We start from the raw sequence: 461,373 nt of genomic DNA, 5'->3' as shown, positions 1-461,373 counted from the left end.
AAAATAAATTGGATGATTGAAGTACAAAAAATTCGGTTATACTTTATTTAAATTAATCTTTAAGCGCGATACTGAGAGATCCGCAAGATTGGATAGCATAGTATTTATTGGATTAACAAACGGGTCTCGCGCAAGTGAGACCCGTTTTTTTATGCCAAAATCCAACTTTCAGTATGCCAGAAAAGAAAAAAAGGAGTGTATTTATGAAAGATGTGATTATTGCATGTGATTTCAAAGATGCAAAAACAACCCTTAATTTTCTGGATCAATTCAAGAACAAAAAACCGTTTGTAAAAGTGGGTATGGAGATTTTCTATACCGAAGGCCCTTCGATTGTAAGGGAGTTGAAAGCTCGCGGTCATAAAATTTTTCTTGATCTGAAACTGCATGATATTCCCAACACAGTCAAATCAGCGATGCAGAGTCTTTCGAATCTTGACCCTGACATCATCGATGTCCACGCTGCCGGAACAATTGAAATGATGAGAGCAGCACTGGAAGGAGTGACGCGGCAGGATGGTACAAAACCGATCGTGGTCGCGGTCACGCAACTGACTTCAACAAGCCAGGACATTATGAACCATGAACTGTTGATTCCTGCCTCCATGGAGGAAACCGTTCTTCATTATGCAAAAAATGCTCAGAAGGCTGGCCTTTCAGGAATTGTCTGCAGTCCGTTGGAAGCGGAAATTGTTAAAAAAACCATCGGGAATAATTTTGTTACGATCACGCCTGGAATTCGTCTGGCCAACGCAATGAAGGATGACCAGGTTCGCGTTTCAACACCGGAACAGGCGAAAAGAATCGGAACTGATTTTATCGTGGTTGGCAGACCGATTACCCGTGCAGAGGATCCACTTGCTGCTTATCATACTTTTCTTAATGCGTTTTTGGGAGAGGAATAAAAATGTTCAAGGAAGAAATTACAACGATTCAAAATATTGAATTTTCGAACTGCACAGATTCATTTCAGTTCTCACAGACTCAAGTGGATACCGGCGAACCGCAAAAGAACAAAATTGCCCGTCATTTATTAGAAATCGGAGCAATTTTTTTGCGCCCTAACGATCCCTTCACCTGGGTAAGCGGAATCGTCAGTCCTATCTATTGTGATAACCGACTGACTCTTTCCTATCCCGAAGTCAGAAGAGAAATTGAACAAGGGCTGGCAGAGATAATCAGAAGTCATTTTCCAACCTGTCAGGCAGTGTACGGAACCTCAACCGCAGGAATTCCTCATGCCTCTCTAACAGCAGATATTCTGAATTTGCCCATGGGATACGTCCGAGCAGGAGCTAAAGATCACGGAAGAAACAATAAGATTGAAGGTCGAATTGAACCAGGCTGGGACGTAGTCGTCATCGAAGATCTGATCTCAACCGCAAGCAGCGCCATCCAGGTTGTAGAAATTTTGCGTGATGCGGGTTGTAATGTACTGGGAATCGTATCGATATTTACTTATGGCATGAATAAGGGATTGGAAAACCTTCGGGAAGCAAATGTGATCAATATTTCTCTTTCGGATTTTGACACCTTGATTGAAACTGCCCTGGAAAAAAGAATCATTGAATTATCTGATGTAAAGAAATTGCTGGCATTCCGAGCCAATCCATCGGATAATATCTGGCAATCGTTATAGCTGGGTAGATCAAATCAAATAGCAGGGTGATCTTTTTCTGCGATTCGCAATTTTGACCGTTTTTTTAAACAGAGAAACTTGTTGTATCGTTTTTATGAAAACCAAATAGAAACGATACAACAATGATTGAGTTTTTCTCATATTCCAGATTGCCGGAAATTCTTACTTAAAAAAGTCCCATCTTTCTCGATGTAAATCGTTTCGTTTAAGAGAAATACCAATAATTGGAACACACACTGCTTTTTCCTGTATAAAATTTTTCTCAAAAGAAAACCTTAATCGATTTTTTGTTTCACAAAGCATCATCTTGGTAATAATATTCCTTCTATTTCTAAAAGCAAGGCTAATTGAGACATTCGAAATAAGAAACAACCCATTAAAACAGTTATGGGGTTTTTCTGTTTCACAGCTGTTAGGCGAAATGGAAAAACTAAGAATCAATAAAATTTTCACGCCTGATGCTGATACATTGTGGGTTTAATTTAAATGATTATCTTGCCAAAAGAGAGAAAGTATAATATGCTATACATCAGTTTTTATGATCCTTATATTTGTTAAATTATCTACTCAAAAAAATATGTATGACTGAATCTTGAGGTGACTCATGTTAAAAGCAGCAATCGATAGAAATTCTCCTATTCCAATCTATTATCAGATTGAGACAGATCTGAAAAAGAGAATTATCCGGAGGGAATGGGACAAAAATCAACAACTCCCGACAGAAATCGAACTTGCGAAACATTACAATGTCAGTCGGATAACACTACGACAAGCTCTGGCTGAATTAGAAAAAGATGGCGTAATTTCAAAACAACGGGGGAAAGGCACTTTTATCAACTCAGACCCGGCTCCGTATGTAAACAATCTGAGTTACACATTAATTTCAGGCGATAGAATCAAACAGCAGCCATATTCAATTGCTGCTACTGTTTTGGAACAGATGATCGTTACTGATATTTTCCCGGACGTTTATGAACACCTCGAATTAAAACCGGATGACCGTATTGTTTATATTAAACGTTTATTTGTTCTCAATGGGAAACCATTAGCCGTTGGAAGATCCTGGATTTCCGCAAAAATTGTTCCGGATTTAGAAAACACACCACTCATTAATAATTCTCTTTCCCAGACGCTGCAGCGAAAATACCGGCTCCACGCCAATCTGGTTGAAGATTTTATGGAAGTAGTTCGATCAACTCAATCAGAATGTAATCTATTAAAATGCGCTTATGATACTCCATTAATTCTGATTAAAGGAACTTCTTTCTTTGATGATAATCAGCCATTAGAATATTCGAATACGTTGTGGGCAGGTGATTCTGTTCGATTTCGTTTTACGATGCATGACGCCGATGATGGATTTATCATCGGACCATAATATTGACGCTCATTGGTGTTTTCCATTTGCCAATTTATTTGCTGTTCTTCCATTTTTTTTGCGTAAAGAAACAGAACAACAATATTTTTCACTTTGTTTATAGACCAGCCTGAGCATTGAAACATTTTCTTTACCGCGCTTCTTTCACGGTTACCACTTTTCGTGTATTATGCTTTCTGTTTGATTTTTCCCGCAATTTTCATTGAATTCATTTTTAGCAAATATGCGATTTATTAACCCGCAGAATTTGTGATTTTTTGTGCAATATAAATCTTCTTTTTCAAATCATTACTTGACTTTTTTAAATTGCATCGCTACAATGTATATAAGTTCATACAACTAAACCAATTATGTGATTTTGGTTTATTTTGAACAAAATAATCGAGTTCTTTTCGTAATAAATACAGAATAAACAAGTGATAGCATAAGGTCATATAAGAATTCAGATCATGCGCAATTTTTTTGAGGTATTCAGTCAGACTGTCAAAAGCATACCATTGCTTTTTTTATCGATCCAGTAATTCCGATTCGTTCTTTCGGATTCTGAATCCAATATGAAATAGGTAGTCTTATAATGAAAGGAGCTGTTATGAGCATTTTTCGCATTAAAAAAGGGTACAACTCAATCAGTAAAACATTCAGGCTCCCGATTGATCTGGTCGATAATTTGGAGAAACTGGCTACTGATAACAATATCTCATTAAACCAGCTTGTTATTCAATGTCTCGAATATACAATGGAAAACCTCGATGAAGAAGATGAGAAAAACAAGAAAGGAAAATAAAATCGGACATTCATTGATCAATCTATATTTCGGAAGATAAAACACAATATTTTTGAAATTCTAAAAGAGTCGGTTTTCTCCTCAAACAAAGGGGAAAAACCGACTCTTTTCATTATCCACTCATAGGATGATCCAACGATTCGAAATTTGGAATTACTGATGATTATCAAAATAAACTAATGAAAAACCTGTGACTAACAATCATCTGATCCAGATCATATTCAGAAATTCAAATTTTGGATTGACGTTCCGAATCAAGAACAAAAATTTATCCTCTTCATATTCCGAATTGCTGGATCATACACCACTGTACTGCTTTGTAATACGTTTCCGGATCTCTTGAATAAAAGCGATTGTTGATACAGACTGCGGATTCACCCCTTCATATAGTCCGGCTAAATCTTTTGTGCAAATGCCTTCTTCAACCATCGAAATGATGATTTTTTCCATATCTTTTGCAAAACCTGATAGTGCGCTATTTTGGTCCAACTCTCCTCTTTTTGCCAGAGCACCTGTCCATGCAAAAATGGTGGCTACAGGATTCGTGGATGTCTCTTCACCCTTCAGATAACGATAATAGTGCCGCGTCACAGTTCCATGCGCAGCTTCGTATTCAAAATTTCCATCCGGACTTACCAACACACTGGTCATCATTGCCAAGGAACCGAAAGCAGTCGAAATCATATCCGACATGACATCGCCATCATAGTTCTTACATGCCCAAATAAATCCGCCTTCCGATCGAATCACTCTGGCAATTGCATCATCGATTAAAGTATAGAAATATGTAATTCCGGCTTCTTCAAATTTCATCCGATATTGTTCTGCAAAAACGTTCTCAAAAATCGCCTTAAATGTGCCGTCGTATTTCTTCGAAATTGTGTCTTTTGCAGAAAACCACAGGTCTAGTTTTGTTGTAAGTGCATATTGAAAACAGGAATGGGCGAAAGAAACGATCGAGGTATCTTTGTTAAATGTACCCTGAAGCACTCCTGGACATTCGAAATCATAAATCGTTTCTCGGAATGTTGAACCATCTTCGCCAGTAAACAATAGTTCAGCTTTCCCTTTTCCTGGAACCCGAAATTCTGTCCCACGATAAACATCTCCATATGCATGACGGGCAATCGTGATCGGTTTTTTCCAGGTCTTTACAACTGGTTTGATACAATCAATCAGAATCGGCGCGCGAAACACTGTCCCGTCCAAAATCGCACGGATTGTTCCATTTGGACTTTTCCATATTTTTTTCAGGTTATATTCCTCAAGTCGCTTTTCATTTGGAGTGATGGTAGCACATTTGACGCCTACTCCATACTTTTTTATTGCATTACCGGCAGCAATGGTAACTTGATCGTCCGTTCGATCTCTTTCTTCCAGCCCAAGATCATAATATTCGGTTTTCAAGTCAACAAATGGTAGCAATAATTCGTCCTTGATCATCTTCCAAATGATCCGTGTCATTTCATCCCCATCCATTTCAACAATGGGATTCTGCATTTCTATTTTTTTCATGTCTTATTTCTCCGATGCAAGATCTTTTTTTGAGGCATAAAAATTCATCAGACAACCGTCCAGGATAATTTGCCGCTCATCAACGGTTAATCCGCTGCAATACAATATGATTTCCTGAATATCTGTTTGTGTGATAATTTTTGCCGGAATCTTTTCAACGCCATTTTGAATCGCTTCTCGAATATTGGGAACATAGATCATATCTCCGGATTTGTAATCAAACTCAACTTCAGATCCGATTGTAAACGGCAGAATACCCCAGTTGATACAATTACTTCGATAGCGCTTCGTGGCATATTCGCGAGCAATATTGGCATATCCTCCCAGGACTTTTTGGCTGGATGCCGCCTGTTCTCTGGCTGATCCGTCACCTGGTTTGTTCGCAAAAATGACGGAACCGATTGCTGTTTTGGAGATTGCTTGATCAGGATTCTCTGTAACCAAACGCAACACTGCAAGAATTTCTTCCGGGGGATTACCAGCCAATCGATTTAATTCCAATTGTTGTACACGTTTCGAATCTCGAACATAGCTGGGGACTCTACGCGAGAGTGCAAATTCTGCAAGCTTTTGCGGATTGGAACGATAGGAGGAAGTCTCACCGGAGGGTATCAATTCATCAGTCGTTGTCACCGCATCTTTGATTACAGCTGTTAAAACCAACAACAAATTTTCAGCCAGTGGGTAAATCGTTGGCCAATCGGTAATATTCGGACCCATGCGCAGTGATTCTGTCGCAATTGGCTTATCAAATCCGAAATATACGCGCTTCTGATAGATTCCCTTATCAAAATGATATTTCATTTTCTGCAGTGGAATTTCCAGATCGGTTGCTGCAGTTAAGAAACCACCATTTGCTGCTGTAGCAGCGATTGATCGGGCATCCATTAATGCGACACCGGTAATTTGACCTTGATCAGGTTTAGAACCTTCCCGATTTGGGAAATTTCGTGTTGTATGGCGAATACTCAGTGCATGATTTGCAGGAACATCACCAGCCCCGAAACAAGGTCCGCAAAAAGCCATCTTCGTGACGACACCTGCTTTTTGAAGCCGCAGCAACACACCATTTTCCATCAGTGCTGCGCTGACCGGCATGCTGGATGGATATACACTCAGTGAAAAATAACTGTTGCCAATTCCATCGAATCTTTCAGAGGAAGAACTATGATCCAGGATATCTGCAGCAGCACAAATATTGTCAAACATTCCTCCAGAACATCCGGCGATGATACCCTGATCCGTCAAAATATGATTTCCCTGAACCTTGTTTGTCAGTTTCAGTTGGAGGTTATCTCCAAAATTCTTTGCCGATTCAATTTCAACAGAACGCAAAATATCGCCTGGATTTTCCAAGAGTTCATGAATCGAATAAGCATTTGAAGGATGAAACGGTAATGCAATCATCGGCTCAATTTCCGACAAATCGATCCGAATCATGCTGTCATAAAACGCCAGACTTCCCGGATGCAACGGTTGATATGCTTCTGGTCGTGCGTGTGTTTCATAATATGCTTCAACTTCTTCATCAATTTCCCAGATCGATGATAGGCAAGCCGTTTCTGTTGTCATCACATCGATTCCAATTCGAAAATCCATCGGAAGCTTCTTGATTCCAGGACCGACAAATTCCAACACTTTATTCTTGACAAAACCGTTTCCGAAAACTGCCTTGACAAGCGCCAGCGCCACATCATGAGGTCCTACACCATTTTTGGGTTCGTTTTCGAGGTAAACCATTACAACAGGCGGATTATCGATATCATACGTATTTGATAAGAGTTGTTTGACAAGTTCCGGACCTCCCTCACCGATACCCATGGTTCCCATCGCTCCGTAACGTGTATGACTGTCTGAACCAAGAAGCATTTTTCCACAACCAGTCATCATTTCTCGTGCATATTGATGGATGACAGCCTGGTTTGCAGGTACGTAGATCCCGCCGAATTTTCTGGCAGCAGAAAGTCCATATACATGGTCATCCTCATTAATAGTGCCCCCAACTGCACATAAACTGTTATGGCAGTTTGTTAATGCATAAGGGACCGGAAATTTCGTCAAACCTCCAACACGAGCAGATTGAATAATACCGACATAAGTAATATCATGAGAAATCAGAGCATCAAATTTTATCCGCATTTTTCCAGGAACAGCAGATAGATTATGAGCCATCATGATCTGATATGTCATGGTGTTCTCTCGCAGATTTTTATTTTCAGGTAATCCGTTTCTTCGTTTTAATGCGGATATTTCTGCTTCTGAAATACTTTGAGCATCAATAATCTGTGTTCCCTCAGAATAATAAAAGCCTTTGTCAATACACTCAATCATATGGACTCTCCTTAAAATGGAAATAATTATGAAAATCCTCTTTTAAAAACAATAATTCGAAAGGTGAGCAGGTTTACTTGTTGTCATTGTGATTTTGAACAAAACAAAAAAAACGTAATAACAACAATAAATTACTCTTTATCCAAAAATCGAATCTGAATTTCAAATTGCTTCTTTTGTCATTATAAGCAACAATTCAAAATATAGGCTTGCTTTTCAAACAAATTAGGAAATATTATTCCGAATTCTGCTTTATCGACAATTTTCAAGACTATACAAGAAATAAGTTACCGCCAATAAGTCGGCACATCCACCAGGACTGATACCTTTCTTGATGAATTCTTGATCCAATTCATAGACAGCTTGTAATCCAGTGTCCGTTAAACATCCGCCTTTCTGTAGTACACTTTGAGCAGATTGCTGCACATAGGTTACAGTCTCCATTTGGTGGCGATATAGAACATTCGTATCAACAACATTCGCCATGAGATATAAGAGGGTATGCGAAAAGACCGTATCCATTGAATAACGGCCCTCTTTTAGTAGTTGAGCCAAAATTGGATATGCGAAATTTCGAACGTGCGGAAATCCATTTTCCACTTCTCCACGAATCCCTGGAACTTGGTACTTGAGATACACTGCTTCTCCGTGCGTCAGAGCACCAGCCAGTTTCATCTGCACCAATTCTTTTCGGCATATCCCTTCGGTCATTTCACGGATAAAGTCACAAATGTCTTTACACAGTACTTGTGAATATTGATGGGTGCTTAGATATCCTGCTGCTGCACAGATGATACCGAAAGAAAATAAAGCGCCTTTATGTGTATTGATACCGCTTGTCGCTTTGAACATTGCATCTTCAGCAATTTTTCCTTTTTCGCGTACTGCTATAAACAGATCAGCAGCATTTCCATGAAATTCCCTGCCGATCTCTGCAAATTGTAAAAAATAAAATGCCAATACCGAAGCGCTTTTTTGCATCATAAAAAAATCCATATCCTGATGTGCGCCTGAATTATTTCGATCAATTAATCCGGGTTTTGGCGTTGCGGACAATTCTGCCAGCAGTGATTGCAACGCTAAAGTAGCAATTTTCTCAGGATGTAGTTTGTTCATAACATTTTTTGTTTGATTTTTTGGATAATCGGAATTGCTTCATCAGAGATAAGAAAATGATATGTAGCCGGCGGAACGAATTTTTCAATCGATGAAAAATCATTCTCGTATAGCATTTTTCGAATTTGGGATGCGCTGACTGCTTTTCCCTCAATTTCCAACCGTGGAATAATAATCGGCTGAACCCCATACATGGGAAGAATTTTTTTCATTTGGGCATTATAACCAGCGGTCATTAAATCGTATGGCTCAGTGCCGACGAATCGCTGCGTAATTCGCAATGGTGCTGCAATTCGTGACCCGAACAATGTCAGATCTAATTCTGCCTGTATCCGTGAAATGTCGGAATTTTCCTTCAGAAAATAAGTCGGAAAGGATGCGGCGGAAATGATGTAATCACTTCCATCCAGCAGTGAAATATTTTCATACGGCCGAATATTTTCTTTAATCAACTGAAGCCGAACATCATACGGAAAAACAGATCGGTCTTCTTTTACAGGAAAAATCAATAAATGTCTGCATTGGCGCGACGCTGTATCAACCAAATATTGATGTCCATTCGTAAATGGATTAGCGTTCATAACGATACAGCCGAATTCATTAATTTCGGCCGGTAGACGCTCACGGATTTTTTCAACGTACCGGCTGATTCCATCTGATTCACTTTCTAAAAGAGCAACATTTTCAGTTTTCACGATAGCGTTAAAACCGAGATTGATAAATTTTTCGGATTGTTCCGGTTTTGTATAAATCAGAATATTTTGGATCCCGCTTTTCTTCATTCGGGAATAAAAATAGGAAATGATTTTTGAAAGAAGGCCAGTATTCTGAAATTCTTCTCGAATAGCGATACATTTAATGACATGCCCCGAACATCCGCCACAAGCGATCAGATCATTTTCGCCAAATTGCTGAGACGATTCTGTCTTGGAATTTTGAGCAGAAATAAAAATTCCAATCGCCTCCTGGACATCATCATCGAAATTCAAATGAAAAGATTCAAGGAAAGTCACAAGCTGCTGCCTTGACTTCCCGTTGAGCGATATTTTTCTCAATTCGAACGGATATTCATTCATTTAAAATATGATCTGAAGATTCCTTAAAAATTTTTAAAATATCGGTATCACATCCTAAATAAGACAGAATCAGTTGTTCGATATGGGAGGAATATGCTTCCTTGGAATGTTTTCTCTCTCGTCTGCACGACAGCACGTCGCCGCCGCATATCATACAGGATCTTTCAGAATATCCAAGCGACATTCGGCTGATCCGATTTCCCATAACATCCATCACATCAATGTCAAATAATCGACCAAGAACATGCGTTTCCTCTATTTCACAACACAGTTTTTTCAATTGAAAAGGATCGTAATCAACGATAAAAAAGCCTTCAATTCCAGTAATTTCATGTCTAATTTCTGCAAAGAAACATCGGATGTTGTTTTGATTCAGAGTATGATATATTTCCTGAGTACCTGCTGCATGTATAAGACAGATTTCAGAAGTGTATTTCAAAAAACCGGGGATATTACTCTGAAGACTGATCAGAGGCATCTGATATGAATCTGTCAATTTTTTTTGATAGATGGAACGTTCCTCCCGTCTCATTAAAATTTCATTTAAAGTTGTCGTTTTCATTCTTATCACAGAAGATTTACTATCTATTGACACCAATGTGAACCGGCATTAAATTGAATCGTAAACTTGATAGGTGAACAAATAGTGACAAAACAATAATTCAAATTATCAACTTGTTTTTCGAATAAATCCCAAAGACTCGATCATTGACGATTATTGATCGGAGCGTATTTTTCGGATAACATCCAGAATTGAGCCATCCCGATATGTGACAATGCCGACCACCTGATCGTCAAACGGCAGAGGTTCCGCAATTCCGACAATTTTATCTGCTTTTTCTTTCAATTCTTCAATCGTACTTAATGGAATATGTGCTTTTTTCATTCTTTCCTTGATTTCAGGACGCAATGGATTGACTGCAATACCCTGATCAGTAACTACAACATCAACCGTATCACCAGGGGTGGTTAATGTAGTGACATGATCGAGAATCGAAGAATTACGACCTCGCGTTAATGGAGCCACAACAATCGAAAACGCTGCTCCTGCAGCTGTGTCCTGATGACCGCCTATCGCACCGCGGATAATTCCATCTGATCCGGTCAGGACATTTACGTTGAATTCGGTATCCACTTCCAAAGCTGACAAAACCACGACATCCAGTTCATTGACAACACTTCCTTCGCTGAATGGATCCGCATAATAATTGGCATCAATCTGCTGATGAAAACGGTTATTTTTTAATGATTCTGCAGCATCCAAATCAAAACTTTGTACATCCAGCAATTTCTTAATCAGCCCCTCTTCATGCAATTTTACGATCTGACCGGTAATTCCTCCCAATGCAAAATTCGCTTTAATATTACGAGCCAGCATCTTTTCACGCAGGAAACGTGTCGTTGCCAAAGCAGCACCGCCCGAACCGGTTTGAAGTGAAAAGCCATCGTAAAAATAGCCTGAGGCGGCAATGACATCCACCGCCTTCTGTGCAATGAGCAAATCGCGCGGATTGTTCGTATAACGAGTTGCTCCGGACATGATTTTATTCTTATCCCCAATTTCTGGAATCTCAACAATATAGTCCACTTGATATTGGGAAATCCCGAAAGGGATATTCGGATACGGAACGATATGATCGGTAAGAATAATTACCTTATCCGCATAATTTGCATCTACTCGTGCGTAGCCCATAGAACCGCAAGCAGAGGTGTCCTCGGTATCTCTCGAATATCCGTTCGCATTTCCAAAAGGATCACAGGATGGCGCCCCCAAAAAAGCCACATCAATGTGCAATTGATCACTTGAAACAGCATAAGCTCTGCCGCCATGAGATCGGAACGTCACAGGAATATCCATTAATCCCTTGGAAATCGCTTCAGCCAGTTCCCCACGTAAACCGCTGGTTTCAATAGAGTCAATGACATGATTCTGAATATGCCGAATTAAGGGTGCATGAATATTTGTAAGGCTGCTTGCAGCTAATCGTAGGTGTTTAAATCCCATTTCCGCTAACCGATCGATAACATAATTAACAACATAATCACCATCGCGAAAGTGATGATGAAAGGATATTGTCATACCATCTCGAAGCCCTGATAAAGTGACTGCTTTTTCCAGTGAAGATATGATTTTCCGCGATTGTTTTTGCCGTTCAGCAGAAGAAAGTGACTCCTTTTTTTTGAGGCCCTCTGTGATAAGAGGATTGTACAGAGAAAATTCTCCTTTCTCCAATAAGTAGTCTGGAATTTCACGCATGGCAGAATTCTTCATATTACACCTACTCCATATCGTCAGGATAATACATACCGGATGCAATCGCCATATCAATCATCCGCTCAGCACGAAGTAACACCGGTTTGTCGATCATTTTTCCATCCAGATTTACAACTCCGGAACCTTTCGTTTCAGCCTCTCGCATTGCCTCAAGAATTCTCAGAGCTTTTTCAATCTCTTTTTCAGTTGGATTAAAAATTTTATGCACGACATCAATCTGGCGTGGGTTAATGACTGATTTTCCATCAAACCCCAATTGCTTTATCAGGCGAATCTCTTTTTCAAAAGTCTCCATATCGTTCAGATTTGAAAAAACCGTGTCAATCGCATCAATTCCAGCAGCCCGTGCTGCAACTACAATCTGAGATCGGGCGAAAAACAACTCCGTTCCGTCCAAGGATCGAGTTGTCTTTAAACTGGCAGTGTAATCTTCCGCACCTAAAGCAATTCCTACCAGACGCTTTGAAGAAATTGCAATCGGATAAGCATTCACTACACCCAATGCACTCTCAATGGCAGCCATCATTTTTGTGGATCCGATTTCGATTCCCGTCTTTTTTTCGATCTCAGTAATAGCGTTTTCTGTGTCCAAAATATCTTGAGGGGTTTCAGTTTTCGGAAGACGGATCACATCAACTCCCGCACAGACCATCGCTTCGATATCATCTTTCCCATAGGCAGTGTTCAACGGATTCACGCGAACAACTTTTTCAATGTTTCCATAATCGATAAATTTTAATGCCTGATAAACGAGATGTCGTGCTGCATCTTTTTCTCCCAATGCGACAGAATCCTCCAAATCAAACATGATGGAATCCGAACCGTAGATGTGCGCATCACGAATCATTCCCGGACTGTTGCCGGGGACAAACAGCATGGTTCTTCGCAGTCTTTTCATTGGCTACTCCCAGCGGTAATCAGTTCTGCCGCAGCCCCGATAAATCGCAGTTGTCACTCTGGCACGAATTGTACAATCCAGAGAACCCTGATCAACAGCCTTAACATTCACATTAGTAATGCCATTTTCTTTGAGCGTTTCAGTAATCACTGAGAAAATTTGTTTTCCATACTGATTTTTTACTTTACTCTGCAAATCAATATGAATTCCAGGTTGTTCACTTTTTTCAATTTCGATGAAAATATCACCTGATTCCAGCGTTCCTGCAAATCCTTTTGATATGAGATTCATGACTGTACCTTTGGAAAATTGAGTGTTTAAAAGTTGAAAATAATAAAATGGTTTTCTATATTAAGAACCTTGAAAACCGTTACATAACAGCTATTTCATCGGTTCGAAATCAGCCCTTTGAAAAACAGAAGATTTTTTGTTGTTCTTTTTTTTATTTTGCATAATATATAAAAGAACAACAAAAACCCTCTCTAATAGTACGAAATACTGCAATTAATACCGGATTGATGAAAACCGTATTATCCCAGAAAATCTAAAATTTCTTGTGCATTCGTATCAGGTTTGGCATTGGGAAAAACTTTAATGATTTTTCCGGTTTCATCGACAACATATGTCGTCCTGACAACGCCCATATAGGTATTGCCAAACTGAGATTTTTCCTGCCATACATCATAAGCCTTTATGGCAAATAACTCGGGATCAGCTAAAAGATAAAAAGGCAGGTTGTATTTTTCTGCAAATTTTACATGGGATTCAATACTATCTTTGCTGATTCCGATGACTTCAATATTCTTCTTTTTGAAGCCGTCATATGCATTGCGAAATGCGCATGCTTCGCGAATACATCCCGGGGTATCATCTTTGGGATAAAAATAAACGACAACTTTTTTCCCCCGAAAATCAGATAAAGAGACCGGATTGCCATTTTTGTCCATCAATTTGAAATCTGGTGCAGCTATTCCTGTTTCTAACATATCGAATTCTCCTTCTATAGAATAATGTATCATAAATCTGTTGAATTGCATACTGTACCAGCAACTCGATCTGTAGTTTGAAAATTTAACAAGCATTTCGAATATCGTAAGAAAACAGGTTATTGCAGTGCTTTTACTCTTCAAATAAAACACCACAATAACAATTCATTTTTTCAAATTTCGTATTACTGATTAGCCAGACTTGCATGAGGAATCAGTCGGTTATGTCACAACCGAACCTGTTGATCCTTGACGCCCTTAATAAAAACAGCTAAAATCACAAAGCTTAATCAGCAAAAATCTCTTTAAAAGGGCGAAGGTAATGGTATAAATCCGTGAGAGGCGCTCGAAGGAAGAATTATGGAAAAAGTAATTATCAAAGCAGTAAAACGTGATGTAATCGGTAAGAAGGTCGGCGTTTTGCGCCGCGAGGGGAAAATCCCTGGTGTCGTTTATGGTCATCATATCAATCCGATTTCCATTCTTATGGATCGGCGTGAGGTCACTCGTGCGATATCCGGATTAACCTCATCCAGCATTGTAACTCTTGATATTGATGGTGAAATGCACTCGGCCTTAATCCGTGAGAAACAACGCAATTATTTGCGTAATGAACTGATTCACATCGATTTTCAAGCCGTTTCTCTTAAAGAGAAGATTCGCTCGAAGATTGAAGTGATCTTAACTGGATCTGCTCCTGCTGTGAAAAACTTCAACGGTATCGTTTTTCATGAGAAAGAATTCATTGAAGTTGAAGCACTCCCGACAGATCTGCCAGAAAGATTTGTTGTCGATATCAGTAATTTGGAAAAAATTGGTGATCAGATACGCATCAGCGATATGAAATTCTCGGACAAAATTACTGTTTTTGACGATAGCAACGATACCGTCGTAACAATCACCGGAATAGCGAGCGAACAGACAGAAGAAGAACCTGCAGCCGATTCATCAGAGCCTGAAGTTGTTGAAAAGGGCAAGAAAGAAAAAGCTGAAGAATAATTCGTCAATTGAACGAATCAAAAAGGCGGCAATTTTTTGCCGCCTTTTTTGTTCTTTTATTCTTTATAGACCTACTGATTCGGAAATGTCATCTTCTTTTTCATCAATTCGAAATTTGGATTGACTTTTCGAATTACTGCCTTTTTGAACCATTCTGGAAAAAATTAGAAATCCAGTGTGACCAACCATTCGATCAGCCGGGCGAAATCGATCTGCATCTGTCTGATAATAGCGGATAAAAATTTCACATACTTCTACAAATACAAAAGACTCTCTCTTAAATGCATCAAGCAACAGCACGACCTGGTTCATTGTCGGTAATATGCTTCCAAAAAAACCTCCCGGTTTTAAAGATTTTCGAACCTGGGATAAATAATCATATGCGTTTGGCACATCCAGAAATATTGCGTCGACATTTTTTTCGTCAAAACCGTCTGCAATATCCCTTATTTTAAATTCGACTCTGGAATCAAATCCGGCATACTGCAGGTTTTCTATAGCAACTTTTTGCATTTCCGGACGAATTTCATATGAATAAATCTTTCCCTCGTCTCCAACAGCGTTCGCCAATGCAATCGTTAATGCCCCGGAACCTGTTCCCGCTTCTATAACTCGTTTTCCTGTTCCAATTGCAAGGTTCAAAATCAGAAATCCGATATCCTTTGGATACAGAATCTGAGTATTTCGGGGGACATTCTTGATTAAATCGGATAGAGCAGGTTGCAAAACAAAAAAAGTATTGCCATTGTGACTTTTTTCCATGCTGCCCCATGGCTTCCCAATCAGATCATCCATTTTGATTAATCCGATATGTGATTGAATCGTCTCACCGGATTTGATTCGAATAATTTGATGAAAATGTTTTAATCCGATTAATTCGGCAAGATCACCTTCTTGAATATCAGTTTCGTTCATGCGTACCTGTTCATTACAAAAGATTTGTTTTATTTCATAAAACAAATTCTACTCTCATTTCGTTCTTCAACAAATCGGATCCGTTATTTGAAACAGAAACGTACTTTTTGAATCAATTAATGATTTATCAATTGATTGATAAAAAAAGTAATATTTTTTAATATTCCCAGCATACTTATGATAGGATAATCAAACAATTCAGTCTCAATAGGAGTTTATTATGAAGAAAACGTATTCTATATTGTTTGCAATTATTGCACTAATCGTTTTATCCGTTACCAGCGTCGCCTTTGCTTCTGTTAAACCCCTTTCAGAAGACGAGTTAGCGGTCGGATTGGAATGCAACTATGCACCATTTAACTGGACTCAGCTAGATGATTCCAATGGCGCTATAGAAATTAAAGGCGGCGGTGGTTTCTGTGGTGGTTATGATGTTGAAATCGCAAAGAAAATCGCAGAAGGACTTGGCCGAAAATTAGTAATCGTCAAAATCGAATGGGATGGTCTCATCCCCGCAGTTAATGCAGAAAAAATTGATGCCGTCATAGCCGGCATGTCGCCAACCGAGGAGAGAAAAATCAGTGTAGACTTTTCTGACCCATACTATGAGAGTGATTTGGTCATCGTTGTCAAAGCAGACAGCGAATATGCGAAAGCAACAAGCATTCAGGATTTCAAAGATGCAAAGATCACTGCACAGTTGAATACCTTTCACTACACTGTCATTGATCAGATCGAAGGTGTTAAGAAACAGACTGCGATGGAATCTTTCCCTGCAATGATCGTCGCACTCTCTTCCGAGAAAATCGATGGATATATATCGGAACGACCAGGCGCAATATCTGCGATGGCATCCAACCCTGAATTTACCTTTGTATCCTTTGAAGAAGGAAAAGGTTTTGTAGCATCACCAGAAGATGTCGCTGTTGCGGTTGCAATAAAAAAAGGCAATCCGAACATATCTGCAATTAACGAAATCCTTGGAAAAATTTCAAAAGAGGATCGGCAGGCAATTATGGACAATGCAGTCAAAACGCAGCCAGCCCTCGGGGAATAATCCTGATCAAATTGGATTCTGAGCACAGAATCCATGCTATTTCATAAGAGTCAACAGCCCGAAAACCTTCCTGTTTTTTTTCGGGCTGTTCTTTTTTGGTCTACAATAGTAGAAATTATGAATTAGAGGAGAGACAATGCCAACTTCATTTTTTGAATGGGTCGCGTTTTTTGTCAATAAATACGGCCTGTTCTTTATTCAGGGAGCAGGAACAACAATATTTATCGCATCAATTGGTACTATAGCTGGTTTCGCAATCGGCTTGGCTGTTGCTGTCGTTCGTACAATCCCTGTTGAAGAAAATGATTCTCTTGCAAGAAAACTATTTTACAAGTTTGTCCGTTTTATCTTTGTCGCATACATTGAAATATTCCGCGGTACGCCAATGATTGTGCAAGCAATGGTGATCTATTATGGTTCTGCCGAATTGTGGGGGTTGGATATGTCGCCCATGGTTGCAGCTCTGTTTATCGTATCGATCAATACGGGCGCTTACATGGCAGAAATTGCCCGAGGCGGAATCATATCGATCGACAAGGGACAATATGAAGCAGCACAATCCATCGGAATGACCCATTCACAAACTATGGTGAATATTATCCTGCCTCAGGCAATCCGCAACATTTTACCGTCAATAGGAAACGAATTTGTTGTGAATATTAAGGATACTTCCGTATTGAATGTCATTTCGGTAACAGAACTTTTTTTTATGTCAAAATCAGCTGCAGGCACCTATATGCGCTATTTCGAAGTATTTTTTATTACCTGTCTGATCTATTTTGTTCTTACTTTTTCTGTAACCAGGTTGCTGCTTTTTGTGGAAAGAAAATTAGAAGGTCCGGATTCCTTTGTCATTCATGGATCGCAAACCGTCCCGCAGGCTGTAATTAAAGGAGGCAGGGAATGAGTAATCCTGTTTTAACTGTATCCCACCTTAAGAAAACATTTGGAGAAAATATCGTTCTCAAAGACATCGATTTTTTCGCTAATGAAAAAGATGTCGTCAGTATCATCGGAGCTTCAGGATCAGGAAAATCAACACTATTACGATGCATTAATCAGCTTGAAAAACCCACCTCTGGAGATATCCTTTTTCATGACAAGAATATTCAGGATTCCGGTTTTTCACTTTCAAACTACCGAGCGAAAGTAGGTATGGTTTTTCAAAGCTTCAATTTATTTAATAATTTATCGGTCTTGCAGAATTGTGTTGTCGGACAAATGAAAGTCTTGGGCAGAGACCGAAAAGAAGCTGAGCAACGAGCAATGGATATTCTCAGTAAAGTCGGAATGGATCAATACATCAGTGCAAAACCACGCCAAATTTCCGGTGGACAGAAACAGCGAGTTGCAATTGCCCGAGCTCTTGCTATGGACCCGGAAATATTATTATTTGATGAACCCACCAGCGCTTTGGATCCCGAAATGGTTGGCGAAGTATTAAATGTCATGACCAGCCTGGCAAAAACCGGCTTGACAATGCTTGTCGTTACGCATGAAATGGACTTTGCCAGAGATGTATCCAACCGGATTATCTTTATGGATGCCGGAGTAATTCTTGAGGATTCGACACCCGAAGAGATATTTAATCATCCAAAAAATGAGCGAACACGGATGTTCCTGAACCGTTCCATCAGAAATACATAAATCATTTGAAAACTGGTTTATCCGTATAGAAATCAGCATTTTTTCAAGCCGAACCATCAATCAGGAGTAACAAGGAAGTATATAATTCGTGTCAACCATGCAAATATCAACAAAAAAAAGAAATAACATCAGCAGTATTCTGATTTTTTGCGGAATTTCTGTTATTTCTACCTACCTGTTGTTATTTGTTCCAATTTCCAGACAAATCGGATTGATTTTTCGAAATACATTATATATTCTGCCGGTAGTTTTTCTATTTCCGTTTATCAGCACGTTAGTAAGAAATACTTACATTCGAGCGATTCTTTTTGGATTTCTTTTCTTGATTTTTTTATTGCCACTCTCAGGATTGTGGAATTCTGGACTTTCCGGTCAATATTCATTAGGCGGCGTGATACCCTGGTCTGATGCGTTTACGTTACACATGAATACACTGCGCTTCTTATACGGCCAGTTTATGGGACAGTCGACTGCTCTCCGGCCGATTTCTCCTGTCTTTTACGCTTCGATACTGAAATTATCAGACAACAACTTCATTCTGCTTTCAGTTGTGATTACAATTTTATGTTCGATTACCGTTTTATCGTGCACGAATTTGCTTGGAAAAAAATTCGGACCGGTTGTCGCAGCTTTTTTCTATACAAATGCTTTCTTTTATATTCGCTGGCATGAAGGCGAACTCATGACCGAGTTATACGGCTTTTTTACCGGTATGCTCGCCTGTTATTTCTTGCTATCGGGAATTTTATGCAAAAAGAACTGGGAAATTATTTTTGGATTATCACTATTTTCCCTGGCTTTAAACGCCAGACCAGGACCGATGTTTGTGCTTCTCTTTGCCGGTGCCTGGTTCCTGCTGGTTCAATTGCACGGTCATAAGAAACGACTGTTATTCAGTGTTGCAGCCCTTATTGCAATCTTGTCGGGATTCATAATCAATCGATGGAATACATCCAAAGTTTATATGACATCTACTGTTCCGAACCGTCAAATTGCAGAAATTGTCTATGCCTTATGCCTTGGAGGGCATTCATGGGATTATGTATTAACCATGCCTGAGATTCAGGCATTAAATGATTCAGAAAATGTATATGGCGACTTGTTTCGGATGTGTACCAAGGTTCTAAGAGAGAATCCCGAGAACTTATTGCTTGCAGCAAAAAGAATTACCGGAGCACTGTTGTTTGATAATGAAAAGGGAGCATTTTCGTATTTCAATGGAGGAGATGTAATCCAAAATTCTATTGTACGATATGGTTTAGGGGTTCTTTGGTTTTTAGGTTTTCTCTACATGCTCAAAAGAAAAAGATTGAAAATTTTTTCTTTTTTGTTGTATTGCGCAGTGGGAATGATCCTCTCACAAGGTTTGGGATTGGTTATAACGACCAATCGTCTCAGGTTTCATGCAGCGACGATATGGATTCCGGGTATCATTATTGGCTTTTTCCCTCAATTTCTTTTTTCAAAAATTTTCCATTTTCGAGAAAATGAGACTGAGTCCAGTCCATCAATCACTGATTTATCTACTGGAATTGCAATAATTGGATATGTACTTTTATTAAGTTCTCTGATTTCTCCATTTCTGCTGCATCGCTTTCCTGAACAAGCTCCTTCATCAATGATGAATCCCTGTAAGGAGGGGAAAGAACTCCTGACCACAAAAATTGATGAAGGCAGTTATTTTTATATGGAAGATTCTGAGAATCTTGAAAAAATTCATTATCCTTATTTTCGACTTCCGTATGTACGGCAGCATTTTCATGATACGGCTTCTGTGGAGATGTTCGATTTTACTGATCATATTGATGAACCAACTGCAATCATTCGAGGAATCGACCTTGATAACTGGAAAGATGCGCTCATTTTTGCCCCTCTGGACATTGTTAAGGGGAAAACCGGATATGTTCAATTTTGCGGGAATTATCTGAATCCACCGATTCTCAGAAATGATCGCTTTTTTATTCCAACTGAAGCTTTTTTCTTGGGAAAATAGCTTTTTAAATGATCAACGAAACAATTAAGGATTTATACATGGCAAAATATATTCTACTCAGACATGGACAAACGGATTGGAATGTTCAACGTTTATATCAGGGACAAACAGACATACCTCTGAATGAAAACGGAATCCGCCAGGCTGAGGCAGCAGCGTTATTATTGAAAGATATTCCATTTGATATCGTGTATAGCAGTGATTTGATCCGCGCTGTTGTAACAGCCCAAATTGCAATCTCAATGCATAAACCGGTTCCTATCATTTATGATATGCGAATACGAGAAAGACATTTTGGTTCATTTGAAGGCACCAATTATCAAAGAGACCTGATGAATCCTGGAATTCTTGAATCGATGGATCAGAATCCATTAACCTATCGATTTCCTGGAGGAGAATCATTAACCGATCTGGAAATCAGAGCTCGCGAGGTCTACAATGAAATTGAAAACAAACATCCGAATGAGACTGTCCTGCTTGTATCGCATGGATCCTTTCTCACAATTTTTGCCTGTATTCTCACCAAAGAACCTCTCGAAAACCGTAAACGGTTTGTATTTCATAATGCAGAACCCGTCTTTTTGGAGCAGCTTTTAGAAGAGAGTTCCAAACGTTAACGGTATAAACTAAACACTGCATAAAACCACAACAAATGTGAAGAATAATATCAACGGATCATGCATTATTTCAGCGATTCAAAATATGATTGAGCTTATCGAATAGAAAGAGTTTACAGGTTTTTTGCTATGCGAATACAGCAACAACACTGCAAAAAACTTTCTCGCGATTCTCAAGAGGCTAAACCAAATTTTGAATTGCTGAAACTGGAAACATTGAAAACCAAAATTATTTTATAATAATGAGAATTATCCTAATAAAAGATTGTCTTGCTGAATGAACATCGCCAAAATAAAAAAATTACAGATAATCGTAACTGCAATAATCATCCTTCTGTTCGGATTTGGATGCAATTTTCCTCAGGAAAATTTAAATACATCGCAGACTGATTCTGGACCTCAAATGGATCCGACAAAGCTGTTTCAGGATATTTTAATCACAGCTCAAGCTAACCTGCAACAAACAGCTGTAACAACCGAAACACAAATGTCTGGTTCGTCAGATACACAAGTTCAGCAAACAACGCCTGAACCAACAGGCACCATCGACCCCAATCGGACACCTCCAACGCTTCCAGGCACATATCAAACGGACCTATTAAACCCGCGCGATTATCCGCACACCTATATTTCAGATACGTGCGAGTTTTTGAAAAATCGATGGACACCCGGAAAAGCAGAACCAGGAACTGTAGTGATGACTGTTATGTATCATTCCATCGTTAAAGGCGATGATTCTGCGGTGACGCTGGACAATCAAATCTCATCAGAACGTCACAAACAAATTGCTTTGGATCTCTATAATCAAGGATTCAGCGCAATTGATATGTCTCAATTTGTTAATTTCATGAAATATAATGACTACATTCCTGCACGTTCTGTTCTTCTCATCACGGACGATAGACATCATGAATCTTATTTTTCAGATCACTTTTTGCCGTTGTATCAGGAGTATGGATGGAAGGTCGTGAATGGATGGATCAGCTCCGATGCAACGACGGAAGACCTGTGGAAAGAAAATGAACGGGTCGAAGCGGCAGGATATGTGGATCATCAGGCGCATGGCGTTGTTCACAACGAAAACATGTCCGATGGTTCTACGGATGAGTATATCTACAGCGAACTTCAAGGATCCATTGACCGGATCAAAGAGCATTTCGGGAAAATTCCTCAGGCAATCATTTGGCCGGGAGGAACTTTCGGAAATCGTCCCATTCAAATCGCAAAAGAGTTGGGATATGAAGTTGGATTCACGGTTAATCCGCGGGGACCGGTCATGTATAACTGGGTTCCGTTAGATGATGAAATCGATCCGGGCAGACCAGCATACCTTGCGGATGGAACGAGCGATCCGCTGTTCGTGATTCCTCGCTATTGGGATACCGATGTCAGCAGCCATATTGACACAGTTCGACAGATTGGAAAAGCTGCCAAAGAACAGATATTTGCCAATCGGGAAATCGAATTGGAATACTATGATATTGTATGCAAATCGATTACAGGAGAGATACCGGGACTATGATGAGACAATTTGATCAGGATTGTATTTTTTGTAAAATCGCCAAGGGCGATATTCCTTCCAAAATCGTTTATCAGGATGAATTTGTGACGGCATTCGAGGATTTATCCCCGGTTACACCCGTTCATATTCTAATAATTCCGAATGGTCATTATCGCGATTTAAATGACTGCGGTGAAGATGAAGCCGGTCTGTTGGGACATATCCTTTTATCAGCAGCAAAAATCGCCAAAATTCAAGGGATTTCTGATTCCGGATATCGTGTCGTTGCAAATGATGGACCTGATGCCGGTCAAACTGTTTTTCATCTGCATTTTCACTTGCTCGGCGGAAGACCCATGAATTTCCGTTCTCAATAAACATTTTTTCTGAGAACCCACATCATTTCGGTGGCGGGAATCATCGATTTGAATTTTAGAAAAGCTTTCTGAAAAAAGAAAGATTTTTGTTATTGTGTTGTTTTTTCGCAAAGGGGAAAAACAACACAATAACAATTAATAATCTCCATTTCCCAAATCCTGGGAAAAAATTCCCAATTGACAATTCACACACGAATTGAAAAGAAAAAATGAAATGCAATCTGATTTCTTTAAAGTAGCAATTCATAATACAGGATTATTTTTCATTATTGTGATTATTTTGCATTTCGCACCAATATTTCGCAACAATAAATTTTTCCCTGTTGATTTAATTAAAAAGTTTTTCTTTCGAAGTACTATGATCAAAGGATGCTTGTTCATTTTTCTATGCTTCCTGTCATCTGGATGCCTCCCAGAAAAACGGACTAGCCAGGTGCAGCCGTTAGATCTTATTCATCCCATCGCTTCATTGACATCAGCAGCTTTGACCGAACATCCGTGGACAGCAACCGCAGAATGGAAACCTTCCGTAACCCCACAGCCGACACAAATTCAGCTAACACCTTTGCCCACCCATCCGCAGTTTAAACGAGAAAGAATCCCTACACTTAGAGCGGAGGATGCCAGCCATGTCGTGGCAGAAGGGGATACGATCACAATTATCGCAGCAAATTATCAGGTTTCGAAAAATGCAATCATCGAAAAGAACCAGATTAAAAATCCTGATTTGATTGCTGTCGGTCAGGAATTAGTTATTCCAGCTCAAATTCCAGATTTTCAGGATCCGGGGAACGAAATATTACCGGAAAAAGGAATCCTTTTTGGACCTTCCGCAAACGATTTTAACATTTCTGCATTTCTGGCTGAACATCCTCAAAGTTACCTTACAAATTATATAGAACCGGAACCGACACCTAATCCTGAGGCAAAAAAATCTGAACAACAGCCCTCATTCAAGGCAAGAAATGGCGCCGAAATTCTTTATCAAACTGCAATCCAGAATTCAATTGATCCACGAATACTGATTGCTCTCATGGAATTTCAGACTCATTCCATCAGCGAAAAAAAGCCAAATGGAAATCAGAAGAAGAGTGTTATTGCACATTTGGGATCGTATTACGAGCCATTAGCCCGTCAGCTTGCATGGGCAGCAGATACCTTGAACGAAGGGTATTACAACTGGAAGGATAAAAAGACCAATTTGTGGATTTTGAACGATGATACACTGGTTGCAGTCAATCCTAAAGTAAATGCTTCCACCGCTGCGCTGCAATACTTATTCAGCAAAATTTTCGGCGCTGAAGATTGGCTCTACGCAATTTCAAAAAATGGATTTTCTTTAACCTATCAGCAACTTTTTGGAAAAACATCGGATGAGTTCCTTAGTGATCCGGAATTCGAAACGAGTCCAAAACTTGACTTTCCGTTTGCAGCCGGTGAAATATGGTCATTTACGAGCGGCCCACATGTTGGATGGACAGATGGGACGCCATGGTCAGCGATTGATTTTGCACCTCCAGATGCTGTCGGATGCAACATGAGTCAATACTGGATTACAGCTTCTGCGCCCGGCATCATCGTTTACTCCCAAAATGGACTGGTAATCGAGGATTTAGATGGTGATGGGAATATGGGAACCGGATGGATTCTGGTTTATTTACATGTTGAATCCAGAGACCGTATCGAAATCAATACACAGGTCGACAGAGGCGCTCGAATCGGGCATCCATCTTGTGAAGGCGGGATCGCAAATGGATCGCATGTGCATTTAGCGAGAAGGTATAATGGAGAATGGATTCCAATCAATCAAGACTACCCGATGATTTTGAGCGGATGGGAAGTATTCTCGACCGGATCACACTATGATGGTTACCTGGAAAAAGATGGCACACTTATTGAAGCTTGGTATTTCAAAACTGAAGCAAGTGAAATCTCATACTAATATTCTCAGCATCACCTTCCTCTTGATTCTTTTTGGGATTCCCGCATTTGCCTGTACGCGATCCGTTTCTGAACCGAAAGAACTCACACAGGAAGCAATCCGATTCGAATTGACAAAAATTGCGCGAGAAACTGAAATTCCTGCAGAAATTTCAGCACAGATGATTGTCCCGATCATCACGCACACAAAACAACCCACTGCTATAGTTTTCGATGCAACAGAACCTTCATCAGACATTCAGATTACCCAAATGCAGCCAACAGAAAATCCTGAAATTGTACGGATTGTCCCGATACAAACCTTAACTCCCACAGCTGTCGTGATTAGCTCGCCTGTTCCTCGAAACACAATTCCTGTAGAATTAATTAATCCGGATGTCCCAATCATAACTCCGACTGAAGCGGTTGATATACTGACGCAAGTGACTCCAACACAAACATCCATAAATCCGGATGATCTTCCCCCATTAGAAATGGTTGATAAAGAAAAAATACTCTATACAACCCAAAACGGGGATATTTTGGAAATCATTGCACACAGATTTGGGACATCCATCAGCAAGATCACCTCGATCATGCCTATTAATACAAAAGGATTTTTAGATCCCAACATACCCCTTTTTATCCCATATAAAAATCGATCCTATTTATCAGGTGTGAAGATATTACCGGATGAATATATAGTCTTTTCGAATACTGCATCCGATTACAACATCGTTCAAGAAATAAAAAAAGCGAATGGATTTTTAGCGAATTATGAAGAATATACTGCTGAGGGATTAATGCAGGGGAGTGAAATCATCTATAAAGTTTCAAGAGATTTTTCGATTAATCCAATTGTTTTACTTTCGCTCTTAGAGTATAAAAGCCATTGGGTTTATTCGAATCCAAGAACAACTGCTGAGATCGATTACCCGATGGGTTGGATTGATTCGAACCATAAAGGATTATACAAACAAATGACCTGGGCAGCAGGGATGCTTTCAACCGGGTTTTATGGATGGCGGTACGGGAAATTCGAAGAAATTCCTTTCTTCAAGAATCCAAAGCCTGGAAAACCAATCTATTTTGAACCTTCACTGAATGCCGGATCTGTTGCAATTCAATACCTGTTTTCCCAACTGTATACTTGGAATGAAGTGGAAGCAGCTATTTACGGAGAAAACGGGTATTTTTCAGTATTTATCTCACTCTTTGGAAATGTATGGGAAGGATATCAGCAGAATCCAAATGGATTGAATGCGCATACAAGTCAGATCGAATTATCGCTCCCGTTTTCAAAATTTGAAACCTGGTCCATGACAGGTGGTCCGCATGCAGCCTGGAGCACTGGTTCGCCAGCCGGAGCAATCGATTTAGCGCCTTCATCCTCGGATCATGGTTGTGTTGAATCAAAATCCTGGATAAAAGCTGTGGCCGCAGGAAAAGTAGTCCGTACATCAAAGGGTGTTGTAATCGTTGATTCTGATGGCGATGGATTGGAAGAAACAGGCTGGGTAATTCTCTACCTGCATGTTGCAACTGCAGATCGCGTTGCAGAAGGAACAATCATCCCTGCTGGCGGAAACATTGGACATCCATCCTGTGAAGGGGGTGCAGCAACTGGAACGCATTTGCACATTGCACGGAAATTCAATGGAGAATGGATACCAGCTTTTGGACCCATTCCATTTGTCTTGAGTGGATGGTCTGTTTTCGAAGGTGAAAATGAATATAATGGCGGGATGAGAAGGGGAAATTCAGTTGTAATCGCAAATCCATACGGTTCACAAGAATCATTAGTCCGTTATTAATCACTATTCAGACCTTATGAATGATTCGTATCCATCGATCTTTCGTTTCATGCAAAAAAACTGCAACAAGTTTTCTTTTTTTATCTTAAAAGGTTTTTTCAAATTTCGAATCACTGTACTCAAACATCGAAATTCAGCTCCTTTATGTTAAAATGTAAAACTAATGATGGATAAGTATTTGAGAAAAAGATTCTTTTTAAAATTCCCCTTAATATTGCTCATTATTCTCATATTCAACAGTTGCAGTATCGATCAGGATCATAATGCTGCGCTTGAAACGAGCACGGAGTTGAATCCTTTACCTGAGCCGAATCAAGAAGTTCCAACACAAAACCTGCCTGAAATCGATTTTGATCAAAGTATATACGACAATAAGAATCCACGGCCGCGATATATGCCCGGCGAATTAGTAGATTACATTGCACAGTCTGGTGACATTCTTCCCGCTTTGGCTGCAAGGTTTAATACATCCGAACAGGAAATTCGGCAAGAGAACCCGATCATTCCACCAGATGCCACGACGCTTCCGGCAGGATTCCCCATGAAAATTCCAATCTACTATAAAAGTCAATGGGGAAGTTCCTTCCAAATTCTTTCCGATTCTATGTTTGTCAATGGTCCGGCTCAAATCGGATTCAATGCAAGAAGTTTCGTTGATCGCCAACCAGGCTGGTTTAAATATTTCACCACGTATACTGGCGAAAAAAATCGCCGTGGCGGAGAAATTGTCGATTATATCGCAACTACATACAGTCTCAGTCCGCGGTTATTGTTGGCCATCATCGAATTCCAAACTGGAGCCCTTACCCAAAAGACACATCCTGAAAACATTAATACTGGGGCTGTGTTAGGATTTGAGGGCAGGGATTCCAAAGCGTTAAGTTCTCAAATCAACCGGTTGTCAAATTACTTGAATCAAATGTATTATGAATTTCGTGAAGGGATAGATCTTGAATTTGAACTGCAGGACGGTTCATTATTTCGAATCGATCCCTGGCAAAATGCATCAACTGCAGCCTTACAGCATTATTTTGCGAAAACGTTATCCGTTGAAAAATTCTATCAAGCCATCAGTCCGAATGGATTCATCAGAACCTATGAAAATTTGTTTGGGAAGATCCCCCCAGAACCGCAAGGAGGAAACATCCCCGGAAGTTTACGTCAGCCAAAATTGATATTGCCTTTTGAAGATGGGAAAAGCTGGGCTTTCACAGGCGGCCCTCATCCTGCCTGGGGCGACAATCAGCCATATGCTGCTCTTGATTTCGCTCCTCCTTCAGAAACAAGCGGCTGTGTTTTCAGTGACCAATGGGTTTTAGCGCCAGCAGATGGTACGATTGTTCGAACAGACACCGGAGTTGCTATTCTTGATTTAGACGGGGATAATGATGAGCGTACAGGATGGAATCTTTTATTCCTTCATCTTTTAACGAAATCAATCCCGCCTGTTGGTACGAAATTACATGCTGGTGATCGAATCGGTCACCCATCTTGCGATGGAGGGACCTCAACTGGTACCCATTTCCATATTGCAAGGAAATTTAATGGAGAATGGATACCAGCTGGTGGAGTTATCCCATTTAATTTAGACGATTGGATTGCAAAAAATGGAGCTGAGCCTTATCTAGGCTTTTTGAAACGGTACTCAAGCACGATTCGAGCCTGTGAATGCGCCGATTATAAAAGTCTGATCCACACAGGACCGCCAATTGTTCCGACTCAGACACCAACACCCAAACCAACTTCCATTCCATAATGAGTAATTCGAAATACTGTTCCTTATTAGAAGTCAGCCAATACAGAAAATCACATCCATTTTCTACTCATCACATAGCTGCGATTTCCTTTGCCATCTCCTCTGTACAATCTTCAGCCTGCGGGAACTCTCCCGTATGTTCAAAGAAGGCATGCGACATACCTTTATATCGGAAAAATTTTAATGAAACACCTGAAGCTGCCAACCTCATTCCAAATAATTCTTCTTCCTGGCGGAGATAATCAAACTCAGAAGAAGCAATAAATGTCCTCGGAAAAATTCGGCAATCACTGATCAGAAATGGCGACATCAACACATTAAACATATCTTCCGGTTTCTCGGGATACAGTGTATATATATTTTTCATTGCGTCGTTTACTTCTCTAACCATCATCTGCAAAACATCCATTTCTGCATTCATCGTATAGAAATCCATCGACCACCCGAAATGAATTGCAGGATTGATTAAAAAGACCGGATAGAGCAGCAGTTGTAATTTAATGATATGCATTGTATCCAATATACAACACGAAGCCGCAATATTTCCACCGGCTGAATCACCAGCAACTGCTATCTTGTCAGAAAGAATCCCCAGTTCTGCCGCATGATTATAAGCCCATTGAACCGCCTGCCAGCATTGCCGCAGACCGATTGGAAAGCGATTCTCTGGAGCAAGAGCATAATCCACTGACATGACAACCGCATTCGCTCGGTCAGCAAGGTAACGACAAGCATTTTCCACAACACGTGTCGTTCCGCCATAGAAAGCACCGCCATGAAAATAACAAACACAAGGTTTCTTTTCAATCGTATCAGGAGTATAAATCCAAACCGGAACGTTCCCTGATGGGAGTTTTAATATTTTCTGCTCGGTAATCACATTGGAACTCAGGTCCTGATTTTCACATCCCATCCTGGATCTGAGGATCCCAACTTCCTCCATTGTAATATGGTCGGTGTCATAGACCGAAAATGGGGGAATTGGTTGCTGGTACCACTTTAAAACTCTGGGATCGGGTACACCGGCTTGATCCGTTTCAGGAATCGGCTTCATATGGATTTCTAATCCATTTAAAATTTCCTTCTTTACTCGATTCCGTAATTGAGAAAGGCACTCCTGATATTCCATAATAAATCCCTCTCAAGAAAATTAGTCGTTCCGTCGATATTTCCGCATATCAATGCTGACTGCAAAAATGATAATCAAACCTTTGACTACGTATTGCCAATAAGAGCTCAAACCGATAAACGTCAAACCATAGTTAATCACATTGAAGATCAATACACCGAAAAAGACCCCAAAGACATTCCCGACGCCACCTGTCAGCGAGCATCCGCCAACGATACAGGAAGCAATCGCATCCATTTCATAACCATTTCCATAAGTACTTGTGGCTGAACCAGTTCTGGCCGCCTCAAGACATCCTGCCAGGCCGTAACAAACCCCAGCAATAGCAAAGGTAATCATTTGAATTTTAAAAACATTTATTCCGGAAACACGAGCCGCTTCAGAATTACTGCCTGCCGCAAAGATTTCGCGTCCTAAACAAGTCTTTGTCAAGAGAAGATGTACAACAATACAGACTCCTATTGCGATATAAATGATATATGGAACGCTTAAGAAACTGGCAGTACCAAGATCTGTGAATGACTTGAGAAATCCGCCTAAAGGTTGTGAGTTATTTGGCGGTTTATTGGAATACAAACAATTCGCTCCATAGGCAACCATCATCCAGCCTAAAGTAGCTAAAAATGAAGGCACTTTCAATTTTGCTACGGAAAAGCCATTCGCCAGACCAACCAGCAAGCCGATCAGAATTGCTGCGATTAGCGGAACAATCACCGGCATTTCAGGAAGACTTGGCCAGAATTTTATATAATAATCAGCCTTTTGAGCCAAAGATCCTGCGACAACTGCAGCCAATCCGACCGTTCGACCACCGGACAGGTCTGCCGATCCCGAAACAAGAATAAACATACATCCCATTGCCACAATAATTCGAGTTGAGCTTTGCATAAGGATATCCCGCAACACTCGCAATGAGAAAAATTTTGGAGACATCATTCCGATAATGATGATCATTAATGCCATAATGATATATAAGGCATAGTTTTCCAATACAAACCGAAGTGAGTATTTCTTTGAATTTTCCATCGGTACTATTCTTCCATAGCATATTCATAAGAACTGGCAAGAAACATAACTTTCTCATCAGTTGCTGTTTTACTGTCTAACACACCGGATAGACGACCTTCACACATCACTGCAATTCGATCTGACATACCCAAAAGTTCAGGCATCTCAGAGCTGATCATGATAATCGCTTTCCCTTCCATTGCCATTTGTTCCATTAAGCAATAGATCTCATATTTTGCACCAACATCTATCCCTCTGGTAGGTTCATCAAGGATTAGTATTTCAGGATCAGTCAGCATCCAGCGACTGATAACAGTCTTTTGTTGATTGCCACCGGATAGATATTGTATGAGCGTTCTGATACTTGGTGTTTTGATGGATAATGCTTCGACATATTTTTCTGCATCAGCTTTCCGCTTTTTATCATCCAGAAAAAGTCCTTTCATATAAGTTTTCGGATTTGCCGTCTGATTTGCCAGAATAATATTTTCCATAACAGAAAATTTTGAAATAATTCCTGATAACCGCCGGTCTTCGGTAACCAAGGCGATATTGTTACTGATAGCATCTTTCGGCTTTCTGATACAAGTTTCTTTTCCATTGAGAATAAGTTTGCCACTCTTAATCGGACGCAATCCAAAAATGGATTCCACCAGTTCAGTTCTTTGCGCCCCGACTAAACCGCCGATTCCCAAAATCTCGCTTTTGTGTAATAACAAATTAACATCCTGGAAGCTGTGTTCGTTTGCGCTTGAGAAATTTTTGATCTCCAGACATACTTCGCCGGGAATATGTTTTTTGGGCGGAAAACGGTTGCTCATCTCTCGTCCAACCATGCGTTTCACAATCACATCCGTATTCAATTCTTCTGCAGGCCAGGTGCCGACAATTTTTCCATCTCGCATTATTGTTACATCCTGAGCAATCTTCAGTATTTCATCGATTTTGTGGGATATATAAATAATTGCCACACCTTTGTCTGTAAGTTTTTTGATAATTTTGAATAACAATTCGGCTTCAACCTCAGTTAACGATGATGTCGGTTCATCCATAATAATTACTTTTGCATCATAAGATACTGCTCTGGCAATTTCTAAAAGTTGGCAGTGAGAAGCCGACAAACTACCTGCTTTCGTTCTTGGATTAATGTTGATTTCCAGTTCATCCAATAATTTCTTCGTATCGGAATATAATTTTTGATCATCGACCCAATGTATTCCCATCATTTTTCGATAAGGAATTCTGCCAACCCACACATTTTCCATCGTCGAACGTGTCCTGATTGGCTGTAATTCCTGATGAATCATTGCAATTCCGTAATTCAAGGCATCGCGTGTATCAACCAGTCGTATGGGTTGTCCGTCAAATCGAATTTCGCCCTCATTGGGATGATACAACCCAAAGGCACATTTCATTAATGTGGATTTTCCAGCTCCATTCTCACCCATTAATGCATGTACAACTCCCCTTCGAACCTTGAAAGTTACATCATCTAATGCTTTTACTCCTGGAAAAGATTTGCTGATATGATTCATTTCTAAAATGAATTCGGAATCTTGCATAAGAATCTCCTGTTCCATTACTGAAACAGCCGGAACAATTATTCCGGCTGTTCATTTGTACCTCGATTTACTTAGAAAGTGGTATCGGTAATGTCATATGCCGCTTCATCGACATTTTCTTTTGTTATTGCTGTGTAATCCAACCAGATTCTATGTCCTTCGACTGTTGCGCCTTTCATATTCAACGTCTCGGTTGTAACTTCTTTTCCGTTCTCGAGCAGATACATCGTCTTGTAGATTGCTTTACCGAGTGTAACAGGATTATTCAAGGAAGTTACCAGTAATGTTCCATCGCGTAATGCATCGCAGCCGACAACCGTTGCATCGACACCGCAAACCGGCAGGAAGGAAGCTTCATCTTTGAAGAAACCGCCAGCTTTTAATGCTTCTATGGCGCCTAATGCCATATCGTCATTACAGGCAAAGATAATATCGATATCATCACTGAAGTTAGCCAGTAAAGCTGCTACCTTCTCTTGAGCTTGTCCGCGGTTGTATTCGGCTACGACCTCTCCGCCGATTTGGTTGGTTGCAATACCGGCATCTTCGACAGCTTTAATGGAATATTCGGCACGAACTTGTGTATCATAATGCCAGGTTAACCCTAACAGCATAATGTAGTCCATCTTTCCGTTACCATTTCGGTCGGCTTCCGGATGTTCCTTCCAGTATTTTACCGCTGCCTCACCCATAATGGTTCCTGATTGAGGCGCTCGTGAAGAAACCAGGTAGAGTCCATCATAATTGGCGAAATCTTCATCAGACGGAGAATCTGTATTGGCAAAAATGGTGACAACACCTTCTTCTTTTGCTTTCTGTACAATTTCGCTGATCGCTGCGGTGTTGATGTTATTCAAAACCAAATAATCAATTCCGCGTGTATAGAAATTATTAATATTGTTGGTCTGGGTGGCTATGTCATTCTGAGAATCGGCATCAACAATCTCCACCGTTCCATCAGCTTTTGCCACATTTAATAACGTCTGACGAGCATTTTGAATAAATGTATCAGCAAAGTTATACCAGATAACACCGGCAGTCGGAGTTTCGGCTGAAACAACTGAAACTGCAGACAATAACATGACAGCTATTAATACAAATAATATTGAACGTTTCATCTTTCATCCCTCTTATTAAATTCAAATGACTTTTGGTTACGCAACTTAGTTACTTAACTACCTTACATTGAATTATAATGGTTTAAAAATAAATCTTTGATGAGGATTTTCCTTGTTGTTCATGATGAAAATCACCTTACCATTTTTCATATTAGAATTATACGGATTCTGAAAAAAGGGAATAGTATGAAGAAGGACATGGACGGAGAAATTAAAACTGCGGCGAAACCATTTACCCTAAAAATTCAAAACCGAAAAACAGTTATGAGCATCTTTAATGATGGATTGCCGCATTCGATAGCTGACATATCTCTACGAACCGGTGTCAGTCGCCAGACTATTACAAAAGCGTTGGATCATTTTGTAAGATCCGGACTTATTACCAGTTCTGGCAAAGGAGATTCCACTGAAACAGGCGGAAAAAAACCAACACTTTTTCAATTAGCGGCAGAAAAAACCTTATTGATCTTATTACTTCGAGGGAAAGAATTCCATATCAGTCTTTATACTATGAATTTACAAGAGATTGGGAGTGAAACGCTTGCTTCAGAAATAGTTTTGGCAAATGATTTTTCCTCTTTTATGAAAAGCATCCGCGAAACAGCTGACAGGTTGTTCCGTTTACGGAAAGGTGCAGAAGAATCACTTTACGGAATAGCGGTTGTAACACCTGGAATTGTTGAAGACAATGAAATTCTTCGATATAGTTTGTTTAATGACAGCTGGGGTAGAAATATTCCCGTCAAGAATTATTTTCAGGAAGCATTCCCGACAGCGCAATATGTGTTTGTCGAAAATATCGGGAAAATGGCCGGATTTGGTACAATAGCCAGCCAGAAACACAAGTATTCATCATTGAGGATCGTAACGGTGTACACCTATCACGGTATCTCTGGTTGTTTTTTTGACAAAGGCAACCTGATCCAAGGAGCGAATTCGATTATTGGAGAATTCGGGCATATGGTCATCGATCCGCAATCATCGGCAACATGCAAATGCGGAAAAACAGGTTGCTTCGAGAGTTTGACTCGCAATGATACAATCCAATCCCGAATTCAACACGCCAAAGATATCGATGACTTTCTGGCTTATATGCAGAAACCATTATCAAAGATCAATTTTAACGATATCGTTCTTGGAGAAGAACAGGGATTCCAGTGCTGCCGAACTGAATTATCAACATTAGCTCATTATTTTGCGCAGACCTTTTTTAATATTGCTACCGTTTATGATCCGGATGTTTTTATCCTGCAGGGAAATTTTTCCTCTTACAATCGTCATTTTATCGATGAATTTTATAAATATATTTCTGAAGTCAATTTTTTAACAAAAGATCAGAATTTTCGTTTGGAATCGGATCGGTGTTCATTAATTGAACTGGAACTTTCCGGGGCTATTCATGCTCTGAAAGAGCACTTCTTTTCAGACGAATTGATCTATCGATAAGAGAATTATACAAAAAACGTATTCATACGATTACAGTTTTTCAAAAACAGGGAATACCAATAATTAAAGAAGAGATATAAATCATGGTTGAGCTATTTTTTCGTTTCAAGAAAAAAAATAGCTCGACCATAATAAATCTTTTCCGTATTTCAAATCACTGGCATGATCATCACAATCTCGTCCTGACATATTTGGGTGATTTTTGTCAGGATTTTTATTTGAAAAATTTTATAAACTGACTCTTGTCAGCGGCCAGGTTGGCATCACGTCCATGTCAAAATCATCCCATCGATTCAACAAAAAGCGTTGGTAAGCAGCGGCGCCAACCATAGCCGCATTATCAGTACAAAACATTAATCGAGGGATAAAAAGAGAAAATTCTTTTTGTGCTTTAAAAGCGTCTCGCAACGCCTGATTGGCAGAGACACCGCCTGCAATAACCACACTTTTTGCCTGATATTTCCGGGCAGCCATCATTGTCTTTTCAAATAAAACATCGACTACTGAAGCCTGAAAACTGGCAGCGAGGTCTGCGACAGGCAGTTCACCGGATTCTTTTTCCAATTGGCGAACCATTCGTAAAACAGCTGTTTTTAATCCGCTGAAAGAAAAATCCCAGGTCCCTTCCAATCTTGATCGTGGAAAATTAAATTTCTTGGGATCGCCAAGTACCGCGGCTTTTTGAATGGAAGGTCCTCCCGGATAAGAAAGTCCGATCAATCGAGCTACTTTATCAAAAGCTTCCCCTGCGGCATCATCTAATGTTCCACCAAGACGTTCATACTGCAAATGAGATTTCATTAAAATAATCTCAGAATGTCCGCCGGATACCAGCAAGATAACCGCAGGAAATTCTGGCACTGGAGGAATTTCCTGCTCCTCCTGTGGATAAAGCCAGGCAGAATAAATATGACCCTCCAAATGATTAACGCCAATCAATGGCAAGCCAGTCGCCAACGCCAATCCCTTCGCCGCATTCACTCCAACCACCAAAGATCCGGCCAGGCCAGGTCCCCGCGTGACGGCAATGGCATCAAAATCTTTAACCGACATGTGAGCTTTTCGAATCGTTTCTTCAATGACGGTTGAAATCGCCAACACGTGTTGACGTGATGCCACTTCCGGGAACACACCGCCATATTGCTTATGGATTTCGATCTGTGTAGAAACGACATTGGCAATGAGCTTTCGACCGTTTTCTACTACTGCCGTTGCAGTCTCATCACATGAACTTTCAATAGCCAAAATTCGAATCGGAACATTTTCCGCCATGGTTTTTCCTTTATTTTTCCAACTGTTTTACAGGTATGACAAGATGATAGGGGTATTGGACAAAGTATTGAGCATTCCCATCGTTGTCGATATAGATTGTATCTTCAATCCGGACACCAAATGGATTTTCAATTTCCGGATAATACAACCCCGGCTCGACTGTAAAAACAGTACCCGGCAATATCACATCCGCATCGCTGGCAGAAATTCCACTGAAAGGGCGTTCATGCACATTTAGCCCCAATCCGTGACTGACAGAATGAACATACCCTTCTTGTGTTCCTGGATGATCTTCTATTGTTTGATGTCCCATCTCCCGAAATAATCTGCAGGTTAAGTGCTGCAATTCTTTTAGACTTTTTCCAGGACAGATGTCTTTCAATACCGCATCGTCAACAAAACGTACTTGCTCATACGCTTTTTCAATCTCCTGAGAAGCATATCCAATACACCAGGTACGCGTAAAATCATAAAAATATCCACCGCCAGTCTCACAAGGAAAAAAATCAAAAACAATGCTCTTCCCGGCTTCTATTACAGCATCATCATTCCCCTCGTTATGAGGGACACCAGCATCTCTGCCCATAGAAAAAATAGTTCCATTAGGATTTTCAGCGCCTAATTCGGTCAGCCACATGTTAATGGATTTCTTGATCATGCCAATTGTCACCGGTAATTCATTTTGATCAACCAGAATCCCGTTCTTCAAATAATTGCTTTGAATATATTGTTCAACCCGACCTGCGATTTTTACAACAATTTCGCCCATTTTACGGATTGCAGCAAGCTCTGATTCATCCTTTGTGAATCGGGCTTGATTCAGAATCTCAATTCCCTCAGATCCGGCAATTTCAATTTCCGGCATAAGCCGCTGAAATTCCTGCAGCATGGCAAGGTGCGTCCCAAATTCCAATTGACCACAAAAAGCGGCTCTACCCTTAATAAAACCGAGGGATCGGAACATTGACTGCAATTCCAAAGCATTAGCCAGATTCGAATTTCCCTTTGAAATTGTATAAAAATCTTTTTGCGGAAATGAGTCATAGCAGATTTTTTTGAATCCTGTTCTTTCAGCATTATCCCGTTCCATCGGGCGATAAAATAATACGGGATCTTGATCTCTTATAATGACAATCTGCGCATGAGTAAAGAAAGCATCCTTCGTAAAATATTTCAAAGGAGCATTATGACTGCCTGAACCGGAAATGACAATAGCATCCAAATTTTTTTCATGTAATAAACGATTGATTTCTGATTTCATTCAAATACCTTATGATTTTATATTTTCATGGTCTTTCGATAATTCTGAATAATTATTTTTTGTAGTGACTGTATCACGGGCTCTCAGCAGGATTTCGACCGTCAGAAATCCTCCAACGCTAAAAAATATTATCGTTGAATTCAAAACACGCCCAATTTGAAACCATATCAACACATCGCACAATATCGCAGTTACGAGCGATTCACGGATGACTGTGCGAGGAAAGATCTTTCTGGTTGAAAAAAAATATTTGTTTAACGCTGCGTAAAAGGGGAGTGTAATTCCGCTGATAAAAACGATGACTAATAAGAAAAAAAACCAGCGTTCCTTTAAATATGGCAAGTAAAAAAAAATCAGCCGGTATAATGCATATCCGCTCGGGAGCGATAATAAGAATCCTAAAAGTACATAAGTTCGAAGTTTTTCCAATGCAGATCCTTCTTAATAAACCGTTGATAGAATCGTCTGATCCAACGAGTTATTCATATAACGAATCAAGAATCCTGTTAATCATTCGAAATCTTTATCAGTAAACCGAAATAATGACTTGTTACTCGAATTAAACAATAAATTATTATTCTATTGGTGATTAGTGGAGTGAAGCATCAATAGAATAACAAAAGTCCTTCCGATATTTGGAACTGCTGACAATAAAGAATTGTTATGCAACGATCCAGATACTGTCGGCTATAATTATAATCGGATTGAGATCAGCAATTCGATATTTAGATAGGTCTCGCAAATAAAAAGATCGATTTTATAGCCATATTGTTGTAATGCAGAAAAAAATATCAACAGAAAATCCTTCTTATATGACGAATCGCTGTTCAATCCCAAAAAAAATGATAAAGGACAGATGAGACTGCATGCTTTTTACGATAGATATTGGTAATACAAACATAACTTTGGGGATGTTTAAAGGCAGCGAATTAATCATGCGCTGGAGAATGGCAACCAACAAAAACCTCATGCCGGATGAATACGGTATGCAATTCTGGTTTCTATTTGAGCATAATGGGATTAATCCGGCATATATCGACGGAGTCTGCATTTCTTCGGTTGTCCCCCAAATTACCTCCAGAATTGAAGAAGCTTGTGAATATTACATCAAGCGACCTGTTCTCTGTGTCTCTCACAAACTTAATATTGGAATGCAACTGAAAATCGACAATCCGGCCGAATTAGGAAATGACCGTATTGTGGATATTTTAGCAGTTAAAACACTCTACGGTTTTCCGGCTTGCCTGATTGATTTTGGTACTGCAACAACCTTCAATCTGTTGGATCGATCGGGGGATTATATCGGTGGAGCAATTTCAGCCGGAATCCAGACAAGTGCAGATGCATTGTTTATTAAGACAGCCCAGCTTCCCAACATTAGCATTCAGAAACCCCCGCACATCATCGGCAAGAATACAATTCATTCTATGCAATCCGGCCTTTTTTTTGGCTATGTATCGATGATCGAAGGGATGGTTCAACGTTTTAAAACAGAAATCGGTGATGACATGATGACAGTTGCGACAGGAGGTTTCGCGAAGGTTATTTCAGGCGAAACGAAATGTATTCAAATTGTCAACTCTTGGCTGACACTGACAGGCTTACGGCTTTTTTGGGAGAAAAACCAATGAAACTGTTTCAAAATCGATCGATTCTGCTTGGAGTAACTGGATCCATCGCAGCTTATAAAGCTGTGGATTTGGCATCTCGCCTTACGAAAGCCGGTGCTAAAGTAAATGCGGTATTAACCCCAGGCGCTGAGAAATTCATCACGCCGCTCACCTTTCAGTCTGTTACTGGCTGTAAAGCATTTACCGACAAAGATTTATGGGAAGGTGAAACGCATGTCACCCATATCGGACTTGGGCACAATGCGGATTTTATCGTTATTGCTCCCGCTTCCGCCGATTTCATGGCAAAATTAGCTTATGGTTTCGGTGATAGTCTGCTGGCGGTTTCCATCTTGGCCAGTCATTGTCCGATGTTAGCGGTCCCTGCAATGGATGGCGACATGTATAACAATCCAGCCACTCAGGCAAATATCGCCATATTGCGTGATCGCGGGATTCATTTCATCGGTCCGGATTCAGGCCATCTCGCTTCCGGATTAGCCGGTGTCGGCAGGATGTCCGAACCAGCAGATATTTTTGGCAAGATACGTTTATTATTATCACGTGACAATTATCTAAAAGGAAAGCGAATCCTGGTTACCGCAGGCGGGACACAGGAAGCCATTGACCCGGTACGTTTCATTACCAATCGCTCCTCCGGGAAGCAAGGATATGCCATCGCACAGGCAGCTTTAGATGCCGGAGCGGATGTTATTCTTGTCACCACCCCTACCGGATTGGAAGCTCCTTATGGATGCGAAAAGGTGTTGGTGAAATCGGCAGAAGAGATGCAAAACAATTTATTGGATCGTTTGCCGGATTGTGACGCCCTGATCATGTGCGCAGCCGTCGCTGATTTTCGCCCCAAACAAATTTCTCAACAAAAAATTAAAAAATCGAGCGGTTATCACAAGATTGATTTAGAACCCACCGAAGATATCTTAGGAGAAATAGCAGGTATTCGTTCCAGTATGCCGAATTTAAAAGCGGTTTTCGGATTTGCTGCCGAGAGTCAGGATCTGATCAAAAATGCCTCCGAGAAACTGAACAAAAAGAAATTGGATATGATGATTGCAAATGATATTTCTTCGTCAGACAGTGGTTTTGAAGTCGACCAAAACAGGGCTTTCTTCCTCTTTCCAGACGGCAATAAAAAAGAAATGCCGCTGATGGAAAAATCCGACCTGGCAGAAAAAATCATTGCAGAGCTCAATCGATTCTTTTAACGCAGAAAAGCAGGAGTCACATTCCCGATTCTTCTATTAAAAAGCTGTTCTTATGAACAGCTTTTTTCTTTTCATCTTGCAGACAAACAAAATGATTCATGGAACCAATCAGTTCGATTTCCTTTGGAGTCGCTTGAATAACAGATCAACAAGTCTTGTTCAGCGCTTTAGAATATCAAAAGGATAAAAGACTTTTCCATTTATTAATTACTGAATCGGAGTCAGTAATTCGAAATATCAACTTTCATTTCGAATCAATCCGGGGAAAATCGTTGTTGTGAGGCTTTTGCGCGATACGCAAAAATATCACAACAACGATGCATCCTCCCAATATTTCAAATTTCTGACCCGGATTGAATTCATTGGAACTTTGTTGTTTAAGTTTCGTACAATGGTTATAGCGATGAATCCAAGAAATAAATGGAAAATCCTGTTGATCGCAGAAGTAAACACATTTTTTTGATTCAGAATTGCGTTTTCATAGGGATCATAAGTTAATTGATTGAAGATATTATGAAATTGGAGGCCTTTTCTATGAAAAATAAAATCCTTATAACAGTTTTCATCATAACTCTTTTCCTCTCAGGCTGCAAAAGCAAAGGGCAGGACAACCGTGTGCCATTGGCTGAATACTACAGTACTCCCTATCCCGAAAGCACCGCAGAGTATGCGTATGATGAAATTTATTCTGGCAGTCAGGAAATGCCTGTTTCAAAATCTGTCTCTGTCCTCCCACAATCGGATGGCGTGGAAAGAAAAATTGTAAAAAATGCATCCATCACAATTGAAGTGATTGATCCGATCCAAGCGTTGAATCAAATCAACAGTATGGCAGTACAATATGGCGGATATGTTGTCAATTCCACCAACGGGCAGCGTTATTATCAATCGGAAGCGCTGTTGCCATATGGCGAGACGACAATCCGGGTTTCTGCGGATTATCTGGATGAAGCGCTTCAAGCAATTGAATCACTGACGACAGATGTTGAAAAACATGTCAGTTCAAAAACAATTACCGGCAAAGATATCACCAGTGATTATGTCGACTCGCAATCAAGATTATCCAGTTTGGAGGCTACGCGAAAAAAGTTATATGAAATTATGGACACTGCTGAAACTGCAGAAGAGACACTGGCAGTTTTCCATGAAATTTCTGATATCGAATCACAAATTGAAATCCTGAAGGGACAGATAAAATTCATGGACGAAAGTGCAGCTTTGTCTTCGATTTATGTCATTATTAATCCCATCCCGCCGGAGAAAATTATTGAAACGCATGATTGGGCAATTAAACCGATCCTGAATAACGCAGTTCAGTTGCTGATTGATTTTGGTCAGCTTCTTGCTGAAATCCTCACCTATTTTGTTATCGCAGTTCTTCCATTTATCGTCGTAATCGGTCTTCCGATATTCTTTATCGTCAGAGCTGTAAGGAAGAAAAATAAACGAAAAGAAAAGATCAACACTGAAGTTTCTGATTTACTGAAGCATGAATAATCGTCAACAATTCGAAATTTGGAGAAGTTATTGAAAAAAGAGTGATTATGTTATTGTGCTGTTTTTGCACAAAGCCTTTAACCGTCTCAATAAAATCTGTATAATATTTCGAATCATATAACAAGGGCAAAGGAATCCTGGTATATTTCCAGGATTCCTTTTTATTTTTCGAATTCCTGTTTTCGTTTTAGCCCGGTAATTCAAAATCAATAAAAAGAGAAAACTGATTCTCGTGTTGTTTTTACTGGTAGCGCAAAAACGACCAAACAATAAATACTCCTTTTCTTATTTCAAACCGCTGGTTTTATCGTGACAACTCATGATAGAATCTGGGTTAAATATGGCATCAAATTATCCAGAGCACAAGTCAGAAAAATTTTATCCTTTAGGGGAAATTAGCTATTCCTGGACAATTCCAGAAAAAGAAGCTGTATATGTCCCAATGCCGGAGTTTATCTCGGATAATATTAAAAGAACGCTTTCCGTGCAGAATATCCGTTTTTTATATAAACATCAGCTTGATGCATTGAAAGCGATTACCTCAGGAAAGAACATTGTCATTTCCACCGGAACATCCAGCGGTAAAAGCCTGTGCTATCAAATTCCGATTCTGGAACTGCTTTTATCCGATTCACAATCAACCGCTCTGCTGATTTTTCCGACAAAAGCGCTCGCTCAAGACCAGCGTCAAAGTCTTGTTCGGATGATTCCTGAAAAAGCTTCCAATATTATGATTTATGATGGTGATACACCATCCTATCAACGAACCGCTATCCGTAAAACCGCTCGGGTGATTATAACAAATCCGGATATGCTGCATCTGGGCATACTGCCCTATCACGTAAACTGGTCTCATTTTTTACAGCAGCTCCAATACATCGTGATTGATGAAGTCCACATCTACCGTGGAATTTTTGGATCCCATACCGCCAATGTTTTCCGTCGTCTTGATCGAATTCTACACCGCTATAAAAGCCAAATTCACAATGAGCAATACATCCTTTGTTCCGCCACCTTATCCAATGCCAGAGTTCTGGCAGAAAAATTGATAGGGAGTCCAATGGAGGAATTTTCTGAAGATACATCCGGAAAAGGAAAAAGAAGTATTCTCTTTATCAATCCGCCAATCGTTGATGATCAACTGCACCTTCGTGCAGGATCAATCCATACTTCAGCCAGGCTTTCTGCCGACATTCTGAAAAAAAAGGATCATCAACTCTTGATTTTCAGCCAATCCAGGCAGTCGGTAGAAACTGCCGTCCGCAGGCTCCGTGATCTTGGCGTTGAAGTTAACGGGTATCGATCTGGATATTTGCCGAAGGAAAGAAGAAAAATTGAACAAGGATTAAAGCAGGGGGAAGATCGTTGTGTTGTTGCCACAAATGCATTGGAATTAGGAATGGATATCGGCGAAATGGACAGCGTTATATCCATTGGTTATCCGGGTTCGATTGCATCCTTTTATCAACGGATGGGACGCGCAGGCAGAAATCAGCAGGATTCATCCTTTTATCTGGTCGGTTCACAAAACCCTGTCGATCAGTACCTCATGAAACATCCGGAATTTATTCAGGATCACACGATTGAACCGGCGCTAATTGATCCCGATAACCTGTTGATTTTGTTCCAGCATCTTCAGTGTGCGCTCTTTGAATTTCCATTTTCCGAAGGAGAATCATTCGGCAATCTATCGATCGAAGCAACGCGGGATATTTTGGATTATCTCGTATCCTCCGGAGTCGCAAGAAAAAGCGGCGGACAATATTTCTGGTTTCAATCGGATCTTCCACAAAAAGTTGTCTCTCTGCGAAATAGCAGTCTGGATCAGGTGAATATCATTTCCGAAGATCTCCTCGGCAAAAAGATTCGTATTGGCATTGTAGATCGACTCTCAAGTTACTGGATGGTTCATGAAGGAGCCATATATTTTCATAACGGGGAACCGTACCGGATTCGCTCACTCGATCTTGAGGAAAATATTGCTTTGGCTGAAAAATTTAATACCTGGTATACCACAGACGCTATTCGGAACTGTCAAGTTACTCCAGGGAAAATAATCGAGTCCCGAGATGGTATCCATGCAACGATATACGTTGCAGAAGTTACCGTTACAGATCAAGTTACCGGTTATCGGAAACGTGATATAGAAACATATCAGATACTGGATCAATGCCCTTTATCGCTGCCAGAAGAAAAGCTTGATACAAAATCATTTCTGATCGTATTGAAGAAGGAATTTCAGGAGTATCTGGTCCATGAGTCTTTATGGAATAATGAAATCAATGATTATGGAAGAAACTGGCCGATCATCCGATCAAAAATTATCCAGCGCGATCAATTTTCTTGTCAACTTTGCGGAATCCAGGCTGAAGAAAAATTCCTTCAGGTTCATCACATTGTGCCTTTTCGGAACTTCTCAAATCCAGATTCTGCAAATCAATTGGAAAACCTGATAACTCTCTGCAGAAATTGCCACCAACGAGTGGAAGCTGCGGTTAAAATGCGCAGCGGATTATCTGGTTTTGCCTCAGCACTGCATCATATGGCTTCACTATTCCTTGAATGTGATCTTTCGGATTTGAATGTCATTGCCGATCCGGAGAATGCGGCTTTTCAAGGTTTGCCGGCCATTTACATTTTTGAAACAATACCAGGGGGAATTGGACTATCACAGTCAATTTTCCAAAATACTGAGAAAATTATCCAGGCGACTCTCGATCTGATCACGAATTGTGAATGCGAAGATGGATGTCCCGGATGTATTGGCCCGGCGGGCGAAATCGGCATCGGGGGTAAAAAAGAAGCATTAGCCATTGGAAATGGGCTCAGCAATTCAAAATATGGGGAGGATTCTTTGTTGTTATGATTTTTTTCCTCTTATATTCGAATTTTAAGTCTATATTTCAAATGAATGAACGTTTTCAAAAAAAAAGAAGAACATCCTACTATATAATTAGAAAAAAAATCCTTTTTATTCTAATGGTCTATTCATATAACAGATTGCTGATCTTAAACAGGGTATGTTGAAGATTTTCGCAAATATGGTTCAAGAAATTGATGATTTTCAAAAAAATAACATGAGTGATATTCTATCGCAGCTAAAAAATCTCGGCGTAACACTCGGAATGCCGGAAAAACCCTACGAACCTCCAAAACAACCGGTTGATATATTTCATGCGCTTGAAAAAGCATTTCCTAACGGCAATATCGATGAAAATTTCTATGGGCCTTACTTTATCAATCGCTGCGTCTATCCCAAATCGTATACGCATGGCAGAGTCCGACTGAACCAGGACCTCATTAACAGCCGATTGTTTTCCACAATGATTGATTTTGGAGAAATCAACATACAGGAAACCTTGGCAATGGACACAGAAACCAGCGGGCTGTCAGCAAATTCAGCTTCATTTGTATTTATGATCGGAATGGGACACTTTATCGAGGATCAGTATGTTGTTGAGCAATTAATACTGCCAGATTTAACCTATGAAAAAGCATTTTTATATCAGATTGAAACGACCTTTGCGCGATATCCGATTCTGTTGACTTATAATGGCAAATCCTTTGATATCCCCATGATTCGCGGCAGGTGTAATTTCCATATGATTCCCGATTTTTGTTCTGAGAATCAGCATGTCGATCTTCTGCCGATTGCCAGAAAATTCTGGAACAAGAGTCTGCCAAACTGTCGTCTATCCACAATGGAAAAGGAAGTGTTAAAAATTCAGCGTGACGATCAGGAAGTGCCGGGATTCATGGCGCCTGAACTGTATCGAGATTTTTTGAACACGTCAGATGGATCCGTTTTAACAGGAATCGCTTACCATAATGAAATCGATGTGTTGAGTTTAAGTGCCTTTCTCCTCTTATTGAATCAAATCGCACAATCCGAAAAGCGGGATTCGGATTTTTTTTCGGATTACGTGCTATCTGGTCCTGATTTTTACCGGAATTCCGCGTTGTTGGATCCGGAAGAAACAGACATCCAATCATTCTTAACCAATCCATATATGTCAAACCACGACAAACAGAAAGTAGCCGGTACTTTTCTGAAAATTGGCGCAAAGGAAAAAGCAATACAAATTTATAAGGCATTGGCTGATGAAGGAGACTTGAAAAGTTGTCTGCAAGCCGCTTACCTATACGAAAAAGAATTCCGGAATTATGATTTAGCGATCATGTATCTGCAAAAAGGAGTGGAACTCCTGAATCAGGATGAAATACTCGGAAAATGGTCTAAAATCGATAGAATGAAGAAGATTAATCAGATGATTGAAAAAAATAAAGAAAAGAAACAAAAAAACGGAGAATAAATTTCCGATCATTTATGAATATAATCCACTATTTGTAGTTTTGAAAAATCTCAGTAGAAAAGAATGAAATTTTGAAAATCAAATGTCGAAGTAAAAAGAACCTTTTTATAAGGAAACCTTAATATTCTCCCTTTTCATAAAACAAATAGATCAAATATAATAATTATGTTAATTATTTTTTGTTAAAAATAATTAGCAACAATTCGAATTTTGGAAAATTCTTTTGATAAAAAAAGCTTGTTATTATGTTGTTAATGTACGAAATGCAATGACAACCTAATAACAAATAATCCATACCAAATTTCGAATTTTTATTTGCTTGATTTTTTTAATACAATGATTCTTTTTTTATATCTGGAGTTGTCATGGGGGAATTTCACATTAAAAAGGGCTGTATTTCTGCTGTATCTAAGACTTTTCGATTTCCGGAGTCCTTGAATTCGGAACTGGAGAAAATCGCGAAAGAAAATAACATCTCTTTAAATAATCTCGTTGTACAATGTCTGGAATTCGCGCTTGAAAATATCGAAAAAGATGAATAGAAAAATTTCAAGAGCGAGTATCGGAACCTGTCATCAATCATCAAAAAAGACGGAATGAACAATCATTCCGTCTTTTTTTGATCTGTTTTTCAAAATCAGAGAAACATTTTCACAGGAAATTTTCTCCATGAAAATATTTGGGAAACGGCTTCCTTAGTATCGCAAATCTTCAAGATAGAATTCAAGCTCCAGCCGAAATGATTTCATCAGCCGCATCGTTAATTCTCCTGGTACCTTGCTGCCGATCTTAACCTTGTCAATCGAACAGATGGGAAGAATTGATCGGCTGGTACTGGTGATAAAAGCTTCATCCAGCGCTCCGATCTGATTTAGTCGAATCGGTTCAAGTATTACCGGAATAGCTACCTTTTCTGCAAGCTTGAGGATAAAATTCCTCGTCGTTCCAGATAATACACCTTTTTCAGCAGTAAAAATCTTTTGATTCTGAATCCCATAGAAATTGCTGCTTAAACCTTCAAGAATTTCATCTTCCTCATTAACCATGATAATTTCTTCATAATCTCTTCCGGCACTCTTTTTTGCCTCATCGGCTTTTTCGAGGAAGTTATTTAGCTTTGCCTTCGGATTTTCACGATGCATACGTGTTGAAATGACTTCAATTCCATTCTGATACAGCTCCAATGAAGGAATTGTCAGTTTTTCGATGGCAGCATAAATTGTACCGATTTCATTCGTCAAATCAACAGTGAGTCGAATCCTTAATTCGCCTTCATCAAATTGATCAATGATTTCTGTCAGACGTTTTTTTAACGACAAACGCAAAAGAGAAATTTGAAATCCTGCCAGGCTGGATGTCTCTTCAAGCCTGGAGAAATGTTGAGAAAGGTTCAAAACTTTATATCGATCATAGGTTCGGAAAGTTGTATAAGCGCCTTCCGGAGTAAAATTCTGGGTGTCGCGAATGGATCTGCAGTCCTGTCGGGATACTGGTAACATCTCATAGTCATTTTCATTTCTGATCATTTTCCAAAAATTATGTCCCATGCCTGTCCTTTCATCTTCAGTAATCAAAATTTGAAAACGCCTTGTGAAAAAAGAGAAAATAATTCCAGCAATTCCTATGAAAATAGAATTTTCATTATCGGATGTGGTATTTCTTTCATCTGCTGTTCGAAATATGGATTGACTTTTCAAATAAACAAAAAAGCCTTTTCAAATTTCGATTTCCTGAATAATCCGAATTACTGTTCAGCACCGTATTATAATGTCATTCATTATTTTCGGCTGTCAAGAAATTTTGATAATCCTCGATTGTATCGATATCCCGGAGCACAAAACTATCCATGACATCGACGAAATGAGCTCCTTTTTCCCGGATAATCTCTCTCCCGCCACTGTCACCTGAAATACGATCGAATAAATCCGGAAAGAATTTCCTTGGAAAAAACACCGGATTGCCGCGCTTGCCATGATACAACGGCGCAATAATTTCATCCGGAAATCGTTCCTGATACAGTGATAAACAATGCAATGTGTCCTGTGAAATCAATGGTTGATCGGCCAAAAGGATGCAGACAGATTCCACTGCTGGCGGAATCGCCCGAAGACCGCATTTCAGAGATGTGGATTGCCCTTGCAGCCAATCTGTATTCTGAACAATGATGATCGGCAAATCATGAATTTCAGCGGTAATAGTCTCGCCTTTTGCGCCAACCACCACGATTACAGGTTGAAAGTCGGATTGTAACGTTTTTTCAACGGTTGTTCGGATGACACTTTTCCCGTCAATTTTTACCAGCAATTTATGCTGTTTCGCATGGAAACGTGTGCTTCCGCCTGCTGCAAGGATGATTGCTCCAATTTTCAATAAAAACCTCTCTGAACAATGCCTCTTGGTTCTTGGAAACGATTATTCGACCATATCCAATAATCTCAACTTTTTTTGTAAAAACATCGGTATCTCTCCTGATTTAATGCGAGAAATACCGATGTTCGATTGCTTTCTTCTATGTTTTTCTGATAATACAAAAAATCTTAATAAGACAAATCGGCTACCATCGACGTTTATCGTTATTTAACACCATGCAATTCGCTGAAGCGTCTCCAGACTTCAGGGCACTTTTCCCGAGAACGGGCACAGATCGCTTTTTCATCCATGGTGGTCAGTTCTCGATTCAACATTAATACTTTCCCGTCGACAATCGTCGTCGTAATCATCGCTTCACGGAATCCGAAAATGATATGCCAGGGAATATTTCCTGGATTCAAATCTGTAAACGGTTTATAGTCCACCAAAATCAAATCCGCCGGGGCATTTACGGTAATGGTTCCAAATTGATCCCCAAACCCAAACGCTTGTCCAGCCAGTTTTGCATTGTTATAGATTGCCATCTCCTGAACATCATAACCGTTCATTCGGCGCGGATCGCGATGTATTACCTTCTGCAGGAAATATGCCGTCTTCCATTCACTCCACATGTCAAAAGTGAAACCATCATTTCCTAAACATACTTTCATGCCATCAGCCAGCATCGATTCAACCTGAGCTGCGCCGACTGCATTATTCATATTGGAACGCGGTTGATGGGAAATCCAGGTTCCTGTTTCTTTAAGAAGCTCCATTTCCCGGGCATCCACATGGACTGCATGTGCGACAATTGTACGATCGCCAAGAATATGATGCTGATATAATCGCTGCCCGCAGCGCGCACCGAATCGGTACAGGCTGTCCCATTCATCTTCCTGGGATTCAGCCAGATGAATATGAAAACCAAATCCATCCGGGATTGCCGCAGCGCAATCTTCCAACGTCTCTTCATCCACGGTTAGACACGCGTGGATTCCAAAGGCACCGGCAAGGCGTCCGCCCAGATTCTTCCCTGCTTTTAAAGACGTTAAAAATCGAACATTTTCCCGTATACCGGCTTTGGTTCCATTTTTCCCGTTTCGGTCAGTAACTTCATAACATAACGAGGCACGAAGTCCGCTTTTGTCGATGACATCAGCGATTACATCCAATGACCCATCGATGAATTCTGGAGAGGCATGATGATCAAACAGCGTAGTACAGCCAGCCTTAATCGCATCGATCGCAAAAATCTGCGCGGACAACCGCGTGCTTTCTTCGTCCAAAGAGCGGTCCAGTTTGAACCAGAGATTTTCCAGATTTTCCGGGAAATCCTTGGATGGAACCCCTGGAATGCCCATTCCGCGTGAATATGCGCCATAAAAATGCGTATGAGCGCAAATACTCCCCGGCATCAACAATTGTTCATCAGCATCAATTTTGTCTTCTGCGGGATATTTCTTCAACAATTCCGAACTTGGACCAATTTCCTTGATCAGGTTGCCTTGAATATAGACAGCATAATTATCGTGGATTTGATTTGGCTTTTCCCAGGTTACAACTTTCGCATTGTAAATCAGCATGAATCCTCCTAAAAGATAATGAAATTTTGCGGCGGGAAAATATTATTAGCCTGAATTCCGGACAAAATGGATCGACCTGGAATTGCAGCAAGATATTGATTATTCAGGAAATGACATCTTTTCCCATCCGTTTAGATTCCGGGGGCACTTTTCGATGGGAACTCACCAACGCCGATAATGATTATCGACCTCCGATATATTTCATTTTAACATTTCCGCTGTTGTCTTACAAATTTTTTTCAGTTACCTTTATCATGGATTCTTATTTACATTGCTCCAGCTTATTTGAAATCGATTCGTGTTGATCTAAAATAGCTTATGAGAGAGAGAGAAAGAAAAGGGGAGAAAGAAAAGGGGAGAAAGAAAAGGGGAGAAAGAAAAGGGGAGAAAAAAAGAGGATATCCAGTTTAAAAGATATCCTCTTTTGTCGGGGCGGAGCGATTTGAACGCTCGACCTCACGGACCCGAACCGTGCACTCTATCCGGACTGAGCCACGCCCCGAACAACGTTCTCTATTATAATCCACCTTTCATTATTTTTACAAGGAAATGAATTTTTTCTCACCTTTGAGATTTGGACAGTAGATTCATATTTCAAATGGCTGATTTATCCAGTAACTCAAGTATTTTATAGATGAGTGATTCAGATTTCAGTCTCTTTACGAATTAATAGTTTACGATAAAATAAAACCACTCATCAATAAAGAATTAGGAGAAAAAATGTTGAAAGAATCTGTCAGTATCCTCAAAGTTCCTGAGATTTTACTCCCTTGTAATAAAGTAGACATGAAAAAATGGGCAACAATTGCTTGTGATCAATTTACATCCAATCAATCATATTGGGATCAGGTTGCATCTGAAGTAGGTGATCATCCCTCGACACTAAAAATTACATTTCCAGAGTTTTACTTAGGAAAAATTGACGAGGCCAGAAAAATCCAGGACATCCATCACGAAATGGGGAAATATCTCGAAGAAAATCTTTTCGTTTTACATCACGGTATGATTCTCGTTGAGCGAGAAATCGACCATGGTACCCGGTATGGTCTCCTGACAACAATCGACCTTGAGGATTATGATTACACACGGACATCCACGAGCTGGATACGGGCTACAGAAGGGACAGTCGCAGAACGCATTCCCCCGCGTATCAAGATTCGTGAAGGCGCCCCGTTAGAAATTCCTCATATTCTGGTTCTCATTGACGACGATCAAAAAAAACTGATTGAACCATTGATTTCAATAAAAGATACTTTACCGGTTCTCTATGATTTTGATTTAATGATGAACAGTGGTCACGTACGCGGATATTCTCTGGCAGATCCGAAGATAGAAAATCAAATCTTGTCAGTTGTTGCCGAAGCACAATCGGACAATTCAATTGAACGAAAGTACGGTTCGGTCAATGACCACAGTCGGATCATTTTCGCCATCGGAGACGGAAATCACTCCTTAGCAACTGCAAAAGCAATTTGGGAAAATCACAAGCAAGAATGGGGAATGGATCATCCGGCGCGCTATGCGATGGTTGAAATCGAAAACCTGCATGATTCTGCTTTATTATTTGAACCGATTCATCGCGTTATTTTTAACAAGAAGAATTCTGTAGTCAAACAATTGGAACATCAATATGGAAATGATATTGAAATTGTCACACATGTTGATCATGAATCACTTTTTAAAGATATCGATGCAACGCCCGAAGGCATTCAATCATTTGGCATTCTGGAAAACGGGAAAGCTTATAAAGCAACATTTCTCAATCCACCATCAGGTTTATGTGTCGGTTCAGTACAGCAGTTTCTCGATACCTGGAAAGCAAAGGGTGGATTTGAGGAGATTGATTATATTCACGGAACTGATGATGTCATCAACATTGCGCAATCCGAAAATAATGCCAGCTTCTATCTTCCGCCTGTTCAAAAAAACGGATTCTTCCAGAGCATTATTAAAGATGGAGCCCTTCCAAGAAAGACTTTTTCGATGGGTGAAGCGCATGAAAAGCGCTTTTATATTGAATGCCGCAGGATTCTGAAATAATACGGGAATTTATCTCTCTTATCAAAAATTCTATCTTAATTACAAATTACTGCTGAATTACCATTAATTCGTAATTTTGAAAACCTTTTGAGAAAAAAAGAGAAAATTTGATGTTGTGTTGTTTTTGCGCTCCGCGCAAAAACAACACAACATCAAATACTCCCGCTCATATTTCAAACCGTTGCTGAATTACATCATCAACTGGAACTTTATTGAATTCGACAGCGTAATAATTTGGTACAATAACATTAATGATCACAGATTCATGGAGGTTTTTTATGTTAAATCGGAAGAAAATTTTCGCGCAGTGCGCGTTCATCATCATTTTTACTGTCGTCCTATCAGCTTGTGGAACACGTGCAACACCGGAACCAACCATCGATGTCAATCAGATTGCGACGAATGCCGTTCAAACGATTGAAGCGCGTGCAACGGAAACCGCATTAGCAAAACCGACTGATACGCCTCAACCCACTTATACGCCAGTATCCTTTACCCCCACAACCGCTTCGCTTCCAATTTCCTTACCGACCGCCAGCTCAGGAAATTCGATTTCTTCATCAGTAGCAACATTGGCAGTCCCAGCCGGAGGAGTCACCTCAGCAGCGCTGCCAGTAGCGCAACCGACAGCCACCTTGGCTTCAGTTGGAGATAAAGCCGTTTGGGCTGATCAAAGCATTGCCGATGGTACACATTACTCCCCCGGAGAATCGGATGATCTGATCTGGTACATCACCAACATCGGAACAACCACATGGACAACCAGCTATTCCTTGCGCTTTTTTACCGGGACGAATTTTGCAAAAGCAGGCAACACGCGATACTATCTGACACAAACCACAGCGCCCCAGCAAACCGCATCAATAACCATTGACTTTGTTGCACCTACAACACCAGGTGAATATAAGATGTCATGGGTGCTGTCCAATGAAAACGATAGTAATTTCTATATTGTAGATTTTACAATCGTGGTTGATTAAAGGGGATTTTTAAAATGAAGAAGATTATTCTTATCAGTCTGTTCGTTCTTGTGATGATCGCTGGCTTCAGTGGTATTTCGGCTCAGGAAACGATTGACATGAGCGCACTGCGAACACAGATCGCTGCAACAGTATATGCTGAAATTTATTCCACCATTCAGGCTCAATTTGCAGCGACACTTCAAGCGACGCCTGCACCGACTACTTCCGGATCAGGAGTCATCAGCAGCGGATCAGGATCAGGTTTTTGGAAACCTACACCGACTTACTATTCCTATATGGCAAAATTGGATAAGCAAAATAAAAATTACATGCTGATCTATCCGGGAGAAGACTGGGATGTAACCTGGACATTCAAAAATGTCGGGCCATTGGATTGGACCAATGAATTCTATCTCAGATATTATAAAGGTGTAGAAGCCAACGAAGGGAAAGTAATTTATCTGCCAGCCGTTCCAAAAGGGGAGACTACAAGCATTACACTGCATTTTCCTGCTCAGGATGATCCCGGAATTTATAATTCCTATTGGGAACTGATTGACAATGATGGCGCTGTCATTTTAGACAATATTTTTGTCGCAGTGCAAGTTCGGGACTGATAAACCAATATTTTTTTTAGTAATCCGAAATAGTGAATCAAACATCCGAAAAAGAAATCATAAAAGCCGAAGCTGAAAAGCTCGGCTTTTGTTTTTCCGGTTTTACAGATCCTCGTAAACCAGATCATTTTCCGCGTTACCTGGATTGGATAGAAGCAGGCAAGTATGCGGGAATGAATTATCTCGCAAGACATGATCACATCGAAAAAAGGAAAAATCCGGCAATCATATATCCAGATTGCCGCTCCATTCTGGTACTGGGAATTTCTATCTGCTATGAATTCGAGCCATCGTTTTTTTCCGTTGCATCCTTTGCCCGATATTGGGATTATCATCATCAGATTACCGAGCTATGCGGGAAATTAATTGATCGGATCTCCAGCAGGCTTTGTAAGGATGTCCATGCAAAAATTTGTACCGATTCAAGCCCCATTCTGGAAAGGTCACTTGCAGTTCAGGCTGGATTAGGATGGATTGGCAGGAATTCTATGCTGATTCATCCCAAATATGGTTCAACGACGCTGTTAGCGGAATGTCTGCTCGATATCGAAATTGAACCCGATCCGCCATACAATGATGACAGATGCGGAAAGTGTCGTCTCTGTGTTGATACTTGTCCAACAAAATGTATCGATCCAAATACTCGAACCATCGATGCCGGCCGATGCATCGCATACCAGACTGTTGAAAATCATGGTGAAATCGAACCGGAAATTGCGGCTTTATGCGGCAATCAGATTTTCGGCTGCGATGTATGTGTAAAAATTTGTCCCTGGAATCAAAAGAATCTTGTTAACCAAACGCCATTGTCTTTACATCATATCGTAATTGGAGAGATGAAAGATCTGGATTTATCCGATGCTGAATTCAAAGAAAAATATCAGGAAACACCAATACTGCGTACAAAAAATTCCGGGCTGAAACGAAACATCAGAAATGCCCTACATAACTTAGCTGAAGGCGGCTAAGGTTTTACGCTAATACCTGAGTTTCTCACTTTTTGAAAAAAAGTCCCTTTTTACGCACAAATTTGGAGATTTCAAAGAACTAATTCGAGATACTCAGGAGGACACACATGGCAATTTGTCATTGCGAGGAGGGCGCCAGCCCGACGAAGCAATCTTTTTTCGTATGGCATTCTTTCCCTAATGCGATAGTGAATTGCTTCGCCATTACGGGACTCGCAAGGAAATATATCACCCCAACGGGGCTTGTACGGCGATCTGTCATTGAGAGGAGGGCGCCAGCCGCCCGGCGAAGCAATCTCTTTTCGTGTGGCACTCTTTACATAATGGGGCTGGGAGATTGCCACGTCCCTTCGGGACTCGCAATGACAGAATTCTCACTACTGTATGGGCTCGTATGGCAATTTGTCAACGTTAGGATGATAGCTGAATTTCTCACTTTTTGAAAAATCGTCCCTTTTTACGCTCAAATCTGGAAATTCCAGGAAAAAAATTTGAGAAAAACAGGTAGTATATAGAGACAGGTATTACACGAGTAAAAAAAGGTTCCTTCATTTTATAAGAAAAAGGAACCTTTTCAATTATTTTCTAAGAATAATTTTTTTATTGATGAGAATTATGGCATCGCAGTATAAGTCGGTACAGGTGATGGTGTCGGAGTCACAATTTTCACTGCAATCACCAGACTGGTTCCGGCTTTCAAAGGCACCGTTGTATCTTCAATCTTATTCAATTTCGCGATGGAATCGATGGTTGTGAAAAACTTTGAAGCAATATCCTGAATTGAATCGTTAAGCTGTACCTTATATTCAATTTGCTGACCGGCAGTATAAACATCAAGCGCAACCGGAGTATCTGTCGGAAGTTTTGTATCCGGGCCAGGTATGATCACTTCCTGACCGGGTGTCAAATTACAAGTATCCATCTGAAAGCCATTTATTGCCAGGAACACATCAATTCCTACTTTAAATTTATTAACAGCCACATCCCAACAATTATCTCCCTCAACAACTGTATACATTTGAGGCCCTTCTGGTGTTGGTGAAACCGTCGGAGAAGGAGTTATGGTCTCCGTCGGAGTTAAGGTTGGCGTATTGGTTGGAACGGTAGCTGTCGCAGTGGCCGTCAGCGTTGGCGTCGGCGTATCCGAAGCAAAAAGACTGCCGATTGAAAATCCGCTGTCTCCGGCGAACCATATCACTAAAATAATAATTCCCAGTGCAAAAATAATCGCTGCAATACTCCAAATAATGAATGGTAAAAATTTTTGTTTCTTTTGATAGGAATTGATAACATATTGAGGCGAATTTTTTCTTGCCATCGCATATTTCCTTTCATTTCAGATCAATCATTCTTCGTAAATCTTGTTTTCGTCAAATTTATTCTTATTGTACACGGAAAAAGCACGCTGTGCAAAAAGAGGGCTTTTTTCGCAGCATTTCTAAATATGGGTAGGATTCTTTGTTGTAGTCATGGTTTTCCTGATTGATTTGAATAGTAAGCCTATAGTTCTTATTACTTCTTTTTCCGTTCGTTATTTAAATGAACATACAAGATCCCGGAATACTGACAAGTTTGTGGCTGCCAGTTATAGATTCATAACCAGCTCTTTTCCCAGTACCGCTATCTCTGAAGAATATCTTTTAAATATTGCCCGGTATAAGAAGCCTCGCATTTTGCAATTTTCTCAGGCGTTCCAACAGCAATAACCCTACCGCCGCGATCGCCACCTTCTGGTCCGAGATCAATAATATAATCGGATACTTTGATGATATCCAAATTATGCTCAATAATAATCACTGAATTGCCCTGATCGACCAGTTTTTGCAGTACAGTAATTAAGCGATGGACATCTGCTGCATGCAATCCGACAGATGGCTCATCTAAAACATACAAAGTCTTTCCGGTAGCACGCCTTGATAATTCTTTGGATAATTTAACTCGCTGCGCTTCACCTCCGGATAGTGTATTAGCTGGCTGACCAATTTTGGCATAGCCCATCCCCACTTCCTGAAGAAGATTCAATTTATTGACAATATTTGGAAATGCAGAAAAGAATTCAACGCCCTCATCAATATCCATGTCCAAAACGTCAGCGATCGATTTTCCTTTAAATTTCACTTGCAATGTTTCATTGTTATAGCGCAATCCATGACACACGTTACAAGGTACATATACATCCGGTAAAAATTGCATTTCTATTTTAAGCTGCCCCTGACCCTGACAAGTTTCACAACGCCCGCCGCGGACATTCGATGAAAAACGTCCTGGTTTGTATCCGCGCATTTTGCTATCCGGAAGTTCTGCGTAAAGCTTGCGAATTTCATCGAAAACGCCCGTATAAGTTGCCGGATTTGAGCGAGGTGTCCTTCCAATTGGTGACTGATCAATATTAATGACTTTATCAAGAAACTGAATCCCATTAATTTTTTTGAATTGCCCAGGAGTTGTATACGCTCTATTCAGCTCGTGCGCCAAAACATTATACAATATATCGTTCAATAAGGTAGATTTTCCGCTTCCGGAAACGCCAGTGATACAAACCAACATTCCGAGCGGAATTTTCACGTCAATATTTTTCAGATTATTTTGAGTGGCACCAATGATTTCCAGAAATCGGTCATCTGGTTTCCTTCGTTTCTGCGGGATTGGAACAAATTTCCTGCCTGTAAGATAATCGCCTGTCAGAGATTGTTTACTAGAGAGAATTGTATCGATGGAACCTGCGGCAACTACTTCACCGCCTCGAATTCCCGCACCTGGTCCCATATCGATGATCCAATCGGCAGCGCGAATTGTCTCCTCATCATGCTCAACAACCAGGACTGTGTTTCCGATATCTCTTAACTGTTTTAAGGTTTTTAATAATTTCGAATTATCACGGGCATGCAATCCGATCGAAGGTTCATCCAATACATATAAAACCCCCATCAATTGCGAACCGATCTGCGTCGCTAAACGAATGCGCTGCGATTCTCCTCCGGATAAACTGCATGCAGAACGCTGCAATGTAAGATAATCTAACCCCACATTGACAAGAAACTCAAGTCGGGAAACGATTTCTTTTAATATCTTTTCAGCGATGATCTTTTGGCAATCCGATAATAAGGTTTGATCACTCTGGATTTTCCTTACCCATATCAGTAAAGAATTAATAGGCATTTCAGTAATATCGATGATATTGAGATTATCGATGGTTATGGCAAGTGTTTCCGGTTTCAATCGCTTTCCATTGCAGACGTGGCACGGCTTATCAACCATATACTCTGCAATTTTATCGCGGATAAAATCGGAATTCGTTTCATCAAAACGGCGTTTTAGATTCGGGATGACGCCCTCAAAAGGTGCCTGATACGATGAAACGCGGTCATTTCTACCGACCAATTCCATTTTCAGGCTTTTCCCTCCGGATCCAAAGAGTATGATATTTCGCTGGTCTTCAGTTAACTCGGAAAAGGGTTTATCCATATTGATATCATATTCTTTTGCTACGGTTTCCAATTGCTGCCAGTAATAGCCATTTTCAGCCTTTGAGTGATTCCATTCCATGACTGAAATTGCACCTTCATTCAAAGATCGTGATGGATCCGGAATGATTAAATTCGGATCAATTTCCTGACGAATGCCTAAACCTTGACATGCGGGGCATGCGCCATGCGGTGTGTTAAAAGAAAAGGTTCTCGGTTCAATTTCTGGTATGCTGACACCATGTTCCGGACAAGCCAGGAATTCCGAAAACTGCATATCTTCTGCTGGCTCAGCAGATAGATTACTCACAGTGACATATCCATCACCGACTTTTAGTGCCGTTTCTATCGAATCAGCCAGCCTGGAACGATTCAGTCGGGCGTTTTCCTCATCGTCATCATGGTGAATTACAATACGATCAACAACCGCCTCAATCGTATGAATTTTATAGCGATCAAGACTGATTTCTTCATCTAAAGAATAAACTGTTCCATCGACACGGACACGAATGAATCCGCTTTTACGGATTTCATCCAAAGCTGCCTGGTAAGTACCTTTTCTTGCCCGTACAATTGGCGCCAGAATCAGTAAGCGGCTTCCTTCCGGTTGCTGCTCAACCTTATTAATGATTTCATCGGATGACTGCTGAACAACCACTCTCCCACAAACAGGACAATGAGGTGTTCCAATCCGTGCAAAAAGAAGACGAAGATAATCATAAATTTCTGTTACTGTACCAACAGTGGAACGTGGATTGCGGGAAGTTCCTTTCTGATCAATCGAAACCGCCGGAGATAATCCCTCGATCGAATCGACATCCGGCTTATCCATTTGGCCTAAAAACATACGCGCATAAGAGGAAAGCGATTCCACATAACGGCGCTGACCCTCTGCAAAAATCGTATCAAATGCCAGTGATGATTTACCCGAACCGGATAATCCGGTAATGACAACCAGTTTATCCCGTGGTATATCCACAGAAATGTTTTTAAGATTATTTTCACGTGCCCCAATGACACGAATCATATTATTATCAACCATCAAACCTCATCTTGATCTGTATTTCGAAATTTCGATCGGTCTTCTTAAAATAGAATAGTGATTCGACATATGAAAAGTATTTTTTACAATTCATTTATTTTTATCTTGAGCAAAAAAAATAATAAACGGCAATTCGCCCAGCTTAATTCGATAAATCAGCTAAATGTCAATTAATTGAATAAAGGAGGAAAAAATTGCAAAATTGGGGCGTCTTTACGCCAACGATTGAAGCGCCATCCGAAGCTTATCTTCAACAGTATCGGGAGTATCTTTAGGGATTGACTGAACCGCAGTCTGCGCCTGAATAATACTGTATCCCAAAGCAGTTAACGCTTCAATTACTTCAAAATCGACCGGTTGATATGCCTGAAAATCTTGCCCTTCCCCAGTGCCTGAAATTTTCCCTTGCAACTGAAGAATGATTTTTTGTGCCGTTTTCTTTCCGACGCCGGGAACTCGCGATAGAAAGTCAGGCTGCTCTTGCACAACAGCTCTGCGTATGGTATCCACTCCGGCAGAAGAAAGGATGTTCAAAGCTAATCGCGGACCGACACCGCTGACTCCCATCAACAGAGAAAAATATCGAACTTCCTCTTGTGTATCAAAGCCATAAAGAGCCAGGAGATCTTCACGTACAATCAAATGTGTATGCAGCCTTACTCGCTGTCCTGGTTCAACAGTTAACAGATAATTCTGTGTTGCATAAACCCGCAATCCAACGCCACCGATGAGAACAACGATTGAATCGGATTCTTTCTCAAGAATAGTACCATCCAGATAGGCAATCATAGGTTATTCCTGCTGATATTCTTTCGATGATTATTAAAAATCTCATAGAGTATAACCCCGGTCGCAACAGCCAGATTCAAAGAATCGCTGCTTTGCATCATCGGAATACGTACAATGAGATCACACGCTTTCATCTCGTCATTGTTCAGCCCCTGACGCTCGCTTCCCATTAATAATATAATCGGATCAGGATAGTCAATATAAGCATAATCAGCTGCTGCTTTATCTGAGGTTCCGGTTAAATATAATCCATGTTCGTTTTTCCAGGTCAGCATGGATTGGAAATCAGTCTTTACAATTTTTTGAGAAAATATTGCTCCCATGGAGCCCCGAATTGCGTTCAGTTCGTACGGATTGGTGGTATCTCCCAACAGTAATATACCTTCACAGGAAACCGCATCAGCTGTTCGGATGATTGTACCCAGATTCCCAGGATCAGCCACTTCATTTAATGCGATGATGAGTCCGTGGCTAATTTCTAACTCTTCCAGCTGCGAAAAATGCTGTTTCCCGATCGCAGCCAACCCCTGAGGGTTTTCTTTATGCGAAAAAGATTCAAAAACCGCCTTAGAAACTTCCAAAATCTCAATGCCCTTGTCTTTTGCAAGGTTAACCAGTTGGGAACCGAACCCATTTTTTAAGATTTCAGGGCAACTGATGACCGTTTCAATCTCCGAATTCTTTTGTAATGCTTCGCCAATAATACGCAAGCCTTCCATGTAAAAAGAATCGCTTTTTTTTATGAATTTCGGATCTTTCAGAATTCGAATTTCTTTTATTCGAGGATTGGCTTTGCTGGTAATCATCTTAACTCAGACTTTTCCGTAAATCAAAATACTTGTTGCAGTTCGCACAACAGATCGCAATTGCTAATGCATCTGCAGCATCATCCGGTTTTGGAATCTCTTGAAGGTTCAAGATTGCTTTCACCATCAGTTGGACTTGACGTTTATCTGCGCCTCCATAACCGACAACTGCTTGTTTTACTTCCATCGGGGTGAATTCGGTTATATCGATACCCGCTTGTGCCATGCAAAGCAAGATTACACCGCGTGCTTGTCCGACAGAAATCGCAGTAGTGACGTTTGTATGGAAAAACAACTTCTCCACCGCTCCCCTTTCGGGGTGATGGAGAAGAATTTTTTCATTGATTTCCTGGTAAAGCTGAACCAGTCGATTTTCCATCGCTGTTTTTGCTGGAGTTGATATCACGCCATAATCAATGACTGAGAGATCCCCGTTTTCTGCTAAACGAATAAATCCATATCCAGTTAAAGCAGTTCCGGGATCAATTCCCAAAACAACCATGTAAGCTTATTCTTCGCCTTCCAGCGCTGCCATTGCTTCGTCACTGACATTCAGATTATGATAAACCTGTTGAACATCATCCAGTTCTTCCAAAGAATCGACAACCCGAAGCACCTGTAACGTTTCTTCCGTGGACAAATCCATTTCCTGATTGGGGAAATATCGAATTTCAGCTTCAGAAATCGGCAAATTTGCTGCATAGAAAGCATCGCTTAACGCTTTGAAATTTTCAACACCAGCGAATACTTCAATTCCATCTTCAGTTTCCTGAACATCATCAGCGCCTTTTTCTAATCCGAGTTCGAAGACTTTATCGAAATCCAGCTTTTCTCCAGATATAAGGAAATAAGCTTTTCGGGAAAATTGCCAGGCTACCGATCCGCTTTCACCTAAACTCCCTCCAGAACGAGAAAGCGCATGGCGTACCTCTGCCACCGTCCGGTTCTTATTCTCTGTGACACACTCAATGATGAAAGCTACTCCTTTTGGGCCATATCCTTCATACATCACGTCTTCAAATACAAAACCATCTTTCGATTCTCCGGTACCGCGTTTTATTGCCCGATCGATACTGTCTTTCGGCATGTTGTTGCTCCGCGCTTTGTCTACGCAGATTCTCAACTTAAAGTTCATTGTAGGATCACCGCCCTCACGTGCTGCGAGCGTGATCTCTTTAGCCAGCTTTGTAAATACCTGGCCTCGTTTTGCGTCGCCGGCGCCCTTCTTGCGTTTAATTGTAGCCCAATGAGAATGGCCTGACATATTTCATTCTCCTTCAAATTAGATTAGATTCAAAAATCAAAATGCCCATCGGAGCATTGATTTACTGATTTGCATTGATATCTGACTGATAAATTATACACTTTTTTTAATAATGTGAAATATTTTACCATATTGACCAATGATATACGAAATATAGGAAGGATTATTCGCCGTTGTGTTGTTTTTGCGTTTTCTACAATAACAACGTCATATCCATAAATACTTTCCTTATTTCAAATTACTGCATAAACACCGGCATATTTCACCAAATTACATTTGTTTCACCACCGGATTTGTAAGACTTCCAATGCCATCGATCTGGACTTCTACTACGTCTCCGGCTTCCAAAGGAGCAGTTCCTGCGGGTGTACCGGTTAAAATAATATCGCCCGGATTCAATGTCATGATTGAAGAAATAAAAGCAAGGATGGAAGGAATCGGAAAAATCATATCCCGCGTGGATGCCATTTGTCGCAATTCAGAATTAACTCTGCAAGTCAGCATTGCATCGGCTGGTTCAAAATCGGTTTCGATCCACGGACCTAATGGGCAAAACGTATCAAATCCTTTCGCCCGTGCCCAGGTCTCATCTTTTTTCTGCAGATCTCTGGCAGTGACATCATTAGCAGCAGTATAACCAAATATATAGCTATACGCATCCTCTGGCAGAATCATCTTCGCTTTTTTCCCGATAACAATAGCCAATTCGCACTCATGCTCCACCTGCCGGGAAATTTCCGGAAGAATAATGCCATCCCCCATCCCGATAACAGAACTGGGAGGTTTCAAGAAAATGGTCGGAAATTCAGGGATTGGACGATCAAACTCACGGGCATGATCAATATAATTCCATCCCGCTGCAACAATTTTTCCTGGAATAAGCGGAGACAACAGTTTTACCTTTTCAATGGGTGTATCCGCTTCCAATCTTCTGTATTCTGAGAACAAATTCCCTTCAATCTCTCCAACCATATCTTCATAAATCCAGCCAAATTTCGACTCCGTCGATCCCTGTTTTATGAAACGAACAAACCGCATGCCACGCTCCTCATTATTTGATATCAATACCCAAAAAACCTATTTGAACCTTCGAAAAAAAGACAGAAAATTGTTGTTGAGATATTTTTTTGCGTCGAGTGTAAAAAAATCTCAACAATAATGAATTCTTCCCATATTTTTATATAGCTGTAAGCAGACTAAAACCAGTGTTTTTTTTGGAAAATCCAAATCGAAAGTATCGTCAATATGATGGTAATTAAAAGGATGAATGGAAGAGCCATTGGATGTTCAGATATATACGGCGGGAAATTGACATTCATTCCAAAAAATCCGGAAATGATGACAGGAATATTCATGATGATGGTCACTGAAGCCAACACTTTCATGACCACGTTTAAATTATTTGAAATCACAGAAGCAAATGCATCCATCAATGACGATAAGATTGAACTGGATATATTTGTCATGTCGATGGCCTGCGTATTTTCGGTTATGACATCTTCCAACAGATCTTCATCTTCTTCAAACCGTTTAAAAGAATTTAAACGGGAAAGCCTCACCAATGTCAACTCATTTTGTTTTAATGCCTGTGCAAAATAGACATAACTCTTTTGATATTTTAACAATGTCAGTAACTCAGTATTCTTCATCGATGCATACAATCGATCTTCAAGGACATCTACCACTTTATTGATGGTACGCACATCATCCAAAAATTTCGTGGTTGTTGTCATAAGCAGACGCAGCGCAAAACGATTACGTTTTGTGGTGGAGAGCTTTGCAACTTTTCCGCTGGAAAATTGTTGAATAATATCTGTCGGTTTGCTGCAAACCGTCACAATATATTTATCTGCAATAATAATGCCCAAAGGAATAGTAACATACGCAATATCCTCTTTTTCACCTTGATAATAGGGAACACGAACAACAATCAGCGTCGTCCCATCATCCTCTTCATCAATTCGAGACCGCTCATCAATATCCAATGAATATGTTAAAAAATCTCTGGGAATGCCTAAATTGCAAAGTAATTCTTTTTCTTCAGGGGTGGGGTTTATTGCATCGATCCAACAATTTGGAACAGCCTCTCCTAATTTCTCCAGAATGAATTCATTATTTTTGTAATATGAAAGCATCTGCCACCTCCTTATATGTAAAATAGATTTTATTCGCTTTTAGCCATCCTCTTATTTTACTCATCTGTTATCAAATCGGATAGACCGATATATCATTTTTTCATACACATTTTGGCTTTTCCTTTGAAAACCGGCAATTCAAAATTTAGGAAGACCTTGTTGTTGTGATGTTTTTGCGCAAAGCGCAAAAACATCACAACAACAAAGATTCTTTTCATATTTCGAATCGCTGCTGGTCATCACAGCTCATTTCTAAGTTATAATTAAAACATATTTGGGGATGCCCTGGTTTCGACGGGGGAGGCTGGTCCCGAATTGCGAGTCGAGAGGTGCCGATCTCGAAAAATCAGTACAAAAAATTAAGTGCCAATAATCGCACTTCCTACGCTGCAATGCCTCTCGCTGCATAAGCTTGACGGCTGAGCCGCTATGACCTTTTCAGGTCACGTTCACCTGCATCGTTTTCCTGACCGATCGCAGAGTGGGCGTCACAAAGTCAGGATGCTGTCCATGATTTCACGGCATGATACAAAAGAGGACTTTCGGGTCTGAGTGAATAATCTGAGGAGGTTTTGTTCTTTTTTCCTTCTTAAGATGAAATCAATAAACGAACTACACTCGTAGTATATTCGCGGGTCGATTCTTTCGGACGCGGGTTCGACTCCCGCCATCTCCACCATAAAAGTACCCAATGGATTATAAAATCCCAGAGGGTACTTTTTTATTTCACTTTTCCTAATCATATCCAACATTAAGGAAAAGTGAAATATAGGAACTCTACGGTATTCAAAACCAACAATCTATTTTCCCCAACACTTTGCATTAAAAGAGAAAATATATCGGAGATCTTAGCTTTTCTAGTGTAATAATTACGAGTCTGGAAGACCAGAAAATCAGGATTTTGAAATTGCACATCAAAGTTCAGGAAGAATTTCAAAAATAATTACCAAATTTAAATGTCGAGTCTATGTTCCTTTTAACGTTGATTCAAATAAAAAAATTCCGGGCTGTCAGTTTCTATATCTTAAAACAATTTTGTAATCTTGAATGCCTCTTTTCCCATGAGGGAAGTCCTTTCTGCTAATTAATTTGTCAGACTAAGTGCACCCTGTTTTTTATTTTTTTATCTTCCCTAGTTGCATTTACTATTTCAATTCAGGCTATTTTTTATTACAACAATTTATACTACAAACAACTTGTTATTACTACATTAATGTGATATTATAAAAGCAGGAAGGATGAAATCAATAGATGGGTTCGTTTACGGTGAGACAGGTAGCGGAAATGCCAAAAACCAATGAGGAAACAGTTCGACGTTGGATCAGGGCTGATAAGCTTATTGCTGAGAAAAATCGAGGAAAAATGGCAATATCGTATCTGAACAAGCGTTGATAGATTTTCTATGTGCGTCATATAGGTATATGAAATATACTAACGGCGCGACCTCATTAATTGCTAGTGCAGCTACAGCATCAGCTATCGTGCTTGGGAAGTTATTCGTTCAAAACTATGTTGACGAAAAGAATATAAAAAAAGCACAAATGTCTGAAGATCAGATCATCAAACTTCTTAAGGCTGACATTGTCTCGCGTGAAACGTCCATCAAATTAAAAAAAGAAACCGTTGATCAAATAACAAAGGAAATACAGGAGGAAGAACAACGAATTAGTGAGTCCCAACGAATAATTGCTGGGTTATCGTGTCAAGTCGAAGAAAACTTGATTCACTAAGAGTATCTGTAGTAGTTAATTGTTCGATTGGATAGAAAAAGAGGAGGCAGTAATGGGTTTACTTGATTCAGCTTTAGGTTTACTTGGTTCAATTATGGATGGTGGCTGCAACTGGCGTTGTGATGGATGTAATTCGTTGATGAATACTCAGCCTGGTTTCACAACGGAAAGTGGTGTTTGGACATGTTCTGAATGCGGGACACTAAACGATGTTTCAGAGAATAATATAATCCCCGAGGAGGGTAGTAAGGGATATGTATTTGAAAAAGAATATGAAGATGGAACAACAGAAAAAATTCGCTTTACAAAGACCAGAGAGGTTCATGATTTTGACGGAAAAAACGGGAAAGCAAGCATCTGGAGTAAGAGATAGGGTGCCCGATGAATAAGGTTGAGATCAATACGTTCATAGAAGAAATGGAAGCATTCGGAGACGTCTGGGAGCCAGCCGACGTTGAGAGAGTTTATAAGGGAATGACACTTGAGGAAGCGTTGAATAATCGAAGGCTCGAAATGTATACATTTGCGGATATTATTGGCAAAGTATATAACCGGAAATCTACATCAGAATAAAACATAATATAATTTTTTTTGTATTAGCAACACTATCCGCAGAGCATCACACTCTACGGGCTTTTTATTTGTAATAACGTTTATTCGACTTCTGTTGCAGAAGAGTCGCCCATCCAGTTGGTAGTCTTCATCTCGTTCACAGCGGCTTCTACTGCTCAACGGATGTAATCCAATTCAAGCGCGAAACTAATAATGCTACAGCCACCGCTGAACGTAGTCCTGAGCATAGATGAGTTTGACCTTATTGTCGCCTTTCTCAAACAGCTGCTCGGCAACCTCAACAGCGGACAGTGTTACCTTGGAGAGGAGCTCATAGACATCTGGGAAAACCTTCTCTTTCAGAAGAGTTAGTGCTTTCCGAATTATTGCTTCAAGCCAGCCCAGGAAGGTCACAACAAGGATCGGAACCAGATAATCCAGCACCTGTTGCAGAACGTTGGATAGGATCTCACCATCATCCAGACCACCGCTAACAACCACAGGAGCGTCCACCAATAGTGCACCGGCAACGGCACAAACCATCCCAACAATAAACATAAGAACAAAGAGCATGCATTTCTTCATAACATCGCCTTTTAAACAGTAATCCGCCAATCACTCAGCGGCTGCTTTCTCGAAAAGGTTTGTGCCGGATACATTATACTCGGACATAAACCCGTGTATTACTTTTGAGACTGGTCTCCATGGAACACACCATATTCAACGGCTTCCCCTTTGATTTTGAGCTCAAATCCAGAAAACTCGCTGCTGATCACATCCTCATAAGCATAAGATAGCTGTTTTCGGAAGTTTGCCCCATTTGGCGCAACCACAATCACAGAGTCTCCAACTGCGAACAACTCACGAGAGAAATAGTCATCCGACTCTTCCGAAATAAAAAATATCTCAGTCGGATCGAACATCTGGTTATTCAGATCGCGTACCTCGAAGTGCAGATGTACACCACTTGATTGTTTTTGATCGAGACAGTTGGAGGTTTGATCAATCCCTGATAAAAAAAAAATTTCAATCTAAATTATTAATTTCCGAGTGTTACACTTTCATGCTTCAATTCGTTACATTTTGCATTTGTAATAAAAATCGATCGTCTTAAAATTCTCTTTTCAATAGTAAAATTGAACCTGACCCCAAAATCCGTTTGGGGATAATTCTGATCAATAGGTGATCAATCAGGTCAAATTCCAATAAGGAGATCATGAAGATGATTCGATTCAACTGCGACTATGGAGAAGGCGCACATCCCAGAGTCCTGCAAAAATTGGCTGATACAAACTTTGAACAAACACCGGGATACGGGGAAGATGAATATTGTGCTCAGGCAGCTGAGCTCATTCGAAAAGAATGCAAAAGGGAAGATATTGCAGTCCATTTCATTGTTGGCGGTACACAAACAAATTTGATTGTCATCGCCGCTGCATTGCGCACACATCAGGGCGTCATCTCCGCAGCAAGCGGTCATATCAATATTCATGAAACGGGATCCATCGAGGCAACCGGACACAAAGTTATTTCACTGCCAGATGATGGCGGAAAAATTACAGCGCAGCAGATAGAAAAGTACTATCTGGATCACATTCATGATGAAAGCTTTGAACACATCGTTCAACCCAAAATGGTCTATATTTCCAATCCGACAGAATATGGAACTGTTTACAATCGAAACGAATTGGTTTCTATAAGCAATGTCTGCCGTCAATATGGTCTTTATCTCTATATGGATGGCGCTCGCATGGGATATGGGCTGTGTGCGGAAGGGAATGACCTTGATCTGCCATTCATCACCGAATGCTGCGATGTTTTTTACATCGGAGGCACGAAAGTCGGCGCACTCTTTGGAGAAGCGGTAGTTATAAAAAATGAGGAATTAAAGAAGGATTTCCGGTACATCATCAAACAGCGAGGAGCGATGCTGGCGAAAGGCAGATTGCTGGGTCTCCAGTTTCTTGCGCTCTTTGAGGATGGATTGTACTATGAAATCTCAGCGCATGCCGATCAGCTTGCGGAAAAGATCAAGAAAGCGTTTCTTGATGAAGGTTATTCACCATTATTTCCATCTTCGACGAATCAGCAATTTTTCATTCTGCCAAACAGCTTGTTAGGTAAACTGAAAGAGAAGTACAGTTTTGCGACCTGGGGTAAATTTGATGATACGCAAAGTATTGTTCGATTTTGTACAAGCTGGGCGACAAAAGAAGAATCCGTTTCAGATCTGGTCGCCGATATCCATGCCTATGCGCAGTAGTGTTTCCTCTTTTTTCGATCTTTTAGAACAAAAGGGTGCACTTCCTGAAATAGAAATTCATTAATACAATATCGATTAACAATGCTCCAAATTATTAAAACAGTCTGTAGCTCAAACAGACTGTTTTTTTCTGAGTTTGTGGTTTTTACTCCTTTGGAGCAGGTTGATTCAGATTTTTCAGGTTTTTCCAGCCTTTTAAATAAGGAGAGGAGTCTTCCTCGCCATATTCCGAATCATTAACTGAGGTTGATATCAGTACCTCGTCTGATTATAATCGTTGTAGATAAGATGAATCAAACATTACTTCCGCTTGCAGCTATTCGAAATATGGACAAGCTGTTCAAATAGAAATAGAAAACGCCACGGCAACAATTTATTTTTTCAAATTTTGAATTGCTATACTTCTTGACGCAGTATATGACGAAAATGTAACGCACGGATTTATTGATTGATTCTCAATAAATATTAATGTATTGGAGAAAATGATCATGAAAAAAATAACACGTATCTGGATTCTTTGCCTATGCATTATCCTTCTTTTCGTTTCCATACCAGTATCTGCACAGAGTAAAGAAGTTTCCATCCTGTTTACACATGATCTTCACTCCTATATCGATCCAAATGATCAAAATTCTGAATCAGTCGGTGGATTTGCCAGGATTAAAACGATTATTGATCAAAAAAAATCTGAAGATTTGAACACAATGGTTTTAGATGCAGGTGATTTTTCCATGGGCACCTTATATCAATCGGTATTTTCCCTCGAAGCCATTGAACTTCGATTATTAGGACTGATGGGATTCGATGCAACCACCTTAGGAAATCACGAATTCGATTATGGGAGTGATGGCTTATCAGATATGCTGTCAGCCGCCATTCAAAGCGGTGATCCTCTTCCCCGATTGGTAGAATCGAATATTGACTGGCAAAACTCAGAGGGTCAATATACGCAAAAGTTAAAAGAAACACTGGAGAAATTCGGATCTGTTGAGTATTTCGTACTCGAAAAAGGGAATGTAAAAGCTGCCATATTTGGATTGATGGGGGAATCGTCAGCCAGTTATGCTCCCACAAGTGGTCTGACTTTTTTTGATATTTCAGAATCAGCAAAAAAAATCATAGAAACAATCAAGAAGAACGAAGAAGGGATCGATATCATCATCGCCCTTTCACACAGCGGAACTGACATAGACAAAAAACGCTCCGAGGATGAAATCCTGGCAAAGAATGTTCCGGGAATCGATGTCATCATCAGCGGTCATTCACACACATACCTTGAAGAACCCATTGTCATTGGAGATACGTTGATCGTCTCAGCAGGGGAATATGGAAAAAAAATCGGAGAGCTCTCTCTGAAGCAAAATGATCAAGGCCGCTGGCAATTAGAGAACTATTCGCTCATTCCGATTAACGATTCCATACCGGAAGATCCTGAATTCGTTGAAATTATCGAAAATTTTAAAGACAAACGACAGGAATACCTGGATCTCTTTGGCTTTGACAGCTATGATCAGGTGCTTGCTAAAAATCCTATTACGTTCACAGATCAGATGTCCATGTTTTCCGAAAATTGGGAACAACCGTTGGGAAATCTGATCAGTGATGCGTATCGCTATATTGTCAAAGAAGCAGAAGGGGAAAATTATATCCCCGTCACTACAGCAATAGTGCCGCTGGGTGTAATTCGGACATCGCTGCCGGAGGGGGACATCACGGTAGAAGACGTATATTCAATGTTATCGTTAGGAAACGGTCCGGATCATATATCCGGTTATCCCTTAGTCTCGGTTTACCTGACTGGCGCTGAATTGAAATCTGTCGCGGAAATCGATGCGTCCGTATCTCCTTTAATGAATGTTGCGCGCTTGTATTGGAGCGGAATCTCCTCTCATTTTAACCCTAACCGGATGCTATTTAATCGAGTCGTAGAAGTAAAAATTGTCGATGATAGCGGGAATTATCAGGACCTGGAAGATGATCAGTTATATCGAATTGTAACCGGATTATATTCTGCAAGAATGCTCGGGGCTGTGGAAGCACAATCTTTCGGTTTACTGAAAGTGAAACCAAAAGATGCGGCGGGAAATCCGATTACAGACTTTGATCAATCCGTCTTGAAAGATCAGAATGGCAGAGAAATCAAGGAATGGTTTGCAGTTACACAATACCTTGCTTCTTTCGCAAAAGAAAATGGTATATCGGTTATACCGGATCGATACGCTGCTCAGGAGAACAGGAAAGTAGTTGATAGCAGTAAAAATATATTTGATCTTATCAAAAAGCCGAATAAGATATTCGTGATCGTAGTATTAATTCTGATCCTTTTAGTGGGCATAATCTATCTTCTGATTCGAATCCTGATGAAAGTTATCAAGAGGCTCAGAAGAACACGTTGATTCGTTTTTGCCGTCCGTGTGCAAATGAATTCCAAAGAAAGAAAACAGCCGATTTTTTTACAAATCGGCTGTCGTTTTTTTTTCGAACTTGTGAACAAATCAAAAAAAATTACATCATTTCTTTTAACGTATCCACTGCCTTTGCCAGCCAAGGATCCGGGATTTCTTCAATTGTTCCCTCATCACAAGCCTCTGAAATCTGCGGATTAATGGGCAATTTTCCTAAAATCGGAATATGATGTATTGCTGAAATTTCTTCAAGGTGACTGTTTCCGAACACCTGATGTTTTTCTCCGCAGTCCGGACATTGATAATAAGACATATTTTCCACCAGGCCAAGAATCGGAATTGCCATCATCTCTGCCATTTTTACAGCCTTGGAAACGATCATTGATACAAGTTCCTGAGGAGACGTCACAACGATAATTCCATCGACCGGAATCGATTGGAAAATAGTCAGCGGTACATCTCCCGTACCTGGCGGCATATCAATGAAGAGGTAATCAATATCTGTCCAGATCACTTCAGTCCAGAATTGTTTTACAGTACCGGCAATTATTGGCCCACGCCAAACAACCGGATCCGTTTCATTTTCCAATAACAGATTAATGGACATGATTTCAATTCCAGATTTCGACTGAACTGGTAAAATTCCCATCTCATTGGAGCCGGCTTTCATCGAAATTCCAAAAGATTTTGGAATGGAAGGACCGGTGATATCTCCATCCAGGATTCCGATCCGAAATCCCTGTCGTCTCATCTCCGATGCCAATAAGGACGTCACCAGTGTTTTCCCGACACCGCCTTTACCGCTGACAATTCCGATTACTTTTTTGATCCGACTTAAATCATGCGGTTTTTCTAAAAAATCATTTTTCGTCTTTCTTTCGGCACAGTTACTGCTGCAATGATTACAGTCGTGCCCGCAGCTTTCGCTCATGTATTTCATCCTTTATCGTTTTTTGTTCAATTATACTCAGCTCGATGATCAATTCGATGAAAAACAGCGATTTGAAATGTAAGGAGAATTAATAGACGTCCTTATTTTTTTGCATGAAGTATTCATTATTAAAACAATTTTTTTGTTAGTCGGAATGGGTAAATGCAAATTACAGAACAAAAACACGCTGATAATGGTTAACAAAAAAGCCGGCAACCTATATGGACCAGTCGCCGGCTAATTCCAGTTTCAATCGTTTTGCAAACGATTATGAGTTCGTTGGATGAAATGATCCAATGAAGATGAAGATTATATATCAGCTTTCCAAAGCCCGTGCAAATTACAATATTCGAAAACGGTTACAGGCTCATCATCTTTCAGGACAAATACAGCCTTGGGTTCATCCCCTGGTGATAAACGTTTGCGTTGCCCACCTTTCTTTGTCTGAAGATAGATCCATTGGATATAGTGTTCTAAAGCCATCGGATGAAGAACGCTGCCGACGGATACTTCGACTGTGTCCCCTGCGACTTTCACAACCGGTACATGTTTCTCCATCGCTCCGTCTGTCGTATTTGGGACGAGTTCTTGCATCGGTTCACCGCAGCATATCGTCGGTGTTCCGGAATCAAAAATCATTCCGATGATTTTTCCGCAATGTTTACAATAAAAGAATTTTTGCTCCATTGTGCAGTTTCTCTCCTTCTTTGCTTACAAATTTTTAACTTTCTCTGATTCAATTGTATCAGAAAAGTAATCTATTCATTAACATTGATCCAGTAATTCCTACGAAAAAAGAATTCAATTTTCATTATCAGATATATACATTTTTTCATCCGTTGTTCGAAATATGAAAAGAACTCATTGGTTACGCTTTTTTCCAAAAATCAATCCTGTCTGGTGTACCGCTCTAAAAATTCGGATTCACTCATCACAGGAATTCCGAGTTCAAGAGCTTTTGATTTCTTGGAACCAGGGTTTTCACCAGCCAGTACAAATGAAGTCTTCTGACTGACGCTTTCTGTCGATTTGCCGCCTTTTTGTCGGATAAATTCTTTAATTTCATCGCGGGAAAACCGTTCTAATGTTCCGGTAACAACAATAATTTTTCCCGCGAGCAGAGCATTTTCATCTTCATTACTGGCTTTATTTTCAACACTTTTTGGCCACACACCGGCATCTCTTAATTTCTGAATGATTTTTTGATTCGTTGGTTGATCAAACCAATCGGAAATTGCCTGCGCGATATTCGGTCCGATTCCTTCCAGCATGATGAAATCATGAAAATCAGCTTCCATCAATGCAGAAAGATCAGGAAAATGGGATGCCAGCATTTCAGCCACCACTTCGCCCACATCTCGAATACCTAATGCATTGATTAATCTGCCTAAAGATTGTTGTTTTGAGTTTTCGATTGCCTGAAGCAGGTTTTCAGCTTTCTTTTCGCCAAAACCTTCCAATGTGAGCAAATCCGCCTTTTGAAGTTGATAAAGGTCTGCAATGTCATTGATCAGATGGTTAGAAACGATCTGTTCAACAATTTTAATTCCCAAACCGTTAATATCCATCGCGCCACGCGATGCAAAATGCTCAATATTACGGATCAATTGTGCAGGACAGGCATTGTTGACGCAATAGACTGCAACTTCACCCGGCAGTTTTTCCACTTTCTGACCGCAAACCGGACATTGATCCGGAACCTCATAGACAAGTTCTTTTCCGGTCCGTATATCCACAATCGGACCGATCACGTACGGGATGACATCCCCAGCCCGTTTGATCATTACACGGTCTCCAATTCGAATGTCTTTTTCCCGAATAAAATCGAAATTATGCAGCGTAGCCTGTTTGACAACCACACCGCCGCATTGAACTGGTTCAAAAATGGCATAGGGAGTTAATACACCTGTCCGTCCGATATTGATCCCAATATTTTCTAATGTTGTCGTTACTTCCATCGCGGGAAATTTCAGAGCAAGCGCTCCTCTTGGATCTTTTCCGACAAAACCTAATTCAGCGGCAATCTGCAGATCGTTAATTTTGATGACAACGCCGTCAATATCATAATCCAGCTTTTGCCGCGTTTCTTTCCAGGGAGCTAACCGCTGGAGCATTTGATTTGCATTTTCACAGTATACGCAAGCAGGACTGACAGGGAAGCCCAACTCATTTAGATATTCTAATAACTCCCATTGTGTTTTTGGAATTTCACCTCCACTGTATGATAGCACCTGATAGGTGTAGATACGCAGCGGACGTGATGCAGTAATCTCGGGATTCAATTGCCTTAAGGAACCGGCTGCTGTATTACGAGGATTCAGCCATGTTTTTTCACCTTTTTTTTCCAATTCAGCATTCAGTTCCTCAAAATCCGAATTAAACATAAACACTTCACCGCGTACTACGAGCGTTTCGGGGACCTTGATTTGCTGGTTCTTAATGGGAATTTTCAGCGGTATGGAACGAATCGTACGGATATTTGGAGTAATATCTTCACCGGTGATTCCATCTCCCCGCGTCGCTCCTTGAACCAGAATTCCGTTTTGATAGGTTAATACCACGGTTAAACCATCAATTTTTGGCTCAAGTACAAAATCCGCGTATTTTATTCTTTCATCCAGTTTGGTAATCCGGTCAAGCCAGGATTTCACATCGGCTTCCGAAAATGCATTCGCCAGACTTAAAACCGGTGCAGCATGTGTGACTTTACCAAATTTTTCCAACACAAAACTTCCGACTCGTTGTGTCGGTGATTCGCTGCTGATCCAATCGGGATGGGCTTCTTCAATCCTTCGGAGTTCCTGTAGTAATCTGTCAAATTCTCCATCACTGATGATCGGTTGATCCAGTACATGATATTGATAATTATGTTGATTGATTTCCCGAATTAATTCAACGTACTTTGTTTTTAATGAATCCTCTTCCATATTTTTCTCGTATTAATCATTGACTCTTGAATTTTGTGAACACGATCCTGAAGGGAGTTGTGTCTATTGAAAAAAATCGCCTGTTTCTTAAAATTTCGACTGGTTTTATGAATAATAAGAAAAAGTATTTCACAATGAATCATTCAGAGATTCGAAATTTGGAAAAGCCTTTTAAGAAAAAAGAGCGGTTCTGATGTTGTATTGTTATTGCGCGAAGCGTAACAACAATACAACATTAATTATTCCTCCTCATATTTCGAATTGCTGGATTCGAAATGTCGGCCATTATTTTCATTATATAATAGATAATGAGAGTCAATCGAAATTATTCTGAATTTTCCTCCAGTGAGGTTTTTCAACAAAGGAAATGAAATGGCACAAAAATCAATCGGTTATGTACAGATGGTTTGGACTTGTCCTAATTGTGGCACAAAAAATCCGGGAGCTCGCCGCTCATGTAAAAATTGCGGCGCATCTATGCCCAATGACGTAAAATTTGAGGTCCCGATCAAAGAAGAACTTATTCAGGATCTAAAAGCAATTGAAGAGGCAAAAGCTGGCCCGGATATATATTGTGCATATTGTGGAAATCGTAATCCGGGAAATGCGAAAACTTGCAGCAATTGCGGTGCGGCGCTTTCCGAGGGCAAGGCAAGAGAAGCAGGAGATAAATTTGCAGCCCAGGAAGCGCCTGTTACGGATACAATCCGCTGCGAAGTTTGCGGCACAGAAAATCCAATGAATCTACTGGCTTGCACTTCCTGTGGCTCTCCTTTAAAAACCTCATACGTACCCCCTTCGAATAATGTCCCGACAGCAACAGGACAAAGCGGAAGAAAAGGATTCCTCGGTTCCGGCGGCTGTCTGATTGCCGGAATCATTCTGCTGATATTGGGCTTTGCTGCTATTTATTTTGCATTCCTGAAGACAGATCAGACAACCGCTGTGGTAACAAATACAGAATGGAAGACACAGATTGAAATTCTCGGTCTGGTCAATAAGACAGCAGAAGACTGGTATGATGAAATCCCATCGAATAGCACGATTGAGAATTGCTCAAAAGAGATCCGAGAAAAATCCGAAAGTTATGTCCCCGGGTCTGTGGAAGAATGCGGTCAACCATATCTGGTTGATCGTGGAAATGGATACAGCGAAAAAGTACAGGATTGTTTTTATATCATATATGATGACAAATGCACGTACACATATCTTGATTGGGGTGTTATCAGTGTAAAAACTGCGACTGGACAAGACAGCAATCCAAGGATGCCATTGTTAAGTCTTGGATCCAACCAAAAAAAGGGGGCTGAGCAGGTATCTTATACAGTATCATTCCAGGATGATACAGGAAAAAATTACGTGTACAATCCGGCAACGATTGATGAATATCAAACATTTAACCTTGATGATGTCTATGCAATTGAAGTCAACGGGATTGGAAATATTGTCAGTTTGGAGAAAAAATGAAAATTATTGCTTATATCCTTGCCGTTATCAGTTTGTTTTTTGGAGTACTTTTCATCTGGGGCGCATTCGGTCAACCGTTTGATGGAAGCGCATTAATCATTGGTATCATCATGATCATTATCGGAATTGCCATTCTGGCAGTCACCAATCGCAGTAAAAAATCCGGAGAAAAACATGTTACCTATCAAGTGGATCTTCCTGGTGAAGTAAAAATGACGAATCAGAATTGCAGGCAATGCGGCGGCGCGATCAATCCAGCCGATTTTAAAATCGTCAATGGCACGCCGACTGTCATCTGCCCCTATTGTGGAGCTTCTTATTCAGTAACAGAAGAACCAAAATGGTAATTTTTTCTGAAAATCGGAGAGTAAAAATGTTTAAGAAGAAGAGTTTTCTCGGAATTAAAATCCTCGTGCTTTTTCTGGCAATGATTCTATGGATTCAGATGACGCCTGTCAATGTATCTGCCGAGGATTATCGATTTTCTATTCCTGAGAATTTCGTAATTTATGCAATTGACTCTGACGGTAAAGCTTCCGTTTCTTATGAATTCACAATCGAAAACCAGGGAAGAGGCGTTGATTATATTGACATTGCGCTGCCGAACAATCAGTTCGATTTAACAAATGTCACAGCATCGATCGACGGAAACCCCGTGCCCTCTCGTTACATTTCAAGGACAGATTATCAAGAAACCGGTATTCCATATGGCATTACGATCGATAATACACGGAATCCAATTCCTAAAGGAAAACGGGCAGATATTTATGTCGAAGCGATGCAGATTGGAAAAACTCTCTATTACGTCGAGGATAATTCAAAAGAGGAAGATTATATTAGTTTCAACTTTCAACCGAATTATTTTTCGCCGGATTTTACCAGAGGGAACACTGACTTAACAGTCAGGTTGGTGCTGCCAACCGGAATGACAGAAAATGATCCAGTCTACTTTCCACCCCAAAATTGGGATGGAGCATCTGAACCGGAAACCTGGTTTAATGATAATGGAAATGTTGTATACGAATGGCATTCAACGCAAGCAAACAGCAGATCAGAGTATATCTTTGGAGCTATGTTTCCGAAGCGTATATTAACTTCACAAGATCAGATCAGCGATCCGAAAAGTTATTCAAGTAGTCCATCTTCATCAGGAGGAAACAACTTTTTTGACACAATCCTTTCGATCGCGGTTTGTGTTGTCCCCATTTCAATTGTTTTCCTGTCATTCTTTGCAATCATCAAAAAAGCGAAGAACATGAAAGGCTTAGCCGGCAGTTATCTGCCGCCAGCCATTAAAGCCGAAGGGCAAGGCATTAAAAGAGGTTTAACAGCAGTCGAAGCAGCGGTTTTATTAGAGGAAAAGATGGACAAAATCATCTCCATGATCATCTTTTCTTTGAGCAAAAAAGGAGCAATTGCGGTCACCAGCCAGAATCCACTCGTAATCAAAGTGGAAAACCCGCTCCCGGAAAAGTTATATGAGTATGAATCAGGATTCATTGAAGCGATGAATGAATCTGAGGATAAAAACAAAAAAGCGAAGATGACGAAGACAATTACTGACTTAATCCTTTCTGTCACGGAAAAAATGAAAGGATACAGTCTGGATGAAACCAAAGCGTATTATCGAAGCATTATCGAAAAAGCATGGCAACAAGTTCAAGATGCTGATTCGCCGGAATTGAAGGGTGAAAAATTGGATGAAATATTTGGCTGGGCAATTTTGGACGAAAACGTTGAAGGAAAGACAAAAGATATATTTGGCGACGGACCAGTCTACGTTCCGACCTGGTGGTGGCGTATGGGGCCTGTTTATCATCCGACAACCGGCCCAGTTAGCTCTGCGCCTGCAAGTGGTCCGACCAACGTTCCTTCCACTTCAACCAGCCGGTCGACACCAACGCTTCCTGGATCTGAATTCGCACGATCCATTACCGATTCGGTCAGAAACTTTGGGGTTGGAACCGTCGGAAGCATCAAAGGCTTTACGAACCAGGTGACTGGAAAAACAAATCCGATCAGTGCACCATCCGGCAGTTCTTCACGCAGTAGTTGGTCAGGACGAGGTGGTGGAGGACATAGCTGCGCCTGCGCCTGCGCTTGTGCTGGATGCGCTTGTGCTGGCGGCGGAGGAGGACGGTAAATCCTATGAAAAAGTTATCCTTGCCACTTTTTGGTGATACCTTTCATAAAGGATTATTTGAGAAAAAAATTAAAGATGGGGACAAGATTATCAGCAGAATCCATTTGCGGATTGATGATGATGGTACTGGAATTCTCTGGGTAAATGCCAACCAGACTTTCTATTTAAATTCCAGCGCCGGCTTAATGTCCTGGGCTCTGATGAATAATAAGACGGAAAAGGAAATCCATCAGATTTTCAAGAAAATTTATCCAAAAGACTTTGAACGGGTCTCAGCGGATTTCAAGGTTTTTGCTCCGCAAATCCGCGATTTACTGGATGGGAAAAGCGATGTTTGCGATTTATGTCAGAGCGGAATCAGCAGCACCATGCCATTTTCTAAAGTCCCTTCCGCACCATACAGGATGGATCTTGCATTGACCTACGGATGCAATAATGAATGCGGTCATTGTTACAATGAAAAGCAGAGAACCGGAAAAACAGTATCGGTTGAATCATGGAAAAAAATCCTCCGGAAAATCGCAAAAGCAGGAATTCCTCATGTCGTATTCACAGGGGGAGAACCGACTCTTTTCCCGGGTTTATTCGATCTGCTGACAGAAGCTGAAAACCTGGGTCTGGTAACCGGTCTTAACACCAACGGGCGAACTTTGAAAGACAATTCGTTTGTAAAAGAACTCGAAAATCGGAAATTAGACCATATCCAGATTACATTGGAATCGGATTCTGCTGAGATCCATGATGCAATGGTGGGGAATAAAGGGTCCTGGGAAGAAACAGTAGCTGGAATTCAAAATGCAGTTCGTACCAGCATGTTCATCATGACCAATACCACGTTGTTAAGATCAAACGCTACTCCGGAAAAAATTGTCAGTTTGCTGCGTTTTCTGGCTGAATTAGGCGTTCAAAATGTTGGGATGAACGCCCTGATCTATTCAGGATCCGGGAAGGAAGTCGACACCGGATTGGATGAATCCGAATTGCCGCCGTTGCTGAAAATTGCAGAAAAAACATGTATAGAAAATCAACAATATCTAACCTGGTACACGCCAACAGAGTATTGTTATTTCAATCCGCTTGATTATGATCTTGGTGTAAAAGGTTGTTCGGCTGCTCGATACAGCATGTGTATCGAACCCGACGGATCCGTCATTCCATGTCAATCCTGGTATGAGACAATTGGAAATATACTGACAGATCCCTGGGAAAAAATCTGGAATGCGCCTTTGTGTCAGGACATCCGAAATCGAAAATTCATTGCTGAAGACTGCAAGAAATGCGATTTACTGGAAATCTGCGGTGGCGGCTGTCCTCTGGCAAAAGATTTCAAACCACCAGTAAAACCACAACGATCCATACCTGCCGATTTTTAGTTGGACATTCCTTCTCAATCGTTTTCAATCCTGGCCAACAAATTGAAATTTGGATTGACTTTTCGAATAAAGAACGGAAATTTTTAGTTGTGCAACTTTTGAGCTTTGTTTAAAAGTTGCATAACTGAAGAAAATCCTTCCCATGTCTCGAATAGCTTATAAAATACCGAAAAACTTTAACTATTCTTATTTCATCCAATAACTGTGAGTAACAGGCAATAAATGCGATATGGAAATGGATTATGAGACAATCAATCACCGATATGAACTACAGGCTGTGTGGACAGAAAATTTTCAGCGGCGTTTACTCCGCGGATTAAAAACACCTCCTCCATGGAAAGTCTTAGAAATCGGGTCTGGAACTGGTGCATTTCTCAGACAAATAAATCGATTGGCTTCCTCCAATTTCTCTTTTTGGGGAGTGGATATTGATTTTTCCGCGTTGGTTTTTGCAGAAAAAATTCGAAAAGGGCTATGGATATGCGGCGATGGAAATTCTATTCCTATGAAATCAGATTCATTTGATTTGGTCCTCTGCCATTATTTACTGCTCTGGCTTCCTGATCCGGTTAATGTATTGAATGAAATGTTCCGTTGCTGTAAACCGCAGGGGATTATCGCTGTTACTGCGGAACCGGATTATGATGGTCGAATCGATTTTCCGGAAACGGAACAGGCAGATGGCAAGGAACAGACAGAAGCTCTATCGAAAGCAGGCATTGATCCCGCTGCAGGCAGAAAGCTGTTGCATTGGATGCTTCAGGCTGGAATCCACAATCCCATCATTGGAATTCATGGAATTGAGCGAAACCTGGATGATCAAAGTCAATTTATCTCAGAAGAAAAATCTCAATGCAGAATCGATCTAAAAAGAACCGAACCCGGCATTACAACAGATCCATTAAAACACGATGAAATCTTTTTCGTCCCGACATTCTACTCATATGCAGTAAAATCATAAAGGATCTTCTTTGATTCAGACTGAAGCAGCTCCAGAAAACAGGATTCAATAATTCGAAATTTGAAAAGAGTTTGTGAATATAAAAGAAAACGAATTGTTATGTTTTTCGAGTGTTGAGCTCAAAAGAACATTGAGAATAAAGTTTTCTGAATGTATCAAATCGCATTTAAAATTTCGAATCGCTGGCTCTTTGCCAGAAAGTCGTGTTTTTTACAGAGCACTGTCTATGATCTGAAAAAAAGAAAATGATCAAATATCGAAATGGGGGAGTTTTTATATGCAATATGATTTTGACAAAATCATAGATCGACAGGGCACAAACGCCTTGAAATGGGAAATATATCCAAAAGACGTTTTACCGTTATGGGTAGCAGATATGGATTTTGCAGTAGCGCCACCAATAATTGAACAAATAAAAAAACGTTTGGAGCATCCGATTTTTGGTTATTCAATCAATAAAACCGAACTCATTGAAATCATTCAAAAGCGGATGAAAGAAAAGTATCAATGGAACATCGAACGGGATTCTATTATCCTCGTTCCAGGAATTGTTTCGGGATTTAATTTTGCTTGTCGATCCATGTGTAATCCTGGAGACAGTGTCATTTTCCAGACTCCGGTTTATCCTCCCTTCTTCCAGGCTCCAGTCAATAACCATTTAAATCATTTTGAAAATCCGCTATGGTACAACAAAAAGGAAAAAACATATCAAATTGATTTTGATGATTTTGAAAAGAAGATCGATAAAACCACGAAACTATTTATCCTTTGTAATCCACATAATCCGGTGGGCAGAGTCTTTACTCCGAAAGAATTGACGCGTTTAGGTGAAATCTGCTCTCAAAAAGGTGTCAGTATTTGTTCCGATGAAATTCACAGCGATCTGATTTTCCGGAATTATCGACATACTCCGATTGCATCCTTAAATCCTGATTTTTCAAATCGAACCATCACATTTATTGCACCTTCTAAGACCTATAATATTCCCGGTCTGGCCTGTTCTGCAGCGATTATTCCAAATCCGGAAATACGAGAAAAATTTCAGAAATCCATACGAGGATTCTGCAATGAAGTCACCTTTATCGCACAAGAAGCCGGTTATGCCGCATATGCAGAATGTGATGATTGGCTGAAACAATTGAATCTCTACCTGGAATCAAATCGAGATTTCTTGGTTAATTTTATTTCTCGTGAAATACCGGAAATTGAGTTGAATCACATCCAAGGGACTTATCTGGCATGGTTGGACTGCTCAAAACTTGGAATCGAAGGCAGCCCGCAGAAATTCTTTGAAAGGGAAGCCAAAGTAGGTCTCAATGATGGCGCTGCTTTTGGGAAAGGATATGAAGACTATGTCCGTTTAAATTTCGGAACACCCAGAAGTATACTTTCAGAAGCGCTGGAAAGGATGGCTGACGCGATCAGAAAGAATCGCTAATCATGTATCAAATTGTTGATTCCGAAAATTCAGCAATTTGAAATATGGATTTCCTTTTTGAATAGAGAAAGAAAATTTATTGTTCTTATGGTTTTGCGCTTTGCACAAAGCCATAAGAACAACGATGAATTTTTTTCATATTTCAAAACGCTGCTGGAAACCCGCATTGCCGTTGAATATGTTATTATCATATATAGATGACAGAAAATAATAAAACAAATCCCAAACATGAAGCTGCCTTGCATCTGGCAAATACCATCCTCCGGCTCAGGATGATCTTCATCTTGTTAGTGTTGATTAGTATGGGAATTTTTTTTATTCTGGGATTCATCGGTAATTTTCTAACAGTAGAAATGGAATTAGAACATGCTGATGCGATAGTTGTTTTAAGCGGCAACGATTCAAGCCGATTGAAGACCGCAGCAGAGTTATATTCGGCAGGTTATTCTGAAAACATTATTCTGACGAACACAGGAAATAACTTTGGAGAATACAATATTCCTTATACATATCATCAGGTGGATCTTTTAAAAGAATATGGCGTACCGGAAGGAGCGCTGCACTTTGCTGAATTCGTCGCAAAAAACACAGGGCAGGAAGCGACGGGTATCATTGAAGAAATGTTTGTGCTGCACGCAAAATCTGCTATTATCGTCACGGATACCTGGCATACAAGACGTGTAAAAATAATATTCAGTGATTCCTTCGGAAATACTGGTATCGATCTGCAATATTATGGCTCGTCTAAAGATGAATATCACCCATTTTTCTGGTGGACTTCCACAAAAGGGTGGAAGGATGTCATAGGAGAATACATCAGAATCATTGGTTATTTTATTAAACGAGAAACCAACATACCCGACTATCCGAATTTCGATATTTAATGATTCATAACCATCTGTTTAGAAAAATTGCAGATTTTTTCTTGATCGATTGATTCTTTTCCTGACTTTGGCAAAATAAAAAAAGAATACATCGTACAGTATCGCTTTGCTCGAAGTAAAAAACAGCACAACAAAGTAGTATTCTGCTCATCGTTCGTTGTAATAGAAAAACAGACTCCGAAATGATAATAATCGGAGTCTGTTTTTTATTTTGAGTCAGGTATTGTATTAAGAGATCAGTTTCACTTCAGTTGCTTGTAACCCGCGTGGACCTTGTTCAATAGAAAACTCAACTTTTTGTCCTTCATTCAGTCTCTTATATCCGTCCATATCAATAACGGAAAAGTGAACAAAAACATCCGGATCATTTTCGCCCCGTCCAATAAAGCCATAACCCTTTGTTGCATTAAACCATTTAACAGTACCAATATAACGTTCGCCCATTCTAACTCCAATAATTCAAAAAGATTTCTTGTGTTGAAATCAAAAACCATGATATCAAATCCAGTCTGCAATAAAAAAGATTGCAATCAATTTCAACGGTATCATTTTTATCACTCCTGTTTTTTTGCGTCAAGGGAAAAATATTCATCGTAATTTGATATACAAAGCAATAATTTATGATTTTAAAAAGCCTTTTGAGAAAAAAAATGAGATTATGCGCGTGTGATGTTTCTATGCAAAGCGTAAAAAATATCACAACGACACTACATGCTCTCCATATTTCGAATTTTAAAATGTTGTAAAACTCCTAACTTTCCCATTTAACTGATAAAATAACACAAGAATTCATTCAGGTTCAGGTTTCCTGTCAAATTAAGAATTGAGAATACTATGAATGAAAAGGTTCATCACATCAAGAAAACAAATTGGAAAGTCATCATTGGATGCGTTGTCATTGGAATTGCGCTGATTTACCTGCTGGTATCATCAACCTTAGGCAGCCTTCAATACTTCATCACAATTGAAGAATTATTAAAAAATTCGAGTTCCTATCAGGAAAAAAATGTTCGCGTTGCCGGTGTCGTTATTGGTGATTCAATAACCGCGGATGCAGAAAATTCAATCGTGGAATTTACTGCTGTAAATATTTCGTCAGATCATGAAGCAATTGAACAACAAGGTGGGATGGAAAAAGCCGTTCAAGATGCAGTAAATAATCCAAAATCGGATCGAATTCACGTCATTTATCACGGGATCAAACCCGATATGTTGAAAGATAAAACCCAGGCAATAATGACTGGAAGACTGATTTCAGATCAGGTATTTGAGGCAGAAGAATTGTTACTGAAATGCCCGTCTAAATATGAAAATGCGGGGAAGTAGAAATGTTGATAACACTCGGATTTGCATCCATGTTTTTTGCTTTTTTTTCCGCGATCTTCGGAATTGTTGCGCTGCTCTTCGGTATTGCTTTCCACTCGCCGAACTGGTTGCGCTGCGGACGACAATCCTGTCTGATCATTTTTCCGTTGCTTAGTCTTTCAATTATTGCATTAATTACGCTGATAATTACCAATAACTATCAGGTTGATTTTGTCTACCAGACCATCAGTAATTCGCAGCCATTTTTTCTAAAAATCGCTGCATTATGGGGAAAACAATCCGGATCCTTGTTATTTTGGTCTTGGGTTTTTTCAATTTTCCTTTTTCTCTGGGCACAAAAAAACAAACCGGAAAAAGAACCCCTTTTTCCATTTGCTGCCTTATTTCTCTTATTCAACCTTGCCTTTTCCATCGCTCTTCATCTCTGGATTGACAATCCGTTTCAACGATATTGGCATTCCAATACTTCAGGAGAGATTCTGTTATCAATTTTTCCGTTGAGGAATTGTATACCGTATGTTCCTCAAGATGGTCTTGGAATGAATCCTTTGTTGAGACATTATGGAATGATACTTCATCCCCCGGCATTATATCTGGGCTTCATATGTTCGATATTTCCTGCAGCCATCGAATTCAGTTCTCTGATTACATCTCCATCTGATTCTACCTGGATTAAGAAAAGCCGATCCTGGGTAATATTTGGCTGGATTTTTCTCGCAGCCGGTTTAATCCTTGGATCTCGCTGGGCTTATGATGTGTTGGGATGGGGAGGATATTGGGGCTGGGATTCTGTTGAAGTTGCTGCCCTGATTCCATTTCTGCTTTCGACAGCGTATCTTCATGCAGCCATTGGTTTCTCCAGAACAGGAGGTTTTCGCATCTGGGCTTCCATCTTAAATTTCGTAGTTTATGTTTCAGTTGTATTTGCTATGTTTGTCACCCGCTCAGGGCTCGTTTCTTCAGTTCATTCATTTTCGATCAGTGCACTGTCCAAGTATTTAACCGCATACCTCATCGCAGGAATCCTTCTGACAGTTTTTATCCTTATTCTTCGTAAAAATCAAATCAGAACCAATCCTGAAAAAGCTCGATTGTCCGGAATTCAGTCGGTTCTGACCAGAGAGAGCTTTTTTACAATTGAAATCATCCTGTTAATTGGCATTTCCTTCTTATGCCTTTGGGGAATATTGCTCCCAAATATGTCAAAAATCTTTTCAAATACCGAAATTACAGTAGGCGCCGACTATTACATCCATGCGACAGGTCCGCTTTTCGGACTATTAATTCTCTTCATGGGATTTGTACCTCTGACTTCCTGGGGTAAATCCATCAGCCGAAAACGTTGGATGCTACTGATCTTATTCGGTATTGTCGCTGCTGCCGGAGTATTTGTCTATTCTATATCTCATCAAATCCAAAATATCCGATTACTCTGTATTCTCTGGCTTCTTGGAATCTCTATTCTGATCATTTTCTATGAATTCATTTCATTCATCATTTCCACTTTCCATAAGGAAAAAAATGACTTATCCCGCTCTTCTTTGAGAAATTCCCGCTTTCTTCTCAGCCACCTGATTCATATGGGAATTATCTTCATGGCTTTTGGTATCATCGGGATTGAATTTCTGCAAAAAGAACAACAGATCATACTGACGTCCGGAGAAAAGACAGATTTTGCGCATTACACGCTGACACTCCAACAAATCAGACAATTTGATACTGAAGAAGGGGAAACGCTTGAAGCGGAAATTCAAGTTGAATCAGGAAATCACGTCCTTGGATTAATCAAACCGCAGCGCAAGTATTATACGTCCTATAATCAGGATACGACAGTACCGGGAATACTTTCTTCACTCTCCGGTGATTTATATATCATCATGAATGCAGATTCAATCGATTCTGAAGAAGAAAGAAAATTTACAATTTTTCTGAACCCGTGGATCAATTGGCTATGGATTGGAGGAATTATCGTATGTATTGGCGGCGTGTTCCTGTGGCTGGGTTCAATGAAACAGAAAAAATAATAAAGATATGCTGCAAACCGTCAATCATTCAATTCCGCCGGTTTTTACAAAAGATTCGAAAGTATTAATACTCGGCTCAATTCCCTCACCAAAATCTCGAGAAATTGGATTCTTCTATGGACATCCACGGAATCGATTCTGGCACGTTTTGGCTGAAATATTCGCAACGGAAATTCCTCAGACAACAGAAGAAAAGAGAGATTTTTTAATTCATCATCAAATTGCACTATGGGATGTTTTGGCATCCTGTGAAATTGCGGGCGCCAGCGATCAGAGTATCAGGAATCCAATTCCAAATCCGATAGAATACATTCTATCAGAAGCAGATATTCGGGCGATTTTCACAACAGGCAAGAAAGCCTATGAACTCTATCAGCGATACTGTTTTCCTTTAACTATGCGCAAAGCTTTATCGCTTTTTTCACCAAGTCCTGCGAATTGCCGCATTTCATTTGAACAGATTTGCGATAATTATCGGGTTATTCTGTCATATCTATCTTAAATATGAAAGCAGGAGACCAATGGAATCTTCACTTTATTCGTTAGTCATCTGGATTTTTCTGGCTTTGTTCACAGCGTTCTTCCTGATCTGGCCATTTCTCAATGATATGGAGAAGAAAGATTGATCAATACCACAATTCTTCAGGATACATTTGAAGAACCCGTTCTTGCTGCAAAAAATATCAGGAAGAAATTTGGTCGTATGCAGGTTTTAAAATCAGTGGATATCCAGATACGGCAAGGCGATTGCATTGTATTGATTGGAGAAAATGGTGTCGGAAAAAGTACATTAATCCGAATTCTATCTGGAACGATGAAACCGGATTATTCAGAAAGTCTGATAGTATGCGGAGAGGATCTTTTCACATCAGAGAAATCCAGAAATAAAATTGGATTAATCTGTCATCAAACCATGCTTTACAGCGATCTGTCAGCGCTTGAAAATTTACAGTTTTTTTCCCGGTTATACGGTATTAACCATGAAGAAGAAAAAATAAATACACTTCTGGACCGTTTTGGCCTAAGCCTGCGAAAAAATGATCCGATTCGATCCTACTCAAGAGGAATGCAACAGCGCATAGCGATCTGTCGTGCATTGATTCATGAGCCGATACTTCTGTTAATGGACGAACCTTTCACTGGTTTGGATGAAAAAGGGACAAAAATCCTTATTGAGGTCATACTTGAGATGAAAAGCCAGAAGAAAGCCGTATTATTAACCACACATGATCCAAATTCCATGAAAGCACTTGCCACAAAATATATCAAATTAGAAAAAGGCTTGATTACAGGTGATGCTGAATGAAAAAATTCATCATTACGCTGCATGCATTAATTCGTAAAGATTTCACGATTGAACGACATACCAGAGAAATTTTTTTGGTCATGTTCTTTTTCGCGTTATCAATATTATTTATTCTCAACTTTGTGTTAGATACTGACATTAAAGCAAGGAACAGCGGCGCTGCAGGTCTGATTTGGATCATCAGTGTCATATCAGGACAACTTTGTTTGAATCAAATCATGAGTCTGGAAGAAGAAAATGATATGCTGCAATCTCTTCTTTCTGCGCCAATACCCCTGACCGCTGTGTATCTCGCCAAAACCATTACCTGTTTTTTTGGTATGTATGGAATGACGCTGATCCTTTTCCCACTGTACAGTGTCCTCTATAATGTATCCTTATATTCTGCGAATCTTCTCTGGATCGCGGCATTAGGATGCTGGGGATATGCTTCATTGGGAGTGATTATATCCACCATGACAATTCAAACTCGAATGCGAGATATTCTGCTACCGGTTCTATTTTTCCCGGTAATCATCCCTTTGATCGTTGCGGTTGTAAAAGTTACTCAGACAGTATTTACGGGAGAAACGCTGAATTCAGCCTCGACATGGATTTCGCAACTGATCATTTTTAATATCATTTTCACAACAATCGGTATCATCAGTTTTGATTCACTCATAAAGGATTAATGAAAATGCAGATAACCATACCAAAAAAATATATTATTCTTGATGTATTTGCCGCAATATGTATTTTGGTCTCCTTTATTCTTGTAATGTTTTTTACACCGATTGAAATGACGATGGGATACGTTCAAAAAATTTTCTATTTTCATGTCGCCCACGCCTGGATCGGTATGCTCAGCTTTATCGTTGCAGCAGCAGCATCATTTATGTATTTGATCAGAAAGAATTCAGTCTATGATCTTATCGCAGAATCCGCCGTTGAAATTGGACTTTATTTTACAATCATTGCGGTCATCAGTGGATCAATCTGGGCAAAACCGGCCTGGAATACGTGGTGGACATGGGATCCGCGCTTGACAACAACAACAATCATGGCATTTATTTATGCAGGGTATCAATTTCTTCGACAATCGCTGGATAATCCTGACAAAAAAGGGCGAATCCTGGCGCTCTATTGCATCATTGGATGTATCAGTGTCCCGTTAACTTTTTTTTCGATCAGGGGATATCGCTCCATCCATCCGGTTCTGATTGGAAATACCAGCCAGGGGATGGGCATGACGCCACCAATGATTTTAATGATGATCATATCGATTTTTTCTTTCACAGTTCTTTATCTGGCGCTTATGCAGCATCGATTCCTCTATGCGAAAATTAAAGAAGAGACAGAAGCTGAAAAATATGAAATGGAGTATGAAGATGAATGAAATTCCGGATACGCTCAATTACATGATTGCTGGGTATATTCTCTTTGGTGCAGGTATTCTCGGGTATATCACTTCTTTAGTTGTCCGCTGGAAAAAAATCATTCGGCAGAAAAATGAACAACTTTGTCATAACAGTATTGCCCGACATCAGCAATAATACACAAAAAGGTCAGCGTGGCATAATAGATTGTGCCACGCTGACCTTTTTAAAACTATTCAATCATCCTAATTTTTAGAAGATTGAATTGAAATTCTTCTCATTTTGAAAGAAACAGCATACCTAATAACGCTCCTGCGAGTGTCAGGTACGCCGGATTAATCTTAAATTTCAGGTCTGCGACGATCGCAGCGCCAGTAATTGCTGCCATACTAACCATCATAGTCGTAATCGGAGCATGTATGACTTCAGTTAAGGAATCAGCATTAAAGAAAACGGACTTTGATAAAGATACGGTTGTATAGAGCAGAAGTCCTCCGCAAGCCGGTGTAATCCCGACAAATAATCCTTTAACAATTTTGCTTTGGTTAAAATTGCTCAGGAAAATGATTACCATAGTGCAGATGATCACCGATGGTAAAACACAACCGATCGTTGCAAACAATGCACCCCAAAATCCACCTTTGATGTAACCGACATACGTTGCACCATTTACAGCAACTGGACCTGAACTGACCAGGTCCAAAGCAGTCATATCAGCAAATTCTGCCTTGGTCAATCCAACCAGCCTGTGTCCTTCATCCATAATCATAGACATCATCCCATACCCGCCGCCAAAAGATGTCAGTCCAATTTTGAAAAACATCAGGAATAAAGTAATGATTCGATCCATGATAATCAGTCTTCTTTCTTTGAATCAACCTGTACATTTGGCTGTTTATGAACAGTGACGTACATAATTCCGATGAATCCGGAAAATAATATGGCATAGAATGAACTGACGCCTGTTAACAATGGAATCGCGAATGCAGTCAGAATGACAGCCAATCCGAAAGCGCTCTTTTTATAACGTATGACGATCCTTACCGCAACATCAAAGATCACAGCAACTGATATTGCCCGAATACCTAGAATTGCACCTTTGACGATCTTAGATTGCGGCAGCTTCTGAAAAAGCATTGCTACCAACAACATGGATGTGAAAGCAGGTAAAATCGTACCCATCGCGCACATTAATGCGCCAAAAACACCCGCAATTTTATGACCCGTGATGATACTGTTATTCAGCCCGATAATTCCAGGAAGTGCATGACTCAAGGCAATTATCTGAACAAACTCATCTTCAGTTATCATTTTATATTTTTTTACAAGATCAAATTGAATCAGAGGAATAGCTGCCATTCCTCCTGTAAAGGCAAAAGCCATGCTTTTTAAATAAATCCAGAATAACAAGCAACCTGTTTTAAATCTGCTTCTTAAAAATTGCACTTCTGTGTTGTTTTCCATTTTAAAATTATGATCTCTTTTCGATTAGAATGCTCAAAAATTATAACATTCCATTTTTTGAATAAAAAAACAGCGATTTGAAATATGAGTCATTTGAAATATAGATTACAGCTCATTAGCCGAATAGCAAGTCAATATTTCGAATAACTGTATAATTAGAGAAAAACTATTCCATAGAAAGGATACAATCTATGAATCATCTTCCCACCAGAGAAGAAGCCTGGAATTTATTATGCAGCTATATACAAAGTGAATCCCTTCGACGTCATGTATTAACCGTAGAAGGGGTTATGCGCCATTTTGCCAGAAAATATCAAGAGGATGAAAATGAATGGGGAATTATCGGACTGCTTCATGATTTAGATTTTGAACAGTATCCGGAACAACATTGTACAAAAGTACGTGAACTGCTGAGGGATAATGGATTTGATGAAGAATTTATTCATGCAGTGGCTAGTCACGGATACGGATTATGTTCTGATTTGGAACCGGTTACCAATGCAGAAAAAGTCTTATATACGATTGATGAACTGACTGGATTGATTTATGCCGCGGCCATTATGCGCCCCTCAAAAAGTGTGATGGATCTTGAAACGAAATCGGTAAAGAAAAAATTCAAATCCCCGGCATTTGCAGCAAATGTTGACAGAGAACTCATTCAAAATGGAGCAGACCGCCTTGGGCTACCACTGGATGAAGTCATAGAGGAAACAATCCTCGGGATGAGAGAAATCGCTGATCAAATTGGTTTGGCAGGAGAAGCCCAGTAGTGATTGATTCTCTGTGACTTTCCATATGCAACAGATTTTTCATGAACAGACAAACAACAATCCAATAAACAGCAATAACATTGATACAATCCGATGAATGAACAGAATCCCCGCAAACAACATAAAATAAAGCGAATATCATTCACAAATATTTTACTGATCGATTTGTTTTTCATCGGATTTTTTTTATGCATTTTTGCGTTATTTCATCATGTAATCCCGATTCGTTATAAAAAAATTGTTTCTCAACCAACGGTTACATCAAAAGTTAACGGGGATTTAGGTGACAAATTTGCCTCCTTTTTTTCAAATGGTAAAACCTATCAAACAAAGGATTTATACATTTCGGAAAAACTGCGTGTGCAACTGACTATAGTTCAACAAGACGGTATCACGTATTATCTCGAAGAATTTTTTTTAAGGGACATCCATAATCTGCGATCTGCTTTTGCAGAAAATACATATGGAAAATCGGTCAGAGATCAGACTATTAATATCGCAAAAAGCCATCATGCAATCGCAGCGATCAATGGTGACAATTACGGTTTAGGAAAAAATCGGAGCGCTGTCATCCGGAATGGTGTTCTTTTCAGAGACTCGGCTGATGGCGACGTTCTGGTTTTATTTACTAATGGAACGATGGAAATCGTTTCAGAAGATCAATTTGATGGAGAACGATTGATAAAAAATGGTGCCTATCAAGCCTGGAATTTTGGACCCTCACTTTTGAATGAGGGAAAAGCCATGGAATCTTTCAATACACGAATCAACCAAAAAAATCCGCGCACCGCTATAGGGTATTTTGAACCTGGTCATTATTGTTTTATCGTTGTTGACGGAAGACAGGCAGGATATTCTACAGGTATGACAATGACTGAACTTTCAAAACTTTTTGAGTCACTTGGTTGTAAACTCGCCTATAATCTGGATGGTGGGAAAACCAGCGTGATGACATTTCTGGATAAAATCGTGAACAAACCATTTGCAGGTGGCAGAGAAACAACGGATATCATCTACATATCGGAATAGAAAGAAATCGAGTCAATACGAAATTCAGCAATTCGAAGTCCGTTAAATCTATTTTAAGAATAGAGAAATTTGGAATCACTGTATGAAATTTATTGAAAGAATCATCCCGCATATCAGTATCATCCTTTCAGGAATGCTGCTTGTCTTTTTCGTAATTGACCGATTTAATCAAAAGATGGGTTTTATGGAAGATGATACGACGAAGATCATGATTTTAGCGTTGAGCATCAGTTCCATTATGACTTCTATTTTGTTCATTCGATCGCGAAATAAATATTAATTTGAAACGATCCTCCAATGTTTTCGTCAATATTTTCTCATTTCTTCTTAACAAAATCAGATCATAAGATCTATTCAACTTTTTTCCATCCTGCATCAATTTTTTGTGACAACGTTTCAAAAGATCGTAATCCGCTTAATGAATCATATGCTTCTACACAGGAAGCGCCAGTACCAGCAGCAAATTGCAGACAGCGTTTCCAGGAATATCCCCTTAAGATCGCCAATAAGAATGCAGCGATACAAGTGTCACCAGCGCCTGTTCCGGAAAGGACTTTTTCTGGGACATAACTTTTTTCAAAGACGTCAAGATTCGCCCAATCCGCCGGATGATCCATCAACATGCCCTGGATTTGAAGTATTTTCTCCAATTCAGCCGTCTTCAAAAATAATCCGGGTTTTCCGCATTTGATCAGAACCACTTTCGCTCCCCATGCCATCAATTTTTCGGCTAAAGGTCTGATTTCCTCTAAGTTGATTGTTGATGTAATTTCTTTACCTGCCGCTCGTTTTTCCCATTGTTCATAACGTGGACGATCAATCATAAAACAAAGTTCTTCAACACTGGGAACAAAAAAATCAACATATGGAATTACTTTTTGGATAATCGCAGTCCAATCAACTTTTGCCGCTTCTGATGATGGATCGATAGCCACCATATCTAAAGAAGTGGCAACACCCATTGAATGAACACGCTTAAAGATTCGGATCAATTCCTCGCCATTATGCTCATACATTTTGCGCATGATGGCCGGATATCCAAAGTGAAAAATAGAAGCATCTGCAATTTCCTCGAAATTCAGATCTTCATAGCCAAAAGTATCGTTTGCAGCAGGATCATGCAGAAATATTCTGTCAATCCCCGGAACAGCAATTGCGACTGTATAGGATGTTGTTGATCCAGGCACACGCAGCATATGCTTACCGGCATTATATTGATTAAAAATACTGAGTAGAATATCACCTAATGCATCATAGCCAATTTTGCCCATTAATGCTACATTTGCGCCCAGTTTCTTCAAAGCAAGCCCGGTATTTGTCACGACACCGCCTCCTGCGAATGTAATTCCGTTCATATGAATTAACTTCCCAGGTACCAATATATCAGTCAATTGTTCAACAGGTGCGTGGTCAAAAACTGGTGTCAAATCAACACAAACATGTCCGGCAACAACGATTTTTTTATCCATGTTCAACTTCTCTAATTAAAAAATATGGGAAGAAAAAAAAGTTTTTCTCTTAGGCGTAATTATATCTCAGCCGAGAGTATTCTTCAGTTTCTTATACTGTAATTCAGCTATTCTAACTTAGAAAAGTATCTCTGATGCAGTACTGTTTTTACGCAAAAAGTAAAAACAGTACTGCATCAATTTTTCTCGAGTGATTCGTATGATAAATCTCAATATCGTATCACGGTCCTTTAATTCGAAATACAGACTCGTCATTCGATTAAAAATCCCCCTCATATTTTGTATCCGTGATCTCTCCTATTTTTTCGCTTCTATAAGTGAAATAATCTTTTCACTCCACGCTGCTGCACGGGTTTCTTCACCGCCTTTAAGAGGTCCTTCGCTTTTCTCCACAAAAAAGCCCTCTGGTGGAAGAATTAATTGACCGCCTTTATTTGTAAGTTCTTTAACAATTTTTGGCGCAGCATAGCCGCCTCTTTGCACGATAAAGCGGAAAATGATTGAATGAATATCGGCCGGATCAATTCGTGTATCAAATACCGCAATTTGAATCCCTGCTAATGCATGTTCAGGTATTTTCTTAAAGAGATTCAAGTATGCTTCAGTCGGTTTGAAACCGCGTGTCGGCGAACCTGCGATCAGAATTTGGATATCATTAAGCATATTCATTGAAAATTCATTAATTTGCATCAGTGAAGGATCCAATATGCCTTTTAATCTTCCTTCAACCGTTTCTGCAATCTTTTTCGTGTTGCCAAAGTACGAATCGTAGATAATCAGTGTTTTTTTCATCTCTTCTCCTGTTCCGTTGAATCACTCTTTTTGGAATCTCATGGAATATAAGTTTGCATCTTCAGCCATCCGAAATTTTCGATTATCCATCATGGAGCTTTCGTGTTGACCAGGATGCCAATCTATTACCATTGTACAAATATTTATGCAATGAATAAAGAAATGTATCAGTAATTCGGCATAGATTAAGAATTATTTGCATCTTTTGATTGAATTAAATAAAAAAATAGAAGTCTGTTAAGGACTTCTATTTTTTATTACAAAATTTGTGAAATTATGCTTTTGCTTTTACTGTCTCTACTGGCTTTGTTACTGATTTAGCAGTTTCAAACATCATCCAGATAGCAAGAAGTGCATAAATGAAGCACAAGATCGGAAGAATGATATTTGGTCCAGCGGGGAAGCCAAATGTGCCGTCAGCGGTTTTCATATTCACGAAGAACATGCGAAGGAGCGCCCATGTGCTCATGATAAACATGAAGATCGCAGGAATGAAGGTGAGCAGATAGGCTTTCTTGAAAGAAGCAGTATTCTTCAGCCAGACAGTGATGCCAATTAGTGCCAGGGCAGCTAACAACTGGTTGGAAGCGCCAAACGTCTTCCAGAAAATACTCCATGCAGAAACCGGATTACCGGCTGTATCCGTCAGGTTGATAGTCATCAGAATAATCGGTACACCACCAATAATGATCGTACCAATCACTTTACCCAGCCAGCCTTTTAGTCCGGTTAATTCCTGGATAATGAAACGGCCTAAGCGTGTGCAGACATCCAATGTATCGTATACGAAAGTTGTATATGCCATCAAACCGAAGGAAATACCGAATGCTTTGCTGATGCCGAATTTTTCCATAAAGGAACCGATACCGACAGAGTAAACGAAGTTCGGAGATTTGCCCAGCAGTTCATCGCCTTTTGTAACAATCATGACAGTGATTAAAGCAATCACAGCCACAAGGCCTTCCAGAAGCATCGCGCCATAACCGATCACCTTTGCATCGGTTTCTTTCTTAAGCTGTTTGGAAGTTGTACCAGAGCTGACAAGCGCGTGGAAACCGGAACAGGCTCCGCATGCAACTGTGATGAACAACATCGGGAACATCGGGTTGTTTCCGCCGAAAGCAGAAGCGCCGGTGAACGCAGGATATTGAACTTTGAAACCGCCAATAATAATACCAATAAATGCAACGAGGATCGCAGCATACAGGAAATAACCGCCTAAATGTCCGCGCGGTTGTAATAAAAGCCAGACTGGAATAATATTGGCAATAATACAGTAAACGATGATGATGATATTCCAGATATCTTTCGGATCAAGGCTACCGATGGTAGGCATATTAATCGGGATGTACTTACCAGCCCAGATTGCCACTCCGACCAACGGGAGGAAAATAATGGTCGCCCAGGTCAGATTAAGTTTTGTATATCTCATCAATAAGCCCATGATCATTGGCAGACACAGATAAAGCACGGAAGAGGTCGCAATCGCGCCACCGCCAACTACTTCACCATTTTCCATTGTCACTGTATTAACGAATGCGGATGTTGTAATATCAGTGAAGGCAACGATGATCAGTACTAATGCAATGAAAATGAACAGATTAAATAAAATCCAAGCACTTTTTCCGATGTGGGTTCTGACGGTTTCTGTAATAGATTTGCCTTTGTTGCGGATCGATGCAACCAAGGCGCCCATGTCATGAACACCACCAATAAATATGGAACCAAAAAGGATCCAGAGCAATGCAGGAACCCAACCAAATGCAATACCCGCAATGATAGGACCAGTTACAGGACCGGCTGCTGCAATTGCTGAAAATTGCTGGCCTAATAATAAACTTGCATCGGTAGGTTCATAATCCAATCCATCTTCAAATTCTACAGCAGGGGTCACATTCTTGTCATCGAGCTTGAAGACTTTATTGGATAAGAAGCTACCATACGTACGATAAGCAATGTAAAGAAGTACCGCCATTGCTAATAAAATAAAAAGTACATTCATTTGCAGACCTCCTAATACGATTAGTACTGCTGATAAAAATAAATCACGTTATCCGATAACATGATTCTTAAAAAAAGATTCCGGGATACGCCAAATATTCTCCTTAAAAACAATGATGTTAAGGAAGAAAATATGCGCGTTGAATAAAAAAATAATTGATTTATCCCTAGTCAGCACAATCATACCATCTTTGTCTCTATTTAACAAATGATTCAGTTATGTGTTATGAGTTTTTTCTGAAATATAGTGACAATCATCAGTGTTGTTTATTATTCTATATATTTATGAATATCATTACTTTCAAATTGAATAATTATAAATATTCAGCTTTTCTGTTTACTTAATGATTCATAATATAACCAAGCTTTTCGAATTGCTGACTGATTCCTGAGCAGCGATTCGATTTTTAAGAGGAATTGTTGATTACTGAAAATGAACGTTTTCGAATGTTATAATTTGAGAATAGATATATTGATAATCGAAATTTTTTACTTTTCTCATAAGCAAAAAACAATTTTTCTGAGGTTAAAACAAACAGAGAATATGGGAAATAAACAACAAGTTCGTATCAATGAAACGATTTTAGGGCCATTCGAACGACCAGCATTGCAATGGTTTGCAAAACACATGCCTTACTGGATTAACTCTGACCATCTCACAACCATTGGATTTCTGGGATCGCTATGTGTCTTTGCCGGTTTCGGATTAACAACATTTCACCCTGCCTATGCCTGGTTGGCGTGTGCAGGATTCATTATCAACTGGTTTGGGGACAGTCTGGATGGAACGCTTGCCAGATATCGGAAGATCGAAAGGCCGAATTATGGCTTTTTCATCGATCATATCATCGATTCGATCAGTATCTTTTTAATATATACAGGACTGGGTTTATCACCCTATGTATCCCTGGAAATCGCGCTTCTTGGAGTCATCGGCTATTTATTAATGTCAATTTATACTTACCTGATTACATACATTGAAGGTGTGTTTAAGATCTCTTACGGCAAAATAGGTCCCACTGAAGTTCGCGTTTTTGGAATTATGATATGTATATTAATCTATATTTTCGGAACTTTTCAGATTAATGTGGCGCTTCCGTTTTACAGATCGATTACTTTTTTTGACATATTAATTATATTGTTATCGATTACGTTTTTTGTCACATTCGTATGTTCTTCTTTAAAGACTGCTCGCATACTTGAAAGAAAAGATTCAGAAAAACTTCAATGAAATGCCTGATCTCATGAATCACCTGGATTTGAAGAAGCTGAGTTCGCTTGATTTTCAGGTTTCCTGTGAATCCATGCCTGATGATCTTTAATATCCCGGTCATATAATAATCGCAACAGCAGCACACTCCATTTTTGTTTTATTGTTGATGGGAGAGCACGTTGATTTGCTTCCAATCGCTTCATTAATGTAATCAGCAAAAATAATCCTGCCGCAAAATAGATTACTTTTGATCCTTTCATCAGGATTACCAAAATTGGCAAAGTAATTAATCCAAGCAATGCCATAATCGGTGGTTCATATAGTCTTCCAAGAAGCAAAAAACATAATAGCCATACTACTCCAGGTGGAAAAAGGACCAGCAGTATTCCGATCATCGGGCTCAATCCTCTTCCACCCTGAAATTTCAAGAAAATCGGCCAATTATGTCCAGCAACGACACAAATACCAATCATCAGCGCAACAATTTCCCCGAGATTAAAATGGATTGCCAACCAAACCGGAACTGACGCTTTAAAAACATCAAATAACGCAACTGGAATTACTGCCCAATGCCCGACATGTTCCCATACCATGGAGCTGCTGACAGTACCACTGCCGTATTGCCGTAGATCGATTTTCTTAACAATTCTTCCGACAACGTAAGCGGCAGGAATCGATCCGAGCAGATATCCGGCAATCATCAGAAAGAAAATCAACGGAATTTTCAATTATTCCCCCTGGTTCATCAAGGATTTGCATGGATTCATTAAATACCAACATGAATTTAGAATCATTATAGCGCTCAGAAGAAATAAATCAATTGATGATCAGTAATTTAAAATACAGGAGAGATTATCGATCAATTTTATTTGTGCAAAACGGGAATAAATATAATCAATTAATCGATTCTCTCAAGAATTTATAACTATTGATAATCAACAATTCATAATTTATAGCATCATTTCAATATATTAATCAATCTTTCGAACCAATCGAAAATATTTGTTGTTTTCGTGTTTCGTTTACAAAAACAACAAAATCAATAAGTTTTTTTCTCAGTAAAATTGTCGAGTATTTATTCGAATTGCTGTCTTGATCCAGCAATTCGAATTACAAACATGCTTATTGATATATAGAAAACGGATCGTTACGCTATTTTCGTTTTGAATATGGCAAATAGGAATATCTGCCGTCAAAAGATTCATCTTCTTCGATAGGAAGCGGAAAGCTGACCGGCTTTCCATCCCTTTGCGATCGATAAACAGCGGTAAACAATTCGACTGTTTTCCTGCCTTCATACCCGTTAATCGGCGGTTCAGTATCCTGAAGGATCGAATCCAGAAAATCCTTTATTTGCAGTTGATGATAGTAATTCATCGGATCGATGGTTTTGGCCATCTCCCGATCTTGTTTCTGCCAAATTTCCAAATTCGCTTCCTCACCGGGAATTGTCCAAATATCATTAAAAGACGGATCGACCGCTGAAGATACTCCAGAGATATAGGGAGTCCCGCCATCTACTTGAACACCAACGGATGCGCCGCTTTCACCATGCACATGGATTTTTCCATAGAATCCAGGTTTCTGAGAATTGGACACAAGAAATTGACCAATTGCGCCATTTCGAAAACGAATTACTGCGGCTGCAGTATCCTCAATTTCGACAGAAGGATGATTGAAATTATCCCAATAACCAAACACTTCAGCGATCGGACCCATCATCCATTGCAGCAAATCAAGCTGATGAACAGTCTGATTTACCATAACACCGCCGCCTTCCGTTTTCCATTTTCCACGCCATGGATCCAACAAATAATATTCCGGACTTCGCCATCCTAATACGGTCATTGTACCGATGATCGGTCTGCCAACTTTTCCGGAATGAACCGCATCTGCCATTCGAACGACAGCCGGATAATATCTGCGCTGACTGATTACGCTCAGTTTTACACCTGCTTTTTCGCAGGCATGAATTGCCAAATCGCAATCTTGTAGAGTGACAGCAAGAGGTTTTTCACATAAAACGTGTGCCCCGGCGCTCGCTGCCTGGCGGACAAGTTCCGCATGCAATGGATGGGGAGCGCAGATAGATACTGCCTGAATATCGTTTTCGGCAATCATTTTTCCGATATCGGTATAAGCCGGTACACCATATGCCTTGCTGAACGCGATCGTTTTCTCAAGCTTGGATCCGCAGACCGCTGAAAATTGAGAATTTTCTAAAGTTGAATATGCGAGCGCATGGGTTGCGCCTACTTTTCCGCATCCAATGATTGCTGTCCGAATTTTCTCCATCTGTGGTATTCCCTGGAATCCGCCGATAAATATTAAGCTTTATGCAAAAAAAGATTTCTTCGCAGTCTTGGAAAATTAAATTTCAGACCTGGGAATAACTGCAAACTTTCTTCCCAAACCTCTGTTGGAAATATTTCTGTTACGGAATTGTAGTCTTCATCGGATAATTCGACATTGATCGCTTCTACCGATGATAACAACTGCCTTGTCGAGCTGACGCCAATAATCGGAGCTGTAATTGCAGGGGAATGACATACCCATGCGGCAGCCAATTGCGCCGGTTTGACACCTTTCTTCTCAGCAAAATGGACAAATCGATCGACACTTTTTCCATAATCAGAAAGCCAGGTGATGACACGAGCATCCGTGGCACCGCGAGTCGCCGGATCCATTTTCATCCCCTGTGAAAATTTACCGGTCAATAGTCCGATTGCAAGCGGTCGATAAGCCATAATTGCAATTTTTTCCAAAATAGCCTGTGGCAGAATTTCAACCTCAACTCCCCGTTCAATTAAGTTATATGCTACCTGGTTGCAATTCAGTTTCTTCAATCCTCTTTCCTGAGCAATTCGGTTGCCGGCTGCCAGTAAATACGCCGGAAAATTGCACACACCGATATTTCGCGCTTTTCCGCTATGAACAACTTGATTCAGACTTTCCATCATCTCAACAAGATCCATACCCGCCACTGGCCAATGAATCAAGTACAAATCCACGTAATCCGTCTGAAGTCTTTCCAGGCTCTCATCAATTCCGGAAAGAATACTATCTCGATCAATTCCTTTTACGACTTTGGTTACCAAAAAAATCTTTTCACGTGGAAGCGCCTTCATTGCTTTTCCCAGATACCGCTCAGCTTCTCCATTGGAATACATCGCGGCTGTATCGATAAAATTTATCCCGAGTTCCCAGGCAAGTCGGACAATCTCCTCAGAAGTTTTATAGTCGCATCGATCCGCAAAATTCATTGTTCCGAGACAAATTTTTGATACTTTAAAATCATCATCTGCAAATTTTGAATATTTCATTTTTAATCCTTGAAAAATCCAATTCTGATATAATTGAATAGAAAAACGTTTCGCTGAATAAAATTAATAGTATTTTAGATTCGAAAAAAGGTCAATGTGATAATTGTCATACAAAAATCATGACAGAGTTGAAACCTGCTAAATAAGTTTTCCCTGGATCATCAAACAATTTTCCCGTTGAAAATTGTTCCATTCAACCATAGCAAATCAATTTTTCTTAAGGGGGGAAAATCGAAATCGGAAAAGAATTGGAATCAATTTTTGGACAAAAAGATTTTAACTTGATAATGATGGTTTTTCATATCTATGCAGTCAGATTTTTCATGATAATTGACATGGTAAACAAATCTTTTTGCAAGATATAATACCATTCACTAACAATGATATATTTTATTCGAACCTTATGGATCTTTCAGCAAGAAACATGGCATAAAAACCTGTTCGGTAGCAATCTGAAACGAAAGTGGAAAGCAGCAGTAATTCGAAATATGAAAAGTATTCTTTGTTGTTCTTATGGTTTTTATCTTTGAACAAAAACCATAAGAACAACAAATTTTCTTGATTGATTCGAAAAATCAATCCATATTTCGAATTGCTGGGAAAGCAGAGCCATTAAAGGAAATCACTATGGGTACAAGTCGAAATTCTACGATAGTCGATGTTGCCAAACTGGCTGGCGTTTCTGTTTCCACAGTATCGGTTGTGATGAATAATAAAGATAAATATGTGGCACCAGAACTCCGAGAAAAAGTATTGAATGCCATTGCGCAATTGAATTACGCTCCAAATTTTATTGCCCGCAGCCTAAAAAGTAATGCAACAAATACCATCGGTCTGATTCTGACGAATATTACCAGCCCGGTCACACCCGCAATGGTCCGAACTGTCCAAAAGGCAGCCTCGGAACAGCATATGGATACGTTAATAATCTCCACGGAAGAAAATGACCAAATCGAAATCAATGCGGTAAATAACCTGATTTCAAAACGAGTGGATGGTCTGATCATTTGTCCTGTTCTATCAAAAAACTATGACCATCTGTATTTCGTAAAAAAAGAAACGGACATTCCTATCGTATGCATCGAAAGAACGCTTCCGACGCCATTGGAAATCGCAAGTGTCACAACCAATAATTATGAGATCAGCAAAGGAGCCGTAAACCATCTGATTGATCATGGCAGAAAACGGATCGCTTTGATCGCATTGCCCAAATATGGATCGAACACAATCGACCGCATCCGTGGATACGAAGATGCATTAAAAGAAAACAATCTCTATTATCCGGAATTAGTCAAAGAAACCGATTATATGGGAACAGATGCCTTTGAAATCGCCCATCAATTGATCGAGAAACAAAAAATTGACGCAATTTTCTGCATCAGTCAATCCATCACACTGGGAGTGTATAAAGCGGCTATGCATTACCATTACAAAATCCCGGAAGAAATTGCGATCATCGGTTACGATACGGTTGACTGGATGGAAGTCACTCCGGTAAAAATTACTACAATCAGGCAGCCTTTAATCAAAATTGCTCAGACAGCGATTGACTTGCTCTTTATGATGAAACAAAATCCGAATATGAACGTGAATCACTCCATCATCCCCTCAGAACTGATTATTCGCCAATCCTGCGGTTGTTCTTCTGACGATTCGCTGCAATAAAAAGAAAATTATCCCAATCATTATTAATATCCAAGAATTCTACTTGTATCCATGGCATCTCCAGTGATTCAAATTATGAAAGGGAGTATTTTTGTTGTGGTTTATCAAATCAATATCGAAGGATCCGGATGATCGATCCAAACAGTTTGATAAGGCTGTAAAAGAATATTTTGATAGCTTTGACATGCACTTGTCACATTTTGCAGACAGAGGATTGAATCTTTTCCATTGCATGAACTTCTCAGCACACAAAAAATTTCTTTTCCAGCCTGAATTATCTTTTGATTTCCATATGGATGGAATGCGGGAGCGTTTCGATATTGAGAAAGCAATCGCTGAAATCGACGGTACACCTGCGCCTGAAGCGTATCCGGATTGGATAATGCTGATGATAAAGCATCGCGATCAAATTTTTGGCGGTTTATCGATCGATTCTGTCCGGTCTTTTGCGGACCTGCGAGCCAGCTTCGGGAACCGACAATACTGTGAAAATAGATACCGGGGATTCCCTTTAATGAAAGCGCAATCGAATAAGCAGCCATAAACCGATCTACTTTTAATGATAACGGCTCATCCGTGTTAGGATTTGAAACTGCGTCAAAATAACTGATATTCATTTCATATGGGCTTTGAGTACCATCTGCCATTGTTTTATAAGAAATTAAACCGCCGTGGTCTAAAATTCGTTTCACCAGTTGATCAATTTCCTTAGCGCTCAGAATCCCTCGAACCGGATTCAATCCGATTCCATCATGAGAAGCAAGAAAATTAAAAAAAGTGGTTTCCCGTGATGGTAATTCAAGGTTGGCAGCCCATTCAGAAAGCGCAGTCGCATCACCAGTCAATAATGTGTGCAAAACGAATGGAGGTAATGCAAAATTGTAGACCAGATGGGCTTCATTCGTTCCGTTTCCAAAATAAGAAATGTTCTCATGATGCGGCACGTTGGTTTCTGTGATGATTTTAACTTCCGGTGCGACATCATTCAAAATAGAACGCAATAGTTGGACGACGGTATGTGTCTGCGGTAAATGAATACAGGATGTACCGATTTCTTTCCATAAATAAGCAATCGCATCTAAACGTAGATATCGAGCGCCATGACTGATATAAAGAAGGATTATATCGATCATTTCAAGCAATACTTCTGGATTTTTATAATCCAAATCCACCTGATCTGATCCAAAAGTTGTCCAGACCTTTTTTAATCCGGATCGGGTTTGAACTGTAGTCAGCAAAGGAGAAGTCCTTGGGCGAACTACTTTTGAAAGATCGGGATTCCCCTCGATCGTCACAAAATAATTGTTATAGGGTACTTCATTCTGAATAAAAGCCTGAAACCAGTCCCCCTGTGCAGACGCATGGTTCAATACGCTATCGATCATCAGATCAAATGACGTTCCGATTGCCTCAATATCGTCCCAGTTGCCATAGGATGGATCCACTTTTCGATAATTCATAACTGAAAATCCATCATCTGAAGACCACAGGAAAAAAGGCAATATGTGGATCCCGCTGACGATGTTCTGAAAGTGCTTCTTGCAAAAAGCGCTCAACGTCTTTAAGTGCGGCTGATTGAAAGTCTGAACTTGATCCGGATAGGTTATCAAAAGCACAGGATTACAGACGTCCCTCGATAAATCAAACGAAAAAAGACGATCAGCAATTTTATTTTGATGCCTTTCAATAATATCAATCAGACGGATAATGGCTTCTTTTGCAATGACATCACCATATAACCGTGTTAATAATATGGTATAAATATTAATATCCATAAATTTTATTGTACTGTATTATCAATAGAGTCTTCTCCCCTTTAATTTTTCTGCAGCGATTCCATGGATTATATTAATTATTTAATGAATATTAGGGAAATGAGATAGCTCGTTAAAAAGGAGAATTAAACTGACACACTCACGATTGATTGGTTTCATATCTACCCGATTTGCGGGGAACGACGGAGTTTCCCTGGAAACTGCGAAATGGGCTTCCGTATTGCAACGTATGGGATATCAATGTTTCTATTTTTGCGGAGAATGTGATCGCCCGCAGGATCAAAGTTATATTGTTCCGGAAGCATTTTATCGGCATCCTGAAATTGATGCCATTACGCAGACAGTTTTCAATGGAGAATGGGGAAAACTGCACCAATCCAGAAAGTTACATCCGGAATTTGAAACGTTGTATCAAGATTATTTTTCAATATATATCCGATCTTCCAAGACTTCAAAAAAAATCCAAGATCTAAAAAATTATTTCAAAGAACATCTTTATCAATTTGCATTTAAATTCCATTTAGAAGTATTAATCATAGAGAATGCCATCACAATTCCTGTCAATATTCCGCTTGGATTGGCAATCACCGAATTTATTGCCGAAACGGGTTTTCCTGTCATTGCTCATCATCATGATTTCTATTGGGAAAGGCAGCGATTCATCAATAATTCTGTTCAAGATTACCTTTCAACCGCATTTCCTCCTGATCTGCCGTCCATTCAACATGTTGTCCTCAATACCATTCAGGCTCGACAGTTAGCATCGAAAGTTGGTGTTTCATCGATGGTGATTCCAAATGTAATGGATTTTGATAAGCCGCCGCTCCCGCAGGATGATTATACGAAATCTGTTCGCTCAGATTTAGGACTTGGTCCCGGTCAGTTTTTGATTCTTCAGCCGACCAGAATCATTCAACGTAAAGGAATTGAACATGCAATTGAATTGACACGCCGTCTGAACCTGCCGGCAGAGTTGGTAATTTCGCATGCAGCGGGTGATGAAGGAACGGCTTATGAAAAACGAATTCATGAATTTGCCTCTTTATTGGGAGTCACAGTCAATTTTGTCTCGGACATCATCAGTAATCAGCGAGGATTTACAACTGATGGCAGAAAGATTTATACCTTGGAAGATATCTACCCATTCGCAGATCTGGTGACCTATCCTTCAGCAATTGAAGGTTTTGGCAATGCCTTTCTGGAAGCAATATACTATAAACGCCCGTTAGTTGTTAACAATTATTCAATATATGAAACGGATATCAAACCAAAAGGTTTTCAGGTTATAGAATTTGATGGTTTTATCAGTGAAGAGACACTTGATCAAGTTCGAAAGCAGTTGCTTCATCCGGAAGAGGCTCAACAACGATCAGAATTCAATTATCAGCTTGCACAACGCTATTACTCCTTTACTATGCTTGAAAATCGATTAAGGCTGTTATTGAGCGGTTGTTATGGAGAAAGATTATGAGAATCGCGCTGATTCATTATTCGTCGCCTCCCATAATTGGTGGTGTGGAAAGCGTCATGGCTCAACATGCACTTCTTATGACAAATGCCGGCCATCAAGTGACCATTTTTGCCGGACGTGGGAAACCATTTCATCCGAATATTGCTGTCAGGATAATCCCACAGCTCGACTCACGAAATTCTGAGGTCATGGAAATCAAGAAACAGCTTGACCAGGGTTTATACACCGCAGATTTTGACAAACAAAGAGATTGGTTAAAAAAGCAGCTTGCTATCTGTTTTAAGAACTTCGATATTATTATTGCTCATAACATAGCTACATTAAACAAGAATCTTCCCTTGACGGCTGCACTCTACGATATGAATCAGACACCAGGATTTCCTCATTTAATCCTTTGGCACCATGATTTATCCTGGTCTGCATCCCGCAGCCACAATGATCTGCATGAAGGGTATCCCTGGGATTTGCTGCGTGATCAATGGTCGTGGGCGTCTCATGTCGTGGTTTCTGAAACCAGACGAAATGAGTTAAGTCAGTTGCTGAAGATCCCAGTTGAACAAATTTATGTCGTTCCTAACGGCGTGAATATGGAATCATTTCTAAAAATTGAAAAACAGACAAAACAATTAATCGAAGAACTGAAATTATACGAAGCAGATCCGTTAGTCCTTTTGCCTGCCCGATTAACTCCCAGAAAAAATATCGAACAAGCGCTTTATATTATCTCAGAACTTCAAAAAATATATTCGAAAACGATGCTTGTCATAACCGGTCCGGAAGGACCTCACAACCCTCAAAATGCAACATATAAGCAGAAATTATTGACGCTGCGTAATGATTTACATTTACAAGGGATTGTTCATTTTCTTGCGGAAATCACAAACTCCTACATTCCTGACTCTGTAATAACTGATTTTTATCGTCTTTCTGATTTACTCCTGTTTCCGAGTTTTGAAGAAGGGTTCGGAATTCCATTAATTGAGGCTGCGTTCAGTTCTCTACCTGTCTTTTGTTCTGATATTCCTGTTCTTCGGGAATTAGGCAAAGAGGATGTCACTTATTTCAACGTTCACGATGAACCATCCGCCATTGCAGCTCTCATTGATCAGCGATTAAATCAAGAAGCAACATTGCGCTGGTCACGAAGAGTAAAAAGAATCTACACCTGGGATTCAATCTACCAAAAAATTATGGAACCTCTGCTAAAGAAAGTTGTGTTATGAAAAAAACTCTGCCAAAAATAAAATCTGTACTGGTACCCATCTGTACCGGTACGACAGGCAATGCGTCGCTTACTATCGCAAAAGAGATTGCTGAAGAAGTGATTCTTGTCGGCGTTGTTGCAATATCAGAAGGTGAATCAATCAGCGCAGGAGCATTGACTGCCAGAGAATTACGCAAACGTTTGTTGGCAATCAGCGAAGGGCCGGCAATCCGCTATAAATCAAATGTAATTGTTTCAGATACTCCCTGGATTGACCTCCAAAAAGTCATCCTTGCAGAAAAACCGGACTTGTTTTTGACAGAAATCAATGACAACCATATTGCCTGCAACATTTCAGCTTCTGAACTGATCTCAAATTCTATATGCGACGTCGCCCTAATTCGCGGATCTGAAAAAATCGAATTTGATCGCATGCTTATTCCAGTTCGTGGCGGTCCGCATGCGGAACTTTCATTGAGAGTTGGTCTATATTTGAAACCGGCTCAATTAGACGTTGTCCATTTGTCTTTTTCCGAAAAAGATGCAAGCAGGGAAAATGAAGCCCCATTTAAAGGGTATAAACACATCCTTCAACAACTGCCAGAAGTTAATTTCCGCTCCATCGTGACACCGGATTATGTCCAGACCCTTTTAGAAGAATCGAATAAGTACAATTTTGTTGTTTTAGGCGTAACTGCAAATACCAGCATGACAGGATCAAAAATTGGACCAGTTGCAGAAAAATTGCTGCATGAATCAAAAGCCACCATTATGATCGTGAAAACCAAAAAAACGACTGCGGAATCAAATATGGACGAAAGTTCCGGATCAAAAGCTATTTCGATTTTGGTTGATAAGTGGTTTGCAGAAAATACCTATCACGCAGATGAATTCGAGGATTTTCGTCAATTGATGGATCTTAAAGAAAAAAGCGGAACCACGATCAGTTTGGCGCTTCCAGCATTAAATGAGGAGGAAACGGTAGGGAAAGTCATTTCCACCATTAAAAAAACATTAATGAATGATTTGCCATTGTTGGATGAAATCGTATTGATCGATTCGAATTCGACAGATAACACCCGCCAGATAGCAGAATCGCTGGGAGTTCCTGTATATATTCATCAGGAAATTTTACCTGAACAGGGTGCAAGAATTGGCAAGGGAGATGCTCTTTGGAAAAGCCTGTTCGTAACAAAAGGGGACATAATTGCATGGATTGACACGGATATTGTGAATATACATCCGCGCTTTGTATACGGAATTATAGGGCCGCTCCTTTTAAATGAACATGTCCAATTTGTTAAAGGTTTTTATCGTCGCCCGTTAAAAGTTGGAAGGAGATTGCAAACAGAGGGAGGCGGCAGGGTAACGGAACTGACTGCCAGACCATTAATTAACCTGTTTTACCCGGAACTTTCAGGAATTATCCAACCTTTGTCCGGTGAATACGCCGGACGCCGAGAGACTTTGGAAAAATCGGTATTCTTTTCCGGATATGGTGTCGAGATCGGTTTATTAATCGACGTTTTCGAACAAAGAGGGTTAAACGCGATTGCACAAGTGAATCTGCTGGAACGCGTTCATCATAATCAAGAATTGGAAGCATTGAGTAAAATGTCGTTTGCTATCATTCAAGCGGTATTGAAAAAACTCGAACCACGGTATGAACGATCCATCATTGAAGATGTTAATAAAACGATGAAGCTGATTCATTCGAGTAAAGATGGTAACTTCCTTGACGTTGTTGAAATAGCGGAATTGGAACGGCCTCCTATGATAACGATTAAAGAATATTACGAGAAGTTGAAAAAATGACCCATTTATGCCTGATACGTCATGGACAGACTAATTGGAACGTTCAGGGACGTTATACCGGACAGAGTGATATTCCATTGAATGGAACCGGAAAGATACAAGCGAAATCGCTGATTCCACAATTACAGAACCGCCAGATTGACGCCATTTTTAGCAGCGATTTATTACGGGCATCTGAAACCGCCAGTATTATATCCGATTATTTTCAGATTCCTGTCCAGTTGGATTCCCGTTTACGTGAAATTAATCAAGGCGTATGGGAAGGGCAGCATCTGGATGATATTAAATTAAAATACAACGAAATTTGGCAGCAAAGGGAGACGAATCCGCATAATGTCCGTCCTCCCGGCGGTGAAACCCTTTCAGAAGTCAGTACACGTGTGATTACAGCTATTGAAGAAATTGCATCGAAATATCCGGATGGCGCTGTTCTGATCATTTCACACGGTCTGGCTATTGCGTTGATTCTATGCAAAATTAAGGATATTCCAATGGAGCAAGCTTATGATTTGATTCCATCCAATACTGAACCAATCTGGATTGATTGGAAATAATCGCTACTTTTTTTCCTCCATCGAATTGAGCGCATTGAGCAAAACTTTCTGGACAGAAAAATAAGCCGGCTTCGGCTGATAGGCTGCGTCAAATAACAAAGGCGCAGCATCTTTAATAGGAATATCATATACGTTATTCCTGATCTTGGCAGAAATCCAACTCATTGAATCGCTCACACCCCAGGTTAAAAAAGCGATACAGACACCGGATTCAATACAAGCTTGCATCATATCCGCATACAATTGACTTTGCAATGCGATTTTTTCACGATAACAAAACCAGTTTCTATAACGAGCTTTTAGCGCCTTAATGATTGATTATTAACAATATTCACGCCAACAATCGAATCTTTACTGATGCAGAGGAAAATGGTATCGAATCCTAATCCGTTGTAAAACCATTATCCAATATCACTTTTCGATACCAAAATGCGCTATCCTTGAAAATTCTTTTTTGTGTTTCATAATCTACCCAAACTAATCCAAATCGTTTGGTATAACCATTTGCCCATTCAAAATTATCCATGAAAGACCATGTAAGATACCCCGCCAAGGGAACACCAGCCTGAATTGCACGGTGAACCTGAATCAGATGATCTCGAAGAAATTGAATCCGCCGGACATCCTTCACAGATCCGGACTTATCGGGTGAATCGGAATAAGCCGCACCATTCTCATTGATATACAGTTTCGGTATCTGATACTCAAAGTAAAGTCTGCATAAGAGCCTATATAAAGCCTGGGGAAAAACTTCCCAGCCCATATCTGTCCATTCAGATTCAGGAGCGACAAAATTTGTCTGCGGCAAATTTTGATCCTCGGGAATCTCAGCACGATGCACACTTCGGTTATAGTAATTAACGCCTAAAAAATCGATCGGAGCGGCAATTTTTTCCATATCGCCCGGCTTTATCAAATCTTGAGGAAGATAGCCGGCTTCAGAATATTCTGCAGTCTTATCAGCTGGATACAACCTTCCAAAAAGAGGATCTAAAAACCAGCGATTAAAGTATCCGTCATACTTTCTTGCCGCCTGATAATCCGCATTACTTAGTGACGCCGGTTCACTTGGTGAGAAATTCAGAATAATGCCGGCTTCGCATTGGGGACTATTACTACGAATAACCGGAACGGATAACCCATGGGCAAGCAGTAAATGATGAGAAGCTTTGACCGCAGCTTTCATATCTCTCATTCCGGGTGCCTGTTCACCGATTGCGTAACTGAGAAAACTGGCGCACCACGGTTCATTGAGTGTAGCCCAATGTTTCACACGATCGGCTAAGGCACGGCTCACCACATCGGCATATTCAACAAACGCATCAACAGTTGACCGGACCTGCCATCCTCCTTCATCCTGCAGCGTTTGCGGCAAATCCCAATGATAAAGCGTTGAAAAGGGAGTAATTCCAGCTTCCAACAGGGAATCTGTCAATCTCCGATAAAAATCGAGCCCTTTTTGATTAACCCTGCCGCGACCTTCCGGAATAATTCTTGTCCAGGAGATTGTGAAACTATAGACATCCAGATGAAGCTCTTTCATCAAATGGATATCATCTTGATAGCGATGGTAATGATCACAAGCGATATCACCGCTGGAACCATCCAGTATATTTCCAGGCAAATGTGTGAAACGATCCCAAATAGATTCTCCTTTCCCATCTTCGTTCCAAGCGCCTTCAATTTGATAAGCAGATGTAGATGCACCCCAGCGGAATCCTTTTGGAAAAAAATATTGAGTCATTTGGTTGGTCCTTTTATAGGTTTCGTATGATTTAGCGGAAAGAGTAGAACAACGGGTAAAGCGCTGTTTTTTTATATATTAAAAACAGCAATTTGAAATATGAGAAAGATTCTTTATTGTTGTAATGCTAAAACTTTTTCAAAAAAGAGTTCGGATCCTTAAGATTTTTTGTGCCATGATCGATAAAGAATTGTTTCAATTGCTCGGCAGTCCCTGTTGAAGTCGTTGCTCCAATAGCTCCGACACTTAATGAACCATTTCCATTTCCAAGTAAACAACATTCTTCCATTGAAAAACCCTTCAAAATCCCAAATAAATATCCTGAAACAAACGCATCTCCGGCACCTGTCGTATCAACCACCGGACATTCCGTAAACGTTTCGACTTGATAGACATTATGATAATCGGTTGCATAACAACCGTCCTTACCCAATTTTAAGACAAAATTCTTTATTCCAAATTGGTGAAAAAATCTGCTCATTTCATCCGGATTTTTCAAACCGCCGGATAAGGAAACGGCTTCCTCATAACTCGCAAAAAATGTATCGGTATACGGTAATCCTTTTTCTATCCGTTTTAACCATAGCCCTTCTGAGTCATGTGTCACGTCAAAACTTGTCTTGATGTTGTGATCGCGTGCATAGCGGAACAGCCGCTCAAGATGATCAAATTCAAGCTTCGGATGCGTCATCAGGCTTCCAATATGCAAAAACTCCGTATCTGAATCCAAATGTGAAATGACAAAATTCTCATCAATCACCCTGCTGGCGCCGCTTGTGAAAATAAAATGACGTTCACCCGAACTTTCAATCAATATAAAGCTTGTTGCTGTACTTGCCTTCTGAGTCGTTCCAATTCCCGATGTATTGAGCCCTTTTTCCTGGGCAACTTTAAGAATAAAGCTGCCGAAAATGTCATCTCCAACCATACCGACATACTTCATTTCCTGATTCATACCGAGTTTTGCCAAATTAATTGCAGTGTTAAAAGCATCTCCTCCGGAATTCATGACAGTTTTTTCTAATTCAAATCCATCCACATCAAAAATACTCCTGTCAACCGGTTTTAACGGAATATCCACAACTGCCATACCTGCACAAATTAACCTTGCCATTTTTTTACTCCGAAATTATTGTTGTTTATGAAACACGAAATTGTCTGTTTCTGTTGATAAGGAAAATATCATTGATATACAAATAGGCTTTAATTTTACGCGAAAAAACTGTTAACGTGAAACAGATGCCAACAATTCGAATTGTCAGGAGGACTGATTTGCATTACAAGTCGATATTTCGAAGAACTGCTAATTCGACAGTAATCCATTTTTTGGAGCACTCTTTTGAAAAAAAATATTCTTGTGCACTACGTAGAATCGCAGGAACGAATTCCAATTTTAAATTTCTCATGTCACATAGATAGACTGTCATGATTTTCAATTTTTTTCTTTAAAACCATTGACAGAAATGCAAGAGATGATATAAATGACACATTCTTTCGAATGTTTGATAATTTTTCATAAATTGATAATTTAAAACGAAGTTCATCATAGAAAACAAATAAAAACAATGTTTATTAATTATTCTCTTTCCATTATCATCATTATTTTGGCTCTCCTTCTTGAGAGCCTACTTTTGATTGGAATGGAAAAGGAACGGTGAAATAACAATACACCAAAGACGACTGACAAACGTAACCAGGACCACCCAATCAAAAAAGGGTGGTCTTTTTTTTATATTTTTTTCTCACCGGAGGAGAATTAATGCGCTCAGATAAAATCAAAAAAGGTATTGAACACGCACCGCATCGCGCTCTGCTAAAAGCAACAGGAGTAACCGATGAGGATATGAAAAAACCGTTTATCGCTATCGTCAATTCCTATATCGATATCATTCCAGGTCATGTTCATCTGCAAAAATTTGGCAGCCGAATAAAAAATGCAGTTCGAGCAGCAGGTGGTGTTCCCTTTGAGTTCAACACAATCGGAGTTGATGACGGAATCGCCATGGGGCATAAAGGGATGAAATACTCTCTTCCATCCCGTGAATTAATTGCAGACTGTGTTGAAACCATGATTGAAGCCCATCAATTTGACGGAATGATATGTATCCCAAATTGCGACAAGATTGTACCGGGGATGATTATGGCTGCGATGCGATTGAACATTCCGACCATTTTTGTTTCCGGTGGTCCAATGAAAACCGGTAAAACTCCAGAGGGTGAAGCATTGGACTTGATTTCGGTTTTTGAAGGATTGGGCGCATATCAAAGCGGAAAGATCGATGCTGCCCGTTTGAAGACATTGGAAGACTATGCCTGTCCTTCTTGTGGATCCTGTTCGGGAATGTTTACAGCAAACTCGATGAATTGTCTGATGGAAGTGTTAGGCATAGCGCTTCCTTTCAACGGGACCGCCTTAGCGCTTTCGGATGAACGCAATACATTAGCAGATCGTGCAGCGTCCTTAATACTGCAATTGATCGAAAAAGATATCACACCGCGAAAAATCGTAACTCAGGATGCGCTGGATGATGCTTTCGCTCTGGATATGGCAATGGGAGGATCGACAAATACAGTCCTTCATACGCTGGCAATCGCCAATGAAGCAGAAATTGATTACCCGCTTCAACGAATTAACGACGTCGCCGACCGAGTACCCCACTTGTGCAAAATCAGTCCTTCTGGAAAATGGCATATGGACGATGTCCATCGCGCCGGCGGTGTCCCTGCAATTCTCAACGAAATTGATCGACATCATTGTGGGTTGCACCTTGATCGTCTGACTGTCAGCGGAACAACTTTAAGAGAATCCATTTCAAACGTTTCAATTCGAGATCAAGAAGTCATTCATACCTATGAACAAGCTTATTCACAAAAAGGTGGTCTCGCCATTCTTTTTGGGAATCTATGCCCTGACGGCGCTGTGATCAAGACTGCCGGTGTCAGTCCGGATATGATGAAGTTTATTGGTCCTGCCAGAATCTTTGAATCAGAAGAAGAAGCATCAAAAGGAATTATGCGTGGTGACGTGAAAAGTGGAGATGTAGTTGTGATCCGATACGAAGGTCCCAAAGGCGGCCCCGGCATGCAAGAAATGCTGAGCCCGACAAGTGCCATCATGGGGATGGGATTAGGCGACAAGGTCGCATTAATTACAGATGGACGATTCTCCGGCGGTACTCGTGGCGCTTGTATCGGCCATATTTCTCCGGAAGCAGCTGCTCGAGGACCTATTGCCGCCCTTGAACCAGGTGACATGATTGAAATCGATCTGGATCATCGTAGTCTGAACGTTCTGCTATCAAAAGAAACAATTCAGAATAGGTTGGACAGTCTGCCTGAATTCGAATCAAATGTTCAAAGCCGTTGGTTAAGACGTTATTCCAAAATGGTCACCAGCGCTGATTCTGGCGCAGTATTGCTATCGTAGTTCAATCGAAATAACAGGGAATGAAATTTGGAGGAAAAGATGAAATATTCAGGTGCACAAATCCTATGGGAGTGTCTGGAACGTGAAGGCGTTGAAGTAGTTTTTGGATATCCCGGCGGAGCTACGCTTCCGATTTACGATGCGCTGGATTCAAGCACCATTCACCATGTACTCGTTCGCCATGAACAAGGCGCCGTTCACATGGCTGACGGATATGCACGTGCTTCCGGCAGAGTTGGGGTTGCGTTGGCAACTTCAGGTCCTGGAGCGACCAATTTGATCACTGGAATCGTCACAGCATTGATGGATTCTTCACCGGTCGTCTGTATCACAGGACAGGTTGCCAGCCCGCTAATCGGTTATGATGCCTTTCAGGAAACTGACGTAACTGGAATCACACTTCCAATCACAAAACACAATTATCTGATCACTGATGTTCATGAAATTCCTTCCGTTGTCCATGAGGCTTTTTATATCGCCGGTTCCGGTCGCCCAGGTCCGGTTTTAATTGACATTACAAAAGATGCCCAGCAAGAGATCATTGAATGGGAATATGAAGAGATGACCGTACACTTGCCGGGTTATCGTCCGGATTTGAGTCCCAGCTCCAACGATCTTGCCTATGCAGTACAAATGATTCATGCTGCAAAGCAGCCAGTCATTTTGGTCGGTCAGGGTGTTCTGAACAGCGGTGCAATGGCTGAAGTATTTGAATTTGCAACGCAAACACAGTCGCCGGTAGCAAGTACACTCCTGGGACTGGGAAGTTTCCCGGCAGATCATCCACTGTATCTGGGAATGATGGGTATGCATGGAGAGGCATGGGTTAACCAGACTATTCAAAATTCCGATTTGCTGCTGGCATTCGGTATGAGATTTTCTGATCGTGTAACCGGAAAAATTAGTACATTTGCTCCAAAAGCAAAAAAGATACATATCGATATTGACCCTTCAGAAATTAATAAAAATGTGACGGTCGATCTTGGATTGGTCGGAGATCTAAAAGAAATTTTAGGAAGGCTGTTACCGCAAATTGAACCTGCCGAACATCCAGAATGGCTTTCGCAAATTGGATCCTGGAAACAAGAGGCTGCCATCCGTGATATCAAGAACATGCAGGATAACGGACATCTGCACGCCGCTCATGTCATTCATGATATCTGGCGCTGCACGAACGGGGAAGCGTTGGTTGTATCAGATGTCGGACAGAACCAGATGTGGACAGCGCAATATTATCGCCATAATCAACCCTACACAGCAATCACTTCTGGAGGATTAGGAACGATGGGATTTGGACTTCCCGCAGCAATTGGAGCGAAATTCGCCAGACCGGAAAAAGAAGTTTGGATCATAGCAGGAGATGGCGGATTTCAAATGACACAATCAGAGCTTTCCACCATCGTCCAGGAAGGTATCAAAATCAACATCGCCATCATTAATAACGGTTACCTCGGGATGGTACGGCAATGGCAGGAGTTTTTCTATGAGAACCGCTATACCTCTACACCCATTATTAGTCCCGATTTTGCCAAGATTGCTGAAGCACATGGCCTGACTGGTATTCGCGTTACAAAAAGAGAGGAAGTCGAAGCTGCAGTTCGAAAAGCGCAGAGCCTTCCGGAAACAGTCATCATCGATTTCCGTGTAGAAAAAGAAGATTGCGTCTATCCGATGGTTCCGAGCAATGCGGCCATTGATACGATGATACGACGTCCAGTATCACAAGCTGATCTTAAATAAAGAATATAAAAAGGAGGAAATATGCGCCACACATTCGTTGCATTAGTAGAAGATAAACCGGGAGTTCTGAACCGCGTTGTTTCAGTATTTCGCAGACGAACGTTCAATATTGAATCGCTCGCTGTTGGTCAGACCAATCAGCCTGGAATTTCAAGGATCACAATCGTTGTCGATAGCGATAAAACCGAAGTCAATCGGATCATTCCGTATATGTATAAATTGATCAATGTCATTCAGGTTGAGGACATCACTTACAAACCTCGTGTTACCAGAGATTTAGTGATGGTCAAGGTCAATACCACTTCAGAAAATCGATCAGAAATCATGAAACTGGCAGATGTTTTCCGCGCCCACATTGTGGATGTGGCAAATAATTCTTTAATTATCGAGATTACCGGTGATGAGGAAAAAGTGAACAGCTTCGTTGATGTATTGCGTCCTTATGGAATTATCGAAATGGTCAGAACCGGCATCGTAGCAATGGAAAGGGGAGCAGAAACGATATTCAATAATTATTTTGAATCCCAAGGTTTTCAAATGCCCGTTGAATTCAAATTTGCTTCATAAATTCGAATTCGTCCTTTTTACATTGCCTGGCACCAGAAAAAGCAACCTGTAGAAAGTATTTTAAAAAATTCGTCTGGGAACGAACTCGGAATAAAAATGTTTTGATCTGAATCGTCCCATCGTCTTTTTCGTTGTAAAAAAACAAATAACAGCAATTCGAAATATAAGGAGGATTCTGTGTTGTTATGATGCTTTGCTCAAAGCGCAAAAACATCCCAACAACTAATTTTTCCCGATTGATTCGAATAGCAAGTCAATATTTCGAATTACTGACAAATAAAACACAAGGAGAAATTATTATGGCAAGAATAAATTTTGGCGGAGTTGAAGAAGAAGTCGTTACCAGAGATGAGTTTACACTCGATCATGCAAGAGAAGTACTTAAAAATGAAGTAGTTGCGGTGCTTGGATATGGGGTTCAAGGACCAGCTCAGGCACTTAACATGAAAGAAAACGGTATCCACGTGATCGTCGGACAACGGGAAAACTCTCCATCCTGGGAGAAAGCATTGCGCGATGGATGGAAACCCGGAGAAACATTGTTTTCCCTTGAAGAAGCCGCGGAACGAGGAACGATTCTCCAGTTTCTGGTTTCTGATGCCGCTCAAAAAATTACCTGGCCGCAAATCAAAAAACACTTGAAACCTGGGAAAGCATTATATTTTTCTCATGGGTTTGCAGTAGTCTATTCAGATCAAACCGGAGTTGTCCCCCCCGATTTTGTAGATGTGATTCTAGTCGCGCCAAAAGGATCAGGTACCAGTGTTCGTAAAAATTTTCTGGACGGAAGCGGCATTAACAGCAGCTATGCGGTTTATCAGGACTATACCGGAAAAGCCGTTGAAAGGACTTTGGCACTTGGAATTGCAGTCGGTTCCGGATATCTTTTCCCGACAACTTTCAAGAATGAAGTTTTCAGCGATCTGACAGGTGAACGCGGAATTTTAATGGGAGCGCTTGCCGGCGTTATGGAAGCACAATATAAAACACTTCGATCACATGGTCATTCACCAAGCGAAGCTTTTAATGAAACGGTCGAAGAGTTAACCCAAAGCCTGATTCGACTGGTCAGTCAAAATGGTATGGATTGGATGTACGCAAATTGTTCAACTACTGCTCAACGGGGAGCCCTGGATTGGAGACACGAATTCAGAAAAGCAGTTGAACCGGTTTTCGAAAATCTGTATAACAGCGTGAGTTCGGGAGAAGAAACTCGAATCGTTCTCGAAGCCAACAGCGCACCGGATTATCAAAGTAAATTGAATGCAGAATTAACAGAAATGCGAAATTCTGAAATGTGGCAGGCTGGCGCAATGGTTCGCTCGTTAAGGCCTGAAAATTGGGGAAAATCAGGTCATGGATAACATCGTCCGAATATTTGATACAACACTCAGAGACGGAGAACAATCGCCCGGCGCAACCATGACCACTCCTGAAAAATTGGAAGTAGCAAGAATTCTTGCCAGAATGGGAGTCGACGTGTTAGAAGCCGGTTTTCCAGCTGCTTCTCCGGATGATTTGGAAGCCGTCCGTCGCATCGCACAGGAGATCGGCTCATCCTCTGCCGATAAAAATTGTCCGATCATCTGCGGGCTGGCAAGAGCCGTGCAGCGCGATATTGATAAAGCATGGGAGGCTGTTCAGGATGCCGCTCATCCAAGAATTCATACTTTCCTGGCTACTTCGGATATTCATATGAAATATAAATTAAAAATGGAACGTTCCGAAGTTTTAGGCAGAGTGGCTGATATGGTTTCCTATGCGCGCAGTCTTTGCTCAGATATCGAGTTCAGTCCGGAAGATGCCGGCCGAAGCGATCCGGAATTTCTTTATCAGGTGCTCGATGTTGCCATCCGCGCCGGTGCAACAACGCTGAATATTCCTGATACAGTCGGGTATACGCTGCCTGATGAATTTGGAGCACTGATCAAAGGGATCATTGAACACACACCTGGTATTGATCGATGTATCGTCTCGGTTCACTGTCATAACGATCTGGGTCTGGCAACTGCAAATACACTTGCCGGTATCCGAGCTGGTGCACGACAGGCTGAAGTAACCATTAACGGTATTGGTGAAAGAGCAGGTAATACCGCATTGGAAGAAGTAGTAATGGCGCTGCAGACAAGACGGCAGATCTTAGGCTTATCGACGCATATTGATACGACGCAGATTACAAGAGCAAGCAAACTGGTCAGCAACTATACTGGAATCTCCGTTCAGCCAAACAAAGCAATTGTCGGGGCAAATGCCTTTGCCCATGAATCGGGAATTCATCAGGATGGAATGCTGAAAAATGAACAGACATATGAAATTATGCGCCCTGAGACAGTCGGCGTATCCCAGACGAGTCTTGTCCTTGGCAAACATTCTGGCAGACATGCGCTCAAAGATCGAATGATTTCGTTAGGATATGCCTTGGATGAAGAAGCCATGAATAAGCTCTTTGAGCGATTCAAACTATTGGCAGATAAGAAAAAAAATGTCACGGATGCCGACCTGGAAGCGCTTGTTTCCGATGAAATCTACCAGCCGGCCATTGTATATACATTGGATGGGCTCCAGGTTGCGTGCGGCACGATGGGGCTGCCTACTGCTACAGTCCGGCTGATAGGGCCAAATGGGGAGAAATATGTCAAAGCAGCCATCGGCACAGGCCCTGTGGATGCCGCTTTCAAGGCAATTGATTGTATTATTCAAACCAACAGTATCCTGAGAGAATTTATCATTCACGCAATTACAGAAGGGATTGATGCTCAGGGAGAAGTCAGCGTACGAATTGAAAAAAGCGATCTTCCGATCAAATTAAATGCACAAACCGAATCTGTACCGCTTCGTTCTTTTGGCGGATATGGCGCTGACACGGATATTATTGTTGCCAGTGCGAAAGCGTATTTATCTGCCATTAATAAAATGCTGACAGCAAATGAGTCATCCTTCTCTCCAACTGCAAATCAGGAACAGGTTTTTTCCCAACCGATCCAATCCCAAAAGGATTTAACCGGAATAGCGAAATAAAAAAATGACAAACGACTCGAAAAAACAGACACTATTTGAAAAAATTTGGAATGACCATCTGGTCAACGCATCAGATGGCAGCAATCAATCACAGGTTCCAGATATTTTGTATATCGATCTGCATCTGATCCATGAAGTCACTTCACCACAGGCTTTCTCCGGTTTGCGCGATCGGGGATTGGTTGTACGAAGGCCAGATCGGACAGTCGCAACGGTAGATCACGCCATTCCCACCAGATCTTCAAAAAATGGCAGATTAGAATTTGCGGATGCCTTGTGTCGAAAACAAATTGCCCAATTAGAAGATAATGCGCGTCAATTTGGAATTAAAGCTTTTGGGCATGAAGACCATCAGAACGGAATTGTCCATGTGGTCGGTCCCGAACTTGGATTCACACATCCCGGGATGACCATCGTCTGCGGAGACAGCCATACATCCACACATGGTGCTTTCGGTGCTTTGGCATTTGGCATTGGCACAAGCGAAGTAGAACATGTCCTGGCAACTCAGTGTCTGCTTCAGTATAAACCGCGAACCTTTGAAGTCCGGATTGAAGGGAAACGAAATCCGGGAGTAACAGCAAAAGATATCATTCTTTCATTAATGAATCGGATCGGAGTCAATGGTGGAACCGGTTACGTTATTGAATACCGAGGATCGGTCATTCGCGATTTATCTATGGAAGAACGGATGACTATCTGCAATATGTCGATCGAAGCCGGAGCCCGCGCCGGAATGATTGCTCCTGACGAGACCACATTTTCATATCTTGCCGGCAAGCCATATACTCCAAAAGGAGAACAATGGGAAAAAGCTATGCAAAACTGGAGAAACCTTTCCAGCGATGATGGAGCTGTTTTTGACCGTTCCGTCACAGTAGATATTTCGGATTTGGAGCCCATGATTACTTTTGGAACGAACCCTGGAATGGGAATCCCTGTTACCGGAAGAATTCCTGATCCAGATGATTCTGTCGACATCAATCAAAAAAATGCACTGAAGAAATCGCTGGAATACATGGGATTGAATGCAGGAGAAAAAATCTCAGGACACCCGATCGATGCGGTGTTTATCGGAAGTTGTACCAATGGAAGAATTTCGGATTTAAGAGCAGCAGCAAGTATCCTTCGCAATCGAAAAATTGCCGATGGTGTTCGAGTCCTTGTCGTACCAGGCTCACAGCAAGTGAAACGGGAAGCTGAAGCAGAAGGTCTTGATCAGGTATTTATCAACGCCGGAGCTGAGTGGCGGGAACCTGGCTGCAGTATGTGTATTGCGATGAACGGTGATCAGATTGAGACTGGTCAATATGCAGTCAGTACCAGCAACCGAAATTTTGAAGGTCGACAGGGCAAAGGCGGACGAACCTTTTTAGCCAGCCCATTAACTGCTGCAGCATCAGCAATTGCCGGTTGTGTTACTGATGTTCGCATGTACATGGAAGCATAAAGGAGCACTGCGATGGAACCATTGATAAAAATCACCTCAAAGATTGCTGCTTTGCCCTTGGATAATATTGATACAGATCAGATCATTCCAGCTCGCTTTTTGAAAGTTACGGATAAAAAAGGGCTCGGGAATCATTTATTTGCAGATTGGCGTTATGACAAAGCAGGGAATCCGCAATCGGACTTTTTGCTGAACAAACCCGAAATCATCGGTCTCAAAATCCTATTTGCAGGTCAGAATTTTGGCTGCGGTTCGTCACGAGAACACGCGCCATGGGCATTAACCGATTTCGGTTTTCAAGTCATTATTGCTGAATCTTTTGGCGACATTTTTCGAAATAATGCTCTTAAAAACGGTTTGCTTCCTGTTCAGGTCGATCCGGAAGTTCACAACCGGATAAAAAATTGTTTAAATCAAAACCCATCCGCGGAATGGACGATCGATTTAGAGAAACAGGTATTGATCTTTCCGGATCAATCATCGATACAGTTCCATGTCGACTCATTTTCAAAATCCTGTCTGATTAATGGAGTGGATGAACTTGGTTATCTCTTAACGTTTTTAGACAAAATCATTGAGTATGAATCACAAAAACAAAAATAAATTCAGAGAAGAAATTACTCGGTGATTCATCAGAAAATGAAACTTATATTCATAAAAAAAAGGATTTACACATGATCCAAATCTACGATACAACATTACGAGACGGTACGCAACGGAAAGACATCTCGCTCTCCTGCAATGACAAAATCACAATTGCAAAGAAATTGGATGATTTGGGTGTTTCCTTTATTGAAGGCGGGTGGCCGGGATCCAACCCAAAAGATGTTGAATTCTTTCGACAAGCGAAAAACATCACCTGGAAAAATGCCAGTATTGCTGCTTTCGGTTCTACTTGTCGGGCATCCGGAAATCCGGAAGATGATGTGAATATTAAAGCACTGCTTGATTCGGAAACTCCTGTGTGCACTATCTTTGGCAAATCATGGAAACTGCATGTTTTGGAGGTTCTCAGAACAACACTTCCGGAGAATCTGCGGATCATTGAACAAAGTGTCTCCTGTCTGCGCTCAAAAAATCGTAGAGTTATTTATGATGCAGAACACTTTTTTGACGGATACAAAGATGATCCGCAGTATGCGCTGGAAACGCTAAAAGCAGCTGTCCGTGGAGGAGCTGAACGGGTAGTGCTATGCGACACTAACGGTGGGCTGCTTCCTTTTGAAGTCGGTAAAATAATCGAAGAAGTCAGCGCTGTTATTCAAATTCCGCTTGGAATCCACGCACATAACGATAGTGATTGTGCTGTTGCCAATTCATTAGCGGCCGTTCATGCCGGATGTTCGCAAGTACAAGGAACGATTAATGGTTATGGAGAACGATGCGGTAACGCCAACCTTTGTTCTGTCATCCCTGATTTGCAACTGAAAATGGGTTATTCGGTGCTTGATTCGGAAAAAATGAAGGAGTTAACCGAAATTTCTCACTTCGTTTCTGAGTTGGCAAACCTTGCGCCTGATGAACATCTACCCTACGTTGGCCATTCTGCTTTTGTTCATAAGGGAGGTGTCCATGTCGCTGCAATGCGCCGCAATCCGCAATCCTACCAACACATCGATCCAGTTTTAGTCGGAAACCAGATGTCCGTCGTTTTATCAGAATTATCCGGAAAAGGCAATATTCTCAGCAAGGCGGAAGAATATGGATTGGACATCAGCCAAAGTGATGAGGTATCCAATGCACTCAACCACATTAAAAAATTGGAATCACAGGGATTCTCCTTTGAAGCGGCAGAGGCTTCCGCTCTGTTATTGGTAAAACGACAGAAAAAGGATTACAAACCGCCTTTTGAATTGCTTGATTTTTCAGTCAATGTCCAGCGGCGGCAACTGCGCGGAGTCATTGCGGAAGCGATGGTAAAAGTAAAAATTGACGAGGAAGTGCTTTACACAGCAGGAGAAGGGGATGGACCGGTTCACGCGTTAGATATTGCCCTCCGAAAAGCGCTGATTTCACATTTTCCGATCATCAGCCAATTTCACCTTACAGATTATAAAGTTCGAATTTTGGATGGAAATTTGGGAACACAGGCTGTAACACGGGTTTTAATCGACACGCAAAATGGTTCACACCATTGGAGTACCGTGGGTGCAAGCGCCAATATCATTGAAGCAAGCTGGCTTGCTCTGGCCGACGCTATTGAATATGGTCTCGGCCTGGTCGCATCATCATAAAAATGCCGGTTTTTCGTTTCGGTTTTCTTTGTGATTTCATAATTCAAAACAGATAACAGCAATTCGAAAAATGAGAAGGTTTATTTGTTGTCGTGTTGTTTTTATCGCGGAGCGCAAGAACAACACGACAGCAAGTTTTCTCTTTTTTCTCAAAAAGCTTTATCAAATTATGCATTGATGAACAAATAAAGGATTACGAATGGATTTTCAAATTACATTACTTCCCGGGGATGGAATCGGACCAGAAGTCATCGAAAAGGCAGTCCAAATTCTTCAAATAATTGAAAAGTTTACTGATAACAGATTCCATTTTTCAAAAGAACTGATCGGAGGTTGTTCGATTGATGCAAACGGCACTGCTCTGACCGAAGAGGTGCTGAATGCATGTCGGCAATCCGATGCGGTTTTACTGGGTGCCGTTGGCGGGCCTAAATGGGACAATCCGGATTCAAACATCCGTCCGGAACAGGGACTGCTGGCTTTACGCAAAGGCCTCAAGGTCTATGCGAATCTTAGACCGGTCAAAGTTCATCCTGCCCTCATGGCTGCCTCACCATTGAAAGAAGAAAAATTGTCTGGTGTCGATATGCTGGTCGTTCGTGAATTGACAGGCGGGCTTTATTTTGGGGAACCCAAAGGCCGCTCGATCATCAATGGTCAGGAACACGCTGTCGATACGTTGATCTATTCGGAAGAGGAAATTCGCCGGATTGTAAAAATGTCATTCGAGCTTGCCCGAAATCGCAGGAAAAAAGTCACGTCGGTTGATAAAGCAAATGTTCTTGAATCGTCCCGTTTGTGGCGAAAAGTGGCTATGGAAGTATCGCGTGATTTTCCGGATGTTATTCTGGAGCACATGTTGGTTGACACGGCATCCATGCGATTGGTTACATCGCCATCCTCTTTTGATGTAATCGTCACAGAAAATATGTTTGGAGATATTTTGACAGACGAAGCATCGGTGCTGACCGGATCAATGGGCATGCTCCCATCAGCTTCTTTAGGGAACGGAAAGCCAGGGCTTTATGAGCCGATTCATGGATCAGCACCGGATATTGCGGGGAAAGGAATAGCCAATCCGATCGGTATGATTCTGAGCGCAGCCTTGATGTTAAGATTTTCATTGCAAATGGAAAAAGAAGCTTTAATGATTGAACAGGCAGTAAACCGGACAATTGCCGACGGCTGCCGAACAGCGGACATGGGCGGTTCACTCTCCACTGAGATGATGACAGAAGAGATCATTAGACGAATACACGAATAACCAGTAATTCGAAATATGAAAAAAATCATTATTGTTCCTATGGTTTTAGGCTTTATGCAAAATCATAGGAACAATAATTTTTCTTTCTCTATTCAAAAAATAAATTTATATTTCGAATTGTTAGCTGATTTGTATTTCGTTTTTTTCCTAGAATGATCAGAAACAAAAATCTGATTGTTCCAATTTTGAGTTGAATCTTTGTTTACGCTATTGTAATTCTGGGGAAAATCCTTCCTGCAGGATTTGTTGCCAAAAAAATATCACGAAAACCCGAATCTACAAGTCTTTGTCCCCAAGCTACCACTCAATGTGGTTTCGCTATTTCGTTTTCATCCAATGTGAGGTTCTCCATAGCAAAATTCAAACATTGAACGACTAAATTATTCATAGAAATTGCATTTTTCTTAGAGATTTTTTCCAATTTGCTGCATAAATGATCTGGAAATCGAAATGTCTTAACAACAGTAAGTGATCCTTTTTGGATTCGTAAATTGCTCATTTTTCCCTTAGCACATTCTTTTTTGAATTTTTATTACTGATACAGTTCTTTAATCGCCTTACAATATCATTCTAAATGATTCCTGAAAAGTATTTATCAATTCCTTACAAAAACAATTCAATGAATTTCAAACTTGATCCATCTGGCTGGCAGGGAATAAGTTAGCCTGTTGCGATAAAAGATTACAGGCGTTCGACAACAGGTTTGCAAATTTATCCGCATTTTCATCGGTCATTGTCAGAACAGATCCCGAAAGGCTGAGTGCTCCAACTGCCTGTCCTTTTGTATTTCGAATTGCAACGCCAACACACCGGACTCCTATTGTCTCTTCTTCAAAATCTCTGGCATAACCGCGCTGGCGCGTGATTTCAAGTTCTTCGAAAAGTCGGTCAGGATCTGTAATGGTGTTGGGAGTGACGGCACGAAGTCCGTGTTTATCAATTACATTTTGGACGAATTCATGACTAAGATAGGTAAGCATGGCTTTTCCACAGCCTGTACAATGCATTGGCAGCATTTTCCCTCGAACAGAATATGAAACCTTCGGCCTGCTCGGATAAGCACATTGTAAATAAAAAACTCGACCGTTGATATGCGTCGTCAAATAAATAATCTCACCAGTTTTTTCCTGCACTTCCTCCATAATTGGAATTGCATATGGTAATATGGACAAACTGGTTGTTGCCCGATACCCAAGCTCCATATTCTTATATCCCAACTGGTAATCATTGCCGCTTTTCATCCGTAGCAGAAAACCTTGCGATTCAAGTGTTTGAATCAGATTCAATGCGGTACTCTTTGGAATGTCCAGATTTTTGCTGATTTGAGAGAGACTCAGATTGGGATGATCCGGAGTAAAACAATCCAATATTTGTATTGCTTTTAGAACCGATCCAACTGCATTCTCATTTTTTTCTGTACGTTTTTGATTCATAGATTTGCCTCATTATAAATGAATTCTTGAAATTTGAGGTTCTGGATTTTTTTTATTCGATCAATGGATTTCATCTTATCATATTCAGCATTGTTGAACAAGATTCAGAATTTATCGAAGTGACACCAATCATAATTGAACATTATTTTTTCCCATTATAGTATCAATATCATGTTTTATCAGTGTCAATTGTAATAATTGACGGAATTTTTAATTCGCAGTAATATAAAACTCGAATTCACAAATAACGAACTATATTCAGTATTACTGAACAAGTTGCGCTATTATCCAAAACAAATTTTAGAGGATAGCATGAAAAAATTATTTGGTGTTATTACAGCAATGACCACTCCTTTTGATGAAAATGACCAGGTTGACATTGAAGCGCTGGAACAACAAACAGAATTTTTGATAAAAAAAGGTGTGAATTGTCTGTATCCCTGCGGAACCACCGGTGAAATGTATTTGATGTCAGTTGAAGAACGTGAAAAAACAGCAGAAACCGTTGTCAGGAAAGCAGCAGGAAGAGTGACCGTCTTTATCCATTGCGGTGCAATGAATTTGACGGATACAATCCGGCTCTGTCAGCATGCGCATTCGATTGGAGCCGATGGCGTCGGTGTTGTAACACCATCTTATTTTGGAGCAAATGACCGAGCAATTCTTCAGTATTATGTGGATATTTGTGCAGCTCTTCCAAATGATTTTCCGGTCTATGTATATGTAATCCCACAATGTTCAACTAATGATGTCTCTGTGGATTTGATGAATAAAATTGCGGAAGCATGCCCGCAAGTAATCGGTGTGAAGTACAGTTATCGGGATGTTCGTAGAATTATTCAGTATCTGACTGTCAGAAACGGTAATTTTTCTGTAGTTGTCGGCGCTGATGATTTATTCTTCCCTTGCTTGATGATGGGTGCGGATGGAACCGTTTCAGGATGTTCTGGCCCGATGCCGGAAGCTTTTGTGAACGTTTACCGATACTTTACGGAAGGAAAATATGATGAAGCGCGAAAAGAGCAATTTATCGCTTCCAAACATTGTGAATTCCTTCAATATGGCGGAGACATGTCGATTTTCAAGAATCTGCTCACGATGCGCGGTATTCGCGGAGGTCATATGCGAAAACCTTTGCTGGATCTTGAGTCCAGTCAATTACCTGCTCTAAAAACCAAGCTTGAAGCATTTCTAAAAGAAGAAAACGTGTTTTGATCATCGAAAATCGTATGAACCATATGTAAATAAATTATCAAGGAAAGAAAGGATGGTCATATGGAAAAACAAATAACAAGATTCACGTCCTGGCTAAAAAAGCAAAATGCAGCGTTTTTTTTCAGTATTCTGTTTATTCTGTTTTCCCTGTATTTTTTGATCACATCATTTGACTACCCATACCATACGAAATTTGGAATTGGACCGGGGTTCTTTCCCAGATGGGTATCAATCTTAGCTGTTATTACAGGTATCCTGTACCTGATTTCATCGGTTACAAGAGAAAAGTTCAGCTTTGAAGACGCCTTCCCCGGAGCTAAGGGAATCGGAAATGTACTCCTCGTGGTTGCGTCGATTGTGCTATTTATTGTGATTGCTCCTTATACAGGTTTTGTTATTGCCGGAAGTTTGATGCTTTTTAGTATCTTTATCAAACAATACACGTTGTCCAAATCCATAATTTATGCCATTCTGATAACCGTAATCTGTTTTCTTATCTTTAAGAAAGCATTTTCCGTTCCTTTGCCAGTAAATGCATGGGGATTTTAAAGGAGACAGAAAATGATTGAATCGCTTGGAAGTCTAATGCAAGGTTTGGCAGTTGCAATTTCGCCGATGAATATTCTCTATTGTTTCATTGGTTGCGCCGTTGGGATGCTCGTAGGTGTCCTTCCTGGAATCGGTCCAACAGAAGCCACCGCATTACTGATTCCGCTCACATACGGCATGTCCCCGGTATCAGCCATTATTATGCTTTGCGGTATTTATTATGGTGGCATGTATGGTGGAACGATCACATCGGTCTTAATAAACACACCGGGAGAAGCCGCTTCCGTTGTCACCTGCCTGGACGGTTACCCGCTTGCAAAACAGGGGAGAGCCGGCGTCGCATTGAAAGTCGCTGCTTATGGATCTTTTGTCGGCGGTATCCTTTCAATATTTGGATTGGTTCTGCTGGCTCCGCCGCTCGCTGACTGGGCGCTGAAATTCGGACCATCCGAAATGTTCGCGCTGCTTGTCTTCGGTATGTGTATGGTTGTCGGTTTGATGGGAAAATCGATGATCCGCGGGCTGGTTTCAATCTTTATCGGACTATTGCTTGCATTAGTGGGGATGGATACAGTATCCGGAGCTGTCCGGTTTACCCTGGGATCGAATCAGTTAGTTGGTGGTTTAAGCATCGTGACGATCTGTATGGGATTGTTTGGTCTGTCAGAGATTCTGGTAGGGATGGAAAATCTTTCCCAGACAAATAAAGTATCCAGCGTCGCCTCCTCGAAATTACGAAAAGAGGAATGGGGACCAACAGTCGGATCCATCATTCGCGGCAGTTTTTTGGGATTCTTTATGGGATTAATCCCCGGAACCAGTTCAGCTATACCGGCATTAATTTCCTATTCAATGGAAAAAAGGTTGTCAAAGCATCCAGAAAAATTTGGTACTGGCATTCCAGAAGGCGTAGCTGGGCCTGAAACTGCCAATAATTCTTATGTCGGCGGCGCGATGATCCCGCTCTTCACGCTGGGCATTCCTTGTTCTCCGACAATCGCAATACTGATGGGCGCTTTTATGCTGCATGGACTCACACCTGGACCAACCCTTTTTATTGAAAATCCGATTGTTGTGTGGGGCACAATCGCCAGTATGTTTGTCGGAAATATCATTCTGCTCATTATGAATGTCCCATTAGCCAATGTTTGGGCAAAAGTAGCTCAAATTCCAAACAAAATGCTCTATCCGGTTGTTCTGATCGTTGCAATTCTTGGTGCTTATACCGTTAGCAACAGTATGTTCGAAGTCGGTATTATGCTGGTCTGTGGTGTAATCGGTTATCTTCTCAAAAAATTGGATATTCCGATGGCTCCTATCGCACTGGTCTTTGTACTAAGTGAAATGATGGAACGGTCAATTTTGCAATCAATCAAGATTAATAAGGGACTTTCAGGTTTATATAACAGTCCAATTTGTATGACACTTCTGATCATCAGCGTCATCATCCTGATTGTCAGCTTATTTGCAGAATATTCAAATAAGAAGTCCAGATTCTTAACTTCGGATGATGAGTAAATTAAAAGTTACAGGCAACTGAGCCTGTTGCTAAGCAAAATCTTTTTTATGGAGAGGATTTTATGAAAAACAGTAAGTTATTTGTTCTCTTTTTAGTTGTTGTTTTCGGTACGCTTGTGCTTTCTGGTTTCAGCAGTGTATTTGCTGCAGATTACCCGGATCATGAGATAACGATCGTTGTCCCCTACAACGCAGGAGGGGCTTCCGATATGACTTCCAGAATTGTCGCAACCGGAATGCAGGAAGCACTTGGACAAACAATCCTTGTTGTAAACAAACCCGGTGGTTCAGGTGGTGTTGGAATGTCAGAGGTTCGTGCTGCAAAACCCGATGGCTATACAATCAGCTATATCCCGGTTGAAATTGTCATGCATGAAACATTAAAACTTTCTGATCTGAAATCCGACGATTTTGATTATATTGGACAACTCACACTCGTTCCTTCCGCATTAACCGTTGCTGCGGATGCACCGTATAATACCGTCAAAGAATTCGTTGATTACGCATTAGCACATCCAGGTGAAGTTACGATTGGTAATTCCGGCGCAGGTTCTATCTGGCATATTGCTGCCACATATCTGGAACAGGTTTCCGGAGCAAAATTTAACCACATTCCGTTCGATGGCGCTGCGCCGGCTGTTACCGCTCTGATGGGTGGACATATTAATGCCGTGACTGTAAATGCCGGTGAAGTTCTTTCAGGTGTCGAAGCCGGAAAACTGAAGATTCTGGCAATCATGACAGAAGAACGCGATCCGAATATGCCGGATGTCCCCACCATGAAAGAAAGTGGTTTCGATGTCGTCATTGGCGGTTGGGGTGGATTAGGTGTACCGAAAGGAACTCCTGCGGATGTTATGGAAAAGTTAAGTGCCGCTGTTGAAAAAGCAACAGATTCTCAGGAATTTAAAGATTTCATCAGCCAGCGTGGAATGGTTGTCTGTTATAAGAACAGCGCCGATTTTACAAAATTCGTTGCAGATCAAACCGTGTTTTTCACAGATTTGCTCTCCAAGATGGAATTAGGCGGATAATCATCCATTGCCCATGGGAAATTGAATTATGAAAAAAAGAGACTGCATCGATTACGATGCAGTCTCTTTTTTTTTTCATCCACATTAGAAATAATCGGAAAGAAAATTGATACGCACAACCGGCAAATTCTTCGAATCGCTGAAAGCCTCATCGGTCTATTAATTTCTCCAAATATGTTCCAACTCGTCTTGCAGCTGGACAAACACGTCGATAATAGCCGGATCAAAATGTGTCCCTCGCTCACGAAGGATGATTTTACAAGCTTCCTCATGAGGAATTGGGTCTTTATACACGCGTTTTGAACGAACAGCGTCATAAACATCTACAATTGCCATGATCCGTGCACAAAGTGGAATCATTTCTCCGATTAATCCGTCAGGATATCCCGAACCATTCCATTTTTCATGATGCCATCGTGCAATTTGAATACCCATGTTAAGAAAATCATTATTGGGAAAACGGTTTTGAACTTCCTCCAATGTAGAAGCGCCAATAATTGTATGCAGCTTCATTTTTTCGAATTCTTCCGCTGTCAGTTCCCCGGGTTTTAATAAAATGCAATCTTCAATTGCGACTTTGCCAATATCATGCAACGGACTGGCATGAAAAATCATATCGCAGAATTGATCGTCAATTTGATCTGCAAATCGTGGATTTTTTCTAAGCTCTTCCGAAAATCTTCTGCATAAGATTTGTATACGCTCCAGATGCCGACCTGTGTCGCTGTCACGCGCTTCAGCTAATTTTGCCAAGCCAAAAATCATACCCATTTGCAGTTCTACAATTTCTTTTACCTGCCGCTCCACTTGATCTTCTAAACTGAGCTGCAATTTGTGCAAATGCAGATGCGTCTCTACACGCGCTTTCACCTCTTCGAATTGAAACGGTTTACTGATATAGTCCACGCCTCCTGCTTCAAATGCTTTTACTTTTTCAATCGTTTGTGTCAACGCACTGATAAAAAGAACTGGGATATCTCTTAAAATTGGATCCTTTTTCATTTGTCGGCAGACTTCGAACCCATCCATTTCAGGCATTGTAATATCCAGTAAAATCAAATCGGGCTTTTCTCCTCTCGCTGCCTGCAAAGCTAAACGGCCATTTGGAACCGGTCGTGCAATATATCCGCAATCCTTCAGCATCCTTGCCAAAAGCGTGAGATTTTCGACAGTATCATCAACGATTAGAATGTTCGAATCATGATTTACGAGAGAAGCGTTAATCTTCATGGGTGATACCCTCTTTAAATACTCTTAATATGTCTTCATATCGATATTCACTTGCCATATTTCGCAACATTTGGCTGACATTCGGCGAATATAAATTGATTTGATCGATGTATTCGATTAACTGGTCAAAATGGGCTTTCGATGTCGCTGAAATCAGATTGTTAATTAATTCTTTCGGAATGACATCCAAAGCGATTTGTGACAAGTTGTTATAGTCCAATAAGTACTGTGTTTTCTGTTCATGATCATTTTCTTCGTCAGAGAAAATTTGCCCCAAGGTTTTTTCCAGCATGGAGAACAATTCTTGTTCCTGAAATGGTTTACTAAGAACATCAAGAATTCCCGCTTCGCTGATTTCACGTCTGTCCAAATCGAGGATTGTTGCCGTCATAGCAATAATTGGGATGCCTTTACCCTCTTTTAACGCTAAAATACGTCTGGACGTTTCGAAACCATCGATACCAGGCATCTTTAAATCCATAAATATCAAATCCGGTCTTTGATTTTTTACGGCTTGAATTGCTTCTCGCCCGTTCTCAGCACAATTCGTCACAAATCCTGATAATTCTAAAAACTCCTTTAGGACAAGACGATTTTCTTTATTATCGTCAACTATAAGAATTCGATTCGTTTGGATTCCCGGTTTAAGCTTTAAGATTCGATTTCCATCAGTTGTATTATTGGGCTTTTTGATCCTTTCCTTTTCACTTTCCTGAACGATTAATCTGACATGAAAACAACTCCCCACATTTTGTGTACTGGTGACAGTAATATCACCACCCATCATTCTTGCGTAATTGATACTGATTGCCAATCCCAGACCTGTCCCGCCTGAAGTTAGCTTGCCTTGACTGGTTTGTTCAAATGGTTTAAACAATAAAGGTATTTCTTCAGGCGGTATTCCAATGCCCGTATCTTCCACATCGATATATAGTATAAGACTATGCGAATTCTTTCCAATTTGATTTTTCTCCGTTCGACATCGAAGAATCACTCCGCCGAGAGATGTAAATTTATACGCATTGGATAACAGGTTGATTAAGATTTCTGTAATTTTTTTTTCGTCAGAATAGATCATTTCTGCTGTTCCAGGGTAAATCATCACCTCAAGAGACAGGTTCTTAGAATCCATCTTCTGTTGAAACATATTTTGTATATTCTGAAGGAGTGAAACCAAATTAAAATGTACAGGGTGTATGTCTAAATGTCCGGCTTCAATTTTTGACATTTCCAACACCTCATTAATGAGGGATAACAAATGCTCGCCGGAACGATTGATAATTTCCAAATATGAGCGACTTTTTTCATCTAATTGCTGATTTTTCTGCAAAATCTGGCTAAAACCTAAGATAGCGTTCATAGGAGTCCGGATCTCATGGCTCATGTTTGCCAGAAATATGCTTTTTGCTCTGTTTGCAGCTTCAGCAGCCTCTTTGGCTGCGCTGAGTTCTTCTTCTAACTTTTTCTGTTGAGTAATATCCTGTAAAACTCCTGTGAGAAAAATTCGATTTCCATCAGAGTCACATAAAATATTTCCAATTTCGTGAATCCAAATTTTCTTCCCATCCAGGGGCCGTCTATAAATATACTCAATATCATAACTGTCTCGTAGACCTGCGATGGTTTCCTCGACAACTTTCATCGCTTCTAAACCCATCTTCATATCGCCCAATTTTACATTCGCCAGCCATTGATTTTCCTGGTTATAGCAGTGATCCTCCCGAAATTCCTCCCCAAGAATCTCAATTACTGGATCCGATGCAAAATATGTATCGCTCCGATCCAGTGGAATGTACCAATATCCTGATTTTGATAATCGAGAAGCAATTTCGTAAAAATGATTCATTTTACGAAGTTCTTCTTCTACCGCTTTTTTTTCAGTATTATCGTAGATCGTAGATCGACTGTGAATATATTCTCCTTGGCTGTTATAAATCGCTTTGCTATTAAGCAAAATTGGGAAAGAGCTGCCATCTTTTCGATACAATTCATATTCATGGTTCCGTGCTATTCCGGTTTCCTTGAATTCTTTAAATAATGATTCAAACTTTTTTTTACCAGCGGAATCCAGTAAATCACTGAATTTCATCTTTCCGATGACTTCATCGCGTGTGTAACCAATCCATTTCAAACCAGTCTCATTGATCATCCTGAAATATCCATCAGGATCGATCGATTGATATCCTATTGGCGCATTTTCATAGAATTCAATAAATTCATCTAATTGTTCAGTTGCCCGCTGATCCAAATTTCGTTGAAATTTATTGCTTTTTCCTTCAATCTTCTGTAATTTTTCTTCTGTTTCTACCTGAGCTGTGCAGTCAAAAAGGGAGAATATACCACTGGATTCTGATCGATTTGGAATCACCCAACCATGAAAACTAATCTTTTTTTCTTTCTGTATATATCGATCATCAAAAGATTGGAATAAATTCTGTTTCAATGCAATCTGCACTGATGAAATACAATGTTCGGAAAATTCTTTGGGGAAAACATCAAAAATTTGTTTACCAATTGGAATTTCAGCTTCCGTTAAAAGAAATTTTAGTATCTTGTCTGAGCATACCAGAATTATTCCTTTTTCAGACAACTCAAAAGCCAAATCAGATATGATATTTAATACAGGATAGAGTTGGTTTGGCATAGTAGAGAAATCCTTATCGATGGTAATCTTCTGGTTCACATAATACATCAATTCCATATTTACAGTAAACGTCTTTTAAATATAGAATTCTTTATTAATTTATAAAGAGAGGACTTCATCTTTGACCGATTTTTATCCAGCGATTCATAAAATGAACTTTCGTTTCGAATAGAGAAAGAAAATACGTTATCGTAGCGTTATTACGCTTCGATTAAAAACGCCACAATAACAATTTATTCTTTTCCAATTTTCAAATCGTTGGTTTTTGTCAATCATGATCAAATTTATATTCTATGACGTTATTAAATAGTATACCAATTGAAATTTGATTAATTTTATCGGATATTCCTTTTTTTTGATATCGACATTTTCTCGCATAGCATTCAAATATGGCGATAATTCGTTGTTGTTGCGGTTTGAAATATGAGGATAAATATCACGAGCTGTGCTTGTCAGAATCGACGTACTTTAATGAATACACAATTAGTCCTCTCGATTCATTTAGGAAATAAATCCATACTGCAAATTGCTTAAATAAATTGTCCATCAGTAATTCGAAATATGGTAAAACTTTTTTTAAAAGAGAAAAATAAATTAATCTTATGGTACTGTGCAAAAAGCAAAATCATATGATGAAAAAGAATCGCTGTTCATAATTCGAAGAACTGATCGTTCATTGCTATCGGAGTCAGGTTCTGGTATATTATTAATCTGGCTTAAATCTTTTGCTTAACGATAATCAATAAAAAGAGTTTTAGCATGTGTAAACAGTAATTCGAAATATGAACAAAACTTTTCGAACTGAGAAAGGAAATCGATTGTTGTAATGGTTTTGCGCAAAACATAAAAACCTCACACCAAAAATTTATTTTTTTCGAATTGCTGGATCAATTTTTTCTGTTTCCTAAATAATGACTTAAAGGCTGGAATTGTTCTTAAGAGTTCTATAGAGACTGACTTAATCGCATCGGATGATAAGGAGAAAAATGGACACACATGCTACAAAGACTCAAGAAGAACTGATTGAAAAAATTCAAACACTGCAAATACTGTTGGAAGAAATGAAAGAAGAAAAGAACCGTCAAGAGTTATTGGATTTTCCTTGGGCAGGAAATCTTGGCAGTTGGTATTGGTACATAAAAACCAATCAGGTTATTTGTAACGATCAAAAAATATTCGCTTTAGGATTCCAGAAAGAAGAAATTCCAGAACAAATTGGATTTGAATTTTTTACCAATAAAATTCACCCGGATGATTTCGATCGTGTGATGAATAACATGAGAAATCATCTATATGGAAAGTCACCTGTATATGATACGTCATACAGGATCAGGACCACTGACGGACAATGGAAGTGGTTTTACGACAAGGGAAAAATTACCAGGAGAGATGAAGATGGGAAACCCATACTTTTAACTGGAATTGTATTTGATATTTCAGAACAGAAAGCTATGGAAGAATTATTGGAGACACAGAACCAGCAATTAATAGAATTAAGCAACACGGATTATCTGACAAAAATCCTAAATCGAAAAGCATTAATGGAAAAATTGGATTATGAAATTCGGAGAATTAATCGGACAGAAACAAATCTCTGCTTTTTTATGATTGATGTGGACCATTTTAAGAAAGTGAATGACACCTATGGACATCTTACTGGAGATAAAGTCCTGATTCAAATGACACAAATTATACAAAAGATAATTCGAAACACAGATTTCTTCGGCAGGTTCGGAGGCGAGGAATTTATCGTAGTATTTCCAGACTGTGATCTTACTGGTGGATTAGAAGTAGCAGAAAGGATTCGCACTACCATCCAGAATTCAGTTTTCGAAGCTGGCATCCGGATAACAATCAGCGGAGGACTGGTTGCGTATCAGGGTGAAACAATTGATCAAATGATGGAAGTTGCTGACAGACTCCTGTATAAAGCAAAAGAAAGCGGCAGAAATCAAATCAGAACGCTATAATTTTTTCCTTTTCGCTAATAATTCAACAATTGAGGAAAAATAGGCAGTTATGGATTTTTATACTCAACTTCCATAACTGCCGATGATTTTTAATTATTTAATAATTTTGTTGCTGTACCCGAAACTTAATTTGCACCTATTCGGCAAATCGGGCACGAACTTTAGATAGGGGTTGTTCCATATTATGCAAGTTGTGGAATAGCCCCATTTTTTCTTCCAAAATTAATGAAAATATTGAACTTGCACAGGATTAAAATCCAATCTAAAAATTGCGACAAAAAATCTCTTAGCCTTTTAGCTAAGTTCAGAACTACAAAATACAGAGCAATCATGACCTTGCATGTATGTTCAGTCTTTCCTTTGATACAATCCATTCCATAGAACCGTTTCCCTTCACCAAATTTGCCTTCAACAGCATTCCGTTTTCTGGAATCCATTTGGGCAATTTTTCTTTCCGCTTTCTCCTGATTGACCTGTTTTCTGCCAAGTTTTGGCCCACTCAGTCGTATTCCTAATTCAGCACATTTTCGCCGGTTTTCTTTTGTTCGATAGATTTGATCTGCCAGAACAGCTTCCGGATAATGCCCCGTGCGAAGTTTATACGCTTCTATCTGTGACCAAAGGTCTTCACTTTCATTGTAGGAATCGAATTGGACGCGATCCAAATATGAATACCCATCAATTACGCTGATCGATATCTTTGCTCCGAATTCTGTTTTATTTTTTGCTTTTCCCCGGACAATCGGACGAATGTATGGCTGTGAAATGCTGACAATCCGGTTTTCGACATTATGCTTTTTTGCGCGATACATTTCCTCCTGTTGTTGATATACCAGACGAGTTGTCTCCAATTCCCTTTTTTGTTTCTCACTCAATAATTCAATTAAACCCGGCTCTTTTTCCAGCATCTGATCGATAGTTTTGAAATTCCTCCTGACATAGCCGATTTGTGCTTTTATTGCATTTCGGATCGCTCTTTGACTTGGATTCCGGTTCTTTGCAAACATCAAATACTTTTTTCGGGCAGTTTTTCGATAAGTCCTTGGTTTCTTTTTCCGTTCGCTGCTTCCAGCATACATGATGTCGATGATTTTTTCCTGCTTTTCCCTTCCTTCATTCAATAGATCGGTATCTTTCGGATATCGTATATCGGAGGGTACGCAAGTTGCATCAATTATCAGTTCGCCCTTGTTGTCACCTTTTCTCTCATCATCGCTCTTTTTTCCAGCCGTATTTGAATTTTCTCCGGGACGTCCGATTTCCTCAATCAGTCCCATAATCATCCCCAGATCGATCCTGTCTCGCCATTTGCTCAACATACTGTAACTGAATGGCAGCTCAAATTCAAACCTTTCCAACCCGATAAAGTATTGTAAGTACGGACTTTCCACAATTGCTTCTATCGTTTTCCGATCTGACAAATCCATCATTCGCTGGATTATCAACGTCCCCAATCCCATTCTTACCGGATGCGCTGTGTGCCGGGATTTCTCAGAAAATTGTTTGGCATATTCTTTTTCAAAACTATCCCATGGGATGATTTCTGCTAATCTTACCCATCGGTTTTCCGGATTTAAATTCCGATCGAATTGATACCACTGAGCGGTTTTACACAAATCTTGCTGTTGATTCTTTCGCAGATACATCGGCTTTTCTTTCTGATTGATGCAAGGTTTTTTGGTTCTTTTTGCTTTTTTCCGTGCACTAATTGTATCAGAAAGATCCTTTTTTATCCAATTTTACTCGTAGTTTTATGCCATCCTTAACAAATATTTCCTTTAGGAACAACCCCNNTAGGGGTTGTTCCATATTATGCAAGTTGTGGAATAGCCGCTTTTTTTACAAAATTAATGAAAATATTGAACTTGCACAGGATTAAAATCCAATCTAAAAATTGCGACAAAAAATCTCTTAGCCTTTTAGCTAAGTTCAGAACTACAAAATACAGAGCAATCATGACCTTGCATGTATGTTCAGTCTTTCCTTTGATACAATCCATTCCATAGAACCGTTTCCCTTCACCAAATTTGCCTTCAACAGCATTCCGTTTTCTGGAATCCATTTGGGCAATTTTTCTTTCCGCTTTCTCCTGATTGACCTGTTTTCTGCCAAGTTTTGGCCCACTCAGTCGTATTCCTAATTCAGCACATTTTCGCCGGTTTTCTTTTGTTCGATAGATTTGATCTGCCAGAACAGCTTCCGGATAATGCCCCGTGCGAAGTTTATACGCTTCTATCTGTGACCAAAGGTCTTCACTTTCATTGTAGGAATCGAATTGGACGCGATCCAAATATGAATACCCATCAATTACGCTGATCGATATCTTTGCTCCGAATTCTGTTTTATTTTTTGCTTTTCCCCGGACAATCGGACGAATGTATGGCTGTGAAATGCTGACAATCCGGTTTTCGACATTATGCTTTTTTGCGCGATACATTTCCTCCTGTTGTTGATATACCAGACGAGTTGTCTCCAATTCCCTTTTTTGTTTCTCACTCAATAATTCAATTAAACCCGGCTCTTTTTCCAGCATCTGATCGATAGTTTTGAAATTCCTCCTGACATAGCCGATTTGTGCTTTTATTGCATTTCGGATCGCTCTTTGACTTGGATTCCGGTTCTTTGCAAACATCAAATACTTTTTTCGGGCAGTTTTTCGATAAGTCCTTGGTTTCTTTTTCCGTTCGCTGCTTCCAGCATACATGATGTCGATGATTTTTTCCTGCTTTTCCCTTCCTTCATTCAATAGATCGGTATCTTTCGGATATCGTATATCGGAGGGTACGCAAGTTGCATCAATTATCAGTTCGCCCTTGTTGTCACCTTTTCTCTCATCATCGCTCTTTTTTCCAGCCGTATTTGAATTTTCTCCGGGACGTCCGATTTCCTCAATCAGTCCCATAATCATCCCCAGATCGATCCTGTCTCGCCATTTGCTCAACATACTGTAACTGAATGGCAGCTCAAATTCAAACCTTTCCAACCCGATAAAGTATTGTAAGTACGGACTTTCCACAATTGCTTCTATCGTTTTCCGATCTGACAAATCCATCATTCGCTGGATTATCAACGTCCCCAATCCCATTCTTACCGGATGCGCTGTGTGCCGGGATTTCTCAGAAAATTGTTTGGCATATTCTTTTTCAAAACTATCCCATGGGATGATTTCTGCTAATCTTACCCATCGGTTTTCCGGATTTAAATTCCGATCGAATTGATACCACTGAGCGGTTTTACACAAATCTTGCTGTTGATTCTTTCGCAGATACATCGGCTTTTCTTTCTGATTGATGCAAGGTTTTTTGGTTCTTTTTGCTTTTTTCCGTGCACTAATTGTATCAGAAAGATCCTTTTTTATCCAATTTTACTCGTAGTTTTATGCCATCCTTAACAAATATTTCCTTTAGGAACAACCCCTAGATAAAATTTGATTATCCGTCAATTTGTCTGCAGTTTCTATGATAATATTTTGCTTCTTCAGATTTTTCCAATCAATGTGATTTGCAAGCTCATCCTTGGCTTCTCCAGGCCCAAAAATATAAATCGCGTCTGCCTCCCGGATAAATGGAACAATCTGATCATAATAGTTATCCAGTCGAATCTTAAACTGCCGGTCCCATACATCTTCAGAAGAGGAACCCAAAACGCCATCCGATTTTTTTGATCGGGATCCATCACCAAAACGAATCTTTTTTTCAACATTGGAGGTGATTTCTTTGATTATTTCTTTCTTATTTTCAATGGTTACGATAAACGCTCTGCGGCGATCAATCCATAAACCCACTTCTTTTGTCATTGATTCCTCCTTATAGAAATCAGGTAAATCTTGGAAAAAATCCCATAATCAGTATTTTTTTCAGAAATTAATCGCATACAATCCGGATCGATCCATATAAATCTGAAAAAAACCTATATATATATCATACAATGCTCATTGAAAAAAATTCATCTGCTTTTTCCAGTAATTCGAAATTTCGACTTGCTTTTAATTCGATCGAAAACAATATGACATCTTTTCATCACTTTACTCAAAAGCTTCAAATTTCTGGTTGAAAATAATTCAATGATTCTTCGATCAAATGTATAATATAGGAACAGTACCGTTTTTTTATTTTTAGGGACATCCAATTTCTTATTAAAACGCTTAATGTTTTACCCAAATGGGTGGAATTTTCCACACCAGAATAACCGAATAAAGAGAAATTGATGATGAAATACTAGACATAAAGGAATGCCATTTCGCATCAATCCTTTTTGGAGTATTTTATAAAAGCATCACCTTTTTTTATAATGAGAAAGGACAATGCCAGAAATATTATTTGTTTGCACTGCGAATCAATTCCGCTCGCCAATTGCATCAGCATATTTTCAAAAGAAATTGACTGAATCAGGAATAACTGACAATTGGAAAATCAGCAGCGCAGGCACCTGGACAGAAAATGGGCTGCCTGCATGCGTTGAGGCAAAGAATGCTGCTTCTCAAATTGGTCTGGATATCAGCAGACATAGCACGCGAGAAGTAAATTCGGAAGTTTTATCAAAAGCAGACCTGATCGTAACCATGGAGCAAGGTCATAAAGAAGCGCTCGCAGCAGAATTTCCGCAATGCAAAGACCGCATTATTCTGCTTTGTCAGGCAGCAGGGGAACCGGTTACTGAAATTGCTGATCCGGTTTTCAGTAATTTTCAATTTTGCGAAATGACTGTTCAAAGTATTGTTTATTGCATCGACCGAAGTTTTAATATACTGATGAACCTTGCAGAATCTTTTCAAAGAGATCGCGAAAACATTACCCAAAAGCAGCAACATTAAATAGAATAAGGCTACAGAATATTTCAAAACACATACCCAAAATACCCTCGGATTAAGGAACCATTTATGCCAGCAGAATACCTTACAGATAAGATAAATGATGATGAAATTGATTTCCATCGCTATTTCAGTCTGATCTTCCATTGGGCGTGGTTGATTATATTAATTGCATTTGTTACAGGATTTACCGCTTTTTTACTCAGCAGAAAATCCACTCCCTATTACGAATCCTCTACGACAATCCTTGTCGATGCAGCGCAGGCTTCTCAAACGACAGATTATTCATCCGTATTAATGTCTGAACAGCTTACGAATACATATTCTGAAATGATGAAAAAAGATTCGGTGTTGAATGAAGTCATTAAGCAATTAAACCTCGATCTTACGCCAAAAGAAATGCGAAAAAAAATATTGAAGGTTGAAGCTGTCGAAACCACACAATTAATCCAGATCACCGTTGAAACAACGGACCCGAATCTTTCTGCAGATATTGCAAACTCAATTGCAGCAGTTTCTTCAAATCAAATCAAAGAAATACAATCACAGCGCTTCCTTCAATCAAAAAACACACTGGAAGCTCAGATATCGGACTTGGAGAATCAAATCGCTATTTATGAAAAACTCGCCGATAATGCGTCCACTGAAGATCACAAAAATCGTTTAGATTCAAAAGCAAATCAATATCGCGATCTTTATGCAAATTTACTCTTATCCTATGAGAATATCCGACTTTCAGAAGCGCAATCAATTTCATCATTGGTTCAGGTAGATCCTGCTGTTCCAAATCCCATTCCGGTAAAACCGCGGATTTTATTAATTACTGCATTAGCTGTTCTCATCGGCGGAGCTGCTGCTACCGTATTAATTATTTTGTTGGATTCATTGGATGATACCATCAAAACACCCGAGGATATTTCGAAAGAATTCAAACTACCGATCTTAGGAGTCATCAATCATAGAAATGCGAAAGAAAACAAACCGATTACCTTGAGTGAGCCACGATCACCGACTGCAGAAGCATATCGGACAATACGGACCAATGTCAGTTTTGCAAGCGTAGATAAGCCCATTCACACCATCATGATAACCAGCACGGAACCTGGCGAAGGAAAATCCACAATCTCCTGTAATTTAGGAGTAGTTTTTGCACAAAACGGCATGAATGTGATCATCACAGATTGTGATCTGCGTCATCCGCGTATCCACACGTATTTTGGCCTACCCAATCACAAAGGCCTTAGTAATTTGTTTTCGAATGCCGGTGACATAATCACCAGTTCATTTCAACCGACACAGATGGAAAAGTTATCTGTTGTTACCACAGGATCGCTGCCTCCCAATCCCTCCGAACTCCTGGGATCAAAAAAAATGCAGTCTATTCTCATTGAAATGAAAAAATTTGCAGATATCGTTATTTTAGATACACCTCCCGTCTTAGCCGTTACGGATGCAGCTGTACTTGCTCCATCCGTTGATGGGGTCCTGTTGGTGGTTCGTCCAGGGAAAACGCGGCTCAGCGCACTTCGATTGGTTGTGGAACAAATCAACCAAGTCGGCGGTAATATTTTGGGAGTAATTTTGAACGATGTCGAATTGCAAGGAAAGCCGTATGCATATCAATATAAGTATTATCGGAATTATTCCGCATACCAGGGATATTATGGGCTAAAAGGGAAGAGAAAAAAAACGAATCCATAACACCGAACTTAAATCCTAGACTCGGAACAGATATTCTTTATCTTGATAATAACTTGGTTGTAATTTTTGTTGTTCAGCTTGCTTCTTTATAAAATTTTCTGAAATGAGTTTTTTTCAACATTATTTACAGATTCCTAATACGAGACTTGTTTTAATTTTTTTTTCAAAAAATCTGTCTTTTTAAACAAATCTATACTGCGAAAATTGCTTGTTATCTGGGTTTATAAATGAACAAATCTTTTCTGCGTAAATTTATTTTTATCAGGTTTAAAAAATGAACAAAATAAAAAAGCATGTTTTTTTAATCGGAAGCAGAGGACTCCCATTTAATTACAGTGGGTACGAGACATTTGTATATAAATTAACTGAATATCATCAGAATCTGCCAACAATACAATATCATGTTGCTTGTAAAAATTTTCAGGAAAAAGAAAGCTGGTTCTTCAATGCACGTTGTTTTAACGTGAAAGTTCCGAATATTGGAGCAAAACAAGCTATTTACTATGATGTAGCAGCAATGCTGAAAACAAGCATTTATATCTACCAGCATCATTTACATGATGCAACGATTTACTTGCTAACCAGCAGAATTGGACCTTTCATGTTTTTTTTCAGATGGATATTGAAGCGGTTTAAAGTGAAATTTTTTGTAAACCCGGATGGCAATGAATGGGCAAGAGGGAAATGGAGCAAACCAATCCAAAAATATTGGAAATTTGCAGAAGAAACAATGATGAAAAATACTGATTTGGTGGTCTGTGATTCACTGGAAATCGAAAAATATATACAAAATGAATATAAAGCATTACAACCTGCCACCACTTATATTTCTTATGGAGCTGATAGAAACGAAGAAGAAATTGATCAATTCCAATTATATTACTGGTTTGACAAGTTTTCTGTTAAGCCAGAAAGCTATTATTTATATGTAGGAAGATTTATTCCAGAGAATAATCTTGAGACAATCATACGCGAATTTATTGCATCAAAATCGAAACGAAAATTGCTGATTGTTACGAATGTGGAGACGAATCAGTTTTATGAAAAACTACTGAACTCAACACAATTTCATCTCGATGAACGTATTGTTTTTACTGGAGTAGTCCAGGACAGGAGGTTATTGGATGGAATTCGACAAAACGCTTATGCCTATTTTCATGGTCATGAAGTTGGTGGTACAAACCCCAGCCTTCTGGAGGCCATGGTTAATCGATGCCTTGTAATCGCATTGGATTGTGTATATTCCAGGGAAGTACTGGATAACAATGGTTTGTTTTTTACCAAAGAATCAGGAAATCTATCAACAATCATCAATCATTTGGAGTCTCAACTTTCTGATTCTGTTCGAAAAAAAATGGGGGAGAGGAATTATCAAAGAATTTGTGATGCATATAGTTGGAAAAAAATTACAGATCAGTACCAACATTTGTTTTTAGATGAGGATATTTTTTATAACCTGTCCAAGAAGAATCAACCGAAGAAAATTCAATGGATGGGAAAAATGAAATGAGCAATCAATTGATTCCACAAACGTTCCCGCTAATTTCTGTAATCATCCCTGTCTACAACACGGAAAAGTATCTACAAGAATGTGTTGATTCTGTTATGAAACAAACTTACCAAAACCTCGAAATTTTACTGATAGATGATGGATCAACCGATACATCTGCAGAAATTTGTGACGCGTATGAAAGATTCGATCAACGAATTACCACGCTACATAAAGAAAACGGAGGACTTTCTGACGCAAGAAATTTTGGAATAAAAAACGCCAACGGGGACTATTTGTGTTTTATCGATTCTGATGATTTTATTTCAGAGAATTTTATCGAAAAATTATTTGAAAGTATTACAAAAACACATTCTGATATCTCTTTTTGTAATTTTGTAAAATTTTTCCCCGGGAAAAATAAAAAAATCGGGAATTATCATTCCAAAGACCTATATGAAAACAGAGAAGATGCAATCAGAGGTTTATTTTCAGGTGAAATTCGGACCAGCGCCTGGGCTAAATTATACAAAAAGTCCATTTTCGACTCGATTCAATTCCCGGAGGGGGAAATTGCTGAAGATATTATGACCCTTTACAATGCATTTTGTACTATTAACAAAATTTCTTTCACAAAAAAGGGAATCTATTTCTATCGCCAGAATACTACCGGGATAACTCGCACAAAAACGATGGCATTGTTCAATATCCTAAAAACAAAATTTAAAGAGATCGATCAAGATGTACAAGAAAACTTTGTTAATCTGCAAAAAAATGCACGGGGATATTTTGTCCGAATTTACATCGGAACTTACAGTCTGAATTGTATTTTTGGGAAACAACGCGATCCATCTGAATATCAACTGTTCAAAACGGAAGTAATCCAATATCTTCCTTCTGTTTTGCAATTATCACTAATCGAGATGGGATTTATTAAGATAAGAACGATTGTTTTTCTAAATTTCCCAATTATCTACGATCTCATTTATAAGTTATATTATCTTCGGCAAGGGATTCATAAATAACAATCCTCAAATATTTTTTTTCTCCAGCTCTTTTTTTGGGAATAGCAGCTTTTTTCCCAAAATTTTAAGTAAAAATAAACATTTGAATTGATGATGTAGAAAGGATGAGATACCAGATCAAACTTGGATATGCTGGTATGAGAAAATATATGAAAATCATTACTTTTTATCTGCCACAGTTTCATAAAATTCCAGAAAATGATCAATGGTGGGGAGAAGGATTTACCGAATGGAATAATGTAAAAAAAGCTGAACCCCTTTTTCCCAATCATTACCAACCAAGAATTCCATTCAATGAAAATTATTACGACTTATCCGACATCAATGTAATGAAATGGCAGGTAAAACTGGCTAAAGACCATGGAATTTATGGTTTCTGTTTTTATCACTACTGGTTTAATGGTAAGTTACTGCTGCAAAAACCTGTCGAACAGTTTCTGGCTCATCAAGAAATAAATTTGCCGTTTTGTATCTGCTGGGCAAATGAACACTGGACCAATGGATGGGTTTCCGGGAAGTTTAAAGTTCTGATCGAACAAACTTACGGTGCTGAAAAAGAGTGGAAAGAACATTTTGATTATTTATTGCCATTTTTAAAGGATGAACGATATATAACAAATAACGGGAAACCATTGGTCGTTATTTATCGGCCGGAAATCATTGATTGTATCGATGAAATGTTGGATTACTGGCAGAAGTTAGCATTAGAAAATGGTTTTCAGGGTTTGGATTTTGCATATCAATATGTAGGATTCAATCTGGAAATCGAAAAAGATGTGAGCAGATTTTCCTACAATATCGAAATGCAGCCAATATCCGCATTTACTGTTCGTAAAATTGATCAACATAAGCAGTTAAGAAAAATCAAGTACCATTTATTCAAATTTCTCGAAACGAAGTTTTCGCTGGTACTCAAATTTTATCGTCCCTATCTTGAGAGATATAGCTACGATGAAATTTGGGAGATCATCTTGTCCATGACCCCAAAAAATGAAAAAAATATTCCCGGGGCTTTTGTCGATTGGGACAACACTCCAAGGAGAGGCCGCAGGGGCTCTGTTTGTTTTGGCGCTTCTCCAGAAAAATTTGAAAAATACTTATCCAGACAAATTATCCGGGCAAAAAATGTTTATAAAAAAGATATGATTTTCTTATTTGCCTGGAATGAGTGGGCTGAAGGAGGCTATATGGAACCTGACGTCCAAAATGGTCATGGAAACTTGTCTGCTCTGAAAAATGCATTGATTAAAAATAATGAATTTCCTGCGTATCCTTAAAGCTTTCTTGCCCATTCAAAGGCAATTGTCAAAAAAGACTTGTAAACATTAGCATTGGAAAAACTGGGCTAAAAAATGGAAATTAATAAAACGCCGTATTTAAGTATTATCATACCTGTTTACAAAGCTGAAAAATTCTTGGAAGAATGCCTCAATAGTATTAAGAAGCAAACTTTTTCCAATTATGAAATTCTATTAATCGATGACGGATCTCCAGACAAATGTCCTGAAATTTGCGATGAATCTGCAAAGAACGATAACCGAATTCGGGTTTTTCACCAAATAAACCAAGGTGTTTCGGCAGCCAGGAATAAAGGAATCCAGGAAGCCTGGGGAGAATGGATTGCGTTTATCGATCCGGATGATTGGATCGATGAACAAGCATTTTCCATTCTTTCAGGAGCACTTTCCGATCAAAAAGAAACAGATGTTCTAATTTTTGATTATTGCTTGCAAAACAAAAGAAACGCTTTTTCTCATTTAAAAACGTATCCGGAAATTTTTTATTCGGAAAACAAAGAGAAAAACAGAGATATTCAACTGCAAATTATCTCGCAGTCATTATTTAATTGGCCGACCAATGGCGGTGGTCCATGCAACAAATGGTTTAGGAAAGAAATTATTAAAAATATCTTCTTTCCGGTAGGAATGAAACGTTGTCAGGATTTGGTATTTTGTCTATACGTCTATGAAGCTGCAGAAAAAATCTTATACATACAAAAACCATTATATTATTATCGGTTAAACGAAAAATCAGCCAGTCATAGCTATTCTGCTGAAACAGAAGAAAAATATAATCGAATATTTTTCGAGTTTTCAAATTTTATAAAACTGAATCATCCTCATGATGAGCTATATTGGGATGCATTTCATTTGCAGAATCTGGATTTTGTGATTGATATATTTCAATTAGATAAAACAAATCCTGCAAATCAAAAATCAGAAAAAGAAAAAATTAACGATTTCATTGATTTTATGAAGAATAGTCAAATTGTTCAGGCAGTGCGTCTCATTAAACCAAAATATCTTTCCAGTAAGAGGAAAGTTCTGTTTTTTCTGATCAAAATAAAATGTCATGTTCTGATTTATAGTTACTACCGATTGAAAGCCTTATTGGAACGCTAACCATTTCCAAAATTTATGGCTATTCGGATACTGCAAACCAGAAAAGAAATAAACTGAGTTAAGTGTTCTTGATGATGAAGCATTGATTTTTACTAAATGAAACGATTCATCTCTTCACAAGAATTCATTCGATAGTTTATACAGCGAGATACTATTTCTCATATCAGGAACGTATAATTAAATATGATGTCAAAAAGATTGTTAACCAGAGCTGTTATAAACGGTATTACCTCTTTGAGGAATTTTATTTATTACTTGATCCCTCTCTTAATTATTTCGCAATCACCCTTTTTCTGGAGATTTCAAATATATCGCAGTTTTATCAAGTATTGCACAATAGGATTGCTTGGCCTTTACCTGTACCAAATTTATAAAAATAAAAAAAACCTGTCTTTTTTAATGTGGTTGATAATTCTATACAATTTATTTGTGACCATTGTCAGTAAATCACGTGGGTATGAAGAGAGTCTCTTTGTATTTATGCTGGGAGTACTTACTTGTCTCATCATTGAGATGGTGATTATCAAAAATGATGAAAGAAATTTTGTCAATGGAGCCAGAGTTTTTTTCAGCCTTTTGATATATATCAACTTAGTGTTGATAATCATTTATCCCGAAGGGTTATATTATGAGGATCCGTATTACAACAACTGGTTATTAGGTTATAAGAATTTTCAAAGCTGCATCATCTTTCCGGGAATGTTATTCGCGTTTTTAGATTCTTATTATTCACATAAAAGAATCATCAGTACCAATTCATTATTTGTAATTCTGGCTTCCGGAGTTACTTTTGCGATAATCTGGCCAGCCAGTTCGGTCGCCGCTTTCTTTATTTTTATTTTGGGATTGATCTTCTTTTCAAGAAAACAAATGCCGCCATTCATCAACCTTTGGAATGTTTTTTTGATATCAGCAATTTTTTTTATTATGATTATCGTTTTCAATATTCAAGAGCATTTTGCCTGGCTGATTGAAGATGTGCTAAAAAGGGATTTATCATTTACGGGAAGAACAAATATTATTTGGAATTCTTCGATCAAATCTTTTCTGTCATCACCGTTCATTGGCTTTGGTAATCCTGATAGCAAATATGCGAGGCTGATCATATTTGGGATTAATGCTCATGCCCACAATGACATTCTGGATGTCCTCGTCAGGAGTGGCATTGTAGGTTTATGTATTTACATCGGTATGATCCTATGTGTCAACAAGAGATTATTGAATTATCGGCATTTTATCGTTGCTCGAGTCATGTTGATCACAATAGCATCCGTTTTTGTTTTGGGTATCGTTGGGGTTAATCATTCCAGGCCTACTTTTTTCCCTATGTTAATGATGGCCTATCATATTGAAAATTTTTGTTCAGTTCCATATAGAGAAATGATCGTGAAACAGGAAAAACAAAAGAAATCACGGATTTTTCCAGTATCCAACATAAAAAAAACCAATCTTTTCATACAGCCGTGATTATTTCATAGTCAGATCAATCTTTGTTTTTTTTCTGAAACTTTCCTGCGGCCTACTTGTTATTAACTCCAAGAAAAATTCCCCGCATAACCATCATTATGGCATTTATAAATCCATTCTGTTGATTTTGTATAAAAATTTCCCAAAATTGTTTTACAATGAAATGAGTCATTATCCATTTAGAATTTCTTCGTAGTTAGTTCATTTTCTAATAAACAAAACTGCAAATATTATTCCACAACAACAAATTACGTTGATGAAAGAACGATTGGGATGAAAAAAAAGCCATTAATTTCCAACACGCTCATATCTGCATTCTTCATGATTATCAATCTGCCGTTATCACTTTACCAGATCCGAATTTTCCTGGACCGATACGGAGCCAGTGTGAATGGTTTGATACAAACAGGAAATCAATCTTTATCTTATCTATCGCTGATTGAAAGTGGAATGTGTGCAGTATTTTTGTATTATATGTATAAACCGATGGCAGAAAGAAAAAATGAAGAATTGTCGGCGTTGTATGCAGGATTTGATTACTCCATGCGGCAAATTGTGATAAAGATGATCGTCATTGCATTTCTTATCTCATTGATTTTTCCGTTGTTCATTCAGGATAAATCGATTCCTCTGTTCGATATGATCAGTATCCTTGGTATTCTCAGCATTCGATATATTACTCCCTATTATTTGACTTTAGCGCCAAAATACATGGTGATTTTAAAAGAAAAAAATTATCTGGTCGAATTAATTGATGGCGTTCAAAATAATTCCATTTTGATAATCAACATTATTTTATTGAAATATTTTGCTATATCGGTCCAGGTAATCTTATTAATCAACGCAATTGTTGTATTTGGAATCGGACTTGTCTATCAGAAATTGATGCGGCATGAATATGGGTCGCTTTTAAAGAAATCAGAATTCAAAGATACGAGACCGATGCACTTAAGAAAATACTTCTTAGCCCACAATATTTCCTCCCTGGTTTTTAATAGTGCCGGTAATGTTGTTTTATCAGTTTTTGCTCCATCCTTATCATTTGCTTTTATTTATAGTTCTTACAACAGAATTTCAGGACAAGCCATTTCTTTCATCACAAAAATCGTCGACGGGACCCGTGCAAGTATTGGGTTAATGATGTGGGAGGACAATGAAAAGACGTATCATACATTTAAAATATTACAGGCAATCATTCAGCTGTGCAGTATTATCATCGTATCTGTTTATATTTTTTGTATCAATGATTTTATCGATTTATGGATCGGTTTAGAATTCATCCTCAAACCAATTGATGTCTTCTTATTCGGTGCATTATTGTATGCTAACGGCGTCTTGACAACTTACTATATTGTGCGTGATGCAAAAGGATTGTATAAAGAGAGCCAAAACTTTACAATATTTCAATCAGTTCTGAATGTAGTTCTAATGGTAATTCTTGTTCCACACATCGGTATTACGGGTTTGCTGATCGCATCCTGTTGCGGCAGATATCTCGTAGGAATTATCCAATATGAAAATTTAACCTATACCCTGATATTCCCTGCTCACAAAAAAAACTTGTTCGCAGCCTTTATTCCAATTTTATTAATTGTGGCAAGCGTATTTTTATCGAATTCTCTGTTTACGAACCTGTCATTTTTACATTTGGACAACAGAATTTATCAATTAATTATTCTTTTTATAGTAAGTTTGGCGATATCAAGTATTATTTCCTGTCTTTATTTTTTTCTATTCAATCAAACATTTCAAACATTTCTACGAAAGCAGTTTTCAGAAATCTCTCGGAAAATAAAAAATAGGCTTTAATCAAAACAATGTTGCTTAATTTTTCACATAAAAAACACACAAAGAAATATATCAAATTCGAAATATTATTACAGCAAGGATTCTTATGAATGATAATTCACAATCCCATCAAGAGCGATTAACCCTTTCAGAATTCAATCAACATTTGCTTAATAAAATATTTAAAGATAAACGAGCTTTACTGATTATCCCTCATCAGGATGATGAAATAATAATTGCCGGTTCAATGATTCTCAACATGAACAGAAATCAGTGTGAAGTTTTTCTGGTTTACACAACCAACGGTGATTATGAAATTGACGGAAAAATTCGTCTGGGTAAAACGCATAATGCCATGAAAAAGCTTGGTATTGGAGAAGATCACATTCTTTATCTGGGGTATTCAAACCAAAATCCTCAAGAAGATACTCATTTGTATTTACATATTGATAAGCCATGGACGTCCATTCGTGGGAAAACCGAAACAAATGGATTTGATTCTCATATCGATTTCCGGTATTCAATGGATGGAACCCACAGCAAATTCACAAAGCCTGCTTTCATTCAGGATATTAATGATGCAATTATTCACATCAAACCTGATTTTCTATTCGTGATCGATTTTGATTATCACCCGGATCATCGATGTGCATCATTATCGTTTGAAAAGGCAATGGGAGAGATTCTGGCTATGACTCCAAATTATTTTCCTTACGTATACAAAGCCTTTGCCTATCCCACATCCTATTTATCGTATATGGATTATTCACCATATAATCTTTCAAGTACTTTCTACAAAAAAGAGGCTTTCTCCAATTTTCCTCTGAGTAATCCTGCATATTCCTGGTCTGATCGCAGCAGATTTCCTGTTCCAGGCTTGGCAAGGACAGAATTATTGAAGAACAACCAAATTTATTCTGCATTGCGTGAATATAAGAGCCAACATGCTGCCTCCCATGCAGAAAGCATCTTGAACAGTGATCAGGTTTTTTGGCAGCGAAGAACTGACAGCATTACATATCGATGCACTATCGAAGCATCTTCCGGAAAAAGTGAATATCTAAATGATTACTTACTGTTCGATTGTAATTCCATCATGCATGGTGAGACTGAATATCCCGTCTTTTGTAATTGTTCCTGGATACCTGATAAAACAGATTTTCGTAAATCGGTCCGTTTTACACTGGCAGAACCAAAAGATCTAGGAGAAATCGTCTTTTATGAAGGATGTGATGAAAAGGATCGGATTGAAAAAATGAAAATCCTGTTCAGTAATGGATTTGAAGTTGACATCAAGGAAATTCAACATAATGGACAGCCGACTAAAATTTTTGTAGAAAACTGCGAGGATGTTGAGTGGATTGAATTCAAAATCATCCAGGCATCAGGCAGTCGCGCAGGAATCAGTGAAATAGAGATCTATGAAAAGAAGAAAGAGGAAATCGAATTTATAAAAATAATGGTAAATGGATCGTTTGCCTATAGTTATTTCACGTCAAAACCGTTGATTCCCTTTGAAATTTATGTTCATGAAAAATTTAATCGTTGCCATACACTTCCGGATGACAGATTTGAATTTTTTACAATAAATGAAAAAGGGGAAAAAATCATCTTCTGCCAAAAACAAGTTGAATTAATAAAACATTCAAAAATTACTATTTACGCACAACTGAAAACAAACCCTTCGATTTTTGATGGTATTGAAATCACCAGATTAAACCCCATCCAGATTTTCCATCTCTTAGCATATCATCAATGGATTAAAATAAAAATTATAATTAGGAAAATAATTTATATCCTGAAAAAAATGGTTTTAAATATTTCAAGTCGCGTGGTTAAATCATACGAATAATCATCGTATAGTAATCGATATGATCATTTTTCTTCATTGCTAATAATTGACAATAATCACCTTTGCAGATTTATTCTCAAAATTGGATACAAAAAATGGAATTATGAATATGACTATTAAATCAGAAATTTCAAAAGAGCTATCGTACCGACTAAAGATAATCAATGTAATTATGATTATTTTGGTCATCTTTATACACTCTTATCGTACAGAAATAAAATATGAGGGTGAGATTATTGGTTTAGTCGTCCCGAAATTTTTGGAAATTCTCAAACGCATCATTTCCAGGAGAATAAGCATATCTGCTGTTCCATTATTTTTCCTGATATCAAGTTTTTTGCTTTTTTCAAAAGAGATTGATTTCAGAAAAAATTTGGTAAAAAAGTCGAAAACGTTATTAATCCCATATCTATTTTGGAATACTTTTTGGATTATTCTATATTTCATAGCGCAAAATATCTCTTTTACCAAGTCATTCTTCTCAAATCCAAATACCATTATCAGAAATTTCGGAACAAGAGATTTTTTATACGCTTACATCGGCAACTTATCAGCTGGATCCAGTGAACCATTTCTTTTTACCTTGTGGTTTATTCGGGATTTAATGATACTGAATATTTTCTGTTTACTAATTAAAAAAATAATCGATAAATACGCTCTTTTCGTTTTGGTCGGCTCTTTTTGTTTTTGGTTTTTTGATATTAATTTCTACATCGTAACAGCAACCTCCCTTCTATTCTTTGTTCTGGGATATTTTATTGTGAAATATAATCTGCAAATTGAAATGATTGATAATATAAAGTATCGGTACATAATTCCAGTCTACATTTTCGCAGTTGCTTTTTCCATGCTAAACCATCCTGTCATTTCGAATATATTTTATAAAGCGACGGTCATAATTGGTATCTGCTTCTTTATTAAACTATCAAGAAATATTTATTTAAATAATAAATTTCGCGAATTCTTTCTAAAACTCGATTATGCAACCCTTTTTCTGTAAATTAGAGTCTGAAATATCCATAGATCTTTAAGAATTCATAAACTTGCCAGTACAAAAATGTTTTCCGATCTGCCATTCTTCGCAGGTCTCCATCAGTAATGCCGAGACCAACCTGAGACAAGAAGCTTGATTTGGAAACACACCAACCACTCTTGTCCGTCTGCGAATCTCTTTATTAATCCTCTCCAGACTATTGGTTGTTCGTATCGTTCTTCGATGTTCCAATGGAAAATCAAAAACCAAAGAACCCTCAAAAAGGTTATTTTCGAGCCAAGATGAAAGCCGCGGAGCAGAAATAGCATACTTCTGGATGGCGCTCTGCAAGAGCTCTTCTGCTGTCTTTCGATCAGGAGCATTAAATATGGCTCTGATGTCTGCTGCCACTTCCAATCTCATCGATTGTCTGGGCAGATAAGCTCCGGCATTCTGTTGCAGATGGAACTGACACCGTTGCCAGGGAATACCGCCAAAAACTGCTCTTCTGGCTGCCCCTAGACCTTCATGGTCATCACTGATAATCAGCTTTATTCCGTGTAACCCTCGCTCTTTTAGACTCTTTAAAAATGCTTTCCAATGTGTTTCATGCTCACTAAGCGAAACTGAAACCCCAAGTATTTGCCGTTCGCCTTCTGGCGTAATGCCAGAGGCCACCAAAACCGCTGCATCTCTTACTTGTCCTGCTTCACGAATCTTCTCATATCGGGCATCCACAAAGAGATAGCTGATCTCTCCTAATGGCCTTTCACGCCATTCTTGCAGTACTTCGTCCAATTGCGCTGTTGCCCGGCTGACTTGTGTGGCTGAGACCTCAATCCCACAAAGCTGTTCCGTAATGGTTTTTACCTTCCGAGTCGATACTCCCTGTACATACATTTCAGCCAGTGTGATCGTAAGGGCTCTTTCACTTCGCAGTCCCTTTTCCAGAGCACTGGGATAAAAACCACCCTCTCTAACCTGTGGAACTGCAAAGGTAATGTTTCCTATCCTGGTCTGTATCGTCTTCGGTTTGAAACCATTTGCATGTCCCTTGCGATCCTTTGTGCGTTCGTACTGTTCAGCTTGTAAGTACCTTGATCTTTCTACTTGCATGGCGTTATTTATCAGCACTCGCATCATTTCTGGAATTGCTTCCAATCCTTTTTCCGCTATTTCCTCTGCAATGGTATAATTATTTGGGTGAGTCATTTCTAGTCTCCTTTTATGGTTTGGTTACTATAAGGATACTTCTGACTCACCTCTTTTGTTAAGGTTCTTTATTTTACAGAAAATATGTTACACCAACTAAAACTCTCATCTTTCACATTTTTTATCTATTGCTTTCACGAATATAATAATTCTATAACAATCAAAGCAAATGGAAAAATATTTCCCCAAACCGCTTTGATCCAAACATTAGAATATTTGTTATTACCTTTTATAATCATGAGTTTTTGCATCATAATTGCACTTGTTTTACAAAAATTCACGCCTAAATTTTTTTCTATCATCACTGGGAATCGAATAAAATAATCATGATTATATATGCTGTAAAAGGAATCGACAAACGGTTAAATAATTTCACAAAACGTTTGGTCTTTTTTTTTATGAATTTTTTAAAAATATTTCGAAATTTGAAATCTACAATATGCATTTTTAGAATTAAGGGAGGATTTTGTTTATAGCTTAGAGATAAATTCATTCTTTTTTTGTTCCAAGCAGTATTAAAATAAGAATTTCGTACAAAAAAAAACCCGAATTATTTATTGTTTCAAAAATATTCTGAATTCGTTTTGAAAATATTCATTTATCCTAATTTATTTGAAATGAGAAAAATATGATTGGAAGCTTTGTAAAAAATTTTCCACCTTTGATTAAAATCTATAGAATAATCACGATAACTTACTATAATTTGAGGTATTCCTTTTTACGTATTATTTATCAAGGGAATAAACATTATTGTAATTTATGCAAATCACACACAAGGATCTTTTTTGGTTATGGGGAAAAATCTGATTTTTTTTCAGAAAGAGAAATTATTGGTGCAAGATTTAGAGAAAACGCGATGTGCCCATGCTGTAGTTCTTTGGAACGACACCGCCTTCTTTATGACTACCTTGAAAATCATACAGATATATTTAAAGAAAGCTGTTCCATCCTTCATTTTGCTGCAGAAGGGAACATTAAGAATAAATTATTTGAAAACACACAAATCGATTACTATTCTGCTGATATCGTGAAGAACCGGGCTATGTATCAGGTTGATATTACAAAAATCCCGTTTCCTTCCCAAAAATTTGATTATGTTTTATGCAATCACGTATTACAGGATATTGAAGATGATCGAAAAGCGATTATGGAAATGAAAAGAGTCTTGAAATCGAATGGGACAATCATCCTATCATTTCCACTATGTATTTCTCAACATAATACATATGAAGATATGGAAAAAAATCATTCAAGGAACGTTTCGAAACATACGGAGACAAGTACCATGTTCGCATCTATGGATTGGATGTTAAACAACGAATTCAAAGTTGCGGACTCCACGTGCAAGAATATATATGGAAGGATCATATTAACGACAGACCGAATCATATGCTGATGTCAATTCATGAAAAAGATCGTTTGTTTGTTTGTTCGCTATCCAATCAAGAAATGTCTGAGGATTAAAAATTTTATTCCAACAGGTTGGATGTAATGCCATATATGATTTCCTCATCAAATTGAGATGAAGCAGTTATCGGTATAAAAATGAATCTATAAATTCAATATTGGTGTCATTCGTCATTTTTATTCGGATTGATTATAATGAAAACAAATTTATTTTTATAGTTTGACATTCTTGAAAAAATAATTTATTTTGATCCACCAGAGTTATTTTTTTAAAAATTATTCAATTTGATATTTATATTACAAAATTCACTGGACACATTCATGGATATTCACCAGAATTTGGAAGAAAATACAAAAAATCACAATATTAAGTATATTTTCCTGGATACGAGTCTTTCGACAACATTACGGGCAAAAGCACATCGCCGGATTTATGGGATCATGATTATGTCCATGTTGCTTTCTGATCTTTCTGGAATTTTACTCAGTGTGCTGCTTGCTTCGATCATTCGTGGTTTCCTTTATGGCTCCTTGACGTTATCTTTCTTTCGATGGATTCCGCCTTTTGTCATTATATTTGTAGTTTTTGCATCAGCACGCGGACTATATCCGGCTGTCGGTATGAAGACTTTGGAGGTTTTCCACAATCTGACGACAGCTACCAGCATCCTTTTTCTGATAACTATCAGCGGAACATTCTTCTTTAAAATGAGTGATGAGTTTTCGCGATTATTAATCGGTTTGAGTTTTATTTTTTGCCTGGTAATTATTCCATTGAGTCGGATTATTGTACGATCGATTATTTATAAATTAGGTTTCTGGGGAGAACCGGTTGTGATTATCGGCCCGGAGGAAGGAGCTCGAAGCAGTTATTTATACTTTAAAGAAACGCCAAAAATTGGCTTAGATCCGAAAGTGATGGTATTTATCCCAAGAGATATCGGATCACTTGAGGTTCAGGAACGCCAGATTCTTATCCAGCGTCTAAAAGAAATCAGAAATGCTTATAATATTCGAACCATCCTTGTTCTATATGATCAGTTGGAAGAATTTGCATTAATCCGCGAAACCTATCGGGATATTTTTGAAAAAGTAATTTTAATTGGAGCCGGCGGAACAAAACTGGATTTAGGTGGAATGAGCGTACGTCCATACGGAGATCTGCTTACGTTGGAGATTCGCCATTCCTTGATGGATAAGAATGCACAATTTCAGAAACGATTTGCAGATATTTTTGTTTCCGCATTTGGAATTATTCTGATTTCACCATTATTAGCTTTTATATCCATTCTGATTCGAATCGATTCACCCGGAAGTGTCATTTATCATCAGCAACGGTGGGGAAAACATGGCAAAAAATACAACATGTATAAATTCCGCACCATGCGAAAAGATGCCGATAAAATCTTAAAAACTTTTCTTGAAGAGAATCCTGCTTTGAAACAAGAATGGGATCAATCCCAAAAACTGCATTATGATCCGCGTATTACCAGAGTAGGGCATTTCTTGCGCAGATACAGTCTGGATGAGCTTCCGCAGCTTATTAACGTGCTGATAGGAAATATGAGCCTTGTAGGACCACGGCCTCTTTTGCTCCATCAACGGGAAATTTATGGCAACAATTATCAGAATTATGTTCGCGTATTACCAGGAATGACAGGTTTGTGGCAAATATCTGGGCGAAATCATAATTTGTTTTCACAAAAAATAATTTTGGATATGGAATATATCAACAATTGGTCGATCTGGCTTGATATTTATATTTTGGTACGAACTTTCTGGGTTGTGATTCGTGGTGATGGTGCCTATTAAGATCCCGATGGCACAAAAATCTATTCACTCGAAATAATAAAATCGCGAAACACGAGAATCAAATTTTCAAGATCATGGTACAGTCGATATTAAAAAATTACGAAGTCATAATTTAATAAACAGAAAAAAATACTTAACAGTTTTTCGTTATACATGGGGTAAAAAAACAAAAAAGTTCCTTTCTCTATTTGAAAAGCTTGTAACTATTTCGAATTGTTGAGCCGCTTAATAAATTGACTCTTAAATCGAATATAATGATATTAATTGATTTGTTTTCATTCAGACTGGTAATTTGGAGGTAATTATGAAGAAATTTCGATTATCAAATACGATTTTATGGTTGATAATAACAATGATCCTATTATTTGGATTCTATTCAAATACGCTTGCATTTCAACCGTCATCGGAAGTATGCGGTCAAAGCGGGAGCATGACAGTACTTTTTGTCGGCGGTGACGCTTACGACAAAGTCGGGCATTGGCCTTATGGCTCTGATTTAGTTAGACTGGTAAAAGCGGATTTTGATAATCAAAAGATTTCCGTCATGGCATTTTCAAGGGATCTTTCCATTCAACTGATTAATGGGAAAAAACAGAATCTTGGCCTGAAATTTCACGAAGAGGACATCAAAGCAGAAGGCGATACTGTTGAAAGGGTTATTACCGCTACCGGCGTTATGACCTCAGAAATATTTGAAGAGCTATTCGGTTATCATCCTGACTATTATGTTGCTGTTGAACTCGATAAATTGAATGCGATGGTCGACGCTATCGGTGGTGTTGAGATTGACAATCCGACAAAGTTTACCAATGAAAACGGATATACATTTCCAGCAGGCGTCCAGACATTGGATGGCGAACGGGCAGCGCAATATGTACGTTCATGGATTCCCGGTTATGATGATGCCAGGTTTATCCGGCAGAATGTCTTTTTGGAACCTTTGTTGAAAAAAGTTGGCTCTCTTGAAGTTTTAGCCAAATCATTGACACTTTTTATTGAGTTTAAAGATGACGTCATTACTGATCTCAATTCAGAGATGTTTATGAGTTTTGCGTGTCTTGCCGGAAAAATTGATCCAGAGAAAATCACATATGACCAGGTAAAAATTAACGATATCACACAAATGAATCCTGATGGTTCATCTGTAGTGAACCGGGATGTCATCGCAAAATATATCGCATCCAGGCTGGATTAATTATGCCAAGTAAGTAAGATTGATATTTATAAAAAGGTCAGCGATTTATGTTTCGTTGACCTTTTTTTCAATTGAAAATATTTATCTGCGGCTAAGAACAGAAAGAGCTCGTAGTCTGGCTGCGTTATGGTCAACAATTGGTAATGGATAATGATTCCCGATTTGCACGTGACAGGATTTTTGTTCCACAGAGGTCATCAACCAGGGTGTATGAATGAATCGATCCGGCACATCCGATAATTCAGGAATCCATCTCCGGATATACATTCCATGGGGATCGTACTTCTTCCCCTGTAAAATCGGATTAAATATGCGGAAGTATGGCACTGAATCCGTTCCGGTTCCTGCAGCCCATTGCCAATTGCCATTATTTAAAGCCGGATCACCATCAATCAATAAATCATAAAACCAACGTTCCCCTTTCTGCCAATTGATTAGCAAATGCTTGACAAGAAAAGATGAAGTAATCATCCGCGCTCGGTTGTGCATCCACCCAGTATTTCGCAATTGACGCATACCGGCATCAACAACAGGATAACCGGTCAATCCATCTTTCCAGGCCTGAAGGCCTATCGCGGAATCAGACCATTCAAGGTTCTGCATCGAATTGCGAAAAGGACCATCTAAAACTTCGGGGAAAAAATGCATGATCGCTTGAAAGAAATCATTCCAAATGATTTCATTAATCCAACTATCGCAATTACTCATAGAAATGAAATCATCGGTGTTTAGTTTTGCATCAAAAGCCGCATGTAAAGCCTGCCTTTTTGATAAAAGGCCCCAGCGGAAATACGGCGAAAGAAAAGAAGTTCCGTCCTTGCATAACATATTCCTGCTATCGCTGTAAGTATAAATTGGCCCATCCATAAATGATTTCAGCTTTCTGGCAGCTTGGAATTCCTCTGCCGGAAAAGTATCCAAATGCGATAAAACAGGTAAGGTTACAGAAAAAATATCCGGAACAGACGGAAGATAATCAGGACTTTGAAAAAGCTGCAAATTGATCGGCAAAGCTTTCCAAGCCCTGCTGAAAGGGGTGAAAACTTGATAAGGTTTTCCATTCTTTTGCTTAACAGCTGAAAACGGGAAAATACAGGGCTGTTCTCCAAAATTCAATTCGATTTTTTCTCCCAACTGATTGTATTGACGAATCAGAGCAGGATGAACGTCTGCATCCGTGTACACTTTCTTCGCGTCAACTTCTCCTGCTAATTTAATGATTTCATCAACAGGATTACCAACCCGAAGTATTAATCTTGACCCAAGCTGCTGTAATGCTTTATCAAAATGATTTAATGCAGAAATTAGAAACTTGTCCTTTGTTGAAATCGTGCTAATATTCTCATAAATTTTCCGATCAAGAATGAAAACTGGCAATAAACCATTCCCTTCTTGCAGTGCTGCCGTTAATGTTTTATTGTCCGCTAAACGAATGTTTCGCTGAATCCACCAAATGTTCATCTATTTCCCTTACAATTTTCAGATGTCAATCATTACACTTCTTTTGCACATTTTGGATACACGCAATCAAAAAAAAAAACGCCTCGATTTCCGATATACAGTTAATCATGATTATACACTTGCAGAAATAGCTTCATTCCTGAGAGAGAAGGAAATTTAGATCGTGGATGATATTCGATAAAATTATTTTTTCGAAAAAAGTCATAACGATGGATTTCAGAAAGGAAATTTATACATCAATACTCAAATATTACTTTAAACAACAAGACAAAATTGTTCTTTCTTTCTAAGAATACGTGTGATAAAAATCGATTTTTTTGCCTCATCGAAAGAGGTTAATGGTACAAAGTGCTCCTGGAAGGATTCTTCCGTTATATAACGCTTCAGGTCATTTTCGAAAAATTCAGCCTGAGTTTTTTCCATATTTAAATTTATTTTTGACGAGTATTGCGCAGTGATCAAATCCGGATTGTCGCCTTTTATAACCAGAATATATTTTCCTGCTTTGATAGCATAGCCATAAATACGGTTGAAATCACCCGTCAAATTTGCCGGAAGATAATATGTTGGAATCTCTACCCATTGATTCATTTCCGTGTCCCAGAATAGAATTCTGAACAGGTTAGGATCATAGCCCTCTGGCAATACGAAGGAAATAATCATATTTTCCTGATTTTGTAAATCAGGTTTGCTGTTCAACTCCAAATCAATGTGTATACCTGTGATCATTTGATACATTCCAGGCAACTGTTGATCAAGATCTAATCGATCAATTATTGTCAGATTGGCCGTTTCTCCATTTAGGATGCCAAAATATACCTGATTTCCGCTCGGTAAGCGCAGAATAATAGCATCGAAACCAGGCGCTGAAAGAACCTCTTTTTGCCCGCTTTCGACATTAATAATTAAGACTCGGACAAATCTCAGTTCATTTATTGGTTCACCAAAAGAAGATTCTTTTTTACCAACCGGATCTGGTTTCAAATAAATGAATAACTCGATATCCAAAAGCGGGACAATAAATCCTCCGCCAAATGAGATGTAAGCGGTATCTGATCCAGATCCACCGAATAATGAATTGAAACCGGTTTTACTCCATAACTCATCATCTCCATCTCCACCGTTCAAGATATTGTTGCCGCTGCCGCTGATCAGCACATCATTTCCGCCCAAGCCAAAGATAACATCATCACCGGGACCGCCATCCAGGATATTCCTGCGATTATCACCAGTCAAATTGTCATTTCCAATACCACCGATTATACATTCGATACTTGAAACCCCGCTAAGAACTACATTGATATATCCATTAATAAGAGTTGCAATAATTCCATTTGAAAATCCCGAAAAATCGAGCGTGTCGTTTCCGCTTCTTCCATCAATATTTCCAAGACCGATCAAATTATTCATTGCACCAAGTAGTCTGTAATTTGGGTTTTCAACAATTTTGAATGTATCATCATAACCGGATCCATTGTATGACTCCATCCCAGTGAACATTAACGTCCTGTTCATACTGGAATATGAGCCGCCACTTGGTGAAATCGTCCAAACTCCGGGTTGATTTATTCCACTCAATGCATCGGATTCCAATCCACCAGTGATACTGGTTATATTCTGGAACGTCCCCAGAATGCTCTCTTCACTTCCTGCAAAGCCCGTTAGAGTCCCTAATCCTGTCAGATAAAAATTGCGGCTTGTAGAATAATTTCCGAAGTCGAGAGAATTCAATCCGGTTCCCCCATCAACGTCACCCTGCAAGATTGCCTGATCATTGAATTTGAATTGATCGTTGCCTGCCCCTCCATGTAAATCATACGCACGTGTTCCGGAAATTATGAATGTGTCTGAATCTGTTCCACCATTGAGTTTTTCAAACCCGGACAAATGCAGTAGATGCCCTGCACTCAGATATTGGAGATCTGCACCAATCTGAAACTCTGCATTCTGATTCATGCCGGTAAACTGATCTTCCATGCTGCTGGATCCGATGATCCGATCAATATTCATGAACGAACTGTGAAAAGCGCTCTCTGTTCCATTAAATCCGTCGATCGATCCAAATTCTTTTAAGAATACATTTCGTGCACTGGTGTAATTTGAAAAATCTAATGTATCACTCCCGGATCCACCATCGACATTCCCTGTTAGTATTGCGCCATCAGAAAATACAAATTGATCATTTCCTGAATTACCTTTCAACGTAACAGCATAATCCATATTGATATTAAAGAGATCGTTGCCATCTCCTGTTTGTATCATTTCAATAGCAGGGGCAATGATATCGAGATGGTTAATTCCATCTGTCACCAGGAAAGGATCTAAAGTCACAACCAAATCATTGTGAACCAGGATAAAATTCAACTCATCGATGCCTTCGCTGGACAATTCGCTGACTAAATCATTTCCCCAATTGTCAGAGAATTGGTACAGATCATTTCCTTTTCCACCAGTAAGCAGATCGTCACCATTTCCTCCAATAAGTATGTCGATACCATCCATGCCAAAAATCGTGTCATTCCCGTTCATTCCGTTAAGAACATTAGCCAAATGATTGCCATAGATCAAATCGGATGATTGCCCGCCATTTACATTTTGAATTCCAGAAATAGTACCGCTGATACAAGAAGCTGTTCCTGTGATTAGGTTGACAATAATACTTGCCGTGTAATTTTGATAATCGAGGAGATTCGAACCATTTCCTCCTGCTATCGAACCGACATGACTGGCTGTATCCTCAAAGCTGAATGTATCCCGATTGTTTCCACCGTTCAGATTTTCAAATCCCGAAAAACTCAGGATTCTGCCTGAGGCGTTATATAAGTTTTCTGGATCTATCGTTACAGTCCATACAGAATCAGAATTCATGCCAGTCAATGTATCAGCGTTGCCGATTGAGCCGGTCAATTTCGAAATATTGTCAAATCCGCCTGCAATTCCAGTTGCTGAACCGCTAAATCCTGTGATCGAACCAACTGCAGTCAAAACGATACTGCTGCCGGCTCCATAGCCGCTGTAACTCAGGATATTGTTACCCGCTCCCCCGTCTATGCTACCCTGAATCAAAGCTCCGTTGCTGAAGTTGAAGGTATCATCCAAACTGGTACCGGTGAAGTTTTCAACATTATTCAGTGTGCCAGTTGTCACAGAGCTGGTCCCTGCGTTGGCTGATACCTGGCTGTTATTGAAGCTGAATGTCACACCGCTGCCGGTTATTCCAGAGAAGTTCAGGGTATCGGATCCTTCACCGGATTTCTCGACAATCGAATCAACGCCCCATCCGTCAGTGAATACGTAGGTATCATTTCCTTTCCTGCCAATCAGCGTATCATTGGACTGTCCGCCTGTTAAAATGTTGTCTGAATCGTCTCCATAGATCGTGTTGCCGTAATTGCGTGAACCGGTCACATTTTCAACGGAATTGATTCCTCCGCTGACCGCCGTTGCAATTTTATTCGCCAGATCAACTTCAACAATAGCTGCATAATCCCGGTAATTCAGAGTATCCGATCCAACACCGCCATTGATACTACCGGTCAGTTGGCTGGTACCGAAGAAGTTGAACTCATCAGCACCGTTTCCACCGTTCAGGTTGAATGTAACGTAAGCATTGATCAGGAACTGGTCTGTGTCAGATCCACCGGTTAGATTTTCGAATCCGGAGAACGTCAGCATGTTTGTGCTGGTATAGGTTCTGGCATTCAGATCAAAGGTCGAAGCCGCATTCATACCTGTCAACGTGTCGGTCCCTCCGGCTATGCTGCCCAGGATGGTATTGATGTTTCCAAATCCGCCGCTGACAACTGCAGTATAACCGTTGAACCCGTCCGCTGATCCAGTTCCAGTCAGTGTGATATTGCGACTGGTTGTATAAGGCGTGAAGTCGAGTGAATCGATACCAGTGCCGCCATCGATCAAACCGTTCAATACCGCGTTATCCTCAAATCGGAAGACATCATTGCCGCCGATTCCATAGATGTTATTGTTCTGCGTTCCGTTGATAACAAAGATATCTGATGCCAGACCACCGTACAAGTTTTCAAGACTGACCAATGTAAGAACGTAGGAGGCCAAAGTATACGTATCAACGGACCCAAGTGTGAATGTGCCGGAAGTATTTACGCCATGCAGAAAATCATTATTGCTGCTGCCGATAAGAGAATCAATATGGACAAAACCACCCGACAGGCTGACATCCGTACCGGAGAATCCATCTGCATCCGCTCCGTTGAGCTGGATATTCCGGGCTGTCGTATTCCCGTTGAAGGACAATGTATCGCTTCCGCTAAGGCCATCAATCGTGCCTGTCAGAGAGCCTGTACTGCTCACATTGAAGGCATCATTTCCGCTACCGCCGGTCAGATTTTCAACGCCACTGAACGTCAGCAAGCCGTTGATATTGCCACTGTTCGAACCCGTCAGGTTGAAGGTTGTTCCGGCGTTATATCCGATAAGCGTATCTGTAAGCACACTTCCAATAAAGTTCTGGATGGATGTAAACGTTCCACTAAGTCCGCTGACCGAACTTGTCTCCAGTATTATGGTTACAGCAGATCCATAAGCCTGGAAGTCCAATGTATTGGTACCGCTGCTTCCGGTAATAGTTCCGGTCAGTGATCCGCCCGCATTGAAAGCGAATGTATCCTCCCCATCTCCGCCATCCAGATCGATATCTGCAGAAACGTTGACGTTGAATTGGTCATTTCCGGAGCCGGAAATCAGGGCTTCAATCTGGTAGCTGCCGGTCAAGCTGTTGGTTCCATCCGTTACGCTGAAGCTGCCGATATTCAGATCAATAATCAGGTCACCGGAAAATCCAATAAAGTTTATAGTGTCTATGCCGTCGCTGTCGGTAACCGTGTCTCCGATACCCCAATTCCGGTTGAACTGATAGATATCATCACCGGCTCCGCCGTCGAAAACATCTGTCCCGCCCATATCGGTAATTATATTGTTTGCCGCATCTCCGGTTATTGTGTCATTTCCGGTTCCGGAAATAACATTCTCTATTCCAAATATTCCGGTTGTTATGCCACTCGCTGTTACCTGATTTGTTGTCAGATTAGCAGTAATTCCACTGTTATAAACTCGATAATCCAATGTGTCTGTTCCACCCAATGCCGTGATTGTGCCGCTGAGTGTCGCACCGTCCGAGAAAATGAACTGATCATCCCCTGCACCGCCGGTCAGATTTTGGACACGTGTAAAGGTCAGGCTGCCGTTGACACTGCCGCTGTTCGCTCCGGTGACCTGATAAGTATTGGCAGAGTCAAGCCCGATGATCGTCGTCGCAGTTGCTGTTGAACCGCTCAGTACAGAAATACCTGAGAAGGTTCCGCCAAGTCCGGTAATAGACCGTAGTTGCAGGTTGACAGTAATATCTCCTGCAGTGTAAGCGCTGTAATCCAGCCTGTTGGATCCGCTGCCACCGGTGATATTTCCGGTTAAGCTGCCTGAACCGATCCAATTGAACGTATCATTTCCAGAACCGCCAGTCAAATTTTCGATTGCCACAAAAGACATTGTCCGGCTGCCAGATATATAAGTATTACCAAGATTGTTCATGTTCCATTCAGAGGTCTGGTTCAGACCGGTCAGGGTATCTACACCGGAAGATCCATTGAGAATAGAAATATTATCAAAGCCGTTTACCAAAGCGCCGTTGACCGTACCTGCGAAACCCGTAATCGACCCAATACCGGTCAGTGTTAGTACTCTACCGGAGATAGAAGCTGAAAGATCGAGCGTGTTTTCACCACTCTGTCCATTGATACTGCCTGATATTGAGGCGTTGTTCTCGAAGTGGAATACATCTGCTCCCGTACCGCCGGTCAGATTCTCAATCACCGGACCTATAACCGTAAGCGTATTGGTGCCTGAAGTGATTATCATTCCGCTCGTCTGGATCACGGCTGAGATACCATCTGTCTGTCCGGCAAAAGTAACTGTATCAACGCCGGCTGTATCACTTATGGAATCTGTACCCCAGCTATTGCCGAACACATAAGTATCATTTCCAGTTTCACCATTCAGTTGGTCGTTGCCGCCCAATCCGGTCAGGACGTTATCACCATTGTTTCCGATAATCTGATCAGCGAAGATAGTGCCAATTACATTTTCAATACTGACCAGTACATCCGTGCCGCTTTCAATGCTATATGTTGTGCCAATGGTCAGATTGACCTGTACACCCGCTGTGCTGTTGCCGCTGTAATCCACCGTATCAATACCACTGCCACCGTCCAGCCGATCATCGCCGCCCAATCCGATTATGGTATCATTACCGCCCAGCCCATAGATCGTGTCATTGCCGCTGGTTCCACTCAGGTAATTATCGAAATTATCCCCGTAAATCGTGTTGCCGGACGGACTGCCGGTTATGTTCTCAATGCTGCTGATTCCGCTGCCAACTCCGGTAGCACTGCCGCTGCCCAGATTAATGTTGATCGAGGCAGTGTATCCGCTGTAATCCAGTGTGTCAATTCCTGGTCCGCCGTTGATCGACCCGCTGATCGAAGCGGTATTGACCATCGCAAAGGTATCCTGGGCACTGCCGCCGGTCAGGTTTTCAATCGAAGTGAATGTCAGATCACGGGCGCTGCTTAATTCGCGATAGCGATTATTAATGCCGTCAATTGTAAAGATACTGTTTGCGTTCATTCCAGTCAGTTTGTCACTGGAAGTTCCGCCGATGACGCTGTTGATGTTGGTAAATCCGTTGCCAAGCGGGGAAACGGTGCCACTATATCCATCCACCAAACCCAGACCGGTCAGGTTGAAACTTAAAGCCGTTGTATAGGCTGCAAAGTTCAGCCGGTCCAAACCACCGTTCCCATCCACCTGCCCTGTCAGTTTCTGACCATTCAGGAAGGTGAAGGTATCAGCCCCTGAGCCACCGGTGAAGTTTTCGATCTGTCCACCAATATGAGATAACGTATTGATTCCATCCGTCACACAGGTGCCTGAAGAACAAGTTGTATTAACGCCGCGGGTAAAGATCAAGGAAACGCTTGCAGATGCAAAGCTCAGTGTATCATTTCCACCGCCTGGGATTTCTATTACATTGTCATTGCCCCAGTTGTTCTCAAACCGGTAGATATCATCACCCGATCTGCCAATAAGCGTGTCATTTTCCATCCAGCCGTCAATCGTATTTGGACCATCAGAGCCGATCAGCAGATCCGCTGCCTGGCTGCCGGTTACCGATTCGATGCCGATAAATCCGTTGCCAATTCCACCGTTGATACCAGAAGCTGACATAGGTTCATAGATGATTCCGCTTACTGTAACTGAAGTTGAATTCAAATTGACCTGTACTGCTGTTGAAAGCAGGTGATAATCGATAAAGTCGTTGCCATTCTGTCCGTCCAATATACCGTTGAAGGCTGCTCCGGTCTGGAAAGTGAAGATATCCTCTCCACTGCCGCCCAGCAGCGTATATCCCACGGTTCCGTTTAGCAGGAAATTATCATTCGCTATACCGCCGGAAATCGTTTCAAATTGAGTAAAATCGATCGTCTGGGTGCTGTACGCATACTGACTGGTCGAAGAAGTGATATTCCAATTGGAATCCATATCCATACCGGTCAGCCGGTCATTCAGGCTGCTGCCCAGAATCCGGTTTATGTTGGCAAATCCGCCGCTCAGCAATGTGGCTGTTCCGTTGAATCCGTCAAATACACCCAAAACAGTCAATTTAACATCTACCATGCTCGAATTATTGGAGTAATCCAGCGTGTCTTCACCGGAACCACCATCCAGTTGCCCTATGTGGGCTGAGCGGATGTCAAATAAATCAGTTCCACTTCCGCCGGTCAGGTTCTCTATGCCGGAAACGCTGAGTGCATAACTGCCGCTGAGATAACGTTCCGTTCCATCAATTTCAAAAGCGGACGATGCGTTCAAACCGGTCAGACTGTCAACAAATGCAGATCCGGAGATTTCGTCGATCCCGCTGAAGGAGATCCCAACGGTCGTTTCATTGCCCGCAAAACCGCTGGCTTCAGCCGAAGTGAGTGTAATCACAACTGCATTACTGCCGCTGAAATCAAGGATATCCGTTCCACTCTGTCCGTAGATGTTTTCTATCGCAGAGAAAGTCAGACTTTGTCCGCCAGAAGTGTACACACCCGCTTTGGTTCCGGTTATGCTGAACTGTCCACCGCTCAAAATCCCGGTCAGGCTGTCTGTATAAGCAGATCCAATAATCGTCTGAATATTGTCAAATCCTCCACTCACGGAGCTTGCACTGCCTGCGAAACCGCCCAGGCTTCCGGTATCGGTAAGAGCAGTGTTTTGTGCTGAGCCGGATGTGGCAAAGGATATTGTATTCACACCGCCGCGGCCGTCAAAAGTACCGCTCAGTAAGGCGCTGTCGGTCAGGCTGAGAAGATCATCCGCTGCTCCGCCAATCAGATTTTCAATCAATGTGCCCGCTTGGGAAGTTACCAGGTTTGTTCCGTAACCGCCACTTAAGACTGAAGCCAGTGTCATGCTCAGATTTTCGGTTACCGCCGAGAAATCAAAGGTATCCGTACCAATGCTGTCAGTGACCGTATCGCTGTTCCAGCCGTCCCCAAAACGATAAGTATCATTACCGCTGCTGCCATTCAGAGCATCATTCCCGGCCAGTCCGGTAATGGTATTGTTCTGTGTATCGCCGGTCAGTGTATCCGCAAATTCCGATCCGGTAATATTTTCAAATCCGCTGATGCTGCTCAACGCTCCCAGATGAACGCCTGTTGCAGAGCCAGTCGTCAGATTGACTGTTGCGGAACTGTTGTATGCGCTGTAATTGATTTCATCCACGCCGCTTCCGGCATTGATTAAAGCTGCAATCGTTCCTGCATCCGTGAAGTTGAACTGGTCCGCACTCGTTCCGGCGTAGATCTGATCCAGTCCGGAGAAGATCAACGAATTGCCACACGATGCATATGTGCCGCCATTTGCTGTGTCGATGATAAAAATGCTGTCTGCATTCAATGTCCTGAATTGATCTGTGGCAAGTGAACTAGTGCCATAAATCGTATTGATGTAACTGAATCCAAGACCCAGGGAGAGTTCTGTTCCGGCAAAGCCATCTGTTCCGCTCAGTCCGGTCAGAAGAACTACACGAGCAGTCGTATAAGCCCGGTAATCCAGTGTATCCATTCCCGTACTTCCGGATGAATCGTCACCGCTGATACTTCCGGTCAGTGAAACGCCATCTCCATACACAAAGTTGTCCGCTCCGCTGCCGCCGATCAGTGAATCCATGTAGGAGAAATCGAGTGCCCGGCTCTGGGTGGCATACAGGCTCTTCAGATCAGCATTTGCCAATGTCCAGAGGCTGTCGCTGTCCAGCCCCTCGAGAGAATCATATCCGCTGCCGTTCCGTCCCAAAATAAAGTTGAAGTTCAGAAATCCACTGGTCAGACTGGAAACCGTTCCGTCAAAGCCATCTTCCGTGCCCAGTCCGCTGAGAACAAAGGCAGAAGCGCTGTCATATCCTGCATAATCTAACCGGTCATAGCCGGCACCGCCATCTGCAGATCCGGTTAGAACTGCAGCTCCTGTGACATTGAACAAATCCGCATCTCCCAAGCCAAACAGACGTCCGGTATGGTTACCCTTCAGGTTGAAAGTATCTACCAACGATCCGCCGTACAGATCTTCGATCGCGTCGAATATCAACGTCCGGGTGTTGGTTACGTCGGTATAAGTATCCACGCCGTTGATAATGTCATAAATTGCCAGCGTATCCCGGCCGTGCAGGTTGTCCACTGCTGTACCGCCCAGAATCTTTTGGATGTTGAAGGTTCCGCCGCTGATACTGGTTTCGGTGACATTGAAGTCGTCTGTGATGCCCAGTACCGGGTTCAGATAAAAGTTTCGAGGGCTGGAATAAGCGCTGTAATTCAGTGTGTCAAAATCACCCTGTCCGTCAAAGGATCCCGTCAGATTTGCCGTATCCGGCATCACCAGCGTGTCGTTGCCGGCTCCCGCGAATATGATCGCCGACTGATTTCCAGCAGAGATAGTAAAGACATCCTGTGCTGAAGATCCGGCCAGCGTCTCGAAGTTCGTAAATGTCAGTATCCGTCCTGATCCATCCACGCTGTAAGTATCCACCGGTGTAGTAACGGTCCAATAACTGTTAAAGCTGAGGCCGGTCAGAGAATCGGCTGCTGTCGTTCCTACAATAAACTCCACATTATCAAATCCGGATGATACGATACTGTCGCTTCCTGCATACCCGTCGAGGCTTCCAAGTGCGGTCAGAACAATGTTCCGGCCATATGTTATATCTGAGAAATCAAGCGTATCCAAGCCTGTTCCTGCGTCAAGCGTGCCACCGAGTGCGAGGCTCTGGTGGAAAATAAATTCATCCGCACCGGAACCGCTGATCAGGTTTTCAATATCAGATAATCCTGCCTCTACCCGATTCGTACCATCTGTAATCACAAGCGCTGTATTCAAATCGAACTCAAGATTTTCGGTTACCACTGTGAAGTCAAAGGTATCATTTCCGGCTGTATCTGCAACTGTATCAGTACCCCAGCCATCTGCAAAGACATAGCGGTCTGAACCAGATAAACCGTTGATTGTATCGTTACCCAAACCGCCGGTAATCCCATTATTTCCATCTGATCCGGTGAGCGTATCATCACCGTCTCCACCGGTAAGGTTCTCAATAATACCATGGAAGGTCAGAGTCAGATTCAGGTTGACAATCTGTGGCACATCCGGTTTCGAAAGGTCGAATACCACTGCCAGCCCGTTCGTCAACGCGAAGGAGATGGTATCGATACCGGATGTATCGGTGACAACAGCATTGCCAAGTAAGATATCTGTGTCAAAGATATAGGTATCGTTGCCGCCCTTACCGTAAAGCTCATAATCAGGTCCGGTGACTTCGAAGATATTATCGTTGTCATCGCCATAAATAATGGTTTTACCGCTCTCAGAGCCGATTACCCGTTCAATGCTGGCCACACCATTTTTCACACCGGTTGCCACGCCGCCCACCAGATTCACTGTAACCGGTGTTGTATAAGCACTGTAATCCAGTGTGTCCAGTCCGGCTTTACCGTCAATGCTGTTGGCTGTACCCGGCAATACCGCACCATCATCGAAGTTGAAGGTGTCATCCAGATCGCCGCCCACGAGGTTTTCAACCTGGATCAGATGCAGCGTAGTAGAACCTGCAGTGTAATCAATCGATGTCATATGAATATTGAATGTACCGTTCCGGTTAACACCCTCAAGTGTATCCTGACCCAGCCCGCCAACAACTTCATCAATATTTTCAAAGCCGCCGGAGATGCTGGTTTCTGTACCGTTGAAGCCGTTCTCTCCGATACCGGTCAGTGTGAAATACCGGCTGGTCAGCAGGGTGGTTGTGTCGCCCTGATAATTCAGAACATCGGATCCGCTACCGCCGTTGATACTGCCAATAATTGCACCGCCCACAGTACTCACGGCCAGGAAGTTGAACGTATCCCTTCCGCCCATGCCGAACAGCCTCACATCTTGTACGCCATGAATGTTGAAGAAATCATCCCCTTCGCCACCGATGACAACATCGACTCCGTTGAAATCAACCGTATTGCCGCTGCCGCTGACTGTATTGGTACCATCCAGTTCAACCAGCAGGTCGATTGCATTGGTTACCTGTGAGAAGTCCAGTGTGTCTTCACCATCTCCGCCTGAAACAGTATCCCCGCTCCCCCATCCGTCCGCAAACAGGAAAGTGTCGTCTCCGCCGTTGCCGGTCAAATTATCCGCTCCAGCATTTCCGGTAATGACGTTATTCAGATTGTCGCCTGCCAGCGTATCATTATTGAATCCGCCGATGATATTTTCAAATCCGGAAATTTTTCCGGTCACATCCGTCGCAGTTCCATCGATCAGATTTACATGAACGCTGGTAGTATATGCGCTGTAATCCAGCGTATCAACCGTGTTACCGCCGTTCAGGTATTCAAATGACGTCAGGATTCCGCTGTGTGTACCAACTTTATAGCTAGTCGGTTCTCCGGGCACAAATACGAAGGAACCATCCAGATTTGCCCCAGTGAAGGAATCCAATGCAGCAGTTCCTCCAATAAAATGGTTTATATTCATAAATCCGGGATCAAATCCAAGCCCGTTTGCATTGCCGTTATAGCCATCTGAGGATCCAAGACCGGTGATTACCACATGCACAGCAGCAGTGTATTCGTCATAAGTCAGAGTATCTTCTCCTTTGCCGCCATCAACCCGACCTGCAAAAGTGATTCCCTCCACTACGCAGAAAGTATCTACTGCAGTACCACCCTGCAGATGATCAAAGTGCATGAAATTCAGTGTTCGAATATTGGTATAAGTTCCGCCAGCAGCACTGTCCAACACCCAGTTCGATGCGCCATTCATTCCGGTTAATGTATCAGACGTTGATGCAGTACCGATGATAAATTCAATGGCAATAAATCCAACCCCCAGATGTGTCCCGGTACCGCTGTATCCTTCTGTTGTTGAACTTGTTAACGCCACATCCACCGGTCCGGCAAATAAACTGTAATCCAATGTATCTACGGCACTGCCGCCCTGCACGGTTTCGACCGATTTGAAGGTGAAATTACCGTCCACATCACCTGTATTTTCGCCTTTGATATGGAAAACACTGCCCCCTATCCGTCCGATCAGGAGATCATAGTACGGGCTGCCAATCATTCCTTCCAGCTTGGTAAAAGTACCGTCCAGACCGGAGATAACGCCGCTGCCCAGGTTTACCGTAATCGCGGTGCCATATTCGCTGTAATCCAGTAAATCTTCATCGGCAGACCCGTCGATATCGCCCTTGAAGACAGCCGACCCGACAAATTTGAAAGTATCATTCCCATTTCCGCCGACAAGTTTGTTGAATCCGGAGAAGATCACCGAGCTGCTATCCGCAGGTACCTGGTAGGAAGTGACTGTATTAATTTCAAAGATCGCGTCCTCATTCCGACCGGTCAGCGTATCGCTGCCCGCCGTACTGCCGGAACCACCGATCAGGATATTCATATTGCTGAAGGTACCGCTCAGAAGCGTCGATGTTCCGCTCATACCGTCCTGGCTGCCTTTTCCGGTTAAGGTTATGTTCACATCCGCAGCAACTGCGGCATAGGTCAGTGTGTCATCACCCGTTCCACCGTCCAAACTACCGCTGAAGCCGTGCCCGTTGACAAATGAGAAGGTATCGGCACCGCTTCCACCGTTTAGCAGATCGAAAGTCACAAAGGTGATCCGCTGTCCGTTCTCGCTGTAGCTGTCTTCACTGTTGAATTCAAAAGTTCCGCCACTATCCGTACTAAAGAGTGAATCCAAACCGCTGCCGCCGATAAGATGGTCAATTTCGCTGAATCCGGATAACCATCCAGTTGCCGTACCACTGAATCCACCCAGTGTACATACCGGAGTAAGGGTCAGGTTGATCGTAACTGCACTTGTATACGTACTGTAATCCAGGGTATCAATTCCATTGCCGCCGTTGACAGCACCTTGGAAGATAACACCCTCATCAACGTGGAACGTATCACTTCCGGTTCCACCATAAAGTTTCTCGAATCCATTAAAAACCAAGGTGTTTTTACTCTGATATATTCCACCATTGTCTGAAGCTAAATTCCATCGTGCGGCTGCGTTCATTCCCGTCAGACTATCCGTCTGTGATGCAGATCCGGTGAGCGCGGTAATATTATCGAAGTAGATCCGTGACACCCCAAAGTACCCTGCAAATCCCTGATCTGTTCCAAGATCGGTCAGAGTGGCATCCGTAGTTTCGAGGAAGATCAATGTATTCTCAACTGCCGCAGTTGTTCCAAGGATATGTTCGACATTCAGGCCGCTATGACTGGCATCGTTGCTGTCATAGGTCACATGAACATCCGTCAGGCTGAAGATCAGGTCCAGTGGATGGGTGACTGCTGTAAAGTCCATCGTATCATCACCGCCGGAAACAGTTTCAATAACAATGTCTGTCCCATATCCGTCTGTAAACAGGTAAAGATCATTTCCGCCCAATCCGTTGAGTGTATCATCGCCCGCACCGCCGCTGATTTCATTGTTCCCGTCATTACCGGTCAGGCTGTCTGCATTTGCGGATCCAATGATATTTTCAAAACCGCTGATTCCGGTTGTTCCAGTTGCGGTTCCAGTAAACAGATTCACCGTCACTTCACTGCTATATAGGTGATAATCCAACACATCCGTGCCTGTGCCGCTGTCCAGCTGCCCGTTGAAGATACCGTTGGAAACGAAGTGGAAGATATCGTCTACAATCCCGCCGATCACATTCTCGACATTTGTTCCGCTTGAAATTACCTGATTCGCTGCGTATCCGCCGCTGAAACCCGCTGCATCGATCGTAAATTCCATTGAATGCGTAATCGTGCTGAAGTCCAGGATATCTGAGCCGCCGCCGGCCGTTTCAACCACGGTATCCGTTCCGAATCCATCCCCGAAGATATAGGTATCATCTCCCAAACCGCCGATCAGAGTATCTCTACCGCCTAATCCTGTGATCACATTGCGATTCGCATCTCCAGTAAGCGTATCATTGTACGAGGAACCGGTCAGGTTTTCAATTCCGTTTACTTTGCCCGCCAGCCCTGCTCCCACACCTGTAGCCATACTACTGTTCAGGTTGGCAATCACCGATGAGCCATAAGCTGCATAATTCAGTGCGTCAGTTCCGCTTCCGCCCTGGATGCTGCCAGCCAGCGTGCCGCTGCCGGTGAATGCGAAAGTATCGTTCTGTGTTCCGCCCAACAGGTTCTCAAAGGCTGAAAAAGTGAGCACATGGCTGTTTACGGTGACAGTATGAATCGCTCCAATCGTAAATAATGCATCAGCATCCATACCGGTCAAGGTATCGGTTGTACCCGCTGCAGAGCCAATCAATTCGTCAATGCCGCTGAATCCACCGGTTATTGCAGTTGTAGCTCCTGCAAATCCTTCCACTGCTGCAGCGGTAAGAATCACGGATCGGGCTGTGCTGTAAGCTGCAAAGCTCAGACGGTCAGTACCGCCTTCACCATGCAGAGTTCCGGTAAGAATCGCGGTATTCGCAAAGTTGAAGACATCGGCGCCTTCTCCACCCCGCAGCGTAAATGTCCGATTCCCGCTGATATTGAAGGTGTCTGCATCGCTTCCGCCGATCAAGATTTCGGTCCCGTCATAAGTTAAGGTCGTTGTTCCGTTAATATATACTTTCGATCCATCCACCGCCCAGGTAGTCGGAACATTCCGGCCGGTCAGGCTGTCGCCCGTTGCTCCGGAACCGGTAAATCCGTTCATATTTTCAAATCCACCCATGATACTAACTTCTATACCGTTGAAGCCGTCGATAGATCCCAAATCCGTGAGCACAATGTTTCTGGCGGAGGTATACGCCGCAAAGTTGAGCGTATCAACACCCGCACCGCCGTCCAGTGTCCCGTTGAAGGAAGTGCCATCCGTGAAAATGAAGCCATCCGTGCTGCTGCCACCGTGCAAATTCTCTACACCGTTATAGCTGAATATGCGGCTGCTCACATAGGTTTGAGCAGAGATATTCCATACTGAAGCCGTGTTCATTCCGGTCAGGCTGTCCCCGCCGATACCGGAAGCAGTCAGGCTCTCCATATTGGTAAACAGGCTACCGTTTGCAGTACCGTTGAAGCCATCGATCGCTGCAAGTCCGTTGAGAATTACATTTGTCGCGGTTGTGAACGGGCTGAAATCCATGCTGTCTGTTCCGGCTCCGCCATCTAATATTCCCGAGAAGAATGAACCAGCTGGGAATATGAAGATATCGTTTCCGTTGTTGCCCTGGATTGTATCCGTTCCACCCACTGCGTTAATTACATTGGACTGGTTATCACCAATTAATGTATCGGATGAAACTGATCCGTAAATATTTTCTATAGAACTGATCATTCCGCTTATCGCAGTTGAAGTTCCGGCCAGCAGGTTAACAGTAACACCTGCGCCATAGGTTCTGAAGTCGATCCAGTCCGTACCGGCTCCGCCGTTCAGTGCTCCGGAAATGGATGCTCCCATATGGAAGCTGAAGGTATCCGTCCCGCTGCCGCCTGTCACCTTTTCAAAGGAGGTAAAGCTATATGTGGAAACCGTTCCGCTGTTCGAGCCTGTGAAGTTGAAATTCGAGTTGCTGTTTTCACCGACCAATTCGTCTGAAGCTGATGAACCGATGAATGTCTCGATTCCACCGAATCCGCCGCTGATTCCGGTTGCTGTCCGGGTATTGAGATTGATCGTTACCGGACCTGTGTAAGCCGTATAAGTCAGGGTATCTGTTCCGTCTCCACCGTTAATCTGTCCGGAAAGAACGCCGGTTCCGCTGAAAGCAAAACTATCTGCTCCCCCTGCTCCGTGAAGATTCTCAAAGGAGGTGAAGGTGTATCCGTCCGCCGTACCACTGTTGGCGCCGCTGATGATGTAGGTGCTGCCCGCTGTTCTGGCGAGGATTGCATCGCTGAACACAGAACCGGCTACAGTTTCCATTCCACTGAAGGTATTCAGCCCGGAAATACTTCCTGTCTCCAAATTCCAAGTGATGGCTGTTCCATATCCACTGTAACTCAGTGTGTCCGTTCCACTTCCGCCGATCAGATTTTCAATCGAGTTGAAGCTGAAGCTTCCATTAATCGTACCGATTCCGTATCCTGTAATGTTGTACACCGCGCCTGTATTTATTCCGATAATCGTATCCAGTGTTGAAGCAGAACCAATCATCCATTCCATACCGCTGAAGCTGCCGTTTAGTGCGCTGATTTTGTCGGTTTGCAGATTGAGTGTTATCGCTGAATCATAGGCACTGTAATCGAAGGAATCAGTTCCGGCTCCGCCGTTCAGGCTGCCAGTAAAGGTGTAGGTGCCAGCAAAGGCAAACGTATCATTGGCTGATCCGCCGGTCAGGGTTTCAAATCCGATGAACCCGAGGCTGTTCGTACCAAAATAATACCGATTGCTGCCGTCTAATTCGAATATGCCATTAACCGGAGCTCCGACCAGCATGTCGACGCCGGAAGTTCCCACAAGCGTATTGATATTGTTGAAACCCCCACTGACGGAAACATCCAGACCGTTGAATCCGTCTGTGCTGCCGGTGCCAGTAAGGGTAACCGTCCGTCCAGTCAGCGCTGAGAGATCCAGGGTATCGGTCCCGCCGCCGCCATTGATTTTTCCGGTGTGCACAGTCCCGGCTGCAAAGATAAAGGTATCGGCTTCTGTGCCGCCGTTTAGGTTTTCAAAGCCTGAAAAATCGAGCGTGTTAATACTGAAGTATTGATAGGCTGTTCCCAATCGGAATGCAGCATCCGCATTGCGACCGGTCAGCGAATCCCCGCTCAAACCGGAACCGATCAACACATCCATGTTGTCAAAGCCGCTGAGGGATGATTCAGTCCCTCTGAATCCATCTATGCTTCCCACATTCGTCAAAACCACATTCCGGACGCTGGTGAAAGCGCTGTAATTCAGCGTATCCCGCCCCCCCTGTCCGTCTGCAACTCCGAAAATCGAAGCCCCATCCGTAAAGATAAAGTTATCTGGGAAATTGGTGCCAGTAAAGTTTTCAATATTCCCGTCGGTTGTTACCACATTTCCAAACTCGTCAGCAATCTTGGCTGATCCAATCAAGAAGGTGAAGTTTACGCCCGCGCTCAGATTGATGAAGGTCAGCGTATCGGTTCCGGCAGTATCATAAACAAAATCGGTGCCCCAGCCGTCAACGAATACATAGGTATCATTTCCGCCCTGCCCATACAAATTATCGTTGGAGGAGCCGGAGGTCAGAATATTATCCGTGTTATCACCCCAAATCTCGTTGTAGACCAGTCCGCCGTTTACATTTTGAATATGGTCGATGCCACCGGGAAGCGTGTTGTTGATTCCGGTTGCGGTCCCGGTCAGCAGATTGACATAGACACCGCCGGTGTAGGCATTGTAATCCAGCGTATTGTTTCCGCTGCCACCGGATAGATATGTTCCAGTACCACCGCCCGCCAGATTAGCACCATTCGCAAAAATGAAAATGTCATTGCCTGTACCACCCAGCAGCCGTTCGATATTATTTCCGCTTGTTACATTCAGATTATTGACACCGCCACTTACAGTGAGCGATGCAGTGCCCAGATGAAAGGATAGAGCGTCAGACGCCCACGTAAAGTCCAGGGTATCAGTTCCGCTGATATCGTTGAGTGTGTCGTTACCCCAGGCATTTCCGGAGAAGAGATACGCGTCATTTCCTGTTCCGCCTTCCAGCGTATCGTCGCCTTCCAAACCGGTCAGTGAATCAGAGCCGTCTCCGCCGCGTAAAATGTTATTTACTGAACTGCCGGTTATGCTGTCATTCCCAAATCCGCCGATCACGTTTTCAATATAGACAACGCCGTCGACCACTCCGGTAGCTGCCCCTGTGGATAGATTGACCGCAATACCGGTAGTGTAGGCGTTGTAATTCAGCCAGTCAGATCCATCCGAGCCATTGATCCATCCGAATTCCGGTAATGCAAATCCGTCTGCAAAGTAGAAGATATCATCCGCAGAACCACCAATCAAGCGCTCCATCAGATTTCCATTATACGTAACACGATTGAAGACGTCATTGATAACGTTGGAAGATGCGAGGGAAAAAGTGAGCGTTGTGCTGACTTCAGAGAAGTCCAGAGTGTCCATTCCTGTACTCTCAGTAATTTGGTCAACTCCAAATCCATCTGTAAACAGATAGGTATCATCACCGTCTATGCCGGACAGAATATCGTTACCACCATTGCCCTTAATAATATTTTCGCCATTGTTCCCGTACAGTGAATCGTTTGCGGAACCGCCATAGATATTCTGGATCGAATTCAAAGAGGAAATTCCAGTCGCCATCCCTTCGATCAAGTCAATGGATACGGAAGTCTTGTAATTGCTGTAATCCAGCAAATTCATACCACCGCCGCCATTAATCGTTCCGAGGAGCGTCGCACCATCATTCATTCGGAAGGTGTCATTGCCTGCATTGCCGATCAACAAACCGCTCTCAGCACCATGCAAGATATAGGTATCATCATAGATACCACCTTGATAGCGATCGAAATTCTGAAGATTCAAAGCAGCAACACCAACTGAATACGCACTGTCAGATCCATTGAGATCCCATTGAGCTGCTGTATCCAATCCATAAATTTGATCTTTATCCGCAACGGTTGATGCTGTCAGACGGTTTATGTTGCTGAACGAATTGCTGATTAATCCGGAAATCGTTCCCGAGAATCCGTCCAGCTGTGATGCCGTTGTCAAATAGATGTTTCGTGAAGTTGTAAATGCAGAGAAGTCAATGGTATCAAGTCCGATGTTGCCATCCAGCGAACCGTTCAGGCTGCCGCCTGCTGCAAATACAAACCAGTCATCCCCGGCTCCACCGTTCAGGTCATAGGTGCGTGTGCCGCTAATTTGGAAGGTGTCGTCAACTGAACCGCCGTTGAGCCCTTCAAATGCAGAGAAGCTTGCCTGCCTTGTGCCGGTTAAGTAACGATCAGTACCGTCCAGCTCAAAGGTTGCAGAAAGGTCAGCACCCGTTAATGTGTCGGTTCCGCTACTGCCGGTAAGGACATCCATGTTGTCAAAGTTTGTAATACCGGTTGCAGTGCCCGCCATACCCTGTACCAAACCGTTGGTTGTCAGTGTAACAGAGACAGATGAAGTGAACGCACTGTAATCGAGTGTATCGACACCGGTTCCTGTTCCGCCATCGATTGTTCCGGCAAAAGTGTTCGATCCGATTAATGTGAAGGTATCGGAAACACTGCCACCGACGAGCATTTCAAACGCTGTGATATTAAGCGTCCTTCCGCCAGCTGAATAAACCGGTGTTCCGGATAGTGCCCAGACTGCATCCAACGCTGCACCAGTCAGTATATCCGCCGTATTGCTCCCGCCTGTGATGATATCAATGTTGTCAAAGCCAGTCGTCAGGAAGGTGCCTGTTCCGGTAAAGCCGTGCAACGTACCGATGCCGGTCAATGTTACGGCGACCACACCGGTTTGTCCGCTGTAGGACAGGGTATTCGTTCCGCTATCTCCGGCTATGGATTCAACCGAGCTGAACTCGATCGTGCGAGACTGCGAGGTATATTGCCCGGCATTTGGTCCGCTTAACAACCAGGTTGCGTCTCCAGAAAGGCCATCCAGAAAGTCGCTGTAAGCTGATCCAATCAGCGTATTAATGTTTTCAAATGTAATTCCGGATCCGGTTTCAGTTCCGTTGAAGCCATCTGTTGTTCCGATAGAGGTCAGATTAAAGGTCGCAGCGCCGACGTAGCTTGTATAATCCAGCGTATCTGCGTCGGATGTTCCGGTCAGAATATCCACTCCGGTGAAAGAGAACCAGCTATTGACAACTCCAGCCTGTTTGCCGCTGACAGCGAAGACGTTTCCGGAAGTTATTCCGATTATAGTGTTGCCGACAGTTTCTTTTCCCACAAAAGATTCGATATTACTGAAGTTGCCGGACAGTCCCGTCACGCTCATTTGCTGCAGATTTAATGTGACATCTAAATCATAGGAAGTGAAGTCCAGTATATCGGTCCCATCATCTCCGTCCAACGTTCCCGTAAATCCGGTTGTTCCATGGAAGGAAAACCGATCGATACCTGAATTGCCAATCAGTGATTCAAATTGAGCAAAGATGAGATCATGTGTTCCAACCTGATAGTACAGTGTACTATCGATGTTCCAAACTGCAGCGCTGTTCATACCCTGCAGGCTGTCTGTTTCACCAGATCCGATGATCTTATCGATATTCGTGAAGCTGCCTCCGGTAATGCTGCTTTCTGTACCATTAAAACCATCTGTGGCACCGGTTCCGGTCAGAATCACCGCCCTTGCAGTCAGATTACCGCTCCAGTCAAGTGTGTCTTTGTCCGCCTGTCCGTCGATATCGCCCGTCAGTGTGATTCCATCCGCAAAGATAAATCCATCCGCGCCACTGCCGCCGTACAGATCGGCTGTCCGATTGGCATTCAGATTGAATGTATCCGCCGAGCTTCCTCCCAAATAGCTCTCGATCTCAGTACCGCTTGAAACCAGGTTCAAACCGCTCTTTATTGAAGTTTCGTCGATATTAAAGATAAATGTCAGTTCGGATGTGATACTGGAAAAGTCCAGTGTATCCATTCCTGAAATGTCATTTACGATATCTTCACCGTATCCATTCAGGAAGCGATAGGTGTCATTCCCGGTACCGCCGTTCAGCAGGTTGTTGAAACTGCTGCCGGTAATCGTATCATTTCCGGAACCGGTGAATACATTCTCAATATTCGTAATCGTATCACTGCCCAGACCCGTGCTCTGAGCTGTAGTCAGATTCAGATCAACACTCAAATTGAATGTACTGTTGCTTTCGTCCAGCGTATCTACACCGGTACGACCGTCCAGTATATCATTTCCCGCTCCACCTCTGATCACATTGTCCAAAGCATTCCCAAACAGGATGTCAGCTCCAAAACCGCCGTATACATCCTGGATATTGATAATCCCGCCAGTACCGGTGGCAGTTCCAAAATCGGGTAAGTCAGCTAAATCAACTGTGACATCATTGGTGTAAGCAGCGTAATTCAGACGGTTTGTACCGCCTCCGCCATCGATCTGACCGGTAATGCCTGCAGTTTCTGTGGTTAATTCGGCTCCATCTTCAAAAGTAAACTCATCATCTCTCTTGCCGCTGCGAATCTTTTCAATCGAATTGCCGGTGAAGGTCAGTCCGGCCAGTCCTCCGGCAGTTGCATTGATGCCTCCCATGGAGATCGTAAAGAACAAAGCAGTCTCCAACGCTGAGAAATCAAGTTGATCCAGTACGCCGCCCAGGTCGGATGCAATATCCTGACCCCAGTCCGCCAAGAACTGGAAAATATCGCTGCCAAGTCCACCCAGCAGTTCATCATTTCCCTCAGCACCGTTCAGAAGGTCATCTCCGTCATTGCCGTCGAGCAGGTTATTCCAGATATCTCCGATCAGTGTATCGGCGAAAATGGAACCGATTACGTTTTCGATACCGGATAACCCGCCTGCCAGTCCGTTATGAATCGCTGTGGCTGTTCCGGCTGCGAGGTTGACAAGAACGCCGCTTGTCGTAAATCCGGCATAGGTGAGCGTATCTGTTCCGCCCTGTCCGTTGATCTTGCCCGGAACCAGAATATTCCCGATCAATGCAAATACGTCATCTCCAGCTCCGCCAAGATATTCGAGTATCTCGGTGTTCGTGGCGACAAAGTTAAAGAGGTCATTCAGTCCGCCGCCGCTGACATATTCAAATTCGGTAAATGCCAGGAAGTTTGAATCCACTGAATAATCATTAATGCTTGAATGGATCGTGAAGGTGGCAGCAGCATCCATGCCGGTGATCCGGTCATCTGCTGTATCAGAACCTTGGATCGAATTGATATTATCAAAGGTCGTGCCAAACAAAAGTTCCTGACCGGCAAATCCTATCGTGGATCCTTTACCTGTCAGCAAGACATCTCGTCCGGTTGTGTATGCCGTAAAGTTGAGTGTATTCGTTCCCGCTCTACCGTCAATATTCCCCGGTAAATATGCCTGATCGCTAAATATGAAATTATCATCGCTGGATCCACCGATCAGGTTCTCCACATCATTTCCGGAATACAATACCAAGTTGGTATCATAGCCGGCGGATAAACCATCTGTATACAGATTGAAGGTCAGATCGTTTGTAACAGCAGAAAAGTCGAGCAGATCGGTTCCTTCGGCCGGTAGTTCTGTTACCGTATCGGATCCCCAGCCGTCTGCAAAGACAAAGGTGTCATTTCCTAAGCCACCGGCCATTGCATCATTGCCGGTATTCCCAGTAATCCGGTTGTCGCCGGCATCACCCAGCAGCGTATCCGCAGCGGATCCACCAATCAGGTTTTCGATCGCAACTAACCGGCCTGAAGCAGAGGATGAAATTTGATTCCCCTGTCCGGTAGCCAGATTTATGTTGATTGCTGTCGAGAACAGCGCAAAATCAATTGTATCGACACCTCCCTGCCCATCAATCGAAGATTGGAATCCTGGATGAACGGTACCAGTCAGATCGCTCATACTGACACCATCGCTGAAACAGAACGTATCATCTCCCGCTCCGCCATGCAATTCAAACACCTGATTTTCAAGGATGTTGAATGTGTCCGTTTGATTGCCAGCCAGCAGCCGTTCCAAATTCATAAATTTCAGATTCCAATGATCATCCAGCGCTGTATAATCGTTGGTCTCGGAATCAGCCAGTTGGATCATTGCGTTTTCCGGCGTAAATTCAGGATCCGAATCCTGTGTCCGCCCGTCCAGATCAAATTGGCTGTTCTGATTCAGGGTAAACAACGAATCACGCCCCATACCGCCATAAATGTATTCAAACTGGCGTGGGCTGAAATTCAAATGATTGGGTGAATAAATATCTGTTACCGTGTTATAAAGCGCAGGTGCGTCCATAAATTGAATATACAAATCATTCAGGACAGGTTGCGACGAAAAAGTGATTGTATCTCCAACATAGGCGTAAAAGCTGATTGTATCGCTGCCTTCTCCATCAAGTTCAAGAGCATAATCCTCTCCCCAATCGGGCAAGTACATATAACTATCGTTGCCTTTACCTCCAGCCAGGACATCATTGCCATAACTGCCGTTCAAAACGTTATTTTGATCATCACCATAAATCGTATCATCGCTATAACCGCCGGTAACGTTTTCCACATTCTCCACTCGGGTTAAACCTGTCGCTATGAATTTATATAGATCCACAAATACAGGATGAGCAACGCTATATGCTGCGTAGTTAATCAGATCTGCTGTTCCGGTGTAACCGTCAATTTGTTTATCCGTAGAGAAGGCATCGCCGATTGCTAAAGCTGCACCATCTGCAAAATTAAAGGAATCATTATTCTGTCCGCCAAGAATATACTCAATGGTATTTCCAAAGTGAGTCAGGCTGTTTGCGAAAGCCAAATCAAATACATTACCGATCGTGGCTGTTACAGCCGTACTGGTGATATTTACCCGCAGACGATCAGTAACATTTCGGAAGTCGAAGGTATCATCACCACCGCCAGAATCTTCAAGACTGTCAATTTGTCCCCAGGACTGATCCAAAATATAGGTGTCATCTCCTGAACCGCCATCCAGTGAGGAGACCAGGCTTGGAGAAATTCCATCGGTGTAGAAATGGAAAGTATCATTTCCAGCATCTCCATTTAAGATGACTTTGGCAGTTGAAGAACTGAACAGATGAACATTAAAGGTATCTGCATCTTCTCCACCGTTTATTGTCAGATCTCCATTCAGCTCGGTCAGGTTTAAAGTATCGCTTCCCCGACCGCTATTGATCGTTGTCATGCCACCGGGCAGCGAGTCGGCCACATTAAATGTATCATTACCGAATCCCAGATAGATATTAATTGCTTCCAAATCGCTGAACGTAATGCCATCGTAGTTGACATCATTCGGATAACCCATTCCCAGTCCGGTCAGCCGTTTGGAAAGCAGAGGATCTTTATAATAAATACGGAAAGCAGTTCCGGAGACAGGTGTGGTGGTCCAGGCAGATTCCACAGTGATGGTATTCGCAGTGTTCTCAATAATTGTCCTCTGTTCAAGAATGTTGCCATTTGAATCAAGCAGTCCAATCATCAAATTAGATAAGCAATTCGTTTCCAAGCTTGTTGATGGAACAACGGTTAAAACGGTCCCTGTCGAAGCGCTAACGGAACCTTCAATACCTGTTCGGGTATCAGTAATTTCTCCCAAATCATCGGTTGGACTACCATCGTTATATACATTCAATGTATCAGTCTGGGTTGTTTCATCCACAAATAAAGTTGGGCTGGCAAAAAATACGACAAATTGAGAACCAGCCATGGGTACTGTCGTCCAACCCGGCGCTTCCAGTGTAATGATATTATTTCCTTCGGAAACCGAATATCCTGCTATCTTCTGAATATAGGTTTCTTCACCTGTCACCGGATCAATAATTGCCACGAACATAATACCTTCACTTGCGTAGGTATTCAGATCAGATTCGATTTGCGACCATTGCGAATTTGAAATGGGATCATTAAATGTAAGCGTTGTCTCAGTAACAGAATTAACTGTTCCTGTTGGTACATACTGGTTGGTTTCCGTTGGGAGTGTGAGTGGACCGGATAGTGAGCGATCGGAACCTGGAAGGATTCCACCTAAGACTTCGAGTGGTCCGCGAATCTCGTTGACGCGATGACTGCTGGAAGCAAAATGCAGAATGGTGGGTTCACCACTGGGAGTGTCTATACCTGTCACTGTCACCCATTGCGGAGTATCCCAATTAGAGGCATTGAAAATCAACTGTTTCGGGGTAGGATCAAAGGCTGTATCCGAAGGGGATATATTAATAATGACAGTGCTGTCGACGATTACCAGGTCGTCATGAGCAATTGGAGCTTTAGCAACCGGATTGACCGTCACTGAAACAACAGCCATATCGTATACTGAATCGGCATCCTGTATAACATAATTGAAACTGTCCTGACCGGAGTAATTCAATGCAGGTATGTAAGTAACCTTATTATTAGCATCAATCGTGACAGACCCATGCAACGGCTGGGTTACAGCAATGATCGTTGTGGGATTCGAGCCTTTATCATTCTTGGTTACATCGAAGGTTTGACTCGTTTCCTGATCCGTAGAACCAGAATCAGCCATGGCAATCGTTGCATGTGAAGCATTGACATAGACATTCACCGTTGCAGTTCCATAAGCCGGACTTGAAAAACTGTCAAAGATCTGATAAACAAATGAGTCTGTTCCGACATAACCGGATGCGGGATAATATTGAATTCTGCCATCCGGCTGTGATGCAACTGTTCCATGCAATGGTCCAGTGGTTACCGTGAGTGAAGATAAATTCAGGGTATTATCGGTATCAACGTCATTGTCGTTATCAGAGACGTTGATCATTACAAAAGTATCCTTCGTTGTGACCGCTAAGTCATCGCGGGCAACAGGTGCATCATTGACCGGATTAATCGTTATGCGAGCGGTAGCCACTCCGCATGCACCGGTTAATGAATCGCACATCATATAGGTAAAGCGATCATCTCCATTGAAATCAGCAAACGGTGTGTATGAAACAATACCGGCATTAAGAGAGACGATCCCATGTTCAGCCTGGCTGATTCTGGTTACGGTTAAGGATGTAGCTCCATTTGCGACATCATTTTCCAATACATTGATTGTGGCCGACACATCTTCATTAATGATTGTCTGATCATCGACTGCAACAGGATTTAGGGCTGCCGGATTATTGACAACATGCACTGTAGCCTCGTTGCACTTACCACTAAGGTCGCAAATGCTGTATACAAAGCTGTCTTCTCCAACATAGCCAGATGCAGGAGTATATGTGATTACACCATCAACCAAATTAATACTGGTCGTCCCATGATTGGGTGGTGTTTTTATTGTGACAGAGGTAAGATCAAGAATGTTTTCAACTGCTTTGTCATTATCGGAAACATCGACACCTGCGGCATACTGCGGTTGAGAACTCAGAACAACTGAATACGTATCGGTCTGAGAACCATCAGTGGCTCCTACAATCACATAAGTCGAACCGTTTGTTTCTGTAATAATGACACTCGCAGCATCCCGAATGGTTACATCCTGTTTGGCATTAACGTTATTGAATGCGGAATCACCTGCGCTGGTTAAGGTATGCAAAATACGGGCAGTATGTTTTCCCTCCGCCAAATTATCTTCAACAGCTTGGACATATACAGTCTGAAATGTATTCCAGTTGGCTGCAGTAAAAGTCAAGTTTAATGTAGACGAAAAATCAGTCCCATTTGCAGAAAGTAAAACCTGACCAATGCTCAGACTGTCCAGAGCGAATGAAACATTTACAGTATCCTCAGGTTCGTGGGTCAGCGAGACATTGTATCGATCCACTGCTACACTGCCGCCACTCTCAACGATCTGAGTTATCCCATCAGGATTTCCGGTGGAATCTATTTGGTCAATAAAAATATTGCTCCAGTCATTATCCCGGACTGTAACTCGAATATTCTTTATAGCAGTATTTTCATATGCAGCGTCTTCACTGTTGATACTGTGACTGATTTCAACAACGCGATTCTTCTCAACCAACGTGTCCCACCCCGCTCTAACATAAACTGTTTGAGCAACAGCATAATTATCAGGAGTGAACACAACCACAGTTGCGAATCTGAAATTCAATCCATCCGTCGATACTTCTGCGGTCTTGCCGCCGCCAGCAATTTCCAATTGTGTGGAAATTGGCGCAGAAACTGTAAGATAAACAGTCGAAGTGGGGGCTTTGGATAATTTAATGGTGTAACTATCAATCGTTCCACCTGAAATTGTTTCATCCACCTGGGTATAAGCGGAAGACTCAGATATGATCACTGAGGAAGAATCTGTTGTCACAGCTCGGATACTGACATCATCAATCACAGTATAGCGATAATATGGATCCTGGGTATCAATGGTATGATGAATGGCAGCGCTGAATCCCATCAAATCATTACTGATTACATCGACATCCACATCTCCTGCTACATTGAAGGTGTCACTGCCGCGGTTTCCAACAACTACAGCAGACCAATCTTCACTGGTGCTAAGAATGTAGAAGTTGTCATTTCCTTCCATTCCATCGAGCTCAATTTGTTCCACATTTTCGTAGGTTACATTCAGACCGGCGCCATAAACTCCGGACTTGGTGATCACAAAATTATCACTAAATTCAGTACCGATGATAACAACGGTATCCGTACCATCTCCGCCATCGATACTGACCGGAGCATTGATCACGTATTGAATTTTATCTGTACCGGTACCGCTGTTGATGTAGGTCATCGCCTGTTTGGACAGTTCGTTTAAGACGACAAAAGCACGGACCGTAAAAGTATCATCACCGTCTCCGCCTTCAAGACGCAGAACCGCCAGGTTATGGTAAACCTGGAAAATGTCATTCCCGATATCACCATAGGCAGTCAACGGACGGGATATTCCATTACTCAACCAACCACGGGTTGTTTCAACAGTCTGAAATTGATCAGCAACCGCTATTCCTGCTAATGAATCCCGTTGTGATTTGAATAATTGTCCAAACTGGAAAAGGTCATTGCCAGCGCCGCCATCCAACGTTGTGATTGCGCTGTTATCATCCACATAAAATGTATCATTTCCTTCAAGGCTGTTTACCTGCAAACGTCCGTTGATACTCTGGTTGTAATTGATCCGTTCGACATCATCAAATCCATCACCATTACCGTCGATATCCTCATTTATCAATGCTACAAAAAGTTTTCTTAAGAGGAATAAATCATTGTTTTCCGTTCCGTTAATTGTTAGGACATCCACACCATCATCACCCGCTCCCGTGTCATTGACATTGATCAGATAATGGCTCGATCCAACGAGGTCAACAATATAATAATCTGTGCCGCCCTGACCATCCAGATTTACAGTATCGCCAGCAGTGAAAATCGGTTTTAGCTGGTGCAAAGTGATGCGATCATCACCTGTTCCTCCTAAAATGTCTGTGTAAACCAGGGCAGTCTGAGTATCAATATAAATCTCATCGGCATCATTCCCGCCGGTGATTACGATTTTATTCGTGTTAATCGTGCCGAACAAGGAGATACTGCCGCCGGCTCCATCAGCGTTTCCTGATCCCGAATCGCCTGATATTGCGGATCCATCCGGATCGATCGCCGGATTGACGATCTCAACACTAAACATCGCGGTTGTATGTGCATTAATGAGACTTCCCGATTGAACTACGATTTGATCGCCAGCGCGCAGCCAGACATAGGACATCAGAGATTCCACTTTATTGCCTTCGTTGACGGTAATCCTATCATCTCCACTGTCATCCATTGAAGTGATTTTTACAGGTCCGCCAGTTGAAATGACATCATGATCGATCGTGATCGGACTGTGGGCAGTAATATCAACTATACCGGCACCTTGGATGTTGCCACTATCTCCGGAAACGCCACCTGTTGATAACGCCCCGGTATTTTCGATCCAAATTCCGCCATGGAGAGCATTTCCTTCAAGTCTTCCCACCTGAGATGTCAGCGGTTTTGCCGAAGTGCCGATATTTTCGGAAGCGATTAATTTTGTCTGACCAGAGATGACATTGAACCCACTTGCGCTGCCATTATAGATACTTCCTGTTGGTGTTGTAATAAATGCGGTTGATCGTGTGCTCAAATTTGTACTGACAGTATTCAGCCATAAGTTGCCACTTGGCTCAATGACATACGTATTGGAAACCAAAGCCTCATTTTCGAGTCCGGAAGAAGAAGTTAATGTACCTGGTCCGGAATATGCTGAGTTGATGTCAAGCGGGTTATCTGCCATCCCGATGTAACCGCTGCCAGCCTCAAGCGTAATATTATTTCCAATGATATCTACACCAGCCCAGGCAGGTGATCCGCCAGATGCATTGCCTGAATATGGATCAAGCGGATCATTGAGATCCACTGCATCCAGAATAGAATATTCAGCCTTCAGAGAAACATCACCATTTCGTGAAAGAATATTGCGTACATTCATACTGAGTTCGGTTTGATTAAGCAGGATATTCTGGGCAGCCGTGGCTGTAATCATTCCGCTGGAAGTATGATTGATGTCCAGATAATCTCCAATCTCACCGATACCGCTTCCGGCTGTAAGTTCAATCCAATTGGCTTGAATATTGGTAAATTCATTATCCAATCCATCAATGATCGAACCGTCGGACCACAAATAGACACCTGCAGTCTTGGAGAAAATTGTAGCTACGCGCATATCACCAGCCGTGCCGGGAGAGAAATGATTCGGGATTGTTCCTCCTTCGTAGATATCAAAGTCCGAACTCTCCAAAATGTAAATCACACCATTTGCACGTGCTGTCAACTCGCCTGTATTGCTCAGATTGATATAAAACGGTCTAAGATCCGTACCGATCGTTCCTTCGGCTGCCTCAAGAATCAGATCACCACCGCTCACATTAAATGCATTGGTTGTTGCATTTAAGATACTTCCACCGCTTTTAATTCGTATTGGTCCGTTATTCGTAGAGGTAATGGTTTCAATATCCATGTTTTCTTCAGATCCCAGAAATATTTGTTCATCTGAAGAAATATTGATCTTACCCGTTGCGGTAACATCCACATCATCGCGATCATTGATGAGTATCTTGTGAATTACCGGTAAATAACCGCCGGCAATTGTAATCGTTTGCCCGGTTTCATTGTGGAGCTGATCATAGGATGCAAGCGTGATTGTAGTCGTGTTAACCGATGAAATTGTATAATATTCATCATACCGATTTGAATTTGTGATGGATCCTGTAATTCTTATCCGCATACCAGTCTGGAAACCATCCGATATCCAGCTGCCTGTCGTCCGGACGATGGTGTCAGAATCTAATCCATTGTCATAAAAACTTGCAGTTGTACTAACTTCATTTCCCAAAACAGGAGTGCTGGGGCTGGGAATCGCTGAGCCGATCTTAATATTAACCGCGGACTCGGATGTATTCAGATCGATATTCGGAATATTTGCTGCACTCAGTCCTTTGCCTTTGAGTGTTATGACAGTGCTGGTGAGGCTGTAAATTTGATAATATAATCCTTCAAACGTTGAATTGTCCGAGTAACCTTCCACATACAAGTACATACCTGCAGTGAATCCATTGGCAAGCCAGTCTGTACCATCAATACTGGTGATCGTTCCAGTTTCTTTGTTGAAATTGACGCGTGTCTCTACTATATCATGACTGAGATAGACAATATCCTTGCGTTCTGCCGCAGCTAAAGCTACCCGCTCATCATCCGTAAAAGTTACCGGATCCGGTTTTGTTGAAAGATCAATGATTGTCTGCCCCTCAGTCGTACCAACACCGGCTGAAACGATTACCATAATGTTCTTAGCAATAATGTTCGGAGCTTCTTCATTGACGGTTGTATCAGTAATCGCCTTCAGTAAACCACCGCCTAACAGGCTGAGCAGTTCAAGTTCTGTCCAAACTTTAATTCCATTATTAATACTTGCATCTTCCGAAGCAGTCAAAACGTAATCAAAATTCGGATCATAGAATGTCGGAAAAGTTTGACTGTGACTTGTAAAATATTGTGCAAACTGTTCATGTAATACTGCATATTGCTCAGAACGCATACTGATTAAAGCGTCTAACGCATTTTGCACATATCCATCTAATTCCGTTCCACTCTTGCCTTCGCTGATTCCCTGTTGTCTGTAAAAATCAGAATAATAATCAGTTTCTGTTGTTGTCAAGCCAATTGTAGTTCCTGAAATATAGATCGTCGGATCAGTTGTTGTATTGCGATAATTCCAATAGGTCAGATATTCTCGTTCGCGCGTCGATGCATATGCGGATTTAGTTTCTGCTTTTTTATTCAACGCATCATTACCCACCAACTGCAGGGAACTCCATACCCCATTTTTCAACTCTTCATACGTGCGTTCATCTCGTATTTGGACGGAATTGGCATCGTATAATCCACCAGACAAAACTTGCAGCCAGACATCCTGACCAACCGCATTCAATAATTCGAGTGACAGATCTCCAATCTTTTCCTGCAGGTATACATTTCCCGAAGATTCAATATTAACACGGGAATTGCGCATCATCAGGATAATTTCCTGGGGCATAAATCCGGTTTTGAGCATCGCCGAAATTACAGAATCCGGTAGTTCAGTTCCTGAAGTACGCATCGCTGAAAGCATTGACGGAGTAAATTTACCATCAACCAGATCAGTTTCGGTTAGTCCAACTGCCGAAAAATAACCTGAAGTGGTCATTGCAGAAATGACTGCACCCGGGACAACTGTCAGAGAATTCAGTTTCGCTAAAATGGCAGCATCTTGTACAAATCCTGAATCAAGTATCAACGGTCGTGTCGAACTAGCTCCGATTCCGCCACCTTCTGCAAATAAGGTAACATTACCGCCCTGTACCAATCCTTCATACCAGGTTGTCGAATTCTGCTGAGCAGGTTGAATCGCGCCATTGGAGGAAAGTGTCACATCGCCGCCGTTTCCGGAAGTAATCTGATCAACATGCATCGTTCCGGCTAATTCGGTGATCGTGATATTTCCTGATGTTGAATTCACTTTCAAACTGGGAAGCAATGTAATCAGATTCCACTTGGTTGTATCAGAATACGTCTGAGCGCCCAAAGCCAGTTTCGCCGAAGGTCCGACATAGATATAATAATTATCTCCGGATTTTACGACATCCTGAGTACCGCTGTAATGCATCTTCCAGAGTTTGGTATTGAAGTAATTCACAGTAGAAAGATTGACTGTTGTTGTAACAGCACCAAGATACTCATATACTGCTCCGCCACGCCCTAAGCTGGACGAATAATTATTTGCCAGTCGAATCGTATCATGCGGTTTTATTTGTTTCGAACCCTCTGTTGATTCATATAAATATGCAGGTGTGTTCAGCGTCTTTGTGCCATCCGCACTTGTATATGTATAAGAAATTTCGGATGTGTTTACCAGGAACGGGTTGATCATGCTTCCAATATCACCCGATGCAGACAATTCAATCTTCCTGCTCGAAATATAAGCATTATCGCCAGATCCTACCAATGATCCTAAAGTGGAAATATTCGTAATGCCTTCCGGATTCAAGATCGGGCCTGACATTTCAATATTTCCACCTGAAGTGATACTCACTGTGGATGTCGCTTGACCGATAAAACTGATTTTTATCGGTAAATCAGCTTTCAATGTATGGTTATGATAAATTTCCTGGGCGATTACCTGCCTGTATTTTGCTTCATAAACATGACTCAAATACCATGTCCAGTAATCGTGATGCCAATACCGAACAATTGGGCCTTCGGATGTCGTGACTACCTGCATATTGTAATAGTAATCATCCCTATAATCCACATCAGATGAAACAGATTTGTAATAATAGGGTCCGCTGCCACCGTAAGTAGGCGTTCCCTGGATTTCGATTGAATCCCATTCGAAATCTTCATCTTGAAATATATCCGGAACAGCTCCCAACCAGGAACCGCTTTTGACATATTTATATTTAATCAGATTTTGTTTTACCAGGGTTGTCCAACCGTAACGCCAGTCTAATTCTGGTTGATAATAAGAAGTATATCCAGTGAATGCCGCGATCTCCGTAGAATTGGTTCCGCCATTCGTTGTAACCACTACACCTGTCGGTGTCCATTGATACAGTGTCAGGTAATCCTGGCCGCTAATATGGGTTGCAGTAGAGATCCCAGAAGGTTCCCCGGCATTCTTATCATAGATTAATAACACGCCCGATCCGCGTTGAGATACGTCAATACGATTTAATTTGAGTCCTTTTGAGGTTGAATTGGTGATCGTCACATCGGAATAACCGCCAAGAACTTTTATCTCACCATAACCGGTATTCAGGACGCGGCCAAACAATTCGATATAACCACCGCTCGATTTAACTTCATCAATTTCAAATTTCTGCGTATTGGTATTGTAGTAAACCAGAAAGCCATTGAATTTTGCAGAAGTATTCGTTAAATAGATCCGGCCTGAACGACCGCGGTTGATCAGATTTGAAGCTTCCTGCAACGCCAATGAATCAATCGTCAGCACATATTCATCGAGGCCACTCTGAATGATACCGTTCACATTGATATATTCCGCGTCAATGTGAATGCGGTCCCCATATAAACTATACGGACTTTTTACAGCATTTCCGACAGCATAGGTAAATGAATCTTTAAGAGTCTTATCAATTGGATACAAAATGAAAGCTGATACGACACCGGCTGCGGTAGCGCTGCCAGCCCCATATGTTCCCGTTGTAGCTACAGAAACGACACTTGCCGGCTCACCGCCGACTGCATAGGTTGAGACTCCAGTAATAAACACATCTCCACCAGCAACTACGGTAAGGTTTTTTGCTCGAATTGTTCCTTCAATGCGAATATTGCCTGTTCCCATAGTGGCTAAAACAACATTTCCATTGTCATTGTAAATACCGCTTCCGCCATTATCAGGGCCAAGTACCAAAATATCCGGCCAGGAATAAACATCACCTGCGGGCGTTGATACTTCGGAAACATTCATCGTATTTTGTATCGTTATTGAAGGAACATTTCCGCTTGTAACTACCGGTATGGTAAAGGAAGCTGTTCCCTGGATAAACGTCGGATCAACACCGTTAAAACCTTGTGCATTGTCATCATCAACGTTGACTTTATTGGCATCATCGACTTGCGTATTGCTTTCCATCAAAACGCCATTGAAGAATAATCCCCCGTTTACTGCAGGAATCGTAATACCTGATATTTCCAGAAATGCGGGTGTATTGTTCGTAATCGTGACTTCCGTATTGCTGGGGGCGATAAATTCTCCGCTTCCAATTAACTGATCCGCACGAACATCGATGACACCCGCCTGTGCCCAAATTGGTCCGATTGTTATTGTCATAACGCTTTTTGTTGGGTAGACTGTATCGACCAGGTTGGTTTCGCCGTTATAGACTGATGTTTCTGTAATTACGCCACCCACCTTGTAAATATATATCGCCAATCCAAGGTCATTTAATTCCGCTTTAATTCTGGCAATTTCCGATTCATAAAAAGTCTTTAATGTCGAATTAGTGTAACCATATTGAGCCAGTAAACTTTCAGCATTTTCCAATTCTTGAACCAGTTGGCTTTCAACGTCTTTATAGCTGAGCGAGAAAGTTATTCCTAAGTCTCCAACACCTGTTATTTCAGTTGTTGTACTATTAAAAGACAGGGTCAGTCTTTGATTTCTGGTTAATCCCGTTTCAATAATGCCATTCATTTCAACAGTACCGTGTGCTTCTGCCAACTCATCTCCGCAAAATTGTTCTTCGCCGCCACCACCAAGAGCGCTGTTAATTGCATCCTGAGCAGTGCTGACCCAACTCACTGCTTTGGCTTTACCTTCCAAATCAACACTTCCGAGACGTTCCGCATACAAATTTGCCTGACGTCCTGTCTCCAATTTCGTAGCTGAAGCAATATTAATCGTGTTTTGTTGGACGATAAATGCTTTTGCATTAATATCGGATATAGGAATTGCAGAGCCGGCAAATCCGTCCCAATGCGCTTGTACCTTATATGCATCTGGACTGACAACCATGTTCGGATCACAATCGCGTCCAACAGAAAGGTTGAGGTCACCAAAAGCGCGAAGAAGCGTAGGATTTTCAACGGTATTTCCTGCGATAAAAATTTGATTAATAGGATGTAATTCAACCCTTGCAGTTCCGACTGTCACGGTTCCTGCCCCATAGGTTTCAGCAGCCACATCGGTAGTAAGATCACCCTGACCTCGGGCTGAAATGTCCATAGCTCCGACACTATAAAGTTCAGATCCTGCACCCACTTCAACTCTTGCACGATCAAATGACACATTGATCGTCGAATCCACTCCTGCCCCTGATAAAGCTCCGGCAGTCTTAAAAGTCACATTGTCATGAGCTTCTAAGATATTTAATGCCGAAATTGAAAAGACAGAATCATTGGAGGAAAGACCTACCACGTTGATGGTGACATTTGAACCGATATGGACGAGTGTTGAAAGATAGATGCTCAAATCGCTGTCAGATCCAGCGCCACTGACTAAACCACCAGTACTGCCTGAAATATGATCTTGTATATCAGTACGGTTGATCGCCCCAATGTTGACAATGAATGCGTTAATTCCTGTATTATCACCAACAGAAGCAGTAACTGTTGAATTCAAGTTATAGTCTGCATCTGCGCCGCTTCCAGATAAGGCGCCATATGCTGTTGTAATCACTTTTGTGCCGCCTGATGAAAGCTGTGAGGCAACAATATCCAATTTTCCGGTATTATCGCCACCTTTTGTTACGAGATCGATATCAGAATCATTTTCAGTTCCCGCAGTCGTATGACTGATATTGCTTACATAAGGACGAGCCGCAGCCGCTCCAACGACACCACCGGCGCCTGCTGTTGTTTCTGCATAATCGTACGCATCACCGGTTGCATAAATTCCCAGACTGCCTCCTGTTAATTGCGTAAATGCGCCCAAAGTCGCTGTCGTGGTAAGATTTGAAGTTGCGCTGGCTTTAGTAACACCTACGGCAATCATGCCAACTGCTGCGCTGTTTGAAATGGCTTGCTGCCGAATAAAATTACTGGCTGCAACATTTGTTTCTGCAGCAATATCAAAAATCATATGATCGCCGATTGAACTGTTTACGATGCTGGTTGTCGTCACCTCAGTGACCGTCGCATCTACACCCAACAAAATTCCACCAGAAGAACCCTGAGCATATGCATAGGTACTGTTGTTATCAAACTTTAATTGTGCGTTCACTTCCAACGAATTTGCAGTAATTCTTTTTTCTGCGCCGGTCACCCAGACACTAATGCCATCGATATGCGCATTCACATTCGAATTTACACTGGCGGTCGCTTTTGAAACACCAACCGAGGCACCGGTACTGACCGTAAATCCGATTGCCTGGCTTTTTGCTTCGGGATTCCCTATGGCTGCGATCAGAATATCCTGTGCGGTGATATCAGAATTTTCAATATAAGCTTCCACAATCTGAATGATTGACGCGGCAGATACAGAACCGGAGACCGCTGCGCTGATCAGTCCTGCTGAGAGCGTAATGACACCGGAACCAATGTCCGCTTTGCTGGTATTGATTGCACTTACAGATAAATCCCCTGCCAAATTTAATGTGCTGTTGATGATATAGGCTTTGGTAGTTGTATTAATTGTGCTGTTAACAGATGCGCCGCCACCGGAAAAGGCAAATCCAAAGCTGGATATAGCCAATGCTACTGAAGCTGTGGTGGTTGAAGCAGTAATGGTGACATTTTCGATAGAATTAATACTCAAGCCGCCAGAATAATTTCTTACATTCATCTGATCCATGAAAGCAGAAACCTGGTTGTATACGGTATTGGTCGCCAGCGTAACACCGACTGAAACAGCAACACTGCCGCTATACCCAAACGCTGCCGCCAAAGAAGCTGCTACGGCAGAAGCGTTGATTGTGGACGTGTCCTGAGCCAGTATCGAAATACTTCCATCTGTTTTAAGAATACCGCCTGTCGAATGGCTGATATATGCAAAAACGTTGGAAGCGATTTTATTCTGTACATCGGCTCCTGCTCCGCTGATCGCTCCTGCGATCAACCCTGCTGCGGCTGATGCGGATGCTACGCCAACCGTTGCGGTTATGGAGGCTTCCATTTCGGCGGTAATATCAACATTTCCGCCGATGTATAGATTACTGTTCGTAATATATGCCTTAACGATCAGAGGATTACTCGTATCATCCAGTTTATATCCCACATAGTTTTTCGCTGTGGAAGAACCGATCGAAACGGCTCCACTTAACACACCGCCGCCTAATGCCGCAGAAGCAGATAAAACTTCAGCATGGATCACAGCATCATTATTGGCATGGATATTCAAAGAACCGCTTTGATGAATCGTGCTATTGTTGATATGAGCCGATGTGTCCGTCAGGATCACATTTTTCACATCTGCGCCTGCGCCACTGAAACCGATTCCAACTCCGCCAATAGCGGCTGCTGCGCTGGCAGCCATTGCTTTAGCCGTAATCGTAGCACTTTCGACTGCTTCAATCGTAATATCTCCAATACTGACATCTCGCCATAAGCTACTGTTTTGATAATCTTGAAAACTCAGGTTAACAGAAGCATCAGCACCGAGATATGCATAAACATTTCCCTCAATTCCACCGATTATTCTCCAAATAGAGGAGTTATCATAATCTTGTCGCGCAATATTAATTGATCCGTCTGTCCCTAAATACTTGTAAATTCGGCCAGCTTGCCCGCTGACTTTTACCCACTTTGTTGAATCAGTAAATATTACATCTTTCAAATCAATATTCAGTCCGGTACTTTTGTAACCCGATCCGATATATTTATAAACTAAATCAGTAGATGCTTTCACATAATCGCCATATTCTAGCGCAACTGACTGTGATACTCCATTGACATAGGTATAATCTGGTACTGCATAATCATCAGAAAGCAATACATTATCACCGTATTTTACTGATTCCGGTTGACTGGCATAAATCACTGAAAAATCAACAGGAGCATAGTTCTTTTCGACATAGATTCGGGTACCGTTGGATAAGTATTTATTTCCCTGAGAGCTGGAATAAGTCACATTACTATTCGTATCTTCAATATAGGCTTCGACTACCGTACTAATCACGTTGACTGCTGTGCCTGCACCAACAGAAATAGCAACACTGACGCCGCCAATTGTGAATGCCAGAGACGCTGAACCGGCTAACGCGTTAATCGAGGATGTATCTTTTGCTAAGATCGTAATACTGTCGGCACTTAGATTTACAACACCATGCAGATAGGCTTTGACAATCATTCCAATATAGTTATAAGCGCTTGCACCGGCTGCAGTAGCACCAACTGCTACGGCACCACCGGCAATTGCAACTGAACCGGAAAGGACGGACGCATCGATCGTCTGATTTGAAATTGCTTTAACCTGCAGATCATCGACAGCTGTCACACTGGAATCCATAATATAGGCTTTGCTCTGAGCTGCGTCAGCTTCCGTCAATGGATTCCCGTTGGAATCATATCCGATATAGTTCCGAGATATTCCAACGCCAATGGAACCAGCCACTCCAACTCCACCGCCTCCTACAGAACCACTGGAAGTTAAAATCAGTGCTGTGATCGATGCCATATTACTGGCAAGAACATCGATATCGCCGGCTCTGACATCCAAAGATGTATTTGTTCCCGTTGCTGACAAATTACTGTTCACCACATAAGCAGTTGCCTTTGATTGAATGACATTAATCGCATTTGCACCGGCACCGCTCAGGGCAACTCCTACTGCTCCAATAGCAGCAGATGCTGATGCTGCTCCACTCGTTGCATTAATGTTTGCATTTTCGATTGCTTCCAGAATGATTGCACCGATGTTGGCTATTACACCAGCTGAATTCGAAATTGATGCAGTCACATTGTTCGTAATTGTATTTTTGGCATCAGCAGCGCCTATCGAAATTGATACACCAACCGCTCCAAAAGCACCTGCCAATGACACAGCCTCGGTTGTTGCGGTTATGATTGAGGCGTCCTGTGCTTGGAAACTCAAAGAACCAACAATTACATAAGGACTGATGGCGTTTGATGAATATGCCTGAATACTGGCTGCCATCTTATTCTCAGCAACTGCTGCCGCAACAGAACCGCTCACGCCAACAAAACCGCCAGAAATTGCAACGGATCCAGCTGCTGTAAGAGCTTGGATCGTTGGATTTGCACTGGCAGTAAGACTTAGTAGCCCACCAGCATTAATACTGGAATTGGTAATATATGCTTTTACTTCAATTGGATTCATGGAATCCGAAGCAGTATATCCGATCCGGTTGATCGCAATGGATCCTCCCAAAGAGACTGCTACTCCCACAAAACCGACGCCCAGCGATGCAGCTGCAGAAATCACATTTGCTTTAATAACCGATGTGTTCGTTACTGATAAGATCACATCTGAAAAACTTTTAATGATGCTTGTATCAATATATGCGTTGGTCTTTCCTAAAATCACATTGGAAGCAACCGCACCGCCACCCGCTACGGCTACACCGACAAAACTACCGGCCAAAGCTACTGAAGCTGCTGCAGATATTGCTTCAATTGAAGCTGTTTCGGTAGAGGCAATGCTTATTGATCCACCGGTCGATTCGGCATAATCAACCTGATAAAGGAATGCTTTAACTTCATTATTGATTTCATTAAATGCCATGCTGAGACCAATTGAAACGGATACTCCAGCAATACCGCTAACTGAAGCAGCTACGGATGCTGCGCCCGCAATCGCATGGATTGTAGAATTATCCTTCGCATCCATATCCAGGCTTGCTGCCCGAATGGTTGTAGAAGCATTACCCAACAGACTGTTCGTATCAGCAATAAATGCCTGGACCAATGTAGAAATTTTATTCTCGGTATACACCGCAGCGCCACTGACTGCTACACCCACTGTACCGCCCAGTCCGATCGCAACAGAACCAGCCATAACAACTGCTTCAATCGATTCATCGGCATCAGCTTGAATCGAAACCGAACCGGTTACCAATATTTTTGAATTTAATATATATGCCTGGATTTCCGCAGGTACTGCGGTGGGATCACCGGTTGCTTTTTTCCATAATGCGGTATTGGTATAATCCTGGTCACCTAAATTCAGCGTATCAGGTTGGCCGATATAACGGTAAATTGCTCCTGGTTCTCCCTTGTTTAACTGAATTGGCTGGAAAATCAGCTCATCTTTGTCACCATCACCATCTGTATCATTTACATCAGGGACTTTCTTGAAAACCATATCGGTTGTACTGCCATCACCATCCGAGTCAGAGATATCTTGAACTTCTTCATAGACTGTCTGATAATCGTCTGCCAACTTGACAGTATCACCCGATTGAACCATTTGATTGAGTGAATTCGTCGTGTAAAGATAATCAGCTTCCCAACCTATCCGGTTGATTGCTACCGAAATTCCAATCGATACGCCCACACCGGCTGTCCCCCCTAAAGCGGCTGCAGCAGACGCAACCGCAACAATCGCATGGATTTCCGAAGTGTTTTGAGCCAGCAAGCTCAGATTGCCACCGGTAATTTCCAAATCACTATTTGAAATATAAGCGTTGGTCTTACCCAGGATAATATTTTGTGCGATTGCACCGCCGCCACCAATCGCAACACCTGCTGTTCCACCGCCGCCGATGGAAACCGAAGCTGCTGCAGAGATTGCATGAATCACGGCGTTACTGATTGCTTCAACCAGTACGCCGCCGGCCGTTGTTTTGAGGTTATCCGCATCTGAAATATAGGCTTCAACAATATTATTGATTTGGTTACGAGCAATTGCCAGGCCAATCGAAACTGCAACTCCGGCGCTTCCCGAAACTGCCCCGGCAACCGATGCTGCACCTGCTGTCACAGTGATGGTTGATCCATCCAGCGCTCTGATTGATATGGAATCCGCAAAAATATCTTTAATAAGATCATTATCAAGATAGGATTTCACAATTGTGGCAATTTTATTTTCGACATACACGCCTGCACCGCTCAAAGAAACTGCAGTGCTTCCACTACCGGCAATTGCAACAGATCCGGATAAAACTTCGGCATTAATCAGCATCGTATTCTCGATGTTCAACACTGATCCGGTTTTGGTAATCTTATACCCTTTACCGTATCGATCACGTAAAATCCATTCACTTCCTTCTTTGATGATTGTAACGACCAGATCGTTGGAGAGCGTAACACCTTTTGTTTGGAATTCAGCTTTTAACTGACCTAATAAGGTTAGATCGTTTGCTGCATCAATCTGATCTTCATATACACCGACTGTATCAGGATCATCCTCATCCTGTGTCCCGGCATCATCCAATGTATTTATAAAGGTTGTGCTCAAAGCAAAGAGTTCATTAGTTGGTTCTTGCGCAATCAGGGATAACGCACCGCCGCAGTTGATATTGGAATCTTGAATATAAGCTTTTACTTCAATTGGCGTATAACCGCCGGTCAAACCATAACCAATAAAGTTCCGGGCGACTGATACACCGATTGAAACCGCAACACCTGTACTGCCTGCGAAACTGATGGCTCCGGAAACGGATAGCACCATCGCGTGGATGGTGGACAGATTCGTTGCGTTTATCAGTACATCGCCGCTGGTTGTTACAGTACTGGAAAGAATATACGAATTGGTTTTCCCAAGAATATTATTCTCTGCAATAGCGCCGCCAGCACTGAATGCAACGCTATTAGATCCGGTTCCGCTCAAGGAAACTGCAGCAGCGGCAGCAATTGCATCAATCATGGAGTTGCGAAGTGAATTGATTTCCACTTTTCCATTATTCACATGAAGATTGCTGACATTTGCAATATAGGCAATAGCCCCGCTATGAATTATATTGCGGGCATAGGAAATTCCGATTGCCAACGCACCACCATTTGATCCGGAAAGATTGCCCGAAACCGCTGCTGAAAGGGCTTTTACGTCCAAAATCGAGTTGTCTTCTGCATGGATTATCAAATCGCCAGTGCTGATTGTAACGGAATCAGCGGTGTCAATATAAGCTTGTACATCACTAAAAATTCGATTAATCGTAACTACGCCACCGGCACTTAAAGCCCCGGATTTATCAGAAGAAGCTGAAATCGCTACCGCTGCAGCATATACTTCAGCTACGATACTGCTGTCTGCTTTCGCATCGATTGTCACCTGTCCGTCGGCTGTGATATCAGAGTTTTGAATATAGGCGTAAACCTGCAGTGGATTCCCGCTAATTCCATCTGTTTTCGTCCAAAGAGTTGTATTGGTATAATCAGTCAGTCCAATATCCACCAGCCCTGCAGTGCCTTTATACTCATAAATACTTCCACCGTCTCCTTTGGTATTGTCATAACCATCAGAAAGTTTTACTTTATCACCCGTTTGCAGATACTGAGCATTAACAATCTTCTTCCAAAGCGCGGGATTGCTATAGGTCTGATTTCTCAGATCGATCGGACCAGTTAGTATGCTGCTGCCAATATATTCGTAAACTTCTCCGGCTTTACAACCATCCAGATCCGTATCCAAATATACGCGTTTACCATTCAGCAATTCTGATAGAGTCTCTATTGACGTGTAATCGTTGTAAGGTCCAGCCCACGGTGTGCTTTCATATTCATAATCACGATCATATGCAATGGTATTTCGGGCTAACGATATTCCAATCGCACCACCAGCAGTAGTTCCACTGGCACTTAATGCAATCGCCACAGCGCTGCTGTCAACTCGCGCTAAAATGTCGGAATTGTTATAAGCGCTGATTGTAATGGTTCCAGCAGAGTCGGTGTCGCTGTTACTAATATAAGCATTTGCGTTGCCTTTGATCAGATTGACAGCGATGGCTCCGCCGCCACTGAAGCTCTTTGCACCGCCTGATGCGCTGATTCCAATCGATATAGCCGTTGCAGAAGTAATTGAATCGATATTCGCATTTTCCTGGGCATACACTGACACATTGCCTGAATCAGTCTGTAAAATACCTGTATTATTCACATAAGTTGCCAAATCATCATCAATTTCATTATTTGCAATGCTTACTCCCACCGCGACAGAAACGGATTTTTTGGCGCTGGCCGTGACCGAAATCGAAGAGCTCTTTACCCTCGCAAATACGATTGAACTGTTGACCGCGCTGAATGCAATCGCATTCATCAGGTCACTGCTGTTACCCATTTTTGCTACAATCGAAGCTGCTTCCTGAGCGAATGCTTTGATCGCAGTGCTGATCTTGTTCATCGCGATAACCACGCCTACTGTAACCGCTTTGGTGTCTTCGGCAAAGCTGCCGGAAATTGCGACTGCGGCATTTTTAATCTCAGCAGTAATTTTCGCCAGGCTCTCAGCGATGACTGACAGAAATCCGTCGACAGCAATATTTGTTTTTTCGATAAAAGCGATTGTTGCAGCGGGTTGCTTGGTTCCGATCAATGTTCCCAATATTGCATCAATTGTATTAAACAGGATATTTTGGGCATCCCAGCCGATTGTATTGAAAGCCAGTGTAACTCCCACTGAAACGCCATTGGACAGCGTCTTGTTTTCAACCGTTGCTTCGATAAACGAATTATTCTTCGCAATAAGGTTCAGGTTTCCACCGGCAATCAAGGTTGTTGTTCCGTAAACATTTGAAATATATGCTTTTGCGGAACTAAGCACCAGGTTCGTGGAAATTATCGCATTGACTGCGATAGAATTTCCCTTCTTGAATGCGCTGCTGCCATATGAGGTGACTTCGCTGCGATCTTTTGCAATGATCACAGCATTTTCGTAAGCGGATATATTTAAGTTTTGTCCAACATCCACGGTTGTCTGGTTACTGATGTAACTTTCAACATTGCTGCGAACATCATTGCGTACGACCATCCCTCCCACTGCAGTGGATGGTGATCCTGTAAAGTTCGTCAAAAATTTAAGAGGAGCCAGGATTTCACCGATTGAGAATAACTTCTTCCAGCGAGTGGAATCCAGGTAATTCTCATTCCCAAGGTCAATCGTCTGACCGGTTCCGATAAATTCGTAAATATAACCGGGTTCAGCCAGCGTATCATCATAATCATTCTCAGCTTTAACTTTTTCCCCGGTTGCAACAGAAATTGATCCGGAAGCAGTGCTGTAATCATAGCCGACAATATCATCAATTGTTGGGATCAATACCCAGTTCGGATTATCTTTATAATTGATAGCGCCCAAATCGATGATCGTATTATCAGGCCCGATATATTCATAGAGACGGCCGGGCAATCCAGTTTTTCCAGTTCTTGATTGATAACCTTCATCCACTCGGACTCGAATTGGAAGATAGAATTCATCTTCTTCGTAATCCGGGATAATGAAGCTTCCAGAACGCGTCGTATAACCGTAATCCAGAAGTACTTTCATTGCCGCATCCACGATAATACTGATGCCGTAATCATTCTGTGTGCTGGCAAGAACGGAAAGGTCCACTTCAGAAAAGATGGTTGCATCATCAGAGGCGTAAATGTCAAATCCGCCTCCGCTAACAACGGTGGCAATGCCTGTTATTGGGGTATAAAGTCTCCAGATTGCGGTATCACGATAATCTGTAATACCGAGATTGATTAAATTTAAGCCAAGGAATGCAAGCGGATCGGTAGAATTTGATAAATCAGCAACGTATTCGTAAATCTTCCCGTCTGAATTCCTTTTTACTAAATAGCCCGGTAGGATTAATTGAGTGCCATCGCTGCTGGTCCAGTTATAAGCCTTATAATCGATGTAAGCTTTCGCCATGCTGCTGACCATGTTGCTGGCAAGAATTGCTCCGGCAGCCGTCTGTTCATCATCATATAAAGAACAAACCGTTGAAGAAGCTTCATTACTTACTTTCGCGTGCAGGACCGCTGCATTAACTGCTTTGATACTTAGATCGCCGCCAACCCTGATTTTAGAATTCAAAATATAAGCCAGGGTTCTGGCAGGCGATTCATTGCCCATTGCCTGGGCTATTTCAGGTGATCCGATTAATGCATCAACGGTATTGAATAGCAGATTCTGTGCAAGCCAGCCGACAGTGTTAAAAGCGAGCGTAACACCAACTGCTTTCCCGGCAGCGGTTATCGTACTCAAGTTGATTGCTTTTATAAGGGAATTGTTTTCCGCATCAAGATTCAGGTCGCCGAAATTTTTAACAGTGATGATACTGTCTTTAATAAATGCTTCCGCTTTGCTGAGAATCAGATTGGTAACAATCACACCGTTGACTGCGATCGAATCACCTTTTCCTTCATTGCTTCCGCCAGAGGACAACACGTTGCTGTCGGTTTTTGCGAATACGACAGCGCTTTCATCTACCTTAATATTCAGAGTATTTCCACTTTCGACGGTTGCTTTACTGATATAGGCTTCAACCAGGCTCCTTAAGTCATTACGAACAGCCAGACCGCCAACCGAAACCGCATTCGAATCCGTTACATTAATATCTTCGGGAATAATATCGGTTTCAGGAGACAGCTTCCAATAAGCCAAATCAGTGTAATCCACTGTACTCAAATCGAGAGGATCATCGGTATCCGCAAAATCGTCGCCCATATAGACATAAATTGCGCCCGGCTTTCCGCCCTTATAATCCATGTTTTCAAGAATGATGTCTTCGTAAGCCAGCAATTCATAAGCAGAGAGATGGCGAGTGAGTTCAAGTTCCAATGCCTGTTCGGTTGAAAACTCTGTATCGATCATAGATGCTAATTTATCGATCACTTCTTGCGGGATTTCTTTTGCGATGGCGTTAATAGCATCCTGTGACAGGAAATAAGCTCCGTAATCATCGGCTAACCGTACGCGATTACCAAATTTTAATCTGGCGCTTTCAGTACTGGAGTAATCAGCCGGCAATTGATCATTTAATGTTTCACTGATAATGCCTAATCCTCCATTATTGGAAGTAACCGAAGTATTTACCAGTTTAACATTGGCATAAATCGAAGCGTCATCGACAGCATTGATATCGAGCGTTCCAGTTACAGTAATCAGGTTGGTTGTTGCAGTGGGCATCGTATCGAAAGTGATGTAAGCCTTTGCCAAGCTGCTGACCATATTGCTCGCCAGTACCATACCGACACTCTTGCCATTGGCATTTTTCAACGCAGAGGCAGCAGAGCTGGCTGCATTGCTGATCGTGGCATTTAATTGCGTCTTATTGATCGCGCTCAGGATAAGATTTCCTGCTGCTGTTACAGGTGTGTTAAGCAAATAGGCTTGTACTTCAGCTGGTTTTTCCGATCCAATATCCGTACATAACAGCGCATCTACTGTTTTGAAAAGTACATTTTCGGATTCCCAGCCGATTGTGTTGAATGCCAGGACTACACCTACCGCAGTATCACCGCTGGAAGTGATGCTCATAATCGTTGCATCCAATATGGAAGAGTTTTCTGCATTTAAGGTGACCGATGCTGTACCAGTTGTCATTACAATACTTGTATTAATATAAGTGTTCGCTTTACTTTGGAGTAAATTGGATACAAGCTGTCCATTATAAGCCTTCACCTCACCAGCCCCCATATTACTGCCGCCGGAAGCATTCACATTGATTTCTGCGAAAGATTTTAATGTCGCGTTATCAACAGCTTCTAATGATAGGTCCCCCCCGCTTGTCACATTCGCTTTTTCAATATAAGCCAGAACTTCACTGCGGACTTCGTTATAAACCACCAGGAAACCAATCGCCTTCGCATCCGAAGAAGTTACATTTCCTAAATTCGGGAAATAATCTTCTACTGTTAAAGTCACGACTTTCCATTTTAGCTCATCGTTATAGTTCTCTGTACCCAGATCAATTACGCCAGGTTCACCGATATATTCATAAATGCTGCCATTGACTCCCTTGCCAACCATTGTTGGGATATGTATATCACTGAATTTCACTCGGAAAAATTTACTTAGAACCGATGATGTAGGGCTAAATGCTGTGAGCGCCTGTGTACCTGAAAGCGTCGTATATTGATAGTCATCCGGGAAAAATCCTGCAGCAACAGCGCCGAGCCCTTCAGAAATGGTATTGGTGGAAACAGCGCTCTGCAGAACATATGCTTGAGAATCGATTAATGCTTCGTCAGATGCAAAAATAGCAATTCCCATATCCGCAATGATCGTATTGGTCTGCTCAAGTTCCGTTGTGGAAAATGTAATGTAGGCTTTTGCGCGGCTGCTCACTTTATTGCTTGCCAGAATTCCACCGCCGCTGACTGCCGTCCCCTGATATTTTGCGGAGAACACCAGATCAGTAGCCGCGTCTGAAAATGCACTGCTACCTACTGATGCAATCAGTTGCGCTTTATTATCCGCTGAAAGCGATAACTGACCTGTAATATCAATCGTGCTATCTTTTATATACGCATAAGTCTCTGCGGGCTGTTCGCCATTAAATGCGCTTGCGATAAGCGGATCACCGAGGATGGCATCTACCGCCGCAAAAAGGATATTTTCTGCTTTCCATCCAATCGTATTAAAAGCCACAATGAAGGAAACTGTCTTGTCCCATCCAGAAACTTCACTGTTTGCTGTCGCCTCAATGAATGAGTTGTTTTTCGCATTGAGAATCAAATTGCCCGGATTAATTGCATCTTTAGCTGTCGTAACAACACTGCTGTTCGTAATATATGCATTGGCTTTACTCAGGACAATATTGGTTGTAATAATGCCGCCTCCGCCTTCATACGTCGAAACAACGCTGTTATCTAAGACGGTAATTGCCGCACTCTCCAGAGCGCTTAGGCTGATATCGCCGGTTGTATTAATGGTTGAATCATTAATATATGCAAGGACTTCACTCCGCACATCATTCCGGTCAATCAATCCATAAATTACTTTAGCCGATCCATTTAGGCCCTCTTTTTTATATTTCTGTCCGATTTCTTCCAACGCTGTATAAACGACAGAATCGCTGATCAATGTGTATTGCGATAGTGGTTTCCAATAAGCGTAATCTAAGTAATCCGTCGTACCAAGATCAAACGATATCGGAGTTGCTCCCATAAACTGATATATGGTTCCTGGTTCAGCTTTTGTATTGGCATAATCATCTGCCACCCGCACCATTGTGCCAAAATCCATCAGACGGCTACCCGAATTACTGGTATATTCATACGATTCGAGCCATGTATTTGCCAGATTATTGATTATGCCCATACCGGCATCATTACTGGGCTCCACTGAAGCCAGCATTTGCGTCTCAGCATGGATTGCTGCATCATCCTGAGCCAGCATCGAAATATTTCCGCCGGTAACAATCGATGAAAGATGACTGATTTTACGCCAATTCTGCGAATTTCCATAATTCTGGGCAGCCAATTCGATTGTGTTCGAACCAAGAGGTACTGAGTATAACTCTGCCCCAATATATTCGTAAACATCGCCGGCTGAAAAAGTAGTGTTCTCATCAAAGGTAATATTTGTTTTTATTTGAACTACAAAACCTGGTATTAATGCAACGACTGTTTGATCACTGGTATAGGTAATTTCAGGGATATCAATATAAGCTTTGGCATAACTGCTGACCATATTACTGGCTAAAATAATTCCTACAGATGTTCCACCGGCGCCGAATAGTGCTGTAGGAGCAGAAGTAGCATTATTTCCGACATTGGAAGTAATGCTTGCATTGGAAATCGCAGTTAACGTTAGATATCCTGCCACATCCAAACTGGAATCCAGAATAAATGCCTCTACGCGTGATGGATCTTCATTCCCCAACGAACTTGCAATCAGCGGATCTCCCAAGAGAGCGTCAACCGTATTGAAGAGGACATTCTGAGCCTTCCAGCCAACTGTGTTGAAAGCCAGAATCAAGCCAAAGGCATTTGCACCGGAGGATGCCATGGTTAAAGTTTCTGCATTAATTGAGGAACTATTCGCAGCGCTCATCACAAGATCACCAGTATTCGTTTTGATACTGCAGTCTTTAATAAACGCGAGGGCTGAACTTAAAACCAGGTTTGTCGCGATCGTTCCGCTGGCAGCTAACGAATCTCCCGTACCACCAATGGAATTACCGCCTGATGACTCCGCAGTACTATCAGAAATCGCACTGATAGCCGCGCTTTCAATTGCGGTCATATTGATGCTGTCTGACGTTACACTTGCATATTGAATATACGCTTCAACGCCACTGCGAACATCATTACGCACGACCAAAGCACCTAAAGCGTTTGAGTTAGAATCTGAAAAATTGAGTCCTGTTGGTACGAGATTTGTTTCCGGTACTTCGATCCAATAACCAAGATCCAGATAATTGGTGGTACTTAAATTTTGTGGTGTAGATAAATCTGCACCTAAATATTTGTAAATTCCGCCTGGTTTTCCATTTTCTGTGTCATAATCTTCAGCAAGACGAACCTGGTCTCCAAACTCTAATAATACCGAAGTCTCACCACTGACATGGTCGACTGATATCACATCCACCAGATCGGTCACTGAATTGCTGATCAAGGATAGACCACCGTCATTGGTGGTAATGGATGAAGACACCAGCTTGGCATTGGAATAGATAACAGCGTTATCTTCTGCAACGATGCTCAATGCACCACCTGTAATAACAGAGCCGGTATTCGAATAATCAATGTATGCATTAGCGAAGCTGCTGACCATGTTGCTTGCCAGCATGAAGGATCCACTTTTGCCATTCGCATCATACAAGGCTGATGCAGCAGAACTGACCGCGTTGCTCAGCGTTGCATTCACCATTGCATTTGAAACCGCAGAAAGTGAAAGCTCACCTAAAATTTCGATGTTTGTATCCTTTATATAAGCCTGGACCTCCACCGGTTTTTCATTGCCGATATCCGTTGTGATCAGTGCATCGATCGTATCAAAAAGTAAATTCTGTGGTTCCCAGCCGATTTTATTGAAAGCCAGGGTAACACCAATGGCAGTATCACCAGACATTGTGGCACTGAGTACAGTTGCATCGATCAGGGTATTATTTTCAGCTGTAAGCGTAATATTGGTAGTACCGGTAGTATTCGTAACAGAACTATCCACAATATACGCATTCGCTTTGGAAAGCACCTGGTTGGTTGCAATCGTGCCATTTACCGCCCAGACAGTTCCTTCTCCTAACGCACTGCCGCCGCTGGCTTCCGCCACACTGACAATTTTCGCCTGTATTTCAGAATTTTCGTATGCGCAAAGAATGAAATCTTCGATCGAATTAATATCGAGATTACTGATATAGGCTTCTGTATCCGTACGAACATCGTTGCGAACTACCAGCACACCAACCGCAACAGCATCAGAACCGGTTATATTCAATGATGCTGGAACCAAATCTAAAACTGTTATTTGTTTCCATAGCGCACTATTGGCAAAATCTAATGTACCAAGATCATATGAAAAACTTGTAGTTCCCAGATATTGATAAATGGTACCGGGTACGCCAAGATCGCTGTCATAATCATCTGCCAGCCGAACCATTTCGCCGGAAGCAACTGTCCGGATACCTGAATTTGTCGTATAGCGATAATCATTCATCAACGTCTGTCCAAGCTGGTTTACCAGACTTGCCCCCAGATTATTGGAAGTTGATGAGGTTGCAACCAGTTTACTGCTGGAAATAATCCGGGACGTGTCTTCAGCAGTGATGGTAAGCTTTCCATTTATTGTGACGATCTTAGGACTTAATGTAAATAACAGGAATGCTTTTGCAAGCGTGTTGATCATATTGCTTGCCAGGACACCGCTTGTCGCTTTCCCGGTCGCATTCACCAATGCAGAAGCAATCGATGTAGTTTCATTGGTTACCGTGGCAATCAACTCAGCAAATGAATTTGCAATCATCGTTACCGCGCCAGAAATTGCAAGAATGGTATCCTGAATAAATGCTTTTACCTCTGCGGCCTGAGAATCGCCAATACCGGTTCCAAGCAAGGCGTCTAAAGTTGCAAACAGGACATTTTGGGATTTCCAACCAATGGTATTAAATGCCAATGTGACACCAACTGCCTTGGCACCGGTTGAAGTTAATGCATTGACAGTGGCGTCAATTTTTGAGGTATTTTTCGCAATTACTGACAAGTCGCCATGTACAGTAAGATTACTGTCTGTGATGAACGTATTGGCTTTGCTCAGAATCAAATTCGTGGCAATTGTTCCATTGACAGCCAATGATTTCCCTTCACCAAAAGCACTTCCACCAGAAGAAATCGCAGTACTGTCAGCTATTGCCCAAATTGTCGAGCTATCGGTTGCCAGGAGGCTTGTGTTTCCAGCTACATTAATATTTGCTTTGGAGATAAAACTTTCTGTCTCAGAATTGATTTCATTCCGGACAACCAGCCCGCCAATGGATGTGGAATTCGATGGTGTTACATTCAGTCCTTCCGGGAATAACTGAGTAGCGGTAACCTCTTTCCAATATCCAAGATCCGTATAATCCTGAATACCGAGATCAATCGTACTTCCGCTCCCCATATACTGATAGACAGTATCCGCTTCCCCACCAATTTTTACCCACAGACCGGGATCGTTATAATCTTGTGTTTTTAAGTCAGGATTAAGAAGTGAAGTCGTTCCGATATATTTATAGACTTCTCCGGACATTCCACCACCGGTATCCTTATCTAACTTTACTTTATTGCCGAATTTAATTTCAGCCGGGATAAATACCTGATGAGACGTATAATCCGGATCCAGATAATCATCGGTCAATAATACTGAATCTCCAAAGTTTACAGTTGTAAATCCATAATCCGATGTATATTTGTAATCAAAGGAAGAAGTGATTCCTTCCTTCAGTACATTCATGCCGCCATCGTTGGTGATGATCGAAGTGGACACTACTTTACTGTTGGCATAAATTTCGGAATTGTCCTCTGCATCGAGAAGCAGGTCTCCTCCAGCCGATACGTTCACAGTTTCCGGAAGTGTAGTATAGCTAACATATGACTTCACACGGGAACTGATCTTATTGCTGGCAAGAATACCGCTGGTACTGCTGCCATTGGCGCCATACAAGGATGAACTGGTGCTTTCTGCAGCATTACTGACGGTAGCGTTCATTTTAAGATCAGACAGAGCCGCCAATGAAATATTACCTGCCGAACTGACTTCGCCATCCTGAATATAAGCTTTAATAAGAAGCGGTGTTTCAGTACCGCCGATATTTGTACCGATTAAATCATCCAGAGCTTTACCAAAATAATTATCAACGCTCCATCCCATCAGGTTCATTGCCACAGAAAAACCGATTGACTTGACCTGGGTAGTCCAATCTATTAAATGAAGCATTCCAGCAACTCCCTGAGCGCTGAATTCCGATTTCGCATCGATCTGAGAATAATCCCGGGCATATAAATCGATATTTCCGGAACTGATTGTCTGAACTGATCCACCTTCAAGGTATGCCAGCGTATCACCAATGACCTGATTAGCAGAAAACAGACCACCGACACTGGTCGCCGATCGCTTCAGAAAAGTATCATCGGAGTTACGGAAGGTATTGGCTTTTACGAGGGTACTGAGCTGCAGATTTTTCTCTGCTTTCAGGCTGATATCGCCACCTGTTGATGTAACGGTTGAATTCTTAATATAACTTTGAACATCGCGATCCAACTGATTACCAGCGATCGCTAAATCAATCATCAAATCTCCAGGAGCCGGCTCTTCGGGATCATAATCCATAACATAATCTGCCAAAGGAGAAAGGGCGGTTGCCTGAATTTTATCGATAGCGCTTAAATTAATTCCACCGCTGCCGGACAATCCGGTTGTAATTGTACTGGTATCGATCGAAGACCGTGTTTCACCTGAGATTTTATTCAGCGCGACTCTGCCGGTTGCCGTATAGTGGATTCCGGTTTGAGAAAGCATAGAAAGACTGTTTTGAATATTTGCAGTGACACCATTCATCGAAACAATGGCATTCTCGTTGAAAATGTTATACGCAAGTAGTTTTGTGATGCTCAGTTCTGTCGAACTGGCAATTAATGAAACGGTTCCTTGAGTCTTTGCTGATAATAAAACAGAAGCAGCAGCGAGTGTTACGCCGTTATTGATCAAAACATTTGCAGATGATGAGCTGTTCAGTTTTACTCCGATATAATCGGAGAAATTCTTACCGGTAATAATGTCATCCACAACGTCTGTAATGTTATTGACTGAGTTAATTGCGATGTTGCGTGCGACATCGGCTGATGCTGTCAACGTTCCACTGGCGCTAATATTTCTGTTAATATTGATCGCTGCCGTTTTAGCTACAACATTCGCGATATCAGTAACCACTGTACTATCGGCAGTATTTGCGGTAAGTGTTACATTGGCTGCATTTATTTCAGCATTTATGGTGATGTCCTCAGCATTAACAACAATGTTACCGGTTGTATTTATCGTACTAAGTATAGGTGATTCAACAGTACCGGAGTTTACCGGGTCTAAAATGATTGTATCTGTACCATCGCCACCATCAACAGACAGACTGCCTAATCCTGTGGTATTGAGCTTAAGATCAAGAGTATCATCTTCGCTGGATCCATGAATCTCAACGCTATTGCTATTTTCTATAGCAATGGCTTGATTGAAAACAAATCCCCAAAAAGAAATCAATGCTGAGTTGTCTCTGATCAATACGGAATTGGTCAATGTAACAGCATTTGAATTATTTTGACTGTTTTTCAGTGTCAGTGGATTAACAAAACCTTGAACAATCAAGTTATCTGCATAAGATCCGCCATCCACATAAATCGTAGCGTCATCTGGAAGACCATGTTCTTTCACATTGTCGATTGCTGCCTGAATCGGAGCAGAACTTATTTCACAATTATCAACTCCGCTGCAATTTGCTAAAAACGAGTATTTGACACCACCTCTGGTGAAATATGGATCCAATACTACTGTTGTCTCTTCCGGCAAGATCGATAGCACTGATCCGGCATCCGGATTTTCGATAACCATTTGTGCGCCATCCGGCTCAGCTTCGATCAGGCATTGTTCGAATTCTTCGTCCTGAGTAACATCCGAATTGCCTTCATTAGGATCCGGCAAATCACCACCTGATAATTGTTCTTGAGTGGTATTTTCAGCGGCTGTTTCAGATTGCATTCCATCTTCATAGGAAAGATCATTATCCCCTATCTGAGGTTCTTCAGTCTGATTTAACTGAAAATTTTCCGCAGCATCAAACGTCGCGTCTTGCGGTGATTCTTCTGTGGAATCGACATATTCCTTTTGTGGAGAATTTTCGATCGAGGTTTCATCCGATGGTAAGAAATCCGCCTGGCTTTCTGAATCTGGATCTGAGGATAACGGCACTGTATCGTCATCGATTACATCATCAGGATTTTCGTCTTCAGGATTGACAATAATTTGTTCCACGCCGGAGGTTTCCGAAGAAAAAACGCTGAATATTTCAAGATTGTCCTCAGTGTCTGAACCTTGTGGAGACGAAAGCTCCGAGATCGAATCCGGTTCATTCGCCTCCTGAATCTGATAGACCTCATCATCGATGGATGAAATGCTCTTATCCGCTGTGCTGAGGTATGCATCTGATTCAATGACGATGGCAGTATTATTCGTTGGATTCGCATCCATAGGACTCAGATCACCGACAATGCTCTCATTTTGCATCGCACCGGAATTCGCGTTTTCCAAAGTATTATTTTCAATTGCAGCAGGTTCAGGATCAGTAGGAGGGGCAGGTTGTGCCTCTTCCGGACTTGGCACTGCAGGCACAGATGGGGAATCGGCAGGTTGTTGGGAGATCTCTTCCGCAACCGTATTATTAACAGGATCTTCTGCATAAACCAAAGCACTGGGTAAAAAGAAACATAATAATAATCCAATAATTATTATTGGCTGTGTCCATGCAAAATTTTGTTTTTTTATCATAATTTACCAGTGATCTCTGAGGGACCTCAATACGTGTTTGCTTTGCAGACAAAAAATTTCTTCTAAAACAAAAAATTGTTACTGATCAATTTAAGAAATTTTCTAACAGGAAGTGTTATTCTCCTGAAATCAAACATTTAGAAATTTGGTGTAAATATTATTATAATAACAATAATAATAAAAAAAGCAATAAGCAATAAACCAAAAGAGAAAGATCTTCGAATCAATCCGTGCAACAATAATGCCAGACTAACATGAAAATCAAAATTTTTTCAACAAATATTATTATTTCAGGAGTTAGGATTAGAATAAGAAAACATTCATTTTGTACAATTTCTAGATTATTGATGGTTTTCTTCTGACATTATTGTTCTGAATTATTTCATTCCAATTCGAATTTTTTCATCAACGTATATCAGAAAAAAAGAAATTTATAAAAAGAACTAGTCTTTAAAAGAATAAATAATTCTCTCCCTGTTAAGAATTGCTGAAAACAGATGCGATCAATGTATAAAAAAACTCGGTTACTCACAGTTATATCCACTTATCTGATCTTTGCCATGTTATTGACGCTTTTTGGAAATGTCGGCAGATCGGTATCTCCGTACAAATCTGCGCAGAAGCTTTCAGAACAAGGGAATATTGTCCTGACACAAGAAGATCCGGAAAAAGCGCTGGAATTCTATAACCGGGCATTGGAGATGATCCCGACTTTAAAAGAAGCCTTATTAAACCGGGGAAACTACTTTTTCAACCAAGGCGATTTTTTGAATGCTTTGGCTGATTTCAATCAAATCATCCAATTGTATCCTGATTCGGCAGAGGTATACCTCTTTCGAGCTCAGACATATTTATCGCTTACTGATGTTGCATCAGCACAAGCGGATTTAAAATCCCTGAATAAACTGCAGCCGGATAACCTGGATTATTATTTATTAAGCGGTCAAATTGCGCTGCAATCGCAACAGTATTCGGACGCTGTCAGTTTTTTTGAAAAAGTTCTGCAATCGATGCCTGACCAGGCAGAAGCGCTTATGGGGAAGGCTGAAGCAAATTACAGGTTGAAAAATTACGAGCCTGCGATCCAGGCATTGAATATTGCCATCAAAAATGATCCGCAAAATCTTCCGGCGCTTCAAATGCGAGCTCAGGCAAATTATGATTCCGGAAAATATCACGAAGCGCTTCTTGATTGGGATCAAATTTCATACTTATCCGGAGAAACAACAGAATTGAATGTGAACAGGGGGAAAGCTTTTTTCAATCTTTCCGAATATAAAAAAGCTGCTGAATCATGGAGTACAGCCATCAGCAACGATCCGGAACAAGGAAGTCTTTATGCGTTACGGGCAAAAGCAATGATTCAATTAGACAGCATTGAGGATGCTATGTCAGACCTGGAAATAGCCAATCGGTTAACACCGGATCAACCTGAGGTTTTAGCTGATTTGGGATTATGTTATCTCCGACAAAATGAAATAACCAATGCATTGGCGGCTTTCGATCAGGCTATCGATCTTGACCCCGAGAATCCAAATCTTTATTTCCAACGCGGCAATACTTACCGTCTGCAAAGTAACTACAGCGCTGCCATAGAAGATTATACAGAAAGCATTCAATTGAATGGGATTTCTGTGGATGTTTTCAATAATCGCGGTATCACATATATGGATTCCGGGCAGTATGACCTGGCCCAACAGGATTTTCAAAAGGCAATTACACTCAATCCGCAATATTTGCTTGCTCTGATCAACAGTTCACTGATTTACATTCAGACAAATGAGCCGCAAAAAGCAACAGATCAATTAACCACCGTTCTCAAGAATTCATCGGATTATCCCCAGGTGTACGATTACCGTGCCCAGGCATATTTTCTGTTGAAAGATTTTGATCTGGCGATCCTTGATTGGAAAAAATTTGCAGAGGTGCAAGGCGAAAATCCAATCACTTTGAACTGGATCGGCCGATGTTTCATCGCAAAAATGCAATATCAGGATGCAATAGATTACTTCGATGAAGCTATTCGCCTGGATCCTGTTTTCGGTGAGGCATATTATCAGAAAGGGTTGGCCAATGTTCAGTTGAAAAGATATGAAGAGGCGATCCCGTTATTTGACAAAGCGCTCGATCTGGGAAGTAATACTGACCTTTCCTATTTTAATAGAGGTGTAGCTCGATATAACACCGGCAAAAAGGAATCCGCTATAACAGATTTTCAGAAAGTTTTAGATATCAGCGAAAATCCCGAGTTGATCGCTGCAGCGCAAGATGTTTTTTCAAGTCTTGGGATTCAACCAAAGGAAGTCGATTGACAGGATTATTTTAGTTCTCAAATCAAAATATACGCTATATTAAAGGAAAGACAGCAATTTTTCCACCTCGTATCTCACTTAATAAGATGTACCGCGGTGATTCATTCGATTTCAACTTCAGATTGATCCCGAACCCCTTTTCCAGTAAATGGAACAAAAATAACGCTGCCTGCATTCTTCATTTTGATCTGCCCTTTTTCTTTGACAATTTTCCATAATATTTGATATTGCTCTGGAGCTCCTACGGGAATCAGCATAATACCACTTTCCTTAAGCTGCTGAACCAATGCAGGAGGAATATGATCAGGTGCTGCTGCAACAATGATTGCATCAAACGGTGCATATTCTGACCATCCGAAATATCCATCTCCAAGTTTTAAATGGATATTTTTGTAGCCAAGCACATGCAGAAGTGTTGAAGACTGTTTATATAATTCCGGGATGATCTCTATAGAGAAAATCTCAATATATGCTAATTCGGCAAGCAATGCAGTTTGATAACCGGAACCGGTTCCAATTTCAAGGACTTTTTTGCCGGGTTGTAAATCCAGAAGGTCAATCATTTGAACAACCAACGATGGTTGAGATATCGTTTGGCCAAAACCAATCGGTAAAGCGCAATCACAATATGCATCGTCCCGCACATTTGGCGGAACAAATTGTTCCCGGCGAACTTTCTTAAATGATTGAAGCACATCCTGATTCCGAACAAATCTTTCGATTTCAGAAATCAAATTTTCTCGATTTCTGAAAATCAATTCATTTTTCGAATCATTGGGAGCGATCTTACATTTTCTCATCACCATTGATGCCATTTTCATTGATATGCCGCCAGGTACTGAAGAAAATTTCCTCGTTCCCTTGTTATGGACTTTGAACAATATTCCTAAATAGGTTCATCCGTCAATTAATCCTGACTTCTTGATAACCCTTTTTTCATTTCATTTCTATTATATGAATTTTTCACATATAAAAGATAACTACCAAAATTCAGCGGTTCGAGAAATGGAAAAGAAATCTTGCTGTAGTATTTTTTCTCTTTTCATGTAAGATTTTTTCGAATTTCGAATTGTTGGTTGGCTTGAATTTACTATATTGAAATTGCTATAATAAGGTTAATAATTCAACAATTCAAAATATGGATTGACTTTCCGAATAAATAAAGAGAATATGTTGTTATTATGGTTTTGCACTTCGTGCAAAACCATAATAACAACATAGAATTCTGAATCTGAAAAAAGAAGTTGTATTCTACACTGTTTTTCGAAGCAGTTAAATTGGTGTGATTTTCTGTTCAATATAACCGAAATAATCAGACCAAATAAAAATAACGGAGGATCATTATGTTCTTTGGACCTGTTTCACCATTGGCTTCGCTGTTTCTGCAGTCATCTGCTGCTCAAGAAAAGAAAACTTCAAATGAATTACCATGGTGGGGATATCTGATTATTCTCCTCTTTTTAATTTTGATTTTATGGAAAATATATCATCCGCAAAAAAAAGAAATCACCAAAGCTCCCTCTGCTCCAGCAGAAAAAAAGACTTCGAATGTTGATGAAATCATTAATCCCATGACTGAAGAATCTCTACCGGTAAAAACAGTTAACGATGAACCCTTTGATACTGAAGCAACCGATGTTGAACCCGGAGAATTTAAATCCGTTAAAACTGCCACAATCTTTGAACCACCGGATGACGAGTTACCGGAAATTACCAATGATTTACTCGAACCTGATGAAAATCTTATAACTCCGACTGCTGACACACAATTATTGGAAGACCAGAAACTGAAAGAGACGATGGCAGAGGAGGATCTCACATTAATTGAAGGTATCGGACCAAAAATTCAAACCGTATTAAAAGCTGCCGGTATAAAAACCTTTTTGCAATTGTCCGAGCTAAAAGCAGAACAGATAAAGGAAATTCTTACTACTGCAGGAATTCGATTAGGAGATCCATCTTCCTGGCCTGAACAGGCGCATTTGGCAGCGCTAGGAAAAATGGATGAATTGAAGTTATTTCAGGATAAACTTAGTGGTGGTCGGAAAGTCTAATTAAGACAATCAGAAATTTGGAAAGAATTTTCTATGGTTGTGCAGTTTTTGCGCACAGAGTGAAGACTGCACAACCATAAGTAATCTCGATTGGTTCGAAAAAAAACTCATTATTTCTCATTACTGTTATTTAATAAATTGGCGCTCTTTAATGAAAAGAACAAATACGATTTTTCCCATATTAATTCTGGAAAAATAGTTTTTTATCCGAGTCTGACTGTTCCCTGATCACCATTCACCGTAACAATTTGTCCGGTTTGAATTATCCGCGTGGCAGCTTTTGTTTCAACCACAATCGGTATTTGACTGGAAGTAACTGCAATCCATTGATCATAAATCATTCCGGCATAATCGGTCACTATAGCAGAAGCTCTCGCAATTAAAGGCATCCATGCCGGTATGATCGCCGTAACTACGATTACATCACCCGTACGCAGCTTTATAAAGTCCTCATAACTGCGGATTACACAAGCCGGAGCAGTCACTTGCCCTTTCTGAACTGAGAATCCCTTGATTTCTTTGAACTGACTGTGCTGTAATCCACAAAACTTCATCCATCGGGTATCCATAGGAATTACTTCGGGACATATAAAACGAAAATTTTGTTTCCAGACAGCTTTTCGATCTTGAACTTTCTCAGAATAATCATCCGGAGATTCCTCTAAATCCAAATGAAAAATGATTTCGGCCAATTCATCGGCATGAATCCATGCAATATCTTCTGCATTCTCCATCGCTCCAGCAGCCTTGATTCGGTTTCCTAATTCAAGGAAGGATTTCCGAATGATCGTATTCATTTCCCGCAACTCTTCGACTAAATCTTCATGCATCATATAACATGGTTGAATTTGTCCGAGATTTTTCAAAAACCATTTTTTTCGTATCGGTGCGATACAGTATAGGAAACGCGATTTCTTCTGGTATCGTTCTTTCTCGTGATAATTGATCAAGTTGCTATTTCTTTCAGGTAACGCCACATTAAAATGATTCATTAGAGAATCATTCTGATCCATACGAAGCAATCTACCGAAATCCAACGAAAATGAAACGGCATCCAATGAATTGTGTATACGTGGACTCTGATTCGGAAAATATTCATGAACTGGAGAGAATTTTTGTTCAAATTGATTTATCTTGAATTTTTCAGTAAATAATTCATGATCGAATAACAATCTTGCCCATAATTCACAAAAAGCAGATGAAATAATGAAGCTTTGCCATAGGTCTGCAAAGATAATCGCTGAACAGGAAATTTGTTTCTGAATTGCATCATAAATGAAGTGAGATTTTAAAGTTGTCAAATCCTCGTTTTCCCATTTTTCAATTATTGAATGCGCCAAGATTCGATTTTCTTCTGCGCCAGTTCTATTCAGACCAATTATTTTTTTCGTATGTAAGAAAGTATACAAGAGAGTGAGATAATAACTGAATCGATTACGAAAACTTTGGTAGATATACCCGTTGACGACATCCAAATTAAGAGGAGCAGGATGAAAAATACTTCTTGAAGCCATGCGCATTCTTTGATCGGCTTCAAGCAAAGCCGGAATTCCCATCGTCTCGAATATCGGAGTAATTGGATCCGGAAATAATTCCACTAAACGGCTTCGAATCAGATAAGATTTGGAATTTGAAGGTGTCCATGGCTTTTTGATTCCAAGATAATCATTGATCGGATGAACTTGAATGATAAAGCAATCTCGACTTTTGATTTCCCAATTAATTTTCACTGGTTTATGAAGCAGGTTCTCGATGATCATACCCAGTTTGGCTAAATTAGAAGCCTGTCGATTTTCTAAAACAGCGTTTTTTGTATCCAAAGGATGAACCGGTATTCGATAAACGCCAAACGGTGACCGAATAGTAACAATTTCCTTGGATGCCGTTTTCCAATGGATTATTTTTCCAGTTTTCTTATGCACAGTAATTCGATAAGTCGGTGTAATGCTGCCTTTTTTTTCTCCTTCAAATGTATCGATAATTACGCGATCACTTCGTCCATTTTCCGGATTTACTGTCAGCATGATTCCGTTCGTATCGGATTGTAGTTTTTCTTGGACGATCACAGCCATTTGAATTTGATCAGGTGGAAGTCGAAACCGTATCAAATATTGAATGGTTTGAGGTGTCCAGATAGAAGCCCAGCATTTTCGAATTGTCAATTCAATTTCTTCCAATCCGGAAGCATTTTGAAAAAAATGAAAAGAATCAGAAAATATAGGATCAGGGAATGTAGCAAAACAAACCGAACCCTGAATGATTGTTCTATGAATGCCATTTTCAATAGTATCGAAAGCGTGATGAATTTCATTAGAAATCTCCGGCGGGATCGGATTATTAATAAATAATTGTTGAATTATTTCAACCGATGCTGTTATATGCTGAAGATTGTGTAATAATGCTTCGGACAGTACAAGTTGAATCCGATCGAATAAGCCATAATTTGCTGCAAATTGTAGATATGCATCGGATGAGATGAAAAACCCCGGTGGGATGGGGAGACTTGCTGATGATAAACGCGCCAAATTAACGCCGTTTTCTCCGATTAATGATGGAGAGGCATTAATATCTCGCAGCGGAATAACAAATCGGTTCAATACTTGTTCACTCATCAAAAAATCTCACTGGATCATTGGTCAATTCACAATTATTTCTCTGGCAAGTGATTTGAAATATTAAAATAATTCGTTGATTTGTGTTGTTTTTGTGCAGAGCGCAAAAACAACACGACAACTTTTTTCCTTTCACTTTTCAAAAAACTTTTCCAATTTAAGATTACTGATTTCTGACTTTCTGAAATAAATCATTCGTATAACTCTATTTTACAGGTAACTGTTGTGACCTAAAGATCAATAATTCGAAATCCGGGGAGGTAATACGAAATATTCATTTCATATTTCGTATTTCAGAATCTGGAATGAATTTTTTTTGTTCTATTCGAAAGATAGCTCCATTTTTTGATTAACTGACTCTCTTTTCCAATTACTGGTTTTGATCACATTATCTCTTCTATTAATTATGTATTGGAAATCGATGAAAGATCATTGTATTTCTTAATGATGAATTAGATCAAATGGTAATTATTAATCAATGAGAATCACTATCTGAATATTCTTTTATTCTCTGTATAATTGAGATTTACTTCATAAGCCATCCTTGTATTTAATAATCAGCTTAATTTTATTTTTTTGTAAGAATCTGTCATCTTTTTTTTCACGAAGCAAATAATTATCGTAAAATAAACAAGATGGTTACAATAAGTAAATACTCACAATATTCTTAATTAATAAATAACCATACTGATAAAATTATAAGTGGAGATGTAATGAGCGAATTTGTTATACAAAAAGGATATTCCTGTGAATCGAAAACCTTTCGGCTGCCTGAAAATATGGTTAATATTTTAGAGAAATTGGCAGTGGAAAATCATCTATCATTGAATAACCTTGTCGTCCAATGTCTTGAATTTGCAATGCAAAACTTGGATGGGAATAATAAAACCGGAAATAAAATGTCTTCAAAATAATTGAAATTGATTCACATCAAAAGAAATTGCTGAGAAGATTTTTTACCGAAAAAATCGATTATTCAAATGAACAACAAATCCTCCGGAAAAACCGGAGGATTTGTTGTTCATTTTGCTCAGTATACATCATTGAGGATCAAAAAAATCATTTTAAAATCTGTCGGACAGGGCCGAGGATACCAGCCAAATCAGCAAGTTCCGTTGAATGTACAATTGCTAAAACTTCATCCGCAGCCTGTAAAATTGTTTCGCCACGCGGTAAAATCAAATCACCTTTTCGAATAATCGCCGCTAAAAGACAGCGCGCCGGTAATCCCAACATCTGAATCGATTTTCCATCAGCAGAAGAACCTGGAGCCACTTTTTCCTCAACAAGCGAGTATTGCCCTTTTCGCAATTTGACTAACGTCATCATATCTCCAAGAGACATTTCTTCCAAAATCAAGTTACCCAATAATTCTGCCTGATTCAGCGCAACATGTACCCCCATTTCCGGTGTATAAAGCCAGGCATTTTTTGGATTGTTCACACGTGAAATAATCCTTGGAACCTTAAATTCATAACTTGCCAGACTGCAAACAGCCAAATTAGTCTCATCCGCACCGGTTACTACGGCAATCACATTGGCTTTATGAATGCCAGCTTTTTCAAGCGTCTCTGGATCTGTTCCATTACCCAGCATTACCATGTTTTCCGGAATCGATTGTTTCAGGAATTCAACCCTTTCTTTTCGATTTTCAACAATCATAATCTGATGATTTTCCCGCAGCAATAAAGATGCCAGATAATTTCCTACTTGCCCGCCGCCAATAATAATCGTAAACATGTTTTCTCCTTTCTTATACGCCCAATATTTCCCGCAGACGACCGGCAGACGATCGTAAGACTGCCAAATGGAGTAGATCATCCTTCTGTAAAATCGTCCCGGAAGTGGGCAGGAATGTTCTGTTAGCACGTGTTATCGAAACAATATGAATTTCGCCAGTAACTGTCAAATCTCGAACGGTTTTTCCTACCATCAGATTTGGAACATCTGCAGCAATGAGTTCCACATCACCACTGCCAATTCCATAAACTGTATCCAGCGGGGAGTACAACAGCAAGTCGGTGATTCGATGAATTCCCCATTCTGTCGGGGCGATTGTTTGGAGTCCTAATCTTCGGTAAATCTCAGCCTGTCGGACATCGTATAAACGTGCAACAACCCGGGGAACCCGAAAAATGAATTTTGCGATACGGGCTGCAACAATATTCGTGTCATCATTGGTTGTAACCGCAGCAAGTGCATCTGCCCGTTCTATGCCCATTTTCAACAAAGTATCACGATCAAATCCGACACCGGTGAATATTTGACCTTTAAAATCCTCTCCCAGCCTTTCAAATGCCTGAGGATCCTTATCGACGATAGAGACTTTATGGTTTTGGGAAGCCAACACTCTGGCAATGCCAGATCCGACACGTCCACATCCAACAATTAATATTTTCATGCTATCTCTCCCTTTTCCTGGGCTTTTAACCTTCTGTTTTGTTCCTTTTTACGTAATCTGATCTTGTCTAATTCATCAAATAAGATAAATACTGGAGGAAGTATGAACAAGAAAAGCCAGTCCTGAATTGAAATCGGTGCTGTTCCAAATATTTCCTGTAAAAATGGCACATACATGATTAAAGATACAAGCAACAGTTCAACGCCAATCCCCAATAACACCAGTCGATTGGTGGATAATTTAATTTTAAAGATCGATGTATATTCAGATCGACGGCATAAAACTGCTCCGATTTGCGTGGTTACAACGCCGGCTAATGTCATAGTCGTAGCCATTTGATATAGGCGCGTTCCCTCTCCTGCCATCGGCAACCCGGGTCTCCAGCCGTTCTGCCAGTACATGAAATAAAAAGCTGCCATGGATGTTACCGATTGGACAATTCCATAGAATAACAATGCCTTCGCAAAGAATTTAGAGGAAAGCATCGGTTCATTTTGGGAACGCGGCGGACGCATCATGGTTCCTGGTTCAGGTTTTTCAGTGCCCAGACCCATCGCCGGGACCATGTCTGTGCCCAGATCGATGGATAAAATCTGCATGATGGTCAAAGGCAGCGGAATCGCACCGCGGGAAAAGAGCATCAGAACAAATGGGACTGCCTCAGGCATGTTGCTGGTCACCACATACGTTGCAAATTTTCGAATATTGGAATAAACAGCCCGTCCCTCCTCGATGGCATGTACAATCGAAGCGAAATTATCATCGGTTAAGATCATATCCGCTGCTTCTTTCGCGACATCTGTCCCAGTCAATCCCATCGCAATTCCTATATCGGCTTTCTTCAATGCTGGTGCATCATTCACGCCATCCCCGGTAACTGCCACAATTTCGCCCATTTCTTTTAATGCTGTAACCACACGTAGTTTGTGTTCCGGCGCAACACGAGCAAAAATAACTTCATGCAACAAGGATTCCTTCAATGCCGATTCGTCCAGTTCATCCAAATCCAGTCCGGTTATGACGCGTGCATCATTGGATCGTACAATCCCGATTCTTCGTGCAATAGATTCCGCAGTTAAGCCGTAATCCCCAGTGATCATAATAATTCGGACTCCAGCCGTATGGCATTGCTGGATGGCTTCCGCAACCTCCGGCCGAGGTGGATCCATCATTGCGATTAATCCCAAAAAGGTGAGATCTTTTTCGATTTCTTCTGGTGTTTGATCTTTCCAGTCGGAATCTGTTGCTGGCAATTTACGACAGGCAACTGCCAAAACACGCAATCCGTTTCGAGCGTAATCATCATTTGCTGCCATCATTTGAGATCGCCTTGAATCATCCAGAATAAATTCCTGACCGTTTATCCGAACATGAGTGCAAAGTTCAAGGACTTCTTTGGGAGCTCCTTTTACGGCTATGGAAAATCCATCATTCGTCTGATGAATCGTACTCATTCGCTTTCGATGAGAATCAAATGGCAACTCTCGCAAACGGGGTGTAATCTCATTTTCACGATCCAGGTCAATCCCTCCCTTTTGTGCCACGACTAAAATTGCCGCTTCGGTTGGATCACCTACAATCGACCAATTTGAGATCTCTTCATTCGGAGATATCAAACGGGCATTATTGCACAAACTTGCCATTCGCAAAACATTTTTCAGGTCTTCTTCTTCTGAAATTTGTTTTTGTGAATTTCCGGTCAATTCCTTTATTTCCCCTTTCGGCATATAGCCGACACCGGTTACAGCGTAGCGATGATCGGGAAGCCAAATACCGGTGACTGTCATTTCATTTTGAGTCAATGTACCTGTTTTATCGGTACAAATAACAGTCGTACATCCCAGTGTTTCGACTGCAGACAATTTTTTTATGAGCGCATTTTTCTTTGCCATTCGCTGAACGCCCATAGCCAAAGACAAGGTTACTGTCGGGAGTAAGCCTTCCGGTATAAAGGCGACAATCATACCCATCGCAAAAATAAAGCTCTCCAGCAGATCAACACCAGCCAGAAAAATCCCGAGAATAAAAAATACAATTCCAATGCCAATCGCCAATACGGATACCGATTTGGTCACTCGTTTCATCTCTTTTTGCAGCGGGCTTAATTCATCTCCCACTGTTTGTGTCAAATGAGCAATTTTTCCGAATTCAGTATTCATTCCTGTGGCATAAACAACAGCGCGGCCTGTACCAGCTGAAACCATCGTTCCGGCATAGAGAATATTCGGGAGTTCCGTATTCGTCAAACTTGCTCTCTGAACCGGATCGCAAGTTTTCCGCACTGGATTGGATTCCCCACTCAAGGTGGATTGATTTACGCGCAGTTCATTTTCTTGAAACAATCTTGCATCAGCAGATAAACGATCGCCCTCTTCTACGAGAAGAATATCGCCTGGCACCAGTTCGTCAGCAAGAATTCGGATGCTTTCCCCATTTCTCATTACGCGAGCATAAGAAGGAAGCAGATTCTTTAAAGCTTCAGTCGCTTTTTCAGCACGGAATTCCTGCCAAAACGAAAATAGACCATTAATGATATTTACAAGCCAAATGGCTATGCCCAATTCAGGCATTTTCGCAATAAATCCAACGATTCCTGCGATCCATAGAAGTATCGCCATCACATGTGTGAAATTAGCCAGAAAGCGCAACCAAATCGATTTGCCCTTCTCTTTAGAGATTGTATTCAGTCCATAACGCTCCAGGCGATTTCGAGCTTCTTCACTGGTCAATCCACCTTTTCTGGTTTCCAGTATTGAGATGACTTCTGAGTCAACTGATTCACTCATAATCGTTATCAGCTCATCAGAGGAATACTGGTGAATGGAATCGGTTTTTCCCTTCGATTTTAATTGTTTCAAATATAAATTTTCCTTTAACATAGTTTTTCCTCTATTGAGGAATTCCTTTTCTCCTTATGACCGATATCAGAAGAAAAACACTCGGTCTCTATTTACTCAAAAATATAAGTTTCAGTTCATATTAATCAAACCAAACAGCGACTCGAAATATAAGATGGATCAATTGTTATGTTATTGTTTTTATTAAGAATTCAACAACAATATTTCTCTTTTTTTTAAGGCTTTTCTTATTTTCGAATTACTACAGACCAGCCCCAAAAATTAACAATCAGAATTTTTGGATTGCTTTAATAGTTGTTTCAGTAAAATTGCATATTTTGAAAAGTCCCCTCATCCAAAATATAAACTCAGTATATAAGAACATATTACGATAAATCCTGACAATTATTTCTGATCATTTGATCAAAAAAAAGGTAAGATTTTGATTACCGCTGCTTTTTTTGAATTAACTATAAAAACATCATAATAAAAAATCTTCTCCTTTTTAACGACTTTTCCATAATTCAAATACCTGCTTTCGAATTTTTTCAATAAGATAGAAAATCGGTATCAATAAGCTGATACGAAGCCAATAAACGAACGGAAGTGAGACATGCTGGAAGAGAATTTTTACTGGCGTGAAATAAATTGTCACCATCAGAAACAGAGATGATAAAAATAAAGCAAAAATTAAGTGTGGATTACTAAATATCCCGATTATCCACACATCATTTTTCTCTGTCCGACAAACAAAGGCGTTACCAAATTGTACAAATACAACTCCGGCATAATAGACTGTAATCGCAGTCAAATAAACTTGTCCATTTGATTGCATGAGCACAAATTTCCGATTCAATGAATCAAATAGAAGATTTCCAGAATCCCAATAAACACTGACGAAAAGTAAAAAACATAATAAGAATTCTGTACCACCTAACCGAAGAAACGATTGCAGAAGAAGCGATCGATCTACCAATAACTGATCTTTTCTCCTTGGAGGACATAACATCACATTTAATTCAGGTTTTTCGCTGCACAAACCTAAAGCCGGAAAGAGATCGGTAACGAAATCGATTGCAATGACTTGAGCAACGGTTAATGCCAAAGGAATTTGAAAAATAGCAGTCAGGAAAAATGGAAGTATTTCCGGAATGTTAGACGCAAAAATATAGGTAATTGATTTCCTGATATTCTCAAATATCGATCTTCCTTCTCCAATTGCCGTAACGATCGATGAAAAGTCATCACGCATCAAAATGACATCCGCAGATTCTTTAGCGGCATCAGAACCAGTTAAGCCCATCGCTATGCCAACATCAGCCGCTCGAATTGCCGGAGTGTCATTGACACCATCACCGATGAAAGCCACAATTTCACCTTGAGCTTTTAGTAAATTGACAATTCGGAGCTTGTGTTCCGGTGCCATACGCGAAAAGACGATTTCCTGAGAAAGCAATTGAGCAAGTGTTTCATCATCCATACCGTCAATTTCCGATCCAGTGATAAGATGCGTGTTTTTTGTTGAAAGCATTCCAATTCTGCGAGCGATGGATTCCGCAGTCAAACCATAATCTCCGGTTATCATCATCATACGAATTCCAGCTTGTTTAATTGTCTGTACTGCTCGTGCGACTTCAACCCTCGGAGGATCCATCATTCCAATTAATCCCAAAAATGTCAATCCGCACTCAATCATCTCTGCGTAAAATGGTCCTTTTTGATACGGAATTTCACGTTGCGCCAAAGCCAACACGCGCAAGGAAGAACTGGAGAACTCATCAGTGATTTGCAAAATTTCTTTGCGCATTTCTTCGCTTAACTCCACCACTTGCCCTTCAATCAGAATATGAGAACAAAGAAATAGAATTTCCTTGGGAGCGCCTTTCGTACAAATCAGAAGCTGATGATTGATTGTATGGATCGTCGACATACGTTTTCTGTGGGCATCAAACGGAATCTCGTATATACGAGGAAACTCATTTTCAACCTCAGCGGATTTCAATCCAAATTTTATAGCCATCACTCTTAATGCTGATTCCGTCTGATCACCCAGACTGTGCCAGGCAGATTGCTCTGAATCAGAAGGAAGCAGACGTGAGTTATTACATAAAATTGCAGTCCTGCCAATCAAGTCCAAATCTGAAGATCGGAATTCTTGTATTGTGCCAGTCTTCATCGAGATGACTTCACCGCAAGGATCATAACCGACACCTGAGACAGAATAGCGGTCTCCTTTTGTCCAAATTTCACGGACTGTCATTTGATTTTGCGTCAATGTACCGCTTTTATCGGTGCAGATCACAGAAACGGATCCTAAAGTTTCGACGATTGACAATTTTTTTACAAAAATGCCTTGAGGAGCGAGCCGTTGGACTGACATCGCAAGCGCCAGCGTTATCGTTGCAGCCAAACCTTCCGGCAGCGTTGCTGCTAATATCCCGATGGATAATGCCAATGCATCTTTTTTTTGAATCCCGATATCATAGACACCGATTATAAAAATAACCACAGCGAGCAAAATTCCTGCTGCAGAAAGATACTTCGTGATATGCTGAATCTGACGTTGAAGGTGGCTTGGTTCTTCTTTTTGAGTTTGGGTCAGTTGCGCAATACGTCCGAACTGTGTAGTCATTCCGGTTCGGTATACAACAGCTTTTCCGTTTCCGGAAACCACAGTTGTTCCCGAAAAAATGAGATTGGGGTATTCCAATTCCGATAAATCATCCCGCAAGAATGGTTCAGATATCTTCAATACTGGCATCACTTCGCCTGTTAAAGCTGATTGATTAGTTCGAAATCCAAAGGATTCAATTAATCTGGCATCGGCTGGGATTCTGTCGCCTGCAGTTAATATGATTATGTCACCAGGAACAATTTCGCTGGCAGGAATCGGTTTTCTTTGCCCATTTCTTAAGACAACAGCATTCACGGGAAGCATTTTTCGCAAAGTGTCGAGTGCTTGAATTGCCCGACTTTCACTCCAAAATGAGAAGAATGAATTGATCACGACAATGGTCCAAATTACCAAACCTAATCCGATATGGCCAATCAACATCGAGATCAACCCTGCTCCCCATAAGAGCAACGACATTGGATTGGAAATATACTGAATCCATTGCCTCACTGGTAAAGTTCGGTATGGTTCAATCAAACAATTCTGTCCATATAGACGGGTTCTTTCGGATACTTCCCGATCAGAAAGTCCATCATCAGATGATGCCAGGTAATCAAAGATTTCCTGAGGTGTTAACATTTGAAGAGGTAAAAAAGCCATAAAGACTCGACAATACCCTGTTTTCGATTGTTCTGCACAGTAATTTCAGAGAAAAAACTGTACAGACAATCATCCAATGACCTGAAATTTAAGAAAGTTTCCTTGTTATCGTGTAGTCTTGCTTGAAGTCATAAACTTCACAATAACAAGTTTTCCTTCTTGTATCAAAGGTTTTTCTTGATTTTGAATCGCTGATAATCAATAACGATGATCCACTATAAGCCTGGATTCATTGTCACTTTTTCTTCCTGTTCAGATCAGGCAATGTCATCAGATCTGATTATCTCGGATTGTTCGGCTTTACTCATAAATTGAAGAATAAAAGAATCTGCATTCAACGCATGAATCGCTTCATCATAAGCGCCGGCTTCAGCAGGTTTGGGGAATTGTCCCGGCCTTCGGATTCCAAAAATTTCAAAGAATCTTGCAATCCCAGATAAAATCGAATAGCGATATTCCTGCATTTTTAGAGACTGCCACTCCACAATTGATGCCATATGACCTTCTACTCTGGCTTTTTTTCTGACAATCCGATGAATTTGTTTCGGTGTTCGATAACCGATTGGCGAAAGAAGAATCAGGTTTGCGCATAAGACTAAAAGGCTGAAAGAAATTAATACCATCCAGCCACCTTCAGACCATTTTCCGATAATCTGCATAACGAAAACAAGAGCTGCCAAAGCTGCTGCGAAGGTAGCGGCGGCAGTTCCCCATTTTTGAACAGCACCTGAATAATGCGTTATTACATGTTTTCTGATGGATAATCCCATGATCATGATCGGCATGAAAACTCCCACGCCATAGAACGGGACAGCTTTCGTTGTTTCTCCTTTAACAAGCAGCATAATCAGGATCGCGATACCGAATGTAATCGTTACTGAACGGGTAAACGTTCCGCGTGCATCCCGATAAACGATGATTTCCGGTATTTCTCCGATTGCGACATCGCGCCATTCAGTCGCCTGTGCATCCTGAAACGCGGTCATGGAAGCTGCAGCAAGTAAAAATACGGCCAACAACTGATAGCTCCAATACAAAATTGTTCCTCCGGGGAAACTTCCAAAACCGATCAATGCGAGATTTCCGACCAATGTACGTCCAAGTGTTCCATCAAAGACATTAAAATGAATTGAAAAGGCAGACAGGAAAAACGTTGTAATTCCGCCATAAAACAGAAATGATGTTTGCACCATACGGCCGATTCCGGATTTGCCACTGTAAAATTGCCAGAGTTTTTTAAACTTTGGAAGTCTCTTCTTACCCCATTTCACAAGCGGAAAATCCTCGTCAATCACAAATTGAATGCCATTGGACATCGCCTCCAGTCCAGTTAATGCAACCATACCTTTCATGGATGCGGTCAGTAAATGCATCAATGCGGTTTTCAGTGAAACCGTCTGAGGTACCGTTTCCATGGGTTGAGAAGGTACTCCGGAATGCTTGGCAATGAATAAACCGATTGCCATGACCACCGTCAATAAAAAGAAAACACTCAGCAGCATAAATACAACACGGGATGATTCACCTCTTCCACGAATAGTAAGGAACCAGGTGATCGCTGCCAGTGACGCTCCGATAGCAAAATGCCAAACCCAATTTGTTTGCATGAAGCCAAAAATCGATAAGAATTGATCGGCTCCATTTAACGCCGAAACAACAATCGTCAATACATAATCCTGAATCAATGTCACTGCAACGATAAGACTTAAGCCGGGTGTCAAATAGCGCATTGAGGCGGTATAAGATCCACCGCCCTCATTAAAAATTCCCAGAGAATACATATACAACGCACCAAACACAATATTTCCAAGGGAAATCACTGCAGCAGCAATAAAACCATAACGCTGCAAACCTAAAGGATGCAGCGCACTCATCATCTCACCTGTTCCATAATAGAACGAAGTAAAATAATCGACCCCGAACAATGCGACAGCAGCCAGCAAACCGATCTGACCCGCTCCATGCACATGCGCATCGTTCTTCTTTTCGCGAGGAGATATTTTTAACGCAATCACAAAAAACACAATTAACAGAGCAAGTGAAAAAATCATTTGGATCTACCTTTTACGATTAGAATTTGGAGTTACTGTATTAATTCGTGACGTATCAAACTCTTTTTCAAGAATAGATAATTCAGCCAGTAGGTATTTTCGAGTGGAAAGACTTAATCGCGTATCTTGAGCAATTTTTGCACTCTCCTCGCGTGTCGCACGGACAACAAAAGCCGGGACAAATAAAATACGTCCAGCTGGTATGATTTCAAAATCATAAGTATGCATTTCAAGCACTTGATCATCGAAATAAGGAAGACTGAGGTGTAAACCACGATTCAAATCGGAAGCTGCTGCGCGAGCTTTTATGATTTTTATGATTTCGTGTGTCTCATACATAGCCAGAGCTCTGCCCTGGTTAATTAATTGGCCAAGCATCCCATATCTTTTTCTCTGATATTCGGGATCGCTAATAATGTATGGAGCCAGAGAGACCGCGGTATGCAGCATTGCAAGGAAGGATTGCATATAGGAAATATGATCTTCTGCCGAAGATACAGATTGAACTAACAATTTTCCATTCTCATCAAGAATAACCCACTGGGGAAGATAAAATCGAAGCGCAGCAGGAACAAAAGGACGCTGATACTCTCCCCTGTTTTCTTCCATCGAACCGTTTTCAACAATGGCATCAGATTCCTGTGTAATAGCTGATTGTTTTTCACCCTTTTCAATAATTGGATTTGAAGGAATTTCCTCTCCTGCCGGAATCTGATATTTCACATTCCTGCCAGATGGCAAAGCGACATGCACGATTGTCATCGTCAATGAATATCGAAACAGACGCGCTGCAACGCTGACGGATCGTTGAGGAGATTCAATCAATTCTAAAAGACGCTGTCGGAGAATGAATCGCAAGTCTGTTCGAATTAAACGATTCATCATGCTTCCGATTTCCTGTTCCCGCTGTCCTTCCGGCAAAGGAATCAACTTTCCTTGAGCATCATCGGTAATGACCTGGTCCGGTAAACTGAAAACTACCTGTTTCTGATTTTTCCGAATTGCATCAATCATTTTTTGGGATTCCGCATCCAGAAATCGTTGAATCCATACAGGTTGTTTTTCATACAGCGCTTGTTCCACAACCAGCTCATCCTGCAAAGTTGAATCTGCCTCAAATAGATACTGCAGATCGACCTTTTTATGAATTTTTTTTGTCATTTTTTTATCCGAGGAATAAAGACCAGAAATAGATTAGAATAATTTCACCAGCAACAATCAGGAACATGATTGCAGAACCCATGGCACCTGAAAGATTATCGCTGACTACGCCTTCGGCTTTAAGAAATCCTGCCAACAGTAAAAGCAATCCAATCCAAAATAGCAGCCGCTTTCCAATTTTCCCGATCGAAAAAGAATGAGGACGTACCAATGCAGAGTATATTTGAACGGAATTTGGTATTTTCCGTACTAATTGATCAGCTAAAGGTTGTCGAAAAAAAATATGCGATACAGCTTGTATTTCTTTCGGGCAATAAACTACATCATCAGGATGAGAATACTTTTGAATTGCCTCAATCCATGAATTTCCGAAAACAAGTTGTGAATCGACATGAAATGAATGCCCGACCAAAGCAGACGTGATCGAAATCAGTTTCAGATGTCCGTTTGCTTCTTCTTGATAATTCGAGGCAAGCATTAGTAAAAAAACAGAAAGAGCGTTTTTTTCAGCCGTTTTTTTGACATAATTGCAAAATGAAGATTCATCAAGAATTTGAGGTGAAACCAGAAAAATGATATTTTCTTTTTTTTGCAACATTGAGGGAGAAGTCGATATTGGTTCCTTTTCAACTTGATCGGGAAGGAAAAAGCAAGAAGGTGAGTCTGCTGTGGTAATTGAAATTTTTTCTGTTGAAATCATAAAAAAATCTCCTTCTATATATCTGAAGGAGATTGTATCGGTCGGTTATAAATCCCTGACAAAAAAATTTGTCATAAATATAAAGATTTTATAAAGATCTTGCATTTCTTCTATTCGTAAGTGATAAAGCGATAGCCAACCCCTGGTTCGGTAACGATATATTTTGGTGAATTTGGATTGTTCTCAATTTTTTTTCGAAGTTGTCCGATAAACACACGTAAGTACTCTGTATGATCAGAATCCTCAAATCCCCATACGTAAGACAGGATCGCTTGATGTGTCAATACACGATCAGCGTTACTGGCAAGATAAGCTGCTAACCGAAATTCAGTCGCAGTTAATTTAATTTCTTTCCCGGAAAGTGTAACCAGATGACGGCTCAAATCGATAACCAAAGCTCCGGATGTAATAATAGTTTGCTGTATTCCTTTTACCTGTGAAGCGTGTTTTAAAGCTACTCGTATCCGTGCTAACAATTCTTCGATACCAAAAGGTTTGGTTAAATAATCATCCGCGCCTTTATCGAGTGCTTTCACTTTTTCTTTTTCACTATCACGTACCGATAAAATGATGATCGGAACCTGTGTCCATGCTCTAAGTTCTTCACAGACCATCAAACCATCCATATCCGGAAGACTTAAGTCCAGAATAATGACATCTGGAGGTTGTGCAGCAGCGAGTGTTAAAGCTTCGGTTCCGGTACTTGCGGTTGTTACTTTAAATTGATTGGCAGTCAGAATCGTCTTTAATGCTCTGAGAATCTGAGGTTCATCATCAACAACCAATATTTGCGTTAACATGTTTTCAGATTTCTTCCTTCTCGGTTATCGCTTCCGATCTTTCCCAAAATCTTGGTACTGTAAAATAAAAAGACAGACCATCGGGTTCATTTTGAGCCCATATTTTCCCGCCGTGTGCTTCGATAATTCCTTTACAAATCGATAATCCAAGACCGGTACCCGTTACATTTTCAAATCCGTTCATTCGATAAAATTTATCAAATATACGTTCTAATTGGTCTTCAGCAATATGCGGGCTTTGGTTTTTTACCTGGATGAGCAGCTGTTTTTCGTCCCAGACGCGAATACGAACTGTTATTTTCGATCCTTTGGGCGCATATTTTGAACAGTTACTGAACAGGTTAGTAAAAACTTGATCCATTTGGATGTAATCCACCGGCACATAAGGAAAATCATCCGGAATTTCGACATCAACCACATAGTCCTGACGAATTTGTATCATCCTTTTTAAAACGCCATATACAATTTCTGCCATCGAATTCCAACTACGTTGAGGGTTTAACACTCCTGATTCAATGCGTGACATTTCTAAAAGGTTTCCAACAAGATGATTCAAGCGATCCGTCTCCTCTTCTATTGCAGTCAACAGTTCATACCTGGAGGCATCATCCAAACTTACCGTTTTGCTGCGAAGACTTGAAACTGCAGCTTTGATGGTTGCCAGCGGAGTCCGAAGCTCATGAGAGACTGACGACAGAAGAGATGTTTTCAGTTTGTCGCTCTCTTCCAAAATCTTTGCATGGTTATCAATCTCAATAAGATAAGCCCGTTCAATTGCCAGTGTTCCCTGTCTTGCAAAAGTATTTAGCATTTGTTGCTCGACCGTAGAAAATGGCAATCCAGAACGCCAGAGTCGGACAATCTCTTCACCACCCCGCGTAGTAGATATCGGTATTATTAAATCCGGGTCTGTTCCTTCCGGCGTCCCATCCCCAACCACCGTTGATATTTTCTTTTTTTTGTCAGGACTCTGATAAACCACTACTTCGACTCTATCCGTATTAAATGTCGCAAAAATTTTTTCAGCTAATATTTGTGAAATTTCTTTTCCATCTTTCAATCCAGTCAATGCAATATTCAACTCGTATAAATATGTTACTTCTCTTTCCCGTTCTATCACGGCCATTAAGTTTTGACGATCCTGATTTAGAAGCTGACTGATGACAATTGCTATGATCAAAAAAACAATCAGAGAAATTAAATCCTGCGTTTGACGGATTGCTAATGTAAATCGCGGAGAGATGAAAAAATAGTTATAACAAAAAAAAGATAGTACCGCAGTTAGAACAGCAGGGAAAAGCCCGAAAATCCGTGAAATAAAGACTACAGGCAGAAGATAAAGTAAAGAAATCACTTGAATATTCAATTCATCCCGTACATACCACAGGATTCCTGTTACTGCAGTGACAGCAAGAATCGGATATAGAAAAGAGAAAATTTTTTTATATAAAGAGTGGTCCCAATTGCGCATAAATTGAATTATACAGCTCCAGTGAATTGAAATATAAAAATTCAACAATTCGAAATATGAGAAGGATTCATAAAAGTCCTATTGTTTTGTGTAAAACACAAAACAATAGGACTTTTATCTTATTATTTAAAACCCAGTCTTTTTCGAATTATCGATTAAACACGGCTTTGTATATACAGCAAATAGGTTCCTGCTAAATAGATGATCGTCATGATCACCGAATCAGACTCCATATGTCGAAATCTTCGAAATGAAGTGACGTTTCCAACCAAAGCCAAGCTGGTCAATAAAACTCCCAACATGCCAGCAATTAAGAACGATTGATCAATCGCTCCGATAAATCTTCCTTTTGTATAGAACATGTCGGTCAACGCTAATCCGAACATATTGAACATGTTGCTGCCGAATAAGTTGCCCATCGCCATTTCCGGGGCGCTTATTTTTAATGCAGCAATGGATGTAACCAGCTCCGGTAAAGAAGTAATTATTGCAACTAATGTGGAACCGATAAAACTTGTTCCCAAACCAGTGATGTCGGAAATCGTTGCGCTGCTTCTGACCATTAATGGCGTTGCGATCATTAATAGCGCTGATGCCAGGATGAATCCGAAAATTCCAGCTTTTAAAGAAGGAATGGATTTTAATTCCTCCTCGGTTAAATCCGCTGTAATTTCGCTGCTATCGTTTTTATTGATTAAGTAAACCGAAAAGACATAGAATGCGGCAATAATGATTGAATCGATTCCGACCCAGCCAATCTGGAAATGGATAGATGCTAACAGAGGATTAGCACATAAAAAGAATAAAACCAATGTACATAAGAATACTGCCAGGCTCCCCGATAATGTATGTTTTAAAGCGCTGGATCTTAAAATTCGCTGGTCTTTCCCGATCACATCCAGAATTGCAAGAATGAACATATTAAATGCGGAACTGCCGAAGAAATTTCCTGCAGCTAAATTGGGTTCATCAGCCAGTACCGAATTAATACCGGTTAGCATTTCAGGAAGACTTGTGGCACCTGCTAAAAGCAGCACACCGACAAACATCCCGCTGATTTTCGTCCGCGCAGCAATCACATCACCATTGGATGCTAATTTCATGGCAGCAAAGACGATCACTGCAGCGCTGATTACAAAAGTAAACCAGACAAAATTCCCGGTTGTTATTGTTTGAATGATTAATTCCATAAGCTTACTCCGCAGAATAATTCTTGTGTAATCCCTTTACCCCATTCAATTCCCAATAGCAAAAGATTCCAGTATCAGGATTTGAAAGATCTCCAACCACATTTTCGGTTTCAGCAAGACAATTCTGAACGATGGTCTCGTTCTGAACAACTGACATGAGTGTGACATTGTATTCATCCAAATTCTCAGTGGTATACGCAAAACGGCCTGGTATGCGCATTCTTTTTCGAAATGCACCAGTACTTTCATAAATGGTTGTTCCGCCGACTCCGGATTTTTTCCAACTATCCAGGATCATATCAAGTTTTTGTGGGTCATTTAATACAAACAATATCATGTACATAGATCTGCCTCCTCTATTGTCTACATCCTTTTTTTGTCAAAAAAACGACGAAGGTGCACGTAAAATTCTTGAAAGAATTGTTTATAAATAAGCTATCAGCAATACAAAGTTGGTAATATCCATCTGAGATAAGAAAGAATCTTTCGAATCGCTGATCACTTATTCATAGAATTGAAAAAAGTTACTGAGTAATTATAATGGTGTTTATCAAATATTTGTCGATTATTATGATAAACAATCCACTATTTTTACGAAAATTTTCAGTGGTTTAGAATCTGGAAAATGTTTCGAGAGACAAATGAGAACAAATGCAGTTGTATTACTTTTTTTGTGGGGGGGGGAAAAATATACTTCAGCCTCAGTAATTTTAAATATGTAGAGGATTTTTTGTTGCTGTGATATTAATTTCTGATTGATTCAAATAGCAAGTCGATATCTCGATTTACTGCAAAAGCATATACTCCTTCGCATCTTTCAAACGACCGGTATTTATTGCAAATCCAAATTTCTGTTAAAATCAATAACTGTGAATCGAAATATCCTGAAAGAAGGGGGATGAAAATGAAAAGAAGAGTGATTATTGTGGGGGGAGTTGCCGGAGGGGCCAGTACTGCAGCCAGACTGCGCAGATTGGATCAAGAGGTTGAGATCACAATCTACGAACGTGGAGAATATATTTCTTACGCAAACTGCGGTTTGCCTTACCACATTGGTAACATAATCAAATCGCGCGATGCCCTGCTTTTACAAACTCCACAAGCGATGAAAACCAGGTTTAATATTGATGTGCATATCCTGCATGAAGTTATTGCCATCGATCGAAATGAAAAAACAATTTCGGTCAAGAACCTCAAAAATCAGGAAGTAACCCTTGAAAAGTATGACACGCTGGTTCTTGCAACCGGATCATCACCCGTAATCCCGAAAATTCCCGGTATTCAATCAAAAAGAATCCTGTCTCTCTGGACAGTTCATGACACAGACAACATCCGCCAGTTCATTCAGGAAAATAATGTGACAAATGCTGTGGTTATAGGCGGAGGTTTTATCGGTGTTGAAATGGCAGAAAATCTTCGTCATAGGGAAATCGATGTCACACTGGTTGAAATGCTGAATCAGGTGATGACGCCCTTTGATTACGAAATGGCTCAATTAATTCACGAATCAATGGAACATGAAGGTGTTCATCTTCAGTTAGGTGATGGTGTGGATTCCTTTGAGGACTACAACGATTCTGTGCTCATTCATCTGAAAAGCGGAAAGCAACTATCCACGCAGTTGGTTATCCTTTCCATCGGTATCAGACCTAACAATGAACTTGCCAAAAACGCCGGCCTTGAGATTAACCCTCGAGGTGGAATTGTAGTCGATGATATGCTCCGCACCTCTGACCCTAATATTTATGCAGTGGGAGATGTCATCGAAGTAGAAGATTTCATCGACAAAAGCCGCACCATGATTCCTCTTGCAGGCCCTGCCAATAAACAAGGTCGCATTGCAGCCAATAATATCGCAGGAGATGAGGATCATTATCTGGGAACGCAGGGTTCTTCCATCATTCAGATTTTCGATTTGACCGCGGCAAATACCGGTGCGAATGAAAAAACGCTGATTAAGCGAGGATTGGTTAAAGGACAAGACTACGAGAGTCTGATCATTGTTCAAAATTCACACGCCGGATATTATCCGGGTGCTGTTCCCATGACATTGAAATTATTGTTTTCAAAAGATGGAAATAAGATATTCGGAGCTCAAATTATCGGTAAAGATGGCGTGGATAAGCGGATTGATACAATTGGAACTGCAATTCGCCTCGGCGGAACCATCTGGGATCTGAAATCCCTGGAATTTGCCTATGCTCCTCCTTATTCTTCTGCAAAGGATCCGGTGAATATGGCCGGTTTTGTTGCAGAAAATGTTCTAAAAGGCAGAGTTGCCTTTTCAGATTGGGATTCCGTTGAGAAAAGCGACCCGAAAAAGACAACTGTTCTGGATGTCAGGGAAGATGCAGAAAGACAAGCTTATGCAATCCCGGGATCCATCAACATTCCGCTTGGACAGCTTAGGACGAGAATATCAGAGCTTGATAAGGAGAAAGAGATTATCATCTTTTGTGCCATTGGTGTCAGAGCTTACAACGCAGCCCGCATTCTGATGCAACAAGGTTATTCCAATGTGAAGATATTTCCTGGCGGTATGAGATTCTATCGCGCAACGCATTATCAAGAACATGACCTCCCGCCCGTTACGCATGACCGCATCGCTGACAGCGGACATTCTGAAACGGATGATACGCCAGCTGTATCATTCCGGCTGGATTGCTCCGGGCTGCAGTGTCCGGGACCGATCATGAAAGTATTTGAGACGATGAAAGATTTGGAAGAAGGCAAAATTGTGGAGGTTTCAGCTTCAGATCCGGGTTTTTCTCGAGATATTGAAGCCTGGTGCAGACGAACCGGGAACACGATGCTTTTAAATGAAAAAAAAGGAACCGATTATGTTGCTCTGATTCGCAAAGGCATAAAAAAATCTGAGGAAAAGAATACTATCAATTCAGAAGCTTTGAAACCTAATGAGGGAAAGACGATTATTGTTTTCAGCGGTGACATGGATAAAGCCATCGCCTCCTTCATCATCGCCAACGGAGCAGCTGCGATGGGACGTCCGGTTACGATGTTCTTTTCATTCTGGGGGCTGAATATTTTACGGAAACCGGAAAGAGTACCCGTCAAGAAAAACTTCATCGAATCCATGTTTGGCTTGATGATGCCATGTGGAACCAAACAATTAACCCTGTCAAAAATGAATATGGGCGGTATGGGCACTGCGATGATCAAGAAAATCATGAATGACAAGAACGTTGATTCCCTGGAAGTCATGATTCAAAAGGCAAAACAAGCCGGCGTAAAATTGGTCGCTTGCACTATGAGTATGGACTTGATGGGAATTAAAGAAGAAGAATTGATAGAAGGCGTCACTCTGGGTGGAGTCGGATCTTACTTGGGGGATGCTGAAGAATCAAACGTCAATTTATTCATATGATGATTTTTTGCTCGGACATTTGTAAATTTGAAATTAAAAACGAATTAGTTTTTTGAATCGGTGAAAGATACTTTTCAACAAGGCGGAAACAGATGAGTATTGTGTAGCCAAACTGTCATCCGAAATGCGATAAAAAAGCGGTATATGGACTGCAATCCATGTACCGCTTTTTGTATCCTGCTGCAACCATAATAACAGCGATTCAAAATTTGGAAAAAATTTATCAAGTTCTGTTGATTATTTTGAGAATTATGTCAGCATTTCGAATTGCTGAGTATTGACAGTACATATTATACAACGTTACAATTTATGTAACTGTAATACAAGGAGGATCGTACTTCATGGAAATTATCAATTTACAGACTAAGGCTCAATTAGATATTTATATGAATCCGCAAAGACAAAGTCTTTTGCGTATTCTTGAAAAGTCAAAGATGCCAAGAACACCGAAGGATTTATCGCTGGAACTTGGTGTTTCCGCCTCGTCCATCCAGTATCACTTGAAAAAGTTGGAATCGCTTGGACTTGTCTATATGGATCATACCGCGAATATTCGGGGAATAACTGCAAAATACTATGCCCCAACAAGAGTAACTGTACGTATTGGTGGGGATAAAGAAGACACACTTATAAATGAACGAGTGGCATTGTCACGAAACCTTGTGGCTGACGTGCTGGATAATACGATCTCAACCATCTTCAGACCGAACCAGGAAAAGTGTTGCGGTGATGTAAAGACAGGTGTTGCACATCTCACATCCAATCAAGCGGAGGAATTGCAGACCATCATCCATGAGTATCTTGAGAAAGTAAACACGCCCTCCAAAGATACAGAACCTTGGGAATATGCGCTGATGTACTATCGCATCAAGGAAAAGCAATGACCGGTATTCAGAAGATTATTATCTTTCTAAGTTACTTTGGAGTCGGGTTATTTATTCCAGTCTTAAGCTTATTTATTCTTTCTCATGGCTGTAATTTGCAGAGTCTTGCAATCGTGATTGGCATAAATTCAGCAACAGTAATTCTTGCAGAAGTCCCCAGTGGTATATACGCAGATATGCGAGGAAGAAAATATGCTTTTTTTCTGTCTTGCGCTTTTGTGGCAGTCAGTTTTATCCTGATATATCTATTTCAAAATGTTCTGTTGCTGATTGTTGGCATAGTATTCTTCGGGCTTGGAAGAGCTTTTCTCTCCGGAAGTCTGGATAGTCTGATCATCGAGGACTGTATACGGCGCAACGGAGATGCAGAACTTACCGCGGCGACCAGCACAAATCTTGTATATCAGTGCGCTGGCATTGCTGCAGGTTCACTCATCGGTGGTTTTTTACCGAATATAAATGGTTACTTTCTGCATGTAATTGTTCGATTGATTGTTTTGCTGGCAGTTGCGATACTCAGCGCTGTTTTTCTCAAAGAAACGCCGATTTCAAAGGGAATGCAGAAAACATTGATGGCGCAGACAAATATGATGATAACAGAACTGATAAATAAAAAACAATTACGAATCATCATGTTCTGTATATTTGGATCCAGCATAACATTGTTTGCGCTGGAGACCTATTGGCAGCCACAGTTTACAACATATATTTCATTGAAGCAGCATTATTTGTTAGGCGTCCTCTGTGCGTGTGGATATGGTGGAACCATGCTCGGCAGCTTTCTTACCGGACATATTAAAATGTCTGAACAGGTACGTCGTTGGCGCTTCTACTTGCTTTTTGTAGTGCTGTTGGGATTTGCACTCTGCATGATTGCGATCCAAAACACTGCAATCGGATTTATGCTTGGTTATGTGCTAGCCCAGACAATCCTTGGAATTGCCAATGTTCCGGAGCAGACACTGCTTAACAGCTTGACAGCCAGTGAAGCCCGTGCATCCATGCTTTCTGTAGCCAGCCTTTTTTCACAAATGGCGGGGTACTCAGTTCGATAATATGCACCGTATTGATTCTTTCTATAGAAATATCCGGCATATTTTTAGTGATGGGCAGCTTGACAGCCATCATTGCCTTAACAGCATTTGTATTATTGACGCTGAACAAAGGTAAATTGGAATGAAAAGGGTTTGACAAATCTGCATGATCAAAAAGCGGGTGTATGATTCTGAAAATCAATACCTATAACAATTATTTTAAAATACTACCGTCCGGCATTAAAGCCGAATCAAAAAAAAGAAGTGACATGATTGAATCAATGTCACTTCTCAAAAAACAACCTGTTTAAATATGAACTTTATAACACGCAACGCTATCAAGAACGATCGGCTTATTTAATTGGAACAACGAATCTCAAATCTATATCGGTTTTAAAACGGAATTTTTAAAACATGGAGTTCAAAATCAAACATTACACGATTTTGCTATGTATAAAAACAAAATATAGTATTTGTTTGTTCCTTTCAGATTGACGATCATCACTCAAAAAATCGATTAATACTTGATAAATTTGTCGCCAGAAACACCGCAAATTACGCACTTGTCCGGGCGAACTTTTTCTATATTGCCGCATACTGGACAAAGATAATAGAAAACCTCTTCCGTTTCATCAATATTTTCAAGAGCTTCTGTATAGAGCTTTGCATGAACTTCTTCGGCTTTCATGGCAAACGTAAAGATCCGGGCTGCAGCCTTGTTTTCTTCACGATTTGCCTCCTCCAGAAATTCCGGATACATGCTCTCATATTCATGTGTTTCGCCCATGATGGCATCCTGCAAGTTCTCTTGCGTTGTCAAGATTTTTCCGGCTAATTCCAGCTCTTTGTGTGCATGTAAAGTTTCAGCATCCGCAGCGACTCTGAATAATTTCGCTGCATTAGCCTTTCCTTCACTTTCAGCTTTTTTTGCATAAGCCAGATATTTCCGATTTGCTTGTGATTCACCTGCGAATGCAGCCATCAGGTTTTCATGTGTTTTTTGTCCGCTCATCTTCCTGTTCTCCTTTATTAAAATTTAATGGTTATAGCAGATCCAGCAAGCGCTGAATCGTTTCTTTCGGCAAATCTTCATGCGGTGAATTGAGCAAAGCGCGCAGTAATTGCTTGACTTCGGCACCTTGAGGAAGCATATATCCGGCTTCCCGCAGACAGTCTTCGGTACTGATTCTGCTTGAAACTTCCAACGCTTTGGCTAATTGACGAACTTCCGGACTTTTTGCTTCTCGCGCAATTCCAGCCGCAATTTTTTCTTGTTCTGCTTTATTTTCCGCCATCTTCAGCAACATCGCTTTGGTTTTCTGACCTTTTATCTGTGGAGAAGCATAGTTATCATTGACAAGATAAATAGCATGGGATGGGCATGCATCCACACATAACCGGCATCCATCCAGACATTTTTCAAAATCGATCTGTCCTGTTTCAGTGTCGGTTGCGCCTGTCGGACATACAAAAAGACATACGCAATCTTTCGTGCACAATCGAATATTTCTTGCTGCATGCATCACACACTCTCCTTCTGAATTTTCATCATCTTGAAACCAGGCACTTTACAGATCGGACAAATTTCTGGCGGTAAATTCCCGATATAAATAAATCCGCAAATCTCACATACAAAAACATTGGTGTTTTCGAGCAAAGAATCTTTTTGCTTTTCATACCGATCCAATAAGGATTTTAAAATTTTTGAGACTTTTTCGCCCCAGGTTAAAGCTCTAAGAGAGCCGCGATCGCCATCAGCTGCAGCCTGTTGCGAGATTTCTGCATAATCCTTGTTTAATTCTTTTAAGACAAGTGCGCTGTAATCCGTAAATTGTTTTCCTTCAGGAAGCTTGCTCTTGCTCTTGTAATAACTGGCCAGTTGATCAAATAAAGAAGCTTCTTCTGTTCGCAGTTGTTTCGAACAGGCTTTTGCAAGATTTGAACAAAGGGCACTTAATGATTCAACGGACAATTCATGCATATCATCCATGTTTTTCCTCCATTCTTGAATTCGGAAATTTATAAAATTATTCAAACACGAAAAGCTGTGGATCCTGAAAAGAAAATCCAGAAAATCACTTACACCGATTCGACCATTCACCAAGAAAGTAATCTTCGGAATTACTTAATTCAACAGTAGATTCTTAATATCATCATATCTGAAATTATTATCCACCGCAACTGCCTTGGTGCTGGTGTTCATGGCAAATGGACCCTGTTGACTTTAATGTGCCGGCGATGTATGCTGCAGCGGCGTCTTTAGCCATTCCAGTCGCTCCCACAATCACTTCAATCTGATGTGCATTAAAAATATTAATTGCTCCTTCGCCCATACCGCCAGAGATGATGACATTTACTCCCAGATCATGCAAAAAATTTGGCAGAAATCCCGGTTTATGACCCGGATTGGGAATCGATTCACTTTTTATAATTTGGCCATTCTCAGCCTCATATATATTAAAATTTAAACAATGTCCGAAGTGTTCGGTTACTTTGTCATTTTCACTTGCTACTGCGATTTTTACCATTCTTTTTCTCCATTTTTTCAAGTATTGATACGACAGGATCCATCCAATTTTCCTGAAAATCTTCAATTGTGCCATTGTCACAAGCCGCTGCCAGTTTCGGATCAATCGGAATTTTGGCAAGGGTATGCAAATGATGTTTCTCTGCGATCTGTTCTATGTGGCTTTCACCAAACAGTTGATATTCTTTTCCGTTATCAGGACATTTGAAAAATGACATATTTTCAACCAATCCGAGAATTGGGATATTCATCATTTCAGCCATCTTCACTGCTTTTGTCACAACCATGGAAACCAGTTCCTGCGGGGATGTGACGACAATGATTCCATCAACAGGTATCGATTGAAATACAGTCAAGGGAACATCGCCGGTACCTGGCGGCATATCAATAAACATGTAATCCACATCACTCCAGATTACCTCGGTCCAAAACTGTTTGACTGTGTTTCCAATAATCGGTCCGCGCCACACGACAGGATCCGTTTCATTTTCAAGCAGCAGATTGATCGACATGACTTCAATGCCGGTTTTACTTTTTGAAGGCAATAATCCCCATTCATTTCCCGCAGCTTTTCCATTGATGCCAAAAGCTTTCGGAATCGATGGCCCTGTCATATCCGCATCAAGAATCGCAGAACGATAACTTTTTCGATTCATCGCCACTGCCAATAAGGAAGTTACAAGGGATTTGCCAACGCCACCTTTTCCGCTCACCACTCCTACAACTTTTCCCACACTGCTCATCACGTTCAATGCTGCAGAAAAATCCGTTTGTTCTTCTTTTCTTTCAGTACAATTCTCACTACAGCTCTGACACGCTTGATTGCAATTTTCACTCATTCATTTCTTCTCCTTTTCATTCAGATTTGAATTTCACTTCCAGCAGATAAATAATCCAATCGATCATTCATTCTCGACTTTAATACACGATACGAGCTTATTCCAGTACAATGACAAGTATAAAATTTTGCTTTATGCGCCAATAAGGCTTCTGCGATATTTTCAACAAGTTCCAAATTTTCACTTTGATCCGAAGCACGGTTGTAAAGATGAAATCCACCAATCACGACATCCGGTTCGATATTATTTTTGTAAATAAGATGTTCCAGAATGTTGACAATGCCTCTATGAGCACAACCGGCAAATAAAACGTGTTTTCCAGCCTCATTAATGACTAAATTCTGTTCATGCGAAAAATCATCTGGCATAAGCTCCTGATTTTTTATCATGAATAAATCCTGATTACCGGAAGGAATAAACTTATCGCCCTTGACTTGAGAATACAGATACAATTCCTCGTCAATCTGAAGCTCATCATTGACAAAATGGAAGCGTTCATTTGGGAGCAAATTCATATCTAATCCGATATATTTCTTAACACCGTTTGTACTGTTTGCAAAATGCTCATCGAATGCCTTTTCCTGGAGGAAAATTTCAGCTTTCTTATTTAATTCTAAAAAGGCTCTTAATCCTCCGCCATGATCATAATGACCATGAGAGATAACTACGGTATCGATTTCTTCTAATTCGGCTCCCATTTTTTGCGCGTTTTGTGCAAATAAATCACTGCCACCTGTATCAAACAGAAGTTTATGTTTTTCGGTTTCAATATACAGACTCAATCCGTGCTCATGTCCGATACTCTCGGAAATCGATGTGTTTTCTGATAAAGTCCTAATTTTCATATTTCTCAATCCTGTTATTTTCGTTTAGAAAAGCCATTACTTTGACAAATATTTTTCGCAGCGCCCTTCCGGAATTACAATCAACGTCCACAATTGTTTTTCCCTGATTGATCAATTTCACAGCTTGTTCATCATAGGGTATTCGTCCGGCATATGGGAGTTTGTTTTCCATACAGTAATTTTCGATTTCTTCTGTTTTCTCAATACTTGAATCATATCTGTTAATACAAATCATCAACTTCGTCTGAAATTTTTCTGCGGTTTTAACAATGCGTTTCATATCACTGATACCGGATATGGATGGTTCTGCGACAATTAAGACGAAATCAACTCCACTGATGGATGCGATAACCGGACATCCAATTCCAGGAGAGCCATCAATAATTGCCACTGAATCATTTGCAGCAAATTGAATCATTTGTTTTTTAACCTTTGAAACCAGCAAACCGGTTGTTCCGCTTCCCATTTTTAACTGTGCGGTAGAAAATATCCTGTCAAAATCCTGATACAAAAGAAGTTCACCATCCGAAATATATTCCAAGGTTATGGCATCAACAGGACAAACTGCCTTGCAGACACCGCAACCTTCACACGCATAAGGTAACACTTTAAAAACTGAATCAAAACGAATCGCATGGAATCTGCAATTTTCTGCGCACGCACCGCATTGAATACATTGATCTTCATGAATAAAAGCTTTGGGCAGCCCGATATAATCTGACCGTTGTGGTTGGCTGTTCATCTGCATCACTAAATGCAAGTTGGGCGCATCCACATCACAGTCCGCAAAAACACTTGCCTTCATTAACTTAATCAAAGCGCTTGCGACAGTAGTTTTTCCCGTACCGCCTTTTCCGCTAAGGACAAGTAATTGTTTCATTCTGAATAACCTCAATCACTTTATTTAATAGATTGACAAAGAATTTGCGATGTGTTTCATTTTCTCGAACTAATATCAGCCCTTTTGAGCTCATCATCCCAATCTCCTGATGGAATGGAATTCGTCCAAGAATTCTGATATGATTTTCAGCACAAAACTGTTCTGCCAGGTTTTCACCTTCTAAGCATTTATTCAATATAACGCCATGGGGTTTATGGAATTGTTTCACTAATTCAAAAACCAAATTGAGATTATGAATCCCAAAAATTGTCGGCTCAGCAACTAAAATACAATAATCAGCATCACGGATACTCTCCATAACAGCGCAAGCGCTGCCGGGAGGGCAATCGAACACTGATATTCTCTGGTCATTCTCATTTTCATTCATGAGTTCTCGAATAATTGGAATTCCTGATGTTTCACCGACATTTAAAATCCCAGTCTTAACAATTACGTTTTTTGAAACTCCATTTTCGATATGACCGATCACCTTTTCTTTTTCGGTAATCGCACTTACGGGACAAACAATCCGGCACCCCCCGCACGAATGGCACACTTCTTCAAACAGAATCATTCGATTTGCAATGCAAGCGAGCGCATTAAAATTACAAAAATCGATACATTTCCGGCAAAGAGTGCAAATACTTCGATCAATTACGGGAATCAAGACTGAGACTTCTTTTCGATCAAATAATTCCGGAGTAAAAAATAAATAGCCGTTCGGCTCTTCGACATCACAATCTACATAAACCGCTTTTTCGGCAACTGCCGCAATATTTACCGCAACCAGCGTTTTACCGGTGCCCCCTTTGCCACTGAGCACAGCAATTTTCATCAAGAATTACTCCGATGACCATGAAATCCGGCGTGAAATTCTTCCAACAGCGTCAGTTTATGATCTTTCAGGTCAGCTATGTTTTCCTTTACTGAATTTCCGTTTGTTCGATACACTATGATTCCTGCCGCTTGAATGACTTCGGCTGCGTTTTCACCACATCGCGGAGTCAGTAATACATTCGCTTTATGATCGACAATGAATTGCGCCGCTTTAATTCCTGCACCGCCTTGACTTTCTGCTGCATCATTTTCTGCAAATTCAGATCGACCTGATTCGGAATCAACAAACATAAAATATGGTGCCCGTCCAAAAGACATGCAGACGGTTGTATTTTCTTCATTCTTATCAACTGGAATTGCTATGATCATTTTTCTCCTTTTTTTCATTACTACATATTTGTCACGAAATCGTTATCTTCATTTGCGTTCCTGGCACACCAGCGCCGGCGGCATCCACCACCTTCGCAATGTTTTCCAAATCCTTCACAAAGACGGTATTCACCGCCATTGATAAAAAGAACCTTGCCGTTTACCAATGACTCAGCAATTTTCTTCCGTGCTTCGGTATAGATTCCCTGAACGGTCGTTCGAGCAATATTCATCTGTTCCGCACATTCTTCTTGAGTCATTCCCTCTAAATCGATTAATCGAATTGTCTCATACTCATCGACTGTCATCGTAACAAAATTTTCTGAATCATATGAAGCATCCAAAGGCCCAAACCGAGTGCTCCGAGGCAAACAGCAAACGGTTCTCCATTTCATCGGTCTTGGCATATCATTCACCCTCTTTATCCAAAGATTAGATAATCCGGAGCGTCCTCCGGAAATGTTCCATCCTTTTACATTTTTTCCAATTGGTCATTGATTTCAGCCAGGCGGGACTGAAGAATGGTTTTTTGTTCCTCAAGAACTTCTTTCTCCGCTTTGGAAACCGGTTGTTGTGTGCTTCGATTTCTAAAAAACCGCGATCCAAATCCATACCTGTAACCAAGGCCTAATCCTAAGGCAGCTCCCGCGCCAAATTTCAGCGCTCGCGCTGCGGAACATATGCCCAAGCCCCTTCCGGTTTTAGGTCCACTGCCCATCGGTCCAGTTCCATCTCTGTTCGGCATTTTTACCTCCTTTCAGTTATTGACATATGTCATTTATTATTTTTTATTATACATTGTTTTTGACATATGTCAATAACTTTTTTATGTGGATTAGTAAAAAAACCACATACTACGCCTAATGGCGCCTTAATGAGCCGACAACCGTGCTCTTCCTCTGTTTTCGCTAGAGCAATTTTCTTTAATGTTTTCTTTCGCTGTTTATATGTTATATGATTATTACCTGTATCCAAGTAAGCATTGGAGGCTCTTCTTTTTGGCTAAATCTTCTTTTCTCACCCTGTATAGCAGGTCGTTTTTTCTCTAAAAAGCTTAAGATTGCTTTGTCGGGCTTATGCCCTCCTCGCAATGACAGATTGCCATGCGAGCCATACAGGGGTGAAGTTGTCATTGCGAGTCCCGTAGAGACGAAGCAATCTCATGCTACATGAGGAATCACATCCCCCGGCTACAAACTTTATAACAGGGTACAAAACTGCTATGTCAGGTGATGCTGATAGTGGCCAGTGACGTGGCAAATTGATAATTCACAAATTTTTCACAAATTCTTCAATAGCTTTTCACAAAGAATCGATATGATTCATATATAGATTGAAAAAAGAATAAATTGTATAAGGAAAATAAGATGAAAAACATTACTCTATTAAAAAATATAAAGAAAAACATATGGTTTGCGCTCCTCGGTCTGATACTGCTTGTACCCTCGCTGCCCGTCGCAGCTTCAGCATTGGAACAAAGAAACGCGCAAAATATTTCTCAAAGCCAGAATGACTTACGCGGCAGAAACACAGCTTCCACGCAAGAACCGCTTTCAGAAACAGAGGAAAATTTTCTTCAGGAAGCGATTTTAGAAGAATATGGCGCGTATAATCTCTACCAATATATTACGGAAAATTATTTTGATGGAAAACCGTTCCAAAACATCATGCAATCCGAGCTGAAACATATCGATGCATTAATCAGACAGGCTGAAAAATATAACTTGACCGTTCCAGAAAATACGGGGTTATCATCCGAACCGGTTTTTGATAATCTGGAAGATGCCTGCCAGGCTGGGGTGGATGCCGAATTAGCGGATGCCGCATTATATGACGAATTGCTTCCTTCGATAGAGCATTCCGATATCATCCGCGTTTTCAATAATCTGAAGAATGCTTCGTTGAACAACCATCTTCCGGCATTTGAAAAGTGCAATTAGCACAATTCAGGAAGTAAAACCCCTATCCGAGAAAGCCGGTCTGCCAGCGATTCGATATATAGGTAGGATTCTTAATTGTTATGACGGTTTTGGGCGAAGCGCAAAACCGTCATAACAATATGTTTTTCCCGATTGATTCAAATAGCAAGTCTATATCTCGAATTACTGTACTCTAAAAGTTACTTTACAAATTTCCAAAGTATTCCGACAAAGGTTGAAAGCTTTCTTTAAGCCGTTCGGTATATTTCGGAATTTCCCAGTTTTTCAACGGATATTCAGTAATGATGTCCGGTTTATTCGGCCTTATAATCCGCACGGTGATAGCATCAACTTCCTGTGTAGCGATTTGGTCACTTGATGTAGGAATGAAGCGCTTTCCATCCAGTAAAATCTGTCTGGAAGACGGATCGGATATTCCCAAAAGCCCATACGGAATACGAATCCGAATCCTTTTTTCATCGATAAAAATTTGATTTTCATTGTTAATAAAAGGACCGGTTTTTAATGAGCTCAAGTTTTGTGTCTTTTCAGAGGTTATTTTGCCCTGTTTTGAGATATTCTGACTATTGGTTAATTGAATCATCTGCTTGTATTCCGAAAATGGATGCGGGGATGCCAAATAATTTCCATTCAGCCATTGATAACCAGGATTCACAAGCAATTCCGGATTTCCACTAAGCTTGAGGAGGTATTGCCAAACAGGTCTCTCCTTCGGGAAGGTATTAATTGCAATGGAAGCGATTTCATCAGAATCATTCTTCGAAAAACCTTCCAACTCAATTTCCAGGTACGCTTCATTCTGTCCCATCCGAACAATTTGTTCTGCATTTTGGTCCGTTCTTCCGCTATAGATCGTCTCCATTACAGATTCTGCTGCATCAAAACTTAAGAGACCATAATTTTGCTCCGGATCCAACACATTATGCCACAGGACATGCCTTTCATAAGGAATCATATAAAATTCTGTCGTCCAGGTTTTCTTAGCCCACTCATCCATCCATTCAAAGATGATCGCTCCCGAATATCCTTCATTCACAATAGCTTCGGTCATACGAATGATGCCCTCTGCTTGTTCTTTTTCCGTTAATCCGCCATGATGGTAACCATCCGGATTAAAATGAGCGGTAGCAGAACTGGTTGAAATTCCATATTCTGCCACAACCGCAGGGTAGCTGGTATGCTGCTGCATAAACTCTTGTAAATACCCTCCATATCGAAAAGATCCTTGAGCATCCATGTAATTTGCATAAGCAGGTTCGTTATTCATGAAGTCCGGATAATTCGGATAAATATGATAGGCTCCAAAAAATCCGGCAACGTTCTCTTCATGAACACCGATGTGATTGATATCGACAACTGCCTTGTCATTGTTTTGCAGCATTTTATCACCGGCTTCATTCCATTCTGTATCATGGCTCATCGGATCCAATGTCGGCCAGCTTACAATCGCCAGCAACGGATGATTTTGATAAAGTGTGTCTTCCAGCATTGCAGCGTAATCGCATGAAGCAGCCAGCCATGCTTCGGTCGGAGTGGTTTCCGCGCGAGTATAAAAATAATTTCCCTGGAACTGATAACCGGCATTCAAGCGATCTGTTTCAATGACCTCATTCGGTTCCATTTCTCGTCCTACAAGATATCCGATCAAATAGGGCGAAACGTCATACGTATAGAAACCATATGAGCGAAACTGGCGCTCAGGAATTTGAATATTTCCATGAATCGCTCCGACAGTGTATTCAATTTCCTGATGGTAGGTTCTATTGTATTCCTGATTCAGATAATCTGAATTCACAGGATGTTCTTCCGGCCAAATTTCCTGCAGCAGAAATAGCGGCATTGGGTTATTCCAATTAAATTGATATAACGCCTGATAAAATGCAGGCGGAAGCAGCGTGTAAACGCGGATTGTATTCAAGTTTAAATCTGAGATTTGCTGGAACCATTTTAGGTAGACGTTTTTGTCCTCAGGAAATTCTGTAAAGAATTTACCTGGCAATGCCGGACCGATATTCACGCCTTTTATGAAAAATTTGGATTTCGTCGTTTTACTGGTGATATAAATTTCCTGACCAGCAGCAGAAAAAACATGGTTTTTCTCCATCGGATATCGTGGAATCAGTTTTTCATCGGATTTTATTTTTGCGCCAGTTGAAGAAATGATTTGGTCGATGAAAGGATAATACCAACGCCAAAAAACCTCTTCATTTTGATATTTTGAATAAAATATCTTGTGTTGCATCAATTTTGTAATCAGATCATACTGGAAAGGTACTTTAATTTGAAAGGAACTGAAATTTCCTGCAAAGTAATAAATCTCATAAGCATTACGCCGGATTTCATAGGACGCCGGAAATTCAGATGGTATTCCAGCTTCAGAAAACATTTTTTTACCATTGGGCAATAGATCTATAGAAAAAGTGCCTCTTGAAGTTTCGTTTGAACTGGTGATTTCAAAAATTCCATAGAAATTTATCTTCAAATCATTCATTTTCAGCAAGATTGATCCCTGGTAATCAGTGCCTTTTTGAAGTACCAGAACTTGCTGATTATTGGTAATAATGATCCCTTCTCCATAAAAGTTCCAGGGCAAGCCCGTATTTTCCTCGTAGAGAGCGATGAGTTTCTCAGGGATTGATTTTCGGTCATTCAGTTTTTGGAATACGGAGCCGTAATAACCAGAATAATTGATATTGGTCAGGTAATTAATTCTTTCAAGGTTATCGTCCGAATCGGAAATTTGATAATAAAGTGCATTAATAATCCCGATCTTTCCAAACAAATTTTGAATTCTCGCTGAATTGAAATCATCGCGATCGTTGAAAATGATGATTTCTGATTGATCCGGATTTTCAATATCCGGATCAATTTTTTGAAAGCGTTTTATCCATTGAAAAGCTGACTTCTCCTGCAAATTACCCGAGTCAGCAATCCTTACTGGACTGGACTCCTTGTGATAAAAATTCCAAATCGGATAACCGATAAAAAACAGAATCGCTCCTGTAACAATCCATACAATTAGATACGTCACGTAATAGAAGAATTTATACCGGCGCATCGATCAAATTCCCTTCCGCTGAATGCTGCCCCAGCCGCCAGATCGAAAAATCATTTTTATCTGTCCCAAGACTCGCCATAGACTGATCCATTGCCGAGGACCAAAATTTTCGATCAAAGCAATCCAGATCAGTCTTATTAAATCTCGAATGGAAAAATAAGATTCCTCACGTTCAATAATCAACAAAGATATGATTGAATTGATCATGCCCAACAGAATTACAGAAATGAATAACAACAAAGCAAATTCCGCATTCAAAATTCCCAACAAGATACTGACGATAACTAAGAAATACCCTTGTATTTCAAATTGCGGACCTACCATCTCGAAAATCAAATAATAGGGCATGGCAATAAACCCGATCTGTCCATATGTTTTATTAAATAGAATTTTCCGATGGAAATACAAAATATCTACCAGCCCACGCTGCCATCGATAGCGCTGGTTTTTCAAACTCTTTAAATCCTCCGGTACTTCTGTCCAACAATTTGCGTTGTATGCATAAAGGATGACAAATTTTTGTTTCATTTCCCGCAGCATCCGTCCAATGCGTACCACCAGTTCCATATCTTCACCGACGGTGTCTTTCTGATATTGGCCCTTCGATGTCAGATAACCGCCGATACCAATAATCCGATCTTTGCGAAATAATCCGAAAGCGCCGGATATGATCATCATGCTGTTGATTTGCTGCCATCCAAGCCGACCAATCATGAAAGCGCGGATATACTCGACCGCTTGAAATCTGGCAATTACATTTTTCGGCGCATGGATTTCATAGATTTGACCATTGTTTACTTTACAGCTATTAATCGGCAGGATATTCCCGCCAAGCGCCGGTGTTTCACGGCTTTCATCCAAAGTCAGTGAAGCTAATTTTAAAAGAGAATCAGACTCCAATAATGAATCGGAATCGATGCAGCAAAAATATTCATTTCTGGACACGTTGATCCCGGCGTTTAAAGAATCGGCTTTCCCGCTGTTGCTTTTGTCGATTACGATCAGATTCGGTAAAGAATCATTACGGTAAATCCCTCTAATCGGAGCGGTCACCAGACTGGTTTTAAAACGGTAATTAGTTCGCACAAGTTGGAACGCTTCAATTAGATTGTTAAGCGTTTCATCTTTGCTGCCATCATTCACGACAATTAATTCATAATCAGGATACTTTAAATTCAATAATGATTTCACACTGGATACAATTGATTTTGATTCATTAAAAGCCGGAGCGATAATTGAAATCGAAGGAATCATCTTCTTCCGGAACAGCATAGAATAGTTTTTGTAATTCCACAACCGTGCCTGGGTCTTAACATTTTGGATTGAAAAGAAAATCAATAATAGATTGAAAAGTGAATAAACAAGAGAATAATATATCAAACCTTTATTAAATTCGATAACATAATCAGTAAGGAGATTAATCCAACTGACAGATCCAAGCTCATTCCGATGCCGAATTAAAAAGATTATCGGAATTAATAAAAACGAAATAAATATTGTAACTGCAACAGCTTTAATCAAGTTAGGATCTTTTTTTTCAATCTTTACGGATTGTTCCGGTTCAATCGGAATGAATCCACATTTGGATAGAAAAGTCTTCTTTAAATAAATTCTTAATTCATTTCCTGTCTCGCTATCCGGATCGACATTTTCTTTAACCAGCTCTGCAAGACTGTTTTCCAGATCAAGATTTTTATTTAAATTGATAAAACCGATCAATTCATTAACTTGATTGTTCTGGATAATTTGTCCGAGAATTGCTTTTGCTCTTGAATACTTTTTTGTCAGAAGTTGTAATACATAGTATTCGATCTGGTTGGATAGAACATTTGCAATCCGACTTCGGACTGCCTTTTCATTCTCTGCTTCAAAGGCATCTTCCACAATGTAAATCAGACGAGGATTTGATTCGAGCATTTTGGACAACATCGTGATGATCTGGTTTTCAAACAGATCATCAGAGATATGGGACAACAAAAATTGCAGGTTTTCAACACTTGGATTCTTCGAAATCGCCCAATAAGCATTCAAGCGTATCGTCCGGTTGATATGACTTGTATAAGGTTCTTTGCCGAAATCGGAAGAATACGTATCCGAAAGTAATCTGCATGCTTTTTCCAGCAGAATTTTCATATCGTCTTCAACGTATTCAATTTTGTATTTTCTGAGCAATTGCTTATTATTCTGTAAAAATAATCGAACTTCTTCTTGTATCGAATCAAAGCGATCTACAAAATCAAACAAGTATTTCTTCGTTTCATCCGTATATACAATACCAGCGTAATGGATCATCAATTCAATCCATTCCAAACGTCTTGTATCCTTCATCTCGATAAAGAAATCATTAAACTGATAACCAAACTCTAAAATATTGGAGATCAATTTTGTCCGATACCATTTCGTACTGTCCAATAAATCCTGGATTAAGAATGGCAGTGAGTCTTTTTGACGAATTTCGGTTAGAGCATTAACCAGATATACTTTTACAGAATAATCCTTTTCTTTTAATAACGCCTGTTCGAGTCCTGCTCTGGCATCAGAATCGCCGATAATCCCAAGATTTGCTGCAGCTTCTTTCCGTCTCACGACATTTTTACTCTGCAGCTTTCGGATTTCCTGTTTTTCAATTTGATAGATTTTTTTCTTACGCTCGGCATCTTCTTCTGAAGATAAAATTAAATTCTGTTTTAAATCTTTTAGTGCTTTTATCGATTCCAAATTAATTTCATAAGAATGATTGACAATCGATAGAATTCTTGACAACCTTCGATTGTTTCTGATGAAAATTTCATTTAAAGTTGAAAATTTATTTAATAATATCCTTGCAATCAGCAGAAACAAGATATAAAATAAAACGATGATGATCAGGATCAGGATATTCAATTCCATTTTTTCCCATCCTGAACTAAGGATTCGACAATTCCAAGCAACTCTGCCAGAAGAAACGGTTTGCTGAGATAATGGGTCACACCCATTTGTATCGCGCGCTTCACACTGGTCTCATCTTTCTTGAAAGAGAGGAAAACCGTTTTGATGTCTTTTGTTGTTGAATTGTTCAAAAGTTCTTCCCTCAGACTGAATCCATCCAGTCGATGAAGAATAACTTCTGATACAATCACATCCGGTAAATTCGCGATAGCCATTTCTTTCGCTTCAATCCCATTATCAGTTGTCATTACTTCCAAATCGGCTTCTTCAAAATAGGTTTTTAATAGCGTCACATTCGTAATATCCGTATCCGCAATCAGTATTTTCCCTTTGCGGACAGTCTGAATCCCTTTTTCGCCTTCAGAACAAATCTTGTTCTTTCCGGTTAATTGTGCGGTCCGCAGGCGCTCAAATGCCAGATTCTCATATTGGTTGGCAGCAATTTCACTTGAATTCGAATTCAGATCAATCTCGGAAGGAAACGCAACACCGGCTGAAATTGTAATTTTTCCAAGGAAATAATCGCCTTTATTTACTTTCACTCGAATCTTTTCTAATCTTTCAACAACTTCCTGTCTGGTTAATCCCTTTAGATAAAGTGCAAAATCAGGCAAATCCATTCGATAAACCGCATTTTCTCCAAAATTTTCTTTCAGTAAATAAGCCAGATTGTTCAGAACAATTTGTTCCTCCTGATTACCGAATCGGATTATATAATCTGCAAAATCATCGATACCAATTAAAGCCAGAATTCCTATCTCCCGCCAGTCTTCGTTTCCGAATTCATTCAACAACAAAGAATGAAAAAAGGTCTCATTATATAAACCGGTGATGGGGCATCTCAGCAATTTGTTATTTGTCGCTTTAATCGTTTGATCGAGAGAAATGTTGACCTGTTTCAATTTATCATTTTCATTTAATATTTCATTAAGAGACTTACTAAAAACTTCCGGCAGCTGCAGATCAAATACTGCGCACAAATTCTCAACAAACGGGAAAAGAACTCCTAACCACACCATCCCTTTAATCGATTGAACGTGATTGAATATTGAATTCCATAATAAATTCCAATCCTGTCGATAACCGGTAATCACTTTTTGTTCGTTAAATTCCAATCCATCAATCGTATCAAATATTTCATTTACATCTTCTGATGGGAAAATTGAAATCATCCGTTTATATACTTCATTGAAAATCATCGTAAACCCACCCGACTGCATCAGATTCTTTTTCACAGGTGTCAAAAAAGAACCGCATTCCAGAGTTTTTAATGCCTCGATGTATTGATAAACCTGCTCTCTTATGATCGAGCCATGCTGCGGAAAAATCGTTTCAATTTGATATAAGGAAATTAGTTCCATGACAGGCCGTAAAACGGCATTGGATGGCATGTAATGCTCATGAAAAGAAAGCATTTTATCCATATAATGGTCATCAGCATACAAGGTCGGGTTATAACTGAAAGATCCAAATAGGTCACTGGAAAACAAACTTCGGGTTTTCATATCGTATGTCACAAATGCACCAGCAAAGTGCAAATAAGGTGTCAGAATAAAAGAAAGAATGCGGCCTGATTTTAAGCGAAGCTGCATTTCATGTTCTTCAATCAAATAATAAGGCATCTGAATACCATAATATTTAACCAGTGTCTGACATTTCCAGGTTGTCACAACTTGCGCATTTAATCCTTCTTTTTCCAGCAATGGAACTGCTGAACAAAAATCCGGATCCTGATGATGCAGAATCACGTGAGATATTTTTCTGATATCAATTAATTGTTTCAAATTTTCCAGGACAATGGGAAAATCAAGAACGGAACCAGGATCAATTAGAATTCCTTCTCCTTCATCAATCAATAAATAAGGATTGCAATTTAGTCCTTCCTGTGCAATCGGGTCACCAATAATGTAAATCTTATCCCCAACTTCTACATAGCTCATAGTCGCGCCTCCATTGAAGGAATTTTTTATATCACTGATTGATAAATATCCGGAAAAAACTATCTGCAGAAAGTAAATTTTTAAATCAATAATATCTCTTTTTATGCAGCAATTAAATTATACTAAACGCATCAATTCGAAATAAGGATTAATTTTCGAATAAACAAAGGAAAGTAGCAGTTGTGATGGTTTTACGCGAAGCGAAAAACCATCACAATTGCTAAGAATCCTCCTCTTATTTCAAATTGTTACTGCAGAATACCCATCTACAATTCGAATAATTGAGAAAATAAGGGTCAGTCAGATTCCAACTTCAAGGAATAATACGAATAATATGATTGCAACGAGCTATTTCATGAAAACAAACGGCGAAAAATTATCCACAGCCATAATAAACCAGGCAGCGGGAGCAATGTGGGTGTCCTGATTATATCCCCATCCATCGCCAGTTGAGAGATTCTCTACCGTTGCAGCGGGGAATCCGCCATTATCCAACTGAATTTGTTCCAATAATCTTAATGCGGAAAAAGCATCCGCATCCATACCCATGTTTCGAAATGCCAGGGCTGAGAATGCAGTACCCTCGCTCCAAAAGCCGCCTTTCGTATTCTCTTTGTGAAAGGGAAATCCACCCTCTGTCGTTTTCATAGATATGACCATGTCAATAACGCTTGGATCAGGCAAAAAGTCTTTTCCCAAAGCTAAAATCGTCCAAACTTGAACATCTAAAATAATATTTCCTTTTGTCGGAGTGATTCCATCAGATTGAGTACCGATATAGAAATATCCGTTCTCATCATACATGGATCGAATGAATTCACGGGCGCTTTCCATCGCCGTCTGATATTTCTCTTCTCCTGTGATGTAAAAAAGCTGCTGGAAAGCAGCAAAAGCATCGATGTTATGTTCAGTGGATTTAAAGGTTAATACATCAATCTGATCCTTCTCCGGCCATCCTTTGTAACCACCTGTAAAACCGCTGTTTTGATCCTGACAATTTTCAAGCACCCAATTCATGATTATCTCAGCAGTCTGAAGATAGATTTCGTTTCCCCAGCGGTGGTAATACTGTAAAAAAGCCAGCGCTGCAAAAGCGCTGTTACCAGTCGTCGTCCCGACCTGAGCGGCATCTTCCATCCAATCTCCATCCCACCAGTGCGCAGGATAATTACTGTTGCCAGCCAGATAGACATTCCGAATCCGGTCCGGTCGAAAACGGTCATTTTGAATTCCTTGAACCAATGAATCGAGGATCTTCGCTGCATTTCGATGTTTTCCTTCTGCGATATAAGCCAGTGCTGTTAACGCGTTATCATAGGTATAAGCAGCATTTTTCATAGAAGGGATCTTTGTCTCATACGATGCAATCGGGACACCGATTGCTAATTTTGAATTGAGGTATTTAACTGCCAGATTCTTTGCACGCTGAAATTCGGAATAATCATATTCCGAGTTTTCAGCGCCAACCGATCGAATCGGGATCATCATGAAAAATACTATCAATTGCAGAAATAATAAGCAATTGATAATATGGATTGACTTTTCGAATAAAGAATTCTTTTCATATTGCGAATTACTGAAAAATTTCCGACAAGGATTTTTCATCGATGAATCCTCTCGATATATTTACTTGATCCGGAAAAAACAGCTAAATTATTCCTTGACGGTTACTTTTGAACCATAGCGCGGCAATCCAGTTCTTGGATTTTTGCCACAGGCATAAGCAACCATCAGTGTCTGAAATGTTGTCATCATTCCGAGAACCGCCGTGATATCCGAACCAATGGGACAGGAAATTGTAATCGCATCCGTCAGTGGAGCTAATCCAGAGCTGTCCAAAACGATCAACGAACACCCGCTTTGTTTCTGAGCAGCTTCAAAGGAGGTACAAAGCTCACCCAGCTCACCCTCCTGCCGGAAGACAACCAAAACCGTGTCAGAATCCAAAATTTCCATCGGGCCGTGCCGAAACATTCCTGTTTCGTTACACAAAACCGGTTTTGTACCGAGTTCCTCACAACCCAAAGCAAACAACTGCGCCAAAGGCGCAAACAAACTGCGTCCCGTCGCAATGATGGAGTTTTTGCTGAATAATGTCCAGATTGCTTTCTCCATTGCAACCATATCGGCTTGCTCAAATTCGATTGCCTGCCGGATTTGGTCAAAATGAATCTGTCCAAGCCGCTCCGCCACAAAAGCAAATGCAGCCAGAGTAAGCGTTACACTTCGTGTACCGGCATATGCCTTTTCACCACCGCCGGAACAAATGACCGATTTCGTTTGCTTTGCGATGGTACTATCCGCTGTTAATGTAACGGAATAAACATCAATATTTGAAAGATCAGGCAGACATTTTACTGTCTCAATGGATTCACCGCTTTGAGAGGTTAAAATTACAATTTTGTTATTTACAGGAATTGGATCATAGAGAAACTCTGAAGCAGGAATCGCACTCGCTTCGATCCCCATTTTCCGAATTTGAAATGCAAAGATCTGATTGACAAAATGTGAAGCTCCCATTCCTAACAATAGTACATTTCTGCTTTTCTGAATTGCAGCTGCCATTTCATAAATCATTGTTTTTTGCGTATTGTAAGTGTCATAGAGGTCTGACTTTTGTCTTGTCATCTCAACTTCTATCGCCCTCAGCCCCTCATCGTCCTTCAGAAGAGACTTATACTTTTCGAATAATTGCATCATCGATAATTCCTTTCAAATTTGTCTTGAGCCAGGATCGCTGCGCCAAAACTGCCGGAAATGGAACTGGTTTCTTTCGACAAAATTTTGGTACCGCCAAAGATGTTTTCCAGTCCAGACAGTCGTTTCTGAGCTTCTTTAATGAGATATTTGTCAAAAAACGGTTGCATCCCACCCACAATAAAAACCAGTTCACAATTAAAGATTCCGGTCAGTATCGCAATGGAATTTGTCAGTGCAGCGATGAGATTTTCACGAAATTGTTGCTTTTCGGGTGTGTCACAGCAATCCAGTACTGTTTCAGGAGGTAATCCAAACAATCGCTTGGAATCCCGATTAATCGCAGTGCCTGAAGTTGTATTTTCAAGACAATCTCTTTTCCCGCAATAACACGTTACATCCGAAATAATTCCTGCTGGAATATGGCCGATCTCAGGATGGATTCCGCCCGGAACACGAAATATCTCTCCGCCGACGCGAATCGACACACCAACTCCGGTTCCCATAGTTAAAATGACAGTATTTTGAGGCGCAGCTTCTCCCATGGCGGCAATTTCACCTAAATGAGCTGTATTGGCATCATTGTCAAGATAAACTGGCACCTGGAAACAAGCATTAATTGCTTCCGTTAACCCAAATCCTTCCAAACCACCCAGTGTATAAGGATTTAAAATGACCCCGGTATTTTCATCCACAGGTCCAGTACAACCGATTCCGATAGACTGCAACTCAAAATCCGATCCAGATCGGTGCAGGATTTTTTGGATTGTTGCTGTCAGCTTTTCCATAAAGATTGTTGGACCTGAACCAGATAAAGTGGAAAACTGATCTTTTGCCAGGATCTGTTTTGAGGAATCGATCAGTATAATTCGGACTCTCGTTCCACCAATGTCAATTCCGCAGTAAACTTTCATTCTTTGACTCCTCCTGAAACAAGCCCTTTAATCAAAGCTTTTTGAAACAGCATACCAATAATTACCGGAGGAGCAGAAGCCAGCACACCACCTGCCGCTATCAGGTTGTAGTTCGATTGACGACCTGAGGCAAGATTTGCGATCACAACCGGCAGTGTAATTGCTGCCTTGCTGTTTGTGAATAACATCGCATAAAAATATTCATCCCACGCCATAATCAAAGACATCAACGCAACAGTACCAAGAGCCGGCAGTAACAGGGGCATAACGATTTGAATAATTCGCTGTAAAAAGCCTGCGCCATCAATAACAGCCGCCTCTTCCAATTCATAGGGAATGGCATCGATGCTGCTTTTTATCAACCAGACACAAAAAGGAAGTACAAATGTGCAGTAAACAAACGCCAATGCAAGCGATTTATCCATCAGATCAAATCGAACCAGTAGTTTATACAATGGAATGCAGTAAGCAACAGGCGGCAGCATAAATGTAAAAATTGCCAATGAAAGAATCACATTCTTTTTCCCTGAATAACGGGAAAACACCCAGGCTGCCGGTATTGTCACCAACATAGATAACAGGACAGTTGTCATCGCAGTAACCAGGCTGTTCCGAAGTGCATACAAGAACAATTCACCGCGGGTATTAAGCCCCATTACAAGCAGTTCTTTAAAAGCTGAAAAATCGATTTTTTCCGGTATCCAACGCAGCGGCTTTAGTGTCAATTCAGCAGATGAACTGACAGACATAATCAAAAGCCATAAAAACGGGCTGATAATGTACACAAAAAGGATAATCAGGGCGAAATATTTCAGCAGTGTTGAAAACTTGAATTTTTTCTTCATAGATATTCCCAATTATCGCTTTTGTTGGCTCAATGTCCTCATATAAACAAGGATTAATAGGATGATGAATGCCACCATAATGATAGCAAAGGAAGATCCGGCGCCGATCCTGGAATTTGTAAAAGCTTCCTGATAGATAAATATACTTCCGGTCCGGGTCTTATTGGCTGGGCCGCCTTTCGTCATCACATAAATGATGTCAAAAACTTTCACGGCTTCAATAATGCGCAAAACCATCGCAACCTGAAGAGATGGAATGATGTGGGGCATCGTTATATAAAAGAAACGTTGCCAGGAATTTGCGCCATCAATTTTTGCGGCTTCAACTTGCGATTCTGGCAGACTTTGCAGCGATGCCAGGACGATGAGCGTAACTAAAGAAAAATTTTTCCAAATATCCGCAAAAATGATAGCCCATAACGCCTTGTCGGCACTGCTCAGCCAACTGATATATTTGTCAATAAATCCCAGTTGGTAAAGGAGTGAATTCAAAGCGCCATACTCAGGATTGTAAATCAGACGCCACATGATCGCATTAACAATCGTCGGTACTGCCCAGGGAAGGATCAGAAAAACACGCACAACTTTGCTGCCAATCAACGGTTGATTCAAGAGTAAAGCAACACTTGTCCCGAGAATCACCTCCACTGATACCACCACAACAGCAAAGATGCCGGAAACTTTCAGTGAATTCAGAAAGCCTCGATTTTGAAATGCATCCAGGAAATTGTTCAAACCTGTAAAACCTGGCTTTGTGATTCCAAGCAGATCAGCATCCGTAAAACTGAAAATGAAAGTCTGAATGAGCGGCCATCCAATAACCATTCCCATGATTAAAATCATGGGAATGGTCAAGAATGAATAGCTGCCCTTAATTTGCTTATAGGACATAAATTATTTTATCTGATTGATTTCATCAATCGCACTGGTCAGAGCGTCTTTTGCAGACACATCACCATATAATGCGCTTTGAATGTTCTTTTGCAGAATCGCGCTGGCTTCCTGATAATTCGGTTCACTCGGCCGAACATTCATAATCGAAAATGCTTGTTTTGCCGCTGCCACCATGTCCTCGCGTCCGGCAGCAATTTGCGGATCATCATAGGATGCTGTCCAAACGGGCAGTTGCAGATTTGAATAAGTATCTTGAACACCCTTACTGGAAAGATACAGAATATATTCAAGTGCTTCTTTTGGATGAGCTGATTTACTTAAAACACCCAATCCCATCGAACCACTCATCGCTGCATGTTCCTTGATTCCTTCTTTGCCAGGCAGCGTCATAATTCCCACTGCCTCCGGCGCCAACGAACTCTCAGCAGGATCTTTTGCCAGCGCATACATATACGCCCAATTCAGGGTAAATGCAGCATCACCGGATGAAAAGACGCGGCGGACATCCTCTTCGAGAAATTCAAGTGAGTTAGGATTCAATAATCCTTCATCCATCAGACTGACAAGGAATTCGAGCGTTTCCACACCGCTGTCTTGAAGAATATAATTTCCTTCGGCATCCTGGAAAGACTGGCCATATGCTTCCAGAAAATTTGCATACACACAAATTAATGCTTCTGCCTGAGCCATACTGAAAACAAACGGATATTCAACAATTCCTTTTTCCTTCAGGACTTTTGCCATTTCAACCATTTCTTCAATACTCTTGGGAGTATCTTCGAAACCGGCTTTTGAAAGCATATCCTTGTTATAAAACAGGTACATGGTATCCAGGAACCAGGGAACTCCCAGAATTTTTCCGTTCTTCGTGGTTACATTCCAGGCGCCAGCCAAAACACCATCCTTATACTCCTGCGGAATATCGGCTGTGATGTCCAACAGCATATCTTTGGCTGCATATTCAGCGAACCAGATATCATCGACCAATGCGGCGTCATAAGAATTGCTCGAACCATATGCAAGCATCGTCTTATTCCGCAGCTCTTCATATGGGACAAATTCGGTGGATACTTTAATATTTGGATGATCTTTCATGAAATCAGCTGTCATATCATTCACATTCTGCTCCGAATATGCAGCTTGTGCCATACCGAGAAAGCGCAATTCAATTTCTTCCTCAGCTAAAACCGTACTTGCAAACAAAGTCAATAAGATACAAACTACCAAAAAAGACAAAACAAAATTCTTCCTCATTTTCAATCTCCATTTCTTGATGATGGACATACTGTGGTATAAAAAAATTATAGAAGCAGTCATGAGGAATGTCAAGCGGACCAGTATTTCTACAGCAATTCGAACGTATAGGGAGGCTTCTTTTTTTATTAAGAAAGTCAATCTATTTTATGAATTTTTGGAATTTCTAACGATAAGGAGGAGTATTAATAGTCCTTTTTCGAGAAAAACAAAAAAACAATAATCAATTATTTTTTTATATTTCGATTAACTGATCTTTTACCCTTTGGTATAGAAAATCAGATTCCAAACAGAAAAGGAAGTCAGACACAGAAAAAGATCGATAGGCAGCCAAAGCAGGCGAACTGCCCCTGCAAGGTTGTTATAGTTCAGGATAAATAATCCGGTCATAATAAGGAAATGAATGATCAGCGTCAGTATTGCGGATTTTCCGATATCCTGCAGCTGTTTTTCATCAAACCATGTCCTTGATTTTTCCTGAAGTTTGCAAATTAACCAATACACCAGTATCAGAATATACGGAATTAACAAAATAATTGGAACAATCGTCGAATGTATCAATAAGTTCCATGCAGAAGCAAATCGAAAGCCTGTTAATAAGAAGACGACACCTAAGAACCCGCACAGCGAACCGGTATAATGCACCAGCAGGAATATATTTCCATCAAGCGTAATTTGTTTTTCCTGACGAACAAGATTCATATCCAAATAATGCATACAGACCAACCAGACAGCCACTGCGATCTGGAGAACAATGACCGGATATAACCAATTCCATTCCGGTTGACTTAATTTTTGCTCATATTGGTCACCGATATCGTCCAGCAATCCAATAAAACTGAAGATAAGCAGGAACCCTGCAATTGCCGCAGCCAACGAAACGATGGACAAAAAGGTTATCCTTTCCGCATATTTTAGAAATCGCAGCAACCGATAGATCGACAACAAACAAAAAAGCAGGAACACAATCAGCCCGTATCCGGAGTAATTGACTAATTGAAAATCCCGCTCGCTGAGTGAATCAAAATGAACCATTTTAGGCTGCAGCTGCAATAAAATGATCAAATCAAAAACAAAAAACCCAATGGACAGGATTCCCGTCACGACAGCCGGGATTTTCAGCCATGCGTCAATATTCTTCAACGTTTTTTCCATTATCAAATATCCTCTTCATCAACGAGATAAAAAATTTCTTCTACATTTAAGTTGAAAAATCGGGCAATTTTAAGGGCAAGCAATGCGGACGGATTAAACTTTCCGGTTTCAATCGAATGGATCGTGATTCTCGAAACACCGACAGCGTTCGCCAGATCCTGCTGAGAAATTTCATGATACTCAAATCGTTTCTTTCTTAATGAATTTCCGAGTTTCAACACGCCCTCGCTTCTTTTGTTAAGTATTATATACATAATATAAAGTATTATTTACTATTTTTCAACTCCCAAATTCAGAGATTCGTAATGAGGAAAGCTTGTCTATATTTCGAATTGCTGCTACCAATTGATAAAAGACCTTATGATGAAGAGAATTAAAAAAAAGCGTTTCAAATATATTGAAACGCTTTTTAAATCTATGCGCAATTTTATACTGTTTGTGGATTTTCCTCAGCTATCTGCAAAGTTTTTTTCCTCGCACGATAAGCAAGCCACATCGCACCCATACCGATAATCTTCGCAGCCAGTGTAAATATCCAACCAACCAGCGGAATCGAGGACAGGATCACATAAAGGATTACGCCGATCACAATCGCCCAATAATTCCGGCCTTTCGCTGATGGAGCGATTTTTGAAAGGATCCAATTGCCAACCATAAAAGCAACAACAATCTTCGATCCATAGGATACCAGGAAGGTAAAAATCGTGACAAGCAGAGAAAGTCCAGAGAATCCGACGCCAAATATCACTTTACTTAATCCACCCAGTGTTAAAAGGCTGATCAGAATTCCAACGCCGAAGATAATTCCAGCCGCAACAATCGCCGCAAGATAGCCAAGGATAATCGTCAAGGCGCCATAACCAGCGGATGGTAAAGGCTGCGTTTTAACCTGCTCTTCCGTCTTTTTCAATAAAAGCGGAATCAACCATACAGCCAGCAATCCAAGAATTAATAGGGTGATAAACTTTCTTGCTGTGTCCACCAGCCATAATAAGAAGCGATTAAGAAAGCCATGTTTTTCAACAGTTTCCGCTGTAGTTACCTCATTGAAAGTAATTTTTCCCCCGGGAGTAGATTGAATTCCTGCTGACAGATCCTGAGAACAGGAATAAGTAAGATTTCGACCGATTTCGGCTTCATCAGAAATCCGCAATCCAACAGGGATTGCATCCGGAATGGCAGGATTTTGCATGAAAGGCATATTTTTCATAAAATTCATCGATTGATCATTTTTATTGGAAATGATGCCCAAATCCACGTTCACATCTCGCCCGACATTACCGCTCAGTTCAAATGCGCCAGCACCTGCTTTTACATCACGCTCAATACTGCCTTTCAGCATCGCTTGATAGATTCCAGCAAAAAGATCTTTTCCTATTTGGCTGCCTTCTGCAGCTTCTAACGAATAACCGCCATAGAAAACATTCCTTCCGATCTCCGCTGTTTTATCCAATGAAAGTGATGCGCCACCTGTAAAAACAGATCCGGTCACTTGCCCGTCAATGATTAAAACCGCGCAACCGACAAAGAGGTTCCCGTCAATTACTGCAGTCTCTGCAATGTGAATGGTATTACCTACAATAATAGCGTTGCCATTCACTTTGCCATTCAGTGTCACAGTATTACCAGAAGACAGCAAATTCCCGTTTATCTCACCGCTGATATCCACGGTATCGCCTCCGATAAACAGGTCATCATCGATCACTTCATCCGATTCCAGCAGTCCATCCTGATCAAATTCTGCTGCCTGAACGGGTATAAACAAAACTGTCATCAAGACAAAAACACATAAAATAATTGAAAACAAATGAAACCGTTTGTTCATTTCCATCGCTTGCCCTTCCTCTTTTGTTAACTTCTTAATTCACTTTTAGTATACGTAAAAAATAACATAAGTTCTCAGCGATTCGAAATAACAGAGGAATTATTTTGGTTCCTCCAAGAAGTGAAAAAAAAAATTCCCCCTGTTTTATGAAAAAGTTTTTTTCCATCTAAAAAAGTTGCAATTATTTCCATTAAAGAAAAAAAAAGAAAACAGGCAAATTCCTGAAAAATGATCCATAAAAACCGAATCTGAATATACTTGTTTGTATGATTCTAAAAAGACAAAAATTAATCACTGGATTCATTCTCGTATCATTCGCAATGACATTTGCAGGCAGCCTTGTTCCTCCTGAGGAAATAAGCGTTCCATCTTACTCGATCGCTTGTCCATTTTTCACACTTTTTGATTCAATCAGTCAGAAAGAATTCACAAATTTATGGGTAAAAGGAACTCCTATCGAAGATAAAATTGCAACGCTGCTGGTTGATACGACAACCCGTACGAATTTCGAATCAAAGTTTGGCAAAAGCTCAAATTTGCGTATAAAAATTGCTTCATTCGATCAAATTCAAAAAGAGTTATCGCAAAACGATCAGGGTATCTGCGCCATTGTTCCAACTGTATCGCTCCAACCGAATTGGAAGCGGATTTCCATCGATGGGCTTCCGGCGCCATGGGATAAAGATTATGATCAACAGAAAGATCCCCTTGCTGTTCCGACTGTTAATAACGAATCCACTTCTCCATTTTTACCGGAAAAAGCCACTACGCTCCTTATGACAGGAACGACCGCTCTGACCCGAACAACCGCATACAAAATGATGCTGAACGGGATCAATTATCCTGGAGAAAAACTGCGGGATGTTTTCTTTAATTCAGATCTTCGTCATATTTCGAATGAATCTTCATTTTGGTCATTATGTCCGCAGCCAGTACTGAAAACAACCATGCAATTCTGCACGCCTGACACGTATTTATCATTATTTGATTACCTGGGAATCAATCTTGTTGAACTGACAGGAAATCATCTCCGAGATTATGATTGGCCTCCACTACTGGAAACGCTGACATTGCTTGAAAAAAAAGGGTACCCCTATTATGGAGCCGGGCGTACTCCGACTGAGGCAGCAAAAGTTCTCTTTGTCGAGCATAACGGAAATCAATTTGCGTTTCTTGGCTGCAATATCGCCGGACCTGATCATGTTTTTGTTACGGAACAGCTTCCGGGAGTCAATCGCTGTGATTTTAACCAAATGGAAAAGGAAATTCGCGAACTGACAGAACAAGGTTATCTGGTTATTGTCTCACTGCAGTATTATGAAATATATTCTCGAATACCCAGCGAGCGCCAGGAAGCTGACTTTCAGCGGCTATCGGATGCAGGCGCAGTCGTAATTTCAGGATCGCAAGCCCATTACGCACAGACGATGATTCCGTCGAAGGACCGCTTTATTCATTACGGACTGGGGAATCTTTTCTTTGATCAGATGGATCGCCCAATCACAGGGACACGGCAGGAATTTCTCGATCGTTACGTATTTTATGATGGCAAACTGATCCAGGTGGAATTGAAAACTGCCCTGTTAATGGACTATGCGCAACCAAGACTGATGACTGATGAAGAACGTTATGATTTCTTGAATGAAATTTTTTCCTGTGCTGAAAGCTATGATAAGAAACATTAATCACAATATACAGTTAAAATTTTTATTATTCCTGATTCTTTTTGGCTGTCTATTCGAATCAGTTATTGGTTTTTATGATGAAAAAAAGGGAAATATTGTCTCCTATTCATCACCTATGAAATTCCAGATTTACTTTCCGCCAGATTATCAGAAGAATGCAGAATATCCTGTCCTCTTTCTTTTACATGGACAAAGCCAGAATGAATCAATCTGGCAGCAAAATGGATTATTGGAAGCCATTGACCGCTTAATCCAAGAGAAAAGAATTCAGCCTTTGGTCGTTGTGATGCCCCGAGAAGAACGGTATATGGAATTACTACAGGAATCGAATTATGATCAGATGATTATAGATCAATTATTACCGTTTGTTCGAGAAACATTTCAAATCGGAAATAAGCGGGAATCTACCGGAATCGGCGGAATTTCCCGCGGTGCTTTATGGGCTCAAAAAATTGCATTCCATAATTATTCGATTTTTGGAGTAATCGGTCTGCACAGTCTTCCCGATCGGGTCTTTTCTGATTCTACGGTTTTCAGAATTTTTGAGGATAACAAAGGTCTGTTTCCAGAAGCGAAAATAAGAATTGATATCGGTACTGAAGACGGGTATTTGGACGGGGCTCGTGCTTTTGTTCAACAATTATCCAAACTTGGTTATCCGTATGATTTTATCCTGAATTCAGGGAAACACGACATTGATTATTGGAAATCCCAGGTGGAAAACTATCTCATCTGGTATTCTGACAATCTGCAAAAATAATAGCAATTTGAAATATGGGGGATTAACGAATGATTGTGATGTTTTTGCGCAAAGCGCAAAAACATCACAACATCAAGTGTACGCGATTAATTTAAAATGTTTATTGATATTTCGAACTGCTGGAAATATTCCAGAATCCGATCGAAACTTCGAATTACTGATCACAAAACATACTATTCGACTTGTGTTGTCAGGAAGATCGGCAAAGTCATATGCCCGATCTGATCCTGCAGCTCTTCAATCTCATCAATATGCCGATCTTCATCATTTAGAATGTTTTCAAGGATCTCTTTTGTCGCAAAATCCCTGACCTCACTCGCAAATGCAATGGCTGCATTGTAAGCCTGAATCGCGCCTTCTTCCGAATGATGATCGTTTTCCAATTGTTTGATCAAATCACTCCCGATTTTTATCGGCTGATAATTCGTGACGATCGGAATTCCCTCTAAGAACAGAATTCTCCCGATCAGTTTCTCAGCGTGTTTCATTTCATCAATGGAGCGTTTTTCAAAATATTCATGGAGTTTTTGATACCCCCAATCTGCATTCATCTCCGAATGAACTATATACTGATTTATAGCGCTTAACTCATCCGAAAGAAGTGCATTTAATACCTTTATTAATTCCGGATTTCCCTTCATATACTGTGATCTCCTCTCTATGTTTTGGTTAATGGATTCTTCAATATTTCAATTACCGCCTGGCTAATAATCTTCCCGCAGACCGAATTCGGCGTTTTCAACCCAGTCTTTTGCATTTTTCAAGAGTAAATAGAGTTCTCCCAGAACTGCGAGATGTGTTTTCTCTTGTTGGATCAGAAAATCAAACAGTTTTTTTTCACCATCATCGGTCGTTTCTTTTTGATACTTCATATAGAAATCAACACTTTGTTGCTCTATCTCCAATGCATTCCGGTAGAAACTGATTTGGCTTTTCAATTCCTCATTTCCTGATTGAATCGGTGTCATTTCTGTAAAGATGTTTTTTGCATCAGCAAGCGTATTAGTTTCAGGAAATTGTGACTCCTCATGATTCATTTTATCAGTCAACATTTTCGCATGCTCTTTTTCATCAGCTGCCAATAATTCACAAACAAATTTCAAGTCGTTTTTTTTATTGAGTTCAGCTTGTTCCATATAAAACTTTTCCCCTTCATGTTCCATTTCGATTGCAAATTGCAGACTATTCATATGGATGCCTCTCGATCTTTTCTTTATTATTACTACTTGAATTAAGACTGTAAAAAGAAAAAATATTTAATATAAGTGTACTGGATTTTCAAGACAATTGAAACAGTCTTTACAGAGAAATTCAAGATATCTGCCAACTTTCTGAATAAAGTGAAGAAGTTTATTGGCTTATGGTTGGATGAAATCCGGATCAAATTAAACAAATGGATTGAGATAAAAAAGGACATAGGATCCATCATCGATTTTTTGGATCCTATGCTTTAATCAAAAACAGTAATTTAAATATAGGCTTGTGTTTCACAGAAAGATGGGAAAACGTGTTGTTGTGATGGAATTGTGCAAAGCTTAAAATCATCACAACAACAAAGAATACTCCCATATTATGAATTGCTGTATAGAGATGTCATCCAGTATTTCTAATCTGATGATATTGATAAAAATTCCTTTGTCTATGTAGAATCTTTCGTGATTTTCACGAAGCTATTTTCCACCTTAGAACAAAAAGTAATCCATAAAAATCCGATTGTCAGATGGTTAAAAGATACCTGTCAATTTCCCAGTCAGAAACCGATGTCCGGAATTCATCCCAATCGCTCCATTTGCCGCGTGTATAAGAATCAAACAAGTCTTTTCCAAGCAGGTTCTCAAAAAGCGGATCGTTCTCCATTGCAAGCAGAGCCTCTTTCAACGATCCAGGCAGTTCTTCAATTCCCATCTCTCGACGTTGCCGTCGGGTCAATTCAAACACATTGACATTATTCATCGGTTCCATTGGCTCAAGATTTTGTTCAACGCCTTCCATACCGCAAACCAGCATAGCCGCCAACGCCAAATAAGGATTGCAGGATGGATCTGGACAGCGCAATTCAGCCCGTACTGCGTTCGGATTATTGCCGGCGCTTGGAATTCGGATTAAAGCGGAACGATTCGTCTGAGCCCATCCGATATAGACAGGTGCCTCATACCCCGGCACCAGTCTTTTATAGCTATTTACACAAGGTGCTACCATTCCTGTTAGTCCCTTTGCATGTTTTAATTGACCTGCAATGAAATGACGGGCAAAATCAGAGAAATTCATCTCCTTCGTTCCATCATAGAAAAGATTCTTCCCATCTTTTGTAAAAATGGACTGATGACAGTGCATACCAGAACCATTTTCACCAAATACCGGTTTCGGCATAAAAGAAGCGATAATCCCTTCCTGTGCGGCTATAGCTTTTACTGTAAATTTCATCATTAAAATGTTGTCAGCAGTTTTTACAGCGTCCGCAAACCGAAAATCAATTTCATGCTGTCCTAACGCCACTTCATGGTGTCCCACTTCTACATCCAGCCCCATTTCATTCAGAGCCAGAATCAGCTTTGTGCGAATCCGAACTGCAGTATCATCGGAAGAAAAATCAAAATATCGGCCTGTGTCAAACGGAACTGGATGTGTACCGCCGCCATTTCCCCGAAAGAGAAAGAATTCCGGTTCAGGTCCGACATTATAAATCATCCCTTTCTGAGCCAATTCATTGCAGACACGTTTCAAAACGCCGCGAGGATCACCGGGATACGGTCTGCCGTCAGGTAACTCGACATCACAAATGATTCGTGAACGGCGCATATCCTCGGGTGTCCATGGCAGGACAGTATATGTATCCAAATCGGGGCGGAGATGCATATCGCTTTCCTGGATGCGAGCGAAACCTTCTACTGATGAGCCGTCAAACATGATACCCTGGTCTAATGCCTCAGGCAATTTTGAAACAGGTAAGTCCACACTTTTCACCGTCCCAAACACATCGGTGAACTGCAGCGAAACAAATTTCGCGCGGTCTTCTTCAACACGTTTAATCAGAGTTTTTGCATCCATAATTTATCTCCAAAAAATAAATTTTCACATCAAATATATTCTGATGTGTTATTCGCCATCCAGTTTACGATATTGTTAATCCAGATTTTTTAACGGGCTGATTCTTAAAAATAATTTCCGAATTATATGGATGTGCTTTTTGGTTGTCAATACCAGTTTTAAGGAATATTACAGATATGTTTTTTGATTTTCAATTAATTATGCAAATATCCAAATAATATACCGAGCCTTTTCGTTGTAGTTTTGCAATCGAATTCGATTTGTTTTTTGTCCCTTTTTTAGGGACAATTCCATGATTCGCCAAATCAATAATGAAATAAATGTAATAATTTATCAAAACCAGTATTGCGTTTAAAAAATTGTGTTAAAATTTTTCGTTATTATTTTTAATCATGTAGACAAATTGCTGCATAAGACGGGGACACCCCCGCAATAAGACTTAATCGGTTTTTTTTTTCAATTCAACTCGTTGACAAGAGCAGGATACGTATAAAGAAACAGTATCCCTGCCATTTTATTCTATTATTTCGGATGATTTCTTCCAGAAAGGAGAGACTGTCATAAAAAGAATTGATGCAATTAGAAGTAAATTGCAATGGTTTTCATCCAATCATTTGGAATTCAGTTTTTTTAGAAGAGGGTTTTATGAAACGTATCAAATCTTTTGTTTTAGTATTTTTATGCCTGGTTCTCATCCTTACCGGATGTCAATCCGGAAGTAAATCCAATAAAATTGTTATCGGTCTGAATGCAGAATTGACCGGCAGTGTGCCAGTGGTAGGAGCATCTTGTAAAAATGCTGCTGAATTGGCAGTAAAAGAAATCAACGATGCCGGTGGGCTTGACATTAAAGGCAAGAAATATCCGGTTGAACTTCTCATCGAAGACAATGAAGACAAAGCGGAATCAGCCGCAGCAGCCGCACAGAAATTGGCAACTGCTGGTGTTATTGCAATGATAGGACCGAACGCCAGTCGAAATGCAATCCCGGCATCTGTCATCGCGGAATCCAGCAAAATGCTCATGATCAGCCCGTGGTCTACCAATGCAAAAGCCACCATCGATGAAAAATCTGGATCTCCAAAAAAATATGTCTTCCGAGCAGCTTTTATCGATGATTTTCAAGGGCAGGTTGCAGCAAAATTTGCATTAGATCAACTAAAAACCATCAAACCGGCAGTATTGTATGATGTGGCATCGGAATACAATAAAGGCATTGCTGAGGTATACAAAGCCACACTCGAAGCAGCTGGCATTACACTCGCAGCCTTTGAAAGTTATACATCCGGGGATAAAGATTTCTCAGCGCAGATTACCAAAATTGTCCAGGCAGGAGCCGACAGTCTGTTCCTTCCAAACTACTATTCAGAAGTACCCCTTCAGGTTCAACAAGCAAAAAAACTGGGATATGAAGGCAGTTTTATCGGCAGTGATTCCTGGGGTTCCGCTGAATTGTTGACCCTTTGCGGTTCTGATTGCGATGGATCCTATTTCACAACCCATTATGCGGCAGATATTGCCACAGAAAAAGCACAAGGATTCATCGCTGCGTACAAAGCAGCATACCAGGCCACACCGGACGATGTCGCTGCACTGACTTATGATTCTTTTGGACTTCTCTTTCAATCACTGCAGGCAGCAGGAAAGGTTGACAGGGAGGCTGTCCGAAATGCCATGGCTGCTATCACCAGCTATGAAGGTGTAACCGGTAATATGGCTTTCAAAGGAACCGGTGATCCTGTAAAGAGCGCCGTAGTCATCCAGGTCACCGACGGCACATTCAAATACTTCCAGACTGCAAATCCGTAATCTTCGTCCGCTGCCATGTGTAAGACACAAAAATACACGTGAAACTTTACAGGAAAGTGTCGCGGTGTCCATTCAGAAAAAACCGGACACTTTCCTGCGCAGATTCAGTAATTCGAAATTTGAAAATGTAAAAAAAAAGTAATTTTGACGTTTCACGCAAAAACAATGCAACAAAAAAAAACCTTCTCATATTTCGAATCGCTGTTGCAGATTGGATCAAATATTTTTTCAACCATTTGGAGTCATTATGCAGTATTATGTTCAGCAAATTCTTAATGCGCTGCAGGTAGGAAGTGTTTATGCACTTATTGCCTTGGGTTACACCATGGTATATGGTATCCTGACACTGATCAATTTTGCCCATGGGGATATCTTCATGGTCAGTACGTATATCGCGTTTTTCGTCTCAACATTACTTCTTGGATTGACCCATCATCTGCCGCCATTATTCACCTTCGTTGCTACACTGCTCGCTGCAATGGCAGGAACATCGCTGGTTGCAGTCCTTATTGAACGACTGGCATATAAGCCACTTCGGACTGCCCCGCGAATTTCATGTGTCATTACTGCTCTGGGAGTTGGTCTTCTGCTTGAAAATTTTATGGTCGCATTTAAACCGATCGGACCTGATTCCCGCATTATTCCGGCATTGTTTGAATCCAGAAATTATTCAATCGCCGGAGTGACATTTTCCACCCTTCAGATCATGATCATTCTGATTTCCGGAATCGCTATGGTTCTGCTGGATCTGGTTGTCCGAAAGACGATGATCGGAATGGCAATGCGGGCAATTTCATGGGACAAATTTACTGTACCGCTGATGGGTATTTCCGTCGATACAATTATCTCCATAACCTTTATCCTCGGCGCATCGGTTGCCGCCATTGGCGGCACATTATATGGTATGGCTTACAGCATTGACCCGTATATGGGGATCCGAATCGGCTGGTGGGCTTTTATCTCAGCAGTTGTAGGAGGAATCGGTAACATTCGCGGTGCGATGTTGGGCGGATATATTCTCGGATTTATTGAAATCTTCACACCGGTTTTCTTACCAACCTCCACCTATCGAGATTTTGTCGCCTTTTCACTCCTGCTGGTTCTGCTAATTTTCAAACCAACCGGCATCCTTGGAAAACCGGCTGTACAGAAAGTATGAAGGAGACAAATACTATGGACGTCCCCGTATCGGTTAAAGTGCCGCTTGCCGTCAAATTTTGGACGCGTTGGTGCATGAAATTTCTTCTATGTATTATTTTCGCTTTGACTTATATCCTGCCGAAAACCGGAATTATCAATCCGTACATAGACATGGTTTTGATTTATATCGGTATTAACATAATTCTGACAATCAGTTTGAATCTGGTAAACGGTTACATGGGCGAGTTTTCCGTAGGGCATGCCGGCTTTATGGCACTGGGAGCTTACACAGCTTCACTTCTGAGTGTATGGGTCATCCCTGACAGTCTGAATCCCTATCTTTTCCCCTTTACTGTTGTCATTGGCGGTGTCATCGCCGGTGTCTTTGCTTTGATCGTCGCATTTCCTTCTTTCCGAACGCGCGGAGACTATCTCGCGATTGTGACATTAGCCTTTAATATGATCATAAAAAGCGCAATTGAGAATATCGATGGAATCGGCGGACCACGCGGTTTTATGGGTATGGATAAAATGACCAATCTCCCCTGGACATTCGTCTGGGTATGTATCACAATTTTTCTTGCTCGTAATTTCATTTTTTCTAACCTCGGACGCGGTGTGCTTTCTCTTCGGGAAGATGAAACTGCAGCCGGACTCCTCAGCGTCAATACACGCCAGGTAAAAGTCCTGACCTTTGTCTTTTCAGCATTTTTGGCCGGTATTGCCGGTGCTTTATATGCCCATGAATTGCAATACATTTATCCGAAAGGATTCACAATAGCCAAATCGACGGATATGCTCGTTATGGTTTATTTAGGTGGAATTGGCAGTATTGGAGGATCAGTCATGGGGGCAGTCGTTTATACCATCGTGCTGGAAGCCTTACGCTCGATTCTGCAATTTGCCGGAATCAGTCAGGAATGGCGGCAGGTGTTTGCGCCATTAATGCTGATTTTCCTCATGATTTATCGGCCGAAAGGAATTATGGGAATGCGCGAATTTCCATTTCTGATCCCGGAAGCTGAACGATTCCAAAAAATCAGTCTGAATCCATTCTCAAAAAAGAACAGGAATCGCAAGAAATCAGAGGAGGTGAAATCATGAATCTCATGACCATTTCGAATCTCACACACTGGTTCAGTGGTCTCAGGGCTGTCACAGACTTTAACCTCTCGCTTAAAAAAGGCGAATTGGTCGCAATCATCGGGCCGAATGGCGCCGGAAAGACTACAATTTTTAATTTAATCACCGGCGTCTACCGTCCAACATCCGGACAGATCAATTTTGAAGGGAAAGAACTGGTTGGCTTGCCCACGAATCAAATCATTACTTCCGGTATCGCAAGAACATTTCAAAATATTCGGCTGTTTAAAGAACTTTCCGTATTGGATAATATTCGTATTGCGCAATATGCAAGTGTCTGTTATTCACCGTTGGAAGCAATCTTCCATTTACCAGGATTTCACAAAGAGGAAGAGAAAATTCGATTGCGATCGATGGAATTATTGCAAATATTTGACCTTGAGGATCAGGCGTATACAATATCGAAAAATCTGCCATATGGCCAACAGCGGCGTTTGGAAATCGCTCGCGCTTTGGCGACTCAACCCAAGCTCCTTCTTTTAGATGAACCAGCTGCCGGTATGAACCCGGCTGAAGTTGAACATTTGATTGAATTGATCCAAATGATTCGCAAACAATTCCAATTGACGATTCTTCTTATTGAACATCAGATGCGCGTCGTTATGGGCATTGCTGAACGGATCAAAGTAGTCGATTTTGGTCAGACCATCGCAGAAGGTACACCCATTGAAATTCAAAAAAATCCGCGTGTTATTGAAGCTTACCTTGGCGAGGAGGAATCCAAATGAACGATACTCCGATGCTTACTGTCGATAATTTGATCGTTTCCTATAACGGAATCCGCGCACTGCAGGGTATATCCCTGACGGTACAAAAGGGAGAAATCGTTACCTTGATCGGAGCCAATGGCGCAGGAAAGTCGACATTACTGCGGGCTATTTCCGGCCTTGTTGCATTTCAATCAGGGTCTATTTCGTTTCATGGAGTTCCGCTGAATTCAATTGCAGCTCATAAGATTGTCGAAATGGGAATCTCTCATGTTCCGGAAGGAAGAGGCATTTTTGCCAACTTAACGGTCTTCGAAAATCTGAAACTGGCGACATGGACACGTAAGGACCGAGAGAATCTGGATGAAGCATTTCGAAGAGTCTTTGATCTTTTCCCAAGATTAAAAGAAAGGAAGAATCAACCTGCCGGCACACTTTCAGGAGGTGAACAACAAATGCTGGCTGTCGGACGTGCCCTGATGACCAATGGTAGTCTGATGCTTCTTGATGAACCGTCAATGGGGTTGGCGCCAGTTTTAGTGCGCGATATCATTCGAACCATTCAGGAAATCAATCAACAGGATGGAACAACCATCCTCCTTGTGGAACAGAATGCCCGTCAAGCACTGAAAATTGCTCATCGAGCGTATGTGCTTGAGACCGGTGTCATTTCATTGTCCGGAGAAGCCGAAGAATTGAGAAATAATCCCAAAGTCCAGGCTGCATATCTGGGAGGATAACCGCAGGAATTCGAGATATGAACAGAATTACTCATTATTGTGATGTTGTTTACACTTTCGGTAAAAACTTCACAATAAAAAATCCTCATCATATTCCGAATAGATGGAGCATCAGAGATTTGAAGCGGAAAAAGTTATATAATAAAACATATCAAGGAGAATCATTATGTTAAGACGCGTTTATTTCAGTTATTATTTTGTTCAGGATATTGAGCGATTTTATGTAGTACGCAATAGCTGGGCATTTCATGATATTGAAGAAGCAAACATCATTGATACTGCCGAATTCGAAAGAATCAAGCAATCAGGAGACAAAACCGTTTATCAATGGATTGATGATCATCTCGTTGACACTTCTGCGACAGTTGTTCTCATCGGTACGGAGACACTCAACAGACCTTATGTGAAACATGAAATCATGGAGAGCTATAAACGGGGTAACGCGATCATTGGTGTTTACATCCACAATGTCAGGAATATGCGAACTTCACTAACCTCTCGTAAAGGTGAAATCCATACAATCATCGGTCATACTGACCAAAATGAACCAATTTATTTTGATGAGATTTGTGACAGTATTTATGATTACGTCGATGACAATGGGAAAAAGAATATGGGAGAGTGGATCGAATCTGCTGTGGAGAAAAAGGAAATTAAGGTTTCGTAAAATTTTTAAATACAAGACGCTGGCTGATCGGTCAGTAATTCGAAAATTGAAATAGCCTTTTGAGAAAAGAGGGAGTATTTGTTGTTGTGTTGGTTTTTCACTTTTTGCAGACCAACACAACAACATTTTTTTATTTCGGATCATTATTGATACATCTGGATTTATGAAGATTTTTCAAGCAGCGGGTAAAAAGAAAGAAAAAAAAGTCCATAACAAAAGACTGGAGACTGCTACATTAATCGTTCGAATTGTTGTCTTTGGCCTTTGCGTCCACAACCAGAAAAATAAGGCGCCAATTGCCACTGCGCTCAACATTACATAAAACTGTTGCGGTAAAAGAAGCGGTCTATCCAATGGAATTGTCAGATAGCGAAGCTGCAGTCGATTCATAACGGACAAAAAAGGGATCGGTATATACTCAGGAGAAAGCCAAAATGTTGAAAAACCGAGGGACAATGCGGCGCCAGATATAACACTCTGCAATCCCTGATCAGGAATAAAAGCTTTTTTTTGAAGAATCGAAATCGCCAGTCCCCAAAAGACGGGTGCCAGCATCAAATGCCATCCAGTGAATGGATTGATGATCAGACAGATCATTGCTGAAAAACATCCTGACAAAAAATAGAATAACAAATATTTTCCATCAACTGGTTTGACATCTGTTATTTGTTGAAGCAACGTATAAATTGCCAACGGGAACCCCAGGAAAAGCGTACCCATGAATGAATAAAAAGTATGCTGACTGACGAAATCAGGCAGGTTGGCACCAAGTGTCACTGCGATCATACTGATCATAAATAAAAGAATGGATGAGAAAAAGAATACAATCGATTTCGAATTCGAAGACCAGCGAATCTCACTATCTTTAGCCAATTGCCAGAGGATTCCACCAGCCAATAGAAAGGACGACCATGCATCCATCGACTGATCGCCGGTGACATCCAGCGTATTCATTTGAAACAGACTTTGATAAAAACTGAAAATGCAAAAAAATGATCCGATCCAAAGAATATTCAGCATACGAATGCTTTTAGGAGTCAGTTTTTTTATAATCACCAGGATCAGTGAAATCCCAAAAACCGTTGCATTCAGCCAAGTAAAATAGTAGATTGAAAAATAGAAAGAATCTGACCAGGAATACGTCCATTTTAAAAATCCAATTTCATTCAGAATATGCAGCATTGAAAGTGGAATCTGATGGGTGGAAACCCAGCAAAAAACAAGGCTGATCCCCCATAAAAAAGGAGATAGAAATTTTAACCATCGTAGTGAAAAGAAAAATTCGCTTTGCCTGACACCAAATTCAGCGAATTTGACAACGCCTGCTAAAACACTCCAACCAATCCAGAACCAGAAAAAATCAGCGAATCCCAGGGCTTGCTGCATGGTCAGAAGTAAATTTTCTGTCGTTGATTTCTGATCTTTCAGAATCGACAAAAGCAAAAACGATCCATAAATCACCAGACTGAGAATAAAAATCAAATAGGATTTCTCGAATATGTAAATAAATTTTTTGAAAATATTTTTAATCCAATTTATGGTTAAAATCAGCCAGAAAAGAATGCCAAGAACGATACGAGCCAGGAGGCTGTAATAATCTGGAATCAGGTTGTCCAGACTAAAAGAACGAAAAAGGAGCTGACCAGCTCCCAGACATAGCAATAAAAAACCCAGTTGTTCCTGCCAAGTTTTTTGATTTCGAATGGTATTTAGCCATCCCAGAATTAACAGCCACAATACTGGTAATGCTGAAATCAATGTTCCGGAAAGGCGGATTCCCACTGGCAGTAAAAACCAGCAGAGGTAAGCAGAAATTATGAAAAATATTATGGATGACTGTAGTATTCCGAAAACTGTCAGATAGGAAAATGCGGTAATCATTCCGACAATTCCCAGGAATATGGAATAATTCGAACGTTGAATTTCAGGAAAATTTAATAGAATTACGGTACAAATCAGAACAATGAGGAGCAGAAGTAATGCCATTCTGCCAAGGAAGCCGGCATTCCATAATTTCTTGATAAATGAAAAACCAAGTTGTTCATTTTTTTCCCAGAGTATTTCTTTTGCATAGTTTTTCAGAACACGAAACACGATAACAAAGATATTTCCCCGGGGTTTAGAATTCTGGTTCAGCATCAAGCCATCCGGAATTGTGACAAAATCAATTGATGAGCGCATAATTTCTTCATCGGTCGAATTGCTTCACTCATCATCACGATTCAGTCCATTGATCAAAACTTAGGAATAATACATCGGAATAATTCAATAAATTCAGGCGCCTCTTGCACTTAATCCGCAAACAGCAATACAAAATGTGACTATATCATTCGAATAAAGAGACAGAGGAGAGAGAGAATAAAAACAATACATTCTTTCCATCTTTTAAATCGCTGATTTTTATGAGACAATCATCGCGAGGATTCCAAGTGCGATAAAAAATAATCCGAGTAAAATATTATAAATGACGCCATAAGCCTTTGTCTCTAATACCGCTTTGGCTGGATTTCCAGGAGCGTAATGAACAGTAACCTGCGATCCTTCAGGATAAATCGCAATTTTCTTTCTGCCGTTCGATTCGCTGGTACTTTCCGAACCAAAAGCAAGTCTGTCGCTATGAAAAGTCTGTCCATCCACCTGGTATTGATAAGCAACATGTGGACGATATTTTGTCGTGTAGTTGCCGCGCGAATTTCGAGTTCGAAATGATGAAAGATTCGATTCAAGTACCACACCGCTCACATTCAGCCAGTTTTTCTCAGCATTTTTTGCCTGGAAGTATTGTCGGATACCAAAAAAAATAATGATGAGTCCCACAGCAATGACAATTACAAATAAAAAGATATTGGCATTTTCCATAATCAACTCCTCCTTTTTTATTCTTATTATAGAGTAGATGATTCGATATTTAAACTGTGGATTTTTTCAACATTTCAATTTATGAGGAAGTTTCTTTGTTGTTGTGATGTTTCTGCGAATCGCACAAAAACATCACAACAACAAGTTTTTCCCGATTGATTCAAATAGTAAATGCGTATTTCGGATTGTTGATGTATTAGGAATGTTCAGCAAAGCATTTCAGGAATTCAAATACATGCTGTTGAAAAAAAACCGGATTATCCAGGTTCGGAGCATGTAAGGAATTCGGAACAACATAGAAACGACAATCTGGCTCCTGTTTTGCCCAGACCGGCATAATCTTACGAATATTCCCAGTTCGATCGTGATCACCAACTAATAACAAAAGCGGTTTCGATATCACATAACCTGGTTCATAATGCAGACAAAGGACTGCTTCCAGCATAATTTGAATCAACTCTTCTTTTGTGAGGGTTCCCATCGCTGCCCGCAGGATATTTTGTGATTCGACGGATTTTGCAGTCAGTTCCAGTGATTGATCCACTAATTTTTGATAGGGATATAATTTGAATATCCATTTGGCTGATTTTACTTGAATGGATTCCCATTTTGAAAGTCTTTGAAAATTCCAGGTACAACCCACAAAAATCATCGCTTTTACCCGGTCAGGATAGGAAAACACAAATTCCTGATGGATATTTCCGCCTAAAGAATGCCCAATAAAAAAAGCTTGCTTAATTTTCAAATAATCCAGAATGGATTTTAAATCTTCAACAGTTTGCCGCAATCCAAATCTTCCTGGCCTTGACTGACCATGACCGCGCATATCCCAGGTAAGAATATGATATGAAAATTCAGCGATAGCAATGGTTTGATCCCATTCATGATGATCGATTGTAGCTCCATGCGTGAAAACCAGCCAGGGACCATCCGCTTTTCCTCCAGTCCAAAAATGGATGGGGACGCCATCCCGTTCAATTATGCCTTCTTTTAACGTATTCATGATTTCCTTGATGGAACAACAGCAATTCGAAATATAGAATTTAAGCTTCATTCAAGATTATCGTAACATCCTGAATGAACAGTGTGATTTTACTCTCAATTTGTTGTTTCAATTCTTCGGGATGATCAAAATCCGGATCATCCACCAGAATTGATTCAAGAATTGAGTCCACTCCTGGCTGGACCCGTGATAATGTATAATTGCCATGCTGTTTCTGAGATAGAAGCCGGATATATTCAGCTTGAATTTTTCGGTTGATCCCGCCAAGCCAACCTTCAAATCTTCCTTCTTCGTGCAAGTATACAATCGCAATTTTCAAATTTTTAGTTTTTAAAGAAGGAGGTGTAAATGCGAAATACGTCATGTCCATAAAACCTAAATACAAGGCTCCAGCAATATACTCCGGATATTTTTTCCCCAGCATTGTTTTCAACTCCGACATGAAGGCCATAATTCCTTTATAAGCTTTTTGCAGATATCCCTTTTGCAGCTGTAAGCGGTACTCCTGAATTTCCTGGTTAAGCGATTCCGTCATCAGATTTAAGATCCTTTCGATATTTCTTATTTTGAATAATTTTTTCCAAATCACAATGGAGACATAAACCAATATGGCAGCAGATTAACGCACCACATATTGCACACTGCCATCTGGTTTCCTGCTGATCCAGAAATGTCTGAAGCCCTTGTTCCTGGATAACTGTCAGGTTTTCAATCATGCTCATCCGATATTTTTTTTGATAGCGTGAGTCCAATGCCTTCAGTCGTTTGCAGGGGTAATTTGCACACTCAAAACAAAATCGGACTCTACCATTTCGCAATAACTCACAGTGATCACCCATAAAAAGACAATGCAATCCTCTCGGGTTGCAGCCAGGACAATACTTTTTATGGAATCCTTTCTGGTTGAGGTCACCTTTCATGAACTGATAGGAAACGCACAGAATGCAATTCATTCCACAAGGAGCGATCAGGTTCTCATCAATCATGTGGGACACTCCTTTTAATGATCAAAGTAATATAGAAAAAAAACCAGTAATTCGAAATTTGGATATCCGTTTCGAACAAAGAGAGAATATTTGGTTTCGCTGATTTTTCATCCAGTTCAAGGAAACTTTTGAATAATAAAATATAACAGTATTACAAAGTCAGGATTTTTACAAGAATCAAACGATCAATTCGAAATATGAATAGTCTTTTTCGAATCAATCAAGAAAATATGTTGTTCTTATGGCTTTGCGCGAAGCGCAGAACCATAAGAACAACCAAAAAGGTTTTAACATTTCAAATTGCTACATCGGAAAAAGGATTATTCATAAATTCCATATGTCTGGGTTACGTTCTGAACAAATAGTATTCCGTGACCTGGCAAATCAATTTCCAGTTTTTTTCTTATCGAAGAAACAATAGATTCCGTCACATCCTCTTTAGAAAGGATCATCACAACCTCTTTTTCAGGTTCGATATCCATGTAGAACAACTTGCTGGTTTCATGAGCACCGGAACCTCTGGCATTGATGATGGTACCGCCTTTTGAACCGGCTTCAGTCGCAGCTTCAATCACATCTTCAGCTTTACCTTTATCTACAATGGTGAAAATTAAATGATACATAGGTTTTATCTCATCTCTCTTTTCTTCGATTCCTTCACTCGGTTTGTATCTGGAGCCAAAAACATCCTGCGTACTGGTACAGAAAACAATGCCATGATGCGGTTTCTCAAATTTGAATTCCTTATTTAATTCCGGCAAAACATGAGCCGCAGTATTTTGATCAGATTCCAGCAAAATGATTTCTTTCCTCACTTCATATAACGATAAAAAATGAGAAATGGAATTCTGAACGGTTCCTTTTCCAAGGAGTACGGTTCCGCCAGAAATCCCCGATTGTTTCGCCTTCTGCAATACACGACTGCCTACACCATAATTGACAACCACATAAATCAATACAAACGACGGTTTATTGCCAAGATTAATCATTCCTGTTCTCAGTTCCTTTTGTTTTTGACTTGAAAGCAAATAGTAATCCCAATGTTTCTAGCGTAAGAATGGATGACATGGCAACCATTGCAATCATACCGAAACCATCCACCATAAGATCCGCTTTTTCATATGCATGGGCAGCGCCCTGAGTGAAAGCCAAAATAAACGTTGCAGTGATGGGCCCAGTTGCCACACCGCCTGCATCAAATGCGATTCCCACAAATAATTTGGGGACAAAAAACATCAATAGAAGGCAGAGGATATATCCAGGCAACAAATAATGCCATAATTGTACTTCTGGTATCAATATTCGGACAATCGACAGGGCAACAGCGAATCCGACACCTGTAGCCAGAGGGATGAGTATTACCATCCGTTTGATGTAGCCACTGGTTACTTCTTCAATCTGATAGGTTAATACCGAAACGGCCGGTTCTGCAACCATCGTCACGAATCCGAGTACAAACGCTACAATAATAATGTACGCTTTATTCTCCAATAAAGATAGATTTTTTCCGATACTGATACCCACATCCATAAAACCGGCATTCACGCCCATTAGAAACACAAATAATCCAATAAAAGCGAAAAGAAATCCTGTTAAAAGTTTCCTTAGTTCTCGTCGCTTCAGTCGGAAAGAAATTTTCTGCAATACCAGCAGAATAATTAACAATGGTAATATTGCAAAAATACTTTCCTGGAAAAACTTTGGAATTACCACAAAAAAAGGATTGAAGATGGAATTCGCGTCTGAGGATCCGATTTCAAGGACTCCGGAAAATTCATTAGTCTTAGCGAATAAATTCAAAAATAAAATCGACAAAATCGCACCAGTACACGAAATCGCGACTAAACCAAAACTGTCTTTCTCAGAAGCTCTACTGTCTTTTTTCAGTTTTGATATTCCGACTGAAAGGGACAAAATAAACGGTACGGCCAGAATTCCACTGGTAGAGCCAGATGCATCAAAAGCAATCGCAAGCATTTCTCGAGAAGAGAAAATCGCCAATCCAAAAATGATAATGTAAATCACAATCAGGATTTTATACAGAGGGATATTATAGAAAATTCTCAAAAATCCAAGAGAAAGCATGATCGCCAAACCGATGGAAACCAGGACCAGTATGCTGATTCGAGAAATTTGTCCTGTTGTTACCAGATCAACTTGATTAGCCAATACCATCAGACCAGGTTCAGCAATGGAAATAAAAAAACCAAGAATTATTCCGGCAATCAACACAATCCACAACCGGTTTGACTTTGCCAAAGAGGATCCAGTCAGATCACCCAGCGGTGTGATTCCAATATCAACACCCAGCAAAAAAAGTGTTAATCCCAATATTACAAATGAGGATCCAATTAGAAATCGAAGTAAATAGACTGGATCCATTGGAGAAATTGTAAAATTAAGAAAAAGAACCAGAATGACAATTGGAAGGACTGAAAAAAAAACTTGTTGGTGTAACATATTTTCTGTAAAATAAAGAACCTTAACAAAAGAGGTGAGTCAGAAGTATCCTTATAGTAACCAAACCATAAAAGGAGACTAGAAATGACTCACCCAAATAATTATACCTTTGCAGAGGAAATAGCGGAAAAAGGATTGGAAGCAATTCCAGAAATGATGCGAGTGCTGATAAATAACGCCATGCAAGTAGAAAGATCAAGGTACTTACAAGCTGAACAGTACGAACGCACAAAGGATCGCAAGGGACATGCAAATGGTTTCAAACCGAAGACGATACAGACCAGGATAGGAAACATTACCTTTGCAGTTCCACAGGTTAGAGAGGGTGGTTTTTATCCCAGTGCTCTGGAAAAGGGACTGCGAAGTGAAAGAGCCCTTACGATCACACTGGCTGAAATGTATGTACAGGGAGTATCGACTCGGAAGGTAAAAACCATTACGGAACAGCTTTGTGGGATTGAGGTCTCAGCCACACAAGTCAGCCGGGCAACAGCGCAATTGGACGAAGTACTGCAAGAATGGCGTGAAAGGCCATTAGGAGAGATCAGCTATCTCTTTGTGGATGCCCGATATGAGAAGATTCGTGAAGCAGGACAAGTAAGAGATGCAGCGGTTTTGGTGGCCTCTGGCATTACGCCAGAAGGCGAACGGCAAATACTTGGGGTTTCAGTTTCGCTTAGTGAGCATGAAACACATTGGAAAGCATTTTTAAAGAGTCTAAAAGAGCGAGGGTTACACGGAATAAAGCTGATTATCAGTGATGACCATGAAGGTCTAGGGGCAGCCAGAAGAGCAGTTTTTGGCGGTATTCCCTGGCAACGGTGTCAGTTCCATCTGCAACAGAATGCCGGAGCTTATCTGCCCAGACAATCGATGAGATTGGAAGTGGCAGCAGACATCAGAGCCATATTTAATGCTCCTGATCGAAAGACAGCAGAAGAGCTCTTGCAGAGCGCCATCCAGAAGTATGCTATTTCTGCTCCGCGGCTTTCATCTTGGCTCGAAAATAACCTTTTTGAGGGTTTTTTGGTTTTTGATTTTCCATTGGAACATCGAAGAACGATACGAACAACCAATAGTCTGGAGAGGATTAATAAAGAGATTCGCAGACGGACAAGAGTGGTTGGTGTGTTTCCAAATCAAGCTTCTTGTCTCAGGTTGGTCTCGGCATTACTGATGGAGACCTGCGAAGAATGGCAGATCGGAAAACATTTTTGTACTGGCAAGTTTATGAATTCTTAAAGATCTATGGATATTTCAGACTCTAATTTACAGAAAAAGGGTTGCATAATCAAAAACTTGTTTAAATTTAATAAAAACTACATTCAATAGCAATGTCCTTTCTATAAACAATTTAATTATTGTTTATTTCTAATGTATATTAATCCATTTTACCTGAAATAGAACAGAAATTTTTATCAAACCAGCGATCCGAAATATTGACAAGTGTTACGAATAATGAGAGGAAATTTGTTTTCTACGATGAAACTGTGAAAACCTGTGCTGCACAATGATAATCAAATAATGGCAAAATTTTAGAAAATATTTCAATCTGATCTATACAGGTGTACAAATATACCAGGCCGCCAGTGTGCTGATTTCTACCATTTTAACCGCTGAAAAACAACGGCCTCTCGCCGATCTGCAATCCACCATTTCATCTCTTGCGGAGTGGATAAAGCGTTTATAGTCACTTTGTTCAAGCCATTCTATCATGGCAGTCAGTGCCGCCCAGTTCCGGCCATAGTCGTAAATAATCACTTTTTCTTTGGTAATCCGGCTCATCTCAGTATACAATCTGGATCGATCTTCCTTCTGCATGCCATGGGCAACATAAGCGGCAATGGATACGTCAAATGTTTTGTCTGCAAAAGGGAGTTGTTCCAGCACGTCAGCCTGGATGAAAGGAATACTGTGGTTCCCAGGGTTCTTTTTTGCTGTTGCAAGCATTCGCGAAGCACGGTCAACACCGGTCGGCTGCATACCCTTGTCTCTCAAGACGGATGTGAGAGCTCCAGGACCGCAACCGATATCTGCAATTGTTTTATAGGAATCCAGATTGATTTCGGTTGATACTGTTGTGAGTACTACCGAAAACCGTTTTGTCTGGTGGTCATAAAATGTTCCATAAACTGGAGCGATGGTATTAAATAGAAATCTGTGCCATAGATCGGTCAAGTGAGGCCTCTTTGCAGGAATAATCATACCGAATATTGCTGTCCAACAAAAAAATTCTATGAAATTACTCCGAATCTGTCAACATATCTGATTTCTCTTAACACTCAAAGATTCGAAAAATTCACAGAGATGAGAGATACAAAGAATTCCTTTTTTTTTCATCGAAATCGGAGGATTCCAGTCTGAAACAACAAAAGCGAATTCGAGAATATTAGATTTCCTGCGGAATTCAACGGTATTTTTTACGCAGCAATTTCATCGTTGACGCGAATGTCCGTAGCTGATTGCGTTTTTAGGACAGACAATTTCGCATTCAAAACACTGATGACATAATTCCGAGTTGATTGCTGCTTTTTGGGATCCTAAAGAAACAGTTACAGCTTCTGCCGGACAAACTTTCTCACATAACTTGCAGCCGATACATTTATTTTTATCGACTCCTCTGGAAAAGAATGCAAATTTCCCTGTGACTCTCTGTAACACTCCAAATGGACAAATTTTATTATGAAAAACATACGGTTCATACACGAAAGTAATCAAGACAGACAGGACCAGGAAAAATGGTAACACCGGGATATTGACTCCTGTCATTCTTTTAACAATCACCATGACCAAAACACTGACTATTAATAATACAATTGCCAACCATCCATTTACAATCAGTTTTGGAGATTTTCTCCGTTTAATATTAAGCTTTTTTGTTACGAATCCTACCAGGTTCATTAATGTGTTCATGGGACAAATCCATCCACAATACACTCTGCCAAAAACAAACGCTGCAACCAGACTGATCCCAAAAATACCCAGCCAGAGTATTGGTTTCGCCTTCGAAAGAATCAGTAGAAAAATTCCAAGAAAAAAGTAACGTACGATATAAATCCAGATATTTTTAGTTTTCATTATTCCTCCAAATGGTTATAGTGGTCGGGTCTTTCAAATCTGTCAATCAATTTTTGGATATTCAACTTTCGATTTTTTAAAATCACTATCCATTTTGATAATTCCTCTTTCCCTTTTTCTGTGATCCGATAAACTCTGCGTCTGGGTCCCAGACCACTTTCTTCCCAGGTTGATTCGACAAGATCTATCTTTTCAATCCTTCTTAATATGCGATACATCGTACTGACATTAAGTTCATTGTCTGAAAATCCAAAAAAAGGAAGCTCCTGGCTTAAACCATAGCCATAATCATCTTTCTCATGTAAAAGCAATAAAAGGCAAACCTCCAGGAATCTCTCGGTCGGTTGATTCTTGTTTTGACAAAAAATCGAACTGTTTTCTTTCATTTATATACCTATCAGAATCACTAGTTTCATGTTGTATATAGTGAACAAGACCATAGTATATCATTTCTTTTTACATTTGTTTAAAAGATCTGTCTGAAAGAAATTCTTTCAGACAGATCTTTAAGTAAAATGGTTGCCATTATCTACAGTTTTCCATTTTTGTAAAAATATTGCAGCGTAAGTCAATCAAGCAAATGCATATTTTCCCTTTCCGCTCTTTTTAACTTGATATAAAGCATCATCCGCTTTTGATATTAAAACATTAAGAGAAGTTCCATCCTTCGGATAAAAACATATTCCCATACTGCAGCTCACATGCAGAGTATGGCGGTTACCATCCTGCTCCTGAGCAATTTTATATTCAGCAGAAATCTTGTCAAACAAGCGGTTGATAAACTTGGGGGCATTCTTTTCATCCTGGATGTCGTGAAAATAGATTAGAAATTCATCCCCGCCTGTTCGTATGATTAAATCATCATCTCTAAGTTCCTGTTTGATACGGGTAGCCAAATACTTCAACACCTTATCACCAACCAGGTGTCCGTAAGTATCATTGATATCCTTAAAATCATCCACATCCAAAACAACCAGGCAGCTGATGAGTTTCTTCTCTGCTGAATCGTTAATACGCTCCAGCAGGATCGTCTCTAATGCATGACGATTAAAAGCCCGAGTCAGCGGGTCACGTTGTACTTTCTCTTTAAGTTCATCCTCGGTTTTCTTTTTCTCAGTAATATCATCAACAACAATATTCGCACCGATGATTTTCTCATTTTCCTTGATAGGAGTAAAAAACACTCGCAACCAGCAATATTTTCCCCATAAACTGGTATAGCCCATTTCAAACGAAATCTGCCGATCTTTTATCATACATTCCTTCAGCTTTTCTGAAAAACCGGCTGCTTTCAGTTTGGGAAAATCAAGAAGATTAATGCTTCTTGTAGCATCATATGAAGGCGAATCCATAATTTCAATCAGCTTCTTATTGGCATAGGTTATCGTTCCTTTGGTATCACAGGAAATAAAACCGATCGGAGCGTACTCAGCTAGCGTATAAAACATTTTCTGATTCGTCTGCAATGCGACATCGAGACGGTTTTTTTCCATGAAAAGGGAAAGCTGCGAAATATACAACAACAGAAGGTTCTGATTTTTTAATTGTTGACCCTTCTTAAAAAAAAGTGTGAAATCACCGAGTACTCTCCCTTCTCTTGTGATTTTGGCAATTACAGTGATACCAAGTTTGAAAATATTTTCAAGTTGTATAATGACCGTTTTCGGAAGCACCTTTCCTGTCAGATCGTGCAGCGTTTCAAAAACCGTAATATCTTTATCTTTTGTTCTTTTTTCTCGCTCAGGATCATAAGCCCAGGTCTTGCCGATGATTTGGAAATCAAGCATCTCACATATTTTTTTCAGTTGATTGGATACGCCACAAAGTGATATGGTCGAAAAATCACGCCCGTTTTCGTGAAACAAATTAAATGCAGCATAATCGGCTCCGGAAATTTCATAGGCAAATTTCGTTATTTGATCATAATTGATCTGATTGCCGATATTATTGATAAAATATTGAGCAATTTCCTGCATTTTCAATTCAATCGTTTTATTTTGAAAAATGGTAACAAATCGGCTCTTTTCGGATGAATATGCAATGACTGAATAATAGCGGCTGAATTCTGTCGAATATTCCTGGAAATCCACGGTCGATTGCTCTGTTACGACTTTTTCATAAAGATGAACCCATTTCATCGCCTGGTCTTTATCCTGCGCAACATCCTGTACATACCGTTTATTAAGAATATCTTCCTTTTTCAAACCGGTTAATTCCTCAAATGATTGATTGACATCCAAAAATATATAATCAATCATCCGATTGTTTTCATCAAAAACAGCCTCATGATACGCAAAAGCGCAAGAGTTCTTGTGAACGGCTTCATAATATGGATTATGATCGATCAAACCTTGCCTCCATTGTGTCTATTCATTCCTACATAGTTCGATTGAAACCACGATACCATAAAAAATAGAAATCCTTTCATTTGGAACAACAATTCGAAAAATGCGGAGAATCCTTTGTTATTGATATGTTGCTACGCTTCGCGCAGAAAACATCACGATAACAATTTTTTCCTTCATCGTTTGAATAGCGAGTCGATATTCTAAATTCCTTTCGTTTTAAGAAAATGAACTGGAAATATCAGGCTATTTTGCTCCATTCCTTTCTAAAATTTGATCCAATGTCTTTGAATTACGTCCCAGTTCCAATGCGGCATCTTCATGAATTGGACGACTGATCAGGTATCCCTGAACCATATCACACCCGCATCGATACAAATATTGAAGCTGTTCTTCATACTCAACACCCTCTGCGACAACAACATGTCCGACCTTGTGCGCCATGGATATAATATCCGATACAAAGGATAACTCAGGATTCATCTGCATGAGATTGTTGATGAATTCTTTATCAATTTTCAAACAATCGACATTTAATTCATGTTCGCGAGAAAGTGATGAATAACCCGTACCAAAATCATCAATGGCGATGTGAAAGCCAATTTCTTTCAATTGACCGAGTATGAAATTGATTTCTTCATAATTCGTCGCAAATACCGATTCGGTAATCTCCAGACAAACAGATTCCGGCTTAATCGGTATTTCATGGATCAGTTCCTGAATTATGTTGCAAAAGTCTTTATTTAACAATTGAATTACTGAAACGTTGATCGCTATGTTCAGTGTTTTATTTGAATCAGCCGTTAATTTCTTATAAAAACGGGAAGCCTGGGTGATAATCTTTTTACCGACAGGAATGATCAATTTCGTTTTTTCCGCAATTGGAATAAATTCCAGTGGTGATATCAATCCAATTTTTCCTCCTTGTATCCTTGCCAATGCTTCAAATCCGCATATCTGATTGGTTTTCAGATCCAGAATCGGCTGGTACTGTAAAAATAGTCCGCCATCATTTTCATCGGAAGCGATTCTTGCAAGTTCATGTTTCACTTCCGCTTCACGGAGTAAACGTTTTTCCATTTCTGCGTCATAGAAACAAATTTCCAAATCCCGTTCATGAAGCTCAAGGCTGCGTTCGGATGCAATTAATAGGTTTTTCAATAATTGATTTACATCCCATTGATTCCTGGAATTAATTTCAGTCACACCAATCCCGCAATTAATTCTTTCTATAGAGAGCAACGGATCTAATAAACAAAGAATTGTTTCACAAAAGCTGACTAATTCCGCTTTTGTTTGATAGTCTCTAACATAGAAAACAAACCGGTTTTCATAGGTATTAAAAAGCTGCCGCGTTTCTGTGCAATATGGAAGGAGTACATCGACAATACTCCTGATAAACTCCTGTGTATAATGATAACCGTATGTTGTCGAAAGGGATTGGACCGAGCTGAGATTAATCGAGATCACAGCCCGTTTTATTTCCTGTTGCTCTTTCGCATCCATCTCCAACAGGTTTTCCAAAAAATTCCGGTTATATAAACCGGTCCATGGATCATGTTCATTGGTAAATCGCAAAGTGTTTTCAATTTGTTTGCGATCAGAAATATCAATTACGATTCCTTCGAGGGCTTCCACTTCGCCCTTCTTGTTATAAATTCCTTCTCCCATTTCAAGCACCCATTTGTGATCGCCCTTCGCAGTGATGATCTCATATTCGTATTGAAATGGGATTTTCTCATTAAGATTTTGTTGCCAAAGATTCCATAACAAAGTGCGATACTCCGGTGAAATAATCTCATTGTATGAAATATCCCGGTTATTGATGAGGCTTTCCGGTTGATAGCCGGTCAGTGAATAGCAGCCGGTAGATACATACTGCATGGTCCAATCTCGATCATAATTACAACGATAAGCCAGTCCCGGCAGATGGGAGAGAAGCACAGATTTGCTGCGCTCACTCTCCAGTAATTTTGCTTCGATTTCTTTTCGCCAGGTAATGTCCTGAACCAGACAGATATGAGTAAATAGATTACTGGTTGATAAGGTTAATGGCGCCACAACCATATGCACCCAGACGATCGACTCATCCGGTTTGATATAACGCTTATCCATGGCATAACTTTGAATTTCCCCTTCGCGGAGTTTTTTCAGGTTCTCACGATCTCGCTCCAGGTCATCCGGATGAGTAAAATTTCTCCAGCCAACTCTTGCTTGTTCTTCTTTCGTTCTGCCGGTAATTCTCTCATACATCGGATTTACATCAATCAGAATGTCATCTTCATTGTCAGAAATACCTGACCGTTGAGAAATTGCAATTCCAATCGGCGCCTGATGAAAAATAACATCATACGTCAGTCCTTGTTCCTGCAATTTTTGTTCATATGCATTTTGAATGCGAAGCAATTCGATATAAATCGCAACCCTGGTTCGCAATAAATCCATTTGAACCGGTTTCCGAATATAATCAACAGCGCCTAATTTCAAACTTTTAATTTCATTGTCCAGGTCCTGGTAGTTTGTCAAGATGACGGTGCGGATTTTTCGATAACGCTCATCAGATTTCAACAGGGTCAGAAACTGAAATCCGTCCATATTTGGCATATTAATATCCAGCAGCACCAGACTAATCGCAGGGTCTGCTTCAATTTTTTGAATTGCTTCCAGACCGTCATTAGCAGTTACAACCTGATATTCGCCCAACATCTGTTGAATTAAAAGACGATCAGCCGCTGAATCATCCACAATTAATATCTTAATGGTCATAGTTATTTTACTTTCTTGAAAACAAACAGCAGGCAATTCGTGTTGTTATTAGGAAAAACATTTATTCAGGATATTTTATTATATACAACTATTATAAAATATGCTGATATCGTAAAAACAATTCGAAATTTGAAAAGGATTATTTGCTATGGTGTTGATTTTACGCAGAGCGCAAATATTAAGAACGGTAAGCAGAATTTTTTCAAATTTATAATGGTTATATATATGGCAATTCATAACCTCTGTTATAAATTTAGAATAGAAATTCGTGTGGAGACAATGATCTGCCAAAAATGACATTGATTCGAAATATGGACAGGGGACTAACTTTTCGAATTTAGAAAAAAATGAATTCATTTTCGTCTCCCACCAATCCACCTTCAGAGTAATTTGAAGTATTTTGAACAAACGACGAGTAATGCTTTCTTTTCGAAAATGGTTGTTCCAGATTATGAATAACTGATTAATACGATCTTTCTTTGAGTTTATGAGAAAAGAAGTCTTTTTTCAACTGCCTTTTTTACGCAGTTTTAGCAGTATGCCCTGTTCTTGAGCAAGTTCCTTAAATTGACCTGTAATTTGCCGGCATTTCTCTTTGACTGGCAGGTCAATAAAAGCAATCTCATGGATAGTTCTTTCCAACAAAATTTCAATTTCCGGTAAAGGCAGAAGGTTCATTGCCAGGCAATAAAACGTCTTACTCCGACCATCATCATAATCGCTTAAGAGTTGTTCAAGAATCTGAATCCTTTTTGATAATTGGTTGTTATATGCTTCGATTCCGATTTCCCGGGCTCTTTCGATATCGCGCAATTGTCCTTGATGTGTAAGAAAGGAATCATATGGATCGATGTTCGAATAACGGCTGCAGGGATATTCTGGACAAAGAAAGCAATATTCCACATGATCATGCTTTAAGCTGCAGCGAGCAATGCCACAGGTTTGATTTCCTGCACCGCCGCCGCATCCTGGACAATATCCGCCCAGTTTCATAGGACACAATCCGCAATTCAGACCGCAGAGTGAAAAAATTAAGTTCGTTCTGGAAAAATTTTTCATCTTACTTCATCCTTCCAACCTGATTGTGAATACTTTGCCAGAATTCGGAATTCAGAAAAAAAACTTGTTGTCGTGATGTCTTTACGCATCTCGCAAAAACATCACGACAACAAGTTTTCACGAATGATTCGAAATGTTAGTTTATATTTCGAATTGGTCAACTAAAAATAAATAACCTGCTCCAAATGTCAATCGGTTTTCAATAATTGATTCATCAAGAAAGAATCAACACAGAAAACGGGAAACGATCCACCCGATGAGCAAAAACCAGAAAATAACAACCGGAATTGCATAGCGCCATTTTTTTGGTCTTCCATTGGTCCACAAATCCATTGCGCTGATTCTGCATTCGTCCAGGATTTCTTGAGGAATCATTTTTACAGTCAGCATAATCAGCAAAGGAAGGATAATCAAATCATCCAGTAAGCCCAAAACGGGTATGAAATCCGGGATCAGATCGATCGGAGATAATGCATAACCGACTGTCATTCCGGCAAGAATTTTGGCAGTAATCGGTGTATCAGATCGTTTCATGGCAATACAAAGAGCAGGAATATCCAATTTTAAAGTTTTTGCCTTCTCCTTAAGATTCATAATTTTAAGAATTATCCTTCTGTTATTTTCCCGGATGAATTCTCTTCACCATCCAGTAATTCGAATTATCGAAAGGAATAATTGATGTTGTGTTGGTATTGCGCGAAGCGCAAAACCAACACAACATCAAGATCTCCCTTTTTTTTTCAAAAGGCTTTTCCAGATTTCGAATTACTGTTCACCATTCGGTTCATCATGGCATATAGAAAGAAGGCGATTAATTCCGAAAGACAGCTTAAAGCAATAATGAGGTCTTTTTGATTCTGATCATAAAGCCATCCCATGATTGCAGCTCCGATCAACAAAGCCAATCCATAACTTGTATTAAAAACACCATAACCGGTACCTCTCTTGTGAAATGGCGTAATATCTGCAATTGCGGAGCGCATTACCGTTTCATGCGTGCCCATGATTATGCCAAAAACGATCATACCAATGACAATCCAGATTCGTGAAGCGCTTAATACGAAAATTGGCAGCAACATGGTCAGAAGTGGAATTGCAACCAGAACCAGTATGCCACCCGTTTGTTTTTCTGTTCGTATTTTTATTCGATCATAAATTTTTCCGATTACCAGCGCTGTTAAAGCATCTACAATCATAGCAACCGAGTACAACATTGTAATACTGCCATCCGGTAAAAGATGGTTGGCTTTCAGATGATACCCGGCCATACTGAAATTTACAAATCCCAGTGTACAAAAAAAGGTAAAGGCTGTATAAATCCAAAAAATTGGTTGGAGCTGTTCTGTATTTTTTTCCCTTTTTCCATCTTCTGTTATAAGTTCATTCTTTTTAATTTTTGTATAAACAAAGATTAAAAAAAGCATCAGCACCGCATACGGGATGATCAGCAAACGATAGCCCGTCTGGTATTGTGTGATATTATTTTCTCCTGATAAGAAAAAGACTGTTGAAAAAATCATCGGTCCGATGAAAGCGCCGATTTGATCCAAAGCTTCCTGCAATCCGAATGCCATTCCGATTCCGACCTGCTTTTCTGCAACAGCAGACAAAATTGTATCCTTTGCCGGACTGCGAAGCGCTTTTCCAATCCGTTCCATTAATATCAGCACAATCAACAAATTCCATTTCATGGTGAATCCAATGAGCGGCACGACTGCCAGCATTCCGTATCCCAGAAATATCAGCAGCCATTGATTGCCGCGCCGATCGGAAAAAACACCGGAAACAAGGCGTAAGAAATATCCGAGAAATTCACCTATCCCAAAAACAAGCCCAATTTGCGCAGCATTAATATGCAACAGATTGAAATATTGACCATTCGCACCTCTTGCCGATTCATAGATGATATCGCCGAACATGCTGATAAAACCGAATAGAATAATCACTGTCACGGCCGGTGAAAAACGCAACTTTAATCTTACTTTCATTAGATTTGACCTTTCTATTAATTTTAAAATCAAAAAATTCATTATTATTCCTATGGTTTTATACTTCGTGCCATAGATTTATATAATCAATGATTCATAGATGGATCTGTCATTGCAATTCCAGCAGGGGTGAAGCAATCTATTCCCACTTGTGACAGGAGATTGTTTCGCCCATAAGACAGTTTGCATCCATTCCATTTGACTTGGTATCCAATCATTTCATATAGATCATCATTTATAAAGATAAAAGTCTTAAATATTCTTAGACAATTTACATTCATTTCGCCTGATTTTCATATTTTGAATTGCTGTGAGGCATAGTTCCTATTATAATCTTCTGATATTGAATTTGAATTTCCTCATCAATAAAGTGAATTAAGAATCAACCTTTTGAATCAATCGAGAAAACTTGTTTTGTATTGTTGTGTTGTTTTTGTGTAAAGCCTAAAAACGACCATAAAAACAAGGTCAGTATATGAAAAACAACACTGCATCAACTTTTCTCTCTTTTTCTACAAGATGATTCAAAATTTCGAATGACCACCAGAACATTGCTAAGATTCCTGAGCATCAAATTGGCTCGCAGGAAATGAAACGATAGATAAACAAAAAAATAGTCCTCGGAAATAACTTTCTGAGGAGAAAATTTAAAAAAAAGGGGGCTTTCTATGAAATATGACGTTATCATCATCGGTGGTGGTCTCTCCGGATTAACAGCTGCCAGTTTACTGGCAAAACGAAATCTCTCCGTAGCCGTTATCGAAAAGAGCTATAATCCGGGCGGTTCTTGTGGTATATTCAAACGCGGACATGTCACATTTGATCAAGGTGCAGCCATGTTATACGGCTTTGGCGAACATGGCTTCAATGCACATCGTTTTGTCTTTAATGCGCTTGAGGAACCGATCGATATCATCCGCCACGATCTTTTGTATTGCGTCAATTTTAAAGGGAAAAGAATTCGCTTTTGGGCTGATGTCAGCCAATTCGCAGACGAACTTTCAGAAGTTTTCCCCGCCGAAAAAGAAAATATCCATCGTTTCTATCGCGACATGCTGAAGATGTACCAGCATGTCCTCGTTGAAAATCCCAGTTACACAACTGCCGATGAGACAGATCGAAAATCCGCATTGAAAAACATGCTCAAACATCCGATTTCTTATGCCCGCTTTCTTGGTTACCTCAATAAAAGTGCAAAGGATTTGCTGCAAAAATACTTTACAGATCCGGAAATTTTTAAATTTTTCGACAAACTGACTTCGACATATTGTTATGCCACAGTTGAAGAAGCACCTGCGGTTCTTGCAGCGGTTATGTTTGTCGATAATCATATCGGAGGCAGCTATTATCCGGCAGGTTCCACGCTTTATTTGCCCGGAAAACTGGAAAAAGTCATCGAAGAAAATGGCGGGGATATGCTGCTCGAGCATGAAGTTGTCTCGTTAATTTTTAGAGACGGAAAACCTGCAGGGGTTCAATTGAATGATGGCACATCCATTTTCGCTCCAAATATTGTTTATTCAGGGACTGTGTGGAATCTTTATGAAAAATTGATTGATCCTGCCTTTTCGACACAGGAGCGAAGGGAATGGGCTCAGAAACAAATACCAACCTATCCAAGTGTTGTGCTCTATGCGGTTGTCAGCAGCAATGTAATCCCAAAGGACACTGCACCGATCGAGATGTTGATCGGCAATCCGGATAAACTGGACGAGAGTGAAGTAACCGTTTATATCATGAGCATCGATGACAAAACCCTCTGCAAGGAAGATGAACATACCATTGCAGCCATCGGCCCAACTTTTGAAAAATGGCTTACGGATGACGCTCAGGAATATCAAAAAAAGAAAGAGAAAGAGATTATAAGATTGGTTGGAGTGTTGGAAAAGCGTTTTCCAGGTTTCTCTAAAGCTATTCGCTATGTGGAACTGGCTTCACCCCGCACCATCGAACGCTATACGTTAAAAAATGGCGGAGCCGTTGCCGGGCCCAAACAAATGATCGGTCAGCATATGTTCCATCGGCTGCACACCCGATCCGAATGGGACAACCTATTCTGTTGCGGAGAATCAACCGTCATGGGAACCGGCACTCCTACCGTTACGGTTTCCGGACTGGCTGCAGCCAATGCATTACTAAAGAAGCTTGGAAAAGAACCATATATCTATCAGGAAACAATGAAAAATTACGTCAGGATCGTAGAAAAACCGTTTACCACTGATCGTCTTTTCGAATCGTATGATGAACTGTCCCATTCCGTGATGCAAGCGGCGATGCGCTGTCGATTTTGTGAGTTTCCATCCTGCACAAAGGAAGAAGCTGTGGATATCCGGGGAATTATGCGCCGTGTTTCAGCAGGTAATTTCACAGGCGCCCAAAAATGTTGGAATAAAGCTCCAGTGGATGACGTCAAACTGACTGAATTCGAAAGCGAATGTCGTTGTCTGGAAGAAGAAGGCAAACCGGTTCAAATCAGAGAAGTGATCCACTTTCTGATCAGCAAATCGAATTATGAGAATAATTCTATGTAGTTCTAATGGTTTTGCGTTTCGCGTAAAACCATTAGAACTACAAATTCTCTTTTTTTTTATTCGAAAAGCCAATCCATATTTCGAACAGCAGATGAAAGAAATTACACATCCGATAATGAAAATTGAATTCTATATTCATAGGAATTGCTATTAGGAACCTGTCATTGCGTGGCAATCTCTCCGCTACGTGTAGGGCAGAGTCCCATCCGGAAATAGATTGCTTCGTCGGGCTGATGCCCTCCTCGCAATGACAGATCAACCAATATTTCGAACAGCAGATGAAAGAAATTACACATCCGATAATGAAAATTGAATTCTATTTTCATAGGAATTACTGACTATCAGATCGGAGGAACAACATGAATCAAGAGTATGATGTGATTATTGCTGGCGGGGGAATGGCAGGATTGACAAGCGCCGCATGTTTATGCCGTAATGGATTCCGCACGCTATTATGTGAAAAAAGGGAGAAGACCGGCGGCCTGGTTCAGACTTTCTGGCATCATGGTTTTGCTTTTGACGCAGGGATTCGAGCTTTTGAGAATTCAGGTATCATTTTCCCTATGTTGAAAAATTTTCAAATCGATCTGGAATTTGTTCAAAATCCGGTATCGATCGGAATAGAAAAAGAATGGGTAGTAATTAACTCGTGTGAAAGCCTCCGAAATTATGCTGCAATGCTGACAAAAATATTCCCGGATGATGCTCCTGCTATTGAGAAAATCCGAAATGAAATTAAAAAAGTGATGGGGTATATGGATGTCATTTATGGCATTGACAATCCCCTGTTTAACGGGCAATTTCGAGATTTAAAATATCTCTTCAGGACATTACTGCCGTGGATGGTGAAATATCAGATCAACATCGGAAAAGCTGCCCGTATGAATGAACCAATACAAACCTGTTTGCAGCGTTTTACGCAGAATCCTGCATTAAGGGATATGATTGCGCAGCACTTTTTTCAGGACACACCGTCCTTTTTTGCCCTGAGCTATTTCAGCCTGTATCTCGATTATCAATACCCCATTGGAGGAACCGGGACCCTGTCTGAGAAAATGACGGAAAAGATCCTTGCCGCCGGCGGGGAGATAAAGACGGAAACGATTGTTGATCAAATCGATCTGAAAAATAGAGAAATCAAAACAACCAAGGGAGAAAGCTTTCGTTATAAAAAGCTGATTTGGGCAGCCAATCAGCAATCTCTGTATAATGCAATCCAAGGACAGCAATCTTCGGTTATTGAAAAACAGCGTACGCTGGTAAATCGCAGTAAAGGCAACGATTCCATTCTGACACTATTTTTGGGTACTGATATCGACAGGGATTATTTCAGAAGTCGCTGCGGCGCTCATGCGTTCTATACTCCTTCGAAAATTGGACTCTCATCGCTTCCCGCCTGGCAAGATGTAATTCATCAGGATCAATTTTCGATAAACCGATGGATACAAACATATCTTGAATGCACGACCTATGAAATTTCCTGTCCGGCATTAAGAGATCCAACTCTCGCACCGGAAGGGAAAACTGGATTGATCGTCAGCACACTGATGGATTATGCGCTGGTGCGTCAAATGCTGGAAGAGGATCGCTATGATACATTCAAACAGTTTTGTATCGATACCATCATTCAGGTATTGAATACTTCCATTTTCCCTGACTTTCGTGAAAAAATACTTTTTTCGTTATGTTCGACACCCGTCACGATAGAACGGGAAACAGGAAATACACAAGGCGCCATAACAGGCTGGTCGTTCACAAACCAACCGATCCCTGCCGTTTCACAGGCTAAAAGAATTAACGAATCCGTTTACACTCCGATGTCCGACATATTTCAATGCGGACAATGGACATTCAGTCCTTCCGGTCTGCCAATATCGATTTTAACCGGGAAATTAGCAGGCGATGCGGCTCAAAAAGCATTAACATCAATAGCAAAAAATTCTTCTTCCTAACCGGAACCAGCAGACGTATCTATTTCGCTTCAACACGGTTACGACCGTTTTCTTTTGCCAGATACATCGCATCATCCGCGTTTTTATAAGCGATTTCCAGCGCATTCTGTCGATCTGCTGGCAAGGAAGCGACTCCGAAGCTGGCAGTCAGATGGATTTCTGAATCCTGGTTTAACTGCTCATAATTTTCCACAATCTGCCGTAATTTCTCAGCAGTTTTTTTTGCTTCTTCCAAAGCAGTATTTGGCAGCAGAATCAGAAATTCTTCGCCGCCCCAGCGGGAAATTGAGTCCGTATCCCGAATGTTATTCTTAAGTAATCCGGCAAATTCCTGCAATACGCGATCACCGACCGGATGCCCATAATGATCATTGATTCGTTTAAAATTGTCTATGTCAATCAATACGATGCTGGCTGGTTGATGGTAACGGCTGATTCTTGAAATTTCATTCTTCAGCAATTCTTCAAATTTCCGGCGGTTATATACACCTGTCAATTGATCGAAAAATGCCAGACGCTCAAGTTCCCCATTTTTTTTCATCAGCTCTTCCTGCTGTTCCGCAATTAACTGTTTTTGAATCAGATTTGAAGTGGTCATTTTCCACATCATAATCGAGACAAAGAGACCAATTCCAACTGTTGTCATGCCATTGACACGGTTAGACAACAGAATCGACGGATTTTTTTGATAAGTACTGAGTGCAAAGAAAAAACCTGCATAAGAGAACAGAAAAAAAAGAAAAGCATTGAGTGGTCTGATTAAGAACACGACGCTGACAATTGTACAAGCGACCAAAAACGGAGTGATGCTGGCTGTAACCAATTGATCAATCGCTGTTATCAGTACTCCAAAAACAAATACTGTAATTAAAGCAGCATAAATCATTAAATGCATCGGTGTTGCTACAAGAGCTTTTTTGCTGATTATGTATGCACATACGCCAAAAATACTCATCAGTACAGCCAGTGATGCATGACAGAAAATAATACCAAGACGCCACTTCATTTCGGTGGGATTATCTTTCGACAAATTCGTATAAAATATTATGATATGAATGAGATTATAGGGTATAGAAATCAATGTCAGATAAAATATACGTTTGATATTGATCGATCTGATATCGTTCGTTATTGAAAGATGGCTCGTTTTGTTTTGCATGAAAATTCCTTTTTTTTTTACAAATTCACATTCTTATAACGTCTGTATTCAAGCAATTCGAATTTTTCGTTGTCTTTTATCCAAAAATCGAGGATTTTGGATGGTAATGTGGTTTTGCGCTTCGTGCAAAAACGCCATCTTTACAATATATCCTTTGCTAATTTGAAAGCTTTGCTCGCTATAACCATGATTTTCTTCTTGTTCGAAACGTTAATCCATAGTTCGTAATGTTATCTCCGAAGTCGGTTTTTCATCCATGATGCCGTTTGCTGCATAATTCCGGATGAAATCCAGCGCATCTTTCGGATGAAGCGGTTTGGCTATCAAATAACCCTGAACACGATCGCAGCCGGAATTTTTTAAAAACTGAAGTTGTCTCTCATCCTCTACTCCCTCGGCAATCGTGCAATGCCCCATTTTGTGCGCCATGGAAATAATATCACAGATTACCGTCTGATCAGGGTTAACTTTCAGCAGTTTATCGATAAAAAACTTGTCAATTTTCAGACAATTAACAAATAATTCCAATTCTCGTGCAAAGGAAGAATAACCGGTTCCAAAATCATCAATCGCTATATGAATGCCAATGTCACGCAATATCTGAAAAATTTGATTTATTTCAGTGTAGTCAGAGGCAAAAACCGATTCAGTTATTTCAATTCCAGTGTTCTTCGGATTGATTCCCATTTCCTGCATAATTTTCAGAAGGTCAACGACAAAATTGTCGCTCAGTAGCTGGATCACAGAGACGTTGACACTGACAACGATATCAGAAAATCCTGCTTCAATCAGTTGATTGAGGAATTGGAAAGATTGGCGGAAAATCTTCCAGCCAATCGGAATAATAAATTTTGTCTCCTCGGCAATCGGGACAAATTCCATAGGAGAAATCAATCCCAATTTTTTGCTTTTTATCCTTGATAAAGCCTCGAATCCACCGATCCGATTATCATAAAGGTTAAGAATCGGCTGAAATTGCAGAAACAGGGAGTCATCCTGTTTGTCGCCCGAGAGCAGGACAAGCTCCCGTTTGATATCTTCTTTTCGAAGGATATTCTTTTCAATATTCTCATCATAAAAACGGACACTGAAATTTTTCTTCTCCTTGTCCCTTGCTGTTTCTGAAGCAATCAAGAGTTTTTTCAAGAGCAAATCCGGATCTTTTTTTTCATCTTGATCTATTACAAGAATTCCAATCCCGCCTCTGATTCGTTCGGGTTTCAACAAAGATTCCAATTCTGTGGAAATTTTCTTACAAAATACATTCAGGGCATCAGTATCTTGGGAATCTTCCAGATAATAGGTGAAACGGTCCCAAAACGTGTTATATAAAGAACAAGTATCGCTGCAAAAACGGCTTAGTGTAACAGCAATTTTTTTAATCAGGTTCTGCGTGTAATGAAAACCGTAAATTGCCGTAATTAATTCAATATCTGACAGACAAATTCCGATTAAAGCGCTATTTCCAACCTTTGCTTCGTGAAAATCATTGATCAATTTGTTTTCTAATTTATTCCGATTATATAAACCAGTCCACCGATCATGCTCATTACGATACAGTAGTGTTTGTTCCAATTGTTTACGATCGGAAATATCAATGATGATTCCTTCCAACGCTTCTACATCTCCAGATTGAGAATAAATACCCTCTCCCAATTCAATAACCCATTTTCTTTCTCCGCTAGCTGTCATGATTTCATATTCAAATTTGAAGGACGATTTCTGAGCTAAAACGCGTTCTGTTTCGATCCTTAATAATTCACGATACTCGGGAACGATGAGTTCATAAAAAGAGATGTCCTGATTGTTTATAAGGCTCGTCGGTTGATAACCGGTCAATTTCAGGCATCCGGCAGAAACAAACAACATCGTCCATTCATGATCGAATCGGCATCGGTATGCCATTCCAGGAAGATGAGAAAGCAATATTGTTTTACTCCGCTCATTTTCACGCAGCTCTGTCTCAATTTGCTTTCGAATGGAAATATCCTCAATCAAACAAAAATGCATCGCATCCCTGGTATGCAGCCCCAGAAAGGGTGAAATCGTCATATTAACCCACACGATGGATCCATCGCCCCGAATGAAACGCTTCTCCATGGAATAACTGTCGATTTCTCCCTTTTTAAAACGGTCAAATTTTTCCATATCGGTTTGCAGATCATCCGGATAAGTTATTTCCGGCCATGAAAGAGACTGCAATTCCAAACTGGTACGTCCCAGTATTTTTTCATATATCGGATTGATATTTATATCGCCGAATTCGGTTTGTATTGCATGACTCTTATCCGAAAGGATTGCGATTCCAATCGGAGCCTGATCGAAAATGCTATGAAACATGGCTTCATCATAAGCCAGTTTTTTGCTGAGCGTTTTGAGCTGTCTACGCTGTTTCCATCCGTGTAGCAGTGCAAAAGAAAGGATCAAAATACAGACAACGACCACAAAATCAGGGATCATGTACTTCCTGATTTTCGCATACCAGTCAGAAGCTGAATAATCAATGCCCAGAACTGCGATAATATTTTGGTTTTGAGGATCCTTGATCGGGACTAATGCGCTGATCCAGTTTCCCCAACGATCGGTTGTCGGTTTCGTTAAGACAGTTTTGCCGGTGCGGAATGGTTTGAAATCAATTTCAGTGGCTTCTTCGAAAACCTGTCCAGGTGGAGAATAATTTGGGGAATCAGGAGATTCGGAATCAATCAGAATAATCAGATTTCCTTCGCGTTCCTCCATCAGATAAACAAAACGAATCGGATTGGCAATCGCCACCAGGTCCTTCAGGCTGGTTTTTAGTTTGTTATATTCGGAATATTCCAAATCCTGTTTTTTTCCGGACAAAGCAGTAATATGTACTGGATCTAATAAGGATTCAACAGACTCTGCCAAAATGATAGCTTCCGTTGAGACAATTTTCTGGTATCGATTCCATTCGAAAAGCAGATAGAAACTGCACAAAAGTATGACGATCAGAGTAAATAAAATTTTTACCGCGGATTCATTCTTGTTGATCCACCCGTTCGGTATCGGTCGATTCTCATTATTTCGAATAGCTTCTTCGATTTGGCTTTTTTTCAGCATAGCCTGTCTCGTTCTTTGCAGAATCTTCTGTCTGGTTTGAAAATCTTTTATTGATGAATACTTTGAAAATGGCTGAATTGCTTTACAGTAAATCAAAATACAGAAAAAGTGAATCGTAGTTTTGTCGTTTTTACATAGAACATAAAAACAACCTAACCCTGAATAATGTCTTTTGAAGAAGTTACCAGGTTTCAAAGTGATATATCTTCACCTGCCCTTCGAAATCTGAAAAACCTCGAATCAATTGAGAGAATATGAATCGTAAATGAACTGATTGTGTAGCTATTTGGATACAAATGTAGTATTCAATTCAATTTTACTTTATTTTTATACCTTTTTTTCAGTAATTCGAAATATGGTAATTTGGAGAAGCGAGTGAAAATTATCGAATAATTTTGAATACTTTTACCTTAATTAATGATAAAACCTGTCATTGTTAGTACCATATAGTGGCGAAGCAATCTCCTGCCACATGAGTCAAAAATCCTCAATCATGCAGAAAAAGAATGCTTCGTCGGACTAACGCCCTCTTCACAATGACAGATCAATCCATATATTATGTACTATATAAATTCTCAGTGCAAAGCGCAAAAACAACACAACAATAAGTATTTCCGCAAATATCAAAGCGCTGTTTTGCTTACAATCGCTTTGTGTTCATCATTCTCATCGAATTGAGAATCGCAATTACCGCAACACCCGTATCGCCAAAAACAGCCTCCCACATAGTCGCTGCGCCAAATGCACCAAGCCCCAGGAAAATGATTTTCACGCCAAAGGCAAATACTAAATTTTGAACAACGATCTTTCTTGTTTTTTTAGCAATTTTTATAGCCGTCACAATTTTCGAGGGTTCATCGGTCATCAGAACGATATCAGCGGCTTCAATAGCTGCATCGGACCCCAACCCGCCCATCGCCATTCCGATATCCGCTCGGGCTAATACCGGAGCATCGTTAATACCATCACCCACGAAAACAATCTTGCCCTTTCTGGTCTTTTCTGCATCCAGCATTTCCAGCTTTTCCACCTTTTCTGCCGGCAGTAATTCTGAAAAAACTGCATCCAGGCCCAATTTGGCGCTAACTTCTTCAGCCATGGATTTCTTATCACCAGTCAACAGGACGGTTTTTCGAACACCAAGCGCTTTCAAATCTTTGATAGCTGCGGCTGCGTCCTCTTTGACCTGGTCGGAAATGATCAGATTTCCTGCATACTGCTGATTGACCGCGATATGAACGGTTGTGCCAGAAGATTCCTGGTTCTGAAATGGAATACGTTCTTCGATTAGAAATTTATCATTTCCAGCAATGATTTGTTTTCCAAAAGCGGTTACCTTCAAGCCATGTCCGGCAATTTCATCATAAGATTGAATTTTCCTGAAATCAACTCCTTTCTGATATGCCTTCAGAATGGATAAAGCGATAGGATGGCTGGAATGACTTTCGGCATAAGCGGCATAGGTAATCAAATCATCCATTGAAAAACCTGGCTGCGGATTGACACGGACAACCTCAAAAACGCCTTTGGTTAAGGTTCCTGTCTTGTCAAATATAACCGTTTCTACATGATTGAGCGCTTCCAGGAAATTGCCGCCTTTGACAAGAATGCCTCTTTTGGATGCTCCGCCTATGCCGCCGAAAAAGCCTAACGGGATGGAAATTACAAAGGCACACGGACAAGAAATGACCAAAAAAACCAAAGCCCGATAAATCCAATCTGCAAAAGAAGCTCCAGAAATCAGTAAAGGAGGAATGATTGCTAATGCGAATGCGCTATATACGACAGCCGGTGTGTAATAATTGGCAAATTTCGTAATGAATTGTTCTGTCGGCGCTTTTCGGCTGCCTGCATTTTGCACTAAATCCAAGATTTTTGAGACGGTCGATTCACCGAAGGTTTTCGTTACTTCGATCGTCAACACGCCGTTTTTATTTACAAAGCCGCTGAAAGCCTCGCTTCCGGGTTTTAATTCTCGAGGAATTGATTCTCCGGTTAATGCAGCTGTATCCACCTGAGAAATCCCGCTGATGACCTTACCGTCGAGCGGTATTCGCTCTCCTGGATTCACCAGAATCACATCGCCAATCTTAATTTCTTCTGGTGATAATCGTCGAATTTCTTCACCGGTTAATCGATTGGCATAATCCGGACGAATATCCATCAGAGAACTGATTGATTTTCGGGATTGACCGATTGCCTGGTTCTCGAATATTTCTCCAATCAGATAAAACAGCATCACGGCTACGCCTTCAGGATATTCACCGATCAAAAACGCGCCAATTGTCGCTACACTCATCAAAAAATTCTCATTGAAAGCCTGTCCCCGAAGAATGCCCTTGATTGCTTTCAGGATGACTGTTCCGCCTGCAATCAGATAACTGATCAGAAACAGAATCAATTCCTGCCAATCCCCCAGTTGAAGGATCATACCGGCTGCGAACAAAACGCTTCCAATGATCAGTTTGATGATCTGTTTTCTGAGTGTATTTTCAAAAAGAATTTCACCTATTTTCTTTTTCGTGTTAGCTGCAGCTTTTCCGGCGTCCTGATTAACGGCATGCGTTGTTTCGAAAGGATCAGATCCGCTGCGAATCTCTGGAATAGTGGTATCGTCACGATGTTCACCAAGTAACATAGTATTTTCATAAGGGAAACTACCCGTGTTGGTTGCGTTCTCCCAAGCCGATGGGGGATCCAGTTTTTCTGCAACGACTACATCCGGTTCATGTTTGCGAGCAATAGTTTGAACTTGATTCATTGCATTTGAAAAATCATATTCGGGTTCAGCTTCAAGCGTTAAAATTTTACTGATAAAATTCATCGACGCGTTTAGCCCATCAATCTGATTGACCTCATCTTCAATTTTCGAAGCACAATTTGCACAGTTCAAATTTTCCAAAATTACTTGTTTGCGGACCATCGTGTTTTTTACTCCTTTTCTTCTGAAATATGAATCAAACCCTGATCGAAAATCTGTCTCACATGCTCATCTTCCAGAGAGTAATAAACAATCTTTCCTTCCCGGCGGCTTTTCACCAGGTCAGCCTGCTTCAGCAATCTTAATTGGTGAGAAATCGCGGATTGAGTCATTTTCAATAGCACTGCAATATCACATACACACATCTCTGCTTCATCCAGTGCCCATAAAATTTTAATTCGCGTGGTGTCGCCAAAAACTTTAAATAATTCTGCAAGATCATAAAGATTCTCCTCAAGAGGCATTTTTTCCTGTACACGTTTCACCGTATCCTCGTGGATGACTTCACAATCACATCTTTCAACCGGTTGAATTTTTGGAACCATTCAATCACCTCATTAATATTTGAACATATGAACAATTATTCATATGTTTATATTTTATGTCTTTTCCTAAGGAATGTCAACAGGATTTTTCATTTCTCAGCAATTCTAAATATGAGAATTAGGAGAAACAAACAGTAAAAAATCAAAAATGTTTAAAGACTTTTACCTTAATGAATGATGATCTATATGAAATTATTTGATAACAAGTCAAATGAAATGGATGAAACCTGCCAGTGTTACAACCTCGAGGGGCGAAGCAATCTCCTGTCAAAAGTGGGAACAGATAGCCACGTCATGCTATCGTCCTCCTCGCAATGACAGATCGCTATATGAATCATTCATCACATAATTTTTTTGCGCTTCGTGTAACAACATCACAACAAAAATAAATCCTTCTCATATTTCGAATCGCTGATGCAGACTGCTCTGTATTTCAGTCAGAAACTGTGAATTTTATTGTTGTGAGAAAAAGGATTTTACTTATTAAAACGCTGCAAGTTCTTCCACAGAAGCAGGTAATTGATCAATACCTTTGAATTCCTCAACAACAATCGAATGGATTTCTTTTTTAAGGAGTGGATCGACATTGGTGATGCACATCTGCCAATTACCGCCAATACTCTTACAATCATCTTCAATTAAAATTTCCGGATGAATATTTTCGACCAGATGATGATACTTTTGTGTGTGTTCCCGAAAATAAAGCCTTGAACCAGGGAATCTGTATATAAAAAGCAGATCTGCAATCACTCGTGCTTGTTGACCTCTGCGTGACGTGCAATAAACAATATCCATCCCCTGCTGCTGCCAATTCAGAATTTTTTTGACAGCATCCCCGATGGGCAGATAAGATCGGAAGTGGTACTGAAGAAACCATGATTTCGGTTTCAGAATAGTTCCTTCAGTAAATATCATGATTTTTCTTGTTCCAGCAGAGTCGGATAAATCGATAAAAGCCAATATTTCACCTGCTTTCATTGAAAAATGTCTCAATCTGTAGAATTATTATTCAACTTATACTGAACCCTGGACGATTCTAGTCATACAGTTCATCGAATTTATAACGCCAATTCTCAGTTTCTTTGCAGTAATTCAATATTGTGCGAGAATCATTTGTTGGTTTTTCCGATATCAAGAATTACACGTCGAGTAAACATCATTGGTATAAATCGAATTCCATCTCGGATCTGTTCGGTATCCGTGGCCGTGAATCCAAGGTGATGATAAATTTGCACGGCATAAGGTGATGAATTGACAGTGATATGTTCCGATAATGTGTTTTTTGTGGCTTCTTTAAATAATTTCTTGCCAATTCCCTGATGTTGATACTTTTCAGACACAAAAAATAATGCAATATGGCTGCCTTCATTTCTCGTCGCAATCACACCGATCAGAACCCCATTTTCAAAAGTGCCGAAGAATGATAATCCGTTAATGGCTTCTTCATTTTCAAGAAAATCGCGAAAAGTTACAACACCTTGATCACAATAATCCGGCGCTTCAAACTTTAAGAATACATGCCAGACAAGATCCAGCGCACCTCTCTTTTCTGAATTCAAAAGTTTTCTTATCTCCATGATTATTACTCCAACAAAATTTAATCATCTGATTTTTTATCAGCGATTTAGAATATGAATGATATTCTTATTTAATTTGCTAAGCATATCCGGATTTTTCGCATTTCTTTATATGTTATCTCAATCCGACGTTCTACCTGCAATGGAAGTCACTTAGACAGGTATATTCAATATTTCTTCTCAATGTAACTTCATTGATCAGTTTTCAAACAGTGTTGAGAAAGGACATCCATCGACTTGCTGTCGGATTTCACAGATTTTTAATCAATATCCTCTTAAACAGTGAATAATTTAGAAAACTCCCCAAATGAGACGTCCTGCAATAAAGCAAACCAGATCATTTAGCGATTACTCATCGCTGAATAAAAGTGCTCCTAAGACACATCAAATTTCACCGAATATACAATAACCACTTGCCAATTTTTGGAATTTTATCCAGCAGAAATGATATCATCCAACTGACTGTGAAAACCAAAACGGTCAAAATAATTAACTGAAAAGGAAGCGGTTTAATCTTTTCAATCATTGGAGCAAAGAGGATAATAATTGGATTGTGGATCAAATACACTGCAAATGCATATTTTGACAGAAGATAGAAAATATTCTTAACTGGAATTGTTCTAAATCTTGAAAACATCTCAAATAACAGCAACGCAGCAATCATTAAGAATGCAAAATCATACCAGACATTATAGGCTATTCCATATCGATAGGAATAAAGCTGGATTACGACTGTAATTCCGATCGATACTATAGCAAGAACCAAACAAAGCATAGTACTAAGTCTTTTCAATCGGTTCTTTCTTACCAAATAACCGCTTAGTTGGTGTAACATATTTTCTGTAAAATAAAGAACCTTAACAAAAGAGGTGAGTCAGAAGTATCCTTATAGTAACCAAACCATAAAAGGAGACTAGAAATGACTCACCCAAATAATTATACCTTTGCAGAGGAAATAGCGGAAAAAGGATTGGAAGCAATTCCAGAAATGATGCGAGTGCTGATAAATAACGCCATGCAAGTAGAAAGATCAAGGTACTTACAAGCTGAACAGTACGAACGCACAAAGGATCGCAAGGGACATGCAAATGGTTTCAAACCGAAGACGATACAGACCAGGATAGGAAACATTACCTTTGCAGTTCCACAGGTTAGAGAGGGTGGTTTTTATCCCAGTGCTCTGGAAAAGGGACTGCGAAGTGAAAGAGCCCTTACGATCACACTGGCTGAAATGTATGTACAGGGAGTATCGACTCGGAAGGTAAAAACCATTACGGAACAGCTTTGTGGGATTGAGGTCTCAGCCACACAAGTCAGCCGGGCAACAGCGCAATTGGACGAAGTACTGCAAGAATGGCGTGAAAGGCCATTAGGAGAGATCAGCTATCTCTTTGTGGATGCCCGATATGAGAAGATTCGTGAAGCAGGACAAGTAAGAGATGCAGCGGTTTTGGTGGCCTCTGGCATTACGCCAGAAGGCGAACGGCAAATACTTGGGGTTTCAGTTTCGCTTAGTGAGCATGAAACACATTGGAAAGCATTTTTAAAGAGTCTAAAAGAGCGAGGGTTACACGGAATAAAGCTGATTATCAGTGATGACCATGAAGGTCTAGGGGCAGCCAGAAGAGCAGTTTTTGGCGGTATTCCCTGGCAACGGTGTCAGTTCCATCTGCAACAGAATGCCGGAGCTTATCTGCCCAGACAATCGATGAGATTGGAAGTGGCAGCAGACATCAGAGCCATATTTAATGCTCCTGATCGAAAGACAGCAGAAGAGCTCTTGCAGAGCGCCATCCAGAAGTATGCTATTTCTGCTCCGCGGCTTTCATCTTGGCTCGAAAATAACCTTTTTGAGGGTTTTTTGGTTTTTGATTTTCCATTGGAACATCGAAGAACGATACGAACAACCAATAGTCTGGAGAGGATTAATAAAGAGATTCGCAGACGGACAAGAGTGGTTGGTGTGTTTCCAAATCAAGCTTCTTGTCTCAGGTTGGTCTCGGCATTACTGATGGAGACCTGCGAAGAATGGCAGATCGGAAAACATTTTTGTACTGGCAAGTTTATGAATTCTTAAAGATCTATGGATATTTCAGACTCTAATTTACAGAAAAAGGGTTGCATAATCACCGCTTATCAAATAGAATCCATAAATTCCACCACTAAATTCAATTGATAACACAGTCTTAATCGATTCATGCCCCATAATTTTGTTGTATACATTGATTGAAGGGTATAAAAAAGACAATATAAAAACAATAACCAGTGGGAAAATAAGCACACGGGCATCTGTCAAATGAAGCATGTTAGCCACCAATGGGATAAATATATACATACCAATGATCATCGGAATATACCACATGTGGCTCAAAGGGACGCTTTTTATAAAGGTCAATTGTTTGACAACATTAATCCAATTGAATGGTTGTTCCTGGAAAATCCAAAGAAATAATGCATACAAGACAGTCCAAATTTCTACAGTAATTAAAAGTCGGATCCAATTCTTTTTCCAGAATATCATGCTTTGTTCTGGTGTATATATCCGATCAAGGAGTAAAAATCCTGTAATAAACAAGAAAAAGGGGACACCCAATCGACTTATTGTAAAACATACAAACATAAATACTCGAGATTTCATTGTCAAGCGAGAAATAAAATCAATATCGAACTGATAAACAGTCTCCACAGCATGACAGAGCACAACACAAAATATTGCAAATACTCTTGCTGTATCAACCCATGCAATCCTTGTGGTTGGAGTTTTTATTTCTACCAGAGACGGTTTATCTTCCATTGATACTTCTCTCCTTAAGCTTAGGCAGACAATTATCATCAAGATCTAAATTCTAATTGTTTTTCAAAAAACGAATAAAATTTATAAAAAAAAATCGGTCATATTTAAATATGAAGAGTATTTTGAATTGATATCAGGGTTACTCTCATTAATAAGTATCTTGGACTTTTCTACATAAATTGTTGAAATTTTTTATAAATTGTTCAATCATCTCGTTGTTACCCATACATATTTTTTTTGGCTCAATTCAAGGACTTCTTTATCGATCAATACAAAAAAATCGGACAATAAACTGATATTTGTCAGTGAATATTCTTAGAAAATCGACTGCTTTTTCCTGATTTTTGAAGTTCAAGATTTAGATTTTCACTCCTTTTTTTATTGGTGACTCAACATCCATCAGCAATTTGAAAGATATGACACTGTTTCAAATTGTTGATGGATACGTTCATTAACCGATTTCAGGCAAAATGTATTGACTGATAAAATCAATCCGAGTTTTCGCTCGGGGTTTAAAATGACAAGCAATAGCAACCACGATTTGCTCTTTACGGTTCACATAGATCGTATTCCCGCTGTCACCAAGAGCAGCAAAAGTTCCGCTGTCATTTTGACGAAGAATCCACCAAAGATAACCGTAACTGTATTCATTCCATCGGCTATGCTCAGTAGTGCTCTCCTGTATCCAGGAAGCAGATACAAGTTGTTTGCCATTCCAGACGCCCTGATTTAGGCAGAGTTGTCCAATTTTCGCCATGTCCCTCGGGCACAATGTCAATCCCCAGCCGGCGACTGGCAGCCCCTGCGGATCGACAACCCAGCCTTGAGCATTTTTGTTTTTAATGAAAGCGATATGTGTTTCTTTATCAACTAAAGTTGTTGGCTGAGGTGGTTTAATTTCGAGCGGTTTGAATAAATTTTCTCCGGCAAATTCGAGCATTGACTTTCCGATTGCATTTTGGAGTATACCAGAGATAATCTGAGAGCCAACGGTTGAATACCTGAAACTGCCAATGGTACCTTTTCCACCCAGCAAATCCAATCCTGCTTTTGTCCAATCATCACTGCGAAATACTTTTGTGAAAGGTTCTGATTTATATTTATACGGGGCAGTCATCGTCAACAGGTGTTTCAGGGTGATTTCCTGAATGGAATTCTCCCCTCTTTTCAGAACATAATCCGGAAAAAAATCCAGAACTTTCTGATCAACATTTTGAATAAAACCCTGATCAAGGGCCATTCCAACGAGAAGAGATGAAATACTTTTAGTTACCGAAAAAATATGAATCGTATCAGTCTCGTTATGTCCATCAAAATACCGCTCATAAATAAGCCTTCCGTTTTTCAAAACTACCAGCCCTGCGGTGTTCGGATATTTCATTTCAATTTCACGAATCAATGCAGCATCATTCATTATCTTTGACCCTCCTTCAATGATTCTGTTATCCATGCTGTAATTCAAAATATGAAAAGAATTAACCGTTGTTCTTATGGTTTTGCGCGGCACGCAAAACCATAAGAACAACAAATTTCCTCTTTGTTATTCGAAGGTTTCATCCATACTTCGAATTGCCGCTATCTATGAATGATCGCATTATATGTGGATTAAAAATGTTTTTCAAGAGAAATCGTTTTTAGGTTTTCGAGTATCTGTAAACCTCATAAGATTTGTTTCAGTGATATGAAATATTGATTGCGCTAAGGCTGTTTCATGTATAAAAAGCCCTTTATGATTAGGAGCCAAAACTGGAAAAATGCGATATAAGGCTCCTGGCTTAAAATGAACAATAAGGTGGCGGCAATGGTCAATGCCATGGAAAAAAAAGGGTGATTCTTTTTCCAAAAATAATTCTGGCAATCCTGTAAAAGAATTTCAACGATTCCGAAAACCGATGTTATTCCAAAAATAACGACATAGGCAACCAGCATATAGCTTTCCAACGACTTCATCGCAAACAAAGAAACTGATTCGATAAAATCCCCATTCTGTTCGCCAAATAACGGAATAAAAAAGAATACAAGATTCATCACATCGAACAATCCATACAGAATTGTTCGAAGACTCCTTGCATTTTCGTTTTTTTCCTGTTCAGCAGCCAGAAGAATCTCATCGCCGGAAAGCAATTCATCAATCGTAATGCTGAATAATTTTGAAATGGCTTTCAAAGAATCAATATTGGGAAGACCGCGATTGGATTCCCATTTAGAAACAGCAGTTCGAGAAACGAATAACTGCTCAGCTAATTCTTCCTGAGTGAGCCCTTTTTGTTTTCGTAAAAGTTGAAGCTTCTCATTGAATTCCATTCGTAAATCTGCCTGTCTTTTCAATTCGTAAACGCCAAACACACTGTATTCCGTCCTGAATGTTTGGCTGCATAGACAGCATTATCCGCCTGATCGATGATTTTTTCATAATTTTGGACTGGTTGATTGCCGCAGTAGGCAACTCCAATACTGACGGTTTTACGATAGCCATCCATCTCCATGTTTTGTATCGCAATCCGCAGATTTTCGGCGATTGAAAGTAATTTGTTTTCGTCGAATCCATAAGCCAATGCCACAAACTCTTCACCGCCATAACGATAGAAGTGCAGGCGGAAATTCTGTGTATACGCATTCAGCACCTTGCCAAAAGAATTCAAATATCGGTCACCGGCAGTATGACCATAGTTGTCATTAAACTCTTTGAAGTGATCGATATCAATCATCATGATTCCGGAAGGCTTTTCGATATTCGCCGTTTCCAAGTTCGCGAGGATTTCAAACAGCTTGCGCCGATTGGACAGACCTGTCAGTACATCAGTCTCTTTTTCAATGGTCAACAGACGACGCGCTTCATAACTTTCTAAACGAACCCAAACCATGATATTGCCGAGAAAACAACCAAGAATGGCAAAGCACAAACAGTTGATCGTATCATCAAGCGCATATTTTGGTTTAAAGTAAAAAGCTAAAATTGTATGCACCACAAACCAGAATGCCACAAATCGATTCATACGATGGGGATAGTCGATGAAACCGAATGGCATGATGCAGAACACTCCCAGTAAAATTGTCGCCCTCATATCAGGTGTGTGAATTACACTGAGAAATATCGCCAAGAGAAAGAATACGGAAAAAGCAGCATAAAATCCGATCAGTGTGTACTTTTTCATCATTGAATGTCGAAATAAAAAGAACAGCGCAAAAAAAAAATGTATCGGAAAGCAAATATGGGATAATTGCTGTAGATTTTGTTTTACTAAAAGGGGTTGCCAACAACGGCAAGAGCATCAGTAATCCGCCCATCAAACTCAATAAAGATAACATTTTTTCGTTGTACGCTCTGATGACTGAGCAATTGTCAGATGCAAGCTGTGAATATGTTTTTTTTTGATTTCTAAATAGATTTACCCATTTCTCCATAAGGTTCCCCTTCATTTGAATATGGTATATTCATATGCAGCGATTCGAAATATCGGCTTGCTATACAAATGAAGAGGGAAAATTTTGTTGTTGTGCTGTTTTTGCGCAAAACGCAAAAACAGCACAACAACAAAGAATCCTTCCCATATAACGAATTGCTGATGATAATTCGAATTCTAAACCATTATATCGAATCAATTAATAGACAGCGAATGAAGTATGGACTTTATTTCAAATAAACAGAGAAAGTTTGTTGTGGTGTTTTTGTGCAAAGCGTAAAAAGAAAAAAATTTTTTTGTCATAAATAGAATCACTGACAGGATATTGTGTACTAATTTTCCTTCCGTTTACGACGATATAATCAGTATAATAATATGAGTAAGCTTTTCAGCAGCAGGACGATCATCGTCATTGTTGTAATAGTTAATATCTGTCCCTTTTGCTTATAATCAAGGATTGGCATGGAACAGCTCCTTTCAGATTATTTCTTCTTTTTATTTCGTCGGATTGCGATTAATTGCTTGACATCTTCCAATATCATATGATCTGTTACATGAATCATGAGCCACTTTTGACCCATACCGGTTTTCGTTTCAAGCCAAAGCTGCTGTGTGTAGGTCGTGAAAAAAGGAAGCATCGATTCGGTTTCGAACCTCTCACGATCACCAATCACAACGAGTGCGATATAATATCCCTCCATCGGATACAGCGTACATAGCGTACGTCCAGCTTTTTTATATTTGACATTCCATCCAAACTGCATGGAACATCGGCTGTACTCCAACATCGGTTTACTTTGATATTCCGCCTCCATGTGGCTGCACAAGTCTTCCAACAATGGATTATTCACATAATCGCATAATTGTGCCATCGATGGCTTCTGCAAACCATTGGCTTTGTTCCATTTCGCTTTTGTTTCTGGCAAATTCTGCGACGACGGGCTCAATGGCAGCCATAACTCCATATAGCTTGTTTCCGGATTATGATCATAATAGATCTCAGCAGAGAATTTTCCACAACGTAAATTGTGCTGTTTTATCCAGTTTTGCATGAACGAGGAAGCCTTGAAAATCGCCGATCCGATAAGTTCAGTAAAATTATCCGCTTCAAAGCTACATACGACATAATCGCCGTCTGGAAGCGTAAAAGTAACATAATCCTCTGCCGCCTCAGCTTCACTGGCTTCAGCTCCAACCATATAGGTACAGCAGCCTTCGCGGGCATCTCCATGGTAGAAAACACCCAGTTCTTTTCCGCCTGGAAATAATTGCGGAATATTTGGTTTCTGCCGGTGAAATTCATCCCAAATCATTCCAGCTGTAGAGACGCCGGTAGTCTTGCCGCCTGCCAATTCTGTTACAGGGACTTCGCCTTTTATTCCGATAAATGTGCATGGTTCATTCAGCTTTCGCCGAGTCACTTCAACCACCATGTCATCTGTGATGAAAGGAACATCTTCATCGACAATGGCATACTTGAGCAGCAAATCGGGTTTTATGAAATGATTGAGCACAACAGGGTGAGCTCGGTATTCTTCTGGCGTAATGCCATATGCATCCTTGAACGCACGCGTGAAATTGGCATGATCCGAAAAACCGCAATCCATAGCAATATCAAGGATTCGTCTCGCTTCATTCTTCAGTTCTTCCGCAGCTTTTTCCAACCTGCGCAGCTTCACATATTCATTAACCGGTTTTTTTACCAGTCGCCCAAACAATCGTTGAAAATAGTATGGAGATAATGCAGCTGCATGGGCAAGCTTCTCAGTTTTTAAATCCTCTGACAAATTTCCTTCAATATAGTCCAAAACATTTTGGATTGCTCTCCAAGCATACATATTGCACCTCCCGTTCAAAAGAATAACACATCGTGGCTTATCCACTTGTCATCCAGTAATTCGAAATATGAAAAGAATTCTGTGTTGTTCTTATGGTTTTGCGTGAAACGCAAAACCATAAGAACAACACACTCTCTTTCTTTATTCGAAATGTTAGTTGATATTTCAAATTACTGCTTGTCTTAGAATGCTCTTTTTTTTTGATAATAGGATCTGTTTATCCCAGCGGTTGTTTCCCTGTATTTTTCAATTTTGAGAGGATTGTTTGTTGTTGTTTTACTTTGGAGCGAAGCTCCAAAATAAAACAACAACAAATTCCGATCTTTTTTCAAAAAGTCTTTGCAAATTCCAATTTACTGATATGATTCAAAAAACGTTATGATGTTCGTATGATAGTTATCTCAACCTTACTTACCAGGGAGTTATCGAATGTCCAATAAAAAAAATAAAGACGTATTATTTCTTAAAATAATTCTTTGGCTGTATATTATTTTATGTATTATTCTTGCAGGATTAAATTATAGTTATGTAAAGACCGCACCGGAACCTGTTGCGAAATTTATTACATCGGCCTGGCACTTTTATGAAAACTGGATTAAAACGATTTTGATCATTACAGCCAGTATTCTGACCATCCGAATCGTTAAACGAACAAAACGGACGCGCATGGTAAAACGGAATTTGATCGGATTTATCATCGCAGCCCTGGTTGTTCATATCGTCACTCCGTTGATCCTAAGTAATAATGAGCTGTATTTTTTTGCGATGCCTTTGCCCTGGACTACGGCACCATTACAGTTATTATTTGAGAATTCATCGTTTTATGCCAGCAGATTTCCGCTATGGGGACTGACGGGGATCAGTGCTGCGCTGGTATTTTATCTGGTGGTAAGCGGAATTGTGGTGATCGGGACGTTTTTATTTGGCAGACGCTGGCAATGTTCAACGCTATGCCTTTTCAACGGTTTTGCTTCTGAAGTTTTTGCACCCGCTTTTCCTTTGATCGGCAAAAAGAAAAAAGTTCAGCCCAGAACAGTCAGGTTTTTAACGATCCTCAAGTGGATTATGTTAATCCTTGGATTATTTTTTACAGCTTATTGGATTCTCTTATTGTTGGGTGTAACTGTATTTAAAGACTATCTTCTGATCGGTAAGCTGGAGAATTACAAATATCTGAGCGCCGAATTATTGATGATGATGTTTTTCTGGATCGTTTTTACGGGCAGAGGATATTGCTATTATTGTCCGCTCGGCACGCTTTTGGGAATTTTCGGGAAATTCGCCGGGCAGAAAATCATTACCAATCAAACCAAATGCATTGGTTGCAATCAATGCAATATCGCATGTCCAATGGCCATTGATATAAAAATCCAAGCGTTAAAGGGAGAACCGGTCACTTCGCTGCGATGTGTCGGCTGCGGTCATTGTGTGGATGTTTGTACAACAGAAACCCTGTCTTATTCAACCGCTTTTTTAAAAAGGTTTCGAAAAAATAACCAGTAATAAAAAAATTGGAAATCATAAGTTGTGGACTCTGTCATTGCGAGCCAAACAACTTTTGTCATTGCGAGCCCCGCAGGGGCGTGGTAATCTCCACGCTGTATTGAGTAAAATGTGCCACCCGAAAAGAGATTGCTTCGTCGGGTTTATACCCTCCTCGCAAGGACAAATTGCCATGTGTGTACCACTGAGTATCTCGATTTAGTGCCCTGAAACCTCCAAATTTGAGAGTAAAAAGGGACTTTGTTTCAAAAAGTGAGAAACTCAGGAGAAAATCAAATGTAGTTGTCGCGCTTTGGGTAACAACTACATTATTAATCTTAAAATCAGAAAGATAAGTGAAAATTCCGAATTACTGAACAAGAAGAATATTTGTATGATCCAATAGGATCTTCAATCCAATCGACATGAGTATGATTCCGCCTGTTAATTCTGCCTTGGATTTGTATCTTAATCCGAAAATATTGCCAATCATCACACCGATCACTGATAACGTAAAGGTTATGATCCTAATAAATAAAACTGCAGGTAACACATCAATTTTTAAAAATGCAAAAGAAACACCCACAGCCAATGCATCGATGCTTGTTGCTATTGCCAAAACAGACATCGTTCGAAAATTTAATGAAGCATCTGCATTTTCACATGACTCCTGTGAAGTTGAAACTTCACATCCATTGTTATGTGATTCTTTAATCATATTAAAACCAATTAACCCAAGCAGAAAGAAAGCAATCCAATGATCAAAAGCTGTTATCTTATCCTGAAATTGGGCACCTAAACCATACCCTATTAAAGGCATTCCAGCTTGAAAGACTCCAAAATATAAACCTACAGTGCCTGCTTTTTTAAATGTTATTGACTTTAAAGCCAGTCCCTTACAAATAGCGACTGCAAATGCATCCATCGACAAACCTATTGCAAGAATAAATAACTCAATTAAACTCATTTTCAATTCTCTTTGTTTTTGATCAGCAATTCGAAATATGGACGTGCTTTTTGAATAAAGAGAAATTTTGAATCGCTGGTTTCTTATCGAAATAATTTCCATTAAAAAGACTTATCTGCAGAAAAGGACTGCAGATAAGTCTCATTATTTAAAATAAAGCCAGATATATATTATCAGTATGTTGACTTTATTACACAATTATTTTTGTGTTAACTACTCCCTTATCCCCCGTTATTATACTCAAGAGAATTATTGAAGTCAACAATCAAGGAGTAATTCGAAATTTAAGAGTTACAAAGAGTGATAAATATCAATTTCAGGCTTAAGGATTTTATGCTTTTTTTATCCACGCTCCATACTTCTTTGTATTTCAACGATATGTCACAAGCTTTATTCCTTACCGGATTTTACAATTTGCTTATGCTGCTGGATGTACATTTCTGGCATGCGTTCAAATGCCTGCATACGTACCGTTTTTAGCTTGAAGGCCATGCCCATGATAAGATTGAAAAGCTGTTTTCTCAAATCTCTCTGCGGAAAGTCATAAAGTCCATTTTTTTTGTAAAAACGATGGTCATCTCCAACTACACCTCTCATGCTGTAGATCAAGTCACGGAATATTTTTATTCCGCCCACTCCAAGGAAATTTATGCTTTTTTGGTATTTTGCCAAGGCTGCCTGTGAAAGGCGTTTTGCCGAATTTCTTAGTAAGTTTTCAAGATAAAGTGAATCCTCATACTCATCACCGATAATGAACATGGCATTCTCACGCCCGACATTATCCTTTCCTTCCAAAAATTGCCGGACATTAGGTAGAGATCTGAGCGGTCCAGCCACCAAATAAGCGGTATGTTTGCCCATCATACTTGTTCGGTGTCCATTTGAAAAGGTACGATCCAAAAAGAGTTTCCAGATTGGCTTCAAGTAACGATCCTCAATGTTCATGCCAAATACCAGCACATCACAGGTATTGACGAGATTAAGGTAGAATTCTTGGAACCCATCCTTGCGGTCGCATTCTCCCACCAACTCACACTTGAGGCAACCGTGACAGCCTGCTTCATAAGGAAAGTCATTGATATCGATAACTTCAATAGTATGGGGATAGGCATCCATGAACACGTCGAGCATCCGGGACAGGTTCCCATCTTTATGAATCTCATCCGTCAGCAGTACTGTCCTCAGCTTTGGTTCCTCCAAATCAGGATCTGCTGCTTGCGGCACGGTCATTTGGCCCGGCGAGAATATAGGTGATTTCGTTTCCGGTAGAGGCATAAACTTGCGTTCCACTGGATATCGGTTTCGACAAGAACTGACAAAGTCGTCCATAAAAAACCGCATGCTGGATCGATGAGTCTTATTGAGCATGTCCAAATTATCAGCCGTACTCCCTTCGATATAATACATGCCTAGGTCTTCGCTCGTACCGCGAAGCCAATCCTCTGCCAATTGATCATAATAATGGAAGCACGTCATCATACTGGTTGCATATTTCCCTTCAAATATTGAATTCCTGCCAGCTGCTTTGATCAATTGGAACAAACGGATCAGCTGCCAGGGAACCAGCATCGTGTAGACAGGTGTATTCCAGATAATCGCATCAGACCACTCGATATCACCCATTGCAGATTCCAGCCAGGATTCCTCAAACTCGATTTTGGACAAGGCTTCACCTGCCTTTAAGACTTTATACTCAACATTTTTTTCCTGTCCTAACATATATAGGCTATGCTGAAGGGTTAAGCTGTGTTCGCCTTTGGGACTGCCATTTACTACAAGGATTTTAATTACTGGTGTCATTCTCAGTTACCTCTTTTTTTTAATATGAATCTCTTGGCCCTTACGCTTCATTCTATTGAGCAATCTCAGAACTCATCGTATAGTGTATCGCTAAGCAATGATACAAGGCAGATTGACAAGCAATACATAGATCACCATATACTCTACTTAACAGGAACAAATAAACCGAAAAGCCCAAAAGGAATGATTGCAAACCATTGTGTCCATTCAGCCCTGGCAGATTCTAACAGGAACCTGTTTTGGTTCTCTTCCGGGAAATCTTTTTTATGCTTCTTTTCGTATCTTCGCTTTTTCAGCGCAATACTGCCTTTCGGCAATAGGTGTTTCCAACTGCTGACTCTTAATATTTGTTCATAAATTCTGCCCTCCTGTTAGAAAATATGTTTTCGAAAAAAGATTGAATTTTTTCTGGATATACGGTCTGGAATGTTCAGACAAAAAATGCAGATGAGTATTGTTTAGTGCAAATGGAAAATGTAAGAAAGTGTTGAATACAATCATCAGCCAATGCCATTTTTCTGATTTCCCCAAGAGAATCCTTTGGATCATGAAGCAAGTGAAGATAGATCGCATATTTCAGCCAATTATCACAAGCGTCAAGGAGCTTGTGATAATCCATCCTCCTGTTTCTGAAAAACTTTAAATTTCAATTTTGTCGGCTGAGTATTATATGTTTACCCCTTCCGGAGGGCGGATACCATTCACCGAAAAAACCTATAAGATTTTAAGTAATTTTTATTGAATTTAATCCTATTATAAACAGTAATTCCTACGAAAATAGAATTCAATTTTTATTATCGGTTGTGAAATTTCTTTCATCTGTTGTTCGAAATATCGAAATGTTGATGATTATTTCGTAAACCGTTTTTTTTCAGCCCAATATCTAACATGAAAAAAAGCTGTAGGTGATGTTATTGACATTGCAAAACTCTCGCAATAAGCTGCAGCCATCCATTCCGCCAAACTTCTGCAGCAGCATTTCTTTAATATTCTCCCTTTTGGGGGCTGACAAAGCTAATAAGAGCTCTGTGTTTTCCTGGTCAAATTTATAAAAATACTCATATTCTTCCTCACCGGACATAACCACAGCGGCCTCACCTAAGTCCTGACCTGAGATTATCAGACAACCTTCTGATAACTCAGCCCAAACTTTTACCTTTACACGAGAGAATTCCTCATTACATAGCTCGAATTCTTCAAAAGAAACCATGGGATCTTTGATGTCGAATCGTTTTTTAATCATAGGATTGATTTTATCCAGCTCAATACTTTTATTTTCTTGGATATTCGCTTCTATGGATATGTTAAAATCATCATCGGTGCACTTCCGGATGATCCGCTTTACCTTATCCATCGGGAACGGGACATTATCCGCCTGGAAATACTCAATACGAATAATCTTCGCAATGGCGCTATGCCCATCTTTTCCAACGGGAACCAAAACATCATCTCCATTTTTAAGCGAATCGTCATCAGTTGCGTAGTAATAACTTTTACCGCAATCATAAAATTCCACGCTGCAAAAGATGGAATCATTGATCTTGCGCCTTGCTTTCGTGTAAACAGCGGGATTGAGCATCTCATCAATCCCATAGAACTGCATAAAATCAAAAATGCTCTCTGCCAATTCTGGAAAATCCCCGGGTAATCCATTCTTATCAAAAGTACCCTTGATCATAAGCTGCGATCGTTTTTTGAAGTCTACCGTGATTTCATAATTCTTTGTTTCGAGCGGATCGGTAAAATCGTCCGGAGAATTTCCGGATATATGCGCAAATAAACTGTCGGCGTCGAGGTTATCCAGCAAATTTACAACGCCATCCTGTACATAATATTTTTTCGAAACGATACAACCTGATCCGAACTGTTGAATGTGTTCCAGGGATTCAGATTCTCTGTCGAGAATGAGCTGCTCTGAGTAATCCCAAGTGCAGTATTCCACCGAATCACTTAGGGGAACATTGGGCTTTATCTTCGTGACTCGATGGTAGTTTATTGAGATTTTATTGACGCTGTCCGGCTTGGAATTTCCATCAAACAAGAACAAGTCCGGCATATTGAGTGTATCACGTATCAGATCGGAGAGGTCAACACCGTCAACATTTAGATCGAAACCAATCGACCCTGCAAATTGATATGGTTTACCCGCAGTGTTGGTGATGGTCACATCCCAGCGGCCGCTATCCGTGACAAATACCATATCCGGCGCATCGCTGAAATAAGTGCCGATTGCATCTAAGATAGGAACAGCGGCTTCTTTTCCAATGGTGAAGTTCTTCCTGCGTCCGCACAGATAATTATGAAAACCCTGGCCGAAGGTATAGCCGGAGAACCATACGCCACCATCAGCATTGATTGTCAGACGCTGTTCAACTTCTTCGTCAGGCTCAGGACGAGGTGCAAAGCAGATATTGTTGGAAATAATCTGTATCTTCTTTATGCTTCCCTGGAAGGTAGGCGGACCGTCAAGATTCATCCTATTTCACTCCTGTCAACGCTTCGAAATTTGAAAAGAATTCTTAGTTCTTTAATAGTTTTACGCTTCGCGCAAAAACACCACAACAACAGGATTTCTCTTTTTTCTCAAAAGGCTTTTCCATATTTCGAATTACTGTCTTTCTACAGTTTGGCGAAAAATTATTTTTTTTTGCGTATTATCTTAAAAGTACGGATAGAGACTGGTATGCGAATCATTGTTCGAAAAATTGAGGCTGACAGCATTCTGAATGGTCGGAAGGGGGAAGGAACAGACCAGTCCGAATGGGAAAAAGAACTTAACCCTGCAGACAATCTTGCACATAACAAACCGGCACATCCATATACGCAGCTACTTGTTCAACAGACATCCCACGATTAAGAAAACGTTTTACGACGCCCCTGATCTCTTCGCCGACTTCGATGATGTGCTGATCCGGATCATAAAAACGGACTGTTCTTTGCCCCCAGGGATGCTCGAGCGGTTGATGGACATACGCAACCGCTGTTTCTTCCAGCTTTTTTAAGAATGAATCCATATCCTGCTCTTCAAAATAGAGCTCACCGGCATTATGCTGAAAGTGAACCGCTTTGTTGTTGATGAATTTTACCCACGTCTCTTTTTCCTGCAAATACAAACCATGTTCCAGTTCGACATTGGCTCCGAAATCATTGACGACATTCATATTCAACACGTCATGGTAGAACTTTTTGCTTCTCTCCATGTCTGTCACAGCAATCAGCGTTCCTTTATATAGCATAGGTGGTCCTCTTGTTTTTAGAATTCATCGTTCCTGGATATCAAGCCACAGCCTCGATATGCATTGAAACTTAGCTTTGCATGAAAATTCGCAGACAGATTTCTAAACATTATATTTTTTCTCCCTCTAGACCGCAAGGGTTATAGGGGATAAATTTGCAATCTGATAATCACTCATTTATATATCAATAACCATTCCTATTATTTCCAATTCGCACAATAACACATTTGTCCTTCAGGCTTTTTATATGGAGAAGATTCTTTGTAGTTGTGTTGTTTTTGCGCGGAGCGCAAAAACAACACAACTACAATTCTTTTTCATATTTATAATTGCTGTCATCGAATATTTTTCTTCTGCATCTGTCACCTTATCGGTCACTCCATAGATCGCCCTACAGGACTATGTACAACCGCTTTCTCTTTCGCTTTCCTTACTTTCCAATAATTTCGGCAAACGTTTTAACTTCACACCCCTTATCTGCATAATAGACAAGCATTTCATCCACTTTTTTCAGGTCGTAACTGGTGACACAGTCGGAAAAGACATGCACGGTGAAGCCTGCTTTTGTCATGTTGAAGCAGGTAGATTTCACGCAGGCGGTGGCATCGGCGCCAGTGATATAAAACTCGTTGATACGGTTCTTCTCAATGAACTCGGCAAATGCCTCGCATGTCAGGGCATTACCCTTGGTCTTCAAAAAGATGTTGTCCGATACGACCTTCATCTCGGGTACGAGCTCCGCGCCCTTGGTATCCGGCTTGAAGGTGCGGGTGCCATCCGAAAGATTGTTGTGCTTGATGTAAACTACATGGATATTGTTTGCCACCGCCCAATCAATGGCGGTGTTGATCGCACCGATTATGTCTTTATAGTGTTTTGTAATATCATTCTGAATGTCAATAACGACTAACGCCTTGTTTTCCATCGTGTCCCCTTTTTCTGCTCTTGCAGGTTTTTCTGACAAAATAAAATATACTTCTCCAAATTTCGAATTGCTGATGTAATTGCGACGTAAGGTTCCTTGATATATTATCAGTATTCCAGGCGTTCAAATATTCGATAGCATAAGTAGGTCAAATAAGGAGACGGCATTTTTTTTTGCCCAAAATCCCAATCTTTCAATTTCTGGTAGGCCGATTCAGGTGTAAAAAAACCTTTCTTATCTTGTTTGTCTTTTATTTGGGCAATCATTTCAAGGAAACGCGGATCATCCCGCAAAAATTCATATTTGCTTAGTACTCCGGCTACGCTGACAATATCATACCAGCACGATGGCGCTTTCAACTTACGGAAGTCCGTCCCCATATAGAACATATACGGATGTTGATTCAGGCTGTTTTCCCACAGGCTAAGTAGTACTTTAACGGTGGAAACTGCAACCTGGGAATTCCTATAATCCGGTAAATAGGATAATAAATCGGCCATTATCAGCGTTGCGTATGGGCAACAATCGTCCTTTCTTCCAGGGCCGCGAAATTTGCCAAGCTCTGGAGAGACAGCACAAGGGAATCCATTTTCACGACACAAAGATACCAGATGGTCAACACCGGGCTTGACATATTCTTGATAATCCAAACCTGCTTTTACCAAAGCTAGTAAAAGCAGCGGAGCATCACACAGGCACCAACTGAAAACATCCACGCCCGCACCGCCAAAATGCTTCGGTACATTGGTCAGCGATTGATAGATGCCGTGCTCGTCCCGGTGCTGTAGAATTTCATCAACGGCCTTTTTTATTTCCGGTACTTCCGTATCCAGCCCAAGGTCCAGCAGAAATAGCAGCTTGTTGATCGATAATTCGGGATTTTTATGATTTGTCACCAGACTCTCATGAAAATTCGCAGCACTTGTAAGGAAATGTTGAATACGATCATCAGCCAATGCCATTTTTCTGATTTCCCCAAGAGTATCCTTTGGCTCATGAAGCAAGTGATGATGGATCGCATATTTCAGCCAATTATCACTACGGTCAAGTAGCTTGTTATAATCCATCCTCTTGTCACCTCTTTTTTCTGAAAAGCATTAAATTTCAATTTCGTCGACTGAGTATGATATGCTTACCCCTTCCGCAGGTCGGATACCATTCGCTGAAAAAACCTATAAGATTTTGGTAATTTTTATAGAATTTAATCCTATTATAAGCATCAATTACTACAAAAATTGAATTCAATTTTCATTATCTGATGTGTAATTTCTTTCATCTGGAATTCGAAATATGGATTGACTTTACAAAGCAAACATGAGAATTTGTTGCTCTTATGGTTTTGCGAAGAGCGCAAAACCATAAGAACAACAATGAATACTTTTCATATTTCGAATGACCATGACATCAAATCTTCTGCTTTATTTTCAAGTTTTAACCCTGCAACCTTAAACACAGCAATTCGAAATTTGGATGCTAATTGGAAATGCCTTTTGAGGCACCCAATTTTAAACCTTCGTTATCAATATTACCGTCTCTATGTGATATGTTGTGATATCCGCGAACTGGGCAAATAGCTAAAGAAATTAGGGATGCTGGTGATTCAGGATCAGGTCTGGAACCGGGTCACCCGCAAACGGGCAGCCAAGAAAACCACCTGGTTTTATCAGGATGATTTCCACCTGATGCTAAGGGAAGAACAAAGCACAGCTTATTCTGTGGAGATCTGGAAACGTTTTCGCAAATGGGGCAGTATTCCAACCGCCATCACCCAAAACGTAAAAGACCTTTTAACATTCCGCGAAATCGAAAACATCCTCGACAACTCCGATTTCATTAATATGCTCAACAAAGCTGGAGGAGATTAGGAGATCCTGGCAAAACACCTGAACGTTGCAAAAGACCTGTTGTCTTATGTAACGCATATCGGTGAGGAGGCTAAGCAGAAAATAACTTTTTTGAAGGAGCCCCGGGGTGTACCGATTATTTTTGTTCTGTTGAAATCGACTTATTTCATGTGTAAAATTGGACTAATGTCCAAAATGCGCAGTTCAGGAATATGGAGCAAACATATGCAGGTGTCAAAGAAAGAGAATCTAATACAGGTAGTTAAATTTGTATTGTTTTCAGCTTCTGCCGGGATTATCCAGGCGCTGACATTTACGATGCTGAACGAATTGCTGCATTGGCCGTACTGGCCGTGCTACTTAATCGCTTTGACGCTCTCAGTGCTCTGGAATTTCACGCTGAACCGTGAGTTTACTTTTAAATCTACAACGAATGTGCCGAAGGCAATGCTGAAGATTGCCATCTATTATGCAATTTTTACACCGCTGTCCACCTGGTGGGGCGTGGCGCTGACAAATATGGGTTGGAATGAATATATTGTCCTGTTTGGCACGATGCTAATCAACATGGCAACAGAATTTTTAGTCTGCCGCTTTCTCGTTTACCGAGACAGTATGAATACAAACCAGCGTGATCAGCGGTCAGCGGCAATGGTCCAAAAGTAGTGATTGAGCAGAAGAAAAAGGACTGTATCGCGGCAACAATCCTGCATATAGCTAAAGGGATTTTTGTGGTTATGGGGTGTACCGACGTTCTGACGATCTGCTGAATATCGTCCTGATTTGCCCCGCGTCCATGACCGAAATGATACGATCGATAAACAGGAGATAAACCAGATGAAAAAATATGTGAAAGTTTTACTGGTGTGTTTTATCGTGTGCGCTTTACTGACAGGCTGTACGGGGAATACACGGGCGCAGGATATACTCTATCAGGTATCGACGCTCGACGCGCTGATGCAGGGCGTATATGACGGGGAATTAACGCTTGAAGAGCTCCTCCAACACGGCGATTTCGGCATAGGCACCTTTGACGCGCTGGACGGAGAAATGGTTATTTTGGACGGTACGGTTTATCAGGTATTATCCAGCGGCGAAGTGGTGCAACCGGATCTGTCGGTGACGACCCCCTTTGCTATGATAACGCAGTTCAATACCGATATTCAGTCTGATGTAAGCTCTGTCAGTGATTATAACAAGCTCCAAGAGACGATTGGCAGCCTGCTTCCAAGTCAAAACGAGATTTACGCAATTGAAATTCACGGTACCTTTTCGTACATAGAAGCGCGCAGTGTTCCCTCGCAGACGGAACCATACCCCCTTTTGTCCGAAGTAACGGAAGAACAGACTGTTTTTGAATACAAAGACGTTACGGGTACCTTGGTGGGATATTGGTGTCCCGAATATTTAAGCGGAATTAATCTTGCCGGGTACCATCTCCACTTTTTGTCGGAAGACTATACCATGGGCGGACACCTTCTGGAATGTTCTATTGAAAACGCCGCCATTTCCATTAATACCGTGACGCAGTTTCAGATGCTGATTCCCCAAAACGAGTATTTTTTGCAGACAGATTTCGGCGATGTAACTGAGCAGGAAAAACAGAATGTGGAACAGTAACGGGCTGTGACTGTGACTGGGGGTAACGTTATGCTTGCAATGATATTGAAAATGACCGGTGTCAAGTTCCTGATGGATGTCATGGTGCTGAGTGTAGTTCTTCTTGAAAAGAAAACAAAGTTCGGTTCAATATCAGCGATTCAAAATATGGGCATACTTGACAAATAAAGAGAGAAAACTGGTAGTTGAGTTGTTTTTGCGCGAAGCGCAAAAACAACTCAACTACTATTATTTCTTCTCATATTACGAATTTCTGGTTTATATAATCCTTTTCACGGCAAATGGAGATCCGATGCGTACTCTAGCATTTTCGCTTTCGGCGGATGTAGCGTCCAGATCATCCTAGATCAAATCCACACCTATCTGGTCATCAGGAATTTTTCTGGACAAAAGAACAACCGTCTCGACATGGTAAGTATGCGGAAACATATCGAAGGGTGTGATGCGGTCAAGCTGGTATCCGGCAGCCAAAAGCCGCCGCACATCCCGTGCCAATGTCGATGGATCGCAGGAAACGTAGGCAATGCGCTGCGGCCCCATGCGGATCAACGTTTCCAGCACACGCTTCATCAGCCCCGCACGCGGCGGATCAACAATGACCTGATCGAAATTCATCCGCAGCCGCGGCAGAATCTTTTCGGCAGAGCCCTGATGACACACTGCCTGTGGAAAATCCGCCAGATTGATCGCATAATCGCTGCAGGCACTGGCGGATAGTTCGACCGCCGCAGTTCGAGCAGTCTGAGCCGCAAAGAAGCGGGAGAACAATCCGACACCGCTGTAAAGATCCAGCAGCTGCATCTCCTCGGAAAATGGCAGCGATTGCTGCAAATGGCGGATGATCGCTTCGGCAACCGGGATATTGACCTGGAAAAAGGATCCGGAGCTGACACGAAACGCTTTCTCCAGCACGGTCATACTGACAAAATTACGGTCGGCTAAGAGAGCTGCCTGGAATTCCTTTAATTCCGGGAAATTATCCGCATCCCCGTCGGGCACCAGCATAATTTCGTCGTGCGTTCCACAGCGGACTTCAAAACGCCGCTCGAAAGCTGCAGGTCGAAAATGAAACTGCGGCCAAATCTCCTGAATTGGCAAAACTGGTAAAAAGCACTCCGTAACGGGAATGATCGTATTACTGGCCCGCGCACGAAACCCGACTTTCCCACCACAATCAACATGAAATTGCATACTGTTTCGATAGTGGACCGTCTGCGGAGCGGGAATAACGTCCTCCACAGGCGGATCGACAATTCCGGCAATGTGTGCAAACTGGTCTTTCAGAACCAGCTTTTTCGCAGCCAATTGATCTGCATAGCCCATGTGTTGATAGTGACAACCTCCGCAGGCTCCAAAATGATGACAGAAGGGCTGAACGCGCGAAGGGGATGGATCCAAAATTTCGAGCGCTCTTCCTCGGGCATAGCTGCGCTTCTCCTCGATCAATTCAATTTCCACGGTTTCACCCGGCAGCGTATCCGGAACAAAAACAGCCCGTCCATCCGGCAGGCTGCCCACACAATCCCCTCCATAAGTAAACCTGGAAAGTGTAACTTTCATAGCTGTATTCTGATTTCCCTTCCGTTGGTTTGCGTCATCTTTCCTTCCGTTTTAACATTCCTATCCGGATTTCCTGCGATTGTTTTTATCAGGGAGAAAAAATGTCAATTCATTGATTCGGATGAAAAATTGGTCCATTCATGATAAATCGCCAATAATTCTTCATCCAGATAGGTCAGCGCTTTTTCCCGGATTGAATCCGGAACACCATAGTACGCCTCGGCAATTCCGCCGGTGATCGCGGCGATCGTGTCGCTGTCCCCGCCAAGAGAAATGGCTGTGCGGATCGCATCTTCAAACGAGGTGGATTCCAGAAAACAGGTGATTGCCTGGGGAACCGTCTGCTGGCATGTCTCGTTGAACCGGTACGCAGCGCGAATATCGTCAATTCTGAAATTCAGATCATAATAATCCCGGTTGATGCGCTCGCGAATTTCATCCATTGAGGAGCTATGCCGAGCCATATAAATCGCGATGGCTGTCGCTTCCGCACCTTTGATGCCCTCTGGATGGTTGTGCGTCACTGCGGTCACCGCCTCCGAAAGGCGTTTTGCCATTGATTCAGACTTAGCCACGAATCCTGCAGAACTCACCCGCATTGCCGCGCCATTACCATAGCTTCGATACGGCTTCGGATCGCTGCTGAATACCCACGGGTAAAATCGCCCGCCATAGCCGCAGTTCGGGTATTTGCGCCCGATTTCCTGCATGTAATTCACAGTCAACGTGGAAAGCCGGTCATAAAAAGCATCGCAGGTATCGCTGTTGGATGGTTGTTCGCCACTCATCGCTTCCATAATCGCTTTTGCGACAGCCAGCGTCATGATGCTGTCATCTGTCGCAAAACAGCCTTTCCCAAACAGATCAAAATCCTTGCTTCGATAATTGTGAAATTCGAAGCGTGATCCGACAATATCCCCGATAATGGCACCGATCATATAAACCTTTCTATTTTCAACGATTCGAAATATGGATTGACATTTCGAATCAATCAAGAAAATTTGTTGTTCATATAGTTTTGCGCAAAGTGGAAAACTATATGAACAACAAAGATTTTTTTATATTTCGAATTACTGTTCTACTTTATAGAAAAAAAAGCCACAAAAATCTTACTGCTGTCAGTTTACGTGTTTTTTCAGGATCGAATTATCCCTGTATCTCAATCGCTCTTGAAATCGTTGAGGACAATCTCACACAGCACCTTTATCCCGACCGCTGCGATTCTGTCATTACTCATTTACTGCAGATGGTAATTTGATATGAAGTTTTTGCGCATTGCGCAAAAGCTTCACCATAACAAGTGTTTCCGATTCATACGAAAATGGATCCCAGTTTAAAAATTGGATGATCTTATAATAAACTCTTATTGTAAAAGAGAATTACTGAGAATATAAAACTCCTCCTGACTTGGTTGAAAGTTCTTCTCCATTTTTTCAAGACTCTCATCAAAACGCACAGCTTCCTGTTCGTCGATCTTCATCACAGGGCTTTCAAAATAAAACCATTTTCTTCCGTCAAAACTTTGCGGCTTCAGCTCTTTGACCAGCATAGCTGCCGGATATGTACCATTCTCAAGACATACATTGTATTTTTTACAGCTCTTAAAACCACGGCTTACATAATTGTTTGGATTTCCGAATATCACAATCGCATCATAGCCCATCGATACCGCTTTCTCAAAAGAAGACTCCATGAGCATTTTCCCATATCCCATTCTTTGGTATTCCGGCGAAATACAAACCGGACCAAAGGTAAGGATTTCTTTTTCTTCACCGGACTCATCAACCAATTTCGCTTTTGTGTACATAATATTTCCGATGATTTGATGATCCACTTCGATCACCAGATCCAATTCCGGCAGAAAATCTTCGTGGGACCTCATAACATGAACTAAATAATGTTCCACACATCCCGGCATATATAAATTCCAAAAAGCTTTCCTTGTGATTTCTTCAACTTTTACATAATCATCTTTTTCTTCATTTCGAATCCGAATATTTTTATTCATCGAGTAACTCCTGATTTTATAAATTGTAATCACTTTGTGTTTTTTTTGTCATAGAACTGCAATTCTAAATATTTACTAACCTTTCAAATCGCTGATCATGACAGCAATTCGAAATATGAATTGACCTTTCGAATGAAGAAAGAACAACAAAGAATTCTTTTCATTTTTCGTATTACTGTGATCATGATCATTTGTCTGACAAGTTTCAATGATCTTCCATATTGCCTGACGATTCACCCGCAGAAAGAATTAAAAAAAACAGCAAATCTGACTCCTTATCCGTCTGCCACTGAATTGATAAACAGATTTTCAGCAACAAAAAATTCTTTTCACAGTATACGTTCTGCGAACAAATATGTCAAAGCCATTGATCGGAAATCATTAATTCAAAATATGAGTGGGAATTCGTTCTTGTTCTTTATTCAAAATATGGGGAAAATATATTTGTTCCAATTTATTCTGGATGAAACAGTTCAGAAAGCATCCTGCCCTTTTTTCTGCATATACGCTTCGAATACGGCCACAATCTGCGGATCAAAATGCGAACCGCTCATTGAATGGATATATTCCATCGTTTTCTCATGGCTCCAGGGTTCCCGATACGGACGGTGGCTGGTCAGCGCATCGTACACGTCCACCACAGCAAACAACCGCGCAGCAATCGGAATCGTTTCGCCGCTCAAACCCTGCGGATAACCGGTACCATCCCACTTCTCGTGATGCGAATACGGAATATCCAGCGCCTGTCTCAGATAAACGATCGGGTTCAGCATATCAAAGGCAAATTGTGGATGTTTGCGGATCATATCGAACTCCTCTTCCGTCAATTTTGCCGGTTTCAGCAGAATGGAATCTGGAATTCCCATCTTCCCCATATCATGCAGGAGCGCACCGCGTCGAATATGGATTAATTCTTCTTCTGAAATACCCAATATTTGAGCCAGATCCATCGTCATCTGCATTACCCGTGAAGAATGACCTTTCGTCTCCTTGTCGCGCAAATCCAGCGCTTTCGACCACCCCTCGATGGTACGATCATACGCTTCTTCCAGTTCAACATTGGCTCTCTTCAATCCATCGATCAATTTTGCATTCGCAATGGCAATCGCCATCTGCCCAGCAAGCGTTTCGTTATATAATAACCATTCGTCATCGACGCTGAATTTCTCTCGGCTGAAGAGAACAAGAACACCTTTCATCGCACTCCCCTGCATAATCAGCGGAACGACCAAAAAATCCTGAAAGCCCTCCTCTTTCAGTAAAGCTGCCAATTCAGGCCATAAAAGTTTTGAATCTGGATTGATCTGGCGCAGAACCTTCAACTCATCATCAGTTTCAGGAAAGCGCATCTTTAAGGTTTGAAGTTTTTGGATAGAAACAGGAATAAATCCATCAGCGACCGCAAGCTCATATTGATGGAAAGTATTCTCCAAAATATAGATACCGACAGCATCTACTTTCAAATGCTCTTTTATTTTTTGTGTCAGCAGCTTCAGCGTGGCGCTTAGCGGTTCATTTTCATTGATGGATTGGTCCACTGCCCGCAAGGTTTCAAGCCGTTGCAATCGGTTTTGTGATTCGTGCAGCAGCCGCTCAATCTCCAGATCAGCATCCTTTTTATCAGTGATATCCAGGAATGTCCCCAACATCCGCAGCGGTTTATGATCCGCGTCATATTTAACGATCTTACCCATGGAGAGAAACCAGCGCCAGTTCCCATTGGCAGTCCGATGTCGAAATTCTATGCGAAAAATATCCGATCGCCCATCCATATATTCGCGAAATACTTGCAGGTAATTCTCGACATCATCCGGATGAATGCTCTGCAAGAAAGAATCCCTGGTTTCAACAAAAACGCCTTGCGGATCATAACCCAGCAGCCGATAATAGGCATCATCGACCACCAATTCTCCGCTCTGGATGTTGAAGTCAAAAATACCTTGCTGTGAGGCCTCCATCGCCATGCGCAGTCGTCGATTGCTTTCTTCCTCCTTTTGTTCTGCAATTTGTCGGGCATGCAGATGAGACTGAACCAGAAAATAAATCAGCAGCGAACTCGCTGCCACGAAAAACCAGCCTTTATAGTTCTGAATGTGCGTCATCAAATCAGTATCCGCTACCAGCACTGCCAGAATCATGTCCGAAAAGAAAATCCACAAGACACCCACAATCAGGTACGTAAAAGCAACTCTGAATTCAAGGGATGACCATTTTTTCATGATGAATCCAATCTATTGATGAAAGGCGTTTTCTGTTTCGTTAATTATAAAAGAAATTGATCGGGAAAAACGCAGTGATTCAGCAATTCCAGCGATTCGAAAAATAAGAAGGATTATTTGTTGTTCTTATCGTTTAATACTTTGAATCGCTGGCTGTGATTCAAAAATGGGTAAAAAATAATTCGCTTATGAGGTTGTTTTGTATGCAATACCAAAGCAACCTATAAATCTCAACGATTGGTCTACAATTACAGGTTTTCTCGTATCCGCTGCACCAGCGCTTTTAACAGCCGCTGCAGCATAGCCCGTGATCGGCTGTCGACCAGTCTGCCTTTATCGTCAAACTTTTCTTCGGCATTGCCAATGAAAACTTCCGGTTTATTCAGAACCAGCAGATTCAGAGCAACACACACCTGCCGTAGGTGATACTGCACACGCGCACCACCGAGCATCCCCGGGGATACGCTCAGAATGGCAGTCGGTTTCCCGAATAAAGGTTTTTCATCCCCTCTGGATGCCCAATCCAGCGCATTCTTCAGCACCGGAGGAATGGAATAATTGTATTCCGGTGTGGAAATCAGCACCCCATCTGCAGCAGCCAGTTTTCCGCGAAATGCAACAACCGAAGGCGGAAATCCTTTCGCTTCCTCATCTTCATTCAGGAACGGGATACCTGTCAGATCGACCAACTCCAATTCCACATCATCCGGCAGCATCTCCGCAGCCGCTCGCAGCGCTGCTTTGTTGAAGGAATCCTTCCGCAGACTGCCGGTAAAGCCGACGATTTTAATGGTCAAAGCGAACCTCTGTATCCACTTGCTGTTTTAATGAAAGTATGTTCATCCAATTCTCGAAACGCGAGCTGCAGCTCAGCGGCTGTGTTCATTACAATCGGTCCACCCCAGGCAATAGGCTCCCGCAGCGGTCGCGCTGACAGAAGAATCATACGCACGTCCTGATCTGCAGCCTGCATCCAGAATTTTTCACCTAGGCTGAATAAAACTGCCTGTTTCGCATCAATCCATTGCGGTGTCAGTGGGTCAAAATTCACTTTTCCGAAAAAAATGTAAACAAACAGTGTGTCCTGCGGATCCGTATCCAATGACCATTCATGATGAGCAGGCAATTCGATATCCAGATACGATGCTTGAACATATTTCCCTTCAAAAGCGCCCTTGTGCCCCTTGTAGTCACCGGAAAGAACATGCACCCGCACACCGTTTTCTTCGATGACCGGTATATCTGCACCGGGAATATCACCATAAGCCGGTTGTGTCATTTTATCCTTCGTCGGCAGATTCAACCAGATCTGTGCCCCCAGCATGCGTTGGCTGGCTTTGGGCATCTCCTGATGGATGATGCCGGATCCGGACGTCATCCACTGGCAGTCGCCATCCAGGATACTGCCGCTGTTGCCCAGGCTGTCCCCATGCTCAATATCGCCATGGATCAGATAGGTGATCGTTTCAATCCCGCGGTGCGGATGCCAAGGAAAACCACGAATGTAATCCTCAGGATCTACTGAATCAAACGCATCCAGCATTAAAAACGGATCATAATCCCGCGTGTCGTTACGTCCGATCACGCGTACCAGCTTCACACCCGCGCCATCCACGGACGGTGTGCCGCGGGTAATTTTGGTAATTTTTCGTAGATTCTCCATTGTTATACGCTCCATTCTGCCATGACGACACAAATTTGTTACCGTATTTCTCATTTATAACATGAAAAGAATTGAAAGTGATGTATCGAAAGCGATTCGAAATATGAATCAGCGTCTCGAAGAACACAACAACATATCATCCTTTCCATATTTCGAATCGATGATGTTTCGATAATACGGCGGTAATTCCTATGAAAATTGAATTCAATTATCATAGGAATTACCACTGATCCATATGAGAAATTGCCGGATTACATGAAGACGTCCTCAGGCTTGCTGCAGCAGATGAAACAGATAGCCGGTCCCGACCATCACGAAATTGCTGATACTGTGCATCGCCATCGGATACAGGATGCTGCGTGTTTTTTGATACACCGCTCCGTTCAGCACGCCCATCGCAAACGCATAGAGCAACGGAAATAAATTCCATTCCCGAACGGATGCAGGGAAACCGGACCACGAAACGTGTGCTGCTGCAAACAATAAAGCTGTCAGCACGACTTCCAGCGAGATGTCCTCAGTGATGCGGATGCTCCTGCCAAAGACGGACAGCAGCAGCGTCACGGGCAAGGCGCGATAGACGATCTCTTCGGATGGACCGCAGATTAACAGTTGAAAGCCCAGACTGCCGAGAACATTGCGCACGGACAACGGATACGCATATACCGGCAAGTTACCGATGCGTTGCATTAATAGATGATAAGCCAGCGCGATACCCGTGATCGAAAGTGAGAAAATCAAAACAATTCGACCGCCGGTGCGAACATCGCCGGTCTGAAATCCGAATTCTTTCTGGATGAAGCGTTTGAAGATCCAGATGAGCGCGGCGACGAGGATCATCTGCACCAGATGATGCATGGATAAGCGTGTGAATGACTGATCCGGATCGATCTTTTCCCATTGGAACCAGTCTGCCACAGCCCAGCCGAGTTTTCCGGTTGCACGCTGGATGACGAATAACCCGATCAGCGTTGCAGCGACTGCCAACGCTTTAATGATCATCGGCTGCTCCTTGTGAAGTGGAACTGCTTGTGTGGAAGCATCGATCTTTGCTTGCCTTGCCTGTATCGTTTTCTCATGATCCTCTGTCATTGCATTGCCTCCATTCCGCATTCCATCTGTTGTCCTGTACCTCATTGCGAAAAAAACGTGACACAGTATATTCACGTTTAACAGGGTCGAATCGAATCACTTTCAGAAAGGTACAGGTTTTCAATCATCATAACACACCCCTGACGAATATAAAACAAGTAAATTTAAAACAGCGATTCGAAATTAAGAGAAACTATTAGTGATTTAGATTGATTCGATAAGTAAGTCTAAATTGCGAATAGTTGCATATAGATCCGGACATTTAAAATAGAGAAAACCATTTATAAAAATAGAGGATATAGCTATGTTGTTTTATTCTGGGCAGGGACAAGCCCTGCCCCTACGATGTAATTGGATGATCGATTTTTTGTAGGGGCAACCCTTGCGGTTGCCCAATATCAATATGTTTCGTCATGATTCTCTATTGTTCCACCATCTTCACGTGTGTCATATCGACCGACAAATCGGCTATAATGGTCTTAACATGCCCGCCAGCGGGCAGCCCATACACAAAAAAAAGACAAAGCCCCTATGAGTGAAATCCGACCATCCTGGCTGGGGATCCCCCTTTTTGAACACAACTGCCATGTCGTGCATCTGGAAACGCGCAAAACGGAGGAGTTGCTCCCATGCAGCCGCTGATCCGTACGAAATTTTTCATTCCTGCGCTTCGCGACAACATCGTTCCGCGTCCGCAGCTCCTCGAAAAAATAGCGCTCGGCGCGCAAAAAGCGCTGACGCTGATCTGTGCGCCAGCCGGTTATGGTAAGACAACGCTGTTGGCTGCCTGGATTGCTGCCGTACAGCGCTTAGAAGCTGCCACTAAACAGGCAATCTGCTGGGTTTCCCTCGATCCGGATGACAACGATCCTGTGAGATTTCTTTCGTATCTGACAGCCTCCTTAGAACAAATCCGGCTGCAGCTCAGCCCGGAAATTCAGGAGCTCCTTTGTTCCGGGGATGTCCTCCAACCGCAAACGCCATTGTCGATGCTCGTCAATGAGCTGCAGGAGCTCAATCAACCCGTGTGGCTCGTTCTGGACGACTATCAGTTCATCCGGAACACCGCCATCCATGATGGTATGCTGTTCCTGATAGAGCATTTACCGCAGCACATGCATGTGATGATCGCGACACGATCGGATCCACCACTTGCCTTGTCCCGCCTGCGTGCCTGCAATGCACTATGCGAAATCCGAGCGGAGGATCTGCGCTTTTCACTGGATGAAACAGCCGCCTTTTTAAAAAACGGCTTCCGTCTCGTCCTATCCGATGACCAGATCCGGACACTGGGACACCGAACCGAAGGCTGGATCGCCGGACTGCAGCTTGCCGGTGTCTCATTACAGGGACGGGCAGATCCCGCCTACTTTATCGAAGCATTTTCGGGCAGCCACCGCTTTATTATGGACTATCTGACGGAAGAAGCGCTCAGCCGCCAGCCGGAATCCATTCAACATTTTCTGCTGCAGACTTCCATTCTGGACCGTATGAATGATGCGCTATGTGCGTTCCTGATGGAAACTGACGAAGCGCCATTCCATGCGGCCGACTGCCGGCTGGGCGATCTGGAAAGCCGCGGCCTTTTCCTGGTACCTCAGGATGATGAACGCGTCTGGTATCGCTATCATCATCTGTTTGCCGATTTGCTGCGTGCGCGCCTGCAGGCTGTGGCGCCGCAATCCATCCCGCTGCTGCACCGCCAGTCATCGCGCTGGTTTGAGGACCATGGATTCCTGGAGGAGGCGATTCAGCATGCACTGGCGGCTGCAGACTGGCAGCAAGCCGGCCGGCTGATTGTCGAACAGATGCCATCGTTTCTTGAAAATGGCCAAATGTCAACGGTCATGTCCTGGCTCGACCGTTTTCCACAGCAGAAACTGTTAGGCAATCCCGTTCTGTGTGTGCAAGCTGCCGAAATGTATGCGCAGGCTGGCCGGATTGACCAGATCGATCCGTTGTTGGACAAAGCAGAGGCGATTTTGAACGCCAAATCGTATGAACCGGATTGCGGGCAGACTGAGCTTTCATCAGACACTGCGGTCTATATCCGTTCCATGGCAGCCATCCTGCGTGGTCTCAAAGCTGTATGTTCCGGCTGTCCATCGCTTGCACTGGAACTGACACAAACATCGCTGGTTATGGAACCGGAAATGCAAGCCAAAGAACTGGCGGTACTGTATTGGGTTCAGGGCTGGGCGTACCGCAGCCTGGGTGATCTGCAGCAATCGCTTGAGCTGCTGACCCGAGCCACAACAATTGCCAGCGCTTCCGGTAAGAAGCTTCGCGATATCTGGACAGACCTCGGCAATGTGACTCGGTTGGCAGGAAAGCTGCCGCAGGCGATTGAAATCTTGACCAACTCACTGCAGAAGGCACAACAGCATGGTGATGCGAATCAGGGAAATCTATCCAGAGATGAAGCTTTCCTAAGTTACTTGTATTATGAGCAGAATCATCTTGAGTTGGCGTATTCCTATGCGAATCGCGCCCTTGTTCATACACGCTGGTGGCCAAGCCATAATATCATCGCAATGGCTTATGTGAGCCTGGCATGGGTCGCGTTGGCAAGGGCGGATCTGTCCGGTGCCAGGCAGGCGATGCAAGCTGCAGAGAAAGAACGGGCAGACCGTCTGATGACGCCTTTTGTTCACAGTCTGATCGAGAACACCTGGCCGCTAATCTGGTTAAAAGAGGATCGCCGGGATCAACTGGAGACCTGGGAGCAGGACACGCTCCACAGGGTTGAATCTCCGTGCGGTTTGGATGAATATCAGGAGATGCGCCTGACGATGCTGATCCGCGTAGGGATGGAAAGAACCCGACAAGATAAGAAACGGGAGCGCTATCAGCTTTGTCTGCAGCATTCCGCCCGCGTTCTTGAAAGCAGTCATTCATCAGGCCGTGGGAATACACTGGTAGTCATCTTGTTATACCGGGCATTGCTGTTCCATCTTACTGGAAGGTTTCGTGAAGCGTTTGCCGAGTTGGCCGCGTGTTTTTCTCTGGCAGAGCCTGCCGGTTATGTGCGCATTTTTCTCGACGCCGGCGAATCAGCACAACTGCTGATTGCAGCCTATCTGCAGGAATCCAGTCCCGCACATGCTGCCTTTGCGCAGAGCCTGCTGGTTGAATTCGAGCGGCTTCCTTCTGCAAAACCGCATCCGAAAGGTTTGCAGGAAGTACTGACTACGCGTGAGATTGAGATTCTAAAGCTGTTGACAGAAGGTTGTTCAAATCGTGAAATGGCCAACCGGCTGTTTCTTTCAGAAGGCACGATCAAATTCCATGTCCATCATATCCTTGAAAAATTAAATGCATCCAGCCGCACACAAGCGATAGCGAAAGCCAAGACGCTGAATCCTTCGTGAGCCTTCTCCCGCAAAACAAATCGCGAAAAACTCCCGTCTTTTAAAGGTGATCCGACAATTCGAAATCGATCTTTCGCATAACGCGTAAGATCTTGTTGAGATTTGTTTCCTGCGCAAAGTGTAAAAATTGCGCCACAACATCTCCCTTTTTCCATAATTCAAATCGTTAAATACAATCCATATAAAAAAAAACAAACCGAAAACTGATCTTTTGATAGGCGCCAGCAGCACCAATTGTAATTAAGATGATGCTATGAAAAAGTTAGTTTCTAATACCATCCTAATTATTGCAATTCTCCTGCTCATTTTTGTCTCTGCTCATAAAAAACAGATGCGACTCAATCACATCACATCGGTTCTCTCTCCTGCAGAAGCCGCTGTGCTCCATATCTGGTCGATGAAGGAGGCTGATTTCAGATTGGAACCCGGCAGTGTCGATGCAGTTCAATCCGTCAACATCCGGGGCCAAATCCTGATTCTGATCCAATACGACGGGTTTCAGATCGGATCAGGAGCCAGACGTTGTGAAATGGTTGCCGTCGTAAAAAAGGATATTTTTCATCGCTGGATGGTGAATGACGGAGCGGGACTGTGTCATCATATCGTTGAACTTTCGGATAGTGTACCGATCACTGTCGTTGGCAGTTCAAGCAACCTCGCCTTGCTGGATGGCGGATATTCGGCTGTGCATGGTTATGTATGGGATCCTGAGATCGCAAAAATAGCTCTCACCTGGAATGACGGGCTGGAACAGGAAGCGGTCATACAAGGCAGTACATACCTGGCTGCTCGTGATGGGCACTTTATGTTACAGCAGATTGAAACGTGGAATGATCAAGGGCAGCTCGTATTCATCGCCAGGCCAGGAACAATTCCGCAACCTGCGAATCATTCCCGGAGAGCAGGCAATAAATAATAACTCGAAAATGAAAAGAATTCTTTGTTGATTCAAAAAGTCGATCCAAATTAAACATTGCTGAATCACTGAGCAACAAAGGATGGAAATATGCAGGTGGAGGATACAAACAATGGATCCATGGACGAAGCAGGCCTCACAGGAAGATTCACAGGACATGGCAGGTTGTGGATATGAAATCCGCATACGGGATCATCTGGATCTGTATTGGACTGCATATTTCCACGGCTGGTCGATCTGCAATCTGGAAAATGGGGAAGTTCTTCTGACGATTCCCCGCATCGATCAAGCCGGTTTACACGGCGTTTTAAACAGAATTCAGGATCTGAATCTGACTCTGATTTCTGTCAGGCAAATAAAAGAGAAAGTGTAGCAAAACATCATGGCAAAAAGTATCACAAGACGTCAATCAATCATTTATGCAGCTGCCGGATCGTTGGCAACCGCCGCCGTTCTGGGAGGATTGAACGAAAAATCCTTCTGTCAGTCGTCGGAAGCAGCATATCCCAAACCCGCAATGCTCCCGAATCCGGAGAGTCCAACCGTTCTGGTGGCTTATGGAACGCGTGCCGGTTCAACAATGGAAATTGCCGCTGCGATTGCACTCGCATTGGAAAATCGCAATTTCAAGATCCATCTGTGTCCAGTTCAAGAAGCTGCCGGACCAAAGGAGTACAGCTACATTGTAATTGGCAGCGCGATCCGCATGGGATCGCCCCTGCCGGAAGTTGTACAATATATAGAAAAGCATCAGACAGAATTCGCTGGTAGGCCGCTGGCCTGCTTTGCCGTCCATTTGACCAACGAGCAGGATGATGCGATCAGCCGCCAGAAACGCAGTGCCTATCTCGATCCGATACGAAAGCTGCTGAACTTGAACCATGAGGGATATTTCACCGGTGTGTATAATCCCGCCAAGTTGCCGTTCCTCGAGGTGCTGATGGGGAAGCTGATGAAGTCACCCGTTGGAGATTTCCGTGATTGGAACGCAATCCGCGCATGGGGAGAATCAATTTTTCTCCAAGAAAGCGCATCCGTGCTGAACAGCCGGTTTGTAACGGCGGAATCCTGAAGCTGAACGTTTGCAGCCGGCAACGGATTGTACTGATTCTGGAGGGACATGTTGAAATCCGATACAAAAAGAATTTGCATTTTCCTGGCGTTGGCCTTCGGGATTCCCTGGAGCACAGCGCTGATCCTCTCACAAACCGTGCTTAAGCGGGACAATCCGTTGCAAGCTGCCGCAATGGCGAATGGGATATTTATCGCCACGCCCTGGCTGGCGAATCTGCTGACACGACTGATCACCAGAGAAAGCTGGAAAGATCTCTGGTTGAAACCGAATTTTCGAATTGGATGGAAATATTGGCTGGCATTGTGGCTGTTGCCTTTACTGGCAGTGATTATTGGCGGGCTGCTCTTCTATGCCATATTTCCGCAGTCCTTTGATCCTGCAGCCGGAGCATTACGGAAAATGACGGCAAATCTCCCTGCTGCTGCCACGCTCAGTCCCGGATTGCTCGCACTGCAGATCACGCTCTCCATCCTTTTCATCTCCTCTCCAATCAATGCGATTGCGTCCTTGGGAGAAGAGTTCGGCTGGCGGGCATATTTACTGCAGAAGTTGTGCAACCGTTTAGATCAACACACATCCGCTGAGTCTGTTAAGGAAGATGAATCGTTGGAAGTGGGTACATTCCATACAGCCGGGGCATACAAAGGTGCGCTGCTGACCGGTGCGATCCATGGCATATGGCATCTGCCGCTGATCGTGATGACATCCAGCTATTCAGCCGGGCTTACGCTCCTCACAGTATTAGTCTATCTGGTTTTTACTATGTCACTCAGCGTCCTGTTCTCCTGGGGTGTTCTAAAAAGCGGAAGCGTGTGGCCGGCAGCGATCGGTCATGGAGTCGTCAATGCGCTCTCGGTACTTCCCGGTTTTTTTCTGGCAGGACAGCCCCTCCCGCTGCTGGGACCAGATCCATCCGGCTTGCTGGGTGGTTCTGGCTTCATCATTCTGGCTTTGTCGCTCCTCTTTTATCGACCTGCAAAGACTGAGCTGACGGTCCAAAAGTGAAATCCATATACCCCATCAAAACGAAAAATTATCCGGTTTCTCTTTTCTATTAAAAGTTTTCTTTTCCGTCTGCGCATTCAGGAAGCGCTGTCTTAATCAATTGACTTGCCTGATTGCCTTACATCTGGTTTTGCTCATAGTCACAGCCGCATAGCGAATTCGCCAGAATGAAAGGCGTTAATCATGAGTAATTCCTATAAAAAATGAATTTATTTTTCGTTATTGGGTGTTTCATATTTTTCATCAGTTGTTCAAAATATGAATACAAAAACATAGTTGTTCTTACGGCTTTTACGCTTTGCACAAAGCTATAAGAATAACAATGTTTTTGTGTGATTCGAAAACTTAATTCAAATTTCGACCTGCTGCTGAATCATAACAAACGGTTCAGTGCAGCATTTTATTGTTTTCTGCGTATATTTGAAATAATTCCAGACAACCTTCACGGTCCAGCTCCATCATTTGGAGCAATCCCGGATCTCGTTCCTCACCGCGGATATATCGATAAATAAAACCACCGCGGAATCCGTACGTTTCCGCATCTTCCGGACTGCAGCCAAAATAAACTGTTTTAATATTCGCCCAGATGATTGCCGAAAGGCACATCGGACATGGATATCCGGTTGCGTACAGCGTGCAGCCGCTCAGATCATGCGTGCCAAGCGACTCGCTGGCGATACGAATAGCATTCATTTCCGCATGTGCGGTGGGATCATGCATTTCCAGCACACGATTGCCAGTAGCAGCGATTACCTTTCCTTCCGGATTGGTGATAACTGCACCAAATGGTCCGCCGGGATTCTGCTTCATAGTTTCCTTTGCGACCTGGATGGCCAGTTTCATAAAGCTTTCGATCTTTTTTCGATCTTCCATTTTTACATTTTTTCCTTATCTCTCTGGCATATGATCTACTGTTTTTCACAGTATTACATCAGTCGATCCACAAGCGATGGACCCGGAATGGTGAAAATTAACAGTATCTGTATTAAGAATATAGGAATTTCTATTTTCGTCAAATTTTTATCATATGTATCAAATTAAAAATTGTGGGAAAATGATCAACAGTTGTACATGCAGGGTAAACATCACAATAACCAGGATTCACCATATTTCGAATTGCTGATCAATCGTCAATGTGATAACTAAGGTAAAATCAAGAAAGAAATCATCATCAAACGCCGCAAATTGGAACCAAATGACAGCAATCCCTTCGAAAAATTCAGGGGATTCAGACAGGAGAAACAATGGCTTTTCCAACCGTAAACGGATCAAATTTACTCAGACAAAAACTGTCATTGCCGCAGGATTTTCAAGGCAGGTTCAATCTGATCTTCGTCGCATTTCAACAGTGGCAGCAGCGTGAGGTGGATTCCTGGATGGCACTTGCCAGCGAGCTGGAGGAATTTTTTGACGGTTTGGCCATCTATGAGCTTCCAACTATCCAGAATAAAAATTTTTTCTACAAGACGCTTATTAATGAAGGCATGCGGGCTGGCATTCCCAATCCCAAATCGCGGGAACACACGATCACGCTGTACCTGGATAAAGCAGATTTCCGGTCTGCACTGGAAATGAATGATGAAGCGCACATTTATGTTCTGGTGATCGACCAGAAGGGGAATGAGTACTTTCGCACCCGCGGAGCGTTGAATGCCGGGAACGAAGCGGTTTTGCGCCAGACTCTTGAACAGCTTTTTCAATAGGAGCGGACACCGCCATGCCTCTGCGCACGATTCACGCACCGGGAGTATATCACGGCCTGCGTCAGAAACCCCCTTTTTTTGAGGGCTGGTACTATAAGCTGGTCAGTGCTGACGAATATTATAAAATAGTCCTGATTCCGGGAGTGATTCTGGGACAGAATGGTCACGCTTTTCTGCAGGTCATGAACGGCGTGGATGGCAAAACCGCCTATCTTGAATTTCCGCTGACAGATTTTCGGGCTGACGATCGAAAATTCTCGATTGGACTGGATAAGAATCGCTTTGATGAGCACCATCTGCACATAGAATTGGACACTACCAGCTGCCAGTTGAAGGGTGATATCCAACTGGGAGCGCTCAATCCTTGGCCAATAACCTGGTTTTCACCAGGGATTATGGGTTGGTTCGCCTGGTTCCCGCACATGGAATGCTATCACGGCATACTCAGTTTTTCTCATACGCTTCAGGGCAGTCTGACCTGGAACGGTACGGAAATGGATTTCAGCGGCGGACGCGGATACATTGAGAAGGACTGGGGAAAATCTTTCCCGTCAGCATGGATCTGGTTGCAAAGCAATCATTTCGCTGCAACTGATGCGTGCATTACAGCCTCAGTGGCAGTCATCCCGTGGACAGGCTTTGATTTTCGTGGATTTATTGTCGGTTTTTGGTTGGATGGCAGTCTCCACCGTTTCGCTACCTATAACGGATCGCGAATTATATCACTGCAAATTTTCGACGATTATGTGAGCTGGGTGCTTCAAAACCGCCAATTCCGCCTGTCGTTGAAAGCTTTTCGCGTTCAGGGAGGACTGCTGCTCGGACCAACCCGTCAGGACATGGGTCAGCGGGTCATGGAAACACTGAACGCCACCGTAGAGGTGCGGCTGGAGACACTGCAGGGCAAGCTGCTTTTTGAGGGTACTGGAGCTCACACAGGGTTGGAAGTCATGGGTAACTTGCCGCGATTACTGCAAAAATAAGATCTGCGTTCAAGTACAAACCGGTTTTCGCAGATCTGCATGATGAACTTCTTGACAAAGAATCTTCCCCGTATTTGGAATTACTGATTCGGTTTCGGATCATATGGTTGAGCATTATGACATATCAAAGGATCAGCAATTTTTGGATAATTTGCTGATCCTTTGATTTTCTACATCTGGTTCAATTCAATTATTACGGATTCCAGCTTGAAACTGAACCATGGAGATTTGTCAAAGGAATGATTTGGCAAGTATCCATTTTTATGAGCGCCAACACCGGCACATCGCTAAAATGTTCATCATAAACACTCACAACCAGCCATTCGCCGTCCGGGCTCCAAAATGGTTTTGTCACCACCAGTGGTGCCGCATCCACAACCAATTGTGCATGTTTCCCATCAAGGTCTGAGATTTGGATACCATAATGTTCTCCCGGTAGCATGACTTCATAGGCAGCCTGACGTTCATTCGGTGACAAAGCTATCCGTGAATGAATATAATTCGTATCAAAATAATGAACAATTTCCTTTGTAATAAGATCGATGCTTTTCACAGAAGCCCCATCGGGTCCCGCTACTGTATACAGTAAACGGTGTCCATCTGCGAACCACGTCATAACATGGTTGGCTGCCCCATCTTCCAGGACAGAAATCAGCTGAGTCCCATCAGTATTACCATAGTAAATACGATAAGGTCCCGGACCTCCTATTAACCCGGAAGCGGGTCCTCGTGTGAAAGCAATTCGGGAACCATCCGGAGACCAAATGGGATCACTGTCGTTTTTTAGGGTACCATCCAATGGCACAACGAATCCGGTTTCAAGGTCCATTCGCTGTAATCCGCTGTCGTTGCTGAAGCAGATCTGTCGGTTATCCGGTGAAAGCGATGCCCTGTTTCCCTGTGCCAGGATTTGATAGTCACTGCCATCAAGATTGGTTGTCATCACATGATGGCGATAATCCGGAGGAATCGGATTGTACAATACCAGGATACCATCCAGATTTTCCGGCATGGGATTTGAATCTTGAAGAGCTTTATTCCAACTCGAAAGTGTCAGACATGTAGAAACGGATGCGTCATTATTTTCACTGACAGACAATGCCGGCAAATCCAAGACGGCCGTCCATTTTCCAGGGATGAGAATGGATATATTCACAAGCGTCAGATGAATACTACCCGCAGGAATTCCATCCCGATAACGAAAAGAGGACTCATCCGATCCACCGCCTCCTCCTAAAAGCGTATGGTTAAGATCCATCAGCACAACATTACCGATATCATCCGGTTTGTCAATCTGAAAAATAAATCCATCACCTTCAGCATTAACTTCAACGCTTTTGAGGATGATTTTCCGTCCGCAAATGTTAAAAGGCTGATTAAGATTCCATTTCTGTCCTGGCTGAGGATTTGTCCCTGTTTCAAAAACAAGGTGCTGATTTGCATTCACCCGAATCCAGACATCATCGATCGTCAGAGAAGCCCGCCCTCCAGCAATATTCCCCTCAGTAAAATACAGCCATGGGTACCTACGCTGATCTGTTTTCCGATCAGATCGATCAGACATACTCCTGTTTTCAATTAAAGGAATATCTTTACCGCTCGAATCGATGAGATGGACACTGTCCTTTTCCACCAGTTCGATCTGACTGTTCCCGGACAGAGACTCCAGACTGCCAAACAGTCCGATGCTCTGGTCGGTTTTCACATACTGATGAACAGCCAATTGGATTTCAGATCCGCAGCTATTTTCCTCAATTTTTTGGGAAGAAAGTTCTGCTTCAAGTGATGGAATGGTAATGAGCGGGAATGAAATTGCATCCGGATCAGCAGGTACAAACACCAGATCCATTTCAACTTCAGTCAGATCAGATGAAATTATGCTTTGTTCCAGGCAAGTGAAAACCAATTTCGCTGTTTTCGGTTCATCCTGTATCGTTGGAAAATCTATCTGACGACTGTACCCACTTTGCCAACTGGTACCCGATGTGACATGTCCTTGAAAACGGCCCCCATCCGGCAATTGCAGTTCTGGTTGACTGTGACATATTTCAGAAATCTGTTGTTTTACAGGTGCGGAAAAATCCGGCAGGTTTTCAACCCGATAGGTGATCCTGGTTCGCTGAGAATCCATCATTCCCTGTACGATTGTGACCGTGGATCCGCCTTGAATGGATTTCACTGATTCATCCAGAACAAAAAATGGAGTATTGGATTCGATCAGCCCGAACTCTGGAATATAGCGCATGGACGGATTTTCCTCTGATGCCATGACCGAATTAAAGAAAAACAAGCCCATGGCAACCATTCGTGCCATGATTTCCAATAATTTCTGTTTCCAATTCATTTCATTTTCCTTTCCTTGCCTCATTTATTAATGTCGGAATTGCTCCTTCATGAATAACCTGATTCTATGAAAAGGTTATCGATCTGTCTTCTATCAAAAGATCAGTATGGCAGTTTGATTTTTCGAGAGCGAACTGGTGTGAAAAATTCAGGGATCATTACTTCCACCTGGTGATCTATAGTCTCCAGGGGTTGATGTAAGCATTTTCGAGTCATCATTTCAGTAGGGGCAACCACAAGGGTTATCCGAAATCGATGTCGTTCGGTATGTTTCATTTCTGTGTAAGGGCGACCTACCGGTCGTCTTTACTATGCAAATGGATGCCGTTTTTGTGCCGTTCGGTCATTTCATTCGCACATTAACAGCTTCATTCACCCTACGAATTACTTCTGAATAATTTTCAGGTGTACAGCGAATTAACATGATCGCCCGTCCCCTGCAACGCAGGATGACTTCAAGTTTTTTTTCGTCACTCTGGATGCTGTCTACTTTCTTCCAGGTAATTTTCTCTTTCAGCCGTGATGCTGCAATCAAGCCAGAACCAGCCAGTACAGGTTTGTGGGAAATAATTAACAAAAAATTCAGGATCGCATTTTTCTTCCTGCTTCCGCCTTTTGTCTCTGCAGTGACACCTGTTTCATCCAACGTAAACTGGTACTCATAGCGGTTCCTATAAAATATGAGCATCACAATCACCGCCAGGGAAGTAAGGATGCCAAGAATAATCAAAGTGAACAACAAGTAATTAAAAAATCTCTCAAAAGTCAAATCACCGCTAAACGCCTCAACAATCAGCATGAAGACCAAAACAAAAAGACTTGAAGCGATCAGCACAAATAGCATCTGTTTGACAACGATCGAACTGGTCAACAGGGGTAAATTAACACTCCATGTCATGGTGTTTTGTTTACTATTTCTTTGTTAGCCATCTCTTATAGCATTCTCTCGTTGTGAATCCTCTATGCTTTGGATCGCTGCGCCACACGCTTCACAAAAAGCCGATCCCGCTTCCACATTTACTCCACATTTCAAGCACTTACCCATTTTCATCTCCATTTTCAACTCCCTAACTGAATAACAATTCGAAATATGCGGAGAATTCTTTATTGATGTGATGTTTTTGCGCTTCGCTTAAAAACATCACATCAACCTATATTTTTTCTCAAATTTCGAATTACTGCCTGTATCGATCAGAGCACAACCACACGCGCTTTCAATCAGAAAACAATGTACGCTGCCCATACGAAAAAGAAGCGTAAAACATAATGTTTTATTTTTTAGCGGTATGTTTTTCTCATTTCAGCTGCCCTCTTGATACAGTAGTAGAGGACCAGTCCAAACCAGATCACGTTCGAGAGAAACATCGGCAACAAATATGCTATATCGGTAAGATACACGTTGCCGATTATGGCAGAATTCTGGTTCAGCGGATAACAATCCGTCAAATTACTGGGCTGCATCACCATATTCGTAATCGCAGGTTCACCACCTGGAAAACCATACGCCTCATATTGATGAACGAAGATCGCAATAAAACTCATCAACTGGATACGCGACAGCACCTCCAACCGATTCCAAATAATTGCCAGGTAAGCTGCTGCCACAAAACCTACAATCCTGCCAAGATCGTACCCATGCCGTATTTAAAATTTCATGAGATTATCTTCTTAGATAGTTGGACTTAAATTGCATCTTGTTTTGTGCTGAACTATTGCAATCAGCTATGCATGCTTTTTACTCTTTCTCTCATGATTTTTATTGCATCTACATACTTAAGCCCCAGAACACGAAACACGCCAGCCTGCATGAGAAAGAATCCGCCCAAAAACAATATGACCGCGAGCAGCCAATCCAGAGAATGGACTATCCCCTTTGAAACAACAAAATAAATACCAATCCCCGAGAAAACCAGCATGATTTGTCCTGTGATCATGCCTGGAGTATAGGGTTTTTCCCTTTTAGTGAGCTTGATACCGAGTATATGAACTACACCCTCGAATATACCCAGAATCATTAAAGACAGGGACAACCACCCTGCTCCTGGGAACAACAGTGGAAGCAGTGTAATCGCTGTAATATAGATAGCCTGGGACAGGTGCAGAGATCCCTCCGGTGCTTTGGAAATATCAATGCACATCATACCGCTCATAATCTCCATAAAACCGCCCGGATATTTGGTTTCCTCCCATTCGTGCAAAGTGATTAGTACTAAGAAACCGATAATAAAACGTTGGACAAGCAAAAACGAGTCCCAAAAAGCGACGAGTACACCAAGCATGATGAGAGTGTAAACACTCAGGATCATTAAATTATGCTTAATTAGGAATTTCAAATTATCCTTCCAAGTTTATATTATTCAACAATTCCTGCCAAAATATTATTCTATTTTTATTACTTGATGCGCAATATTTTTCATTAGTTGTTCGAAATATGAAAATATTTCATGATTATTCTTTCTTTTATTCGAAAAGTCAATCCTTATTCCGAATAACTGGCTGTAACAACGATTCGAAACCTGGAGCGTTAACTCAAAATAGGAAGAGGTTTCTTTGTAGTTCGGAAGTTTTTACGTTTCGTGCAAAAACATCACAAGCGAACTAAATCGAATTTAGAGTCTCTATCTCTGATGAATCCAATCGACACGTATCCAGAAAAAAAAATAAAAAAAACCGGAGTATTCTACACTCCGGTTTTTGCAAGTAGCGGGGACACGATTCGAACGTATGACCTCCGGGTTATGAGAGGTTTTCCTGGTTTCGGAACGTTTTTCACTCAGGCTCCGCATTTTAGCCTGGCCTGAGGGACGCTCTTCTGAAGAGGCCGGAGGATCTTTGGTTACGAGTTATTAGACGTATGATAGCGACTTTTTATGACAGGGTCAAGTAGTAGTTTTTTCGCGACCCGGAGGACGATGGTTGAGTTTTGGTGAATGAACGTCCTCTTTTTGAAGAACTTTTGTGAAGTTGAAAAAATCCTTAAGATTCGAGGGTGTTTGATTCTGTCAAAGCCTGGGGGATGATGATTTTGCCATATGGTGCTGTTGGAATTTTTTCGTAAAACGTCGCCAACCAAAGTAAAATCACGAATTAAGAAAGTTGAAAAACTAAGATGGTGCATCTCGTTATATATTTCCAAATCAAAATTGATTACCCATCATAAGTTATGATTCTAACAGGGGTGTATTTGCGAGCAGCAATCTCAATAATTCTTTACATATCCATGATTACAATTCGAACATTTTAAAACTTGTTTTTCGCCCATCCGTAATTCTTCATCAAAATCAAAGAAATTATCTGTTGGATCTGAAAAGGTAATTTTTAATACTCGGACACCGTCACCTTTACACCAATGCCCACAATGATTAACCCACCACCGATTATTGCATACCGGACACCTATATTCTCCTTCCCAAGAATTATTGCCATTTGTCTTATTCCCGACTTTTTCAGCACGTACTGGCTTTGGGTGTGCTTCCGACCAACAGACATCAAAGATGCGTAATTGCATTCTCAAAAACATTTTTATTAATCGTTTTAGTGGAGTTGGATTGTAAATTGGTTCTTCAGGGACTAGTGGAATTGCTCCGTATTCATTAGCATGTCCCCCTGAACCATAATCTAAAAACCTCTGGAAGTCCGGATGAGAGTGAATGATAAATGATGCCGCTATGTTTTTCCGAAGATCCTCAATACCCTCTATTGGTGTCCATTGGCCAGCTGTCGATTCAGTTTCTAACAACTTATATTTGTGATAAGCTGTTTTCTCAATATCATCTTGATACCAATCCAGCCCTTGTTGATCATAATTACGATATTTTGCATCCAGTATCAATATTTTTTTAGAAAACCGCTCAAATTCTAAGAATATATCAGGTAAAAGACTACTTTCATCTGTGCCAATTCTTTTTTCATAATTAATTTTAATTTCGATAGTTCTTCCTTTGTATCCATAAAGTTCATGATCCCCCGTAAGTCTTAATTCACCTCCGGAACAAAGCTTAAAGTGCGTTTTATCTATAATGCTCTCAATGCCATGTCCACCATCAGGCAAATTAAATCCCATCTTTCTCAATTCTAAATAAACTTGCAAAAAGATCCAATACTCATACAATTTTGACGTTCGTTCGATTGGCGTACGTTCCAAAAGTTGTTCTATTTTCTCGCGTTCATCAAGCTTAAGCTCTTCTTGGATCTTTTTGTAATGTAGGTAAACACGATTGTATAGAGGGTCGCACAATAAAACCAATGATGGTGTTAGGACGAAATCTTGTTTTCTACTTACATTACTCATAAATGAATTACATAAGCATTGATCAATTTTATGAACAATTTGATCTATTTTTTCTCTGTAAACAGGCAATTTTATATTTCTGGCATCTTCAAGACCAGTTAACGCCCTTTTTAAGGATTCAATTTGTTTATTCTTAAACTGAGCACGTAATTGTTCTTCATACCCCCCACCCTTGATTTCAACATAGTTTTGAAAATCAATTAATCGATGTTTAACATTTATGATTTTCTGATCGATTGCGTAGATAAAATCTTTTTGCAAACTAAACAGGTAGCGATTAAGACGACATAATGAATAAGCTATGAATTGATTCTCATAAAGGTCATAACTTTCAACATTATTGTAGGTAATAACCCGATCTTTAGTTTGACCATTATGAATCGAATTCCAACGAATGGTTCTAGAATCAATCTTTTGATTTTTTCCATCAATTTCAAGATGATAATTTTTTATTATGGTACGCCTGGGAGATTGGGAAATTTCACGCATTATTTGCATTAAACTTGTAACATAGGAATTAATTTCAAGTAATCGATGGTCATAAATATTTTGAAATTCTTGGGATAAATCAGCAGCATCGCTTTCCACTATGGTTTGATCTAAAGATGCTATATTAATTAATTTAGCCAGGTCACGAATCAAATATCGATAATGGATGTCGTTAAAATTCCCATTCCGGATAAAAATAAAACCGGTTTTTATGTGTTCATCCTTAAAAAATACTCGTGTCCGAATTTCTCCTCTTCTGCCGGAAACTTGATCGCCCGTTTTCGCAAGAATGAAACTATTCTTTTTCTTTATCAAGAACTCATCGCCCACTTGTAGGCTAAATAATTCAATATCCTGATCGGAAAACAAGATTAATTTCAGCGGAAATGCTTCATATTCCCCAATTTTAGCGCTTCCATCAAATAGATCTCCCAAATAATCGCCAAACCGATTGCGAACTTCTATTTTAACCAACATGACGAAATACCTGCCAAAAATTTATTGAATCCATATTTTTCAAAATATCGATGATTTCATTCGATTTAGGATATCGATCTCCACAGAATTTGCGAAATTCAGGAAAGAAGGTTTCTTGTAGCTTTTGTGAATTTATCCCTCTTATCTTTGGAAGAATTTTCTGGATGATTTGAAGGTCCACAACATCATCTGGATTCTTTGATGTAAATAATCCACTGCGAAGTCCATATGAACAATAGTCTTCTATCTGTTGTTTTACGCGAAATCCGAAGTGATAACCACCGATTCTCAGAATGCTGTTAATTTCATTAAACCAATTATCATTGACTGGAATTTCACTCGTTTTACGACTGAATTCGCGAAATTTTGAATAACTCACAAAAGTGGGAATTACGTTTTCAGCAGACTGTTTGTAATCAGCGAACTCTACGTTTCCGTATTGAATTATTTGAGCACGATCTAAAACTTTATCACTAAAAGGATGTGTTGTTTCATCAACATTAACCGTGCCGCAAATAAAAATATTATGCGGAACGTCAATTTCATATTTAAAACATCTTACATTCCGTTCAGCTTCATCATATTCTGCTTGTGATATTTTCTCATTATCAAGATCGGATTTGAAGCGCCCCAATTGCGCTTTCCGAATATTCCATTCCGTTTTGCTGTAAGGTGTTATCTTTCGATTTTTTCCTTGTTCCAATATACTTAGAAAATCCGAAAAGTAATACTCCACACGCGATAAATTCATTTCGTCGAGACAGATAAAATATAATCGCTCTGGATTCGCATTAGCACTTATGATTGCATCTAGAAATACGGTGGAAACGTATGTTTTTTTCTCTGGGTGGTAGAATCCAAGTAAATCAGAATCATCACTCCAAGTTGCTTTGACAGGGACAAGTATGAATTCAGCTCCAATTGCTTGAGAGAATTCTCGAATCAGAGAAGATTTTCCTGTGCCTGATAAACCTGCGAGAATTGTAACTGTATCTGTTTTTAAACATGTATAAAAATTTGCTATTTGGTCATGGGTAAAATAATAACCTTTAGATCGAATAAATTTTTCAACAAAATCAATCAAGCTGGGCTCACTGTCAAAATTGGCATGTGCTTGCTCAGCAGATGGTTCCATCACGCTTATGGTGTCAAATCCCCATCTCTTCAAACTAGTATTGACTTGCTCTTCGTATAAACGAATTGTCGCTCGGGTTTCTTCGAGGTCTCTTAATTGATCTTTGACCCAAACAGCTTTTTTTGTTGCTTCATCTAATTCTATTCTTTGTTTTTCTATTTCAAATTCTGATCTTTTTTTATATTCTTCGAGGTTATGCTGACGATCCGCGAGTTCAATCTCACGTTGTTCAAGCTTAGAAAGTTCTTCACTTTTCCATTGTTCAAAAAGTTGTTTGAAATGATTATCTAATTGTTTTTTTACATCATCAGCATAAGCTGAAGCTATAAATATCCTCTGACCGAATATGAGTATACAATCAAGATAATCATCCCTAAGATTATTAAATAGGGGTGAACTGATATCTGGTAAAACTTTTCGAAATTCCGAAATTTCTTTTACAAGTTGAACAGAACCTTTGCTCGCCTGCATGTGATAAGGGTTATTTCGTTTTTCTTTTTCTTCAATCGGGGCATCATCTGGTTCAAAAATAACCCAGTCATTTTCAACAATATCGGTAGACATTTCCTTCCATGAAAACCAGACTTTTGTCATTTCTATATTGTTGGGCGAAACTAGTATCTTGTCATCGTCATATGCAGTTAAAAACCCCCAACCATTTTCATGCAGGTAATTCACACGTCCTAACCAGTATCCACCTTTCAACCACCGCTTAACTTGATCATTAGTGTTTTCTGTGATGTTGTTGGCCATTATGTCCCTATGATGAATTATTTATTATCCAAATAACCCTTGTGACTAATTAGAACAATGGGTACTGCATACGTTAGCATACGCGAAAATCTCTCAATCGTTTCTACATGACTTCTTGGCGGGATGTTCAATTTTGGATTTGAACTAATTAATCATAATGCAAAGGTAAAATTAAAGAGCAATACTATTATTCCTTTTCAGAACTTGATTATCATGAACCAGATTACATAATCGGTTAGATTACATTAAACCATAGATTAATCTCCTTTAGATTTTTTCTGTGCAAAATAAAAAAATTAAGGTTTATGGTCTCAGTAATGAGGATATCCGTTACCTTAAGGCAATTTCAATTGTTATCAGTCTTAATTTTTTGGACTGGCGTCATCCTTGGCAAAATCATTTGTCATCTTTGTGTTTGGTCTTGTCCACCAGGATAAATCCCTGGCCGGGCTTTGGCGTTGGCGGCAAGGTTTCGCCTTTGGCAACGGTGACTTCAGTCCCGGTGTTCCCGCCTTTTGGTCCTACAATGCCGTATTGTCCAGATTCCGGGGCCTTCTGACCCGGCTTGTGCATTGTACCTTTGGGTTTACTCATTCGGATATCCTTTCTGGTCAAAATGACCAACGATCAAAACGCTTTTGACATTCACCATCTGGCAGCCTTGCCCCTTGATCGAGCATTTTCCGGAGTGCAATAGCTGCCTGGTTTGCTGTAAGAACATGGTGGATCACCATTTCATCCAATATCCATAGCACCCCGTGAACCGGTACCCCCTGCGCTTTGGCAAGTTCATTAAGTCTTCTGTCACCGGTCACCAAACTTGCATCCAATGCCCTGGCAAGCAATAATGCAGCCAGATCGATGGCTGATAATCGACGATGGATTTGCCTTAACCGGACTAATTCGAGCACATATTCAGGTTCAAGACCATTTGTTTGCAATCCCAGATCGTGAAGGTGTGCCCACCCAGGATGTACAAACTCTCCGACCGCAAAATCGGTGGTGAAAAATTGGTATGGAAGACGGAAAACATCGGCTAATATCTTGCCGTTCTCGAGGTCGATCCAAATATTCGTATCAGTTACCAGCACGGATGGCAAGGTCATTTTGCTGCAGTGCCTCCATCTCCCACCCTAGTTGTAATGGCTTGCCTAACAATTCCTGTGCCCTGGACCGTGAGATCAAATCCTCAGCCAAAGCGCGATAAATTAACCGTTCCATCCGCATGGGCGTTTCAGAAGGATAAGGTTTGCCTGGTTCCTGGCGATGCCAATCATTGACGCGAAACTGCTGGAATAAACGTGCTGCGGTACTTTCAGAAATAATGGAAAGATCCTTGGCGCGATAAATCCAAGCCTGCATACTTAAGCCGTATTTATGCTTAAGCATGTGCAGTTCGTTGATGTTCAGATCCGTCCGGTTGGCACCCAGTTCAAAGCGAGCCGTTGCAGCCGGCACGAGGAAAGCCCCGACAAACCGATTGGCCGCCTGTTCTGGCTTGAGGTCGCCCTGAACATCCAGGATCAGGTGTCCCAGTTCATGTCCTAAATTGAATCGCTGCCGGTCGCCTGATAATTCGCCTTTAGTTACGATTACCGGATCGCCATCCGCCTTGCACGACTGTGTACTGTAAGTAAAAGTGCAGGCGTCAAAATGCTCAAAACCGGAGATGATCCCCACCTTGATTCCCCGGTCCTCCAGCAACTGGACCAGATTTTCGATTGCATCATAGCCCAGGCTCCAGTGGTCACGTAATTCGAGAGCTGCGGTTTCAATCTCATCCAGTGAGGTCACTTTACGCAGGGGGAGGTTTGCTGCATGTTGTTCTTCCGGGAAAAGACTTTCAACCTCGAGATAACGCTCCACCCAATCCTGGATGCGCATCTGGATGGCTTCCTGCTCTTTGACACCCAGCACAGCGTGTTTTCGGTAAGCCTGAAGTTGAACGGAGACCGTACTCGGGCGAAAGAAGAAATCCACCTTGACCTGCAAAGCCTGAGACAGCCGCAGCAAAACGCCTGAACTAGGCACATCCTGGTCTCGTTCATATTTTGAGATCGCCATGGCGCTGACCCCAATTTCATCCGCCAGTTTTCGCAAAGAAAAATTACCCGCTTTCCGAGCCTGTTTGATACGCCCTCCGATGGTCATGGCTTCCTCCTTTTCTCTTCAGTTTACATAATAGCACAAATTATATAGATTGTAAACTGTTTTCTACTCAAAAATGGATTGATGATGAAACTGCCATTCTATTTGATTTTGCTTTTCCTTCCCTGATGCTATAATCATTGGAGCAACTGTGATAATCTCAATTCTCATAAGCGAGGTGAGCAATGGCCGACACGGATGAGTTCTGGACGGCAGAAGAAGTCTCAGGGTACTTACGTATTCCGCAGTCGACCATCTATAAGCTCGCCCAGGATAAAGTGTTACCCGGTTTCAAGGTGGGAAAGCACTGGCGATTTCGCCGAGAGGCAATTCTTAAATGGATTGATGACAGCGAAAATAAAAATGTACACCAACATCAGGCAACCCAAATTAATAACCCTCTATGATGATTACAAAAGTCAATTTTTTATATCAAAAATTAGGAAAATCAATACTATACTTCAACCTCGGTATGTTGTATCGTAAATCCAGCCGATTGAAATTTCACTTGAGAGATTACTAAATGGGGGATATTTATTTTTTGATGCCAAAATTAATAACTGCAACACTCAATAGCGTCAGGGGTTGTTTATGGCATCCAATGAGAACGGTAAATACATGAAGAATATTGGGAACAGGTTACCGATCTCGGGATATTTCAATAATCCGGAGTATTCTCAATTTCGGGAGTATTGCGCGGACAGCAACATCTTTTTTATCGACGAACTCCAGCCTTACGATTATGTTGCATTCCGATCACAGTACAAAGTGGATAACGAATTTGCCAGAGTAATTCGTTCAAAAGTAGAAGCCTTAAAATCCAATCTACCCATCCCCGTTTCTTCAACCGCTTCCCCTGCTTCCATTCTATGCGATCAAGAATTCGAGTCTCTGTCTGACCATGACGAAAAGCCCAAGCCTTCCTGGGAACAAATGGTTCAAGTTGCAGCTGACGCACACATGAAAACCCCTCTTGATGATTTAGAGATTCCTACCCGAATTCGTCACCGATTGATGTCTGTTGGGGTCACAACGATCGGAAAAATGCTGTTGATGAAACCAGAGGAATTGCGATCCATTGGTTTCTTAGGGACACACTCCATAGATCTTATTCTTGCTGTTTCTGAAAATTTGGTAAATCAATACAATAACCAACTTGGTCACAATCGAGGTTTTTCTTCGAATTTTAACAAGGTGGATGAACCAACACAAAATAATACAGAGGAAGCAGTGACTTCTATCGAAAAACAAAGCAATAAACACCAATTTAATGAAAACAGCACTAATAAAGATATTATTGCATTGTTAGCGCAAGTTGTGTGTCAAGATGATATTGATCTTACGCTAGATGCCCTGCAATTATCCGCCAGGGCTCATCACCGGTTAGAGTATGCGGGCATTAATACAGTTGTCAAGGTACTTATGGCATCTGATGATCAGCTTCTTGGCATAAAGCATCTCGGAAATTCATTACTCCAAGAAATTCAAGACGCAAAAAACAGATTCCTTCAAGATTATATTGCCCAAAATCCTTACTGGCAGGAAAAACTAAATGGTCTTCATCTGGAAATTGAGCAACATAATCAATCAATAGGAACGAATGCGAATTTACGGTTAAGCAACCATCTCAGATTGTATATTGAAGACATATTATTAGGAAATTTACAACAGGAAAATGAATTCTCATTTACGTTACCGGAATCACAAATTATTAAAAAGGTTACAGAGTCAATTGAAGTTCTCGGTCTTGATTTGTTTACCCAATTTTATAAAGACCCGGAACAGACGCAAAGTCTGATACAGGCTTTACAAGCTTTCAATCATCAGCTAAAAGTTCAAAATGATTTTCTCGAGTTGTTCGTAGCTATTCCTGTATCACGCCGTGAAAAGAAAATTCAACCATTTATAAAATTATTCTGCAATATTCGTGGAACAGCTGAAGAGGATTTATCACAAGCCTTAATTACCTGTGTAACTATTAATGATATACAGGATCAAATTTACTCGATCTTCGATAACAGAATTATTATTATCCTTAAGCGTTTTCTCGAATGGCTGTCTTCTGATATTTCAAAGATTACTGACCCTATTTTTGCAGAAATTAATGAAAAAGATAGAGTTAAAGAGATACTCGCTTGCAGAGCACGGGGCGATACACTCGAATCAATTAGTGAAGTACTGGGTGTGACACGCGAACGGATCCGACAGATTGAGGCTAAAGTATTTCGAAATATAAATACCCAAAAGTGTTTCCGCAACTTATTAAACGCAGTGTCTGCTGAACTTGATGGTGAAACCATCATAACTTACGCTGATTTCCAGAAAGTGACCACGGAATCAGAAATTCTATGGTATTTATTACGAAAAGAGCCATCAGATGAATATGTTTTCGATAAAAAAAGCGATTGCTTTTATTTGACCTCTGAATTTGACCCCGACTCGATTTACGATCTTGTATCCAACCTTCCTAAATGGATCAAAGAATCTGAAAGGGAGATTCTGTTATCAGATATTGAGAAAAAAAATAATGTACCCGGAAAGTATTTAAACCTATTGTTCGGCCGCGTATATCAACAAACTGGAACAATCTGGCACCAAGGTAAAATGAACCGTGGATCGATGTATAGCTTTATTGTTAAACATTATTTTCCCAACGGAATCCAGATTTATGATGCCAATGAAATGGCACGCTTCAAAAAATATCTTCGAGAAGAATTTGGTGAAATTAATTGTTCTGAAAATGATCGTGCTTTTTGGGGAATAATTCAGCGAACTTGCATCTTATATGACCGCGGCGTGTATATCCACCCATCAAAAGTGGCCATATCAGATGAGTTGGTTAACAGGATTGAGATATATTTCGTTGAAAGTGGCCGAACTTCAATGGCGTATCATGAGCTATTTGACAGGTTCGCAGATGAGCTGTTAACCCAGGCAAATATTTCCAATCGTTATGCCCTGCAGGGGGTGCTTAGAGATCGTTGGGGTGAAAAATATGAATTCTTTCGAGATGGAATTTCGACAAAAGAAGGGTACAAAGTTACACAAGAGATCGAATCCTACATCCGAAGTAACTCGCCTGTTTCAAAAGATATGCTGAGGTCAACTTTCTCTGGAATCACAGAGGCTATGCTGATGCAAAATATCGCCCGTATACCTTCAGTAATTTTAGGCGACACAGCCACCTTTATTCATTCGGATCAGTTGAATCTTACTGACAACGATTACAGTATACGAAATGTAATCAAAACATTAACCGAGGACAGCCCGGTTACTGCCAGTAAGTTATTGGAAGCGCTTTATCATTCTCACTCAGATTTTCTTTTCCGAAATGATATTTCTACTCCGAACTTGTTATTTGGCGTTCTGCAATATATGTTTTCGGATGAGTTTTCGTTCTCTCGACCTTATATCAGTTCCTTGAACATAGAAAACATCTCAAAACGCGAGGTTATTCTTTCATTACTAGATGGGCAAGAAAGCATAGACATTGCAGATCTAGTGACTTTATGTGAAGAAAACCATGTGTCTTATCAAAGTACCACTTTGTTAATCAGTTCAATGGACGATGCTTTTCTTCGTGTGGATGAAAATACCCTGATTTCGATTACATGTGTCCCCATAACAGATGAAAAGCTCGACCAAATCAAAAATCTCTTGACCGACGCCATTGGTGCGAAGGGATACCTGATTATAAAAGCGATTGATAATTACATATTCTACCCTGACCTGGTTTACCCTTGGACACCATACTTATTGTGCAGCATAATAGACAAGTATTTGGCGGATAATTTCAGACTTATTAATAACCCAACCAATCGAAATATTTCATCTGATTTTATTGTTGATACCAGGGTCGGAATTGATTCTTATGAAGACCTTGTTCGATCGGCTATTCGCACTGAACATCGGCGTGAGCCTTTTAAAGACCTTGCCAATATTGTCCTATGGTTGGTCAATGAAGGCTTTTTGGCTGAAAAAGCAGTAATTCTGAAAGAAGATCACGATCTTTTTAACTCAACTTCGATTCGGTTAGTGAACCGAAACATACCGAAGTTTATTACAGATAACAGCTTTCTCTACGTTGATAATTTTGGTAATTTGATCGTTCAATAGGGAACGAGGTTAGGTTTTGAAAAAAAACGTTGAGGTACTCAATCAGGAATAAAGGATTATTGGAATGTATAATTACGAATGGGACCCGGAAACTGGGGGATATTTACTTACCACCAAGATCACAGGTGTAATTAAAGAAGTTCGGCCTGTATTCAAAGAAGAATTATTGCTTTTGGGCTTTGACCGTCAGTTCAATTGGCAAATTCCAGACACAGATCTGCCATTGATGTGGGCAGAAGGGCGCCGGTATATCTACCGCGGAGAGTGTATTGGCGAAGCTGTGGGGGGTGGGTTGTTTGAATTGCCCGTGCTTAAAGCCAATATTCTTGATCTAAAAATTCTACCGGTTGATGTGGAGCGTATGATTGGGCAAAATCGGTCGTTGATGAATGGACTTGTGCAATTAACACTAAAGAGCATCTTCTCTACTTATAAGAAATTTGTTTCTCAAGTCGATTTACTATATGTCGCTTTTAGTGGCGGAAAAGATTCAATGGTTCTATTGGATCTTATTCAACGGGCATTACCACATAATGATTTTGAAGTTGTATTTGGTGACACAACAATGGAGTTTAGCGATACATATTCGATATTGGGAGAAGCCCAAAAATTTTGGCCAAGTTTATCATGGCATATCGCAAAAGCCCATATAAATGCGATAGATTCATGGCAGGTATTTGGTCCGCCAGCTAGGACTATTAGGTGGTGCTGTAGCGTTCACAAGACTGCGCCTTCTATTCTAGAAATTAAACAAGTTTTAGCAAAGCGGAAGAATAAACGTTTGGACGAGATATCCAGACTGAGGGTTCTTGCTTTTTTAGGAATACGAAAGGAAGAAAGTGAAGCGCGTTCGGCTTATTCATTATTAGCCGATGGGAATAAACATACGATCCAAATTAATTGCAATCCCATACTTGAATGGGGTACAAGCGAGCTATTTTTGTACATCTTGTCTCAAAGATTACCATTGAATAAGTTATATCGTTACGGCTCTCATCGTGTTGGATGTAAACTATGCCCATTAGCTTCAAGTTGGTATGAAAGTATTACCAATCATGTTCGCGAAGAGGAAGTGAAACCTTTCATTGACGTTATAAAAAAAACAATTAGAAGGGGATTTAATGATGAAAAAAAATGGAAGGAATATTTAGAAAGTGGTGGTTGGAAACAAAGGGCAAGTGGAAAATATTTATCAAATTCGGAAGACAAGATTATTGAAAACATATCGAACGATAAAGCAACTTACATCATTCGCGGTATGAATTATCCCTGGAAAACATGGTTAACACCTATCGGGGATGTTTTTTATAATGGGGATGATAACTATTCAATTATTTATAAGGATATATCAGTAACTTTCAGGGTAAACGAATCAAGTGACTGTACATCCATTACACTCACAATTCCTCCCAAGACAAAATCATCAATTCGATTTATGTATTTATTTAGGAATGCTCTTTATAAAAGCGCTTATTGTAAAAACTGTAAAGTTTGCATGGTGGAATGCAAAACGTGCTCGCTTTTTATAAGTGAAAATGAGATTTTATTCAAGAATTGCATTAGATGTGAAAGTTGTCTCGACAAACGAAAAGGATGTCTTATTGCTAGTTCCGTATCAACAACAGGAGATGGAAACATGAGCAAAACCAACATAGATCGTTATAAAAACTTTGGGCTAAGATTAGATTGGGTCAAAATATTCATGGAAAATCCAAGTGTGTTTTGGCAAAATGGACGCATGGGCTCACATATGCTGATCAGTTTTAAGGCGTGGGGTAAAGAATCTGGTTTGCTAGATAAGAGAAATAATCCATTACCAATAACTATTACGCTTCAAGCAATCGATCCTGATAGTCCCTTATTATGGTCTTATCTATTCGTGAATCTTTGCTACTCGTCCGCTTTATTTACTTGGTATGTTAATCATGTATCGTTCGGCTACGAGTATAAATCGAATGACTTATTACTATTGCTGGAGGATGATTATAAAGGATCGTCTGAAACCACAATTAAAAACGCATTGTCATCATTAAAGGATACTCTAAAATCATCTCCAATTGGTCCACTCCTAGGACAAGGGACATGCCAGATTAATGGTAAAGTCATAACAACGATCACCAGAATGGGATGGTTAAATCCCGACCCCCTTGCTATTCTTTATAGTCTATATAAATTTGCCGAGATTTCTGATAATTATTTCAGTTTTACTTTATCCGACCTGCTTGCCGATTCTCCAGAGCGCCCAGGCATCAGTCCGGCGAAATTGTTCAATATCAGTCGCGAAACCCTACAACGGATGCTGTACCAACTCTCACATGATCATAGCGACTTTATCAAGGTAGTTTTTAATAAAGATTTAGACAACATCTATCTGAACAACGAAAAAACATCACTTGACGTTGTAGAATTATTCTAGGGAGGGGGACAATATGGCTCGCATCTACCGTGATTATCTTTCAGTCGATACCGATTTCATTCCAGTCTTCAGTGCTTTCAGTGACCGCGATTTTCCCAACAAATGGAAATCCTTCTTCCCGCACGATAGTTTTAAATCCATTCTTGGGCAGCTTGCAGATACGCTTGAGATGGGTTCGGTTGAAAAAAACAAATCTATGTGGATGTTTGGCGCCTATGGAACGGGCAAGACATTTGCCTCTTTTGTTATTAAGCATATTTTAGAAGATGACATAGAACTTGTTCGTGAGTATTGTGAAGCAAACAATCTCAAATCGCTCTATGCACGGTTTGCCGGGATTCGCGCAAAAGGAGAAACCCTCGTAGTTCACCGCAGTTCATCTGCAGGAATAATGAGCCAAAATCGATTATTCAACTGCATTATTGAATCGGTTAAGGACGCTTTACGAGAAAATGGCTGCTCGTATATGGGACAACGAAGCCAATATGACACTGTACTTTCCACCTTAAAAGATCCAAATGCCTCTTTTGGTTTTGACCGTGCTTTTGAAACGCATAAACTCAAATTTGACGGATATGCCACTGCAGCCAGCGTGATCAGAGATCTTGAAGAATTACCATTGGAAGATAGTGCAGATTTACTGGAAACCATCATTGAGGTCGCAGAATTGGAACGTTATTTCTGGTCCACCTCTGTGAATGATGTAATAGCTTGGTTGGATGACGTGATTAAAGGAAATCATCTCCATGCGATGGTATTTATATGGGATGAATTTACCGAATTTTTTAAGAACAATCAGAATAACCTCACCGGGCTTCAAGAGCTTGCGCATGCTTCTGCAAGTATTAAATTTTATTTTTTCTTAATCACTCATAGCGGTGGAGAAATTATTCATGACCAGGCAGCCAGACGAATCATCGAGGCTCGCTTTAAAATTCATCCAATTGAGATGGCGGATACAACTGCCTTCATGTTAATGGGGCAAGCAGTAAAAAATAATCCGGACCTTGCTCACGATTGGGAGATGATCGTTGACGACCTTTGGGCAAGGGTCGAAAGATCCACTCGTTCTTCGCTCATTTCCCGTGCACCAGATATTAAAGAAAGCGAATTAAAACGGTTATTACCTATCCATCCTTATGCGGCTTATTTATTGAAGGTAATTTCTAAAGACATCAGCTCCAATCAGCGCACAATGTTCCAATTTTTGAGCGGTGACTTCGATTCCCAAGAAAATCCTAAGACAAATTTCAGATGGTTTATCGATAACCATTCGAACGAACCACATGGCTGGGATTATTTAACTGTAGATTATTTATGGACTTATTTTATTATCGATGAAAACGTCGACCTCGACACAATATTTAAAAATGCAATGAGCCAGTATAACAATTATTGTTCAATCTGCTCAAGAGACGAGGATCAAGAACGAACATTAAGAGTTGCTTTGCTTCTATCTGCCATGCAACAGAAAGCTGGTGGAACAAGAGATCAGGGTCAATCCGGATTGCTTAGACCAACCTTGAGAAATATTGCTATGGCATTCGTAGGAACTCCCAATGAGAATAAAGTTGAACAAACAATGGCCTTGTTTGTTCAAAAAGGGATTTTTGGTAAAGTCGAAGAAAATGGGGAAAGCCTGTTTGTTCCGCCGGCTGGAACAATCGACCAGGAACGATGGAACGCTTTACGTAGAGAAATCCTTCAGCAGATACCATTCGAAAAAATATTGACTGAACCGATGTATGCCATTTGTGATCAGTTTTTACCAGATGGCTATTTGAAATCTCGTTGCGAGGTCTATTTAGTCACTCCCAAAGATTATCAGAACGCTGAAAGATCTGCTCTCTCACTGAAAGCTAACAAGATTCCAGTGTTGTTCATGTTCTCAAAGGATGAAACCGATCGTTCAAAAGTAAAACCGATCATAGAGAAAATTCTAAATAATTACAGCCGAAAAATGGTTGTTGTCGATTTTTCGGGTCAGATATTCACCGAGTCGGCATATGATCGTTTCATAGACGAAAAAACCAACGAGAGATATTACAATGGTAATCCTAACTACGTCAGCCAACTCAACATGGCAAAAGCAAACGGTAAGAGAATAATTGATGATTGGAAACGCAAACTAAATATAACCAGTTTAGCGATTTATCCACAAACATGCGATAATGTGACGCAGATCCAAGGGGGAGGTAACTTGCGTAAGTGCTTGCGTGAGATCAATGCTTCGTGGTATGGGTGTGGCCTAGAGGAGATCACCACGAATGACAAGCTATTTTCCCCAACGGGTTATTCTGAAGATTTTGCTCAAATGGCAATGAATAAAAAAAATATTACGGGTAATTTCGCATATGTCCGTGAAATTTCTACCCGGCTGGCAAATGAGCAAATATGGAATGAGCCTCGTTATTGGTTAACGAAACCGAATCACCCTATATCACGCATGAAAATCAAAATCGAGGAATGTATCCAAAATTCATTCGAACAACAACGAAGAGTTGCAATTACCGATATCTGGAAAATCCTTCAAGAGCCACCCTTTGGTTTGTTAAATTGTCAGGGATCTGTCTTTCTGTTAGGCTTCTTGTTGAAAGAATATGCAGACAGTTCTTATTATAAAAATGATGGCGCAAATACCGTACAGTTAAATTACACTGATTTGAGCAGTTTAATTTTTGCGTTGGTAAAAGAATTGCCTAGGGCCCAAAATCAGTACATAGTCAAGCAAACACCCGAACAAATTGAATTTTGCCGGCTCTCGGGTAACATTTTCAAGATACCCCAGGATAAGCGTAATTCGGTGGATGATGTCGGAAAGAACATCAGCATCTTCTTGAGCAACAACCATTTGCCTTTATGGTCGCTTAATAGCTATTTGGAGTCAGAGCATTTTGGTCATAATGACTTGTCTCAAGCACAACAAGCTATTAACCTTTATTGCGAATTTGTTTCAACGAACCCTGTGGCTGGTCGAGATAGAATTACGATAGCAAAAGAGCTTTATGATCTATTTAAAATCAATTCCGCGCTAAATTCATTCTTGACCCAGGTCGTCACAATCGAAAACATGAAAAGCGGTATGGAATTGTACATAGCTTCATATAAGCCTGAAATTATCTCAGTGATTCGGCAGATTGGGATCAGCATGCAAGAAATGTTACAAGTGCTGCTTGAAAAATTATCTCCCGATTCTTCGTATCTTTGGGAAGTTGGCGACACAAACCACCAAATTGATAATTTATACAACGATTACAAATTGATCGATAGTATAAACCGAATTTTGCCAGAGAAAAAACGAACATATTCGGATGCAAACCGCGCCTTGTCCCAGAGGATGGAGATCATCAAGCTCCCAAAAGTTTTGATTCTCAGCGAATGTCCAAACCTAAAACCGCTTTTTTCATGTATTCAAAGCATACAAAAAAATGAAACACATGATATTTTGCCCTTGATCCAGACACTAGACACCCTTGCCAAAGAATTTAACGAATTCTTCAGCAACCAATACAGGGTTTTCGCGAATGCGGTACATAAGTTATTTGAATTTCCGGTATCTGATGAAGAAACATCCTATTTATTTTCTCAAGGTGAAGCGAATGTTATAGGTAGTGATATTGACACATTTACTTCTCAAATTCGACACCGCTTAGACGAATACCGGAGAAATAAAAAGATTAATCAATTACACCAGGAGTGGGAAACCCGAACCGGAACAAAAAACCCGGAAGGGTGGTCAAAACAACATCTCCTACCAATTATTTGTTTATTCCAGGAGAATAGCAATGATGCATTGTTCACTTTCAACTTGGTTAATCAACCAATCAATTACAAGATTGATGAAACACTAATTGATAGAGCAATAGAGTACGTTAAATCTGATGCTCTGAATATCCTATTTAATCTGGAAGCATGCAATGCAATCTTTCTTGAAGCATTTAGCAGGGATTATGCCTATATCATTAGCGATGTTGAAGATCTGAAAAGAACGATTGCGGATGAAGTTGGTAATGATGCTGATAAATGGATGACCACAAACAGACGCCATGTCGAATCTTGTATTGAAGCTTACGCAAAACGCCAATATGACCTGGTTTTTCGTCAAAAGGTGAAAGAGAAAATCCGCTTGTTATCCCCTGAACGGGCGCAGCAATACTTAACTGAGTTAATTGAAAATGAGCCTCTGGTGGGAATAAATATCCTTAAAGATAGGGGGTAATCAATGCAATTTACTGATTTGGAGCAATTGAAAGTTTATTTACAACAAGATGCACAGGTTCCAGACAGGTTCCCTGTTCGATATATTAATGTCGACTCTATGGAAATGTGGGTGAAGGTCAAAGCACATCTTTCCACAATTGCCCATAATTCATTGCGATTATCTGACTTCTGCGAAAACGAAGACACAGCTCCTAATTTAACCCGATTAAAGTCTTCAATACGAACCGCGAAATCATCAACTCTTGTAGTCCCTTTGTCTGAGTATCTCAGGATAAACAATTCGATTGCCAAAAAAATATTGAATGATATTTTAAAGGCGAATTTCGAAAACAGCCATCTCGGGAAACTCAGAATATACATCCCACTTTATCGGATGAAAGATATCCTGAAAAGCACAGACCTTGACCCACGAGAAAAAAAATGTATAGCCTATTTGGATATGAATTATGACAGTGATTATTCCCTGACAATAGTTCAGGATGATTTGAATGTACATCTCCAAGGGAACCAAACCCGGGGATATCGCGAGTACCTCAGGTACTGGGAACAAAACCCCGATAAACCGGTCATATTCCACACAAAAAACGCCTTTCAATATCAGGATATTGTTTTTGCTGATGAAGTCACGGTGATTACTAATGCATATGATTTACTTCGGCATCATCTTCATTTGCCAGCAGACGTAGTTCAACAATTTGGAACTGAGGCCCAGTGGAAAGAATTGGCACAGAGTTATTGTGAAACAAGGAATCTGGAAGGCGCTATAGGTGTTTTACTCCCTGCAAATCAATACTCAGAAAGCCTGTTTCAAGATTGGTTTAAGTACAGCTCTTTCAAACAATGGTTATTGTGGTTATGGACAAAACAAAAACATCTTGGTGGCTATCTTGGTCATATTGCTGATAAGTCAGAGAGTGTTGATGAGTTCACCTATTTAGTCCACGGGGGAGTTCTAGATCTTCTTGCTTCCAAAAACTTTGAGCATTTGGCATCCCAACGGAGAAAATTGATAGCTGACATGAAACTTCAGCCCCCTAAGGCATTTTTGGAGGCAGTGGCAGATCTTGAGCCGGTTAGCCAAATAATGTGTCTTACTGATTTGTCCCAAAAAGAAAAGCGCATGATCTTGCAGGCTTTTAGCAAATGCCGTTCATCCAATTCTGCAAGAAATGCATTAAAGTTCACTTTCCCCGAAGCTTTTTATTATCTTGCTGGAAGTAATTTACAAAACAAGAAGATTGAAAGTTATTTTTCAATTTATAGAGAGCAAAAAATATCAAACGAAATTTCCGATATTTTTTTGCAAGAAGTAAATGACTTGGCAAAGGAGAATGGGTCGCTGCTGTGGGAGTTGGATGCGCGAAATGCGATTGTAGATAACCTCTATCATAATAATGAGGTAATTTTATTTGTTGATGCCCTGGGGATTGAATACTTATCTCTCCTACAATACATGTTTATCACCAATGCTTATGATGTGGAAAGTCGTATTGGACGTTGCAATCTGCCATCAACTACCGAGTTTAACACCGATTTTCTATCTAATCGAAAGCATGAAAAATACTATAAGCTTGATGAACAAAAACATTCATCAACAAATTACCCTGATAATGTTATTGCTGAATTTGAATTGCTCAAAGAAATTAAAGCCAAAGTAGACGAACTCTTACAAACTGCATCGGCGGTTATTCTCACAGCCGACCATGGAACAAGTAGAATGGCAGTCCTTTATCGAAGCCAATCTTCTGTACATCCGTGTAAAGAAAGCGCTCAATTAGAAAAGTATGGTCGGTATTGCATCGATACCTCAAATGATTATTCTGAAATCGAGGGGTGTTTTCATTACAATAATTATTGGATATTTGGGAATTATTCTCGCTTTGCTGAAAAAGGCGCACCACGATGCGAAACCCACGGTGGAGCATCGCTTGAAGAAGCGATAGTTCCAATTCTTCGGATTAGTAAAAAAGAATTTGTTTCGATAAAAAGAACTGCCGAAAAAATCACTGTTTTAACACCAGATATCAATGCAGGGATGACCAATACTGTGACAGTGGCTTTTAAACTTTCTGGTAATTATTCTACTGTAACCGCGATCATCGCTGATCAAACAAGGCCGTGTGAAGTATCAAATGGAGAATACCGATTTACAGTTGCGGTGAAATCGTCAGGACAATTATTGGTTAAATTACGGTCGAATGGAATAATCATTGGTGAGTTTTCAATAAAAGTAATTAAAGGCATTTCATCTAAGTCGGATTTTGATATTTAGTCTAGGAGCTTGAATGGAAACAAAGCTAAAACAATTGTTTGGTGACATGCTTGTTTACAAGAATCCTGATTATGGAAAATTTTTCTCTGCATTAAGCCTACCATCATTTATGAGAGATTGGTTACTAATGCGTTTCTCTGATGATAAAGGCCGAATTAACAAGGAAGAGGTAACCGAATATGTCAGAAAGACAATTCCACAGAAGACGCAGTGGCCCCATATCCTTTATCAAATGCTCCACAACTATGAAACAGTTCGTTTTTTAGCGAAGATAAAGATTGATTTTGATACAACCACACGTACAGCTTTCTTTTCACTTCCAGATTTTGGCGTACCGAAGAAGAAAGGTGAAGCAATTGCTGACTGGAATGTGATTGAAGATAATCAGAAATATTTACTTGCTCCCAACGAAGTATGGGGAATTTGCGAGATTGTTTGCGTTGAAGAAGATACGCTCAAAGGCAACTCGAATGTTTTAAAGTTGGTCGGATTTAAACCATTTTCTCCTTACACGATTGATCTAGACTATTATTGTGAGGCGAGAAAAGAATTCACCATTGATGAGTGGATTGATATATTGCTAGGTGCAATTGATTACAATCCTCAAGGGTATGCGAGTCTTACCCAGAAGATGACAATGCTAAGTCGGTTGCTTCCCTTTATAGAAAAAAGAGTCAATCTGATTGAACTGGCGCCAAAAGGAACTGGAAAATCCTATTTATTTTCTCAAATTAGTAAAAATGGCTGGCTGGTCAGTGGGGGTAGTATATCTCGTGCCAAAATGTTCTATGATATTAGCAAACGAGCGAATGGATTGGTGTCATTCTATGATTATGTTGCTTTTGACGAAATTCAAAGTATTAAATTTACTGATGCCAGCGAGATGCAGGGCGCATTAAAAGGGTATTTGGAAAGCCCAACTGGAGAATTTCGGGTTGGTGATGCTCGAGGCATTGGAGAGGCTGGATTGATTTTGCTTGGAAATATCGACATAGATCGGATGAATGTCTACACAAACATGTTTATAGATTTACCACAGGTATTTCATGAATCAGCGCTAATTGATCGATTTCACGGATTTATAAAGGGATGGGATATTCCACGAATGCAAGAAAGTTTGAAGGTAAACGGTTGGGCTTTGAATGTGGAGTATTTTGGTGAAATCTTACATTTACTCCGTGGGGAGGTCATTTATCGAGGTATAGTTGATGAGATGCTGACTTATCCCAAAAATGCAGACACGCGAGATACTGAGGCAATTAAACGAATATGTACAGCCTTCATGAAGCTTCTATTCCCTAATGTAAGAAGGTCTGAAGATTTGAACCGAGAAGAATTCGTTAACTTTTGTTTAAATCCAGCAATCGAAATGAGAAGAGTTATCAAGACTCAACTCGGTATCATTGATAATGAATTTGCAGGTAAGGATGTTCCTAATATTCAATTCGCGGACAAGCATAATGTTGAAAGCTAAATGCTATCATTGCGATTCACTGCTTAGTAAGGATTTAATTGCACTGAACAGAAAGCTTCTTGGCAGAAGTATAAAGAAATATCTCTGTCTTGATTGTTTAGCAGATTTCCTGGGTGCTACAACTGATGATTTACTAATAAAGATTACCGAGTTTAAGGAACAAGGCTGTGATTTATTCAAATAGCTGAAAAATTGTTTTGATATCCCTACACAATGGATTTATATTATGGGAACCCTAATCTATGCCGACAATGCAGCAACCACGCAACTTGATAAAGATGCTTTGGAAGCTATGCTGCCTTTTTTAAACCAAGAATTTGGGAATGCATCAAATCAATATTCCTTTGCACGTTTTCCAAGGAAGGCGATTGAGGAGGCCAGGCTAATAATTTCAAATTGCATTAACGCCCGCCCAGATGAGATATTTTTCACCTCTGGCGGCACTGAAAGTGACAACTGGGCAATTAAGGGCATCGCTTTAAAAACCCAGAACAAAGGAAAACAAATTATAACAAGTTCAATCGAGCATCATGCTGTTTTGCATTCTTGTTCATTTTTAGAGGAAATAGGCTACAAAGTCATTTATTTACCCGTTAATAGCCAGGGACACGCTTCCATTGATAATCTTCGAGAGGCAATTGGCACAAATACCTCGTTAGTGTCATTAATGTTAGCCAATAATGAAATCGGCACTATTCAAAAAATCGAGGAGCTCTCAAAAATTGCAAATGACAGAAGAGTATTGTTCCATAGTGATGCGGTGCAAGCAGTTGGGCATATTCCTATTGATGTTAATACTCTTGGTGTTGATTTGCTTTCTGCATCAGCTCACAAATTTAACGGACCTAAAGGAGTAGGCTTTTTATATCTTAGAAAAGGCACGGATTTAATCAATTGGTCTTCAGGTGGAAAACAGGAATTTGGTCGTCGATCTGGTACTGAAAATGTTGCTGGCATCGTTGGAATGGCGGTAGCCTTAAAAAAGAACGTTGATAATCTACGAGCAAATGAGATATATCTCCAAAGGCTTTCGAGTTTGTTTTTTGAAAAATTAACTGGCTCGGGCATAGATTTTTTAGTTAATGGAGATAATTACCGTCGTCTTCCAGGCAATATCAACATTTCTATAAGAAATCAAGATGGTGAAGCTCTTATGCATCGATTAGATCTAAAAGGTATTATTGTTTCTACAGGATCGGCTTGCTCTTCAGGTAAACTAGATATATCTCACGTAATTAAAAGCATCGATGTCCCCCGAGAATATGCATTAGGTACGATTCGAATTTCTATAGGCAAAGATAATTCAATTCCTGATGTGTTGGCGATTGCAGATGCTATTTCTTCGATTATTTTACGTGGTTCAATGTAAATAACTTCAGATTTATAGATTTAATCTCCGAATTCAAAGCTGTTTATTAGAAAGAGGTATAACTCCGTTTACACAGTTCACCCCGTTCCCCCTTAAGACTCTACGGGATTACCCTGCCAAGAACATCCTGCCAGGTCGTTCCCTTGTTAATATCCTGTAGAGAAAAATGAAAATCTCCAAATATAATTAAAGGATGGTTATCGACAATACCCTCGAAATCACTTTCGATACCCGGATAATTTCTGATACTCGTTTTTTTCACGAGAATATCGGAAGGTATTGCAGCCGGCCCGATAACTGGCAGAAATTGATTTTCAAGAATTGGAATGATCTGGTTTCTCCAGGTGTAACTATTCTGCACCTGGGTGATTTTGCGTTAGGCAACAAAACCAAATTTGACCTCATGACTGGTTTGTTAAGTGGCAGATTGTGTTTGATCCAAGGCAACCATGATCGGATTAGCAAATCTTATTGCGAAACCCGTGGCGTAACTTTGATAAAAAGTTCCTTGAACGTCGAGATATCGGATCAAATGAAATTAATCTTTTCACATCGTCCGATCGTTCTTCTTGAGATGGTTGGATCAACGTACATGGTCATGTTCATAATGTTCCACCGCCGTCTGAAGGTTCCAATTTGGGGCCGAACCATATCAATATGAGCGTTGAGGTCAGGGAGTATCGTCCCTGGCGGTTGGGTGATATTCTCAAAACCATCAAAGACCATCCAACAGAAAACGATGTGTCACTCCGTTGACCTGTTCCCCCTTAAGACTCTAGGGGATCGAAGTGGATGGAACAAAGTGCACACTGTTCCCATGGATCAAGAAGGTTTTTCCTTGCACAAAAAAATATGCCGATTTATTTGTGCAAATATTTCCAGTCTCTCATCTGCTAGACTCTCCATTTGACCTATGTATGGTGGTGCAATTTATGCCCATTTAGAGTCAAGTTTTCGGGATAGAGGGGCAATTCTCGGTCGAATGGTATTTCCATACCTCATTATGGTAATAGGCGCTTCAGCGCTCTTCCTGTTCAATCAACGTCTGCGGTAAGGTCTGCGTCAACGTCTGCGGCGTGTCAACAAGGCGTCTGCGGCACGTCAGCGAGGACGCAGACCCATATCTTTTGTCGAAAATTTTATTCAGTCTTTTCTAGACTTTGAAACCATCAACCAAACAATAGGATACGTCATCAGGATTTTTAGGTCATTTAACCTTCAGGTCAGTTAACCTAAATATCAGGGGAGATGCAATAAATCTCTATCGCTGGACGATCCTTCACTTTCACTGTATGATTAACTTGTAGTAAATCGCATTCTGTGAGCAGTCCGTGAAACTCGATCAATCCCGATTGGAATATTACATCACCCCCGAACAGGCCGCCAAACAGCTTGGGTTGGATTTGGATTCTATTTATCAACTGGCGGATGAGGGAAAACTTCAGGCAGCCGTGATGACCGATGGAAGTATTGGCATCAATCAAATCAGCGTGAATAATCTGCTGCCCAAGGAAGCCTTACCTGAGTATCAGCTCAACGCCGGCCTGAAAGGTGTTCCGATCAGCATCAATGAAGCCGGCCGGAAATACAAGCTCAACACCTCCACGCTCACGCGCTGGATGCAGCGAGGGCTGATCCACCAATTGGGCAAAGATGGTCGAAAGACACTGCTGGATGAAGCGGACGTGGCTTACTGCGCCAGAGTCTATCGCCAAAACAGCGGTCAGGGTAAATGGGCGTTTGATGATTCAGGGCGGCCATATAAAAAGTAATCCTCCAAATAATTACTACAAGATATTGATTAACATGGAGTAATATGTTGCAATAAATTTAACCGATGAGGTTGATTTTTTTACCTCAATTTACTCCAAGTTAAATTGCATCTTGTAGAATGAAGGAGATTGCATGACAGAAACAATCAATTTTGGACTTGATCTGGGAATGGGAGCGCTCAAGCTGCACGGGAATCAGCAGAGCATTCAATTGATCTCTCAGGTCGCGGTCAATAATGGCCCGCTGGTAGGGCGCATGCTGGGGTTGGGCAGTTCCCGCCTACCACTGCGGATCGCTTTGCCGTCGGGAAGCACATTCTTTGTCGATAGTGGCGCACACGACAGCGGACGGCCAGTAGAAAACCTGAGTATGGACCGTTTTGCCGGTTCACCGGAAATGCTGGCGCTTTTCTATGGGGCATTTACCCGCTTGATCCAGCGCTCCGATGTCATTTCGCAGCCTGTCAGCATCACCTGTGGTTTGCCATTGGATACCCTCTCCGGGGAGGAAGCGCGAACCACGGTGGAGAGCATTCAGCGTTGGATGAAAGCAGAGCATACCTGGAAAGCCAATGATCAGGAACATCACCTGAATGTGACCGAGGTTCGGGTTACTTCTCAGCCGGCTGGCGCTCTGTTTGATTATGTGCTGGATGATGAAGGCAACATCGTTCCTGAACGGCGCAGCGCATACACACAGGAGGTCGGGGTTGTATCCATCGGCATGAATACCACCGAACTGCTCGTGGTGCGCGAAAAAGTCCCGGTTCAGCGCTTCACAGGTGGTTCGACCACTGGAGTGCGCCGTCTGCTGGAGCTGGTCAATGGCCAGCAGCTCTACTCCTTGGGCGAACTGGATACCCTACTGCGTGCCAATAAGCTCGATATTTCACAGGCGCTACCCATCTGGGAGCGTGAGGTCACTGGAGAGGTTGAGAAGCGGTGGGGCAAAGCCTGGCGGCGTTTCACAGCCGTCATCCTGGTGGGTGGTGGGGCGATCCTACTCAAGAACTCATTGCCTTATTTCTTCAACGGTAAAGGCATATTGGCGGATGATCCGGTTCAATCGATTGCGAGGGGTTTATGGAAACTATCTTTATTTCAGAACCACAATCGAAAAAACTAAACGTGGGTTCAAAACGCGGTCGCCCAAAACTGGATTGCCAGGTTCATCAGATTCGTTTTACGCTGAGTCTGCGAGAAGGGGAGGATGATGATCTGCTCTATTTCTTTTCCGATATTCCCGAACGGAGGCGAGCTGCAGCCTTGAAAGCCGCTTTACGAGCGGGGGGTGTTTCACTTAAAGCCGGATCCGTCTCAATCACGGATGATCTTGATCTGACCATTCAGGGTTTGGTTTTTGGCTAATCAATCTTCTGGAGGAAGGTATGTTTTTGTTGAAGGGATTGCATGTGTTCTTTAGGATTTTCAAAAACGCCTTGTTATTGATAGTGATTGCAACCATTCTGTTTATCACTTACAGGGGTAATCAGCCGATGAGCGTTTCTCAGGCACCACAGGGTATGACCTATTTCGAATTCATGGCAGATCGGATCAATGCTGCAAAAACGGTCAAACCATCTCAATGTGGATGGGGAATGATGCTGTCCCTGGCTGCACTTGGGCCAATCTATTCAGTCGTGTACACAACGGTTGCGGTCAATCCAGATAGTGCATTGGCCAAGGGAACCGCTCCGGACCCGGATATTGCGCGGGAAGTTGCCGGTGCAGCCTGGTATGAAATCCCGGATATCTGGTGGAAAACTGTCGAGCGATTATCCTGGACGATGCTGGGTAAACCTGCCGCGTATGGTTGTCAGTTCCGACCTGTCCAAATCGCTGAACACACGAATTAACATGACCACCTTGGATCATGCCTGATTTATTTGTAGAATAAAAATGTAATCGTTTCGGGTCGCTGATCTCCTTGGACATCCATCAAATCGTAGGAGCGGCCGCATAACAAAGAACTTTGTTGTGCCGGTCGCTTTTCGTTTTCTCAGATGACTATTGTGTTGTTGTAAGGAGTAAATATCAAATCATTTGGAGCCTTTGATGCCAGATCCCATTCCGCCCAGAGATATTGATGCCGAACAGGCCTTGCTCGGTTCGATCATGATTGCACCCTATTTATTTGAAGATTTGGTCGCCATCGTCAAAGCGGAATATTTCTATCGCGACTCACACCGCTGGATTTGGGAAGCAATGAATCACCTGTTGGAATCTGAACATCAGATCGATCATGTCACCTTGTGTAATGCTTTGAATACCAGCGGAAAACTAAAGGAAATTGGCGGGCCGGCGTACATCACAGGGCTGCTCAATGCAACTCCGACTTCCATGCACGCCGAGTCTTACGCCAAGATCGTGCGCGAAAAAGCATATAAGCGAAAAGCGTTGGAGGTCGCTACAAGCCTTGCGCAAAATGCTATTCAAGATAAACCGCTTTCTGATGCTCTGCAGCAAATGGAGGAATTCTTTGTCAGCTCATCCGCCTTGTCGGGAGTCACGGAGCGAATGGTTATGACCGCAGAAAAATTGTGTTTGTCGGAGATGGGTGAATTGACCTGGATTCTCAAAGACTGGATTATGGCCGGTGGAATCAACTTGATCGCCGGTATGCCGGCAGCCGGAAAGAGTTTTCTAGCGCTGGACCTGGCGATTGGCATGGCTTCTTCGGGTCTGGCATGGGATAACCAACCGGTAACCCAGGGCAAAGTGCTGTATCACTTCCTGGATGGCAGCTACCGGGGTATGCGCTCGCGCGTTCTCAAACTGTGCCATGCGCGAGGAATTCAACCGCCAGCGAACCTGATTTTCGACTTTTCTCCTCTTAACCTGAAAGTCACTTCGGAAGTGCTGGCATTACGCCAGCGCATTCATCGATTGGATGCCTCTGTCGTCATTTTTGATGTCATGGCCAAGTTTATGCCTGGCGCTGATGAAAATTCAGTCGCAGAAATTTCCCCGATGATGAACACCCTGCGTGAAATTGCCAACCAGACCGGTACGACTTTCATTCTGATTCATCACCTCAATAAGGGTGGAAATCCCGATCTTTCCTATCGCGTCCGGGGTTCCTCCGATATTTTAGGGTCTGTCGATACCGCCATTGTGGTTGCGCACGAAAACCAGCATTCAGCACACTCGATGCGAACGATCATTCCACAAAAGGTGCGTGAATCCCTGCCACCTGCGCAGTTGCAGTTTCAAATTGAATCGACCGAAGGGAGCATCACGCTTCGATTTTCTGAAGCGAATGCTTCTGAACTGGAGCGCGTTCCTGGGCAGGCGGAATTGATCTTTGCGGATATTCTGGAATATCTGCAGAGTTTACCGGCGCAGGAATTCAGGAAGAACGAGCTCATCTCAGCACTCCAAATCAACAGCAGCGCCAGAACGATCGACCGGGCATTTTCAAAACTCAATAATGATCCGCGTATCAGAGTTACAAAACGAGGATCTTTCAACACCTATCAGTGGGAAGAGGATACGCCAGCCATGCCATTCCCTTAAGGGGTTGGCATGGCTGGCGTACGTTTGTTCGATGCAAAGTTTACAAATAACAAAGGAGAAGAATGTCAGAAAGCAAAAATAGCTCAAATTGCCGGATTTCCAGGAATGTCCTGATCAAAGCACCTGGTTTGCTGCCCATGCTATACACACCGCGGGAAATCGCTGAAGACCTGGATGTTCCTGAAACTACCTTGCGAGATTGGCTCAATCATGGCGCGCCACACAGCCGGGACGAATCCAATCATATCTGGATCGACGGCAAGCAATTTGCCGCCTGGGTTGAAAGTCAACGGAACGCTAAAAAGAAACCAACTCATCCGCTTCAAGCGGGGGAGGGCTTTTGTATGCGCTGCAAATCGTTAAAATCCAAAATTCGGAAATTCACCCTGTCAAAGGCCATCTGAACCATCTGAAAGGCAAATGTCCCATCTGCGGCGGGATTGTTAATCGCGGGATTTGGAATGCTGGATCGGCAGAACTACCTCAAGGTTAAGTTGTTCCTGAAATTTTCACGAGATGTTCATGGGCGTTCTTCGCTTCAGATCTCTAACAATTTCGAGCATCTTAAAGCGCTGCTTCTCTGGGCTGGTTCACAACCGCTCGGTTCAGCGCACGCTTTCAACACCAGTCTTTCTGATTTCCTTTTTCAGATCGTGGAAAAAGGATTGGATCAGGCAGAATTACAGAGCATCTTGAATACCAACCAGCGTTTCCTCTTGTGTATGAAAGCTATTTTCCCGGTTGAGTTTCAGAATATCCAGCTGAATTGGATTATGAAAATTACAGCAATCTCGGAAGGAAAGGAGGTGATTATTTGAAGAAACGACCGATTATCATTACCACGACCAATGCCATCACGATCCCTAAAAAGGTTCGTAACCTGTTGAATTTACAACCTGGTGACTGCCTGGATTATGAAGTCATGGCAAATGGTTCAATCATTTTGGTGCGCAAGGAATGTTGCGATTCGTGGTCGCTCCGGCCAACGTACAAACTTCCCTGCCATGCCCAAAAACGGAAATAACCTGATAGGCTGGAGGAAAGGTTTACTGAATCCCTTCCTCCAGCTCTGGAGCAAAGAGAAAATGATCGTTTTTAGAACCTCAAGTTATCTACTGGGCTGGCCTTCCGATGTACTCGTTCAATGTCCATCTCAGCGATTTGAGCATAATGGCGAACCATATCCAACGAGCTATGGCCTAACAAGGCTTGCAGGGTAAAAACATCCCCACCCGAACGGAGGTAAGTGATTGCGAAAGTATGCCGGAATTTATGTGGATGAGCCCCTTTGACACCCGCTTTATCAGCCAGGCGCACGATCAAATGTCGCAGGCTGTTGGCGTTAAACGGATGATTGCCACGGTTGATAAATACTGGCGATTCTGGGTCATCGCGATCTTCGCGGTCAGCCAAGTATCGCCATACAGCTCGGCGGGTGCTCTTTCCAATGAACACCGTGCGCCCTTTGCCGCCTTTTGCCCCACCTTCATCCCCGTGCTTGATGACAACTTTGCCGGTGCGCAAATCCAGTTCGCCGATTTTCAAACTGCAAAGCTCGGAAGCCCGCAAACCGGTATCCAACATGAACATGATCATGGCTTCATCTCGTTTGGCGGATGGTCGCCGGGTGACAAAATTATGGCGATTGATTGGATTGTACTCACGGGAGTAGGTACAGGCTTTGAGCAGCGCAGCAAGATCTTCCTGAGTAAAGGCAGCTACCGGTGCTTCTTTATAACGTGGTCCCGGGATGCCTTCCATGGGATTCTTGATTTTAAACTCTGCGACCGCCCAACCGAAGAATGCTTTGAAAGTGATCCAGTGGTTACGCAGTGTCTTGGGGGAGAGTTTGCGCGTTGGCGCTTCATGCGCAGGATTCGGTTTGGCGAAAGTGTGGGGAACATACTCGGTGCGCAGATAGGTCATGTAATCGAGCACATCGGCAGAGGTGATCTTACCGACCGGTTGATCGCCTATCTTTTCCATCCACTTACGTAGCACCCACTCATACGAATCGACCGTCCGTTGGCTTAAGCCTTCAGCGGTTTTGTATTTGACGAACCCGTCAATACAAAGAGAAAATAACAGGCCTGAGGGATTACGGTTCATCGAAAAATCCTCCTAAAAGTGATTTTTCGTAACCATCGACCCTCAGGCCTATCAAAAAACCAGAGCCCGACGGACTCTGGTTTGACTTTAGTAGCGGGGACACGATTCGAACGTATGACCTCCGGGTTATGAGTCAAAATCCTGAATCCGTGCCATTTGTGCGGCGGGCTCTGCAAATCAGCCGACCTGACGAACTCTGGTCCAGGCTTGCCGGGCACGCTGCGGTAGCTAATCGATATTCGTATAGTATCTGTTTTACGTGGGTTCGTCAAGTACCTTTTCTTGCTTTTCTTCATTCCTCTTTCCAATTCAATTTATTCAAATCCATTTTCTCATGGGGGATGCGTCCTCCCTGATTCAATAATGGTGCATCGCACTATTAGTTGTTGATTCCCCAGTCATGGGTGTTCCACAATCTCATTAAGCCTGCATTAGGTAAGGGCTAATCCTATTCCCCTGCCCGTCTATTTGCGCACCTGTATGCCGGCTTAGTTTATAAGGTTCGGAGAGCCATTCAAGATGCCAGGTAAAGATTTAGATTTTTTTATTGCTCAAGATAAAAAGAACCCCGTTGAACTTCGAGGCTACGTTTGGAAAGTCATTATGGATCCAACCAGGGTCGATGATGACCCGGGGATGTTCTTTGGGAGGTTATTTCGAATGATCGATATCCGCCTCAACCGGGACGAGAAATCAACCTGGCCGGAAGGAATCGTGTTTGAACACATTACCTCAGGATGCCGCCTTACTTATAAAGATGGCTTGTTGATGGATCTGACAAATTCCAAAGTCATTCAGAAAAAGCCAAGAATCCGTGATCGCAGCCGGCGGACAGGCTGCAGAAACCAAGCTAAAGGTGAAAGTATGGCTCGAAAACCAAATCAAATTTCTTCAAACAGTCAGATGCGTAGGTTTGTGTTAATGCGAGTGGAAGACCTCACGGGTGTCTCAGGGACTGGTGAAGTTGCAGAAGGGACTGTATTTAGCAGTGGTTTGGCGGTCATTCACTGGCTCAGGGAACCTTATGCCATGGGTGTTTATCAGTCTCTCGAAGATGTCATTTCTGTCCACGGTCATGAAGGCCGGACACAGCTGCAATTTATCGATTAAGGAGAAATCAAATGACCACAAAAATCATCACCATTTCGAACCAAAAAGGCGGTGTAGGAAAGACTACCACCGCCGTAAATCTGGCACATGCTCTCACTCTGATAACTAAACAAGTGTTGTTGATTGACCTAGATCCACAAGGACAGTGCGCAACCAAGTTAGGTATGGATAGCCAAATGGGAACGTATTATTTCCTAACAACTCAACCAGGATCTCCAAGTGAAATAACATTTATTCGCCAATGGGTCCGTGATACAGGTCGTGATTTCTTACAGATGATTCCAGGCAACTCAATGACCTCCGCTGCGCAAATGATGTTGGGTGTCCAGGATCAACCGATCTCCTACATAAAAGGGCTGCTGAAAACATTCACTAAAGATCGGTTTGACTACATTATTTTTGATACGTCCCCATCTGTGGGTGGATTACAGGAGCGTGCAATCTGGGCGGCTGACCTGGTGATCGTTCCAACGGCAACAGAATTCGCATCATTAGATTCGTTAGCGAAGACAGTCACGACCATCCAAACCTTGAGGGACAAAAAGAATTGGCAAGGGGGATTGCTGGGAATATTACCTACCTTTTTTGATGGTACCAACGAGTCACGCGACTCACTTCAGGATCTGCAGGCAACATTCAGCGACAAGGTGCTTTCCCCCATTCATCGGGCGACTGTCTTGCGTGAATGTTGGTCTGAGGCAAAGACCATTTTTGAGTATGCGCCAGAAACGCGGGCTGCCGAGGAATATAAAGCTTTGGCAACTCTTGTATTGAAATATTAGAGGTCACGATGGCAAGGCGAGACGCATTTACAGGTCTACGTGACCCTAATCCAATAACCGAGGTTGAGGAGGATCAACAGCAAGAATCTACTATGATCCCACGCCAGCCCTTGGATTTAATTCCCACAGCAGATTTCAGGAAGAAAAGATCCCGTAAGTGGGAACAGGTTCATCGGCTTGAAACTGTAACGTACCGGGGAATACCTCAGCAGGTTGTGGATTTGATTATCAAAGATGCTCAGTCTCTTTCGGTTCCTAGAGATGAAGTTATAAGGGCGTTCCTTGAACATGGCGTAAGACTTTACCGCAATGGAGAGATCAAACTTTTAGCGTACCCCAATGCGCAGCGAATGACCCTGTACTCTGAAGGCAATGAAGGAGGCACCATCTTACCTGCTCAAAAACCGACAAACCATAAATGGTTAGCTGATGCATTCCCAGTTCCTGAAAAGAAAGCTGGTGGAGCCAAAAAGAAAAATTTCAGGAAAGGCCAAAAAGCCGTCCCCCAATGGGAAATAAGAGTGACATTCCGAATTCCAGCTTTATTAAAGGAAGAAGTTCGGTCGATCGCGCGGGAGCATACTTTACCGGTCGGAGAAGTTGTCTGTTTCTTCGTTGTAGAAGGTTCACAGGCATTTCACAATGGAAGCTTAATTCTGCAACCGTCCCCTAAGTCAATTGGAAAGACCTTATTTTTGGAGTGATACTAATGGCCTCTAACCTTTCCTGGAAAATCAACAATTTCATTTTCACTCCAAGAATCACGTCTGCGTCCATGCTGACGTGCCGCAGACGTGCTGTTGACATGCCGCAGACGTTGACGCAGACGGAGTTGCTGACGTTGAAACCATAGGAAGCCCGTAAAGGGGTCTTTTCTGGAAGAAATGGGATAACGACCGTTCTTCCAACAAAGGCTGGAAATGTGCCTTTATTTCGCTTTATTCGAGATTGATTTTTTTATCAATAGGGATTTCTTTTATGAATGCAGTCGTCGAATTTTCACCGCAGAAAGCCTGGCAATCGGCCATTGCTAACCTCGAAATGGATATGTCGCGGGCGGCTTTTAGTACATGGGTTAAGCCAACCCATCTGGTGGATTTTTCAGATGACAACTTTGTAATCGGCTGCATGAATTCATATGGCCGCGAGTGGTTAGAAAACCGATTAACGACCACCCTGCAGCGGTTTCTAATGGGGGTGATGAACAGAGAAGTTAAGGTTCGTTTCGTTGTTTGTGACCAGGAAATTGATGATGGGGATGATCTAACTCAGAAAGTTGATCCAGACCAGGAAGATTCTCAGGACAATCCCATTGAGTTGGATATTCACTACAGTTCCATCCGGAATTTCCTGATTGAGCCAAGCCGGGTAGTTCGCTTACCGGTATATTACCTGCGCTGGCTGCCATACGTCGGATCACAAATGATTTTCTTAATCATGGCATTATGGCAGGAATATTACCTGGCGAGCGGTGGAAAAGAGCGCAAAGGGAGTTGTAAAGTTTCCGTTCGCGCTGAGCGTATTTGCCAATGGACTGGAATCAGCCGGGCTCAGTTCTTTCGCTTACTGCAACCCGGTAGCAGTCTGGGATGGTTTGCGAGAAAAATTGACACCGATCATGAAGTTGATAAGCGCTCAGGGAGAGCCAAAAAGTCCTCAAACAAGTATGAATTATTCGAATCCCCGCTGACACCCGGGGATGCCGAAGACTTGAAGGCTTTTTTGCTTACTCATGGGATACAGGATTCTCCTCTGTCCGCGTTGCAATTGGCGATCAGCACAAATCCCAAAGAAATATTCCAATATCCTGTTCGACAACCTTCCGAAGACTTCAGCAAAATGATTCCACACTATCATACCGTTCAAGATGTCATTAGAGAACTGGTTGGGCACCGGCTCGACGGAGAACTTGGGACCCTGGCAGATCAGCTTGCTGACCGATTATCTGGTCACGGAGATTTCATCCTGGTTACGTGGTATTTCCTCAAAAACTGGTTACCGGTTCTCGGAGCAGATGCTGCCATGTTTGTCCTGGTTCTGCGCAATCTGTGCTACTTCAATGATGAGACGGGTGAGATCCGAGATGCAGTCTGGATTGAGGGTGGATATCAAGCTATCGCAAATCGTCTAGGGATCAATAACGCTCGCGTTGTGGCGAACTGGCTTCCAGCCTGGATTGAGAGAGGAAAACGTAAGGATGAATTAAGCGATCGTACCGTTGATGAATTTTCTCGCCGGCAACGTCTTCAGGATCTATTAGCTCTTTTTGTTGAGCGCATCGATCATCGAATCAATTCTGAGGGTAGCTATAGCTGGAAATTCAAGGTACAGAGGATTGATCCACTCACTCCACAACACCAAGCCATCCAACAGGCTGTTTCTTCCCTTCTTGTGAAATCAGAAGATCATCGTGTTCAAGATGAATTAGGTTCTTGGATTACTTTATTGGACAATGGTTGCGCGCAGCGTCCCCGAGCGGAGCAAGTGGGATCTGAGACTGTCAAAACAGAACCAAAGGTTGTTTTGAGACTATCAGATTTAACCAAGGATTGTTCTGAGACTCTCAAGGGTATCCTCAATGATTGTTTTGCGACGCTCGACCCGGAAGCCAAGGGTTGTTTTGAGACCCTTTTAAAGATTCTCAAAAGCTTTAAAGATTCCCCAAAAGAAAAAGATACCTCCTCTACCCAAGATACATCGATTTTGCTGAACGATCCAACCAGTCAATCGGTGGCGGTAGTGACTGATTCAAGTGGAAATTGGTCATTGGAAAAATTGTTGGCGCGCGCAGACAAGAAAAATCGGCAGGTTTTCCTCAATCAAGAAAAGAATGCTTTACCTTTTGTATCCTGGATCATTCATGGCGCTTCCCAACCCAATATCCAGAATCCGTACAGTCTGGCTATCGCCAAGCTAAAAGAGAATCCTAGAGTCGGTGCCGGCGGAGCGAGTGAACGCCTGGCTGCATTACAGCCACGAAATCTTGCCCGCCTGATTGAGCAGTCGTTCACTTTTTATTCCCCAACAGATCAAAATTGGCGAATGCTTTTTGCAGAGGTGAAAAGGGATCGTATCCGGCTTTTAGCGGATGCTTTGGGATTGGTTCTGGATATCGAGGAGGAAATGTGTTGGATGAGTAATTAGGATATGCGTGTTTTGGCAAGTTATCGAATTCAAACAAACATTCACAATAAGGAGACAACGAATTATGGCGCAAGGAAATCTCACATGGCAACGGGGTGACATCACCGGGGATATCTATTTTGATTATTTGCGTCCCCAGAATCAGGACCCTATCCCTTATGTTCGCCTGTACCTGATGATCGATGGCAGCCCGGAATCAAAACCGGTTAAGGGATTACGAGTGCTGGTTTATGGCACCCTGGCTGAATTGGTGTACGGACATGTTCAGAAAGGCAGCCGGATCGGTGTTGAAGGGCATATTCAACTGCGCTACCGGCCAAACACGACGACACCTGTATTTGAAGTCGTTGCCGAACGAGTTGAATTTATCCGCAATATTGATTATGAACGCGGAAAACAAGTGATCGCAGATTTAAAACAGCGTGGAAAACGAAATTCCGTAACCGATCTGGAAATCATCACACAGATCCTTGAAGTTGGAGAATTCGGTCATGACAGTGAATAGTCCTAATGAACCGGAAATCCAGATCTCTGAAGAAAAACTGCACAAACTTGGTTGGATACTATTCGGTCTTGCGGTGATCTTTACGATTATTGGTGCGTTCGTCTCCCCATTGGATGACCAGGGGAAACCGGTACTTCTCTTGCCAGAGGTAAAAGCAGTAGAAGATTACAGAAAATCTGCAATAGCATGGATTTCTGAGTTGAACACTTTGGATGGCGAGATCGCTTACATTATTGCTGCTGACCAACAAGGCGATCTCTTTTCACAGTCCAGATCCGCCCAACAAGCCCTCCAGCATGCTGTTGAACTTGCTCAACAGGTTGATCGGACCCGAGTACCCCCAATTGGTATGGGTATGCATGAGCAAATGCTCTTGACAACGCTGAGTTATCTTGAAGCTGCTCGCAGCGCTCTACAGTGGGTCAGCGCGCCAGAACAAGAAAATCAGGACCAGGCTATCCAATTACTGGAAGATTCTCGCCAGATGAAGTCGGAATTGGAGAAGAACAAGTGGTTGATCTCACGTTAGAAGAAATTCATCGGAACCAATCAATTCGGATCTCCAGAGAAATCATCGGGCAAAGCGAGGAGCACGAGCAAAAAATGCAAGCCAATGCTCAGAAATTATGGGAAAACGCCCACAAACATCTTGTCGCACTTTTAAGGCTTCTGGATCAGGATTACGACGAATCCTGCGAAAAAGCGACCCGACCATTGGAATCATTTAGCGATGATGACCTGGCATATCTGATTCATGTTCGGCTGCGAACTTTGCAAGGGCCAGCATCGAAGAAAATTGAGCCCGAGGCAATAAATGATTTAAAACAGCGATTGAAAGAACTCAATCAGAAATATTCTGATCTGGAACGTGAGCTCATTGCCACACAGGAATCAAAAAAAAACACACAGGCAGAGAAAGTAGCACTGGAAGCGCACTTAGCTGCCCTTCGGCAGATTCAGAAAGATGAGGTTGCCCAGGACATTCAATCCCCAAAATCGGGTACTGAAGAATCGAGGGACCTTACGCCTGTTCCAGATTGGGTAAAAATCTGGCAGTCATCCAAGAACTTTGAAAAAACATCGGCGGCAATTTTTATAATGGGTGAAATGGGGATTGCTTTACGACCATCCATCATAAAGCAGATGGCAAAACGCCTTTCCTTATCAACTGCAAACAAAAACCTGGATGAAGCCTTGAATTGGTTAATGTCACCGGAAGGAAATGAATTCCCAATCTTGGTTGAACAGATAAGTGGCGTTGTTGAGCAAGGATCAAGTTCTGGCGGAAATCAGCCTGCAGTGTTGCATTTGACTCAGGAAGGTCAAGTTGCATACCAGGTATTATCTGGCAAAATTTCCAAGGAGAATGAATTTGATACCCTAATAAGACACCATTCTTCACCGGAACATACCATTCTGAATATTCAGGCTGGGGAAATCCTGGTAGATGAAGGTTACAGAATTCAAGGACGGGCACAAGCTATTAATTTATCCAATGGTGAAACTTATATCCCAGATATTATTGCTGTGGATCCAAAAACCGGCGAGGTAATATTCGTCGAAGTAGAGCGGGATGTGAGTAAGGATCAAATATCCCGAAAAACGAAATGGATGAAGTTTTATGAAGCTTCAAATGGAAACCTGTATGTTTTTTGTGATAATCTGAACTGTCAGAGAGCTATTCAGGGAGAAATAAATCTTGCTCTAAGTGGGTTAAATTTCAACTCATTCCTGACGAATCTCCATGGATTACGAAATGGGAAGCGTGCAGGAAAGGATGGAAGTATCTGGTTTTCTCAACGGAGAGGAAATGAAAAATAGAACGGTGTGCACTCCGTTCTATCTGCATCGTTCCTCTAGAGTCTTAAGGGGGAAGAGTGTGCTGAATGGAAATTTAGACCAAATAGGAACGCCAATCATCCGGAAAACCGTAATCTCTCAAATGAAAGAATGAACCCGTTTTTTCCCTATCACCGATCTCCTGGATGAATTCATTCCAAGGGGCTTTTTCAGAAAGCCGGCGCATGACTAAGAAAGTTGCAAAAAGCCTATTGTTTTTTGAAGAGTCCCATCCAAACTCTGTAGACATTTTTGGACGCAAGGGATACTCACGGCGATAAAGATACCCATAATGGGCACAGATATTTCGGAGAACGCTCAACACGTGCAACCATTGGCCTAGAAAAAAATCATTTACTTGAAAACTATTTCTAGCTATAATCTTTTTATCCCTTTCTTGAAGATTACCGTAATATTTCGAAAGGGTATTGAACGATAAAAACTCAATCACTACCCATATTGGAAAGTAACCGCCATAATTTGTTTTGTGGTGTTTTATTACTGGGTCTTTAGAATTACGAGCTATTTCGTTTGTAAAATTATCCAAAATGACCTGGTAGATCGCCTCATCTTTGCAAATTGCTTTTTGATAAAATGCATCTGATCCATATGTAATTCCCAAGTAATGTGAAATCTGAGTTCGTGTTTTAATCTCTATTGGCTCCAAGATAGTTAATAATCTATTTCTAAGCCAACTATCATTATTATAAATAGCCATAACCTGAGAAAATCGCGTTCCATCACGAAAATGATCTGGTGAATTCATCAGCTTATGAAAGTATATGTTAAGGCGATAATAGTGATTGGATGAGAGGAAAGTTGAGGCAGTTGAATCGCTGTCGATTATCATCCCCCTCTTACGTAATAGATCAATTTGGTTTTGAATTGTTAAAGCCGGTTTAAGCGACATGACAGTTATCTACCTGGAAAAAAATGACCCACCTCGGTGCGCATGCAAAGCAGAGGCGTGGTGGGTACTGTTGACAATATTATACTTGAATCCCATACAATTACAAGACTGGGATAGGGACCCATTTTATCAGGATTAGGCATAATCCGAACACTAGTTTTTTGCATATTGTACCGGCCTAAACTTACATCCATACGTTGCCGGCTACCCAACCATCGTCCATGATAATTTTTCAACCGTATTCCACCAAATACCAGGCACTTCATACCACTTAGCATTTGCGACATCCTAAGGAATATCTGGATCTGGGGCTGTGCCTCGCGCAAGAGCTCCATCCGGGTGGATGCCAACTTCGGTATAAACAAATGAATAAATTGGACCCAGAGCAGCTAGAGATAACATCATGCCCCACCCGCACCGGGAAGGTTCTACCGTTTTTGCGGCATCTATCCGGTCAGCAACGAATGCAAAGTAAGTCATCCCCTTCGGAGCTTCAGGAACCTGCATAGGCTGGTTTCCTTTGTAGGCAACGAATAAAATACTGGAGCAAATCGCCAGGATGACTGCAGTTTTGACAACCCATCCAATCAACTTAAGAATCACTACGATGAATTTCATTTTCTCCTTCATTCTCTTTATCTGTCTGATACTGATCTTCTGGTCGGGCACCTTCTCGTAGGACCCGGTTATAACGAATCTCCTCGCGATACATTCGATCTAAAGCAACCTCAATCACATCGCTTTCACTCCGTCCCATAACGCTTGCCATCGCTCTTAATTGACTCACGCCTTCTGGGCTTATTCGAAAAGATCGTACTGGTTTACTCGCAGAATTTGTTTTCGGCATGCTCGTTTTCCTTATCGGTTAGGTTATTTATAATGTAATACTCTAGTATTTCTTTGTCAAGTTAATTTCCGCATTTTTCCTAATTTAGTCAAATATGTCCCCCTAGGATAGGTGCTTTCTTCTTGCTATGATTAGAGTCACAACCAAATATCTGTTCGGTCGCTGATAATCATCAGCTGTTCCAAAAAATCCTTGGAGCGACCATCAACTTCTTCCCTGTTTACACAACTTGCGTGCGTGTAAATAGGCGTTGAGATCTGAATGGTCGCTTTTGTTTTAACTAACTTTCAAACCCGTTAACCGGAAAAGGAGAAAAAATTGAAAGAAATTCCAGTCTCAAAGCGCAATCTGATCATTGCCGTCATCCTGGCAGTTGTCATTGCTGTCGGTATCCTGGTGATCGAAAACTGGCCACTTCGTACGGAGCAGAGTTCAGCAGCAGCAACCAACGAAGACAGTCTGGGGTCTACTGCAGCGGTCAATGCCATCGACCAGGTCTTCCAGGTGAACTATCAGGAAGGAAAAGAAGCCTGGCTTGAGCGTATCTGCGAAGTAAGCACTCCCGCTGGATGCGAGCTGTTTTCGGCCGGCGCAGACCGTATGTGGGAAAAATACGTGGATGCCAAATCTGTGGTCACAGCTGCCTCTCAGGCAGTAGAAAAAGTAGCAGACAATGGTTCCGAGCAAGTCTGGCAGATGACCATCACGTTATCTTCTCCCTTACCGGGTAGCAATAAAACCCAGGATACAGCATATGTTGTTCTCGCGAAAACAGAAAGTGGTTGGAAGTTTGATCGTTTCCTGATGGAAGAAGAAATCAATGCCATTCTCGCTGGGGGAAAAACTCCCACCACAACTGTAGAAGAAGGAAAGAAGTAGTGAAAAGATTTTTCCTGATTATTGTCGTCTTGACCTTGCTAATACCATCTGCTGTTTATGCTCAGGGTACTGATCCCTGGTCAGAAGTTTTTCAGCCGGATGGAAATCTGAATCCTGATTTGATTGATCTGGGAGTTACCACAGATCACCCCGATTGGATGTCAATTGAACTGCCCTTTGGCCAGTCTATTGATCTTGATGCAAATTATCACCGTTATCAAACACCCAGCGGGAATATCGTTGTCTTACCCTCTGCCTCGACGTTATTTTTTATGGCCATGAACCCCCAAGAAAGCGGTTTGACCGGCTCTTATGGATCACTGGGAAATGGTTACGGCAGCCTGATCTCTTTTCTTGGGCTTGTTGCCGGCGACAATCTGGATTGGAGCAAGGTACAGGCGGAACATCCAGAGTACACCAGCCCGGATCAATTCTGGGGAGCGGTTCTCAATGGTCTGCAAGATGTGTGGACCTATTTCTCCGGGTGGGGATTCATCACAACCCTGCTTCAAATGACTTGGAATGATGGCGCTCTCCGCTCGTTGTATTTGTTGTATTTGAATGGTTCCCAAAACTGTGCGGCCATTCCAGGGGGGTGCTCGGGAATTGTCACCCCACCTCCTCCCCCAAGGGAGTGTCCTGACCCAACGGTTTCTATGCAACAACCTGTCCTCGTCATTCAAAAAACTGCGCCGAACAATCCCCTGGTTGTGGGACAAGATACCGAAAACCGCCGCGGTGCAGATATCCAGGTCAGGGTGACAGTTCCTCCAGTGATTTTCACCTGGTATGAACCGATTTATGAAGAAAGAGATGTTTGCCGCTCAGCCAGTTCCGGAGAAACCGCCAATTGCAATACCGGAGCTGGATCAGCTATCAATGATGGTGTCTCAGATACTGAAATGGTATTCAAGGAATGCCGGACACATGTAGAACATCTACCGGATGCGGTAGCATCCCTGCAAGCTACTGCAGCATTGGATGGTGCCAGCCAGGATTGGATCACAGGTAGATTAGGGCAAACCCATTATGAAGCCTTCGTCCACCAGGCAAATTTCACCCTGATTCCCGGAATTGGTTCATGGACAGGCGGATGTGATGGTGGCGGCACCTGCACTGCTACTGGTCAGGCACTCCGTGTTCCATTTGCAGATCCAGGAACCTTCAACTTGCGAATGGACGTAGTGACCACGGGCACTCGCTTCCGCGGAGTTCCAATCACCCAACCGAGGCGAGTAGGGATTGTTGGAACGATGCAAGTATATGTGGCTCTTCCGGCGCTGGTGCCATAAAGGTCAAAATGCAGATTTTATCGATTGCGGTTGGTGTGTTGCTGACAGTCGTCCTGGGTTTCATGGCCGTCATCTATTTATTACTGGTGATTGGGTTGTGGTGTCCACGAAACGATTATGACAAGTAAGGAGGCATTAGTTCATGACAGATTATTTTGTCGTCTTTGGAGATTTTCTCGCCGCTCTGCCTACTTACCTGTTGAACGGTGTTCTCGCAACCGTTTACTGGCTTGGCGAATCTGGAGCTGCTCTGGTAAGTATTCTTTGCGCAGGGTTGATCATCCGTTTTGTGGATCAACGTGTGCAATCCAGAGCAGCTTTCCGACCTGGACGAAGTGGGCGGGAAGCAACTACTCCGGATTTATACACAGCTCAAATCACGACGGCGATTATTCTGGTGCTGTGGGTAATTAGCCAATGGGGGATGGGAGCACCGGTCCCCTGGCTGGGTGCAGCGATGTGGATCGCTGGCACAATCATCCTCTTACTGGTGCACATGCAGGAACATACCCTTTTGTGGAATATGAAATCGGGAATTGCTATTTATTCCCTGGCCGTCATCGGAAGCCGGCTTTACCTGGCATACACCGCTCAATTATCAGCAGATCAATGGGCTGCACTGATAGGGACATCTGAAAGCGCATCAGCTGTGATTGCGAATACACGCGGAAATGTAACTACGATCATTCTTTGGGCTTTATGGTTGGTGATCCCGTTAGGTTATTTTGCCATGTTGCTGCAGCAAGTTCTGATCAATCCGATGTCGTTGGTCAATCCATTGGCAGGTGCAAGTGAGTTGATCAATCGCTATAGAACCAGAAGATAGGGTGATAGATGAAACCAGCACACAAAATCGTGAGCTTGCTTGATTTATTACTCTACCTTTTTAGGTGAGAGTCTTATGAACGTCGGAAATTCTTGATTAACGCCAGATTCTATTTCAACGATTGGAGGTCAATATGTCACAACTGATGGATTTGCTGCGCGGACCTGCTTTAGGCGTGATCGCCATGATCATCCTGATGGCAGGCGTCCTCATCATCACTGCATTTGCGGCGCTAATTGCCCAGATGAGTCTCTTGTTCCGGCTTCGACCTTGGAATACTTCCGAAAAGAGAAGTGAAAAAGGGAATGAAGATTACCCACAAGAAACATTTGAGCAACGTTCCGCAACTCGTGAAGACCAGCGAGCATCATCTCCCCATCGCCAGCGTTCACCACAGGTGGTGGTTGTCGAACCAAATACGAATGAGGTAGTTGATGCAATCTGGTGGGAAACAGTGAAGCAATAGCAATCCAGGGCTTCTCTTGCGCAAGCAAGAGCAGCCTCACGAATTCACCAGCTGGTTAAGTTGGCGAATTGATGAGGCAGAACGCCAAGTACGGAGATAAGAGAACGATGATTATTGGAAAACTGACCGAAAAAATACCATGGCTGAGAACAGATGACCCTCTCTCCATTCCAAATGACCTGGAAGTGGAAGGCACAGAGCTACATTTCAACGACCGAAATGAGCTGGACTATCTGGTCTTTCGTGTCACAGAGCGGGAAGGTGCGCGGGAATATCAGGGATACCGGGCGGTCCGGCTACTGCAATTACGATACATCTCTCTGGAAGCTCGCCGGGATGCTGGGCTCCTACAGAAGATGCGTACGGTCTTGCGTGGTTTATATGGCGCTCAAGTGGATCTGGTTTATCTGGCTGCCGGCGTTTTTAAGAACCCCAATGTTGGAATTGTTCAATGCTATGGAGTCGCTGCGTTTTCGCCAAAGAAAGATGAAGCTATCCAGCGTTCTTTACGTGATCTATCTGCCTTACGAGCCGGATTGGTGGGTGCTTACCGTCAAATCCGCCTTGAACCACTTTCAACTGAAGTGGCTCAATGGTTAGCGCGTGCTCTGGAGCAGATGCCTTATGCCATTGTGGCTGTCGGGCATCCAGATCCACGTGAAAACGCCCGCGGTGGAGATTCTTCGCTGCGTGATCCATTAGTGTCTGGAAGTCAGGGTGCACAACAATATTCCATTCAACAGAATGAACTGCTCTTTCGCGGTATGAGCAGCCTGGAAGAAGAGTTCTTGTTGATGCTGCTCACAAATCATGTTCGCCTTGAAGATATTACCCGCATGTTGGCTGGTATGTTGGAAGATACCTCCGTTTACGCTTCCCGTCAGTTGGGAACCCGGGCTGCTTCGTTTGGAATCAGCCTGCCGGCCATTTTGACTGGGGGACTCGCTGAAAACGCATCCAGGTCCTATGGCACAAACCATTCGAGCGGCGTCACCCAGGGTGAAGCTGCCACAGATGGCGTCGCAAATTCAGAGGGCCAGGCGCACACCACGGGTCATGCCAGCACTCGCGGTTGGGCGCACACGGTTGGAATCTCCGAAACCGATACGATTGATTCGTCTTCCACGGTTGGAACTGCAGTCAGTCAAGGGACAGCTCATACCGAAGGAACAGCAGTAACCGATGGAACGTCCCACTCCGATTCGTCCGGTGTAGCGAACTCCCATACGGATAGCTCCTCCTATGGCGTAAATGGCGGTGTGGGTGGGAGCATTGCTCCAGCCGGCGTAGGTTTGTCGGCCAATGTAGGGGGCAATGCGAACTGGGGTTCAGCAGATGGTGTGGTCGTCAGTAGCGGATCTTCCGATTCGAGCATGCATTCGTCCACACACAGCCAGGCAGACACCGTTTCGCAGAGTACTACTCAGAGCCAATCGAATACGACTTCCCAAAGCCATTCATCCACGCAGTCGGAAGCTTGGACAACCTCTGGATCTGAGACGGATTCAGTGGCTGACACCAACAGTACCTCTACCACCCAGAGCCATGCAGATACAAAAAGCACAGCTCGATCTGAGACCGATGGAGTTGGCTTGGGGCAAAGTATTGGACGCGGAATAAGCGCTGGGATGAGTGTTGGTGTAGCTCCTTCTTTCTCGCTTTCAAACGCTTATCAATGGCAGGATGATCCTTATATCCTCCTTACGGATATCATGCGAACTCAACGCAAGTTACTGGATATTGCCAGTCGGGAAGGCGCTTTTTATACAGATTTGTATGCTTTGGCCACCAGCGAACAAGGCATTCAGGCGATGATGGGGCTCATCCCAGAAGCGTTTCATGGAACCGAGGATGTCGTCGCAGGTGTGCAAACCCGTGCGTTAACCGATCCGGAACAGGCTTATATCGGCTTACATGCCCGTGCGTTCACCCCATCGACCCGCATCGAGACGATTCCAGAGGCAATGAGTGGGTATGCAGATTCAACCTTACTCACTATGCTTCAGGTGGCAGCTTATACCGCTCCAGGCATGTTCGAGCAGGGATCAGCTCTCACCACCCAGGAAGAAACCCCAGCATTTGCTTTTTATCCGGATATGCCTGGGAATATCACCCTCGCCCGGCAGTGGTCGAGTGAAACAGGTCTATTAACAGATACTTTTCTAAAGTTATCACCAGACCGCCATTTTCATACTGCATTTGTCGGGGACACCGGTTTTGGAAAATCCATCGCTGCTGAACGCCTGGCTTATGAGACGACCCGTTTCTGGCATTACCGCACCATTGTGCTGGATTTCGGACAGGGCTGGCGTAAAGCTTTGAACTGGCCAGGCGTGGGGCCGATAAGTTCAGAAGACAGTCTTGGACATGTGGATATCCGTCAGCTCTACCCCGGTTCCCCTCGCCCTCTCCGGTGGAATATCCTGCAAGTACCGAAAAGGATAGAACCCGGTCGCTACCGCAGCATGGTGGCTGAGCTATTTGCGAATGCTGGCAGGATGGGAGCCAGACAATTGGGTTTCATGCGCCGTGCGCTAACCGAATTGTATTATGAGGCAGGCGTTCTGACCGGCGATCCCAAGCTGCAGAATGGTCCCTTAGGACATCTTCAGGATGAACATGAAGTGGAGTTAATCCGCTATGAGCGTCAGAGTCTTGGTGAGACTCTGGATGACCTTCATCCTGGAACCTTATTAGAAAGTCTCTCGCCTTCCGAACTACAAGCTCTAGCTGTCTATCGTAGTCGGAAATTGGATGTTTCCAAATGGGTTGATCGTCTGCGGACCTACAAAGAGAAGCTTGAACGTGATCAGGTAAGTCGTACCAGTCTGGAGGGTGTTCTCCTTCGATTGGAGCAGTTCTCCGAAGGACATATGGCAAAGCAATATGGATCTTCAGCCAGTGGAACCGGTGTGGAAGATTTGGGATTGATGGGCAGCGCTGAAAATCCCTGGGGAGTCATTGTCATCGAAGGTGGCGCTGAAATGGATGAATACTCCAAAGCAGCATTGCTCTCATTATTGGCCAGCATATTGTATTCGGATGCGGTCACCCGCCGGCGCGAAGCTTTGGGCGGCAAACATTTCCCACCCATGCAAATCTTCTTTGAAGAAGCGAATAAAGTCCTAACTGGCGTCTCAGGTGGAGCCGCTTCTGATCAGGGATCAGGAGAGTCGGGTAACCCGGTCAGCCATCTTTTTCAAACGATGTGGCGTGACGGAAGAAAATACAACGTTTTTCTGCATCTGATGGCTCAAACCGTAAGCGAGTTACCCTCAGGCATCCTATCCTCCTGTGCGAATGTATTTGTGTTCCAAACCAAAGATCCCAAAGATCGGGATTTGATCTTGCCACATTTAGGCCGCTCCGAAAAAGGGTTGGTCAATACCGAATACAAACGCTACCTGGCGCGCATTCCGCGTACGTATGCGATTGCCAAGTTGGGTTACAGCGATGATGTATTCTGGCTGGAACCAGTGTTAGTCCGCCCAATGATCATCCGTAGTAATGAACCCTCTGACCTCGAGATTACCCAGGAATTGGGAACTGTTTCCCTGGAACGGACAGCTTCTGACATCTTGGCGACCAATCGATCCCACTGACGCTTCGCGTCGGGGCATACTGAATCCAATGGTTTTTTAAAAAGGAGAAAGAATAATTCATGCAAACAAAAAAACGTTCCCCCATTGCCGCAATTGTACTTGCTGTTGTCATCGGTTTGCTTGTGATCGCTCTTTTGAACGGGGTGATCCGTCCAACCCAGGTGGTGATCGCTAAAGTCGCCATCGCCCCTGGAACCGTTCTGACTGACCAATTGGTCGAGTTGCGCACCATCCCGATGGGAGCTAAACCTGCGGATGCAACTTCAAAAATTGAAGATGTGACCGGGAAGATCCTGGCTGTAGGACGAGCTCCGGGGGATCTGATCGTTGCCTCTGTTTTGGGAGAGATTGCCAGTGCAGGTATTCCTGCTGAACTTCCAGAAGGGCATGTTGCTCTGGCGATCCATGTCGACCTGGCCAGCGGTGTGGCTGGCTTACTTCGTCCAGGACAGACCGTTACGGTGATTGGTATGATTTCCCCAGATATTCTCAAGGAGAGTACCACCTCTGTGTTCACAGCGCCGATTGCTGAATTTACTTCACCCATTGTTTCCCTCACTCCTGGCGTGACCGCAACACCTACCCCAACTCCTACCCCCGCTCCGCCGGCTTCTCCTCTCGCTCGGTTGGCAATCACAGGTGTGCGAGTTCTTTTAGTGCCTCAATCGTTTCGTTATGAAGAGGTTCCTGCCGGTGCCAGTGAAGAAGAGTTGTTTTCCTCTGCTCGAACAAGCATGTCAGCTCAGGAAGGTAGTGTGATCGTTCTGGATGTTCCCACGGGGTTGATCGAGGTAACTCCAGGATTCAAGGTTGATCCGGCAACCTTGCTGGCTGCTCTCGACCAATATGGCATTATTCACCTTGCCTTGGAACCAACCTCAGGGTTGGCGTTGGATGTTGCGGACGTGATTACCCTCAATCTGGGTGAGTTGTATAACGAGATGAACGATTATCGAAAGAAATAGGTCACAATGAGCGATAACGCTTACCAAACCAATAAAATCACCGTCATGCTGGCAGGAGCCGGTCATGATGTTGTTTACTACCAGATGCAGCAGCCGATCCTGGCAGACCAACGCTTTATGATCTCAGGTCACGCCGCTCAATGGTCCATGTTCGAGACGAACTTGAACAACCTGCGGCCGGATCTGGTGATCGTCCAAACAGATATCGCCCCTGATCCGGATACCCTGATTCGTTCCCTTCAGAAAATTTCAGCCTGGCGCGGCATTGCGATTGTAGTACTGCCTTTGGCCCAAAAGGATTTTCAGGGAGCTTTTACCAAAGTGGATACTGTGCGTGGCGTTTTCGTCGCGCCGGTTAACTGGACTGAGATCATCCAGGCTGCTTATGGTGCTGCGATGACAGCCCGGGCAAGCCTGACTCAAGCTGCACCTATGCAGCAAGGGGTATCCGGCTATTCCAACAGCGGAACATCTGCGTACATCACCGGCACGAAAAGGATCGCTGTCCTATCGCACGCGGGTGGGCCTGGTTGCTCAACCATTGCTGAAAACCTGGCTTATGAATTATCTGTCCGCCTCAGCGTGAAAACGTTGCTGGTGTCCATGGGGTTGCCACCAGCTGCTGCGCCCCATTTAGGATTACGGTATGTCCCTAATTTAACCGAATACTTTGATCGTCCGGGCAAGGCAGCTTTTCAGGCTGCAATCCAACGCAAGGAAAATTTAGAGATCTTGCTAGCGCCAGAATCCTCCCTGGAATACATGCACATTCTTGAAAGCTCAAGTAAAGGAACTGGAGAAGGCAGCATTAATGGGATGCTGATTGACTCTGAAGATGGTCGCTATGCCGCTATTGTCATGGATGTGCCAACCACAGAAGATTTGTGGATGATGCATTCAATCATCTTTGCCAATTATGCCTTGATCGTTGCCAGACCTACTCTGGCTGACTTAACTGCGATTCGCCACACCCTCACCTTATTGTTAACCGGCTTAAAAAGTGAGAAACGCCTGGCCCGAGATTCGATTTACCTGGTTCTAAACCAAACTTCTGATCGCAGCAGCTTTACCCCCCGATTATTCCAGGAAGAGCTTTCCAAATCCTTGGGGTGGGCTCCACCCATCGCAGCCATTGTACCTTTTGATCCCGGTGTTCCTCAGGCACAAGATGATGGCTTGATGCCGGTGACGCGAGGGGATGAGTTTGCCAAAGGGATCCGCGCCATCATCAACACTTTATTTCCCTTGGTGGAAAACAATCTTGCGCGTGCGGATGGGAAAAAGGGTATTTTGCGACTACCCAAAATACGATTTACGTAGAATAACATTTTTGTCTCTTGAGTAGGAAAAGTTTCTAATGTTGGAGGTTACCTATGCCGGGAATATTAGGTTTGTACGATACTGCCACGAACGGGAATAAACTGGACGAATCTATCCGGTCTGAAGTTTTCAACGAGGTGATCGATCTGATCAACCATGATTTCCCAACTTCTGTTCTTCAGAGTCCAAATGAAACCGACCGGCAGCGCATTCGGGAGCGAGTCGAGGCACAGATAGCTGCGGCGCTAAGAAAACGCAACTGCCGCCCTGGTGCCCTTCAGGAAGCTACCATTGCTGAGGAACTCACCCGGCGGATATTGGGATTGGGTTTTTTAGATTTGCTTTTGCCGCCGGCTCGCACAGATATCTCTGAAATCACCATTTACTCCAGCGGTCTTCTTCAAATCATGCGTAAAGGTTCGGTCCGTTGGGAGACCATCGAACTGCGGCCTGAACCAGGTGAAATCTGGCGTGTGTTGGATCGCTTGATTGGTCCGCAAAACAAAACTCTGAATGAGACCAACCCAAGTATCAATGCCAAACTGCCGGCAACGACACATAATCCAGGTGGTGGACGGATCAAGGCGCTTCATCCAGTCATTGCACCGCCAGGTCGTAATCCTTCTATCAATATCCGTCTTTATGAACAAAAGCCGGTCAAACCAGAGTGGTTATTAGAGCGTGGAATGATGAGTTCCGAAATGATGGAGGTTCTTCGTCAGGCCATGGAGAAAGGATCCCGCATCCTGATTTCCGGAGGAACCCGAACCGGAAAGACTACTCTGCTTAGTGCATTATGCAATTTCTTGCCTACAATCTGGCGCATCGTGAAGATCGAAGACCCAGAGGAAATCTGGGTGGATCGTCCAACCGTCCAGACGGTGGAAGCCCGCCCACAGGCGATTGGCACGGACGTCAGGCCGTATACCCTGGCAGACGGAGTCGATGATGCTATGAGAATGTCGCCTGATTATCTGGTCATTGGAGAGGTGCGTGATGGCGTGGCTGCCATGAGTTTGTTCCGGGCCTTGATGACAGGCCACAGTGGAGCTTGTACCTTCCATGCGGACAGTCCGCGTGAAGCTGCCCGGAGGCTCGCAACGATCATGGGCGCGGATGCTGGAGTAAAGCCACACGAAGCCAATCAGATGATTTGTGATGCGGTTGATTTGCTGGTACAGATCGGTATCCGTCACGAAGTTCGCCGGGTGATTGCCATATCCAATGTGTCCAAGGATTTGAAGAACGGTGACGTATATTTTGAACCAATCTATCGATATAAAGAGGAATCCTCAGCGGAAGAACCTTATTGGGAAAAATTAGGGGAATTGAAATAACCAAGTGATTTTTACGACCATGCTTATATTTTTCTTAAAATAAGCATGGATGTAAAATCCATCACATATCTTTGAATAATCTTTGGTAATTTGCTTGTGTTTTTATAGGATGTCCCATAGTTTGGTTCTGTCGACATAATGTTTGGCGATGAGGACATCAAGTTAGGCACCGTACTTCAGTAATCAAAAACCCTTTTTTAGAAAAAGAAACCGAAGTCATGTAACCTTTGGCTTTTTCTATTCAACATAATCAAGTCCTTTTTAACTCAACAGGTAAAAATTTATCAATTTCTCCGTCTGAAAAAGTCAATTCCTCTTTATTTTTTAATCCCCCACTAGCATCACGATAACTGGAATAGGTAGTTCTAGGTGCATCTTCATAAATTTCCACTAAAATCTTTTGAAGTGCATCTCTTTTATTTCTGGCGGATTCACAAGATAAACAATTCATCTTCAAGTCCGTAAGTAAAGACAGATATGATTCTCTGACATCCCACAATTTACTTGCAGTTTGTTTGTGTTTCTGTGCAAGTGCGCCATAATCTGTCTCTTTCGTATATGTATTCAAGGCAAACAATGATGCAGAAAAAAGCGCAGATAGTATCGCTGACACCTTACTTGCTTCGGGATTGCCAAATATTACTACGATTAACCCACAGGTAGTAATTGCCGAAAAAATAATTTGGGACAATTTTAACCTGTGTTGTTCTTTTACTCGTTGGTCAGAGCATTTTTCGTGAGTTTTATGGGTGTAAACAACTCTCCCATAACATTCTCGAATTTGCCCTTCAAGAATGACCAATTCACTACTATTATTCTGGGTAGTCTGTTCCATAGATCTTTCTCCATGTTTGTTTGCTTGACCAAGTTTTATTGTCTTTTGCTTGTTGGATTGCTTCAAGCGCAAGATTGTAACATTGTCCGGCTTTGTATTCAAAATTTCCAGACCGCCAAACATATTGATTTGACCCTGGAGCTAACCAATATGACTGGTTAGCATCCCTTTGGTTCAAATAAAAAAGAAAATCACGACTCAACCAATCGTAATACAAATATGATTTATCACGACTTCCCCAACTACTAATAAAGTTATAGGCTAGTGTATCTATTAACAATCCCCGAATTGGCACGTTCCACTGAATTTTCCATGAACGCATCATTTTACATAATCGTTTTAAATTTTCATTACAAGAATTATCCATATCCTGAATAGCCTTAATTTCGGGTTTTGGATTTGTGGTTTTCCAACTTCCGCCATCGTTTGAATCGGGAAACGTGTACGAATTTGAAGTGTTTAAAAATACAGGCAAAACTTCAAACACAATTCCGTCAGAAAAGCTTACAACAACAACTTGACCATCAGCACCAACTTCTGATGAAGCGTAGGTTTGTTTAATTGAATTTTTTACGGCTTGTAAAAGTGCCGATTGACCGTTTCCTGAATAGTTATCGTATTGATGATAAACAGATGATGGAAGTTCAAACAATAAATCTACATCACTTGTGGAATTAATGGCCGTTCCTCGTCCAAAAGAGCCGCCATAGAAACTGTTATATATTTCAGAATCATATCCATAATAGTCTTTATTTAATCGTTGAGTGATTGCCTTACATCGGCTCGAAATTACATCTCGTCTTGATATTGCAAGATTGTCACAAAAAGTTTTGAAATCTTCTCCAACGCCCATTTTATGTTTTCCCTTCCGTTAGGTTTGAATGATTTTTGTGAACCACCGTTTAGGTGAAAATAAATAGTTTTAAAAGTTATTCTGAAATTAAAACCTATTTGAATAGTCTTATTGGTTTTACTCCTATTCTTTCCCCGAAAAAGTTCTTTTAATCATTTGGATATTTACATTATAGCAATTATGTTCTGAAATAATTAGCGTTTTGACAATTATTAACAAAACTCTTATGAAATATTTTAAAGAAAAAACTTTTTGACCGTTTTTAATGATTATCTTTACCACGCTTTAATGGAACAGTGCCTTTTCAAAATACATTAGAAAAAAGGACAGTGCCAAACTTTGTGACATGTATTGCCAAACTATTTTTCCAAAAGTACCCTTTTCCCGTCTTCTCGTGCCCACCTTTATGACATCCGAGTAGGTGTATCATTCTTTCTGTAAAATCATGAACCTTAACAAAAGAGGTGAGTCAGAAGTATCCTTAAACGGCGACCAAACCAAATAAGGAGAACCCAATGACTCACCAAAATGATTATAGCCTGTCTCCGGAATTAGTAGCGGAGATTACCCAGAATGGACTTCAAGCAGTTCCAGAGATGTTACGAGTGCTGCTCAACAACCTCATGCAAGCAGAACGTACAAAATACTTGCATGCCGATGAGTACGAACGAACTGCGGAGCGACAAGGTCACGCCAACGGCTTCAAACCCAAGACGGTTAAAACTCGGGTGGGCGAAGTGACGTTTGCCATTCCCCAGGTACGGGAAGGAGGTTTTTATCCGACTGCCCTGGAAAAAGGGTTGCGCAGTGAGCGAGCCTTGACAGCCACCCTGGCGGAGATGTATGTGATGGGGGTCTCAACCCGCAAAGTGAAACAAATCACCGAGAGGTTATGTGGTTTTGAGATTTCCGCCGAACAGGTCAGTCGGGCCACCGCCCAATTGGATCAGACCTTACAGGAATGGCGAAATCGGCCGCTTGGAGCAATAACATACCTGTATCTGGACGCTCGTTATGAGAAAGTGCGTGAAAACAGCCAAATTCGGGACGCTGCGGTCCTGATTGCCACCGGGATCACTCCCCAAGGCGAGCGGCAAGTCCTGGGGGTTTCTGTCTCTCTGAGCGAACAGGAAATCCACTGGAAAGACTTCTTGAAAAGCTTAAAAGATCGGGGGCTGAATGGAGTGAAACTGATTATCAGTGACAGTCATGAGGGTCTGGGAGCTGCAAGAAGAGCTGTTTTCGGGAGTGTGCCATGGCAGCGCTGCCAGTTCCATTTGCAGCAGAATGCGGGTTCCTACGTTCCCAGACAATCCATGAAAGCAGAAGTTGCTGCCAATATCCGGGCGATCTTCAATGCGTCGGATCGGAATGCTGCTGAAAAGGGCTTGCAAGCGGCTGTCCAGAAATATGCGATCTCTGCTCCTCGGCTTTCTGCCTGGATGGAGGAGAACCTGACAGAAGGATTTACCGTGTTTGATTTTCCATTGGAGCACCGCAGGTCGATTCGCACAACGAATAGTTTGGAGCGTGTGAACAAAGAGATCAAGCGTCGCACCAGGGTGGTTGGCGTTTTTCCGAATGAAGCGTCCTGTTTACGGCTGGTGACGGCGCTGTTGATGGAAACCAGCGAAGAATGGCAGATCGGGAAAAGGTATTGTTTTGCGAAATCCGTGGATTGTTAAAGAAACATGGATATTTCTGACTCGAATTTACAGAAAAAAGGTTGCGTAATCTTACCTCCGTTCTATTCACAAGAGAAACATTGTCTTTGCCAATTATCCAGAAATAATTTGGCAATCATTCATACCAGTCTTTCGCGATTGTTGTCCTTGATTTACCACCTAAACTAAGTTGGTTTCCATACCATCTAAATATAGATATAACAAATCAGGTGTTAAGTCTTCGTAAAGTTTTACAAATGCTTGAATTTTGTTTACTAGGTTTCGAATGTTAAAACTTTACAAAGATTTAACGCTTCAAATGGTATGACTTAAAGCACAAAATGACCAATGGGAGGATAATCAATGAACAAGAAGAGAAATTTCCTTTATTTGTTTGCGGGACTATTCCTTGCATTATTTCTTACCGCGGCAAGCCCAACAGGAATAAACAATAGTGGGCAACATTGTTATGCCTTAATTGCTCCAATTGAAGAGGGTGGTAATGGTTCTTCAAGGGTAATCAAGGCAGAATGTTTTGATAATTTTGGTGATTCAATTTATGCGGCTACGAATGGCCGAGTACAACTCAATAGCTCCATTCAACCAGAAGCAGTCACTGATGAAATCTTAAATTTTTACAGTGGAGGGGTTTCACCAAGCAGCCAAGTGGTAATTGGTATCGATTGGGATAATACCAATTTTGGAGGTAGTTCTTATACTTGGGTAGTGAGTGGGAGTGGATGCTCTAGTTCTACCCAATCCAGTGTTTCTCCAATGAACAATTTACGCTGATGGCTAAGGTGAAGGCGTGGATTGTATAACGTCGATTAATTCCTCTGGCTTTTCTACCGGCGGGTAAGGAGTAGGCGAGGTTATCGTAGCTGATTGGAAATCAATGGACAACATCCATGGGCCAACAATTGTGGTGGTAAATGCGGTTTCGACCATGTCGTATGCTTCTTGGTAGGTCATATTATCTGGATAAGAAACCACTTGAAACCAGTGTTGTGGCTGACCGTTCGTTTCATATTTCCAGCAGTAAATTTGAATACTTTTCAGTTCTCTAATTTCTCTACTCACAGCTTCGCAATCTTTCATCTCCACCTGTCCAGGATTAGTGTTATCAATAATCACTTGATTAATTCCTATTTGGAAATCTGATAGTGGAGAACCTATAGAATAACTATAAGGGATGGTAAAAATAAAACACCTCTGATCACTCACGAAAGATGTGGAAGGGTATGCAGGATATATGGGCAGGTAATCTGTAGAATAGGCTAAATATCCATTTGATTCTAGTTTTGCTTGAGGAATCCAATTGTGATTATCGGGTATCATGATACAAGCGTTCAGCCAGGTCACTGATGGATTCAAGGCTACTCGATTTACCTGGATGACAATGCTATCCCCGATAAATTTTTGTGAATTTTGCCACGTTAGTTTTTCTTTTATTTCAGCGTATTTTACGTTGAGAGTAAAAGAACCCAGAGAGGGTAAGGTAACCATTGATTGTGGTCCAAATAATGCGTTTACTTGACCCAATTCAATAAGGATATCGGATGAATCGAATAATTCTGGTAAGGGGTCATTTTGAAAATAATTAGTACCATCCGGCAAAGAACGATCTTCATTGAAATGAGTCAGGCTAAATAGGTAATCGGTAAATCCACCCTGATGTCGTTTAATTGCGCAATACCAATTGTTATGGCTTTTGATTTTATAAAGCTCATCCAGGGAGATCTGATCAGGATTCTTGTAGAGCAGATAGCTTTTCCCACCGTTCTCTAGATCAATACGCGTAATTGGGCATTGTAGAGTGGCTTCCTGGGCAAGTGGATAGTTTTTCACAAGGATCTCTATTCCCAGACGGCCTTCATCGCGGTAAGCCCAGGTGATTTCTAGATCTACATTGGCATTATTAACGGATGTTGAAGTCCTTTCAACAGAAAGATCTTTTACCCATTGATAATTACACCCAGTGACAACAAAGCAGACGATCAACAATCCATTTAGTATTTTACTGATGTATAAAGTTTTTTTCAATGCAGCACTCATTTGATTTTTATCGTCCATGGCCCATAAATCGCCCCCTCAATTGTGTCGATTATTATAGAGTTTGCCAGTGTCTGTGTCATTCCACTAGGCAATTCTAGATCAGTATAATAACCTGCCATGCTGAAATTACATTGAAAATTGATACCTGGGTATTCGATGATCAGATTTTGACGGGCAGTCTGACAAGCCACATTCGGATCACCAGGTGGAGGAGACATTCGAAGGCTGCCATCCATAATCAACTTCACATCGCTAGATTTCTCAATGTCGTTTGCGCCTGCCTGGTAGGTAACTACCATACATCCTTCTCCGCTTGAAAAATCACTGCCCCCAGATACAAAAGGTACCTGAACTTGATTAATCAATAATTTCGGACTTCGATCCAATGAGTATGTATGCAATGATACCGATAAGCATAGATTTATTGTGGTGGTTTGCTCATCAGTAGAGATATTTGTTATTGTAATGGTGATACCATTAGCAGATATCTCCCCGCCAGAAACTGATGAAGAATTTTGGCCAGATTTACTGACATGGATTTTTACCCATAAATTACTACCATCTACAGGGATTATTTCCCCGGCTTCATTTATTATCGCCCAGTACACACTATAAATCCCCTCGGATTGAGGTGCGGCCAAGGGAACAGAGAGTAACATTGTCTCTCCTGGTGAAGTTTGTTGTGAGAAACTAATCTGGGGAACAGATCCTAGCGTATTTCCCTCTGGAGAAGCAATTAACACCAGATGATAATTCGTGGTCCATGTAGAAGCGCCAGTATTTTTTATCTCCCAGGTCTTTGTAAATGCCTCGCCAGGTTTCAAAATTGAATTATCTGGATAATTCTCACTAACAAAAGAGGCTTTATCTAGCGATGATGTGGATGTCATTACTGGAACCAATGTCTGAGCAGGAGATAAAACTGTAGCAGTTGCATAAGGGTGAGTGGCTCTGATCGCTGTGGAAAAAAATATCTGGGTCGTGGGTTCTTTGGTTGATTGTTGTTCTGAAACACAACCAGTCAATAGGAAAACAACGAAAACACAAAGTAATATTCGCTTGTAAAGAATCCTTGGTTTGGTCATCATAACCTTTTCTTTTTTATAATTGGTGGAAAATAAAGAAGACTATCCGATAGAGGTAGAAACAAGTCTCCACCGGATAGTCTTTTTATCTTTTGTTATTGCAAATTTACTACTTCTTGCCAAGTTTCAGGCACTTCTTCGGTCGTTGCTTGTTGGATCAATTGGAATGCCTGGTCATCACTCATACCGTCTGGTTTAGCGAGAATTTGAATATAGGCACCACCCCCGCCATTACCTTTTTCGATGACGACAGTGAAATCAATTTGGGGTTGAGTTTCTTGAAGTCGCTTTTTAATCGCCACTAAACCAGTCTCTGTCAACAAGCCACCTTGATAATCCGCTGTGAGTTTTTCCAGCTTTAATACCGCTGTTTTGGACATCTTTTCTGTCACAGTGACAGGGAATGTAAATTGATAACATCTGGTTTGAGATTTCGCCGTATTCGGATCTTTGGCGTTAATCAATGCCACCTCGCTGTTTGAAATGACCTTTCCATCTACAATTAGGGTAGCGTAAGGGCCCCACTGTTCGAGTGATGGCAAGAAAATGCAGAGTTCAGCTTGAATGTCATTCTGATGGATTTCGACCTTCTGTAAGGCTATATTATTGTTGGCGGACAGAACACTGGAGTTTGCTTGTGCTTTCGTCAGAGAATTGAACAAAGCAAAACTCAATACTGTTGCGAAAATTACAATTCCCAAAAAAAGAAAATGCTTTTTCATCGTAAATCTCCTTTTTTTCATATTTAGGTTAATTATTTATGCGCACACGCTGTTGGAATAGATATCGTAGTTTCCTTGAGAGGAACCTTTATATCCGCGCGTGCACACTAATCCACTCCCATCCCACATACTGTTCCAAACGTAGGTATATGTTCTAGGAGCCTCATATCTAATAACACCTACAGTTTCAGCAGCGAGATATGTTGCAGTTGGATATAGGGTGTATGACCAATTGGAAACGCAGCCTGGTGAGTACATATTTCTGTTTTTCATCGTACCATCAGACCCCCAAGCCCAATTTGCAATAGTTGCATCGTTCCAACAAGTTGTACCTTGGGGGTCTATCCCATTACATCCTGAACCAGTACAAGTAGCAGCAAATACAGAGTTCGTTGGCAATAGGGTAAGAACCAAAACTGCCAAAATAGTCAAAGTAAGAATTGGTTGCAATTTGTGAGTTTTCATTCTTTTCTCCTTAGGTTGATTGTTTCGATTTCGGTTTTTATTTGTCATGGTCTTGGATCTAACGGTGAGTAAAAATATGGCTGCCACGTTTCGCCAGCGTTTGAAAAATCATGCTGAGCAGCAGTACTACCAGATTGATCCGTACATCGAGCCCCCCAGACCAAACCGCCATTTATCGTTTTTGAAGAGACGTTATAACCCACCCACCCTCCATGATTCGCAGAATTTCTAATAGAACCACCACACCATTCACGAGAAGCAAATGTATTCCCACCAATCCGGCTGATCGAAGACCAAGCTGTACTGTTCCCTTGAGTGAGAAAACTGTAGGAGCTGGTTGTGATATAAGAACTGGTGCTAACATTTACCCCACCAACAGTGCTACCTGGTCCGATGTGCGTATACGTTGCAGCGAAAACAGTTCCAGTAAGCAAAAAGCAGATACCCATTGCAACCATAAGGGCGTGAAATATCTTGTTTTTCATGTTATTTTCCTCCAGTTGCAATTAGATTAGTGACATCAGATGGCGCTTCAGATGCTACGCTGTATTCGAAATTATCTGTTACTGATGAAAGAACCAAAGACATATCATCCAGAACATAATAATGTTCATATTTCAACAATAATCCTGTTTGAGAGTTAAAAGTGAACTTCTCGTATTGCCCCCATACCGGCTTGTCCAATTGAATATTGATCCATTGTTTGTCTGTTGTGGAAAACTGAGTGCGGAGTTCAATCAAGGATACGGATTGATTAGCCAATATTTCCTGTTTGAAGGATAATTCAAGTGGGGAGTTACTTTCCACAAGAGTCTGAATGCTGCTCACAAGGTACAAATCGTAAGCCGGTGTATAAGGATCCTTTTTTACTTTTTGACCATCATTCCACAGGGAGGTTAATTCGCCATTCACAAATACCCCTAATGGGACCTTACCGGTTTCGGAAGAAATAAGATAATCCACCTGCTCGGTCACCTTTTGATTTCCATCAAAATGGCTCCAGAACTCTTTTCGATACTGTGATGGTAAGGGTTTGGGACTATTCAATGGTAGGAGGTCATATTGGTCAAATGTTATTGATGTCCAGCCTGGTTGCATTAGATAGGTGTTCTCCAAGTCTTTATACCGAGACAATTCCTGAAGAATTTCCTCGTCGGTAGAAAGTGATGAATCTATGACATTATCACTGACATTATTAATTGAGACGAGTTTGGAATCATTATTTTTCTCATTTTCGATATTTTGTGAAGTAAAAGAAATAAGGTCGGTAACCTTATTCGTTAAATTTCCATTTTCAATCTTGTGAGTTGTCATGGAGTATGCATCAAAACCGGTAGAGGCAATTGCTTTTCCAACTAACGTCCCGGATAAAACGGTGACGATCAACAATACTAGGAAAGCTAGCTTTTTCATGTTTGCTCCTTTTTTACAATCAATTGTCTATTTTCGAAATAGCATCTAGAATGTATATTACCAAAACCGGTGTTAAATCTTTGTAAAGTTTGTGATTTTGAGCAATTCCATTATTCTTTAAAACCCAATGTTAAAACTTTATAAAGATTTAACATTGGGGCTGGTATGATTTAGAATATAAAATCATCATCGGGAGGATAATCAATGAATAATAAGAGTAGTTTGTTATTATTACTTGGAGGACTTTTTCTCGTTTTGTTTCTCACTGCGGCAAGCCCAACAGAAATAAACAATAATGGGCAACATTGTTATGCCTTAATTGCCCCAATTGAAGAGGGAAGTAATGGTTCTTCAAGGGTAATCAAGGCAGAATGTTTTGATAATTTTGGTGATTCAATTTATGCGGCTACGAATGGTCGAGTCCAACTCAATAGCTCAACTCAACCAGAAGCAGTCACTGATGAGGCCTTGAATTCCAGCAATGGAGTAAGTTCGTCAAGCAGCCAGGTGGTGATTGGTATCGATTGGGATAGTACCAATTTTGCAGGTAGTTCTTATACCTGGGTAGTGAGTGGAAGTGGATGCTCCAGTTCTACCCAATATAGTGTTTCTTCAATGCCATCAGGTTGGGACAATCGAGTCTCTTCAGCAAGAGGGTATTCAAACTGCAATTACTTCTATCATTACCAGAATACAAGCTATGGTGGAACATCGGTTGTATGCAATACCGATTGTTCTTCAATGGGCTCTCTTGATAATGCGACTTCTTCAGAGAAATGGACTTATACTCCATAGTTAGGTAGATATATGAGACTATTAGTGCTTGAAGACGAAAAAGATGTAGCCAATGCCCTTCTCATTGGATTATCACGGGATGGGTATGCCGTTGATGTTGCTGAAAATGGGAACAAAGCGCTTGAAGCTTTAGCAGTCAATGATTATGATCTGTTAGTGTTAGATTTAAATTTGCCGGATATGGATGGACTTGATATATGCCGTTTGGCACGAGAAAAACATCCGCCACTATTAATTCTCATTCTTACCGCTCGGGGGAAACGGAAAGACATCGTCACCGGTTTAAATAACGGTGCAGATGACTATTTAATCAAACCATTTCATTTACAAGAATTACTTGCACGAATACGAGCTTTATTACGCCGTGATTTGCGCGCAAGAAAGCCAATTCTTAGGATTCGGGAAATTTCTCTTGATCCAGTAGAAAAAGTGGTCTGGAAGTCAGATCGCAGGATTCAGTTAACTCGAAAAGAATTTGGCATTCTGGAATATTTGATGCGGCATCCAAACGAAGTGATCAGTCAGGAAGAGCTTCTTGAGCACGTTTGGGGCACAATAACCAACGTTTTCTCAAACACAGTCCGGGTTCATATACAATCGTTGCGTGAAAAGCTCGAAGATGACAGCACAACGCCTAAGTATATCGAGACAGTCATTAGTACTGGCTACCGATTTGTCCAACTGGAATATGAATCAACAGAAGATATACCCAATAAAGAAAGCGCAAATGAGTAAACAGAAGCTAGAATCGATGAGTTTGCGTCAGCGAATTATTTGGTTAACCAGTGGAGCCGTATTTATTATTGGTTTGCTTTTGGTCATTTTTGTCAATTTGATCGCCCCTATTTTCATCACTCGCGAAGTTGGCTCTCCAGATACCCAAATGCTCATAAATACAGTGGACGCAAATGGTAATCCCATTACTGTCCTGGCTGAAACTCCAGGGCCGGCTGGGTATACGCTCTGGCACGACACCGGTTTTTCAAGAGCAGATCCTTTACTTGTTGTTCGAATTTTGTCAGGGATAGGGCTAATCATTATCACAGGCATAGGTGTTTTTGCTGCAAGACTAGTCGCAAAAGAATCCCTGAAGCCAGTGACTCATATCAGTGACACTGCTCGACAAATAAGTGTGCAGAACTTAGATCAAAGGTTGAATTATCAGGGAGAAAGCGATGAAATCAAGACACTTGCGGATTCTTTTGACCGAATGCTTCAGCGTCTGCAAACAAACTTCGAGGATCAAGGCGAATTTATATCCAACCTTGCTCACGAACTTCGGACTCCTTTGACCTCCTTACGAATGAATCTAGAAGTATTGAATTCCGGCCTTCAGGCAAAACTTGAAGATTATCAAGGTTTTTCAGCCACAGCCGAACGCTCGATCACACGACTTGAGCGTCTGGTAGAAGATTTACTTTTATTGGCAAAAGCCGAAAGGGAAATTGATTGCCGTCCAATCATCTTGGGAGTGCTATTCGAAGATATTCTCGAGGAGTTGACCCCAATTGCTGAAAGAGAAAATGTAGAACTCAAAATGAGTGGGGACCTTGATCTTGAGGTAAATGGCGACCCTGTATTATTAAATCGGGCCGTGGCAAATTTGATTGAGAATGGAATCCATTACAATCATCCCGGCGGTTTTGTCGAGATATCCGCCTGCAAAGCTGATAATCAAATCATTATTGAGATAAAAGACAATGGTATAGGAATCTCAGAAGGCCAACAAGCTCATATATTTGAACGCTTCTATCGTGCAGAAGCAGGGACTACGAATCACAATGGTAAGGGGTTGGGCCTCGCAATCACAGCTCATATTATTGCTCTCCACAATGGACGGATTGAAATCAAAAGCGAATTGGGCAAGGGTAGTATTTTTCAGATCTTTCTTAAACATGCAAAATAATTTTTGCTAACTTGATCTAAAAAACCCCTTTAACCTGATACAGTTATTGAGAACTGTCCGGCATTGATAAAATATCCAAAATTCCGTGAAAAATGAAATCATTGGTGTGATGGAAATAATTTTCCTGATTTCATCTCAAAAGCAAGGTTAGTCAATAAGTTGATCTCTTCTAAGCTGTGGCTAGTAAGAAGAATGGTTATTCCCTTTTTATTTAGTTTATGTAACAACTGATGAATAATCTCTATTCCTTCTGGATCCAAACCAGAACTTGGTTCATCAAGTAAAACAAGGTCAGGGTTTTCCATTATCGCAATCGCAATTCCTAATCGTTGCCTCATGCCAGTTGAATAACTCTTTATCGGTCTCTTATCATCCGGATCCAATCCAACTGACTTAATCGTATCCTTAATACTATCTTTATTAATCAAGTTACGAATCTTTGATAGCAAGAGTAAATTATCATACCCGCTATAAAGAGATAGCAAACCAGGTTCTTCGATTAATACACCTATGTTTCTTGGAAATTCAATATCCTTTCCCAATATCTCATTAAAAATCTTAACTTCGCCCGAGGTTGGAAAGACTAATCCACTTATCACTCGCAATAGCATACTTTTTCCAGCACCATTATGACCAATAATTCCAGCGATTGACCCGACAGGGATTCTGAAATTAATATCCTCTAGAATTACTCTCCCTCTTATCTGTTTAGATAGATTTGTTACAGAAATTGCATCTTTATGGACTGTTGCTTTTTCCGAAGCCATATAATACTCCTTGTTTGTATAAAATTAAGTTGACCTCATTCAACATTTTGAATGGAAGCGAGTGATATCCAGCCTTTTTACTACCCAGAAACCAATAATTACCGAGACTGCTAAAAGAGTCGTATTATATAAAATAGACCATAGGAAAGAAAGGTCAGGTATCGTGACATCAATGAATGTATGTCGGACTAGCATGGTTTGTGTCCCAGGAAGCCACCGAACCAACCAGGGGTGATTAACACTTATAAAGCATGAAACCAACAAAATGCCAATTATTAACAAAAAACTATAAATCGATCTTCTGCAAAATAACGAAAATGTCATTTGAAGGCAGCCTAATGCAAACATAGAAGAAACATACAGTAGAGAGATGAGCAAAATAAGTTGCCCACCTGAAAAATCCTGGCTGTTTGGCCATAGACTGGTTAGTGTCACCGAACTGTTGTAACTATTTAGATTAATTGGATTAGCAAAACTCAATCCTAAAGTAATTGTCAGTATCAACCCTGTCACATAAATTAATGAAAAAACGAAGAGGGTAAGAACTTTACCTGACCACCATCCCCATCTAGAACCAAGGATCGGCAATAGAACAGAACCTCTTTGTGACAACTCGTCATAAGCCATATCGCCAATTAAAAAATAAAAAAGCATCTGAGGGATAAACCATACAAGAATTTCAATCAGGGATAAGCTTCCATTTCCTGGCCCACTAAAGAAAAGAAAATAGAAATCACCAACACTCTTGATGGAGGAAGTGTTGTCTGCTGCGATTTTCCAACCTTCAAGAACAAAGAACAAACCAAATAAAAAGGCGAGACGCCAGCGAGTAGATGTATGTAAATTGAAGGAAATGACCCTTATAATCGATAGTTTCTTCATCGCAAATGGGCACCTCCAAAGAAGTCTTTCCTTTTACCTAATTGCATTCCAGAAAGTAACAATAACAGTATCCAAAATGACCAGTACAGTAGGGCGAAGTGAAAAGAACTGACTGGAAGTAATTCCTGCATTTTTGCATATTGGAGGTTCAGAATCATGTGTTGTGGAAAAGAGAGACTTGTGATAGCAGGTGAAAACGAACCTTTATAGATAATTAATCCTACAAAATTCAGTGCGACACCCGCCAGAAAGCCGACTATACTGCGGCGCGAAAATGTTGATATTACCAATGTAAAAAGACCCAAACCAAACCAACCAAGATTCAATAAACTCAATAATCTTATAAAAAGTGGAAATGGAAGAGTAGCCAACATTCCTGCCGATAAATATGAGTTTTCAGGAACAAGTTGTGCCCCTAAGCTCCACTTTTCCTGAATAGAAAAACTAAAACTTGTAATTCCAAAAACAATGGCAATATTGATTGTGGCAAAGCAGATTACAGAAATTCCAAGTAATACGACTTTGCTTACCCACCACTTTTCTCTTGAACCTAACTTTAATATGAGGGTTTGACCAAATTCTGATTCAGATGTGATATCAAAGATTAAAAATAGAAATATGTTATTTAAAACGAATAGAAGATAGTTACTATTCGAAAAAACTGAAAATAAAATATCCCAAACGTTGTATGAATTACCATAAACGGTTCTTTGCAATACAAATCGATTGGTTTCATTTGATCCAATTAATAGCGCGATCAGAACAGGGATGAGCCACCTCTTGCGGATGATTTTTCCAGTCATTTGGAGCCAAACGAAACGAGCCGTTCTACTAATCTCAGAATTTCGGTCCGTCATTGTCCCTTCTCTATTTCCGAAAATATATAACCTGTGGGGATGAAAAAGAAATGCATAATCTCAGGCTCTCACTTCTTTTACATGAGAACCCAGGAAAAAGCCCATTGAGCTAGCCAGGAAGATCCCTCCCAAGCTAATGCCGATGTGAATCCATGTTATTCCGATTAACCAATGCGGAACTAGAGCTGATAACGGTGACCATGCGGGCTGCCTGAAAAGCGCTAATAAGTAATGCGTTATCATAAAAAGCACAAAGGGGGTGGCAAGCACAACATACCTGTTCTCTATAAACATTGAAAGGGACAATCCCAGAATTGCGTAAACCATACCAAATATACATCCCAATCCGATTAACAAAAAAATATATAAGTCAGGATTATTTTGATAAAAATATCCAAATGGCCCTAAAGCCTCTGGCGTGGATATAATTCGTAGTTCATAAGGATTTGTATTTATACCCCGGGGAAACACAATGTTCATAACCAGGAAAAAAATAGTCATGGGAATTGCTATTGCAAACCCACCGGATAAGCCCGTGGAACAATATTTTGCAAAAAGATATTCCTTATATGATGATCGGCTCAATATATTTCTTAAGAATCCTGAGGTTCTATCATTCAGATAAGAATCGGAGAAAGGTAGAACTGCCAGTAATGGCCCGAGCAATCCAATTATCCCTCGTTGTGACCATATAAATGCATCATAAGAGTTATTATAAAAGAGTGGTAATTTTGACAAATACTCCGAGGTCATTGGTGGGCCAGATAAATAATCGGACAAACCTTGGCTGAGCGCCAGTAGACCGATTACAATGGCTGCTAAGAATCCATAATTTATGAATGCACGCTTCAACTCTTCTCGAAACATATATTAATCCTTAGGTTTCAAAAAAATAAAAGAAGAGCAAGTATGGACGTAATATATACATTCCCATACTTGCTCTTAATTACTTGGTCTGCTAGAAACCACAACTTCCGGGATTATCTGGGCTCCACCACCCGGTAGCTTGAACGTCAACAGGTATAAATATTGTCGTGGCGATGCGAGCGTGATATGAAGACCCTGCCGTTGAAGGGTTAAGTGTATATTCCCTTCGCTGGTCGTTACTGATAGATTGATAACCCGCGGCGACACTGCCGTTAAGAAGCTCGATCCTTGCGTTGAGTGTGTAACCTCCCCCAATTTGGTCACTACAAACCACTGCTTTATCAGAAGAACTTACTTTTGTAACGTTGCTGGTTGTGTTTGATCCACCAAGTTTAGGAATCGTCATATTGTATGTACTGAAACTTCCAGCAGCAATTGCCTTTCCGACCAACGTCACAGAGAGAACTATGACTATCAGTCCTGTTACCAGTGATCGCATTTTCATTTTTTCTCCTTTCTTGAAATCTTCCCTTGATTTATTGGACACATCAATCATGCATATATTATCAAAACGCATGTTAAATCCTTGTAAAGTTTTCACCTTTAAAGCTTTATTTGTTCACATCCAAATCACGACTTCGCTTACCGTTATTTTTCACTATATTCGAACATGGATTCAATCAAACCCTTACAAAATTTGGATGTGAAAGAATCATGTGATAACCTGACTAGATTTCAGAATTCCTCTTAAATAATCAGCGGCATTGACTAAAGCACAGATGTTCTATAATAATAGGAGGTTTTACTCAAAAATAATGAGATTTCATCTTTACCAACTATTGAAAAATTTTAATAACTTCGAGAGATTGTGAGCTCATTATCTGTGATGAGCTAAAAAGAAGAGAGATGTATAAAGGTTCTGCAAGAAGGCGGAATCAAGGTTTCCTTGTTCGTAACAAGCCGTGAGGAAAGAGTCATTTTCCCTTGACCACCTAGGATAAGAATATTTTTTTGATAATATTAAGTGTAGACAATCTTTGATCAATCGTTGGCTGGACAGAACCTTCTGGGTGCAGATGTGTGTCCAGCTTTAATTTTTAAGCACTTGCACTGATGCAGAATGGATAGGAGCGCCTTCTGATTGCCACTTTCGCCGTTTTAACCCTGTTTTTTACATGTATGGTCTACGATCTCCGCAACCACCAGATCCCCACGCCATTAACCGTTGGCGGGATGGTTGGTGCAGGTGTGTATGCCCTTTTCAATGGTTTATGGGCTCCAGTATTGTTGATGATTGCACTGACACACGTATCAGATTTCAACCTCCGAGAAAAACGTCTGGCATTCGCCTTTACGTTGTCCGCATTTTCCGCAATTTTTCAACCTTCAGCGGCGTTGATTTGCCTTCTCATCCTTGTCGTGTGGGTGCTTTGGGAATTTGGTGTTTTGGGAGGTGCGGATGTCAAGCTGATAATTGCAGCTGCCCTGGTTCTTGGAAATCCAATTTTTCTGATCCCGATATCAATTGTCGGTGGAGTGCAGGGCGTAATCGCAAGCCTTCAGAAAAAGAGGGAAATTCCTTTTGTCGTATCAATTTTTTGTGGAACTTTGTTGTTCGTTCTCTATCCATATTTCTAAAGAAGGAAGGAGGTGATTGGCATTGCGTTTCCTAAAGGATAACCGGGGAATCGAGTCGACTGAGGTCGCATTGATCATTGCAGTAGTTGTTCTGGTGGCTTATGGTGCATACCGGTTGCTGGGCCAAAATATCGCTGCCATTGTGACTGATATTGCTGGAAAAATCTAGTCAAATCAATGGTCTGCCAGCAATGTCCCCTTCGGGGATGTTCCAAAAACTGGCAGATCAATTTTTCCTCAAGGAGGATTATGAGGTTTATTAAAGACACTCGTGGGATGGAATTGCTTGAGGCTGCAATTACAACTCCAATTGCGATTATGGTCATGTTGGCGATTGTTAACCTGGGGATGTTAGTCTATGCCCAACAGGCAGTGCAAGCCGCAGCCAGGCATGGTGCGCGTATGGGAAGTGTGGCGCAGCAATGCCCAGCCTGTTATGCCATGAGTGGAGCAAGAGACGCAATCGCCCAGGCTGGGATTCTGGAAAATACTTCGGTCAGTGTCTTGGCTCCAGGAGGAAATGCCGGCAGCATTTTAAAGATCCAAGTCAGCGGCAGTGTACCCAACTTTATGGCTCCCCTGACCAGCCTGTTCCCTGGATTGCCAGGGCAGACGTTTACTGTCCGTGCCGATTCTACATTTCGGCAAGAAGGCTGGTAATATGCTGTGGCGAGATCGGCGTGGCTATTCAATGACTTTCTGGGCGGTATTCATTGGGTTGGTGATGATTCCTGCCCTGGCATTGGCTATTGAACTCGGACGGTATTTTTATGCCATTTCAGAAGTGGCAAAGGCAGCAGACGCTGCGGCAGTTGCCGCTTCCGCTGAGATCAATCAGCAAGTTTTTCAAGATACCGGAAGTCTTGTTCCCACTTCAAGAACCTGGGGGAACGCTCAGGCTTATGTGACTTCAAATACAGCCAGCTTATCCGCTAAAGGGGTGCATGCCTTTGTTACAGGAATTCAGGTCAGCGGGGGAGACAACACGGTACGGGTCTCTGTGTCAGCAGATTTATCTATCCTGTTTCCATCAGTAGTTCCCAAGGTGCTTGTCACTCAAACCGGGGTGGCCAAACTACGAGCTATTACTCATTAAGTATCGCTAACGAAAGTGTAACCTGTGCGAAGCATCTGCGTTGACGTACTTGTTATACCTTCGGCGGAGATTTCTTGGTTATGATTGCGTAAATTATGCTCGCAGCTACTGTTACCACAGTCACAGCCACCTCTCCAGTTTTTGCCCAGAAATTTGTTTTCTTATTCGCGCAATGGGGACAGAGGCTCTCCCCCTCTTTCAGTTCCTGCTTATTGCATTCAGGGCAGATTGCCATCTTTAGCTCCATATAATTCGTGAGGCATGAATTCAATTTCTACTTGTGTGTCTACCGGCTTTGCCTCCTTGAGTCCGGTTAGTTCGCCTAACTGACGCCGTACCTCTGGCAGAGACTGGTGGAACGCAACCCATGGTTCCTGTGGGGGGTGGGAGCCGGAGAATTCAACCAAGCGCGCCTTTTCGGCGGCGGTTTCAACTTTGCATTGCTCCACTTTTTCAAAATAATCTAATAGCGTGCTCCTAGTTGCCTCGATCTCCCCAAGAACTGAATAACATTCCGCCAACGTTCGAATCCCCAATAGGGTCGCTCCAAATGACTCAGCGGCAAGCGCCATTGCCTCTTTAGCTTGTTCAGTCTTATTGTTCCATGGCACAAGGTGGTACCAAATGCTATTTTCTGGATCTGGAGCGCTGGCGATACGGCTCTTAAGCTCTGCGATGGTCTTGTAGAGACCTGTATGCAATGTTTGCACGGCGTTCCCGATAGCTTGGTTACGTGTGGTGATTTCGGTAAACAACATGGCCTTATCGAATTGATCAACTCCAGAATATATCTCAGCAATCCTATCCCTATGTAACTCAATCGAGAGGTTATTGACCATTTGCTCGATCCGGTTGAGCTGCATTGCAATACTAATAAGGAGAACCTGGGAACTTACGACTTTCGCTGCATCGAGTAAGCTTGGACTGACCTGCGCAAATTTCGCGTGTTTATCGATACCCCCATCCTTATAGAAGACGCCCCTGAAGAGGCCATCCTTACCTTGTTGGAGAAGTGTCCCCTCCGGTACCACGAGTTTGTATAGGATGTCGGGATTCAAAGAACGAACAACCTCTGGAAGCCCCGACACGCAGCGCAACTCCTGAAGCACCGCACTTCGCTTTTGGCCGAAGTGCTCTGCATGAAAGGCAGCATGGGCATCGGGCAGAGATGGAAAACTTGCCCGATATGGAACTAATGCAGTCTTCATTTGTGGTCCTTTTCTCGTGGCATAACAATATATGTGCAGAAAATATAAGTTAGAATAGCAATTTTTTTACTATATACAGAATTATCCTGTGGGGTCAAAGTCTATCGATACGAATTATACGATCCTTTGATCTACCAAACAAGTTCTCGGAGAATAAAATATGGAGAAAACTACCCCAACAAACTCATAGACAATGTGCGCGACGCCATCTACGTCAAGCATTACACCATCAACACCGAACTCGCATACGTTTATTGGATCAAGAAATATATTCTCTTTCATAATAAATGTCATCCTGAAGAAATGGTTATCAGCGTAGTTCAGCCCTTCTTAACGGATCTGGCCTAAGAAAACATATTTTGGCTTCTTCACGGATCAAAGCGCGTAACGCATAGATTTTCTTGTACCGCAATGTTCTTAGTCAGTAACTTGGTGCTTTCGACTATGTGCGCGCCAAGCCATCACAAAATGTGCCCAACATTTGCCGTACACGATAACGAAGGCGCGCACAATCATTTTCCGCTTCTACCTGCCAGTCTGATAGAACCGTTGTACGATCGCCTGATCCAGGTCCAAAGAATCACCGCAAAGGATATGACGCCATTTATCTGCCATTGGCGTTGGCCAAGAAGTATTTGAACTCAAATCAGGAATCGATCTGGCAGTATGTTTTTCCCTCTCACTCGTTATTGCCTGATGAACAAGATTGCATTATCCGTCGTTTTCAAATCATCAAGATCGGCCTGCAAAAAACGGTCAAGACGGCGGTGCAGAAAGCTGTTTTTCCTAAAAAGGTTAGCTGTCATAACTTTCGTTACTGCTTTGCCCCTCATTTTGCTGAGGGCTGGATATTACACTCAGCACTTGCGGTTCTGGGCAGGTTTCCGCACCACCTTGGAACTTCTCGGGCACAAAGATTTGAAAACTTCCATGAAATACACGCTCATACCCAAACGCGGTACCAAGTCAGTGAGGAGCCTATTTGATGAAGTGAAAAAACTCCTTTACCCCCTAGGATAAGTATTTTTTTATTGCTATACTTTTCTTACAACTGAATATTTTTTAGTTAATCGTTGGCCGGACAAAACCCACTGGGATCTGTCCGGCATTTTCTTTTTAACCCAAGATGACAAATGTTTCATAAACAAGGAGGTCAGATGATAAACGATGTAGTTCTAGAAGGAATCGTGGTACGGGATCCATGGAAATTTATGGATGACCTGTTCTTCCGGTTGGTGATCTATCGAGACAGTGATCTACCTGCCAAGAAATTGGATTTGGAACGTGATGCAGGTGATTACATCAACGTCCGGGTAAATGGCGGAGCCAACGGGCTGATCCACATCCGACGCGGCATGCGATTGCGAGTGCATGGTTTCCTCCAGTCTCGGGATTTCCGCGAAAGCTTGGAAGAGTTTATCAACAAAGCACGGAAATCCAAAAACTGTACTGACCTGGCGGTGGATATCAAAGCATGCGAATTGAAACAAAACCAGGTATTCATTGACCGAAACGTGGTAGAGGCAGTCGCCAGGCGCATTATTGTGTTGGATGCTGCCGCACCGAACGAAAAAAAAGCCAGATCAATTGAGAAAGTTACGACTGGCAAGCACGTTGAAGCGGAAAACGATTCACGTGAGATGGAATCTACTTCTGGAGAAATTGACGCAACTGCTGAATAACTCATCCGATCAACAAACCGAAGGTGAGCATGGGAAATTATCTTTTTGGATTACCTGCAAAAGACCTAAGCGTGTAAAAAGATAGATGGATGAGTACAGACCTGAAGTGAATTCTTGATACTTCAGGGTACGTGGAGGATCACAAGATGACGCCCGAATCCCTTGCATAAAGCAAGCTGGATTTCGAGAACTGTCATCGTCAGCTCCCTTTTGTATTGGGAGCGAGTGATCCTCCATTTTATTTCCGGGAGTTCCCGGATAGTGGGCTTGCACTTTAACAAACAACCTTTTCCTCCCAGGAGGCGTCATGGCGTGCTGAGAAGCAGAAAGGTTCATATTACAAGGAGAAAACAATACTGTGTGGGTGGGATGAGTCATTCATCCCACCCATGTATTCTCACATCCATAGGACTGCAAATGTGACACTCTCCACGCCCTAAAGGGCGGGAGCTTCTTGGGACACGCACGGCGCAACCGCCCACGTTAGCTCCCAACGGGGCTGTCCACCCCGGTTTTGTAAAGCCTTTTTCGAAATATTGATAGCGGCGTTAACATCTCGATTCATCGAAACACCGCAATCGCAATCAATCCAACGAACACTCAAATCCAAATCTCCAAAAATCGTGCCGCAACCAGAACAACTCTTGGAGGTGTAAGCAGGGTTTACCCGCACGACTTCCCGACCAGCTTCTACCGCTTTATCGGAAAGTCGTTTTGCAAAATAACCCCACCCACCATCCAAAATGCTCTTGGAAAGGCAGTGACTCTTGACCATGTTTTGAATTTGTAAATCTTCAATGGCAATAAGGTCGTTATTCACGACCAAATCATTTGCCAGTTTGTTCAGGAAGTCCTTGCGTTGGTTTGAGATATGTTCGTGATGAACTTGAAGGGCGTGAACGGCTTTTCGGCGATTGTTTCCACCCTTCCTTCTACGGGAAACCGTCCGTTGCAAAACTCGCAATTTTGCCTGTCCATCCCGACACCATTTCGGATTTTCGACCAGTTCACCATCGCTCGTGGCAATCAAAGAATTGATACCAACATCTATTCCGATTGCCCTACCTGTTGCTGGTAAAGGGTTTTCATCAACTTCACACGAGAATGAGGCGAACCACTTTCCAGCTTTTCGTGAAATTCGGAGCGTTTTCACTTCCCCTTCAAGGGGTCTGTGCCAGCGAATTGCGACACGCCCAACTCCCGACAATTTCAATCGTCTGCCATCCACCTTGAAACCGTTCCCATATTCTTTGAATCCGAATGAATCAAAACGGCCTTGTCCTTTGAATCGAGGATAACCCGCTTTCTCGCCAGCCTTAACTCGCCTGAAGAATGCTTGAAACGCCTTATCCAAGTCCGCAACAGTCACTTGCAAGATGTGCGAATGGATTTTTTCAGCGTATGGGCTGGTATCTTTGAGAATTTTTACTTTACGGAGTTGGGCGAACTTCCCGACATTGTCTTTTCTTTCTTCATAGGCTTCCTTGCGTTCAGCGAGACAGTCGTTATACAACCGCCTGCATGTCTCGATGGTAGATTCCATTGTTTTGCGTTGTGAAGAAGTTGGGTAAAGTCGATATTGGAAAGTCTTAATCATGATCTTCCATTATTTTACACCAAATACACGAACATATGTTCTCTTCAACAAAATTGTGCAATTAGGCTAAAGCCAAAAACGAAAAACCCGCCTTTTCACCCGCCCTAAAGGGCGGTGACTTGCGGACGGGTTTTTAAATTCGGTCAGCGATGAAGAAAAAGTCTTCACCATTGTTGTTTTCTGCCCTGTGTTTATTCACGGGTAGCAAATAACGTCGGAACACTCCTGGTACTTAGCCATGAGTTGATCTTTCGAATCGACCTTTTGTTAATCAACGTCGGATTTTTCCACAAGGAGGATTATGCAAAAAACACAAGACCTTACCCAAGCACAAGTTGAACGTACTGAACGTGCACAATCTGCGATTCTCGCTGGCAAGTTCCAGGTCACCCGAACCAATCCCCACCAATGGACGGTCAAAAATGGCGACAAGCTACCGTATGTCGTCACATTGAGACGATCTCAAGGTGATTCTGAAGAGGTCAATTGGGCGTGTACCTGTATGGACTATCAGCAGCGAGGACCGCAGATTCTCTGCAAACACATTGAAGGTGTCCGTCTTTTAGAAGCGGCGCAACCACAAATTCACATAGATCAAGAAAAGGAGAGTCACATGAATGAAACCATCCCTTCAAATGATGGGAACCTGAGCGACCGGCTGAGCCGCATCCTCTGGGAACTTCGCCAGCCATTGGATATGTCTCGCGTCAAACGCCGCCAAGCGCCAGGTATGGGATCCGTCCCCTACCTGGAAGGATACGACGTTATTGATCGAGCCAACAGTATCTTTGGATTTACCTGGTCATTTGACTTGATTGGAGATCCGGTCATCGTGCGTTGGCAAAAAAAGGTGCTGATCTGGAATCAGCAGGAAAAACGCAAGATTCCAGCCCTGGATGCCAATGGGAATGTTCAGACCGAGGAAGTCGGTTTAGTGTATATCACCGGCAAAGTTTCTGTCGATCTGGACGGGAAAACTTACAGTCATGCCGATCTTGGTCGTTGTGTCTTCACTGGTGATACACCTGAAGCTCTTGATATGGCCTTGGCAGGTTCAGCCACAGACTGTCTGAAGCGATGCTTCCGCCAGTTGGGTGAACAGTTCGGCAATCTGTTGTATGACAAGGAAATTGCTCAAAACGCAGGCCTTGATCAAAACCGATCCAATAGCACCTCATCTACGGCAATTCCAACTTCGAAAGCAAATTCAATGCCTCCCACCACCTCTATCGTACGCAAGTATGGGGATGGAGTCTCTGTGAATGGCAATGTCTCCGAACAGGAGGCATTTGACCAATTCAAAGAGAAAACCGGGAGAGTACCTGCTTCAAAGGATGAATTGCGTAATTGGCTTGCCAGTCAACGTGCCACACCGACGCCTGCATCCGTTGCAGCGTAAAAAACCACATACCAAAGAGAAAGGAAAAACACAATGTACCAAACGATTATCCTCATCGGAAATTTGGGAAAAGATCCCGAAATGCGCTTTACCCCTGGCGGACAACCGGTGACCACCTTATCGGTAGCCACCAATCGTCGTTACAACGGTCAGAATGGACAGCCAGTCAAAGAAACAACCTGGTTTCGTGTCACTGTGTGGGGAAAACAAGCAGAGTCCTGCAATGAATTCCTACACAAAGGAAGCAAGGTGTTAGTGGAAGGGCGTCTGACCCCCGATCCTGAAACTGGTGGGCCACATATCTGGGAAAACAATGGAAAGGTTGGCGCTTCATTCGAAGTAACCGCCTCGACCGTACGTTTTCTTTCTGGACGTGAAGACCAGGAGGAAGCAGAACCCGCAGTAAATACCCAGGTCCCGCCAAATTTAGATCCAAGCGAAATTCCATTCTAGCCAGAGTCAGAACACACCGGCGAATCACAACGAAGGACATGCTATTCAGGGCATGTCCTTTCTCATTCCTATTGAAAGAACACAGGAGGAACACATGGTAAAAGCTGAAATCACAATCGGTACATGTTATGGAGATGCGATCATACCCGTCGAGGTAGTCGGAAAAGGCCCGAGACCTGGAACAGTATGGGTACGCGCGCTCAATGGACTGGAGCCATTTACCAAGAACAGCCACGGTGGCCCTTATCAGGACAGCACTACGGTGGTTCATATCCCTCACTTGAGGGATGTCCGTGTTGAGAATGATCCTGAAGAAGCACCAATCTGTGAAGCGATTGAACCAGGAGAATTAGAAGTCCAAGTCTCTCCGCAGGATCACTTGCTTCCAGCGGATTGGTTTCTGGAGAGTGCTTATGAAGACCGAACTTGCTCCGAGTAGAACTGCAGGTACGGTTAGAAGCAGTCAGGGGATCCCAAAACCGCATGGTAGAGCAATGATCCGGGAAGACTTTACGGTGTTCACGCCGTCGGTTTCCGTCCAGGGATATCAATACCTGGTTGATTTTGGTTCGGGCAGTGAACATCGTTTTCACAGGGTCAATAAAAACAAGGAGTGCTCTTGTGGTGCAGCTTATTGCGAAGCGATTGATGCTGTTCGTTTTTACCTTCAAGCTGGTGGTGCACGAGCGCCTGATCCAGAAGGGATGCCACCTTGTCCTATCTGTGGCAGCAAGACTTACCGCGATCGGAATTGGGATGGCAAGTACACCAAGGAATTGGGGTGGCGCTGCACAAAAGGCGGCCTGCGTCATTTCCTGGATGCAAAAGCTGAAAGGATAAAAAAGAACCTTGCAGAAAACCCCTGGCTCATACCTCCCGCACCTGGATACCCAGGTGTGCGGCGTGATGAATTGATGACCTGGGAAGAATGCGAAGCAATCAGCCGCAAGGTATTTCTTGAAACCGGATACGATCCGACCGCATAAATTACAGGACCCTAATGGACCCCGCAAGGGGCAAAATGGGGGGACAGCATCCCTCCAGGGGTGGTCTGTCCCCTTTTTTTCATAGGAGATAGACATGAACGACTTTCAACCGTACCTCATCCAAAACACCCACCCGCAAACCTATAATTTGCCCCGGCTCAAGCACCTGCCTGTTCGTGAGCAGCCCGCTTTCCGGGTAGCCAAAGACTCAGATGCATGCAGCCTCGCTGAACTGCTGGCCGTCATCATTGGTGGTTCGACTCAAATCGAAACCGCTGAACGATTGCTGGCTCAGTTTGGCACGATCCAGAAGATTGCTCAGGCGCATGTGAACGAAATTGCCAAGGTGCAGGGTGTCAGTAACCTGACTGCCCTGCGACTCAAAGCTGCCCTGGCGTTAGGGCGCAAACTGCTCCAACCGGAGGACGAACGTCCTGTTATTCATTCACCCGGAGATGCAGCCCAGATTCTGATGCCGATGCTGGCCCACCGAGAGCAGGAATTCATGGTAGTGATGCCGCTCGACACCCGTAACCGAATGCTGGACGTGATTGAGATCTACCACGGCTCGCTCAATTCCTCGATGGTACGCGTCGGTGAGTTATTCAAACCGGCGCTGCAACGGAATGCGGCTGCGATCCTGATCGCTCACAATCACCCATCCACAGACCCAACCCCCAGTCCAGAAGATATCAGCGTGACCCGCGCCATTGTTCAGGCCGGCAAGCTATTGGATGTGTCCGTCCTGGACCACCTGGTCATTGGATTATCCCGCTGGGTATCCCTCAAGGAAAAAGGGTTGGGATTTTCATAATTCACAGGAGATAAAAATGGATCAACTACCCACACTACAACAACTGGAATACCTTGAATCAGGTTTCGAGGTTTCCAAAATCCTGGCGCATGCCGGGTTTTCAATGGAGAAACCGGCTTTCTCAATCACATTGGGACAAATCGCCGAAGAGATTGCTCACACCCTGTCTGACCACGGATTGCCTCCAGATCGATTGGAAGAAGACTTTTTAATCGACTTGGCGCAAAGAATCCAGAAGGTTCTTCAAAATGATGATGTGCTTTTCTGGCGCAATTCCGCCCGCGCTTATACCACGGATCAACCTACCCTCATGGCTTTCATGAGCTCGCCAAATGAGGAAGATGACGAAGGCTCCCTCACTGAGCAATACGAAAATGCAATTCGCTTGGGGGATGACGGGGCATATTGGCCGGATGGTGGTGCATCTGCCGATTTATTTGACGAATTCTAAACCAACTAAGACACGCAGGGAATGAAATCCTGCGTGTCTGACATAAAAACAAGGAGATCCAGTATGACATGCAAAGTGATTGTTCAAAAGGGTACATTTGCCGATAGCCTGGCGATTGTCGGGCGGGCGGTAGGATCACATTCTCATTTACCAATCCTATCGAATGTGCTGCTCAATAAGGATGAAGGGCAATTACGCCTTTCTGCTACTGACCTGACCATGGGCGTTACGCTTTGGATGGATGCCAATATGGACGGCGAGTTGGGAATAACCTTGCCTGCCAAGACGTTAACCGATGTGGTCAATTCTCTGATAGAACCAGAGATTGTCTTCTCGGTGAATGGAAAACCTGAAGCATCCCTGAAATGTGGTTCTTACAAAGGAGTTGTCAAAGGGGTAGAGGCATCCGAATTTCCAGCCATCCCAGTATTTGATTTTTCTGATGGCGTATCCCTGGAAGTAAACATTCTTAGAGAGATGATTCTAAAAACAGCGTTCGCTGCTTCGCTGGATGATAGCCGGCCGGTTTTGACCGGAGTGCTGCTGAATATTGACGGGAAATCGATTTCGATGGTGGCGACGGATGGTTTTCGCTTGGCAATCTGCAAAGCGGAATTACCGGTTGCTCTTAGTAAGAAACAGTTGAACATTCCCGCTTCAACCTTGAAAGAAGTGGTACGGATCCTGGGAGCTACAAAAGCGTCCCAGATCACCCTTTGTCTGCCCGCCGCGGGTAGCCAATTGGCGATGCGTTGCGAAAATGTCCAAATCGTTTCGCAGTTGATTGATGGGAAGTTCCCTGACTATCAGGCGATCCTACCCAAAGGATACAAAACCAGGACAGTGATTGGTGCTGTTGACTTGCTCAAAGCCTGTAAACAGGCTGGCATTATCGCCCGAGAGGGTAGTAATGTGGTGCGTTTTCACCTGAAACCTGGAATTGATCAAACGGGAAAGGTCCAACTACTATCGGAATCCGACGAAACCGGTGCGAGTGAAATCGAGCTAGATGCCACAGTTGAAGGCCAGGAATTGGAGATTGCTTTCAACGTGAAATTTCTGCAGGATGGCTTGGAAGCCATTTCTACCAGGAATGTGGTCATTGAAATCAACGCCCATAACACACCGGCCATCATTCGTTCAGCTGAAGAGGAGAGTTTTCTGTATGTACTGATGCCAATGCATATTGACGGGAAATAATAGACTGGGGGAGCACAAGCTCCCCCAGTAATGATGACGGGTAATCGGCGGGTGTGAGATTCCCGCCGACGGATCTTCTTAAAACTAGGATCCTAAATCACCCGCCATAATGCAACTGCCTTTACTGAATAGACTCGGCCATCTTGACTAATTCTTCTATGATCTTATCCATATCCTCTTTGATCGGGACAATTTCATGATGTGCTGTCCCCCGCTCAGAATAGTTCAGGTGATAGTGGTGGCCATCCTTCTCCCAATCGAGTGAGACACCCCGCTTTGGATCCCATTGATGCTGTGCATCCCAGAAACCCTGAATAAGTAAAGCTGGCGCTCCGTTAATTTTGATCTCTTCACTGCTATTTTCCCCGGCTGGAATGTTATACCCCGTATATTCGCGTTCAATCAACAACTCAATTTCGCGTATGTTTGTGTCACTCCATACCAAAGATACCCAATTTTTTGAGATTGCAATACCAGCTGACTCGTTCAAGATGTACCCATCCGGAACCCAGGTTGGTAAATCAAATTGGAATGGAGGGTTTTTGATCAGGTCAGTCACAGAAACCGTTGGAATAGTATACACAGTTGGTTCCACCTGTGTGGGGGAAGGCATGGTGCTGCCTGGATCAGTTACTGGGTTTATAGCAGCCACCTGTGTGGATGTAGTTTTATTCTGATCCAAAGCTTTCATGGGGGACTCACTCCGTTCTTCTACGCTAAATCCAGCAATTTCCCGAATAAATTCCAGGGTTTTTGCACGGAGTGGTTCGGAGAATGCAAAAGCGAAGGCTAAAGCAGTCAGAAGGATGAAGGTTGACAACGCGAATTTCCATGCGCTGCCTTTCATGACAGTATGTTTCATTTTCATCGGAATAGCTCCTTTTTGTTGAAAGTGTTGATTTGTATCAAGTGTTTGCAGTCGTTGAGATAGGCTATCTGCAAATGCTTTTCTCACTGGCAAGCGACATTTATACAAAAAATCATCGTTCATGTTGTTTCTCCCATTCAATTCTTAGCTTTCCTACAACTCGATGAAGAATCGTACCAACGTTGGTTTCCGATAAACCAGTCAATTTTGCAATCTCTCGGTTGCTCAACTCTGCACCGTACTTAAAGGCGATTAAGTCCCGTTCCCGTTCAGAGAACTGCGCCAAGATTGAGAGTATTAACTCAAAATCCCATTTTTGCTGCAACTGTTCATAAAAAGAGGTGATAAAGCTTCCTTCACCGCCCTCTTTCAGCGGAACCTCACGAACCTTTTTTCTGAAGTGATCGGAAGCAACGTTTCGAGCAATACCCATTAACCAATTTTGTATCTGACCAATATCACTTTGAAAGTTCCTTTGGCCACGCCAGGCTTTCTCAAAGGTAATTGCTGTTAGGTCCTCCGCAAGGGTAGGATCGCCGACTTTGTAACAGAAGTAGTGAAAAACCTTTGGCAAGGAATAGTCATAGACACCTTGCCAGTCGATATCTTCTGTTTTTGGATGAACATCCGTTTTGATTGCCAAAATGTTTTTCATATCTACTTATTAATTCGGTTCTCGATAGGGAAGTATCACATCCATGTGCTCTTTAATTATTTTTCTGGATTGGGATAAGTTTCGTTAGTCGGCTGAATTGTTTCAGAAAACAAGGAAAACAGACGTCGGTTTCCAAAATGGGAAAGAGATCGATGTTTGTTGTTCTTGGGATTAATTATCACCCAATAACGTAGAACCTTGGTCTTTTGTTTCAAGTTCATCTCAACCTTGGAAATTCAATTGCCATCTAAATCGCAAAGGAGGATCACATGAACGTTTACGAAGACAAATACCTGCGCGAAAAAGTGAACCGCATCATCGCCAGGCAGAAGGAGGGTAAGGTTGTTATTGCCGCACATAAAGACGGCAGCGGTTTGCCAACCAGAGAGGATCTCGGTCAGGAACTGACTCGAGCAGCGTACCCATACGATTACGCAGTTGGGAAAGCCGGTTTCCTGAAGTACGATTCGGAACTCGGTGCATACCTGTTCACTGCAAAGTCGGGTGAGAAACTGCCGCAGGTGTTAGCGAACTACCAAACCCTGTCTTTGGTAGAAGCCACCCTCGACGTGCAAGATAGGAGGATCAATATTCAATGCGGCGAAGCCTGCATCACATTCACCGGTGTACAACCTTGGAAGGGATTGTACGAAGTTCTGCGAGAACTCAACGAAGAACTGGAGCGGGTTAATGCCGGAATCGTCGTCTGGAAAATTATTCCAAAGGAAAATAACAAGGTCAGACCAGGCGAGCGCCTGTTTTCTGAAGCGGTTCCAAAGCTGCGCAATGGCCAAGCCATGTCGCATGCCACCGGTTATGCTTACGATAGTGACCACAACCTGGTGTACATCGGTCTCGCCGGCTACAAGACCAGTCTGGAATCACTGCGGGTGACACTTATATGCGGGAAATCCCTACAAATGACTCGGGACGACCTAAGTGATGTGTCCCTGATTCCCACTGATAAGTATGAACAAGCCTGGCAAGCCATGCCTGAATACACCAATCATCATGTCGGGTTTGTATCTCGGCTTGCGCTTCCTGGAAAATGGGAACCAGAAGACCTCAGTGCATATCTGCTTATTTTTCGAGGAACACCTGATCCAGGAAAGGATTTGATTCAGCTTTTCGTTGAACGAATCAAAGAAGCTCTGGAGGTGCCGATCCTGGATGAATGGTCAGTAGCCCTTTGGAAACAAGCTCGCAGTCGTAAGTTGGTTCAAGATCTGACCACAGGTGGCGATTGTATCCTTGGTGCCAGAATTGACCTGCAAGCTGACTGGAAAGAACTGTTATCCGAGTTATTAGCTCAGGAGGAAATCTCACTGACCATCTGAGAGAACAAGTAAAACTACTTGCAACATCACCCCGGAGGGGGCGCTTTTCATCCCCTCAAGGGGTTGGACGCGTCTCCTGCGGGGATTTTTTAGTAAAGGAGTGAACAATGCGTCCACCAGCAATCGAAAGAATGGGGTACTACCCCACGGATGAACCGGTTGTCGAGATCATCCGCACTTACCTGAAACCGCCCAGCGAAAGAGGGCGGTTATTTGATCCCTGCGCAGGGGAAGGAAAAGCTGCTTCTTCCTTGGGTAACGCACTCAACTGCGAAACCTGGGGTGTAGAACTCTCACCAGAACGAGCAGGGAAAGCTCAAAACGTAATGGATAAGGTTTTCCAGGCTCCCTGGCAAGCTTGTGTTCTGAGCGATGAAAGCATTTCCTGGCTCTATTTGAATCCGCCTTATGACTTTGACCGTTTCGAAGGTCAAAAAAGACTGGAATGGGATTTTCTCAAGACGACCTCCTCCAAACTAATGCGTGGCGGGCTGCTGACCTATATCATCCCACAGAAAATCCTGGGAATGGTTGAAGTTGCTCGGCTGTTAGCCGGGCATTATGAAGCTATCACGATCTATCGGTTTCCGGATGGATTGTACGAGAAGTTTAAGCAGGTGGTGGTGTTGGCATACAAGCGCAAACTCTACCAGTTGCCCACAGACAAGGAGGTTCTTTCGCTTCAAAGCCTGGCATCAACTGAACTGGAACCTATCCATCCCGCTGTTGAACCGATCTATGAACTATTGCCTGCGCCATTACGAGGTGCAAATGGCAAACCAGTTATGTTCAAGCGAACGGATTGGGAACCGGAAGAGGTGGTTGAAGCTACGAAGGAAGCAGGTGCCCATAAGACCAGTGATTGGCTTGACCTGATACGCCCAACGCGTGGTCTGGCTCATCTCTCCCAACCGGTCATGCCCTTGAAGAAAGGTCATATCGCTATGCTCATGGCCTCTGGCATGATGGGCACGGTGAAATTGACCGATGAAGAAGGTAAACCAATGCTAATCAAGGGACGAGTAATCAAGGTGGTCGAAAAGACTGAGCAGCCGGATGCCAAAGAAGCGGATACAGTCGTTGAAATCTACAAGGATCGTTTTGTTACTACGGTGGCTGTGTTGAAGCAGGATGGTATCCAGGTGATCCAGGATGTTAAAGGTCTTTCAGAGTTCATGAAAGTTCACGGCGAGAAGATCGCTGCTCATGTACTGGAAACCTATAAACCCATCTACAATCTGGACCCAACCGTAAACGAAATTGCAGCCCTCGATAGGCTTGGTACTCTACGAAAAGCACTCCCCGGACAAGAGCGTGCTGGTTTGCTTCCTGCGCAAAGACATGCGGCAGCGGCGTTGGCTCGTTCAATTCGTAAAAATGGCGTGGCTAACTGCCAGGCAGAAATGGGGACTGGAAAGACGACAATATCGACTGGCGTGATAGAGCTGCTGGATGCTTACCCGGCAATCGTGCTTTGTCCTCCACACCTTGTACCCAAATGGATCCGCGAAATCGAGGAAGTGATCCCAGGAGCATATGCACGAGAAATCCGCCGCATCGGTCGGAATAGTGACGAAGTTTATGATGTGAACGATGTCCGTGAATTCCTGGATCAATATAAGGCAGCGTATGACACTGCTCAAATGAAAGGAGGTCCAAAGCCAAAATGGGTGGCAGTGGTAGCACACACCTCTGCCAAGTTCGGGGCAGGATGGCAGCCGGCGGTTATCAACAGGAAAGCAAGAGACCCACTGACTGGAAAGATTGTGGATGCCTGTGCTTGTCCTGGTTGTGGTAAGGTCGTGATGGTCGAAAAGGACGGATTCAACGTTCCTGTGACCGATGCCTCAGAATTGGCAGAAAAACGCCAATTCTGTCACAATCGAATTCCTGGCTGGGAGTTGGATGCAGACGGGAGGATGAAACTTGATGCCAACGGTGACTCGGTATGGGGCATGCGTCCATGTAGGACACCTCTGTTTGAGTTCAACGGGGCGAGGCGACATAGCATTTCGGAGTACATTACCAAACATGCTAAGGGCGCTTTCAAGCTTCTGATAGCCGATGAGGTCCATCAGTTCAAATCCAAGTCGTCGGATCGTGGTGTGGCGTTTCACCAATTGGTAACATCAACTAAGTGGACGCTGACTCTCACCGGGACATTCTTTGGTGGCAAAAGCACCTCAATATTCTGGCTGCTGCATCGCCTGAATCATGGTGTCCGCCGTGATTTTGCTTTCCATGACGAGAAACGCTGGGCGCGGTTGTATGGAGTGCTTGAAACTACCCGAAGACGGAGGCGCAACGAAGACGCGGATGAAGATGGCGTGTACACTGGTAACCGGTGCTACCGTAATCAGGCTAAAGAACAGCCGGGTGTCAGCCCGGCCATCGTGAGCCGGTTATTGGATACCACCATATTCCTGAGCCTGAAAGATCTGAACCTGGCTCTGCCGTCGTATAAGGAGGAAGTGGTTGCCCTGGATATGCTCGATGATCAGGGACAGCAATATCACAACATGGATAGAAGTCTGAAACAACTGGCGATCCAATCCAGTCGTTACCTATCCACCTGGCTTCAATGGACTCTAGCACGACCGAATTCCGCTTTTCGGGATGAGGTTGTGGTGGTCGATGAGGTGGATGATGGCGATGGTAAAACCGTGCGAAAAGTACCGTTGATGGAGTTGCCGGCAATCAATCCGAATGGCCATAAATGGCTGCCGAAAGAGAACTGGCTAGCTGACTTTTGTAAGGTAGAAAAGCAGCAAGGGCGAAAAGTGTTGGTCTATGTTCGTCAGACTGGCACTCGTGATATTCAAGATCGGGTGATGATGCCGCTGCAAGCCAATGGGCTGAGAGTCTCTATCCTGAGTGGTAATGTTGACCCACGCAAGCGTGAAGAATGGATTGCCAAACGTGTGGATACCATCGATGTTTTGATCTGTAACCCGCGGCTTGTGGAAACAGGTCTCGATCTGGTGCAATTCTCAACCGTGGTGTTCTTCGAGATCGAATATTCACTCTATACGTTGTGGCAAAGTGTGCGACGTGTATGGCGATTGGGACAGACACAGCCGGTCAAAGCGATTTTCTCGGTGTACTCGTCAGCGATGGAAGCAACAGCGCTGGCTTTGATGGGAAAAAAGATGAAAGCCGCGCAGCTAGTTTACGGGGATGAGGTCGGAGGCGCGATTGTTCCAGAGGAGGAAGGCGACTTTCTCACTCAGCTTGCTCGTGATGTGCTGGAGGGCGCGAAGCTCTCTGACCTACAGACCTTGTTTGCCGATGATCTGCAAGTCAGCCACAATCCGATGGGCAGTTTGACGACCCCGAGTGCAGTGATCATTCCTGGGCCGAAAGTGATGACCTGGGATGATTGGGTGAGCCAGAAGACAGTGGTGGTTAGACGGACGCGAAGAAAGGAGGTAGTTCTGGAGGGTCAGATGGGATTTGGAATTTAGATTCATCATAAACGGCTTTAATTTTCATTAAGGCCGTTTAGTCATTAAGGATTTGTAAATAATGGGTTTAAAGCTTGTTGTCGCGAAGCATCAAATATGGAATCGCAATTGTTTATAAGTGTCCACGAGCCTGCATGTATGCCATAAGCTGGGCAGTTGATTAATTCTCATTCCTTAGCATCATCTTTTGGGGTTTCTTGAACTTCTGGTTTTGTCATATCCCTTTTAGGGATTCCAACAACCAATGGTCTCATACTTTTTATCCCTTTTCCAAATGCAATCGCCTGTAAAAAACCTAGATTTGGAATGATATTTATATAATCATTTCCGAAAATATTGGCGAGAAAATCTAAACCAGTTTGGTCATAAATCGAGAAGCTAATAACTGAATTACATTGAGTTAAAACAGTTTTACTAACTGTCGCAGTCCGTTGGGCAATCACCATCAAACCAACGTTATATTTTCTGCCTTGTAACGCTATTTGTGAAATTTTACCAACCACTGCTTGGGAATGATAATCACTTAATCCCATGGTTTTAGTTTCAGGTGTTAAGGTATGAGCTTCTTCAAGTATTATCCAAATAGGTTTACAGTTTGGATGGCTTTTTGCATAATTAAATATTGCTGATAAATATAACTCAGTAATTTGGATTGTCGATCTAGTATTAGAGATGGCGGGCAGATTGAATAGACCTAATTTTGGTTTCTCATCTTGAAGAAATTCAGTTACTGTTTTATCTATGCTTTCGCGAAGTCCATTTATGAATTGTTCTAATGTCCTTTTTTCTTTTCCACCACCATAATCCCCTGTTTCAGCTTCGAATATTTTTGCGCCAAGTTGGATACTTTGATCATCGGTTAGACTTAATAAATTTGGATGTAAATGGTTGAGTTTTTGAGCATATTGCAGTGTAAGATCAACACAGAAAACCCGCGTTTCATTTTCAATAGAAATTCGAATCAAATCAAAGGCGAGTTCAGTTTTACCTCGACCTGTTGTTCCAAGAATTGCCAAATGGTGAGATCGGAGATCATGAATGTTAGCAATAATCGGAATTTTGGAAGAAGGTGTATTTCCTAAGATAAAATCTCCTGGCTGGAGCATCGGAGGTTCTGGAGCTAAATTTTCTGTTACAAGAAATACTGCCGAATTTATACCAGGCAACCATGGGTATTTTAAGAATCCCTGTACTGGATCAAGGGTTCCAAGTTGTATTGCTTCAGCTACAAAGAAACCGTGTTTATTATTTGTAAGTTCCTCATTGCGGGTATTGCCTTCAATTACTTGGTAAAAGATTTGGGAACCATTGATAATACTGAAAACCAAAAGCCCTTCAGACAAATTTGCAGATGGCCATGTTTCAAATTTTATTTTCCCAATAGTTGAACCTTCAGATACTAAACCTACGGGAAGCGTATTTGCCTTTAACTGGAAGAATTTCTTTACTTCTTCTGATGTATTCCCTTGGATCTCACTCAAATCATAGAGACCTCCACAAGAAATCTGTTTGATTTCAGACTCTGGTCTATCTAAGCATAATCCTGTACCAACAAGACGATTATTTTGTACTTGACTAAATAAAGGTAAAACAATTTTTGGCTCATTCTCACCAGTACATGCTAAAAATAAATGTTCTGAAGACCACTTTACGGAAGGTTTTAGTTCTACCAGTACCAAGTCAGGATCTTCCATTCGAATAATAGTTCCACAACGATTTGGAAGTTCTGTTCCTCTAACGAATAGTGACTGGAAAATATTTGGGATTTTAAGAGGCCATATAGCAATATAAACGCCCCAAAATAGAACTAAAACACCTGACTGATAGGATTGGAAGCCATAATATGAAAACACTGAGTATAAGAAAATAATGCTAAATAGTATTCGCGAGTTGCCCAGCCGAGTTGAAAAATTGTAGAGTAGTTGGCTAATTACTTTTCGCCAACCTGAAGATTCACCAGGAACTCCTAAAGCTACACAAATGATTGCGGTGAGAAAAATAACTACACAATAACCAAATAAGCTATCCCACCAAATGTCATTTGTGACGGAGTAAACTGTAATTAAAGATATGCCAGCAGTTAATGCATTTATTACGGCATCTATAGGCCTTGTAAATTTATCCTCAAGGAAAAGCGAGCCTAAAATAACCATCAATAAACCGCTTTGAAAAATATTTGCTTGACGATTGTCAGAGGGAAAAATCGTACCAGTTAAACTGTAACTAATCCATATGAGAGCAACAAGGCCAAAAACGAGAATTCCAAGACGTATGATCGGTTTTACATTTTTTGATGGTTGTTCAATTGCTTCAATCATTTTCCCCCCTTAAATATTAGTAGAGTTAAATTGTCTAAGATTGTATCTGTCATTTTTTTATCTACACATGCTCGATTGCTGTCTTTTCCATAGCTGCATCCATAATTCGCAGCCAATCCTCTTCGTCAAGAACAATCAATGGATATCCAAATTGGCTGGATATGAACTGAAAGTTTTCCCTCACTTCATCGCCAATTTCATTGGGAACCGATACTCCGATAACATCCAAATCCTCACCACCTAGTGTTGCTAAATATGCAGAATAACAATACTGAGTATAAAGTCCTTTGATACACGATACTGATCTCCCTAAACCATGAACTCTATGACTTTCCCTACTTTTTAAATGTATACCTAAGCGGACTTCTTCTCCGGTATTCAATAAAACATCCGGATATCGAATATCTGCAACCTCATGGCCATGATGAACACCGTCGAAATCTTCATCAATCGCATAACCAAACAATCGAGCAAGGCAAAGATCATTCCCTGAGTTTATTCTAGCTGTGGTCACCGCTTCTTGCATACAAGCAGCGCAAATTTCCAAACTTGAATGCCGATTATTTCGAATGCATTTTTCTTTTATGCGTCCAAGGATCTGTCGATACTGGATTTTTCTTTCATCTGAAATATTTCGTTGGTGGATATGTGCTCTGGTCTGCCACATCTGGAATTCAGGTAAATGATATTCGTTAATTGCAACTCTATTCCTTGAAAGTAATCGTAAGACATTACCGATGATAATAAAACTGCCGTCGTATTGTTGATTCTCCAATACGCCTAAAAACCTGTGGATTGCTTTTAGAAGCTGTACCCCGGGAAGAATCCTGATATCTACCGAAAATGTCAGCTCAATATTGGCTCCACAGTCGCAGGGGAACAACTCATTATCTTGATATTGAGGTTCATTAGGATGGGTGGAGCATTGAAAAATGAGCTGGTGATCCATAACAATAGGGGTTAGAGGAGAATTACAAATTGAACAGCGAGCGATATTATCCCCGCAATTTTCACAGTGAATATTTAGTGCTGGAACAATGTCAAGGAAATGATATTGTTCAACCAGGTTCCTAACGAAAACAGGATCAAATTGAAATTCTAGAGTACGTGACCTTCGAGCTCCAATTATCGCCTTAATCAATTCGTCGAAATAATATCGTTGTTGAGTTCTTAGTTTTTTTCTGCCAAGGGTTACAGGTACATTTCGATAGTACGTTATAAACCCATTCGGATTAATATCAGCCTCCCTATTAAGGTCCTGTTCTGTTTTCTGGATTAAGTTGATAGAGAGGGCTAATAGGGAATCTTTTCGTAAGTGTGTTGGCGTCCATATACGGCCGTATTGACGTGATATTCCCATTCCACCTTGGACTAAATCGGGATGACTTGAATAAAAACCAAAAGTTTGCTGTCGGGAGGTATCGTCGGAAAGAGATCGATAGGATCTTAGTTCTCCTAAAGAGGGATCTGAAATTGTGAGGGACTGAGCATCAAAAATGCCAATTGGATCAACATCAACACGTGAAAAAGAAGCTGTCCTTGGATTTGCTCCTTCTGCTAAACGATCTAGCATTTCCTCGGAAAGATATGGAAGCTGCCAACTAATGTCTAACAATGTTCTACAATAATACAGAATTGGTTTAACCGCTTGGAAATCTGCACATAATAAAAGAGCATGCCTAAACTCTCTGCTATACCAGATAATTGCTTTTTCTAGACTGTAAATAACATTAACTTCTCCAAAGTCCTCCGACTCCGGATCAGAAACCACGTATTCAATTTTCTTTTCATAAACGAGAGGAATTTCTTGAAATGGTATTTGTGTAACAAACTCTCTCGCAGGAGTAATTATGTAAACTGACCTTACTGTTCGATCCAGACCAAATCGAACCGCTGCCTCTTGCATCTGTTCTGCAAGTTCAGTAGTCGCCTCAAGAAGGTGTTGAAAATCTGGCCAGGAGTTAACCGACACCAGATAAAGTGTTGGGCTTGAAGATAATGGATAGTTCGCTTTTGTATCTTCAAGAGCATTATGTCCATTTTCCGTAGATTGTAGAACCTCCACTAATTGATTTTTTGAGAAATCATCAAGCCTACGCCTTAAGTCGGTTTCAGCCTGGATTTTTAACATTTCTCGAATTTGGTCGCCAGGAATATTCCGGATGACTAATTCAATGATTTCTCGCTTTGGGACAGGGGTTCCACCAATGGGCATATTTTTCCCTTGCTTTGCTTCCATTAGCTATTCAAAAGTATTGATTTGAGATGACCAACAGATTCATTTTCTCTTTCTCAGATATCCGTGAATTAAACCTTGTAAATATCTACCTTCGTTTCCAAGCATTTTCTCAACGAAAGATCATTGGCGCCGATCTCATTCCAGCTTTGTGGTTTCTGGTAGAAATCCAATCCTCGACCAATTTTTACCACCCAGCCATTATCCAGCTGAATTTCACGATCATGAATGTTTGGGTTAAAGTCAAAGTCGAAAACAATATCAACTTCGAGCAAGCTTTGTTTCAGGTCGCCTAGTTTCTGTTCAATCTCCAACTTCTGAGTTTCATCGTCATACCCAGTGATCAATTCGATGCGTTTGATGCCCGACAATTTGATGATAACCTCACAAAAGCGAACAAGGTTCTGGATTTGGTGAGGCATACGAATGTAGGGATCTTCAATCTCGATACTCTTTGCACCTGTAAAGTAGGGGCCAAAAATGGTCTCATAACTATAGCCAGTATCACCATAAAAAATTGTGTAATGCTTTTCACTAAGTTCTAACTCTTTCGGTGAAACAATTTCTGGTTGAACCATTACTGCCACTTCTGAAGGTTGCTCGACCACTGTTCTAGTTTGAGCTTTCCTCGTTTTTGCTTCCGGATTCTCTTTTGTTCCTGAATTCAATGAACGCCGAAATGGATGCTGTGTAGCAGTTGCGTTACGTGATTCCGGACAAAAAACCACGACTTCTTTTCCATCTGGGGCAAAATAGGACAGGTTAATTCGTGCAAACTCATCATCCGGTTTTCGTTTGTTCATTTGTTCTTTTACACGCCGCCTGGCTTCTACAGCATAGGCTACATATTCGTCAAATTCCGAATCACTGGGTGGACCATCGGGATGCAGTATTTTTAGAAAAGCACATACTGTCTTTTTGATGCCCTTTTCATCGCGGCCTTCGACATTCTGTCCCAATCGAATTCGCTTATTGACTTCCTCGTACCGATTGGTGTGAGAGAATTGATGATGAAATGCTTCCGCCAAATAATCCGTAATGAAACCATAATTTCCCGTTAGAAAATCACTGCTATTCTTCGGCATTTCCCAACCGGGTAAATACGCGGCAAACCGATCCATTATTGCCAGATCAAACTCTCTTGGCATGGGAATAAAAAGATCATGTTCAGTCGAATTGACTAATTGTTCAATGGAATGATCGATATTCCCGTTGAATGCCAGGCTCGCATCGGCAATCACTTCGGCTCCACGCGAGAAACGACCGTTTGCCATGAAATCTTTCATGATCTGGATGGTTGTGGAGTCTTTGATTTGGATGCCGGCGACCTCATCAAAAGCCACGGTATCCCAGAAACCAACCAGGCCCGTTCGTTTCCGGGCATTGTTGTAGAACAATATTGGGGTTGTAGCCTGTCCGCCACTGACCAGGGTTGAATAGGGAGAAAATTCGCTAAAGAAGTACGATTTTCCAGTTCCCCTGGGACCTAGCTCGATAAAATTGTAGTTAGGTTCCACCAAACATGCTAACCGTAGCATAAAGTGGAATTTCAATCGTGTAGAGAGCTTCGTCGGTTCTAATCCGACAGAGCGCAAAACAATATCCAGCCATTCATCTCGTGAAAACTTACTCCGACCTGCTGCATACCCATCGAAATCAAACCGGCTCAATTGAATTGGTCGCAGATCTTCAACATAGAACGTGTAATCATCATCTTCAATTTCGTTGTATCCGATGGTGATTTCAGCCCAAATACCACCTTCTAACAAACGATCGTTATCGCGATAAAACTTTTCATTGATAGCCACCCGCTGGGAATTGAAGTTTTCAAGGGCAGCCCAATGGCGCTTCTCTTTTTCAATGTAGTTGACATGGACTTTATCGATGAAGCGGTGTTTTCCCTTGGTTGCTACCTTCGATTGTGCAGCGTTCGCTTCGTCGGCGCGCACATAGTTATCCTGAAGAGTTGCCAGGACAGCTTCCAATCCTTCCTGGATTTCTTTAGGATCTTCACTGGCGCAATACCGCGCCAATAGAAATTCCAAAACAAACGTTGGGACATTCGTGCCCTTTTTAATACGATGTAACAAGTCTTTGCGGACAACTTTCCCTTCAAATACTCCAAGCAGTTTCTCGTCTAAAGTATCCATAATTACACCGTATAGTCCGTTTCTAATTCAAGTGGTTTTCCCATGGCTGTTTGCGTAATGGGGTCGAGCGCTTTTACTACAAATTTTCCCTCAAAATCCATATCCATTTTTAGTGTAATTGGAATGGTGTCCCCTGGTTTTAGCATTATGATTCTGGTCGCCGGGTTAACCGGGCCGCCAGGTTTCGCTTCGCCAACAACATGCCCTTTTACATCGTAAGCTTCTATTAACAACTCTGTTTCCTGGGCAAAGAGATCCGAAGCTCCAGCTTCAACTTCGATGACTGGTAATCGGGTGGTGATCTTTTTGGACCCTCGCTTGTAATTCAACATCACCGAAAGTTTGCTGCCAATTCCAATCTCTGCAGCGCGAATCTTTACTGCGATGACGGGTACAATCGCTTCTTGAAGCGAAAGCCCGCCGTGGAAATACCATTGCCCAGCCCGGTACGATACCAAAGCTCGTGGAATTGCTACCTGGCTATACTCCCCTCGAATCCCCAACATTTCAGAGGGTAGAACCAGGTTGGATGTATCGCCTACCCCATCACCGAGCAGTGTTCGCTCGTGGACATTGATCCATTTCCCTGATGGTTTAGCGCACACATCGCCTGGCTCAATGGCTGTATTCAGGAAAAAGCCATGATCGGTGGCAATGATGACATCCTGAAATCCCAAATCACGCAATTTATAAATAGCTGAACGGATTTTTTGGAAGGTACGACTGATTAATCCTGGAGCCGCTTCTGGATTGGCTTCAAAATCATTATCCATGTCATTACTACGAATGACCAGAAGTTCAACAGTATTCTCGATCTTAGGATGATCGCGGACAAACCGGACCAGTTCCATTTCTGCAAAACGCTGCCCATACTTTTTACGCAGCACATCCATGCGTTGAGCGACGGTGGCTAATGGCTGGTCACCGAATACGACCAACAACTGATTATCCTTATTCATAATTTTTAGGTTTTGACCGGCCCCGGGTAACAGTGTCGCCATCCCAACGGGTGTGACTGTAGGCATCTGAGCGCAAGCCATCTGAACATCAATTTGCCCAGCTTCGTTCAAGTGCTTTGCTAACTCAACACCGAGTTCATAACGCATGGCATCGATCAACAGATAAGCCACGCGCCGACCGCTTTCAAGTAATTTCGGTGCTACCAATTTATCAAACACATCTGCATTCGATAAGCGTCCCGATATCGGCCAGCCGGATTTTTCGATATGGCGTACGAAAATCCCGTGAACCTTATCGATTAATTTTCGATAAGTAGAACGCGTTTGACTGATCACCTCAATTGATGCACCCCCTGAATCGAGGAGATCTCCAGCGGCCTGTTCAAATTCACGCTGGATGCGATCTACTTCACGGATATTGTTGGTGTAAAAATCCAACAAGGTATCCAATGTACGGGTGTGCTCAGATAGCTGGCGGTCGGAGTCTTCGCAAGCCTGCGCCAAGCTAGCAGCCGAATGGAGTAAAGCCCACTGTGCCTGGTTTTCACCCCGGCTGACCCAGACAGATTGTTCGTGGCGATTGAGAACACTGCGCAGTCTGTCGATATTATCTCGTTTCAACGCATCGACTGCCTGGTTGAAACAAGCACGCTCTTCAAATGGGAAGGTGTCCCGAACACCGAAATCATCAATTTTCTCGCAAATTGCTGGCAGGTTTAGGTCTTTTTCAATTCCCTCAGCTCGTTCAATGTAAAAAGCCTGGGTGCGCCGATCATTGCGTAATCGGTCGCACAGATCTTCCACCAGGTGAAGTGCTTCTTGAGGGGCACAAGGAACAGTCGTCAGAGCTACCGGCAGGTCACTTGGCAGGTCGAAAACAAATTCGCTAAAAAGCAGGAATCGCCACAGCTCATCTGCAACCGCATTCCAGGTTTTCATTTTGGTTTTCAAGTTCAGGCCCAAAGCGCTTTGGAACAATGCTGTGGCCTCAGTTACCCAACTGGCCTGTGTTTTGAGAGTCTCTTTTTGCGCTTCGGAGGGTGTTAGCAAAACAAATAAAATATCGCGAGCCGATTCGACTTTCAGCATTGCCTGCAGGTTCGGCCAGCCTGCTCCTCCGCCAACGGCGTCAATGACCGCAAAACCGGGATTAGGATTGTCCTTAAAAATCCGGCGGATTTCCGTAGCATAATCCGCGCGTGCTTTCAAGCAAAGACTGAGGAATTCATCCCCATCTCCTTCTGGAAAGACAGAGCCGCAAGCGCCGTAAATGGCAAACGGATCGCGTTGTTTTTCCTCATCCGTGATTGGCGACTTGGCGGGAACATACACCAGGATACCCTCAAGGGATGGGTTGGGCTGGCCAAACTCATTGAGTGCTTCCAGTGCAGCAAAGCGGCTGGTGATGCTGCTTTCGGATGTATCGATGACACGCAGTTTTTCAGCGTTCAGCTCCAAACACAGCTCGTGGTAGCGCTGGTCGGGGTCATACACAACCAACACCCCATTTTGTTTGAGGCGTGGCAAAAATATTTCTTTTTGGATGAAGTTTTTAATCGTCATTGAACCAACCTTCTGTCTCTTCATCAACTGCTGGTTTTTTGGCTTTTTTCTTTTTAGCGGATGCCGGCGGCTCTACATACAATTCTTCTAAATCGTGCGCAATTGCCAGTGATTTATCGTTCTTGCATTTTTCGCGCACGCGTTCCGGCCAGATGGAGTAAGCCAGGTGCGCCCAGTCGTATTCGCCGGCTTCCAACTTCTGCCAGGTTTCTTTTAAGCGTTTCTGCCAGGGTTTGTGCTGGAACAGCTTCCATAGCGGAGCAGCGGTGATTTCGACGCCATCGTTGAGATTCGGTTTCCAGAACTTCGCCACGCGCAGCAATTCTTCGCGGAAATCTTTCAATTCGCGCTCGAAGTCCGTCAGGCGCTCCAACTCTTTTTCATCCGCAGCGCTGCGGCCTTTCTTCAGACGCAGGCGGGCAGCTTCTTCGGACACCTGCTTGAGCTTGGGATCGACAAAGTCGTTGACGCAGGTGTAGAGAGTCTGATCATTCAGCCGGTGATAGTACAACCAAAGAGTGTAAGAGCACGAAGGAGTGGAAAGCGGCCAGTAGATGGGCGCAGCCCGACGACTTTTCGAATAACGCTTTAAATGATCTTTGAAGAACAAATCTGGATTTCCAAAGTACTCATCCATGGATGAAATCTTTAATGATTCGGAAATTTCCAATTCAATGCCTTCCAATTTTTCTTTCCAAATAATCCTGAGAATCTCCTCTAGTTTATTTGGTAAACTCTCTTTTTCAATTGGAGTTTGACTTTCAGCAATTCCTGACCATTTAACATTTACTGGGTAGAAATCAGGAATATTATTAGACGCCAATGGCTTTCCCTTATACACTGTTCCTGGTGGATAAATTGGCGCAGTATCTAGAGGTACTTCTATTGGCTCTTTAATACTTAAAATATTCCAATAACCAAAAAACACACCCATTATGTAATCAAGAAATTCAGATACCAATGAGTACCCATCAGTCTTTTGTTCTGAAAGTTGAAAATGAGCTGCGGGGATCTTTTTTGCCTTATTATTTATATAGTTAACTTCATTTTCGTTTAATCCACTACTTTCATAAATCATCATATTTAATGTATTTTCGTATTCATCAATTTTTACCTTTGATAATTCCCATTTTCTTATCAAATTTGAACGAATTTCATTGATCGATAAATTTGTTTCAAAAATTGCCGGATTTAATAATAATGGTCCACGAGAATATATAGAAGGTATTGTCCATATAAGTTCAGAGTACAGTATCTGGACAATATTATTAGAGATCTTACCTAAAATACTTAGATTAATATTTGGAAACGGGATAAGTTGCACATATCCATTAGATTTATGCTGACCGCAATATTCGTTAAGGATAACCCGAGCGAACTTTGAGTTAAAGAAAGCCAATAAGCCATATCTATTTTCTTCTGAGACTGGGAAAATGCATTGTCCCTCATCAGTAAAAGCGAATCCAGATGGAAGGAGCTGAACAGACAAATATTCACAGCGTTTAGAATAACTCAAACCAACCCGAGAATAATATTGACTATTTCTGAAAGTCGCTTTTCTATGTTCTTTAATTTCGATACCATCTCGATGCCAATTAATTATCTCCCTATCACCACGATAGTATGGAGAATACTCTCCGCCATTTGAAAGAAATTTCCAGTCATTTTCAAATCGTTGAGGTCTTTCCCAAAACATTTTATAGAATCTTTCGTTATCACCACTGCTCATTCCTGTCTTAAGGTGAGCCAAATTGTTAACGGACGGAAATTTTCCAAATAGTGATCTTATTCCTCTAGGCATTGAAAAATTGGGGATTGCATTTGGAAGAAATTTAAATTCTTCTGGGTTAACAATAACAAACTGATTTTTCTTTCCTTGAGAAATGGATAATATGTTTTCCTTAAGAAAATTTTCTTTAGTTTCTTTTTTAGACGCATCTACACAGAAACAGTTGCCTTTTTCAGTAGCTGTTCTAAAACAAGAATAAGCACATACCTCAACATTTGCATCAAGCACTTCCCACCCTAAAGAAGCATATGTATATAAACATAAGGAATTATAAAGAATAGTCTTCCGAAAATCTTCATATGATGATCGTATAGAGGTTGAATTATCAATGATTAAAGCCAATCCACCCATAGGATTTAGTTTATTAGCCATTCTCTCAACAAATATAGTGGCAATATTATTGCAAGTAAGTGGATATTTATTTGTTAAATATTCTTGAGCTATTTCAGACAACTCGCCAAATGGGGGATTCATTACTACTATGTCATAGAGCTTTCTACATAAGTCTATAAAGACAAATCCTTGTGATGCATCCCCTGCAAACAAACGACGCTTATAACTATCGCCGTTTACCGCTTGTTCACTGTATTCACGAAGCGCAGCCAGCACTAATCCTTCCGCCTGGTCAAAGAAATCCTGGTCTTCACCCGCTACCACCTGCACATACTTCTCTTTCGGGGGTTCATTCAACCCATATTCCAAAACACGGAAGAGCGGTGATTTTTCCTCGGATTCCTTACGAGCTGTGGCAATCGCATCGCGCAGTGTTTCTTCAATTTTCAGCAGGCTGCCGGCTTCGCCGGCCAGTTCCATTTCCTGCCAAACAGTGCGCACCAGTTTTGCCAGGGCATCTGCCATCTGCGGTGTGGCGCGCACTTTCTGGTCGGTAGGTACATGCCAGGCTTTGCGCATCAACGTTTCCAACCCATCTCCGCTCAGCGTACTCAAAAATTCATCCAACATCTGCCGGTCACCGGGCATGGGTTCGGCGCACACCACGTTGGATTTGCGAATTTGCGGTCGTTCGCTGAGGCGCAGCCCCTTGGTTTGCCAGCTCTTCTGAGCACGCAGCCACAGGCTCAGCCCGGCAATCTGCACCGCACGCGGGTCAATATCCACTCCGTGGATGTTGCGCTCGATGATCAAGCGCGGCACATCCTTCAGGTAAGTTTCTTCATCCGGGTAGGTTTTATGCAGCGAATCCAGATCTGCCAATCGCTGCAGGGCGTCTTCGCCCAGTCGTTCTTCCAGCTTCCAGGCTTCTGCATAAATCTGCTCAAAGAGGTCGAAGGCATACAGACCAAAGTGCATCGAGCCGCAGGCTGGGTCCAGCATCTTAATCTCACGCGGGTCCTTCAGAGGGCGGGGAGGAATATATACCGGTTGACGGAGCAGGTCTTCCTGCGAGAGGTTCTCATCGGTTTTGGACTGCTCTGGTGCTTGTTCTCCCTCTTTCAAGAATATTTCGGTAGGACGGCGCACCAGGTAGCGGCAGGTATCTTTGAGCGCCGTCTCGCCTTTGGTCATCTCGTACCAGATGCGCCCCAGAGTGTTATCGGTGAGGAATTCCACCACATAACGCGGGGTGAAAAACTGGTTGCGTACTGCCAGCTCACGACTGTTGCGCGGAGCTGACGAAGCGTCCCGCATGGCTTTGCGTTCTTCTTTGCTGTTGAAATACTGGTAAATCCAACCGATGGTCTCGTCCTCGGTCCACAGCGAATCGATCTCCGCGTCGTTAATCAACTCCAGGAGTTTTAACAGCACGGCCTCGCGGGGGAAGAGCCGTCCCTGCGGGCTGAAACGGTCAAACAGAACCGGCAGTTCCATAGCAAATTCATCCATCAAACTGAAGAGATACATGCGGTAGGATTCACCGGTTTCTCCCAGTGCACTGCCCGCCAGACGAGCGTAGAGTAGAAAGCCTTTCGACTGGTAACATTTGGCAATCGATTCTAAAACCAGCCCACGCGCTTCGGACATGCGCAAAGCGCACAACCGGTTGAGAACTGTAAACGCCTGTTCGCGCACGATGCGATCCAGTACATCATGGAAAGCTTTCGCATCTGCTTGTGAATTTCCTGCCAGATAGTAATCCAGGGTTTCACGGATTATCCGTGCCGTCTCACGCTGGCGATCATCCAATGCCGTTAATCTTTCAGTGGGAGTAACTTCTCCACTGGCTGGATCAAGCCCATATTCATTCTGTAGCTGGCGGGTAAATTCTTCAGTCAAGAGGGCGCGGGCATCGCTGACGAAACGGGCCAGACGGTTGCGGGTGGTTTGATCAAATGCCATAATGGATCAATCCTTCAGTTCTATGGTTACTTCAATGTCATTGTAGAGTGCCAATTCGGTCTTCAGAGTCTGAAGCTGTTGGATCAAGGTATCCAATTGACTGCTGTTGGTCACCCTGGTAGGAATATTCAAAGATCGGGTAATTCGACTGTGTCCCTCACGAGCAGCCTGTTCCTTCTCTTCTTTCAAACGTGCCAATTGTCGTTCATGCCCGACTTCCTCAATTTTATTGCGTACGCCGCTAACCCGTGATTGGATGGTATATTCCTGACCAAGGAGTTGTTTCAATCCTGCCAAATTCTTATCCACTTCAACAGCCAAAGCTTCTAACTGCGCCAGTATCTGAGATTGTTCTTCGTGCGTCAATTCGTTCCATTCAAACAACCCTGGTAGATCTTGCTTAGCCACCTTAATCGTACTTTTTTGCGCATCCACCATCTGAACAATCGCGTCACGTAAATGATTCTTGATTGAGGTAAGTGTAGAGCTTAGGTCGGCGCTGTGCTGGTAGAAATTTTCCTGACCCAGACGTTCACCAATTTGGCCAAGCGATTCCTCAACGTCGTTTTTGAGCTGACCTGGTATTCCTGAATCCGGTAATGCTTTGATCTCCTTCCAATGCTCACGCAGGTCGCGGATTGTCACCTCTAGCCCGTTTTTGAGCGCCAGGGTTACATCTGCTGCCCATTTGAGGCTCGTAAAGAGTGAGGATTCTTCGCTTCCCAATCGCTGCGGGACATCTGAGGCATCGGTTTCCAAAATCTCCGCCAGATCTTTATTGAGCTCACGAATGCGCTCCACACCTGGCAGCCCCAGGTTCTCCAACTTTGAATCCAAGGGACCGTATTTCAACTGTAATTGTGGAAAGTGCTTCGCTGCTGATTTACTGATTTCCTGTTCCAGCGGTATGGTAGGTTCACCGGTCAGATCGGTCAGGCGTTGTGCCGCGCGTGCAAGCACCTCGAGTGGAAGCTGTCCATCGCGAAGTGAAATCCCCACTGTTTTGAATGAATTATTGGTGCGCAGGCCTTCGATTGCCTGTTGACCATTGACTTTAATTTCCCGCCCGGAGATTTTAAGCTTGATTTCTCCGTTGACCAGTAATGCTGCCACCAGGTAGCGTAAGGTATCTGGAGACCAGCCAAAAGGCGCATCGGTAAAATAATCGGTCAGACGTTTCCCATCCACTGAGCCATTGCGGTCGATGAAGTCTCGAATGCTGATCAGAGCTTTATGATTGGTATTGATGCGAGGCGTTCCACCCACCACCTGGACGAGAGAGAGCGGATCGATGTTGGAGTCGATTGCTTTTAAATTGCCGGCTTTCAGGAATTTTTCGGCAATATTCGTATCTGCTCTGACGGGCGCCTCATTGTAGCGATCAAAGACTTGTTCGGCCACTGTGCTTAAATGCTTTTTCGCCGCTTCAACCAGGTCATGATCCAGGCTGTCTGCTGCCGTTACCTGACCGCGGAAGATAAAGGATCCCTGGCTTAAGCAGTTTTTCAACAAATGCTCCAAGTCTCCGGATAAAACATTTGCGCGGTCGGTCTGGGCTGAACAATATTCCTTAACTTCCTGATCTGGGTCATTACGATATCGTTGAACAATTTCACGGCTTCTGTAAATTTCGGATACCAGATCGTTGATCTCGCTGACCGTTCTTCCCAATAAATAGATCGTGTATTGCGAACTACGCTGACGAGATTCCTCAACCAGGCGGGTACGGGCTCCCTCATAATCCTCAGGAGCGACTAATTCCACCACGGTTTGAATCGTTTCCTTCTCGCCGGCAAGATTCGTCAGGATAGACCCGGTAGATGATTTCAACCCGGAGGTTACGGAGAGAGTGTTGTGCAGCCGGACAGAGGGAAGTGGGCTGAACACCTCTCGCAACCCCTCATTTTGAATCCGCCGGGTTTCAATCGAACGTAAGGGAATTTGCGCCCGTTCCTGATCGATATCATTAATCTTTTCGCTGAAAAAGCACAGATTCCCATCTTTTTCACCAAAAGGAACAAATCCATCAGAGATGAGATCCTTGACAGCCGATTCGACTGCATCATGGCGCGATGCTGCATCAACCGTAGGATGAGTAAGACCCGCAATATTTTGGACTGTAACTGGCATGTTCCCCAATATTTGAAGAATCGCTACTGTTTTGGCGATTTCCTGATGAATTGCCGAATCAGGGAAGCGAATGAGAGCCTTTGCAACCGCTTTATGAATGGATGGGGCAGCGCGGCGTATGTCTTTTTCAAGCGCATCATATAATGTAACCGTTGTGGCCAACCAACCGGTCGGTTGATTCGCTACAGGTGGTTGACCATCCGGGCCTTCGATCAGGATATCCTGGATCACTTTAATAGCTGAACGAAGTCCAATTCCGCCTGTAGATTTAGCCAGAGCGCCTAAAAGGTGCAGCAAGATGTCAAAATGGGCCGGTAAAAAAGGATAGAGATTAGTGAATGTAACCTTATCGAAGTCTGCGTCGTAATATTTGGCATCTTCGAGTTTGGTATTAAATCGTAACTCCTGACCATGCTTTTCGAAGATTGCGCCAAGGGTCTTTTCCCCATCCGGTGATTTTCCCAATAAACGGCGGTAACAAATTTCGCGGATATCGCTGGATTCAAGGTCGATCTGGATTGGAAAACGATCCTTGAGTTTATACAATTCGGGTGAGTTTAAAGATGCGCGTGGATCATCTTCGGTAAGGGTTTGCTGTGCAGTTCCGAGGATCCACACTTTACCGTTGCCGATATTCTTCAGGTTCTTTGCCAACCCATCCAGATTCAAGATCAGGTTTGGACGTGAGCTGACATATTGACCTACTTCATCAATGATAAAAACAATGTATTCTTTTCCCGTTGCCTCATGAACAATATCAATCATTTCTTTGACACGTTCATTTTCAAAACGGACGAAATCGGTGGTTTCGGTATTAAAGGCACTGGCCGTTTTGAATAACTGGGGATAAAGATCGTGTGCAATTTCTGGGATTAAGCTGTCAATCACTAAAGGATCGTTTTGAACTTCTTTCCAGGAAACACCGAGGTCGTTTTGAATCCGGCTTGTGAACTCCTCATAACGGTTGTCTTTTTTCAACCGTCTTTCAAATGCTGCTACCTTTAGATTTCGCGAATAGCCAGCCCACTGCAGAACTTTATAATAAAGAACAGTTGAGACTTCCTCCATCGTTGCGCCGGCCAGCATTTCACTTGCCAGATCGAGAAGAACAACCGCTGCCGGAAAGCGATTAGCCACCGTAGATAACAACGCTCTCGTCTGGGGTTTGTTCATACGGTCTTGTAAATATTTCAAGAACCGCGTCCCTTCAATTTGCACGCTCTGGTCTAATGCTAAGCCAAGATATTTCGTGAAGGACGACTTACCAGAACCGTAGAAGCCAGAAACCCATACACCTACCTCATTCTCGCCGCCACTATCCATCGCCTGTTGCATTTTGGTCAGCAACCGTTCGAACTGATCTTCAATGCTTTCAGTAACAATGTATTCGGTGATTTCCGCTTTTAGACGAACTTCTTGCGAAGCGTTATATGTGATCACCTTTTCGATGTTGCGATAGATGTCTTTTGATGGGTCAAATAATGTTTTGATCTGCATAGCCACTGACACTCCTTTTTAGCCGCCGATATGAACGGAGCGATAATTGCCATCTTCTGGATAAAAACCCAGGAATTTCAATCGCGTCTTTCCGGTACGTTCACCTGGGTAAAAGAACACGGTAGGCACATAGAATTTTCCGTACAATTGACTCTCGATTGCACCAATGCGAGTATAAGGATGAAGTGCTTCGAGATCTGTGACAAGAATAATCGTGCTCTTTTTACCTTTCACCTGTTCCAGCTTATTCTCTAATCGACTTTTTAACGAGCCATTTGTAATGGCATTGGCCAAAGATTGATTGGCTTTATCCCACTGGAGAGGCGATTTTTTATCCGCGGTCAACCAGATTTTCATCATCGGAGCACTGTCTAATATGGAACGAATTTCCTGGGCGATAGAAAACTGCTCAACGTCCCAACCATCATTGCGCAGTTTTGCGATCCAGGCTGGCAGGCTCCTCTTCACATCCAGAATTTCCTTGGGATGGAAAATTAAATAATAGATTGGTTCAAAACTGGCGTGTCCTAATTCTCGACCAGATCGAACACGTTCCATCAATTCGTCGAAGTTATCTCTTATTGAGGGCATCGATTACTTCCTCCATACTCTGGTATTGCCAGCCTATTCGAGTCACATCTCCAGCGGATTGAATAATAAACCAACCTTTTAAGGCTAGCTGTTTCAATTCATTCAATACATCACTTCGATCCAAACCAAATAATCCCCAATCCGAATGGCTAAGTACGCTATTGTCACCATGACCGGAAAAATGAAGATCATAGGCCAGCAGAATACCCAATCTCGATTCAATTCGAAATGGTAGTATTTTCCGGATACTTCTTTGTCCATTTTCGAGCAAACCAAAATCAGCACATGAAGCCGTTAAGTATCCAGCTACTTTTGACAGCGTAATTTCTGACCATGGTTTAACAGTTTTTCCATCTTGATTGGCTCGAATTACAAAAAGAAGAGCATCTTCGTTTGAAATTGTTTCTCTACCTGAACTATATGCACCCCAATATACATCCCGAACAAAATCATTAAGAATTCGACTTTCACGGCAAGTGTATATAAACAGTAATTGATTAAATTCTCGGCTTGAGAAAGTAGATTCAATTGTTTTAAGTATTTTCGATGGGCCGCCTTTATTCACCAAATATCGGGGGCCGAAACATTCCTTGATGAAGTTCTGTAGGCGTCGCGCAGTAATATTGGGGAACAATCCCGATTCTAGCGCAGCTTTATAAAGATCAACACCGCTCATCCCAGGCTGCCACAAATTGAGCATTGTGCGAGTCGCATCTATCATACCTATACCGGCATTAAGCATTGAAGAGTAGGAAGTAGTTGTCATAAGGGATCTGAAAAATAGGGGCAGATCATGGTATCTTGTTCAAAACCATACAAGTATGCGCCGGCTACTTTCTGCCAAGAATTTGTATCGCGCAATGCCACGATGTTTCCAACTCGGATTGGACCGACCTCAGTTGGTAATTGGGGTCCAGTTAACTTGCGCAAGAAATCCAAAGCTATTTCTGATTTGGTAATATTCTTTTGAACTGATTGGAATAAAGCCGGCTCATGGAGCGATCGGTGGATTCCTTGCTCAATCTCTTCTGGTAGTCGAAATAGATGATAAACATGACCTATGCCAATACGCTCGTCATGCACTAAAGCTGCGGCATGCGTTACGCCATTACATTGAGCTAAGACTTGCGTTCTGCTAAAAAGCGGAGAAAGGAAAGCATTACTTCCTTGTGTAAAAAACGAACTCTGCCACCAACCAAACTGTTCCCGTTCCCCAAGATACCCAATGATTAATCTTAACTTTGCGAGTCTTTCGACTAATTCAACATCCATGTTGCTCCTCGTTGTTAATCGGAGTTTGTTTTTTTGATTTGGCTATCGTATCATCCAACCAGTTATCTATCCTTTCTTTTCTAAATCGCCAATGCCTTCCAACTTTTTGGCATGGTATTTTTCCATCCTGCGCAAGTTTATAAAGTGTGGATAGAGGTATGCGAAGGTATTTTGATGCTTCTTCAATCGTTAGTACTTGTGGAAAATCGTCCATAGTACCTTCTTTTAAATCAAAATAATGAGTATAAAGAAATTATATACTCATTATTGATAGTTGTTAATCAAATAAGCTATGAAAATCAGGATTATTGCTTTGGGTTTGGCGCAATACCCCATTTGGTAAATGAAGCACTGAGTATTCCCCCTGCATCCGGCGAACCAGCTGAGATACCCTTCTCTTTTATTTCATTTTCTGCTTCCCAAAGTGCCTGAGCCAGACGACTTCGAAACTCACCATGCAAATGAGAGAAGGCATGATAAATCTTCATTAATTCAGGATCCACTGCAGGAAGGCCAAGGGTTGAATAAACCTCTGTTCCGAGTGTCCCTGCAATACTCAGAATTTCTGAACCTTCAGGTAAAAACTCGCCGTGTAACCAGCCTAATACCTTGGAAGGTGGATAGCCTAATAGATCACAAAATGCTATGAAATCTTCCTCACCCGCCTGGGATCGGCTCCATCGTTTGTACGCTCTGTTAAACCAGGCCGGAAAGTTGGACATGTAGTTTTACTTTTCAAGGATTACGATGTGGAATATGAAAAATATGTTCGCCTCTAATCATATAATATTTTCTTCAATCTGACAACGAATCCCCCTTCATTTCATCAGATCATCTTGACCGTACCTGTTCCTCCTGTTGATCATGGACCGGGCTTGTTTCAAAAGTATCGCACAATCCTAATTGACCCGCCATCGCCATCATCTGGTCACGGCTATCTGTTCCAAATTTCTTTTTCAAAGCACTGATATGTAATCGAATGGTCGCTTCGGTTAACCCTAGTTTTAGCGCTATTTGTTCTGGCGTATATGCTCTTGCAAGTAGTTGTAAGACGCTGATCTGCCGCTCTGATAAGGCCGGCGCTTCTCTTTTCGGTTTAGGTGGCTGCCCCGTGAGAACGATCAAGCCATTAACCCGCACTTGTGGGCAATCCTCCAAAGTGCCATCAGATATATTTCTGCCATCCCGGATGATCTTTACCAAATCCTGAACATCGTCGAACACATTTTGGTAAAGAACAGACCCTTCGTCATTGAAAACTACGATGGATGGCATCGAAGAAATCCTCCCCTAAGTTGACCTGAAATAATGGCTCATAACGCATAAATCCCCCCTGAACAAGCATGCATCTATCCAGAGAGGACCTTGTAGTTGATTGTATAGGTGGGAGTTGGTCATTCTAGAGTCGTATGCGCAAGTGAGGTAACAGTAGAAAATTTGAGGGCTTATTTTAGAACATTTGTTCAGTAAAATTATAGGCGAGATTATCTTATTGTGCAAGTAGAAGAAGGAAAAATCTATATATCAATTTCGATAGGTATCAGGGTGCTTAACCCTATCGAAATTAATAGATTGAGGTAGCCCAGCCTGGGTGTTATCCTACTCGTAACTCTTTTGGAAAGGATTGCTAATGAACACATGCTTACTGACAAATTCAGTCAAAATGCAGAATACCAGGCTTGTCTCGCAGCTTGAAACTATTCAAGATGACTTAACCCGCTTATTCGGGTATGTATCTCAGCTTTCGGATTTACCGCTTGAACAATTGGAAACCCTTGATATTGAAGATCAAGTAGACGAGATTCACAGCAGTTTGAGACGATTTGAAGCTCGCTGCATGGCAAACAGGGTAATGACAAATGAAGATGAGTTTGCACAGATGGCAAGCGATGTGACTGAGATACCGTCACCAAAATCAACTGGCGATTGGAACACCGTTCGACGCGAAGCCAAACGCGCTAATAAACTGGCCAACCAATTGACTGACTCAATCGGAAAAATTCGCATGGGCTTAGGCGAAAATCAGGATGCCGGCGTAATCCCAGAAGATATCCTTCGGATCAAACAATCCTTTGGAAATCCCGTCAACGATTTTGGGTCGGATGATCTGCTGGTGCATGGATAAAGTACAAAACACTATTTTTTAGGAGTATCGTTGGATGGAAGTAAGAATTCACCGGACAAAATTACCGCATAATGTCATCATCAAAGCACCAGGGTTATTGCCGATGTTGTAT

Annotated in this window: 343 protein-coding genes, 1 tRNA gene, 1 other RNA gene and 1 pseudogene (1 of these 346 only partly in view); 166 read left to right on the top strand and 180 right to left on the bottom strand. The window is 41.6% G+C overall.

Translation table 11 applies throughout. The annotated features are described in order from the left end of the window. Positions 1-203: 203 nt before the first annotated feature. From pyrF to ATC1_RS11100, 4 genes are all read left to right on the top strand, one after another. Entirely contained in the window at positions 204-905 is a 702-nt protein-coding gene (pyrF, locus tag ATC1_RS11115) for an orotidine-5'-phosphate decarboxylase (RefSeq protein ID WP_062281950.1), read from the top strand. 2 nt (positions 906-907) lie between these two features. Next, positions 908-1,639, top strand: a complete 732-nt coding sequence (pyrE, locus tag ATC1_RS11110) for an orotate phosphoribosyltransferase (RefSeq protein ID WP_082174764.1) — start codon at positions 908-910, stop codon at positions 1,637-1,639. Between the two features lie 604 nt (positions 1,640-2,243). Next, on the top strand, positions 2,244-3,017 hold the full coding sequence (locus ATC1_RS11105; RefSeq protein WP_062281947.1) for a GntR family transcriptional regulator: 774 nt from the start codon (positions 2,244-2,246) through the stop codon (positions 3,015-3,017). A 589-nt stretch (positions 3,018-3,606) separates the two neighbouring features. Then, positions 3,607-3,801 (top strand): hypothetical protein, encoded by a 195-nt coding sequence (locus tag ATC1_RS11100; RefSeq protein ID WP_201777279.1) that lies wholly within the window; start codon positions 3,607-3,609, stop codon positions 3,799-3,801. A 297-nt stretch (positions 3,802-4,098) separates the two neighbouring features. On the opposite strand, the gene ATC1_RS11095 is transcribed toward ATC1_RS11100, so the two are convergent. The 9 genes from ATC1_RS11095 to bcp all read right to left on the bottom strand — a co-directional run bounded on the left by ATC1_RS11095 (position 4,099) and on the right by bcp (position 13,998). Then, on the bottom strand, positions 4,099-5,316 hold the full coding sequence (locus ATC1_RS11095) for an NADP-dependent isocitrate dehydrogenase (protein ID WP_062281942.1): 1,218 nt from the start codon (positions 5,314-5,316) through the stop codon (positions 4,099-4,101). Between the two features lie 3 nt (positions 5,317-5,319). Next, positions 5,320-7,647: a hydratase gene (locus ATC1_RS11090; RefSeq protein WP_062281939.1), complete on the bottom strand. Its 2,328-nt coding sequence runs from the start codon at positions 7,645-7,647 to the stop codon at positions 5,320-5,322. Between the two features lie 252 nt (positions 7,648-7,899). Then, positions 7,900-8,763 (bottom strand): triphosphoribosyl-dephospho-CoA synthase CitG, encoded by an 864-nt coding sequence (citG, locus tag ATC1_RS11085; RefSeq protein WP_062281936.1) that lies wholly within the window; start codon positions 8,761-8,763, stop codon positions 7,900-7,902. Further along, a complete protein-coding gene (citC, locus tag ATC1_RS11080) occupies positions 8,760-9,776 on the bottom strand; it encodes a [citrate (pro-3S)-lyase] ligase (RefSeq protein WP_172667775.1) in 1,017 nt (338 codons plus the stop codon). Before citC ends, citG begins: the two co-directional genes overlap by 4 nt. A 55-nt stretch (positions 9,777-9,831) precedes the next feature. Then, positions 9,832-10,401: a citrate lyase holo-[acyl-carrier protein] synthase gene (citX, locus tag ATC1_RS11075; RefSeq protein WP_082174763.1), complete on the bottom strand. Its 570-nt coding sequence runs from the start codon at positions 10,399-10,401 to the stop codon at positions 9,832-9,834. A 153-nt stretch (positions 10,402-10,554) separates the two neighbouring features. Continuing rightward, positions 10,555-12,111 carry a citrate lyase subunit alpha gene (gene citF / locus ATC1_RS11070; RefSeq protein WP_062281926.1) on the bottom strand — a complete coding sequence of 519 codons (1,557 nt, stop codon included), beginning with the start codon at positions 12,109-12,111 and terminating at the stop codon, positions 10,555-10,557. A gap of 7 nt (positions 12,112-12,118) precedes the next feature. Then, a complete protein-coding gene (gene citE / locus ATC1_RS11065; RefSeq protein WP_062281923.1) occupies positions 12,119-13,012 on the bottom strand; it encodes a citrate (pro-3S)-lyase subunit beta in 894 nt (297 codons plus the stop codon). A gap of 3 nt (positions 13,013-13,015) precedes the next feature. Then, positions 13,016-13,303, bottom strand: a complete 288-nt coding sequence (gene citD / locus ATC1_RS11060; protein ID WP_062281920.1) for a citrate lyase acyl carrier protein — start codon at positions 13,301-13,303, stop codon at positions 13,016-13,018. A 239-nt stretch (positions 13,304-13,542) separates the two neighbouring features. Beyond that, positions 13,543-13,998 (bottom strand): thioredoxin-dependent thiol peroxidase, encoded by a 456-nt coding sequence (bcp, locus tag ATC1_RS11055; protein ID WP_062281917.1) that lies wholly within the window; start codon positions 13,996-13,998, stop codon positions 13,543-13,545. Between the two features lie 360 nt (positions 13,999-14,358). Here bcp and ATC1_RS11050 point away from each other — a divergent pair, with 360 nt between their 5' ends. After that, positions 14,359-14,997: a 50S ribosomal protein L25 gene (locus ATC1_RS11050; RefSeq protein WP_062281914.1), complete on the top strand. Its 639-nt coding sequence runs from the start codon at positions 14,359-14,361 to the stop codon at positions 14,995-14,997. 63 nt (positions 14,998-15,060) lie between these two features. On the opposite strand, the gene ATC1_RS11045 is transcribed toward ATC1_RS11050, so the two are convergent. Further along, on the bottom strand, positions 15,061-15,912 hold the full coding sequence (locus tag ATC1_RS11045; protein ID WP_082174844.1) for a tRNA (adenine-N1)-methyltransferase: 852 nt from the start codon (positions 15,910-15,912) through the stop codon (positions 15,061-15,063). A gap of 220 nt (positions 15,913-16,132) precedes the next feature. On the opposite strand from ATC1_RS11045, the gene ATC1_RS11040 reads away from it, so the two are divergent. The 10 genes from ATC1_RS11040 to ATC1_RS10995 all read left to right on the top strand — a co-directional run bounded on the left by ATC1_RS11040 (position 16,133) and on the right by ATC1_RS10995 (position 28,594). Then, positions 16,133-16,969 carry a transporter substrate-binding domain-containing protein gene (locus tag ATC1_RS11040; RefSeq protein WP_062281908.1) on the top strand — a complete coding sequence of 279 codons (837 nt, stop codon included), beginning with the start codon at positions 16,133-16,135 and terminating at the stop codon, positions 16,967-16,969. A gap of 136 nt (positions 16,970-17,105) precedes the next feature. Next, complete coding sequence (locus ATC1_RS11035) at positions 17,106-17,876, top strand: amino acid ABC transporter permease (RefSeq protein ID WP_062281905.1); 771 nt, start codon at positions 17,106-17,108, stop codon at positions 17,874-17,876. Next, positions 17,873-18,616 carry an amino acid ABC transporter ATP-binding protein gene (locus ATC1_RS11030; RefSeq protein WP_062281901.1) on the top strand — a complete coding sequence of 248 codons (744 nt, stop codon included), beginning with the start codon at positions 17,873-17,875 and terminating at the stop codon, positions 18,614-18,616. Before ATC1_RS11035 ends, ATC1_RS11030 begins: the two co-directional genes overlap by 4 nt. A gap of 88 nt (positions 18,617-18,704) precedes the next feature. After that, positions 18,705-20,609, top strand: a complete 1,905-nt coding sequence (locus ATC1_RS11025) for a hypothetical protein (protein WP_152024298.1) — start codon at positions 18,705-18,707, stop codon at positions 20,607-20,609. A 38-nt stretch (positions 20,610-20,647) separates the two neighbouring features. After that, positions 20,648-21,226: a histidine phosphatase family protein gene (locus tag ATC1_RS11020; RefSeq protein WP_172667774.1), complete on the top strand. Its 579-nt coding sequence runs from the start codon at positions 20,648-20,650 to the stop codon at positions 21,224-21,226. Between the two features lie 277 nt (positions 21,227-21,503). Next, positions 21,504-22,748, top strand: a complete 1,245-nt coding sequence (locus ATC1_RS11015; RefSeq protein ID WP_062281892.1) for a polysaccharide deacetylase family protein — start codon at positions 21,504-21,506, stop codon at positions 22,746-22,748. Beyond that, positions 22,745-23,104 carry a histidine triad nucleotide-binding protein gene (locus tag ATC1_RS11010; protein WP_236688132.1) on the top strand — a complete coding sequence of 120 codons (360 nt, stop codon included), beginning with the start codon at positions 22,745-22,747 and terminating at the stop codon, positions 23,102-23,104. The genes ATC1_RS11015 and ATC1_RS11010 overlap by 4 nt, the downstream gene beginning before the upstream one ends. Before the next feature lie 358 nt (positions 23,105-23,462). Further along, positions 23,463-25,046: a LysM peptidoglycan-binding domain-containing protein gene (locus ATC1_RS11005; RefSeq protein WP_172667772.1), complete on the top strand. Its 1,584-nt coding sequence runs from the start codon at positions 23,463-23,465 to the stop codon at positions 25,044-25,046. Next, a complete protein-coding gene (locus ATC1_RS11000; RefSeq protein WP_152024297.1) occupies positions 24,967-26,838 on the top strand; it encodes a M23 family metallopeptidase in 1,872 nt (623 codons plus the stop codon). Before ATC1_RS11005 ends, ATC1_RS11000 begins: the two co-directional genes overlap by 80 nt. A 163-nt stretch (positions 26,839-27,001) precedes the next feature. Continuing rightward, complete coding sequence (locus ATC1_RS10995) at positions 27,002-28,594, top strand: LysM peptidoglycan-binding domain-containing M23 family metallopeptidase (RefSeq protein WP_152024296.1); 1,593 nt, start codon at positions 27,002-27,004, stop codon at positions 28,592-28,594. Between the two features lie 70 nt (positions 28,595-28,664). Here ATC1_RS10995 and ATC1_RS10990 read toward each other — a convergent pair whose 3' ends face one another. The 4 genes from ATC1_RS10990 to ATC1_RS10975 all read right to left on the bottom strand — a co-directional run bounded on the left by ATC1_RS10990 (position 28,665) and on the right by ATC1_RS10975 (position 33,411). Next, positions 28,665-29,723 carry an alpha/beta hydrolase gene (locus ATC1_RS10990; protein ID WP_062281883.1) on the bottom strand — a complete coding sequence of 353 codons (1,059 nt, stop codon included), beginning with the start codon at positions 29,721-29,723 and terminating at the stop codon, positions 28,665-28,667. 21 nt (positions 29,724-29,744) lie between these two features. Then, on the bottom strand, positions 29,745-30,749 hold the full coding sequence (locus tag ATC1_RS10985) for a galactose/methyl galactoside ABC transporter permease MglC (RefSeq protein ID WP_062281880.1): 1,005 nt from the start codon (positions 30,747-30,749) through the stop codon (positions 29,745-29,747). 5 nt (positions 30,750-30,754) lie between these two features. Next, on the bottom strand, positions 30,755-32,293 hold the full coding sequence (locus ATC1_RS10980; protein ID WP_062281875.1) for a sugar ABC transporter ATP-binding protein: 1,539 nt from the start codon (positions 32,291-32,293) through the stop codon (positions 30,755-30,757). Positions 32,294-32,364: 71 nt separating this feature from the next. Further along, on the bottom strand, positions 32,365-33,411 hold the full coding sequence (locus ATC1_RS10975) for a galactose ABC transporter substrate-binding protein (RefSeq protein WP_062281872.1): 1,047 nt from the start codon (positions 33,409-33,411) through the stop codon (positions 32,365-32,367). 186 nt (positions 33,412-33,597) lie between these two features. On the opposite strand from ATC1_RS10975, the gene ATC1_RS10970 reads away from it, so the two are divergent. Further along, the gene (locus ATC1_RS10970) at positions 33,598-34,857 is read left to right on the top strand and encodes an ROK family transcriptional regulator (protein WP_172667771.1); all 1,260 of its coding nucleotides are present in this window, start codon (positions 33,598-33,600) and stop codon (positions 34,855-34,857) included. Between the two features lie 228 nt (positions 34,858-35,085). Here the strand turns inward: ATC1_RS10970 and tsaD are convergent, their stop codons facing one another. Genes tsaD through ATC1_RS10955 form a run of 3 tightly spaced genes read right to left on the bottom strand, consistent with a single transcriptional unit; the run spans position 35,086 to position 37,819 of the window. Then, entirely contained in the window at positions 35,086-36,129 is a 1,044-nt protein-coding gene (tsaD, locus tag ATC1_RS10965; protein WP_201777278.1) for a tRNA (adenosine(37)-N6)-threonylcarbamoyltransferase complex transferase subunit TsaD, read from the bottom strand. 10 nt (positions 36,130-36,139) lie between these two features. Further along, positions 36,140-37,390 (bottom strand): M24 family metallopeptidase, encoded by a 1,251-nt coding sequence (locus ATC1_RS10960; RefSeq protein ID WP_062281866.1) that lies wholly within the window; start codon positions 37,388-37,390, stop codon positions 36,140-36,142. A 9-nt stretch (positions 37,391-37,399) separates the two neighbouring features. Further along, positions 37,400-37,819 (bottom strand): hypothetical protein, encoded by a 420-nt coding sequence (locus ATC1_RS10955; protein WP_062281863.1) that lies wholly within the window; start codon positions 37,817-37,819, stop codon positions 37,400-37,402. A 437-nt stretch (positions 37,820-38,256) separates the two neighbouring features. Between ATC1_RS10955 and ATC1_RS10950 the strand changes: the two genes are divergently transcribed. The 6 genes from ATC1_RS10950 (at position 38,257) to ATC1_RS15180 (ending at position 46,578) form a co-directional block, all read left to right on the top strand. Continuing rightward, complete coding sequence (locus ATC1_RS10950) at positions 38,257-39,021, top strand: type III pantothenate kinase (RefSeq protein ID WP_062281860.1); 765 nt, start codon at positions 38,257-38,259, stop codon at positions 39,019-39,021. Beyond that, a complete protein-coding gene (gene coaBC, locus ATC1_RS10945) occupies positions 39,018-40,226 on the top strand; it encodes a bifunctional phosphopantothenoylcysteine decarboxylase/phosphopantothenate--cysteine ligase CoaBC (protein ID WP_062281857.1) in 1,209 nt (402 codons plus the stop codon). The genes ATC1_RS10950 and coaBC overlap by 4 nt, the downstream gene beginning before the upstream one ends. 534 nt (positions 40,227-40,760) lie before the next feature. Further along, positions 40,761-41,723, top strand: coding sequence for a DUF4349 domain-containing protein (locus tag ATC1_RS10935; protein ID WP_062281851.1), 963 nt, complete (start codon positions 40,761-40,763; stop codon positions 41,721-41,723). A gap of 340 nt (positions 41,724-42,063) precedes the next feature. Continuing rightward, on the top strand, positions 42,064-44,589 hold the full coding sequence (locus ATC1_RS10930; protein ID WP_062281848.1) for a DEAD/DEAH box helicase: 2,526 nt from the start codon (positions 42,064-42,066) through the stop codon (positions 44,587-44,589). A gap of 175 nt (positions 44,590-44,764) precedes the next feature. Next, positions 44,765-46,036 carry a ribonuclease H-like domain-containing protein gene (locus ATC1_RS10925; protein WP_062281844.1) on the top strand — a complete coding sequence of 424 codons (1,272 nt, stop codon included), beginning with the start codon at positions 44,765-44,767 and terminating at the stop codon, positions 46,034-46,036. A gap of 365 nt (positions 46,037-46,401) precedes the next feature. Then, on the top strand, positions 46,402-46,578 hold the full coding sequence (locus ATC1_RS15180; protein WP_152024295.1) for a toxin-antitoxin system HicB family antitoxin: 177 nt from the start codon (positions 46,402-46,404) through the stop codon (positions 46,576-46,578). Between the two features lie 153 nt (positions 46,579-46,731). Here ATC1_RS15180 and ATC1_RS10920 read toward each other — a convergent pair whose 3' ends face one another. The 4 genes from ATC1_RS10920 to ATC1_RS10900 form a co-directional block, all read right to left on the bottom strand. Then, the gene (locus ATC1_RS10920) at positions 46,732-47,562 is read right to left on the bottom strand and encodes an aminotransferase class IV (RefSeq protein WP_172667770.1); all 831 of its coding nucleotides are present in this window, start codon (positions 47,560-47,562) and stop codon (positions 46,732-46,734) included. A gap of 244 nt (positions 47,563-47,806) precedes the next feature. Further along, complete coding sequence (locus ATC1_RS10915) at positions 47,807-48,406, bottom strand: nucleotidyltransferase family protein (protein ID WP_062281837.1); 600 nt, start codon at positions 48,404-48,406, stop codon at positions 47,807-47,809. Positions 48,407-48,609: 203 nt separating this feature from the next. Further along, entirely contained in the window at positions 48,610-49,968 is a 1,359-nt protein-coding gene (gene ssnA / locus ATC1_RS10910; protein WP_062281834.1) for a putative aminohydrolase SsnA, read from the bottom strand. Between the two features lie 427 nt (positions 49,969-50,395). Next, positions 50,396-50,470: transfer RNA gene (locus ATC1_RS10900), tRNA-Pro, on the bottom strand. A gap of 218 nt (positions 50,471-50,688) precedes the next feature. Between ATC1_RS10900 and ATC1_RS10895 the strand changes: the two genes are divergently transcribed. From ATC1_RS10895 to queG, 4 genes are all read left to right on the top strand, one after another. Continuing rightward, complete coding sequence (locus tag ATC1_RS10895) at positions 50,689-52,008, top strand: DUF1015 domain-containing protein (RefSeq protein WP_062281828.1); 1,320 nt, start codon at positions 50,689-50,691, stop codon at positions 52,006-52,008. A gap of 278 nt (positions 52,009-52,286) precedes the next feature. Then, entirely contained in the window at positions 52,287-52,988 is a 702-nt protein-coding gene (locus ATC1_RS10890) for an NBR1-Ig-like domain-containing protein (RefSeq protein WP_062281825.1), read from the top strand. A 14-nt stretch (positions 52,989-53,002) separates the two neighbouring features. Then, the gene (locus ATC1_RS10885) at positions 53,003-53,587 is read left to right on the top strand and encodes an NBR1-Ig-like domain-containing protein (protein ID WP_062281823.1); all 585 of its coding nucleotides are present in this window, start codon (positions 53,003-53,005) and stop codon (positions 53,585-53,587) included. A gap of 32 nt (positions 53,588-53,619) precedes the next feature. Further along, positions 53,620-54,555, top strand: coding sequence for a tRNA epoxyqueuosine(34) reductase QueG (gene queG, locus ATC1_RS10880; protein WP_062281821.1), 936 nt, complete (start codon positions 53,620-53,622; stop codon positions 54,553-54,555). A 613-nt stretch (positions 54,556-55,168) separates the two neighbouring features. Here the strand turns inward: queG and ATC1_RS10870 are convergent. The 8 genes from ATC1_RS10870 to ATC1_RS10835 form a co-directional block, all read right to left on the bottom strand. Next, a complete protein-coding gene (locus tag ATC1_RS10870; RefSeq protein WP_062281815.1) occupies positions 55,169-55,873 on the bottom strand; it encodes a LysM peptidoglycan-binding domain-containing protein in 705 nt (234 codons plus the stop codon). Positions 55,874-56,175: 302 nt separating this feature from the next. After that, positions 56,176-59,061 (bottom strand): excinuclease ABC subunit UvrA, encoded by a 2,886-nt coding sequence (uvrA, locus tag ATC1_RS10865; protein ID WP_062281812.1) that lies wholly within the window; start codon positions 59,059-59,061, stop codon positions 56,176-56,178. Between the two features lie 213 nt (positions 59,062-59,274). After that, on the bottom strand, positions 59,275-59,850 hold the full coding sequence (gene ruvA, locus ATC1_RS10860; RefSeq protein WP_062281810.1) for a Holliday junction branch migration protein RuvA: 576 nt from the start codon (positions 59,848-59,850) through the stop codon (positions 59,275-59,277). Then, complete coding sequence (locus tag ATC1_RS10855) at positions 59,847-60,656, bottom strand: TrmH family RNA methyltransferase (RefSeq protein ID WP_062281807.1); 810 nt, start codon at positions 60,654-60,656, stop codon at positions 59,847-59,849. Before ATC1_RS10855 ends, ruvA begins: the two co-directional genes overlap by 4 nt. Position 60,657: 1 nt before the next feature. Continuing rightward, a complete protein-coding gene (ruvC, locus tag ATC1_RS10850) occupies positions 60,658-61,158 on the bottom strand; it encodes a crossover junction endodeoxyribonuclease RuvC (RefSeq protein ID WP_062281803.1) in 501 nt (166 codons plus the stop codon). Between the two features lie 6 nt (positions 61,159-61,164). Beyond that, a complete protein-coding gene (locus ATC1_RS10845) occupies positions 61,165-61,920 on the bottom strand; it encodes a YebC/PmpR family DNA-binding transcriptional regulator (RefSeq protein ID WP_062281802.1) in 756 nt (251 codons plus the stop codon). A 270-nt stretch (positions 61,921-62,190) separates the two neighbouring features. Beyond that, complete coding sequence (locus ATC1_RS10840; protein WP_062281799.1) at positions 62,191-62,958, bottom strand: fumarylacetoacetate hydrolase family protein; 768 nt, start codon at positions 62,956-62,958, stop codon at positions 62,191-62,193. Positions 62,959-63,116: 158 nt separating this feature from the next. Next, complete coding sequence (locus ATC1_RS10835; RefSeq protein ID WP_062281796.1) at positions 63,117-64,055, bottom strand: magnesium transporter CorA family protein; 939 nt, start codon at positions 64,053-64,055, stop codon at positions 63,117-63,119. Between the two features lie 276 nt (positions 64,056-64,331). On the opposite strand from ATC1_RS10835, the gene ssrA reads away from it, so the two are divergent. From ssrA to ATC1_RS10815, 4 genes are all read left to right on the top strand, one after another. Then, positions 64,332-64,734, top strand: a transfer-messenger RNA (tmRNA) gene (ssrA, locus tag ATC1_RS10830). 742 nt (positions 64,735-65,476) lie between these two features. Further along, positions 65,477-65,785 (top strand): hypothetical protein, encoded by a 309-nt coding sequence (locus ATC1_RS10825; protein ID WP_152024293.1) that lies wholly within the window; start codon positions 65,477-65,479, stop codon positions 65,783-65,785. Positions 65,786-65,837: 52 nt separating this feature from the next. Further along, the gene (locus tag ATC1_RS10820) at positions 65,838-66,158 is read left to right on the top strand and encodes a hypothetical protein (RefSeq protein ID WP_062281790.1); all 321 of its coding nucleotides are present in this window, start codon (positions 65,838-65,840) and stop codon (positions 66,156-66,158) included. An 8-nt stretch (positions 66,159-66,166) separates the two neighbouring features. Then, entirely contained in the window at positions 66,167-66,358 is a 192-nt protein-coding gene (locus ATC1_RS10815; protein WP_062281787.1) for a hypothetical protein, read from the top strand. Positions 66,359-66,553: 195 nt separating this feature from the next. Here ATC1_RS10815 and ATC1_RS10810 read toward each other — a convergent pair whose 3' ends face one another. Both ATC1_RS10810 and ATC1_RS10805 read right to left on the bottom strand, forming a co-directional pair. After that, positions 66,554-66,922 (bottom strand): hypothetical protein, encoded by a 369-nt coding sequence (locus ATC1_RS10810; RefSeq protein WP_152024292.1) that lies wholly within the window; start codon positions 66,920-66,922, stop codon positions 66,554-66,556. A gap of 98 nt (positions 66,923-67,020) precedes the next feature. Further along, complete coding sequence (locus ATC1_RS10805) at positions 67,021-67,260, bottom strand: hypothetical protein (protein ID WP_062281779.1); 240 nt, start codon at positions 67,258-67,260, stop codon at positions 67,021-67,023. 299 nt (positions 67,261-67,559) lie between these two features. On the opposite strand from ATC1_RS10805, the gene ATC1_RS10800 reads away from it, so the two are divergent. Then, complete coding sequence (locus ATC1_RS10800) at positions 67,560-68,600, top strand: threonine aldolase family protein (RefSeq protein ID WP_062281776.1); 1,041 nt, start codon at positions 67,560-67,562, stop codon at positions 68,598-68,600. A 488-nt stretch (positions 68,601-69,088) separates the two neighbouring features. After that, positions 69,089-70,996, top strand: a complete 1,908-nt coding sequence (locus ATC1_RS10795; protein WP_172667769.1) for a bifunctional metallophosphatase/5'-nucleotidase — start codon at positions 69,089-69,091, stop codon at positions 70,994-70,996. 109 nt (positions 70,997-71,105) lie between these two features. Here the strand turns inward: ATC1_RS10795 and ATC1_RS10790 are convergent, their stop codons facing one another. The 3 genes from ATC1_RS10790 to ligA form a co-directional block, all read right to left on the bottom strand. Then, complete coding sequence (locus ATC1_RS10790; RefSeq protein WP_062281770.1) at positions 71,106-71,936, bottom strand: Mrp/NBP35 family ATP-binding protein; 831 nt, start codon at positions 71,934-71,936, stop codon at positions 71,106-71,108. Between the two features lie 309 nt (positions 71,937-72,245). Beyond that, complete coding sequence (locus ATC1_RS10785) at positions 72,246-72,623, bottom strand: desulfoferrodoxin family protein (RefSeq protein WP_062281766.1); 378 nt, start codon at positions 72,621-72,623, stop codon at positions 72,246-72,248. 200 nt (positions 72,624-72,823) lie between these two features. Further along, positions 72,824-74,863 (bottom strand): NAD-dependent DNA ligase LigA, encoded by a 2,040-nt coding sequence (ligA, locus tag ATC1_RS10780; RefSeq protein WP_062281763.1) that lies wholly within the window; start codon positions 74,861-74,863, stop codon positions 72,824-72,826. Positions 74,864-75,235: 372 nt separating this feature from the next. On the opposite strand from ligA, the gene ATC1_RS10775 reads away from it, so the two are divergent. The 7 genes from ATC1_RS10775 to ATC1_RS10740 all read left to right on the top strand — a co-directional run bounded on the left by ATC1_RS10775 (position 75,236) and on the right by ATC1_RS10740 (position 83,129). Then, entirely contained in the window at positions 75,236-76,330 is a 1,095-nt protein-coding gene (locus ATC1_RS10775) for a zinc ribbon domain-containing protein (RefSeq protein ID WP_062281760.1), read from the top strand. Next, positions 76,327-76,677 carry a hypothetical protein gene (locus ATC1_RS10770; RefSeq protein WP_062281757.1) on the top strand — a complete coding sequence of 117 codons (351 nt, stop codon included), beginning with the start codon at positions 76,327-76,329 and terminating at the stop codon, positions 76,675-76,677. Before ATC1_RS10775 ends, ATC1_RS10770 begins: the two co-directional genes overlap by 4 nt. A gap of 26 nt (positions 76,678-76,703) precedes the next feature. Then, positions 76,704-78,473 (top strand): hypothetical protein, encoded by a 1,770-nt coding sequence (locus ATC1_RS10765; RefSeq protein ID WP_062281753.1) that lies wholly within the window; start codon positions 76,704-76,706, stop codon positions 78,471-78,473. Between the two features lie 5 nt (positions 78,474-78,478). Beyond that, the gene (locus ATC1_RS10760) at positions 78,479-79,846 is read left to right on the top strand and encodes a radical SAM/SPASM domain-containing protein (protein ID WP_062281750.1); all 1,368 of its coding nucleotides are present in this window, start codon (positions 78,479-78,481) and stop codon (positions 79,844-79,846) included. A gap of 235 nt (positions 79,847-80,081) precedes the next feature. Continuing rightward, positions 80,082-80,807 (top strand): class I SAM-dependent methyltransferase, encoded by a 726-nt coding sequence (locus ATC1_RS10755; protein ID WP_172667768.1) that lies wholly within the window; start codon positions 80,082-80,084, stop codon positions 80,805-80,807. Between the two features lie 277 nt (positions 80,808-81,084). Next, complete coding sequence (locus ATC1_RS10750) at positions 81,085-82,245, top strand: MalY/PatB family protein (protein WP_062281743.1); 1,161 nt, start codon at positions 81,085-81,087, stop codon at positions 82,243-82,245. A gap of 197 nt (positions 82,246-82,442) precedes the next feature. Then, the gene (locus ATC1_RS10740; protein ID WP_062281735.1) at positions 82,443-83,129 is read left to right on the top strand and encodes a YdcF family protein; all 687 of its coding nucleotides are present in this window, start codon (positions 82,443-82,445) and stop codon (positions 83,127-83,129) included. A 228-nt stretch (positions 83,130-83,357) separates the two neighbouring features. Here the strand turns inward: ATC1_RS10740 and ATC1_RS10735 are convergent, their stop codons facing one another. Continuing rightward, positions 83,358-83,573: a cold-shock protein gene (locus tag ATC1_RS10735; RefSeq protein ID WP_062281732.1), complete on the bottom strand. Its 216-nt coding sequence runs from the start codon at positions 83,571-83,573 to the stop codon at positions 83,358-83,360. Between the two features lie 390 nt (positions 83,574-83,963). Between ATC1_RS10735 and ATC1_RS10725 the strand changes: the two genes are divergently transcribed. The 7 genes from ATC1_RS10725 (at position 83,964) to ATC1_RS14845 (ending at position 89,317) form a co-directional block, all read left to right on the top strand. Next, positions 83,964-84,455 carry a cytochrome c maturation protein CcmE gene (locus tag ATC1_RS10725; RefSeq protein ID WP_062281727.1) on the top strand — a complete coding sequence of 164 codons (492 nt, stop codon included), beginning with the start codon at positions 83,964-83,966 and terminating at the stop codon, positions 84,453-84,455. 2 nt (positions 84,456-84,457) lie between these two features. Further along, complete coding sequence (locus tag ATC1_RS10720; protein WP_062281723.1) at positions 84,458-86,479, top strand: cytochrome c-type biogenesis CcmF C-terminal domain-containing protein; 2,022 nt, start codon at positions 84,458-84,460, stop codon at positions 86,477-86,479. 7 nt (positions 86,480-86,486) lie between these two features. Further along, the gene (locus ATC1_RS10715) at positions 86,487-86,981 is read left to right on the top strand and encodes a DNA-deoxyinosine glycosylase (protein WP_062281719.1); all 495 of its coding nucleotides are present in this window, start codon (positions 86,487-86,489) and stop codon (positions 86,979-86,981) included. Between the two features lie 120 nt (positions 86,982-87,101). Then, on the top strand, positions 87,102-87,785 hold the full coding sequence (locus ATC1_RS10710) for an ABC transporter ATP-binding protein (RefSeq protein ID WP_062281716.1): 684 nt from the start codon (positions 87,102-87,104) through the stop codon (positions 87,783-87,785). Continuing rightward, complete coding sequence (locus ATC1_RS10705; RefSeq protein WP_062281712.1) at positions 87,782-88,456, top strand: heme exporter protein CcmB; 675 nt, start codon at positions 87,782-87,784, stop codon at positions 88,454-88,456. The genes ATC1_RS10710 and ATC1_RS10705 overlap by 4 nt, the downstream gene beginning before the upstream one ends. 5 nt (positions 88,457-88,461) lie before the next feature. Further along, positions 88,462-89,160, top strand: coding sequence for a cytochrome c biogenesis protein CcsA (gene ccsA, locus ATC1_RS10700; RefSeq protein ID WP_236688130.1), 699 nt, complete (start codon positions 88,462-88,464; stop codon positions 89,158-89,160). After that, on the top strand, positions 89,153-89,317 hold the full coding sequence (locus ATC1_RS14845) for a hypothetical protein (protein WP_154664744.1): 165 nt from the start codon (positions 89,153-89,155) through the stop codon (positions 89,315-89,317). The genes ccsA and ATC1_RS14845 overlap by 8 nt, the downstream gene beginning before the upstream one ends. 100 nt (positions 89,318-89,417) lie before the next feature. Here the strand turns inward: ATC1_RS14845 and ATC1_RS10695 are convergent, their stop codons facing one another. Together ATC1_RS10695 and ATC1_RS10690 are read right to left on the bottom strand one after the other, a co-directional pair. Then, the gene (locus ATC1_RS10695) at positions 89,418-89,990 is read right to left on the bottom strand and encodes a chromate transporter (protein WP_062281709.1); all 573 of its coding nucleotides are present in this window, start codon (positions 89,988-89,990) and stop codon (positions 89,418-89,420) included. Positions 89,991-89,995: 5 nt separating this feature from the next. Then, the gene (locus ATC1_RS10690) at positions 89,996-90,604 is read right to left on the bottom strand and encodes a chromate transporter (RefSeq protein ID WP_062281706.1); all 609 of its coding nucleotides are present in this window, start codon (positions 90,602-90,604) and stop codon (positions 89,996-89,998) included. Positions 90,605-90,795: 191 nt separating this feature from the next. On the opposite strand from ATC1_RS10690, the gene ATC1_RS10685 reads away from it, so the two are divergent. From ATC1_RS10685 to ATC1_RS10675, 3 genes are all read left to right on the top strand, one after another. Beyond that, positions 90,796-91,374 (top strand): HD domain-containing protein, encoded by a 579-nt coding sequence (locus ATC1_RS10685; protein WP_062281701.1) that lies wholly within the window; start codon positions 90,796-90,798, stop codon positions 91,372-91,374. Between the two features lie 93 nt (positions 91,375-91,467). Further along, positions 91,468-92,403 (top strand): phosphodiester glycosidase family protein, encoded by a 936-nt coding sequence (locus ATC1_RS10680; protein ID WP_062281698.1) that lies wholly within the window; start codon positions 91,468-91,470, stop codon positions 92,401-92,403. Positions 92,404-92,485: 82 nt separating this feature from the next. Further along, a complete protein-coding gene (locus tag ATC1_RS10675) occupies positions 92,486-92,683 on the top strand; it encodes a hypothetical protein (protein WP_062281695.1) in 198 nt (65 codons plus the stop codon). Positions 92,684-92,753: 70 nt separating this feature from the next. Here the strand turns inward: ATC1_RS10675 and ATC1_RS10670 are convergent, their stop codons facing one another. The 3 genes from ATC1_RS10670 to ATC1_RS10660 form a co-directional block, all read right to left on the bottom strand. After that, positions 92,754-93,872: a carbohydrate kinase family protein gene (locus ATC1_RS10670; RefSeq protein ID WP_062281692.1), complete on the bottom strand. Its 1,119-nt coding sequence runs from the start codon at positions 93,870-93,872 to the stop codon at positions 92,754-92,756. 297 nt (positions 93,873-94,169) lie between these two features. Then, positions 94,170-94,664 carry a flavodoxin family protein gene (locus ATC1_RS10665; protein WP_062281689.1) on the bottom strand — a complete coding sequence of 165 codons (495 nt, stop codon included), beginning with the start codon at positions 94,662-94,664 and terminating at the stop codon, positions 94,170-94,172. Between the two features lie 274 nt (positions 94,665-94,938). Beyond that, positions 94,939-96,666 carry a carbon starvation CstA family protein gene (locus ATC1_RS10660; protein ID WP_062281686.1) on the bottom strand — a complete coding sequence of 576 codons (1,728 nt, stop codon included), beginning with the start codon at positions 96,664-96,666 and terminating at the stop codon, positions 94,939-94,941. Between the two features lie 543 nt (positions 96,667-97,209). Between ATC1_RS10660 and ATC1_RS10655 the strand changes: the two genes are divergently transcribed. Next, positions 97,210-97,896, top strand: coding sequence for a CDP-alcohol phosphatidyltransferase family protein (locus tag ATC1_RS10655; protein WP_172667767.1), 687 nt, complete (start codon positions 97,210-97,212; stop codon positions 97,894-97,896). Positions 97,897-97,907: 11 nt separating this feature from the next. Here the strand turns inward: ATC1_RS10655 and ATC1_RS10650 are convergent, their stop codons facing one another. From ATC1_RS10650 to ATC1_RS10640, 3 genes are all read right to left on the bottom strand, one after another. Next, a complete protein-coding gene (locus ATC1_RS10650) occupies positions 97,908-98,606 on the bottom strand; it encodes a glycerol-3-phosphate acyltransferase (RefSeq protein ID WP_062281677.1) in 699 nt (232 codons plus the stop codon). Between the two features lie 424 nt (positions 98,607-99,030). Continuing rightward, positions 99,031-100,173, bottom strand: coding sequence for a Gfo/Idh/MocA family protein (locus ATC1_RS10645; RefSeq protein WP_062281675.1), 1,143 nt, complete (start codon positions 100,171-100,173; stop codon positions 99,031-99,033). 32 nt (positions 100,174-100,205) lie between these two features. Continuing rightward, entirely contained in the window at positions 100,206-101,201 is a 996-nt protein-coding gene (locus ATC1_RS10640) for an aldo/keto reductase (RefSeq protein ID WP_062281670.1), read from the bottom strand. Between the two features lie 627 nt (positions 101,202-101,828). Here ATC1_RS10640 and ATC1_RS10635 point away from each other — a divergent pair. Then, a complete protein-coding gene (locus ATC1_RS10635; protein WP_062281667.1) occupies positions 101,829-102,866 on the top strand; it encodes a LacI family DNA-binding transcriptional regulator in 1,038 nt (345 codons plus the stop codon). Positions 102,867-102,970: 104 nt separating this feature from the next. On the opposite strand, the gene ATC1_RS10630 is transcribed toward ATC1_RS10635, so the two are convergent. After that, complete coding sequence (locus ATC1_RS10630; protein WP_062281664.1) at positions 102,971-104,641, bottom strand: sugar phosphorylase; 1,671 nt, start codon at positions 104,639-104,641, stop codon at positions 102,971-102,973. Positions 104,642-104,786: 145 nt separating this feature from the next. On the opposite strand from ATC1_RS10630, the gene ATC1_RS10625 reads away from it, so the two are divergent. Genes ATC1_RS10625 through ATC1_RS10610 form a run of 4 tightly spaced genes read left to right on the top strand, consistent with a single transcriptional unit; the run spans position 104,787 to position 109,685 of the window. Further along, positions 104,787-106,112, top strand: a complete 1,326-nt coding sequence (locus ATC1_RS10625; RefSeq protein ID WP_201777277.1) for a glycosyltransferase family 4 protein — start codon at positions 104,787-104,789, stop codon at positions 106,110-106,112. Continuing rightward, the gene (locus ATC1_RS10620) at positions 106,109-107,335 is read left to right on the top strand and encodes a glycosyltransferase family 4 protein (RefSeq protein ID WP_062281657.1); all 1,227 of its coding nucleotides are present in this window, start codon (positions 106,109-106,111) and stop codon (positions 107,333-107,335) included. The genes ATC1_RS10625 and ATC1_RS10620 overlap by 4 nt, the downstream gene beginning before the upstream one ends. Continuing rightward, positions 107,332-109,131, top strand: coding sequence for a glucosyl-3-phosphoglycerate synthase (locus ATC1_RS15005; RefSeq protein ID WP_201777276.1), 1,800 nt, complete (start codon positions 107,332-107,334; stop codon positions 109,129-109,131). Before ATC1_RS10620 ends, ATC1_RS15005 begins: the two co-directional genes overlap by 4 nt. After that, the gene (locus ATC1_RS10610) at positions 109,128-109,685 is read left to right on the top strand and encodes a histidine phosphatase family protein (RefSeq protein WP_062281654.1); all 558 of its coding nucleotides are present in this window, start codon (positions 109,128-109,130) and stop codon (positions 109,683-109,685) included. Before ATC1_RS15005 ends, ATC1_RS10610 begins: the two co-directional genes overlap by 4 nt. 3 nt (positions 109,686-109,688) lie before the next feature. Here the strand turns inward: ATC1_RS10610 and ATC1_RS10605 are convergent, their stop codons facing one another. The 3 genes from ATC1_RS10605 to ATC1_RS10595 all read right to left on the bottom strand — a co-directional run bounded on the left by ATC1_RS10605 (position 109,689) and on the right by ATC1_RS10595 (position 112,543). Continuing rightward, entirely contained in the window at positions 109,689-109,946 is a 258-nt protein-coding gene (locus ATC1_RS10605) for an endo-1,4-beta-xylanase (protein ID WP_330218457.1), read from the bottom strand. A 121-nt stretch (positions 109,947-110,067) separates the two neighbouring features. After that, a complete protein-coding gene (locus ATC1_RS10600) occupies positions 110,068-111,429 on the bottom strand; it encodes a GH1 family beta-glucosidase (RefSeq protein ID WP_062281647.1) in 1,362 nt (453 codons plus the stop codon). 127 nt (positions 111,430-111,556) lie between these two features. Next, positions 111,557-112,543, bottom strand: a complete 987-nt coding sequence (locus ATC1_RS10595; protein WP_062281643.1) for a carbohydrate kinase family protein — start codon at positions 112,541-112,543, stop codon at positions 111,557-111,559. Between the two features lie 645 nt (positions 112,544-113,188). Between ATC1_RS10595 and ilvD the strand changes: the two genes are divergently transcribed. The 9 genes from ilvD to leuB all read left to right on the top strand — a co-directional run bounded on the left by ilvD (position 113,189) and on the right by leuB (position 125,129). Further along, positions 113,189-114,856, top strand: a complete 1,668-nt coding sequence (ilvD, locus tag ATC1_RS10590) for a dihydroxy-acid dehydratase (protein WP_062281640.1) — start codon at positions 113,189-113,191, stop codon at positions 114,854-114,856. A gap of 39 nt (positions 114,857-114,895) precedes the next feature. After that, positions 114,896-116,596, top strand: coding sequence for a biosynthetic-type acetolactate synthase large subunit (gene ilvB, locus ATC1_RS10585; protein ID WP_062281637.1), 1,701 nt, complete (start codon positions 114,896-114,898; stop codon positions 116,594-116,596). 21 nt (positions 116,597-116,617) lie between these two features. After that, positions 116,618-117,163, top strand: coding sequence for an acetolactate synthase small subunit (gene ilvN, locus ATC1_RS10580; RefSeq protein WP_062281634.1), 546 nt, complete (start codon positions 116,618-116,620; stop codon positions 117,161-117,163). Positions 117,164-117,462: 299 nt separating this feature from the next. Further along, on the top strand, positions 117,463-118,527 hold the full coding sequence (gene ilvC / locus ATC1_RS10570; RefSeq protein ID WP_062281628.1) for a ketol-acid reductoisomerase: 1,065 nt from the start codon (positions 117,463-117,465) through the stop codon (positions 118,525-118,527). Then, positions 118,520-120,181, top strand: a complete 1,662-nt coding sequence (locus ATC1_RS10565) for a 2-isopropylmalate synthase (RefSeq protein WP_062281625.1) — start codon at positions 118,520-118,522, stop codon at positions 120,179-120,181. The genes ilvC and ATC1_RS10565 overlap by 8 nt, the downstream gene beginning before the upstream one ends. Positions 120,182-120,185: 4 nt before the next feature. Beyond that, on the top strand, positions 120,186-121,631 hold the full coding sequence (gene leuC / locus ATC1_RS10560; RefSeq protein ID WP_062281622.1) for a 3-isopropylmalate dehydratase large subunit: 1,446 nt from the start codon (positions 120,186-120,188) through the stop codon (positions 121,629-121,631). Between the two features lie 12 nt (positions 121,632-121,643). Next, positions 121,644-122,234 (top strand): 3-isopropylmalate dehydratase small subunit, encoded by a 591-nt coding sequence (gene leuD, locus ATC1_RS10555; protein WP_062281619.1) that lies wholly within the window; start codon positions 121,644-121,646, stop codon positions 122,232-122,234. 71 nt (positions 122,235-122,305) lie between these two features. Then, positions 122,306-123,865 (top strand): citramalate synthase, encoded by a 1,560-nt coding sequence (gene cimA / locus ATC1_RS10550; protein ID WP_062281616.1) that lies wholly within the window; start codon positions 122,306-122,308, stop codon positions 123,863-123,865. A 199-nt stretch (positions 123,866-124,064) separates the two neighbouring features. Next, on the top strand, positions 124,065-125,129 hold the full coding sequence (leuB, locus tag ATC1_RS10545) for a 3-isopropylmalate dehydrogenase (RefSeq protein ID WP_062281613.1): 1,065 nt from the start codon (positions 124,065-124,067) through the stop codon (positions 125,127-125,129). Positions 125,130-125,755: 626 nt separating this feature from the next. Here leuB and ATC1_RS10535 read toward each other — a convergent pair. Then, a complete protein-coding gene (locus ATC1_RS10535; RefSeq protein WP_062281607.1) occupies positions 125,756-126,562 on the bottom strand; it encodes an IclR family transcriptional regulator in 807 nt (268 codons plus the stop codon). 312 nt (positions 126,563-126,874) lie between these two features. On the opposite strand from ATC1_RS10535, the gene ATC1_RS10530 reads away from it, so the two are divergent. The 4 genes from ATC1_RS10530 (at position 126,875) to ATC1_RS10515 (ending at position 130,878) form a co-directional block, all read left to right on the top strand. After that, the gene (locus ATC1_RS10530; RefSeq protein WP_062281604.1) at positions 126,875-127,777 is read left to right on the top strand and encodes a dihydrodipicolinate synthase family protein; all 903 of its coding nucleotides are present in this window, start codon (positions 126,875-126,877) and stop codon (positions 127,775-127,777) included. 60 nt (positions 127,778-127,837) lie between these two features. Continuing rightward, the gene (locus ATC1_RS10525) at positions 127,838-128,326 is read left to right on the top strand and encodes a tripartite tricarboxylate transporter TctB family protein (RefSeq protein WP_062281601.1); all 489 of its coding nucleotides are present in this window, start codon (positions 127,838-127,840) and stop codon (positions 128,324-128,326) included. Between the two features lie 12 nt (positions 128,327-128,338). After that, on the top strand, positions 128,339-129,844 hold the full coding sequence (locus ATC1_RS10520; protein WP_062281598.1) for a tripartite tricarboxylate transporter permease: 1,506 nt from the start codon (positions 128,339-128,341) through the stop codon (positions 129,842-129,844). A 62-nt stretch (positions 129,845-129,906) separates the two neighbouring features. Beyond that, complete coding sequence (locus ATC1_RS10515; protein ID WP_062281594.1) at positions 129,907-130,878, top strand: tripartite tricarboxylate transporter substrate binding protein; 972 nt, start codon at positions 129,907-129,909, stop codon at positions 130,876-130,878. 159 nt (positions 130,879-131,037) lie between these two features. On the opposite strand, the gene ATC1_RS10510 is transcribed toward ATC1_RS10515, so the two are convergent. Further along, positions 131,038-132,108, bottom strand: a complete 1,071-nt coding sequence (locus tag ATC1_RS10510) for a response regulator (RefSeq protein ID WP_062281590.1) — start codon at positions 132,106-132,108, stop codon at positions 131,038-131,040. Then, the gene (locus ATC1_RS10505; RefSeq protein ID WP_062281586.1) at positions 132,098-134,752 is read right to left on the bottom strand and encodes a PAS domain-containing hybrid sensor histidine kinase/response regulator; all 2,655 of its coding nucleotides are present in this window, start codon (positions 134,750-134,752) and stop codon (positions 132,098-132,100) included. Before ATC1_RS10505 ends, ATC1_RS10510 begins: the two co-directional genes overlap by 11 nt. A 986-nt stretch (positions 134,753-135,738) precedes the next feature. Here ATC1_RS10505 and ATC1_RS10500 point away from each other — a divergent pair. Next, positions 135,739-136,722, top strand: a complete 984-nt coding sequence (locus ATC1_RS10500; RefSeq protein WP_062281581.1) for a GGDEF domain-containing protein — start codon at positions 135,739-135,741, stop codon at positions 136,720-136,722. Between the two features lie 182 nt (positions 136,723-136,904). Here the strand turns inward: ATC1_RS10500 and ATC1_RS10495 are convergent, their stop codons facing one another. From ATC1_RS10495 to ATC1_RS10485, 3 genes are all read right to left on the bottom strand, one after another. Then, the gene (locus tag ATC1_RS10495; protein ID WP_062277905.1) at positions 136,905-138,368 is read right to left on the bottom strand and encodes an IS5 family transposase; all 1,464 of its coding nucleotides are present in this window, start codon (positions 138,366-138,368) and stop codon (positions 136,905-136,907) included. 164 nt (positions 138,369-138,532) lie between these two features. After that, complete coding sequence (locus tag ATC1_RS10490) at positions 138,533-139,993, bottom strand: IS5 family transposase (protein WP_062281576.1); 1,461 nt, start codon at positions 139,991-139,993, stop codon at positions 138,533-138,535. A gap of 132 nt (positions 139,994-140,125) precedes the next feature. After that, positions 140,126-140,518: a hypothetical protein gene (locus ATC1_RS10485; RefSeq protein ID WP_062281572.1), complete on the bottom strand. Its 393-nt coding sequence runs from the start codon at positions 140,516-140,518 to the stop codon at positions 140,126-140,128. Between the two features lie 507 nt (positions 140,519-141,025). On the opposite strand from ATC1_RS10485, the gene ATC1_RS10480 reads away from it, so the two are divergent. The 10 genes from ATC1_RS10480 to ATC1_RS15175 all read left to right on the top strand — a co-directional run bounded on the left by ATC1_RS10480 (position 141,026) and on the right by ATC1_RS15175 (position 154,256). Continuing rightward, complete coding sequence (locus ATC1_RS10480) at positions 141,026-141,535, top strand: arsenate reductase/protein-tyrosine-phosphatase family protein (RefSeq protein WP_062281569.1); 510 nt, start codon at positions 141,026-141,028, stop codon at positions 141,533-141,535. A 66-nt stretch (positions 141,536-141,601) separates the two neighbouring features. Further along, on the top strand, positions 141,602-143,233 hold the full coding sequence (locus ATC1_RS14630; protein WP_082174751.1) for a polysaccharide biosynthesis tyrosine autokinase: 1,632 nt from the start codon (positions 141,602-141,604) through the stop codon (positions 143,231-143,233). A gap of 274 nt (positions 143,234-143,507) precedes the next feature. Next, positions 143,508-144,743, top strand: a complete 1,236-nt coding sequence (locus ATC1_RS10470) for a DUF1972 domain-containing protein (RefSeq protein WP_062281566.1) — start codon at positions 143,508-143,510, stop codon at positions 144,741-144,743. Continuing rightward, a complete protein-coding gene (locus ATC1_RS10465) occupies positions 144,740-145,747 on the top strand; it encodes a glycosyltransferase family 2 protein (RefSeq protein WP_172667765.1) in 1,008 nt (335 codons plus the stop codon). Before ATC1_RS10470 ends, ATC1_RS10465 begins: the two co-directional genes overlap by 4 nt. Positions 145,748-145,896: 149 nt before the next feature. Further along, positions 145,897-147,024 carry a glycosyltransferase WbsX family protein gene (locus ATC1_RS10455; RefSeq protein ID WP_062281555.1) on the top strand — a complete coding sequence of 376 codons (1,128 nt, stop codon included), beginning with the start codon at positions 145,897-145,899 and terminating at the stop codon, positions 147,022-147,024. 75 nt (positions 147,025-147,099) lie between these two features. Then, positions 147,100-148,149, top strand: a complete 1,050-nt coding sequence (locus tag ATC1_RS10450; RefSeq protein WP_062281552.1) for a glycosyltransferase family 2 protein — start codon at positions 147,100-147,102, stop codon at positions 148,147-148,149. Positions 148,150-148,629: 480 nt separating this feature from the next. Next, the gene (locus ATC1_RS10445) at positions 148,630-149,616 is read left to right on the top strand and encodes an O-antigen ligase family protein (RefSeq protein WP_062281549.1); all 987 of its coding nucleotides are present in this window, start codon (positions 148,630-148,632) and stop codon (positions 149,614-149,616) included. Between the two features lie 273 nt (positions 149,617-149,889). Then, a complete protein-coding gene (locus ATC1_RS10440) occupies positions 149,890-151,425 on the top strand; it encodes a polysaccharide biosynthesis protein (protein ID WP_062281546.1) in 1,536 nt (511 codons plus the stop codon). Between the two features lie 85 nt (positions 151,426-151,510). Next, positions 151,511-153,256 (top strand): PIG-L family deacetylase, encoded by a 1,746-nt coding sequence (locus ATC1_RS10435; RefSeq protein WP_062281543.1) that lies wholly within the window; start codon positions 151,511-151,513, stop codon positions 153,254-153,256. A 103-nt stretch (positions 153,257-153,359) separates the two neighbouring features. After that, a complete protein-coding gene (locus ATC1_RS15175; RefSeq protein ID WP_152024291.1) occupies positions 153,360-154,256 on the top strand; it encodes an acyltransferase family protein in 897 nt (298 codons plus the stop codon). Positions 154,257-154,283: 27 nt separating this feature from the next. On the opposite strand, the gene ATC1_RS10425 is transcribed toward ATC1_RS15175, so the two are convergent. Beyond that, a complete protein-coding gene (locus tag ATC1_RS10425; protein ID WP_062281535.1) occupies positions 154,284-155,441 on the bottom strand; it encodes an IS256 family transposase in 1,158 nt (385 codons plus the stop codon). An 856-nt stretch (positions 155,442-156,297) separates the two neighbouring features. Here ATC1_RS10425 and ATC1_RS10415 point away from each other — a divergent pair. From ATC1_RS10415 to ATC1_RS10405, 3 genes are all read left to right on the top strand, one after another. Beyond that, positions 156,298-156,837, top strand: a complete 540-nt coding sequence (locus tag ATC1_RS10415) for a class I SAM-dependent methyltransferase (RefSeq protein WP_172667764.1) — start codon at positions 156,298-156,300, stop codon at positions 156,835-156,837. Between the two features lie 332 nt (positions 156,838-157,169). Next, complete coding sequence (gene wbaP / locus ATC1_RS10410; RefSeq protein WP_062281526.1) at positions 157,170-158,660, top strand: undecaprenyl-phosphate galactose phosphotransferase WbaP; 1,491 nt, start codon at positions 157,170-157,172, stop codon at positions 158,658-158,660. Positions 158,661-158,964: 304 nt separating this feature from the next. Then, positions 158,965-159,855, top strand: a complete 891-nt coding sequence (locus tag ATC1_RS10405) for an LCP family protein (RefSeq protein WP_062281522.1) — start codon at positions 158,965-158,967, stop codon at positions 159,853-159,855. Between the two features lie 81 nt (positions 159,856-159,936). Here ATC1_RS10405 and ATC1_RS10400 read toward each other — a convergent pair whose 3' ends face one another. Both ATC1_RS10400 and ATC1_RS10395 read right to left on the bottom strand, forming a co-directional pair. Continuing rightward, positions 159,937-161,316, bottom strand: a complete 1,380-nt coding sequence (locus ATC1_RS10400) for a cryptochrome/photolyase family protein (protein ID WP_062281517.1) — start codon at positions 161,314-161,316, stop codon at positions 159,937-159,939. Positions 161,317-161,571: 255 nt separating this feature from the next. Next, a complete protein-coding gene (locus ATC1_RS10395; protein ID WP_062281514.1) occupies positions 161,572-216,324 on the bottom strand; it encodes a tandem-95 repeat protein in 54,753 nt (18,250 codons plus the stop codon). Between the two features lie 506 nt (positions 216,325-216,830). Here ATC1_RS10395 and ATC1_RS10390 point away from each other — a divergent pair. After that, on the top strand, positions 216,831-218,636 hold the full coding sequence (locus ATC1_RS10390; RefSeq protein ID WP_172667763.1) for a tetratricopeptide repeat protein: 1,806 nt from the start codon (positions 216,831-216,833) through the stop codon (positions 218,634-218,636). Between the two features lie 101 nt (positions 218,637-218,737). Here the strand turns inward: ATC1_RS10390 and ATC1_RS10385 are convergent, their stop codons facing one another. Then, positions 218,738-219,457 (bottom strand): protein-L-isoaspartate(D-aspartate) O-methyltransferase, encoded by a 720-nt coding sequence (locus ATC1_RS10385; protein ID WP_062281507.1) that lies wholly within the window; start codon positions 219,455-219,457, stop codon positions 218,738-218,740. 522 nt (positions 219,458-219,979) lie between these two features. On the opposite strand from ATC1_RS10385, the gene ATC1_RS10380 reads away from it, so the two are divergent. Continuing rightward, positions 219,980-220,690 (top strand): hypothetical protein, encoded by a 711-nt coding sequence (locus tag ATC1_RS10380; RefSeq protein ID WP_062281504.1) that lies wholly within the window; start codon positions 219,980-219,982, stop codon positions 220,688-220,690. A 203-nt stretch (positions 220,691-220,893) separates the two neighbouring features. On the opposite strand, the gene ATC1_RS10375 is transcribed toward ATC1_RS10380, so the two are convergent. Continuing rightward, the gene (locus tag ATC1_RS10375) at positions 220,894-223,302 is read right to left on the bottom strand and encodes a PEP/pyruvate-binding domain-containing protein (RefSeq protein WP_062281500.1); all 2,409 of its coding nucleotides are present in this window, start codon (positions 223,300-223,302) and stop codon (positions 220,894-220,896) included. 713 nt (positions 223,303-224,015) lie between these two features. On the opposite strand from ATC1_RS10375, the gene ATC1_RS10370 reads away from it, so the two are divergent. Then, entirely contained in the window at positions 224,016-224,216 is a 201-nt protein-coding gene (locus ATC1_RS10370; RefSeq protein WP_062281496.1) for a hypothetical protein, read from the top strand. Positions 224,217-224,361: 145 nt separating this feature from the next. Here ATC1_RS10370 and ATC1_RS10365 read toward each other — a convergent pair whose 3' ends face one another. The 11 genes from ATC1_RS10365 to ATC1_RS10315 form a co-directional block, all read right to left on the bottom strand. Beyond that, positions 224,362-225,123 (bottom strand): potassium channel family protein, encoded by a 762-nt coding sequence (locus tag ATC1_RS10365; RefSeq protein ID WP_201777275.1) that lies wholly within the window; start codon positions 225,121-225,123, stop codon positions 224,362-224,364. Continuing rightward, on the bottom strand, positions 225,056-225,703 hold the full coding sequence (locus tag ATC1_RS10360) for a potassium channel family protein (RefSeq protein ID WP_062281490.1): 648 nt from the start codon (positions 225,701-225,703) through the stop codon (positions 225,056-225,058). Before ATC1_RS10360 ends, ATC1_RS10365 begins: the two co-directional genes overlap by 68 nt. Next, the gene (locus ATC1_RS10355) at positions 225,700-228,582 is read right to left on the bottom strand and encodes a cation-translocating P-type ATPase (protein WP_082174748.1); all 2,883 of its coding nucleotides are present in this window, start codon (positions 228,580-228,582) and stop codon (positions 225,700-225,702) included. The genes ATC1_RS10360 and ATC1_RS10355 overlap by 4 nt, the downstream gene beginning before the upstream one ends. A gap of 463 nt (positions 228,583-229,045) precedes the next feature. Beyond that, complete coding sequence (locus tag ATC1_RS10350) at positions 229,046-231,814, bottom strand: cation-translocating P-type ATPase (RefSeq protein WP_062281488.1); 2,769 nt, start codon at positions 231,812-231,814, stop codon at positions 229,046-229,048. Between the two features lie 257 nt (positions 231,815-232,071). Further along, complete coding sequence (locus tag ATC1_RS10345) at positions 232,072-233,865, bottom strand: amino acid permease (RefSeq protein ID WP_062281486.1); 1,794 nt, start codon at positions 233,863-233,865, stop codon at positions 232,072-232,074. A gap of 6 nt (positions 233,866-233,871) precedes the next feature. Then, positions 233,872-235,026 (bottom strand): hypothetical protein, encoded by a 1,155-nt coding sequence (locus ATC1_RS10340; RefSeq protein WP_062281481.1) that lies wholly within the window; start codon positions 235,024-235,026, stop codon positions 233,872-233,874. 4 nt (positions 235,027-235,030) lie between these two features. Continuing rightward, the gene (locus tag ATC1_RS10335) at positions 235,031-235,726 is read right to left on the bottom strand and encodes a hypothetical protein (RefSeq protein ID WP_062281479.1); all 696 of its coding nucleotides are present in this window, start codon (positions 235,724-235,726) and stop codon (positions 235,031-235,033) included. Between the two features lie 110 nt (positions 235,727-235,836). Continuing rightward, entirely contained in the window at positions 235,837-236,526 is a 690-nt protein-coding gene (locus ATC1_RS10330) for a response regulator transcription factor (protein ID WP_062281476.1), read from the bottom strand. A gap of 4 nt (positions 236,527-236,530) precedes the next feature. Continuing rightward, entirely contained in the window at positions 236,531-237,997 is a 1,467-nt protein-coding gene (locus ATC1_RS10325; RefSeq protein ID WP_062281473.1) for a sensor histidine kinase, read from the bottom strand. A 155-nt stretch (positions 237,998-238,152) separates the two neighbouring features. Further along, positions 238,153-239,187, bottom strand: a complete 1,035-nt coding sequence (locus ATC1_RS10320) for a sodium:calcium antiporter (protein WP_062281470.1) — start codon at positions 239,185-239,187, stop codon at positions 238,153-238,155. 4 nt (positions 239,188-239,191) lie between these two features. Then, the gene (locus ATC1_RS10315; protein WP_062281467.1) at positions 239,192-239,530 is read right to left on the bottom strand and encodes a hypothetical protein; all 339 of its coding nucleotides are present in this window, start codon (positions 239,528-239,530) and stop codon (positions 239,192-239,194) included. A gap of 561 nt (positions 239,531-240,091) precedes the next feature. Here ATC1_RS10315 and ATC1_RS10310 point away from each other — a divergent pair. From ATC1_RS10310 to ATC1_RS10300, 3 genes are all read left to right on the top strand, one after another. Beyond that, on the top strand, positions 240,092-242,572 hold the full coding sequence (locus tag ATC1_RS10310; RefSeq protein ID WP_062284086.1) for an FAD-dependent oxidoreductase: 2,481 nt from the start codon (positions 240,092-240,094) through the stop codon (positions 242,570-242,572). A gap of 341 nt (positions 242,573-242,913) precedes the next feature. Further along, positions 242,914-243,456: an ArsR/SmtB family transcription factor gene (locus ATC1_RS10305; RefSeq protein WP_062281465.1), complete on the top strand. Its 543-nt coding sequence runs from the start codon at positions 242,914-242,916 to the stop codon at positions 243,454-243,456. After that, the gene (locus tag ATC1_RS10300) at positions 243,453-244,511 is read left to right on the top strand and encodes an MFS transporter (RefSeq protein ID WP_062281460.1); all 1,059 of its coding nucleotides are present in this window, start codon (positions 243,453-243,455) and stop codon (positions 244,509-244,511) included. Before ATC1_RS10305 ends, ATC1_RS10300 begins: the two co-directional genes overlap by 4 nt. 496 nt (positions 244,512-245,007) lie before the next feature. Here ATC1_RS10300 and ATC1_RS10295 read toward each other — a convergent pair whose 3' ends face one another. The 11 genes from ATC1_RS10295 to ATC1_RS10245 form a co-directional block, all read right to left on the bottom strand. Continuing rightward, positions 245,008-245,502 (bottom strand): rubrerythrin family protein, encoded by a 495-nt coding sequence (locus ATC1_RS10295; protein WP_062281457.1) that lies wholly within the window; start codon positions 245,500-245,502, stop codon positions 245,008-245,010. Positions 245,503-245,533: 31 nt separating this feature from the next. Further along, entirely contained in the window at positions 245,534-246,013 is a 480-nt protein-coding gene (locus ATC1_RS10290) for a 4Fe-4S dicluster domain-containing protein (RefSeq protein WP_062281454.1), read from the bottom strand. Then, positions 246,013-246,480: a rubredoxin-like domain-containing protein gene (locus ATC1_RS10285; RefSeq protein WP_062281450.1), complete on the bottom strand. Its 468-nt coding sequence runs from the start codon at positions 246,478-246,480 to the stop codon at positions 246,013-246,015. Before ATC1_RS10285 ends, ATC1_RS10290 begins: the two co-directional genes overlap by 1 nt. Before the next feature lie 178 nt (positions 246,481-246,658). Beyond that, positions 246,659-247,018: a NifB/NifX family molybdenum-iron cluster-binding protein gene (locus ATC1_RS10280; protein WP_062281447.1), complete on the bottom strand. Its 360-nt coding sequence runs from the start codon at positions 247,016-247,018 to the stop codon at positions 246,659-246,661. After that, positions 246,993-247,856 (bottom strand): Mrp/NBP35 family ATP-binding protein, encoded by an 864-nt coding sequence (locus ATC1_RS10275; RefSeq protein WP_062281443.1) that lies wholly within the window; start codon positions 247,854-247,856, stop codon positions 246,993-246,995. Before ATC1_RS10275 ends, ATC1_RS10280 begins: the two co-directional genes overlap by 26 nt. A gap of 20 nt (positions 247,857-247,876) precedes the next feature. Then, positions 247,877-248,701: an MBL fold metallo-hydrolase gene (locus ATC1_RS10270; protein WP_062281440.1), complete on the bottom strand. Its 825-nt coding sequence runs from the start codon at positions 248,699-248,701 to the stop codon at positions 247,877-247,879. Continuing rightward, positions 248,691-249,581: an ATP-binding protein gene (locus ATC1_RS10265; RefSeq protein ID WP_062281437.1), complete on the bottom strand. Its 891-nt coding sequence runs from the start codon at positions 249,579-249,581 to the stop codon at positions 248,691-248,693. Before ATC1_RS10265 ends, ATC1_RS10270 begins: the two co-directional genes overlap by 11 nt. Further along, a complete protein-coding gene (locus ATC1_RS10260; RefSeq protein WP_062281432.1) occupies positions 249,559-250,416 on the bottom strand; it encodes a nucleotide-binding protein in 858 nt (285 codons plus the stop codon). The genes ATC1_RS10265 and ATC1_RS10260 overlap by 23 nt, the downstream gene beginning before the upstream one ends. Beyond that, a complete protein-coding gene (locus ATC1_RS10255) occupies positions 250,416-250,787 on the bottom strand; it encodes a NifB/NifX family molybdenum-iron cluster-binding protein (protein ID WP_062281429.1) in 372 nt (123 codons plus the stop codon). The genes ATC1_RS10260 and ATC1_RS10255 overlap by 1 nt, the downstream gene beginning before the upstream one ends. A gap of 20 nt (positions 250,788-250,807) precedes the next feature. Further along, positions 250,808-251,194 carry a DUF134 domain-containing protein gene (locus ATC1_RS10250; RefSeq protein WP_062281426.1) on the bottom strand — a complete coding sequence of 129 codons (387 nt, stop codon included), beginning with the start codon at positions 251,192-251,194 and terminating at the stop codon, positions 250,808-250,810. Positions 251,195-251,259: 65 nt separating this feature from the next. Next, positions 251,260-251,532, bottom strand: a complete 273-nt coding sequence (locus ATC1_RS10245; RefSeq protein ID WP_062281423.1) for a DUF5320 domain-containing protein — start codon at positions 251,530-251,532, stop codon at positions 251,260-251,262. A gap of 622 nt (positions 251,533-252,154) precedes the next feature. On the opposite strand from ATC1_RS10245, the gene ATC1_RS10235 reads away from it, so the two are divergent. Further along, positions 252,155-252,727 carry a ferritin-like domain-containing protein gene (locus tag ATC1_RS10235; RefSeq protein ID WP_062281416.1) on the top strand — a complete coding sequence of 191 codons (573 nt, stop codon included), beginning with the start codon at positions 252,155-252,157 and terminating at the stop codon, positions 252,725-252,727. Between the two features lie 184 nt (positions 252,728-252,911). Here ATC1_RS10235 and ATC1_RS10230 read toward each other — a convergent pair whose 3' ends face one another. From ATC1_RS10230 to ATC1_RS10175, 12 genes are all read right to left on the bottom strand, one after another. Then, a complete protein-coding gene (locus ATC1_RS10230; RefSeq protein ID WP_062281413.1) occupies positions 252,912-255,785 on the bottom strand; it encodes a hypothetical protein in 2,874 nt (957 codons plus the stop codon). A gap of 3 nt (positions 255,786-255,788) precedes the next feature. Beyond that, positions 255,789-258,674 carry a glycosyltransferase gene (locus tag ATC1_RS14625; RefSeq protein WP_082174747.1) on the bottom strand — a complete coding sequence of 962 codons (2,886 nt, stop codon included), beginning with the start codon at positions 258,672-258,674 and terminating at the stop codon, positions 255,789-255,791. Beyond that, entirely contained in the window at positions 258,665-260,653 is a 1,989-nt protein-coding gene (locus ATC1_RS10220) for an oxygen-binding di-iron domain-containing protein (protein ID WP_062281410.1), read from the bottom strand. Before ATC1_RS10220 ends, ATC1_RS14625 begins: the two co-directional genes overlap by 10 nt. Positions 260,654-261,001: 348 nt before the next feature. Next, complete coding sequence (locus ATC1_RS10215; protein ID WP_152024290.1) at positions 261,002-262,141, bottom strand: hypothetical protein; 1,140 nt, start codon at positions 262,139-262,141, stop codon at positions 261,002-261,004. A 165-nt stretch (positions 262,142-262,306) separates the two neighbouring features. Beyond that, positions 262,307-263,353 carry an SIS domain-containing protein gene (locus ATC1_RS10210; protein ID WP_062281403.1) on the bottom strand — a complete coding sequence of 349 codons (1,047 nt, stop codon included), beginning with the start codon at positions 263,351-263,353 and terminating at the stop codon, positions 262,307-262,309. Next, the gene (locus ATC1_RS10205; protein ID WP_062281399.1) at positions 263,350-264,264 is read right to left on the bottom strand and encodes an ROK family protein; all 915 of its coding nucleotides are present in this window, start codon (positions 264,262-264,264) and stop codon (positions 263,350-263,352) included. Before ATC1_RS10205 ends, ATC1_RS10210 begins: the two co-directional genes overlap by 4 nt. Further along, on the bottom strand, positions 264,261-265,109 hold the full coding sequence (locus ATC1_RS10200) for a carbohydrate ABC transporter permease (RefSeq protein ID WP_062281397.1): 849 nt from the start codon (positions 265,107-265,109) through the stop codon (positions 264,261-264,263). Before ATC1_RS10200 ends, ATC1_RS10205 begins: the two co-directional genes overlap by 4 nt. 12 nt (positions 265,110-265,121) lie before the next feature. Beyond that, positions 265,122-266,000 (bottom strand): carbohydrate ABC transporter permease, encoded by an 879-nt coding sequence (locus tag ATC1_RS10195; RefSeq protein WP_062281392.1) that lies wholly within the window; start codon positions 265,998-266,000, stop codon positions 265,122-265,124. Between the two features lie 3 nt (positions 266,001-266,003). After that, positions 266,004-267,257, bottom strand: coding sequence for an extracellular solute-binding protein (locus ATC1_RS10190; RefSeq protein ID WP_062281388.1), 1,254 nt, complete (start codon positions 267,255-267,257; stop codon positions 266,004-266,006). Positions 267,258-267,515: 258 nt separating this feature from the next. Further along, positions 267,516-268,412 (bottom strand): hypothetical protein, encoded by an 897-nt coding sequence (locus ATC1_RS10185; protein WP_062281386.1) that lies wholly within the window; start codon positions 268,410-268,412, stop codon positions 267,516-267,518. Positions 268,413-268,414: 2 nt separating this feature from the next. Further along, entirely contained in the window at positions 268,415-268,630 is a 216-nt protein-coding gene (locus ATC1_RS10180; protein ID WP_236688128.1) for a helix-turn-helix transcriptional regulator, read from the bottom strand. A 209-nt stretch (positions 268,631-268,839) separates the two neighbouring features. Then, positions 268,840-270,243 carry a bactofilin family protein gene (locus ATC1_RS10175; RefSeq protein WP_062281383.1) on the bottom strand — a complete coding sequence of 468 codons (1,404 nt, stop codon included), beginning with the start codon at positions 270,241-270,243 and terminating at the stop codon, positions 268,840-268,842. A gap of 260 nt (positions 270,244-270,503) precedes the next feature. Between ATC1_RS10175 and ATC1_RS10170 the strand changes: the two genes are divergently transcribed. Then, positions 270,504-271,922 (top strand): CapA family protein, encoded by a 1,419-nt coding sequence (locus tag ATC1_RS10170; protein ID WP_062281381.1) that lies wholly within the window; start codon positions 270,504-270,506, stop codon positions 271,920-271,922. After that, positions 271,906-272,682, top strand: coding sequence for an alpha/beta hydrolase (locus ATC1_RS10165; RefSeq protein ID WP_172667762.1), 777 nt, complete (start codon positions 271,906-271,908; stop codon positions 272,680-272,682). The genes ATC1_RS10170 and ATC1_RS10165 overlap by 17 nt, the downstream gene beginning before the upstream one ends. A 173-nt stretch (positions 272,683-272,855) precedes the next feature. Here the strand turns inward: ATC1_RS10165 and bfr are convergent, their stop codons facing one another. The 3 genes from bfr to ATC1_RS10145 all read right to left on the bottom strand — a co-directional run bounded on the left by bfr (position 272,856) and on the right by ATC1_RS10145 (position 275,730). Continuing rightward, entirely contained in the window at positions 272,856-273,323 is a 468-nt protein-coding gene (gene bfr, locus ATC1_RS10160; RefSeq protein WP_062281375.1) for a bacterioferritin, read from the bottom strand. Positions 273,324-273,386: 63 nt separating this feature from the next. Then, a complete protein-coding gene (locus ATC1_RS10155) occupies positions 273,387-273,872 on the bottom strand; it encodes a ferritin-like domain-containing protein (RefSeq protein WP_062281373.1) in 486 nt (161 codons plus the stop codon). A 526-nt stretch (positions 273,873-274,398) separates the two neighbouring features. Next, positions 274,399-275,730 carry a glutamine synthetase family protein gene (locus ATC1_RS10145; RefSeq protein ID WP_062281367.1) on the bottom strand — a complete coding sequence of 444 codons (1,332 nt, stop codon included), beginning with the start codon at positions 275,728-275,730 and terminating at the stop codon, positions 274,399-274,401. Positions 275,731-276,375: 645 nt separating this feature from the next. On the opposite strand from ATC1_RS10145, the gene ATC1_RS10140 reads away from it, so the two are divergent. The 6 genes from ATC1_RS10140 (at position 276,376) to ATC1_RS10115 (ending at position 281,936) form a co-directional block, all read left to right on the top strand. After that, on the top strand, positions 276,376-277,539 hold the full coding sequence (locus ATC1_RS10140) for an ABC transporter substrate-binding protein (protein ID WP_082174842.1): 1,164 nt from the start codon (positions 276,376-276,378) through the stop codon (positions 277,537-277,539). A 247-nt stretch (positions 277,540-277,786) separates the two neighbouring features. Beyond that, complete coding sequence (locus ATC1_RS10135; RefSeq protein ID WP_062281364.1) at positions 277,787-278,698, top strand: branched-chain amino acid ABC transporter permease; 912 nt, start codon at positions 277,787-277,789, stop codon at positions 278,696-278,698. Between the two features lie 14 nt (positions 278,699-278,712). Next, a complete protein-coding gene (locus tag ATC1_RS10130; RefSeq protein ID WP_201777274.1) occupies positions 278,713-279,783 on the top strand; it encodes a branched-chain amino acid ABC transporter permease in 1,071 nt (356 codons plus the stop codon). Continuing rightward, the gene (locus tag ATC1_RS10125; protein ID WP_062281361.1) at positions 279,780-280,550 is read left to right on the top strand and encodes an ABC transporter ATP-binding protein; all 771 of its coding nucleotides are present in this window, start codon (positions 279,780-279,782) and stop codon (positions 280,548-280,550) included. The genes ATC1_RS10130 and ATC1_RS10125 overlap by 4 nt, the downstream gene beginning before the upstream one ends. Before the next feature lie 11 nt (positions 280,551-280,561). Next, entirely contained in the window at positions 280,562-281,269 is a 708-nt protein-coding gene (locus ATC1_RS10120) for an ABC transporter ATP-binding protein (protein WP_062284078.1), read from the top strand. 166 nt (positions 281,270-281,435) lie between these two features. Beyond that, complete coding sequence (locus ATC1_RS10115; RefSeq protein WP_062281359.1) at positions 281,436-281,936, top strand: TIR domain-containing protein; 501 nt, start codon at positions 281,436-281,438, stop codon at positions 281,934-281,936. A gap of 174 nt (positions 281,937-282,110) precedes the next feature. Here the strand turns inward: ATC1_RS10115 and ATC1_RS10110 are convergent, their stop codons facing one another. The 7 genes from ATC1_RS10110 to ATC1_RS10080 form a co-directional block, all read right to left on the bottom strand. Then, positions 282,111-284,117, bottom strand: a complete 2,007-nt coding sequence (locus ATC1_RS10110) for a hypothetical protein (RefSeq protein WP_062281356.1) — start codon at positions 284,115-284,117, stop codon at positions 282,111-282,113. Between the two features lie 219 nt (positions 284,118-284,336). Next, on the bottom strand, positions 284,337-284,795 hold the full coding sequence (locus tag ATC1_RS10105) for a DUF3592 domain-containing protein (RefSeq protein ID WP_062281353.1): 459 nt from the start codon (positions 284,793-284,795) through the stop codon (positions 284,337-284,339). Between the two features lie 196 nt (positions 284,796-284,991). Then, positions 284,992-285,798, bottom strand: a complete 807-nt coding sequence (locus ATC1_RS10100) for an alpha/beta fold hydrolase (protein WP_172667761.1) — start codon at positions 285,796-285,798, stop codon at positions 284,992-284,994. Positions 285,799-285,838: 40 nt separating this feature from the next. Further along, complete coding sequence (locus ATC1_RS10095) at positions 285,839-286,333, bottom strand: DUF7000 family protein (protein WP_062281346.1); 495 nt, start codon at positions 286,331-286,333, stop codon at positions 285,839-285,841. After that, entirely contained in the window at positions 286,317-286,784 is a 468-nt protein-coding gene (locus ATC1_RS10090; protein WP_062281342.1) for a DUF3795 domain-containing protein, read from the bottom strand. Before ATC1_RS10090 ends, ATC1_RS10095 begins: the two co-directional genes overlap by 17 nt. A 320-nt stretch (positions 286,785-287,104) precedes the next feature. Further along, entirely contained in the window at positions 287,105-287,773 is a 669-nt protein-coding gene (locus ATC1_RS10085) for a P-II family nitrogen regulator (RefSeq protein ID WP_062281339.1), read from the bottom strand. Next, positions 287,766-289,244, bottom strand: coding sequence for a DUF1538 domain-containing protein (locus ATC1_RS10080; RefSeq protein ID WP_062281334.1), 1,479 nt, complete (start codon positions 289,242-289,244; stop codon positions 287,766-287,768). The genes ATC1_RS10085 and ATC1_RS10080 overlap by 8 nt, the downstream gene beginning before the upstream one ends. 84 nt (positions 289,245-289,328) lie before the next feature. On the opposite strand from ATC1_RS10080, the gene ATC1_RS10075 reads away from it, so the two are divergent. Next, positions 289,329-290,486 (top strand): IS256 family transposase, encoded by a 1,158-nt coding sequence (locus ATC1_RS10075; RefSeq protein WP_062278182.1) that lies wholly within the window; start codon positions 289,329-289,331, stop codon positions 290,484-290,486. Positions 290,487-290,801: 315 nt separating this feature from the next. Here the strand turns inward: ATC1_RS10075 and ATC1_RS10070 are convergent, their stop codons facing one another. The 8 genes from ATC1_RS10070 to ATC1_RS10030 all read right to left on the bottom strand — a co-directional run bounded on the left by ATC1_RS10070 (position 290,802) and on the right by ATC1_RS10030 (position 300,480). Next, positions 290,802-291,422: a class I SAM-dependent methyltransferase gene (locus tag ATC1_RS10070; RefSeq protein ID WP_062281331.1), complete on the bottom strand. Its 621-nt coding sequence runs from the start codon at positions 291,420-291,422 to the stop codon at positions 290,802-290,804. Between the two features lie 255 nt (positions 291,423-291,677). Continuing rightward, a complete protein-coding gene (locus ATC1_RS10065) occupies positions 291,678-292,322 on the bottom strand; it encodes a 4Fe-4S binding protein (RefSeq protein ID WP_062281328.1) in 645 nt (214 codons plus the stop codon). Next, complete coding sequence (locus tag ATC1_RS10060; RefSeq protein WP_062281325.1) at positions 292,322-292,708, bottom strand: PadR family transcriptional regulator; 387 nt, start codon at positions 292,706-292,708, stop codon at positions 292,322-292,324. The genes ATC1_RS10065 and ATC1_RS10060 overlap by 1 nt, the downstream gene beginning before the upstream one ends. A gap of 186 nt (positions 292,709-292,894) precedes the next feature. Further along, positions 292,895-294,670 (bottom strand): sensor domain-containing diguanylate cyclase, encoded by a 1,776-nt coding sequence (locus ATC1_RS10055; RefSeq protein WP_062281322.1) that lies wholly within the window; start codon positions 294,668-294,670, stop codon positions 292,895-292,897. A 243-nt stretch (positions 294,671-294,913) separates the two neighbouring features. Continuing rightward, positions 294,914-297,433 (bottom strand): EAL domain-containing protein, encoded by a 2,520-nt coding sequence (locus ATC1_RS10050; RefSeq protein ID WP_062281318.1) that lies wholly within the window; start codon positions 297,431-297,433, stop codon positions 294,914-294,916. Positions 297,434-297,940: 507 nt separating this feature from the next. Continuing rightward, the gene (locus tag ATC1_RS10040) at positions 297,941-298,492 is read right to left on the bottom strand and encodes a DUF3795 domain-containing protein (protein ID WP_062281312.1); all 552 of its coding nucleotides are present in this window, start codon (positions 298,490-298,492) and stop codon (positions 297,941-297,943) included. A 225-nt stretch (positions 298,493-298,717) separates the two neighbouring features. Next, positions 298,718-299,086, bottom strand: a complete 369-nt coding sequence (locus tag ATC1_RS10035; protein ID WP_172667759.1) for a YkvA family protein — start codon at positions 299,084-299,086, stop codon at positions 298,718-298,720. Between the two features lie 146 nt (positions 299,087-299,232). Further along, positions 299,233-300,480, bottom strand: a complete 1,248-nt coding sequence (locus tag ATC1_RS10030) for an MFS transporter (RefSeq protein WP_062284075.1) — start codon at positions 300,478-300,480, stop codon at positions 299,233-299,235. Between the two features lie 668 nt (positions 300,481-301,148). Between ATC1_RS10030 and ATC1_RS10020 the strand changes: the two genes are divergently transcribed. Together ATC1_RS10020 and ATC1_RS10015 are read left to right on the top strand one after the other, a co-directional pair. Then, positions 301,149-303,011 carry a phytoene desaturase family protein gene (locus tag ATC1_RS10020; RefSeq protein WP_062281301.1) on the top strand — a complete coding sequence of 621 codons (1,863 nt, stop codon included), beginning with the start codon at positions 301,149-301,151 and terminating at the stop codon, positions 303,009-303,011. 359 nt (positions 303,012-303,370) lie between these two features. Then, the gene (locus ATC1_RS10015) at positions 303,371-304,963 is read left to right on the top strand and encodes a phytoene desaturase family protein (RefSeq protein ID WP_062281297.1); all 1,593 of its coding nucleotides are present in this window, start codon (positions 303,371-303,373) and stop codon (positions 304,961-304,963) included. A gap of 19 nt (positions 304,964-304,982) precedes the next feature. On the opposite strand, the gene ATC1_RS10010 is transcribed toward ATC1_RS10015, so the two are convergent. The 7 genes from ATC1_RS10010 to ATC1_RS09980 all read right to left on the bottom strand — a co-directional run bounded on the left by ATC1_RS10010 (position 304,983) and on the right by ATC1_RS09980 (position 314,924). Continuing rightward, a complete protein-coding gene (locus ATC1_RS10010) occupies positions 304,983-305,969 on the bottom strand; it encodes a GGDEF domain-containing protein (protein ID WP_172667758.1) in 987 nt (328 codons plus the stop codon). Positions 305,970-306,332: 363 nt separating this feature from the next. Beyond that, positions 306,333-309,206 carry a GGDEF domain-containing phosphodiesterase gene (locus tag ATC1_RS10005; RefSeq protein WP_082174745.1) on the bottom strand — a complete coding sequence of 958 codons (2,874 nt, stop codon included), beginning with the start codon at positions 309,204-309,206 and terminating at the stop codon, positions 306,333-306,335. Positions 309,207-309,846: 640 nt separating this feature from the next. Further along, positions 309,847-312,129: a heavy metal translocating P-type ATPase gene (locus tag ATC1_RS10000; protein WP_062281290.1), complete on the bottom strand. Its 2,283-nt coding sequence runs from the start codon at positions 312,127-312,129 to the stop codon at positions 309,847-309,849. A gap of 8 nt (positions 312,130-312,137) precedes the next feature. Next, on the bottom strand, positions 312,138-312,512 hold the full coding sequence (locus ATC1_RS09995) for an ArsR/SmtB family transcription factor (RefSeq protein WP_062281287.1): 375 nt from the start codon (positions 312,510-312,512) through the stop codon (positions 312,138-312,140). Positions 312,513-312,995: 483 nt separating this feature from the next. Next, on the bottom strand, positions 312,996-313,490 hold the full coding sequence (locus ATC1_RS09990) for a hypothetical protein (RefSeq protein ID WP_062281285.1): 495 nt from the start codon (positions 313,488-313,490) through the stop codon (positions 312,996-312,998). A gap of 131 nt (positions 313,491-313,621) precedes the next feature. Next, positions 313,622-314,089: a GNAT family N-acetyltransferase gene (locus ATC1_RS09985; RefSeq protein ID WP_062281282.1), complete on the bottom strand. Its 468-nt coding sequence runs from the start codon at positions 314,087-314,089 to the stop codon at positions 313,622-313,624. Positions 314,090-314,480: 391 nt separating this feature from the next. Then, entirely contained in the window at positions 314,481-314,924 is a 444-nt protein-coding gene (locus ATC1_RS09980; RefSeq protein ID WP_152024289.1) for an acyltransferase family protein, read from the bottom strand. A gap of 84 nt (positions 314,925-315,008) precedes the next feature. On the opposite strand from ATC1_RS09980, the gene ATC1_RS09975 reads away from it, so the two are divergent. After that, positions 315,009-316,166, top strand: a complete 1,158-nt coding sequence (locus ATC1_RS09975) for an IS256 family transposase (protein ID WP_062278182.1) — start codon at positions 315,009-315,011, stop codon at positions 316,164-316,166. A gap of 27 nt (positions 316,167-316,193) precedes the next feature. On the opposite strand, the gene ATC1_RS09970 is transcribed toward ATC1_RS09975, so the two are convergent. From ATC1_RS09970 to ATC1_RS09945, 5 genes are all read right to left on the bottom strand, one after another. Then, entirely contained in the window at positions 316,194-316,883 is a 690-nt protein-coding gene (locus tag ATC1_RS09970) for an acyltransferase (protein ID WP_062281276.1), read from the bottom strand. 451 nt (positions 316,884-317,334) lie between these two features. Continuing rightward, positions 317,335-318,297, bottom strand: coding sequence for a serine hydrolase domain-containing protein (locus ATC1_RS09965; RefSeq protein WP_062281274.1), 963 nt, complete (start codon positions 318,295-318,297; stop codon positions 317,335-317,337). A gap of 284 nt (positions 318,298-318,581) precedes the next feature. Next, a complete protein-coding gene (locus ATC1_RS09960) occupies positions 318,582-319,187 on the bottom strand; it encodes a helix-turn-helix domain-containing protein (RefSeq protein WP_152024288.1) in 606 nt (201 codons plus the stop codon). 20 nt (positions 319,188-319,207) lie between these two features. After that, positions 319,208-320,041: a GGDEF domain-containing protein gene (locus ATC1_RS09955; RefSeq protein ID WP_082174743.1), complete on the bottom strand. Its 834-nt coding sequence runs from the start codon at positions 320,039-320,041 to the stop codon at positions 319,208-319,210. 728 nt (positions 320,042-320,769) lie between these two features. Beyond that, positions 320,770-322,125 (bottom strand): DUF3788 family protein, encoded by a 1,356-nt coding sequence (locus ATC1_RS09945; protein ID WP_062281265.1) that lies wholly within the window; start codon positions 322,123-322,125, stop codon positions 320,770-320,772. 429 nt (positions 322,126-322,554) lie between these two features. On the opposite strand from ATC1_RS09945, the gene ATC1_RS09940 reads away from it, so the two are divergent. Then, entirely contained in the window at positions 322,555-323,628 is a 1,074-nt protein-coding gene (locus ATC1_RS09940; protein WP_062281263.1) for a 4Fe-4S binding protein, read from the top strand. A 349-nt stretch (positions 323,629-323,977) separates the two neighbouring features. On the opposite strand, the gene ATC1_RS09935 is transcribed toward ATC1_RS09940, so the two are convergent. From ATC1_RS09935 to ATC1_RS09905, 7 genes are all read right to left on the bottom strand, one after another. Further along, complete coding sequence (locus ATC1_RS09935; protein ID WP_062284073.1) at positions 323,978-324,574, bottom strand: manganese efflux pump MntP; 597 nt, start codon at positions 324,572-324,574, stop codon at positions 323,978-323,980. 390 nt (positions 324,575-324,964) lie between these two features. Then, a complete protein-coding gene (locus tag ATC1_RS09930; protein WP_062281259.1) occupies positions 324,965-326,374 on the bottom strand; it encodes an NAD(P)H-dependent oxidoreductase in 1,410 nt (469 codons plus the stop codon). A 143-nt stretch (positions 326,375-326,517) separates the two neighbouring features. Beyond that, positions 326,518-326,733: a glycosyl-4,4'-diaponeurosporenoate acyltransferase CrtO family protein gene (locus ATC1_RS15170; RefSeq protein WP_407920572.1), complete on the bottom strand. Its 216-nt coding sequence runs from the start codon at positions 326,731-326,733 to the stop codon at positions 326,518-326,520. 524 nt (positions 326,734-327,257) lie between these two features. Beyond that, a complete protein-coding gene (locus ATC1_RS09920; protein ID WP_062281251.1) occupies positions 327,258-328,850 on the bottom strand; it encodes a hypothetical protein in 1,593 nt (530 codons plus the stop codon). A 298-nt stretch (positions 328,851-329,148) separates the two neighbouring features. After that, positions 329,149-329,610, bottom strand: coding sequence for a VOC family protein (locus ATC1_RS09915; protein WP_062281247.1), 462 nt, complete (start codon positions 329,608-329,610; stop codon positions 329,149-329,151). Positions 329,611-330,040: 430 nt separating this feature from the next. Then, positions 330,041-330,535 (bottom strand): cysteine hydrolase family protein, encoded by a 495-nt coding sequence (locus tag ATC1_RS09910; protein ID WP_062284070.1) that lies wholly within the window; start codon positions 330,533-330,535, stop codon positions 330,041-330,043. Between the two features lie 107 nt (positions 330,536-330,642). Then, complete coding sequence (locus ATC1_RS09905) at positions 330,643-331,602, bottom strand: hypothetical protein (RefSeq protein ID WP_062281242.1); 960 nt, start codon at positions 331,600-331,602, stop codon at positions 330,643-330,645. Between the two features lie 471 nt (positions 331,603-332,073). On the opposite strand from ATC1_RS09905, the pseudogene ATC1_RS09900 reads away from it, so the two are divergent. The 4 genes and pseudogenes from ATC1_RS09900 to ATC1_RS14840 all read left to right on the top strand — a co-directional run. After that, a pseudogene (locus tag ATC1_RS09900) lies at positions 332,074-332,397 on the top strand (VirB4-like conjugal transfer ATPase, CD1110 family); the annotation flags it as partial. Positions 332,398-332,604: 207 nt separating this feature from the next. Next, positions 332,605-333,045: a GtrA family protein gene (locus ATC1_RS09895; protein WP_062281235.1), complete on the top strand. Its 441-nt coding sequence runs from the start codon at positions 332,605-332,607 to the stop codon at positions 333,043-333,045. Between the two features lie 117 nt (positions 333,046-333,162). Further along, positions 333,163-333,999, top strand: a complete 837-nt coding sequence (gene budA / locus ATC1_RS09890; RefSeq protein WP_152024286.1) for an acetolactate decarboxylase — start codon at positions 333,163-333,165, stop codon at positions 333,997-333,999. Positions 334,000-334,029: 30 nt separating this feature from the next. After that, the gene (locus ATC1_RS14840) at positions 334,030-334,167 is read left to right on the top strand and encodes a hypothetical protein (protein WP_154664743.1); all 138 of its coding nucleotides are present in this window, start codon (positions 334,030-334,032) and stop codon (positions 334,165-334,167) included. Between the two features lie 174 nt (positions 334,168-334,341). Here ATC1_RS14840 and ATC1_RS09885 read toward each other — a convergent pair whose 3' ends face one another. From ATC1_RS09885 to ATC1_RS09850, 7 genes are all read right to left on the bottom strand, one after another. Continuing rightward, positions 334,342-335,559, bottom strand: a complete 1,218-nt coding sequence (locus ATC1_RS09885; protein WP_082174741.1) for a class I SAM-dependent RNA methyltransferase — start codon at positions 335,557-335,559, stop codon at positions 334,342-334,344. A 104-nt stretch (positions 335,560-335,663) separates the two neighbouring features. Further along, the gene (locus ATC1_RS09880) at positions 335,664-336,497 is read right to left on the bottom strand and encodes an ADP-ribosylglycohydrolase family protein (protein ID WP_062281225.1); all 834 of its coding nucleotides are present in this window, start codon (positions 336,495-336,497) and stop codon (positions 335,664-335,666) included. 425 nt (positions 336,498-336,922) lie between these two features. Beyond that, on the bottom strand, positions 336,923-337,567 hold the full coding sequence (locus ATC1_RS09870; RefSeq protein WP_062281219.1) for a GNAT family N-acetyltransferase: 645 nt from the start codon (positions 337,565-337,567) through the stop codon (positions 336,923-336,925). Between the two features lie 473 nt (positions 337,568-338,040). Then, positions 338,041-339,786, bottom strand: coding sequence for an HD domain-containing phosphohydrolase (locus tag ATC1_RS14615; RefSeq protein WP_082174740.1), 1,746 nt, complete (start codon positions 339,784-339,786; stop codon positions 338,041-338,043). A 248-nt stretch (positions 339,787-340,034) separates the two neighbouring features. Continuing rightward, complete coding sequence (locus ATC1_RS09860) at positions 340,035-340,583, bottom strand: NADPH-dependent FMN reductase (RefSeq protein WP_062281215.1); 549 nt, start codon at positions 340,581-340,583, stop codon at positions 340,035-340,037. Beyond that, a complete protein-coding gene (locus tag ATC1_RS09855; RefSeq protein ID WP_062281213.1) occupies positions 340,580-341,449 on the bottom strand; it encodes a pirin family protein in 870 nt (289 codons plus the stop codon). The genes ATC1_RS09860 and ATC1_RS09855 overlap by 4 nt, the downstream gene beginning before the upstream one ends. 267 nt (positions 341,450-341,716) lie before the next feature. Next, positions 341,717-342,562: a CPBP family intramembrane glutamic endopeptidase gene (locus ATC1_RS09850; RefSeq protein WP_172667757.1), complete on the bottom strand. Its 846-nt coding sequence runs from the start codon at positions 342,560-342,562 to the stop codon at positions 341,717-341,719. Between the two features lie 608 nt (positions 342,563-343,170). Between ATC1_RS09850 and ATC1_RS09845 the strand changes: the two genes are divergently transcribed. The 5 genes from ATC1_RS09845 (at position 343,171) to ATC1_RS09825 (ending at position 348,908) form a co-directional block, all read left to right on the top strand. Continuing rightward, positions 343,171-345,912, top strand: coding sequence for a LuxR C-terminal-related transcriptional regulator (locus tag ATC1_RS09845; protein ID WP_062281206.1), 2,742 nt, complete (start codon positions 343,171-343,173; stop codon positions 345,910-345,912). Between the two features lie 253 nt (positions 345,913-346,165). Continuing rightward, a complete protein-coding gene (locus ATC1_RS09840) occupies positions 346,166-346,828 on the top strand; it encodes a hypothetical protein (RefSeq protein ID WP_062281203.1) in 663 nt (220 codons plus the stop codon). A 112-nt stretch (positions 346,829-346,940) separates the two neighbouring features. Then, entirely contained in the window at positions 346,941-347,201 is a 261-nt protein-coding gene (locus ATC1_RS09835) for a hypothetical protein (protein WP_062281201.1), read from the top strand. A 9-nt stretch (positions 347,202-347,210) separates the two neighbouring features. Further along, positions 347,211-347,900: a flavodoxin domain-containing protein gene (locus ATC1_RS09830; protein WP_062281197.1), complete on the top strand. Its 690-nt coding sequence runs from the start codon at positions 347,211-347,213 to the stop codon at positions 347,898-347,900. Between the two features lie 48 nt (positions 347,901-347,948). Next, complete coding sequence (locus tag ATC1_RS09825; RefSeq protein ID WP_062281194.1) at positions 347,949-348,908, top strand: CPBP family intramembrane glutamic endopeptidase; 960 nt, start codon at positions 347,949-347,951, stop codon at positions 348,906-348,908. Positions 348,909-349,295: 387 nt separating this feature from the next. On the opposite strand, the gene ATC1_RS09820 is transcribed toward ATC1_RS09825, so the two are convergent. Beyond that, a complete protein-coding gene (locus tag ATC1_RS09820) occupies positions 349,296-349,781 on the bottom strand; it encodes a nucleoside deaminase (RefSeq protein WP_062281191.1) in 486 nt (161 codons plus the stop codon). A 344-nt stretch (positions 349,782-350,125) separates the two neighbouring features. Here ATC1_RS09820 and ATC1_RS09815 point away from each other — a divergent pair, with 344 nt between their 5' ends. Both ATC1_RS09815 and ATC1_RS09810 read left to right on the top strand, forming a co-directional pair. Beyond that, complete coding sequence (locus tag ATC1_RS09815) at positions 350,126-350,611, top strand: hypothetical protein (protein WP_330218456.1); 486 nt, start codon at positions 350,126-350,128, stop codon at positions 350,609-350,611. A 14-nt stretch (positions 350,612-350,625) separates the two neighbouring features. Continuing rightward, the gene (locus tag ATC1_RS09810) at positions 350,626-351,594 is read left to right on the top strand and encodes a tocopherol cyclase family protein (protein WP_062281183.1); all 969 of its coding nucleotides are present in this window, start codon (positions 350,626-350,628) and stop codon (positions 351,592-351,594) included. 193 nt (positions 351,595-351,787) lie between these two features. Here ATC1_RS09810 and ATC1_RS09805 read toward each other — a convergent pair whose 3' ends face one another. The 10 genes from ATC1_RS09805 to ATC1_RS09765 all read right to left on the bottom strand — a co-directional run bounded on the left by ATC1_RS09805 (position 351,788) and on the right by ATC1_RS09765 (position 363,233). After that, positions 351,788-353,938, bottom strand: coding sequence for a TolB family protein (locus ATC1_RS09805; protein ID WP_172667756.1), 2,151 nt, complete (start codon positions 353,936-353,938; stop codon positions 351,788-351,790). Between the two features lie 342 nt (positions 353,939-354,280). Beyond that, positions 354,281-354,835 (bottom strand): hypothetical protein, encoded by a 555-nt coding sequence (locus ATC1_RS09800; protein ID WP_062281177.1) that lies wholly within the window; start codon positions 354,833-354,835, stop codon positions 354,281-354,283. Positions 354,836-354,859: 24 nt separating this feature from the next. Beyond that, positions 354,860-354,982: a zinc-ribbon domain-containing protein gene (locus ATC1_RS14735; RefSeq protein ID WP_152024285.1), complete on the bottom strand. Its 123-nt coding sequence runs from the start codon at positions 354,980-354,982 to the stop codon at positions 354,860-354,862. A 233-nt stretch (positions 354,983-355,215) separates the two neighbouring features. Beyond that, complete coding sequence (locus tag ATC1_RS09795) at positions 355,216-355,542, bottom strand: HXXEE domain-containing protein (RefSeq protein ID WP_062281174.1); 327 nt, start codon at positions 355,540-355,542, stop codon at positions 355,216-355,218. 113 nt (positions 355,543-355,655) lie between these two features. After that, on the bottom strand, positions 355,656-356,270 hold the full coding sequence (locus ATC1_RS09790; protein WP_062281171.1) for an HXXEE domain-containing protein: 615 nt from the start codon (positions 356,268-356,270) through the stop codon (positions 355,656-355,658). Between the two features lie 866 nt (positions 356,271-357,136). Beyond that, on the bottom strand, positions 357,137-359,194 hold the full coding sequence (locus ATC1_RS09785) for a DUF2357 domain-containing protein (RefSeq protein WP_062281168.1): 2,058 nt from the start codon (positions 359,192-359,194) through the stop codon (positions 357,137-357,139). Then, entirely contained in the window at positions 359,184-361,082 is a 1,899-nt protein-coding gene (locus ATC1_RS09780; protein WP_062281164.1) for an McrB family protein, read from the bottom strand. Before ATC1_RS09780 ends, ATC1_RS09785 begins: the two co-directional genes overlap by 11 nt. 396 nt (positions 361,083-361,478) lie before the next feature. Beyond that, complete coding sequence (locus ATC1_RS09775) at positions 361,479-361,676, bottom strand: YjzC family protein (RefSeq protein WP_062281160.1); 198 nt, start codon at positions 361,674-361,676, stop codon at positions 361,479-361,481. 17 nt (positions 361,677-361,693) lie between these two features. Next, positions 361,694-362,188 (bottom strand): PIN domain-containing protein, encoded by a 495-nt coding sequence (locus tag ATC1_RS09770; protein WP_062281156.1) that lies wholly within the window; start codon positions 362,186-362,188, stop codon positions 361,694-361,696. Further along, positions 362,160-363,233 carry a helix-turn-helix domain-containing protein gene (locus ATC1_RS09765; RefSeq protein ID WP_082174738.1) on the bottom strand — a complete coding sequence of 358 codons (1,074 nt, stop codon included), beginning with the start codon at positions 363,231-363,233 and terminating at the stop codon, positions 362,160-362,162. The genes ATC1_RS09770 and ATC1_RS09765 overlap by 29 nt, the downstream gene beginning before the upstream one ends. A 182-nt stretch (positions 363,234-363,415) precedes the next feature. Here ATC1_RS09765 and ATC1_RS09760 point away from each other — a divergent pair, with 182 nt between their 5' ends. From ATC1_RS09760 to ATC1_RS09725, 7 genes are all read left to right on the top strand, one after another. Continuing rightward, positions 363,416-363,637, top strand: coding sequence for a helix-turn-helix domain-containing protein (locus ATC1_RS09760; protein ID WP_062281152.1), 222 nt, complete (start codon positions 363,416-363,418; stop codon positions 363,635-363,637). Between the two features lie 361 nt (positions 363,638-363,998). Continuing rightward, the gene (locus tag ATC1_RS09755) at positions 363,999-367,346 is read left to right on the top strand and encodes a DNA-directed RNA polymerase subunit alpha C-terminal domain-containing protein (protein WP_172667755.1); all 3,348 of its coding nucleotides are present in this window, start codon (positions 363,999-364,001) and stop codon (positions 367,344-367,346) included. A 64-nt stretch (positions 367,347-367,410) separates the two neighbouring features. Next, positions 367,411-369,762 (top strand): phosphoadenosine phosphosulfate reductase domain-containing protein, encoded by a 2,352-nt coding sequence (locus ATC1_RS09750; RefSeq protein WP_062281146.1) that lies wholly within the window; start codon positions 367,411-367,413, stop codon positions 369,760-369,762. Between the two features lie 13 nt (positions 369,763-369,775). Next, entirely contained in the window at positions 369,776-373,981 is a 4,206-nt protein-coding gene (locus tag ATC1_RS09745) for a hypothetical protein (protein WP_062281142.1), read from the top strand. Between the two features lie 3 nt (positions 373,982-373,984). Further along, complete coding sequence (gene pglZ, locus ATC1_RS09740; protein ID WP_062281140.1) at positions 373,985-376,255, top strand: BREX-4 system phosphatase PglZ; 2,271 nt, start codon at positions 373,985-373,987, stop codon at positions 376,253-376,255. 13 nt (positions 376,256-376,268) lie between these two features. Further along, positions 376,269-377,729, top strand: a complete 1,461-nt coding sequence (gene brxL / locus ATC1_RS09735; RefSeq protein ID WP_062281137.1) for a BREX system Lon protease-like protein BrxL — start codon at positions 376,269-376,271, stop codon at positions 377,727-377,729. A 226-nt stretch (positions 377,730-377,955) separates the two neighbouring features. Next, the gene (locus tag ATC1_RS09725) at positions 377,956-379,098 is read left to right on the top strand and encodes a cysteine desulfurase family protein (protein ID WP_062281131.1); all 1,143 of its coding nucleotides are present in this window, start codon (positions 377,956-377,958) and stop codon (positions 379,096-379,098) included. A 100-nt stretch (positions 379,099-379,198) separates the two neighbouring features. On the opposite strand, the gene ATC1_RS14730 is transcribed toward ATC1_RS09725, so the two are convergent. Further along, positions 379,199-379,459: a hypothetical protein gene (locus tag ATC1_RS14730; protein ID WP_152024284.1), complete on the bottom strand. Its 261-nt coding sequence runs from the start codon at positions 379,457-379,459 to the stop codon at positions 379,199-379,201. 970 nt (positions 379,460-380,429) lie between these two features. On the opposite strand from ATC1_RS14730, the gene ATC1_RS09715 reads away from it, so the two are divergent. The 8 genes from ATC1_RS09715 to ATC1_RS09680 all read left to right on the top strand — a co-directional run bounded on the left by ATC1_RS09715 (position 380,430) and on the right by ATC1_RS09680 (position 385,410). Then, positions 380,430-380,870, top strand: a complete 441-nt coding sequence (locus ATC1_RS09715) for a MerR family transcriptional regulator (RefSeq protein ID WP_062281124.1) — start codon at positions 380,430-380,432, stop codon at positions 380,868-380,870. Positions 380,871-381,003: 133 nt separating this feature from the next. Further along, entirely contained in the window at positions 381,004-381,996 is a 993-nt protein-coding gene (locus tag ATC1_RS09710) for a ParM/StbA family protein (RefSeq protein WP_062281121.1), read from the top strand. Further along, complete coding sequence (locus ATC1_RS09705; protein WP_062281118.1) at positions 381,954-382,238, top strand: hypothetical protein; 285 nt, start codon at positions 381,954-381,956, stop codon at positions 382,236-382,238. Before ATC1_RS09710 ends, ATC1_RS09705 begins: the two co-directional genes overlap by 43 nt. Positions 382,239-382,258: 20 nt before the next feature. After that, a complete protein-coding gene (locus ATC1_RS09700) occupies positions 382,259-382,726 on the top strand; it encodes a hypothetical protein (RefSeq protein ID WP_062281115.1) in 468 nt (155 codons plus the stop codon). A 199-nt stretch (positions 382,727-382,925) separates the two neighbouring features. Beyond that, positions 382,926-384,386 (top strand): AAA family ATPase, encoded by a 1,461-nt coding sequence (locus tag ATC1_RS09695; RefSeq protein ID WP_062281112.1) that lies wholly within the window; start codon positions 382,926-382,928, stop codon positions 384,384-384,386. Between the two features lie 62 nt (positions 384,387-384,448). Further along, positions 384,449-384,790, top strand: a complete 342-nt coding sequence (locus ATC1_RS09690; protein WP_062281109.1) for a helix-turn-helix domain-containing protein — start codon at positions 384,449-384,451, stop codon at positions 384,788-384,790. A gap of 57 nt (positions 384,791-384,847) precedes the next feature. Beyond that, positions 384,848-385,204 (top strand): hypothetical protein, encoded by a 357-nt coding sequence (locus tag ATC1_RS09685; RefSeq protein WP_062281106.1) that lies wholly within the window; start codon positions 384,848-384,850, stop codon positions 385,202-385,204. Further along, on the top strand, positions 385,201-385,410 hold the full coding sequence (locus ATC1_RS09680) for an AbrB/MazE/SpoVT family DNA-binding domain-containing protein (protein WP_062281103.1): 210 nt from the start codon (positions 385,201-385,203) through the stop codon (positions 385,408-385,410). The genes ATC1_RS09685 and ATC1_RS09680 overlap by 4 nt, the downstream gene beginning before the upstream one ends. A 71-nt stretch (positions 385,411-385,481) precedes the next feature. Here the strand turns inward: ATC1_RS09680 and ATC1_RS09675 are convergent, their stop codons facing one another. Further along, on the bottom strand, positions 385,482-386,495 hold the full coding sequence (locus tag ATC1_RS09675; RefSeq protein ID WP_062281102.1) for a tyrosine-type recombinase/integrase: 1,014 nt from the start codon (positions 386,493-386,495) through the stop codon (positions 385,482-385,484). Positions 386,496-387,014: 519 nt separating this feature from the next. Between ATC1_RS09675 and ATC1_RS09665 the strand changes: the two genes are divergently transcribed. From ATC1_RS09665 to ATC1_RS09635, 8 genes are all read left to right on the top strand, one after another. After that, positions 387,015-387,605 (top strand): hypothetical protein, encoded by a 591-nt coding sequence (locus ATC1_RS09665; protein WP_062281095.1) that lies wholly within the window; start codon positions 387,015-387,017, stop codon positions 387,603-387,605. Between the two features lie 11 nt (positions 387,606-387,616). Further along, positions 387,617-388,387, top strand: a complete 771-nt coding sequence (locus tag ATC1_RS09660) for a ParA family protein (protein WP_062281091.1) — start codon at positions 387,617-387,619, stop codon at positions 388,385-388,387. An 8-nt stretch (positions 388,388-388,395) separates the two neighbouring features. Continuing rightward, entirely contained in the window at positions 388,396-389,091 is a 696-nt protein-coding gene (locus ATC1_RS09655; RefSeq protein ID WP_062281087.1) for a hypothetical protein, read from the top strand. Positions 389,092-389,096: 5 nt separating this feature from the next. Further along, positions 389,097-389,240: a hypothetical protein gene (locus tag ATC1_RS14835; protein ID WP_154664742.1), complete on the top strand. Its 144-nt coding sequence runs from the start codon at positions 389,097-389,099 to the stop codon at positions 389,238-389,240. 125 nt (positions 389,241-389,365) lie between these two features. Then, complete coding sequence (locus tag ATC1_RS09650; protein WP_062281083.1) at positions 389,366-391,531, top strand: DnaA N-terminal domain-containing protein; 2,166 nt, start codon at positions 389,366-389,368, stop codon at positions 391,529-391,531. Between the two features lie 64 nt (positions 391,532-391,595). Further along, positions 391,596-392,036: a single-stranded DNA-binding protein gene (locus tag ATC1_RS09645; RefSeq protein ID WP_062281080.1), complete on the top strand. Its 441-nt coding sequence runs from the start codon at positions 391,596-391,598 to the stop codon at positions 392,034-392,036. Further along, positions 392,023-392,565, top strand: a complete 543-nt coding sequence (locus ATC1_RS09640) for a hypothetical protein (RefSeq protein ID WP_062281076.1) — start codon at positions 392,023-392,025, stop codon at positions 392,563-392,565. The genes ATC1_RS09645 and ATC1_RS09640 overlap by 14 nt, the downstream gene beginning before the upstream one ends. Next, positions 392,547-393,857 carry a hypothetical protein gene (locus ATC1_RS09635; protein WP_062281073.1) on the top strand — a complete coding sequence of 437 codons (1,311 nt, stop codon included), beginning with the start codon at positions 392,547-392,549 and terminating at the stop codon, positions 393,855-393,857. Before ATC1_RS09640 ends, ATC1_RS09635 begins: the two co-directional genes overlap by 19 nt. Positions 393,858-393,930: 73 nt before the next feature. On the opposite strand, the gene ATC1_RS09630 is transcribed toward ATC1_RS09635, so the two are convergent. From ATC1_RS09630 to ATC1_RS09620, 3 genes are all read right to left on the bottom strand, one after another. Further along, positions 393,931-394,785, bottom strand: coding sequence for an Abi family protein (locus ATC1_RS09630; RefSeq protein ID WP_062281070.1), 855 nt, complete (start codon positions 394,783-394,785; stop codon positions 393,931-393,933). Between the two features lie 288 nt (positions 394,786-395,073). Then, positions 395,074-395,403 carry a hypothetical protein gene (locus ATC1_RS09625; RefSeq protein ID WP_062281067.1) on the bottom strand — a complete coding sequence of 110 codons (330 nt, stop codon included), beginning with the start codon at positions 395,401-395,403 and terminating at the stop codon, positions 395,074-395,076. Further along, the gene (locus tag ATC1_RS09620) at positions 395,378-395,632 is read right to left on the bottom strand and encodes a ribbon-helix-helix domain-containing protein (protein ID WP_062281065.1); all 255 of its coding nucleotides are present in this window, start codon (positions 395,630-395,632) and stop codon (positions 395,378-395,380) included. The genes ATC1_RS09625 and ATC1_RS09620 overlap by 26 nt, the downstream gene beginning before the upstream one ends. Positions 395,633-395,950: 318 nt before the next feature. Here ATC1_RS09620 and ATC1_RS09615 point away from each other — a divergent pair, with 318 nt between their 5' ends. The 8 genes from ATC1_RS09615 to ATC1_RS09580 all read left to right on the top strand — a co-directional run bounded on the left by ATC1_RS09615 (position 395,951) and on the right by ATC1_RS09580 (position 406,319). Beyond that, complete coding sequence (locus ATC1_RS09615) at positions 395,951-396,511, top strand: hypothetical protein (protein ID WP_062281062.1); 561 nt, start codon at positions 395,951-395,953, stop codon at positions 396,509-396,511. Then, positions 396,511-397,803: a hypothetical protein gene (locus ATC1_RS09610; protein ID WP_062281060.1), complete on the top strand. Its 1,293-nt coding sequence runs from the start codon at positions 396,511-396,513 to the stop codon at positions 397,801-397,803. The genes ATC1_RS09615 and ATC1_RS09610 overlap by 1 nt, the downstream gene beginning before the upstream one ends. 142 nt (positions 397,804-397,945) lie before the next feature. Then, the gene (locus ATC1_RS09605) at positions 397,946-398,629 is read left to right on the top strand and encodes a hypothetical protein (protein WP_062281044.1); all 684 of its coding nucleotides are present in this window, start codon (positions 397,946-397,948) and stop codon (positions 398,627-398,629) included. Positions 398,630-398,762: 133 nt separating this feature from the next. After that, positions 398,763-399,095 (top strand): hypothetical protein, encoded by a 333-nt coding sequence (locus tag ATC1_RS09600; RefSeq protein WP_062281040.1) that lies wholly within the window; start codon positions 398,763-398,765, stop codon positions 399,093-399,095. A gap of 107 nt (positions 399,096-399,202) precedes the next feature. Continuing rightward, positions 399,203-402,697 (top strand): serine-rich protein, encoded by a 3,495-nt coding sequence (locus ATC1_RS09595; RefSeq protein ID WP_062281036.1) that lies wholly within the window; start codon positions 399,203-399,205, stop codon positions 402,695-402,697. Positions 402,698-402,858: 161 nt separating this feature from the next. Then, positions 402,859-403,662 carry an RcpC/CpaB family pilus assembly protein gene (locus ATC1_RS09590; RefSeq protein WP_172667754.1) on the top strand — a complete coding sequence of 268 codons (804 nt, stop codon included), beginning with the start codon at positions 402,859-402,861 and terminating at the stop codon, positions 403,660-403,662. Between the two features lie 6 nt (positions 403,663-403,668). Beyond that, complete coding sequence (locus ATC1_RS09585) at positions 403,669-404,982, top strand: AAA family ATPase (RefSeq protein ID WP_062281029.1); 1,314 nt, start codon at positions 403,669-403,671, stop codon at positions 404,980-404,982. 344 nt (positions 404,983-405,326) lie between these two features. Further along, entirely contained in the window at positions 405,327-406,319 is a 993-nt protein-coding gene (locus ATC1_RS09580; RefSeq protein WP_172667753.1) for an ATPase, T2SS/T4P/T4SS family, read from the top strand. 250 nt (positions 406,320-406,569) lie between these two features. Here the strand turns inward: ATC1_RS09580 and ATC1_RS09575 are convergent, their stop codons facing one another. Then, positions 406,570-407,154, bottom strand: a complete 585-nt coding sequence (locus ATC1_RS09575; protein ID WP_062281023.1) for an SLATT domain-containing protein — start codon at positions 407,152-407,154, stop codon at positions 406,570-406,572. Then, positions 407,132-408,007, bottom strand: a complete 876-nt coding sequence (locus ATC1_RS09570) for an SMODS domain-containing nucleotidyltransferase (RefSeq protein ID WP_062281020.1) — start codon at positions 408,005-408,007, stop codon at positions 407,132-407,134. Before ATC1_RS09570 ends, ATC1_RS09575 begins: the two co-directional genes overlap by 23 nt. Positions 408,008-408,522: 515 nt before the next feature. Between ATC1_RS09570 and ATC1_RS09565 the strand changes: the two genes are divergently transcribed. Both ATC1_RS09565 and ATC1_RS09560 read left to right on the top strand, forming a co-directional pair. Continuing rightward, positions 408,523-409,692 (top strand): IS256 family transposase, encoded by a 1,170-nt coding sequence (locus ATC1_RS09565; RefSeq protein WP_062278265.1) that lies wholly within the window; start codon positions 408,523-408,525, stop codon positions 409,690-409,692. A 342-nt stretch (positions 409,693-410,034) separates the two neighbouring features. Continuing rightward, positions 410,035-410,463 (top strand): hypothetical protein, encoded by a 429-nt coding sequence (locus ATC1_RS09560; protein ID WP_062281016.1) that lies wholly within the window; start codon positions 410,035-410,037, stop codon positions 410,461-410,463. A gap of 3 nt (positions 410,464-410,466) precedes the next feature. Here the strand turns inward: ATC1_RS09560 and ATC1_RS09555 are convergent, their stop codons facing one another. From ATC1_RS09555 to ATC1_RS09530, 5 genes are all read right to left on the bottom strand, one after another. Further along, complete coding sequence (locus ATC1_RS09555) at positions 410,467-411,744, bottom strand: hypothetical protein (RefSeq protein ID WP_062281013.1); 1,278 nt, start codon at positions 411,742-411,744, stop codon at positions 410,467-410,469. Then, complete coding sequence (locus tag ATC1_RS09550) at positions 411,723-412,814, bottom strand: NBR1-Ig-like domain-containing protein (protein ID WP_062281010.1); 1,092 nt, start codon at positions 412,812-412,814, stop codon at positions 411,723-411,725. The genes ATC1_RS09555 and ATC1_RS09550 overlap by 22 nt, the downstream gene beginning before the upstream one ends. A gap of 92 nt (positions 412,815-412,906) precedes the next feature. Further along, entirely contained in the window at positions 412,907-413,533 is a 627-nt protein-coding gene (locus ATC1_RS09545) for a hypothetical protein (protein WP_062281008.1), read from the bottom strand. Between the two features lie 509 nt (positions 413,534-414,042). Beyond that, complete coding sequence (locus ATC1_RS09535; protein ID WP_062281002.1) at positions 414,043-414,483, bottom strand: hypothetical protein; 441 nt, start codon at positions 414,481-414,483, stop codon at positions 414,043-414,045. Between the two features lies 1 nt (position 414,484). Then, positions 414,485-415,411, bottom strand: a complete 927-nt coding sequence (locus ATC1_RS09530; protein ID WP_062281000.1) for a hypothetical protein — start codon at positions 415,409-415,411, stop codon at positions 414,485-414,487. A 204-nt stretch (positions 415,412-415,615) separates the two neighbouring features. Here ATC1_RS09530 and ATC1_RS09525 point away from each other — a divergent pair, with 204 nt between their 5' ends. Genes ATC1_RS09525 through ATC1_RS09515 form a run of 3 tightly spaced genes read left to right on the top strand, consistent with a single transcriptional unit; the run spans position 415,616 to position 418,112 of the window. Continuing rightward, positions 415,616-416,206: a hypothetical protein gene (locus ATC1_RS09525; protein WP_062280997.1), complete on the top strand. Its 591-nt coding sequence runs from the start codon at positions 415,616-415,618 to the stop codon at positions 416,204-416,206. Between the two features lie 12 nt (positions 416,207-416,218). Beyond that, on the top strand, positions 416,219-416,941 hold the full coding sequence (locus ATC1_RS09520; RefSeq protein ID WP_062280994.1) for a response regulator transcription factor: 723 nt from the start codon (positions 416,219-416,221) through the stop codon (positions 416,939-416,941). Continuing rightward, positions 416,934-418,112, top strand: a complete 1,179-nt coding sequence (locus ATC1_RS09515) for a sensor histidine kinase (protein WP_062280990.1) — start codon at positions 416,934-416,936, stop codon at positions 418,110-418,112. Before ATC1_RS09520 ends, ATC1_RS09515 begins: the two co-directional genes overlap by 8 nt. Before the next feature lie 98 nt (positions 418,113-418,210). On the opposite strand, the gene ATC1_RS09510 is transcribed toward ATC1_RS09515, so the two are convergent. The 5 genes from ATC1_RS09510 to ATC1_RS09490 all read right to left on the bottom strand — a co-directional run bounded on the left by ATC1_RS09510 (position 418,211) and on the right by ATC1_RS09490 (position 421,984). Continuing rightward, complete coding sequence (locus tag ATC1_RS09510) at positions 418,211-418,879, bottom strand: ABC transporter ATP-binding protein (RefSeq protein WP_062280987.1); 669 nt, start codon at positions 418,877-418,879, stop codon at positions 418,211-418,213. A 39-nt stretch (positions 418,880-418,918) separates the two neighbouring features. After that, positions 418,919-419,761 carry a hypothetical protein gene (locus tag ATC1_RS09505; protein WP_062280983.1) on the bottom strand — a complete coding sequence of 281 codons (843 nt, stop codon included), beginning with the start codon at positions 419,759-419,761 and terminating at the stop codon, positions 418,919-418,921. Next, entirely contained in the window at positions 419,758-420,618 is an 861-nt protein-coding gene (locus ATC1_RS09500) for a hypothetical protein (protein WP_062280980.1), read from the bottom strand. The genes ATC1_RS09505 and ATC1_RS09500 overlap by 4 nt, the downstream gene beginning before the upstream one ends. Before the next feature lie 60 nt (positions 420,619-420,678). Then, on the bottom strand, positions 420,679-421,485 hold the full coding sequence (locus ATC1_RS09495) for a hypothetical protein (protein ID WP_062280978.1): 807 nt from the start codon (positions 421,483-421,485) through the stop codon (positions 420,679-420,681). 91 nt (positions 421,486-421,576) lie between these two features. Next, on the bottom strand, positions 421,577-421,984 hold the full coding sequence (locus tag ATC1_RS09490) for a hypothetical protein (protein WP_172667752.1): 408 nt from the start codon (positions 421,982-421,984) through the stop codon (positions 421,577-421,579). Positions 421,985-422,664: 680 nt separating this feature from the next. Here ATC1_RS09490 and ATC1_RS09485 point away from each other — a divergent pair. From ATC1_RS09485 to ATC1_RS09475, 4 genes are all read left to right on the top strand, one after another. Then, entirely contained in the window at positions 422,665-423,123 is a 459-nt protein-coding gene (locus tag ATC1_RS09485) for a hypothetical protein (protein ID WP_152024282.1), read from the top strand. A 16-nt stretch (positions 423,124-423,139) separates the two neighbouring features. After that, positions 423,140-423,292: a Flp family type IVb pilin gene (locus ATC1_RS14830; protein ID WP_154664741.1), complete on the top strand. Its 153-nt coding sequence runs from the start codon at positions 423,140-423,142 to the stop codon at positions 423,290-423,292. An 80-nt stretch (positions 423,293-423,372) separates the two neighbouring features. Next, positions 423,373-423,783 carry a TadE/TadG family type IV pilus assembly protein gene (locus ATC1_RS09480; RefSeq protein ID WP_172667751.1) on the top strand — a complete coding sequence of 137 codons (411 nt, stop codon included), beginning with the start codon at positions 423,373-423,375 and terminating at the stop codon, positions 423,781-423,783. 1 nt (position 423,784) lies between these two features. After that, the gene (locus tag ATC1_RS09475) at positions 423,785-424,219 is read left to right on the top strand and encodes a pilus assembly protein TadG-related protein (protein ID WP_062280966.1); all 435 of its coding nucleotides are present in this window, start codon (positions 423,785-423,787) and stop codon (positions 424,217-424,219) included. 218 nt (positions 424,220-424,437) lie between these two features. On the opposite strand, the gene ATC1_RS09465 is transcribed toward ATC1_RS09475, so the two are convergent. After that, entirely contained in the window at positions 424,438-425,427 is a 990-nt protein-coding gene (locus ATC1_RS09465; protein ID WP_062280959.1) for a hypothetical protein, read from the bottom strand. A gap of 195 nt (positions 425,428-425,622) precedes the next feature. On the opposite strand from ATC1_RS09465, the gene ATC1_RS15165 reads away from it, so the two are divergent. Continuing rightward, positions 425,623-425,775 (top strand): phage integrase N-terminal SAM-like domain-containing protein, encoded by a 153-nt coding sequence (locus ATC1_RS15165; RefSeq protein WP_407920571.1) that lies wholly within the window; start codon positions 425,623-425,625, stop codon positions 425,773-425,775. Positions 425,776-426,584: 809 nt separating this feature from the next. Further along, positions 426,585-427,109, top strand: a complete 525-nt coding sequence (locus ATC1_RS09455) for a calponin homology domain-containing protein (RefSeq protein ID WP_062280953.1) — start codon at positions 426,585-426,587, stop codon at positions 427,107-427,109. A gap of 436 nt (positions 427,110-427,545) precedes the next feature. Here ATC1_RS09455 and ATC1_RS09450 read toward each other — a convergent pair whose 3' ends face one another. Further along, a complete protein-coding gene (locus ATC1_RS09450; protein WP_062280949.1) occupies positions 427,546-428,706 on the bottom strand; it encodes an RNA-guided endonuclease InsQ/TnpB family protein in 1,161 nt (386 codons plus the stop codon). Positions 428,707-429,319: 613 nt separating this feature from the next. Between ATC1_RS09450 and ATC1_RS09445 the strand changes: the two genes are divergently transcribed. The 7 genes from ATC1_RS09445 to dnaN all read left to right on the top strand — a co-directional run bounded on the left by ATC1_RS09445 (position 429,320) and on the right by dnaN (position 434,009). Continuing rightward, positions 429,320-430,105 (top strand): Rad52/Rad22 family DNA repair protein, encoded by a 786-nt coding sequence (locus ATC1_RS09445; RefSeq protein ID WP_172667749.1) that lies wholly within the window; start codon positions 429,320-429,322, stop codon positions 430,103-430,105. 33 nt (positions 430,106-430,138) lie between these two features. Beyond that, positions 430,139-430,558 (top strand): single-stranded DNA-binding protein, encoded by a 420-nt coding sequence (locus ATC1_RS09440; protein ID WP_062280944.1) that lies wholly within the window; start codon positions 430,139-430,141, stop codon positions 430,556-430,558. A gap of 94 nt (positions 430,559-430,652) precedes the next feature. Further along, positions 430,653-430,997: a hypothetical protein gene (locus ATC1_RS09435; protein WP_062280935.1), complete on the top strand. Its 345-nt coding sequence runs from the start codon at positions 430,653-430,655 to the stop codon at positions 430,995-430,997. Next, entirely contained in the window at positions 430,972-431,544 is a 573-nt protein-coding gene (locus tag ATC1_RS09430) for a hypothetical protein (protein WP_062280931.1), read from the top strand. The genes ATC1_RS09435 and ATC1_RS09430 overlap by 26 nt, the downstream gene beginning before the upstream one ends. A 94-nt stretch (positions 431,545-431,638) precedes the next feature. Beyond that, positions 431,639-432,358: a RadC family protein gene (radC, locus tag ATC1_RS09425; RefSeq protein ID WP_062280927.1), complete on the top strand. Its 720-nt coding sequence runs from the start codon at positions 431,639-431,641 to the stop codon at positions 432,356-432,358. A gap of 16 nt (positions 432,359-432,374) precedes the next feature. Continuing rightward, entirely contained in the window at positions 432,375-432,809 is a 435-nt protein-coding gene (locus ATC1_RS09420; protein WP_062280924.1) for a hypothetical protein, read from the top strand. A 63-nt stretch (positions 432,810-432,872) separates the two neighbouring features. Then, positions 432,873-434,009 carry a DNA polymerase III subunit beta gene (dnaN, locus tag ATC1_RS09415; RefSeq protein WP_062280920.1) on the top strand — a complete coding sequence of 379 codons (1,137 nt, stop codon included), beginning with the start codon at positions 432,873-432,875 and terminating at the stop codon, positions 434,007-434,009. 121 nt (positions 434,010-434,130) lie between these two features. Here dnaN and ATC1_RS09410 read toward each other — a convergent pair whose 3' ends face one another. Together ATC1_RS09410 and ATC1_RS09405 are read right to left on the bottom strand one after the other, a co-directional pair. Continuing rightward, positions 434,131-434,877, bottom strand: a complete 747-nt coding sequence (locus tag ATC1_RS09410; protein WP_172667748.1) for a DUF4367 domain-containing protein — start codon at positions 434,875-434,877, stop codon at positions 434,131-434,133. A gap of 112 nt (positions 434,878-434,989) precedes the next feature. Continuing rightward, complete coding sequence (locus tag ATC1_RS09405) at positions 434,990-435,532, bottom strand: RNA polymerase sigma factor (RefSeq protein ID WP_062280914.1); 543 nt, start codon at positions 435,530-435,532, stop codon at positions 434,990-434,992. A 269-nt stretch (positions 435,533-435,801) separates the two neighbouring features. Here ATC1_RS09405 and ATC1_RS09400 point away from each other — a divergent pair, with 269 nt between their 5' ends. Together ATC1_RS09400 and ATC1_RS09395 are read left to right on the top strand one after the other, a co-directional pair. Further along, complete coding sequence (locus tag ATC1_RS09400) at positions 435,802-436,869, top strand: hypothetical protein (protein WP_062280911.1); 1,068 nt, start codon at positions 435,802-435,804, stop codon at positions 436,867-436,869. 107 nt (positions 436,870-436,976) lie between these two features. Next, positions 436,977-440,333 carry a DUF6094 domain-containing protein gene (locus ATC1_RS09395; RefSeq protein ID WP_062280907.1) on the top strand — a complete coding sequence of 1,119 codons (3,357 nt, stop codon included), beginning with the start codon at positions 436,977-436,979 and terminating at the stop codon, positions 440,331-440,333. 167 nt (positions 440,334-440,500) lie between these two features. Here ATC1_RS09395 and ATC1_RS09390 read toward each other — a convergent pair whose 3' ends face one another. The 12 genes from ATC1_RS09390 to ATC1_RS09335 all read right to left on the bottom strand — a co-directional run bounded on the left by ATC1_RS09390 (position 440,501) and on the right by ATC1_RS09335 (position 460,411). Next, entirely contained in the window at positions 440,501-442,651 is a 2,151-nt protein-coding gene (locus ATC1_RS09390; RefSeq protein ID WP_062280905.1) for an ATP-binding protein, read from the bottom strand. 61 nt (positions 442,652-442,712) lie between these two features. Continuing rightward, positions 442,713-444,890 carry a hypothetical protein gene (locus ATC1_RS09385; protein ID WP_062280902.1) on the bottom strand — a complete coding sequence of 726 codons (2,178 nt, stop codon included), beginning with the start codon at positions 444,888-444,890 and terminating at the stop codon, positions 442,713-442,715. 68 nt (positions 444,891-444,958) lie between these two features. After that, positions 444,959-447,037, bottom strand: a complete 2,079-nt coding sequence (gene brxL, locus ATC1_RS09380) for a BREX system Lon protease-like protein BrxL (protein WP_062280898.1) — start codon at positions 447,035-447,037, stop codon at positions 444,959-444,961. Positions 447,038-447,039: 2 nt separating this feature from the next. Next, positions 447,040-449,559: a PglZ domain-containing protein gene (locus ATC1_RS09375; protein ID WP_062280895.1), complete on the bottom strand. Its 2,520-nt coding sequence runs from the start codon at positions 449,557-449,559 to the stop codon at positions 447,040-447,042. After that, positions 449,549-453,646, bottom strand: a complete 4,098-nt coding sequence (pglX, locus tag ATC1_RS09370; protein WP_062280892.1) for a BREX-1 system adenine-specific DNA-methyltransferase PglX — start codon at positions 453,644-453,646, stop codon at positions 449,549-449,551. Before pglX ends, ATC1_RS09375 begins: the two co-directional genes overlap by 11 nt. Before the next feature lie 6 nt (positions 453,647-453,652). Further along, positions 453,653-457,273 carry a BREX system P-loop protein BrxC gene (gene brxC, locus ATC1_RS09365; protein WP_062280889.1) on the bottom strand — a complete coding sequence of 1,207 codons (3,621 nt, stop codon included), beginning with the start codon at positions 457,271-457,273 and terminating at the stop codon, positions 453,653-453,655. Between the two features lie 18 nt (positions 457,274-457,291). Continuing rightward, complete coding sequence (locus ATC1_RS09360; RefSeq protein WP_062280888.1) at positions 457,292-457,864, bottom strand: BREX protein BrxB domain-containing protein; 573 nt, start codon at positions 457,862-457,864, stop codon at positions 457,292-457,294. Continuing rightward, complete coding sequence (locus tag ATC1_RS09355; protein WP_062284064.1) at positions 457,845-458,630, bottom strand: BrxA family protein; 786 nt, start codon at positions 458,628-458,630, stop codon at positions 457,845-457,847. The genes ATC1_RS09360 and ATC1_RS09355 overlap by 20 nt, the downstream gene beginning before the upstream one ends. Next, positions 458,627-459,136 (bottom strand): BrxE family protein, encoded by a 510-nt coding sequence (locus ATC1_RS09350; RefSeq protein WP_062280885.1) that lies wholly within the window; start codon positions 459,134-459,136, stop codon positions 458,627-458,629. Before ATC1_RS09350 ends, ATC1_RS09355 begins: the two co-directional genes overlap by 4 nt. Further along, entirely contained in the window at positions 459,126-459,350 is a 225-nt protein-coding gene (locus ATC1_RS09345) for a helix-turn-helix domain-containing protein (RefSeq protein ID WP_062280882.1), read from the bottom strand. Before ATC1_RS09345 ends, ATC1_RS09350 begins: the two co-directional genes overlap by 11 nt. A 91-nt stretch (positions 459,351-459,441) precedes the next feature. Then, positions 459,442-459,858: a hypothetical protein gene (locus tag ATC1_RS09340; RefSeq protein WP_062280879.1), complete on the bottom strand. Its 417-nt coding sequence runs from the start codon at positions 459,856-459,858 to the stop codon at positions 459,442-459,444. Positions 459,859-459,967: 109 nt separating this feature from the next. Then, positions 459,968-460,411, bottom strand: a complete 444-nt coding sequence (locus tag ATC1_RS09335) for a helix-turn-helix transcriptional regulator (protein ID WP_062280876.1) — start codon at positions 460,409-460,411, stop codon at positions 459,968-459,970. Between the two features lie 355 nt (positions 460,412-460,766). On the opposite strand from ATC1_RS09335, the gene ATC1_RS09330 reads away from it, so the two are divergent. After that, positions 460,767-461,261, top strand: a complete 495-nt coding sequence (locus ATC1_RS09330; protein ID WP_062280873.1) for a hypothetical protein — start codon at positions 460,767-460,769, stop codon at positions 461,259-461,261. A 34-nt stretch (positions 461,262-461,295) separates the two neighbouring features. Further along, positions 461,296-461,373, top strand: partial view of a helix-turn-helix domain-containing protein gene (locus tag ATC1_RS09325; protein WP_062280870.1) — the beginning only. 339 nt of this gene lie beyond the right edge of the window; only the first 78 of its 417 coding nucleotides appear in the window; it begins with the start codon at positions 461,296-461,298; the stop codon falls past the right edge of the window.

The sequence above is a fragment of the Flexilinea flocculi genome, assembly GCF_001192795.1.
Lineage (GTDB): Bacteria > Chloroflexota > Anaerolineae > Anaerolineales > Anaerolineaceae > Flexilinea > Flexilinea flocculi.
The sequence above is the reverse complement of the archived record's forward strand: the minus strand, read 5'-3'. Positions and strand labels throughout refer to the sequence as shown.

Excerpts from the sequence above, each read along its gene's own strand:
- pyrF (WP_062281950.1), top strand. The coding sequence starts at position 204 with ATGAAAGATGTGATTATTGCATGTGATTTCAAAGATGCAAAAACAACC.
- pyrE (WP_082174764.1), top strand. The coding sequence starts at position 908 with ATGTTCAAGGAAGAAATTACAACGATTCAAAATATTGAATTTTCGAAC.
- ATC1_RS11105 (WP_062281947.1), top strand. The coding sequence starts at position 2,244 with ATGTTAAAAGCAGCAATCGATAGAAATTCTCCTATTCCAATCTATTAT.
- ATC1_RS11100 (WP_201777279.1), top strand. The coding sequence starts at position 3,607 with ATGAGCATTTTTCGCATTAAAAAAGGGTACAACTCAATCAGTAAAACA.
- ATC1_RS11095 (WP_062281942.1), bottom strand. The coding sequence starts at position 5,316 with ATGAAAAAAATAGAAATGCAGAATCCCATTGTTGAAATGGATGGGGAT.
- ATC1_RS11090 (WP_062281939.1), bottom strand. The coding sequence starts at position 7,647 with ATGATTGAGTGTATTGACAAAGGCTTTTATTATTCTGAGGGAACACAG.
- citG (WP_062281936.1), bottom strand. The coding sequence starts at position 8,763 with ATGAACAAACTACATCCTGAGAAAATTGCTACTTTAGCGTTGCAATCA.
- citX (WP_082174763.1), bottom strand. The coding sequence starts at position 10,401 with ATGAAAACGACAACTTTAAATGAAATTTTAATGAGACGGGAGGAACGT.
- citF (WP_062281926.1), bottom strand. The coding sequence starts at position 12,111 with ATGAAGAATTCTGCCATGCGTGAAATTCCAGACTACTTATTGGAGAAA.
- citE (WP_062281923.1), bottom strand. The coding sequence starts at position 13,012 with ATGAAAAGACTGCGAAGAACCATGCTGTTTGTCCCCGGCAACAGTCCG.
- citD (WP_062281920.1), bottom strand. The coding sequence starts at position 13,303 with ATGAATCTCATATCAAAAGGATTTGCAGGAACGCTGGAATCAGGTGAT.
- bcp (WP_062281917.1), bottom strand. The coding sequence starts at position 13,998 with ATGTTAGAAACAGGAATAGCTGCACCAGATTTCAAATTGATGGACAAA.
- ATC1_RS11050 (WP_062281914.1), top strand. The coding sequence starts at position 14,359 with ATGGAAAAAGTAATTATCAAAGCAGTAAAACGTGATGTAATCGGTAAG.
- ATC1_RS11045 (WP_082174844.1), bottom strand. The coding sequence starts at position 15,912 with ATGAACGAAACTGATATTCAAGAAGGTGATCTTGCCGAATTAATCGGA.
- ATC1_RS11040 (WP_062281908.1), top strand. The coding sequence starts at position 16,133 with ATGAAGAAAACGTATTCTATATTGTTTGCAATTATTGCACTAATCGTT.
- ATC1_RS11035 (WP_062281905.1), top strand. The coding sequence starts at position 17,106 with ATGCCAACTTCATTTTTTGAATGGGTCGCGTTTTTTGTCAATAAATAC.
- ATC1_RS11030 (WP_062281901.1), top strand. The coding sequence starts at position 17,873 with ATGAGTAATCCTGTTTTAACTGTATCCCACCTTAAGAAAACATTTGGA.
- ATC1_RS11020 (WP_172667774.1), top strand. The coding sequence starts at position 20,648 with ATGGCAAAATATATTCTACTCAGACATGGACAAACGGATTGGAATGTT.
- ATC1_RS11015 (WP_062281892.1), top strand. The coding sequence starts at position 21,504 with ATGAACATCGCCAAAATAAAAAAATTACAGATAATCGTAACTGCAATA.
- ATC1_RS11010 (WP_236688132.1), top strand. The coding sequence starts at position 22,745 with ATGATGAGACAATTTGATCAGGATTGTATTTTTTGTAAAATCGCCAAG.
- ATC1_RS11005 (WP_172667772.1), top strand. The coding sequence starts at position 23,463 with ATGATCAAAGGATGCTTGTTCATTTTTCTATGCTTCCTGTCATCTGGA.
- ATC1_RS11000 (WP_152024297.1), top strand. The coding sequence starts at position 24,967 with ATGATGGTTACCTGGAAAAAGATGGCACACTTATTGAAGCTTGGTATT.
- ATC1_RS10995 (WP_152024296.1), top strand. The coding sequence starts at position 27,002 with ATGATGGATAAGTATTTGAGAAAAAGATTCTTTTTAAAATTCCCCTTA.
- ATC1_RS10990 (WP_062281883.1), bottom strand. The coding sequence starts at position 29,723 with ATGGAATATCAGGAGTGCCTTTCTCAATTACGGAATCGAGTAAAGAAG.
- ATC1_RS10985 (WP_062281880.1), bottom strand. The coding sequence starts at position 30,749 with ATGGAAAATTCAAAGAAATACTCACTTCGGTTTGTATTGGAAAACTAT.
- ATC1_RS10980 (WP_062281875.1), bottom strand. The coding sequence starts at position 32,293 with ATGCAAGATTCCGAATTCATTTTAGAAATGAATCATATCAGCAAATCT.
- ATC1_RS10975 (WP_062281872.1), bottom strand. The coding sequence starts at position 33,411 with ATGAAACGTTCAATATTATTTGTATTAATAGCTGTCATGTTATTGTCT.
- ATC1_RS10970 (WP_172667771.1), top strand. The coding sequence starts at position 33,598 with ATGAAGAAGGACATGGACGGAGAAATTAAAACTGCGGCGAAACCATTT.
- tsaD (WP_201777278.1), bottom strand. The coding sequence starts at position 36,129 with ATGGCGGAAAATGTTCCGATTCGAATTTTGGCTATTGAAAGTTCATGT.
- ATC1_RS10960 (WP_062281866.1), bottom strand. The coding sequence starts at position 37,390 with ATGAAATCAGAAATCAATCGTTTATTACATGAAAAAAATTTGGATGCT.
- ATC1_RS10950 (WP_062281860.1), top strand. The coding sequence starts at position 38,257 with ATGCTTTTTACGATAGATATTGGTAATACAAACATAACTTTGGGGATG.
- coaBC (WP_062281857.1), top strand. The coding sequence starts at position 39,018 with ATGAAACTGTTTCAAAATCGATCGATTCTGCTTGGAGTAACTGGATCC.
- ATC1_RS10935 (WP_062281851.1), top strand. The coding sequence starts at position 40,761 with ATGAAAAATAAAATCCTTATAACAGTTTTCATCATAACTCTTTTCCTC.
- ATC1_RS10930 (WP_062281848.1), top strand. The coding sequence starts at position 42,064 with ATGGCATCAAATTATCCAGAGCACAAGTCAGAAAAATTTTATCCTTTA.
- ATC1_RS10925 (WP_062281844.1), top strand. The coding sequence starts at position 44,765 with ATGGTTCAAGAAATTGATGATTTTCAAAAAAATAACATGAGTGATATT.
- ATC1_RS15180 (WP_152024295.1), top strand. The coding sequence starts at position 46,402 with ATGGGGGAATTTCACATTAAAAAGGGCTGTATTTCTGCTGTATCTAAG.
- ATC1_RS10920 (WP_172667770.1), bottom strand. The coding sequence starts at position 47,562 with ATGATCAGAAATGAAAATGACTATGAGATGTTACCAGTATCCCGACAG.
- ssnA (WP_062281834.1), bottom strand. The coding sequence starts at position 49,968 with ATGCTGATTTACAATGCGAAAGTTGTAACCTGGGAAAAGCCAAATCAA.
- ATC1_RS10895 (WP_062281828.1), top strand. The coding sequence starts at position 50,689 with ATGTTGAAAGAATCTGTCAGTATCCTCAAAGTTCCTGAGATTTTACTC.
- ATC1_RS10890 (WP_062281825.1), top strand. The coding sequence starts at position 52,287 with ATGTTAAATCGGAAGAAAATTTTCGCGCAGTGCGCGTTCATCATCATT.
- ATC1_RS10885 (WP_062281823.1), top strand. The coding sequence starts at position 53,003 with ATGAAGAAGATTATTCTTATCAGTCTGTTCGTTCTTGTGATGATCGCT.
- ATC1_RS10870 (WP_062281815.1), bottom strand. The coding sequence starts at position 55,873 with ATGGCAAGAAAAAATTCGCCTCAATATGTTATCAATTCCTATCAAAAG.
- uvrA (WP_062281812.1), bottom strand. The coding sequence starts at position 59,061 with ATGGTTGATAATAATATGATTCGTGTCATTGGGGCACGTGAAAATAAT.
- ruvA (WP_062281810.1), bottom strand. The coding sequence starts at position 59,850 with ATGATTGCCTATCTGGATGGTACTATTCTTGAGAAAGAATCCGATTCA.
- ATC1_RS10855 (WP_062281807.1), bottom strand. The coding sequence starts at position 60,656 with ATGATTACCAGCAAAGCCAATCCTCGAATAAAAGAAATTCGAATTCTG.
- ruvC (WP_062281803.1), bottom strand. The coding sequence starts at position 61,158 with ATGGTTGTTTTGGGAATTGATCCCGGAACTGCTTTAACTGGATATGGA.
- ATC1_RS10845 (WP_062281802.1), bottom strand. The coding sequence starts at position 61,920 with ATGTCAGGCCATTCTCATTGGGCTACAATTAAACGCAAGAAGGGCGCC.
- ATC1_RS10840 (WP_062281799.1), bottom strand. The coding sequence starts at position 62,958 with ATGCGGTTTGTTCGTTTCATAAAACAGGGATCGACGGAGTCGAAATTT.
- ATC1_RS10835 (WP_062281796.1), bottom strand. The coding sequence starts at position 64,055 with ATGCTTTCATATTACAAAAATAATGAATTCATTCTGGAGAAATTAGGA.
- ATC1_RS10825 (WP_152024293.1), top strand. The coding sequence starts at position 65,477 with ATGAAATATACTAACGGCGCGACCTCATTAATTGCTAGTGCAGCTACA.
- ATC1_RS10820 (WP_062281790.1), top strand. The coding sequence starts at position 65,838 with ATGGGTTTACTTGATTCAGCTTTAGGTTTACTTGGTTCAATTATGGAT.
- ATC1_RS10815 (WP_062281787.1), top strand. The coding sequence starts at position 66,167 with ATGAATAAGGTTGAGATCAATACGTTCATAGAAGAAATGGAAGCATTC.
- ATC1_RS10810 (WP_152024292.1), bottom strand. The coding sequence starts at position 66,922 with ATGAAGAAATGCATGCTCTTTGTTCTTATGTTTATTGTTGGGATGGTT.
- ATC1_RS10805 (WP_062281779.1), bottom strand. The coding sequence starts at position 67,260 with ATGTTCGATCCGACTGAGATATTTTTTATTTCGGAAGAGTCGGATGAC.
- ATC1_RS10800 (WP_062281776.1), top strand. The coding sequence starts at position 67,560 with ATGATTCGATTCAACTGCGACTATGGAGAAGGCGCACATCCCAGAGTC.
- ATC1_RS10795 (WP_172667769.1), top strand. The coding sequence starts at position 69,089 with ATGAAAAAAATAACACGTATCTGGATTCTTTGCCTATGCATTATCCTT.
- ATC1_RS10790 (WP_062281770.1), bottom strand. The coding sequence starts at position 71,936 with ATGAGCGAAAGCTGCGGGCACGACTGTAATCATTGCAGCAGTAACTGT.
- ATC1_RS10785 (WP_062281766.1), bottom strand. The coding sequence starts at position 72,623 with ATGGAGCAAAAATTCTTTTATTGTAAACATTGCGGAAAAATCATCGGA.
- ligA (WP_062281763.1), bottom strand. The coding sequence starts at position 74,863 with ATGGAAGAGGATTCATTAAAAACAAAGTACGTTGAATTAATTCGGGAA.
- ATC1_RS10775 (WP_062281760.1), top strand. The coding sequence starts at position 75,236 with ATGGCACAAAAATCAATCGGTTATGTACAGATGGTTTGGACTTGTCCT.
- ATC1_RS10770 (WP_062281757.1), top strand. The coding sequence starts at position 76,327 with ATGAAAATTATTGCTTATATCCTTGCCGTTATCAGTTTGTTTTTTGGA.
- ATC1_RS10765 (WP_062281753.1), top strand. The coding sequence starts at position 76,704 with ATGTTTAAGAAGAAGAGTTTTCTCGGAATTAAAATCCTCGTGCTTTTT.
- ATC1_RS10760 (WP_062281750.1), top strand. The coding sequence starts at position 78,479 with ATGAAAAAGTTATCCTTGCCACTTTTTGGTGATACCTTTCATAAAGGA.
- ATC1_RS10755 (WP_172667768.1), top strand. The coding sequence starts at position 80,082 with ATGGATTATGAGACAATCAATCACCGATATGAACTACAGGCTGTGTGG.
- ATC1_RS10750 (WP_062281743.1), top strand. The coding sequence starts at position 81,085 with ATGCAATATGATTTTGACAAAATCATAGATCGACAGGGCACAAACGCC.
- ATC1_RS10740 (WP_062281735.1), top strand. The coding sequence starts at position 82,443 with ATGACAGAAAATAATAAAACAAATCCCAAACATGAAGCTGCCTTGCAT.
- ATC1_RS10735 (WP_062281732.1), bottom strand. The coding sequence starts at position 83,573 with ATGGGCGAACGTTATATTGGTACTGTTAAATGGTTTAATGCAACAAAG.
- ATC1_RS10725 (WP_062281727.1), top strand. The coding sequence starts at position 83,964 with ATGAATGAAAAGGTTCATCACATCAAGAAAACAAATTGGAAAGTCATC.
- ATC1_RS10720 (WP_062281723.1), top strand. The coding sequence starts at position 84,458 with ATGTTGATAACACTCGGATTTGCATCCATGTTTTTTGCTTTTTTTTCC.
- ATC1_RS10715 (WP_062281719.1), top strand. The coding sequence starts at position 86,487 with ATGCTGCAAACCGTCAATCATTCAATTCCGCCGGTTTTTACAAAAGAT.
- ATC1_RS10705 (WP_062281712.1), top strand. The coding sequence starts at position 87,782 with ATGAAAAAATTCATCATTACGCTGCATGCATTAATTCGTAAAGATTTC.
- ccsA (WP_236688130.1), top strand. The coding sequence starts at position 88,462 with ATGCAGATAACCATACCAAAAAAATATATTATTCTTGATGTATTTGCC.
- ATC1_RS14845 (WP_154664744.1), top strand. The coding sequence starts at position 89,153 with ATGAATGAAATTCCGGATACGCTCAATTACATGATTGCTGGGTATATT.
- ATC1_RS10695 (WP_062281709.1), bottom strand. The coding sequence starts at position 89,990 with ATGGATCGAATCATTACTTTATTCCTGATGTTTTTCAAAATTGGACTG.
- ATC1_RS10690 (WP_062281706.1), bottom strand. The coding sequence starts at position 90,604 with ATGGAAAACAACACAGAAGTGCAATTTTTAAGAAGCAGATTTAAAACA.
- ATC1_RS10685 (WP_062281701.1), top strand. The coding sequence starts at position 90,796 with ATGAATCATCTTCCCACCAGAGAAGAAGCCTGGAATTTATTATGCAGC.
- ATC1_RS10680 (WP_062281698.1), top strand. The coding sequence starts at position 91,468 with ATGAATGAACAGAATCCCCGCAAACAACATAAAATAAAGCGAATATCA.
- ATC1_RS10675 (WP_062281695.1), top strand. The coding sequence starts at position 92,486 with ATGAAATTTATTGAAAGAATCATCCCGCATATCAGTATCATCCTTTCA.
- ATC1_RS10670 (WP_062281692.1), bottom strand. The coding sequence starts at position 93,872 with ATGGATAAAAAAATCGTTGTTGCCGGACATGTTTGTGTTGATTTGACA.
- ATC1_RS10665 (WP_062281689.1), bottom strand. The coding sequence starts at position 94,664 with ATGAAAAAAACACTGATTATCTACGATTCGTACTTTGGCAACACGAAA.
- ATC1_RS10660 (WP_062281686.1), bottom strand. The coding sequence starts at position 96,666 with ATGAATGTACTTTTTATTTTATTAGCAATGGCGGTACTTCTTTACATT.
- ATC1_RS10655 (WP_172667767.1), top strand. The coding sequence starts at position 97,210 with ATGGGAAATAAACAACAAGTTCGTATCAATGAAACGATTTTAGGGCCA.
- ATC1_RS10645 (WP_062281675.1), bottom strand. The coding sequence starts at position 100,173 with ATGGAGAAAATTCGGACAGCAATCATTGGATGCGGAAAAGTAGGCGCA.
- ATC1_RS10640 (WP_062281670.1), bottom strand. The coding sequence starts at position 101,201 with ATGAAATATTCAAAATTTGCAGATGATGATTTTAAAGTATCAAAAATT.
- ATC1_RS10635 (WP_062281667.1), top strand. The coding sequence starts at position 101,829 with ATGGGTACAAGTCGAAATTCTACGATAGTCGATGTTGCCAAACTGGCT.
- ATC1_RS10630 (WP_062281664.1), bottom strand. The coding sequence starts at position 104,641 with ATGGATATTAATATTTATACCATATTATTAACACGGTTATATGGTGAT.
- ATC1_RS10620 (WP_062281657.1), top strand. The coding sequence starts at position 106,109 with ATGAGAATCGCGCTGATTCATTATTCGTCGCCTCCCATAATTGGTGGT.
- ATC1_RS15005 (WP_201777276.1), top strand. The coding sequence starts at position 107,332 with ATGAAAAAAACTCTGCCAAAAATAAAATCTGTACTGGTACCCATCTGT.
- ATC1_RS10610 (WP_062281654.1), top strand. The coding sequence starts at position 109,128 with ATGACCCATTTATGCCTGATACGTCATGGACAGACTAATTGGAACGTT.
- ATC1_RS10600 (WP_062281647.1), bottom strand. The coding sequence starts at position 111,429 with ATGACTCAATATTTTTTTCCAAAAGGATTCCGCTGGGGTGCATCTACA.
- ATC1_RS10595 (WP_062281643.1), bottom strand. The coding sequence starts at position 112,543 with ATGGCAAGGTTAATTTGTGCAGGTATGGCAGTTGTGGATATTCCGTTA.
- ilvD (WP_062281640.1), top strand. The coding sequence starts at position 113,189 with ATGCGCTCAGATAAAATCAAAAAAGGTATTGAACACGCACCGCATCGC.
- ilvB (WP_062281637.1), top strand. The coding sequence starts at position 114,896 with ATGAAATATTCAGGTGCACAAATCCTATGGGAGTGTCTGGAACGTGAA.
- ilvN (WP_062281634.1), top strand. The coding sequence starts at position 116,618 with ATGCGCCACACATTCGTTGCATTAGTAGAAGATAAACCGGGAGTTCTG.
- ilvC (WP_062281628.1), top strand. The coding sequence starts at position 117,463 with ATGGCAAGAATAAATTTTGGCGGAGTTGAAGAAGAAGTCGTTACCAGA.
- ATC1_RS10565 (WP_062281625.1), top strand. The coding sequence starts at position 118,520 with ATGGATAACATCGTCCGAATATTTGATACAACACTCAGAGACGGAGAA.
- leuC (WP_062281622.1), top strand. The coding sequence starts at position 120,186 with ATGACAAACGACTCGAAAAAACAGACACTATTTGAAAAAATTTGGAAT.
- leuD (WP_062281619.1), top strand. The coding sequence starts at position 121,644 with ATGGAACCATTGATAAAAATCACCTCAAAGATTGCTGCTTTGCCCTTG.
- cimA (WP_062281616.1), top strand. The coding sequence starts at position 122,306 with ATGATCCAAATCTACGATACAACATTACGAGACGGTACGCAACGGAAA.
- leuB (WP_062281613.1), top strand. The coding sequence starts at position 124,065 with ATGGATTTTCAAATTACATTACTTCCCGGGGATGGAATCGGACCAGAA.
- ATC1_RS10535 (WP_062281607.1), bottom strand. The coding sequence starts at position 126,562 with ATGAATCAAAAACGTACAGAAAAAAATGAGAATGCAGTTGGATCGGTT.
- ATC1_RS10530 (WP_062281604.1), top strand. The coding sequence starts at position 126,875 with ATGAAAAAATTATTTGGTGTTATTACAGCAATGACCACTCCTTTTGAT.
- ATC1_RS10525 (WP_062281601.1), top strand. The coding sequence starts at position 127,838 with ATGGAAAAACAAATAACAAGATTCACGTCCTGGCTAAAAAAGCAAAAT.
- ATC1_RS10520 (WP_062281598.1), top strand. The coding sequence starts at position 128,339 with ATGATTGAATCGCTTGGAAGTCTAATGCAAGGTTTGGCAGTTGCAATT.
- ATC1_RS10515 (WP_062281594.1), top strand. The coding sequence starts at position 129,907 with ATGAAAAACAGTAAGTTATTTGTTCTCTTTTTAGTTGTTGTTTTCGGT.
- ATC1_RS10510 (WP_062281590.1), bottom strand. The coding sequence starts at position 132,108 with ATGAAGATTAACGCTTCTCTCGTAAATCATGATTCGAACATTCTAATC.
- ATC1_RS10505 (WP_062281586.1), bottom strand. The coding sequence starts at position 134,752 with ATGCCAAACCAACTCTATCCTGTATTAAATATCATATCTGATTTGGCT.
- ATC1_RS10500 (WP_062281581.1), top strand. The coding sequence starts at position 135,739 with ATGGACACACATGCTACAAAGACTCAAGAAGAACTGATTGAAAAAATT.
- ATC1_RS10495 (WP_062277905.1), bottom strand. The coding sequence starts at position 138,368 with ATGTATCTGCGAAAGAATCAACAGCAAGATTTGTGTAAAACCGCTCAG.
- ATC1_RS10490 (WP_062281576.1), bottom strand. The coding sequence starts at position 139,993 with ATGTATCTGCGAAAGAATCAACAGCAAGATTTGTGTAAAACCGCTCAG.
- ATC1_RS10485 (WP_062281572.1), bottom strand. The coding sequence starts at position 140,518 with ATGACAAAAGAAGTGGGTTTATGGATTGATCGCCGCAGAGCGTTTATC.
- ATC1_RS10480 (WP_062281569.1), top strand. The coding sequence starts at position 141,026 with ATGCCAGAAATATTATTTGTTTGCACTGCGAATCAATTCCGCTCGCCA.
- ATC1_RS14630 (WP_082174751.1), top strand. The coding sequence starts at position 141,602 with ATGCCAGCAGAATACCTTACAGATAAGATAAATGATGATGAAATTGAT.
- ATC1_RS10470 (WP_062281566.1), top strand. The coding sequence starts at position 143,508 with ATGAACAAAATAAAAAAGCATGTTTTTTTAATCGGAAGCAGAGGACTC.
- ATC1_RS10465 (WP_172667765.1), top strand. The coding sequence starts at position 144,740 with ATGAGCAATCAATTGATTCCACAAACGTTCCCGCTAATTTCTGTAATC.
- ATC1_RS10455 (WP_062281555.1), top strand. The coding sequence starts at position 145,897 with ATGAAAATCATTACTTTTTATCTGCCACAGTTTCATAAAATTCCAGAA.
- ATC1_RS10450 (WP_062281552.1), top strand. The coding sequence starts at position 147,100 with ATGGAAATTAATAAAACGCCGTATTTAAGTATTATCATACCTGTTTAC.
- ATC1_RS10445 (WP_062281549.1), top strand. The coding sequence starts at position 148,630 with ATGCTGGGAGTACTTACTTGTCTCATCATTGAGATGGTGATTATCAAA.
- ATC1_RS10440 (WP_062281546.1), top strand. The coding sequence starts at position 149,890 with ATGAAAAAAAAGCCATTAATTTCCAACACGCTCATATCTGCATTCTTC.
- ATC1_RS10435 (WP_062281543.1), top strand. The coding sequence starts at position 151,511 with ATGAATGATAATTCACAATCCCATCAAGAGCGATTAACCCTTTCAGAA.
- ATC1_RS15175 (WP_152024291.1), top strand. The coding sequence starts at position 153,360 with ATGAATATGACTATTAAATCAGAAATTTCAAAAGAGCTATCGTACCGA.
- ATC1_RS10425 (WP_062281535.1), bottom strand. The coding sequence starts at position 155,441 with ATGACTCACCCAAATAATTATACCATTGCAGAGGAAATAGCGGAAAAA.
- ATC1_RS10415 (WP_172667764.1), top strand. The coding sequence starts at position 156,298 with ATGTGCCCATGCTGTAGTTCTTTGGAACGACACCGCCTTCTTTATGAC.
- wbaP (WP_062281526.1), top strand. The coding sequence starts at position 157,170 with ATGGATATTCACCAGAATTTGGAAGAAAATACAAAAAATCACAATATT.
- ATC1_RS10405 (WP_062281522.1), top strand. The coding sequence starts at position 158,965 with ATGAAGAAATTTCGATTATCAAATACGATTTTATGGTTGATAATAACA.
- ATC1_RS10400 (WP_062281517.1), bottom strand. The coding sequence starts at position 161,316 with ATGAACATTTGGTGGATTCAGCGAAACATTCGTTTAGCGGACAATAAA.
- ATC1_RS10395 (WP_062281514.1), bottom strand. The coding sequence starts at position 216,324 with ATGATAAAAAAACAAAATTTTGCATGGACACAGCCAATAATAATTATT.
- ATC1_RS10390 (WP_172667763.1), top strand. The coding sequence starts at position 216,831 with ATGTATAAAAAAACTCGGTTACTCACAGTTATATCCACTTATCTGATC.
- ATC1_RS10385 (WP_062281507.1), bottom strand. The coding sequence starts at position 219,457 with ATGAAAATGGCATCAATGGTGATGAGAAAATGTAAGATCGCTCCCAAT.
- ATC1_RS10380 (WP_062281504.1), top strand. The coding sequence starts at position 219,980 with ATGTTCTTTGGACCTGTTTCACCATTGGCTTCGCTGTTTCTGCAGTCA.
- ATC1_RS10375 (WP_062281500.1), bottom strand. The coding sequence starts at position 223,302 with ATGAGTGAACAAGTATTGAACCGATTTGTTATTCCGCTGCGAGATATT.
- ATC1_RS10370 (WP_062281496.1), top strand. The coding sequence starts at position 224,016 with ATGAGCGAATTTGTTATACAAAAAGGATATTCCTGTGAATCGAAAACC.
- ATC1_RS10365 (WP_201777275.1), bottom strand. The coding sequence starts at position 225,123 with ATGATCTACTCCATTTGGCAGTCTTACGATCGTCTGCCGGTCGTCTGC.
- ATC1_RS10360 (WP_062281490.1), bottom strand. The coding sequence starts at position 225,703 with ATGAAAATATTAATTGTTGGATGTGGACGTGTCGGATCTGGCATTGCC.
- ATC1_RS10355 (WP_082174748.1), bottom strand. The coding sequence starts at position 228,582 with ATGTTAAAGGAAAATTTATATTTGAAACAATTAAAATCGAAGGGAAAA.
- ATC1_RS10350 (WP_062281488.1), bottom strand. The coding sequence starts at position 231,814 with ATGGCTTTTTTACCTCTTCAAATGTTAACACCTCAGGAAATCTTTGAT.
- ATC1_RS10345 (WP_062281486.1), bottom strand. The coding sequence starts at position 233,865 with ATGATTTTTTCACTTGCTCTGTTAATTGTGTTTTTTGTGATTGCGTTA.
- ATC1_RS10340 (WP_062281481.1), bottom strand. The coding sequence starts at position 235,026 with ATGACAAAAAAAATTCATAAAAAGGTCGATCTGCAGTATCTATTTGAG.
- ATC1_RS10335 (WP_062281479.1), bottom strand. The coding sequence starts at position 235,726 with ATGATTTCAACAGAAAAAATTTCAATTACCACAGCAGACTCACCTTCT.
- ATC1_RS10330 (WP_062281476.1), bottom strand. The coding sequence starts at position 236,526 with ATGTTAACGCAAATATTGGTTGTTGATGATGAACCTCAGATTCTCAGA.
- ATC1_RS10325 (WP_062281473.1), bottom strand. The coding sequence starts at position 237,997 with ATGCGCAATTGGGACCACTCTTTATATAAAAAAATTTTCTCTTTTCTA.
- ATC1_RS10320 (WP_062281470.1), bottom strand. The coding sequence starts at position 239,187 with ATGGAATTAATCATTCAAACAATAACAACCGGGAATTTTGTCTGGTTT.
- ATC1_RS10315 (WP_062281467.1), bottom strand. The coding sequence starts at position 239,530 with ATGTACATGATATTGTTTGTATTAAATGACCCACAAAAACTTGATATG.
- ATC1_RS10310 (WP_062284086.1), top strand. The coding sequence starts at position 240,092 with ATGAAAAGAAGAGTGATTATTGTGGGGGGAGTTGCCGGAGGGGCCAGT.
- ATC1_RS10305 (WP_062281465.1), top strand. The coding sequence starts at position 242,914 with ATGGAAATTATCAATTTACAGACTAAGGCTCAATTAGATATTTATATG.
- ATC1_RS10300 (WP_062281460.1), top strand. The coding sequence starts at position 243,453 with ATGACCGGTATTCAGAAGATTATTATCTTTCTAAGTTACTTTGGAGTC.
- ATC1_RS10295 (WP_062281457.1), bottom strand. The coding sequence starts at position 245,502 with ATGAGCGGACAAAAAACACATGAAAACCTGATGGCTGCATTCGCAGGT.
- ATC1_RS10290 (WP_062281454.1), bottom strand. The coding sequence starts at position 246,013 with ATGCATGCAGCAAGAAATATTCGATTGTGCACGAAAGATTGCGTATGT.
- ATC1_RS10285 (WP_062281450.1), bottom strand. The coding sequence starts at position 246,480 with ATGGATGATATGCATGAATTGTCCGTTGAATCATTAAGTGCCCTTTGT.
- ATC1_RS10280 (WP_062281447.1), bottom strand. The coding sequence starts at position 247,018 with ATGGTAAAAATCGCAGTAGCAAGTGAAAATGACAAAGTAACCGAACAC.
- ATC1_RS10275 (WP_062281443.1), bottom strand. The coding sequence starts at position 247,856 with ATGAGTGAAAATTGCAATCAAGCGTGTCAGAGCTGTAGTGAGAATTGT.
- ATC1_RS10270 (WP_062281440.1), bottom strand. The coding sequence starts at position 248,701 with ATGAAAATTAGGACTTTATCAGAAAACACATCGATTTCCGAGAGTATC.
- ATC1_RS10265 (WP_062281437.1), bottom strand. The coding sequence starts at position 249,581 with ATGAAACAATTACTTGTCCTTAGCGGAAAAGGCGGTACGGGAAAAACT.
- ATC1_RS10260 (WP_062281432.1), bottom strand. The coding sequence starts at position 250,416 with ATGAAAATTGCTGTGCTCAGTGGCAAAGGGGGCACCGGTAAAACGCTG.
- ATC1_RS10255 (WP_062281429.1), bottom strand. The coding sequence starts at position 250,787 with ATGATCATAGCAATTCCAGTTGATAAGAATGAAGAAAATACAACCGTC.
- ATC1_RS10250 (WP_062281426.1), bottom strand. The coding sequence starts at position 251,194 with ATGCCAAGACCGATGAAATGGAGAACCGTTTGCTGTTTGCCTCGGAGC.
- ATC1_RS10245 (WP_062281423.1), bottom strand. The coding sequence starts at position 251,532 with ATGCCGAACAGAGATGGAACTGGACCGATGGGCAGTGGACCTAAAACC.
- ATC1_RS10235 (WP_062281416.1), top strand. The coding sequence starts at position 252,155 with ATGAAAAACATTACTCTATTAAAAAATATAAAGAAAAACATATGGTTT.
- ATC1_RS10230 (WP_062281413.1), bottom strand. The coding sequence starts at position 255,785 with ATGCGCCGGTATAAATTCTTCTATTACGTGACGTATCTAATTGTATGG.
- ATC1_RS14625 (WP_082174747.1), bottom strand. The coding sequence starts at position 258,674 with ATGGAATTGAATATCCTGATCCTGATCATCATCGTTTTATTTTATATC.
- ATC1_RS10220 (WP_062281410.1), bottom strand. The coding sequence starts at position 260,653 with ATGAGCTATGTAGAAGTTGGGGATAAGATTTACATTATTGGTGACCCG.
- ATC1_RS10215 (WP_152024290.1), bottom strand. The coding sequence starts at position 262,141 with ATGATGATCCCGATTCGATCGGTTGGCGCTGAAAACTCGGAATATGAT.
- ATC1_RS10210 (WP_062281403.1), bottom strand. The coding sequence starts at position 263,353 with ATGATGCAATTATTCGAAAAGTATAAGTCTCTTCTGAAGGACGATGAG.
- ATC1_RS10205 (WP_062281399.1), bottom strand. The coding sequence starts at position 264,264 with ATGAAAGTTTACTGCGGAATTGACATTGGTGGAACGAGAGTCCGAATT.
- ATC1_RS10200 (WP_062281397.1), bottom strand. The coding sequence starts at position 265,109 with ATGAAGAAAAAATTCAAGTTTTCAACACTGCTGAAATATTTCGCCCTG.
- ATC1_RS10195 (WP_062281392.1), bottom strand. The coding sequence starts at position 266,000 with ATGTCCTATAAGCAAATTAAGGGCAGCTATTCATTCTTGACCATTCCC.
- ATC1_RS10190 (WP_062281388.1), bottom strand. The coding sequence starts at position 267,257 with ATGAGGAAGAATTTTGTTTTGTCTTTTTTGGTAGTTTGTATCTTATTG.
- ATC1_RS10185 (WP_062281386.1), bottom strand. The coding sequence starts at position 268,412 with ATGGAAAAAACGTTGAAGAATATTGACGCATGGCTGAAAATCCCGGCT.
- ATC1_RS10175 (WP_062281383.1), bottom strand. The coding sequence starts at position 270,243 with ATGGAAATGAACAAACGGTTTCATTTGTTTTCAATTATTTTATGTGTT.
- ATC1_RS10170 (WP_062281381.1), top strand. The coding sequence starts at position 270,504 with ATGATTCTAAAAAGACAAAAATTAATCACTGGATTCATTCTCGTATCA.
- ATC1_RS10165 (WP_172667762.1), top strand. The coding sequence starts at position 271,906 with ATGATAAGAAACATTAATCACAATATACAGTTAAAATTTTTATTATTC.
- bfr (WP_062281375.1), bottom strand. The coding sequence starts at position 273,323 with ATGAAGGGAAATCCGGAATTAATAAAGGTATTAAATGCACTTCTTTCG.
- ATC1_RS10155 (WP_062281373.1), bottom strand. The coding sequence starts at position 273,872 with ATGAATAGTCTGCAATTTGCAATCGAAATGGAACATGAAGGGGAAAAG.
- ATC1_RS10145 (WP_062281367.1), bottom strand. The coding sequence starts at position 275,730 with ATGGATGCAAAAACTCTGATTAAACGTGTTGAAGAAGACCGCGCGAAA.
- ATC1_RS10140 (WP_082174842.1), top strand. The coding sequence starts at position 276,376 with ATGAAACGTATCAAATCTTTTGTTTTAGTATTTTTATGCCTGGTTCTC.
- ATC1_RS10135 (WP_062281364.1), top strand. The coding sequence starts at position 277,787 with ATGCAGTATTATGTTCAGCAAATTCTTAATGCGCTGCAGGTAGGAAGT.
- ATC1_RS10130 (WP_201777274.1), top strand. The coding sequence starts at position 278,713 with ATGGACGTCCCCGTATCGGTTAAAGTGCCGCTTGCCGTCAAATTTTGG.
- ATC1_RS10125 (WP_062281361.1), top strand. The coding sequence starts at position 279,780 with ATGAATCTCATGACCATTTCGAATCTCACACACTGGTTCAGTGGTCTC.
- ATC1_RS10120 (WP_062284078.1), top strand. The coding sequence starts at position 280,562 with ATGCTTACTGTCGATAATTTGATCGTTTCCTATAACGGAATCCGCGCA.
- ATC1_RS10115 (WP_062281359.1), top strand. The coding sequence starts at position 281,436 with ATGTTAAGACGCGTTTATTTCAGTTATTATTTTGTTCAGGATATTGAG.
- ATC1_RS10110 (WP_062281356.1), bottom strand. The coding sequence starts at position 284,117 with ATGCGCTCATCAATTGATTTTGTCACAATTCCGGATGGCTTGATGCTG.
- ATC1_RS10105 (WP_062281353.1), bottom strand. The coding sequence starts at position 284,795 with ATGGAAAATGCCAATATCTTTTTATTTGTAATTGTCATTGCTGTGGGA.
- ATC1_RS10100 (WP_172667761.1), bottom strand. The coding sequence starts at position 285,798 with ATGAATACGTTAAAAGAAGGCATAATTGAACGGGATGGCGTCCCCATC.
- ATC1_RS10095 (WP_062281346.1), bottom strand. The coding sequence starts at position 286,333 with ATGACGGAATCGCTTAACCAGGAAATTCAGGAGTACCGCTTACAGCTG.
- ATC1_RS10090 (WP_062281342.1), bottom strand. The coding sequence starts at position 286,784 with ATGATTGATGAGAACCTGATCGCTCCTTGTGGAATGAATTGCATTCTG.
- ATC1_RS10085 (WP_062281339.1), bottom strand. The coding sequence starts at position 287,773 with ATGATTAATCTTGGCAATAAACCGTCGTTTGTATTGATTTATGTGGTT.
- ATC1_RS10080 (WP_062281334.1), bottom strand. The coding sequence starts at position 289,244 with ATGTTACACCAACAAGTTTTTTTTTCAGTCCTTCCAATTGTCATTCTG.
- ATC1_RS10075 (WP_062278182.1), top strand. The coding sequence starts at position 289,329 with ATGACTCACCCAAATAATTATACCTTTGCAGAGGAAATAGCGGAAAAA.
- ATC1_RS10065 (WP_062281328.1), bottom strand. The coding sequence starts at position 292,322 with ATGAAAACTAAAAATATCTGGATTTATATCGTACGTTACTTTTTTCTT.
- ATC1_RS10060 (WP_062281325.1), bottom strand. The coding sequence starts at position 292,708 with ATGAAAGAAAACAGTTCGATTTTTTGTCAAAACAAGAATCAACCGACC.
- ATC1_RS10050 (WP_062281318.1), bottom strand. The coding sequence starts at position 297,433 with ATGACCATTAAGATATTAATTGTGGATGATTCAGCGGCTGATCGTCTT.
- ATC1_RS10040 (WP_062281312.1), bottom strand. The coding sequence starts at position 298,492 with ATGAAAAATTTTTCCAGAACGAACTTAATTTTTTCACTCTGCGGTCTG.
- ATC1_RS10035 (WP_172667759.1), bottom strand. The coding sequence starts at position 299,086 with ATGAATCTTAAGGAGAAGGCAAAAACTTTAAAATTGGATATTCCTGCT.
- ATC1_RS10030 (WP_062284075.1), bottom strand. The coding sequence starts at position 300,480 with ATGAAAGTAAGATTAAAGTTGCGTTTTTCACCGGCCGTGACAGTGATT.
- ATC1_RS10020 (WP_062281301.1), top strand. The coding sequence starts at position 301,149 with ATGAAATATGACGTTATCATCATCGGTGGTGGTCTCTCCGGATTAACA.
- ATC1_RS10015 (WP_062281297.1), top strand. The coding sequence starts at position 303,371 with ATGAATCAAGAGTATGATGTGATTATTGCTGGCGGGGGAATGGCAGGA.
- ATC1_RS10010 (WP_172667758.1), bottom strand. The coding sequence starts at position 305,969 with ATGAAGTGGCGTCTTGGTATTATTTTCTGTCATGCATCACTGGCTGTA.
- ATC1_RS10005 (WP_082174745.1), bottom strand. The coding sequence starts at position 309,206 with ATGCTGAAAAAAAGCCAAATCGAAGAAGCTATTCGAAATAATGAGAAT.
- ATC1_RS10000 (WP_062281290.1), bottom strand. The coding sequence starts at position 312,129 with ATGGTCCGCAAACAAGTAATTTTGGAAAATTTGAACTGTGCAAATTGT.
- ATC1_RS09995 (WP_062281287.1), bottom strand. The coding sequence starts at position 312,512 with ATGGTTCCAAAAATTCAACCGGTTGAAAGATGTGATTGTGAAGTCATC.
- ATC1_RS09990 (WP_062281285.1), bottom strand. The coding sequence starts at position 313,490 with ATGAAAGCAGGTGAAATATTGGCTTTTATCGATTTATCCGACTCTGCT.
- ATC1_RS09985 (WP_062281282.1), bottom strand. The coding sequence starts at position 314,089 with ATGGAGATAAGAAAACTTTTGAATTCAGAAAAGAGAGGTGCGCTGGAT.
- ATC1_RS09980 (WP_152024289.1), bottom strand. The coding sequence starts at position 314,924 with ATGTTACACCAACTAAGCGGTTATTTGGTAAGAAAGAACCGATTGAAA.
- ATC1_RS09975 (WP_062278182.1), top strand. The coding sequence starts at position 315,009 with ATGACTCACCCAAATAATTATACCTTTGCAGAGGAAATAGCGGAAAAA.
- ATC1_RS09970 (WP_062281276.1), bottom strand. The coding sequence starts at position 316,883 with ATGGAAGATAAACCGTCTCTGGTAGAAATAAAAACTCCAACCACAAGG.
- ATC1_RS09965 (WP_062281274.1), bottom strand. The coding sequence starts at position 318,297 with ATGAATGATGCTGCATTGATTCGTGAAATTGAAATGAAATATCCGAAC.
- ATC1_RS09960 (WP_152024288.1), bottom strand. The coding sequence starts at position 319,187 with ATGGAATTCAATGAGAAGCTTCAACTTTTACGAAAACAAAAAGGGCTC.
- ATC1_RS09955 (WP_082174743.1), bottom strand. The coding sequence starts at position 320,041 with ATGATGAAAAAGTACACACTGATCGGATTTTATGCTGCTTTTTCCGTA.
- ATC1_RS09945 (WP_062281265.1), bottom strand. The coding sequence starts at position 322,125 with ATGTATGCTTGGAGAGCAATCCAAAATGTTTTGGACTATATTGAAGGA.
- ATC1_RS09940 (WP_062281263.1), top strand. The coding sequence starts at position 322,555 with ATGTCCAATAAAAAAAATAAAGACGTATTATTTCTTAAAATAATTCTT.
- ATC1_RS09935 (WP_062284073.1), bottom strand. The coding sequence starts at position 324,574 with ATGAGTTTAATTGAGTTATTTATTCTTGCAATAGGTTTGTCGATGGAT.
- ATC1_RS09930 (WP_062281259.1), bottom strand. The coding sequence starts at position 326,374 with ATGACACCAGTAATTAAAATCCTTGTAGTAAATGGCAGTCCCAAAGGC.
- ATC1_RS09920 (WP_062281251.1), bottom strand. The coding sequence starts at position 328,850 with ATGAATCTTGACGGTCCGCCTACCTTCCAGGGAAGCATAAAGAAGATA.
- ATC1_RS09915 (WP_062281247.1), bottom strand. The coding sequence starts at position 329,610 with ATGCTATATAAAGGAACGCTGATTGCTGTGACAGACATGGAGAGAAGC.
- ATC1_RS09910 (WP_062284070.1), bottom strand. The coding sequence starts at position 330,535 with ATGGAAAACAAGGCGTTAGTCGTTATTGACATTCAGAATGATATTACA.
- ATC1_RS09905 (WP_062281242.1), bottom strand. The coding sequence starts at position 331,602 with ATGGATTATAACAAGCTACTTGACCGTAGTGATAATTGGCTGAAATAT.
- ATC1_RS09895 (WP_062281235.1), top strand. The coding sequence starts at position 332,605 with ATGCAGGTGTCAAAGAAAGAGAATCTAATACAGGTAGTTAAATTTGTA.
- ATC1_RS14840 (WP_154664743.1), top strand. The coding sequence starts at position 334,030 with ATGCTTGCAATGATATTGAAAATGACCGGTGTCAAGTTCCTGATGGAT.
- ATC1_RS09885 (WP_082174741.1), bottom strand. The coding sequence starts at position 335,559 with ATGAAAGTTACACTTTCCAGGTTTACTTATGGAGGGGATTGTGTGGGC.
- ATC1_RS09880 (WP_062281225.1), bottom strand. The coding sequence starts at position 336,497 with ATGATCGGTGCCATTATCGGGGATATTGTCGGATCACGCTTCGAATTT.
- ATC1_RS09870 (WP_062281219.1), bottom strand. The coding sequence starts at position 337,567 with ATGAATAAAAATATTCGGATTCGAAATGAAGAAAAAGATGATTATGTA.
- ATC1_RS14615 (WP_082174740.1), bottom strand. The coding sequence starts at position 339,786 with ATGAAAAAATGGTCATCCCTTGAATTCAGAGTTGCTTTTACGTACCTG.
- ATC1_RS09855 (WP_062281213.1), bottom strand. The coding sequence starts at position 341,449 with ATGGAGAATCTACGAAAAATTACCAAAATTACCCGCGGCACACCGTCC.
- ATC1_RS09850 (WP_172667757.1), bottom strand. The coding sequence starts at position 342,562 with ATGCGGAATGGAGGCAATGCAATGACAGAGGATCATGAGAAAACGATA.
- ATC1_RS09845 (WP_062281206.1), top strand. The coding sequence starts at position 343,171 with ATGCAGCCGCTGATCCGTACGAAATTTTTCATTCCTGCGCTTCGCGAC.
- ATC1_RS09840 (WP_062281203.1), top strand. The coding sequence starts at position 346,166 with ATGAAAAAGTTAGTTTCTAATACCATCCTAATTATTGCAATTCTCCTG.
- ATC1_RS09835 (WP_062281201.1), top strand. The coding sequence starts at position 346,941 with ATGGATCCATGGACGAAGCAGGCCTCACAGGAAGATTCACAGGACATG.
- ATC1_RS09830 (WP_062281197.1), top strand. The coding sequence starts at position 347,211 with ATGGCAAAAAGTATCACAAGACGTCAATCAATCATTTATGCAGCTGCC.
- ATC1_RS09825 (WP_062281194.1), top strand. The coding sequence starts at position 347,949 with ATGTTGAAATCCGATACAAAAAGAATTTGCATTTTCCTGGCGTTGGCC.
- ATC1_RS09820 (WP_062281191.1), bottom strand. The coding sequence starts at position 349,781 with ATGGAAGATCGAAAAAAGATCGAAAGCTTTATGAAACTGGCCATCCAG.
- ATC1_RS09810 (WP_062281183.1), top strand. The coding sequence starts at position 350,626 with ATGCCTCTGCGCACGATTCACGCACCGGGAGTATATCACGGCCTGCGT.
- ATC1_RS09805 (WP_172667756.1), bottom strand. The coding sequence starts at position 353,938 with ATGAATTGGAAACAGAAATTATTGGAAATCATGGCACGAATGGTTGCC.
- ATC1_RS09800 (WP_062281177.1), bottom strand. The coding sequence starts at position 354,835 with ATGACATGGAGTGTTAATTTACCCCTGTTGACCAGTTCGATCGTTGTC.
- ATC1_RS14735 (WP_152024285.1), bottom strand. The coding sequence starts at position 354,982 with ATGGGTAAGTGCTTGAAATGTGGAGTAAATGTGGAAGCGGGATCGGCT.
- ATC1_RS09785 (WP_062281168.1), bottom strand. The coding sequence starts at position 359,194 with ATGTTGGTTAAAATAGAAGTTCGCAATCGGTTTGGCGATTATTTGGGA.
- ATC1_RS09780 (WP_062281164.1), bottom strand. The coding sequence starts at position 361,082 with ATGGCCAACAACATCACAGAAAACACTAATGATCAAGTTAAGCGGTGG.
- ATC1_RS09775 (WP_062281160.1), bottom strand. The coding sequence starts at position 361,676 with ATGAGTAAACCCAAAGGTACAATGCACAAGCCGGGTCAGAAGGCCCCG.
- ATC1_RS09770 (WP_062281156.1), bottom strand. The coding sequence starts at position 362,188 with ATGACCTTGCCATCCGTGCTGGTAACTGATACGAATATTTGGATCGAC.
- ATC1_RS09765 (WP_082174738.1), bottom strand. The coding sequence starts at position 363,233 with ATGACCATCGGAGGGCGTATCAAACAGGCTCGGAAAGCGGGTAATTTT.
- ATC1_RS09760 (WP_062281152.1), top strand. The coding sequence starts at position 363,416 with ATGGCCGACACGGATGAGTTCTGGACGGCAGAAGAAGTCTCAGGGTAC.
- ATC1_RS09750 (WP_062281146.1), top strand. The coding sequence starts at position 367,411 with ATGTATAATTACGAATGGGACCCGGAAACTGGGGGATATTTACTTACC.
- ATC1_RS09745 (WP_062281142.1), top strand. The coding sequence starts at position 369,776 with ATGGCTCGCATCTACCGTGATTATCTTTCAGTCGATACCGATTTCATT.
- pglZ (WP_062281140.1), top strand. The coding sequence starts at position 373,985 with ATGCAATTTACTGATTTGGAGCAATTGAAAGTTTATTTACAACAAGAT.
- brxL (WP_062281137.1), top strand. The coding sequence starts at position 376,269 with ATGGAAACAAAGCTAAAACAATTGTTTGGTGACATGCTTGTTTACAAG.
- ATC1_RS09725 (WP_062281131.1), top strand. The coding sequence starts at position 377,956 with ATGGGAACCCTAATCTATGCCGACAATGCAGCAACCACGCAACTTGAT.
- ATC1_RS09710 (WP_062281121.1), top strand. The coding sequence starts at position 381,004 with ATGACAGAAACAATCAATTTTGGACTTGATCTGGGAATGGGAGCGCTC.
- ATC1_RS09705 (WP_062281118.1), top strand. The coding sequence starts at position 381,954 with ATGGAAACTATCTTTATTTCAGAACCACAATCGAAAAAACTAAACGTG.
- ATC1_RS09700 (WP_062281115.1), top strand. The coding sequence starts at position 382,259 with ATGTTTTTGTTGAAGGGATTGCATGTGTTCTTTAGGATTTTCAAAAAC.
- ATC1_RS09695 (WP_062281112.1), top strand. The coding sequence starts at position 382,926 with ATGCCAGATCCCATTCCGCCCAGAGATATTGATGCCGAACAGGCCTTG.
- ATC1_RS09690 (WP_062281109.1), top strand. The coding sequence starts at position 384,449 with ATGTCAGAAAGCAAAAATAGCTCAAATTGCCGGATTTCCAGGAATGTC.
- ATC1_RS09685 (WP_062281106.1), top strand. The coding sequence starts at position 384,848 with ATGCTGGATCGGCAGAACTACCTCAAGGTTAAGTTGTTCCTGAAATTT.
- ATC1_RS09675 (WP_062281102.1), bottom strand. The coding sequence starts at position 386,495 with ATGAACCGTAATCCCTCAGGCCTGTTATTTTCTCTTTGTATTGACGGG.
- ATC1_RS09665 (WP_062281095.1), top strand. The coding sequence starts at position 387,015 with ATGCCAGGTAAAGATTTAGATTTTTTTATTGCTCAAGATAAAAAGAAC.
- ATC1_RS09660 (WP_062281091.1), top strand. The coding sequence starts at position 387,617 with ATGACCACAAAAATCATCACCATTTCGAACCAAAAAGGCGGTGTAGGA.
- ATC1_RS09655 (WP_062281087.1), top strand. The coding sequence starts at position 388,396 with ATGGCAAGGCGAGACGCATTTACAGGTCTACGTGACCCTAATCCAATA.
- ATC1_RS14835 (WP_154664742.1), top strand. The coding sequence starts at position 389,097 with ATGGCCTCTAACCTTTCCTGGAAAATCAACAATTTCATTTTCACTCCA.
- ATC1_RS09650 (WP_062281083.1), top strand. The coding sequence starts at position 389,366 with ATGAATGCAGTCGTCGAATTTTCACCGCAGAAAGCCTGGCAATCGGCC.
- ATC1_RS09645 (WP_062281080.1), top strand. The coding sequence starts at position 391,596 with ATGGCGCAAGGAAATCTCACATGGCAACGGGGTGACATCACCGGGGAT.
- ATC1_RS09640 (WP_062281076.1), top strand. The coding sequence starts at position 392,023 with ATGACAGTGAATAGTCCTAATGAACCGGAAATCCAGATCTCTGAAGAA.
- ATC1_RS09630 (WP_062281070.1), bottom strand. The coding sequence starts at position 394,785 with ATGTCGCTTAAACCGGCTTTAACAATTCAAAACCAAATTGATCTATTA.
- ATC1_RS09625 (WP_062281067.1), bottom strand. The coding sequence starts at position 395,403 with ATGAAATTCATCGTAGTGATTCTTAAGTTGATTGGATGGGTTGTCAAA.
- ATC1_RS09620 (WP_062281065.1), bottom strand. The coding sequence starts at position 395,632 with ATGCCGAAAACAAATTCTGCGAGTAAACCAGTACGATCTTTTCGAATA.
- ATC1_RS09605 (WP_062281044.1), top strand. The coding sequence starts at position 397,946 with ATGACAGATTATTTTGTCGTCTTTGGAGATTTTCTCGCCGCTCTGCCT.
- ATC1_RS09600 (WP_062281040.1), top strand. The coding sequence starts at position 398,763 with ATGTCACAACTGATGGATTTGCTGCGCGGACCTGCTTTAGGCGTGATC.
- ATC1_RS09595 (WP_062281036.1), top strand. The coding sequence starts at position 399,203 with ATGATTATTGGAAAACTGACCGAAAAAATACCATGGCTGAGAACAGAT.
- ATC1_RS09585 (WP_062281029.1), top strand. The coding sequence starts at position 403,669 with ATGAGCGATAACGCTTACCAAACCAATAAAATCACCGTCATGCTGGCA.
- ATC1_RS09575 (WP_062281023.1), bottom strand. The coding sequence starts at position 407,154 with ATGGAACAGACTACCCAGAATAATAGTAGTGAATTGGTCATTCTTGAA.
- ATC1_RS09570 (WP_062281020.1), bottom strand. The coding sequence starts at position 408,007 with ATGGGCGTTGGAGAAGATTTCAAAACTTTTTGTGACAATCTTGCAATA.
- ATC1_RS09565 (WP_062278265.1), top strand. The coding sequence starts at position 408,523 with ATGACTCACCAAAATGATTATAGCCTGTCTCCGGAATTAGTAGCGGAG.
- ATC1_RS09560 (WP_062281016.1), top strand. The coding sequence starts at position 410,035 with ATGAACAAGAAGAGAAATTTCCTTTATTTGTTTGCGGGACTATTCCTT.
- ATC1_RS09555 (WP_062281013.1), bottom strand. The coding sequence starts at position 411,744 with ATGGACGATAAAAATCAAATGAGTGCTGCATTGAAAAAAACTTTATAC.
- ATC1_RS09550 (WP_062281010.1), bottom strand. The coding sequence starts at position 412,814 with ATGATGACCAAACCAAGGATTCTTTACAAGCGAATATTACTTTGTGTT.
- ATC1_RS09545 (WP_062281008.1), bottom strand. The coding sequence starts at position 413,533 with ATGAAAAAGCATTTTCTTTTTTTGGGAATTGTAATTTTCGCAACAGTA.
- ATC1_RS09535 (WP_062281002.1), bottom strand. The coding sequence starts at position 414,483 with ATGAAAAACAAGATATTTCACGCCCTTATGGTTGCAATGGGTATCTGC.
- ATC1_RS09530 (WP_062281000.1), bottom strand. The coding sequence starts at position 415,411 with ATGAAAAAGCTAGCTTTCCTAGTATTGTTGATCGTCACCGTTTTATCC.
- ATC1_RS09525 (WP_062280997.1), top strand. The coding sequence starts at position 415,616 with ATGAATAATAAGAGTAGTTTGTTATTATTACTTGGAGGACTTTTTCTC.
- ATC1_RS09520 (WP_062280994.1), top strand. The coding sequence starts at position 416,219 with ATGAGACTATTAGTGCTTGAAGACGAAAAAGATGTAGCCAATGCCCTT.
- ATC1_RS09515 (WP_062280990.1), top strand. The coding sequence starts at position 416,934 with ATGAGTAAACAGAAGCTAGAATCGATGAGTTTGCGTCAGCGAATTATT.
- ATC1_RS09510 (WP_062280987.1), bottom strand. The coding sequence starts at position 418,879 with ATGGCTTCGGAAAAAGCAACAGTCCATAAAGATGCAATTTCTGTAACA.
- ATC1_RS09505 (WP_062280983.1), bottom strand. The coding sequence starts at position 419,761 with ATGAAGAAACTATCGATTATAAGGGTCATTTCCTTCAATTTACATACA.
- ATC1_RS09500 (WP_062280980.1), bottom strand. The coding sequence starts at position 420,618 with ATGACGGACCGAAATTCTGAGATTAGTAGAACGGCTCGTTTCGTTTGG.
- ATC1_RS09495 (WP_062280978.1), bottom strand. The coding sequence starts at position 421,485 with ATGTTTCGAGAAGAGTTGAAGCGTGCATTCATAAATTATGGATTCTTA.
- ATC1_RS09490 (WP_172667752.1), bottom strand. The coding sequence starts at position 421,984 with ATGCGATCACTGGTAACAGGACTGATAGTCATAGTTCTCTCTGTGACG.
- ATC1_RS09485 (WP_152024282.1), top strand. The coding sequence starts at position 422,665 with ATGGTCTACGATCTCCGCAACCACCAGATCCCCACGCCATTAACCGTT.
- ATC1_RS09480 (WP_172667751.1), top strand. The coding sequence starts at position 423,373 with ATGAGGTTTATTAAAGACACTCGTGGGATGGAATTGCTTGAGGCTGCA.
- ATC1_RS09475 (WP_062280966.1), top strand. The coding sequence starts at position 423,785 with ATGCTGTGGCGAGATCGGCGTGGCTATTCAATGACTTTCTGGGCGGTA.
- ATC1_RS09465 (WP_062280959.1), bottom strand. The coding sequence starts at position 425,427 with ATGAAGACTGCATTAGTTCCATATCGGGCAAGTTTTCCATCTCTGCCC.
- ATC1_RS09455 (WP_062280953.1), top strand. The coding sequence starts at position 426,585 with ATGATAAACGATGTAGTTCTAGAAGGAATCGTGGTACGGGATCCATGG.
- ATC1_RS09450 (WP_062280949.1), bottom strand. The coding sequence starts at position 428,706 with ATGATTAAGACTTTCCAATATCGACTTTACCCAACTTCTTCACAACGC.
- ATC1_RS09445 (WP_172667749.1), top strand. The coding sequence starts at position 429,320 with ATGAATGAAACCATCCCTTCAAATGATGGGAACCTGAGCGACCGGCTG.
- ATC1_RS09440 (WP_062280944.1), top strand. The coding sequence starts at position 430,139 with ATGTACCAAACGATTATCCTCATCGGAAATTTGGGAAAAGATCCCGAA.
- ATC1_RS09435 (WP_062280935.1), top strand. The coding sequence starts at position 430,653 with ATGGTAAAAGCTGAAATCACAATCGGTACATGTTATGGAGATGCGATC.
- ATC1_RS09430 (WP_062280931.1), top strand. The coding sequence starts at position 430,972 with ATGAAGACCGAACTTGCTCCGAGTAGAACTGCAGGTACGGTTAGAAGC.
- radC (WP_062280927.1), top strand. The coding sequence starts at position 431,639 with ATGAACGACTTTCAACCGTACCTCATCCAAAACACCCACCCGCAAACC.
- ATC1_RS09420 (WP_062280924.1), top strand. The coding sequence starts at position 432,375 with ATGGATCAACTACCCACACTACAACAACTGGAATACCTTGAATCAGGT.
- dnaN (WP_062280920.1), top strand. The coding sequence starts at position 432,873 with ATGACATGCAAAGTGATTGTTCAAAAGGGTACATTTGCCGATAGCCTG.
- ATC1_RS09410 (WP_172667748.1), bottom strand. The coding sequence starts at position 434,877 with ATGAAAATGAAACATACTGTCATGAAAGGCAGCGCATGGAAATTCGCG.
- ATC1_RS09405 (WP_062280914.1), bottom strand. The coding sequence starts at position 435,532 with ATGAAAAACATTTTGGCAATCAAAACGGATGTTCATCCAAAAACAGAA.
- ATC1_RS09400 (WP_062280911.1), top strand. The coding sequence starts at position 435,802 with ATGAACGTTTACGAAGACAAATACCTGCGCGAAAAAGTGAACCGCATC.
- ATC1_RS09395 (WP_062280907.1), top strand. The coding sequence starts at position 436,977 with ATGCGTCCACCAGCAATCGAAAGAATGGGGTACTACCCCACGGATGAA.
- ATC1_RS09390 (WP_062280905.1), bottom strand. The coding sequence starts at position 442,651 with ATGATTGAAGCAATTGAACAACCATCAAAAAATGTAAAACCGATCATA.
- ATC1_RS09385 (WP_062280902.1), bottom strand. The coding sequence starts at position 444,890 with ATGGAAGCAAAGCAAGGGAAAAATATGCCCATTGGTGGAACCCCTGTC.
- brxL (WP_062280898.1), bottom strand. The coding sequence starts at position 447,037 with ATGGATACTTTAGACGAGAAACTGCTTGGAGTATTTGAAGGGAAAGTT.
- ATC1_RS09375 (WP_062280895.1), bottom strand. The coding sequence starts at position 449,559 with ATGACGATTAAAAACTTCATCCAAAAAGAAATATTTTTGCCACGCCTC.
- pglX (WP_062280892.1), bottom strand. The coding sequence starts at position 453,646 with ATGGCATTTGATCAAACCACCCGCAACCGTCTGGCCCGTTTCGTCAGC.
- brxC (WP_062280889.1), bottom strand. The coding sequence starts at position 457,273 with ATGCAGATCAAAACATTATTTGACCCATCAAAAGACATCTATCGCAAC.
- ATC1_RS09360 (WP_062280888.1), bottom strand. The coding sequence starts at position 457,864 with ATGCCCTCAATAAGAGATAACTTCGACGAATTGATGGAACGTGTTCGA.
- ATC1_RS09355 (WP_062284064.1), bottom strand. The coding sequence starts at position 458,630 with ATGACAACTACTTCCTACTCTTCAATGCTTAATGCCGGTATAGGTATG.
- ATC1_RS09350 (WP_062280885.1), bottom strand. The coding sequence starts at position 459,136 with ATGGATGTTGAATTAGTCGAAAGACTCGCAAAGTTAAGATTAATCATT.
- ATC1_RS09345 (WP_062280882.1), bottom strand. The coding sequence starts at position 459,350 with ATGGACGATTTTCCACAAGTACTAACGATTGAAGAAGCATCAAAATAC.
- ATC1_RS09340 (WP_062280879.1), bottom strand. The coding sequence starts at position 459,858 with ATGTCCAACTTTCCGGCCTGGTTTAACAGAGCGTACAAACGATGGAGC.
- ATC1_RS09335 (WP_062280876.1), bottom strand. The coding sequence starts at position 460,411 with ATGCCATCCATCGTAGTTTTCAATGACGAAGGGTCTGTTCTTTACCAA.
- ATC1_RS09330 (WP_062280873.1), top strand. The coding sequence starts at position 460,767 with ATGAACACATGCTTACTGACAAATTCAGTCAAAATGCAGAATACCAGG.